Source organism: Janthinobacterium sp. GW822-FHT07A03, from assembly GCF_058798815.1.
The window spans coordinates 224023-660283 of sequence record NZ_JBXAKW010000002.1; the positions used below are offsets into that span (position 1 = coordinate 224023).

Consider the following 436261-nt stretch of genomic DNA (forward strand, 5'->3'; position numbering starts at 1 on the left):
GGTAGCGGTCGATGATGTGGCTCATGGTGGCCAGGGTCAGGCCGATGCCGGTGGCGCCGATGAACTGGCCGTTGTAATCGTAGACGCGGTGGTTGATGAAGATGGTCATGCTGTCGCGGTTGGCCATGTCCACGTCGACATTCGTTTCATAGTCGGTCTTGTCCATGGCGCGCACGCGGTAATACCAGATGTCGCGCGTCGCTTGCGGGCTGACGGATTTCAAGGTGCCTTCCGCGTAATAGTATTTGCTGCTCTTGTCCGAGACGAGAAAGCTGGTGATGGCGCCGTATTTCTTCTTGACCTCGGCCAGGTAGCGCACGATCTGTTCCGGCTTGTTTTCGCCGGCCAGTATCCAGTCGCGCACGAAGGTGTCGTGCGCCATCAGCGAGGAGATGAAGACGGGGCGCAGCATGTCCTTCTGGATTTCCGAGTAAATGTTGTCGCCCGTCAGCGGCAGGGTCTGGTCGGCGATGCCGTGTTCGATGGCCTGGCGCGAGGCCAGGTAGCTGGCCAGGCTGGTCGCCATGAAGCCCGCCCCCAGGATCAGGGTCAGGAGGATGAGCAGGCGGTACTTGATCGACAGAAGACGCATGGAGACGAGGCAGTGGCAGGCGGGAAGGCCATCGTGAGGCAAGCTAAAAGTATGCAACAGGGCGGGTATTGGCGCAATGATAACTGGTTTTATTGATAATTTACCCTGGCGAACGCGACAAGATAACCACGACTTACCAAATAAAAGTGCCGATTTGTCGACAAAGATGCAAATTAGCAATAAGATTTGACGAGGGGAATCATTGCGCACCGCCCCTGTCTTGCCGCCCGTTTCAGGCGCGGGACATTCCGCGCAGGGAGTGTTGCATGTTATTTTTAAAGAGTACGTCCGTCAGCAAGGCCCCCGGCATCTACGAGGTCGACATCGCCGCCAAGCCGCCTGGCAAGACCTTCGGCATTTTTCTTGCCACCGATCCCGACCATCCGCCGCTGGCCTTGCTGGGGCAATTGAAGGCGCTCGGCTTCGAGAACACCTATAGTTCGCCCTACCTGCACAAGGATGCGGGCAAAGTACTGGACCTGCATTTCCAGAAGGATGGCACGGATATCTTCAAGGGCTGGAAAACCGAAGAGTGCACGCACAACCTGGCAGCCATCACGGCCCTGTTCGAGGAGCATGGCATTGCTATCTCCCCAAGGGTGATGTCGATGGCGGAAGCCTACGCGTAATTTATCTCAACCGCTTCAACCCGCCTCCACGCCGACGTGATACAGCGCCCACGGGCAGCTGGCGAACCGTTCGGCCAGGGGCAGTGCCGCCACGGCCGCGATGCGGTCGGCATCATGGATCGCCCATAGGGGCCCCAGGCCGCCCAGCGCCATCGCCTGTCCATCCAGGTGGGTCGCGACAATAAAACGCTGTGCGCGCGCCTGTGCCATGGTCAGCGCCGCCGCATAGCCATCCACGGCGCGCAGCAGCAGGCGGATATCGCCTTCCTCGGGCGCGCCCGCCGCCTTCAAGACATCGACCAGCAGCGGCCCGCGCAGGGCATGCGCCTTGCCGTCGTATTCCAGGGTGGGATGGATGGTGCGCGCCGGCAAGTTCGTCAGCGCCGCAAAGTCGAATGCCCGTGCCCGCTCAAAACTGATTTTTTGCTTGTGCATCATCTGGTCGCGCACGGCGTCGAACGGACCCCGGTTCGGCTTGTCGATGCTGCCCGTGACGGTCAGCAGGGCCGGACCGCGCAGGCCGGCGGGCGCTGCCCGGGCGATGGCGGGCAGGGCCGCACCGGCCATGGCGGCGGCGAGAAACTGGCGTTTGTGCATGCACTTCTCCTCTCGACTGAAAATCGCTAATGTTCTTAAGTCTATCTTAAGTTCGCTCAACGGTGCGCATTTTATGGTTATTGTCAGTTTGGAATGTCCACTTACATCTTGTCACAGTTCTTACGGAATGGAGAAAGACGTAGCTTTTTTCGGCTGTTATTGTGTACTCATCGCACTTCGCTGAACTGCGAATCCAGGCACCATTCACTAATTGAGAGAGAGAACATGATGAAGAAGAAAATCCTGTTTGCAATGATCGCTTCCGTTACCGCATTCACCGGCATGAGCGCCGCGCACGCCGAAGGCGCCTATGTGGGTGCCGGCGTCACGGGCAACCGCTACAATTTCGATATTCCTGGCGCCACCAGCGCCGACAATCACAGTGGCTACAAGGCTGGCGCCAAGATCTTCGCCGGTTACGATTTCGATAAAACCTGGGCGGTCGAGGGCGGTTACGCTGATTTCGGCAGCAAGGATTACAGCTATGTCACCGGCGCCGGCAACGGTTCCGTGAAAAGCGATTCGCACGGCTATTACCTGGCCGGCAAGGCTACCATGCCCGTGAGCGATAAAGTCGGCGTGTTCGGCAAGCTCGGCGTGGCCAAGGTCAAGAACAGCTTGAGCGGTACGGGCCTGTCGACCGGCATCAGCGGCAACGACAAGACGGGCGTGTACGCTTCCGTCGGCGCCCAGTACGCGATCAACGAGAAAGTCTCGCTGACGGCGGAAGTGGAACACTTCGGCAAGAGCGCCGACCAGGGCCGCAAGGCGACGGGCCTGGCACTGGGCGCACGCTACAACTTCTAAAAACCTACTGCGCGGCACGCTTTGCGGCCTCCGATGCTCACTGTGCTATAGCACAGTTCCGCTCCTCAGCCACAATTCGTTGCCGCTCGCTACGGTTTTAAAAACTGGAAGTTTGCTGAAAAAAAAGGCAGTTACCGCGAGGTAACTGCCTTTTTGCGTTGCCGGACCGAAATTACGTGGTCAAAGGCTTGTAGCGGATACGCTTCGGTTTCGCGCCTTCTTCGCCCAGGCGTTTCTTCTTGTCGGCTTCATATTCCTGATAGTTGCCGTCAAAGAAAGTGACCTGCGAATTGCCTTCGAAGGCCAGGATGTGCGTGGCGATACGGTCGAGGAACCAGCGATCATGGGAGATGACCATGACGCTGCCGGCAAATTCCAGCAGGGCGTCTTCCAGCGCGCGCAAGGTTTCCACGTCCAGATCGTTCGACGGTTCATCAAGCAGCAGGACGTTGCCGCCCATCAACAGGGTTTTCGCCAGGTGCAGACGGCCACGTTCACCGCCGGACAGGTTGCCCACTTGCTTTTGCTGGTCCGAGCCCTTGAAGTTGAAGCGGCCCAGGTAGGCGCGCGACGGCATCTCGAAACGGCCCACCGTCAGCATGTCGGCGCCGCCGGAGACGTCTTCGAACACGGACTTGTTGTCAGCGAGACTATCGCGGTTCTGGTCGACGATGGACACGCGCGCCGTCTGGCCGATGGCCACTTCGCCGCTGTCCGGTGTTTCCTTGCCGGTGATCATCTTGAACAGGGTCGATTTACCGGCGCCGTTGGGGCCGATGATGCCGACGATGGCGCCTGGCGGCACCGTAAAGCTCAGGTTATCGATCAGCAGGCGGTCGCCGAATGCTTTCGACACGTTCTTGAATTCGATGACTTCATTGCCCAGGCGTTCGGCCACGGGAATGAAGATTTCCTGCGTTTCGTTGCGCTTCTGGTATTCGTGCTCGGACAGCTCGTTGAAGCGGGCCAGGCGGGCTTTCGACTTGGCCTGGCGCGCTTTCGGGTTCTGGCGCGACCATTCCAATTCCTTCTGCAGCGCCTTCTGGCGCGCCGATTCCGTCGCTTCCTCCTGTTTCAGGCGGGCTTGCTTCTGATCCAGCCAGGTCGAGTAGTTACCCTTCCATGGAATGCCGTGGCCGCGGTCCAGCTCCAGAATCCACTCGGCCGCGTTGTCGAGGAAGTAGCGGTCATGGGTGATGGCCACCACGGTGCCGGGGAAGCGCAGCAGGAATTGTTCCAGCCAGTCGACCGATTCCGCATCCAGATGGTTGGTCGGTTCGTCGAGCAGCAGCATGTCGGGCTTGGACAGCAGCAGCTTGCACAGCGCCACGCGGCGCTTTTCACCGCCGGACAGCACGCCGATGGTGGCGTCCCAAGGCGGCAGGCGCAGTGCGTCGGCGGCCATTTCCAGCTGCAGATTCAGATTGCCGCCGTCGGAGGTCGAGATGATCGCTTCCAGGCGTGCCTGTTCCGTGGCCAGGGCGTCGAAATCGGCGTCTTCCTCGGCATACGCGGCGTACACGGCTTCCAGCTTGGCTTGCGCTTCAAATACTTCGCCCAGGCCCGATTCGACTTCCTGGCGCACGGTTTTTGCCGGGTCCAGCTGCGGTTCCTGCGGCAGGTAGCCGATGTTCAGGCCCGGCATCGGCACGGCTTCGCCCTGGATGTCGGTGTCGATGCCTGCCATGATTTTCAGCAGGGTCGATTTGCCGGAGCCGTTCAGGCCCAGCACGCCGATCTTCGCGCCTGGGAAGAAGGAGAGGGAAATATCTTTCAGAATCTGGCGCTTGGGCGGGACGATTTTGCCCACGCGATTCATGGTGTAGACGTAATTTGCCATTAGAAATCTCGGGTGATATACAAAGACGGACAGGATACGGTAAACGCCCGCTTCCGGCCAGCGCTGTGCGCTGCGGAAACGGGCGCCAGGGGCAGGGCTAGGCAGTAGCGCGCGCGCGGCGGGCCGTCCACAGCCCTTCGGCCGCATACAGGCCCAGCGCCGTCCAGATGACGAGGAAACCCAGCATGCGCTCGGGCGTGAACGATTCGTGGAAGACCCATACGCCGATCAGGAGCTGGCCCGTGGGGGCGATGTATTGCAACAGCCCCAGCACGGCCAGCGGCAGGCGGCGCGCGCCGGCGGCGAACAGCAGCAGGGGGATGGCCGTGATGGGGCCGGACGCCAGCAGCAGCGCGCGCGTGGCGGTGGAGTCCGTATTGACGAAGCCGCTCTGGCCATGCCAGGCCAGCCACAGCATGTAGGCCAGCGCCAGGGGAAACAGGATCAAGGTTTCGAACGACAAGCCTTCCAGCGCGCCCAGCGCGGCCGTCTTGCGCAGCAAGCCATAGCCGCCGAAGGTGGCCGCCAGCAGCAGGGCGATCCACGGCACCTGCCCCGCCTGCCAGGTGAGCCAGGCCACGCCGCAGGCGGCCAGGCCGATGGCCAGCCACTGCAGGCGGCGCAGGCGCTCGTGCAGCAACAGGAAGCCCAGCATGACATTGATCAGGGGCGTAATGAAGTAGCCGAGGCTGGCGTCGACCACGTGGCCGTTGTTGACGGCCCAGATATAGATGAACCAGTTGGCGGACAGCAAGAACGCGCTGGCGACGAAGCTGGCCACCACCTTCGGCTGGCCTTTCAGGGCGCCCAGCCAGCTCCACTGGCGGCGTACGGTCAGCACGATGCCCAGGAACAACAATGACCAGACCATGCGGTGCGCCAGGATTTCCTGCGGCGCGATCTCGCCGATGGCATGGAAATACAGGGGGAACAGGCCCCAGCACAGGAAGGCGAGGGAGGCGTAGAGCATGCCTGGATTCATGATGGGCTTCGCTGGAGAGTAGACAGTCTGTCATTATGTCCGAAAACATCGGGGGCTGCCCGGCGCCGCTGGCGAAGCGTAGAATGGCAACAAATCAATGGCCGCAAGCCCGCGCAGCAAGGCGGAGCGGCACAAAACCACGACTTTGGGGCAGCCCGGAACCATGCAAAAATACTCTTGCTATTTGCTAATACCTATCATATTGTGCGATGCAACAAAACAAAAACGGGTGCAATCTTGACGTCGGAACATAAAAAAAGCGGCCTGGCCGGCTTGACGCTGGCGGCCGTCGGCATCGTTTACGGCGATATCGGCACCAGTCCGCTGTACACCCTGAAGACCGTCTTCGACCCGGCCCACGGGCTGGCACTCTCGCACGAGAACCTGCTGGGCATCGTCTCGCTGATCTTCTGGGGCCTGACCCTGATCGTCTCGCTCAAGTACGTGACCCTGGTGCTGCGTGCCGACAACCGCGGCGAGGGCGGCATCATGGCGCTGATGGCGCTGGTGCTGTCGTCCGTCAGCCGCCTGTCGCGCTGGCATTTCCCGCTGATGGTGATCGGCGTCTTCGGCGCCACCCTGTTCTATGGCGACAGCGTGATCACGCCGGCCATTTCCGTGCTGTCGGCGATCGAAGGCCTGGAAGTGGCCACGCCCGCCTTCAGTCCCTACGTGGTGCCGCTGACGATCGCCGTGCTGGTGGGCCTGTATTCCGTGCAATCGCACGGCACGGCCGGCATCGGCCGCTATTTCGCCCCCGTCATGGTGCTGTGGTTTGCCGCGCTGGCCGGCATGGGCGTGGTCAACATCATCAAGTCGCCCGCCGTGCTGGCCGCACTCAATCCCCTGCACGCGGCGACCTTCCTGATGAATAACGGCTTTGTCGCCTTCGTCGCCCTGGGTGCCGTGGTGCTGGCGCTGACGGGCGCCGAGGCGCTGTACGCCGACATGGGCCACTTCGGCAAGAAGCCGATCCGCCTGGCCTGGTTCCTGATCGCCTTTCCCGCGCTGGCGCTGAACTACCTGGGCCAGGGCGGCCTGCTGCTGGCCCATCCGGAAGCCGTTTCGAATCCGTTTTACCAGCAGCTGGGCGCCTGGAGTGTGTACCCGCTGGTGATCTTGTCGACCATGGCCACCGTGATCGCCTCGCAGGCAACCATTTCCGGCACCTTCTCGATGACCAAGCAAGCCATCGCGCTGGGTTTCTTGCCGCGCATGCGCGTGCGCCACACGTCGGAAAGCGAAATCGGGCAAATTTACATCCCCGCCGTGAACTGGCTGCAGCTGGCCGTGGTGCTGCTGGCCGTCGTCGGCTTCGGCTCTTCGGAAAACCTGGCCGCCGCCTACGGCATCGCCGTCACGGCCACGATGCTGTCGACCACGATCCTGACCTTCTTCGTCATCCGCTACCGCTGGAAGATGAACCTGGCCCTGTGCTGGGCCGCCACGGGCTTTTTCCTGATCATCGACGTCAACCTGGTGTCGGCGACGGCCTTGAAACTGTTCCACGGCGGCTGGTTCCCGCTGCTGCTGGGCTCGATTTTGTTCATCGTCATGCTGACCTGGAAACGGGGCCGCCAGCTGGTGTTCCAGAACCTGGAAAAGCATGCGATTCCGCTCGACGATTTCCTCTCGTCGCTGTTCATCGCGCCGCCGCTGCGCGTGCCCGGCACGGCCATCTTCCTGCGCGGCGAAACGGATGGCGTGCCGCATGCGCTGCTGCATAACTTGCTGCACAACAAAGTGTTGCATGAGCGCGTCATTTTCCTCACCGTCTTCATGCATGAAGAGCCGTGGGTGGCGCCGTCCGAGCGCGTGCGCGTGGTGGACCTGGGCCACCAGTGCTACCAGGTCAACGTGCATTACGGCTTCAAGGATGAACCGGACATTCCGGCGGCGCTGGCGCAATGCGCCGAGCAGGGACTCGATTTCGAGATGATGGAAACGTCGTTCTTCATCGCGCGCCAGACCATCATTTCGACGCCGGGCGCCGGCATGATGCCATGGCGCGAGCACCTGTTCGTCACCATGTCGCGCAATGCGCGCACGGCGGCCGACTACTATCAGATCCCGAGCAACCGCGTGATCGAACTGGGCACGCAGGTGGAAATCTAGATAATTGTGATCATTATGGCAACGTTGTATCGGCACACAATTTAGCGCCGTGCTTACGTCTGCTTACAAATGGGCTACGTGAGTCCTGTTAAACTGCAGCCCGTACCGGTCCGCACCGTACGGGCCTCAGCCACACACCAATATTTAAAGGGAAACCATGAAATCGGTATTTCAATTGATCGCCACCCTCGCTTGCGCCGTGGCCCTGACCGCTTGCGGTGCTGCTGCCAACACCGAGAAGCCGGTCGTGCTCGACCCGAATACGCAAGTGAAAGAACTGACCATTACCGATACGGTGACCGGCACCGGTACGGCAGCGGCAGCGGGCGATACCCTGCTGGTGACCTACACGGGCTGGCTGTATGACGCAAGCAAGCCGGGCAACAAGGGCGTGCAGTTCGATGCGAGCCCGGCAGGCAGCGGTTTTACTTTCCCGCTGGGTATCGGCCGGGTCATCCTGGGCTGGGACCGCGGCCTGGTCGGCATGCAGGTCGGCGGCACGCGCACCCTGGCCATTCCGTATGACCTGGGCTATGGCAAGGCGGGCAGCGCGCCGAAGATTCCTGGCTACGCCGGCTTGTTGTTCGAGATCAAGCTGGTCAGCGTGACGAAAAAATAAACACGCGCAGGGCACAAAGCAAAAAGGGCGATTCCACGGAATCGCCCTTTTTGCTTTGCTGGCCGGTTTAAGCGGGCGCCAGCTCCTGGAAGTAATACGTGGCGCCGCCCAGGTTGGCCGGCGCGTCATATTGCAGCACTTGCGTGCGGCGCAGCGCGACCGGGGCGCTGAAGGCGGGGCCGTCGTAGACGAAGGTGTGGAATTCGCCGTTTTCGCCGCAGGCGTCGACGCCGGGCGGCAGGTCGGCCAGGAAGGCGGCGTCGAACTCGCGCCCGCAAAATGCGCGCGGCAGATGCTGGCCGTTGATGCACACGACGATGGCCTTGAAGCCGGCGGCGAGAAATTCGTCGACCAGCGCGCGGCGGTCTTCGCCCCACAGGGGCAGGTGGGCTGTCAGGCCGGCAGCGGCGCAGACTTTTTCTTCCCAGTCGCGGTGCGGCTGCAAATCGATGTCGCCAAACAGGGCGTGCTCGATGCCGTCCTCCTTCGCCGCGCGCAGCATGGCGATGAATTGCTCTTCATAGCTGGCCCAGCTGGCGTGATAGCGCTGCAGGCGCGCCCCCAGGCGTGCCGCCTGCGCTGCCAGCAGCTCGGGCGGCACGCCGTGCGAGCGCGATTTGCGGCCATCTTCATCCATGGCCGTGATCAACAGCGGCACGCTCGTGCCGGCGTTGCGCGCGCGCCACAGGGCCAGGCAGGAATCCTTGCCGCCGCTCCAGGAAATGAGCGCCGTCGTCATGCCGCTCGCTCCGCGCGCAGCATGTCGACGTGCTGTATGCCGTCTTCGTCGTACGGCGCGCTGACGGTGACAAAGCCGAACGACTGGTAGAAGCGTTCCAGGTAGTGCTGCGCGCCGATGCGGATGGCGTGGCCAGGGTGCTGGCGTTCCGCCCGCGCGATGCCCTCAAGCAACAACTGCTTGCCGGCGCCGCTGCTGCGCGCCTCGGGCGCCGTCAGCACGCGGCCCAGCGACATTTCCACATACTTGGCGCCCGGCGCCAGCACGCGCAGGTAGGCGGCCAGCCGGCGCTGGCCATCGACCGTTTGCCAGCCCAGCAAGTGCATCGCCTGCTGGTCATGGCCGTCCAGGTCCGGGTAAATGCACTGCTGTTCGATGACGAACACGCGCTGGCGCAAGGCCAGCACCTGGTACAAATCGTGGGGGCCGAGTTCGTCGAACGTGTTCCATTGCCAGCTGATCATGGGTCATCCTTGATTGAGAGTGGCCGTGATTTTACCGGCTTCAGGGCACCAGCGTTGAGCAAGGCGCGCAATTGCGCTTTGGTGCCGGCCCTGACGGTGCAGTTGCCGCAGGTGCGCAGGAAGCGTGCTTTTTTGTGTACAGCTACCGAATTGCAAGCCTTTTCGTACACTCTGCAGCAAGCCGAAATCAGGCCGTTTTCGGAAGAAAATTATAATTATGATAATCTCTTCATGGCGATTTTGCCGTCACTTTTGACTCGGGCATCCACCTGAATGCCCCTTGTAACGTTCTACAAAAATATGAGGAAGCCATGAAAAAGAAACTGTTATGTGCCGCTCTATTTATTGCCGGAATCTCTTCTGCCCATGCCGATGAGAGGACCTGGAATTTTGTCTATCAAGGCTTCGTCGACGCCGCTACTGGCGTGTTCGATTCCCAGATGAAGTACAAGGGCAGTTTCACCGGCGAAGACCGTAATCGGGACGGCATTGTTGCACTTGATGAACTCAGCTATTTCGAATCCCAGGGCCATGAGTATTTGCCTGAAAAGATCATTATTGGCAGCGGGGGCTGCGGCAGTTCCTATCTTAAATGTACAGTATATGCATTTAGTTATGCATTGACGGGTAAGCTGCACTATTCAGTCGGCACTTCCGGCGCTGACGAAGTTTATGTCCACTGGTGGAGTAGCTATGGCGCTACCGGCAGTTCCTTCGGCAGCCTAAGCGGAAATTCGCACACGGGCGAAAGTTGGTCAGATCAATATAATTGGTCCGACCGGACGACCTTCACCATCTCTGCGGCGCCAGTCCCTGAGCCTACGGTCGCGTTGATGCTGCCTGCGGGCCTGGCGCTCATGTGCTTGGCACGGGTACGGCGCCGTAAGATCCCTGCTTGATCAGGCCGGTCTGGCCGCGCATGCGCCGTGCGGCGCGCGCGGTTGATCGATGTGGACGGGCCTGACCGTCATGGATGGCGCACCAGTATATATACCTTGCAAGATCCGTCCATTTCCATGGAATTGCCATGCTCAATCCCCGGCAGCGTTGCGTTGCCGGGGACGGATGCGTGACCTTGCCGCCCGATTACACGATCGTCAGGGTGACGTCGATGTTGCCGCGCGTGGCGTTCGAGTACGGGCACACGATGTGGGCAGCGGCGACCAGTGCTTCGGCGGCGGCGCGTTCCATGCCTGGCAGCGAAATCTTCAGTTCCACTTCGATGCCGAAGCCCGTGTCGATGGCGCCGATGCCGACGTTGCCTTCGATCGACAGGTCCGCCGGCACGGCGATCTTGTCGCGGCCGCCGACGAATTTCATGGCGCCGATGAAGCAGGCCGAGTAGCCGGCGGCAAACAGTTGTTCCGGATTGGTGCCGACGGCGCCATTGCCGCCCAGCTCTTTTGGCGTGGTCAGCTTGACGTCCAGCACATTGTCGGACGACACGGCACGGCCTTCGCGGCCTCCGGTGGCGGTGGCTTGCGCGCGGTACAGGACTTGTTTGATCGACATGATGGTTTCCTTTAGGTAGATAAATAGGTGACTACTAAATAGTGTGCTACTTGTTTCGCGGGCCGTGGCCCCAGGATGCCCGTCTGAAGAAGTAAATCCGGCGTCCATGTGTGCAATATATATCGTGCACTATTTAATTGCAAGCGATTTTATTTCGCGGTGGCGCGGATTGATGCTTTATTTTGATGCCTTTGTCGCTACTACCGGGCTTCCATCGCATAATGGCCACCGCCGCTGGTGCCGATTGCTATTCTTGGCCCACTTCTACGTTCCAGGGAAAAACCATGACTAGCCTCTTCTTTATCCTTCGCCTCACCTTGGCCACGATGCTCACGTACATCATCGCCACCGCCCTCCTGGTCGAGAACTTCCTGCGCTATATCTTCGGACACACGGAAGGCTTCTTTGTCATCGTCGGCGCGTTGCTGGCCTGCACCGTCATCACGAATGCGTTTTCGCATGTGCGCCGCGTGCGCCTGATCGCCGGCGCCGTCAATGCCGGCACCCTGTCGAGCCGCCAGCGGCGCCAGATCGAGATCCCGTTCGAGGCGGGCGAAGCGTTCGACATGGTCGACGCGGCCATCCGCGAACTGCCGGGCAGCGAAGTGGTGGAAAGCGCGCGCGACAGCCTGCAGGTACAGGCGCGCGTGCGCCGCGCGGCGCCGTACACGCATACGGGCTTGCCCCGCATGCGCGTGCTGGGCTTCCTCGAACCGCGGCCGAACCAGATCCTCGCCACCGTCACGCCGAATGGCGAGGCGGGCAGCGTGACCCTGATCTGCGAGCCGGCGCGCAATGCCTGGACCGACTGGTTCCTCGTCGACCATGGCAGCAACCTGGAAAATGCGGAAGCGGTGACGCGGGCGATGACGCGCCGGGTGGCGCAGCGCCGCCGCGGCGAGCAGGCCGAGGCGCGCCAGACGGTGACGGAAAAGGAACTCACGGTAGCCAAACTGAGCCTGCTGCATGCGCAGGTGGAGCCGCACTTCCTGTACAACACCCTGGCCAGCGCGCAGCTGCTCACGCGCAGCGACCCCGTGCGCGCCGACGCGATGCTGGGCAACCTGATTTTATATCTGCGCCACTCGCTGCCGCGCACGGAGCAAGCCATGTCGACCCTGGGCACGGAGCTGGAACGGGCGCGCGCCTACCTCGACATCCTGAAAATCCGCATGGGCGAGCGCCTGAACCTGCAGATTGAGGTACCGCAATACCTGCGCCAGGTGGAGCTGCCGCCGATGATGCTGCAAACCCTGGTGGAAAACGCCATCAAGCATGGCCTGGAGCCGAAAAGCGGCGGCGGCACCATCTGGATCATGGCGCGCAGCGGCAATGGCACGGTGATCGTCACGGTGGCCGACGATGGCAAGGGCTTCAGCGACGACGGCGCCGGCACGGGCATTGGCCTGCGCAATGTGCGCGAGCGCCTGCGCCTGACCTACGGCAATGCCGCCGCGTTTGCCATTGTCGCCAACTTCCCCGATGGCGTGACGGCCACCATCACGGTGCCGGACAGCACGGCGCAAGGAGTGTCGTATGCATCCGCCTGAAATGACGTGCGTAATCGCCGAGGATGAAACCCTGCTGCGCGATGCGCTGGTGGCCCTGCTGGCCGAAGAGTGGCCGGCACTGCGCATCGTCGCCGCCTGCGACGACGGCGGCACGGCGCTCGAGGCCATCGCCACGCGCAAGCCCGACGTCGCCTTCCTCGACATCCGCATGCCGGGCCTGACGGGGCTGGAAGTGGCGGCCGGCGCGCTGGAAGCGAGTCCCGCCACGCAGGTGGTGTTCGTCACGGCTTACGACCAGTACGCGATCGATGCCTTCGACAAGGGCGCCGTCGATTATTTATTGAAACCGATCGCCCGCGAGCGCCTGCAGGCGACCCTGCAGCGCGTGCGGGCGCGGGCTGGCAAGGCCCCGGCGGTCGACGGCGCGCTGGCCGGCCTGCTGCAGCAATTGAGCAGCGCCTTGCCGGCGGCGGCCAAGTCGCCGCCGCTGGTGTGGCTGACGGCCAGCAGCGGCAAGGATACGCGGCTGATCATGGTGGAAGACATCGCCTATTTTCAATCCGACACCAAGTACACGGCCGTCATGACGGCGGACGGCGAGGCGCTGCTGCGCAAGCCGATCCGCGAACTGCTCGACGTGCTCGACCCGGCCATTTTCAAACAGATCCACCGCTCCACCATCGTCAACATGAAGATGGTGGCGTCGGTGACGCGCGACGAGGTGGGACGCGGTGCCCTGCGCCTGAAAACGCGGCCGGAAACCCTGGCCGTGAGCCAGCCGTTCATGGCGCTGTTCCGGAATATGTAGGCCGGCTTAATCGGCCGTCTCGAAGCCTTCCAGCACATTGACGACGTTGATGCCGATTTCCTTCACCGCATAGCCCCCTTCGAGGATGAAGGCGGTGGGCAGGTTCAAGTGCGCGAGGCGTTCGCCCACGCGCAGGTAGTCGCCGCTTTGCAGGGAGAAATGCGACAGCGGGTCGCCCACGAAGGTGTCCACGCCGAGCGAGACCACCAGCGCGTCGGGCGCATACATATTGATGCGCAGGCAAGCCGTTTCCAGCGCGGCGAACCAGCTGGCCGTGGACGTGCCGGCCGGCAGCGGTAAATTGACGTTGTAGCCGAGCCCCGCGCCGCTGCCCGTTTCATCCGCATGGCCCAGGTAAAACGGATATTCGCTGCGCGGGTCGGCGTGGATCGAGGCGAACAGCACGTCGTCGCGCGCATAAAAAATGCTCTGCGTGCCGTTGCCGTGGTGGTAGTCGATGTCGAGGATGGCGACCTTGCGCGCGCCGTCGTCGAGCAGGTGCTGCGCGGCCAGGGCCGCGTTGTTCAGAAAACAGTAGCCGCCAAAGAAATCGCTGCCCGCATGGTGGCCCGGCGGGCGCGTCAGGGCAAACGTGGCGCGCTCGCCGAGGCGCAATGCGTGCGCCGCATTGACGGCGCAGTCGGCGCCCGTCTTGGCCGCCGTCCAGGTGCCCGCCGTCAGCGGCGTGCCGTTGTCCATCGAGTACAGGCCCAGCTTGGCCGTGAAGTCGTCCGGTTCGATGTCGCTGCGCAAGGTACGCACAGGCCACACGGAAGGCAAGGCGTCCTTGCCCGCATTGTCCGGGTCGAGCGCCAGCCAGTCGTGCCAGGCGTGGCGCAGGAAATGCAGGTAGCGGGGCGTATGGATGCGCTCCAAGGAGGTCAGCGGCACGCCGTGCGGCGTGACGATGCGGCCCAGGTTGCGCCGCCCCAGTTCCGCCACCACCATGTCGGCCCGCTCCGGTGTCTCGAAGCAGGGCACCATGGCGCCGCGAAACATCTCGAAGCGGCCCCGGTGCTGGCTGTGCAATTCATTATAGAAGGTCAGCATCGGGGCGTTTTGCGCAAGGTCAGGTGTGCGAGCACAGGGTGCTGGCACGGTAGGCGGCGACGAAATCGTCGAAGCTGCCTGCGGGTGCCGCTTCCATGGCGCGCTGCTCGGCCAGCGAGCTTTCCGCCAGCTGGTCGAAATACGCGCTTTGTTCCTGTGTTGCCGGATGTGCGCGGAACCAGGCGGCGTGGCGTTCGCTTTGCTGCAGGCCGAAGGCGGCAAACGAGCCGCCGTTGGCGCGCAGCTCGGCCAGTACCTTTGCCGATGGCGTCGCGTCCGGGTCGGCCAGTTTACGGGCCTGCGCGGCCAGGCTGTCCGCGTGCTGCGTGCCGCCCTGGCGCGCGTCGAGTAGGGCCGCGACGGGCGCGATACGCGCCAGTAATTCCTCGCCCCAGGCTTGCAGGGTAATGTCTTCGCCATCGCGGCGCAGGCTCAGGCCCGGCTTGCGGCCTTCCTTGACGGTGCGGGCGAAATTGTTCGTGTAGCAGGCGCTTTGCTCGGCAGAAATCGGCGCGCTGTCGTCGAGCGCGCAGAACAGCAAAAACGCGTCGAGGAAGCGGCCCGTTTCCAGGCTGATGCCCACCGGTTCGAACGGGTCGACATCCATGCAGCGCACTTCGATGTATTGCACGCCGCGCAGGCACAGGGCCTGGATGGGGCGCTCGCCCGTGCGGATCACGCGTTTCGGGCGGATGGTCGAATAGTACTCATTTTCGATCTGCAGCACGTTGGTGGACAATTGGATCCACTCGCCATCCTTCTTCGTGCCCAGCGTTTCGTACGGCGGATACGGGTCGTTGACGGCGTGCGTGAGGGCGTTGACGTAATCATCGAGGCTGTTTTCGTGCGGGCGCAGGCCGGACTGGGCGTCGTTCTGGTAGCCGAGGTCGCTCATGCGCAGGCTGGTCGCGTACGGCAGGAACAGGGTGTCGTCGGACAAGGTGTCGAGCTTGTGCGCGCGGCCGCGCAGGAAACCGGCGGACAGGGCCGGCGAGGCGCCGAACAGGTACATCAGCAGCCAGCTGTAGCGGCGGAAATTGCGGATCGTCGCCAGGTAGCTTTCCGACTGCACGTCTTTCGGCGTGGCGGCCGCGTGGTGCGGGCTGACGCTGGTGTCCGGATGGTTGGCCAGCACTTGCCACAGCTGCTCGTCGAGCGAATAGTTGTAATGGATGCCGGCGATGCATTGCATGGCCTTGCCGTAGCGCAATGCCAGGCCGCGCCGGTAGACGTGCTTGAGCATGCCCATGTTCGAGCTGCCGTAGTTGGCGATCTCGATGTCCGCTTCGGGCGGCAGCTGGCAGGGCATCGACTGGCTCCACAGCAACTCGTCGCCGAGGCGGCTGTAGGCATGGCGGTGCACGGTATCGAGCTTGTCGAGCGTGACGGCGATGTCCTGTTCGGCGGGCGTGATGAATTCGAGCAGCGCTTCGGCGTAGTCGGTGGTGATTTCAGGGTGCGTCAGCGCCGAGCCCAGGGCGGCGGGGTGGGGCGTGGAAGCCAGATGGCCGGCATGGTCGACGCGCAGGGTTTCACGCTCGATGCCGCGCAAGCCGCCCAGCAGCGCGCGGTTGGCATCTTCGGTCAGCAATGCCAGGCGGCGAGTCAACAGGTTGGGCAATTTGAGCTTCCTTTCTTGTGCAGCATATAAATAATTTGTGCTGAGATTAACCGAATTTTGGCAAATGCGTCGGCGCCGGCCCAAAAAACGCCGCGTCGCCAGCGTCCGCCCCGGGGAACGGGGACGGCGCTTCGGTCAGGAATTCGCTTGATATTTTAACAAACTGCGGGGGATCTGGCGCGCCGCCGGGTCAAGCTTTGCGCAGGTGGCAGCGCTCAGCCCAGGCGGGCGCCGCTGACTCGTTCGATGCCGGCCAGGTCGCGCCAGCTTTGCACTTTGCTGTAGCCAGCAGCGGCCAGCAGCTCGCGCACCTGGGCAGCCTGGTCGTAGCCGTGTTCCATCAGCAGCCAGGCGCCCGACGCCAGGTGGCGCGCGGCGCCGGCAATGATGGTGCGCAGGGCCGACAGGCCATCCGCATGGTCGGTCAGCGCGCCCGCCGGTTCGAAGCGCAGGTCGCCTTCGGCCAGGTGGCGGTCGCCGCTGGCGATGTAGGGGGGATTCGAGACGATCAGGTCGAACTTTTCCGTGCCCAGCGCTTCGAACCAGTCGCTGGCCATGAAGGTGATGTTGACGCCGTTGGCGCTGGCGTTGCGGCGCGCCACGGCCAGCGCCGTGCTGCTCACGTCCAGGGCCGTGACGACGGCGTCGGGCCGCGTGTGCGCCAGCGCGACGGCGATGGCGCCGCTGCCCGTACCCATGTCGAGCACCCGTCCGCCCGGCGGCAGGCGCTCGAGCGCCAGTTCCACCAGCACTTCCGTGTCGGGGCGGGGAATCAGCACGGCGTCGTTCACTTCGAACGGCAAGCCGAAGAATTCGCGCTGGCCGACGATGTAGGCGATCGGCTCGCCCTGCAGGCGGCGCGCCAGCAAGCATGACAGACGCTCGGCTTCAGCGGCAGTGAGCACCCGCTCCGATTGCGTGATCAAGCTGACGCGCGACAGGCCCAGCGCATGACCGAGCAGGATGCGGTTGTCGAGCGGATCGAGCAGCGGACGGATTTGCAGGGCGCCGACAGTGCTGCCGGCGGGGATCAGTGTTTCTGGCATAGATAATTGATTATTATTTGCGGCGCAGCAAAGTCCACAACATGGTGATGGCGAAGAGGGCGAACCAGATGAATGCCCATTGCGGAATCGACAGGCCGAAAAACGGCTCGCCGGCGTTTTCGCAGGCGCCATACGATTCGAACATGAAGGGCATGAGTTCGGCCGTGAAGACCTTGTTCAGCGCCGTTTCCACCGGGTCGATGCCGCACGAGAAGCCCGGGTTGGCCAGCACATACAAATGCTTGGCGCCCACGCCCATGCCGCCCAGGGCCGCCAGCAAGCCGACGCCGGCGCCGATCTTCGGACGGTTGGCGGCGGCGCCCGCCAGGCAGGCGATGCCGATGGCGAGGAACAGGTAGCGCTGGATCACGCACAGCGGGCACGGTGCCATGTTCATGGCATGCTGCAAATACATGGCCACGCCCAGCATCAGGAAACACAGGGCGGCGGTCAACAGGAGGACGGTGCGTGAATTTTTCATGGGCGACACGGTGAGGTGGATGGAATCGAGCTGGTCATTTTCGCACAAGGGCTGATTTTTATTGCTTAGCCGCTACTTAAACCCTTGATCTGGCTGGGCGCTTTAAAAAGTGTTCAGGGCAAGGCGCAGCGCCGCAGGCAGTACGAATGTACGGCCAGGCGATGCAACGCCGCCATGGACGCTTTTTAATCGCCCAGCGCGGCAAGCAGCTCCGCCTGGTGCTCTGCCGCCAAGGCATTCGTCAGTTCCGTCAAATCCCCGTCCATGATGAAGTCCAGCTTATATAACGTCAGATTGATGCGGTGGTCCGTCAGGCGGCCCTGCGGGAAATTATAGGTGCGGATGCGCTCGCTGCGGTCGCCCGAGCCGATCAGGCTCTTGCGCGTGGCCGCTTCCTTCGACTGCTGCTCGCGCAATTGCACGTCCTTGATGCGTGCGGCCAGCACTTTCATCGCCTGCGCCTTGTTCTTGTGCTGGCTGCGGTCATCCTGGCATTCGACGACGATGCCGGTGGGCAAGTGGGTGATGCGCACGGCCGAATCCGTCTTGTTGATGTGCTGTCCGCCCGCGCCCGAGGCGCGGTAGGTGTCGATGCGCAAGTCGGCCGGGTTGATGTTGACGTCTTCCACCTCGTCCGCTTCTGGCATTACGGCCACCGTGCAGGCGGACGTGTGGATGCGGCCCTGCGTTTCCGTGGCCGGCACGCGCTGCACGCGGTGGCCGCCCGACTCGAACTTCAGCTTGGAATACGCGCCATTGCCCACCACGCGCACGATCACCTCGCGGTAGCCGCCCAGGTCGGAGTCGGACGACGACACCAGTTCCACCTGCCAGCGGTTGCGCTCGGCAAAGCGCGTGTACATGCGCAGCAGGTCGCCGGCGAACAGGGCGGACTCGTCGCCGCCGGTGCCGGCGCGGATTTCCAGGAAGATATTGCGCTCGTCATTGACGTCCTTCGGCAGCAGCATGGTCTGCAATTCGCGTTCCAGTTGCGCCATGGTGGCTTTCGCCGCCTCGATCTCTTCCTGGGCGAATTCCTTCATGTCCGGGTCCGCCAGCATTTCTTGCGCTGTCGCAATATCGTTGCCCGCTTCCTGGTAGGAACGGTACAGGGCCACCAGCGGGCCCAGTTCGGCGTGCTCGCGCGTCATCTTGCGGTAGCTGTCCATGTTCGACGTGGCGTCCGGGTGCATCAGCAGTTCGTCGAGTTCGACCAGGCGGTTCGCCAGTTGATCGAGTTTGCCCAGCATGGATGGTTTCATAGCGATTCGCGGTAAAAGAGTATAGGGATGGTGCAAGCCCGGCAGGCGGGCAGGGGGCGGCCGCGCGGGCGGCCAGCGGGGCTGCGCTAACGGCGGGGACGGAACAGTTTCGGCAGCAGGGTGACCAGCTGCTTGCGCTCGTCGCCCTGCGCATGGTGCAGCGCCTGCTGCGGACCGTGCAGGAATTTGGCCGTCAAGCCTTTCGACAGCGCTTCGAGCACGGCGTCGATGTCGGCGCCCTTGGCCAGCATCTTGCGCGCCCGTTCCACTTCCAGCAGGCGCAGCGCTTCGCTGTTTTCATGCAGATGCTGGATGACGGGCACCATGGCGCGGTCGTCGACCCAGCTCATGAACGATTGCACGCGCGTCTCGATGATGGCTTCGGCTTGCGCCACGGCCGCTTGCCGGCTTTCCAGGCCCGTCTGCACGACCTTGCCCAGGTCGTCGACCGTGTACAGGAACACGTCGTTCAAACGGCCCACTTCCGCTTCGATGTCGCGCGGCACGGCCAGGTCGACCATGAACATGGGCTTGTGGCGGCGCGCCTTGATGGCGCGCTCGACCAGGCCCAGGCCCAGCAGCGGCAAGGACGACGCCGTGCACGAGATGACGATGTCGAACCGGTGCAGCTGCTCCGGCAAGTCGGCCAGGCGGATGGCGGTGCCGTTGAAGCGGTGCGCCAGTTCCTCGCCCCGTTCCATGGTGCGGTTGGCAATGGTGATGCTTTTCGGATTTTGTGCGGCAAAGTGCGTGGCGCACAATTCGATCATTTCGCCGGCGCCGATGAACAGCACATTCTGTTCGGCAATCTTGTCGAAGATGCGCTGCGACAGGCGCACGGCGGCGGCCGCCATGGACACGCTGTGGGCGCCGATTTCCGTGCTGCTGCGCACTTCCTTGGCCACCGAAAAGCTGCGCTGGAACAACTGGTGCAGATACGTGCCCAGGCCGCCCGCCTCGTCGGCCGTGCGGATGGCATCCTTGATCTGTCCCAGGATCTGCGTTTCGCCCAGCACCATCGAGTCGAGCCCGGAGGCGACGCGGAAGGTGTGGCGCACGGCATCGTGCTGCGGCAGCATATATAAGTGGGGGCGCAGCTCGCTGTAATTGAGCTGGTGATAGTCGGCCAGGAAATGCGCGCCCGCGTCGAGCGGGTTCGGCACATGGCTGGCCGCGTACAGCTCGGTGCGGTTGCAGGTCGACAGGATGGCCGCTTCGTCATTGTCGCGCAAGTCGATGCGCTGGAACCAGCTGCGCGCCGCCATCACCGCCTGGCCCAAGTGCTCAGGCGCAAACGCCAGCTGTTCGCGGAGCGACACTGGGGCGGTGGTATGGTTGAGACCGACGGCGAGCAGTTGCATTTCAGGGCTGTTGGATGACTTATGGCGACATTATAACGCTTTGTGCCCGCGCTTTGAGCAGGTCAGCCGTTTGCCGCCGTTCAGCCGCCCAGTTTTTCCAGCCGATAACCGTAGCTGTAGACGGGCACGAGGCGGTAGCCGTGTTCCGGTTTCAGCTGCAGCTTGTTGCGCACGCGCGAGACGTGGGTATCCATGGTGCGCGAGGGCAGGGCCGTGTCGCGCTGCCACACGGCTTCGTGGATGTAGGCGCGCGACAGGGGCCGGCCCAGGTTGCGGAAAAACAGCAGCGCCAGGGCGAATTCCTTGTGCGTCACGTCCAGCACTTCGCCATCGCGCAACAGGCGGCCGGGGCGGGTTTCAAACGTGTAATGACCGAATTGCAAGTACTCGGCGCCATTCTGGGCCGGGTACGCCACGCGCAGCAGCGCCTGGGTGCGCAAGGTGAGTTCGCTGCGCCGCAGGGGCTTGATCATGTAATCGTCGGCGCCGGCCGTCATGCCCGCCACCACGTCGTCTTCGCCGGAACTGTTGGTCATAAACAACACGGGTGCCTTCGGCGCCAGTTTTTCCCGGGCACGGCGCAAGACTTCCGCACCGTCCAGATCGCTCACATGCCAGTCGAGGATGAGCATGTCGCAACTGTCCTTGCGCAGTTGCCCCAGCATTTCCTTGCCACTCTGAAACTCGTGGCAAGCGTGGCCGGCGGCGGTGAGCACCTGGCAGATCAGTTCTGCCTGGCTATGGTCGCTATCGAGTACGGCAATTCGCATAATTGGCTGGAGTGTGTAGCAACAAACAGACGGTCTGCTCTGCTTATCGTAATGTTAAGGAATGCTCAAGTGAAATATAACAGAGATTGCAACTGTGTCCAGTGAAATCGGAGGGCAGACCCTTTACGTTACACTTGGTCATCTACCCCTTACTAGCGGAGAAGCGGCCATGCCAGACAAGAGTACTACCGATTGGACCCTGATACCGGCCAGTCATGCCGAAATCGAGCAAGTGCGCGAGCGTTGCCGGCGCCTGGTGCAGCGGCGCGCCATGATGTCGGCCGGCGCCTCGGCCATCCCCATTCCCGGCATCGACCTGATGTCGGATGTCGGGCTGTTTTCCATGCTGATCAACGATATCAACCACGAATTCGGCCTCACGCCCGAGCAGATCGAGCGCCTGAACCCGCAGTTCAAGATGATGGCCTACCGCGCGGCGGTGGGCATGGGCGGCATGCTGGTAGGAAAGTTAGTGTCGCGCGAACTGATCCTCCACCTGCTCAAGCGCAGTGGCGTCAAGATTGCCACCAAGCAGGTGGCGCGCTTCGTGCCGTTCGCCGGCCAGGCGGTGGCGGCAGCCATCGGCTACGCCGTATTCCGCCAGATCGGCAACCAGCACGTGAATGCCTGCGCCGCGGTGGCGCAGGAATTGCTCACGGTCAGGCCGGAGTAGACCTTACGCGTCCGGCAGCACCACGTTCACGTCGAGGACTTCCAGGTTGCCCTGGCGGTCCAGCGAGATCTTGATGTCGTCGGCATTCACCTTGGTGTACTTGGAAATGACGGCGATCAATTCCTTGTGCAGGGCGGGCAGGAAGTCCGGACCATCGCGTCCGCTGCGTTCGCGGGCGATGATGATCTGCAGGCGTTCCTTGGCCGCGGTCGCCGTCTTCGGCTTGGGGGGGAAGAGGAAAGAAAGCAAGGCCATATCACTTCGCCCCAAAAATGCGCTGGAGTAATCCAGGCTTTTCATAGTTGGTAAAGCGCAACTCGACCTCTTCGCCGAGGAAGCGCGAGACCACGTCTTCATAGGCTTGCGCCACGTCCGTGCCCGTGAAATGGATGGCCGGATTGCCCTGGTTCGAGGCGGCCAGCACTTGCTCCGATTCCGGAATGATGCCCACCAGCGGGATGCGCAGGATTTCCTGCACGTCCTGGTAGGACAGCATTTCATCCGATTCAACGCGTTTCGGCGAGTAGCGGGTGATCAGCAGATGTTCCTTCACCGGTTCGCCGCCCGTCTGCGCGCGGCGCGACTTGGCTTGCAGGATGCCGAGGATGCGGTCCGAATCACGCACCGACGACACTTCCGGGTTGGTGACGATGATGGCTTCGTCGGCAAACGTCAGCGCCATCAGCGCGCCATGCTCGATGCCGGCCGGCGAATCGCAGATGATGAACTCGAAACCCATGTTGATCAGGTCGTTCAACACGCGTTCCACGCCTTCTTCCGACAAGGCATCCTTGTCGCGCGTCTGCGACGCGGGCAGGATGAACAGGTTGTCGCAGTGTTTGTCCTTGATCAAGGCCTGGTTCAGGGTCGCTTCTTTATTGATCACATTGATCAGGTCGTAGACGACGCGGCGCTCGCAACCCATGATCAGATCGAGGTTGCGCAGGCCCACGTCGAAGTCGAGCACGGCTGTCTTGTGGCCGCGCATGGCCAGGCCAGTGGAAAAACTGGCGCTAGAGGTCGTCTTGCCGACACCGCCCTTGCCGGACGTCACAACAATAATTCTTGCCACAAATAATCCTTTTCAGATATCTCTTGAATTGTGCAGCTTAAGAGCGGTTCACGGGAGTGACCGGATTGACAGAGTGTATATCGATTCTGTCTCCAGCCAAACGAATTTGCGCGGGTCCGCGCGCCATTTCCGCGGGGAAACCATCCTCGAAGGTGCGGTACACGCCGGCGATCGAGACCAGTTCCGGTTCCATGGCCAGCGCGAAGATGCGCGCCTGGGGATTGCCCGAGGCGCCGGCCAGCGCGCGGCCGTACAGCGAGGAATACACGTGGATGCTGCCGTCGGCGATGATTTCGGCGCCATTGTTGACGACGGCGGTGATGATCAGGTCGCAGCCGCGCGCATAGATGCGCTGGCCGGCCCGCACGGGCGTATCGATCACCATCACTTGCGCGTCGGCGCCCGCCTGGGCGGCCGCCGTGGGGATATCCCTGGGGCCATCCTTGGGCGGCGCATCGTCGCGCGTCTTGCCGCTGTCGAGGCTCAAGCCTTGTGCCAGGATGGCGTCATGCATGTCGGCCGGCGCATTGCGCACGGCCACGGCATTCAAACGGTATTTTTTCAGCAGGGCCACCAGGGCGGCCCAGTCGATGGGGGCGCTGCCGGGCGGCAAGGCCGCCACGTCCAGCACGGCCAGGTCGTCCTCGAAAAAGTCCGCCACGCCTCCCGTCATGTCGCGCAAGGCGGCATCGAGTGCCTGCGTATCGGCGCTATGCAGAATGGCGGAGACTGCAACGACAGTGGAAATCTTGATTTCGATAGGCTTCTGCGACGGGCTTTTGGACATAAACATTTATCAAAGTGAAACTGCGGCAGGCCAGATGTTCCGTACGGCAACAATGGGAGCAGTAAATTTCTTGCATTCTACTGCAAAAAAATCAGCGTCAGGGGCCCGGCGCGTGCTATTCCGCAGGGCAACACCTACTTCCTGTCAAAAAAAACGGGCGGCGCCCCGAAAGCAGCCGAGAATGCGCCCTGACGGCGCTGTTCCAGGATCAAGCGGCGCGCATCTGCTGCACCGTCTCCACCCTAGATTGCTTGTGATAACATTAATAATGGAACAAATGCAGCTTATCTGGTGGGGGGAAGTCCTCGCAAGAAATCATCGTCTGAAATGGAAGGTTTGCCTTCCGCAGGCACAACAATAAAAATGCATGGCTTTGCAAGATGAAAAAGAATATTTTCGGGTTCTTGTTTGTTTTAATTTTAATGTCCCTACTTTTACTCCAAGAGAAATATAGAGCACCATCGACGAAAAATTTATATCTTTCGCTCAAAATACAGGGAACGTCACTGCACGACTATATTGTTGACTGTAGGGGCGCCAGTGGCGGGGTGATTGCGGAGACGTGCCTGCTAAGTAAAGAACCAGATGTCGGAGAAATCGACGAGGCGTTAAAAAATACCCAATGGACGGATTTTTCGGATAACAGGGATGCCCTGTCTTCCTACCGGGGATGGTGCAGGGAGCATGCCCGAATATATATCGGCCAAGGAAAAAAAGGCTGGCAAATCACATACTTATTTGACATGGCTTTTCAATGTCCTGGCTGAGGCCGATATAAGAACAGTCTTTCATGTGAGAAAGCGGGAATGGCTGCAGCATCGCAGTCGCCTCCGTTTCCCCATGGCGCTTTGGCGCAGCAGACAGGACGGTACTGCTGCGCTTATCCGGCCCGCATCTGCTACGCCGCCGCGACCATATTTCTTAAAGCCGCCAGCGGCTGCAGCACGGCCAGGGCCGCGTCGAGGTCGGTGCGCCAGATATTGCGTGCCGATCGACAAGACTTTATGCGCGGGCAGCCAGTCCGTTACGCTGGTCAGTTCATGCGGCGCGCGGATGCCGTCCACGTGCAGGCCGGCCACGGGCAGGCGGCACGTCAGGCTGAGATTTTCTTCCAGCGGCGAGAAATACGTGGCCAGCAGGATATTCACGCCCACCTGGTTCAGCTGCCAGTACGTGCTTTCGAAGGCGCTGCGCCACGCATTCGGCAAGTCCAGGCCCAGGATCGGTTCATCGAGCTGCACCCACGTCACGCCCTGCTGTTTCAATCGGTCGAGCAGGGCGCCGTAGACGGGCAGCAACTGTTCCAGCAGGGCCAGGCGCTCGAAGCCTGGCGTCTTTTCCTTGCCCAGCCACAGGAAGGTGAGGGGGCCGATCAGGGCCGCCTTGACCTGGTGGCCCAGCGCCTGTGCCTCGGCCACTTCCGCCAGCAGGCGCTCGCCAGCCAGCGAAAAGCGGGTCTGCGGCGACAATTCGGGCACCAGGTAATGATAATTGGTGTCAAACCACTTGCTCACTTCCAGCGCATGGCCGTGGCTGCGGCCGGCGTGCTGCGCCTGGCTGGTGCCGCCGCGCGTCATGGTGAAATGGCGCGACAGCGGCGATTGTTGCGCGTCAAAATCAAAACGCGCCGGTTCGCAGCCCAGCAGCTGGATATGGCTGGCCACCTGATCGTAGAAGGCGAAGTCGCCCACGGTGACGTAGTCGAGGCCGGCGTCGCGTTGCTGCGCCCAGTGGCGCGCGCAATTGTTTGCCGACCTCTTCCAGGGCCGCCTCGGACATCTCGCCGCGGCAGTGGCTTTCCAGCGCCAGTGTCAGTTCGCGCGCGGCGCCGATACGGGGCAAGCCAAGGATGTGCGTACGAATGGTCATGATGTCATCGAGATTTCATGTGAATGCGCTAGAGTGTGCGGCAACTTGATTTATAATCAAAACGAAACATTTTTCCGAATAACATGAAAATAATTCACGTACATCACCCATTTTCCCGATGCTAGAAATCCGCCACCTGCGCACCCTGAGTGCCTTGCGTTCCTCCGGCAGCCTGGTGCGCGCCGCGCAATTGCTGAATCTGACGCAGTCGGCGCTGTCGCACCAGATCCGTTTGCTGGAAGAGCGCTATAACGCGCCCTTGTTCGAGCGCAAGTCGATGCCGATCGCGTTTACGGCCACGGGCAGCCGGCTGCTGGCCCTGGCCGACAAGCTGCTGCCCGAGATCGAGCTGGCCGAGCGCGACGTGGCGCGCCTGTCGCAGGGCGACAAGGGGCAGCTGCGCGTGGCGCTCGAATGCCATACCTGTTTCGACTGGCTCATGCCCGTGATGGATGCGTTCCGCCAGCGCTGGCCGGAAGTGGAAATCGACCTGGTGTCGGGTTTTCACAGCGAACCGGCGGACTTGCTGCGCTCGGGCGAGGCGGACCTCGTGATCGGCTCGCCGTACGGCCCCGATTTCACCGTGTTTCCCCTGTTCCGCTTTGAAATGCTGGTGGTGATGGCGCAGAAGCACCGGTTGCAGGCGCAGCGCCGCCTGATGGCGAGCGATTTTACGGGCGAGACCCTGATCACCTATCCCGTGCCGGAAGAGCGCATCGACCTGATCCGCGAAGTGCTGCGGCCGGCCGGCATCCAGTTTGAACGCCGCACGGCGGAACTGACGGTGGCCGTGTTGCAGCTGGTGGCGAGCCGGCGCGGCATCGCCGCCTTGCCGAACTGGGCCATCAAGAATTACGTCGACTACGATTATGTGGTGGCGCGCCCGGTGGGCGAGCACGGCTTGTGGAGCGATTTGTATGTGTCCGTGCCGGAGCAGTTGCAGGACAAGGCGTATGTGCGCGATTTCGTCAGCGTGATACGCGAACAGTGCGCGGCCTCGCTCGACGGTATCAAGTTGTTGTCCTGATCAACGTTGAATTGGAAACAAACCAACAGGAAACCTTGATAAATATCAAGGTTCAGCAATGAACCACCGCTTACAGTTGAGTACTGTGCGGCGCAACATGGCGCCGCCTACTCTTTGGGGAGGAACGACATGTTTTCATTTTCCGAACAATGGGCACTCGCCGGCAAGGCCGTGGTGGAAGCGCAATTGATCAGCGCGCAAGCGTATGCCCAGGCTGCCGTCGACAGCGGCGCCAGCGTGCTGGACTTGCAGCTCGACGCGGCCCGTGCGGCGCTGGCTGCCGCTACGGTGGCGGGCAATCAGCTGCTGTCCGTGAAGGACCCGCAAGCGCTGCTGCAACTGTCGCGCACGCAGTCGCAACTGGCCATCGAACGCATCGGTGCATATAACCGCCAGGCAAAGGATGTTGCCCAAGAAACCCAAGAGAAATTCGATACCGTGACAAAGGGTGAGTTTGCTGCATCGCGTCAAAAATTTGGCGAGCTGTTGCAGGTGGTAAAGCAAACGCCTGTGCCTCTGATTATTCCCTTCAATAATTTTCTAAAAACCACTTTCGGCGGCGCCGATGAAGGGTATGATAAAAATAAAAACACGCGTCCTGCGCGCCAGGCCTAAGCGTGTTGCAGCCCGGCAGCGGCTATCCGCCGCGCCAGGTTGCCCGCCGCCGCCGCAAGCAGGCTGTCATCGCCGCCGCCTGCGGTGCGGCGCTGGAACTGCGGCGCATGCCGCGCTAGAATGAAACGCAGCTTGCTGTGTCTTCCCGGATTCACTGGATTGTATTAACACCTTGACCTTGGCCCTCGTGGCCTGCATATCGGAGAAATAAATGGATGATGTCGTAATCGTGGCCGCCGGCCGTACCGCAGTCGGCAAATTCGGTGGCAGTCTGGCCAAGATTCCTGCGTCCGAACTGGGCGCGCATGTAATCAAGGGCTTGCTGGCACAAACCGGCATCGACCCGAACCTGATCGGCGAAGCGATCCTGGGCCAGGTGCTGACGGCTGCCGTCGGCCAGAACGCCGCGCGCCAGGCTGTCATCAAGGCTGGCTTGCCCAGCTCCATCCCGGCATTCACCATCAACAAGGTGTGCGGCAGCGGCCTGAAGGCTACGCATCTGGCGGCGCAAGCGATCAAGTGCGGCGACGCCAACATCATCATCGCCGGCGGCCAGGAAAACATGAGCGCGTCGCCGCACGCGATGAACGGCTCGCGCGACGGTTTCCGCATGGGCGACTTCAAGATGATCGACACCATGATCGTCGACGGCTTGTGGGACGTGTACAACCAGTACCACATGGGCATCACGGCGGAAAACGTCGCCAAGAAATACGAGGTGACGCGCGCCGAGCAGGATGAATTCGCGCTGCAGTCGCAACTGAAGGCGGAAGCGGCGCAAAAAGCGGGCAAGTTCAAGGATGAAATCCTGCCGCTGGAAATCGCGAATAAAAAAGGCACGGTGGTCTTCGACAGCGATGAATACATCAAGCCCGGTTCGACCCTGGAATCGCTGGCCGGCCTGCGCCCCGCGTTCGCCAAGGACGGCACCGTCACGGCCGGCAATGCTTCCGGCCTGAACGATGGCGCCGCCGCCGTCATCATGATGTCGGCCTCGCAAGCGAAGGAACTGGGCTTGAAGCCGCTGGCGCGCATCAAGGCTTACGCTTCGTCGGGCCTGGACCCGGCCGTCATGGGCATGGGCCCCGTCTCCGCATCGCGTCTGTGCCTGAAAAAAGCCGGCTGGACGCATGAAGAGCTGGACTTGATGGAAATCAACGAAGCGTTTGCCGCGCAAGCGATTGCCGTCAACAAGGAAATGGGCTGGGATACCAGCAAGATCAACGTGAACGGCGGCGCGATTGCCATCGGCCACCCGATCGGCGCCTCGGGCGCGCGCATCCTGGTCACGCTGATCCACGAAATGATCCGCCGCGACGCCAAGAAAGGCCTGGCCGCACTGTGCATCGGCGGCGGCATGGGCGTCGCCCTGGCGATCGAGCGGGATTAATCGCTAGCGCCGCACCCAAGCTACCGCGCGGCGCGCTTTGCGGCCTGCGATGCTCACCGTGCCAGTGCACGGTTGCGCTTCTTAGCCACAAATCATCGCCGCTCGCTACGCTTGGGTACGGCGCGGTACGCCGCCGTCATGCGGCAGTTTTGGACTGCTTTATTTAAATAATTAACTTTTTAGCAACAGAACGACACTGAGGGGATGAAAATGGCAAGAGTTGCATTGGTAACTGGTGGCATGGGCGGTTTGGGCGAAGCGGTGTGTTTCAAGCTGGCGGCGCTCGGCTATCGCGTGGTGACCACATATTCCCCGGGCAATCCGAAGGTCGCTGACTGGCTGGCGACGACCAAGGACATGGGTTATGACTTCAAGGCCTATCCTTGCGATGTGGCCGACTACGATTCGGCCGCCGCCTGCGTGGCTGCCGTGGAAAAGGACATCGGTCCTGTCGACGTGCTGGTGAATAACGCAGGCATCACGCGCGACATGACGTTCAAGAAGATGGACAAGCCGAACTGGGATGCCGTGATGGGCACCAACCTCGACTCCGTCTTCAACATGACCAAGCCCGTCTGCGACGGCATGGTGGAACGCGGCTGGGGCCGCATCATCAATATCTCGTCCGTGAACGGCCAGAAGGGTGCTTTCGGCCAGACCAACTATTCGGCCGCGAAAGCGGGCATGCACGGTTTCACCAAGTCGCTGGCGCTGGAAGTGGCGCGCAAGAACGTCACCGTCAACACCATCTCGCCGGGCTACATCGGCACCAAGATGGTCATGGCGATTCCGCAGGAAGTGCTCGACAGCAAAATCATCCCGCAAATTCCGATGGCGCGCCTGGGCAAGCCGGAAGAAGTGGCCGGCCTGGTCGCCTACCTGGCTTCCGATGAGGCAGCGTTCGTCACGGGCGCGAATATCTCGATCAACGGCGGCCAGCACATGTCGTAATCGGTATTGAGGTACAACAAAAAAGACAGCTGCGGCTGTCTTTTTTTATGCTTGCCAGCAAAACGGGACAAGCGCGTGCTTTGCCTTAGAATCAGTATTTCTTCACCGCATCATTCTCCATGCCTCTTGTTCCTGCCTTGCGCCGCGCCAGCGTGGCCGCCATCCTTTTCCTGGGCGCCAGTGCAGCCCAGGCCAGCGTCGCCTTCCACGTCACGGTGGTTACCGAGCGCGTCAACCAGCCCGGCGTGAAAACCAGCCTGCCCGCGCGCGATACGCAGGAAAACGATGTCGTGCTGGGCCCGCATTACCTGAGCGTGCGTGATGGAAATCGCTTGTCCGTGCTCGATTTCGCCGCGCGCCGCCGCCACGTCATCGATATGGCGGCGTCCACCTACGACACGTATTCGCTGTTCGACGTGGCGGGCTTTCGCCATGTCGAGATCGGGCACCGCAAGGGCCTGGCCGGCGTGCTCCAGGCGGGCGGCTTGCAGGCCCATGTCACGCCGCCCGTGTACGAGGAGCAAGCGCTGTCCGTGCCGGTGGCAAGGCGGCGCGGCGCACTGCAGCCGCAGGTGCTCGACGGCGCCGTGCTGTGGTCGCTCGACGGGCAGCCCTTGCTGCGCCTGGGGATAGCCGGCAGCCCCGTCAGCGGCGACGATGCCACGGCCTTTGCCCAGTACCTGCGCTATACCTGGGGCGGCCACCCGCTGCTGCTGAAGATGCTGGCCGACGGCAAGCGCATTCCCGCCGACTTCACCTTGCACTACCAGGAAGTGGGCGGCAAGCTCACGCGCCATTTCCGCATCAGCGCCATGACGGTGGCTGCACCGGCTACCTATACCTTGTCCGCCTACCGGCCCCGCCCGCTGGCGGCCGATGCGCCCCCGCTCGAGCGCGTGCTGGCGCAGGCGGCGCGGTTGCCGCCGCCGGGACCCCAGGTCCATCCCGCGCTGCGGGCCGAAGCGGAAAAGCTCTTTGCCGCAGACCAGCCCTTCGAGGCTTTTTTGACCATGCTGGAAGACCATTTTTCCACGGGTGCGCTGGTGGAAAAGCTCACGCCGCAGCAGCAGCTGGCCATGCAGGCATGCCAGCCCATCCATGATTTGACGCGGGGATTGCTGGCCAAGGATAAGGAGGGTATCGCGGCCGCGCTGGCCGCCGTGCAAGAGTTAAGGACGCAAACGGGGATGGCGCAGCCCGTGCTGGCCTTGTTCGAGGGGAATTTGCGCGCCAAGCTGGGGCAATGGCCGCAAGCGACGGCCTTGTATCTGCAAGTGCTGCAGGCAAAACCGCAGATGGCGGCCGTGTACCAGGACCTGGGCGACGCCTTGCTGGCGCAGTTCGATGCGGCCAATGCCTGGCGCAGCTGGGATGCGGGGCGGGCCATGGCGCCGGCCCTGCGGCAATTTCGCAAGGTCAACGACCTGGAACGCCGCCTGCTGAACGATTACCCCGCCTTCTTTGCCGGCGGCGCGCCGTTGCCGCCGACAGCTCAGCCCAGCACCAGCCGTCCGGCCAGCAGCACGAAGACGGTGGGCAGCACGAACTTGCCGTAAGGCGAGGGTTTGCCGCGCAGGCGGCGCGCCAGGCGCGCGGCCAGCACGGCGTAGATGGCGTCGAACAGCAGGCCCACCAGCACCAGGATGGCGCCCAGGCGCAGGTATTGCATGCCGACACTATCGCTGCCGGCGACGAACTGCGGCAGGAACATGCTGCAAAACAACAGTGCCTTCGGATTGAGCAGATTCGTCAGGAAACCGCGCACCAGGCTGGCGCGGGCGCTGTGCGCCGTGGCGGGGGCGGCGGTTTCCTGGGCCATTTTGGTGGACAGGGCCGACTGCAGCAGGCGCAGCGCCAGGTACAGCAGATACGCGGCGCCCGCCCATTTGACCCACTGCAAGGCTTGCGGATGCGTCACCATTAGCGCCGCCAGGCCGGCGCCCGACAGCGCCACGTGCACGGCGCGCGCGCCGGCGATGCCCACGGCCGTCACCAGCGCCGTGGCCACGCCGCGCGCGGCGCCCGTCGCCAGCACCAGCGCCATGTCGGGGCCCGGCAATAAAAAGGCGCCGGCCAGTGCCAGCAGGTACATCAGGAAGGTAGAATCGGACATGGGCCAGTCGAAAAGAAAAGCGGGAGCATGCGCACGCTGCAGCCTGCTCGCCGGGCCCCATTATGTTCTTGCCACGATGAAATGTGCTTGCTTTTCCTGCCCTGCATGCCCTAGTATTCGGGTAGATTCCACTCCTATAAAAACAAAAATTAGATGAAAATTTCAGAAGTTAGCCTCGACGCCACCGATTTGCAGATACTCAGGCTGTTGCAGGATGAAGGAAGGCTGTCGAATGCGCGCCTGGCCGAGCGCTTGAAACTGAGCGAAACCCCCGTCTGGCGCCGCTTGCGCCGCCTGGAAGAAGAAGGGTTTATTACCGGCTACCAGGCTTTGCTCAACCGCAAGAAGCTGGGTATCGGCCTGGTGGCCTTCGTGCGGGTCGTGTTTGCCAACCATGGCGGCGAGCAGCCGTCGCAGTTCGAGCAAGCCATCGCGACGATTCCCGAAATCTTGTCGTGCCACAATGTGGCGGGCGAAGCCGATTACTTCCTGCAAGTGGTGGCGCGCGACCTGGAAGCGTATGGCGAATTCGTCTCGACCGTGCTGCGCCGCCTGCCTGGCGTGGCGGAAATCCAGTCCAGCCTGTCGATGCGCGAAATCAAGTCGTCGAACCGCCTGCCCTTGCTGCTGGCCTGAGCCGGCGGCGGCGCACTATAATTGGAACAGTTGCCAGGAATCGTGCCTGGCGCCCTGACCGCCATTCCAAGGACCGCCATGCCCGATTCTTTGTCCCCCCTGTTTCCCGCCCTGACGCCGAACCGGCACGGCATGCTGGCGGTCGATGACATCCACACCATTTACTGGGAAGAGTGCGGCAACCCCGACGGCATTCCCGTGCTGTTCCTGCATGGCGGGCCCGGCGCGGGCCTGTCGCCGCAGCACCGCCGCTTCTTCGATCCGCAGCGCTACCGCGTGATCCTGTTCGACCAGCGCGGCGCGGGCAAGTCCACGCCGCTGGGCGAATGGCGCAACAACACGACGCAGCTGCTGATCGCCGATATCGAGCGCCTGCGCGCCCAGTTCGGCATCGCCCAATGGCTGGTGTTTGGCGGCTCGTGGGGTTCGACCCTGGCGCTGGCGTATGGCCAGGCGCATCCGGAAGCCTGCCTCGGCTTCGTGCTGCGCGGCATCTTTTTGTGCACGCAGGCGGAAATCGACTGGTTCATCGACGGCGTGCGCTGGTTCTATCCGGAACTGTACGAGGAATTCGCCGCCCCCATTCCGCTCGAGGAGCGGGGCGACCTGCTGGCGGCCTACGTACAACGCATCCTCAGCAGCGATCCGGCCGTGTACTGGCCGGCGGCGCGCGCCTGGAGCCGCTTCGAGGGCCGCCGCGTGTACCTGATGCCGCAGCCGGAAGATGCGCCGAACGATGCGCTGGACCTGGGCGTGGGCCGGCTCGAATCGCATTACATGGCCAATCTCGGTTTCTTCGAGGAAGACCAGCTGATCCGCAATATTGGGCGCATCGCGCATTTGCCGGCCGTCATCGTGCAGGGCCGCTACGACGCCATCTGCCCGCCGCTGTCGGCCTACCGCCTGCAGCAAGCCTGGCCTGGTTCCCAGCTGGAAATGATTCCCGACGCGGGCCATGGCGCGCTCGAGCACGGCATCGCTTCGGCGCTGGTGCGCGCCACCGAGCGCTTCGTGCCGGGGCGCGGCTTCGCATGACCTTGCAACACGCCGGTTGGCAAAGCGGCCAGCCGGCGTGCGCCACCTGCTACACTATGGCCTGTGCTGGCGCCAGGGTCGGGCGCCGGTGTGAACCCACGACTTTTTATCCATGAACATACAGATCGGCGACATCGGCCATATCATCCAGCTGGCGATTGCGCCGGTTTTCCTGCTGACCGGTATCGGCACCATGCTGGTGGTGCTGACCAACCGCCTGGGCCGCATCATCGACCGCACGCGCGTGCTGGAAGACCGGCTCGACATCGGCTACAACGATTTCTATATGGATGAGCTAGATACCCTGTATCGGCGTACCCATCTGATCAATTATTCGATTTCGCTGAGCACGGCGTGCGGTTTCTTCGTCTGCGTCATCATCGCCATGCTGTTTTTGGGCGATATTCTGAACCTGACCCTGGACAAATACATCGCGGCCTTCTTTGTGCTGGCCGTGATTTGCCTGATCGGCTGTTTTATTTATTTACTGCGCGAAATTTACCTGGCCGCAACGGCCCAGCGCATCCGGCGCCATATCCGCCCGCCCCGCTAGGCGGCGCGCCGGTCTACCCTACTATTGAAGAACGAGTCCAGCATGCACGATTACAAACGTCCCCCCACCCTGCACCGCTACGGCCAGCGCAGCGAACTCGAGCTGGCTTTGAGCCTGGGCCAGTTCCGCCTGGCGCCAGCGGGCAACTGCCTGACCCTGAGCTTTTCCCAGGTGTGGGACAAGCAACTGTTCGACCTGTTCGCCCCGGCCGACGCTTGTTTGATCATCCACAATACGGAAGAATTCGGCGAACGCCTGCACCGCGCCGTGCAGCGCACCTTGCCCAGCTGGGCAGGCATCGATGGCCTGGTCGAATACGGCCAGCGCGCCGCCCTGGGCGCCGCTTTTACCAAGACGCGCGCCGAAGCGCCCGAACAGGAATGGCTGTTCGCCTGGCGCTCGATGCAGCCGCAGGCCAGCCTGAACCCCGTCACCGTGAAACTGGGCAGTCTGGAAAACTTCGCGGAAATCCGCGACCGCGATACGTATCTGGCGTAATGTTAGCCTGATTTATCCGCATGTTGGCTGTCGATGCGCGCCAGCACGGCCGCCATCATGCGCTCGATATCGCCGCGTATCATGGTCGTGCCCAGCATGCCGGGCACATAGAAGCCCGGCATCAGCCGGCTGGAAAAGACGATGCGCGTGCCGCCCGTCTCGGGCACCGGATATAAATTCCAGCGCGATTCGTAATGCCGCATGTCGCCCGAGATCAGGGCGATGTCGATGGCCGTGAACGGCGTTTCCGTGGCCCGCACCACCAGGTGGATGGGGTGGTTCATGAACAGGAAGCGCGCCATGCCCTGCTGCTCGATGATGACTTCATTGCCGTTACGCGACAGTACGCGGCAGGAGCTGAGGTCGGGCACGAATTCGCTCATGCGCTCGTAGGTGGTCAGGGTTTTCCACACGGAGGCCGGCGGCGCCTGCACGCTGCCGCTGGCATCGACTTCATACATGCGCTGCCCGTCGACCTCGATGCGCTTGACCTCGACCTTCAGCTTGTCCAGGCGTATCGCCTGTGCCAGCGCGGTAGCGGGGATGGCGCACAGCATCAGCAGGCAGAGGAAGAGTCGCTTCATGCCACCTAGCCTACGGGAAAGTACCTCCCGGCACAAGCTGTACGCATCGCCGGCGGGCGCGCCGGGCGATTTAGAACTCCCGGTCTAGAGAAAGTCGCTGCGGCGAGCGGCAATGCTTGCTACCGTACGGCCTGCAACCACCTTACCGGACCGATCACCATGACTGCCTATCCCCATCTGCTGGCCCCGCTCGACCTGGGTTTTACCACCTTGCGCAACCGCGTCATCATGGGGTCCATGCACACGGGCTTGGAAGACCGTTTTTATCATTATGGCAAGCTCGCCGCGTTTTACCGCGAACGGGCGCGCGGCGGCGTGGGGCTGATCGTCACGGGCGGCATCTCGCCGAACCGGCAAGGCTGGCTGCTGCCGTTCGGCGGCACCCTCAATTTCCTCGGCGACGTGCCCAACCACCGCAAGGTGACGCGCGCCGTGCACGAGGAGGGCGGCAAGATCGTCATGCAGATCCTGCATGCGGGCCGCTATGGCTACCAGCCGTTCGTCGTCTCGGCGTCGGCAAAAAAGTCGCCGATCTCGCCGTTCCGCCCCCGTCCCCTCACGGAACGGGGCATAGAGCGCACCATCTGCGACTACGTGCGCTGCGCGCGCCTGGCGCAAAAGGCGGGCTACGACGGCATCGAGGTGATGGGCAGCGAAGGCTATTTATTGAACCAGTTCCTGTGCGCGCGCACGAATCTGCGCCAGGACCGCTGGGGCGGCAGCATCGAGAACCGCATGCGCCTGCCCGTGGAGATCGTGCGCCGCATCCGCGCCGCCGTCGGCCCCAACTTCATCATCATGTACCGCCATTCCCTGCTCGACCTGGTCGAGGGCGGCAATACCTGGGACGACGTGGTGACGGTCGCCAGGGCCCTGGAGCAGGCGGGCGTAACGATTCTGAATACGGGTTTCGGCTGGCATGAGGCGCGGGTGCCCACCATCGTCACCTCGGTGCCGCGCGCCGCGTTTGCCAGCGTGGCGGGCCGGCTGCGCCGCGAAGTCACGATTCCCGTGGTGGCGTCGAACCGCATCAACATGCCGCACGAAGCCAACGCCATCCTCGAGCGGGGCGACTGCGACCTGGTGTCGATGGCGCGCCCTTTCCTGGCCGACCCTGATTTTGTCGCCAAGGCGGCTGCGGGCCGCGCGGACGAGATCAACACCTGCATCGGCTGCAACCAGGCCTGTCTCGACCACACCTTTGCCAACAAGCGCGCCAGCTGCCTGGTCAATCCGCGCGCCTGCCATGAAACGGAACTGGTCTATGCGAAAAAGGCCGTGCCGCGCCGCGTGGCCGTCGTCGGCGCCGGGCCGGCCGGCCTGTCGGCCGCCACCGTGGCGGCCGAATGCGGGCACGAGGTGACCCTGTTCGACAGCAGCGACAGCGTGGGCGGCCAGTTCAAGGTGGCCATGCAGATACCGGGCAAGGAAGAATTTACGGAAACCATCCGCTATTTTGCGCGCCGCATCGCCTTGTCGAATATCAAGCTGCGCCTGGGCCAGCGCGTCACGCGCGAGCAATTGCTGGCCGGCGGCTACGACGACGTCATCATCGCCACGGGCATCAAGGTGCGCCTGCCGGCCATTCCCGGCATCGACCACCCGACCGTGCTGTCCTACCTGGATGTGCTGCAAGCCAAGAAACCCGTGGGCGCGCGCGTGGCCATCATTGGCGCGGGCGGCATCGGTTTCGACGTGGGCGAGTATTTATTGCACGACCCGGCGCACCCGCTGCCCCAGCCCGTGGCCACCTGGGCGGGCGAGTGGGGCGTGGACTTGAATGCGGCGACGGGCGGCGGCCTGGTGGCGCCTGCCGCGCCGCATCCCGTGCGGCAAATCTTTTTGTTGCAGCGCAAGACGTCGAAAGTGGGCGCGGGGCTGGGCAAGACCTCGGGCTGGGTGCACCGCGCGGTGCTGGCGCGCAACGGCGTGGCCATGCTGGCCGGCGTGAGCTACGACAAGATCGACGGGCAGGGCTTGCACATCACCGTGGGCGGCGAGCAGCGCCTGCTGGCGGTGGACAACGTGGTCATCTGCGCGGGCCAGGACAGCCTGACGGAACTCATGCCGGAAACGGACAAGGATGGCAAGCCGCTGGTCGCGGGCGGCCCCCGTTTCCACAAGATCGGCGGCGCCGCGCTGGCGGCGGAACTCGACGCCAAGCGGGCCATCCGCGAAGGCGCGGAACTGGCCGCCAGCCTGTAAACAGAAAGCCTGCCGGCTGGGAAGCGGGCAGGCTTGCTGGGTGGAAAGAGCGCTGGCGCTGGCTTAGTGCGCGCCGTGGCCCTTCTTCGCCGTCTCAAAACTCTGCAGCACGTGCTCGGCCATGCCATTCGCCAGTTCGTGCTCGCCGATAAACACCTTGCCCGCGTTTTCCGCGCGCAGCAATTCCGCCTCTTCCTCGCTGTGCGTGCGTACCACCGTCAGGATGGCGGGATTCAGCGCGCGTGCCGTCTCGATCATGGCGCGCACGTGGAAGGTGTCCGGCGTGGCGATGACGAGCATGGTGGCGTGCGTGATGTGCGCCTGGATCAGCACGGCCGGCTCGCCCGCATTGCCGGCCACGGCCGGGATGCCCTGCTTGCGCAGCTGGTCGACGATTTCGCGGTTTTCCTCGGCCACGACAAAGTGGATGCCCCGCTCCATCAGGGCGGCGGCAATGCGCCGGCCCACGCGGCCGTAGCCGACGAGGACGATCTGGCCCGACAGCTTTTCCTGCGGCACCGTCATCGGCAGCTCGGCCAGCGGGTCCGTGGTGCGTTCGAACTTGCGGGCGAAATCGCTGTTGCCGATCACGCGCAGCAGCGGCTTGGCCATGCTGAAGACGAGCGGGTTGAGGGCGATGGACAGGATGGCGCCGGCCAGGATCAGGCTTTGCCCTTCCTGCGGCATCAGGCCCAGCGACAGGCCCAGCGCGGCCAGGATGAACGAGAACTCGCCGATCTGCGCCAGGCTGGCCGAGACGATGATGGCCGTCTTCGGCGGATAGCGCAGCGCCATCACGAGCAGGAAGGCGGCAATTGACTTGCCGAAGATAATGATGGCGCACACGGCCAGCACTTGCAGGGGCTTGTCGATGAGGATGGTCGGCTCGAACAGCATGCCGACGGACACGAAGAACAGCACGGCGAACGCGTCGCGCAGGGGCAGGGACTCTTCCGCGGCGCGGTGGCTGAGTTCGGATTCGCGCAGCACCATGCCGGCGAAGAAGGCGCCCAGCGCGAACGACACGCCGAACAGCTTGGTCGAGGCGTAGGCGATGCCGACGGCGGCGGCGATCACGCACAGGGTGAACAGTTCGCGCGAACCGGTGCGCGCCACTTGCCACAGTATCCACGGGAACAGCTTGCGGCCCACGACCAGCATGAAGACGATGAAGCCGGCCACTTGCCCTAGGGTAATGGCCAGGGTTTGCCACAGGCTGACGGCCTCGGCATCGGGCGCGACCTTGCCGCCTAGCACACTGGCGAACGCCGGCAGCAGCACGAGGACCAAGACGGTGACGAGGTCTTCCACCACCAGCCAGCCGACGGCGATGCGGCCGTTGAGCGAATCGAGGATGCCCCGTTCTTCCAGCGCGCGCAGCAGCACCACGGTACTGGCCACGGACAGGGCCAGGCCAAAGATCAGGCCGCCACCGAGGGTCCAGCCCCACCAGTGGGCCAGGCCCATGCCCATCGCCGTGGCGACGCCGATCTGCAGGATGGCGCCAGGCAGCGCAATCTTGCGCACGTCCCACAAATCTTCGATGGAAAAGTGCAGGCCGACACCGAACATCATCAGCATCACCCCGATTTCCGCCAATTGTCCCGCTATTTCCGCATCCGCCACAAAACCGGGCGTGGCCGGTCCGATGATGATGCCGGCGGCCAGATAGCCGACCAGGGCCGGCAGTTTCAGGCGCGCGGCGATGAAGCCGAAGATGAGGCCGAACCCGAGGGCGGCGGCGATGGTGGTGATCAGGCTGATGTCATGGGGCATGCGTGTGGGGTTCCTTATGGGGACGTGCGGGTAGAAAAAGATGTTGCTCAGCGGCCAAGTATAAACGCATCAAAGCCCCTGCCGGAAAATTTCCTGCGGCTTTATCGCAAAAAACCTGTGCTATATCTTCGTCCAGCTGGCCGGGAACGCATGCCATCCACTGGGATCTGCGCCTAATTCAAGCAATCACGCGCTTTACCTGCCAGGCACCTACACCTTGCGCACGACCACGCAGCCGATGGAATAGCCTGCGCCGAACGAGCAGATGACGCCCATGGCGCCTGCCGCCATGTCATCCTGATATTTATGGAATGCAATGATCGAGCCGGCCGACGAGGTGTTGGCATAGGTGTCGAGGATCACGGGCGCCTCGTTCGCTTCCGCGTCGCGGCCCAGGATCAGGCGCGCGATCAGCAGGTTCATGTTCAGGTTGGCCTGGTGCAGCCAATAGCGGCTCACTTGCGCCACTTCCACGCCGGCCTTGGCCAGGGTCGCCTTGATCATTTCGGCGGCCATCGGGCACACTTCCTTGAAGACCTTGCGGCCTTGCTGGCGGAACAATTTGTCGGCCTTGCCCACGCCGGACTCGTCAAAACGGTTGAGGAAGCCGAAATTGTTGCGGATGGCGTTAGAGAAGCGCGTTTTCAGTTCCGTGCCGATGATTTCGAACTGGTGCGTAGAGACGGCCGTGTCCTTGGCTTCCACGATGATGGCCGTGCAGGCGTCGCCGAAAATGAAATGGCTGTCGCGGTCGCGCCAGTTCAGGTGGCCGCTGGTGATTTCGGGATTCAACACCAGCACGGCGCGCGCCTGGCCGCTTTGCACGGCGGCCACGGCTTGCTGGATGCCGAAGGTGGCGGACGAGCACGCCACGTTCATGTCAAAACCATAACCATCGATGCCGAGCGCATCCTGCACTTCCACGGCCATGGCCGGGTAGGCGCGCTGCATGTTGCTGCAGGCCACCAGTACCATGTCGATGTCGGCCGGCGTGCGGCCGGCGCGCGCCAGGGCGTCTTTGGCGGCGACGACGGCCATTTCCGCCTGCAAGGACAGTTCGTCATCGCCCCGCTCCGCAATGCGCGAGACCATGCGGGCCGGATCGAGGATGCCTTCCTTTTCCATCACGAAGCGCGACTTGATGCCGGACGCCTTTTCGATGAAGGCCACGCTCGACAGTTCCAGCGCCGTCACCTCGCCCGCGGCGATCGCGTCGGCGTTATCGGCATTGAACTTTTCTGCGTAGGCATTGAAGCAGGTGACCAGCTCTTCGTTGGAGATCGAAAAGGGCGGCGTGTACAGTCCGGTACCGCTGATGACGACTTGTTTCATGGTTAAACTTTCAAATTTGGCAATCGGCGCGGCGCCGATAAGTGAAGCAAATTTTACACAAACGGGCTCGACTGTAGAGAGTTTCGTGTTGCGGGGGAGGGGGAAGTGTGGCGGAAGATTGATTTTTGTCGCGTGGACGGCTGATCGGGGGGCATGGCGCCCCCCTCTGTGCTGCTGGCGCTGCTGCTTACTTCTTCTGTTCTTTCTTGACGTCGGCCTGCACCACCACCGGTTCGGCCTTGGCCAGCTGCACCGGCAAGCCCTTCAGGTGGTTCAGCGCCTGATGCAATTGAAAATCGTCCTTGCTGCCGAATTCCAGCGGCTTGCGGGTCTTTTCCAGGGCGATGATGCGCAACTGCTCTTCCATCTCGTCGTTGACGGGCGCGGCCTTGGTACTTTCTTGGTCGCGGTCGTTGCTCAGGTGCTTGGTCAGGTCCGCTTCGCGGATGCGCAAGCCGTTCAAGCCGTCGCCGTCCGCATTTTCATCGACCAGCAGGTCGGGCACGATGCCCTTGGCCTGGATCGAGCGGCCGTTCGGCGTGTAGTAGCGGGCCGTCGTCAGCTTGACGGCCGTATCTGCGGTCAGCTGGCGGATGGTTTGCACGGAACCCTTGCCGAAGGTTTGCGTGCCGATGATGGTGGCGCGCTTGTAGTCTTGCAGGGCGCCGGCGACGATTTCCGAGGCCGAAGCCGAACCCGTGTTGACGAGCACCACCAGCGGTACTTTCTTGATGGCGGCCGGCAATTTCGCCAGCGCATCGCCTTCCGAGCGGAAGGTATAGTATTCGGCGCGGCCGTAGAACACCTGTTTCGAGTCCGGCAGCTGGCCGTTGGTCGAGACGATGGCCGCGTCCTTCGGCAGGAAGGCGGCCGAGACGCCGATGGCGCCCTGCAGCACGCCGCCCGGATCGTTGCGCAGGTCCAGCACCATGCCCTTGATGTTCGGGTCCTGCTGGTACAGGGCCGTGATCTGCGCGGCCATGTCGTCAACGGTCGGTTCCTGGAATTGCGACACGCGCAGCCAGGCGTAGCCGGGCTCGACCATCTTCGCCTTCACGCTCTTTTGATGGATTTCCTCGCGCGTGATGGTGAACGCCAGCGGCTGCGGTTCATCCTTGCGGGCAATGGTCAGCGACACCTTGGTGCCAGGTTCGCCGCGCATGCGCTTGACGTTGTCGTCCAGGCTGACGCCCTTCACGGGCTGGCCATCGAGGCGGGTGATCAGATCGCCGGCCTTGATGCCGGCGCGGTAGGCGGGCGAATCCTCGATGGGCGAGACGATCTTGATGTAGCCATCTTCGCTCAGGCCGATTTCAATGCCCAGGCCGACAAACTTGCCTTCGGAGCCTTCGCGCAGCTCGGCGTAGGCTTTCTTGTCGAGGTAGGCGGAATGGGGGTCGAGCGAGGCGACCATGCCGGAAATGGCGTCTTCCAGCAGTTTCTTGTCTTCGACGGGCTCGACGTAATCGGACTTGATCAGGCCAAACACATCGGCCAGCTGGCGCAGCTCTGCCAGCGGCAGGGGCGGCTCGACGGTTTTTTGCGCCATGGCGGAAAATTGCAGCGACACGGCGACGCCGGCCACCACGCCCAGGCCGATCAAGCCGGTATTTTTGAGTTTGCCCATCATTGCACCTTTGCAGCTAGCGTGTCTTGCACAAGCGCCAGTCCCCGTGGAGCGGCGCTTTGTTGAAAGTATAGACCTGAATCTCTGCCGGCGTGGGCCGGCCGTGGAAAAAGCGTGCCTGGGCCCAGTCTACGCGCGAAAACGGGGCTGTCAGCTTGCCATATGTTGCAGTTTTGTATGCGATGTATAGTTCCTCTTGAAGGGAGTAAGCATTTGTAAGAGTCGAAAAAAAGCGTGTGCGGCGGCCCTATAGTGGACTCGCATTCTCGACCCGAAGTGGTTTTGCCTGCGTCCGCGGACGCAGGCTTTTTTTTGTCGGCGGCTTCAGGCTCATTTAGACTGGCGCCTCTTCCTTGGCAGCGGATAAAAAATGTTAACTGATTTGCAGGCACGTGCCGCGCTCACAGCGCTGATTGAAAAGTATCTGCGGGGGCGGGATCCTGATGCGGGCCTGCTGATCGACATCGTTCAGGATCCGTCACGGCAAGTGCCGATTCGAGGTGTGCTCGAAGATATCGGGCAGTTCAACGACACGCAGTTCACGCAACAGGAGCGGGCGCTGATCGACGACCTGCTGTATCTGTATGGATAGGCGCGCTATGCGCTTTTCCAGCCCACGCCATGCGCGCTGGACTGGATAATGAAAGTCCCTTGAGCCTGGCCGAACTGAGCGGCGATTCCCGGGCAGTTCCCGGGGCAATGATGGCCAAAAGGCATGGTCGCGTGCTACATTCCCGTAGCGCCCGGCGCGGCGGGCTATCCGCCCGCAGCTATCTGCCCGGTCTTTTTGACATGCCCCATAAGGACAATTCGTGAATCGCTATCTCTTAAGCAGTCTGACCCTGACCCTGTTGGCTGCGTTTGCGCATGCCGCCGAACCCGCATCCACCGTTGCCGCCCCGACCGTGGCCCCGGGCGCCGCGCCTGCCGCCGCCGGCGTCGTTTCCGGCATCGACGTGCAATACATCGACCCCGCCGTGCGCGTGCAGGACGATTTTTTCACCCATTTGAACGGCAAGTGGCTGGCCACGGCCGAGATTCCTGCCGACAAGTCGAGCTGGGGTTCGTTTGCCAAGCTGCGCGACGACACCACGCCACAGTTGCGCGGCATCATCGAGTCCACGCAACAGGACAAGAACAAGAAGGCCGGTTCCGAAGCGCAGAAAATCGGCGACCTGTACGCCAGCTACATGGATGAAGCCAAGCTCGAAGCGCTGGGCACGAAGCCGCTGGCAGGCGAACTGAACCGCATCCGCTCGCTGCGCGACAAGAAGGGCGTGCCCGCCCTGATCGCCCACCTGAGCCAGACGGGCGTGTCGACTCCGTACGCCGTCTACGTGGGCCAGGATGCGCGTGCCTCGACCAAATATGCGGCGTATGTGAGCCAAAGCGGCCTGGGCATGCCCGACCGCGACTACTACCTGGAAGCCAAGCAGGCTGGCGTCAAGGAAAAATACCAGGCGCACGTGGAAAAAATGCTGGCCATGGCGGGCGACAAGAACGCCGCCGCCCGCGCCAAGGCTGTTGTTGCCCTGGAAACATCGCTGGCCGAAGTGCAATGGACCAAGGTCGAGAACCGCGACCCCGTCAAGCGCTACAACAAGACCGACATCAATAAACTGAACGACCTGACCCCGGGCTACGATCTGAAGTCCGGCCTGGCCGCCCTGGGCATCGCCAACAAGGTCGATTACGTCATCGTCAACCAGCCGAGCTACCTGGCCGGCTACAACAAGGTGCTGGCATCCGCCGACCTGGACACCCTGAAAGCGTACTTCGAATGGCAGTTGCTGCGCAGCTACGCCAGCTACCTGTCGAAAAACTTCGTTGACGAGAGCTTTGCCTTCTACGGCACGGTACTGAGCGGCGTGACGGAAAACCAGCCGCGCTGGAAGCGTGGCGTGGGCGCCGTCGAAGGCGTGCTGGGCGAAGCCGTCGGTAAGCTGTATGTCGCGCAATATTTCCCGGCGGAGCGCAAGGCCCACATGCAGGAACTGGTGAAAAACGTGCTGGCCGCCTACAAGGACAGCATCGACACCCTGGACTGGATGAGCCCGGAGACCAAGAAGGAAGCGCAAGCCAAGCTGGCCAAGTTCACGCCGAAGATCGCGTATCCGAACAAATGGCGCGATTACACGAAGTTGCAGATCGTCCAGGGCGACCTGGTGGGCAACATGATGCGCGCCGCCAACTTCGGTTCCGCGCGCCAGGTGGCCAAGCTGGGCAAGCCGATCGACCGCGAAGAGTGGGGCATGACACCGCAAACGGTGAACGCCTATTACAGCTCGACGATGAATGAAATCGTCTTCCCCGCCTCCATCCTGCAGCCGCCGTTTTTTGATGCCAACGCGGACGACGCCGTCAACTATGGCGCCATCGGCGCCGTCATCGGCCATGAAATCAGCCACGGCTTCGACGACAAGGGCAGCCAGTCCGATGGCGACGGCAACCTGCGCGACTGGTGGACCCCGGCCGACCGCAAGAACTTCGCCGCCAAGGCCGACGCGCTGACCAAGCAGTACGACGGCTACAGCCCGTTGCCGGGCTACCACGTCAACGGCGCGCTGACCCTGGGCGAAAACATTGCCGACAACTCGGGCGTGGCGATTGCGTATAAAGCGTACAAGATCTCGCTGGGCGGCAAGCCGGCGCCCGTGCTGGACGGCCTGACGGGCGACCAGCGCTTCTACATGGGCTTTGGCCAGGTGTGGCGCAGCAAGATGCGCGAAGCGCAGCAGATCGTGCAGATCAAGACCGACCCGCATTCGCCGGGCCAGTACCGCGCGAATGGCACCATGGTCAACCAGCCTGGCTTCTATGAAGCGTTTGGCGTGAAACCGGGCGACAAGATGTATGTTGCCCCGGAAAACCGCGTGATCATCTGGTAACCGTCATCCGACACACCGATGGCGCTCATCATGTTGTCGGCTTACGCCCTCCGGGCTAAGCCGACCTACGCAATGTAAACGTTATCTTGTCACAACAAAAAAGATCACTTGCGTGGTCTTTTTTGCATTCTGGCCAAAGTTCTTTCTGTCATTTCGGCCGGTATGCTACAGTCAAAAACCGGGCCAGAAGCCCTGGGCCTTCTGCCCCTTATGTTTCCACACAATATAATATAGAGGACAACCGTGAATCGTTATTTGTTAAGTGCATTGACCCTGAGTTTGCTGGCCGGCGTGTCCGGCATGGCGGGCGCCGCTGATGCCGCCAAGAAAGCTGCTGCCGCTCCCGCCACGGCCGTCGCGGCCGCCGCGCTGACGTCCGGCATCGCCGTCGAATACGTCGACCCTGCCGTGCGCGCGCAGGACGACCTGTTCCAGCACCTGAACGGCAAATGGCTGGCGGAAACCGTGATTCCTGCTGACAAGTCGAGCTGGGGCAGCTTTGCTAAGCTGGCCGACGATACGCAAACGCAGCTGCGCGGCATCGTCGAAGGCGCTGCCGCCGACAAGGCCCGCGCGGCCGGTTCGAATGCCCAGAAAATCGGTGATTTCTATAACAGCTTCATGGATGAAGCCAAGCTGGAAAGCCTGGGCCTGACGCCCCTGAACGCGGAACTGGCGAAGATCGCCGCGCTGCAGGACAAGGCGGAGTTGCCTGCCGTCATCGCCCACTTCAGCAAGCTGGGCGTGACCTCGCCGTACGATTTCGGCATCCACCAGGATGCCAAGGATTCCACCAAATACGTGGCCGACATCGTGCAAAGCGGCCTGGGTCTGCCTGACCGCGATTACTACCTGGAAGAGGGCAAGGCCGACACGCGCGCCAAATACCTGGCCCACGTGGAAAAAATGCTCAGCCTGGCCGGCGACGCGAATGCTGCCGCGAATGCAAAAGCCATCCTCGCGCTGGAAACGGAGCTGGCCAAGGCGCAATGGAGCAATGTGCAGAACCGCGACCCCGTCAAGACCTATAACAAGGTAGAACTGGCGAAACTGGCCGCCGTGGCGCCAGGCTATGACTGGGCCCGCTACCTGAAGGACACGGGCATCGCCGGCAAGGTCAATTATGTGATCGTCAGCCAGCCCAGCTATCTGAAGGGGTTCGCCGAGATCGCCAACAAGACGCCGCTGGAAACGTGGAAAGCATACTTCCAGTGGCACTTGCTGCACGCCAACGCCGGCTACCTGCCGAAAGCGTATGTCGATGAAAACTTTGCGTTTTATGGCACCACCCTGACGGGCGTGACGGAAATGCGTCCGCGCTGGAAACGCGGCGTGGGCGCCGTCGAAGGCGCGCTGGGCGAAGCCGTGGGCCAGCTGTACGTCGAGCAATATTTCCCGGCCGAGCGCAAGGTGCGCATGGAAGCGCTGGTGAAAAACCTGATGACGGCCTACAAGCAAAGCATCGACAAGCTCGACTGGATGAGCCCTGTCACCAAGAAACAGGCGCAAATCAAGCTGGCCAAGTTCACCACCAAGATCGGCTACCCGAACAAATGGCGCGATTATTCGGGCCTGACGGTGGCGCCCGACGATTTGATCGGCAACATCCAGCGTTCGCACCTGCTCAACTACAACCGCGAATTGAACAAGCTGGGCCAGCCTATCGACCGTGACGAGTGGGGCATGACGCCGCAGACCGTGAACGCCTATTACAACCCGGAACTGAACGAAATCGTCTTCCCGGCCGCCATTTTGCAGGCACCGTTCTTTGACGCCAAGGCGGACGACGCCGTCAACTACGGCGCCATCGGCGGCGTGATCGGCCATGAAATCAGCCACGGTTTCGACGACCAGGGCGCCCAGTACGACGGCGACGGCAACCTGCGCGACTGGTGGACCAAGGCCGACCATAAAAACTTCGCCAAGAAAACCAAGCAGCTGGTGGCGCAGTACAACAGCTTCAGCCCCGTGAAAGGCCACTTCGTCAACGGCGAACTGACCTTGGGCGAAAACATCGCCGACAACTCCGGCGTGGCAATCGCCTACAAAGCGTACAAATTGTCGCTGAACGGCAAGCAAGCCCCCGTCATCGACGGTTTCACGGGCGAACAGCGCTTCTACGCGGGCTTTGCCCAGGTATGGCGCATGAAGATGCGCGAAGCGCAGCAACTGGTGTTGCTGAAAACGGACCCGCATTCGCCAGGCCAGTTCCGCGCCAACGGCACCATGCGCAACCAGCCAGGCTTCTATCAAGCCTTCGACGTGAAACCGGGCGACAAGATGTATCTGCCGCCGAAAGACCGCGTCATCATGTGGTAAGACGCTAAGTAATCCTCGGGAAATTAGTGTGAATTTATGACGAATAGAACCGGATGCTATGCAAGGCGCTCACTGCGACGCAGTGCGAGCACTGCTAGCAGCGAGCAACGCCGCAGAGCGCCGGTTATAGAAGTCAGAAATCACAATAATTTATTGGGGGTTACTTAGTTCAAGGCATAAGTTGCCAGCCGCCCCGCGCAAGCCGGGCGGCTTTTTTACGGCCTGATGTAACGCAAACGTCGGGCGAAAAAAAACCGCCCCTGCGGGCGGTTCCTCGATACGGGTGCTGCGCTGCTTACTTGGCAGGCTCGGCGGCTGGTGCACTGGCGCCGTCAGCGGCTGCGGCCGGTGCCGGCACTTCCGGTTCCTTGAACTTGCCGCCCGACGCGTTGGCGATATAGACCACGGCGCGCGCCACTTCCACATCGTCGAGGTCGGGATTGCCGCCCTTGGCAGGCATCGCGCGCAAGCCTTCGATGGCGTGTTTCAGGACCGTATCGTAGCCCTGGGCCAGGCGGGCCGACCAGCTGCCCGCATCGCCAAATTTCGGTGCACCGGCCACGCCGGCGCCATGGCAAGCCACGCAGGTGGCCGTGTAGACGGCTTCGCCGCTTTGCAGCACTTTCGGGCCGCTGGCATCCTTGAAGGTAAAGCCGGCGTTGGCCACGGGACTGAGGCGTTCGGCAATGGCTTCTGGCGACTGGCTGTCCGTCCCGGCGCCCGTCAGTTTTTGCGCCGTGACGAACTGCACCAGCAGGATGATGCCGATGACGGTGACGAGGAAGAAGCCCGCTACGGCGGCAAGCAATTGTTTAGGCGTTTTGATCGCTGATTGTTGTTCGTTATGTGCGTCGCTCATGATGTCCTTAGTCCAGATTTGAAACTGATGGCCGTGTAAGGTAGCATTTTTACATGCTTGTATGTAAACCTTTATGAAACCCACAATTATAGGCACAAAAATTGAGCAGTGACATGCAATTGCCGGCGATACGACAGTTTCCGTAGACGTAGGTAAAGAAAAACGGTATCCTTCGCATCACTTCAGAAATTCCCCCTACGCGGCTGTAGCTCAGTGGATAGAGTATTGGCCTCCGAAGCCAAGGGTCGTGGGTTCGATCCCCGCCAGCCGCACCAGACAAACCAAGACCTTGTGTTTTCCTTCCGGGTTCTTGCTGTTCATTGATTCATACTTTACATGGTTAGCCACATGTATGAATGTACGCGACATGCGTCATGATGTATCTTTCATGTAGCGATACCTTATTTTTCTATATTCAAGCTAAGAGCTACTGCAAATGATCCTCGAGCTACCGCTGGTCGAATCACTGACGGTCGAATTCAAGAGTGACCGTAAGCGCTTGCCTGATCGTGATCTGGTTGAATCGGTCATTTGCCTTGCGAATGCCGAGGGTGGGCAGTTATGGCTGGGAGTAGAGGATGATGGAACTCCGACTGGATTACACGCAGAACGTTTGGAGCTGACGGGGTTAGCGGGGCTTATCGCGGCCCGTACATCACCTTCTTTGGCGGTCAATTTCAAGGCTGTCATCGTGGATGAAGTTCGTGTTGCGTGTATCTTTGTTCCCAAGGCCCATGGTGAGGTAGCAACTACTTCTGGTACTTATCTCCGGCGCCGGATCAAGGCTGATGGACAGCCTGAATGTGTGGCCATGTTGCCGCATGATCGTGCCAGCCGGATCAGCAGCTTTGGTTTGATGGATGCTTCAGCACAAATAGTCGCAGGGGCATCCTTGAGCGATCTCGACCCATTGGAACGCGAGCGTTTGCGTCAGAGCGTACAGCAATATGGTGGTGACCGTGTGTTGCTGGAACTCGATGATGAAGCGCTTGATGGCGCCTTGGGGCTCACTTCGCGCTTGAGTGATGGCAGCCGGGCACCGACTTTGGCTGGCCTCCTACTCATTGGCCGGGAAACGGCATTGAACGAGTTGGTTCCCACGCATGAATTTGCTTTTCAGGTGTTGGCGCGCGAAGCCGTGACGTTTAATGAATTCCGCCGCTTCCCTTTGCTAAAAGCGTTAGATTGGCTGGAAACGAATTTCCGTCCCTATAACCCCGAACGGGAGATTCAAGTTGATCTCTTTCGTGTCCCGGTACCCAAAGTAGATTTTGGTGCCTTTCGGGAAGCTGTTGCAAACGCCTTAGTGCATCGTGATTATCATCGCTTGGGCGCAGTGCATGTTCGTATGGATGATGACGGATTGACGATCAGTAATCCAGGCGGTCTGGTGGATGGCGTCACGTTGGCAAATTTATTGACGACCGAGCCGCGACCGCGCAATCGAGCCTTGGCCGATGCCATGAAACGCATAGGCTTGGTTGAGCGTTCTGGTCGTGGCGTCGATAAAATTTATCGGGGACTGCTACGCTTTGGACGATCCGAGCCGGATTATCGCCGCACGGATAGCACCAACGTTGTCTTGCGTTTGGATACGAGGGATGGGGATGAAGCATTCCTCAAGCGTGTGATTGAAGAGGAAGGGCGTCGTGGTGGCGAGTTACCGATAGACAGTCTTATTGCCTTGGCCGCATTGCGTGGTATGAAGCGCATGACAACGGAAGAACTGGCGCTGCATATTCAGCGGGAAGCTGCTCAAGCCAAACGCACACTCGAGGCACTCGTTGAGGCCGGATTGGCACAGGCACATGGTACGGCTCGTGGCCGGACGTACACTTTGGCCGCTGGCTTGTACCGTGCTGAAGGTGATAAAGCCGCTTATACACGGCAAATGGGATTCAGTGGCCTTCAGCAGGAGCAAATGGTTTTGAGCTATGTACAGCAACATGGTTCGGTGCGGCGTGCCGAGGTGGCTGAACTATGCCGCTTGACTTCGCTGCAGGCGAAAAATTTGCTGAAGCGCTTGCGGGAGTCTGGGCAGCTCCTGCAGCGGGGGGAACGCCGTACTGCATATTATGTGCCAAATGATGGAGCGACATCGCTTTGATGATTTTTGGATTTTTTTGGATTTTTTTGGACTTCTTTGGACATCTTTGGATATCAGTATGTGATTTCAGCTGATTGATCTGCACCGTAACCCAACGACTACCCTGGCCGTTTGGATTGATGGGTACTGCGCCAATGTCAATAATGTCTGCACCGCTGTCTCCGACGAGGCCCGATTCTGGCCTGTGACAAGGCACCATCCGTCAGTACATACAAGGTATAAGGCCCATTCGGTGCCTGTCCAGCAATTACCATCGTTTTCCCTGAGCCTGTCTCCCACAGGGATACGATCTTCGCCAGACCCACAGAGGCTACTTCTGTATTCATCAATCCCGTCATTTTTTCCCCTGACGCCCCTGCCGTTGTCGCATTACAACCTCCAAACTCCTTCAGCCGCCGATATCAAAATTGATATCGAAACAGTGGAAAAATTGATTGGAGAGATTATCGGCCAGCCCCTAAGATAAGCGCCGAGCATGCGAACGACATGCAAGCAGCCTAAAAAATATCAATACAATATCTGGAGATTCATGATGCGCAACGCCACCGGCCCGCTCGCGGCCACTTTCCCTCGTCCATTCATGTTGAAGGCAGCCGTTGCGGCATTGGCCGGTATCGGCTTGCTGAGCACGGCTTCGGTCTGGGCGCAGGAGGCAGTGGCGGCCGATGCCGGTGCCGAGCCTGCTGCGGAAGTGTCGGTCGTGACCGTCAGCGGCGTGCGCCGCTCGGCACAGAATTCGCAGCAGATCAAGATGCGCTCGGATCAGGTCATCGATTCCATCGTCGCCGACGACATCGGCAAATTCCCTGACAACAACGTGGCCGAGACCCTGGCGCGCATTTCCGGCATCCAGATCCGCCGCGATTCGGGCGAGGCCAGCGCCGTCATGATCCGCGGCTTGCGCGATGTCACGACCCTGCTCAACGGCCGCGAACTGTTCACGACGACGGGCCGCTACGTCAACCTGGCCGACATTCCCGCCACCATGCTGCAGCGCGTCGACGTGTACAAGTCGCAAGGCGCGGACCAGGTCGAAGGCGGCGTGGCCGGCATCATCGACGTGCGCACGAATCGCCCGTTCGACTTCAAGGATTTCACGGCCAGCGTCAACACGCGCGCCGTCTACAGCGACAAATCGAAAGCCACGGACCCGAACATCAGCGGCATGGTGGCGAACCGCTGGAAGACGGGCATCGGCGAAGTGGGCGCGCTGCTGGGTCTGTCGCAGCAGCAGCACCGCTACCACGAGGAGCGCGCTTTCAGTACGGCGCCCGTGGATAAGAGTTTCCTGTCGCCGGGCTTGACGGGGCCGGACCAGGTGGGCTTGTTGCCGATCAAGGGCGACCGCCGCCGCAGTACCGCCAATGCCGTGCTGCAATGGCGTCCGAACGCCGACGTCGAACTGTATGCCGAAGGCATGGCCACGCGTTTCCTGCTCGACGCCGAGTCCGACTACTTTGTCGGCTTGCCTTGGTGGGGCACGCCCGTGTCGGCGACCAGGATTCCCGGCAGCAACCAGCTGCAAACCCTGACCTCGACCGACGTCAATACCATCATGTCGACGCAGGCGAACAAGAACCAGACGAAGACGCAGCAGTTTGCCGTGGGCGGCTTGTGGGATATCAACCCGGAATGGCGTTTCACGTCGGAAGTGGCCAGCACCAAAAGCACGTTCACATGGCGCAACCCCATCCTCGATGCCATCACGCAGGTGCCGAACGCCACCATCAATACCAACCAGAACGGTACCCTGCACGTCGACTACACGGGCATCGATCTGCAAGACCCGTCGAACTACTATCTGAAGGGCTTTTTCGACCGCTACGGTGAAGACAAGGGCAGCTCGAACGATGTGCGCGCCGACCTGGCGTACACGCCGAGCGCCGGCGGCATCTTCAAGGAAATCAGCGTCGGTTTGCGCGGCGTCAAGCGCGAAGCGGAATCGATCAAGAGTTTCGAGGGCAATGCGGAAGCACCGGACGTGTCCGGCGCCGCGTTTCCGTTCGGACGCCAGAGCGTGACCTCGATTCCGGGCCTCAATTGCCTGTCGGAACCGATGTCTGGCGGCGGCCCCGATTATGGCTTGAAGCAATGGTACACGCCGTGCGCCAGCTTCCTGCTCAATAACACGGGCACCGTGCGCCAGGCCGTCACGGGCAGCAGCGCGGCGCGCGCCATGGACCCGGGCTCGTTCTTCAAGGATACGGAAAAGACGTATTCCCTCTATACCAAGGCGAAGATCGCCTTCAAGCTGGGCGCCTACCCCGTCGACGGCACCGTGGGCGTGCGCGTGGTGCGCACCGAACAAAGCCTGCAAGGCAATACTTCCGAGGATGGCGTCTACACGCCCGTCATCAGCGACACGGCCAGCACCGACGTGCTGCCCAGCGTGGCCCTGAAAATCAAGCTGCGCTCCGACCTGGTCGGCCGCTTTGCCGCGGGCCGCACCATCAGCCGGCCAGGCTTTTCCCAGCTGAACCCGGGCGTGGCCCTGGTCAACTCGACGGAAACCGTGAAGGCGACGGGCGCGGGCGGCAATCCGAACTTGAAACCGGTGACGGGCGATAATGTCGATGCGGCGCTGGAATGGTATTTTGCGCCAGCCGGGTCCGTCACGGCCACCGTGTTCCACCACAAGTTCGACGGCTATATCCAGCAGCGCATCGCCAGCGAAACCATCGGTGGCAAGACCTACGACGTGGACCGCCCGTACAACACGGCTGCCGGCAAGCTGCAGGGCCTGGAAATCGGCTACCAGCAGTTTTACGACGGCTTGCCCGGCATCCTGAACGGCCTGGGCCTGCAGGCGAACGGTACCTACATGAGCGGCACCACCGACGACGAGACGGGCAGCCATGCCATCACGGGCGTGTCGCGCTATTCCTACAACCTGGTGTTGCTGTATGAAAAAGACGCCTGGTCGGGCCGCCTGGCCTACAACTGGCGCTCGAAATTCATCGACAGCTACAACCAGGGCGGCCCCGGCCTGGACTTGAAAGTGGCGCCGACGGCCCAGCTCGACGGTTCGCTGTCGTACAAGATCAACGACCAGTTCACCGTGACCCTCGATGGGAATAACTTGCTCGACACCAAGTTCAAGGATTACTGGAACGAGCCGGGCGTGTATGCGCGCGATACGCGGCGCTATGACCGCACGGTCGGCCTGTCTTTACGCTGGAAGATGTAAAACGTCCATGGCTGCGTTGCCTTGCCTCGCCGTACTCCTCGTACTGTCTTCGGCAACGCGCCTTGCCCTGAACGTTTTACATGAGTGAAAAAGCAGTATCCAAGGGCGTTGCCATGGTTTCGGCCGGCAACGCCCCTGTCAGTTGGGCAGTCACGCACGATTCATCATCAAAAGAATGGACGAAAAGCATGGAGACGCAAAAATTATCCACCGTTGAAAAGGTCGGCTTCGGCGCCGGCGACATGGCGCTCAACGTCGTCATCTCGTCGATGATGTTGATCATTACCTTTTTCTATACCGATATCTATGGCTTGAAAACCACGGACCTGGCCCTGCTGTTCGTGGCCGTGAAAGTCATCGGCGCCATCGCCGACCTGGTCATGGGCCAGATCACCGACCGCTACAGCTTTGCCTCGGGCCGCTACCGCCCGTATCTGCTGTGGCTGGCCGTGCCGTATGGCGTCAGCGTCTTCTTCGTCTTCAGTACGCCCGAGTGGCAATATGACGCCAAGCTGATCTGGGCATATTCGACGTATATTTTGATGACGATCATGACGGCGGGTGTCGGCATCCCGTATATTTCCCTGATCAGCGGCTTGACCAGCGACCCGCAGGACCGCCTGTCGGCTAATGGCTACCGGCTGTTCTTCGCCAAGATCGGTGCCTTCATGGTGACCATCGTCGTGCCTATCCTGTCGCAGCGCTGGGGCGGCGGCAACCCGGCCGTCGGCTACCAGGCGGCCATGGCCGTGATGGCCGTCATGGGCGTGGCCCTGTTCCTGTTCTGCTATTTTTCCACCACCGAGCGCGTCGTGCACGTGGTGGAAAAGCAATCGCTGCTGGAACAGTTGAAAGTGCTGCTGCAGAACGACCAGTGGCTGGTGCTGTGCGGCGTGTGCGTCACGGGCACCATCGGTTATGTGGTGCGCGGCTCCGTCGCCATTTATTACGCGAAATACTACCTGGGCGGCAGCACGGAAACGGTGGCCGCCTTTTTGACCACAGGCGTGGTGGCCGCCATCCTGGCCATGATCGCCTCGACCTGGATCACCAAGTTCTACTGCAAGGTAAAACTGTTCCGCTACACGCAGATCGGCGTCGCGCTGATCAGCCTGGCCATCTATTTCTTCGTCAAGCCGAGCGATACCGTGCTGGCCTTCGCTCTGTATTTCCTGCTGTCCTTTGTCGTGGACTTGCATGCGCCCGTGTTCTGGTCGGCCATCGCGGAAACCATTGATTACGGTCAAGTCAAGACGGGCAAGCGCGTCTCCGGCTTCGCGTTTGGCGGCATTTCCGTCTGCCAGAAGGCGGGCATGGCGGTGGCGGGCGGCCTGGTGGGCGTGCTGCTCGCGTACTTCGACTACCAGCCCAACCATGAACAAACGCAATTCGCCCTGAACGGCATCGCCCTGATGCTGTCGGTCATCCCCGGCTTCTTCCACTTGCTGATGGGCTTGCTGATGTTCAAGTACCGCATCAGCGACAGCTATTACACGGGAGTGAAAACCGAAATGCACAAGCGCGGCTATGTGGCTGCGTAAGAATAATTGAATGGAGTAAGCAACATGGCAGACGTCTTGAAACCGCTGATCGAACAGCGCGCCGACCCGCATATCTACCGCCACAGCGACGGCTATTATTACTTTACGGCCTCCGTGCCCCAGTACGACCGCATCGAATTGCGCCGCGCCGACAGCATCGCCGGCCTGGCCGACGCGCAAAAAGTTGACGTGTGGCACAAGCCGGAGACTGGCGCGTACAGCGAGCTGGTGTGGGCGCCGGAATTGCATTTCAACCAGGGCGCCTGGTATGTGTATTTCGCAGCGGCCCCCAGCCGCGAAATCAAGCATAAGCTGTTCCAGCACCGCATGTATGCGATCCGCAACACCAACGCCAACCCTTTGGAAGGCGAGTGGGAATTCATGGGATCGATCGATACGGGCATCGACACCTTCTGCCTGGACGCCACCACGTTCGAACACGACGGCGTGCTGTACTACCTGTGGGCGCAAAAGGATGTCGCCATCGAAGGCAATTCGAACCTGTACATCGCACCGATGGCCACGCCGTGGCAGCTGGCCGGCCCGCCCGTGATGCTGAGCAAGCCGGAATTCGACTGGGAAATCCACGGCTTCTGGGTCAACGAAGGGCCGTCCGTGCTGAAACGCAACGGCAAGATCTTCATCAGCTATTCGGCCAGCGCCACCGATGAAAACTATGCGATGGGCCTGCTGTGGGCCGATGCCACGGCCGACCTGCTCGACCCGTCTTCCTGGACCAAGTCGCCCGCGCCCGTGTTTGCCACCTGCTACGAGCACGGCATCTACGGCCCCGGCCACAACAGTTTTACCACGGCCGAAGATGGGGACAATGTGTTGCTGGTGTACCATGCCCGCACGTACACGGAAATCGTTGGCGACCCGTTGTGGAACCCGGATCGCCATACCTTTGTGAAGCCGCTGCGCTGGGATGCGCAAGGCATGCCCGTGTTTGGCCGCTCATCGACCCTGTAACGTTCCGGACCCGACGCCATGACCCCAGTTGATTCTGTTTCAGTGACGCAAGCGCCGTTCGGCATCCTGCCCGATGGCCAGCACGTGAGCGTGTTTACCCTGGCGAACCGCCAGGGCATGCAGGTGAAAGTGCTCGACTTTGGCGCCATCATCAGCGAAATCCACGTGCCAGACCGCGACGGCACGTTTGCCGACGTGGTGCTCGGTTTCGATCGCCTCGAGCCGTATCTGGCCAACAGCGCTTTCCTGGGTGCCGTCATCGGCCGTTACGGCAACCGCATCGCCGAGGGACGTTTCAGCCTGGACGGCAAGGATTACCAGCTGGCCGTCAATAATGCGCCGAATCACTTGCATGGCGGAAACCAGGGTTTTCACCAGGTGATGTGGCAGGCCGCGCCGTTCACGAAGGATGACGCGGTGGGCATCACGTTGACGCGCAGCAGCCCGCACGGCGAAGATGGCTACCCGGGCAAGCTCGACGTCACGCTGACCTATGAACTGGACAACGATAATGCGCTGAGCCTGCGCTATCACGCCGTCACGGACCAGGCCACGCCCGTCAACTTGACCAACCACAGCTATTTCAATCTGGCAGGGCAGGGCACTATCCTCGGCCATGCGCTGTCCATCAACGCGGACCGCTACCTGCCCGTCGACGCCGGTTCGATACCCACCGGGGAACTGGCGGACGTGGCCGGCACGCCGTTCGACTTGCGCCAGAGCACCGTCATCGGCGACAACATTGATCAGCCGCATGAACAGCTGCCCATCGGCCGCGGCTTTGACCATAACTTTGTGCTCAATCAACAACCCGGTCAGCTGCTGAACCTGGCCGCCAGCGTGCGCGAGCCGCAATCGGGCAGGGTGATGCAGGTGTACACCCAAGAGCCGGGCATTCAGTTTTATTCGGGCAATTTCCTCGACGGCAGCCAGCACGGCAAGCAGGGCGCCAACAGTTATCGCAGCGCGCTGTGCCTGGAAACCCAGCATTTCCCCGATTCGCCGAACCAGGCGCATTTCCCGAACACTATTCTGCGCCCGGGTCAGGTGTATCAGACGGAGACCGTGTACCGGTTTTCCGCCGAGTAAGCGCCCAGCCATAACAGCCCACGCCCTGCCGCCACGCGCCCGCAGGGCGTTTTCATTGGCGCATGCTGATATCGTTTTCGATATCGGAACGCATTAAAAATTGATTGGAAAGGCATGGCAGGATTCTTTAGTATTCCAACATCGCTGCCCGGGCCGACGACCTTAGATCCGGCATGGCACAACCAGGAGAATGGCATGTCTGAGACAAAAAAGAAGGTAGCCCTGCGCTCCGCCGAGTGGTTCGGCTCGCAGGACAAGAACGGCTTCATGTACCGCAGCTGGATGAAAAACCAGGGCATACCTGACCACGAATTTCACGGCAAGCCCATCATCGGCATCTGCAATACCTGGTCCGAGCTGACGCCCTGCAACGCGCATTTCCGCCAGCTGGCCGAGCACGTCAAGCGCGGCATCCTGGAAGCGGGCGGTTTCCCCGTGGAATTCCCCGTCTTCTCGAACGGCGAATCGAATCTGCGCCCGACAGCCATGCTGACGCGCAACCTGGCCTCGATGGACGTGGAAGAATCGATCCGCGGCAACCCGATGGACGCCGTCGTGCTGCTGGTCGGCTGCGACAAGACGACGCCGGCATTGCTGATGGGCGCGGCCAGCGTCGACATTCCCACCATCGTCGTCAGCGGCGGCCCCATGCTGAACGGCAAACTCAATGGCAAGGACATCGGTTCCGGCACGGCCGTGTGGCAACTGCACGAGCAGATGAAGGCGGGATCGATCACCTTGCACCAGTTCATGTCGGCCGAATCGGGCATGTCGCGCTCGGCCGGTACCTGCAACACCATGGGCACGGCCTCGACGATGGCCAGCATGGCCGAAGCGCTGGGCACGTCCCTGCCGCACAACGCGGCCATCCCGGCCGTCGATTCGCGCCGCTACGTGCTGGCGCACATGTCGGGCATCCGCATCGTTGAAATGGTGCACGAAGACCTGCGCCTGTCGAAAGTGCTGACGCGCGAAGCGTTTGAAAACGCCATCAAGGTCAACGCCGCCATCGGCGGTTCGACCAATGCCGTGATTCACTTGAAGGCGATTGCCGGACGCATCGGCGTGCCGCTGGAACTGGAAGACTGGACCAAGACGGGCCGCGGCACGCCGACCATCGTCGACCTGCTGCCGTCGGGCCGTTTCCTGATGGAAGAGTTTTACTACGCGGGCGGCTTGCCGGCCGTGATACGCCGCCTGGGCGAGGGCGATTTGCTGCCGCACAAGAATGCGCTGACCGTCAACGGCAAGTCGATCTGGGACAACTGCGTCGAAGCGCCGATCTACAACGATGAAGTGGTGCGCACGCTGGACAACCCGCTGCTGGCCGATGGCGGCATCTGCGTGCTGCGTGGCAACCTGGCGCCGCGCGGCGCCGTGCTGAAACCGTCGGCCGCCTCGCCGCATCTGATGCAGCACCGGGGCAAGGCCGTCGTCTTCGAGGATTTCGAACATTACAAAGCGCGCATCCTTGATCCGGATCTCGACGTCGATGCCAATTCCGTGCTGGTGATGAAAAATTGCGGCCCGAAAGGCTATCCGGGCATGGCCGAAGTGGGCAACATGGGCTTGCCGCCGAAACTGCTGGCGCAAGGCATCACCGACATGGTGCGCATCTCGGATGCGCGCATGAGCGGCACCGCCTACGGCACCGTCGTGCTGCACGTGGCGCCGGAAGCCATGGCGGGCGGCCCGCTGGGCATCGTCAGGGATGGCGACATGATCGCCCTCGACTGCCACGCCGGCAGCCTGAACATCGACATCAGCGACGCGGAAATCGCCGAGCGCCTGGCGAAGCGCGAACTGGGCAGCGCGCCCGGACCGAAGAGCGGCTACCAGCAGCTGTACATCGAACACGTGTTGCAGGCCGACGAAGGCTGCGATTTCGACTTCCTGGTCGGCAATCGCGGTTCCGCCGTGCCGCGCCACTCACACTAAGCGGAGAATCCCATGCTGTTGCTGCAATTTACAAATGAAACCGTCGGCCGCCTGGTCGGCCTGCTGCAAGACGACCAGATCCGCGTCATCGAAGGCTACAACACGACCTATGCGCTGGCGCAAGACGCCATCCGCAAGAAGGTCAACCTGGCTGAGCTGGTCAATGCCACTGTCGGCAACACCACGCATGCGTATGCGGACGTGGCCGCCAGTGGCCGCCTGCTGGCGCCGCTCGACCATGCGGACGAGGCGCACTGCTACGTGACGGGCACGGGCCTGACCCACCTGGGCAGCGCCGGCGCGCGCGACGCCATGCACAAGAAGATCGGCGGCGACGCGGAATCCCTGAGCGACTCGATGAAAATGTTCCGCCTGGGCGTGGAAGGCGGCAAGCCGGCCGACGGCACGGCCGGCGCCCAGCCCGAGTGGTTCTATAAAGGCGACGGCTCCATCGTGCGCGCTGGCGGCCAGCCGCTGCGCATGCCGGACTTTGCCCTCGACGGCGGCGAAGAGCCGGAAATCGCCGGCCTGTACGTGATCGGCGACGACGGCCAGCCCTACCGGGTCGGCTACGCCATCGGCAATGAATTCTCGGATCATGTGACGGAACGCCAGAACTATCTGTACCTGGCCCATTCGAAGCTGCGCGCCTGCAGCGTGGGCCCGGCCCTGCTGGTGGGCGAATTGCCCGCGCATATCGCCGGCACCTCGCGCGTGCTCGATGCGGCCGGCAAGGTGCGCTGGGAAAAGGCGTTTGTCAGCGGCGAAGACAATATGTCGCACACGATTGCCAACCTGGAACACCATCACTTCAAGTATCCGCTGTTCAAGCGCCCTGGCGACGTGCACGTGCATTTCTTCGGCACGGCCACCTTGAGCTTTGCCGATGGCGTGAGCGTGGCGCCGGGCGAAACCTTTGAAATCGAAGCGCCGGCCTTTGGCCCTGCCCTGCGCAACCGCCTCGACGTCTTCCCAACCGAATTTGCGAAAGTGAGCACATTATGAGTTTCAATATCACCGGTGATGCATTGATCGGCGGCGTCGCCGTCAAGGGCAATGGCGGCTCCTTCGAAGCGTGGGACCCGGCCGCGCGCGCGCACATCGCGCCCGCCTTCCATATGGTTGACGTAGCGCAAATCGACGAGGCATGCCGTCTGGCGCAAGCCGCGTTCGACCCGTTCCGCGCCACCAGTGATGCGCAGCGTGCTGACTTCCTCGATACCATCGCCGCGCAAATCGGCGAACTGGGCGACGAGCTGATCGTGCGCGCCATGACGGAAAGCGGCTTGCCGCGCGCGCGCCTGGAAGGCGAACGCGGCCGCACCGTGGGGCAGTTGAAACTGTTCGCCGGCTTGCTGCGCGAAGGATCGTGGACCGATGCGCGCATCGATTCGGCGCTGCCCGACCGCGTGCCGCCCCGTCCTGACTTGCGCTTGCGCATGATCGGCCTGGGCCCCGTCGCCGTGTTTGCGGCCAGTAACTTCCCGCTGGCCTTCTCCGTGGCCGGCGGCGATACGGCCTCGGCCCTGGCGGCCGGTTGCCCCGTCGTCCTGAAAGCCCATTCGGCCCATCCGGGCACGTCCGAGCTGGTGGCGCGCGCCATCGTCAAGGCGATTGAACTCAGCAAGCTGCCGGCAGGCGTGTTCGCCTTGCTGACGGGCACGGGCAATGGCATCGGCCAGGCGCTGGTCGCCCACCCTGCCATCCAGGCCGTGGGTTTCACGGGTTCGCGTTCGGGCGGCATCGCCCTGATGAAGGTGGCGGCCGAACGCCCGCAACCGATCCCCGTGTATGCGGAAATGAGCAGCATCAACCCCGTGTTTGTGCTGCCGCAAGCCTTGGCTGCCCGTGGCGCGGCGATCGCCAGCGGTTTTGCCGCCTCGCTGACGATGGGCGTGGGCCAGTTCTGCACCAATCCCGGCCTCGTGCTGGGCCTGGAAGGTGCCGACTTCACGGCCTTTGCCGCCGCCGCCGCCGAAGCGCTGGCGCCGGCCCCGGCCGCCACCATGTTGACGGCCGGCATCGCCAGCAGCTATGCCAAGGGCGTGGCGGCGCTGGCGCAGCATGCCGACGTGATGCCGCTGGTGCAAAACACGGGCGACGAAGGCAAGGGCGCCGCGGCCCTGTTCGTCACCTCGGGCGAGGCGTTTTTGGCCAGGCACGATCTGCGCGACGAAGTCTTCGGCCCCGCCTCCCTGCTGGTGGCGTGCCGCGACATGGAGCAAATGCTGGCAATCACGGAAAGCCTGGAAGGCCAGCTGACGGCCACCCTGCAGATGGATGCGGGCGACCTGGAAGACGCGCGCCGTTTGCTGCCCGTGCTGGAACGCCGCGTGGGCCGCATCCTGGCCAACGGTTTCCCGACGGGGGTGGAAGTGTCGACGGCCATGGTGCACGGCGGCCCGTTCCCGGCCACCTCGGACGGCCGCAGCACGTCGGTAGGCACGGCGGCCATCAACCGCTTCCTGCGCCCCGTGTCTTACCAGAACCTGCCGCAGGACTTGCTGCCGGAGTCGCTGCGCGATGATAATCCGCTCAGTATCTGGCGCCGCAAGGACGGCGTGTTGGGCAAGGAATAACAACACGGCGAGCCGCATATCGAATGCGGTACGCTGCGGTGCACGTGTACATAAAAATAAACAGGTGGAGACAAGATGAAGCAATTGGCGAAATATGGCAGCTTGCAGGGCAAGCGCGTGTTCATCACGGGCGGCGGCAGCGGCATCGGCGAATCCCTGGTGGCGGAATTTGCCGCCCAGGGCGCGCTGGTGGCGTTTGTCGACATCGCCGTGGAAGCGAGCGAGGCTCTGTGCCGCCGCCTGGCTGAAGCGGGCCTGACGGCGCCACTGTTCCGCCATTGCGACATCACGGATATTGCTTCCCTGCAAGCCGTCATGGCTGAACTGGCCGAGAAACTGGGCGACTTCGATATCCTCGTCAACAACGCGGCCAACGACCAGCGCCACCAGGCGCAGGACGTCACCCTGGAATACTGGAACGAGCGCATTGCGATCAATCAACGTCCCATGTTCTTCACCTGCCAGGCCGTCTTCGAGGGCATGAAGCGCAAGGGCGGCGGTTCCATCATCAACGTCAGCTCGATTTCCTGGCACATGAAGTCGGGCGGCTACCCTGTGTACGCCACCACCAAGGCGGCCGTCGTGGGCCTCACGCGGGGCCTGGCGCGCGACTATGGTGCCCACAATATCCGCGTCAACACGGTCACGCCCGGCTGGGTCATGACGCAGCGCCAGATCGAGCTGTGGGTCGACGACGCGGCCGAAGCGGAAATCAAGAAAAGCCAGTGCCTGCCGAATAAACTGATGCCACAGGACATCGCCGCCATGGTGCTGTTCCTTGCATCGGACGACGGCGCGATGTGCTCCAGTCAAGAATTCATTGTGGATGCCGGCTGGGTCTGACAAAACGTCCAGGGCGTTGTTGCAGGGGCGGAAGTCATCGTACTGATGTACTAGCGTACTGTCTTCGCCCCTGCGCCTAGCCCTGGGCGTTTTGTCGGCCGCAGAATTGTTTGCTGCCAAATCTTCCTCTATTGAAATACCGCTCATGCCGCCCCCACCCCGCGGCAGGAGAGGCATCGCCACATCCAGATTTTGCCGGGGTTGACCCGGCCCTTGCTTTTCACTAAAAAACAGGAGACAGCATGAAATTCATCCATACCAGCATCGTGGCCTTCAGCCTGGCCATGGCCGCCGGCAGCGCCTATGCCGCGCCCGTCAACGTCACCATCGACGTGGCCAGGCCCGGTCCCGTGATCAACAAGAACGTGTACGGCCAGTTCGCCGAACACCTGGGCACGGGCATCTATGAAGGCATGTGGGTGGGGCCGGAGTCGCCGATCCCGAACACCAAGGGCTGGCGCAATGACGTATTGGGCGCGCTGAAAAAGTTGCACGTGCCGCTGGTGCGCTGGCCGGGCGGCTGTTTTGCCGATGAATACCACTGGAAGGATGGCATCGGCGCGCGCGAGAAGCGCCCGACCAAGGTCAATACCAACTGGGGCGGCGTGGAAGAGTCGAACGCCGTCGGCACGCACGAATTCTTCGACCTGGCCGAGCTGCTGGGCGCACAGACCTATATCAACGGCAACCTCGGTTCCGGCACGCCGCAGGAAATGTCCGAATGGCTCGAATACATGACCTCGGACAGCAAATCGACCCTGGCCGAGCTGCGCCGCAAGAATGGCCGCGCGCAGCCGTACAAGGTCGATTATTTCGGCATCGGCAACGAAGCCTGGGGTTGCGGCGGCAATATGCGACCGCAGTACTATGCCGACCTGTACAAGCACTATCACACCTTCATGAAGACGCCGGAAAGCGCCCGTCCGAAATTCATCGCCAGCGGCGGCAATGACGACGACACCAGCTGGTCCGCCACCCTGAGCCGCGAAATCAAGCCGAACATGATGGACGCCATCAGTTTCCACTACTACACGGTGCCGACCGGCGTGTGGGAAAAGAAGGGCGCCGCCACGGGCTTTGGCGAAAATGAGTGGATTTCTACCCTGAGCCGCACCCTGCGCATCGATAGCTTGATCAAGAACAATCTCGCCGCCATCGACAAGAACGACCCGTCGAAAAAGACGGGCCTGTACGTCGATGAATGGGGCACCTGGTACGACGTGGAGCCGGGCACCAACACGGGCTTTTTGTTCCAGCAAAACAGCCTGCGCGACGCGCTGGTGGCGGCACTGAACTTCAATATCTTCCACGCCCATGCGGACCGCGTGCGCATGACGAATATCGCGCAAATGGTCAACGTGCTGCAGGCGATGATCATCACGGACAAGGATAAATATTTCCTCACGCCCACGTATCACGCGTTTGAAATGTACGTGCCGTTCCAGGATGCCACGTCCTTGCCGGTTGCCATTAGCGGCAATGGCAAGTACAGCCTGGGCAAGGTCAGCATTCCGGAAGTGAGCGCCTCGGCTGCGCGCGCCAGGGATGGCAAGGTGTACTTGTCCTTGGTCAACACGAACCCGCACAAGGCCGTCGACGTGAGCGTGGCGCTGGCAGGTCAAAAAGTGACTGCCGTGAATGGCCGCGTGCTGACTGCGGGCAAGATGGATGCCGTCAACAGCTTTGCGCAACCGCAAGCCGTGCAGCCGGTGGCGTTCAATGCCCAGGCGCGGGGCGGAAAGCTGACCGTGTCGGTGCCCGCCAAGGCGGTGGTGGTGGTGGCGGTCGAATAAACCTGCCGATTTTGAGGTATCCAGCCGGCCCGCATGACGGGCCGGCTGGCCATGTGGAGAACACGATGCAATTTTCGACAATGATGGCCTTGGCGGCCATGCTTGCCTTCAGCCCCGTCCAGGCGGCCCAGGTCAGCGTGCACGACCCCGTGATGGCGAAGGAGGGCGACACGTATTACCTGTACAGCACGGGCCCCGGCATCACTTTCTACAGTTCGAAAAACATGGTCGACTGGCAGCCGGAAGGGCGCGTGTTTGCGGGCCAGCCGACCTGGGCCAAGACGGCCGCACCCTCGTTTGACGACCATATCTGGGCGCCCGACGTGCAATTCCATGACGGCAGGTATTACCTGTACTACTCGGTCTCCGGCTTCGGCAAGAACACCTCCGGCATCGGCGTGACCGTCAACACCACCCTGAATCCCCGCTCGCCCGATTACCGCTGGGTCGACCAGGGCATGCTGCTGCAATCGGTGCCCGAGCGCGACGAGTGGAACGCCATCGATTCGAACATCGTCACCGATGCCAAAGGCACGCCGTGGATGGCCTTCGGCTCGTTCTGGAACGGCATCAAGCTGGTGAAACTCAATGCCGACTGGAAAACCATTGCGGAACCGCAAGAGTGGCACTCGCTGGCGCGCCGGGCGCCGCTGCCGCCACGGGCAGGCGAATTCAAGCCCGCGCCCGAGGAAATCGAGGCGCCGTTCATCTTCCAGCGCGGCAACGATTACTTCCTGTTCGTCTCCTGGGGTTTGTGCTGCCAGAAGGAAAAAAGCACCTATCACCTGGCCGTGGGCCGTGCCAAGAGCGTGACGGGGCCGTATCTGGACAAGGATGGCCGCGACATGGCGCAGGGCGGCGGCACGGTGGTCTTGAAAGGCGACAAGGATTGGCGGGGCCTGGGCCACAACAGCGCCTACACGTTTGACGGCAAGGATTACCTGGTGCTGCACGCCTACGAGACGGCGGATAACTATTTGCAGAAGCTCAAGATCCTGCCCATGACGTGGGACAAGGAGGGCTGGCCGCAGGTGGCCCCGCAGGACTTGAATCGCTACCAGAGCCGCGAATTGCCCGCTGCCAAACCGTAAGGGCCTGCCATGAAAACAACCTTGCTGATGCTGGCGCTGGCCGCCGGCGGGCTGCTCACGCCTGGCTTGCAGGCGGCCCAGCTGTTTCCCCTCTCGTCCGTGCGCCTGGGAGCGGGGCCGTTTCTCGATGCGCAGACGACCGACTTGCAGTATCTGCTGGCCTTCGACCCGGATAAACTGCTGGCGCCGTTCCGCCGCGAGGCGGGCTTGCCGCAGATCCAGCCCAGCTATGGCAACTGGGAATCGACGGGGCTGGACGGCCACATGGGCGGGCATTACCTGTCGGCGCTGGCCCTGATGGTGGCGTCCACGGGCGACGCGCAGGCGCGCGAGCGTCTCGATTACATGCTGGCGCAGCTGAAGCAATGCCAGGACGCCAATGGCAATGGCTACCTGGGCGGCATCCCGGACGGCAATGCCGCCTGGCAAGCCATCGCCAAGGGAGAAATGCAGGCCGATACCTTCTCCGTCAACGGTCGTTGGGTGCCGTGGTACAACCTGCACAAGGTATTCGCCGGCTTGCGCGACGCCTACCAGTACGCCGGCAATGTCGAGGCGAAAGCCATGCTGGTCGCCCTGTCGGATTGGGCCGTGAAACTCTCGGCCTCCTTGTCCGACGCACAGATGCAGGCCATGCTGCGCGCCGAGCACGGCGGCATGAACGAAGTGCTGGCCGACGTCTACGCGATGACGGGCGAGCAAAAGTACCTGGACCTGGCCGTGCGCTTCTCGCACCAGGCGATCCTGCAGCCGCTGGCGGCGCAACAGGACAAGCTGACGGGCCTGCATGCGAATACCCAAATCCCGAAAGTGATCGGCTTCGAGCGTATCGGCGCCTTGACGGGCCGGCGCGACTGGCAGCAGGCGGCGCAATTCTTTTGGCAAACCGTGCACGACAAGCGCACGGTGGCTATCGGCGGCAACAGCGTCAAGGAACATTTCCACGACGAACACGACTTTTCTTCGATGGTGGAAGAGGTGGAAGGGCCGGAAACCTGCAATACCTACAATATGCTCAAGCTCACGCAGCAACTGTTCCGCCGCGACGAGCAGGTCCAATACGCGGATTACTACGAGCGCGCGCTGTACAACCATATCCTGTCGTCGCAGCGCCCCGGCACGGGCGGCTTCGTGTATTTCACGCCCATGCGGCCGAATCACTACCGTGTGTATTCGCAGGTGGACAAGGGCATGTGGTGCTGCGTGGGTTCCGGCATCGAAAGCCAGGCCAAGTATGGCGAGTTCATCTACGCGCATGAGGGCGACACGCTGTACGTGAATCTGTTCATGGCCTCCACCCTGGATTGGGCGGAGCAGGGCGTCACGATTATCCAGAGCACGCAGTTCCCTGACCGCGACACGACGCGCATCACCGTGCAGGGTACTAAGACGTTCAGCCTGAAGATCCGCTACCCGCAATGGGTAGCCAGGGGCAAGCTGCGGCTGAAGCTCAACGGCAAGGCCCTGCGCGTGGCCGGCCTGCCCGGTGAATACGTGACGATCACGCGCGCGTGGAAGGCCGGCGACAGCGTTGACGTGGTGCTGCCCATGACGACGCGCCTGGAACAGATGCCGGACCAGTCGAATTACTATGCCGTGCTGCACGGCCCCATTGTGCTGGCCGCCAGGACGCAGCCATTTGCGAATGAACAACTGAACTATTTTGCCGACGACTCGCGCATGGGGCATATCGCCCAGGGGCAAGTGTGTCCGCTGGAATCGTCGCCGCTGTTCGTCAGCGATGAGAAGGATTTCATGCGGAGAATCCGCCCCGTGAAGGGCCAGCCGCTGACGTTCACGGCGCCCGGCTTGATCCAGGGCAAGGATGCGGCGACGATCAAACTGATCCCGTTTTTCCGCCTGCACGACTCGCGCTACATGCTGTACTGGCCTGTCTCCACGCCCGCCAGGCTGGCGCAGCTGCAGCAAAGCACGCGCCAGGCGGAAGCCGAACGCCTGGCGCTCGATGCGCTCACCATCGACCAGGTGGCGCCGGGGCAGCAGCAGCCGGAATCCGACCATTTCTTCCAGGCCGAGGGCGGAGAAAACGGCGTCAACAAGGGCCGGCACTGGCGCCATGCGACGGGCTGGTTCAGTTATGACCTCAGCGACCCGCAGGGAAAGGCGAAGATATTGCGCCTGACCCTGTCCACCCTCGATGCGGGCCGCGTGTTCGACGTGTTGCTCAACGGCACGAACGTGGCCACGGTGGCCGTGGCGGCCGATGCGCCGCAGGAACTGTATACGGTCGATATCGCCGTGCCTGCGGACCTGGTCGCGGCCGCCAAGGGCAAACTGGTCGTGAAATTTGTCGCCGGCAAGGACTCCGTGGCGGGGGGGGCTGTACGGGCTGCGCCTGCTGCGCTGAGGGGGGAGGGCGCCGCCGCGGCCAGCCAGTGATACGCAAATCGGTATCGCAAGCGAAAAAGAATTGATTGGATGGCTATGTGGCTTTCTCCTACCATGGGTTCATAAAAAACCGCCCATCCGGCATCCGGCTGTGATGGTATTCCAATAAAAAACTGGAGACAAGAATGACATTGAGCCGCCGCACCCTCCTCGCCAGCGCCATGCTGCTGGCCTTTTCCGCCACCACCTTCGCTACCTCGTCCGCGTTTGCCGCCAAGCCCCTTGTCATGGGCTTTTCGCAGGTCGGCGCCGAGAGCGAGTGGCGCACCGCCAATACCGTCTCCATCAAGGATGCCGCCAAGAAAGACGGCGTCACCCTGAAATTTGCCGATGCGCAGCAAAAGCAGGAAAACCAGGTCAAGGCGCTGCGCTCCTTCATCGCGCAAAAAGTCGATGTGATCGCCTTTTCGCCCGTGGTCGAGTCGGGCTGGGATACGGTCTTGCGCGAAGCCAAGGCTGCCAAGATCCCCGTCATCCTGACGGACCGCGCCGTCAACGTGGCCGACAAGTCGCTGTACGTGACCTTCATCGGTTCCGACTTCGTGGAAGAGGGCCGCCGCGCCGGCCAGTGGCTGCTGGACTATGCCAAGAAAACCCCGGATGCGACGCTGAACATCGTCGAGCTGCAGGGCACGGTCGGTTCCGCACCGGCCATCGACCGCAAGGAAGGCTTCCAGGAAGTGATCGGCAAGAATCCGAAGATGAAGATCATCCGTTCGCAAACGGGCGACTTTACGCGCGCCAAGGGCAAGGAAGTGATGGAAGCGTTCCTCAAGGCGGAAGGCAAGAAGATCAACGTGCTCTATGCGCACAATGACGACATGGCCATCGGCGCCATCCAGGCCATTGAAGAAGCGGGCATGAAGCCGGGCAAGGACATCATCATCATCTCCATCGATGGCGTCAAAGGCGCGTTCGAAGCCATGATCGCCGGCAAGCTGAACGTTACCGTCGAGTGCAGCCCGCTGCTGGGCCCGCAATTGATGTCCATCGCCCGCGACGTGGTGGCCGGCAAACCCGTGCCGGCGCGCATCACGACGGTGGAAGGCGTGTTCCCTGCCGAGGTGGCCGCCAAGGAATTTCCTAACCGTAAGTACTAAGCTTGCCGCATGATGAACACGCAAGCGCATCACACTGCCGCGCCAGCTCCCTTGCTGGAGTTGCACGGCATCAGCAAAGCCTTTCCCGGCGTCAAAGCCCTCAGCGATGTTGCCCTGCGCCTGTATCCGGGCGAAGTGCACACCCTGATGGGGCAGAACGGCGCAGGAAAGTCGACCCTGATCAAGGTGCTGACGGGCGTCTACACGCCCGACAGCGGCCAGATTTTGTTTGACGGCAAGCCCATCGCCCCCGCGTCCACCTCGGACGCGCAGGCGCTCGGCATCAGCACCGTGTACCAGGAAGTCAATCTGTGTCCGAACCTGTCGGTGGCGGAAAACATCTTTATCGGCCGCTATCCGCGCCGCTTTGGGGCTATCGACTGGCGTGCCATGCAGCAACAGGCGCGTGCCTTGCTGCAGCAATTGCAGATCGATATCGATGTCACGGCGCAACTGTCCAGTTTTCCGCTGGCCATCCAGCAAATGGTGGCCATTTCGCGCGCGCTGAATATTTCGGCCCGCGTGCTGATCCTCGACGAACCCACGTCCAGCCTGGACGAGGCGGAAGTCCATCTGCTGTTTTCCGTGCTGCGCCGCCTGCGCGAGCAGGGCATGGCGATCCTGTTCGTGACCCACTTCCTCGACCAGACCTACGCCATTTCCGACCGCATCACGGTGATGCGCAATGGCGAGCGCGAAGGCGAATACGCGTGCAGCGAACTGTCGCGCCTGGCGCTGGTGAACAAGATGATCGGCGTGGCGGCCGATACCGTGGCGCAAGAGCTTGATCTGGCGCAAGAAGCGGGCGCGGCCAGCTTCGGACCGACCGTGCTGGAAGCGCAGGGACTGGGCCGCAAGGGCGCCTTGCTGCCCATGGATTTCTACATTCGCCAGGGTGAATTGCTGGGCCTGGCCGGCTTGCTCGGTTCGGGCCGCACGGAACTGGCGCGCTTGCTGTTCGGCGCCGACAAGGCCGACTCGGGCACGATCACCATGCAGGGCCAGCCGCGCCACTTCGCCGTGCCGCGCGACGCGATTGCCCGCGACATCGGCTTTTGCTCGGAAGACCGCAAGCACGAGGGGGCGATTTTGTCGCTGTCCGTGCGCGAAAACATTATATTGGCCTTGCAAGCCCGCACCGGCTTGCTGCGCGCCATCCCCTTCAAACGCCAGCAGGCGCTGGCCGACGAATATGTGAAAGCGCTGGGCATCAAGACGGCCAGCATCGAAACCCCCATCGGCAGCCTGTCGGGCGGCAACCAGCAGAAAGCCCTGCTGGCGCGCTGGCTGGTGACGTCGCCCGCCATGCTGATCCTCGACGAACCGACGCGCGGCATCGACGTGCGCGCCAAGCAGGAAATCATGAGCTATGTCAGCAAACTGTGCCGCAAGGGCATGGCCATCCTGTTCATTTCGTCCGAACTGCCCGAAGTGCTGCGCTGCAGCGACCGCATCCTGGTCATGCGCGACCGCAAGGCCTGCGGCGACTATGCGCGCGGCCAGCTCGATGACAGTTCCGTGCTGCAAGTGATTGCCGGAGAGACCGCATGAGCGTATCCACTTCGTCGCCCGCCGCCCCTGCGGCGCGGGCGGCTGGCACCACGGATTCTTCCATTGTGCATACCGTTTTACACCATCCCCTGAGCCGGCCCCTGGCCGCGCTGTTGCTGCTGTTGCTGGTGGCCTTCTTCGCCATCCCCGGCTTTTTCCACCTGGAAATCCGCGATGGCCATTTGTACGGCAGCGTGATCGACATCGTCAACCGCGCCGCGCCGCTGATGCTGGCCGCGCTGGGCATGACCCTGGTGATTGCCACGCGCGGTATCGACATTTCCGTGGGCGCCGTCGTGGCCCTGTCCGGCACCGTGGCCGCCATGCTGATCGGCGGCACCATGGTGATGGACAATGGCGTGCCCACCTACGTGAGCAATATCCCCATGGGCTGGGCCCTGGCGGCCGCCCTGGGCGCGGCCCTGCTGTGCGGCGCCTGGAATGGCGTGCTGGTGGCCGGCCTGGGCTTGCAGCCCATCGTCGCCACCCTGATCCTGATGGTGGCGGGAAGGGGCCTGGCGCAATTGCTGACGGATGGCCAGATCGTCACCGTCTACTATCAGCCCTTCTTCTTCATCGGCAGCGGTTATCTGTTCGGCTTGCCGTTCTCGCTGTTCCTCGTGGCGGCGGTCTTCCTCATCACCGCCGTGCTGATGCGCAAGACGGCCCTGGGCTTGTTCATCCAGGCTGTCGGCATCAACCCGGTCGCCGCGCGCCTGGCCGGCATCCGGACGGCGACATTGATTTTCTTTGTGTACGTCTTTTGCGCCGCCTGCGCGGGCTTGTCGGGCTTGATGATCAGCTCGAACATCAAGAGCGCCGACGCCAACAATGCGGGCCTGATGCTGGAACTCGACGCCATCCTGGCCGTCACCCTGGGCGGCACGTCCCTGGCCGGCGGCAAGTTCAGCCTGGTCGGCAGCATGATCGGCGCCCTCATCATCCAGACCCTGACCTACACGATCTATTCGCTCGGCGTGCCGCCCGAAGTCAACATGGTCGTCAAGTCCGTCGTCGTCTTCCTCGTCTGCCTGTCGCAATCGTCGGAATTCAAGCAATTGCTGCATCGGAGAAAAGCATGAAGGGTTTGCTGCACACCCCGTATTTCACCTCGCTCGTCACGGTCCTGCTGCTGGCGGTGATGCTGGGCCTGGGCGGCGCCGCCTACCCGGGCTTGCTGTCGACGCAAGTGATCTTTAACCTGTTGATCGATAACGCCTTTTTGCTGGTGATCGCCGTCGGCATGACCTTCGTCATCGTTTCCGGCGGCATCGACCTGTCCGTCGGTTCCGTGCTGGCCCTGTCGACCATGATCGCCGCCTGGCTGCTCAATGTGGCGCACTGGCCGCCGCTGCTGGTGATCGTCACCGTGCTGGCGCTGGGCACCGTGTTTGGCGCCGGCATGGGCGCGCTGATCCATTACTTCAAATTGCAGCCCTTCATCGTCACCCTGGCCGGCATGTTCCTGGCGCGCGGACTGTGCTACTTGATCAGCATCAACTCCATCACTATCGATAACCCGCTGTTTGTCGCCATGTCGCAGACGCAACTGCAATTCCTCGGCGGCTTCGTCTCGCCCGGCGTCGTCATTGCCGTGCTGACCCTGTTGCTGGCCATCTGGCTGGCGCATGCCACGCCGTTCGGCCGCGCCGTGTATGCGATCGGCGGCAACGAGCAGTCGGCCCTGATGATGGGCTTGCCCGTGGGCCGTACCAAGGTGCTGATTTATGCCTTCAGCGGCTTTTGCGCCTCGCTCGGCGGCGTGCTGTTTTCGTTCTACATGCTGTCCGGCTATGGCTTGCATGCGCAAGGCACGGAACTGGACGCGATCGCCGCCGTCGTCATCGGCGGCACCCTGCTCAGCGGCGGCTACGGCTACGTGGCGGGCGCGCTGTCCGGCGTGCTGGTGCTGGGCACCATCCAGACCCTGATCGCCTTCGACGGCACGCTCAGCTCGTGGTGGACCAAGATCGTCATCGGCGGCCTGCTGTTCGTCTTTTGCGTCGTGCAAAGACTGATGGCCATGGGCCAGAAAAATACCAACGGGAGTTAATCTGATGTTCAAGCAACACACACGTGCCGCCATCGGCATGGCGGCAGCGTTCGCCTGCGCCGCATTTGGCGCGCAGGCGGCCAACCCCATCGTGAAAAACATCTACACGGGCGACCCGGCCGCGCTGGTCGACAATGGCAGGGTGTATCTGTACGTGGGACACGATGAAGCGAGCGCCACGGACACGGATTACCGGATGCACGAGTGGCGCGTGTATTCCTCGTGCGACATGGCCAACTGGACGGATCACGGCTCGCCCGTGCGCTTTTCCACGTTTGCCTGGGCCGGCAAGGATGCCTGGGCGGGCGACATCGTCAAGCGCGGCAGCAAATACTATTTCTATTCGACCGTCGACCATAAAACCATCCCCGGCAAGGCCATCGGCGTGGCCGTGTCGGACAGCCCGACGGGCCCCTTCGTCGACGCGCGCGGCAGCGCCCTGATCACGAACGACATGACGCAGCAGACGGCGATCCCGTGGGACGACATCGACCCGGCCGTCTTCATCGACGCGGATGGCCAAGCCTACCTTTATTGGGGCAACACGGTCTTGAAGTACGCCAAACTCAAAGCGAACATGACGGAGCTCGATGGTCCGATATTGACCTTCGGCATGGATGCGTTCACGGAAGCGGCCTATATGCACAAGCATGCGGGCACGTATTACTTGTCGTACTCGCGCAACTTCCCCGAAGAAACGGCGTACTCGACGGGACCCACGCCCACGGGCCCCTGGCATTTCCGCGGCACCATCATGGACAAGAATGCCGTCGTGAAAACCATCCACCAGGCCATCATCGAGTTCAACGGCAAGTCGTATATCTTCTATCACAACGACAAGTTGCCCGGCGGCGGAGAATACCGGCGTTCCGTGGCCGTGGAAGAGCTGAAATACAAGCCAGACGGCACGATCGAATTCATCCATCAAACGGATGGCCCGGCAGCCAATCCCAGCGCCGCCTGCAAGGCATCCTGACCGCTGCTTGACGACGCTCAAAAAGGAGACAAACCGATATCTGGAATATCGATATTGAGTTAAAACTGATATCGATCATGATATGATTTATTCATGGATACCCTTAACCCCAACTGGTTCTTGCGAGCCCGCCTGAAGACGCGGCAACTGCTGCTGCTGATCGCCCTGGACGAGCAGCGCAACATCCACCGTGCGGCGGAAGAATTGCACATGACGCAGCCGGCCGCGTCCAAGCAAATCAAGGACCTGGAAGAGATGCTGGACGTGCGCCTGTTCGACAGGTTGCCGCGCGGTATGGAGCCGACCATCTACGGCGAGACCATGATACGCCACGCGCGCATGGCGCTGACGAGCCTGTCGCTGGCGCATGACGATATCGTCGCCCTGAAGTCGGGCCTGACGGGCCAGGTGGAAGTGGGCGTCATCATGACGCCGGCCATGGCCCTGCTGCCGCGCGCGATTGCCCGCATCAAGCAGCAGGCGCCGCTGATGCGCATCGGCGTGCATCTGGAACACAGCAACACCCTGATGGACATGCTGCAGCATGGCACGCTGGATTTCATGATCGGGCGCATCCTGGAAAAGGAAAGCAGCGCCGGCCTCATCTACGAGGAATTGACGGAAGAGCCGGCCAGCGCCGTGGCGCGCAATGGCCACCCGCTGCTGTCGCGCAAGAATCTGCAATTGAAGGACCTGGCGGCCCAGCCGTGGATCTTGCCGCCGCAAGGCAGCATCCTGCGTCACCGCTTCGACATGATGTTCCGCCGCGCCAGCCTGGAGCCGCCCGTCGACGTGGTCGACACCACCGCCTTGCTCTTGATCACGTCCCTGCTGCAGCAAACGGATTCCCTGCACGTGATGCCGACGGAAGTGGCCCATTACTACGAATCGCTGAACGTGCTGAGCATTTTGCCCATCGAGCTGCCGTGCAAGATGGATGCCTTCGGCATCATCCGCCAGCAGGATCATTTGCTGTCGCCGGGGGCGGATATGTTGTTGAAAGCTGTACGGGCGACGGCCGCAGACATGTATTGACCCGAGGCGGCGGTTGTGTCGGATTACGCGTTCCGCTAATCCGACCTACGCATGGTCCGGTGACTGGTAGGTCGGATTAGCCCGCAGGGCGTAATCCGACAATTGCCCGTTACCCCTAATCCGGCACCTCAAAGAAAAACAGCTGCACCAACCGTCCATTCTCGGGCGTATCGCCAAACACATTGCTGATCGAGTGAAAGTAGTGGCCCTTGTAGACGATCAGGCGGTTGTGGCGCATCGGCACTTCCAGCAGCGCTTGCCAACTGTCGCGCTGTTCCTGTAACTCGTTGAATTTCTGTACTTTGCTGTTCGGCAGCCAGCGTTTCTGGAAGTCCTTGAAGCTGGCGTAGCCGCCCGCCTTGACGTCCGCCTCGGGCAAGCGCCGGTACCAGCCGCTGGGCTGGTGGCGCCAGAACGTGGTGCCGCCCTGGCACTGTTCGGGCGGGTTCAGATACAGCACGCCCGCATAGAAATTGAAGTTATTCCCCGTCTCGTTGTCCACGTGGATATCCGTGCGCGCCATGGCGTCCGCATAGCTGAGGCGATACGAGCCATTGTCGGGCGAGATGAAACGGATGGGGCGGCCCAGCGCCGCGGCGATGCGCTCCATGATGGCCTGGCTGGGCTGGCCCGCCGTCTGGCTGCCCGGATAGTTCTGTCCCGCATAGCGCTGCTGCTCGAACGGCAGCGCCAGCGCCTGGGCGCGCCAGGCGGCCGGATCGGGCAGGAAATCGTCGAGGATGTGCAGGTCGGTTTCACGGATAAAATCGTGTATGTCATCTGCGGCATTGAGCGCCGTCAACGTTTCGGCGTATTCCGCTTGCGGACTGGCAAAGCCGATGCGGCAGGTTTGCGCCAGTGCAGGATGCAGCGCCAGGGCTTGCGCATAGCGGGCCAAGGCCAGTTCCTGCTGTCCCGTGCGGTAATACAGCTCGGCCAGGCCTTGCAGGGTTTGCCAGCGCTGGGAGCGCAGGGCGTGGGCCCGTTCCAGTTCGGCGATGGTCTCCATCAGCCGCTGTTTCCCCATCAGCAATTCCGCATGGCTGATGGCGAAATCGTGCTCGTGCGGCGCCAGCCGCGCCGCCGTGGCGTAGCTGGCCAGCGCCGCCTCGCTGTCCGTGCCGCGCAGCACGTTGCCGAGGTTGTAGTGGAACAGCGCGTTGTCGGGCTGTTGTCTGAGCGACAGTTTCAACAGGCCCAGGCCGATGGTGCCCTGGCCCAGTTCCAGCATCGCCAGGCCCTGGAAATGCTGCGCTTCGGCCAGAGCGGGGTCCTGTTTATAGGCAGCCTGGTAGGCGTTGATCGCCTCGATCAGCTTGCCTTGCTGCTGCAGTTGCCGGCCCTTGGCCAGCTGTTGTTCCGCCAGTGTCTGTTCGCCCATGTCGCTATCCCGATGCAATGTGGCGAACAGTGTAACCGAGCTCGTTCTACAGTGCCTGGCTGACCGGAATTTCCTGTCCGTTCAGCTTGATCGCCACCTTGACGATCTGCGCCTTGACCTGGTTGCTGGCCATGTCCGCTTCCTGGGCGTAGGCGTACACGACGATGGCGAAATCCTTGTAGCCGCTGCGCGCCGCCTCGATCTTGCGCGCCGCGTCCTGGTCCACCTTCAGCAGCGAGTAGCCGTCGCCGTTGGTAAATGCCAGCTTGTAGTCGCCGTTGTCGTACATGTAGTAATACGTGCCCGCTTCGGCGAACTTGGCGGGGAAGGCGGCCTTGTCCATGGCGTACGGCGACAGCGCACCCTGGCCATTGATCTGATAGCGCAGGTAGCGTTTCGTCTTGGCTTCGCTGACCTTGGCGTCGATCTGCGGTTTCAGGGCGTCGAGCACTTCCTGCTTGCGGAAGGCGTCGTTGCTGCCCGCATATTCGCGCGAGATGCGCTGCGCCACGGCCGCGTAGTCGGGCGGCACGCCGGACAGGGCGATGTAGCTGTACATCAGCTGGTTGCCGCTGGTGATGTCGACATAGCTGGCGCTTGGCGTGGCCGGGTCCGCTTGCGGCAGGCTGGCGGCCGCCGCTTTTACCTGGGCTTTGGCAGCCATGTCGGCCACGCTGGTGGCGGGCGTCGACGCCGCAGGCGTTGCATTCTCGGAGGTCTTGCCGCAGGCGGACAGCAGGATGGCGATGGCGAGCAGGGCGGGCAGGGTACGGTGCATGATATTTCCTTTAAGATCAGTTAAAAGGTAGTGACGGTTTTAATTTTTAGGGTTGTGAAAGTCACGGCAGCGCTGAAAACCGTAGCGAGCAAGCCCAATGCCGGGTTGAGTAGCGGAACCGTACTTTATGTACGGTGAGCAACGCCGACCCGGAAGTGGGCTGCGCAGTAGGTTTTCAGTGCTTGCCTCCCAAGCGTTTGTATTCGCCTACGCCATAGGCCGCGAGGACGATGGAAGACGCCAGCACCAGGTAAAAGCCGATGCCGAACGAGAGTCCCTGCCACACTTGCCCCAGCATTTCGCTGGCCATCTGCTCGGCCATGCGGGCCGCGCGGCTGCCCATGATGCCGCCCATGGCGTTGCCCGCCTCGCTGACGGCGCCCTTGATCTTGATCAACAGCAAGCTGCTGTGCACGATGATGAACAGCAGCGGCGCGCACTTGCCCAGCGCCGCTTTCGGGTGGTTGCTGGCCATGGTGGCGCAGCAGGCGGCAATGGCCAGCAGGAAGAAAAATTGGGCCGAGGTAAAACCGCTGCCGCCATCGCGGGCAAAGCTTTCCAGGCTGTCGGCGGACAGGCCCAGCAGCTGCCAATAGGTGCGCGAGACGGAAGCGAACAGGCGGATGCCGATGGTGTTGAAGATGAAGGCGCCGGCGATCAGTACGCCAAGAGCCCCCAGCACCTGGATGCCGAGCGCCGAGACGGCCCGGCCCCACAGTTGCTGGCCCTTGTCGCGCGCCAGCTTGGCGGCGCCGGCCATGTCTTCCTGCGCCAGCTGTTGCGCGGGAATGGCCGTGACGGTGGCGAGGCCGCCGGCATCATCGAAGCGCACGTCGACGACGGCGTTGATGGCGGGCGCCACGTCCGAGCGCCAGTGGGTGGCCACGTCGAAGGCATGCTGGATGCCGGCCACGCTGACGGAACCTTGTCCGCTTGCTTGGTAGGCGAGGATGCGGCCCCGTTGGCCGGTGGTAATGGTTGCTGCCGGGCTGGATGTGTGCATAAGATTTCCCTGGTCACTGTCATGCTGTATTGCATGTACCCACGGATAACGGGGGCAGTTCAGGGAAATCCAAAATTATTTTGAGTTATTTTTTCGGTGGCTGTAATACGTCCTTGGCGGCGCCCTGGTAATCCTTCATCAAGCCCATGAAAGCGTCCTGCAAATGCCGGGCCGCGTCCTGCGGCGGCGCGCCCGTGCGCCGCGCCAGGTCGAATTTATACGCATGGGCGGGGCTGTAGCCGGCTTGCGAAGCGGCGTCCAGCAGCACGCCCGCCCGTTTCAATGAGGCCGGGTCGCCCTTGACCATCAGCAATTCGGCCAGGTAGGTCTGGGCAATGGGAAAATCCCTGGCGGCCGCCTTTTCCAGCCATTGCATGCCCGCCTTCGGCTGTTTTATTCCCGCATCGCCGCCGCCGATGCCGTAGCCCAGGGCCGTCAGCGCCACCAAGTCTCCGCCCCGCGCGCGCTTTTCCAGCTGCTGGCGGGGAAACGGCCGCGCCGCGATCTGCATGCGGATTTCATGGTTGATGTCTTGCAGCACATTGCCTGGCCACACCTTGGCGCCCGGGGCGGCCGGCTTTTCCACCGCTGGGGCAGGCGCCGGGACCGGTGCGCGCATGCCGCCCTGTCCTTGCGCGCCGGCCAGCACGCCGGGGGCGGGCGGACTGACGCCCTTGCCGCTGCCCATGTTCAGCACCAGGCGGGCCGACGTTTCGCCAAATGACACGCGCGGCTTTTGCACGTCGTGCGTCATGGCGGCGACCCTGGCCGCCACTTGCGAAAATACGTCGCTCATCGGCAGACCCGGGGCGTCGAGCGCGTCGAGCAGGGCGCTGGTGTACGGGCTGTTGCGCGAATCGGGCGACCAGAAGTCGCGCGCCAGGGCGCCGGGGCCGGCCGAATAGGCGATCACCACGCCGCGTGGCGCTTGCGTGTCGGCAAAGCCGTGGCTGGCCGCGTTGCCGCCGCCAGGGACCATCACGGCGCCGCCGCGCGTATATTCCTGCCGGCAAGCGTCGAGGATCAGCACGGCGCCGCGCGCCCCCGTGCGCTGCAGATCGCCCGCCAGGCTGGACACGGACACGCCCTGGGCGGCAATGGCGGACGCGCTCAGCGCATTCATGTTCGCGCCCAGCGGCAACACATAATTGGCTTCGCCCGCCTGCGCGCCGTGGCCCGCGTAAAACACGAGGGCGATATCGGCACCGCGCGCCTGCGTGGAAAACTCGGCCGACGCCTTTTGCAGCTGTTGCGCATTGATGTCCGTGCGCAGCAGCACTTCAAAGCCCAGGCGGCGCAGGCGCTCGGCCATGGCGCGCGCATCGTTCACGGGATTCAATAGCGGCTGCGGATAGGCCGCGTTGCCGATCACCAGGGCGATGCGCTTGCCCGGAGCCGCTGGCACGGCGGCGTGCGCGACGTTGCTGAGCAGTAAAAAGAACAGGCTGAAAAACAGGGGAATCAGGCGTTGCATCAGGGTCTCGGGGATTGTCGTGAAAGTAACAAAAGTTAGCGATTTTTACTGTGATATGAGAAAATTGCCTAAATGCATTTTACCTTACTGACAAGTTTCTCTTGTCTGGCCAGCGCACGGTACGCGTCGCCGCCGGCCAGTGGCGCGTGCCGCCCAACACACGATCGGACCGGCTTTGCAATCGGAACAATTTGAACGCATTCATGACTTCTGGACGCGCCGCCAGCGGCTGACACAGGGCGAACTGGGCGAGTTTTACCAGCGCGTCATCGCCGCGCTGACGCCGTGTCGCCCGCGCGAGGCGGCCTCGCTCGGCGATTCGCTGGCCGATTTGCGCCACCAGTTCTTCATCGAAAAAGTCCTGCACGGCGACAGCGACGCCGCGCCCCACCACGTCGGCGCCTTGTTCCTCTACTTCAAGCGCTTCATCATCGACCAGTTGCGCAAGCAGCGCGATGACGAGGACGCCGATGCGCAGGAGGGCTGCGACTTGCAGGCGCCCGACGCCTATGCCGAACCGCTGCGCGACTACCAGCTCACGCCGCAGCAGGTGCGCGACGCGGCCGATATGTTTATCGCCACCTTGCCCCGCGATTTGATCTTGCTGCTGCGCCATTGCGGCTGCGGCGGCATGCCCGTCAAGGAACTGGCCGAGCAGATCGCTTCCGCGCATTACCACGGCGGAAAATTAGGTCTCGTGCATCGGCAGAAGGGCGATCCCGCCAGTGCCGGGCGCCAGGTGGTCGAGCCGGCCCACCGCGCTACCCTGCTGGGCAGCTGGGTCTTGAGCCTGCTCAAGCTGCGCGTGGGCGATGCCCTGGGTACGCGCGATATGCAGGCGGCGCAAATAGTTTTGGATATTCTGTGCGTGGCCGCGTTATCCCTGCACATGGACCCCGTGTCCACCTCCCCGAACCCTGATGAAAGGCCACCGGCATGACTGCATTGACGCCCTCGCTGGCCATCGTTGCCGCGCGCCTGCCATCGCCCCCGTCTTCCGCCGAGCTGCTGGACGCGGACGTGGCGGGCACTACCCCCGACTGGCGCGGCATTGCCGTACCGGAACATGTGATGCAAGGCTTTGCGCGCCGCAGCGACGCGGCGCCCCTGGCCGCGCGGCCCATCGCGGGCGGACAGATCCACCTGCTGGCGCGTTGCCCCGGCTTTGGCGCCGTGCTGCTCGATGCCTGGGACAGCACGCGCCAGCGCTGGCGCGGCTGGCTCGTCACGCCAGACGCGTCGTATGCGGATGCCTGCGGCCTGGTGGTCGAGGAGCGCGACGCGCCCGCCGACCCGCGCGCGGGCCTGGTGCTGTGCGACATGCCCGTCACCGTGGCCGTGACGGACCTGGGCGCCTGCCTGGGCGTGTTCAGCCAGGAGCGCCTGCAGGCGGCGCGCTGGCTGGAGCTGCATGGCCGCGCCAATGGAGCCGTCGCGGCGCCGGGCGTCATCGCCCGCGTGGCCTTGCCCGGCGACGATTACGCCTTGACGGGCACGCCGCTGTCGAGCGAGCTGGGCAAGGATGGCCGCGTGGCCTACCGGCAATTGCTGCGCCAGGGCTTGCAGCAGTTGCAGATCGCTTCGGCCGATGCCGCCGCGCCACAGTTGACGCCAATCAAGGCGGCCAATGCCAGCCGCTGGCTGAAGATCGTCACGGCCGTGGCCGCCAGCGTGATGGTGGTGCAATCGGCGTGGCTGTTCCTGCCGAAAGATCCGGCTGTCGTCGGCAATGCGGAATTCCGCAGCGGCAGTGGCAGCGGCGTCGAGACGGGCGTGCGCACGCGCGTGCTGTTCCGCGCCGAGGCCACGGAGGCGGAGATCCGCACCTGGCTGCAGCGCGAGCAGCTGGAAATCGTCGCCGGTCCCGATACGCTCGGCGCCTTCACCGTGCTGTCGCGCGACCGCCAGAAAGTCTTGCCGCCGCCAGGCCCGGGCAATCCGCTGGCCGTCATCAATCCCTGACCCGAAATAAGAGAAAGTTATCAAGTATGGCAACGTATAAGAATTTTGCATCCGCGCATTGGCGCAAGCTGGCCATGGGCCTGGCCGCCGGCGTCCTGTTGACGGGCTGCGCCATGACGCCGAACGGCCGCGGCGGCGTGATGATGGGCCTGGATACTGCCGAGCTGTTCGGCACGCCGCTGTCCACCTTCCGCCTGCGCGACGGCACGGAAGGCACCTTGCGCAAGGACCCGCAAGGCAAGTATTCGATCAAGCTGTCGCAGGCGTTTCGCGTCGTGCCGCTGGCCAACGCGATCACGGCCCGCGTGGCGCGCGTGGAAAACGTGGGCGAGCGCACGGTGGTGATCGTGGAAACCCAGGAGCGCGGCTGCGCCTACCGCTATGAAGTGCTGGCGTTCCAGGGCACGGACGTGTTGCAGTGGACGGTGGGCAATTGCAAGGACCGCCCCCGCGTGGAGCTGGCGGCGGACGCGAAATCGCTGAATATCGACTTCCCCAACTACAACCGCCTGTCGCGCATGATCTACACGGACAACCGCCTGCTCAACGCCAGCGTGGCCGTGCCGCCCGGCGTCGATACGCGCGCCCAGCCGTTTGCCGACGATGCCTTGCGCGGCACCGGCCCCGTCATCGCCACCATGCCCGGCAGCGACAGCGGCCGCGTGATTCCCGCGCCGCCGGCCCCGGCATCGGCCCCGGCCCCTGCCGCCGCGCCGAAAGCGGGCAGCCGCGCCAGCGCCAAGCCGCGCCGCCAGGAGACCCCGGCCAGGGCGGCAGCGCCCGCCGCCGTCAGCCTGCCCGCCCCGCGCAGTGCGGCGGCTGTCCCTGCGGCGCCGATGATCTTCCAGGCTGAAGAGATCAAGCCCGTCGTCATCGATCTGAGGAAATAAGATGGCCGCGAGTCTGCGCAGTCTGCAAATCCGGCAGACCTTGATCCTGATCGTCCTGACGATCATTTATTTGTGCTGCGAGCTGGGCTTCAACGCCCGTTTGCTCGACGTGGTGGGCGGCGACGTCAAGCCGCACGACGTGGAGGGTGTGGAATTCTATGGCCGCAGCCTGTCGGGCATCGCCGCCGCGCTGGTGGTGCTGCAACTGATGTGGCGCCGTCGGCTGAAGAACAATGGCAGCGGCCCCAGCTGGAAAAAGATCGTCTTCTGTTGCATCGCCACGGCGGCGGTCGTGTTCGGCATTCTGAAGACGACGGTCACGGTGCTGGTGGAAACGCGCGATGCGCAATTTCGCCGCCTGGCCTTCAACACCACCCTGATGCAGCGCTCGCTGGTGGGCGGCAGCCTGCAATTGCAGGGCCTGGTCGATGATGCCACCCTGTTTGCCAAGCCCGAAGGCAAGGCTTTCCTGGCCCTGTTCCCGTTCCTGGCCGTGTCGGTGGGGCACCTCGACGAGCGCATGGAGCCGGCCAAGGAGCAGTTGATCAATTTTAATGTCCGCAAGATCGCCGGCGGCGCGGCCGGCTACTACGACAAGTACCAGCAGGCGATCGGCGAAGTGCATGACAAGTGGAAATTGTATTCGGGTATCATTCCCGACGACGATGCGGGCTTGCGCCAGCAGCAGGAATCGGCCTGGAACGATTACCGGCAAAGCCTGTCGCGCCACGGCTGGCAGCCGCATTCCGTGCCGGCGCGGCGCAAGGCGGCCGTGGTCAACAATGTGCGCAAGAAGGTGCCCGTATCGGCCAACTGGCATCCGGCCGACCAGCTATCGTTCCGCCTGGCCGTCAAGCGCCGCTATGCGTCGGAAGCGGCCAGCAAGGGGTTGACTATCAAGGGCGACCGCATTCCGCCGGGCCTGTCCTTCCCCGCCTTCGTGGCGCGCCCCGGCATCCAGGCCGTGCTGCGCGACGGGCCGGACGGCGGCGACGGCAGCGAAGCGGGCAAGGGCTTGCGGTTGCCCAAGGGCGCCGTGGTGCAGGAGGCGTATGCGAGTCCGGCCGAGTTCAGCCGCCTGTTCGACCAGTTCGCCGCGCGCCAGACGGCGGAAAAGCTGGTGGAATACCGCGCCAGCCGCAGCGACTTCGAAGTGCATGGCAAGTATTATGCGGAGGGCAAGGAAGCGGCGCGCGCGGCCATCGTGCCGCCCGTGGCGCTGTTTTTCTCGCTGCTGGGCGCCATCGGCCACTTTTCGAAACTGCTGTATCTGATCGCCACCGTGGGCTTGCTGGTGCTGGCGGCGCGCCGGGGCGAGCAGGCGGGCGCCGATGGCCAGCTGAGCCGCCGTTCCGCCTGGATCGCCACGGGCGTGCTGGCCGGCGCCTTCCTGGGAACCTGGGGCATTTTCAGCCTGTCGGACAACAATGTCACGAAGAGCGAGCTGTTCCGCCAGATGCTGGACTGGAACCGCCAGGCCGACGGCGACAGCACGCGCTGGCAAATCGCCGGCAAGGGCTTGCTGGCCAATATCACGCACGTGGTGGCGGTGGGGCAGGGCTACAGCTACCCCGTCAACGAAGCGATCCGCATCAATATTTTGCAGGGACTCGAATATGGTTATCACCCGGAAAAAAAATAAGGCGGCCGCCCTGGCCTTGCTGCTGTGCATGGCCAGCCCGGCCGCGCAGGCCGACTGCCTGGGCATGAAGGTGCATGCCCACCGTGGCGCCGGCAATGCGCCGGAAAACTCGCTGAGCGCCCTGCGCAACACGTATTTCGGCACCTGGGACGGCGTCGAGACGGATTTGCAGCTGCTGGGTGACGGCAGCTGGGTCGTGCACCACGATCTGCTCACGGGCCGGGTCGTCGACACGGGATCGCCCCGCACCGTGAAACAATTGACGGCCGACGACTGGCGCGCCGCCAGCATGAAGAACCGTGGCGTGGCCACGCCGGAAACGCCGCCCTTCGTCAGCGATGTGGCCGACCTGGCCACCGCGTTCCCGGCCAAGACCCTGAATGCGGAAATCAAGGACGTCGTGGCGTCGTGCGCGCCCATCAATACGCTGGTGGGGCAGTTGCGCGCGAACATCAAGCACGGCAACTGGTTTTTGACGTCGGGCGTGCCGAACAACCTCGCCTGTGCGCGCCGCGCCGATCCGCAGGGGTACCTGGGTTTGCTCGTGTTTGACGCGCGCAATGCGCAGGCGGCCGGCGCCAACCGGGTCAGCCGCTATATCGCGAAAAATGCCCGTCCGCCCAAGCTGGACAAGCCCTGGCTGCAGCGCGTGCAGCAGCAGATCGGCATGCCCACGGGCGTGCACGTGGATGCGCGCAGCCTCGATGCCAATCCGAATTTGCTGGCCGATGCGGCCAGCCTGAACATGCCCGTCTTCGTCTACGCCGTCGATGGCGACTCGGCCCTGGCCGCGTCCCTGCTGCGCGCCCAGCAGCGCAGCCACCGCTGGCCCAGCGGCGTCATTCTTGACGGCAACCCAGAAACGTTTTGTGCGATGATGAAGTAAGTGCTTTCACTGCGAGAACATGCCATGACCTTGCCCAACACCGACCCAGCCGCTTCCCTGGCCCGTAGCGCCATTGGCGCCATGTTCTTTTCCCTGTTCGGCGGCCTGTGGGTGGCCGCCTGGTGCGTGCAGACGTATGGCGCCCAGCCTTTGCGTCTGCTGCCGATTGCCGGCATCACCGTCCTGCTGTTCATGCTGGCGTGGCGCCAGTTCAGCCGCCACCGGGCCGCGCATGCGGCGGCGGAACAGACGCCGGAAGCGAAGCGCGCGGGCCGGCTGTTCAATATCGTGAACGCAGGGCAATGGATCGCCATCTTTATCGTCGGCAATGTCCTGAAAAACGTGGGCTTGCAGGCATGGTTCATTCCCGCCGTGATCCTGATCGTGGGCCTGCATTTCTTTCCGCTGGCCTGGCTGTTCAAGGCGCGCCGCCACGTGGCCATCGGCATGGCCCTGTGCGTGTGGGCCATCGGCTATCCGTTCACCGTGCGCCACGGCCCCATCCATCCCGTCGGCTGCCTCGGTGCCGGCCTGATCCTGTGGGTGGCGGCCCTCGCCGCCGTGCGCGCCGGTTTTGCCGTGCAGCAGAACACCTTCCAAGCCCAGAAGTAGCTGCGTCAGACGGTCCGCACAGGGCCGTTTTTGTCCCCGGTCTTTCTCTTTCCTGCCTGTTTTTTGCGCATTGCAGCATCGATAATGTTTGCATCGCGCGCGCGACTGGCCTATAAATGTAATCGATTACATTTATATGAAAAGCCCCATGCCGCCAGCCGTCCCGTCTTCCTTGCCGACAGAAACCGTCTCCATCAGCGCCGTCGCCGCGCATGCGGGCGTGTCGGTGGCCACCGTCTCGCGCGTGATGAACGAGCAGGCCGGGGTGCGGGCGCCCACGCGCGACAAGGTGCTCGCGTCCGTGGCCGCGCTGGGCTACCGCATGAACCACCTGGCGCGCAGCCTGCGCACGGCCGAGAGCCGCATGCTGCTGACCATGGTGCCGGACGTGGGCAACCCCTTCTATGCACAGATCGTGCGCGGCATCGATACGGTGGCGCGCGAACACGGCTATTTCGTGCTGCTGTGCGACACGGGCGCCGACGCGGGCCGCGAGCGTTCCTACTTCGACCTGTTGCGCATGCACCGCGCCGACGGCGCCATCTGCCTGGACCCGGACACGGTGCAGCATGCGTTGTCGCATGAATCCGTCAGCCTGCCGTGGGTGGCGTGCTGCGAATTCGACCCCGCCGTGGCCGTGCCCTATGTCGGCATTGACAACCACCGGGCCGCCTCCGACGCCGTCGCGCATCTGCTGGCGCGCGGCCATACGCGCATCGGCCTGATCAATTCCGATGAGCGCTACCTGTACGCTCGGCAACGCCAGCAAGGCTATCTGGACACCCTGGCGAGGGCCGGCCTGCCCGTGCAGCCGCAGTGGGTGCACACGGTGCAAAGCCTCGACTATGAAGCGGGCACGGCCGCCACGTTACGGATGATGGCGGGGGCCGATGCGCCGACGGCCATCTTTGCCGTCTCCGACACCCTGGCCATCGGCGTGCTGAGCGCGCTGCGCCAGCTGAACCTGCGCGTGCCCGAGGACGTGGCCGTGATCGGTTTCGACGATATCGCCATTGCCGCGCAGATCGACCCCGGTTTGACCACCATCGCGCAGCCGATGCGCGAGCTGGGCGAGACGGCGGCGAGACTGTTGCTGCAGCGGCTGGCCAACCCGGCAGCCAGCGTGCCGGGCGTGTTGCTTGAACATAACTTGGTCTTGCGAGGGAGTGCATAGTGAGCGTTGCCGTCGGTTTCGAGGGGGTCTGCAAGGATTTCGGCCCCGTGCGTGTCTTGCATGGCGTCAGTTTTACCCTGGCGCCCGGGCGCGTGTATGGCTTGCTGGGCGAAAATGGCGCCGGCAAGTCGACCCTGATGAAAATCCTCGCCGGCTACGAGAGCGTGAGCGAAGGCCAGCTGCTGATCGATGGCCAGCCCCGGCGCTTCGCCAGTTCGCGCGCGGCGGAGGCCGCCGGCATCGTGCTGATCCACCAGGAATTCAACCTGGCCGAGCACCTGACGGTGGCGCAAAACATGTTTTTAGGCCATGAAAAGACGCGCGGCTGGCTGCTCGACGAGGCGGCCATGCGCGAAGAAGCGTCGCGCTATCTGAAACAGGTGGGCCTGGACGTGTCGCCCGAGACGAAAATCCGCGACCTCATTGTTGCCGAAAAGCAATTGGTGGAAATCGCCAAGGCCCTGTCGCGCCGCGCCCGCTTCCTGATCATGGACGAGCCGACGGCCACCCTGACGTCGTCGGAAACCCAGCGTTTGTTCGCCGTGATGGCGCAGCTGAAAAGCGATGGCGTCACCATCCTGTATATCTCGCACAAGCTCGATGAAGTGGAACGCAACACGGACGAAGTTATCGTCATGCGCGACGGGCGTTTCGTCACGCGCGAGCCGACGGCCAGCCTTACGCGCCAGCAGATGGCGAACCTGATGGTGGGGCGCGAATTGTCCGACATGTTCCCCGCAAAAGTGCCGCTGGCGCCGGATGCCCCGATCCTGCTGAAGGTCGACGGCTTGAGCGTGCCTGGCTGGGCGAAAGCGCTGTCGTTCGAGGTGCGCGCGGGCGAAGTGCTGGGTTTTGCGGGTCTGGTGGGCGCGGGGCGCACGGAATCGTTCGAAGCGCTGCTGGGCTTGCGCCCGCGCAGCGCGGGGGTGATCGAGATCAAGGGCCAGCCCGTGGACATCCGCACGCCCAGGCAAGCCATGCAGCACGGCATGACGTATCTGAGCGAAGACCGCAAGGGAAAAGGCTTGCACGTGAACCTGGGTTTGCGCGAAAACCTCACGATGATGACCATGGAGCGCTATGCGCGGCCGTGGCTCGATGTGAAGGGCGAGAAGCAGGCGCTGGCCAGGGCCGTCGAGGATTTCAATATCCGCACGGGCGACCTGGACAGCCGCGCGCGCATGTTGTCCGGCGGCAACCAGCAAAAGCTGGCGCTGGCGAAATACCTGCATTCGGACCCCCGTGTCGTCGTGCTCGATGAACCGAGCCGCGGCGTGGACGTGGGCGCCAAGCGCGACATTTACTTTCTGATCCACCGCCTGGCCGCCGAAGGGCGCGCCGTGATCGTGATTTCATCGGAATTGATCGAATTGATCGGCCTGTGCCACCGCGTTGCCGTGATGCGCGCCGGCACCTTGCAAGCCACCCTGTCTGCTGACCACCTGACCGAAGAGGAGTTGATTGCCCATGCAACCGGCACGCACTGACACCACCGTATCCCCGCTTGCCACCGCCGTTGCCCGCTTCGGCGCGCGCATCAAGGGCTTTGGCCCCGTGCTGGGCTTGTTATCTCTGTGCATCGCGGGCACCTTGCTCAATGGCGACTTCGCCACCATGGACAACCTGATGAACGTGCTCACGCGCACGGCCTTCATCGGCATCATCGCCGTCGGCATGACGTTCGTCATCATCTCGGGCGGCATCGACTTGTCGGTGGGCTCCATGGCGGCGCTGATCGCCGGCTGCATGATCTATTTCATGAATGCGCTGGCGCAAGGCGCGGGGGGCAACCTGGCACCGATCACCATGCTGGTGCTGGGCATCGCCATGGCCTTGATCCTCGGTGCCGGTTTCGGCCTGATGCACGGTTTATTGATCAGCAAGGGCAATATCGAACCGTTCATCGTCACCCTGGGCACCCTGGGCATCTTCCGCGCCGTCTTGACCTACCTGGCCGATGGCGGCGCGCTGACCCTGGATGCCACGCTGTCCGAGCTGTACAGCCCCGTCTACTACACGAGCGTGCTGGGCGCGCCGATCCCGATCTGGATCTTTCTGTTCGTTGCCGCGGCCGGCGCCGTCATCCTGAACCGCACCACGTTTGGCCGCCACGTGCAGGCGATTGGTTCCAACGAGCAAGTGGCGCGCTATGCGGCCATCAACGTCGACCGGGTGAAAATCGCCACCTACATGCTGCTGGGCATCTGCGTGGGCATCGCCACCGTGCTGTACGTGCCGCGCCTGGGCTCGGCCACGCCGACCACGGGCTTGCTGTGGGAACTCGAAGCGATCGCCGCCGTCGTGGTGGGCGGCACGGCCCTGAAAGGGGGAGAGGGGCGCATCGTCGGCACCGTGATCGGCGCCATCCTGCTCTCCGTGATCAGCAATATCCTGAATTTGACCAGCATCATCAGTGTCTACCTGAATGCCGCAGTGCAAGGCGTGGTGATCATCGCCGTCGCCTTCCTGCAGCGAGGCCGCAAATAAAACAAGAGCGGCGTTCTGAAAGGGCGGCCAACGGGCGCCCACAACCTTGGAGGAGAGCAGCATGAAGAGCTTTATACGGGTAGCAGGGATGGCGGTGCTGGTGATGCAGGCGTGGGCGCTGCCGATGGGGCCGGCGCAGGCCGCTGACAAGCTCGTCGTCGGCGTGGCCATTCCCACGGCCACGCACAGTTTTACCTCGGGCATCGTCTGGTGGGCAAACCAGGCCAAGGCGGAGCTGGAAAAAGCCCATCCGGGCGTGAAAATCATCGTCAAGACGGCCGCCACGGCGCCCGAGCAGGCGAACCAGCTGCAGGACATGTTGACGGTGAACAAGATCAACACCCTGGTGATCTTCCCCATCGAATCGGCCTCGCTGACGCAGCCCGTGGCGCAGGTCAAAAACAAGGGCGTGTACGTGACCGTGGTCGATCGCGGCTTGACCAACACGCAGTCGCAGGATGCGTACATTGCGGGCGACAACACGGCCTTCGGCAAGCTGCCGGCTGAATATCTGGCGAAAAGCCTGAATGGCAAGGGCAATATCGTCGTGCTGCGCGGCATGCCGACCACCCTCGACAACGAGCGCTTTGACGCGTTTTCCGCCGTGATGAAGGGTCATCCCGACATCAAGGTGCTCGACGCCAAGTACGGCAACTGGAACCGCGACGATGCCTTCAAGGTCATGCAGGATTACCTGACCCGCTTCAAGCACATCGACGCCGTCTGGGCCGCCGATGACGACATGGCCATCGGCGTGCAAAAGGCCATCGCGCAAGCCAAGCGCACGGACATCAAGCAAGTGTTCGGCGGCGCGGGCGCCAAGGGCGCGGTGAAAAAGATCATGGATGGTTCCGACCCGCTGATCGTGGCCGACGTGTCGTACTCGCCGAAGTTCATGTACGACGCCATCAAGCTGACGACGGAAGCGCGCCTGAAAGGTGATAAATTGCCGGCCAACACGATCATCCCGTCGGTGCTGATCACGCGCGAGAACGCCAAGCAGTTCTACTTTCCGAACTCGCCTTTTTAACCGAACCTCCCCCAGGGCCAGCGTCCTGGGGGCTAAAGGATACCCATGAAAACCATCCAGGGCCCGGCCATTTTCCTGGCCCAGTTTCTCGGCGACGAGCCGCCGTTCGACTCGCTCGAGCACCTGGCGCAATGGGCGGCCGGCCTGGGCTACAAGGGCTTGCAGCTGCCGACGGCGCCGCGCTTGTTTGATCTGGAACAAGCGGCCAACAGCCAGCAGTACTGCGACGACGTGGTCGCCCTGCTGGCGCGTCACGGCTTGCAGGTGACGGAACTGTCGACGCATTTGCAGGGCCAGCTGATCGCCGTGCATCCCGCGTATGACGCGCTGTTCGACGGCTTTGCGCCAGAACAAGTGCGCGGTGATCCTGCCGCGCGCACGGCCTGGGCCACGCAGCAGCTGCTGTGGGCGGCCACCGCCTCGCAGCGCCTGGGGTTGACGGCGCACGTGACGTTTTCCGGCGCGCTGGCCTGGCCGTATCTGTACCCGTGGCCGCAGCGCCCGGCCGGGCTGGTGGAAACGGCATTTGCCGAGCTGGCGAAACGCTGGCTGCCCATCCTCGATGCGTTTGACGCGGCCGGCGTGGACCTCTGCTATGAACTGCATCCGGGCGAGGATTTGCACGATGGCGTGACCTTCGAGCGTTTCCTTGCCGCCGTCGACGACCACCGGCGCGCGTCCATCCTGTACGATCCCAGCCACTTCGTGCTGCAGCAGCTCGATTACCTGGCGTTCATTGACATCTATCATGCGCGCATCAAGGCTTTCCACGTGAAAGATGCGGAATTCAGGCCCAACGGGCGCCAGGGCGTGTATGGCAGCTATGGCGACTGGCAAGACCGGGCCGGGCGCTTCCGCTCGCTGGGCGACGGGCAGATCGACTTCAAGGCGATTTTCTCGAAGATGGCGCAGTACGACTTCCCCGGCTGGGCCGTGCTGGAGTGGGAGTGCTGCCTGAAACACCCGGAGGACGGGGCGGCCGAAGGCGCGCGTTTTATCCGCGAACACATCATCCACGTGGCTGAACATGCGTTCGACGATTTCGCGGGCAGCGCGGTTGACCAGGATCAAATTCATCACTTGCTTGGCTTGAAATAAGGAAACGACATGCAGCGACGCTTACGGCTGGGCATGGTAGGGGGCGGGCAGGGCGCATTCATCGGCGCCGTGCACCGTATCGCGGCGCGCATCGACGACCAATATGCGCTGGTGGCGGGCGCCCTGTCGTCCGACCCGCAGCGCGCGCGCGACAGCGGCGCGGCGCTGCATCTTTCTCCGGATCGCTGCTACAGCGATTACCGCGCCATGGCGCAGGCGGAGGCCGCCAGGGCGGACGGCATCGAGGCCGTGGCCATCGTCACGCCGAACCACCTGCATGCGCCCGTCGCCACGGCATTCCTGGAAGCGGGCATCCACGTGATCTGCGACAAGCCGCTGGGCATTTCTCTGGCGGAGGGCCAGGCGCTGGCTGCGCTGGCCAAGCAGAAAAACTTGCTGTTTGCGCTCACGCATACCTACAGCGGTTACCCGCTGCTGCGCCATGCGAAAGCGATGGTCGAGGCGGGCGAGATCGGCGAGCTGCGCCTCGTGCAAGTGGAATACTCGCAGGACTGGCTGGCCGACGCCATCGCGGCTGGCGGCATGAACGAAGGCAACTGGCATAACGACCCGCAGAAGGCGGGGCCCGGCGGCACCCTGCTCGACGTGGGCTTGCACGCCTATCACCTGGCGCAGTTCGTCAGCGGACTCACGCCGTATGCCGTGCTGGCGGAACTGTCGACCTTTGTTCCGCACCGCACCCTGGATGACCACGTGCAGGTGATGCTGCGCTACGCCAACGGAGCCAAGGGCACCTTGTGGGCCAGCCAGGTGGCGACGGGGTGTGAAAACACGGTGCGTTTGCGCCTGTTCGGCAGCAAGGCGCAGCTGGACTTTGACCAGGAACAACCGAACGCGCTATGGTGCACGCCGCAGGGCGGCAACCGCCAGTTGCTGCGCCCGGGCCGGGTCGACAGCGCCGCCGCGCGCCACGCCACGCGCGTGCCGGCCGGCCATCCGGAAGGGTATCTGGAAGCGTTCGCCCAGCTGTACCTGGATGCGGCCCTGCATATCCGCGCCCTGCAGGCGGGGACGCCGATACCGGAAGCGGCTCGCTGGCTGCCGACGGTGGCCGATGGCGTGGCGGGCCTGGCCTTTGCCGAGGCCGTGCTGCGCAGCCATGCGCAGGGGGCTACCTGGACCACCCTGACGGACTGTTAAACTGGGCGCATGAGCGCGCCCCTGACCATCCCCACCTTTACCGTCACCTTCGTCCCGCAAGGCTGGCAATTCCCGGCCGAGGCGGGCACCACCGTGCTGGCCGCCGCCGAGCTGGCCGGCATCCGCCTGCTTAGTTCCTGCCGCAACGGCACTTGCCGCACGTGCATCTGCCACATGCCCGAAGGAAAGATCCGCTACACGGTGGACTGGCCCGGCATCAGCCCCGATGAACGGCTCGACGGCTACATCCTGCCCTGCGTGGCCGTGGCCGAAAGCGACCTCACCGTGCAGGCGCGGGCCGTGCGCAAGTAAAGCGTTGCTGTGAGTATTTGTTAGATTTTAATAATGTTTCTCATGTTATAACATTCAGTCCAGGTTTCCAGCACACCTCCATTGGGGAGGAAATGAAACCTCAACATGGATCTTGAATGAATCACTTCTTCAGAGTGCGGCTGCGGGCCATTGCATGGCCATTGGCCGCGCTGGGTGTCTTGTCCGTCTCCGCTTGCGGCGGTACGGGAGAAAAGCCGGAACAGGCGATGACCTTGTCGCAGGTCAACCTCAATTGCATGCAGCAGCCTGGCGAAACCTGCGACAAGGTGCAGGCGACCGTGATGCTGTATTCCAACGTGGTGGATCAGCGTCCCCTGTGGGAGGAAACGCCGGCGGCAGGCGGCCGCAAGGTGTTTGACCGGGCGAAACCCATCAAGCAGGCCGACGGCTCATGGCTGATGGATTTCGCCGTCATGCCTGGCCTGGCGGAAGGCACGTACACGGGCAGCGTCGATTTTTCCGTCTTCGTCAATCCCTTTCCCGGCACGCCGAATTACCAGCCCCGCACGGCCAGCTACAGCATCACGGTTGTAGGCCTGAAGGGCACGCTGTCGCCGCTGCGCGAGTTGTCCGGCGGCGACTGGGAAGGCAGCAACGGCAACGCGGCGCATACGGGTTTTGTGCCGGTGACGCTCGATACCGCCAAATTTACACGCCGCTGGTCGTGGAAGGGAGCCGACGGCATCTCCGGCAGCAGGCTCAGTCCACTGGTCACGGCGAATGGCCTCGTGTATTTCAATGAAGAAGTTTCGGTGGCAGATGCCGGTGAGAAATTCAAATACATCTACACCTACAAGCTGTCGGCCCTGTCGGAAACGGACGGTGCGGCCGCGTGGCAAACGGAGCTGAAACTGCCCGGCACGCTGGGGGCGCCGGGCGTGTCCGGGAATCGCCTGGTGATGGCGGGAATCAGCGATGCCCATACCTTTGACGCCTTGACGGGCGCCAGGCTGGCAACGGTCAAGCAGCCCAATACCATGGGACAGTTGATTGCCACGTCGCCACTGACGGCGCCGACCTTGTTCGCAGGGAACGCATATCTCGGTGGAAACAATGATGTGATCAGCCTGGATGCCACGACGGGCCAGAACCGCTGGTCCAGCAGCCTCGATTTGCCCAAACTGGGCAATGTCGATGAATGGACGCCGGCCGTCAGTGCGGGCACGGTCTACAGCCATGCGGCCGGCACCTTGACGGCCTTCAATATTGGCGATGGTACGCGGCGTTTCAGCGTGGCCGTGCCAGGCCAGGTGCTTGGCGGCTTGAACAAGAGCGCCTTGCGCCAGGCCCCCGTGCTGGTCGATGAGAATACCGTGCTGCTGCTGAACCAGCGGCCGTATCCGGGCAAGTCGGCCGACAACAGCCTGACCCTGGTCGATACGGCCAGCCGCGCCGTGCGCTGGACGGTCAACGGGCGCTTCACCACGCAGCCGGTGGTGGCGCGCGGCGTGATTTATGTGGGCAACGATAGTGGCCGGGTGCTCGAGGCGCGCAACGTCAGCGATGGCGCCGTGTTATGGACCTGGCCGCTGGCCAGCGTGGGCGAGGAAGCGTTCGGTGGTGACTTGATCGTGACCAATAACCTGCTGTTCGTCGCAGGCGAGAAGCACACCTATGCGCTCAATCTGGCCAGCCACCAGTTGGCATGGACATATCGCCTGGGCGGCACCCTGGCGCTGTCGCGCAACGGCGTGCTGTATATCCGTTCTACACCCGGCGCCGATGCGGGCATCGTCAATTATGTGACGGCGATCAACCTGCAGTAGCCGCTTGCCGCCGTGCAGCGCTCAGGACCGGCCCGGGTTCTTGAGGCGCTGCAGCAGCGCTTCCACGCCGTCGCTGACGGGCAAGCCGTGGCGGCGCAGCAACTGCACGTGCAATACAAGGTTTTCCAGCACCAGCTTGGCCGCCACGGCCAGCAGGGCCAGGTTGCGGTCTTCCGGGCTGAAACTTTCCATGGCGTCGGCCATCTCGCACAGGTGGTTGGCGATCAGGCCGCGCAATTCCTGCTCGTTGAAGGGCAGGTCGGCAAAATCGATGGGATCGGCCACTTCCACTTCCTGCATCAGCACCGCTAGTTCTTCCGGGGTAATCGTCATGCCTGGCCTCCTTGTGTGCTTGCCGCTATTTTAGCGTTATCGCCGTTGCATCGTCGGCGAATCGGACTAGAATGAGTCCAGGCCGATGACGTCGAAGGCAGCATGGCGCACTTGCATTTTACCCAACAACTGGCACGTTTCCTGAACGTCCCCACGGTGGAGGTGGCCGCGCCGCGCCTGCGCGCCGCCTTGGACAGCGTCTTTGCGCAGCAGCCGCGCCTGCGCGGCTACGTGCTCGACGAGCAGGGCGCGCTGCGTCCGAACGTGGTGATCTTCATCGACGGCGCCCGTTGCCGCGAGCGGCGCGCACTGGACGACGTCTTGCGGCCCGACAGCCAAGTTTATATCTTGCAGGCACTTTCCGGAGGTTGATCATGGGACCAGGCAGGGCGCAACGCGCGTATCTCGGCACCCGCAAGGGGCTGTTCCAGTTCGATGTCGATGCGGCCGGCGCCTGGCAGCTGGCGCTGGTGCAATTCGCCGGCGATCCCGTCTCCATGCTGCTGCACGATGGCCGCGACGGCACCCTGTACGCGGCGCTGAACCTGGGCCACTTCGGCGCCAAGCTGCACCGCCTCGATGCGGGCGCCAGCGCGTGGCAGGAAGTCGCCGTGCCCGCCTATCCCGCCAAGCCCGAGGGCAGCAGCGATACGCTGGACTGGACCTTGCGGCAAATCTGGTCGCTGGCGGCCGGCGGCGCGGACCAGCCCGGCGTACTGTGGGCGGGCACCCTGCCTGGCGGCCTGTTCCGCTCAAGCGACCGCGGCGACAGCTGGCAACTGGTGGAATCGTTGTGGAACGTGCCGCAGCGGGCGCAGTGGTTTGGCGGCGGCTATGACGTGCCCGGCATCCACAGCATCTGCGTCGACCCGCGCGACAGCAGTAAAGTGCTGGTCGGCGTGTCCTGCGGCGGCGTGTGGCAAACGCTGGATGGCGGCGCCAGCTGGGCCTTGAGCGCGACGGGCATGCGGGCCGACTACATGCCGCCCGAGCTCGATGAAAACGAAGCCGTGCAAGACCCGCACCGCATCGTGCGCAGCGCCGGCACGCCCGAGGCGCTGTGGTGCCAGCACCATAACGGCATCTGGCGCTCGCAGGACGCCGGCTGGCACTGGCAGGAAGTGACGACGGCGCCGTTGTCGCATTTCGGCTTTGCCGTGGCCGTGCATCCGCGCGACGGCGACACGGCCTGGTTCGTGCCGGCGCAGGCGGACGTGCTGCGCATACCCATCGATGGCGCGCTGGCCGTGACGCGCACGCGCGATGGCGGCAAAACGTTCGAGGTGTTGCGCGCGGGCTTGCCGCAGCAGCATTGCTACGACCTCATCTACCGCCATGGGCTGGCGCTGGCCGACGACGGGCGCAGTTTAGTGATGGCGTCGACGACGGGCGGCGCCTGGTATTCGGGCGACGAGGGCGAGCACTGGCAGACGCTGTCTGCCCACTTGCCGCCCGTTTATGCCGTCTGTTTTGCCACGCCGTAATAGCACAGGAAGATATCGACGGCCAGCGCCGTCACTTCGCGCCGGCGTGCCGGGCTCAGCAGAGGCTCACCGAGGGTGATCTGCGGCCAGAAGGCAAAGGTTTTTAACGGCGACATCAAGAGGTGCGCCACTTCCAGCGTCTCGCCCGCCTTGATGCGCCCGTCCTGCTGCGCCGCGCGGATCCAGATATTCAGGCCCGTTTCCTTTTCATTCAGGCGCGCCACCATCGCTTGCGCGCGCTCGGGCGAGTGGATGGTTTCGCCAAAGATCACGCGCGCCAGGTCGATGAAGGCCGCGTCGCACAGCAAGGCCATTTTCTGCTCGACCAGGGCCAGCACCTGCGGGCGCAGAGGCTGGTCGGCTACATAGGGCACGGCGGGCTGGGCCATGCTGCTCTCCCACATGCGCTGCAGGATTTCCGCGAACAATTCATCCTTGCTGGGGAAGTGGTTGTACACGGTGCGCTTGGACACGGCGGCCGTGGCGGCGATCTTGTCCATGCTGGTCGCATCGAAACCGTGCTCGCGGAACTCGGCGATGGCGGCATCGACGATGGCGACGCGTTTGCGGTCGGTGAGGCGTTGCGGTGCGGCCATGGCGGGAAATCTCCTTTGAAAACAATATTTTACACCTCCTGGTTTACTTTGCCAGAAATAGGAACTACACTGTGTAGTGTAATTTAATCCTTGTATTTTATTCACCGGGCTGCATATGTACCGCATCTTATTCTTGGGAGTCCTGATCATCATGAGTTCTTGCACCTTGCGCGCCGCGCCTGCCACGCCGGTTGAATCCTTACAACGCCACGACGGCAAGTTCCGCAATCCCGTGCAGATGCATAAGCTGGGCACGGCGGCAACGCTCAAGCTGATGTGGACCTTTTTCTTTGACAAGCCAGACAGCACGGTGCCGGCCGCTGCCGTGCCCGTGCAAGCCCTGACCCGGGCGCAACTGCTGGCCGCGCCCGACAACAGCCTGTTTCGCCTCGGCCACTCGACCCTGCTGCTGAAACTGAATAACGAGTTTTTCCTGACGGACCCCGTGTTTTCCGAGCGCGCCTCGCCGGTGCAGTGGGCCGGACCCAAACGTTTCCATCAGCCGCCCATCAGCATCGTCGACTTGCCGCCGATCAAGGCCATCATCCTGTCGCATGACCATTACGACCACCTCGACCATGCCGCCGTGCTGCAACTGGCCGCCAAGACCGAACACTTCGTGACGCCGCTGGGCGTGGGCGATACCCTGGTCGAATGGGGCGTGCCCAAGGACAAGGTGCAGCAGTTCGACTGGTGGCAGGGGACGACGATTGCCGGCGTGAAACTCGTCGCCACGCCGTCGCAGCATTTCTCGGGACGGGGCTTGTTTGATGGCAATCAAACCCTGTGGGCCTCGTGGGTCATCGACGCGCCCGAGGTGCGCGTGTTTTTCAGCGGCGATTCCGGCTATTTCGACGGTTTCAGGCAGATCGGCGACAAGTACGGCCCGTTCGACGTGACCATGATCGAAACGGGCGCCTACGACAAGCTGTGGCCGGACGTGCACATGCAGCCGGAAGAAACCCTGCAAGCCCACCTGGACTTGCGCGGCAAGTGGCTCATGCCCGTGCATAACGGCACGTTCGACCTGGGCCTGCATGCCTGGCACGAACCGTTCGACCGCATCACGGGACTGGCGGCGAAGCGGGGCGTGAACCTGGCCACGCCGCAGATGGGCGAGGCGGTCGACCTGGCGCAGCCGAAGCAGGGGAATAAATGGTGGCTGGCGATGCTGGAAGAGGAGATGGCGAAGTAAGCTGGCTCAAGCCGTCACATCGATCAGGCGGCCCAGGGTCTGGCCATAGCCGTTCAGCTGGGGCGTGCTTTTCGGCGCGGCCGGGATGGCTTGCTGTGGCACGGCCACCTTGATCGCCTGGTCCAGCTGCGGCGCCTTGACGGCGGGCTGGGCATCGGCCTGCGCTTGCTGGCTGCTGCGTTGCGTCTGGCTCAGCGATTCCTGTTCCCGCGCCAGCAACTGGCGGCTTTGCGCCAGCTGTTCGCTGTCGCGCTGCACCTGGTTCTGGCCTTGTTCGACCCGGCGTTGCGCCGTGGCCAGCGAGGCTTGCAGATTGTTGACGGACGTTAGCGATACCACATTGTTCACCTTTGAAAGTATGCCCAGGCGTACGCGGCAGTGGAAGAATGCGGGCCGGGGAGCGCGACATGTCTGCAGGTAATCTTTACCTGAGTCAAGAGTAGGACAAATTCTCGCACAGTTCCAGTGAATTATGTTTTCTTGATAATCTTATCGTGCGCGCTTTGGCGTGCCGCAGCGGCATGCCGAACGTGGCGAGATATTGATCAAAGTGAGTACCCGCTATCGATAAAAAGCATTGTTTGTCTGCCATTGCCAATGCCATGCTGCGGACGCGGCAAAAATGCTTGCTTTTCAACAGTCGCTTTTTAAAGTGGAATATGTTGTTGTTTTTCTACCATGTTGGCGCACGCTAATGCGCGGCCTGTTGGGCGCTCTGGGCTATAATGGACGGTCAGAGTTGGTTTCTTTTGCCATACAGACAGGTAGTTAACATGAATCTCAAGAGCCTCGCAATTGCCCTCGGCATGTCGAAAACGACAGTCAGCAGGGCGTTGAACGGCTATCCGGAAGTCAATTCCCGCACCCGTGAAATCGTCCTGGCCGCCGCCAAGAAAGTCGGCTACCGGCCCAACCCGCTGGCGCGCAGCCTGGCCGTCGGCCGCACGAATGTGCTGGGCATGATCTATCCCCTGCTGCCCAGCGACCTGGGCGACAGCGTCTTTCTTTCCGTCGTGAATGGCATGTCGGATGCCGTCGAGGCGTCGAAGATGAGCCTGATCATCGCCCCCGTCTCGCCGCAGAACGAACAGCCCTCGTATGAAACCATGGTGCGCGGGCGCCAGGTCGATGGCCTGGTGGTGGGCCGCACCAAGGTGGTCGACGAGCGCATCGCCTACCTGACGAAGGTGGGCTTTCCGTTTGTCGCGAACGGCCGCACGCGCATCGACGCGCCGTACGCATATTTTGATTACGACAACGATACGGGCATCGACCTGGCCGTGTCCTTCCTGGCCGTGCATGGCCACCAGCGCATCGCCCTGCTGAGCGCGCCGCTGGAGCTGCACTTTGCCTATGAGCGCAAGGAAAGCTTTATCCGCTGCATGGCGCAGGCGGGTTTGCCGCTGGACCCCAACTATCTGCTCGACAATACTTTTGATCGCCGCAGCGGCTACCAGGCCATGCAGCAATTGCTGGCTTGCTCGCCCCGTCCCACGGCCGTCATCGTCGACAATCACCTGTCCGGCGTGGGCGTGGTGCGCGCCCTGATGGATGCGGGCATCGAAATCGGCAAGGAAATGTCCGTCATCGTCTGGGGCAATGTGGAAGATACCTTGATCGGCATCAACGTCACCACCATCGACCAGCCCGACCTGCGCCGCGCGGGCGCCAAGATGGTGGAAATGCTGCAATCCCTGCTGGCCGGCACGCCGCCGGAACGCTTGCAGGAAATCTGGCAACCGGTGTTGTTGCCGGGGGCGACGGTGGGGCGCTGCGCGGATTGAATCAGGATGGGTTGCAAGTCCGGGACTCACCCCGGACTTGGTTCTACTGTACCTAATGCTATCTCTTATGCTGTTTTCTCTGCATCTTCAGCAGGCAAATGCATCAGGACGGTAGCCTTCAATTGTTCTGCATGGGTGTACAGATCGTCTAGGCTGGCAATTGGAAACTTTTCCTCTTCCCTCTTTTGATTGAACAGGCCAACGGCAAGTTTTTCAGTATTGTTAAAGCGTAGGCGACAAACTGGCTTTCGATTATTGTCGTCTAGCAAAATTGCACAGTAGCTCTGCGAATCACGCATGACAATGCGGCGTGAGCTGACGACGTCACGCAGTATCGCACGAATGATGTGCAAACCTTCGATCTCTTCTGGTGTCGTGATAATCGGGTTCTCAACGACACCTTCAGGAGGAATGACTGGCGCCAGTTCTTGTGCTGGCGATGATTCCGGCGTCATCGCACCCTTGAGGCGATCATTGATACGCTCCCCCAACAATTGCTCAAATGCCCGTTTGGTAATGACGGTAAATTGATCTTTGACAGCAGGTGTAAAGCGCTTTCCTCCGAGTAAATCTGACGACAGTATTTTTACAAATTCTTCGGAGGGGTTGTGCATCCATTCCGCCAGACGATTCTGGATGGCACGCGTATATTTTAGATCGTTTGCTGTCGTTAATATAGTATCGACGTCGAATAGAGATTTTGCAAATTTTTTGAGTTCATCCACATCCCGCTCTTTGAAGTCCAGAATATTAAATTCAAAGAAGGGCTTTTCGTCCATCTTGTTGGGTTGCTCAAGGTCAGTGAAGAATTTATATGTCAGCCCGTTTGTCAATACACCGAATCGTGCTGCCGTGACATGGAAATATCTGAACAATTGCCCAGCATGATTGATGCTCAGGTCTCCGCCACTTTTCTTGCATTCGAAGAGAATAATCGGCTTGCCATCACTGAGAATTGCATAATCGACCTTCTCTCCTTTTTTTGTACCCACATCGGCAATTAATTCTGGTGTCACTTCCGTGGGATCGAATACGTTGTAACCCAGCATCTGTATGAAGGGCATGATCATCGCGTTTTTTGTGGCTTCCTCCGTCTGGATAATATCCTTGGTTGCTGTAATGCGGGAGGCAAGTGCCCTGAGCTGATCGATTAAATCCATTGCTTTTCCTATGACATGGTTAGAAATGCGTGAACGTACTCGTTCCTGTTGAAAGTACAGAATGAACGAATAAGTTTTGCACGAATTTCATCCTCATGGCAATGAAAATCGAAATTTATGAAAAAAGCAGATTCAGAGAAAAGTTATGAAATTATTTCGATGGCTTAAAGGAAATTATTTTTATTGAAAATATGAGTAATTTAATATTTTTTAAGAAGTCATCGTCACGATGATTATTGGCATTGGTGATGGTCATCAAATGCTCGATCATTTGCCCTTTGTTGCACGACAGGCTCAGCTTGCAATCCAGTTCATCGATGTTATGTGGCACTGGATCGCGGCTCGGCCAAAGCAAAGTTATTACCCGGGTGACCCAGTGCTTGGCTATGTGATAGTAAGTGACTGATTTTTATCATGAATATGGCGTTGTCGTTTTTCTAGTGTGAGAAAGAATAGTGCCGCCTTGAATAAAAATGCGCTAAGCCGGGAGCATGTACCGCTGCCGGCATAGCGCATCGCGAACTAAGCGGTGTCGCTGAAATTCTTACGCCGCGCTCTTGCTGCCATCCGCCAGCACGGCCAGCAACCTCGCCTTGTCCTTGCGGTAAGTATCGACGGCCGCTTCCTTGACGTGGCCGAAGCCGCGGATTTTCTCGGGCAGGGATGCCAGTTCCACGCAGGTGGCCAGGTTGTCCGCCGTCAGGTTGACCAGCAGGCCCGCCAGCAGTTCGCGGTACTCGACGATCAGTGCGCGTTCCATCTTGCGCTCGGCCGTATAACCGAAGACGTCGAAGGTGCCGCCGCGCAAGCCTTTTGCTTTGGCCAGCAGCTTGAAGGCGCGCCACATCCAGGAACCGAACTCCGCTTTCACCAGGTGCCCCTTCGCATCTTTCTTGGCAAACAGCGGCGGCGCCAGGTTGAATTTCACGGAGAAGTTGCCTTCGAACTGCTGCTGCAATTGCTCCACGAAACGCCCATCCGTGTACAGGCGCGCCACTTCGTATTCATCCTTGTAGGCCAGCAACTTGAAATAGCTCTTGGCGACAGCCGTCGACAGCTTCTGGCCCAGTCCCAGGGTATTTTCGCGGTCGCGCACCTGTTTGACCAGGGTCAAGTAACCATCCGCATACGCGGCGTTTTGATACCCGGTGAGGAATTCCACGCGCTTTTTCACCAGGCTATCCAGGCTTTGCGGCATTTGCACGATGATCGCTTGCGACGGCGTGGCGATCTGGGTCACCTTGCGCACGTCGACGGCGGCGCGGCGGCCCCACAAAAAGCTCTTCTTGTTCGACTCGATGCCCACGCCATTCAATTCGATGGCGCGCAGCAGGGCCGCTTGCGTCAACGGGATGCGGCCTTTTTGCCAGGCGTAGCCGAGCATGAACAGGTTGGCGGCGATCGAGTCGCCCATCAGTGCGGTAGCCAGCTTGGTCGCGTCGATGAAGTCGGCCGCGTCCGCGCCGCCCACGGATTCCTCGATCAGCTGGCGCACTTCCGCCGTTGGATATTGCCAGTCGGCATTTTGCGCAAACGTGCCCGGCGGTTGCTCGTGCAGGTTGACGACGGCCAGGCTGCGGCCGGGACGCATTTTCGACACGGCATCCTGCGCACCGGCCGTCAGCATGTCGCAGCCCAGAATCAGGTCCGCTTCGCCCGTGGCGATGCGCTGGGCGCGGATGTGCGCCGGGGACTTGGCGATTTTCACGTGCGAGGTGACAGAACCGTTCTTTTGCGACATGCCCGTCATGTCCAGCACGGAGGCGCCCTTGCCTTCCAGGTGGGCCGCCATGCCCATCAGGGCGCCCACGGTGATCACGCCCGTGCCGCCGATGCCGTTGATCAGGATGTTGTACGGCGCCTCGCAACCTGGCAGCACCGGTTCCGGCAACGGGCCGAAGTCGTCCGTTTCGCCCGGCTTGCCCGCGCCCGTCTTGGTCTTCTTCAGGCTGCCGCCTTCGACGGTGACGAAGCTGGGGCAGAAACCCTTGGCGCACGAGTAATCCTTGTTGCACGACGATTGGTCGATGGTGCGCTTGCGGCCAAATTCCGTCTCTTTCGGCAAGATCGACACGCAGTTCGACTGCACGCCGCAGTCGCCGCAGCCTTCGCAGACGGCGTCGTTGATGACCATGCGTTTCGGCAAATCGGGATACTCGCCTTTTTTCCTTCTCCGGCGTTTTTCGGCCGCGCAGGTCTGGTCGTAGATCAGCACGGACACGCCGGGTACTTCGCGCAATTCGCGCTGCACGGCATCCATGTCCTTGCGGTCGTGCAAGGTCAGGTGGGCGGGCAGGTTCGAGCGGTCGCTGTAGCGTGATAAATCTTCCGTGACCAGTGCGATGCGGGCGATGCCTTCGGCGGCCACCTGCTGCGCCATCATGGGCACGGTAATCAAGCCGTCCACGGGCTGGCCGCCCGTCATGGCGACGGCGTCGTTGTAGAGAATCTTGTAGGTAATATTCACCTTGGCCGCCTGTGCGGCGCGGATGGCCAGGTAGCCGGAATGAAAGTAGGTGCCGTCGCCGAGGTTCTGGAACACGTGCGGCAGTTCGGAAAACGCGGCCTGGCCGATCCACGGCGCGCCTTCGCCGCCCATGTGCGTGGTCAGCTTGTTCATTTCCGGGTAAATCGAGGTGGCCATCACGTGGCAGCCGATGCCGGCCAGGGCCAGGCTGCCGTCCGGCACCTTGGTCGAGGTGTTATGCGGGCAGCCGGAGCAGTAGAACGCGGGGCGGAACGGCGTATTCACGGCTTTTTTCAGGACCGCGTCCTTGGCGTCGAGGAAACTCAATCTCGCCTTGATCAGGTCGCAGGTGACGGGGTCGGAAATCAGGCGCGCGATGCGGCTGGCGATGACGCGCGCCACTTGCGAGACGGAAAAATCCGCCTTCGAGGTCAGCAGCCATTCGCCGCGCGGTGCTACCCATTCGCCTTTTTCGTCGAACTTGCCGATCACGCGCGGACGCACGTCGTCGCGCCAGTTGTACAGCTGTTCCTTGAGCTGGTATTCGACGATCTGACGCTTCTCTTCTACCACGAGAATTTCATCGAGACCTTGCGCAAACTCACGCACGCTATCCGGTTCCAGCGGCCACGGCATGGCCACCTTGAACAGGCGCATGCCCACGTCGGCCGCCATCTGCTCGTCGATGCCCAGCTCTTCCAGCGCTTCCAGCACGTCCAGATACGATTTGCCGGACGCGATGATGCCCAGCTTGGCGTTCGGGCTGTCGATGGTGGTGTGGTTGAGCTTGTTTTCGCGCGCGTAGGCCAGTGCCGCGTAGATCTTGTAGTCCTGCATCAGCGCTTCCTGGTTTCGCGCCTGCTGGCCCAGCGGGATGCTCGACAGGCGCGCGTTCAGGCCGCCTTCGGGCATGACGAAATCCTGCGGAATCTTCACTTCCACGCGGAACGGGTCGGCATCGATGGAAGCCGACGATTCGACCGTGTCGGCCAGGGCCTTGAAGGCTACCGTGCAGCCGGAAAAGCGCGACATGGCCCAGCCGTGGATGCCCAGGTCCAGGTATTCCTGCACATTGCACGGATACAGGACGGGGATCATCGAGGCGGAGAACAAATGGTCGGACTGGTGCGGCAGGGTCGAGGAATATGCGCCATGGTCGTCGCCGGCCACCAGCAGCACGCCGCCCAGTTTGGACGTTCCCGCATGGTTCATGTGCTTGAAGACATCGCCGCAGCGGTCCACGCCCGGACCCTTGCCGTACCACATGGCGAACACGCCGTCGTATTTGGCCGGGCCGATCAAGTCCACCTGCTGCGAACCCCAGACGGCCGTGGCGGCCAGGTCTTCGTTGACGCCGGGCACGAACTGCACATGGTGCGCTTCCAGCTGCTTCTTGGCTTTCCACAGGTTTTCATCGAGGCCGCCCAGGGGCGAGCCCCGGTAGCCGGAAATGAAACCAGCCGTGTTGAGGCCTGCGGCCTGGTCGCGCAGGCGCTGCATCATGGGCAGGCGCACGAGGGCCTGGATGCCGGACAGGAAGATGGCGCCGGAAGTGGCCGTGTATTTGTCGTCGAGGCTGACAGTGGTCAAACGGGATGTGTCGGGGGGCGTAGATGGCGCGGCACCGGCGTTTCTAGCGAACGCTGCGGAGCCGTTTTCCGTGGTCACGGACATGGCTGTCTCCAAAAGGGTGTTTCAGATAGCGGCTGTACCAGGGGCGCGCCCGGTAAGGCGCGTACTGTGCAGACGGGATGGCCGCGTGTGGGCGGCACATAACTATTTTAAATTTAAAATAGTTAATGCGGTCAGTGTAGAACGAGTCGGGAGAGGGGGCAAATACGCTTTGGCGATGGGGGTATAAGAAATACTTATGTCATAGGCGAGAGCACGTTCGCCCCCACCCAGCGCCCGCTGCCGCACAGCTCGGCGGCCACTTGCAGCACGAGGTTTTTCACGGCGTTGCCCGCATTCGTCAGCGGTATGTTTTTGGACGCGCACAGGGCCACCGTGCGCGACAGCACGGGACTGTGGATGGCGTAGCTGCGCATGGCGCCGCTGTCCAGTTCGGCCAGCAGGGGCGCGGCCGGCAGGATGGTGGCGCCCATGCCGGCCAGGATGGCCGATTTCAGGATGGCGATCGAGTTGATCTCGATCACGTTCGCCGTCTCCAGGCCCAGTTCGCGGGCGCGGCTGTCGATGCGGGGGCGCACGCCATGCTGCAGGCCCGGCAGGATCAGGGTGGCGCTCAATGCCTGCGGGAACGACAGCGCCTGGCCGGCGGGCGCGAACGGCGAATCGCTGCGGCAGATGAAACGCATCTCTTCCTCCACCAGCGGGCAGCAGGCAAACGGTGTCAGCTGGCCATCGTCGAACAGCACGGCCAGGTTGATGCGGCCCGATTTGAGCTGTTCATTGAGGTTGCCCGTGATTTCTTCCGTCAGTTGCAGGGTGATCTCGGGATAGCGTTCGCGCGCGGCCAGCAGCAGGGGCAGGGCCAGGGCGCCGGAGATGCTGTGCGGCAAGCCCAGGGTGACATTGCCGGACGGCCGCGTGGCGCTTTGCGTGACGGCCGAGCGGGCGTCGGCCACCTGTTTCAGGATCGCCTGCGCATGTTCGTAGAATACCTTGCCCGCGTCCGTGCTGAGCACGCCCTGGGCCGAGCGGTGCAGCAGCTGCACGCCCAGTTCCTCTTCCAGCTGGCGCAGCTGCTGCGTCAGGGCCGGCTGCGCCACGTGCAGGATCAGGGCCGCGCGCGACAGCGAGCCGTGGTCGACGATGGCAACAAAGTAGCGTAATTGGCGCAGTTCCATGGGTCCCAGAAGCGGTGCGTTGAGCGGAAAAAACAGGGTGTTGCGCCGCAGCGCCGAACGCGGCCAGCAGAATAACAATTTTGTTATACTCATTCTAGCGCCTTCGGTGCTCCAGCCGCGTATTTGTGGGATGACAGCATGCTCAAGAAAGTTGATTCGTCTCAATTAAAAGTGGGCATGTACATTCATGACCTCAGCTGCGACTGGATGACGCATCCGTTCGTGCGCAACCGTTTCCTGCTGCGCAGCGAGGATGAAATCCGCAAGATCATGCAGGCCGGCATCCACGACGTGGTGATCGACAGCGGCAAGGGCCTCGACGTGCAGGATGCGCCCACCGTGGCGCAGGCGCAGGCCGCCACCGAGCGCGAACTGGTGCAGATCGCCGCGGCGCCGCAAGTGGTCACGCGCGTGTCGCTGGGCATGGAGCTGGCGCGCGCTACCCAGGTGCGGCGGCAGGCGGCGAGCCTGGTGCGCACGGTGATGGCCGACGTGCGCCTGGGCAAGGCGGTCGAGCTCGACCGCGTGCAGCATACGGTGCAAGATATTACCGAATCGATCCTGCGCAATCCCGGCGCCCTCGTCGGCTTGTTGCGCATCAAGACCAAGGATGACTACACCTTCCTGCATTCCGTCAGCGTGTGCGCGCTGCTGGTGGCGTTTTGCCGCTCGCGCGGCATCGATGCGGCCACCACGCACCAGGCGGGCCTGGGCGGCTTGCTGCACGACACGGGCAAGGCCCTGGTGCCCGACAGCGTGCTGAACAAGCCTGGCCCTTTGACGTCGGAAGAATTTGCCCTGATCAAGCGCCATCCGCGCGATGGCTACGAGATCCTGCTGCAGTCGCCCGAGGTGGGCGCCATTCCGCTCGACATCGCCTTGCACCACCACGAGCGGCGCGACGGCAGTGGCTATCCGGACCAACTGGCCGGCGACGCCATCAGCGAGCTGGCGCAGATGGCCGCCATCGTCGACGTGTACGACGCGCTGACGTCGGACCGCAGCTATCACAAGGGTATTCCCGCCGCCGAAGCCCTGCGCAAGATTTATGAGTGGAGCAAATTCCATTTCAACCCCGTGTTCGCGCAGGATTTCATGCGCTGCGTGGGGATTTATCCGGTCGGCACCATGGTGATGCTGGAATCGGGCCGCCTGGCCGTCGTCGTCGAGGCGCACGAAAGCAACCTGCTGGCGCCGAAAGTGAACGTGTTTTTCAGTACGAAGAGCAAGACCTACATCAAGCCCGAGACGGTCGACCTGTCGCGCGGCTTCGGCTTCGGCGGCGCCGACAAGATCGTCGGCCATGAGTCGGCGGCCAAGTGGCAGGTCGATCCCATGCGCTTTATTTCCCTGGCGGATGCATGAACGGTGTGCGCCTTTGAAAAAGAGCGCCTGAAAAACGTTCAGGGCAAGGTGCTGGCGCGAAGACAGTACGACCAGTACGGCAAGCAGCCGCAACGCCGCCATGGACGCGCAGGTGCACATCTTCAGGTGATCAGAAAAATTCCGCCGTATCGTTCGAGGCAATGGTGGTAAGCAAGCCCTTGGCGACCAGCTCGTCATAGTGGCAGGCCAGGTTGCGGCCATGGCTTTTCGCGTAATACAAGGCCTGGTCGGCGCGGCCGAGGATGATGACGGGCGCCTCGTAGGCGTTGATGCTGACGAAGCCCACGCTGACGGTGACTTTGCCCACTTGCGGGAAGTCGTGCGCTTCGACATTGGTGCGGAAGCGGTCGATGATTTTCTGCGCATTTTCCAGGGTGATCGAGCGCAGCAGCACGACGAATTCCTCGCCGCCGAAGCGGAAGATGCGGTCTTGCGAGCGGAACGACGATTGCAGCTGGTTGGCGATCAGGATCAGCACTTCATCGCCATACAGGTGGCCGAATTTATCGTTGACCAGTTTGAAATGATCGACGTCGATCACGGCCAGCCATTGCCGTTCCGTGTCCGTATGGTGGCGCCGTTCTTCATCGACGGGACGCGGCTTGTCCGCTTCCGGTTCGCCGCGGCTTTGCAGGATTTTCGCCAGCTGGTCGTCGAAGGTCTTGCGATTCAACAAGCCGGTGAGCGAATCGCGTTCGCTGTAGTCGAGCAGGTTCTGAAAATTACGGTACACGCTGACGATGCCGCCGATCACCTGGATGGTGGCGCCCGTGTAGGGCGTGGGGTTGGTGATTTCCAGGCAGGTGGTGACCTGGTCGCCGATCCAGATGGGCAGCCACAGCAGGTGGCGGCCATCGGCGCACAGGGTGTCGGCGCTTGCTTCATGGCGCTTGATGCAGGCGGCCAGGGCCGGGTAGTCGGACAGCGGTTCGCCGGGCAGGGTAGGGTCGGCATGCTCTTCCATGCGGGCCACGCTGCCCGCCACGATGATGGCCCGCGACCGCACGAACACCTGGCCACGCACGGTGGTCAGGGCCAGCACACGGGTCTGCGATGCGGCAGCGAGTTCCTGGACCGCCGAGATCACGGAAATGTCGAGCATCGTGTGGTCGCGGTGCCCGGTCATGTCCACCATGTGTTTCAGTAGGGAATCCATTGTCGTTCTCTGGAAAGTAGTCACACAAGTGTCGTCATACCAGCATTGCATCAAGCAAGAGCATGTTCGCGTCCGTCTACAAGAAGCCAAGATTTATTTGGTGGCATGACGCTCTTTACCGCCGGGCGAGAGGCCTTTCCAAAGAAGAGCTAAGCAGGATAATGTCTTTTTGCCTAATAGGCAATTAACGTATGCAATATTTCATGTAAATACATGATATTCATGCACCACATTGCAAAAAACTTGCCCTGACGAAGGCTTTCAATCCGGATCGCAACAGTTGCTTGCGCCAGCCATCATTTCAACAAGGTTTGATAATTTCCATATGGAAACTTGTGGCGCGTCAATTTGCCAAAACGTGGACGCTTTATAGTCAATGCAATGGCGCAGAAATTTACGGCAGGAAACATATTAGCAGGAATGGGCAATGTTTCACACCCGATTGCGCCAGGGACTTGTGATTCACTTTTGGGAGCTTGTCATGCATACCTTCCTGTCGGCAGTACAGCAGTTTGTCAAGGATGAGGATGGCATTACGGCAATCGAATACGGCCTGATTGCGGCCTTGATGGCCACCGCCATCACGGCCGGATTCTTGCTGATCAAGACCAACTTGCTGGCCGTCCTCACCGACATTTCGTCGAACCTGGTGTTGACGCCCTAAGCGGGTGCCCGCTGCTGGCCGGCCAGCAGCGGGTTTTTTTTCGGGAGGTGTGCCATGCCTGCAACTGCCTTGTGCGACCTGCTGTTGCTGTGCTTTGTGACGGCCGCTGCCGTCAGTGATTTGATCCGCCGCAAGATACCGAATGGTGTGGTGTTGTCCGGCATCCTCGCCGCGCTGGCCTTGCACTTGTGGCTGTGGCCGCAAAGCGTGCTGCCGCTGTGGCTGGGCGGCATGGCGACGGGCTTTTTCCTGTTTCTGCCTTTATATGTGCTGCGCGGCATGGCCGCCGGCGACGTCAAGCTGATCGCCATGGCGGGCGCCTTTGCCGGTCCCTGGCCCGTGCTGCAGATCTGTTTCGCCACGTTTGTCCTGGGCGGCGTGATGGCCGTGCTGATGATCACCTACCAGGGCAAATGGCGCGCCTGCCTCGGCAATCTGCGCCAGCTGCTGTGGCCGATGATCGCGCGCATGGCCGGCATTCCCCTGGCGCCGACCGCCCTGGGCAGCGGCACCAGCGTGGGCAACATGCCGTACGGACTGGCCATCGCCCTGGGCTGCCTGGTGGTGCAAGGGCGGCGTTATTTCTGATTGGTATTCATTGCTCTTGATCAATGGGCGCCAGTCCCCGCTCGCTAGAATGAATTCTGTTCAATGCAGTCTTAACTGGCATGGAGACGCAGCATGACCGAGGTCGATTATTCCATGAGTACCGACAGTGCGCCGCGCCCCGCCGACGCGAACCTGATGCCGCCCTTGCCGCCGCAGCCGAAGAGCTTGCGTGAAACGGGACTGGAGCGGCCGCTGGTCGTCGAACTGATCGCCAAGCTGATGTTTGTGGGCGGCAAGACGCACCTGTCGGCGCTGACGACGCGCTTGCGCCTGTCGATCAATGTCTTGCGCGAAGTGCTCGATTTCATGGTGACGGAGCAGATGGCCGAAGTGGCCTGGCGCGGCGAATCCGACATCGACGTGCAGTACCAGCTGACGAGTGCCGGCAAGCAGCGCGCCAGCGCCTTTCTTGAGCGCTGCGCGTATATCGGCGCCGCCCCCGTCACCCTGGAAGCGTACCGTGCCATGGTGGCGCGCCAGTCGTGGCTGGCGCAGGAACAGCGCGTCGGCAGCGACGACCTGGCCGCCGTGCTGGGCGGCGCCCATGCGGGGCCGGGCATGCTCGACGTGGTCGGCGCGGCGCTGCATTCGGGGCGCTCGCTGCTGCTGTACGGTCCGCCAGGCAGCGGCAAGTCGACCCTGGCGCTGCAACTGGGGCAATTGCTGCACGGACTGGTCGCCGTGCCCTACGCCATCGTCGTCGGCCAGGACATCATCCAGTTGTACGATCCGGCGCAGCACCTGCCGCCCGCGCCGCAGCACGTCAGCCATGCGCGCCAGGCGCTGGAGCGGCGCAGCACGGACATCCGCTGGGTGCTGTGCCAGCGTCCCGTGATCCATGTGGGCGCCGAACTCGACGCCGGCATGCTGGAACTGCGGCTTGACGCCAGCGGCGGCTGCTACCAGGCGCCGCCCCATGTGCGGGCCAACAACGGCATGCTGATCATCGACGACCTGGGCCGCCAGCGCCTGGGCGCGCAAGAATTGCTGACGCGGCTGATGCAGCCGCTGGCGCGGGGCAGCGACCAGCTGGGCCTGCCCGGCGGCGTGCAGATCAGCGTGCCCTTTGACAATGCCCTCGTGCTGGCCACGAATGTGCCGCCGGGCGAGCTGTTTGACGCCGCCTTGCTGCGCCGCATTGGCTACAAGGTGCAGGTGGGGCCGCTGCTCGAGAGCGCCTATCGCGCCCTGTTCCGCCAGCAATGCCGCCTGGCCGGCATGGCCATCGACGAGCCGGCCCTGAACCATCTGCTGCAGCTGCATGGCGCGCAGGGACGGCCCCTGCTGGCCAGCTATCCGCAGGAATTGCTGGCGCGCATAGGCGACTTCGCGGGCTTTGCCGGCTGCGAAGCACGCCTGACGGTGGACGCCCTGGAGCAGGCCTGGAGCAGCCTGTTTGCCAGCTGCGACATGCCGGCCGCCAGCCTGTGCGAGCGTATCGCATGAAAAACCGGCGCGCCCTCCTGATGATGGGCCTGGCCGTGGTGCTGGGTCTGCTGGCCGTGCTGCTGGCCTCGCACTGGCTGCTGCGCCAGACGCCGGCCGGCAAGGGCAAGATCGTCGTCGCCTCCAGCGATGTCAACCTGGGCCAGCGCCTGACGCCCGAGATGCTGCGCCTGGCCGAATGGCCGGCGGAAAGCTTGCCGCAAGGGGCGCTGCAAGACCCGGCCAAACTGGCGGGACGGGTGCTGAAAACCAGCGTGCTGCGCGGCGAGCCATTGAGCGAAGCCAAGCTGGCGCCCGTGGGGACGTTGGGCGGCCTGTCGGCCCTGATCACGGAAGGGCGGCGCGCCATCACCGTGCGCGTCAACGACGTGATCGGCGTGGCCGGCTTCGCCTTGCCGGGCAATTATGTCGACATCATCGTGAGCACCCAGCAGGATGCGGGCGACCGCGCGTTTCCGCAAAGCCGCAACATTTCCAAGATCGTCCTTGAACGCATCCTTGTGCTGGCCGTGGCGCAGGAAGTGGGACGCGACGAGACCAAGCCGCGCGTGGTCAATGCCGTCACCCTGGAAGTGACGCCGGAACAGGCGGAAAACCTGGACCTGGCACGCAGCGTGGGCAGCCTGTCGCTGGTGCTGCGCAACCAGGTCGACCCGCAGCCGGGCGTGACGGCGGGCGCCACCAAGCTGACCTTGCTGGGCGGACCGCACGAAGCCGAGCCCGCGCCGGCCCCCGCCGCGCCCGCCGCCGTGCCCGCCGCCGTGCCCGCGGCGCCGCGTCCGGTGCGCGTGGTGAAGGCGGCAGTGGAAGCGCCGCGCCAGTGCAGCGGCGTCATCGACGGGACGCGCCAGTCGCGCGAATGTTTTTAGCCAACCATGGACACCCTCATGAACCGCGCCCTGCTGACACTGTGCTGCCTGCTGTTGCCGCTTGCCGGCGCGGCGGCCGATCCTGGCCCCCGCTGCGGCGGCGAAGCGGCTACGCCCGGCAACTTGCAGCTGCAAGTGGGCAAGTCGAGCATGCTGCGCCTGCCCGAGGCCGTGCTGGCCCGCAGCGTCGGCAATCCGGCCATGCTGCAAGCCATGCTGGTGGCGCCCGACACCTTGTATGTGGTGGGCGTCGACGTGGGCAGCACGAACATGATCATCCAGGGCAGAAGCGGCGCGTGCAGCGTGGTCAACGTCAGCGTCAGCATGGACCCGGCCGGCCTGCAAACGACCCTGGCGGCCCTGATGCCGGAAGAAAAAGGCATCCGCGTGACGGCCGTGGCCGACACCCTGGTGCTGTCGGGCACGGTGCAGGATGCGGGCGCCGTGCTGCGCGCCGTCGAACTGGCGCACGCGTATGTGCGCCGCGCTACGCATCCGCTGGCGCTGCCCAAGCCCGCCGACGGCGCCGCCTTGCCGGTCGCGGCCGCTGCCCCCGGCGGCGCGGGCAGCGCCAACAGCCGCGTCATCAACATGCTCGACGTCAGCGCGCCGCAGCAGGTGATGCTGGCCGTACAGATTGCCGAGGTGTCGAAGTCGCTGCTGGAGCGGCTGGAAGTGGGCGCCACCTTGCGCTTCGCCTCCGGCAGCTGGGCCACCACCCTGCTGTCGAATTTCCTCAGCGGCACGGCGAATGGCTTGCTCGACGTGCGCAAGTCGAATGGCCAGCAGCTGACCATCGAGGCGCAGAAGCAGGATGGCCTGGTGCGCATCCTGGCCGAGCCGACGGTGATGGCGATCAGCGGGCAGGAGGGCAGTTTTTTGGCCGGCGGCAAGATCTTCATTCCCGTCGGCCAGGACAACAACAAGATCACCCTGGAAGAGCGCGAGTATGGCGTCGGCCTGCGTTTCACGCCGACCGTGCTGTCGGGCGGGCGCATCAACCTGAAGGTAGCGCCGGAAGTGTCGGAACTGTCGCGCGAGGGTGTGGGCATTTCCGCCGCCGGCGTCAGCGGACGCTCGATTCTGCCCGTCATCACCACGCGGCGCGCCTCGACCACGGTGCAGCTGTACGACGGCCAGAGCTACGCCATCGGCGGCTTGATCAAGAACAACCAGGTGAGCAACATCACGGGCGTGCCGTGGCTCAGCGAGCTGCCGATTCTCGGCGCGCTGTTTCGCAGCACGGATTTCCAGCACGACCGCACGGAATTGTTGTTCGTCATTACCGCGAACCTGGTGAAACCCTTGCCGGCCGACGCCGTGCTGCCGACGGCGCAGCTGGCGCCGCCTTCGCGCACGGACTTGATGTTGCGCGGCAAGATGGAAGGCGCCATGCCGCCGGCGCCGCCATCCGTGCCGCCGCCGCGCGCGGCCAACGGCTTCGAGTTGAAATGAGACGGGGAGACACGCCATGCCGAACTCGCTCCTGATACCGCTGCGGCGTTTGGCCGCGCTGCTGCTGGCCATGCAGCTGGCCGCCTGCGCGCACAGCAGCACGCCGCAGCTGGACCCGCGCTTCGGCGACGCCGTGCGCCTGGCCATGGCGCAGCAGGTGCGCGACCCGGCCAGCGCGGGCAATCGCACGCCGGCCGACGGGCTCGACGGTCCCAGTGCGCACGCCGTCATGCAGCGCTACCGCGCCTCGTTCGTCGAACCGAACGGCCAGGCGCCGCAGCCCGTGCAATTCATGCTGGGAGGCGGCAATGGCAAATAGACGCCGGCGCCAGCGCGGGGCGATGCTGATCGCCTTTTCCATCCTGCTCATCCTGGTGCTAAGCTTTATCGGCCTGGCGCTCGACGTGGGGCAGGTCATCGGCCGCAAGACGGAATTGCAGAACCTGGCCGACAACGCGGCGCTGGCGGCGGCCGCGGAACTGGTGGGCACGCCCGAGGGCTTGCTCGCTGCCGTGGACAAAGCCAAGCACAGTGCGGCCGACCGCAGCGCGTACCGGCGCCGCATGGAGGGCGCCATCCTGTCGGATGCCAGCATCCGCTTCGGCAGCGCGCCCGATGCGCCCGCCAGCGATTGGCATGCGGCGGGCAGCGTGCCCGATCCCGCCACGGCGCTGTTCGTGCGCGTCGATACGCAGCTCAGCGAGCCGTCGCTGGGACGCGTGGCGACGGCGTTCCTGGGCGCCTGGTCGCCGGCGCTGCGCACCCTGGACACGGGCGCGCGCGCCGTGGCCGGGCGGACCAGCTTGCACCTGACGCCGCTGGCCGTCTGCGCGCTGTCGGCCAGCGCGGCCAGTCCGCGCACGAATGCGGCGCTGCTGCCGGCCGTCGAACTGCTGGAATATGGCTTTCGCCGCGGCGTGGCGTATAACCTGTTGAAACTCAATCCGCACGGCCCGTTGGCCGAACATTTCGTGCTCAATCCACTGGGCCAGCCGGGCGTGGTGGGACCGTCGCAGCAGGTCGGCGAGTCCAGCGTGTTGCCGTTTGTGTGCAGCGGCACGGTGCTGTACCCGCGCATCGGCAGCGCGCAAGTGCATGTGCACCGGCCGTTTCCCGCCACGTTGTGGCCGGCCTTCAACGCGCGTTTCAACCAGCATGCGGGCAGCGGCTGCCATGCCGTCACGGCGCCGCCCGACACGAATATCCGCGCCTATCCGAACGCGGCTACGAACTGGTGGATGATGAACACGCCCGACGCGCCCAGCGCCCTGAGCACCGGCAATCCGCTGCTGTCCGTGGCCGATCCGGAGTCGAACGCGACGCCGCCCGCGGTTGGCAGTTATGGGCCGCTGTGGTCGTTTGCCAAGGCGGTCAGGTACAGCAGTGTCAAGCCGGCGGGCGGCTACGTGCCGTTTGCCATCAGCGACTGGCCCAAGCTGTATCCGGCTAGCCCGGCCGCGCCGGCCGCCAAGTCCGGCTATCCGTCCACGCCGCCCTACCAGACGCTGGCTTACCAGACGGCGCCGGCCGGCAACACGGGCGTGGCGCAGCGGCGCCTGCTGCATATTCCCCTGCTGGCCTGTCCGCTGCCGGCCGGCAGCGACGTGCTGGCGCAGGTGCGGGGCATCGGCCGCTTCTTCATGACGGCGCCGGCCACGAATGGCATGCTGAACGCCGAATTTGACGGCCTGGTGGCCGAGGGCGCGCTGGTGGGCCCTGCGGAGTTGCTGCAATGAAGCGGGCCTGCCGCGCGCCGCGCCGCCAGGAGGGCGTCGCCGCCATCGAGCTGGCGCTGATCATGCTGTTCTTTATGGGCCTGTTGCCCTTCGTGCTGCTGTTCGGCCGCGCGCTGCTGGCGTACACGGCCCTGCAAAAAAGCGCGCACGATGCGGCGCGCTACCTGGCCACCATGCCGCTGCCGCAGATGGCCAATGCCGATGCGGCGGAGCAGGGCGCCGTGTTTGCCCGGCAGATGGTGCGCCAGGCGATGCTGGAATCCTGGCCAGGCATGAGCAGTAGCAAGGTCGTCGTGGAATGCGTGTATGCCGACGATGCCTATGGCTGCGGCAACTATGCGACGGCGCCGCTGCAGGTGCGCATCAAGTTGTCCGTGGACATGCCCGTCGATATCCTGCCCGAGCTGACGCGCAAGTGGCTGCCGCAGCTGGCGCCGATTCCGCTGCGTGCCAACGCGACATTGCGCTATGTTAATTAACCTGCGTCCCCAGCGGCAGCGCCAGGGCGGCGTCTTCGCTGTCGAGTTCGCCATGCTGGCGCTGTTGTTCTTTCTGTTCCTGTTTGCCCTGCTGGAAGTGGCGCGCGCCGTGTATTTGTGGAACATGGTGCATGAGATCACCCGGCGCGCCGCGCGTGGCGCCGCCGTCACCGATTTCAGCAATGCGGGTGCGCTGCAGGCCGTGCGCACGCACGCCGTGCTGCGCGCCGCGCCGGGCGTGCTGCCGCTCGGCGGCGGCATCAGCGATGCGTACGTGCGCATCGATTATCTGTCGCAGGCCGGCGGCGCCGCGCTGGCGGCCGTGCCGGTGACGGTGATGCCCGCTTGCCCGCAGCGTAACCGCATCAATTGCCTGAACGATCCGAACGGCGCCAGCTGCATCCGTTTCGTGCGCGCGCGCCTGTGCGTGCCCGGCGACGGCGGGCGCTGCGAGAGCGTGCCGTACCGGCCCATCCTGCCGTTGCTGGGCGTGATGTTTCCCTCCGGCGCAGGCGCCGTGCGCCTGCCCAGCGGCGCCACCATGGCGGTGGCCGAGTCGCTGGGCTATCCGGACAATCCCGGTTTTTGTCCCTGAGCGCCACCTGGCGGCGCAGCCGACTGTGTAGACCTGAAAGAAGCGAGGAAGTGCGATGAAAGCCTTGATGATTAGCCGCGACGCCAGCTTGCACGATGAAATTGCCGCGCAGGGGGCGGCCCGCATGCCCGTGCTGCGCCTGCTGGAACGGCGCAGCGGCTTGCGCGACGCCGTCGAGCGCATGCTGCCGGAAGCGCCCGAGCTGGTGATCGTCGACGCCAGCGGCATCGACGCCGACGAGGCCGACCTGCTCGAACGTCTGGCGCGCCAGTATCCGCTGGCCGTGCTGATGCTGCTCACGCGGGGACAGCAGCAGGACGTGCTGATCCGCGCCATGCGCGCCGGCATGCGCGAAGTGCTGCAGCTGCCGCTGGTGCACAAGGCCTTCCATGAAGCGATGGACCGCGTCGATATCCAGGCCGGCGTGACGCAGATGCGCGACGGTAAAGTGCTCGCCTTCATCTCGTGCAAGGGCGGCAGCGGCGCCACTTTCCTGTCGACGAATTTTTCCTACGCGCTGGCCAGCCTGGCCGGCTGCAAGGTGCTGCTGATCGACCTGCACGGCCAGTTCGGCGACGCCACCTTGTATGTCTCGGACCAGAAGCCGGCCATGACCCTGTCCGATATCTGCGCGCAGATCGCGCGCATGGACGGCGCCTTCCTCGCCTCGTGCCTGGTGCACGTGACACCGAACTTCGGCGTGCTGGCGGCGGCCGACGACCCCGCGCACAAGGTCGACATGCAGCCCGAGCACATGGACCGCATCCTGGCCGTGGCGCGCCAGCACTACGACTACATCGTGCTCGACGTGGGACGCCAGATCGATGCGCTGTCGCTGCGCGCGCTCGACAACGCCGACGCCATCTATCCGGTGCTGCAGCTGGCCCTGCCCGACATCCGCGACGGCAGGCGCCTGCTCGACATTTTCCGCTCGCTCGGCTATCCGGGCGAGCGCCTGCGCCTGATCGTCAACCGCTATGAAAAGGGCGGGCGCCTGCGCCTGGCGGACCTGGAGCAGGCGCTGGGCGCGGAAGTGGTGCACACGGTGCCCAACGATTACATCGCCGCCACCGATTCCGTCAACCAGGGCATCCCGCTGCTGCAGCTGTCGCGCACCAGCGCCGTGGCGCGCAGCCTGGCCGAACTGGTGGAACTGGTGACGGCGCGCCGCGTGACGGAAAGCCGCGGCCTGTTCGACCGCCTGTTCAGCCGCAGCGAGGCTTAGGACAGCAATCGATGTCAAGGCTCCCGCCGGGGGCCATCATGGGAGCCGAGATGACTTTACGCGAACGCCTGGCGGCAAATGAAACGGTGCGCCCCGCCAGCAACGGACAAGGCGCGCTGGCGCTGCACGCTTACCAGGAACTGAAAAAAACCATGCACCAGACGATACTCGACCGTATCGACCTGGAACGGCTGAAACGCCTGACGGCGGAGCAGTTCAAGCACGAGCTGGCGCTGCTGGTGCAGCGCGTGATCGAGGAAGAGCGCATCGTGCTGAACCAGTATGAGCGGCACAGCCTGGTGCTCGACATCCAGCACGAGATGCTGGGCTTTGGCCCGCTCGAACCCCTGCTGGCCGATGCCAGCGTGTCCGACATCCTCGTCAATACCTGCGACAAGGTGTATGTGGAGCGGGGCGGGCGGCTGCAGTTGACGGACGTGACCTTCCACGACAATGCGCATTTGATGAAGATCATCGAAAAGATCGTCTCGCGCGTGGGCCGGCGCGTCGATGAATCGAGCCCGATGGTCGATGCGCGCCTGCCGGACGGCTCGCGCGTGAATGCCATCATTCCGCCGCTGGCCGTCGATGGCCCGATTTTATCCATCCGGCGCTTTGCCGTGCAGCCTTTGACGATCGCCAACCTGCTCGACTACAAGAGCCTGACGCCGCCCATGGTGCAGGTGCTGCAGGCGCTGGGGCAGGCCAAGGTCAACATCCTGATCTCGGGCGGCACGGGCAGCGGCAAGACGACCCTGCTCAACGTGCTGTCCGGCTTCATTCCCGGCAGCGAGCGCATCGTCACCATCGAGGATGCGGCCGAACTGGCGCTGCGCCAGCCGCACGTGGTGCGCCTGGAAACGCGCCCGCCGAACATCGAGGGCAAGGGGGAAGTGTCGCAGCGCGCGCTGGTGCGCAATGCGCTGCGCATGCGGCCCGACCGCATCATCCTGGGCGAGGTGCGCGGCGCCGAGGCGCTCGACATGCTGCAGGCGATGAACACGGGCCATGAGGGATCGCTGGCGACCATCCACTCGAACACGGCGCGCGACGCGCTGGCGCGGCTGGAAAACATGGTCGGCATGGCCAACGTGAACCTGACGCCACGCGCCACGCGCCAGCAGATCTGTTCGGCCGTGACGGTGGTGATGCAAGTGTCGCGCCTGACCGACGGCGGGCGCAAGCTGGTCAGCCTGCAGGAGGTGACGGGCATGGAAGGCGACATCATCGCCATGCATGAAATCTTCCGCTTCGAGCAGACGGGCGTCGATGCCGACGGCAAGGTGCAGGGCCACTTCTGCGCCACGGGCGTGCGGCCCCGCTTCACGGAGCGCCTGCGCATGTTCGGCGCGCCGGTGCCGGACAGCGTGTTCGACCCTGACCGCATCTACGAATAGAAGGACGCATCATGGACCTGGTCTTCTACGGCTTTGCCGTGCTGCTGTTCGCCGCCTGCATCCTGATGGTGGAAGGCGCCTGGCTGTGGTGGGCGGGCACGCATGGCAGTGCGGCGCGGCGCATCAACCGGCGCCTGCGGCTGATGGCGGCGCGCGGCGAGGGCGGCGGCGAGCGGGTGTCCATCCTCAAGCAGCGCCGCTATGCGCGTTCGCCTGGCCTGGAGCGCCTGCTGCGGCGCCTGCCGCAGGCGGCGCGGCTGGACCGGCTGCTGCTGCAATCGGGCTTGTCCTGGTCGGTGGCGCAGTTCCTGGGCGGCAGCGGCGCCCTGCTGCTGGCGGCCTTGCTGCTGTTGCTGGCCTGGTCCATGCCCTTGCCCGGCGCCGTGCTGCTGCTGTCCGGCGCCGCGAGCGCACCATGCCTGTGCGTGCTGCGCGCGCGCGCGGCGCGGCTGAAAAAGATCGAGGCGCAACTGCCGGAAGCGGCCGATTTCCTGGCCCGCGCGCTGCGCGCCGGGCACTCGTTCTCGAATGTGCTGCAGATGGTGGGCGATGAACTCAATGAGCCGATCAGCGGCGAATTCAAGATGGCGCACGAAGAGATCAATTACGGCGTGCCGATGAACGAGGCGCTGCAAAACCTGGCTGCGCGCATTCCGCTGACGGACTTGCGCTACCTCGTCATCGCCGTGCTGGTGCAGCGCGAATCGGGCGGCAATCTGGCCGAGGTGCTGGTCAGCATCGCGCGCATCATCCGCGCCCGGCTAAAACTGCTGGGGCAGGTGCGCGTGCTGTCGGCCGAGGGGCGCATGTCGGCCTGGGTGCTGGGGCTGATGCCGGTGGTGATGATCGGCGTCATGGCGCTGGTCAACCCGCAATACATCCGCCTGCTGTGGACCGATCCCAGCGGCATCAAGCTGCTGTGGTACGCGGCTGGCATGGTGGCATTGGGTGTCGTCTGGATGCGCAATGTGATACGTATCAGGATATAAAACTGGAGGTGGCATGAGCGGTGCACAACTGCTGTTCTTGTTGATCGTCTTTGCCGTGGTGGTGGCGCTGGCCCTGCTGGCGTGGCTGATCTTCTTTCCCGGCACTTTGCGCCAGCGCCTGTTCGGCACCATGGCGCCGGCCGCCAGCGAGGCGGTGGCCGATACCGGCTGGGTGGAGCGCGTGGTGCGCGTGGCGCAGCCGTTCAGCAAGCTGTCGCTGCCGGAAGAGGGCTGGGAGCGCTCGCCGCTGCGCACGCGCTTCATGAACGCGGGCTGGCGCCAGGCGAGCGCGCCGGCCCTGTATTTTGCCGCGAAAACCGTGCTGGCCCTGCTGTTTCCCACCGTGCTGGGCTTGTATGCGGCCAGCGCCATGGCGGCACAGCTGCGCAGCGTGCTGTTGCTGCTGCTGTGCGTCAGCGCCACCGTCGGCTATTACCTGCCCAACCTGGTGCTAGCCAGCACGGCCAAGCGGCGCCAGCGCGACATCTTTGAAAACATCCCCGACGCGCTCGACTTGCTGACCGTGTGCGTGGAAGCGGGCCTGAGCCTGGAGCGCGCGCTGGTGAAGGTATCGGGCGAAATCCATATCAAGAGCGTGGTGCTGGCGCAGGAATTGCAACTGGTGCTGATGGAAATGCGCGCCGGCTTTTCCAAGGAAAAGGCGCTGCGCAACCTGGCCCTGCGCAGCGGCGTGGAAGACGTCGACACCCTCGTCGCCATGCTGATCCAGTCGGAACGCTTCGGCACCAGCATGGGCGATTCGCTGCGCGTGCATTCGGAAAACCTGCGCGGCAAGCGCAGCCTGCTGGCCGAGGAGGCGGCAGCGAAGATTGCCCTGAAACTGCTGTTCCCGCTGATCTTTTGCGTCTTTCCCACCCTGATGCTGGTGCTCATGGGGCCGGCCGTGATCGAAGTCTATCGCGTGCTCGTGCCGGCCATGGCCAGCCGCTGAAAGGAGTCACCATGCGCTTGACGCTTTCCCGCCTGGCCGCCGCCTGCGCCTGCCTGGGCCTGGCCGCCTGTACCACGCAGCTGGCCCATGCACCGGTGCCGCAGTGGCCTGACGCCGATGCCGCCTATGTGGCGGGACGCCAGCATTTCGAGCGGGGCGACCTGCCTGCGTCGCAAGCGGCCTATGAGCAAGCCCTGCGCCATGCGCCGCGCCACGTGAACGCGCGCAACGGCCTGGCCGTGCTGCATGCGCAGCGCGGCGAGCACGCTGCCGCCATCGCCCAGTGGCAGGCGCTGACGCAGGAGGCGGGCATGGCGCGGCCGCAGCAGGCCTATCTGTTCAGCAATCTCGGCCATGCCTATTATTTAAGCGGCCGCGATGCGCAAGCGTTGACTGTGCTGGAACAGGCGTGCCTGCTCGATCCGCTCCATGCGCTGGCCTGGCAGCACCTGGCGCAAGTGCTGGAACGGCTGGGACAGCACGAGCGCGCGGCTGTCATGCGGCACCAGGCGGCCAGCTTGCTGCAACACGATATGCAGCGCGACATGGCCGTCTTGCGTGGCGAGGCGGCGCCGCAGCCTGCGCCCGCGTCCGCGCCGGTGCCGGATGCGCTCGCCATGGCGCGCGTGGAGATCACGCAGAGCGATGGCATGGCCCAGCTGCGGCGCGTGCCGGCGGTGGTGCGCAGCCAGCCCGTTAGCGCGTCGCTGCCTGCGGCGCCTGTGCCTGTATCTGCCGCGCCGCATCCGCGCCTGGAAATTGTGAACGGCAACGGCGTGCCTGGCCTGGCCGCCGCGCTGGCGCGCAGCCTGGCCGGCACGCCCGTGCAGGTGGTACGCCTGGCCAATGCAGGCAGCTTCCAGGTGGCGCGCACGCGCGTCGAATACCGGCCCGCGCAGGAACAGGCGGCGCGCCAGCTGGCCCGCCAGCTGGGAACGCAGGTGCAGACCCAGGTGCAGATCCAGGCCGCCGACTGCCCTGCCAGCGAGCTGCGCCTGGTACTGGGGCGCGACCTGAGCGACCCGGCCATGCTGCACCGCTATTATCTGCAGCAACTGCAGCTGGCCCGCCGGGCGCTGGCACGGCTTGGTTAGTACACCGCGGCCGGCATAAAAAAACACGCGGCGCCTTGGCGGGCGCCGCGTGTTTTTGAGTTTGCCGGTGTTTATTTCGGCTGGCGGCGGCGCGTAAAGGCGAGGCCGGCCAGTCCCGTGCCCAGCAGGAACAGGGTGCCCGGTTCCGGTACGACCAGGGGATCGATGACGACGATATCGGTGCGCGTGGACTTGGAAAAATTCAAGGTATAGCTGCCGGCGGGCAGGGCGAAATTCGACGTCAGGGAAAACATCGCAAAGCCATTCGTGAACGTGCGTCCGGTGGCGGGATCGTTGGTGCCGGCCGTCATGTTCAGGCTGAACGGGTCCAGGCTGCCGACCGTATGGTTGCCGTTGACGTCGCTGCCATTGCTGGCATTGCCATCGGGTGCAAACTGGAAGATCACGCCATCGGCATTCGCATTCGACAGGCAGCCGACGGGGCTGGCGGTATTGCATGAGATATTGAAAATATCCATGATCGACACGTTCGACTTGTCGCCCATGGTCGTCACGCTGGTGCGCAGGTCGCGCCGTCCCATGAAGCTGAAGGTGATGAAGCCGGCGCTCGACAGGGTCAGGTTGACGGAGCCGGTGAGCGTGTCGCCAGCCGTGGCCGTGGCGGCGCCCACCGTGTTGCGCTGTGCTTCCGCCACGGCGCTCACGGTGGAGCCGGTGCCGTTGAGCATGTTGCCGAAGGCGTGCGCATCGCCGCGCGCGAATTCCAGGGGGGCACTGGGGCTCGGTGCGTAGTGGTTTTGCGGCAAGCCGCTGCAGCCGCCGCCCGAACACACTTGCAGCACGTCGGCATTGGCGGCCGGGCCCGTATTGACGGCGCGCGGATTGACGGCCACGCCCCCTTCGAAGAAGGCGCTGTCGCTGGCATTGCGGTTGGCGCCCGCCAGCGACAGCGCGCCGGCGCTGGTGGTGATGCGGAAATTGTTCAATTCGTTGACGGCCAGGCCGTACGCGCCGGCCTGCGCCTGGCCGCTGGCCAGCAGGCTCGCCGCCGCCAGTGCGCCCAGCCAGCCCAGGGTCCTGTTTCGTGTGTGATCGACGTTCATCGCAGCCTCTTATCGTAGTCAGTCTCGGAAAATCCGGGGGGGGGACAAAGAATCCAGAATGGCTTGCCTGGATTCATCTCGTAGACAGTGATAAGCAGCTTGCGTGCCACACAAAAAAAGCATATTGAATCAAACACTTGCGCAAAGCGGCTGAGCTGGAGAGGGCAAAGTGTAAGAAAGGCCGACGCCGCCTGGCGGGCCGCGCCGGCCAGCCTCAGGTACCGCGGTGATAGCCCAGGTGGCCGCCCGAATTGCGCGCGCAGCCGCAACCGATGCGCGCCACTTCCTCGCCTTCCGTCAATTTCCAGTTGGTAATCGTCGTGTGCTGCCAGTCGATGTCGCTTTTCTTGACAGGTTTCACCGTCAGCGTGCGGTGTTCGACATCCGTATACTCCATCAGCTCTTCGTCGTCGGCGATGTCGAAATGGCGGTGGATCAGGGAAATGCCGAAACGGTCGAGCGCGCCATAGCGCTGCAGCACGTCGCGCAGTTCGCGAAAGCAGGCCAGGTCGTCGGGCAGCAGCGGATCGACGGCGGAAATATCGGCGACGGGCTGCCATTGCATGGCGTGGATGTTCAGGCTGTGCATGATGTTCTCCTGTGCCCCTGGTATCAAGCCCAGGCTGCCGGAGGGGCGCCGGCACACCTGGCGAAGTGCCCATCGTGGCCGCAACGCCGCTGCGGCGCTTGCGCCATATCAAAGGTGCGGCACATCGCCTCTGGCCCCATCATTGCCCGGTAGAATAGGCGATGGCAAACAAAACCCCCACCTTCCCCGGCGCACGCACGGGCCGCGGCCAGGTCCTGGCCGTGCTGCTGTCGAACCGCGACCAGTCCGGCGCCGAACCGCTGCAAGGCCGCGTCTCGCTGGCCGCCATCGTGAAAGCGCTGAAACGCAAATACCATTGGCCCATCGAGACGCACAGCTTTCCCGCCAACACGCAGGACGGCCGCGCCAGCTGGGCAACGGTATATAGCTTGCCGGAAAAGGTGATCGAGGCCGCGCTGGAGGCCGGCGGCCGGGAGTGGCTGGAGAGCCGGGGAACGGTCGGGCGGCGGTGACTGCGCCGCAGTACGCTATTCGAGCCGGAAGCCGACCTTCAGCGTGACCTGGAAGTGCGCCACCTTGCCATCGACGATATGGCCGCGCGATTCCGTCACTTCATACCAGTCCATGTGCTTGACCGTCAGCGCCGCCTTGGCAATGGCATCGCGTATCGCCTGATCGCTGCTTTCGGTCGATGTGCCGACCAGTTCGATCAGCTTGTAAGTGTGTGCGGACATGATATTTCCCCAGGTAGGCAAGCCAGACATCGGGAGCCTGCTTTGCGCAAGCACGTGCTCATCTTGCGCCTAAACGTGCTGATAGTCATTGCGCGGTGCAGCAATGCGTACGCATCGAGTGACATAGCTTTCGATCAACGCAGCGGCTTCGGTTGATTATGAGTTATTGCATGGACGGCAACGCGTTTTAATGGTTGTCACCAGTCTCCCGCAAGAGTACGAATAGAAAACTGAATTCTGGTGCGATAACCGGTTTCGAAGCGGGCAACGGATGACACTTAATCTTCAGTTGTGTAAATTTAACTTGCATAAAAACATGTACTTGCGAGTTCAGCTTACATAAACGGGACACTCAAGGGGCACTGAGTGAGCCGCCAGTTGATCGGTAAGCAGCCAGCCACTCCACCTGGCAAAGATGCTCAGGCTACGGTAGCATGTGCAAATGGCAGCAGGGAGTCGAGCTGACGGTTTGGGCAGGTGGGCAGTTTTTCAAGCGTTTAGTTCAGCCAGCGCAGCGGAGCAAGGCCGTTGAGCTTGGCGGTCGCTAGGCAGCGAATAGATCGCGGTAGCATATTTTTTGCCGCTGACGGCGACGGATTTCGTTGCATCCTTTTTTCATTGTCGACACATGAACCCGGTGACAGTGGATGACTGTTAAATTAGGGTATGCACAGCTGGCTGGAGCGGGGTACACTTTGCGTGCCCTGCTTTGCACAGCATCTCCAAATGTGCAACCGCCGCCTGAAGCTCGGCATCATCAATCTTCAAGACCTTTAGCATTTTCCCCAGGTTATAACCAGAAGCAAATGCGGTTACCAGTGCTGCCCCGCCTGTCCAACGCTTGCGAAAGGATGGTAATGAGCTGTACGAAAGACCCGCTGCAGCAGCAATTCGATAGGCCGCTGCGGCTGACTTTTGGTTGTCGAGCAATGCGACCATCGCTGACATAATTCCTTTCGCCTCTGCAGCCGCGCCGAGTTTGGTGGCGAATTCAGAACATTCTCGATTCTTAGCATTAATTTGTGCCACTTCTGACTTGGCTACAAGATTGAATGCTTTACCAAATTGTTGGAGATCATAGGTAGGGCTACACACCGTACACCGCACATACATCTCGTACCACTCGGGAACCGATACGCTGTAACCGTGATCGGGCGAGCAGTGTTCTATTTCCAGTATGCCCTCACCGCATGGGCAAGGACCAGTAAACTCTGCCATTCGTTCTGTTCCCATTTTCAAACTCCATTGCTATAGGTTGGGCTGGTTTAGTTTGAAACGACTCTAGCACATCAGCAACAATACTTGGTGTCATCGACGGTTCGATTTAGGAGGCTGGCTCATGGTATTTGAAAATCGCTCCTGGCTGGCTAAATGGCCTACATAATAGAAGTAAAATTACTACTTCACTTGTCAGGGCGGTTCCCGCTGGCTAGAAGTTTTTGGCCACCAAGTGGACTACTGATTTGTCGATACCATTAGCGGTAAGACCAGCGCCAGCCAGCGCTCGCAGTTTACGGCGTTGTTTGCTCAGATTCGCAATGGGGGAAATTTAGTAGTATCGAAGGTGGACCGCTTGGGCCGCGACGCGCAGGACGTCGGCGCTACGGTCAAGCTGCTGGTAGCGTGGAAAATCGTTGTCATTGTTCTGCAGCTTGGCAAGTTGGACCTAGCTTCCCCAGCCGGCAAGATGATGTTGACCATGCTTGCGGCCGTCGCCGAAATGGAGCGTGATTTACATGTTGAGCGAACTCAGTCGGGCTTGCCCCGCGCCAAGAGTGAAGGCAAGACACTTGGTCGGCCGTCGAAGACCACTGCTGAGCAGCGAGCAGATATCATCGCTAAATACGTTGCTGGTGAGAACGTCAGCGCATTGTCCAGAATGTATGCAGTATCAAGGGCAAATATTTTGAGGATCGTCAAATGTTAAAGCCTAAAGAACCCACTGATAGTAGCTTTTTAAGCAACCTTTCACCAGGACAACATCTTGGCGTTCAACAGGACTTGCTTAACTATAGCTTGGTGGTCGCATTCTGGTTTCGCTACCGGCGGATTGAGCCTTGGACCAAAAAAAACCTTAACCACATTGGATACCTCAGCATTCCCGCGCGAAATAGACGCAGCAGGTGCATCAAAGTTAAGGACCAGCTGACAGGGTACCTCACGAGTTGTTGACATCACTCTCCCTCCTTCTTAGCTGCTTCATCTTGTCTTATCGCGTTTAATTTGTCAATCGAATCAGCTTCTAGTTTGGCTATCTGCTCTACCAGATGCTCAACCGCCTTAGACTCAAAATCTTGATAATTATCTAAATATTCTGGCATGACTTTGTCAGCTTCCTGCACCTTTATGGGAACAAATTTCCCTGCATCATTTTTTCGTGATTGTGCTTTAAACATGTTGTGAAATTGCCGTGGGGCAACGCCTTCAAAATGCAGGAATTCTACTTTCTTAGGCGAAGCATCCATTGTGGGTTCAATTTCAAACGCAATGGCGTCGGAGTGTAATTCCTTCGCAAGACTTTTTTCGTAGGGCTCGACATAGAACACTCTTGCAATGCCGGATGCCACAATGTGGCGCGCGCAGCTATGGCAGGGAAAGGTAGTTGTATATAGAGTCGCTCCTTGAATTCCAGCGCCGCCAATCCGAGCGAGCGAAACAATGGCATCCATTTCCGCATGGACTGACCTAGAAAACTCAATAAGGTCTTTCAAGCGAGTATTGCTATAAATTGAGTCAAGAAGGTTGCTGCGGTCAACTGCAGGAAGACTAACAGGGCGGTCCGTCAAACCTAGCAGCGCTGCATCTAAGATAGCGCCAATTTCATCCTGCAGATGCCGCTTATGGGAGTCATTGAAGCAGACTTGACCATCGCGGTGAACGCAACGCATGTCGGCGCCGCTGTATGAGGAGGTATAGAGACCTCCGCCAGATTTCGGAACGTCATTGCAGCCAGTCGCAATGACTTCGCCTGTTTGTGTAGCAATTGCAGCTCCCACTTGCCGGGATAAACACGCAGACCGCAAGCTGGCGCAATAGGCCGAATACATGCCGTGTTCGGAGTCGGTTGGCGTCACACTTTTGTCGCCATGTACCAAATCAAGAAAGCGATTTACTTTGCGTTTCTTTTCGTCAATCGTAGTTGCATCATTGCGAATGAAGTAGTCTGACAGGTGAAGAGTCTTGTCCAACTGCTGACCATTCTTGCCACCTTCCGACCTGTCAATTTCCATCAAGGCGACAACTTCACTGGAATTAACAAACTCCCCTTCAAGGGCGATAGCGCGCGAAGCGTAGATGCGCGTCACTCCTGCCAGGAAGAACAGATTGCGATAGACCGTTCTAAGAAGTGCCACTTCTTCCGGGCGCTTAACTTGGTCAATTAGATAAGCTACTCGGCCGGGAACAATCGGCCCATCTCCTACAACCTCCGATTTTTCGAGGGCGCGGCGGGTTCGATCGACAGCGATTTCTTTAACGGCGTATTCCGCAAGGATTGCGGGATTTTTGCTTTTAACACGGAGATCCCTACCAGCTTCTTGCAGTCGCCGGTACCGTGAGCGTTTTGCAGAAGAAGTTGTTTCAGGTTTCCATTCTGAAACTAACTTATTTGAAATCGCCTCATCAAGAAACTTGCTAAGTTTTATGTGAACGACATCAGTATACCCCCGCTCCTTCAAGCGCTCACTCATGCTATCAATTAAGGAGCTGATACCACATCCCATGGGTCCAGCAAAGGCGATGATTAGCTCGTCTGATTGTCGGCTGGCAAATTTCTCACGCAATGATCTGTCGTCTGTACTGCTGACTCTAGAGACGGTAGGAGCGGTTTTCAATACGGCTGACATGGGGCTCTCATCTGCAATCTATGATATCGATAGCGTAACACTTTCCCAAAAGAAAGCATCCATATTTAATGCAAATGAGCTAACTTCGCTTTTGTATGTTGCTAATGCGCTAAGCGAGACCCGAAAACCGACATACTGCCTACATGAGCGGCATAAAGAAAAAGCCCAGCCTATTAAGGCTGGGCTAAGTCTTTGAATTTATTGGTGCCGACTGCCGGTTTCGAACTGGCCACCTGATGATTACAAATCAACTGCTCTACCAAATGAGCTAAGTCGGCAAAAACTGCGCGTTGCGAATTATACGCTATTTAATGCGTGTCAGGGTCGGGCGGCCGCCTTTTTTTGGTGGCTCGTCGTCGCCGGGCGTGGCGTTGTCGCGTTGTTCGGGGGAGCTGGCCGGTACGGACGACAGGGTCGGAGCGCTGCTGGCGGGGGCGAGCACGGGCGGCGGGACGTCGGCCGAGGCGGGGCTGTCCGTCGGTTGCGCGTCGGGGTCATCGTTGCCCAGCACGGGCTCGAAGGCCATGCCCTGGCCGTTTTCGTTGGCGTAGATGGCCATTACGTTGTCGACCGGCACATAGATTTCGCGCGAGACGCCGCCAAAGCGGGCGTGGAAGCGGATGGCGTCGTTGTCCATCTTCAGGCCGCTGGTGGCGCCGAAGCTGATGTTGAGCACGATTTCGCCCTTTTTCACGTATTCCATCGGTACCGTGGTGCGCGAATCGACTTTGACCGCGAGATAAGGCGTGTAGCCGCTGTCGGTGCACCATTCGTAGATGGCGCGCAGCATATAAGGTTTGGTTGAGATTTCAGACATGATAGGCACTGTAAGGCGGGAGCGCCGCCGGCAACAAATGGCGGGCGCACCGGTAATTCAATGAAACGATGGGACAACTCATTCGATAAAAGAACAAAGAATCAGTTGGCCCAAGATGCCCCAGAAAGCGTCGCGAGCAAGCCCGATATCGGCTTGAGTAACGCAGCCGTACATGCGTACGGCGAGTAACGCCAAGTCGAGAGCGGGTTGCGCAGCAGCTTTATGGGGATATCTTTTAGCGGCGCATCACTTTTTCCGAAGGAGTGAGTGCTTCGATATACGCAGGACGCGAGAAGATGCGTTCGGCGTATTTCATCAGCGGTGCAGCCGTCTTCGACAGTTCGATGCCGTAGTGGTCCAGGCGCCACAGCAGCGGCGCGACAGCCACGTCGAGCATCGAGAATTCGTCGCCCAGCATGTACTTGTTTTTCAGGAACAGCGGCGCCAGGGTCGTCAGGCGGTCGCGGATTTCGGCGCGTGCCTTGTCGTGGGCCTTGTCGTTGCTCTTGGCGCGTTCGCTTTCCAGCACGTGCACGTGCACGAACAGTTCTTTTTCGAAATTGAACAGCATCAGGCGCGCGCGGGCACGCATCAGCGGATCGGCCGGCATCAGTTGCGGATGCGGGAAGCGCTCATCGATGTACTCGTTGATGATGTTCGATTCATACAGGATCAGTTCGCGTTCGACCAGGATAGGCACCTGGCCGTACGGATTCATGGTCGAAATGTCTTCCGGTTTGTTGAACAGGTCGACGTCGCGCACTTCGAAGTCCATGCCTTTTTCAAACAGGACCAGGCGGCAGCGTTGCGAAAATGGGCAGGTTGTACCCGAATAGAGAACCATCATTTTTTATAGTTCCTTAGAAACAAAGGGGGTGAAGCCGCGAACGGCTCACCCCAGGTCGCTTGTCCACTCATGCGGACAACGCAGAAACAGGCATAAACCGGCCTATGGCCGGCGCCTCACTTATTTGACTTCCTTCCAGAACGACGCGTTAAGGCGCCATGCCAGCAGAGCAAAGACCGACAGGAACAGCAGTACCCAAACGCCCAGGCGCTTGCGTGTCTGCTGTGCCGGTTCGGCCATCCACTCCATGTAGCCGACCAGGTCGGCTACCGCATTGTCGTACTCGATCTTGTTCAACGTACCTGGCTTGACCTGCTCGAAGCCGGCAAATTTGTGGATCTTCTTGCCAGCTTCGTGCGGATCATTCTCTTCCACGAACTTGGCAGTCTGGACACCTTGCAATTCCCATAATACATGCGGCATGGCAACATTCGGCACGACCATGTTGTTCCAGCCGGTCGGACGAGTGTCGTCTTTATAGAACGTACGCAGGTAAGTATACAGGTAGTCGCCGCCAGTGCCAGCGGAAGATGATTTCGCGCGCGAAATTACCGACAAATCCGGCGGTACGACGCCAAAGAAGGCCTTGGCGTCCTGCGGTGCCAGGCTGGTCGTCATCAAGTCGCCGACTTTATCGCCGGAGAACAACAGATTCTGCTTGATCTGGTCTTCCGTCAAGCCCAGGTCGCGCAGGCGGTTGTAGCGCATCGATACGGCGGCGTGGCAATTCAGGCAATAGTTGACGAACAATTTGGCGCCATGTTGCAGCGCTGCCATGTTCGTCTGGCGGTCAGGTGCCTTGTCCAGCGGAAAGCCGCCTTCGCTGGCGAGAGCCATGGCAGGCACGAAGGCCAGGATGGCGAGCAGTTTTTTTGCAATCTTCATATGATGTATGTCCTTTGAGCGTGGCGTGAGAGCGGCTTAGTGCGGGTGAAACGTCACACGCGACGGCACGGTCTTGAACTTGCCCATGGCACTCCACCATGGCATCAGCAGGAAGAAGCTGAAGTAAATCAGGGTGCACACTTGCGACACGATGGTTTTCGTATCCGTTGGCGCCTGGGTCCCGAGGTAGCCGAGGATCAGGAACGACAGGCCGAAGATGGCGTACACATATTTGTGCCAGGTCGGACGGTAGCGGATCGATTTCACGGGCGAATGGTCGAGCCATGGCAGGAACGCCAGGATCACGACGGAACCGCCAAAGAACACCACGCCCCAGAATTTCGCATCGAGCACCTGCGGCAGCATGCCGATGATGGCGACGATGGCGATGCCGGCGATGATGGACTTGACCGTCGTCGACAGGCGCGACTTGAGCCAGATGAACGCCACGTAGGCGGCCACGACACCCATCAGCACGTACATGAAATCGGCCGTGGTGGCACGCAGCACCGAGTAGAACGGCGTGAAGTACCAGGTTGGCGCGATGTGCAGCGGGGTTTTCAGCGAATCGCCGGGCAGGAAATTGTTGTATTCCAGGAAATAACCGCCCATTTCCGGCGCGAAGAAGACGACGGCGCTGAAAATGACGAGGAAGATCGAGACGCCGAACAGGTCGTGCACGGTGTAGTACGGATGCGAAGGGATCGAATCGACGGGGTGGCCATCGGCGCCCAGGTTTTCCTTCACTTCGATGCCGTCCGGGTTGCTGGAGCCCACTTCATGCAGGGCGATCAAGTGCGCTGCAACCAAGCCCAGCAGTACCAGCGGGATGGCGATCACGTGGAAGGCGAAGAAGCGGTTCAGGGTCGCATCGGACACCACATAGTCGCCGCGGATCCACAGCGACAGGTCAGGGCCGATGAACGGGATGGCGCCGAACAGGTTGACGATCACTTGCGCGCCCCAGTACGACATCTGGCCCCATGGCAACAGGTAGCCGAAGAACGCTTCGGCCATCAGGCACAGGAAGATGGCGAAACCGAACAGCCAGATCAGTTCACGTGGCTTGCGGTAGGAGCCGTACAGCAGGCCGCGCGTCATGTGCAGGTAGACGATGATGAAGAAGGCGGAGGCGCCCGTCGAGTGCATGTAGCGCACCAGCCAGCCCCACGGCACTTCGCGCATGATGTACTCGACGGAATTGAAGGCCAGGGCCGCATCCGGTTTGTAGTGCATGGTCAGAAAGATGCCGGTGACGATCTGCAAGACCAGCACCAGCATGGCCAGCGAGCCGAAGATGTACCAGAAATTGAAGTTTTTCGGGGCGTAGTACTTGCCCCATTGGTCGTTCCACAGCTTGGTCAGGGGAAAGCGGTCATCGACCCAGCCCAGCGCTTTTTCGGCGGCGGGAGCGTCTGCCGGAAATTTCGTTTCTTTGAAAGCAGCCATGATCAAGCCTCGCCTTTCTCGTCTTTACCTATCAGCAATTTGGTGTCGCTCAGGTACATATGGCGCGGCACTTGCAGGTTGTCCGGCGCTGGCTTGTTCTTGAACACGCGGCCTGCCATGTCGAAGGTGGAGCCGTGGCATGGGCACAGGAAGCCGCCTTCCCAGTCATCGGGCAGCGACGGTTGCGGGCCGGGGGCAAATTTCGAGGAAGGGGAGCAGCCGAGGTGGGTGCAGATGCCGACGGCGACGAGAATTTCAGGCTTGATCGAGCGCGCCTCGTTCATGCAGTACGGCGGCGTGAATTCGGCGGGATTGCGTTGGGAATTGGCATCGGCGACTTTGCCGTCGGTCTTTTTCAGGGACGCGATCATTTCCGGCGTGCGCTTCAGAATCCAGACCGGCTTGCCGCGCCATTCGACGGTGCGCATTTCGCCGGGTTGCAAGGTGGTGATGTCTACTTCGACCGGCGCGCCAGCCGCTTTCGCGCGCTCCGACGGCTGGAAGGTGCTTACCAAGGCTCCCGCGGTTGCCAATCCAACTACACTGCCCGCCGCGCACGTGGCGACGAGCAAGCCGCGACGGCCTGAATCGACCTGCTTTTCGTTACTCATGCAAACCCCAATCAGTCAAAATGCGAATCTTTATTATGAGTGGCAGCCGCGAAAAACCGTCGCCGAAGCTCTTTCCCACTGATTGCCGCAACCCGCATCTTTGTACGGTAAAGTGGCAACATCCCTGCGGAACTTCGGCCAATGGCGCAGCCCGTGCCAGTTTCTTGTTGATTATCCGGAAGCGAAAAAGCCACTTCTGGCAACCGCAAATTATAAGTGAAGCAAACAACGAATAAAACAAAAACGTTGCTTGTACCATAATTTATATACTTTTGCAGGAGGTGGCTAGTTCTTTCGAACTAGATGCGCACGGCTGTGCCGGAATTGGTCTCGCCAGCAACCACAAGTTGGTGGCACTGGGAATCAATAGTATGATCGGCATGTTTTTTATACATATCCGAAGGAGAAATTCATGGCAATGATGCAAGAATTTAAAGAATTTGCAATGAAGGGCAACGTCGTCGATCTGGCGGTCGGTGTCATTATCGGTGGCGCCTTCGGCAAGATTGTCGATTCCCTGGTGCAAGACGTGATCATGCCGCCCATCGGCCGCATTTTCGGCGGCCTCGATTTCGCCAATTACTACCTGCCCCTGAATGGCCAGGCGACGACGATGACCCTGGTGGAAGCGAAAAAAGCGGGCGCCGTGCTGGCCTACGGTAACTTCCTGACCATTCTGCTCAATTTCGTCATTCTCGCCTTTATCATCTTCCAGATGGTGCGCCTGATGAACAAGGCCCGCCGCAGCGAACCGGTCGCGCCAGCCCCGGCACCGGCCACGCCGGAAGACATCGTGCTGCTGCGCGAAATCCGTGACTCCCTGCAGCAGAACGCACGCAACAGCAACAATCTGGCAAAATAAGCCGTTCCGGCACCGGCCGGCTGACCTGGGCAGAGAACTGTATGCGACGATTCTGGTTATTGTTTGCGCAAACCGTGACCATCGCGTTGGCGCTGTACTTTGTGTACGGCGCGCTGCGCCCGGCCAGCCGGGTACAGCAGCTGGGCTCTCCCGCCAAGCCGGTGCCCGTGGTGGAAACGGCGTCGAGCAGCCTGGCGCCCGGTTCCTACCGCGACGCGGCGGCGCGCGCCATGCCCGCCGTCGTCAACATCCTCACCCTGCAAGTGCCCAAGCGCGGCGCCCATCCGCTGGCGCGCGATCCCTTCTTTAAACGTTTCTTCGGCGACCGCGACCCGGACGGCGAAGATGACGAAGACTTGAAAAACAGCCTCGGCTCGGGCGTCATCGTCAGCCATGAGGGCTATGTGCTGACCAACAACCACGTGGTCGAAGGCGCCGACGAAATCGAAGTGGTGCTGACCGATGGCCGCAAGGCGCCCGCCAAGGTGGTGGGCCTGGATCCGGAAACGGACCTGGCCGTGATCAAGATCAACCTCGACAAGCTGCCCGTCATCGTGCTGGGCCAGTCGGAACTGGCGCGCGTGGGCGACGTGGTGCTGGCCATCGGCAACCCGTTCGGCGTGGGCCAGACGGTGACCATGGGCATCATTTCCGCCCTGGGCCGCAACAACCTGCACATCAACAGCTTTGAAAACTTCATCCAGACGGATGCGGCCATCAACTTCGGCAATTCGGGCGGCGCCCTGGTCGATACGCGCGGCAATCTGATCGGCATCAATACGGCGATTTATTCGCAAAGCGGCGGCTCCGTCGGCATCGGCTTCGCCATTCCCGTCTCGACGGCCAAGACGGTGATGGAAGCCATCATCAAGGATGGCCACGTGGTGCGCGGCTGGATCGGCGTGGAAACGCAGGACATCACGCCCGAACTGGCGCAAAGCTTCAACCTGCAGCGCACCAGCGGCGCCATTATCGCCGGCGTGGTGCGCAACGGCCCGGCCGACAAGGCGGGCATCGTGCCCGGCGACATCCTGCTGACGGTGCAAGGCAAGCCTGTCGGCGACACGACGGAAATGCTCAACCTGATCGCCCAACTGCCGCCTGGCGAAAAAGCTAAAATGACGGTGCTGCGCAAGAATCGCGAAGCGGCACTCGACGTGATGGTGGGCAAGCGCCCCATCCCGAAAGAGCTTTCCAAATAGTTGCTGATCGGAATTTGACACATGCATGTGCGTGATTTGACCCAATTTTTACGTGAACTGAGCGACAACAACAACCGTCCCTGGTTTGTCATGAACAAGCCCCGCTACGACATCCTGCGCGAGGAATTCCTGGCGCTGGTGACTGCACTCATTGCTGAACTCGGCAAGTTCGATCCGGCCGTGAAATACTGCAATCCGAAGAAGGCCTTGTTCCGCATCAACCGCGACGTGCGTTTCGCGCACGACAAGAGTCCCTATAAAACGCGCTTTTCGGCCGCCATCGCGCCGAACGACATGCGCCGCCCCAGCAAGGCGGGCGGTCCCACGTATTATCTGCAGATCGATGGCCAGGGCAAGCTGCTGTTCGGCGCCGGCGAATACATGCCGCCGCCGGGCCGCCTGAAGGCGCTGCGCGAGCACATGGTCAACGACGCGCCAGGTTTTTCCAAAGTGCTGAAAAATAAGCGTTTAAAGGCCCGTTTCGGCACCATCCAGAACGAGGGCAAGCTGCAGCGCCCGCCCAAGGGCTTCGAGGCGGATGCCGAACATATCGAATTCATCAAGCTGAAGAGCTTCTTTGTCTGGACCGAAGTGCCGCTGCCCGTGAATGAACCGGAAAAACTGCTGCCGACCCTGGCGGAAGGCTTGAAGGATGCGTGGCCGCTGGTCGAGTGGATGCGCGGCGCGAAAGAGCCGGAGGAAGTCACCGAGTAATTGCTGAGGGAGCACATGATGGCACTGGAGCACGCAAGTTCAGGACAGGTGATCGAGGTGCTGCGCAGGGACGGCGACGACCTGTCGCAGTTTTCCGCCATCGCGCTGGCCAGGACGGACGAACTGGAATTGATCCGCATGTGCATGCCCAAGGGCAAGACCATGCCCGAGCATCATGTGCTCGGTGAAATCACCCTGCTGTGCCTGCAAGGGCAGGTGGCGGTGACGGCGCATGGCGGAGAGCACTTGCTGGGGCCGGGGCAGATGTTGTACCTGCTCGGCGGCCAGGCGCATGCGCTGGAAGCGCGCGAAGACAGTCTATTATTACTGACCATACTCATGCACAAGGCGGGGCGCTAGGCGCCACCCGGTTTATTCTCAGGCCGCCTCGGCGCGCGGATCGCGCGACAGCAGCTGCTGCACCATCACGTGCGGCAAATCCCCATCGAACAGCACGCCGGCCACCGCGTTGGTGATCGGCATGTCGACGCCCATGCGGCGCGCCAGTTCGCGCACGGCCTTGGCGCAGGGCACGCCTTCGGCCACATGACCGAGTTCGGCCACGATGGTGTCCAGCGCCTTGCCTTGCGCCAGGCCCAGGCCGACGCGGCGGTTGCGCGACAGGTCGCCCGTGCACGTCAGAATCAAGTCGCCCATGCCCGTCAAGCCCATGAACGTTTCCGTCTGGCCACCCAGGGCCGTGCCCAGGCGCGTGATTTCCGCCAGGCCCCGCGTGATCAGCGCGGCGCGCGCATTCAGGCCCAGGCCCAGGCCGTCGGCCACGCCGGTGGCAATGGCCAGCACGTTCTTCACGGCACCGCCCACTTCCACACCCACCAGGTCGTCGCTCGCATACACGCGGATGGTGCCGCCATGCAAGGCCGAGACGACGGCGCCGCGCAATGGCGCGCTGTGCGAAGCGATGGTCAGCGCGCACGGCAAGCCGCGCGCCACTTCCTGCGCGAACGAGGGACCGGACAGGGCGCCGCCGGGGATATTGTCGCCCAGCACTTCCTGCACGATCTGGTGCGGCAGCAGTCCCGTGCCGCCTTCAAACCCCTTGCATAGCCACACCAGGTTGCCGATGGCCTTGTCTTTCAGCTGCTGCAGCATGGGCCGCAGGCCCGCCACGGGGCAGGCGGCGATCAGGAGGCCGTGTTCGCCGCTGGCATGCGCGACGGCGGCGTCGAAGTCGGCGCCGATGCGCAGCTGCGGCGGCAAAGGGAAGCCCGGTAAATAGCTGTTTTCGCCGCTGGCGGCCATGGCGGCCATGGCTTCGCCATTGCGGCCCCACAGCAGCACGTCGTGGCGGCCGGCCAGGGCCATGGCCACGGCCGTGCCCCAGGCGCCTGCGCCGAGGATGGTGATCTTGCGGGGCAGGGCCTTGGCGGCGGGAGATGTATCTGGAGAAACTTGCATGCAACCTCAGTGGGGCGGAAGAAACGGGTACGGCGCCCGGGCCGGTCGCCCGGTGCGCAGGGCGGGGCTTACAGACCCCACACCTCGCTGGTCTTGACGTAGCCGTTCTGGCCATCCTTGTGGCGTACCTTGACCCAGCCGGAACTCGGTTGCTCGCTCATTTCCAGCAGCACGCCCTTGTCGACGAGGATGATGGCGGAGGCGTTGTCGTCGGGGCTGGCGCGAACCTTGAGGTTCGCGGCGCGCGCTACGACGTTGCGCTTGGCCGACAGGCCCTTGGCTTCCGTCCAGGCCATTTCGCCGCTGGCGTCGCGGACCTTGACCCATTCGCCATAGCTGAGCACGACTTCCAGCGGCATGCCGCGTGGCGCCACGTACAGCTTGCCGCCCTTGGAGGACGGCGCGTCATACAGGATGACGGGGGTCGCGCCCACCGTCTTGAAATCGACGGCGTGGCTGGCGGCGGTGGCCAGCAGCAGCACGGCGCCGGCCATCCAGCGGAACTTGCTCAAGAGCGCACTTTTCAACATGATATTTTTTGAACCTTAACGAAACACGGCGGCCAGGCCGCCGTGTCAGGCCAGCCCCAAGGGGCCGGCGGGGTCTTGCAAGAGCTTAGTGCGTTTCGCTGGCTGCTGGTGCTGCTGCAGCGGCGTCAGCAATAGCTTGCAGACGTTGTTGGTAGAACACTTCGAAGTTGATCTCGGCCAGGTGCACTGGCGGGAAGCCGGCACGGGTGATCACGTCGGCGATGTTGGCGCGCAGGTAAGGGTAGATGATGTTCGGGCAGCCGATTCCCAGCAGCGGATCGAGTTGATCGGCAGGAATGTTGCGTGCTTCGAAGATACCGGCTTGCTTGCCTTCAACCAGGAAAGCGACTTTTTCGCCGACCTTGGCCGTCACGGTGATGGTCACGGTGGCTTCGAAGATGCCGTCGGCCAGAGGCGCAGCGCCCACGTCCAGAGCGACTTCGATCGCTGGTGCTTCTTGTTCCAGGAAAATAGCTGGGGAATTTGGTTGTTCCAGCGACATGTCTTTCAGGTAGACGCGTTGGATTTGGAAGACTGGTTGCAGATTTTCGTCAGACATGGAACGCTTTCGTTGTAAGGGACAAGAACGGCACACCGTTCAAATATGGTGCTTGCGGTATTCAAACCGCGCCGGGTAGGCGCGGCCAGATCAGGTGCGAGGGCAATTGTATCAAAACAATACGACAAAAAACCAAGCAATTTCTCGAACCCGCTTTATATCAGGCTGCCGTGCCGTTTAACAAGGGGTCCAGCTTGCCAGCTTGATCAAGCGCATACAAATCGTCGAATCCGCCCACGTGGGTATCGCCCACATAGATTTGCGGCACCGTGCGGCGGCCCGTGCGTTCCATCATCTTGATGCGCTCTTCCGGGGCGAGGTCGACGCGGATCTTTTGCACGGCGACGCCCTTGGCTTCCAACAGGCGCTCGGCGCGCACGCAATACGGGCACACGGCGGTGCTATACACAATTACGGGGACGGTCATGATGATTCCTTCTAGTTAAATGCCGGCTTACTTCGCCAGCGACAGGGTTTTCAATGGCAAACCCTGCTTTTTCCATTCGTCGAGGCCGCCTTCCAGGCTTGTTGCCTCAGCGAAACCGGCTTTGCCCAGCAGGCCGACGGCGGTTGCCGAACGCGAACCTTTCTGGCAAACCACTACAATGGGGCGCGTTTTGAATTTTTCCAGCTCGCCCATGCGCTTTGCCAGTTCCGGCAGCGGAATATTTTTTGCGTCAGGCAAGTGGCCCGTGGCGAATTCTTCCGCGCTGCGCACGTCGACGATGATGGTCTTGCCACGGTTGATCAGTTGCGTGACTTCCAGCACGGTCGCGCGCTTGCCGCGCATCGACAGCAGTGGCCAGAGGAGGGCGCCGCCGGAAATAATGACGATGGCAAACAGAAAAATGTGGTCGATAATGAATTTCACGTAGGGTCCAATGGTTTAAGTCAATCCGCGCATTATAAAATAGAAGCTGGACGAGGTCTTTTTACGTTTTGCTTTTTTGATTTGAACCCCTTGAGAAGATAGAACTATGTACAAAATCGTTTTCATGCGTCACGGCGAGTCCACCTGGAACCTCGATAACCGCTTCACCGGCTGGACCGACGTCGATCTGACGGAAAAGGGCGTCAACGAAGCCAAGGCCGCCGGCCAGATCCTCAAGCAGGAAGGTTTTACGTTCGACGTGGCCTACACTTCCGTCCTGAAGCGCGCCATCCGCACCCTGTGGCTGGCGCTCGACGAGATGGACATGATGTATTTGCCGATCAAGAACGACTGGCGCTTGAACGAGCGCCACTATGGCGCCCTGCAAGGCCTGGACAAGGGCGAGACGGCCGCCAAGTACGGCGACGAGCAAGTACTGGTGTGGCGCCGCAGCTACGACACGCCGCCGCCGCCGCTGGAAGCGAACGACGACCGCGCCTCGTACAACGATCCGCGCTATGCCGGCTTGCCGAAAGCGTCGATTCCGCTGACCGAATGCCTGAAAGACACCGTGGCGCGCGTGATGCCGGCCTGGGATGAGGAAATCGCCCCGGCCATCCGCGCCGGCAAGAAAATCATCATTTCGGCCCACGGCAACAGCCTGCGCGCGCTGATCAAGATGCTCGATGGCATCAGCGACAGCGATATCGTCGGCCTGAACATCCCGAACGGCCAGCCGCTCGTGTATGAACTGGACGCCGACCTGAAACCGATCCGTCATTACTACCTGGGCGACCCGGCAGCGATTGCGGCAGCGCAAGCTGCCGTGGCGAACCAAGGGAAGGCCAAGTAACTTGTTGTCTTTCTTCCGCGGCACAGCGATCGCCCCCTCTGCTGAACGACCCCTGCCGGCGTGGCGCGCCGGCGCCATGCTGTGCGCAGCGCTGCTCTTCTCGAGCGGTGCCGCACAGGGTGCCAAGCCCACCGAACGCAGCAAGCAGAAAGCGGCCGCGGAAGCACAACGTGCTGGATTGCAACAAAAGCTGACGGCGCTCAAGCGCGACATCAGCCGCACGGAAAGCGCCAAGGATGACGCGGCCGATACCCTGGCCGAGTCGGAAGAGGCCATTTCCAACGCCAACCGCGCCTTGCGCGACCTGGCGCAGGAACAAAGCGAGACGGGCGTGAAACTCAATGCGCTGGGGCAAGAGCACCAGCAACTGACGGCCACCGTCGAAAAACAAAAGACGCAGCTGTCGAAGTTGCTGCGTGAACAATATGTCGCCGGCAACGAAGACCGCATCAAGCTGCTCTTGTCGGGCGACAATCCGAACCGCATCAACCGCGACTTGCAATTGATGGCCTATGTGTCGCAGGCGCAGGCGCGCCTGCTCGACGCCTTGCGCGCCAACTTGCTTGCCGTGGAGAAAAACCAGGCGGACGTGCAGAACGCCAAGGATGAGCTGGAAGAAATCGCGCAGGAAGAGCGCGACCAGAAGGCCCTGCTGGTGCAGGAGAAGGCGCGCCGTGCCGCCTTGCTGACGAGCTTGTCGCAGCGCCTGGTGGCGCAGCGCAAGGAAGTGGGCAATGTCGAGCGCGACGAACAGCGCATGGGCAACCTGGTCGACAAGCTGGCGAAACTGATCGAAGAGCAGGCCGCCGCCGCCGCGGCGGAAAAGAAACGCCAGCAATTGCTGGCCGAACAACGTGCCGCCGCCAAGGCCGCCGCCGACGCCAGGATTGCGGCGGAAAAGCGCGAACGCCTGCTGGCCGCGCGCGCCAAGGCCGCCCAGGCGCAGGCCGAACGCGAACGCATTGCGAAAGAGCAACAAAACAAATCGGGCAAGATCAAGCCGCAGACGCCGCCAGCGCCGCCCGTGAAGCTGGAGCCGATCGACGACGACGAGCCGCCGCAAGTGGCCAAGGTGGCGCCGAAACCCGAACCGAAGCCGGAACCGGAGCCGGAACGCCCAAGCCTGGGCCCGGCCGCGCCGGCCGGCGCCTTTGCCAGCATGAAAGGGCAGCTGCGCGCGCCCGTGGCGGGCAAGATCGCCGCCCGCTTCGGCAGCAAGCGCGGTGACGGCCCCAGCTGGAAGGGCGTGTTCATCCGCACGGGCGAAGGCAGCGAAATCCACGCCATCGCCGGCGGCCGGGTCGTGTTTTCCGACTGGCTGCGCGGTTTCGGCAATTTGATCATCGTCGACCATGGCGGCCAGTACATGAGTATTTATGGCAATAACCAGTCCCTGCTGAAACGCGTGGGCGATGCCGTCAAGGGCGGCGACGCCATTGCCAGCGCGGGCAACAGCGGCGGCAACGAGGAATCAGGGCTATACTTTGAACTGCGTCATCAGGGCCGCGCCTTCGACCCCGCCACCTGGGTGAAGTTTTAAGTTCCCACCATTGCTGCGGCAGCGAAATTGTAGATTGCGAAGAATTCATGGGTATCAAAGTCAAAAGTATCGGCCTGATCGGTCTGGGCGTACTGGCCGGCATCGGCATGTCGCTGCAGTACCCGGCCGTGGCGCAGAAAATCACGAATGCCCCGCTGCCGCTCGACGAGCTGCGCCAGCTGTCCGACGTCTTCGGCCTGATCAAGACCGATTACGTCGAGAAGGTGGAAGACAAGAAACTCTTGACGGAAGCCATTTCCGGCATGGTCTCGTCGCTGGACCCGCATTCCGTCTACCTCGATAAAAATGCCTTCAAGGAAATGCGCGAAAGCGTGCAGGGCAAGTTTGTCGGCATCGGCATCGAAGTGAGCATGGAAGACGGCTACGTGAAAGTCGTCTCGCCCATCGAGGACAGCCCCGCCGCCAAGGCCGGCATCCTGGCGGGCGACCTGATCACCCGTCTCGACAATATCCCGTTGAAAGGCTTGCAGCTGGAAGACGTCATCAAGAAGATGCGCGGCCAGCCTGGCAGCAAGCTGGTGCTGACGATGTCGCGCAAGGGCGAAAGCAAGCCGCTGGTCTTCCCCATCGTGCGCGAGGAAATCCGCGTGCAAAGCGTGAAGGCCAAGATGGTCGCGCCCGGCTATGCCTGGCTGCGCATCGCCCAGTTCCAGGAACCGACCGTGGACGACATGGTCAAAAAGATCAACGCGCTGTATGCGCAAGACCCCAAGCTCAAGGGCCTGGTGCTGGACTTGCGCAACGATCCCGGCGGCGTCGTGCCGGGCGCCATCGGCGTGGCGACAGCGTTTCTTCCGGGCAACTCCGTGATCGTTTCCACCAAGGGCCAGCTGCCCGAGTCGAAACAGGTGTTTTATGGCCGCCGCGAATTCTATGCGCCGCCGGGCGCCAAGGCCGACCCGCTGGCCAAGCTGCCGGCCGCGCTGAAAACCGTGCCGCTGGTGGTGCTGGTCAATGCCGGTTCCGCGTCCGCCTCGGAAATCGTCGCCGGCGCCTTGCAGGATTACCAGCGCGCCACCGTCATCGGCACGCAAACGTTCGGCAAGGGTTCCGTGCAAACCTTGCGCCAGATCACGGCCGACACGGCCGTCAAGCTGACGACGGCCCGCTACTACACGCCGAAAGGCCGCGCCATCCAGGCGCGCGGCATCGTGCCCGACCTGCTGGTCGATGAAACGGCCGAAGGCGACGGCTGGAACAGCCTGCGCGTGCGCGAGGCGGACCTGGAAAAACACCTGAGCAGCGACGATGGCAAGCCGGAAGCGGCCAAGCCGACCATGGAAGGCATGCAGGATCAGCTGGAAGAAGAGCAGCGCCTGATCGCCACGGCGAAAAAGCGCAAGCCGCTCGAATACGGCGCCAAGGATGATTTCCAGCTGCAACAAGCCCTGAACCACTTCCAGGGCTTGCCGGTGCAGCTGGCCAAGGTGGACCCGAAGGTGGAGAAGATCGGCGCCAAGCCGGAAATCGCTTCCGACATCAAGGCGGACGACAAGAAGATTCCCGTGCGCAAACCGTAGTCGCCGCCATGAACGATGCCCAACTGCTGCGCTATTCGCGCCACATCCTGTTAGACGAGATCGGCATCGAGGGCCAGCAAGCCTTGCTCGATGCGCATGTGCTGGTGATCGGCGCGGGCGGGCTCGGTTCGCCCGCGGCCATGTACCTGGCCGCCAGCGGCGTCGGCAAGCTGACCCTGGTCGATGACGACACGGTCGATCTGACCAATCTGCAGCGCCAGATCGCCCACACGACGGCCCGCGTGGGCCAGCCGAAAGTGCTGTCGGCGCGCGAAACCTTGACCGGCATCAACCCCGAGATTGCCATCATCGCCTTGCAGGAGCGTCTGGACGGCGCGCGCCTGGCCGAACTGGTCTTGTCCGCCACGGTGGTGCTCGACTGCACCGACAACTTCGCCACGCGCCACGCCGTCAACCGCGCCTGCGTGGCCGCGAGGGTGCCGCTGGTGTCGGGCGCCGTGATCCGTTTCGACGGGCAAGTGAGCGTGTTCGACCCGCGCACGGGCACGCAGCCCTGCTATTCCTGCCTGTTTCCACAGGAGCAGCAGTTCACGGACGAGGCGTGCTCGACCATGGGCGTGTTCGCGCCGCTGGTGGGCGTGGTGGGCGCCATGCAGGCGGCCGAGGCCTTGAAACTGATCATGGGCGCGGGCGAATCCTTGGCCGGGCGCCTGCTGCTGCTCGACGGGCTGCACATGGAATGGAGCAGCATGCGCGTCGCGCGCGACCCCGGCTGCGCCGTTTGCGGCAAAGTGGTCTTGCCGGCCTGACGGCCGCCGCACAAATTTTTCCCCATATGACAGGCTTTGTCATATTTCCGCTTTATACTCTGCACTCATTACTCACCTTCTTCTCTCTTTCTTATGCAAAACGCAGCAAACCATCCGATACGCCAGCGCCGCGCGCGCGGCTTCACTTTGATCGAAATCATGGTCGTGGTGGTGATCATGGGCATCCTCGCCTCGCTGGTGGTGCCCAAGCTGATCGCCCGCACGGGCGAGTCGAAAGTGGCGGCGGCGAAAGTCGACATCGCCACCGTGATGCAAGCCTTGAAACTGTACCGTCTGGATAACCAGCGCTACCCGACCACCGAGCAGGGCTTGCAGGCGCTGATCGAAAAACCGACCACGGGACCGGCCGCGAATGGCTGGAAGGCGGGCGGCTATCTGGAAAAGATGCCGAAAGATCCATGGGGCAACCCGTACCAGTACCTGTCGCCGGGCGTGAAGGGCGAAGTCGACATCATCTCGCTGGGCGCCGACGGCCAGCCTGGCGGTAGCGGCGACGATGCCGATATCGGCTCCTGGGAACTGTAAGTCTTCCATTGCATGCCTGCCATGACCACCGGTCGCGCACTGCCCCGGCCACGCGCCAGCGGCTTCACGCTGATCGAATTGCTGGTGGTGATGGTCATCATCGGCGTTACCCTGGGCCTGGTATCGCTGAACGCGATGCCGAATGGCCAGCAGGCGCTGCAAAAGGAAGCCGAGCGCATCGCCCTGCTGCTGCAGCTGGCGCGCGATGAAGCCATCGTGCGCAGCCGGCAGGTGGCGTTCGAGGCTGACGAAAATCAATACCGTTTCCTGGTCCTCAATGAAAAGCTGTGGCAACCCGTGACGCAGGACGATTTGCTGCGCGAGCGCGCGTTTGCGAATACCCCCATGCTGCTCAGCGTGCAGCCGTCGAGCAGCGTGGCCCAGCCGCTGCGCATCATCTTCGGCCGCGAACCGGTCGACAAGCCTTTCGTGCTGACCCTGGCCAGCGGCGAGCGCAGCGTGGCCATCCGCGCCGACGGCATCGGCCACTTCACGGTCGAGCAATGATGGCCTTCCCACGACAACGCCGCCAGCTTGGCTTCACTTTGCTGGAAGTGCTGGTCGCCCTCGTCATCGTCGGCACGGCCCTGGGCGCCTCGCTGCGCGCCGTCGGCAGCCTGACGCAGAACAGCGATGGCTTGCGCAGCGCCATGATGGCCACCTGGTCGGCGGAAAACCACCTGGTGCGCTTGCGCCTGGCGAAGACGTTCCCGCAGACGGGCAAGCGCACGGTCGACTGCCCGCAGGGCGACTTAAAACTCATCTGCGAGGAAGAAGTGGTGGCCACGCCGAACCCCCGCATCCGCCAAGTGCGCGTCAACGTATACGACGTGCAATATCCGGCCCGGCGCATCGTGCGCCTGGTCTTGCTTTCCTTTAACGACTGATGGCGCGCCGCCCCGTCCCTGCTGGTGGTTTCACGCTGATCGAGCTGCTCGTGGCGATCGGCATCCTGGCCATGGTCGCCGTGCTGGGCTGGCGCGGCCTGGACAGCATCATGCGTTCGCGCGAAGTGCTGACCAGCCAGCTGGAGCAGGCGCGCGGCATGCAGCTGGCGTTTGCCCAGATGCAAAGCGATTGCGACCACTTGGCCGGTGCCGGCCAGAACAACAACCTGCTGAATGGCCGCATCAACCTGACGGCCGAGACCGACCGCCTGACCCTGGTGCGCCTGGCCGCGTCGGAGCAGGAGCCGCAGCAGTTGCAAGTGGTCACTTACCGCCTGCGCGGCGGCGTGCTGACGCGGCGCGAGTCGAACGGCACGCGCGACCTGGCCGTGCTCGACACCCTGTGGCAGGCGGCGCGCGACGATACCGATACCTCCAGCGCCGACGTGACCCTGATGCGCGGCGTCGACAGCATGGTCATGCGCGGCTGGAACAATGGCGCCTGGAACGTGCTGACGGCCGGCGCCACCATCTCCACGCAAGTGCCGGGCCTGGAAGTGACCCTGCAGATGCCGGGCCAGGATGCGGGCCTGTCCAAAGTCTTTTTATTGGGGCCGGGATGAAGCCGTTCATTCGCCCCGCGCGCCAGCGCGGCGTGGCCGTCATCACGGCCTTGCTGCTGACGGCGCTGGCCATCACCGTCGTCGCCAGCCTGTTCTGGCAGCAGCAGGTGCAGGTGCGCTCGATGGAAAACCAGCGCCTGCGCCTGCAGACGCAGTGGGCCATGCGCGGCATGGTCGACTTTGCCCGCTTCTGGTTGCGCCAGGACAATCCCATGCTGACGGCGCTGGACGGCGTCTGGGCCACGCCCATCGAGGAAGCGCGGCTCGACGATTACGTGGACCGCGAAAAGGTCGACACGGAGAAATTCGACGCCACCGTCTCGGGCCGCGCGCTCGATGCGCAGGCGCGTTTTAATATTACCAACCTGGTCGACGCCACGGGCACCATCAATCCGAAGCAGGTGCTGGCCTACCAGCGATTATTATCAAATATGAAACTCGACAGCGGCCTGGCGCAAGCGACGGCCGATGCCGTGCTGCGCGCCAAGCCGAAACCGCGCAGCAGCGGCAGCGACGGCAAGACGCCCGCCGCCACGCCCGCATCGGGCGGCAGCAGCGAGCCGGTGGCGTTCACCCAGGTCGAGGATCTGCTGGCCGTGCCCGGCTATACGCCGCAGATGATCGAGCAGCTGCGCGATGTCGTCATCATCTTGCCGGAATTGACGCCGATCAACGTAAATACGGCCCCGGCCGAGGTGCTGGCGGCCGTGACGATGATGTCGCTGTCCGAGGCGAGTGCCTTGACCTTGAGCAATCCGCGTAAAAAGTTTGTCGATAAGTTAAATTTCCAGAATAATATTAATGCTGCACTGATTGAGGGCGTCGAGCTTGACGTGAAGAGCCGTTACTTCCTTACCGTCATCCGCGTGCGGCTGGACCGTGCCGCCCTCGATGCCGTGGCGCTCGTCAATCGAAAAACGGATCCGCAACGCACCACCAGCCTGGTCTGGCTGCGGGAAAATTAACAGCTGAAAGCGAGTCACTTTGACAATACTGTATATCCGTCACCCGGCCAAGGCGTCCACCGACAGCGCGCCTGCCTGCTCCTTCGTGCTGGCCGGCGACGGCGGCGCCTTGCTGCAGCAGGGCAGCGCGCCGCTGGGCAGCCTGGGCCAGCTGATCGCCGGCGCGAAGCAGGTGGTGCTGCTGCTGGCGGCGGCCGACGTGACCCTGCTGCGCCTGAAAACCCCGCCGCTGGCCGGCGCCCGCCTGCGCGCGGCCTTGCCGGGCCTGGTGGAAGAACACATCCTCGGCGATGCCCAGGATTGCCTGCTGGCCGCCGGCGCGCCCGATGCGGCAGGCATGCGCACGGTGGCCGTGGCGCAGCGCGCCTGGGCCGAGGTACTCGTGAAAGCCTTGCTGGCGCAGGGCGCGCGCAAGGTGGTGCTGCTGCCGTCCCAGCTGTGCCTGCCCTTGCAGCCGGGCAGCGTGACGGCCGCCCTGCAAGCCAGCGGCGACGGCCTGGAACTGGCCTTGCGCCAGGCGCCGCAAGAGGGGCTGGGCCTGGTCTTGCCGGCCCAGCCGCAGCAGGCGCTGCTGACGACGCGCGCGTTTGCCGGCGACGTGCCCCTGACGGTCTACGTGGCGCAGACCGAGCTTGCGCAATATCAAGAACTGGCCGCCGGCATGGACGGCGTGACGGTGGAATCCGACCACTGGGCGCACTGGATCGCCGGCGCCAGGGGCGCGGGGCTGGACCTGGCCCCTGCGCTGGGCACGGCCACGGGATCGGCCACCGAGTGGCGCCGCTGGCGCTGGCCCATCCGTCTGGCGCTGCTGGCCGTGGTCGTCAACCTGGCCGGCATGAATATCGAATGGATGCGCCTGAAGCGCGAGGCCGCCACCGTGCGCACCTCGATGCAGCAAACCTTCAAGGCCGCGTATCCGAACGAGGCGCCCGTGTACGGGCTGGAAGCGGAACAGATGCGGCGCAATATCGCTGCCGCCCGCCTGCAAAGCGGGCAGGCGAGCATGGATGACTTCACCAGCATGAGCGCGGCGCTGGGCGAGGCGCTGGGCGGCCTGGCCGGGCGCGGCGTGGTGGCCTCGCTGGAATACCGCGAGCGCGCCCTGATCGTCAAGCTGAAGCCGGACATGGTCGACGCCAGCGCCCAGGCGCAGGTGCGCGACGGCCTGGCCGCGCGCAAGCTGGCCTTGAATGAAACGGCGCCGGGCGTGTGGAAGATCACGCCGGCCACGGGAGCAAAAGCATGAGTGCAGCAGTGAACAAGGCGCGTGCCGCGTTGGTGGGCCGGCAACAGGCGGTGCAGGCCTTCTGGGCCGAGCGCACGCCACAGGAGCGCAAGCTCTTGACCATTGGCGGCGTGGTGGCGGGGCTGGCCTTCATCTATGCCGTGTTTTTCGAGCCGGCGTGGACGGGCCGCATCGCCTTGCAAAAGAGCTTGCCCGAGCTGCGCCAGAACGCGGCCCAGCTGCAGGCGCTGGCGCGTGAAGCGGGCGAACTGGCGCGCCAGGCGCCCGTGCAGGTGGCGCCCATGGGCCGCGAAAGCCTCGACTCTTCGCTGAAAGCGCGCGGCCTGGCGCCGCAATCGCTGTCGCTGACGGGAGAATATGCGCGCGTGCAGCTGAACGGCGTGCCGTTCGCCAGCGTCATGCTGTGGCTGGACGGCTTGCGCCGCGAAGGCCGCGTGGCGGTGCAGGAAGCGAAGATCACGGCGCAGGGCAAGGCGGGACTGGTCGATGCCAGCCTGACCCTGCACCAGAGCCCGGGCGCGGCACGATGATGCGCCTGCTTGGCTGGCTGCTGGCCATCATCGTCAGCGTCTGCGTCACCCTGCTGGTGTTTTTTCCGGCCAGCTGGGTGGCGGGCATCGTGGAAAAGCAGACGGGCGGACGTTTGACCTTGGGCGACGCGCAAGGTACCCTGTGGCGCGGTTCGGCCTTTATCGGCGGGGCGGCCAGCGCGAATGGCGCCGTGACGCCCCTGCTGCCGGGGCGTTTCAGCTGGCGCATTTCGCCCTCGGTGCTGTGGGGATCGGCGGACGTGGAACTGCAAAACGCGCAGGCGTTGTCGCAGCCGGTGAACCTGCGCGGCTCGTGGTCGCACTGGCAAGTCAGCCCGGCGGCCCTGCTGCTGCCGGCCGATGGCCTCGGCGGTCTCGGTGCGCCGTTAAATACCGTGGCGCCGACGGGCAGCATGCGCCTGTCGTGGAGCACCCTGCAGCTGGCTTTGGAGCAGCGGCAGTTTTCCGCCATCGGCCGCACCACCCTGCAGATGACGGACATGGCCTCGCGCCTGTCGTCCTTGCGTCCGCTGGGCAGCTACGAGCTCGATTTCGATTGGCAGGGGCAGCAAGCGACGTTGACCTTGCGCTCCATCAAGGGCCCGCTGCTGCTCGACGGCAGCGGCAGCCTGCAACAGGGGCGCATGCAGTTTTCCGGCCAGGCCCAGGCCGCAGCAGGATATGAAGAGACCTTGGCGAGTTTGTTGAATTTGCTGGGACAGCGCCGTAGCAATAGCGAAAAAAACATCATCGCCTTAGAGTTCAGACAATGAAAAAACCATCCGTGAGCCCAATTACCTCCTCCTTCTCGCTGCGCCGCCTGTCGGCCGCCGCCTTGCTGTGCTGTTCCGTGGCCGGCATGCCGGCGCCCGTCTGGGCCGCGCCCGGCGATGAGGCGGCGCTCAATTTCGTCGGCGCCGACATCGAATCGGTGATCAAGGCGGTGGGCCATTACACCAACATCAATTTCGTCATCGACCCGCGCGTCAAGGGCACGATCACCTTGGTGTCGGAAAAATCGATCAGCAAGACGCAGGCGTTCGGGCTGCTGGCCTCGGCCTTGCGCCTGCAGGGCTATGCGGTGGTCTCCGGCGACGGCTATGCCAAGGTGGTGCCGGAAGCGGACGCCAAGCTGCAATCCGTGCCGACCCAGGTGGGCAACGGCGCCAGCCAGGTGAAGGGCGACCAGATCGCCACCCAGGTGTTTTATTTGAACTACGAGTCGTCGGCCAACCTGCTGGCTGTGCTGCGCCCCCTGATTTCGCCGAACAACACGATTAATGCCAACCCGGGCAACAACTCGCTGGTGATCACCGATTACGCGGATAACCTCAAGCGCCTGGCGAAGATCATCGCCGCGCTCGACGTGCCCGCCTCGACGGACCTGGACGTGATCCCCGTGCGCTATGCCATCGCCTCCGACCTGGCCTCGATGGTCAATAAACTGATGGAAGGCGGGAATGCGGGTGCCGGGGCGGCGGGCGACACGGGCAAGGTGTCCGTGCTGGCCGACCCGCGCACCAATTCGCTGGTGCTGCGCGCGCCGTCGGCGGCGCGCGCCAACCTGGCCAAGTCGCTGATCTCGAAGCTGGACCAGCCCACCACGCAGCTGGGCAACGTGCACGTGGTGTACCTGAAAAATGCGGACGCCACCAAGCTGGCGCAGACCCTGCGCTCGGTGGTGACGTCGGACGGCACGGCCGCTTCGGCGCAGCAGGGCACCAGCAACCAGAGCACGAACAACCCGATCAGCCAGAACAACAGCGGCATGAACAGCACTGGCCTGGGCGGCAATACGCAAAGCGGCACCTCGGGCGGCGCCTCGCTGAACAACGGGCCGCAGCAGCTGTCGTCGGGCGGGGCGGCCGGCTTCATCCAGGCCGACGCGTCGACGAATACCCTGATTTTGACCTGCAACGAAGCCGTCTACCGCAACCTGCGCGCCGTGATCGACCAGCTCGACGTGCGCCGCGCCCAGGTCTACATCGAGGCGCTGATCGTCGAAGTGACGTCGGCCAAGGCGTCCGAGTTCGGCGTGCAGTGGCTGGGGCTTTCCGGCGACAGCACCAGCAACTACCGCGTGGGCGCGCTGCAGTCGTTCGCCGGCGGCACCAACAACAATATCGCCGCCATCGCCACCGGTGGTGGCAAGACCCTGCCCACGGGCGGCCTGACCCTGGGTATCTTCAAGCAGATCAACGGCGCGCTGGGCCTGGGTGCCGTGGCGCATGCGCTGGAATCGGACGGCAACGCCAACATCCTGTCGACGCCGAACCTGATCACCCTGGATAATGAACTGGCGACCATCAAGGTGGGCCAGAACGTGCCTATCCTGACGGGCCAGTACACCAGCACGGCCGGCACCAACACGAATCCCTTCCAGACCATCGACCGCAAGGAAGTGGGTCTGACCCTCAAGGTGCGCCCGCAGATTTCCGAGGGCGGCACGATCAAGCTGGGCATCTATCACGAGACGTCGAGCGTGGACAAATCCACGTCGACGGCCGTCAGCGGCATCACCATCAACAACCGCGTGATCGAAAACAATGTGCTGGCCGACGATGGCCAGATCATCGTGCTCGGTGGCCTGATCGAGGACAGCACGGGCGACAATGCGGAAAAAGTGCGTGGCCTGGGCGACATTCCCCTGATCGGCAACCTGTTCAAGTACCAGACGCGCGAGCGCAAGAAAACCAACCTGATGATCTTCCTGCGCCCTGTCATCGTGCGCAACAAGGAGCAGAGCGGCAGCCTGGCGGCCGACCGCTACGATTACATGCGCTCGGCCGAGACGGCCGCCGTGCCGGCCACGGGCAACCTGATGCTGAAGGACCTGGGCACGCCCGTGCTGCCGGCCCTGCAGGATGGCCAGCCCGTGGGCGGCAGCATGGTGACGCGTCCCGTGCCGCCGGCACCGACGCCGCCGCCAGGCGCGCCGGCCAACGCCGCCACGCCGCCGCAGCCGCTGCTGCAGCAATACCAGCAGCAGCCGCAGAAGTGATGGGACAGTCATGAGCAATCTGCTTCCCTACGCCTACGCGCGCGATTTCGGCTTGCTGGCACGGCCCGGCGCCCTTGAAGGCGCCCCCGTCGAGGTACTGGTGGCCGCTTCGACGGCGCCGGCGGCGATTGCCGAGGTGTCGCGCCGTTTCGGCCAGATCCAGTTGACGGTGCTGCCGCGCGCCGAACTCGATGCGGCGATTGCCGGCGCCTACGCGGGCGGCGGCGGCGATGCGTCGCAGATGGCCGATGAATTCGACGCCGACCTCGATCTCACCAAGCTGTTGCAGGACGTGCCGGCCATCGAGGACTTGCTCGAATCGTCCGACGACGCGCCCGTCATCCGCATGATCAACGCGCTGCTGACGCAGGCGCTGCGCGAAGGCGCCTCCGATATCCACATCGAGCCGTTCGAGCAGACCTCCGTCGTGCGCTTCCGCATCGATGGCAGCCTGCGCGACGTGGTGCGTCCCCGCAAAGCCATCCACGGCTCGCTGATTTCGCGCATCAAGATCATGGCGCAGCTCGATATCGCGGAAAAACGCTTGCCGCAGGACGGCCGCATCACCCTGCGCGTGGGCGGCAAGCCCGTCGACGTGCGCGTCTCGACCCTGCCTACCGGGCATGGCGAACGGGCCGTATTGCGCTTGTTGGACAAGGAAGCGGGCCGTCTCGACCTGCAGCACCTGGGCATGAGCGCGCCCATGCTGGGGCAGTTCGATGGCCTGATCACGCAGCCGCACGGCATCGTGCTCGTCACGGGTCCCACCGGTTCGGGCAAGACGACGACGTTATACGCGGCGCTGTCGATGCTCAACGCCACCACCACGAATATCCTGACGGTGGAAGACCCGATCGAGTACGACCTGGCCGGCGTGGGCCAGACGCAGGTCAATCCGCGCATCGACATGACATTTGCCAAGGCGCTGCGGGCGATTTTGCGGCAAGATCCCGATGTGATCATGATCGGCGAGATCCGCGACCTGGAAACGGCGCAGATCGCTGTGCAGGCGTCGCTGACGGGCCATCTGGTGCTGGCGACCCTGCACACCAACGACGCCTCGGCGGCCGTCACGCGTTTGCTCGACATGGGCATCGAACCATTCCTGCTGTCGTCGTCCCTGCTGGGCGTATTGGCGCAGCGGCTGGTGCGCAAATTGTGCGGTTCCTGCAAGACCTTCGACGGGCAGTACTGGCAGGCGGTCGGCTGCGAGCAGTGCGGCCAGACGGGCTACCAGGGCCGCGTGGGCGTATATGAACTGCTGCGCACGACGGAACAGATCCGCGCGCAGATCCATAACCGCGCGTCGGAAGCGGAAGTGCGCGCCGTAGCCTTGCAGGACGGCATGACGAGCATGCGCGACGACGGCGAACGCTGGCTGCGCGACGGCACCACCACGCAGGCCGAATTGCTGCGCGTGACCAAAGACTAGGCCCGCCACCATGCCCGCATTCCGTTATGAAGCCGTCGACGCCCAGGGCGCCACCCGCAAGGGCGTGCTCAATGCCGACAGTCCCCGTTCCGCGCGCGCCGAGCTGCGCGTGCAAGGCCTGGTGCCGCTGGCCGTCGAACCGATCGCCGCGCAGGTCGACGCCGCCGGCGTGACCAAGCGGCGCGGCTTCGGCGAGCGCCTGTCCAGCACCGAGCTGGCCCTGTTTACGCGCCAGCTGGCCAGTTTGCTGGAAGCGGGCCTGCCGCTGGAGCAGGCCTTTTCCGCGCTGCTGGAACAGGCCGAGCGGCCGTATCTGCGCGACCTGATCGCCTCGATCCGCTCGGAAGTGATCGGCGGCGCCGCGTTTTCCGACGTGCTGGCCCGCCATCCGCGCGATTTCGCGGAAATCTACCGGGCGCTGGTGGCGTCGGGCGAGCAGATCGGCCATTTGTCGCGCGTGCTCTCGCGCCTGGCCGACTATATCGAACGGCGCAATGCGCTGGTGCAGAAGGTCAAGCTGGCGTTTACCTATCCGGCCATCGTCACCGTGGTGGCGTTTTCCATCGTCATTTTCCTGCTCACCTATGTGGTGCCGCAGATCGTTTCCGTATTCGCCAATACCAAGCAAAAGCTGCCCATGCTGACGGTGATCATGCTGGCGCTGTCGGACTTCGTGCGCCACTATGGCATCGTCGTGGCGATCGCCCTCGCCGGCGCCTGGTTCGCCTGGCGCCGCGCGCTGCAGCAGCCGGCGTTGAAGCGGCGCTGGCATACCTGGCTGCTGACGGCGCCCCTGTACGGGAAATTCGAGCGCAGCCTGAATACGGCGCGTTTTGCCAGCACGCTGGCCATCACCACGGGGTCCGGCGTGCCGATCCTGCGCGCGCTCGACACCAGCCGCGACACGCTCACCAATGTGGCGATGCAGGAACTGGTGGCTGACGCCAGCGGCGCCGTGCGCGAGGGCGTCAGCCTGGCGCGCGCGCTGTCGGCGCAAAAGCATTTTCCGCCGATGCTGATCCACATGATACGCGCGGGCGAAATCACGGGCGAGCTGCCGGCCATGCTGGAACGCGCCGCCAGCGCGCAGGAGCAGGACCTGGAACGCCGCACGCTCACCATTGCGGGCCTGCTGGAGCCGGCCCTGATCCTGGCCATGGGCGTGGTGGTGCTGCTGATCGTGCTGGCCGTGCTGATGCCGATTATCGAGATTAATCAGCTGGTGCGTTAAGAGAAATATCAAGGAAACCATGAAGCGTTTGCCACAACTTGTAAGTTTGCTCGCCGTCGTGGCGCTGTCCGTGTCGCTGGCCTACTGGGCCATGCAGCTGTTCAAGGCGCCGCAGCGCCCCATCAATCCACCCGCCGTGCCGGTGGTGCAGGATGCCAGCGTGGAGGCGGGCGCTTCGCTGTTCGGCGGCCAGGTCAGCGTGGCCACGGCCAGCAACTACCAGCTCAAGGGCGTGGTCGCCGCCAGCAATGGCCGCGGCAGCGTGGCCATCATCTCGACCGATGGCAAGCCGTCCGTGGCCTTGCCCGAGGGCGCCGAGGTGGTGCCCGGCGTGACGGTGCTGGAAGTGCATGCGCGCCATGTGCTGCTGCGCGATGGCGGCGTGAGCAAGCGCATCGACCTGGTGGCCGATGACAAGGCGCTGGCCTTGCCGGGGCCCGTGTCCGCCACCCCGGCGCCGGCACCGGCCCCCGCGCCGGCAACGAACCTGGTGCCGCCGCCGCTGCCGATGGAGCAGCAGCGTCCGGCGACCGTGATGCCGGCGCCGCCGCAGGTGAGCGGCAGCGTGCCGCCGCCGTCGAATTAACGCCGTTCTTATCGTATTTTGCCGATGGCGCCGTGCCGCCATCGCCACAGGAGTCTTCATGTTCTCGATCCGTGCCGTCCTGGCGGGCTGCGTGGCGGCGCTGTGCGCCTTACCGCAAGCCGCCGCCGCTGACGTCCCCGCTGCTGCCGCACCTTCCGTTCCTCCCCTGGCCGTTCCTGCGCCCGTGCCGGCGCGCCCGCGCATCGCCCTGGTGCTGTCGGGCGGCGGCGCGCGCGGTCTCGCGCATATCGGCGTATTGAAAGTGCTGCAGGAGCTGCATGTGCCGATCGACATGGTGGTCGGCACCAGCATGGGCGGCGTGGTGGGCGGCGCGTACGCGGCCGGCGCTTCCGTGGCGGACCTGGAAAAGATGGCGCGCGATACCAACTGGGCGCGCGTGGTGGCCGACCGGCCGCCACGCGACGAACTGGCGTTCCGCCGCCGCGAGGAAGACTTATTGCTGCCGTCGCGCATCGAGTTCGGCACCAGCCGCAACGGCATTTCCACGCCGCCGGCGGCGGCCAGCAATGCGGCGCTGGAAATGGCCTTGAACCGGCTGCTGCCGGCCGGCATGCGCGACCGTCCCGCCAGCCAGCTGCCGCTGCCTTTCCGCTCGGTGGCCTCGGACCTGGTCAACGGCGAGCTGGTGGAACTGGTCGACACGCCCCTGTTCCTGTCGATGCGCGCCTCGCTGGCCGTGCCGGGCGTGTTTGCTCCCGTGCGCGTGAACAACCGGCTGGTGGTCGATGGGGGCCTGGTGCGCAACCTGCCCGTCGATATGGCGCGCGCCATGGGCGCCGACATCATCATCGCCGTCAACGTGGGCACGCCGTTGGCGCCGGAAAAAGAGCTGGGCAGCGCCATCGGCGTGGCGCAGCAGATGCTGCAGATTCTCACGGAGCAGAACGTGCAGCGCTCGCTCAAGGAGCTGCAGCCGCAGGACATCCTGGTGGCGCCGGACCTGACGGGCGTCAGCTTCCTCGACTTTGAAAACTATGCGCGCGCCATGCGCGCCGGCGAACAGGCGGCGCAGGCGCTGGCCGCCCGCCTGGCCCCGCTGGCCCTGCCTCCGGAACAGTATGCGGCGCGCGAGCAGCTGCGCCTGGCGGCGCCGGCGCTGCTGGACGTGGCCCTGCCGCTCACGCGCCTGGCTGTGGAAAGCGAAGGCGATATCAATCCGCGCATCCTGCAGGCGCAATCGGGCCTGGTGGAAGGGCAGTCGGTCAGCCAGGAAGATGTGCTCAAGGCGGCGGCCAAGCTGTATGGCCGCGGCGATGTGGCGCGCGTCGAGACGGAAGTGGTCGATGCGGGCGACCAGCGCGCCGTCACCATCAAGGCGGTCGAGGCGCCGTGGGCCAGCAGCCGCCTGCGCGTGGGCCTGGAAATGGCCAGCGATTTCAGGGACAGCAATACCTTTGCCCTGAAGCTGCTGCACGTGCGCTCGAATCTGAACAGCTGGGGCGGCGAATTGCGCAGCATGGTGCAGATCGGCACCGCGCGCAACTTCGGGGTGCAGTACTGGCAGCCGCTCGGTGCCGGCAACCCGTGGTATATCGCGCCATCGCTGCAGTACACTTCCCAGGCGGTCGACCTGTTCGACAAGGGCCGGCGCAATGCGCGCGTCGCTTACAGCGGCCAGGGCGCCAGCCTGGTGCTGGGGCGCCAGTTCGGTTTCTGGGGCGATCTGCAGTTCGGCATCACGCGCAGCGAAGTCAAGGCGGACATCAGCATCCCCGCCGACCCTGCCTATCCCAAGGAGCGGGCACTGGGCACCAACCAGTTCGTCCAGTTCCGCGTCGACACGCTCGATTCGCCCGGCTTCCCCACGCGCGGCGTGCTGTTCGACGCCACCTGGACGCGCTCCGCGACCACCGGTACGGGCGAATCGGGCCTGGGGCGCTCCGCCATCACGGGCCTGAAGGCGTTTGGGCGCGGCAACTGGGCCGGCCACGTGTATGGCGAATGGGCGCGCGCGCAGCGGGGCGAGGCGCCGCTCAGCCTGGGCGGCTTCCTGCGCCTGTCCGGCACGCAGTTCGAGTCGGTGACGGGGCGCAGCGTGGCCCTGGCGCGCTTCGTGATGGCGCGCCGCATCGGTTCCCTGCCCAGCACCCTGGGCGGCGCCGTGCGGGCCGGTTTTTCGCTGGAAATGGGCGGCGGCTTCGATCAGAGCGAGCGCTGGAAAGCCACCAAGTTCACGCAGGCGAGCAGCGCCTTCATTTCGGTCGATACGCGCTTCGGTCCCGTGTACGTGGCCTCGGGCGCATCGAAGGGCGGCGAGAGCACGCTTTATCTGTTCCTGGGCCCCGTCTGGTAAGCGACGCCCGGCGCGGCGGGCGCCGTGCTGCGGCGCAGCGCCGTGAAGGCGGCAAATTCCCATGAGCGAAACCCCAGCAACAGGGTAAAGCCGTCGCGTTCCTGCGGTGCCAGGCGCCGGTCGTTCTGGTGCAGGCGCGCCAGTTCCTCGGCCAGCTGGCGGATCTTCTGCACCAGCTCCTGCGCGCTCGACAGCGACAAACGCGCCGGGATGCACATCAGGGTTTCGCCGGCGCCGTCAAAATGCCCGCTGAAATAATCGGCCACCACGTGTTCGCGGAAGTACTGCTGCACGGGACCGTCGGCCAGCCAGTGGAAGGCGTTCGAGACGCGCAGGCTGTAGCGGTTCAGCGGCTTGAGTTCGATCAAGCCCAGGCGATCCAGTTCGGCCAGGCAGCCGATGCATTCGGCCTGCGTCAGCGCATACGTTTCCACCACCTGTTCCAGGCTCCAGTGGCCGAGGCAGCAGATCGCCACCAGCAGCAGGCGCGGATGCGCCACCAGCGACTTTTCCTGCACCAGGGTGAGGGTGTCGGCATGCGGCGTGATGTCGGCCGCGCCGCGCAGCACGTCTTCCATGGCGATGCCCGAGGCCTTGCAGATCAGGGCCAGGCGCGACAGCGACATGTCGTGCTGGCCGAACATGCGCTTGACGCTCGATTCGCTCATGCCGATGCGTTCGGCCAATACCTTGTACGTGATGCCGGCGGCGCGCAATTGGGTGCGCAGCACGCGCAAAACCAGTTCGGGTGAGCTCACGATAGTTCCTTTATGCAAGTTTGGTAGCGGATGGCGGTACCGAATGTATCCCTTAATGGCACTTTGCACAAGATGATAGTACTTCTCGGCAAAAGAGATGACACTCCCGCTTGTGGCTCGCGCAGCGCGCTACAACCAGGCAATCCATCCACTTGTAGAGGTTATCCATGTTCCCATCTTTCCGTTTCCCCGCAGCGCTGCTGGCGCTGGCCGCCATCGCTCCCTTGCATGCCGCCGCCGCCGAACCGGCGCCAGGTCCCATCTATGCGGGCGCCAGCTATGGCTTTCGCGCCAGCACGGGCCTCGATTGCATCGCCGGACAAGGCGACTGCGACAAAAGCAGCAAGCGCAATGGCAAGGCCTATGTGGGTTACAGTTTCGACGCGCTGCCGTTTCAGGGCGGCGTGGCCCTGCCTTCGGTTGAGCTGGTGGGGTACATGGGTGGCGAGGTCAAGTCCGGCTTCGACACGGGCGCCGGCAAGCGTGCTGGCCGCGGCAAGTTCACAGGCCTCGGCATACAAGGCGTGCTCGGCTACCAGTTCGACGCCTTTACCCTGAGCGGGCGCGCCGGCGCCGCGTACACGCAGGGCAAGGTCGATTATCTGGGCGGCGGCTCGGACAAGAAGGACAAGATCGGCCTGACCTACGGCATCGGCGCGGCATATGCGCTGAACCAGAACTGGTCGCTGCACCTCGACTGGGACCGCGTGCCCGTCAAATACAGCAGCAAGCAAACGACCAAGGTCGACATGTTTTCGCTGGGCGCGTCCTACCGTTTCTAAGGGGATGATGCTGCGGCAGAGAGTGGCCTGATGGCGGACGCCCCGGAACGGGGTGTCCGCGGGCGGCCTGAAATGCCCATGGCGGCGTTGCACGGCCTCGCCGTATTGCTCATACTGTCTTCGTCCATGCGCCTTGCCATGGACATTTCCAGATCAGTCTTTGACGTCTACTTTCAACAGCAATTTCGCCAGCAGGCGTTTTTCCTGCTGGCGCTGGCCTGACACGGTCTTTACGTGCGCCCCGGTGGCGCGCTGCAGGGCAGCCGTGGCGACGGGGTTGCGCGGTTTTTGCGAGGGTTCGACGCGGAACTGCATTTTCTGCCGCGTCGCCAAGGCCTTGTTTGCCATCGGTTTCCCCCTTCCTTCCTACAGCACGTAGCGCGACAGGTCCTCGTTGACCGACAGCGCTTCCAGGCGTTCGTTGACGTACGCGGCATCGATCACCAGCAGGTTTTCCGTACTGCTGCTGCCTTCGCTGGCCGTAAACGACACTTCTTCCAGCAGTTTTTCCATCACCGTGTGCAGCCGGCGCGCGCCGATGTTTTCCGTGCGCTCGTTCACCGAATAGGCGATTTCCGCCAGGCGCGTGATGCCTTCCGGGGCGAATTGCAGTTTCAGGTTTTCCGTCGCCAGCAGGGCTTCGTACTGCATCGTCAGGCAGGCGTCGGTGCTGGTCAGAATGCGCTCGAAGTCCGCAATCGACAGCGATTCCAGCTCCACGCGGATGGGGAAGCGCCCCTGCAGCTCGGGAATCAGGTCCGACGGTTTCGACAGGTGGAAGGCGCCCGAGGCGATGAACAGGATGTGGTCCGTGCGGATCATGCCATATTTCGTGTTGACGGTCGTGCCCTCGACCAGCGGCAGCAGGTCGCGCTGCACGCCGGCGCGCGAGACGTCGGCGCCGCCGGATTCCGAGCGCGAGGCGATCTTGTCGATTTCGTCCAAAAACACGATGCCGTTCTGCTCGACGTTCTGGATGGCCTTCTGTTTCAGCTCGTCTTCGTTGAGCAGCTTGGCCGCTTCTTCCTCGACCAGCAGTTTCAAGGCTTCCTTGATCTTGACCTTGCGCGCCTTCTTGCGCTGCCCGCCCACGCCCGAGAACATGGACTTGATCTGCTCCGTCATTTCTTCCATGCCCGGCGGCGCCATGATTTCCATCTGCGGACCCGCCTCGGCCAGCTCGATCTCGATTTCCTTGTCATCGAGTTCGCCCTGGCGCAAGCGCTTGCGGAAGGTCTGGCGCGTGCTGTCGCCGCTGCCGCTGTCGACGGCCGCTGCCGTATTCGGCGTGAAGCCGAAGTCGCGCGCCGGCGGCACGAGGATGTCGATGACGCGGTCTTCGGCCGCATCTTCGGCGCGTGCGCGCACTTTCTTCATTTCCAGCGCGCGCGTCTGCTTGATGCCGATGTCGATCAGGTCGCGGATGATGGTGTCGACGTCGCGCCCCACATAGCCCACTTCCGTGAACTTGGTCGCTTCGATCTTGATGAAGGGCGCCTCGGCCAGCTTGGCCAGGCGGCGCGCGATTTCCGTCTTGCCGACGCCCGTGGGGCCGATCATGAGGATGTTCTTGGGCGTGATTTCATGGCGCAGGGGCTCGGCCACCTGCTGGCGGCGCCAGCGGTTGCGCAGGGCGATGGCGACGGCGCGCTTGGCCTTGGCCTGGCCCACCACGTGTTTGTCGAGTTCGGTGACGATTTCCGACGGAGTCATGTTCATGATCATAGTTGGCTTTCTATTCTTTGCTCGCGGACGCTTAGTCCAAGGTCTCGATGATGTGCGACATGTTGGTATAAATGCACAACTCGGCGGCGATGGTCAGCGATTTCTTGACCACGTCGGCCGGCGACAAGTCCGTGTTTTCCTGCAGCGCCTTGGCGGCGGACTGGGCGTAGGTGCCGCCCGAGCCGATGGCGCCGATGCCGTCTTCCGGCTCCAGCACGTCGCCATTGCCCGTGATGACCAGGGTCGACTCGCTGTCGGCCACCAGCAGCATCGCTTCCAGGCGGCGCAGCACGCGGTCGGTGCGCCAGTCCTTGGCCAGTTCGACGGAGGCGCGCAGCAGATTGCCCTGGTGTTTTTCCAGCTTGCCTTCAAATCGGTCGAGCAGGGTAAAGGCGTCGGCGGTGCCGCCGGCAAAGCCGACCAGGACCTTGCCCTGATACAACTTACGCACTTTGCGGGCCGTGCCCTTCATGACGATGTTGCCGAGCGTTACCTGGCCGTCGCCGCCCAGGGCGACTTGCTTGCCGCGCCGGACGCAGAGGATGGTGGTGCCGTGAAATTGTTCCATAGTGACCTCAAAAGATTCGTGCCGATGCGTGCAAGGCCATGCGATTGCGCGCCCATGCTGCAAAAGTGGGGATGGAAAAGGCAATTGCAAGCGGCATGTGCCGCTGCCGTGTTTGCTTCAGTGTAGTCGGCGCGGGACGAAAAAAAAGCACGCAACCGGGGTTGTGTGCTTTTTTATTCGCCAGCGCGGGGCCGCCGGGGCGGCCGCGCAAGGGGAGGGGCGATCAGTCGCCGTACAGCTTTTGCTTCAGTTCGCGCCGTTGCTGGGCTTCCAGCGACAGGGTGGCGGTCGGACGGGCGATCAGACGCGGGATGCCGATAGGCTCGCCCGTTTCTTCGCACCAGCCATAGTCGCCGGCATCGATGCTGGCGATCGATTGCTGTACTTTCTTCAGCAATTTGCGTTCGCGGTCGCGCGTGCGCAGTTCCAGCGCATGCTCTTCCTCGATGGTGGCGCGGTCGGCAGGGTCCGGTACGAGCACGGTTTCACGCAAGTGTTCCGTGGTTTCGCCGGCGTTTTTCAGCAGGTCTTTTTCGAGCTGCTGCAGGCGCGCCTTGAAGAATGCCAGTTGTGCCGGATTCATGTAGTCATCTTCGCTCATGGCGCGAATTTGGTCTTCGCTGATGAGAGGGATGTCTTGGTTGGCGGCCGGGGTCGATTTATTAGTTTTGGTCATAACTTCGCTTACCTTCGATACGACAGAGTTTTCAAATTGATCAGTTGATGCGGCGATACCGAGCAACTGTACAGGTTCCGCTTGGCATTGCTGTCCCGCTGTACTGCGTGCGACCTTGGCTTGCCGGCGAAAGCCAGGACTACCGGCCGGCCATGGTGCCATGTTGATAACTTTTTACCGCTCTATGCCTGTCGCGCTATGCGTGCGTCAACGGGCGTGTTGGGTGGATCGGTTGCATGCCTGGCATGCGGCCAGCGGCAGTTTGCCAGCATTTCATGACAGGCGAACGACATGGGCCGTTTTCGTCGCTGATTTTGGCACGCTTTGCCTTATATTGCCATCCCGATTTGTTGACGAGCCGATCAGAGACGGCTACTTGTTGGTTTATGCCAGCAAGATGGGTGTCGGACAGCGGGAAAGCGTGCTTAACTTTCCCTTTTGTTTCTGCTTTGCAACGGATACTTTGCAAAACCCGGCTAGTTTATACCAAACATTGTTCGAGTCCGCGAATAAAAATGTCTTTTGGTAGATTTTTGCCAATAAACACCATTTTGCTGCCGCGCACTTCGTTTTCACCCCATTTGGCGCCCAGGTCGCTGCCCATCAGCTGGTGCACGCCCTGGAAGACCACCTTGCGTTCGGCGCCCTGCATCAGCAGCACGCCCTTGTAGCGCAGCATGCGCGGGCCATACACTTGCACCAGGCCGCCGAGGAACTCGTCGAGCTTGGCGCTGTCGAACGGTTGCGTGCTCTTGAAAACAAAGGCGGCGATATCGTCGCTGTGCTGCGCATGGTGGTGGTCGGCATGGCCGCAATCGGTGGCGCAGGCGTCGCTGTGCACATGTGCGTGCTCATGCGCGTGATCGTGCTCGTGTGCATGGTCGTGCGCTTTGTCATGATCATGCACGTGCGCCGTCTCTGTCGCCAGGAAATCCGGGTCCAGCTCCAGCTTCTCGTTCAAATTGAAACCGCGGATGTCGAGCACCTCGGCCAGCGGCGCGCGGCCGAAATCGACCTTGGCGATGGGTGCGCGGGGATTGATGCGCTTCAGGCGGCGCGTCAGGGCGGCCACGTCGTCTTCACTGACGAGGTCGGTTTTCGACAGCAGCAGCTTGTCGGCGAAGCCCACTTGCCGCTGGGCTTCCTCGTATTCATCGAGTTGCTTCATGGCATGACGGGCATCGACCACCGTGATGATGGCGTCGAGCATGTAGTGGCTGCCCACTTCCTCGTCGACAAAGAAGGTTTGCGCCACGGGGCCGGGATTGGCCAGGCCCGTCGTCTCGATGACGACGCGGTCGAACGCCAGCAGGCCGGCGTCGCGCTTGCGCGCCAGTTCCGACAGGCCCACGATCAGGTCGCCGCGCACGGTGCAGCAGATGCAGCCGTTGTTCATCTCGATGATGTGCTCGTTGCTGTCCTGCACCAGGATTTCATTGTCGATGTTTTCCTGGCCAAACTCGTTTTCGATCACGGCGATGCGCATGCCATGGTCTTCCTGCAGTATGCGGTTGAGCAAGGTGGTTTTGCCTGCGCCCAGGAAACCGGTGAGGATGGTGGTTGGAATCAGTGCCATGAGATGCCTATGCTGTAATCGGTGGTGCCGCCGCGCAAGCGGAAGAATGCGGACGATTATGCCGGAATTTTGCAAAAGCTTGCAAATGCGCGCTCATCCGCTTGATATGGATCAGGCCGGCCCACTGGCGCGGCTTCCTACTTGAGCTTGGCGCGTGGGTGCGCCTGGTCGTACACGTGGGCCAGGTGCTGGAAATCGAGGGCCGTGTAGACCTGGGTCGAGGTGATGCTGGAATGGCCCAGCATTTCCTGCACGGCGCGCAAGTCGCCCGACGATTGCAGCACGTGCGAGGCAAACGAGTGGCGCAGCACGTGCGGGTGCACGTTGGCGGGAATGTCCGTCGCCAGCGCGTGCGCCTTCAGGCGCAGTTGCAACACGCGCGGAGAGATGCGCGTGCCGCGCGTGCTTAAAAACAAGGCAGCGCTGCCATCGGCCGCTGGCGGGCGCACGGCCAGCCAGGCAGTCAGGGCGACGAGCGCCGCCTTGCCGACGGGCACTTTGCGCATCTTGTTGCCCTTGCCCGTGACGATGACTTCGAAGCTGGCCATGTCGAGCCAGCCCAGCGAGGCGGGCTGGCCGCCGTCGGCCTTGCAGTAATGGGTGTCCAGGCTGGTCAATTCGGAGACGCGCAAGCCGCTCGAATACAGCAGCTCGAACATGGCGCGGTTGCACAGCTGTTCCGGCTCGGCGGCGCCTTGCTGGTGTTGCGCGGGCGCCACGAGGCGCACGGCGTCGTCCACCGACAGGGCTTTCGGCAAGGTCTTGGCCCGCTTGGGGGCGCGGATGCCGTCGACGGGATTGGCGTCGAGCGCCGTCTCGCCGCTGAGCCAGTTGAAAAAACCGCGCCACGACGACAGCTTGCGGGCGATCGAGCGCGGGTCCAGGCCGCCGGCATGCAGCTTGGCCGTGTAGCGGCGCACTTCGTTGTGCGCCAGCGCCGTCCACGGCGTATTGCCGCTCAGTTCCAGCAAGGCGCGCAGGTCGCGCCCGTAGGCATCCAGGGTATGCGGCGACAGCTTGCGCTGCGTGGCCAGCTGCGCCAGGTAGGCGTCGAGCCAATCGGCCTTGCTGCGCGCCTCATGCATGGCTGACTCAGGCAGGTGGGCCGGCGCGCAGCGCGGCCAGGGCGGCGCTGGCCGTGGCGCCGATATGCACGAGGAAATCCGTGCCCATGCTCGACGTAAAGCGTTCGCTGTCGGGCGAGCCCAGCACCAGCAAGCCGAAGGTGCCCGTGGTGTTCGGCGCGCGCAGGGCGATCATGACGGTCGATTCGATCTTGTCCGCCTGCAGCCAGTGCACGGCTTCGAAATCGCGGTTGCTGCCGCAGTACGGCGTTTGCAGGCTGTTGGCGAACATGCGCACGTCGGCCGTGACATCTTCCGTGAACCAGCCGTCGGCGTGTTCCGGCAGCACTTGCCACAGGCGCAGGCTGACGTAGGGCACGTCGAAATTGCTTTGCAAGGCATCGACCAGCACGCGCGGCATGGCCGCATCGTTGCGCACTTGCAGCATGGCCTGGTTCCAGCCGTGGAACTTGCTGGCGATATCGCCATTTTCCTCGGCCACGCGGCTCAGCTTGGACATGCGCAGCTCGAGCGCCTTGTACTTGTCGCGCATCACTTCCATCTGCCGCTCCTGCAGCGAGATGGTGCGTCCCGTCAGCGGGCTGCTCAGTTTGACCTCGCCGAGCAGCGCGGTATGCTCTTCGAAGAACGTCGGATGCTCGCTCAGGTACTGGGCGACGGTGCTGGAATCGAGTGTGGCGGTCATTGAGAATATCTGTCAGTGAAAGTTGAACGCTTCATTCTAACCGAGAGTGCGGCGGCATAGGCGCAAAGGGGGCGGTGCCCGTGCATTTTCCGCGCGCCCATGAAAAAAGCGGCATGGTTGCCCATGCCGCTTGGTTTTCCTTGCTCAGCAATCACCCGCGGAGGGTGACGTGCGGGGCATTAGAAGTTGTGATGTACGCCCAGGCCGATGTAGTTGACCGAGGTGGTGTTGTTGTAGTTGGTGACGCTGGCCGATTTCTTGTTCGAAATATCTGCGTACAGGTAAGTACGCTTCGACAGATTGTAGTCGTAGCCCAGCGATGCTTGCTTGGTCTTGGCGACGCCATCCGGCGTTTTTTGACCGTAGCCAGCGCGGATCTTGCCTGGGCCGACGTCATAGTTGGCGCCCAGCACCCACGATTTGGTGTCGGTGTTGATGATTTTGAAATTGCCGTCATCCTGGTGCTGGTACGTTGCCATCAGTTTCAATTCTGGAAGCGGATTGAACGATGCGCCGACCGACCACAGCTTGGCTTGCACGCCATTGCGCTCGTAGGCAGCCATGGCGGCGAACTGGGCGTAGTTGTACGTGAGCGATACCGAGTACGGGTTCGATGCTGGCACCACATTGGCTGGCAGCGCGAAGTTGCCGGTGGCATTCGTCGTCAGGTTGGCGACGGTGGCGGCAACGGCGGCGTTGTTGTTCGCTTCCTTGGCGGCCACGGTAGCGTTGAACTGGAAGCCGCTGATGACTGGCGAGTTGTAGAACACGGCATTCGAGAAGCGGTTACGCGAGTTGCCTGGCGCGCTCAGCGGATCGCTGGTGTAGCCGGCCACGGTCAGGTCGGTCTGGAAACCGGCTGGCGTAGGCATGCCCGACCATGGTTCGAAACCGGTGCTCGTTTCCTGGAACGCGGTCAGGCCACGGCCCAGGCGCACGGTACCGAAGTCGCCTTGCAGGCCGACGCGGCTTTGACCCTGGAACAGCGGACGCGAATTGGCGCCCGACGTGTTTTCTACGGTGCCGGTGTCGGATTCATAGCGAATTTCCAGTTGGAAAATAGCTTTCAAGCCATTGCCCAGATCTTCCGTGCCCTTGAAACCCAGTTTGTTGTTGTCGCGCTTGGTGACGGCGGTGGTCGAACCAGTCGCTTTGCCCAGGCCTGCATCGATCGTGCCGTAGATTTGGACGGACGACTGCGCTTGTGCGGTTGCGGCAAAGGCGCCGAAGAGTGCGAGGGCAACGAGTGATTTTTTCATGTCTTATTCCCTATTAAAAGTGAGTTCCGTCCGAGATCCGAGCAGATTGAAATGCGCTAACTGTCGCGTTTCGATGAATGAACCTTAATTCGTCGGCGCGCAAGACGTGCGGGATTGGTCAAATGTGCGTGAAAAGATTGGTGAAAAGCGGCATAAGTGCATGCCCCTGTTGTATTTTTGTAACGCGCAGTTTCTGCCAGTCCTGCACCGATGGCACGCGTTCTCCCATCGCTACCGTAGCGGCGCATTGCGATATTGGCATGTTTCGGTCAGGACATTGTTGCGTTGAATCAAGTTCTTGAGGCCGCTTTGGCGGATTTGGGACACAAGGACGTTACACTAAGGGCGGGCCTGCATGGATGGGCCTGGAGACGGCTTACTAATTAGAATCATTGACTCAATATCGAGAATCGATGGCAAATCGCGAAACATTAGGATTGATCAAGGGCGCACGGGCTGGCGATGTCGCTTGCCAGCTGGCGTTGGGACGGGTGTACCTGTTTGGACAGGGTGTGCCGCAGAGCCTGCCGACTGCCTTGCACTGGCTGGCGCGGGCGGCCCAGGAGGATAGCCAGGAAGCGTGCATGCTGATCGGCACGCACGTGCCGTTCGAAGTGGCGCAACCGGCAGCCAAGGCGCTGATCCCGTATTACGCGCAGGCGTTCGATGCGGGCCTGGTGCAGGCGGGCCTGGTGCTGGCGCAACTGGTGCTGGGCAATGCCGCCAGCAGCAGTGAAGCCTTGCGGGCCAAGGCGCGCGTGGCGCTGGACGCCGCCGTGCGCGCCGGCTTGCCCGATGCGCAATGGTTGTTGTCCTTGCAAGAACGATCCTCCGCAGCGCCTGGGCCGGACACCAGCCTCGCCGGCGAGCAAGCCCGCGATGGCGACGCGCCGCTGCACGCCTGGCTGGAGCAGGCATGGAGCCAGGGCAACCATGCCGGCTTCCTGTCGCAAGGCTTGCCGCTGGCGCGCGAGCTGCTGCAGCGCCAGGCGGCCGCCGGTGCGCGCACGATCGCGCTCGACGCGCAACAGGTGCTGTTGCTGTCGCGTTGCTCCCAGGCATTGGCGCCTGGCGGCGATGCCGAGGGCTGGCAGTGCTGCGAGCTGGCCGCGCATGGCGGCGACCGCACGGCGCAGCTGGAGCTGGGACTCGGCTATGCGCGCATGGATGCGCATGGCCAGCGGCTGGCCACGCGCAATGGCGCGGCCAATTTCAAGCGTGCCGTGCGCTGGCTGACGCAGGCGGGGGAGCAGGGGCTGGCAGAAGCCTGGTTCGTGCTGTCGCGCATCTATACCAAACCGGAATTTTCCCAGCGCAATGTGGTCGAAGCGCATTTCTGTCTGGAGCGTGCCGCCGACCTGGGGCATGGCCCGGCCCAGCTCGAATGCGGCATGCATGCCTGGCGTAATCGCCGCGACGGCGTCAACAACGATGTGCGTGCCGCGTACTGGCTGCTGCAGGCGCAGGCGCAAGGCAGCAGTGAGGCGGAGGCGGCGCTGGCGCGCATTGCGCCGCGCGGCGAGTCCGGCGACTGGGGCCAGTGCGCCGCCCTGCACGCCGATGAGCGGCTGCGCCAGCTGGGCCAGAGCCACCCCCTGCTGGCGGCGCGCCTGGAACTGGCGCGCTGCTTTCATCTGTCGCGTGCCGAGGCGCTGCTGCTCGATATCCATGCGGCCGACCAGGGACACTGTTTGCTGATCGATATCAGCGCCACGCATGGCCGCGGCAAGCGGCGCCTGGTGCTGGTCCGCACGGCGCAGGAGCGCCAGCTGCTCGATCAGGTGGTGCGCCTGTTCGAGCGCGTCGATTGCGGCGTGGCGGGGCCGGAAGGCAATTACCGGCAGCGGCTGTACCGCCTGAAGTGCTACCTCGCCGAGCTCGGTGACGCGCAGGAACAGCAGTTCCTGGCCGCCTGACTCATTCCTTACAGCTCGATCGTGCCTTCGAACACGGTCACGGCCGGCCCCGTCATCAGGACGGGGTGGCCGGGGCCTTGCCAGGCGATCGACAGCTCGCCGCCGCGCGCGCTGATGCGCACGGGCGAATCGAGCCGGCCGCGCAGGATGCCGGCCACGGCGGCGGCGCAGGCGCCCGTGCCGCACGCAAGCGTTTCGCCCGCGCCCCGCTCAAATACGCGCAGTTTCACGTGCTGGCGGTCGACGACCTGCATGTAGCCGGCGTTGACCCGGCGGGGAAAGCGCGGGTGGTGCTCGATGCGCGGGCCCGATTGTTCCAGATCTTGCGCATCGACATCGTCGACCATTTGCACGGCATGCGGATTGCCCATCGAAACGACGGACACCAGCACGGGCGCCGTCTGGCCCGGCAATGCCAGGTCCAGCGGCCACAGGGTGTCGCTGCCTTCCGCCACGCCGTCCAGGCCGCTGGCGTCGAACGGCACCAGCGCGGGTTCGAGCACGGGCGCGCCCATGTCGACCGTGATGCTGCCATCGGCTTCCAGGCGCGGTGCAATGATGCCCGCCATGGTTTCCACGCGGATGCTGCTCTTGTTCGACAAGCCCTTTTCGCTGACGAACTTGACGAAGGCGCGCGCGCCGTTGCCGCACTGTTCCACTTCGCCGCCATCGTTGTTATAGATGCGGTAGCGGAAGTCGCAGCCGGGCAGGCGCGGCTTTTCCACCACGAGGATCTGGTCGGCGCCGATGCCGAAACGGCGGTCGGCCAGGCGCTGCCACTGGGCCGGCGTGAAGTCGATGTCCTGATTGATGGCGTCGATGACGATGAAGTCATTGCCGGCGCCGTGCATCTTGGTAAAGTGGAGTTTCATGTTCTGCCGTATCACTTGTGCTGGTTATAGAACGAGGCTTCGCCTTCCGGACGCGTCTTGAAGCGTTTATGCGTCCAGAAATACTCGGCTGGCGCTTCGCGCACGCGCTCTTCGATGAATTCATTCATGCGGCGCGTGGCGGCCGTGATGTCGTCGCCGGGATAGTCGTCCCAGGCCGGGTAATAGGTCACTTTCCAGCCCTGGTAATCGGGCAGGAAGGTGGCGATGACGGGAATTACCTGCGCCTTGGCGGCCAGCGCCAGGCGCGCCGTCGCCGTCAGGGTGGCGGCCGGCACGCCGAAGAAGGGCACGAATTCCGCATCCTTTTCGCCGAAATCCATGTCTGGCAGCATAAAGTAGGGCAAACCGTCGCGCAGGGCGCGCAGAATCGTCTTGATGCCATCCTGGCGCGTAAACAGCTTGGGCGGCTTGAAGCGCGAACGGCCGTTGCGCAAGGCCTGGTCGAAGGCGGCGTTCTTTTGCTGCACGTACATCGAGGAAGCGGAAATTTCCATGGCCGTGGCGGCACCCGCCACGTCGAGGCAGACGAAGTGCGGGCACAGCAAGATGGTCGGCTTGGCGGCGATCTGCTGGCCGGGGAAGGCGGGCACTTTTTTGATCAGGCGGTTCAGGCGTTCTTCCGACGACCACCACAGGATGCTGCGTTCCCACACGCTGCGCGAATACGCCTGGAAATGCTGGCGCGCCAGGGCCACGCGCTGGGCTTCCGTCAATTCCGGCATGCACAGGCGCAGATTCGTCAGGGCGATCCTGCGCCGCGTGGGCATGGCGATGAACAGCAGGCTGCCGACGGCCACGCCGAAGCGGCCGAGGATGGGCAAGGGCAGCCAGTGCAGCAGCCACATGAAGGCGATCAGCAGTCTCATGCCTGCTCCCCGGCGGCATCGGGCGTGGCGGGCGTGGGCGGCGGCGCGCCGCGCGGTACCTTGTAGCGATTGTAGCTCCACAGGTATTGCGCCGGGCTGCGCGCGATCAATTGTTCCATGGCCGCATTGATGGTGCGCGCCTGTTCGGCCGAGGTGCTGTCGAGCGACTCGGTAAACGGCACGAAATGCACGACATAGCCGCGCCCGCCCGGCAGGCGTTCCGCGTAGGTGATGATGACTTCGGCGCCGCCCATCTGCGCCAGCTTGGCGGGCAGGGTCATGGTGTAGGCGGGGCGGCCGAAGAAATCGGCCCACACGCCTTCGCCTTCCTGCGGCACCTGGTCGGGCAGCAGGCCGATCGGTTGTCCCTTTTTCAGGCATTTGGCAAAGATGCGCACGCCCGACATGTTCGCCGGCGCCAGCATCAGGTTTTCGCGCGCGCGCGCGCCTTCGATCAGCGGTTTCAGGGCGGCGCGCTTGGGCGGGCGGTACATCACGGTGAGCGGCGTGCGCAGCGCGATCTGCTGGGCGACGATTTCAAAGCAGCCCAGGTGTGGTGTCAGGAAGACGATGCCGCGGCCATGCTGCAGCGCTTTTTCCACCAGTTCCCAGTTTTCCACCGTCGCATGGCGCGCCACGCGCTCGGCGGGGGCGCACCAGATGAAGGGCAGTTCCAGCACGCTCTTGCCCGCTTCGGCCACGGCCGTGTGCAAGTGTTGCGAAAACCCCGCACCTTGCATGTTCTCGCGCATGCGGCGGCGGTAGGACGGGGAAATGGCGTAAATCACCCATCCCAGCACAGCGCCAAGGCCATGCAGGACGGGCAGGGGAAAGAGGGACAGGAAGCGGAAAATTGGGACTAACATGTATAAGCTGTTTCCAGGAATGGCGTGTTGCCGTGCCAAAATTTTTTAAGAAGCGTAAAATACCACGTATGCAGTAACCGCTGAGTTAATAGACAACTTGCGATGCGGAATATAAATCTCGCTAAAGCGTCGCAGGCAAAATCCTCTTTACTGCGACAGAACATTCACATAGTAAACAGGAGCTTGCAATGTCAAACGACTATCTCTTCACTTCCGAATCCGTTTCGGAAGGCCATCCCGACAAGGTTGCCGATCAAATTTCCGACGCCATCCTTGACGCCATCCTGACCCAGGACCCGAGCGCCCGCGTGGCTGCTGAAACCCTGTGCAACACCGGTCTGGTGGTGCTGGCTGGCGAGATTACCACGCACGCCAATGTGGATTATATTCAAGTTGCGCGCGAAACCATCAAACGCATCGGTTACGACAACACGGAATACGGCATCGACTACAAGGGTTGCGCCGTGCTGGTCGCCTACGACAAGCAGTCGCCGGACATCGCGCAAGGCGTCGATGAAGGTGCAGGGATTGACCTGGATCAAGGCGCTGGCGATCAGGGCCTGATGTTCGGCTATGCCTGCGATGAAACGGCCGAGCTGATGCCCGCCGCCATCCACTACGCGCACCGCCTGGTCGAGCGCCAGTCGCAACTGCGCAAGGATGGCCGTTTGCCATGGCTGCGTCCGGATGCGAAATCGCAAGTGACCCTGCGCTACGTCGATGGCCGCCCCGTCGGCGTGCACACGGTGGTGCTGTCGACCCAGCATGCGCCGGAAATCTCGCACAAGCAGATCGAAGAAGCGGTCATCGAAGAAATCATCAAGCCTATCCTGCCGCGCGAGTGGCTGACGGAGACCAAATTCCTCGTCAACCCGACGGGCCGCTTCGTCATCGGCGGTCCGCAAGGCGATTGCGGCTTGACCGGGCGCAAGATCATCGTCGATACCTACGGTGGCGCAGCCCCGCACGGCGGCGGCGCGTTCTCGGGCAAGGACCCGTCGAAAGTCGACCGTTCGGCAGCGTATGCGGCCCGCTACGTGGCGAAAAACATCGTCGCGGCCGGCCTGGCGCGCCAATGCCAGGTGCAGGTCAGCTACGCCATCGGCGTGGCCAAGCCGATCAACATCACCGTCTACACGGAAGGCACGGGCGTGATTCCCGACACGGAAATCGCCAAGCTGGTGCTGGCGCACTTTGATTTGCGTCCAAAAGGCATCGTGCAAATGCTCGACCTGCTGCGCCCGATCTACCAGAAGAGCGCCGCCTACGGCCACTTCGGCCGGGAAGAGCCGGAATTCACGTGGGAGCGCACGGACAAGGTCGCCCTGCTGCGCGATGCTGCCGGCCTGAAGTAATCTAGTCGGATGTGCAAGAAAAGCGCCCCGGCCTCATGGCTGCGGGCGCTTTTTTTATGTGTTGTTGCGGGGCCATGCATGCCGAACAGGCTGGCGCGCGCGGCTTGACAATGTTAAAATCCCCCGTCCGAGGAGCGTTGCGACGAAGAAATTCGCCAGGCTCGGAATATCCTGCAACCGCGCTCACGTACCTTTTTCAACTGAAAGGAGGGCGTGATGAACGCCGTACTCAAATCGCAACACGACTACACCATCGCCGATATCACTCTGGCCGCATGGGGCGACAAAGAAATCAAGATTGCTGAAACGGAAATGCCTGGCCTGATGGCCATCCGCGAAGAATTCGCGGCAGCGCAGCCTTTGAAGGGCGCGCGCATCACCGGTTCCATCCACATGACCATCCAGACCGCCGTGCTGATCCAGACCCTGGAAGCACTGGGCGCGCAAGTGCGTTGGGCATCGTGCAACATTTACTCGACGCAAGATCACGCCGCCGCCGCCATCGCTGCCGCCGGCACGCCAGTCTTCGCCGTCAAGGGCGAGTCGCTGGACGACTACTGGGAATACACGCACCGCATCTTCGAATGGCCGAACGTGGACGGCAAGGCTGTCTACTCGAACATGATCCTCGACGATGGCGGCGACGCGACCCTGCTGCTGCACCTGGGCGTGCGCGCGGAAACCGACCTGTCGGTGCTGGCCAATCCCGGTTCGGAAGAAGAAATCTGCCTGTTCAACTCGATCAAGAAGCACTTGCTGGCCGACCCGACCTGGTATTCGAAGCGCCTGCCGGAAATCCTCGGCGTGACGGAAGAAACGACGACCGGCGTGCACCGTCTGTACCAGATGCACAAGGAAGGCAAGCTGGCGTTCCCTGCGATCAACGTCAACGATTCCGTCACGAAATCGAAGTTCGACAACCTGTACGGCTGCCGCGAGTCGCTGGTCGATGGCATCAAGCGCGCCACCGATGTGATGATCGCCGGCAAAGTGGCCGTTATCGCCGGTTACGGTGATGTCGGCAAGGGTTCGGCGCAAGCCATGCGTGCCCTGTCGGCGCAAGTGTGGGTGACGGAAGTCGACCCGATCTGCGCACTGCAGGCGGCGATGGAAGGCTACCGCGTGGTCACGATGGATTACGCCTGCGAACACGGCGACATCTTTGTCACCTGCACCGGCAACTATCACATCCTCACGCACGATCACCTGACGCGCATGAAAGACCAGGCCATCGTCTGCAACATTGGTCACTTTGACAATGAAATCGACGTTGCTTCGTTGAAACAATACGAGTGGGAAAACATCAAGCCGCAAGTCGACCACATCATCTTCCCGTCGGGCCGCCGCATCATCCTGCTGGCCGAAGGCCGTCTGGTCAACCTCGGTTGCGGCACGGGCCACCCGTCGTACGTGATGAGCTCGTCGTTCGCCAACCAGACGATCGCCCAGATCGAGCTGTACGCGAACACGGCCAACTACCCGGTCGGCGTGTACACCCTGCCAAAACACCTCGATGAAAAAGTCGCCCGCCTGCAACTCAAAAAGTTGAATGCGCAGCTGACGGAACTGACGCAAGAGCAAGCCGACTACATTGGCGTGCGTCAAGAAGGCCCTTATAAGCCAGAGCACTACCGTTACTAAGATGGTTGCCTCATGAACCTACTGCGCGGCGCGGGGCGCAGCCGGCGATGCTCGCTGTACATAAAGTACAGCTGCGCTTCTCGGCCACGCCGCGCATCCGCTCGCTACGGTTCCTGAGGCAACAAGACTGATCGGTGTACTTTGAAAAGGCCGGCTATGCCGGCTTGCCCCTCTTTTTTGACAGGCTAGAGAAATGCGCTTGCTACTGATTTGGTTTATCAATGCGGCAGCCCTGTTTGCCGTCCCTTATTTGATGCACTCGGTGACGATGAGCAGCGGCTGGACCGCGCTGCTGGCCGCTGCCGTGCTGGGGCTGGTCAATGCGCTGATCCGCCCCCTGCTGATCCTGCTGACCCTGCCCGTGACGTTCCTGTCGCTGGGCCTGTTCATTTTGATCATCAATGGCTTCCTGTTCTGGCTGGTGGCGCAGGTGATAGCTGGTTTCCATGTCGCCAGTTTCTGGTCTGCCGTGGGCGGTGCCATTCTGTACAGCATCATTTCCTGGGCCCTGTCGACCTTACTTTTGAGTAACGACGATGGAAAAGCATAACTTCAGTATTGAGTTTTTCCCGCCGAAAACCCCGGAAGGGGCGGAAAAGCTGCGCGCCACGCGCGTCAAGTTGTCTGAATTGCATCCGAAGTATTTCTCGGTGACGTTCGGCGCGGGCGGCACCACGCAGCAGGGCACCCTGGACACCGTGCGCGAAATCCTGGCGGCCGGTGAACAGGCCGCACCGCACCTGTCTTGCGTGGGCGGTTCGCGCGAATCGATCCGCGCCGTGCTGGGTGAGTTCAAGGCGGCCGGCGTGCGCCGCATCGTGGCCTTGCGCGGCGACTTGCCGAGCGGCTACGGCGCCTCGGGCGAGTTCCGTTACGCCAACGAGCTGGTGGAATTCATCCGCGCCGAGACGGGCGACCATTTCCATATCGAAGTGGCCGCCTATCCGGAAGTGCACCCGCAAGCCCGTTCGCCGCAGGATGACCTGAACGCGTTTGCGCGCAAGGTGCAGGCCGGCGCCAATGCCGCCATCACCCAGTACTTCTACAATGCCGACGCGTATTTCCAGTTTGTCGAGCAGACGCAGAAGATGGGCATCAACGTGCCTATCGTGGCCGGCATCATGCCGATCACGAACTACACGCAGCTGATGCGCTTTTCGGACATGTGCGGCGCGGAAATTCCACGCTGGGTGCGTCTGAAACTGGCCAGCTTCGGCGACGACAGCGCGTCCATCAAGGCTTTTGGCCTGGACGTGGTGACGGGCCTGTGCGAGCGTTTGCTGGAAGGCGGCGCGCCAGGCTTGCATTTCTATAGCATGAACCAGGCGGCGCCCACGACGGCCTTGTGGCAGCGCCTGGTGAAATAAACCGTTCTGACGCGTTAAAACAGATCGCCCTCGGTCACGATGTGATCGAGGGCGATGTCGTATTCGCCGTTGGGAAAACTTGCCGCCAGGCAGGCATAGGCGACGCCGAGGGTGCGCGGACGGGGCGTGGCCGCCAGGGTGCGGTCGTAATAGCCGCCGCCATAGCCGAGGCGAAAGCGTTCCTGGTTAAAACCCAGGCAGGGCACCAGCAGGGCTGTCGGCGCCGGACGCAGGCGCAACCGGGCTGGCACGGCTACGCCCATGCCATCCTTGACCATGGGCTCGCCCGGTGTCCAGTCGGAAAATGCCAGCGGCGCATGCTTTTCCAGTACTACCGGCAAGCTTAATTGCACGCCGCGCGCGGCCAGCTGCGCGTAGGCATCGTGCAAGTCCGGCTCGCCGTGCAGGGGCCAGTACACGCCCAGTTCCTTGACGTTTTCCTGGGCGCACCAGTCCAGCAGGCGCTGTGCGATGGCCGCATCCCACGCTGCGCGCGTGGCCTCGGGCAGGGCGCGCCGGGCCGCCAGCAGGGCTTTGCGCAAGCCGGCTTTTTCCTGTGGTGCAATGGGTGGCCGTGTAGCCGGATCGCATGTTATTCTAGGGTCGCTATTCATATCACCATCAAGTTAAGATTGAGAGTCGTACATTGATTTCCCCACTGAAATGGATTGCCGGCACGATGCTGTGTGTTGCATCGGCCTTGTCTCCCCTGGCCGCCCTGGCCCAGGTATCCACCACCGTATCCCCAGCCGCCCCCGACACGCGCAGCGAGGACGATGCCTTCCTGCTGCTGCGCGACGCCGCGCGCAAGGATGACGTCGAAAAAGCCGACTTTTATGCGGGGCGCCTGACGAATTACCAGATTCCCTCGTATGTTGACTATTATCGGCTGAAACCGCGCATCAAACTGCTGACCGAGGCGCAATTTCGTGATTACCTGAACCGCTACAAGGGCAGCGCCATCGCCGACCGTTTCCGCAACGACTGGCTGCTGGAGCTCGGTCGCAAGCGCGACTGGGTCGTGTTCGACGAGCAATATCCGCAATTCGCCCTCGACGACGACACCCAGCTCAAGTGCTATGCGCTGATGTCGCGCGCCGCCAAGGGACAGAGCGTGGCGCCCGAGGCGCGCAACCTGCTCGTCTCGCCGCCCGGCTATGGCGAAGCGTGCGGCAGCCTGATCGCCGCATTGGCGCAAAACGGCCAGTTCGACGCGAATGACCTGTGGGCGCAGATCCGCCTGGCGGGCCAGACCAACGCCACGGGCCCGGCGCGCCGCATCGCGCTGCTGCTGGGTGCCTCCGACGCGAAGATGGCGCAAGCGATCGACTTGCCCGCGCTGGTGCTGGCCAAGGGCCCGGGCGCCAGTCGCGCCGACCACGAGATGTACCTGGTGGCCGTGGGCCGCATGGCGAAAAGCACATTAAAACTGGGCGTGGTGGCGCTGCAAAAGGCGAGCGCGCAGCTGACGGCGCAGGAACAGGCCATCGGCTGGGCCAGCCTGGCCTTGCAGGCGTCGTATTCGCTGGCGCCGGAAGCATTTGAATATTGGCAAAAAACCAATGGCGCACCGTTGACCCAGGAGCAAATGCAATGGAAGGCGCGTATCGCCTTGCGTGAAGGCAACTGGCCCCAGGTGAAGGCGGCGATCCAGGCCATGCCGGCCTCCCTGCGCGCGGACCCCACCTGGGTCTACTGGCTGGCACGCGCGCAGCAGGCGGAAACGCCGGGCCGCCCGAACGCGCAGGCCGATGCCCTGTACCGCACGATCAGCGATCAATCGAATTTCTACGGTTTGCTGGCCAACGAGGAGCTGGGCAACCACCTGGTCTTGCCGCCGCCGGGCCAGCCCGTCACGCCGGCGGAAATCGCCGCCATGGCCGCCAATCCGGGGCTGCAGCGGGCCTTGAAGTTTTTCAACATGCGTTTGCGCTTCGAGGGTACGCGCGAGTGGAACTGGGAATTGCGTTCGATGACGGACCGGCAACATCTGGCCGCCGCGGAATTTGCGCGCCAGAACAATGTGCTCGACCGCATGGTCAACACCTCCGACCGCACGCGCCTGGAAGTGGACTACACGCAGCGCTATCCGACGCCGCACGACGACGTCATGCACCCGGCCACGCAAACCCTGGGCCTGGATAAAGCCTGGGTGTACGGCTTGATCCGCCAGGAATCGCGCTTCATCATGGATGCGCAGTCGCATGTGGGCGCGTCCGGTTTGATGCAGGTCATGCCGTCGACGGCCCGTTATGTCGCCAAGAAGATCGGTCTCACCGATTTCGTCACGGAAACCTTGAGCGACGTGCGCACCAACGTCTTGCTGGGCACGAATTACCTGAATATGGTGCTCGGTGGCCTGGACGGTTCGCAAGTGCTGGCCAGCGCCGCCTACAACGCGGGGCCGGGGCGCTTGCGCATCTGGCGCGCCACCATGACGCGGCCGCTGGAAGGCGCCGTCTTTGCCGAAACCATTCCCTACACGGAAACGCGCGGTTACGTGAAAAACGTGATGGCCAATGCCACCTATTACGCAGCCCTGTTCGAGAAGAGCCCGCAATCGCTGAAAGCGCGCCTGGGCACCGTGGGGCCGAAGAATAGCGCCGTTTCTGCCGATTTGCCATCATCCAACTAAAGCTAGCCGACCATGCAAACGACCATCCTTGATCCCAGCCTGACGCAAACCCTGGCCGCCGCGCGCGAGCCGGGCCTGACCCTGATCATCGGCAACAAGAATTACTCGTCGTGGTCGATGCGCCCGTGGGTGGCCATGACGGCCTTTGGCATCCCGTTCCAGGAAGTGCGCGTGCTGCTCGACCAGAGCGACACGGCGACGAAAATCGCCGCCTATTCGGCCTGCGGCCGGGTACCCGTGCTGCTGGCGGGCGAGATCACGATCTGGGACAGCCTGGCCATCTGCGAATACCTGGCCGAGCAGTTTCCTGACAAACACATGTGGCCGCAGGACGTGGCCGCGCGCGCCATGGCGCGCTGTGTCTGCGCGGAAATGCATTCGGGCTTTACCGGCTTGCGCACGGACATGTCGATGAATATCAAGGCGAAGTTGCCGGGACGTGGCCGCACGGCCGCCGCGCAGGCCGACATTGGCCGCATCAGCGAAATCTGGGAAGAGTGTTTATCCCGCTTTGGCCACCACCAGTTCCTGTTTGGCGACTTTTCCATCGCCGATGCATATTTCGCCCCCGTCGTCATGCGTTTCCGCACCTACGGCGTGTCGCTGGCGCCGGCGCTGAACGCGTATTGCGAACGCGTGCAGGCGCACCCGGCCGTGGCCCGCTGGATCGCGGAAGCGCTGGCGGAGACGGAAGTTGCTGCCAAGCACGACGCGGAACTGCCTGATTAAGAAAAGAGTGTTATGAAGATATACACGGTCGGTGGCGCGGTGCGCGACCAACTGCTGGGCTTGCCTGTGAAAGACCACGACCATGTCGTCGTCGGCGCCACGCCCGAAGACATGCTGCGCCAGGGTTTCCGCCCCGTCGGCAAGGATTTCCCCGTCTTCCTGCACCCGAAGACGCAGGAAGAATACGCCTTGGCCCGCACGGAACGCAAGACTGCCCCCGGCTACCGGGGTTTTGTCTTCCACACGGCGCCCGACGTCACGCTGGAAGACGACCTGGTGCGGCGTGATCTGACCATCAACGCTATCGCCCGGGCCGAGGATGGGACGTTGACCGACCCGTTCGGCGGCGTTGCGGATATCGGGAACAAGATCTTTCGCCACGTCTCCGATGCCTTTGGCGAAGACCCCGTGCGCATCCTGCGCCTGGCCCGCTTTGCCGCCCGTTTTCATACTTTCACTGTCGCACCGGCCACCATGGCGCTGATGCGCCAGATGGTGGCGGATGGCGAAGTCGATGCCCTGGTGGCCGAGCGCGTGTGGCAGGAAGTGGCCAAGGGACTGATGGAAAGCCATCCTGCGCGCATGCTGACGGTGCTGCACGAGTGCGGCGCCCTGGCGCGCATCATGGGAGAAATCACGTTGAGCGGGCGCTTGCTGCAGGTCATCGACCATGCTGCCGCGCAAGGTCTTGACTTGCCCGTGCGCTTCGCCGCCTTGATGCTGCATTTGAGCAAGGATGCCATCGAACAGCTGAGCGAGCGCCTGCGCGTGCCCAACGAGTGCCGCGAACTGGCCGTCATGGCGGCGCGCGAGCGGGACCATATCAATGGCGCGCTGGACTTGAGCGCCGAAGCCATCGTCGCTCTGTGCGAACGCTGCGACGGCTTGCGCAAGCCGCAGCGCTTCGTGCAACTGCTGCAAGCCGTGGCCTGCGACGGACTGGTCGCCGGCGACTTTCCCCAGGCGGCGCGGCTGCAGGGCGGGTTGGACGCGGCGCGCGGCGTGAATGCGGGTGCGCTTGCGCAAGGCTGTACGGAGCCGAAACGCATCCCCGAAGTCATCCATGCGGCGCGGGTGGCGGCCGTGGCGGCCTTCCTGGCCCAGGCTTGAATGGCGGGAATAGGCTACAATGGCGCCATGATGTTGCACTGCACAATAACGGCCTGACGTGCCGCAGCACCGCCCCCAGGAGTCGACGTGACCTTACCCAAGCTGTTTCAAAACCCGTTTCGCCGCTGGCTCAGCCGTAGCGGCGGCGGGCGCCCGACCGTGCTCGTCAAGCAATTGCATGAGCGCGACCGGCGCCGCATGATGAAGCATTTCCTGTCGCTCGAGAAAAGCGACCGGCTGCTGCGCTTCGGCAGCGCCTTGCCCGATGAACTCGTCGCGCAGTACGTGCAGAAGATGGATTTCTCGCGCGATATGATCTACGGCGTCTACAACAGCCTGTTCAAGCTGGTGGGCGTGGGCCATCTGGCGTTCGCGCCGAAGGACCGGTCGCCGGCGAAAAGCGTGGTGACGGACAAGGAGCAGGTGGCGGAATTCGGCGTGTCCGTGTCGAAATCGATGCGCGGCATGGGCGTGGGCTCGAAACTGTTCGAGCGGGCGGCGATTCACTGCCGCAACAACGATGTCGATACCCTCTACATGCATTGTTTGTCCTCGAACAAGACGATGATGCATATCGCCAAGAAGGCGGGCATGGAAATCCAGCGCGACTATGGCGAAGCTGATGCTTATCTGAAACTATTGCCGCCAAATCCCTCCAGCATGCTGCAGGAAGCCGTGCAGGAACAGTTCGCCATGTTCGACTATACGTTCAAGGCGAATGCGCGCGCCGCCAGCAAACTGTTCGAGCGCTTGCCAGGGCGCAAGAAGCAGCCCGGGCCGCCATCACAATAAGGGCAGGGCCGTCGTATCCTTGATGCGCTGCAAGGCAAAGCTCGATTTCACGTCCAGCACGGCCGGGTGGCGCAGCAGGGTGGCCATCATGAAGCGCGAGAAATGCTCCATGTCTTCCACGTGCACGCGCAACAGATAATCCATTTCGCCCGTCATCGCATAGCAGGCCACCACTTCCGGCCATTGCGCCACGGCCACGGCGAAGTCGGCGCGCGGCGACGTATTCGTCACCAGATTCGGCGCCAGCACGCGCGCCGTGCTGTGGGCGGTGGCGTCGCTGTGCTTTTCCAGCCGCACGTTCACGTAGGCCAGCAAGCCCAGGCCGATCTTTTCCGGGTCCAGCAGGGCCACGTACTGGCGGATGACGCCCGCTTCTTCCAGCCGTTTGACGCGGCGCAAGCATGGCGACGGCGACAGGCTGACCTGCTCGGCCACGTCCTGATTCGACAGGCGGCCATCGGCCTGCAGGACGGAGAGGATCTTGCGATCCGTTTTATCCAGCGTAATTTTGCTCATGCTTCCTCCGGTGGTTCGTGTTTCACGCAATATTATTGCGCAAATCATGATTGTTCGGGAGATCTTTGGCATTTAATGCCCGTGACCCACGCCTATACTGTGCGCTACTTCTTGGAGGAGACATCATGCAATTTCAGCCTTGGGACAACCCGATGGGTACCGATGGTTTCGAGTTCGTCGAGTATGCAGCACCAGACCCAAAAGCATTGGGCAAGCTGTTCGAGAACATGGGATTCACGGCCATTGCGCGCCACCGCCACAAGGATGTGACCCTGTACCGCCAGGGCGACATCAATTTCATCATCAATGCCGAACAAGATTCGTTCGCGCAGCGTTTTGCCCGCCATCATGGCCCGTCCGTGTGCGCCATCGCCATCCGCGTCGACGACGCGGCCTTCGTGTACCGCCGCGCGCTGGAACTGGGCGCCTGGGGTTTCGACAATAAAACGGGTCCGATGGAGCTGAATATCCCCGCCATCAAGGGCGTGGGCGATTCGCTGCTGTACTTCGTCGACCGCTGGCGCGGCAAGGGCGCCGACAAGCCGGACGCGGCCGCACCGGGCGGCATCGGCGACATCAGCATCTATGACGTCGATTTCGTCGCCATTCCCGGCGCCGTCGCCAATCCCGTCGGCCATGGCCTGACCTACATCGACCACCTGACGCACAATGTGCACCGCGGCCGCATGAAGGAATGGGCTAGCTTCTATGAAAACCTGTTCAACTTCCGCGAAGTGCGCTATTTCGACATCGAAGGCAAGTTGACGGGCCTCAAATCGAAGGCCATGACTTCGCCATGCGGCAAGATCCGCATTCCGATCAACGAATCGTCGGACGACAAGTCGCAGATCGCCGAATACCTGGACCAGTACCATGGCGAAGGCATCCAGCACATCGCGCTGGGCACGGACAATATCTACGCGTCCGTGCAAGGCATGCGCGATACGGGTATCGATTTCCAGGATACGATTGAAACTTACTATGAGCTGGTCAACCGCCGCCTGCCGAACCACGGCGAGCAGCTGGAAGAACTGCGCCGCCTGCGCATCCTGATCGATGGCCACAGCACGGAAAACGAACGCGAACTGCTGCTGCAAATCTTCACGCAGACGGTGATCGGCCCGATCTTCTTCGAGATCATCCAGCGCAAGGGCGACCAGGGCTTCGGCGAAGGCAATTTCCGCGCGCTGTTCGAGTCGATCGAGCTGGACCAGATCAAGCGCGGCGTGCTGAAAGATACGAACGCGGCGTAATGTTGTTCTGTAACAAATAGTAGTAGAAAAGGCAGCAGCCCGGGAGTGCAGCGCAGCAAAGAACTGCGCGCATTCCTGTGGTAGTCTACGACAAACAAGTCATTTTTCCGCACCGGCATTGCCCATAAGGTACAGCCGGTACGTGTGAGTTCAACCGACTTTGCACGCGTAGCACAGAGAATAATGGAGACAAGTAATGAATGCACCAATCAAGGGCTCGAGTCTTGAGCCGGGCGCGCACGCGTCCGAGATTTCCCTGAACGACAAATACACCTTGGAGCGTGGCCGCGCTTTCATGACGGGCACGCAAGCGTTGATCCGCCTGCCCATGCTGCAGCGCGAGCGCGACCTCAAGGCTGGCCTGAATACGGCCGGCTACATTACCGGTTACCGCGGTTCGCCTGTGACGTCCGTCGACATGACGGCGATCAAGGCCAAGAAATACCTCGATGAACACCATGTCAAATTCCACCCGGGCCTGAACGAAGACCTGGCCGCCACGGCCGTCTGGGGCACGCAGCAGACGAATCTGTTCGAAGACGCGAAATACGACGGCGTGTTCGGCATGTGGTACGGCAAGGGCCCCGGCGTCGACCGCTGCGGCGACGTGTTCAAACACGCGAATAACGCCGGTTCCGCCAAGCACGGCGGCGTGCTGGTGCTGGCCGGCGACGACCATGCGGCGAAATCCTCGTCCACGGCGCACCAGTCCGACCATATCCTGAACGCTTGCGGCATTCCCGTGCTGTACCCGTCGTCGGTGCAGGAATACATCGATTACGGCTTGCATGCGTGGGCCATGAGCCGCTACACGGGCCTGTGGGTGTCGATGAAATGCGTGACCGACATCATCGAGTCGGGCGCCGCCGTCGATTTCGACCCGGACCGCGTGCAGATCACTTTGCCGACGGACTTCGAGATGCCGGCCGGCGGCCTGAACATCCGCTGGCCCGACACGGTGCTGGAACAAGAAGTTCGCATGAACAGCTACAAATGGTATGCGGCGCTGGCGTATGCGCGTGCCAACAAGCTCAACAAGATCATCTGGGACAGCCCGAAGGCGCGCATCGGCATCATCACGGCCGGCAAATCGTATCTGGACACGCGCCAGGCGCTGGCCGACCTGGGCATCGACGAGCAGACGGCGTCCGACATCGGCATCCGCCTGTACAAGATCGGCATGACCTGGCCGCTGGAAGCGGACGGGGTGCATGAATTCGCCAAGGGCCTCGACGAAATCCTCGTGGTGGAAGAAAAGCGGCAAATCCTCGAATACGCGCTGAAGGAAGAGCTGTACAACCTGAAGGATGGCGAGCGTCCGCGCGTGGTCGGCAAGTTCGACGACACGGGCGAGTGGAGCAACCAGAAGGGCACGGGTCACGGCGATTGGCTGCTGCCGGCCACGTATGAACTGAACCCGGCCATGATCGCCCGCGCGATTGCCAGCCGCATTTCGCGCTACTACGCCGGTCATCCCGTCGAGCAGCGCGTGAAGGAACGCATCGCCTACCTGGAAGCGAAGGAAAACGTCCTCAAGGCCATCAGCGTGAAGCCCGATCCGCAGAAGGACCGCACGCCGTTCTTCTGCTCCGGTTGCCCGCACAACAGCTCGACCAAGGTACCGGAAGGCTCGCGCGCGCTGGCCGGCATCGGCTGCCACTACATGGTGCTGTGGATGGACCGCGAAACGTCGACCTTTACCCACATGGGCGCCGAAGGCGTCACCTGGGTGGGGCAGGCGCCGTTCACGAATGAAAAGCACGTGTTTACCAACCTCGGTGACGGCACGTATTTCCACTCGGGCATCCTGGCCATCCGCGCGGCCGTCTCGGCCAAGGTGAACATCACTTATAAAATTCTGTTCAACGATGCGGTGGCCATGACGGGCGGCCAGGAATTCGACGGGCCTTTGTCTCCGGCCATCATTTCGCGCCAGATCGCCGCCGAAGGCGTCGGTCCCATCATCGTCGTCACCGATGAACCGGAAAAATACCCGGACGATTACGCCTGGGCCGAAGGCGTCACCGTGCGCCACCGTTCGGAACTGATGGACGTGCAGCGCGAACTGCGCGACATGCCCGGCGTGTCGGCCATGATCTACGACCAGACCTGCGCCTCGGAAAAACGCCGCCGCCGGAAACGCAATGAGTACCCGGACCCGGCCAAGCGCGCCGTGATCAACGAAGCCGTCTGCGAAGGCTGCGGTGACTGTTCCGTGCAATCGAACTGCCTGTCGGTGGAACCGCTGGAAACGGAACTGGGGCGCAAGCGCCAGATCAACCAGTCGTCCTGCAACAAGGATTTCTCGTGCACGACGGGTTTCTGTCCCAGTTTCGTGACGGTGGAAGGCGGCGGCCTGAAAAAGCCGAAAAAGGCGGCTGCTGCCGACAAGGACGCGCCAGCCGCGCCGGCCTTGCCGACGCCGATGATTCCATCGACGGCCGAGCCGTTCGGCATTCTGGTGACCGGCATCGGCGGCACGGGCGTCGTCACCGTCGGCCAGATCCTGGCCATGGCGGCCCACGTGGAAGGCAAGGGCTGTTCCGTGCTGGACATGAGCGGCCTGGCGCAAAAGGGCGGCCCGGTCATGTCGCACGTGCGCCTGGCGGACCGCCAGGAAGATATCCACTCGACGCGCGTCGGCACCGGTGCGGCCGACCTGGTGATCGGCTGCGACTTGATCGTCACGGCCAGCCGCGACGCCCTGTCGCGCATGGGAGAGGGCCGCAGCTGGGCCATGATCAACTCGACCAGCTCGTCGACGGCCGCCTTCGTGAAGAATCCGGACTGGCAATTCCCCGGCGCCTCTGCACGCATGGAAATCGAAAAGGCCTGCGGCAGCGACCACGTGGACTTCATTGACGCGGGCCAGATCGCCACGGCGCTGATGGGCGACTCCATCGCCACGAACATGTTCATGCTGGGCTACGCCTGGCAAAAGGGCAAGGTGCCCTTGAGCGAAGCGGCCATCATGAAGGCCATCGACTTGAACAACGTCTCGGTGGCGTTCAACAAGGCGGCCTTCAACTGGGGCCGCGCGGGCGCCCACGACACGGCCAGCCTGGTGCGCATGACAACACCAGCCAAGGTGGTGGAATTCAAGCGTATCGATACGCTCGACGACATCATCGAAAAACGGGTCGCCCTGCTGACGGCTTACCAGGACCGCGCGTATGCGCAGCAGTATCTGGACTTCGTCGGCCAGGTGCGCGCCGCCGAAAGCGCCCTGAACGGTCCGCACTTGCGCCTGACGGAAGCCGTGGCACGCTACTTCTACAAGCTGATGGCCTACAAGGACGAGTACGAAGTGGCGCGTCTGTACACGGATGGCGCCTTCCAGGCGAAGATTGCGTCCATGTTCGAAGGCGACATCAAGCTCAAGTTCCACCTGGCGCCGCCGATCATGGCGAAAACGGATGCCCAGGGCCACTTGATCAAGAAGGAATTCGGCCCGTGGATGATGAAGGCCTTCGGCGTGCTGGCCAAGTTCAAGGGCTTGCGCGGCACGGCCTTCGACGTGTTCGGCCATACGGCCGAGCGCAAGATGGAGCGTGCGCTGATCGCGGAATACCGCGCGACGGTGGGCGGCTTGCTGCCGAAGCTGACGACGGCCAAGCTGGCGCAAGCCGTGGCCATTGCCAGCATTCCGGAAGACATCCGCGGCTATGGCCACGTGAAGGAGCGTCATTTGAAGGCGGCGAAAGAGAAGGAGGCGAGTCTGCTGATCGCCTTCAATGCGCCGACGCCGCTGCCGCCCGTCGTGGCAGCACCTGTGGCGGCCACCGTGTGATGGGGTGAGTTCCTCGCTGTAGCAATGGCGCCTGCGGGCGCCATTTTTTTGTGTCAAAGAAAACAACGCTTGCTGGCAAAACGCATTATAATTTTTCGATAATTTCTTTATGGAAAGTTTCTCATGCATTCCCTGCGACTTGGTTCCCTCGCTGTTTCCCTCGTATGTGTGTTGAGTGCCTGCGGTGGCGGAGGCGGCAGCAGCGACAGCGCGCCCGTCGTCCCGCCCGTGACGCCGACGGGCCCGACGGCGTTGGTCGCTTCCTCCACGGTGGCGAACCGTTGCGAGGCGCCGCGCCGCGGCAGCAGCATCGACAAGCCGGGCACCCTGCTCGATGAACTGACGTGGGTGCGTAGCTGGATCGATGAAACGTATCTGTGGTACCGCGAAGTGCCGACCACCTACCTGCCGCAAAGCTTTGCCACGCCGACAGCGTATTTCGATGTGTTGAAAACAACGGCCACGACGGCGTCCGGCAAGCCGAAGGACCAGTTCCATTTCACCTATACGACGGCCGAATGGGAAGCTTCGCTCAATGGCGTGGAACTGGGCTATGGCATGCTGCTGGCGCTGACGCGTACCACGCCGCCGCGCAAGGCCGTGATCACGATCGTCGAGCCAGGCTCGCCTGCCGACCTGGCGGGCTTGCGGCGCGGCGATGAGCTGCAAACCGTCGATGGCACCGATTTCGTCAATGCCCCTGACGCGGCCAGCGTGAAGATCATTAACGCCGGCCTGTTCCCTGCAGCGCAAGGCACGCACACGCTGGCGTTCAGCCGCAACGGCGCGCCCGTCTCCGCGAACCTGCAGGCGGTGGAAGTGAGCACCAGCGCCGTGCAAAACGAGCGCATCATCGACACGCCCACGGGCAAGGTGGGCTACCTGACCTTCAACACCCACAACAACGTGGCCGAGCGCCAGCTGGTCGAGACCATGCGCCGCTTCCAGGCGGCCGGCATCAGCGACCTGGTGCTTGACGTGCGCTACAACGGCGGCGGCTACCTCGATGTCGCCAGCGAGCTCGCCTACATGATTGCCGGCCCGCAAGTCACCACCGGCAAGACCTTCGAGCAGGTGCTGGCCAATGACAAGACCAAGCCGGAAGCGCCCGTGCCATTCCACACGCAAAGCCAGGGCTTCGGCGGCCCGAATCCCCTCCCCAAGGGCACGTCCTTGCCTTCGCTGGGCCTCAAGCGCGTGACCTTGCTGACGACCGGCAATACCTGCTCGGCCAGCGAAGCCATCATCAACGGCTTGCGCGGCGTGGATGTGCAGGTCAACCTGATCGGCGGCACGACGTGCGGCAAGCCGTATGGTTTCTACCCCAAGCCGAACTGCGGCACCACGTACTTCGCCGTGCAGTTCCAGGGCGTCAATGCCAAGGGCTTTGGCGACTTCGCCGATGGCATGGCGCCGACCTGCGACGTCGCCGACGATTACCAGCACCCGCTGGGCGACACGGCCGAAGGCATGCTGGCGGCGGCGCTGCGCTACCGCAGCAGCGGCAGCTGTGCTCCGGCCACGGGCGCGATCAGGCTGTTGAGTTCGATGGAGAGTCCGGCCGACACGGCCATGCGGCTGCTGCGCCCGGCCTACAAGGAAATTGCCATCATTCGCCATTAAAGCGCATGCTTCTGCCATGGCTTGGCCATGCCGCCTGGCGTTTTCCTGCTCAAGAATCTTTCTATATAACAATTTTGATATATAGAAAGATGAATCCATTCGTTCTGGAATGACTGGCATTTTGCTATCTTCCCGCTTTTCTCCCACCTTGAGAAGCGCAACGATGTCGAAACAGTTCAAGTTAACCCCGCTCAGCCTTGGCGTACTGGCCATTCTGGGCGGCACCGCATGGCAGGCGCACGCGCAAACGCAAGCGCCCGCAGCGGATCAGCAGGCGGCGGCCACCCCGCCAGCCGTCGTGGTCACCGGTTCGCGCATTCCCCGCGCCAGCCTGGAAGGCCCGTCCTCCGTCACCATCCTGACCGGCGATGAAATCACCAAGCAGGGCTACAAGAACGTCTTCGACGCGCTGACCAACCAGGTGCAGAACAGCGGCTTTACGCAAGGCGAGGATTACGGCAATACCTTCACGCCATCGGCCAATACCATCAGCCTGCGCGGCCTGGGGCCGAACCACACCTTGATCCTGCTGAATGGCCGCCGCCTGGCCGATTTCCCCATCGCCTATGACGGCGCCGTCAACTTCACCAACCTGGCGAACATCCCGTCGAGCATCGTCGACCGCATCGAAATCCTCAACGGCGGCGCCTCGGCCATCTATGGCTCGGACGCGATCGCCGGCGTGGTCAACGTGATCCTGAAAAAACAGACGGAAGGCTTCGATATCAACGTCAAGCTGGGCGGCACTTCGCGCGGCGGCGCCGGCAACCAGCGCGTGCAGCTGACGGGCGGCGGCAATGTCGACAAGCTGCACACCCTGTTCAGCGTGGAGCTGAGCGAGCGCGACCCGCTGTGGAGCATGGACCGCGACTTCATGAACAGCCGCTCGGGCGTACCGACCACGGTGGCCTCGCGCCGCACCCTGGCCTCCGGCACCTCCGGCCGCTATGTCGACCTGGGCGACACCTGTAGCCAGTTCGGCGACATGTTCGGCGGCAGCGTCAGCAAGTACACGGCAAAAAACGGCAGCTATTGCGCCAGTCCGAAAACCCGTCCCACCTACTGGACCACGCAGACCAAGAACAGCAGCCAGAACGTGTTCGGCAGCGCCAACTACGAGCTCGATGCCGACACGACCCTGTTTGCCGATTTCCTGATTGGCAAGAACAAGACCGTCAACAATACGCGCGGCCCGTCGTGGACCTCGGCTTCGCTGAACGGCGGCTCTTTCCTGAACCGCAATACGGGCGCCTACGAAGAGTGGACGCGCTACATCTCGCCCGAGGAAATCGGCGGCGTGCAGCGCTACAACCGCAGCTGGGACGACCTGGCCACGGCCATCTCGCTCGGTGCCAAGGGGCGTATTCCAGGCAGCGCCTGGCAGTATGAAGCGAACTACAACGCGTCCGTTTACAAGAGCGAAGGCCATATGCCGCGTCTGCGTTCGAACATCGACAGCTTCTTCCTCGGACCCAAGCTGGGCACGGATGCGAATGGCGTGGCCATCTACGCACCGGATCCGGCGCGCCTGGCGCAGCGCCTGACGCCGGCCGAATTCGACAGTATCAGCGGCTACAGCGACAGCAAGGACAAGGCCTGGACGAATACCCTGAGCCTGGCCACGAATGGCGACCTGTTCCAGCTGCCTGCCGGCACGGCAAAGATCGCCACGATTGCCGAAGCGAGCAAGCAGGGCTTCAGCAACGAACCGGACGCGCGCATCGACCAGGGCTATTTCAACGTCGCCACCGGTTCGGGCGTCACGGCCGGTACCCGTTCGCGCTATGCGCTGGGCGCGGAACTGAATTTGCCGCTGCATGAGAAGCTGACCGGTACCCTGGCCGGCCGTTATGACCGCTACAGCTTTGCCGGCCGCAAGGAAGGCAAGTTCACCTATAACGGCGGTCTGGAATTGCGTCCCGCACCCGAGCTGCTGTTCCGCGCCAACTACGCCACCAGCTTCCGCGCACCGGACATGAACTACATCTACCAGGCACGCGGCAAGGGCTATTATTCGAGCACCACCGACTACTACCGTTGCGACGCCGCCGGGCAAGCCATCGAAGGCTGCGAATATGCGAATAAATCGCCTGGCGCCGATTATGTGCAGAACGGCAGCCGCGACCTGCAGTCGGAAAAGGGCAAGTCGTTCGGCGTGGGCGCCGTCTGGTCGCCGAGTTCCAATTTCGATGTCTCGGTCGACTACTGGAATATCAAGATCGACGACCTGGTGACGAACCTGAGCGCCGACAAGCTGCTGCGCGACGAATCCGACTGCCGCCTGGGCAAGACCGATATCGGCTCGCCGACCTGCGTCGATACCCTGGGCCGCATCGAGCGCTATGCAGCCAATGCCTTGAACAAGGCGGGCGAGATCAAGACCATCACCGTCAACCCGATCAACGCGGCCAAGCAAAGCAGCAGCGGCGTCGATATCAGCGTGAAGTATTTGCTGCGCACGACGGACTATGGCCGCTTCGCCTTCAAGGCCAACTACGCCAGGGTGCTGAGCAAGAAGTCGCAGCAATTTGCCGGCGATGAAGAGATCGACGAAACCAAATCGCTGACCAACATGGATTGGCCGGACAAGCTGAACCTGAGCGTCAACTGGGGCGCGGGCGACTGGTCGAACACCTTGCTGGTCAGCCGCTACGGCAAGGTGCCGAATGCCGCCGGCACGGGCTACCTGACGCCGACGGCGCTGGCCAACATCAGCACCGTGTACCGCATCAATGACCGCGCTACCGTTTCGCTGATCGTCAACAACGTCTTCGACAAGATCAAGCGCGACACCAGCAATGGCTGGCCGTACTACCCGATCGGCAACTACAGCCCGCAAGGCCGCCAGGGCTGGATCGAATTTAACTATCACTTCGGTTCATAATTTGCCCTTGCCAGGGGAAAGCCGGAGCAGCCAACACTGTTCCGGCTTTTTTATTCTCCGCTGCATTTTTTATCTGAGCGCCCCTCTATAATTGTCCGCTTGTCCTGTCTCGATGGAGTTTGTCCCATGCTACGCCACGCCCTGCTGTCCACCGCCCTGTTCACCGTGTTTGCCGCCAGCGCGCACGCCGCTCCCGCCCTGACGACGGTGGCCGAGCGTTCCGCCTTCCAGCAGACGGGCCGTTACGCGGAAGTGGAAGCCCTGTGCCGGCAGTTCCAGGCACGCTATCCGAAGCAGGTGCGCTGCGTGGAATTCGGCCGCACGCCGGAGAACCGCCCCATGCTGGCGCTGGCCGTCTCCAATACGGGCGCGCTGACGCCAGCCGAAGCGGCGCGCCGCAAGCTGCCCGTGCTGCTGGTACAGGGCGGCATCCATGCGGGCGAAATTGATGGCAAGGATGCGGGCTTCCTGGCGCTGCGCGAAGTATTGGAGGGCAAGGCGGCGCCCGGCGCGCTGGATAAACAAGTGTTGCTGTTCGTCCCCGTCTTCAATGTCGACGGCCACGAACGCTTCGGCCAGTGGAACCGCCCGAACCAGCGCGGTCCCGTGGAAATGGGCTGGCGCAGCACGGCGCAAAACTATAATCTGAACCGCGAATACATGAAGGCCGATACGCCCGAGATGCAGCACATGCTGGCGCTGGTGAATGCCTGGGACCCGCTGGCCTATGTCGACCTGCACGTCACCGATGGCGCCCAGTTCGAACCCGATATCTCGATCCAGGTCGAACCCGTGCATGCGGGCGACGCGGCCCTGCGCGTGGCCGGCACGGCCTTGCGCGATCAGGTCCTGGCCGACCTGGCCAGGCAGGGTTCGGACCCGAAACCATTCTATATTTCGTTTGCCGAGAACGACAATCCGCAATCGGGTTTTGTCGATTCGGCGCCGAACCCGCGCTTCTCGCACGGCTATTTCCAGCTGCGTAACCGTTTCGGCATGCTGGTGGAAACTCATTCGTGGAAGGACTATCCGACCCGCGTGCGGATCACGCGCAACACCATCGTCTCGCTGCTGTCGCAAGTGGCGCAGCATGGCGCGCAGTGGCGGCAAACGGCGCTCGAGGCGGATGCGCGCGCCGCGCAGCTGGCCGGCGCCACCTTGCCGCTCACGTATAAGACGACGGACAAGAGCCGCATGATCGCGTTTCGCGGCTACGCCTACACGCGCACGCCGTCCGAGGTATCGGGCGCGCTGATGACGCGCTACGACGAAACCACGCCGCAGATCTGGAACGTGCCGCTGCGCGACGAAATCGTGCCCGACCTGCAGCAGGCTGCGCCCAAGGCCGGCTACCTGGTGCCCGCCGCGCACGCGCAGATGGTGGCGGCCAAGCTGCGCCAGCATGGCGTGTCGTACCAGGTGCTGGCCACCGCGCCGGGCACGCTGCCCGTCGAAACCTTCCGCGCCACGCAGGTGAAATTCGGCGCGCAGTCGTTCGAGGGCCGCCAGACGGCGGCCGTGCAGGGCGAGTGGCAGAAAGAGGAGCGCGTGGTTGGCGCGGGCGCGCTGTACGTGCCCGTCAACCAGGCCAAGGCGCGCCTGGTCGTGGCCCTGCTCGAGCCGCGCGCCCCCGATTCCCTGCTGGCCTGGGGCAGTTTCAATACGGCCTTCGAGCGCAAGGAATACATGGAAGAATACGTGGCCGAAGACGTGGCCCGCGCGCAGCTGGCGGCCGATCCGGCGCTGGCGGCGCAGTTCCACCAGAAACTGGCCGACGACCCCGCGTTTGCGCGGAACCCGGCCGCGCGCCTGGAATTCTTCGCCCGCCGCCACGCCTCGTGGGATGAGCGGCTGAACCTGTATCCGGTGCTGCGCACGGATGTTGCGCCAGCACTGAAATAAGGAAAGCCGCGCTACCTTGTGAATTTGCAATGTGCGCGGCTGGGAAAATGCTATTGTGCCTGCATTCCCGACAAGGTTGTCGAATTGGAGCGTCAGCACATGCCGCAGCAAACACCGAAAAAAATTCTTGTCCTGAGCGTGTCGGCCGGCGCCGGCCACATGCGGGCGGCGCAAGCCATCGAGGCCCATGCCGCCCTGGCGCAGGACGCCGTCGCCAGCCATCTCGACGTGATGGATTTTGTGACGCCCGCATTCCGCAAGCTGTACACGGATTTTTACATCAAGCTGGTCAACAAGGCTCCCGCGCTGTGGGGCTATCTCTACCACGCCACCAATGGCGCGCCCAGGGACAGCTCGATGCAGCGCCTGCGCCGTGGAGTCGAGCGCCTCAACACGCGCGCGCTAATGGCGCAGATCGCCGCCTTCGAACCCGACGCCATCATCTGCACGCATTTCCTGCCCGCCGAGCTGCTGTCGCGCGCACTGCGCCAGGGGCAACTGGCCTGCCCCGTGTGGGTGCAGGTCACCGATTTCGACTTGCACCGCATGTGGGTGCACGAGCAGATGCAGGGCTATTTCGCCGCCACCGACGAAGTGGCGTTCCGCATGCGCCATGAAGGCATTCCGGCCGAACGCATCCACGTGACGGGCATTCCCATCATGCCAGCCTTTGCGCAGGCGCCGGACCGCGTGCAGTGCGCGCAGGCGTTTGGGCTCGCCCCGCAGCGCACGACGATTTTGCTGATGGGCGGCGGGGCGGGACTGGGCAGCCTCGATACCATCGCTGCGCGCCTGCTGGCATTGCCGGGCGACTTCCAGCTGATCGTGCTGGCGGGGAAAAACGCCGCCGCGCTGGCGGCGCTGCAAGCACTGGCCGGTCGCTATCCGGGCCGCCTGCTGGCGCAAGGCTTTACCAGCGAAGTCGAGCGCCTGATGGCGTGCGCCGACCTGGTCATCACCAAGCCGGGCGGGTTGACCACCTCGGAATGCCTGGCCCTGGGCTTGCCCATGATCGTCAATTCGCCGATTCCCGGCCAGGAGGAACGCAACGCCGACTACCTGCTGGAGCAGGGCGTGGCCCTGAAGGCATTCGATGCCGTCACCCTCGAATACCGCGTGCGCCTGTTGCTCGATCATCCCGAGCAGTTGCAATCGATGCGCGCGAAAGCGCTGGCCCTGGGCCGTCCGCGTGCCGCCATCGACGTGCTGGCGCAGGTGCTGGCTCCGGAGCCGGCGTGACGGGCGCTGTGGCAAAACCCTGGCAGGTCGCCCTGACGCTGGTCGGGGTGGCCCTGCTGGGACTATTCTTCGCGCAGGTGGAAATCCAGATCGAGGGGCCAGCTGGCTGGGCCGCCAACCTGCCCACCTGGCGCATCGAAAGCCATTGGCTGCTCGATATCTTCTGGGGCGGCCGGCCGATGACCGGCTACCATGCCTGGGTCTTTCCCTTCATTGCCCTGTTCTTCCATTTTCCCATGCTCTTCCTGGCGCAATGGTCGCTGCGCCTCGAGTGCCGCGCCATTGGCTGCATCATGCTGTTCTGGATCATCGAGGATTATCTGTGGTTCGTACTCAATCCCGCCTATGGCGTGGCGCACTTCAATCCGGCCCACATCGCCTGGCACAAGCACTGGCTGTGGTGGGCGCCGACCGACTACTGGGTATCGCTGCTGCTCGCTGGCGTGCTGCTGTGGTTTTCATACAAGAGGAAGTCATGACCTTTTCGTCTGTCCTGCTGTTGTTTTTGACCCTGGCGGCCGGTTCCGCCGGCGCGCAGGCGCCCGTGGCGCCCGAGCGCAACGCCGAGTGGGCGAGGCCGCTGCCGCACGTGTCGAATCTGCACCAGGTCACCCCCGTCCTGTTCCGCAGCGCAAAGCTGGACAGCGCCGACGTGGCGCAATTGCAGGCGCTGGGCGTGAAGACGGTGATCAGCCTGCGCTCCTTCCACTCCGACACGCAGGTGCTCGATGGCAGCGGCATCCGCGCCGTCCGCATTCCCATCAATACCTGGGCCATTCGCGACAAGCATGTGATCGAGACCATGCGCAGCATCCGCGCCGCCGAACAGCAGGGACCCGTGCTGCTGCATTGCCTGCACGGTGCCGACCGCACGGGCCTGATGGCCGCCATGTACCGCATGCTGTACCAGGGCTGGCCGCGCGCGAAGGCCATCGACGAGTTGAAGAACGGCGGTTACGGCTATCACGCCGTGTGGAAAAATATCGAAAGCTACCTGCAACTCGTGAATGTCGACGAGATACGTGCGCGCATCGAGGCGCCGCAAGCCTGATACCCCGCTGGCGCGCCACTTCAGGCATGATGTCGTTTCATCCACACATCCGCCCGGAATCCGCATGGAACACCACAGCTTTCTCATCAACATACTGTTTTACCTGGTCGCCGCCATCATCATGGTCCCGCTGGCCAAGCGCCTGGGCATGGGCGCCGTGCTGGGCTACCTGGTGGCCGGCGTCGTCATCGGACCGTGGGGACTGGGCCTGATCAAGAATGTCGAGGTGATCCTCAGCTTTTCCGAGTTCGGCGTGGTGCTGCTGCTGTTCCTGATCGGCTTGGAGCTCGAGCCCAGGCGATTGTGGCTGCTGCGCCGTCCCATCTTCGGCTGGGGCGGGGCGCAGGTGGGCGTCGTCAGCGCGGGCTTGTGCGCCGTGGCCATGGCCTTCGGCGTGGACTGGCGCACGGCGCTGGTCGGTGCGCTGGGGCTGTCGCTGTCGTCGACGGCCATCGTGCTGGCCACCCTGGGCGAACGCAAGCTGATGAGCACGCCGGCCGGTTCCGCCGGCTTTTCCATCTTGCTGTTCCAGGATATCGCCGCCATTCCCATGATCGCGCTGGTGCCGCTGCTCGGCGGCCTGGTCACGCACAGCGGCGAGCCGGGCTGGCTGCGCGTGGCCAAGCTGGCCGCCGTGCTGGCCGCCCTGGTGATCGGCGGGCGCTTTCTCGTCAACCCCATCCTGCGCTTCATTGCCAGGACGGACTTGCGCGAAATCTTCACGGCGTTTGCCCTGCTGCTGGTGATCGCCATCTGCGTGCTGATGGAATCGGTGGGCCTGTCGATGGCGCTGGGCACCTTCATGGCGGGCGTGCTGCTGGCCGATTCCGAATACCGGCATGAGCTCATTTCCGACCTGGAACCGTTCAAGGGCTTGTTGCTGGGCCTGTTCTTCATCGCCGTGGGCATGTCCGTCGATTTCGGCGTGCTGCGCGCCCAGCCGCTGCTGATCCTGGCCTTGGTGGCGGGCCTGCTGCTGGTGAAGATCGCCTTGCTGTACCTGCTGTCGAAGTTTGTCGACATTCCCCGCGGCCAGCAGCTGTTCTTTGCGCTGCTGCTGTCGCAGGGCGGCGAATTCGCCTTCGTCGTGTTTGCCGCCGCCGAGGCCGCGCATGTGTTTGCGCCGCAGACGGCCGCGCTGCTGGTCGTGGTGGTGACCCTGTCGATGGTGGCCACGCCCTTGCTGCTGCTGGCGCACGACAAGTTCGTCGCGCCGCGCCTGCAGGGCGAGAAGAAGCGCCGTCCCGATGACCAGATCGAGGCGCAGGACAACCCCATCGTCATCGCCGGCTTCGGCCGCTTCGGCCAGATCATCGGCCGCCTGTTGGCGGCCAACAAGATCGGCGTGACGGTGCTCGATCACGACCCGGATCAGATCGAACTGCTGCGCAAGTTCGGCTTCAAGGTGTTTTATGGCGACGCCACGCGCGTGGACCTGCTGGTGGCGGCCGGCATTGAGAAGGCGAAGGCGCTGGTGATCGCCATCGACAATGTGGACGACAGCCTGGCCCTGGTCGACGCCGTGCGCCTGCGCCTGCCCGAGCTGACGATATTGGCGCGCGCGCGCAACGTCACGCATTACTATGAATTGATGAAGCGGGGCGTGACCCTGATCGAGCGCGAGACGTTTGCCGCGGCCTTGCTGCTGGGCGAGCAGACCTTGCAGCAGGTGGGCTTCAGCGCGGAGCGGGCGCAGCGCGCGGCCGGCATCTTCGGCCGGCATAACCTCAAGACCTTGCTGGAAGTGGCGCCGCACTTCCAGGACCAGCAAAAAGTCATGTCGCTCACGCGCCAGGCGCGCGAGGAGCTGGAAGACATGTTCGAGAGCGATGCGGCGGCGTTTGCGGCGGCGGAAACGCCGGGGTCAGACCCTCAACACCGTTAACGCAGAGCGCTGAGTTAACGTTACCGGGGGTCTGACCCCAGCCTTTGCTTTCAGGGTTACTTCCCCCGGCGGCTCTCGATCGCCTCAATCTGGTCCATGATGCCATTCATGCGCGATACCAGCGCCTGGTACGGTTTCGGCGAGGCCAGGTCGACGCCGGCCGCCTTCACCAGATCGTAGGGGTAGGCCGAGCCGCCCGCACTGAGCATCTTCAGGTAGGCGGCCAGCGCGCCCGGTTCCTTGTCGAGGATGCGCTGCGCGAAATCCTGCGCCGCCGCGATCGAGGTGGCGTACTGGAACACATAGTAGCCGTGATAGAAATGCGGCACATACGCCCATTCCAGCGCGTAGGCGGGATCGATGCTCATGACGCCCTGCGCCTCGCCGTGGTAGCGCTTGAGGATGCCGGCATAGATGGCCGTGATCTCTTCGCCCGTCAGCGATTCTCCCTTATCCACCTTGCCGTGGATGGCCGCCTCGAATTCGGCGAACATGGCCTGGCGGAAGAAGGTGCCGCGCAGGTTTTCCAGCGCCGCGCCCAGGTACAGCAGGCGCTCGTCGTCATCCCTGGCCTGCTTCAGGCGCGCGTCGAGCAGCAGCGCCTCGTTCGTCGTCGAGGCGATTTCCGCGACAAAGATGCTGTATGGCGCATAGATCGACGGCTGCGCCTTGTTGGCCAGCACCGAGTGCATGGCGTGGCCCCATTCGTGCGTCAGGGTGCTGACGGCTTCGTAGTTGTCCGTGTAGTTGAGCAGCACGAACGGGTGCACGTCGTACGCATCGCCATTCATGTAGGCGCCCGCCACCTTGCGCGGACGCGGATACACATCCATCCAGCGCGCGTCCACGGCGGCGGTCAACGCTTTCACGTAGTCGGGGCCCAGCGGCGTGACGGAATCGAGCATCATCCGCTTGCCGTCGGCCAGCGGGAAGCTGCGCTCGCTTTTCAGCAGCGGCGCATACACGTCGTAATACGCCAGGTCCTTCACGCCCAGCATGCGCGCGCGCAGCTTGAAGTAGCGGTGCAGGGTGGGCAGGTTGGCATTGGTTTGCGCGATCAGGGTCTGGTAGACGGCGGGCGGCAAATTGTCGGCGTCGAGCGCGGCGCTTTGCGAATCGGCGTAATGGCGCACCTTCGCATACGCGGCATCCGTTTTCAGCTGGCCGTACAGGGTTTCGCCGAACGTGCGTTCGTACTCTTTCCACTTGCCGAAGAAGGCATCGAACACCAGCTTGCGGTCGGCGCGGTTGTCATCGCCCCGGTATTTCGTGTACGCCGCCTGATCGAGCCGTACTTGCTTGCCGTCCGACAGTGTGACGGTCGGCCACGGGATTTCCGCATTGGCCAGGGTGCGGTAGACGCTGGCGGCCGACCCTGTTGCCAGGCCGAACTGCGCCACCAGCTGTTCGCCGGCCGCGTCGAGCGTGTGCGGCGCGCTGCGCAGCATGTTGCTCAACTGAAAGCGATACAACTGTAGCCCCTTGTCTTTCGCCAGCATGGCATCGATGCGCTTGCTGCCCAGGGCGAGGATTTCCGGCTGCAGGAAGGTGCTGGTCTGGGTGAAGTCATTGCCCAGCAGGGCGGCGCGCTGGTTCAGCTGGTTGCCCTTGCTGTCGCCCGTATCCTGGTCGTAATACTGCGCCGCATAGGTGGTGAGCGTGTTGACGCGCTTGCGTGCGTCGGCATACAGGTCCAGGCAGCTTTTCAGGCGCGCCGGCGAGGCTTTCAACTGCCCCTTGCAGCCAGCCAGCTGCTGCAGCTGGGCCGACAGCCGTTTCGCGTCGGCGTCGAACGCGGCATCGTCTTGATACAGCGCCGTCAAATCCCAGCGGTCGGCCTGGCGGTCGGTGGGCGCAGGTGCAGCAGTGGCGGTGGCGAGCCCGAGGGCCAGCAGGGAGAACAGCAGGGGGCGCTTGAGCGCGGATGGCGTCATGGTTCATTCCAGTGAGGTTGTCGGAAGAATGCGTGCTGACCGCCGGGCAGGAATGCGCGCGTGACACATCGCGTACCGGCAGAGTTGCCTACGGTACCTCAAATGGACGCAGGGGGAAAGAGGGCAGATGCCGCCACCTGGACGGTGGCGGCGAAAACAACGCGGGCTTACAACAGCGGATTACAGCGGTTGCAGCGGGATCGTGCCAAACGTGGTCGGCGTCGAGCATGGCTCTTCGTCAAAGGCGATGTCGCCCATGGGGTTGGCCACGCCATCCGCCTTCAAATCCTTGAAACCGAACAGTTTCGGGTCCATCAAATGCGATGGCGCCACGTTCGACAGCGCCGAGAAGATGCTTTCCACGCGGCCGGGGAATTTCTTGTCCCATTCGCGCATCAAGCCCTTGATCTGCTTGCGCTGCAGGTTTTCCTGCGAACCGCACAGGTCGCATGGAATGATGGGGAAGCCTTTGACTTCCGCATAGCGCTGCGTGTCTTCTTCCTTCACGTAGGCCATCGGGCGGATGACGATGTGCTTGCCGTCGTCCGATTGCAGTTTGGCCGGCATGCCTTTCAGTTTGCCGCCGAAGAACATATTCAGGAAGAAAGTTTCTAAAATATCATCGCGGTGGTGGCCCAGGGCGATCTTGTTGGCGCCCAGCTCGTCGGCCACGCGGTACAGGATGCCGCGGCGCAGGCGCGAGCACAGCGAGCAGGTCGTCTTGCCTTCCGGAATCAGCCGCTTGACGATGCTGTAGGTATCCTGGTTTTCGATATGGAAGGCCACGCCCAGTTCCGTCAGGTAGGCGGGCAGGATTTCCGGCGGGAAATTCGGCTGCTTCTGGTCCAGGTTGACGGCGACGATATCAAAATGAATCGGCGCGCGTTCGCGCAAGGTCATCAAAATGTCCAGCAGGGCATAGCTGTCCTTGCCGCCCGACAGGCACACCATCACCTTGTCGCCGTCTTCGATCATGTTGAAGTCGCCGATGGCTTGTCCCACCAGGCGGCACAGGCGCTTGTGCAGCTTGTTGTTTTCCAGGGCGATCTTTTCCGCCTTCTTGCGCGCCAGTTTCTGCGCTTCCACGTTGGCCGGGAATTCCACGGCCGTTGTCGTCGTTTCCAGCACGGCGGTGTTGCTCATGTTGTTCATGCTTCATCCTTGATCTTGAATACTTCCACGCCCACGCCTTCGCAGTCGGGATACACGTCCGGTTTCATGCTCGACACGCGCGCGGCGCGCACGCGCGGGTGGGCCAGCATGGCAGCGAGCACGTCGTCGACCAGGCTTTCCTGCAACTGCACGTGGCCTTGCGCCATGCGCTTGGCGATGGTTTCGCGCATGAAGTCGTAGTCGACCACTTCTTCCAGCTGGTCATCCTTGGGCGTCGACAGGGCCAGGGGAATGTACAGGTCGACGTTGATGAGGACGCGCTGCTCGCCCTTTTTTTCGAAGTCGTAGACGCCGATGTTGATGAGGACTTCGTAATTGCGCAGGAACAGGCGGCGGCAATCGGCCAGGCGAGGGTGGGACAGGGCGGACGACATAGTTTTACCTTTTCGGGGATGCTGAATGCGGGTTGTTTGGCAGGGCTGCTGATTATTTGGTCAAAAACATGACGTCGCGGGGCAAGCCGATCAAATGCTGGCCGCCATCGACCAGCAAGGTCGTGCCCGTCAGCGCGCGCGCGCCGGCCACATAACAGACGCTGTCGGCCACGTCCTCGGGCGTGCTGGAGCGTCCCAGCGGCGTGTTTTCATGCGCCTTGGCAAAGTTCGCTTCCGTCTGTTCGCCGGAGACCATGGTGATGCCGGGGGCAATGCCCACCACGCGCACTTTCGGCGCCAGCGCCTGGGCCAGCATGGTGGTCGCCGACAGCAGCGCCGCCTTGGACAGGGTGTACGACAAAAAATCAGGATTGAGATTGTACAGTTTTTGATCCAGCAAGTTGATGACCACGGCTTGCCCGCCGCTCGGGGTGGCATGGTACAGCGCTTGCGCCAGCAGGATGGGGGCGGCCAGGTTGGCGTGCATGTGGGCGTCCAGGGCGGCGAAGGAAAAATCGCCGGCATTGTCGTATTCAAACAACGATGCGTTGTTGACGACACAAGTCACGGCCCCAAGTTCCGCCTGCACCTGTGGCAGCAGCTGGCGCACAGCGTCTTCCTGCGCCAGGTCGCAGGGGAACGCTTGCGCGCGGCGGCCCAGCGCCGTGATGTCCGCCACCAGGCTGAGCGCTTCGTCGCGCGAGTCGCGGTAATGGACGGCGATATCCCAGCCGTCGCGCGCCAGGCCCAGTGCGATGGCGCGGCCGATGCGGCGCGCCGCGCCCGTGACGAGGGCGACGCGGGGAGTGCTGTCGAATGGCGTTGTCGTTGCTTCTGTCATGTCTTTGTTATGGTTGAGATATTCGGTGGACGCCGCACTGGCGGCATGCGCCGCCGATTCGCTACAATGCGGGTATGTCTCTTCCCGCACCCGATAGCGACGCGCTGGCCGCGTCCCATGCCTTGCAGCACCAGATTGCCGCCGAAATCGCGCGCAATGACGGCGCCATTCCCTTTGTCCGCTTCATGGAGCTGGCGCTGTACGCGCCTGACCTCGGCTATTACAGCGGCGGCGCCGCCAAGCTGGGAAAAGATGGCGATTTTACAACCGCGCCGGAGCTTTCGCCCCTGTTCGGCGCCACGCTGGCCCATGTGGCAGCCGCTATTATGGCGCAAACGGCCCCGCGCATCCTCGAATTCGGCGCCGGCACGGGCAAGCTGGCCGTTGACATCCTGACGGAAGCGGCAAATGCCGGCATCGCTATCGAACAGTATGCGATCGTCGAATTGTCCGGCGAATTGCGCGCGCGCCAGGAGCTGGCGCTGGCCGCCTTCCCGCAAGTGGTGTGGCTCGACGGTTTTCCCGACAGTTTCGAAGGCGCCGTGTTCGGCAATGAAGTGCTCGACGCCATGCCCGTCAACCTGATCAGCAAGACGCCCGCCGGCTGGTGCGAACTCGATGTCAGCATTGCCGATGGCCACTTTGTCTTTGTCGAACGCCCTGCCGGCGCCGACGTGGCCGCGCAGATCGCCGCCCAGGTGCCGGGCGCCGATGACTTGCCCGTCGGCTATGTCAGCGAGATCCACGGCGTGGCCTGCGGCTTCATGCGCTCGCTGGCGCGCATGTTGACCAATGGCAAGGGCGGTGCGGCCGTGCTGTTCGATTATGGATTCCCTGCGCACGAGTATTACCTGGATTTGCGCGCCACGGGCACCTTGATGTGCCATTACCGCCACCACGCCCACGCGGAACCGTTTTATCTGCCCGGCTTGCAGGACATCACGGCCCACGTCGATTTCACGGCCATGGCGGTGGCGGCGCAGGATGCGGGTCTCGATGTGCTCGCGTACATGAACCAGGCGTCCTTCCTGCTGGGCGCAGGCATCGGTGACTTGCTGCTGCGCACCGATCCGGAACAGGTCAAGACTTACCTGCCGCAGGCCAGCGCCGTGCAAAAGCTGGTATCGCCGGCCGAGATGGGGGAATTGTTCAAGGTGCTGGTGGTGGGCCACTGCGTGGAGTTGCCGGAAGCGCTGTTGTCCAGTGACCGCAGTCACCGCTTGTAGGCGCTGGCAATATCAAGGCAGGGCAGTGCCGCCCTGCAATTTCCTGCCTGCCGGTGGTTATTATCTTGTCATATCGTATATGATGACCGACACAGCACGGTTCCATCCTGCAAGAACCCGTCGCCGCGCACCGATTTCAAGATAGAACGATGGGAAAGATACATACACACTATGACAACCTGAAAGTGGCGCGCCTGGCGCCGCAGGAAGTCATACGTGCCGCGTACAAAGCCCTGAGCCAGAAATACCATCCAGACAAGAATCCGGGCGACGAAAAGGCCGCCCGCATCATGGCCATCCTCAATAGCGCCTATGGCACCTTGTCCGATCCACAACGCCGCAAGGAACACGACGAGTGGATCGCCGCCGAGGAGTGGGAAATCGAATGGCTGGAAAGCACCCATCACGAAGAAGGCAAGACCCGAGATGGCCGCGCGAAAGGCCATGCCCAGCCGCATGAGCATGCCTGGGCGCAGGATGTGCCGCCACCCGCGGGCAAGCCGCGGCGCGGTCATGTGCCGATCTGGCGCAACTGGCGCTGGTGGCTGAGCCTGGTGGTTTGTTTGCTGCTGGGCTGGCTGGGCGCCTTGCTGATGCTCGATACGTCCCAGCCGATGCCGTCCGCGCTGGCGTCGGCCTGGAGCGGCCTGGCCCGCGACGGGGCCAAGCCGCGCCCGGAGCCGGCAGCGCCAGGAGCCGGCGCCTTGCTGCCGCCGTCCAAGGCAGAGGCCGTGGCCATCGATAGCTGGGCGGTGGGCAAGCCGTATGCGGCCGAGCCCGCGCAAGCCAAGGCGCCCGAGATCCGCGTGCTGGCCGTCTCCCAGCTGAGCCTGAAGGCCAGCCGGCCCGCCTGCGATGGCGCCAGCCAGGCCGAATCGGCGGCGCTGGTGGCGCCGAATGGCGAACCTTGGCCGGCGCAGTCCGGTTATGTGGATGGCTTCCCGATCGGTAACAAAGGCGACGAACTGAGCTTGACCATCGACAACAGCGGCAACGCGGCGCCCGTGTTCGTCAAGCTGTATGACCAGGAGCGGCGCTCGAATGTGCGCTACCTGTACATCCTGGCCAAGGACAAGCTGACGGTGGAGCAGCTCAGCGCGGGCAAGTACGAAGTGCGCTACCAGGCCGTCGGGCCAGGCCAGGACAATTGCGGCGGCGCCACGCGCAGCGGTGCGTCGGCATCCACGCCGGCGCCGGTCGCTGGCGAAGGCGGTACGCAGAATCCTGTTGTAAGCAGCATCTAATCTGATTATGCTTGATATGCGTCAACGCAGCGTCCACATCGAACTTATCCCTTAGGAGTATTCATGACCGACCTCAAAGCCGATGCAGATGATAACTGGCTGCTCGACGAAGATGAGCCGGTGGCCAGTCCTGCCGGGCTGGCCGCGCCCGACCAGCGCCTGTGGCGTGTGCTGATCGTCGATGACGACGTCGATGTGCATGCGGTCACGCGGCTGGCGCTGCGCAATGTCAGTTTCAAGGGCCGCGAACTGGAACTGTTTTCCGCCTATAGCGGCCGCGAAGGGTACGAGATCCTGCGCGACACGCCCGATATCGCGCTGGTGCTGCTCGACGTGGTGATGGAAACGGATGACGCCGGCCTGATCCTCGCCAAGCGCATCCGTGCCGACCTGAACAACTCCATCGTGCGCGTCGTGCTGCGCACAGGCCAGCCGGGCCAGGCGCCCGAGCAGCGCGTCATCATCGAATACGACATCAACGATTACAAGGCCAAGACGGAGCTGACGACGCAAAAGCTGTTTACGACCGTCATCTCGGCCCTGCGCGCCTACGAGAGCCTGATGATGCTCGAGCGCAGCCGTATCGGCCTGGGCAAGATCCTCGCCGGTGCCACCAATCTGTACCAGATCCATTCCCTGCGCGAATTTGCTTCCGGCGTGCTCAACCAGGTCAGCGCCATCCTCGACGTGGGCGCCGACGGCGTGCTGTGCCTGATGCAGGGCGGCGCCGGGCGGCCCGAGGTGGTCGCCGCCACGGGCACCTATGCCGTGCTGGCCGAGGCGGAAGCCATGCCGGCCGATCACGCGCTCACGCCCACCATCGACAAGGCGTTCGCGGAAAAGCGCAGCCAGTTCGAGCACCCGGCCAATGTGCTGTTCATCCATACGGAAGGCAACCGCGAGCTGGCCATCTCCGTCACGCCGCCGTGGCCGCTGGCGCAGATCCAGCGCGACCTGCTGGAAGTGTTTTGCCAGCGTATCGCCGCCGCCTTCGACAACCTGTACATGTTCGGCCAGCTGCGCAAGGCGCAGGAAGCGACCGTCGTGGCGCTGGCCGACCTGGCCGAGTTCCGCGACAGCGACACGGGCGGCCACGTGCGGCGGGTGCAGCAGCTGTCCGACGCCATCGCCCGGCGCATGCAGCAGCGCGGCGTGTATGCCGACGAGCTCAGCCCGCAACTGCTCGACATGATCGGCCTGGCCAGCATCCTGCACGACGTGGGCAAGGTGGCCACGCCGGACGCCGTGCTGCTGAAACCGGGCCGGCATACGGACGAGGAACGCGCGCAGATGCAGCTACACGCCAGCGTCGGGCGCAGTATCCTCGAGCGGGCCGCCAACATGGTCGACGGCGTCAGCTACCTGACGTATGGCGCGCAGATCGCCGGCGGCCACCATGAGCATTTCGACGGCGCCGGCTATCCGAACGGCCTGAAGGGGCGCGACATTCCCGTGGCCGCGCGCATCGTTGCCGTGGTTGACGTCTTCGATGCCCTGCTGCACGAGCGGCCGTACAAGGAACCGTGGCCGTATCCGCAGGTGCGCGAATACATCGAACAGCGCAGTGGCAGCCAGTTCGATCCGGAAGTGGTGACGGCGCTGCTGGACCTGATCGACAACGAGCCGCAACTGTGGCATCCGGAGCGCGCCAGCGCTTGAGCAGCATCTGCGTTGGCGTTTTTCGGCACGGCCCCATTCCCTTGCGCGCGGCGCCGTCATATACTCGGCTGCCTCATGCTGGCCGGCGCCACGCACCAGTGTGGCGCGCCGCGGAGTTTTCGGACATCACGACATGAAAGAACTCAAGGGCCTTAGCGCACTGATCATCGAGCCGCATCCGGGCATGCGCGCCAGCCTGCATAATATGCTCAACCTGTGCGGCCTGGCGAAGATCGATGACGCGGCCAGCTCGGGCCAGGCGATCCGCATGCTGGGCAGCAAATCCTACGATTTGATCCTGTGCGAATACGACCTCGACGGCGGGCAGGATGGCCAGCAGATGCTGGAAGACTTGCGCCACCACAAATTGATGCATGCATCGACCATGTTCTTCATGGTCACGGGCGAAGGCAGCTTCGCCAAGGTGGTCAGCGCTGTCGAGCTGTTGCCGACCGATTACATCCTCAAACCGTTCACCGCTGACAACATGCTCGAACGCATCGGCCGCGCGCTGGACAAGCGCAATGCCTTCGTGCCCGTGTACGAACTGATCGATGTGGGCAATGAGCGCGCGGCGATTGCCGCCTGCACCGAGGGCGCCAGCCTGTACCCCCGCTACGCCACCGATTTCCTGCGCCTGCGCGCGGAACTGCATCTGCTGCTGGGCGAGGCGGCCGACGCCGAGCCGATCTACGCAGCCCTGTATGAAAGCAAGTCCATCGGTTGGGCGCGCCTGGGGCAGGCCAAGACGCAGTTCCTGCTGGGCGAATATGCAGCGGCGCAGGGCATGCTGGAAGGGTTGCTGGAAAACAACAAGCGCTTCCTCGACGCCTATGACTGGCTGGCGCGCACGCACCTGGCGCAAGGCAAGCCGGAATTGGCGCAAGCGGCCCTGAGCGAGGCGGTGGCCCTGTCGCCGCACGCCGTGCGCCGCTTGCGCCGCCTGGGCGAGGCGGCCCTGGCGGCCGATGATATCGAGATGGCGGAAAAATCCCTCAAATTGGTGGTCAGCAAGGCCAAGTATTCCGAATTCCGCGATCCGGAAGACCATGTGCGCCTGGTGCAGACCCTGGTGCGCAAGGGGGACCCGCTGCAGGTGGGCGCCGTGATCCGCGACCTCGACAAGTCGATGGGCGGGCAAAAGAATGCGGAACTGTGCAGCGCCCTGTGCAGCGCCATGCTGCATGCACATACGGGCAACGAGGAGCGCCTGCAGCAATCGCTGGATGCGGCCCTGGCCGCCAACCGCCACAGCGTGGGCGGCTCGAACATGCTGAAAACCGAACTGGCGCGCCACTGCCTGGCGCATGGGCGCGAGGCTGGCGCCGCCGAGGTGATGCGCGAAGTCATGCGCAATGCGCCCGACAGCGCGGCCATGACGCGCGCCATGGCCGTTTTCGAGCAGGCGGGGTGCGACGAGCTGGCCAAGGCCTTGGCGCGGCAAAGCCGCCAGGAAGTGGCCGACATGGTGGCGGCCGGCGCGGCGAAGGCGGGCGAGGGCGATTTCCGCGGCGCCGTCGATCTGATGGGCGAAGCCGTCACGCGCCTGCCCGATAATCCGCAAGTGGTCTTCAATGCGGCCGTGGCCGTGCTGAAATGTCTGGAACATGAGGGATGGGATGAACGCATGGGGCAGCAGGCGCTGACGTTTATTGCCGGCGTGCGCCGCCTGGACCCGCGCAACCCCAAATTGCCTGTGCTGTCGGGCCTGCATCAGCAGTTGTTGCGTAAATATAAGCCCCTGGGCAACTCCTGGATGCATCCGCCTGACGCCCGGTAAACAGGAAAAATGCGGGGTGAATGACGGAAAAATGCGGCTTCCAGGTAGGGGGGATAAAAAAAATGCGAAAAAAGTCGACTTTTTCGCGCCAACCCTTGCACATTCTCAAATCGGGAGCTTATAATCACGCCCCGAAGCAGCCAACTTCTTCTTTATACGCAAATGCAGCAGTCAGGCATCAGCAAATAAGGTTGACAGTTGTGAGTAGATGCTTCATACTCTGCGGTTCCCGCGGAGGGGTGGCCGAGTGGTTAAAGGCGACAGACTGTAAATCTGTTCTCTATGAGTACGCTGGTTCGAATCCAGCCCCCTCCACCAAGTTTTTGCAAGGAAAACTGGGTAGTAGCAAAAAGTAAGTGAAGATAAAGTGAACGATACCTCGCGGGTGTAGCTCAATGGTAGAGCAGAAGCCTTCCAAGCTTACGACGAGGGTTCGATTCCCTTCACCCGCTCCAGTTTCCGTTCAGATGCTTGATGCATCGCATGCAACAAATTACAGCCCTTGTAGCTCAGTGGTAGAGCACTCCCTTGGTAAGGGAGAGGCCACGTGTTCGATCCACGTCAAGGGCACCAGAATTCGCAGCAGGCAGCACAGAAGCAATTCAAACCAGACCGTCGGGCGTGTGCCTGAGCAATCTAATCAAATCATTAGGAGTTCAAAATGGCAAAAGGTAAATTCGAACGGACCAAGCCGCACGTCAACGTCGGCACCATCGGCCACGTCGACCACGGTAAAACCACGCTGACCGCTGCAATCGCAACGGTTCTGTCGAAGAAATTCGGCGGCGAAGCCAAAGCATACGACCAGATCGATGCGGCTCCAGAAGAAAAAGCGCGCGGTATCACGATTAACACCGCCCACGTCGAGTACGAAACGGAAACGCGTCACTACGCGCACGTTGACTGCCCAGGCCACGCCGATTACATCAAGAACATGATTACCGGTGCAGCCCAGATGGACGGTGCGATCCTGGTGTGCTCCGCAGCTGACGGCCCAATGCCACAGACCCGCGAACACATCCTGCTGGCCCGCCAAGTTGGCGTTCCATACATCATCGTGTTCCTGAACAAGTGCGACCTGGTCGACGACGCAGAGCTGCTGGAGCTGGTTGAAATGGAAGTGCGCGAGCTGTTGTCGAAGTACGAATTCCCAGGCGACGACCTGCCAATCATCAAAGGTTCGGCACGTATGGCGCTGGAAGGCAAAGAAGGCGAAATGGGCGTTGACGCAGTGCTGCGTCTGGCCGATGCGCTGGATGCGTACATCCCAACGCCAGAGCGCGCTGTTGACGGTGCGTTCCTGATGCCAGTGGAAGACGTGTTCTCGATCTCGGGTCGCGGTACCGTGGTTACCGGTCGTATCGAGCGCGGCATTGTCAAAGTCGGCGAAGAGATCGAAATCGTCGGTATCACCGATACCGTCAAAACGACTTGCACCGGCGTGGAAATGTTCCGCAAGCTGCTGGACCAAGGTCAAGCTGGCGACAACGTTGGTCTGCTGCTGCGCGGCACCAAGCGTGAAGACGTGCAACGTGGTCAAGTTCTGGCCAAGCCAGGCTCGATCAAGCCGCATGCACACTTCACCGGCGAGATCTATGTGTTGTCGAAAGACGAAGGCGGCCGTCATACGCCATTCTTCAACAACTATCGTCCACAGTTCTACTTCCGTACGACGGACGTGACCGGTTCGATCGAGTTGCCAGCAGACAAAGAAATGGTCATGCCAGGCGATAACGTGTCGATCACCGTCAAGCTGATCAACCCGATCGCGATGGAAGAAGGTCTGCGCTTCGCTATCCGCGAAGGCGGCCGTACCGTCGGCGCCGGCGTGGTTGCAAAAATCATCGCATAAGGAAATGTTATGCTTCCACCCGGGGCGTCCTGGGTGGTAGAATAGCACTCCTCGAAAGTTTTACGTAGGGACGTAGCTCAATTGGCAGAGCGTCGGTCTCCAAAACCGAAGGTTGGGGGTTCGATGCCCTCCGTCCCTGCCACCGTCAAGGTGCAGGGCACCGAAAGTAGAAAAATGTCAAATCAATCCGTGCAAACCGTTAGCACGTCGAGTGACAAGATAAAAGTCGCGCTGGCAATAGTAGCTGCGATTGCAGGAGTAGTCGGGTTTTATTACCTGGCAGGCCAACCAGCTCTGGTGCGTGCAAGCGCGCTTGTGGCTGGTTTGGTTATTGCTGTTGCGCTCTTGTATGTCTCGACGACCGGCCGTGAATTTCTCAATTTCGCCAAAGAAGCTGTGCGCGAAACCAAGAAAGTCGTTTGGCCTACCCGCAAAGAAGCCACGCAGATTACTGCGATCGTGTTTGCCTTTGTGCTGGTCATGGCGATTTTCCTGTGGGGCACGGATAAATTGCTCGAGTTTTTGTTGTATGACGTAATTCTGGGTTGGAAAAAATAATGAGCGAAAATGTGCATGATGAAGCGGCGGACGAGTCCGTTCCGGGCGACGCTCCGGTAGCGGATACTGGTGCAGCGCTGAGCGTGCCAGTGAGCAGCAAGCGCTGGTATGTCGTGCATGCTTATTCCGGCATGGAAAAAAGCGTCATGCGCGCACTGACCGAGCGCATCGAGCGCGCGGGCATGCAAGACCAGTTCGGCCAGATCCTGGTGCCGATCGAAGAAGTCGTCGAAGTCAAGAATGGCGTGAAGTCCGTCACCGAACGTCGTTTCTATCCTGGCTATGTGCTGGTTGAAATGGAAATGACGGACGAGAGCTGGCACTTGGTCAAGAACACCAGCAAGGTTACCGGTTTCATCGGTGGCAAGTCAAACAAGCCGACGCCGATCTCCGCGCGCGAAATCGACGGCATCATGAAGCAGATGCAGGAAGGTGTTGAGAAGCCCCGTCCAAAAACCTTGTACGAGGTGGGCGAGCAAGTCCGCATCAAGGATGGTCCGTTCACCGATTTCAACGGCAATGTCGAAGAAGTCAATTACGAGAAATCCAAAGTGCGCGTCTCGGTCACCATTTTCGGCCGCGCTACCCCGGTAGAGCTCGAATTCGGCCAGGTCGAAAAAGTTTAAGCATTAGCAAGCGCCACCAGGAGCGTTGCGGCAGTCTCAGCAAAATCCGGTCAGAGGAGCCCCGCCAGGGTAGGATCGGCGGGGCGCTACTACTCAATCCAAGATAGGAGCCATCATGGCAAAGAAAATCATTGGTTTTATCAAGCTGCAAGTGCCAGCTGGTAAAGCAAACCCATCCCCACCAATCGGTCCAGCTCTGGGTCAACGCGGTCTGAACATCATGGAATTCTGCAAAGCGTTCAACGCGCAGACCCAAGGTATGGAACCAGGCATGCCGATCCCAGTCGTGATCACCGCGTTCGCTGACAAGTCCTTCACCTTCGTGATGAAGACGCCTCCAGCAACCTACCTGATCAAAAAAGCTGCTGCGATCACCAAAGGTTCGCCGAAGCCACATACCGACAAAGTCGGTACGCTGACCCGCGCACAAGCTGAAGAAATCGCTAAATTGAAAACCCCTGATCTGACCGCTGCCGACATGGATGCTGCTGTACGCACCATCGCTGGTTCCGCTCGTTCGATTGGTATCACGGTGGAAGGTGTTGTATAATGGCTAAGTTATCCAAACGTATCAAGGCTTTGAAAGCCAAAGTCGACCGTACCAAAGTGTACGCTTTCGACAACGCTGTCGCTCTGATCAAAGAGTGCGCAACGGCCAAGTTCAATGAATCGATCGACGTATCGGTACAACTGGGCGTAGATCCTAAGAAATCCGACCAAGTGGTGCGCGGCTCCGTCGTGCTGCCAGCTGGTACCGGCAAAACCGTGCGCGTGGCAGTATTCGCGTCGGGCGAAAAAGCGGAAGCTGCCAAAGCAGCTGGCGCCGACATCGTTGGTATGGAAGACCTGGCTGAGCAGATCAAAGCCGGCGACATGCCTTTCGACATCGTTATCGCTTCGCCAGATACCATGCGTATCGTTGGTACCCTGGGTCAGATCCTGGGCCCACGCGGCATGATGCCTAACCCGAAAGTCGGCACTGTTACTCCTGACGTCGCTACCGCCGTGAAAAACGCGAAAGCCGGTCAAGTTCAGTACCGTACCGACAAATCCGGTATCATCCACGCTACCATCGGCCGTAAATCGTTCGCTGACGCAGATCTGAAGTCGAATCTGGTCGCACTGATCGACGCACTGAACAAAGCCAAGCCAGCATCGAGCAAAGGCGTGTACCTGCGCAAAGTTTCGCTGTCGTCGACCATGGGCGCTGGCGTCCGTGTTGACCAGGCTAGCCTGGCAGCTTAAGTAAAGAATCAAGTCCTGTAGCGCCTTCGGGCGCTGCGGGCGCATCTTTGGGCTGTCTGCCCGGTGTCCGCACCAGGCAGGCAGACAATCAAAGACCGTTGGGCCGACTGCGATCGCACATGCAGAAGGTTAATAGGCTTGCCGGCAACGGCAAGTGCCCAACGCAGATGGTGTACCCGAACAAGTTTTGTAGTCCTCATGCTGCGTGAATCCATCCGCTCAGTTTAGTACTTCTTGACTTCGGACGCCGTGTTCGAACCGATGCAAGGCGCTCAACCACTCGGTTGTGATTGCCGAACATCATTTAAGGAGGTTGACCGTGAGTCTCAATCTGAATGACAAAAAGGCCGTCGTCGCCGAAGTTTCCGCACAAGTAGCAAATGCGCAAACGATCGTCGTGGCCGAATATCGTGGCATCCAGGTTGGTCACTTGACGCAACTGCGTGCTAAAGCGCGTGCCCAAGGCGTGTACCTGCGTGTGTTGAAAAACACTCTGGCTCGTCGCTCCGTTGAAGGTACCGCATTCGCCAGCCTGGCAGATGCCATGACCGGCCCGTTGATCTACTCGATCTCGGCCGATGCCGTTGCAGCAGCTAAAGTCATCGCTGACTTCGCTAAAACCAACGACAAACTGGTCATCAAAGCAGGTAACTACGCAGGCAAGCCGCTGGATACAGCTGCTGTCACCGCGTTGGCGAGCATTCCTAGCCGTGAAGTCCTCATTTCGCAGTTGTTGGGCGTTATGCTGGCTCCGGTTTCGGGCTTTGCACGTGGTCTGGCTGCCCTGGCAGCGAAAAAAGGCGAAGGCGCCGAAGCTCCTGCAGAAGCAGCAGCAGAAGAAGCCCCAGCAGCCGCTTAATTGCGCGCGCTTTTTTCTCTCAGTACCAATCTGATGTAACTAACGTAATAAATTTAGGAGTTTCAAAATGGCAATTAGCAAAGACGATATCCTGGAAGCAGTTAGCGCCATGTCCGTAATGGACCTGAACGACCTGGTTAAAGCATTCGAAGAAAAATTCGGCGTGTCCGCAGCAGCGATGGCTTCGGCCGGTCCTGCAGCAGGCCCAGCAGCAGCAGCTGAAGAGCAAACCGAGTTCAACGTTGTTCTGGACACCTTCGGCGCAAACAAAGTTGGCGTCATTAAAGCAGTTCGCGAAATCACCGGCCTGGGCTTGAAAGAAGCTAAAGACCTGGTCGATGGCGCACCAAAAACTGTGAAAGAAGCAGTGTCGAAAGCTGACGCTGAAGCTGCAGTGAAGAAACTGGTTGAAGCCGGCGCAACCGCTTCGATGAAGTAATATCTGTACTGGCGTCAGTTAGCGCCCGAGTCAAAGTCTGAGGTTTCCCCTCGCAAGGGGGGAAATCCGACTTTGGCTCCTTTGTCGTCTGCATCGTATTTGTCATGTAGTTGTAGCAGCAGTTTTTATTCGATTCAAGCCGGAAAGCAGAGCCTTGAGGTTTCGTCTGTGTCACACGCAGCGGTGCAAACGAACACTTGCAAAACCTGAATTTTCTATCCTTTCTGTCACTCACGGAGTGTCCATGCACTACTCATTTACTGAGAAGAAACGCATTCGCAAATCATTCGCGAAGCGCGCCAACGTTCACCACGTTCCGTTCCTGCTGGCGACCCAGCTCGAGTCTTATCATAGCTTCTTGCAAGAGGACATAGCACCGTCCGGCCGCAAGAATGATGGCCTGCAGTCGGCTTTCACCTCGATTTTCCCTATCGTGTCGCACAATGGTTTTGCGCGGCTCGAATTCTTGTCGTACGTTCTGGGCGATCCTGCCTTTGACGTCAAAGAATGTCAACAACGTGGCCTGACGTTCGCGTCGCCGCTGCGCGCGAAAGTGCGCCTGGTGATCCTGGACAAGGAATCGCCAACCAAGCCCGTCGTCAAAGAGATGAAGGAACAGGAAGTCTACATGGGCGAATTGCCGCTCATGACGACCACCGGTTCGTTCGTGATCAACGGCACGGAGCGGGTTATCGTTTCCCAGCTGCACCGTTCGCCTGGCGTGTTCTTCGAGCACGACCGCGGCAAGACTCACTCGTCCGGTAAGCTGCTGTTCTCCGCGCGTATCATTCCTTACCGCGGTTCGTGGCTGGACTTCGAGTTCGACCCGAAAGACATCCTGTTCTTCCGCGTCGACCGCCGCCGCAAGATGCCAGTGACGATCCTGCTCAAAGCCATCGGCATGTCGCACGAGCAAATCCTGGCCAATTTCTTTGTCTTCGACAATTTCAACCTGCGCTCCGAAGGCGCGGAAATGGAATTCGTCTCCGAGCGTCTGCGCGGCGAAGTGGCGCGTTTCGACATCGTCGACAAGTCGGGCAAGACCCTGGTGCTGAAAGACAAGCGTATCAACGCCAAGCACGTGCGTGATATCGAAGCTGCCGGCATCAAGCACATTTCCGTACCGGAAGACTACCTGCTGGGCCGCGTATTGGCGAAGAATATCGTCGATGCCGACACCGGTGAAGTCGTCGCTTCCGCGAACGATGAGCTGACCGAAGACCTGTTGGGCCGCCTGCGCGATGCCAATATCTCTGAAATCCAGACGTTGTATACCAACGACCTGGATCAGGGCGCCTACATCTCGCAAACCCTGCGTATCGACGACACCGCCGATCAGATGGCTGCGAAAGTGGCGATCTACCGCATGATGCGTCCAGGCGAACCGCCAACGGAAGATTCCGTTGAAGCGCTGTTCAATGGCCTGTTCTACAACTCGGACCGCTATGACCTGTCGGCCGTGGGCCGCATGAAGTTCAACCGCCGCATTGGCCGCGATGAACTGACGGGCGCCATGACCCTGTCGAACGAAGACGTGCTGGCCGTGATCAAGATCCTGGTGGAACTGCGCAATGGCCGCGGCGAAGTCGACGATATCGATCACCTCGGTAACCGTCGCGTACGTTGCGTGGGCGAACTGGCCGAGAATCAATTCCGCGCCGGCTTGGTGCGTGTTGAGCGCGCTGTCAAGGAACGCCTCGGCCAAGCCGAAGCGGACAACCTGATGCCGCACGACCTGATCAACTCGAAGCCGATTTCGGCCGCGATTCGCGAGTTCTTCGGTTCGTCCCAGCTGTCGCAGTTTATGGACCAAACCAATCCTCTGTCGGAAATTACCCACAAGCGCCGCGTATCGGCTCTGGGACCCGGCGGTCTGACACGCGAACGCGCCGGCTTTGAAGTGCGCGACGTGCATCCGACCCACTACGGCCGCGTCTGCCCGATCGAGACACCGGAAGGTCCGAACATTGGTCTGATCAACTCGCTGGCTCTGTATGCCCGCCTGAATGAATACGGCTTCCTGGAAACCCCGTACCGCAAGGTCGAAGGCTCCAAGATTACCGATCAGATCGACTACCTGTCCGCCATCGAAGAAGGCCGCTACATCATCGCCCAGGCGAATGCGACCATCAACGACGAAGGCATGCTGTCCGATGAACTGGTCTCGGCCCGTGAAGCCGGCGAAACCATCCTGGTATCTCCAGAGCGCATCCAGTACATGGACGTGGCGCCAGGCCAGATCGTTTCCGTCGCTGCTTCGCTGATTCCGTTCCTCGAACACGATGATGCGAACCGTGCATTGATGGGCGCCAACATGCAACGCCAGGCTGTGCCTTGCTTGCGTCCGGAAAAAGCGCTGGTCGGTACCGGTATCGAACGCACCGTTGCGGTCGACTCGGGCACCACCGTGCAAGCGCTGCGTGGCGGTATCGTCGATTATATCGATGCAGGCCGTGTCGTTATTCGCGTCAACGATGACGAAGCGCAAGCTGGTGAAGTGGGCGTCGACATCTACAACCTGATCAAGTACACCCGTTCGAACCAGAACACCAACATCAACCAGCGTCCTATCGTGCAAGTGGGCGACCGTGTTGCCAAGCGCGACGTGATCGCCGACGGCGCATCGACCGACCTGGGTGAATTGGCGCTGGGCCAGAACATGACCGTGGCGTTCATGCCATGGAATGGTCTGAACTTCGAGGATTCGATCCTGATCTCGGAAAACGTCGTCAAGGACGACCGCTACACCTCGATTCACATCGAAGAGTTGTCGGTGGTGGCCCGTGACACGAAGCTGGGCGCGGAAGAAATTACGCGCGACATCTCGAACCTGGCTGAAAACCAGCTGGCTCGTCTGGATGAGTCCGGTATCGTCTATATCGGCGCGGAAGTGCAAGCAGGCGACACCCTGGTCGGTAAAGTGACGCCAAAAGGCGAAACCCAGCTGACCCCGGAAGAGAAGCTGCTGCGCGCGATCTTCGGCGAAAAAGCGTCGGACGTGAAAGACACCTCGCTGCGCGTGCCTTCGGGCATGATCGGTACCGTGATCGACGTGCAAGTCTTCACCCGTGAAGGCATCGTGCGCGACAAGCGTGCCCAGCAAATTATCGATGACGAACTGAAACGCTTCCGTCTGGACTTGAACGACCAGATGCGTATCGTGGAAGGCGATGCCTTCCAGCGTCTGGAAAAAATGCTGATCGGCAAAGTTGTCAACGGCGGCCCGAAAAAGCTGGCCAAAGGCGCCAAGATCACCAAGGAATACCTGGCCGATCTGGACAAATACCACTGGTTCGACATCCGCCCTGCGGACGACGATGCAGCGGTAGCGCTGGAAGCGATCAAGGAATCGATCAACGAGAAGCGTCACCAGTTCGATCTGGCCTTCGAAGAGAAGCGCAAGAAACTGACGCAAGGCGATGAGCTGCAACCAGGCGTGCAAAAAATGGTCAAGGTCTACCTGGCCGTGAAACGCCGCCTGCAGTCGGGCGACAAGATGGCAGGTCGCCACGGTAACAAGGGTGTGGTTTCCCGTATTGTTCCTGTGGAAGACATGCCATACATGGCCGACGGCACGCCAGCCGACGTTGTGCTGAACCCGCTGGGCGTTCCTTCGCGGATGAACGTTGGTCAGATTCTCGAGACTCACTTGGGCTGGGCTGCCAAGGGTCTGGGTATCCGCATCGGCGAAATGCTGAAGGCGCAAACCAAGGTCGAGCAAGTGCGCAAGTACCTGACGACGATCTACAACGACAACGGCCGTGCCGAAGAGTTGAACGACTTCGACGACGAAGAGATCATGAAGCTGGCGGAAAACCTGAAAAAAGGTGTTCCATTCGCCACGCCAGTGTTCGACGGCGCGAATGAAGAAGAGATCCGCCGCATGCTGGACCTGGCGTATCCGGACGACATCGCCAAGAACCTGGGCATGACCGCGTCGAAAAACCAGGTGACCATGTATGACGGTCGCACCGGTGAAGCGTTCGAGCGCAAGGTTACTGTCGGCGTCATGCACATGCTGAAACTGCATCACTTGGTTGATGACAAGATGCATGCGCGTTCGACCGGTCCTTACTCGCTGGTGACGCAACAGCCACTGGGCGGTAAAGCCCAGTTCGGTGGTCAGCGTTTCGGTGAGATGGAAGTCTGGGCACTGGAAGCGTATGGCGCGTCGTATGTCTTGCAAGAGATGTTGACCGTCAAGTCCGATGACGTGAATGGCCGTACCAAAGTGTACGAGAACCTCGTCAAGGGCGACCACGTGATCGACGCCGGCATGCCGGAATCGTTCAACGTGCTGGTCAAGGAAATCCGTTCGCTGGGTATCGATATCGACCTCGAACGCAACTAAACGACAGCACCCTGTCATTTGGTTTGGGAAACACAAAGCCCGGCTGGGAAACCACGCCGGGCAATGTAGTCTCAGGAATATAGAAATTTAATCACCTCTGGAGTGATACATGAAAGCACTGCTCGATCTATTCAAGCAAGTACAGACCAACGAGACCTTCGATGCAATCAAGATCGGTCTCGCTTCGCCTGAGAAAATCCGTTCGTGGTCCTACGGCGAAGTCAAGAAGCCGGAAACCATCAACTACCGTACCTTCAAGCCTGAGCGCGACGGCCTGTTCTGCGCCAAGATCTTTGGCCCGATCAAGGATTACGAATGCCTGTGCGGCAAGTACAAGCGCCTGAAACACCGCGGCGTGATCTGCGAAAAGTGCGGCGTCGAAGTCACGCTGGCCAAGGTGCGCCGCGAGCGCATGGGCCACATCGAGCTGGCTTCGCCGACCGCGCACATCTGGTTCCTGAAGTCGCTGCCGTCGCGTCTGGGCATGGTCCTGGACATGACCCTGCGGGACATCGAACGCGTGCTGTACTTTGAAGCATACGTCGTGACCGATCCAGGCATGACCCCGCTGAAGAAGTGCCAGATCATGTCGGAAGACGACTACGCCGCCAAGTACGAAGAGTACGGCGACGACTTCACCGCCTTCATGGGCGCCGAAGGTATCCGTGAACTGCTGCGCTCGATCGACATCCACCGCGATGCCGAAACCCTGCGCGTGGAACTGAAGGAATCGAAATCCGAAGCCAAGATCAAGAAATACGCGAAGCGCCTGAAAGTGCTGGAAGCGTTCCAACGTTCGGGCATCAAGCCTGACTGGATGATCATGGAAGTGCTGCCAGTGCTGCCGCCGGAACTGCGTCCGCTGGTACCGCTGGATGGCGGCCGTTTCGCGACCTCGGATCTGAACGATCTGTATCGCCGCGTCATCAACCGTAACAACCGTCTGAAACGCCTGATGGAGCTGCGCGCTCCAGAGATCATCACGCGCAACGAAAAGCGCATGCTGCAGGAAGCGGTCGATTCGCTGCTGGACAACGGCCGTCGCGGCAAAGCGATGACCGGCGCCAACAAGCGTCCGCTGAAATCGCTGGCAGAGATGATCAAGGGCAAGGGCGGCCGTTTCCGTCAAAACTTGCTGGGCAAACGCGTCGATTACTCCGGTCGTTCGGTCATCGTCGTGGGCCCGCAATTGAAACTGCATCAGTGCGGCTTGCCGAAACTGATGGCGCTGGAACTGTTCAAACCATTCATTTTCAATAAACTGGAACTGATGGGGCTGGCGACCACGATCAAGGCAGCGAAAAAGCTGGTTGAGATTCAAGAGCCGGTCGTATGGGACATCCTGGAAGACGTGATCCGTGAACATCCGATCATGTTGAACCGAGCCCCGACCTTGCACCGTCTGGGTATCCAGGCGTTCGAGCCAGTCCTGATTGAAGGCAAGGCCATCCAGCTGCACCCGCTCGTCTGCGCCGCATTCAACGCCGACTTTGACGGTGACCAAATGGCGGTCCACGTTCCTCTGTCGATCGAAGCGCAGATGGAAGCACGCACCCTGATGCTGGCATCGAACAACATCCTGTTCCCGTCGAACGGCGAGCCGTCGATCGTGCCTTCCCAGGATATCGTGCTGGGTCTGTACTACGCGACCCGCGAAGCGATCAATGCGAAGAACGAAGGGATGATGTTCCCTGACGTGTCGGAAGTGATCCGCGCCTACGACAACAAGGAAGTCGAACTGACGACCCGCGTGACCGTGCGTATTACCGAATACCCGAAGAACGCCGAAACGGGCGAATTCGAGAAGACGGTCACGCGCTACGAAACGACGATCGGCCGTGCGATCCTGTCGGAAATTCTGCCGAAAGGCCTGCCTTTCTCGGTGCTGAACCGCGCGCTGAAAAAGAAAGAAATTTCCAAACTGATCAACACGTCGTTCCGCAAGTGCGGCCTGCGCGCCACCGTGGTGTTCGCAGACAAACTGATGCAATCGGGTTTCCGCCTGGCGACACGCGCCGGTATCTCGATCTGCGTCGACGACATGCTGGTACCGCCTCAAAAAGTTACCCTGATCGCGACGGCCGAATCGGAAGTCAAGCAGATCGAACAGCAATACGCCTCGGGTCTCGTGACCGCCGGCGAGCGTTACAACAAGGTCGTCGATATCTGGGGCAAGACCTCCGATGAAGTCGGCAAGGCCATGATGGACCAGCTCAAAGTCGAAGACGTGATCCGCCGCGACGGCACCAAGTCGACGCAAGAATCGTTCAACGCCATTTACATGATGGCCGACTCCGGTGCGCGCGGTTCCGCAGCCCAGATTCGCCAGTTGGCCGGTATGCGTGGTCTGATGGCCAAACCGGATGGCTCGATTATCGAAACGCCGATTACCGCGAACTTCCGCGAAGGTCTGAACGTTTTGCAGTACTTCATTTCGACCCACGGTGCGCGTAAAGGTCTGGCCGATACGGCGCTGAAAACGGCGAACTCCGGTTACCTGACGCGTCGTCTGGTTGACGTGACGCAAGACTTGGTGGTGATCGAGGACGATTGCGGCACCATGAACGGCGCCGTCATGAAGGCACTGGTCGAAGGTGGTGAAGTCATCGAACCGTTGCGTGACCGTATCCTCGGCCGCGTGGTGGTGCATGACGTCGTCAATCCTGAAACCCAGGAAACGCTGTACGAAGCCGGTACCCTGATGGACGAAGACATGGTCGAAGAGATCGAGCGTCTGTCCATCGACGAAGTCAAGGTCCGCACGCCACTGACTTGCGACACGCGCTTCGGCCTGTGCGCCAAGTGCTATGGCCGCGACCTGGGCCGCGGCATGCTGGTCAACGCCGGCGAAGCCGTCGGTGTGGTGGCAGCGCAGTCGATTGGTGAACCGGGTACCCAGCTGACCATGCGTACGTTCCACATTGGTGGTGCGGCATCGCGTGCGGCAGTGGCATCGTCGGTGGAAGCCAAGTCGAACGGTACCATCCGCTTCACGGCAACCATGCGTTACGTGACGAACGGCAAGGGCGCGCAAATCGTCATTTCCCGTTCCGGCGAAGTGCTGATCACCGACGACCATGGCCGTGAGCGTGAGCGTCATAAAGTACCGTACGGTGCGACCCTGATCGTCAAGGACGGCATGGTCATCAAGGCCGGTACGGCCCTGGCAACGTGGGATCCGCTGACCCGTCCGATCATTACCGAATACGCCGGTCAAGTGCGTTTCGAGAACGTCGAAGAAGGCGTCACCGTCGCCCGTCAGGTCGACGAAGTGACCGGTCTGTCCACCCTGGTGGCGATCGATGCGAAACGTCGCGGTTCGTTGACGAAAACGTTGCGTCCGCAAGTCAAGCTGATCAACGACGCGAACGAAGAAGTCAAGATCGCCGGCACCGAACACTCGGTGGCGATCGGCTTCCAGGTCGGCGCGCTGATCATGGTCAAGGACGGTCAACAGGTATCGGTTGGTGAAGTGCTGGCACGTATTCCTACCGAATCGCAAAAAACGCGCGATATTACCGGTGGTCTGCCACGCGTTGCGGAACTGTTCGAAGCGCGCTCGCCGAAAGATGCCGGTATGCTGGCGGAAGTCACGGGTACGGTTGCGTTCGGTAAAGAAACCAAGGGCAAGCAGCGTCTGGAAATCACGGACATGGACGGCAACAAGCATGAGTTCTTGATCACCAAGGACAAACAAGTGCTGGTGCATGACGGCCAAGTCGTGAACAAGGGCGAGATGATCGTGGACGGCCCGGCCGATCCGCAAGACATCCTGCGCCTGCTGGGTATCGAAGCGCTGGCACGTTACATCGTTGACGAAGTGCAAGACGTGTACCGTCTGCAAGGCGTGAAGATCAATGACAAGCACATCGAAGTGATCGTGCGTCAGATGCTGCGTCGCGTACAGATCGTCAATGCCGGCGACACCAACTACATCGTTGGCGAGCAGGTAGAGCGTTCGGAACTGCTGGACGAGAACGATCGCATGGCCGTTGAGAACAAGATTCCAGCGACCTACGAAAACGTCTTGTTGGGTATTACCAAGGCATCGCTGTCGACCGATTCGTTCATCTCGGCCGCATCGTTCCAGGAAACCACCCGCGTGCTGACCGAAGCGGCGATCATGGGCAAGCGCGATGGTCTGCGCGGCCTGAAAGAGAACGTCATCGTCGGCCGTCTGATTCCTGGCGGTACGGGCCTGGCCTTCCACCGCGCACGCAAAGAGAAAGAAGCGTGGGAAGTGGAAGAGCGTCAAGCGCTGCTGCTGGCTGAGAAAGCCTCGATGGCTGGCGAAGCTGCCGAAGCGCTGCAGGACATCGAGACCCAGCAACACCACGGCGACGAAGCGTAATCCACGCTGCTAGCTGACAAGAACGGCACCTTCGGGTGCCGTTTTTTTTCGTCTTGAGATAAGTCAATCAGACCGCGTGGTCCGCGTAGCCATCGGGCCGGATCAACAGGCTTTTGATGCCGGCCAGTTGCGGGCAGCCGGGTTTGATCGTCAACGAAGTAAGCCAGGCCGCATCGAAACGATACGGCTGTACCGCGTGGGCTATATCGCCAACGGACAGCTGCAGCCATTTTCCTGCGTGCAGCAGTTCATGGATGCCCACGGCCGTGCCGTCGGCCAGGCGCAGCAGCCAGTCGGGCACGCGCCGGCCGCTCCAGTCTGCGTTGCCGATGCTGGCGTCAGAGGCCAGCGGGACGGGATAGCGCACGCCAAAGCCGGACAACTCGCTGGCCAGCGAACGGTTCACGTCCGGCTGCGCCAGCATGTCGCTGATGGTGGCGCGCAGGGCCAGGGTACGTTCGTCAAAACGCGTCAGCATGGCCGTTTGCGCGAGCGTATTGTGCTGCAAGGACACGCCGACGGGATGGCGCTCCGCATGGTAGCTGTCGAGCAGGCTGTCCGGCGCATAGCCCTTGAGCACGCCTGCAAGCTTCCACCCCAGATTCATCGCGTCCTGCATACCCACGTTCATGCCCTGGCCACCAGCCGGCATGTGGATGTGAGCGGCATCGCCGGCCAGGAAGACGCGGCCCTGGCGGTAGCGCCGCGCCAGCCGTGTTTCGTCGCTGAAGCGCGATAGCCAACTGGCGTCATGCAGGCCGAAATCGTAGTCCGCGATGGCCGTGCTGGCCTGCGACAATTCCTCCACGGTGGCCGCTTCCCCTGCCACGGCTTGGGGATGGCGCGCATTCATGGTGATGACGCGGTGGCGGCCTTGCCCCAGCGGCACGATCATCAGGCTGCCCGCTGCGTTCGTCAGAGACAGCATGGGTGACGCGGGCGGATGACGCAGCTGTACATCTCCCATGAGCATGCTGCAGGTGGCCGCCACGCCGTCGAAGGCGATGCCCGCCTGCTGGCGCACGAGGCTGCGCCCGCCATCGGCACCGACCAGGTAACGGGCACGCAGGCAAAACGGGACGCCGTCGCGCGTGCCGGCTACCGTGACGCGATCAGCATCCTGCTGTGTCTGCTCCACGAGCGCGCCGCGAACAATCGCCACGCCATCTTCCAGCAATTGCTCTTCCAGCAGGCGCTCCGTCGTGCTTTGCGGCAGGAACAAGGTGTAGGGATGGGGCGTGTCGAAGCAGGAAAAGTCGAGGCGGGTATCGAGGCCCGCATAATGGCCGCTGGAAAAGGACGTGCCCAGCGCGACAAAACGCCGGTCCAGTCCCCGCAAGCCCAGCATTTCCAAGGTGCGTCCATGGATGGTCAGCGCGCGCGAATGCGCGCTGCGTTGCGGCCGCCGCTCCAGGATGGCCACGCGGATGCCGGCCAGGCGCAATTCGCAGGCCAGGGTCAGGCCGACGGGACCGGCTCCCACGATGATGACTTCGATATCGCTATTGTGCATGTCACTCCAAATCTAACGTTGTTAGCCTACGCAAAATGGTAAACTAACGACGTTAGAGTTTCAAGGAAAATGACAGGAAAATGAAAATTCAACGCGAAGCCGTGGTGGCCAGGGCGCTCGAGCTGCTGGATGAAGTGGGTATCGAGGGCTTGACCATGCGTCGCCTGGCCGACGCGATGGGCATCAAGGCCGCTTCGCTGTACTGGCATTTTGCGAACAAGCAGGCTTTGCTCGATGGCATGGCCGACGTGCTGATCGAAGACGTGGCAAGGAACGTCGATGGGGATGCGGGCTGGGAAGCGCGGCTGCGCCAGGTGGCGGCGCAAATGCGCGCGGCTTTATCCGCCCGCCGCGATGGCGTGCGCGTCTTTGGCGGCACCTATGTGATATCGGAAAACGTGTTTCGCGTCGCCGAAGCTTTAATCGGCCCCATGCGTGCAGCCGGGGCATCGGAGAAATTGGCCAGCTGGAGCGCATTTACGCTGTTATATTATGTGCTCGGTTTTGTCATGGAAGCGCAAGGCGCGGGACCGGGAAGCGCCGCCATGAATACCTTATCGAGCCGGCGTGCCGATTTCGCCTCCATGGCGGCCGACCGTTATCCACACGTGCTCGCTTCTATGGACGCCATTTTTAATGCGGAAATCGACGATCGTTTTAATGCGGGGCTCGATTTGATTATGATCGGTTTGCAGGAAAAAATTAAAATGAATCAAGGCGTAGATAGCTGATCTATCGGGTATCTGGATGCGTTGTTATCGAATATATTCACATACATCCATTTTTTTCCGCGTATTTTACTGTTGCCTTGTTCACCTTGTGGTGAGCACTCACTTTGACCTCCCTCATCGGCGCCATTGCGAATCGTGCCGTGGCCTGTCCGGCGCTGCCGGGTACAGCCGGCATGGACCGCACGGGTCAAGGCCGCACACGTGTTGCGCAAATACCCGCCATGGCTGTACCACGCCAATTATCAGTTTATTCATGCTAAGATTTGGCGCATGATTGCCCAAGCCCTGTTTACTCCCGCCCAGCAGAAACTGCTGGGTTTGCTCTTTGTCCGCGTGAATGAAGGCTTTCACTTGAACGAGATCATGCGCTTGACGGGCATGGGCAGCGCGTCGGCACAGCGCGAGCTGCGCCGCCTGCATGAGTCCGGCCTGATCACGTCGGAGCGGATTGGCAATGTGCGGCGCTTCTGGCCCAACAAGGAAAGTCTCGTGTATCCCGAGTTGAGCGGACTGGTGCAGAAAACCTTCGGCATCGTCGGCGTGCTCAGCACGACCCTGGCGCCCTTGCGTGCCCAGCTGCATCTGGCATTCGTGTCGGGCGCCACGGCGAAGGGGCAGGACATGCCTGGCAGCGCCATCGATTTGCTGCTGGTGGGCGAAGAAGCCAATTATGGCGATCTGTTGACGGGATTGGCCCCGGCCGAGCGAACCTTACGGCGTAAAATCAATCCCAACCTGTATACGCTGGCCGATTATCGCCGACGCCTGCGTGAAGGCCAGCCATTTCTGCTGCAGGTATTACAGCAGCCGAAGCTGTTTGTTATCGGCGATGAATCGCTATTGCATGCCATGGCATTGCCGGATTCCTCAATGCAAACGAATGACATGCCATCTGTATTCTAAAGGCCGGGCCTGAAAAGCAGTTTCTGCTATAAAGTGAAATTGTTTGCTGGAATAATATCTGAGGCGGATAGATCGTATGATGAACAAATTACAGGCTTTCGGTTTAATTGTTTCCCAGGCGGTGCGCGGAGAATTAACGTTTCCCACGAGTGTTAATTCCGCACTGCAATTGCAATTGGCCCTGGCTGAACCGGACTGCCATATCGACCATGCGATCAAACTGGTACTGGCCGAGCCCTTGCTGGCGGCGCGCACGGTTGCGCTGGCCAACTCGGCCGTGTACAGCCGCGGCGATGCGGCGCCCGTGACCAGCGTGCGCGCCGCCGTCATGCGCATGGGTTACCGCAATCTGTATGCGCTGGTGGCGGCCATGGTGGTGCGCCAGTTCGGCAGCAAGATCATCGACCCCGTGCTGCGCCAGAAGGCGACCCAGCTGTGGGAGCACACGGCCCACGTGGCGGCGCTGGCGCACGTGCTTGCCCGCCGCGTGACGCACGTCGATGCCGACACGGCGTTGTTCGCCGGCATCGTGCATGAAGTGGGCGGTTTTTACTTGTTGTCGCGTGCCGATGAATTCCCCGGCCTGCTCGACGACGATGCGGATCACTGGATGGAGTCCGCCGAAGAAATCATCTCCCGCGAAGTCATGAAGAAGCTGCTGATCCCGCTGGCCGTGAGCGAAGCCATCGAAGGCTTGCGCGATGGCCTGCTGTCCATCCCGCCCGACTCCCTGCTCGATACCTTGTTGTTGGCCAAGCAACTGTCGCCCGTGCCGTCGCCCTTGCAGGTGACGTACGTGGAAATGCTCACGCCCTCCGATTCCGTCATCGATTTCATTATTGACAACGAAACCCTGCAAAGCATCCTGGCCGAATCGGCCGAGGAAGTGCGTTCGATGAGTGCGGCTTTGCTGGTGTAGCTGAAAACGCCACCGGCGAAAAAAAACGGCAGCGCCATCGAGGTGCTGCCGTTTTACCTTCAGGCGCTGCGTTTTACTTCTGCTGCGCGATCCACCGGTCGACTTTGGCTTCCAGCAGTTTCAGGGGCAGCGTGCCGTCGCCGAGCACCACTTCGTGGAACTTCGGCAGGCTGAACTTGTCGCCCAACGCTTGCTGGGCACGCTGGCGCAGTTCGACGATTTTCAGCGAACCGATCTTGTAGCCCAGCGCCTGGCCCGGCCAGGCCATGTAGCGTTCCGTTTCGCTCCTCGCCACGGCGTCATAGCCGAGGGTGTCGCGCATGTACTTGATCGTCTGCTCGCGCGTCCAGCCCTTGGTGTGCAAGCCCGTGTCGACCACCAGACGCACGGCGCGCAGCATCTCGTCGTTCAAATGGCCGAAATATTGGGCCGGATCCTCGAACAGGCCCATTTCCTTGCCCAGGGTTTCCGCATACAGGGCCCAGCCTTCCGTGAAGGCATTGTTGCCGCCGAAACGGCGGAAGTTCGGCAAGTCCATTTCTTGCACCAACGCCAGGTGGAAATGGTGGCCAGGCTTGCCTTCATGCAAGAACAAGGTGGTCATGCCCGTATCGCCATACAGTTTCGGATCGGTGACGACGGACCAGAACACACCGGGACGCGAACCGTCGGCGGCCGGCGCCGTGTAGTGGTCGGCGGCCGTGTCGCGGCTCAGTTCAGGTTCCAGGCGCAAGTCCAGCGGCGCTTTCGGCACCAGGGTGAACAGGGCGGGCAATTTACTGTCCAGCAGCACGTTCAGCTTGCGGTAGACGTCGAGCACTTCCTGCTCCGTCTTGAACGGGCGATATTTCGCCTGTTCCGAGACCCACACGGGCAAGCCCGCGGCCGGGCCGTTGTAGCCCATCTTCGGACCGACGATCGCGTATTGTTCCTGGATGCGTGCCACTTCGCGCAAGCCGATGGCGTGGATCTGCTCCGGCTTAAAGTCCGTCGTGGTGCTGCTGGCCACGCGCGCCTGGTACCAGGCAGCGCCATCAGGCAGGGCGCTCCAGCCGCTGCTCGTGCGGCCGGCCGGCAGGTAATCGCGTTCCATGAAGGTGGACAGGCGCTGCAGCGCAGGCATCAGCTTGTCCTGGATGGCGGCGGTGTAGCGTTTCGTCAGGCGCGCCTTGTCCGCCTCGGGAAAGTTGGCCGGCAAGTTCTTGATGGGCGTGTAATACACGCTATCCTGCGGCGTGGTGCTGACGAGTTTCTTGAATTGCGGCAGGGCCGACTCCGTCAGCGCTTTCGGCAGCACGATGCCCTTCTGCATGCCGACTCGCATGTTGGCGATGGCCTGGTCTATCCAGCCCGGCAACTGGCTGATACGGCTCAGGTAAGCGTCATACTCCTTGACCGAGGTCAAAGGCTGCGATGCCTCTCCGCCCGCATAATTAGCCAAGGTGACGGGCATGCTGTCCATCTGGTTCAGTGGCAGCAGGTATTCGGGGAAGCGCGCGAAGCTCAGTGCCGTCGCCAGTTCATAGTCGAGGATGTCGTAGTTGATCTGGTCCTGGTGCGACAGCTGCGCACGGGCAATGCTGCGCAGGGTCTTCTGATACTGGCGGTACAGGGCGAACTGTTTTGCGCGCGCGGCGGGCACGATGGCTGAACCGAGCTGGTCGTCAAAACGGTTGTCGCCGCTTTCTGTGGCATTGATCGGCTCGAAACGGGCCTGCGCATCGTAGTATGTGTCGGCCAGCACTTGCAGTTGCTGCTTCGCTTGCGGCGCGCTGACGGCCACGGTTTTGCCAGCGGACGGGGTCGCTTGCGCCATGGGCGCGTAGGCGAGCAGCAGGGAGATGGCCAGGGTGCCGAGGGTGCCGGCGGCAAAACGATGCTTCATGCGCGATGTCCTTTGTAAAGGAGGGAATGAACGGGGGCTTACTACGCCTGACAAAACCGTAGCGAGCGGAAGGAAGTTGTGGTTGAGAAGCGCAACTGTACGAAGGTACAGTGAGCATCGCAGACCGCAAATTACGACGCGCAGTAGGTTTTGATAGGCGTTCTTAGCAGGGTCGGGGTGGCCGGTCGCGAAGGAGCAGCCGGGGCGTAAGCATACGTCATTGCCCAGTGCGTTTGGATAAATTGTGCGGGAGGAATGTTGCTATTTTGCCGTAGGCGGGAGGGCCGCTTTCATGGCTTGCCAGTGGCTGCTGGTCAAGGGACGGCAGGCCGGGCAGGGCGTGGCGGCGATCAGGCTGCGGATCTGCTGTGCGCGCGCCGCCGTTTGCGGGTGCGAGGAAATCCATCCCGGCACCTTGGCTTGGTCTTTGTCGTCGAGCTTCTGGAAAAAACGCAGCATGCCGTCGGGATGGATCTTCGCGCTCTGCAAGGCCAGCAAACCCAGGCGATCCGCCTCTTCCTCCATGTCGCGGCTGAAATACAGGGTGCCGGCCTGGTGCGCCAGCATGGCGGCCACGGCGCTGATGTCGCCGATGGTCACGCCCACCAGGGCGCCCCAGCCCAGGCTGCTGATCATCTGCCGCAGCGAATGGCGCTGTTCCACGTGCTGCACTTCATGCGCGAGCACGCCTGCCAGCTCGCCCGGGTCACCCGCCTGGTGCAGCAAGCCCGTATGCACGACGATGATGCCGCCCGGCATGGCAAACGCGTTGACCGTGTCGTCCTGCTTGACCAGCCAGCGGTACTGGTAGCGCGACCCGGCCGTCAGCTTGCGGCCGATGTCCTGCACCGTCTGCTGCGCCACGCCGTTTTCAACGATGCCGCCCTGCGCGCGCACTTGCGCCAGGGCCAGTTCGCCCAGCTGCTTTTCCGTCGAGAGGGGAATCCATCCCGCCAGCGCGCCGATGGCGTTGCTTCCTTGCCACCACAACAGGGCGGTGGCGACGACGGCCGCGCCCGTCAAGCCGGCCAGCCAGCCCGACACTTGCCGCCGGTTGCGCTGGCGCTCGCCCCACAGGCGCTGCAGTTGCGGCTGCAGCGCGGCCGGCGCTTCGCGCAAGACGATGGCGATGTCGTCCGCCGTCAGCGGCTTGAGCGACGCTTGCCTGCCTTGCGCATCGAGCCAGTTGAGGAACAGTTCCGGCCCGTCGACACCGCCCACGCTGACGACCAGCTGCGCCACGTCCAGCGTGGGGCCGGGCGCATCGATGGCCAGCTGGCTGCCGAAGAAATGCGCGCTGACGGCCGTGCCCGCCGGGCCGCCATCGGGGCCGGCCAGCAGTGCCTGGAATGGCGTCATGCGGCGGCCTCGGCAAAGCGGCTTTCGTACAGGGCGGCCATCAGGTCGGACTGGCTGATGATGCCGGCCAGGCGTTCTTCCTCGTCGAGGATGGGGATATGGTGATAGCCGGCGTCGGCCATCAGCGGCACGAGGTCGATGATGGGCGTGCCGAGGCGGGCCGTGTGCGGCGACGGCGTCATCAGCTGGCCCACCACTTCCGGCTTGTCGCTGTGGGACAGGCCGCTGCGCTGCAGCAAGCCGCGCAGGCGCTGGCGCATGCCCTGATAATCGTCGAGCCCGCCGTGGTGCAGGAAATCCGTCTGCGTGATGATGCCGATGACGCGGCGTGCCCGGTTCACGACGGGCAGGGCGCCCACATCGTGCTCGCGCATGGTGCGCCAGGCAACATCGAGCGGCGTGCCGAATTCCACGCTGAGCACGTCTTTCGACATGATGTCGGCGCAAGTGACGACGCCGAAGCGTCGCTGGTAGGCGCGCATTTCCGTTTGCAGGAAGATCGCCTGCAAATCGTCGCGGCTGATGTCGAGCACTTCGCTGTGCTGGCGCAAGACGGCATCGAGGTCATCCGGTGAAAAGCCCAGGCGGTTGCTGGGCACGTCATCCTTTGTATCGTGCGGATGCGGCGTGACCAGTTGCTGGACGTGCGGGTAGCGGCGGCCCGTCAGATTGTTGTACAGCACGGCGCAGGCGACCAGCACGGCGGAATTGAACAGCACGGTGATGAAGACGAATTCAAAGCCCGCCGCATGCACGCTGGCGCCGCCGACGACGGTGGTGAGCGCGACGGCCCCGCCCGGCGGATGCAAACAGCGCAGGGCAAACATGGCGCCGATGGCCAGGCAGGCGGCCAGTGCCGCCACGCCAACACTGGATCCCAGCCATTTGACGCAGGCCATGCCGACCAGGCCGGAGACGACGTTACCGCCCACCACGGACCACGGTTGCGCCAGCGGGCTGGCTGGCAGGCAGAACAGCAGCACGGCCGAGGCGCCCATGGGGGCGATCAGGTAGACGCTGGCGCTGTCCGGGGCCAGCAGGAAATGGCAGATCAGGCCCGTCAGCAGCAGGCCGCAGATGGCGCCCGCGCAGGCGCGCAATTGTTCGCGGCGGCTGCCGTTGTTCGGTTGCGGCAGCCAGCGTGCCAGGAAAGAAGTCGTCATTGGGAGGGCGCGTTCGGGTCGCGTTGCTCAGTGTCAGTGTGAGCCCGATATTATCCCATGCGTTCCATTTCGCTGCCTGTGGGCATTAATCCTCGGCGCACACCGCTTGCAAGCCATGCCGCGTCAGCAGTTTCCTGGCGGCTGCGATGGCGCGCGCCGCCGGCTTGCTGCTGGCGCAGGCATAGATGTCATTGAGGACCGTCGCCGCATCTTTGCCCGTGACGGCGGCCATCAGCTCGGCCAGGTTGCGGTCGGAAAAGTGTTCGTACAGCAGGGCCAGCACGGCGCAATACGCCGTATCGGACATGCCGCCGGGATAGGCGTCGCGCAACATGCGCGCGGCGCCGGACAGCGTTGGGGGTAATATATCTGGCGTGCTCAAGCGGCGACTCCTCGGTGGCGCTGATACGCGCTTATACGTTTTCCGCATAAGCACAGTGCAATTAAATGGTGGATATTTCCTACAAGCAGGCATATTCTAAACAATCACGCCCGCTGGCAACTGTTCAGCTGGCTTCACGATTTCTCTCAGGAGCCCCGCATGCGCTTTTCCCTTCTTCTTGTCAGCCTGCTGCTTGCCGGTACCGCTATTGCCGCCGCCCCCACACCAGCCAACCCTGTCGCCACGCCGCATCTGCCCTACAACGCGGCGGCCGACGCCAAGGCCGACGTGGCCCGCGCGCTGGCCGAGGCCAAGGTGGCGCACGTGCCTGTCTTGCTGATCTTTGGCGCCAACTGGTGCGAGGATTGCCGCGCGCTCGACAAGGCCTTGAAGGAAGGCAAGAATGCCGAGTTGATGCAACAGCAGTTCAAGGTCGTCAAGGTCGACGTGGGTAACTTCGACCATAACCTGGACGTGGCGCAAGCCTATGGCAATCCGCTCAAGAAAGGCATCCCGGCTGCCGTGCTGGTCTCGAGCGACAACAACCAGGTGCTGTACGTCACCAAGGGCGGCGAACTGGCGAATGCCCGCCGCATGAGCGAGAGCGGCATTTATGATTTCTTCAAGCAAGCGGCGAGCGTGAAAGCGCCGGCGATTTAAGCGTTTTCCAACACTCCTTAAAACTCTTCCCACGCATCGCTGGCCGGCGCTTTCGGGCGCGCTGGCGTGGGCAGCATGGGCTTGTGCGCTGGCTGCCGAGGCTGCGGCGGCGCCGCATGCCCCGTTTCTTCCAGCTTGAAGACGCTGACCACCTGCGCCAGCCGGCCCGCCTGATCCTGCAGGGACTGGGCTGCCGCCGCCGCTTCTTCCACGAGGGCCGCATTTTGCTGGGTAGCGTCATCCATCTGCGTGACCGTGGCATTGACTTGCGCGATGCCCTGGCTTTGCTCCTGGCTGGCCGAAGCGATCTCTCCCATCAGGTCGGCCACCCTCTGCACGGAGACGACGATGTCCTGCATGGTGGCGCCGGCCGAGTCGACCAGCTTGCTGCCCGCTTCCACCTTGCTGCCCGAGTCGACGATCAGGTCCTTGATTTCCCTGGCTGCCGCCGCTGAGCGTTGCGCCAGGTTGCGCACCTCGGTTGCCACCACGGCAAAGCCGCGGCCCTGTTCGCCCGCACGGGCCGCCTCAACCGCCGCGTTCAGGGCGAGGATATTGGTTTGAAAGGCAATGCCGTCGATCACGCCGATAATGTCGGCGATCTTGCGCGAACTTTCCGTAATCGCGCCCATCGTCTGCACCACTTGGCCGACCACTTCGCCGCCCTTGACGGCGTGGCTCGAGGCCGATACCACCAGCTGATTCGCCTGGCGCGCGTTGTCCGCATTCTGTTTCACGGTCGACGTCAGCTCTTCCATGGCCGCCGCCGTTTCTTCCAGGCTCGATGCCTGGGCTTCCGTGCGGGCCGACAAGTCCAGATTGCCCGACGCGATCTGGCTCGATGCGCTGGCAATGGACCCGGTACTGTCGCGAACTTCGCGTATCGTCACATTCAGCGATGCGACGAAGCGGTTGAAGGCGGCCGCCAGCGCGCCGACCTCGTCTTCCGATTCCACGGGCATGCGGCGGCTCAGGTCGCCATTCCCGCTGGCGATTTCGCTGAGCATGTCCGCTGCCCGCGCGACGGGCGCGGCAATGGCGCGGCTGATGACATAAATGATGCACAGGGCGATGCCGCCACCGACCAGGCCGGCAATCAGGGCGGCGATCAGGGCCGAGCGCGTGACATTGCCCAGCACTTCCGCTTCCGGCACTTCGGCCATCACATACAGATTCAATTCCGGCACGAAGGAGGCGGCGACGAACTGGCGTCCCGCAGGCGCGTCGTAGATGGCGTACGCGTATTTGTTGCCCGTCAGCAGGCTCTTGCTCAGCGTATCGCTAAAGCCGGGCAAATCCTTGAGTGCATGCTTGCCGTCGGCCAGGGCCGTGTCGCGGTGCACCAGCAGTATGCCATTGGCGCGCGCCAGGTAGACGTGGCCCGTCTGGCCGATCTTGTAGCTGCGGATGGTGTCGGCCAGCGCATTGATGGACAAGCCCAGGCCGGCCGCGATCTGCTTGCCGCCCGCCGTCTTGCCGCGCGCATTCAGGTACAGCATCAGGTCGCTGGAATGCTCGGCCTTGTCGATGTCGAGCGTATAGGCCTTGTCGCCAGCCAGCAAGCCGTAAAACCACTGGTCTGCCGCCTGGTTCTTGTCCAGGGTGCGCAGCAAGCCTTCCGTGGTGAAATACTTACCCGTGCTGGCAGAAGCCCAGTTGATCGAGGCGGCCTTGTTCTTGTCCTTGACCACGGTGGCGTAGCGCTGGAAGGTGGCGATGCCGCTGTCGGGCAAGCCGGCGTCTTCCCAGTCTTGCAGATAAACATCGTTGGCCATGGTTTGCACCACGGACAGGGGCTGGCTGATCTGACGCAGCACGTCGTTGCGGATCTCGCCCACCTGCGCCGGCAACTCCTGGCTGACGACGCGTTCGCGCACGTAATCGCTGCTCATGCGCACGCTGAGGAAAGACGAAATCGCCATGAAGAGCAGCAGGCACAAGCCCATGCTGAACAGGAGTTTTTTCTGGATGGAGAGGCGGCGGAGCAGAGACATGGAAGACCTTGGATGATGGCCTGCACAATAGATAGAAAAGCGGGCAGGCAAGCGGACAGTATACCGGCCGGGTCTGGTGACATGCCGCACCATTGCTGCTTTTCGTTCATTTATGTTGCATTGCGGCAACGTTGTTTTCCACGTTGGCCCGGCATGGCCGGCAAACGTCTCAGGCAGGCAAGCCGTGGGCGATCAAGGCCAGCGGCAATTCCGTGCTGCATTTGATTTGTTCCATGGAAAAGGCGGACGACACGCCTGTCAGCTGCACGGCCTTGATGAGCTTTTTATAGAAGGTATCGTAACCTTTGATATCGGTGGTGACGACTTTCAGCAGGTAGTCGATGTCGCCGCTCATGCGGTGAAATTCCTGTACCTCAGGCAAGACGATGACGGCGGCGGCGAAGCGGCGCAGCCATTTTTCATCGTGCTGGCCCGTGCGCACGCTGACGAAGACGGTCACGGGCAAGCCCACTTTTTGCCGGTTGACGATGGCCACGCGGCTTTCGATATAGCCTTCTTCTTCCAGCCGCTTGACCCGCTTCCAGCACGGCGTGCTGGACAGGCCGATCTTCTCGCTGAGGGCGGCGATCGACAGGGTGCCGTCCTGCTGCAGGGCGGCGAGGATGGCGCAGTCGAATTTGTCGAGCGGGGCGTTTGGTGAATTCATTTTGCTATTCCGGTTTTTATGGCATGAACATGCTGCATAGTAGCGTAGTTGCAGTGTCTTTTGGCATATCTTCACGGGGGCAGGCCGGTAGACTATCCATATGTTCCAGCCGCCTGCGCTGCGCCCTTTTCATAGAATACTCGGACTGCCATCATGAAAGAAATCTACCTCGACAGCAATGCCACCACTTGCGTGCTGCCCGCCGCCGTTGCCGCCGCCCGGCAAGCGATGGAGCAGGGCTATGGCAATCCCAGCAGCACTCACGCCACGGGACTGCAGGCCAAGGCCATGATGGATGGCGTGCGCCAGCGCGCCAGCGGCCTGCTGGGCGTGGGTGACGGCCGCTTGATGTTCAATAGCGGCGCCACCGAAGGCATCCAGACGGCCGTGCTGTCGGCCCTGTGTGCGCTGCGCGAACGGCGCGATGCGGGCAAGCGCATCGGCAGCCTGCTGCTGTATGGCGCGACCGAGCACAAGGCCGTGCCGGAGAGCCTGGCGCACTGGAATCGCCTGCTGGGCCTGAACCTGGAAATACGCAAGCTGCCCGTCGATGCGCAGGGGCTCCACGATCTGCAGGCACTCGATGCGCTGATCGGCGACGCGGCCATGCTGTGCACGATGGCGGCGAATAATGAAACGGGCGTCGTCAGCGATTTGTCCGCCATCGCCCAGCTGCTGCAGGAGCGGGGCGCCGATGCCTACTGGATGGTCGATTGCGTGCAGGCGCTGGGCAAGCTGAAACTGAACCTGGCCGCCACGCGCATCGATTACGCGCCGTTTTCCGGCCACAAGCTGTATGCGCCCAAGGGCATCGGCATGCTGTATGTGCGCGCCGGCGCACCGTTCACGCCGCTGATGATGGGCGGCGGCCAGGAAGCGGGCCTGCGCTCGGGCACGGAAAACATGGCCGGCATCGCCGCCCTCGGCGCCGTCCTGGCCGCGCTGGACGATGGCAAGACCTTCCGCAGCCACGCCGACCTGGCCGTGTTCCGCGAGCGTCTGACGGTCAGCCTGGAACAGGCTTTCCCCGGCATCGTCTTCAATATGCCAGTCGAACTGTCGCTGCCGACGACGCTCAATTTTTCCGTACCAGGCTTGTCCTCGAAAGAGCTGCTGGACCTGTTCGACGCGGCGCGCGTGCGCGTCAGCTCGGGCAGCGCCTGTTCCGCCGCCAAGGCGCTGCCTAGCTATGTGCTGGAAGCCATGCACGTGCCGCAATGGCGCGCCAGTTCCGCCATCCGTCTGTCGTTCGGTCCCCTGATCGATGCGGCGACGGTTAGCGCCGCCTGCGCGCGCATCGAGCGTTGCGGCGAAGCGCTGCGCAGCAGCTGTCTGCTGCCGTCGGCGCTGGCGCCATCGCCGCAGGACGGCATAATCCAGCTGAGCGTCGACGGTCAGTGCACCTGGCTGCTCAGCGACGCGGCCAGCGCCAGTTGCGTCGTCATCGATCCCGCCGCCGCGCTCGTGCCGCGCCTGGCCGCTTTCATCCGCTGCCAGCACCTGGCCTTGCGCGCCATCGTGCACACGACGGCGCCCGCCGACCATGGCGCCGCGCGCCTGGCGCTGCTGCAGGAACTCGCTATCGAACAAGTCGGCCACGTCGATATCGACGGTGAGCTGGCACTGGGTGAGCAGCGCCTGCGCCGCATCGAATGCGGCGAGACCCACGTCTACCTGCTGGGGCAGCATTTCGCCTTCATCGGCACCCTGGCGCCGGAGGCGTTGACGCCCTTGCTGGATGCGGCACTGGTGACGCAGGATACCGTGCTGTGCGCGTCAGGCGACGACGGCAGCATCTGCGGCACCGTGCGCACCGCATGCGAAGGCGGGGCTGCCGCCAGTGAACTGCAGCTTGATGCGGCCGCCTTGCCCGCCTTCCTGCGCCAGCATCCCGACGCCATCCTCGTCGACGTGCGCGAAGCGTATGAACACGCGGCGTGCGCCGGCACGGTGTTCGAGGGCTGCGAGGTGCGCAGCGTACCGCTGAGCCGCCTGGCAGGACAGGTGGCAGCATGGCTGCAGCAGCCGCAGCGCCCGCTGGTCTTTTTCTGCCGCAGCGGCAACCGCAGCGCGCGCGCCGCCGCCTGCCTGCGCCGTCTCGGTCACGGCGCGGCATGGCAACTCAACGGCGGCATGGCGATGGCGGACGCCACGCGCCACCCGCTGGCCATCGCTGCCTGAGCGGTTTGAACTTTCCTCCTTGAAATATTGCACCGTGCCATCATTGGCACGGTGCCCGTCGCGCCTTTTCTCCCATTCATTTCCTCCCGGCATGTTTCTGCCACTCAACGCGCTGATTTCTTTGCCGGGACCTCCCTAAAACACCGGGTATGTACGCTAGCGCACGGTCTTGCACACAGGGCGCACCTACGATGAAGTTCAGAAAATCTCCCTATACCCTGAGATTCGTCGCAACGCTCCGGCGCTTCGCTTTCCGTCTTCGCCAGTGTCCGATCGTGTTCTTCCAGACTGGGCCCGCATGACGGTGGCCGCTGGTTGCCTGCGCGCACCTAGCGAGGCCCAAGTTGAAAGAGTACACAGCAGTTGTCACGCAGCAGATCAAGGAACAGATTTCCAAAGTCAAAGAAATCTTCCGCGACCATCCCCTTGCAACGGACACCTTCGACGCCGCGCGCGACGATGCCTTGCCCCTGCGTTCGGAATTATTCAGTGCCATGCAGATGGCCATCCATGGCAAGAACGTGGCCGCCGGCCACGCGGTGGGCAAGCACCATGGCCGCGACCGCCTTTTGGCGCGCCTGGCCGACAATGCGGCCCTGATCACGGCTACCGTCAACGAGTTGACGGCCACGGTGAAAAGCGGACGCCAGGTCACGCCCGCCTCGGAGTGGCTGCTCGATAATTTTTACCTGATCGAGGAGCAGATCCGCACCACGCGGCGCCACTTGCCGAAGAACTACAGCAAGGAGCTGCCACGGCTGAGTTCCGGCGTGGATGCGGGCTGCCCGCGCGTGTATAAAATCGCGCTGGAAATCATCTCGCACGGCGATGGCCGCGTCGACCTGGAAAACCTGTGCCACTTCGTCGAGGCTTACCAGGACGTCGCCACCTTGACCTTGGGTGAACTGTGGGCCGTGCCCATCATGCTGCGCCTGGCCCTGATCGAGAACCTGCGCCGCGTCGCCGCGCGCGTGGCCGACGACCGCATGCAGCGCGACCTGGCCAATACCTGGGCCGACCAGATGACGGAGATCGCCGAGCGCAATCCCAGCGGCTTGATCCTGCTGGTGGCCGACATGGCCCGTTCGAATCCGCCGATGACCAGCGCCTTCGTGGCCGAATTGTCGCGCCGCCTGCAGGGACAGAGTTCCTCGCTGACCCTGGCGCTGTCGTGGCTGACACACAAGCTGGCCGAGTCGGGCCTCACCATCGAGCAGCAGATCCAGTCCGAGATCGGGCAGCAGGCGGCCGACCAGGTCTCGATCGCCAACAGCATCGGCAGCCTGCGTTTTCTCGGCACCATGGATTGGCAGGAGTTCGTCGAGACCATGAGCGTGGTCGAGCAAACCTTGCGCCTGGACCCGGCCGGTACCTATGGCTTGATGGATTTCGCCACGCGCGACAGCTACCGCCACGCCATCGAACGCATCGCCAAGCGCAGCGCGCGCAGCGAAGTGGAAGTGGCCGAGATGGTGGTGCAACTGGCGCACACGCACGGCAACGGCAATGACGCGCGCCGTGGCCATATCGGCTTTTACCTGGTCGGGCGCGGCGCGCTGGTGCTGGAAAAGCAGGCCGGCGCCAGGCTGCCCTTCATCGAGGCGCTGCAGCATACGGCGCGCGCCGCGCCGCTGGCCGTCTACCTCGGTGCAATCTCGTTCCTGACCCTGGCGACGAGCGCCTTGCTGCTCGAGCGCGCCGTGCGCCACGGCGTGCAGGGCTGGCCCCTGGCGGCGCTGGGTGCGCTGGCGCTGCTGGGCAGCAGCCAGTTGGCCGTGGCCGTGGTGAACTGGCTGGCAACCCTGATGACGTCGCCGCATCCGCTGCCGCGCATGGATTACCAGACCGGCATTCCGTCCGATGCGCGCGGCATCGTCGTGGTGCCGACCCTGATCTACAGCGAGGAAAACGTGGCGGCCCTGTGCGAGGCGCTGGAAGTGCGTTATCTCGCCAACCGCGACCCGAACCTGCGTTTTTGCCTGCTGACGGACTTCGTCGACGCGCAGGCGCAAACGATGCCGGGCGACGAAGCCCTGCTGCGCCAGGCGCAGGAGACCATCCGTGGCTTGAACGAGAAATACCGCGTGGAGGGGGCCGAGTTCAAGGACAATGGCGATCCGGCCGAACGCGAAGAGCTGGGCCATGTGGGGCCGTTCCTGCTGCTGCATCGTCCGCGTTTGTGGAATTCGCAGCAAAATGCGTGGATGGGGCAGGAGCGCAAGCGCGGTAAATTGTCCGACCTGCACGCGTTTTTGCGCGGCGGCGCGCGCGACAAATTCTCGCTGGTGGAAGGCGAGTTGCGCGGCCTGCGCACGATCAAATACGTGATCACGCTCGACACCGATACGCAGCTGCCGCGCGACGCGGCGCGCGAATTCATCGCCACCATGATGCACCCGCTGAACCGTCCCGTGCTGGACGCGGCCGGCACGCGTGTGGTGGCCGGCTACGGCATCCTGCAGCCGCGCGTGGCTGTCGCGCTGCCCAGCGCGAACGCGTCGCGCTACGAGCTGCTGTGCGGCGGCGAACCGGGCATCGACCCGTACACGCGCACCGTCTCGGACCTGTATCAGGACGTGTTTTATGAAGGCTCTTTCATCGGCAAGGGCATCTACGACCTCGACATGTTCGAGCGCGTGCTGGGCCAGCGCCTGCCCGACAATAAAATCCTCAGCCACGATTTGCTGGAAGGCTGTTATTTGCGCGCCGGCCTGCTCAGCGACTCGCAGCTGTATGAAGAATACCCGGCCCGCTACGATGCCGACGTGAGCCGCCGCCAGCGCTGGATCCGCGGCGACTGGCAGCTGATCGGCTGGCTGCTGGGCCGTGTGCCGGGCCGCGCCGGCAAGCGCGAACGCAATCCTTTGTCGATGCTGTCGCGCTGGAAGCTGTTCGACAACCTGCGCCGCAGCGTCGTGGCGCCGGCCACCACCGTGTCGCTGCTGCTGGTGTGGGGTTTCTTGCCGCACGTGGCGTTCTGGAGCGCGGCCGTGCTGGCCATCATCTTCCTGCCGCCCGTGTTTTCGGCCCTGTACGATCTGTTGCGCAAACCGCGCGACACCCTGTGGCGCCAGCATCTGGCCGCCTTCGAGCGGCGCTGCGGCGTGCAGTTTTCGCACGCCATGCTGACCCTCGTCTTCCTGCCATATGAAGCCTGGATCAGCCTGGACGCCATCGCCCGCACCTTGTGGCGCCTGGGCGTGTCGCACAAACATTTGCTCGACTGGCGCGCCTCGAACCTGCACAGCTCTTCCGGCTCGCAGTCCGACAGCTGGCGCGCCATGTGGTGTTCGCCCGCGCTGGCGCTGGCCACCTTTGCTGCCTTGCTGGCCTGGCGTCCTGCAGCCTTGCCCGCTGCCGCCGTGGTGCTGCTGCTCTGGCTGGCCGCGCCCGCCATCGCCTGGTGGATTAGCCGCCCCATCGAGCGGGCCGTGGCGCGCCTGTCGGCCGAGCAGGGACGTTTCCTGCATGGCGTGGCGCGCAAGACCTGGGCGTATTTCGATACCTTCGTCGGGCCGGACGACCACTGGCTGCCGCCCGATAACATGCAGGAGCATCCGAACCTCGTGGTGGCGCATCGCACCTCGCCGACAAATATCGGCCTGGCGCTGCTGGCCAACCTGACGGCCTACGATTTCGGCTATCTCACCCTGGGCCAGCTGGTCGAGCGCAGCCGCGCCACCTTGCACAGCATGGGTGAGCTGGAGCGCTTCCAGGGCCATTTCTATAACTGGTACGACACGCAAACGCTCAAGGCGCTGCAGCCGATGTATATCTCGACGGTCGACAGCGGCAACCTGGCCGGCCATCTGCTGACCTTGCAGCCGGGTCTGGTGGAACTATATGACGCTCCCATCATCGGCGCGCAGGTGGTGCAGGGTATCCGCACGACGGCGCAGGTGCTGCAGGAATTCATCGCCGCCGAAGGCGAGGGCAAGGCCATGCGTGAGAGCATGAGCCTGCTGCAGGCGCCCGCCGCGCCCGCTACCCTGGCCGAATGGCATGCCTATCTGAATGCCGCGAATGGCGCGGCCGATGCGCTGCTGTCGCTGACCCTGCAAAGCGAGGATGGCGAACTGTCCATGTGGACGGGCGCGCTGGCGCGCCAGTGTCGCGCGGCGCTGGCCGAATTGTTGCAACTGGCGCCGTGGGCGGCGCAGGCGGGCGTCGATCCTGCGTGGCTGCGCGTGCCGACCCTGCGCGAACTGGCCAACCTGGAGGTGCCCGAAGGCACGCCATCGGAGCTGGCCGTCTTGCTGGCGCAGGGCCGCGAACAGGCGGGCCGCCACATGCGCGACATCGCCCACGCGGCGGGCCAGGCGCGCGACTTTGCGCAGATCGAATACGGCTTCCTGTACAACCCGTCGACCAAATTGCTGGCCATCGGCTACAACGTCAGCGAACGGCGCCTGGACCCCAGCTACTACGATTTGCTCGCCTCCGAAGTGCGTCTAGCCAGCTTCATCGCAATCGCCCAGGGGCAGCTGCCGCAGGAGCACTGGTTCGCCCTGGGCCGCCAGCTGTGCATGGTGGCCGGCCAGCCCGTGCTGCTGTCGTGGAGCGGTTCGATGTTCGAGTACCTGATGCCGCTCCTGGTGATGCCGAACTACCCGAACACCCTGCTCGACCAGACCTACCACTCCGTCATCGAAGCGCAGATCGACTATGGCCGCCAGCGCGACGTGCCGTGGGGGATTTCCGAGTCCGGCTACAACACGGTCGACGCCAGCCTGAATTACCAGTACCGCGCCTTCGGAGTGCCGGGCCTGGGCCTGAAGCGGGGCCTGGCCGATGACCTGGTGGTGGCGCCGTACGCCAGCATGATGGGCTTGATGGTGCAGCCGGAAGCGTCGTGCCAGAACCTGCAGCGCATGCAGGCGGCCGGCTACATGGGCCGCTACGGCTTTTTTGAAGCCATCGATTTCACCACCGCGCGCCTGCCGCGCGGGCAGGGCAGTGCCGTCATCCGCTCCTTCATGGTACACCACCAAGGCATGGGTTTTCTGGCCCTCAGCTACCTGCTGCACGACCGCCCGATGCAGCGCCGTTTCGAGTCCGATCCGCTGCTGCAATCGGCCTTGCTGGTGCTGCAGGAGCGCACGCCGCAGGCCGGCGCGTTTTACTCGAACACGGCCGAACTGGCGGTGCTGCGCAGCGGCGCGCCCGAGCAGGCCATGCCGATGCGCATCCTCACGCAGGCCAACAGCGCCGTGCCGGAAACGCAGCTGCTGTCGAATGGCCGCTACCACGTCATGGTGAGCAATGCGGGCGGCAGCTACAGCCGCTGGAAAGACCTGTCCGTGACGCGCTGGCGCGAAGACAGCACGCGCGATAACTGGGGCAATTTCTGCTACCTGCGCGACCTCGACGACGGTGAAGTCTGGTCCACCATGTACCAGCCGACCTTGGCCGAACCGAAGAAATACGAAGTGATTTTTTCGGAAGGCCGGGCCGAGTTTCGCCGGGCGGACCATGGCCTCGACCTGTACACGGAAATCGTCGTCTCGCCCGAGGACGACATCGAAATCCGCCGCACGCGCATCAGCAATAATTCGAACCGCCAGCGGCGCATCGAGATCACCAGTTTTGCCGAAGTGGTGATGGCGCCGGCGGCGGCCGACGCGGCCCATCCCGCGTTCAGCAAGCTGTTCGTGCAGACGGAAATCCTCGCGCATGAAAAGGCGATCCTGTGCACGCGCCGGCCCCGCTCGAAGGACGAGCAGATGCCGTGGCTGCTGCACGTGATGACCGTGCACGATATCGAGCGCTACGAAGTGTCGTTCGAGACGGACCGCGCGCGTTTCATCGGCCGCGGCAACACGGTGCAGCTGCCGCAGGCGCTGCAGGAGAGCGGGCCGCTCAGCGGCGGACACGGCTCCGTGCTCGACCCCATCGTGGCCATCCGCTACGTCATCACGCTCGAACCCGACCAGGCCGTCACCGTCGACAGCGTCACCGGCATGGTGGAGCAGCGCGAGGCGGCGCTGCACCTGATCGACAAATACCAGGACCGCCATCTGGCCGACCGCGTCTTCGAACTGGCCTGGACGCACAGCCAGGTGGTGCTGCGCCAGTTGAACGCCAGCGAAGCGGACGCGCAGCTGTATGCGCGCCTGGCCAACGCCGTGATCTACCCGAATGCGGCCTTGCGCGCCGAAGCGAGCATCCTGATCAAGAACCAGCGCGGCCAGTCCGGCCTGTGGGCGTATGCCATTTCCGGCGACCTGCCCATCGTGCTGCTGCAGATACGCGACGCGGCCAATATCGAACTGGCGCGCCAGATGGTGCAGGCGCATGCCTACTGGCGCCTGAAAGGATTGATCGTCGACCTGGTGATCTGGTACGAAGAGCAGTCGGGCTACCGCCAGCTGCTGCACGACCAGATCATGGGCTTGATCGCTTCTGGCATCGACGCGCAGGCGATCGACCGCCCAGGCGGCATCTTCGTGCGCCTGGCCGAGCAGATCGCCAATGAAGACCGCATTTTGCTGCAATCGGTGGCGCGCGCCATCATCAGCGATTTGCGCGGCACCCTGGCCGAGCAGGTCAAGCGTCCGCCGAGCCCCGTGCTGCGCATGCCGCCGCTGCTGCAGGACCCGGCACGCGAGCATGGCGGCGTGCCGCACCGGGCGCCGCAGCGCGAGCTGATCCTGGAAAATGGCCTCGGCGGTTTCACGCCCGATGGGCGCGAATACGTGATCACCACGGCAGAAGGCAAGCAGACGCCGGCGCCGTGGTCGAACGTGCTGGCCAATGCGCAGTTCGGCACGGTGGTGTCCGAAGCCGGCCAGGCGTACACGTGGAGCGAGAACGCGCATGAATTCCGCCTCACGCCATGGCAGAACGACCCCGTGTCGGACCTGTCGGGCGAAGCGTTTTATGTGCGCGACGAGCAGACCGGCCAGTTCTGGTCGCCTTCGTCCCTGCCCGCGCGCGGCAGCGGCGACTACGTGACGCGTCACGGTTTCGGCTACAGCATTTTTGAGCACAGCGAGGGCGGTATCGCCACCGAGTTGTGCACCTATGTGGCGCTCGATGCGGCCGTCAAATACTCGGTGATCAAGGTGCGCAACGACAGCGGCGTGCCGCGCCGTTTGTCCGTCACCGGCTACGTGGAATGGGTGATGGCCGACCTGCGCGCCAAGTCCGGCATGCATGTGGCCACCGAAGTCGATACGATCAGCGGCGCGCTGTTTGCGCGCAATAACTACAACACGGAGTTTTCCGGCCGCGTCGGCTTTTTCAATACGGACGCCAGCATCCGCTCCATCACCTGCGACCGTAATGAATTCATCGGCCGCAACGGCAGCCTGGCGCAGCCGGCGGCGCTGCGCCGCGTGCGCCTGTCCGGCAAGGCGGGCACGGGGCTGGACCAGTGTGCCGCCATCCAGGTGCCGTTCGAGCTGCAGCCGGGACAGGAGCGCGAAATCGTCTTCCTGCTCGGCGTGGGCGGGCGCCGCAACGCCGACGCCAGCACCATGGTGCAGCGCCATGCGGGCAAGGAAGCGGCCCGCATGGCCCTCGACGCGGTGCGCGCGTACTGGGAAAGCACCCTGGGCGCCGTGCGCATCGAAACGCCAGACCCGTCGCTCGACGTGATCGCCAATGGCTGGCTGATGTACCAGACCATCGCCTGCCGTTTGTGGGCGCGCAGCGGCTATTACCAGTCCGGCGGCGCCTATGGTTTTCGCGACCAGCTGCAAGATGCGATGGCGATGATCCACACGGCGCCGCAGTTGCTGCGCAAGCACCTGTTGCTGTGCGCGGCGCACCAGTTTGTCGAAGGCGACGTGCAGCACTGGTGGCATCCGCCGTCGGACCGGGGCGTGCGCACGCACTGCTCCGACGACTACCTGTGGCTGCCGCTGGCCGCCTGCCGCTATGTGATCGCCACAGGCGACGTCAACGTGCTGTCGGAGGTAGCGCCCTTCATCGAGGGGCGGGCCGTCAAGCCGGAAGAGGATTCCTACTATGACTTGCCCGTGCGTTCGGGCGAGTCGGCCGACCTGTACGAGCATTGCGTGCGCGCCATCCGCCATGGCTTGCGCATGGGCGTGCACGGCTTGCCGCTGATCGGTTCCTGCGACTGGAACGACGGCATGGACAAGGTGGGCGAACACGGCAAGGGCGAGAGCGTGTGGCTGGCCTTCTTCCTGTACGAAGTGCTGCAGCGTTTCGCCGAAGTTGCCATGCTGCGCGGCGACGCTGCGTTCGCCCAGTTCTGCCGCGACGAAGCCGTGAAACTGGCGGCCAACGTTGAGGAACATGCGTGGGATGGCGAGTGGTACCGGCGCGCCTATTTCGACGACGGCACGCCGCTCGGTTCGCACACCAATGAGGAATGCCAGATCGATTCGATTTCGCAAAGCTGGGGCGTGCTGTCGGGCGCGGCCAACAAGGAGCGGGTCGCCGGCGCCATGCGCCAGGTCGATGCGCGCCTCGTGCGCCGCGACTCCGGCGTGATCCAGCTGCTCGACCCGCCGTTCGACAAAGCCGATCTCAATCCCGGCTACATCCGCGGCTATGTACCGGGCGTGCGCGAGAACGGCGGCCAATACACGCATGCGGCCATCTGGACGGCGATGGCGTTTGCCCGCATGGGCGATGGCGAAAAGGCGTGGGAGCTGCTGCGCATGATCAATCCCGTGCGCCATGGCGCCGACGCGCAGGCGGTGGCGCGCTACAAGGTGGAGCCGTACGTGGTGACGGCCGACGTGTATGCCGTGGCGCCGCACGTGGGACGCGGCGGCTGGAGCTGGTACACGGGATCGTCGGGCTGGCTGTACCGCCTGATCGTCGAATCGCTGCTCGGCTTGACGCGCGAAGCGAACGTGCTGCGCCTGGCGCCGTCCATGCCGGCCGAATGGGACAGCTTCAAGCTGCATTACCGCTTCGGCGCCAGCAGCTATGCCATCACGGTGGAGCAGGCGCAGGGGCGGCCCGCGGGGCTGTCGCTCGATGGCGTGGCACAGGGCGGCAACAGCATCGCCCTGCGCGACGAGGGCCGCGAGTATGCGGTGCTACTGCTGCTGTAGTCTCGTCGTTGTGTCTTGCCACTTCTCCTGCTCGGGGCGGCGCCGGCCTGCCAGCAGGACCAGGCCGGCGCCGAACAGCAGCAGGTCGCGCGTGCGCACTTCTGGCGCGGATGGCATTGCCGTCTGGTGGCGGTGCAAGGGTGCCGCCATGGCGGCGGGGAGGTGACTGGTGCAAGCGGCCAGGCACAGCGCCGCCGCTTTTCTGTTCAACTGCATACATTCCTCAAGAAAGCGCGCTGACCGTTCGGGATCGGCGCGCCGGTATTCATGTCGTCGACATTGTAATTATGAGCATGAATATTGTAAATGAGAAATTGTATAGGGCTGTCTCAAAATCCCAGCGCCGCGCCCGCACCCAGCAGGGTGGCCACGCCCAGTACGGCAAAGATCAGCGCCGCAATGCCATGCACGAGGCGCAGCGGGACGCGGTTGGCGATCCTGTCGCCCAGGTAGACGGCCGGCACGTTGGCCAGCATCATGCCGAAGGTGGTGCCCAGCACGACGGAAACGATATCGTGGTACCGCGCCGCCAGCGCCACCGTGGCCACCTGCGTCTTGTCTCCCATTTCCGCCATGAAGAAGGCGATCAGGGTGGTCAGGAAGACGCCGTACCTGACCAGTTTCGTCTCGTCTTCATCGAGCTTGTCGGGGATCAGGGTCCAGGCGGCCATGGCCAGGAACGACACGCCCAGCACCCAGCGCAGTACGTCGGGCCCCAGCATGCTGGTGATCCAGGCGCCGACGGCGGCGGCGAACGCGTGGTTGGCGACAGTGGCGACGAAAATGGCCAGCACGATGGGCAAAGGCTTGCGGAATTTGGCGGCCAGCAGAAAGGCCAGGAGTTGGGTTTTGTCGCCGATTTCAGCGAGACCGACGATGCCGGTGGAGATGAGGAATGCTTCCATGAGAGTGCAAGAGGTACGCGGGCCGGACGAATTAACCAATGATCCACGGGCGACTCCGGCCCATGCGGCCGCCCTGGATCAATGGTCTCGTCAAGTTCTGCAACCACCTGCACCATGGCCTGCGGGCCAATCATGTTGATACAGGTTCCCGCGGCAGGACCGCGGGACGACTACTCCCCAATGTTCGAGGCGCATCATACGCCTATGCCTGTGTCTGCGCCAGTGCCGCCGGCCGCCGGCGCTGTGCTGCGTGTGGGACTTCCACAACAATGATCGATTGCAAACAGACTCGACTTAGAATGCAGTTCTGTCCACGACTCCCAGATGGAATGCGCCATGCCGGTCCTTGTCCGCTTGCTTGCCCTGTGCCTGACCTTGTTTGCTCCCTTGTCCGGCCTGTGCGCCGCTGCGCCCTTCGACGACAAGTTCCGCCAGCTGGAAGAACTTCTGCCTACGCCGAACAGCTACCGCACGGCGTCCGGCGCGCCGGGCCACGCCTACTGGCAGCAGCGTGCCGATTACGTGATCCGCGCCACGCTTGATGAAGCGCGGCGCGCCATCACGGCCAGCGAACAGATCACCTACCACAACCGCTCGCCCGACAGCCTCGCGTATCTGTGGCTGCAGTTGGACCAGAATGGCTTGCGCCAGGATGCCGACCAGCGCCGCGTCCTGAGCGCTCCGTCGCGCCAGGCCTGGTTGAGCGGCAACGAAGACGAAGCGCTGAAATTCGAGGACTTGCGCGCCATTCATGCGGGGCGCGAATTTGACGGCGGCTTCAAGCTCACCGCCGTGAAAGCGGCCAGCGGCAAGCCGCTGCCGTATGTTGTCAACCAGACCATGCTGCGCATCGATTTGCCGGTGGCACTGGCGCCCGGCCAGAGCATCACGTTCAATATCGACTGGTCGTATCAGATCAATGACCAGAAGGTGCTGGTCGAGCGCTCCGGCTACGAGTATTTTGAAGACGACAAGAACACGATTTTCCAGATCGCGCAGTGGTTTCCCCGCATGGCCGCGTATTACGACGCCGTCGGCTGGCAGCACAAGCAGTTCCTCGGCTCCGGCGAATTCACGCTGGAGTTTGGCGACTACGAGCTGTACCTGACGGTGCCGGCCGACCACGTGGTGGCCGCCACGGGCGAGCTGGAAAACCCTGCCGCCGTCCTGAGCGCGGCGCAGCGCGAGCGCCTAGCGCGGGCGAAAAACAGCGCTACGCCGCTGCTGGTGATCACGCCCGCCGAGGCGTTGGCGGCGGAAAAGGGCAAGCCGGCGGGGATGAAAACTTGGCACTTCAAGGCGGCCAACGTGCGCGACGTGGCGTGGGCCTCGAGCCGCAAGTTCATTTGGGATGCGCAGGGGCTCGACAGCGGCGGCAAGCGCGTGATGGCCATGTCCTACTATCCGAACGAGGGCAATCCGCTGTGGCAGCAGTACAGCACGCGCGCCGTCGTGCATGCGATCGAGCAGTACAACAAGTACAGTTTCGACTATCCGTATCCGAATGCGATCTCCGTCAATGGCGCCGTGGGCGGCATGGAGTATCCGATGATTGCGTTCAATGGCGGGCGCCCCGTGAAGGACAAGAAGACGGGGGAACTCACATATTCGAAGACGACCAAATATGACCTGATCGGCGTGATCATCCATGAAGTGGGGCACAATTATTTTCCCATGATCGTCAATTCGGACGAGCGCCAGTGGACGTGGATGGACGAGGGCCTCAATTCCTTCCTGCAGTACCTGGCCGAGCAGGCGTGGGAAGAGCATTTCCCGTCCTGGAATGGCGAGCCGCGCAAGATCGTCGACTACATGCGCAGCCAGAACCAGGTGCCCATCATGACCAATTCCGAGTCCCTGCTGCAGTTCACGGCGAACGCCTACGACAAGCCGGCCACCGCCCTCAACATCCTGCGCGAAACCATTTTAGGGCGCGAGCTGTTCGACTTCGCCTTCAAGCAGTACGCTTTGCGCTGGAAGTTCAAGCGCCCGACGCCGGCCGACTTTTTCCGCACCATGGAAGATGCGTCCGGCACCGACCTGGACTGGTTCTGGCGCGGCTGGTTCTATACCACCGACGCGGTCGACATCAGCATCGACGGCATCAGCGAATATGGCGTGAGCACAAAGAATCCGGAAGTCGAGAAAGCGTGGAAGAAAGCGCAGAAGGACGCGCAGCCCATCTCGATCTCGGACCAGCGCAACAAGGCGCTGCCGAAGAAGGTGGATACCGATCCCGCGCTGAAGGATTTCTATAACCGGCACGATGAATTCACGGTCACCAACAAGGACCGCAACAGCTATGCGGAAGAGCAGGAAACGCTGGAGCCGTGGGAGAAAAAGCTGCTGGAACAGCGCAACATGGGCAAGCATCTGTACCTGGTCGATTTTTCGAATCTCGGCGGCCTGGTGATGCCGCTGATTTTGGAAATCGAACTGCAAAGCGGCAAGAAAGTCATCGAGCGCGTGCCGGCCGAAGTGTGGCGCTACGCACCGCACAAGATCAGCAAGGTGATCATCACGGACGAGCCGATGGTGGGCCTGGTGCAGGACCCGTACTGGGAGACGGCCGACATCGACACGAGCAACAATAGCTGGCCGCGAAAAATCACGCCGTCGCGCCTGGAGCTGTTCAAGCAGGACCGCGACAAGCATAACCTGATGAAGGATTTGAATACGCCGCTGAAGGCGCCCGAGGCCAAGCCGCAAGCCAGTGCAGAAGCAAAATAGGGAAACGGCGCCGGCCAGTCCGGTGCTTTTTTCTGCCGGCCCGCGCCGGAAGTGCTATTCTGCGCGACGCCCCGGCGCACACGGACCGGGGCTTTCGCAAATCATTCAAAAGACGACCATGCAAACTTTGACCTTCCTGCGCGCGCTGGGCTGTGCGCTATTTTGCCAGGTGACCCTGGCTGCGCACGCCGACCCCCTCAGCTACGCGCGTTACGACCAGGTGCGCACGCGCGACCTGCAGCTGGACCTGAAAGCCGATTTCAAGCAAAAGACGCTCTCCGGCTATGCCGAGCTGTCCTTGAACTGGATCGACCCGGCGGCGCGCACCCTGGTGCTCGATACGCGCGACCTGTCGATCGCGAAAGTGCAGGTACAGGACAAGCGCGGCGCCTGGCAGATGGCGCCGTACCAGCTGGACAAGGCCGACCCGGAAAAGGGCCAGGCGCTGCGCATCACCACCACGGGCCAGCCGGGCAAGGTGCGCGTCTACTATCACACGGCGCCGAACGCCATCGCGTTGCAGTGGCTCACGCCGCAGCAGACGATGTCGGGCAAGCTGCCGTTCATGTTCAGCCAGTCGCAAAGCATCAACGCCCGCTCGTGGGTGCCGTCGCAGGATACGCCGGCCGTGCGCTTTACGTATAGCGCGCGCATCGAGGCACCAAGCGGCATGCGCGTCGTGATGAGCGCCGAGAACGACGAAAAGGCGACGGGCAAGGGCGGCTGGAAATTCAGGATGCCGCAGCCGATTCCCTCGTACCTGCTGGCCATCGCCATCGGCGAACTGGAAGTGCGCAAGCTCGGCCCACGCTCCGCCGTGTATGCGGAACCGCCGCGCATCAAGGCGGCCGAATACGAGCTGGCCGACACGGAAAAGATGATCCAGGCGGCCGAGGCGCTGTACGGCCCTTATGGCTGGGGGCGCTACGACATGATCGTGCTGCCGCCTTCGTTCCCCTACGGCGGCATGGAAAACCCGCGCCTGACCTTCCTCACGCCGACCATGATCGCGGGCGACCGCAGCTTGGTCGACCTGATCGCGCATGAACTGGCCCACTCGTGGTCGGGCAACCTGGTCACCAACGCCTCGTGGAAGCACATGTGGCTCAACGAAGGCTTCACCACCTACGTCACGACGCGCATCGTCGAGCAGCTGTATGGCAGCGACGTGGCGCAGATGGGCGTGCAGGTCGACCAGGAAGAACTGGCCGCGTCGATCAAGGAGTTGCCGGCCGCGAAAACGGCGCTGATCACGCGCGACGCGGACGCCAACCCGGCGGAAACGTACACGGACGACGGCATCATCTACCCGAAGGGCGCCTGGTTCCTGGCTACCATGGAGGGCCGCGCCGGGCGCGCCGTGTTCGATCCCTTCCTGCGCGGCTGGTTCGACCAGCATGCGTTCCAGAGCGTGACGACGGAGCAGTTCATCGCCTACCTGCGCAAGAACCTGCTGGCGCAGCATCCGGACGTGATGCCGGAAGCGGAACTCGAGGAATGGCTGTATGGCACGGGCGTGCCGGCCAGCGCGCAGCGCGTCGTCTCGCCGCGCCTGGCGCTGCTTGACCAGCACCGCGACGCCTGGCTGAAAGGCGAACTGGCCACCAGGGACCTGGGCATGGACAAGTGGATCGCCATTGAATCGATGCACTTCCTGAACGACATCAACAACAAGGCCAGCGCGGCGCAATTGCGTGAGCTGGACCAGATCTACGGCGTGGGCAAGAGCGGCAACAATGAAGTGGCCTACCGCTTCTATCTGGCCTCCGTGAACGCCGGCTACGACGTGCGCCAGCCCTTGCAGGCATTCCTGATGAGCGTGGGCCGCCAGAAGTTCGTCGTGCCCCTGTACAGCGCTTTGATGAAGACGCCGCAAGGCCATGCCTGGGCCAGGGACGTGTATGCGCAGGCGCGTGAGCGCTACCACCCGGTGACGCAGGAAAGCGTCGATAAATTGATGGCCGCGCAAGCGCATTGAACCTTATTTGGAAAGCCTGACCATGTATACCATGAACCGTCTTGCCGCCGCCATCGTGCTGGCGTTTTCCAGCATCGCCGTGCCGGTGCTGGCATTTGACGCCGCCCCCGTCGTTGCCGCAGCGCCGGTGCCTGCGCCTGCCTTCGATCTTGAGCGCGACGTCGCCACCGCCCTGAAAGTGTTCGACGTGCCCGGCATGGCGATCGCCATCGTCAAGGATGGCAAGGTCGTCACCGCCAGGGGTTTTGGCGTGCGCAAGCTGGGGGAACCGGCCGCCGTCGATGCGCAGACCGTGTTCGAGGTGGCATCGAACTCGAAGGGTTTTACGGCCGCCGCGCTGGCCATGCTGGTCGACGAGGGCAAGCTGGCCTGGGACGATCCCGTCACCAAGCATCTGCCCGGCTTCCAGATGCACGATTCCTACGTGACGGGCGCCATGACCATCCGCGATCTGCTGACGCACCGCAGCGGCCTGGGGCTGGGCGCCGGCGACTTGCTGTGGTGGCCCACCACCACGTTCAGCACCGACGAGATCATCGAGAAGCTGCGCTACATCCGTCCCGCCACGAGTTTTCGCAACAGCTATGCCTACGATAACCTGCTGTACATCGTGGCGGGCAAGATCATCGCCGACAAGGCGGGAAAAAGCTGGGGCGAGGCCATGCATGAGCGCATCCTGGCGCCGCTGGGCATGACAGGCACCACCACCAGCCTGGCCGAGAATGCGGGCAATCCCGACGTCGCTAGTGCGCACAGCAAGATCGACGGCAAGATCGCCGCAGTCAAGTCGATGCCCGTGCCGAACGCGGTGGGCGCCGTCGGCATCAACACGAATGCGGAAGATATCGCCAAGTGGATGATGGTGCTGCTCGACGGCGGCAAGATCGCCGGCGTGCAGGACAAGGACGGCAAGGAGGCGCGCCTGTTCAGCGAAAAGCAGGGCCGCGAAATGTGGACGGCGCAAACGCCGATCAAGATTCCCGAGCCGAAGCCGACGCTGGCCGCGACGAAACCGAACTTCAGCGCGTATGGCCTGGGCTTCCAGCTGCGCGACTACAAGGGCATGAAGGTCGCCATGCACGGCGGCGCGCTGCAGGGGTTTTATTCGCGCGTGGTGATGGTGCCGGAAGCGAAACTGGGCGTGGCCATCCTCACCAATGCGGAAAATGGCGGTTCGATGACGGCGCTGCAATGGCGCATCCTCGACCATTACCTGCAGGCGGCGCCGTCGGACTGGCTGGCGCTGGTGGCCAAGGTGGAGCAGGACCAGCATGCGGAAGAAGTGAAAAAGCAGGGCAAGGCGTCGAGCGCGCGCGCGGCGAAATCGCAACCGTCGCTGCCGCTGGCGGCGTACGACGGCGAGTATGAAGACGCCTGGTACGGCAAGGTCGTGATCAAGCCGGAAGGAAAAAAACATATCCTCAGTTTTACGCGCACGCCGGACCTGACGGGCGAGCTGGAACACTGGCAGCACGATACCTTCATCGTGCGCTGGAAAGAGCGCAATTTCAACGCCGACGCCTACGTGACGTTCTCGCTCAATCCCGATGGCAGCATCGACCGGGTGAAGATGGCACCCGTCTCGGCCGAGACGGATTTCAGCTACGACTTCCAGGATCTGAGCCTGGTGCCGGTGAAGCCGAAGGAAGCGAAGAAATAATGGCTCGCTACCAGAACCGCAGCCTGGGCTGCGGTTTTTTTTCGCCTGTCGCCATGCAAATGTGCGGCAGGAGGGCGGCGGACCGGTTTTTATTTCATGAAAAGGGATGAAAAAGAAACGTTATCTTGATTTCTTGCTTGCGTATTTACTAACTTTTCAAGGTGCTACTATTTCCATGCGCCATCTGCCTGGAGACCGATGCATGCGGGCGGCTGGCGCTTGTGCCATGTTTTTTATAACGACTCAACTCTTGGGAATGGGATAAAAATGATCAATGTGAAAAAAGCCGTATTTGTCTTCTGCGCCGCCGTCGGTTTTGCCGGCGCCGTCAGTTCTTCAGCATATGCCTTGCCATCGCGCGAAACCTGCGAGGAAGCCTATACCGCGTGCGTGGTGGACGGCGATGCCAGCTCCTGCACCCTCGTCAAGCGCCTGTGCGGCGTGTACGGCATCCACCTGTAGGCGGCATGTAAATCCGAGCTCGGGCGGCGCGCCGGATTGGCACGCCGCCCATGGATTGATTATGGTTTGACGAACTTCAAGGTCATGCGGTCGCTCTCGCCGATGGCCGTGTACCTGGCCCGGTCCACATCCTTGTTGGCGTAGGTGGGCGGCAGCGCCCAGACGCCGCCCTGGTGGTCCGCCGTGTCTTTCGGATTGGCGTTGATGTCCGACTTGGCCGCCAGCTTGAAGCCTGCGTTCTCGGCCAGCTTGATCACATACGCTTCGTGCATGTAGCCGCTGCTGGCCGTGGCGTCCTGCGCCTTGTTCGCGGGCAGGCGATGCTCGACGACGCCGAAGACGCCGCCCGGTTTCAGGCTGTCATACACTTCCTTGAACAGGGTCTGCATGCCCGCTTCGCCGATCGGTATCCAGTTGTGGATATTGCGGAAGGTGAGCACCATGTCGGCCGTGCCCTTGGGCGCGATGCGGTAGGTGGTGGGCGGTGCGAAGGCGCCGATTTCCACCTTGCCGAAGGCGGCCGGATTGGCGTCGAGTTTTTGCTGGAAGCGTGCCGCGCCGCGGCGGGCGCCTTCGCTGGCCGATTGCGGGTCGTTGCCGGCGGCGATCAGCTTGCCATTGTCGCGCAGGTAGGGCGCCAGGATCTCTGTGTACCAGCCGCCGCCGGGCGCCAGTTCCACCACCGTCATGGTCGGCTTGATGCCGAAGAACGTCAGCGTTTCATACGGGTGGCGGGCGCTGTCGCGCAGCGCGTTGGCTGGCGTGCGCGCACTGCCGGCGATGGCCGCCTTCAGGGCCGCGTCGCCCGCATCGGCGGCCAGTGCCGCGCCGCTGCCGCCACAGGCCAGCATGACCGTCAGGGCCGCGGCCAGGGATACTCGCTTCATCATCATATGCTCCATGCGTGATTGGATCGGTTGGTGAATTGGTGGCGATCGCCATCAACGCCGATCATCGGTCAAGCACGCTGGCCGGTCAAGCGGATTCCGTGCTCCAGGCGGCGGCATACGCGGGCATGTCGCTGGTGTTGAGCGCATCGGCAATGGCCGCGCCACGGCCGTGGGTAAACGGCAGTTCGCCCGTCCAGACGGCATGCGCCATGTCGTCCGCGTCGTCGAGCGGGCCGCCCTGGCGCTGCTTGACGGCATATTCGTCGAGCGCGATGCGCAGCACGGTGGTGGCCGCGTATTCCTTGGCGCTGCCGCCGCGCACGTGCGCCAGGCGTCCCGGCACCAGCTTTTCCATCAGCGCGTCCATGGCCGCATGCTGCCGGCCGATCTCGCCTACTTTTTCAAACTGCCCGTACACCATCGCCGAACGGTAGTTCATCGTGTGGTTGAAGGCGGAGCGCGCCAGCACCAGGCCGTCGAGATGGGTGATGGTCACGCAGACGTCGCTCTCTTGCAAACGCTTGAGCATGCGGCTGCCGTTCGAGCCATGGATGTACAGGTGGCCATCGATGCGCCAGCAGGCGGTCGGGATGCAATGGCTGCCCTTGTCGTCGTGGAAGGCGATATGGCACAGGTAGGCGGCATCGACGATGGCGTACAGGGCGGCTTGCTCGTAGCTGGTCAGTTCGGCGACGCGGCGCACGCGGGTACGGGGGCTGGGAGGCAGGGCGGTAGCGGTCATGGCGGGAATCCGGTTGGTTGAAGAAGCAGGCCGCACTATAATCGGCATCTGGCCCTGAAAAAAGATCCAGAACTGCAAAATAATATAGAGCCACGATGAAAGGGGCGCATGGATTTCGCTTTGCTGCTGGGCGCGTTCGAGCGCACGCACCGCGAGCGGGGCTGGCCGCGCCAGCGCCTGCTGCATGAATGCCTGCGCGCGGCGATCCGCGGCGGCCAGCTGGCGCCCGGTACGCGGCTGACTGCCACGCGCGTGCTGGCGGCCGAACTGGGAGTGGCGCGCAATACCGTGCTGCACGCTTACGAGCAATTGGCCAGCGAAGGGTTTGTCGTGCCGCGCCCGGTATTTGCGCGGCGTGGCAGGACAGGATGCCAGCGCGGCGCTGGTGTTTCCCACCGACGCCATGGGCGCGTTCGCGCCTGGCGTACCGGCGCTCGACGAATTTCCGCTGGCGCAGTGGCGGCGCATGCTGGACCGCGCGTGGCGCGCGCTGACGCCGCGCCAGCTCAATTACGGCGACCCCGCCGGCGAGCCCCAGCTGCGCATGGCCATCGCCGAGCATTTGCGCGCCGCGCGCGGCGTCGTCTGCGACGCGGGCCAGGTGTTCATCACGGACGGCACGCAGAGCAGCCTCGATGTCTGCCTGCGCGCCTTTGCCGACCAGGGCGATAACTTGTGGATCGAGCATCCCGGCTATGGCGGCGCGCTGGCGGCGGGCCGTGGCGCCGGCTTGCAGGTGAGGGGCATCGCCGTCGACATGGATGGCATCGCGCCGACGGATGCGGACTGGCGCGATACGCCGCCGCGCCTGATTTACACGACGCCATCGCACCAGTATCCGACGGGCAGCGTGCTCAGTCCCGCGCGCCGCATGGCGCTGCTCGAACGCGCGCGTGCGGCCGGAGCGCTGATCATCGAGGACGATTACGACAGCGAGTTTCGCCATGGCGGCCCGCCCCTGGCTGCCATGCAGGGACTGGTGGCCGACGCGCCCGTCGTGTACCTGGGGACCTTCAGCAAGACCATGTTTCCCGCCTTGCGCATCGCCTTTATCGTGGTGCCGGCCGCGCTGGCCGGGGCCTTCGCGCAGATGCAGGCGCAGGGCGCCGCGCGGGGGCGCGTGGCCGAGCAGCTGGCGCTGGCCGAGTTCCTGCGCAGCGGCCTGTTTGCGCGCCACGTGCGCCGCATGCGCAGGCTGTACCGCCAGCGCCGCGACGCCTTGAGCGAGGCATTGCAGCGCCATGCATGGCGGCATGGCCGGCATGCACCTGGCGCTGCGTTTTCACGACAAGCAATGGGATGACCTGGCGCTGAGCCGGCGCGCCGCGCAGGACGGCATCGTGGCGCTGGCCCTGTCCGCGCATGGCACGGGAGACGGGGCAGGCTGGAACGGTTTCCTGCTCGGTTATGCGCAGGTGCCGGCCGAGAACATGGATGGCCTGGCGCGCCGCCTGGGCGCGCTGCTGCCGGCGTGATACGGCGCTACTGCTGGTCCAGCATCCACTGCTTCAAGCCGTTGACCCAGTTCTTGGCGGGCAGGTTGAACTGCTTCTTGATGGTGGCGGCGCGTTCGTATAGCTCACTGAAGTCGAGCGACGGCGATTTTTTGAAGGCCAGCACGACGATGTTTTCATCTTCCATTTCCGGCACCCAGACGACGGCGTCGAAGACCAGTTCCATCGCCTGCAGGTTCTTGTCGTAGTTGGGGAAGTCGCCGAAGACATTCGTGCACATGATGCCGTCGTCCGTCAGGCAGTCGAAGCAGGCCTGGTAGAACTCGGGCGTGTCGAGCACGGGGCCGCGCGCGTCCTCGTCGTACAGGTCCACTTGCAGCGCGTCGACCGTGCCGTGGTTGGCGGGGTCGAGCACGAAGTCGAGCGCATTCATTTCGTGCACGTCCAGACGAGCGTCGTTCGGCGGCAGCGCGAACTGGGCGCCGCAGATGGCGATCACGTTCGGATTGAGTTCGATGGCCGTGACCGTGGCGTCGGGAAAGCGGCGGTAGCTGAACTTGGTCAGCGCGGCGCTGCCCAAGCCCAGCTGCACGATGCGTTTGGGCTGCGTCTTGAACAGCATCCACATCATCATCATCTGCACGTATTCGAGCTCGATGGCGTCGGGCTTGTCCAGGCGCATGGCGCCCTGCACCCACTTGGTACCCAGGTGCAGGTAGCGGATGCCACGGTGTTCGGTGGTGGTGGCGGGCGGGTGGCCCGGGTGGCTGAAAGCGGTGTGGCTGGTGGAGATAAAATCGGTCGTCATGGCGCCAGTTTAGCAGCCGCCAAAGAAAAAGACGCCGTAGCGTCTTTTGGGTGGTGCGCTCAAGATTGCTTGCGGCGTCGCGCCAGGAAGCCGAGTATGCCCAGGCCTGCCAGCAGCATGCCATAGGTTTCCGGTTCAGGAACGGGAGCCAGGTTGAGGTTGAAGGTGCCGCCATAGCTGCCGCCCTTGGTGTTGCCCATCACGGTCAGAACCAGCGGGCCGTTGAACAGGACGCTCGTGGGCGCCAGGACTTCGCCTTGGGCATAGCCAAAGACGGTGGGGCCGCCAAAGCCGGTCAGTCCTATGCCGTTCAGGTTGGCGCCGGTGAAGTGGATGGAGGAGCTGTCCGTGCCCGTGACGGACAGGTTGGCCAGGAAGGTTTGCGCGGTGGAACCGAAGGTCGCGTTGGGTGTGAACGTGAAGGTATCGGTGAAGTCGCCGAGGGGGCTGGGCACGGCGTTGAAACCGCTGGTCCACAGATTGCCCGTGGTATTGACGAGGTTGACCGTGTAGGCGGTGGCGCTGGCGCTGCCGATGGAGGCGGCACTGAGTACTGCCGCTGCGATGAGTGATTTTAGTTTCATGTTGATCCCCGCGAAAAAACGATTAATGTTTCAAAAAAAACCGTACCGCAGTGATAAATTATCGCCAAGATAATTCGTTGTCAATGAGCTATTTTTATATCATTATGAAAACTTAAATAGCTTATTTCTAACACACGGGCATAGGACGCGAGGAGTTGCGATAATTAAAACTATTATTGTCAATATTTTACTCAAAAATATTCTGCGATTTTGTGATTTAAAAATAGTTATACGAGGAACTAATTTCTATCCAGTAAGGGAAGAATCAAGGTCACGGCCAGCCCGCCACCTGCGCGGTTGGCCAGGGTGATGCGTCCACCATGGGCTTCGGCGATTTCTCGTGCCAGGGCCAGGCCCAGTCCCGTGCCGCTGCGTTTGGTGGAGTAAAACGGCACCAGCGCGTTTTCCAGCACGGCGCCGCTCATGCCCGGCCCGCGGTCGCGCACTTCGATGCGCAGCTGGCCATGCGTTTGGCTGACATGCAGGCCGATATGCTCTTCCCGCGAGCCCGATTCCAGCGCATTCTTGAGCAGGTTGAGCAGCGCCTGCTGCATTTGCGCCGCATCGAACAAGGCCGCCTGCGCGGGCGGTGGGCCGTCGAGCGTGAAGGCCGCTTGCGAGGCCAGGCTGTCGAGGAAGGGTTGCCATTCGCACGGTGCCAGTCGCGGCGAGGGCAGCTTGGCAAAGCGCGCATAGCCGAGGATGAAGATTTCCAGATGGCGCGTGCGCTCCTCGATGGTGGCGAGGATTTGCGGCAGGCGCTCCGTCTGGCCACGGCGCACCAGCTCGGCGCCGGAATGGGCCAGCGAGGCCAGCGGCGCCAGCGAGTTGTTGAGCTCATGGCTGATGACGCGGATAACTTTTTTCCAGGTCTGCACTTCCTGGCGCCGCAGTTCCAGGGTCAGCTGGCGCAGCAACAGCAGTTCGTGCTTGCGCCCGTTCAGGCTGAAGCTGCGCCGCGCCAGGTGATACACCTCTTCCTGTTCCCCTTCGCCGCTGGTAAACAGGCCGTCGTTGCGGCGCGCCAGCGCTTCGGCCAGGGCCGGCGCCGCCTGCTGCACGATGTCTGCCAGGTGATGCCCCTCGAGCCGGCGGCCGTGGTGCAGCAACTGGCGCGCGGCCAGGTTGGCGTAGACGATGGCGCTGCCCTCGGCCACCAGCAGCATGGCCACCGGCGTGTTTTGCACCATGGTGTCGAGCAGCAGTTCGCGCTGCACCAGGTCCAGGCGCTGCTTGCGCAGCACGTCGCCCAGCGCATTGTGGGCCGCCACCAGATCGGCGAGTTCATCGTTTTGCGGCCAGCGCAAGCTGAAGCCGAAGTCGCCGTCCTGGTAGCTGGCGACCGTGCCGCTCAAGGCGCGAAACAGCGACAGCATCGCCTGCAGTTGCGCACGGATGGTAATAACGGCCACCGGCAGCACGCACAGCAGGGTACCAGCCAGTACCAGCAGCGGCTGGCCTGGCAAAAAATGCGCGAGCAGCAGGGCGATGACGATGCCCAGCACCAGCAAGGTGACGATCAGCGCCGTCCAGCGCGTGAGCAGGGAGAGGCGCATGGGGCGGTCTGCCATCAGCCGCGCGCGATGCCCAGGCGCTCCATGCGCCGGTACAGCGCCTGGCGCGACAGCCCCAGTTCCTGCGCCGCCTGCGCCACCACGCCATGCGCGCGCGCGAGCGCCGCGGTGACGCTGTCGCGGTCCGGTTCCGTCGCGACATCTTGCGGCACGCTTGGCGATGCCGCACCGGCCAGCGGCAAGCCCGTTTCCTGCGCGCCGATCACCGGGCCGGGCGTCAGCAGGCTGGCGCGCTGCATGACGTTTTTCAGTTCCCGCACATTGCCCGGCCAGCCGTGTGCCAGCAGGGTGGCCTGCGCCTGCGCGTCCAGGGTTTTTTCGCCGCCCAGGAAATGCCGCGCCAGTACCAAAATGTCCAGCGGGCGCTGGGCCAGCGGCGGCAGGCGCAGCTCGATCACGTTCAGGCGGTAGAACAGGTCTTCGCGAAACGTGCCGGCCCTGATCATCGCCGGCAGGTCGGCGTTGCTGGCGCTGATGACGCGCACTTTCACTTGCCGCTCGCGGTTCGATCCGAGGCGCTCGAAGCGTCCCGTTTCCAGCACGCGCAGCAGTTTCATTTGTCCGGCCAGCGGCAGGTTGCCGATCTCGTCGAGGAACAGGGTACCGCCGTCGGCCGCGTCGAACTTGCCGTCGCGCGCGCGCGTGATGCCGGTATAGGCGCCCGCCTCGGCGCCGAAAAGTTCGGCCTCGATCAGCTCCACCGGTACGGCGCCGCAATTGAGCACGACGAAGGGACCGCCGGCGACCTGCGAATTGGCTTGCACGATGGCGGCGATGCGTTCCTTGCCGCTGCCGTTCGGCCCCGAAATGAGCACGGGCACGTCGGCGCGCGCCACCTGGCACGCCAGGTGCACCACTCTTTCGGTGGCCGGGTCTTGCCACACCATGCCGCGCAAGTCGAAGTCGTGTTCCAGGGCGTGGCGCTGGCGCTGCTCGGCAACCACGCGCTGGCGCAGTGCGCGGTTGGCCTGTCCCAGTTCCAGCAGATTCTGCACGCTGGCGATCAGGCGCCTGTCATCCCATGGCTTGGCCAGGTAGTCGGCCGCGCCGGACTTGATCAGCTCGACGGCCGCGTCGAGTTGGGTCCAGGCCGTCAGCAGGATCACGGGCAAGTCGGGGTAGCGCGCGCGGATGGCGTGGAACAGCGCTCCGCCTTCCTCGCCCGACGTGGTGTCGGCCGTGAAGTTCATATCCTGTACCACCAGGTCGATGGCGTGGCGCTCGAGCAGGTGCAGGCCTTCCTCGGGCGAGGCGGCGCGCACGGCGTCGATCTCGTGCAGGGAGAACAGCACGTCCAGCGCGATGGCCACGGCGGCATTGTCGTCAATAATCAGTACGGTAGGCATGCGCGCAGCATATCACTCAGGTGCCGGCTCAGGTACTGCGGGTGGCCGTGGCCGGCGAAATGCTGGCCGCACGCCATGCCGGGCCGTACACGGCGCCCACCCCCAGAAGCCAGAACACCAGCGCGCCAGCCAGCAGGTAGCCGGGCGGCAGGCGCGCCATTTCCAGCTGGCTTACCAGCAGCTGGTTCAAGCCCAGGGCCAGCAGCACGCCGCAGGCCACGCCGACGCTGGTGATCATGAAATTCTCGGTCAGGAAGTAGCGCAGGATGTCGACGCGGCGGGCGCCCAGTGCGCGCCGCACGCCGATCTGCTTCCTGCGCTGCGTCACCCACAGGCTGGCGATGCCGACGATGCCGCTGGCCGTCACCAGCAGCAGCAGGGTCGAGACGGCGATCAGCATCCATGACAGGCCGCGGTCTGCCCGATAGCGCAACTGGCGGTGTTGTTCCAGGGTGTCGATACGCACCAGCAGGCGGTCGCTGCTGGCGCTGCGGATGGCCTGTTCCGCTTCCCTGATCAGGCGGTCGCGCTGGCCCGGTTCGGCGTGCACCGCATACAGCAGCGAATCGCGCCCGCCCGTCAGGCGCGCCGGCATCAGGATCGAATATTCTCCTTCCGCCCGGACCTGGCCGACCTGCGTCTGCAGCCGCTCGACGACGCCGACCACGCGCAGCTCGGGATCATCGGCGCCGGTACCCTTGTACAGCGTCTTGCCGACAAAGCTGGTTTCGCCGGGCCAGATTTTTTGCGCCGCCGCGCGCGTCACGATGGCCACCTTCGGGTAGCTGTCGTCGACATCTTCGTCGATCTCGGGCACTTCTTCAGGGAGGAAGTCGCGCCCTTCCACCAGCTGCAAGCCGTAGGTCTTGACCAGTGAATCGGGGGTGACGTAGGTCGAGATGTTGGCGCTGGGCGTGACCTGGCTGCGCTTGGCCGACACGCTGGTGGAGTTGCCGGAGCGCGACAGCACCGCCTGCGACGTCTGCGCCACCGACAGCACGCCCGGCAAGGCGCGCAGCAGGGCCGCCTGGCGCTTTTGCTCGGACAGCTGGCGCTGGTGGCTGCCGCGGTCCATGTTCTGGATATTGACATAAAAAATGTCGTTTTCTGCGGCCACGCCGGTGGGCCGCGCGGCCACGGCCTGGCGCAGGTTGACGATGTGCAGGGCATTGGCCAGGATGGCCAGGCTGATCGCGATCTGCACCGCCACCAGGATGGCGCCGGTTTTGCTGCGCATCAGCGCCGACAGGATGGGACGGATTTCCATGCTGGACCTCATAGTGAAGAAGTGGGTGTCATTGGGACTTGAGCTGGATCGCTGGCGTCACCTGGCAGGCGCGCCAGGTGGGCAACAGGCCGGCCAGCAGGGCCGCCAATACCGACATGGCAAACGTCAGCAGCAGCATCGGCACATCCATGTGCGCCACGGTGCCAAGCTCCTCCGACTGCTTGCTGACCACGGCCAGCGCGCCAAACGCCAGCAGCAGGCCGATCACGCCGCCGGCCAGGCCGATCACGCCGCTTTCGATCAGGAACTGGCGGAAGATGTCGCGCCGCGTGGCGCCCAGCGCGCGGCGGATGCCGACCTCGCTGGCGCGCACGGAAAACTTCGCCAGCAACAGGCCGATGGTGTTGACCAGGCATAGCAGCAGAAAGCCGAAGGCCAGCCAGGCCGCCAGTTTGTTGTCGTTGTCGACCACCTGCAGGTAGCTCATCCATTCGTTCAGGTCGTACAGCCGGTTCGGCGCATTGCGCATCATGCGCCCCAGCTTGCGCTGCTCGCCCGCATAGGCGTCCAGGTACTGCTGCAGCTGGCCACGCTCGCCGCTGCTGGCCATTTCGAACCAGAACTGCAGCCAGGTGCAGCCAGAGGCGAGCCGGCCCTGGAAGCCGGGGGCGTTCTGGTCGCCATTGCAGCTCATGCCGCCGTCGTGCCCCATCTCGTGGCGAATCGCGCTGGCAAACGGGATGAAGAATTCATCCTCCGGGCCGAAGGCGCCCTTGCTGCCGATGATGCGATGGGGGCGTGGCACCACGTCCCAGGTCGCCAGCACGCCCGTCACCATGTAGGGCCGGCCCAGCACCGTCACGCGCTGGCCGACGGGATTGGTGTTGCCGACCAGTTTTTCGGCCAGCGCGCGGCTCAGCACGATCACGTCGGCGCCGCTGGCGTCGTCGGCTTCGCTCCACGGCTGGCCGTACCGGAAGGGAGCGTCGAACATGCTGAAGAAATCGCGCGTGGGTGCCATGCCCTGCGCCTGGAAGGAGCCGATATCCTTGCGCGCCGGCTCGACCGGACCGGCCACGCCATACATGACGGTGCGGCGCACGCCCATCTTGCTGGCCATGAAGTTGCGCGCATCGATATAGCTCATCTGGGATTGCGCGAAGCCGGGCTTTTGGCCGGGCACGTAGCCCTTGACGGGCAGGATATCGATCATCGGCACGAACATGCGGTCGCTCTTGTGCGGCAGCGGATCGCCCGACATGGCGTGCAGGATGGTGACGGTGGACACGCTGGCGGCCACGCCGACGGCCAGGGTCAGTACCATCAGCGCTGTCAGGGCGCGGTTGCGGCGCAGGCTGCGCAGGCCCAGCGTGAAATAGTAGCGGAACATGGTCTCTCCTTACACGGTTGCGGCGTGCTGCGGCCTGGCCGACAGCGAGGCGCCGTGCTGCACCAGGTCCGACACCTGGCCGTCGATGATGTGCACATTGCGCTGGCTGCGCAGCGCCAGTTCCGGATCGTGCGTGACCATCAGGATGGTGGTGCCTTGCGCATTGATTTCTTCCAGCAACTCCATCACGCCGCGCGCCATCTGCGTGTCCAGGTTGCCCGTCGGTTCATCGGCCAGCAGCAGCTTGGGCGAGCCGGCCAGCGCGCGCGCGATTGCCACGCGCTGCTGCTGGCCGCCCGACAATTCGGCCGGATAGTGTTTCATGCGCGAAGCCAGGCCCACCTTGGCCAGGGCTTCCTCGATGCGTTCCTTCCGTTCGGCGCGGTTGAAACCCCGGTAGCGCAGCGGCACGTCGACATTGTCGAATAGCGACAGGTCGGGGATCAGATTAAAACCCTGGAAGATGAAGCCGAGTTTTTCATTGCGCAAGCGCGAGCGGGCATTGTCGTCCATGCCCCTGACGTTGACGCCATCGAGGATGTATTCGCCGTCGGTGAATTCTTCCAGCAGGCCGGCGATGTTCAGGAAGCTCGTCTTGCCGGAACCGGAAGGCCCCGTGACGGTGACGAATTCGCCCTGCTTGACGTGGATTTCAAAACCCCGCAGCGCATGCGTTTCGATCATGTGGGTACGATAGATTTTGTTCAGATTTTGCATGCGCAGCATGGGGAGTCTCCGGGTAGGTGAGAGAGGGGATTAATTGAGGGAGATGCGGGCCGCGTTTTCGAACGCTTCCGTGCCGGCGACGACCACCTTGTCGCCCAGCTTCAAGCCGTCGAGGATTTCCACGGCCGAGACGCTGGTCGCGCCCAGCTTGATCGGCGTGCGTATCGCCACGCCGTCGCGCACGACGTAGGCGAAACGGCCGCCTTCGGCTTCGACGAAGGAGCCGCGCGCCAGCATCAGCACATCCGGTTTTTCATCGATCAGCAGGCGCGCCGCCACGCGCTGGTTCTGGCGCAGGCCGGCCGGCTGCTCGCCGTCGAAGCGCACGCGCGCCAGCACCTGGTTTTTCACCACTTCGGGCGATAGCGCCGACAGCTTGCCCGTCGCCCGGATGGCGCCCGTTTCGATCTCGGCGCGCATGCCCAGGCCCATGTCGGCCACATAGGTTTCCGGCACCTCAAGCTCGACTTCCAGCTGCGACAGGTCGACCAGGGTCATCAGGGCCGTATTGGCTTGCACCACGCTGCGGTTGGCCACCGACAGGGTGCCGATGAAGCCGTTGACGGGCGCGCGCACGGTCAGTTCGTCGACCCTGCGCTGGGCGTTGTCGCGGACGAGGCGCTGGCGTTCCAGTTCATTCACCTTGGTCTTGAGCGCCAGGGTCACGTCTTCGCTTTCCAGGCCCGCCGCCTGCGAAGCGTGCTTGCTGCGGATATCGGCCGAATTCAAGGCATCCTTGGCCTTCTGGTAATCGATCTTGGCGATGATGCCCACCTGCGCCACGCTTTCGTAACGTTCGAGCGTGCGCTGGGCGGACAGGCGCTCGATCTCGGCCGTATCGGCTTCACGGCGCGCCAGCAGCTTCTGCTTCTTGGCCAGGATCTGCTGGCGCGCCACTTCCGCCTCCAGCTGCTGCACGCTCGATTGTTCGCGCTTGAGGGCGTCGGACAGGTCCGGTGATTCCAGCACGGCCAGGATGTCGCCCTTTTTCACCGTGTCGCCCGCCTTCGCTTTCAGCGTGACGGTAGCCACCGTGGTCGAATACAGGGTGGGGCTGATCGAGGCGACGACGCGGCCGGTGGCGGCGGCATCGCGGATCAGGGTGCCGCGCGTGACGTCGGCGATGCGCAGGCGGCTGCTGTTGACCGAATGCTCGCTGTTGCGCCAGCCGGCAACGACCGCGATGGCGGCGCCGATGACGATGACGGCGCCGGCCAGCAGCAGGGCGCGTTTCTTGTGGCGCTGGCCCGGCGGGGCAGACAGTACGGCGTCTTGAGAGGAGGTATCGCGGATCATGGTCATGTCTCGTGAAGAATGACCTTTTCAATGCACGATCCATGCCAGATATTAAATCATTGATTTTAAAGGGGAAAATTTTTATGTCCGGCTGTCCGCCGTGTCCGCGCTGTCCAGGGGTGTCCGTCCGTGCAGTCGGCACTTGATAAATTGGCAATCGCCTGCATCTGCTGTGGCATTCCCTTCATCGACTCCTCCGCAGGCGCCATGCATCCGTTCCTCCAGCAACTTTTCCCTGCCGGCGCCTTCGCGCCGGCGCTCGATTATCCTTTCGCGCGCAGCGACGTGGCGATGCTGCAGCGGCTGACGGGCGAGGCGCCATCGCTTGATGGCCAGACCTGGGACGAGCTGCTGCTCGACCAGTATGCGGCGCAGCTGGCGCGCGAGACCAGCATCTTCGGCCAGCAGGAGCTGCACCGGCGTCTGAGCGGCGGCCAGGCCGATACTGCCTCTGTCGCGCGCGTCCGGCGATTGCTGGATGACCCGGCCCAGGCGGCCAGCCTGGAGCGCGCCTGCCTGCCCTTGCGCCAGGCCGATACAGAGGTGAGCGAGACCCTGTTCGGCGCGGCGCTGGCACCGGCGCCATGGTGGAGCGCCTGGCTATGGCTGGTGCCGCTGGCCCTGTTGCTGGCCATCGCCGCCACCTGGCTGGTGGGCTGGCCGGCGCTGTTTGGCGTGCTGGCCGCCTGTGTCGCGCTGATGGCTGTACAGGTGCGTTTCTACGAAAGCGCCAAGGCGTGGGAACGCATCCTCGCTACTTTGCGCCACCTGCTGAAAACCCGTGCCGCGCTGGCGCGGCTTGATGGGCCGGCAGCCTTGCCATGGGCTGCCGGCGGCGCGCAGGCGGCCAAGCTGACGCGCGCCATCGAGCGCTCGCTGCTGCACTACGTGCCCTTCATCGATACAGTACTGGTCGAATATGGCGATTGGCTGCTGCTGAAAAACGTCAAGCGCTATTTCCGCACGCGCCAGTTGGTGGCGCGGCAGCTGCCCTTCCTGTGCGACAGCTTTACCCAGGTGGTGCAGCTGGAAGCGGACCTGGCGCTGGCGCGGCACCTGCGCACGCTCCCCGTGTTTTGCTGGGCCGGCACCGCGGCGCCGCGCTCCCTGGCCTTGCAGGACATGCGGCATCCGTTGCTGGAGAACGCCGCGCCGCTGTCGTTCGGCGTGCAGGGCAAGGGGAGCTTCATCTCCGGTCAGAACGGTATTGGCAAGAGCACCTTGCTGCGTTGCATAGGCTTGAACCTGGTCTGCGCGCGGGCCTTTGGCTTTTGTCATGCGCACAGCGCCGATGTGCCGCGCCTGGCCGTGTATGCGAGCATGCAGAATGAAGATTCGCTCGATGGCGGCGAAAGTTTATATATCGCCGAACTGCGGCGTGCGCGCGAATTGCTGGCGCTGGCCGAGGAGGGCGCGCCGGCGCTGTTCCTGATCGACGAGATTTTTCGCGGCACGAATCACCTCGAGTCGGTGGCGGCGGCTGCCGCCGTGCTGCATACGCTGGCCGCGCGCCATCTGGTGATCGTCTCGTCGCACAACCTGGTGCTGGGACCCTTGCTGGAAGACTGCCTGGCGCCGTGGTGCGTGCGCCGCGACGACGCTGGCGCGCTGCTGCTGGCGCCCGGCGTGCTGCAGGCCACGAATGGCATCGCCCTGCTGGCGCAGCGGGGCTTTGGCAGCGCCATCGAAGGCAAGGCGGGACGCGTCTTCGACTGGCTCAGCACGCACATGGCGCAACCGGCCGATTGTAGCGGCGTGCTGGAACGGGCCTGAGGGCCGCGCTTATTTGTCCTGCTTTTCCGGCGTGCTCTTGTCGATCACTTCGCGGCAATCGCCGCGGATGATGGCGTTGTCGTAGTTGGTCCAGCCATAGCTGTCGACGTAGCGCTTGTGCTGCTTGAAGCGGGAGCTGGCGATGCTCCATTCGGGCTGTTCGCCCGCGAAGCGGATGTCGCCCAGGTCGAGCAGGGTGTGGAACATGTTTTCCGTCGACAGGCGCGCCTTCTGATGGCGCCGCAGCTGCGTCACCTTGTCCGGATAATGTTGCTGGAACTGCGGCGAATACCAGACGAAAGCGGGCACGTGGAATTCGAACTGCGTGTTATGCCCATGGAAGGCCAGGCGGCAGGTGCCGTCGTACAGGGTCTGGCCATGATCGGCCACGTAGACGAGCGAGCTGCGCAGGGCGGTGCGCTGGCCGTCGTCCTTCAGCATGCCGATCACGTTCGACAGGAACCAGTCCGTGTACAGGATGGAGCTGTCGTAGCTGTTGTTCAGCTGCGGTTTGATGGCCGTGTCCGTGTAGACGGGCTTGTCGACGCCGAACAGCGACGGCTGCCACTTGTCGAACGATTTCGGATAGCGCTGACTGTAGTTCCAGTGGCTGCCCAGGGTGTGCAGCACGATGAGTTTCTTCGGCGCCGGGTCGGCCAGCGCATTTTTGAACGGGTCGAACAGGATCTGGTCGAAATTCGAGCTGTTGGTAAAGCCGCCCAGGTTCAGGAATTGCACCACGTCCGCTTCCTTGGCAAACACGGAGACGGGCGTGTCGAACTGGCCGAACGAGATCTGGTTCGACAGCCAGTAGGTCTTGAAGCCCGCTTCCTTGTAGGCGGTGAGGAAGGATTTTTCTGAGAAGCCATCCTTGAGGCTTTGCGTGGCCGGTTTGCGCGAGATGATGACGGGCACGGACAGGCGCGTGGCGGAAACGGCCGTGATGACGTCGGCCAGCGGCACCAGGTTATTTTCCTGTTTCAACAGGGGATTGGTGTCGCGTTCGTAGCCGTTCAGGCTCCAGCGGTCATAGCGCGACGATTCGCCGATCACCATGACCACCACTTCCGGATGGGGATCGGGCTGTTGCTGGTGCGCGCCGAAACGGAAGCTGCTGCTCTTCTGTCCCAGCTCGGCCAGGTATCTGCGTTCCTTGTAGAAATCGAAGCCGCGCGCGGCCAGGCCGAAGGGCCAGGAATTGCTGATGGTGTCGAAGGCGTAGGGCAGGCGCGCCCAGTGGGGCAGGCTGGGCCAGCCCAGGCCCGTCTCGTCGGCGCCGGCGATGCTGGCGTTCTCGGGCTTGCTGCTCTCTTCGTCTTCCTCGGCCGTTTCGTCGTCGGCCGAACTGGCGTCGCCGAAGCCGGAGGCGCCCGCCTTGCCGCTGGCCGCCGGATGGCTGGCCTTGGCGGATGCGGCGGCGCTGTGGACTGCCTTGGCCTCGAAACCGAATTCGTAGCCATACCACCAGAAGCCGCCCAGCAGGATCAGCAGCACGAAGGCGGCCGGGCGCGTCTTGCCGCGCCAGTCCAGGTCGCGCGTGCGCGTGGCCGCATACCAACTCAGGGCGCACCAGGCGATCACGCCCAGCATGACGGCGCCCATCAGCCATACTTTTTGCCCGAGGAATTCCATTGCTTCCTTGGGACTGGTTTCGAAGATGATGCCCAGGTGGTGCGTGGAAATGCCCTGGCCATAGAAGATGAACAGGTAGATTTCCGTCGGCAGGGCCACGAAGGCCGGCACCAGCAGCCAGTGGAAGTAGGCGGGGCGCTGGAACACGCTCCAGACGGCCAGCCAGGCCAGCAGCTCGAAGGTGAGCATCTGCCACGGATGCTCGAGCGCGCGCCCCAGCAGCGTGGGGATGAAGGGCACGGCCGTCAGCAAGGCATACGTCAGGAGCAGGAACAGATTGGCAGGGCGAAGCAAGGAGCGCATAAGGGAAGGCAGCGAAAAATGTCCGCTATTATCAATCCTTTTGTTGTCTCGCGTTCATACAAGAATGCGACCGTGCATTCCGTGGTCGCAAGGAAAGAATGCCAAATAATTAATCGTTTTCGGATGCCGGCGTCCGTATGTCGCCGCCAGAAATTAGTCAAAATGCCACAAATGCCCCCGTTCTTTGCCTTTTTTTATAGCAAAAAGCGGTAAACTGATTGACCCCCTGTAACACAAGGTCTAAACTAGCGAGTTCTCGATTTTATTCTGCTCATCGTTTACGCATTACTTGGCATTTCATGGCCGCTCCTTATCGAGTGGCTGCGGGCGCCTCCGGTGCGCAGTAGATGAAAGCGGGACGAGGTTTTAGTCGCCGGGCATCTTGCCCGGGTTATTAATCGTAGTTTTTTGTTGGATTTATAACGATGCCAACCATCAATCAATTGATTCGCAATCCACGCGTCGCTTTGACCGTGAAGAGCAAATCGCCGGCGCTGGAAAACAGCCCGCAAAAACGTGGCGTCTGCACACGTGTTTACACCACGACTCCAAAGAAGCCTAACTCGGCTCTGCGTAAAGTCGCTAAAGTTCGCCTGACCAATGGTTTCGAAGTCATTTCGTACATTGGCGGTGAAGGCCATAACCTGCAAGAGCATAGTGTTGTGCTGTTGCGCGGCGGCCGCGTCAAGGATTTGCCGGGTGTGCGTTACCACATGGTTCGCGGTGCCCTGGATACCCAAGGCGTTAAAGACCGTAAGCAATCGCGTTCGAAGTACGGTACCAAGCGCGCTAAAGCTGGCAAGAAGTAATAAGTTGTACGCAGCAAACCCAAGTTTCGCTCAGTGGCAACTAGCTAAGTGAATGTAGTCGACCGCATCTGGTCGAGTAAGTGGAAGACTATGATGGTCGTCCGCGAGTGTGCGAAGAACGCGCGCTCAACTGAAGATTGAAAGGAATTGATATGCCACGTCGTCGTGAAGTACCCAAGCGCGAAATTTTGCCAGATCCAAAATTCGGCAACACTGATGTCGCTAAATTTGTAAACGTGCTGATGCTGTCCGGTAAGAAATCGGTTGCAGAAAACATCATCTACGGTGCTTTCGAGCACATCGCAGCAAAATCGGGCAAAGATCCGCTCGAAGTTTTTGCTACCGCAATCAACAACGCCAAGCCGCTGGTTGAGGTGAAATCCCGTCGCGTCGGTGGTGCAAACTACCAGGTGCCGGTCGAAGTTCGCCCAGTCCGTCGTATGGCCCTGTCCATGCGTTGGTTGCGTGAAGCTGCTAACAAGCGCAGCGAAAAATCGATGCCACAACGCCTCGGCGGTGAGCTGATGGAAGCGGCTGAAAGCCGCGGCGGCGCGATGAAAAAACGCGACGAAGTCCATCGTATGGCTGAAGCGAACAAAGCGTTCTCGCATTTCCGCTTCTAATATAAAGCCAGCTACCGCAAGGCGGCTGTCAAGCATCTGTTGTTCGAGGCCGGGCTCATTTTTGCAAAAAAATGCTGCTCGGTTTTGTCCATTCATTTAGGATTAATTATGGCCCGCAAGACCCCCATTGAGCGCTACCGCAATATCGGTATTTCCGCTCACATCGATGCAGGTAAGACGACCACGACCGAGCGCGTCCTGTTCTACACAGGCGTGAACCACAAGCTGGGCGAAGTCCATGATGGCGCTGCCACCACCGACTGGATGGCTCAGGAGCAAGAGCGCGGTATCACGATTACCTCGGCTGCTGTTACGTGCTTCTGGAAAGGCATGGCAAACAACTTCCCAGCGCACCACATCAACATCATCGACACCCCAGGCCACGTTGACTTCACCATTGAAGTTGAACGTTCGATGCGCGTGTTGGATGGCGCCTGCATGGTTTACTGTGCAGTCGGCGGCGTGCAGCCACAATCGGAAACGGTATGGCGTCAGGCTAACAAGTACAAAGTGCCACGTCTGGCCTTCGTGAACAAGATGGACCGTACCGGCGCCAACTTCTTCAAGGTCTACGATCAGATGCGTTCGCGTCTGAAAGCGAACCCAGTACCTATTCAGATGCCTATCGGCGCTGAAGACGTCTTCACCGGTGTTATCGATCTGGTCAAGATGAAAGCGGTTATCTGGGACGACGCTTCGCAAGGCATGAAGTTTGAATACGGCGACATTCCTGCACACCTGGCCGCTGATGCTGCCAAGTGGCGCGAGAACATGGTTGAAGCCGCTGCTGAAGCGTCCGAAGAACTGATGAACAAGTACCTGGAAGAAGGCGACCTGTCGGAAGCCGAGATCAAGGCTGCTCTGCGTCAGCGTACCATCGCCAGCGAAATCGTTCCAATGTTGTGCGGTACCGCCTTTAAAAACAAGGGCGTACAAGCCATGTTGGACGCGGTCATCGAATACCTGCCGTCGCCAATCGACATTCCGCCTGTCCCAGGTCTGGATGACGACGAGCAGCCAGTTGAGCGCGCAGCTGACGACAATGAGAAATTCTCGGCATTGGCGTTCAAGATCGCAACCGATCCGTTCGTTGGTCAGTTGTGCTTCATCCGTTGCTACTCGGGTACCCTGAATTCGGGCGACTCGGTGTTGAACTCCGTGAAGCAGAAGAAAGAGCGTATCGGCCGTATCGTGCAGATGCAAGCGAACGAACGCGAAGAAATCAAGGAAATGCGCGCTGGCGACATCGCCGCCGTTGTGGGTCTGAAAGACACCACCACGGGCGATACGCTTTGCGACGAAAAAGCCAGCGTAGTTCTGGAGCGCATGGTCTTCCCTGAGCCGGTGATTTCGCAGGCAGTCGAGCCAAAAACCAAGGCCGACCAGGAAAAAATGGGCCTGGCGCTGAACCGCCTGGCTGCAGAAGATCCATCGTTCCGCGTGCGTACCGATGAAGAATCGGGTCAGACCATCATCGCCGGTATGGGCGAGTTGCATCTGGACATCATCGTTGACCGCATGAAGCGCGAATTCAACGTTGAAGCGACCGTCGGCAAGCCACAAGTGGCTTACCGCGAAACGATCCGTAAAGTGTGCGAAGAGTCGGAAGGCAAATTCGTCAAGCAATCGGGTGGTCGTGGTCAATACGGTCACGTGGTTCTGAAGATCGAACCGCAAGAACCGGGCAAGGGCTTCGAATTCGTTGACGCGATCAAGGGCGGTACCGTTCCTCGCGAGTACATCCCTGCAGTTGAAAAAGGTGTGCGCGACACGCTGACTTCGGGCGTGATGGCTGGTTACCCAGTCGTTGACGTAAAAGTCACGCTGTTCTTCGGTTCGTACCATGATGTTGACTCGAACGAAAATGCATTCCGCATGGCCGCTTCGATGGCATTCAAAGATGGCTGCCGCAAAGCATCGCCAGTCATCCTGGAGCCGATGATGGCCGTGGAAGTGGAAACGCCGGAAGACTACGCCGGTACCGTGATGGGCGATCTGTCGTCGCGTCGCGGCATGGTGCAAGGTATGGATGAAATTGCTGGCGGTGGCGGCAAGATCATCAAGGCCGAAGTACCTCTGTCGGAAATGTTCGGTTACGCCACATCGTTGCGTTCGTCGACCCAAGGTCGTGCGACTTACACGATGGAATTCAAGCACTATGCTGAAGCACCTAAGCATGTGACTGAAGCAATCGTAAGCTCGAAAGCTAAGTAATAGAAGTTCCGGGCCGGCTTTCACGAGAATGCCGGTCCCTACATTTAAATCATTGTTCTAAGGAAGAATAAAATGGCAAAAGGTAAATTCGAACGGACCAAGCCGCACGTCAACGTCGGCACCATCGGCCACGTCGACCACGGTAAAACCACGCTGACCGCTGCAATCGCAACGGTTCTGTCGAAGAAATTCGGCGGCGAAGCCAAAGCATACGACCAGATCGATGCGGCTCCAGAAGAAAAAGCGCGCGGTATCACGATTAACACCGCCCACGTCGAGTACGAAACGGAAACGCGTCACTACGCGCACGTTGACTGCCCAGGCCACGCCGATTACATCAAAAACATGATTACCGGTGCTGCCCAGATGGACGGCGCGATCCTGGTGTGCTCCGCAGCTGACGGCCCAATGCCACAGACCCGCGAACACATTCTGCTGGCCCGCCAAGTTGGCGTTCCATACATCATCGTGTTCCTGAACAAGTGCGACCTGGTCGACGACGCAGAGCTGCTGGAACTGGTTGAAATGGAAGTGCGCGAGCTGTTGTCGAAGTACGAATTCCCAGGCGACGACCTGCCAATCATCAAAGGTTCGGCACGTATGGCGCTGGAAGGCAAAGAAGGCGAAATGGGCGTTGACGCAGTGTTGCGTCTGGCCGATGCGCTGGATGCGTACATCCCAACGCCAGAGCGCGCTGTTGACGGTGCCTTCCTGATGCCAGTGGAAGACGTGTTCTCGATCTCGGGTCGCGGTACCGTGGTAACCGGTCGTATCGAGCGCGGCATTGTCAAAGTCGGCGAAGAGATCGAAATCGTCGGTATCACCGATACCGTCAAAACGACTTGCACCGGCGTGGAAATGTTCCGCAAGCTGCTGGACCAAGGTCAAGCAGGCGACAACGTTGGTCTGCTGCTGCGCGGCACCAAGCGTGAAGACGTGCAACGTGGTCAAGTTCTGGCCAAGCCAGGCTCGATCAAGCCGCATGCGCACTTCACCGGCGAGATCTATGTTCTGTCGAAAGACGAAGGCGGCCGTCATACGCCATTCTTCAACAACTATCGTCCACAGTTCTACTTCCGCACGACGGACGTGACCGGTTCGATCGAGTTGCCAGCAGACAAAGAAATGGTCATGCCAGGCGATAACGTGTCGATCACCGTCAAGCTGATCAACCCGATCGCGATGGAAGAAGGTCTGCGCTTCGCTATCCGCGAAGGCGGCCGTACCGTCGGTGCTGGTGTTGTTGCAAAAATCATCGCTTAATTATTAAGCGAATATAAAAGAAGACGCGTCGTCGCCCGGCGCTCTTCTTTTTATTCAACTGCCGGGGTTGGCAAGCATTTTGGTGCTATCATGTCGACCCTGACGGTTGTTGCGTCAGAAATTCCCGTATCACCTCATTGCCGTGCAGACTGCGCGGTTCGTTCTTTTAAGGAAATATCATGTCGGCACCAAACCAGAAAATCCGTATCCGTCTGAAGGCTTTCGATTACAAGCTGATCGATCAGTCCGCTCTGGAAATCGTTGAAACCGCGAAGCGCACCGGCGCTGTCGTCAAAGGCCCAGTACCACTGCCTACCCGTATTCAACGTTTCGATGTGCTGCGTTCCCCGCACGTTAACAAAACTTCGCGCGATCAGTTCGAGATCCGTACGCACCAACGCCTGATGGACATCGTTGACCCAACGGACAAAACCGTTGACGCGCTGATGAAGCTGGACCTGCCAGCTGGTGTTGATGTTGAAATCAAACTGCAATAAGAGTTTCAAGGGCAGCTGACAACGCCGTAGCACCAGGTGTTGACAGCTGTTCCAGGCCGGCGGGGTGTCCCGCTGCCTGATGATGGGGCCGGGCCTGCTCACGATCGTGAGTGCGCCCGGCCCCATTGCTTTGAGGTCGTGTCTTTTGCGGTGCTGCCGTCCTTTCCCTCATCCTATTTCCTCCCTTTTTCTTCTTTTCGCTTCTCCTTGCCTGACCTATAAAGTGGGGTTAAAACAACAATTGTTAATTGTTTTCTTCCCCGGTCGCGTCAAATGTGAGAAATTTGTAACATGCGTGAGAATGTGTGATTATTTTACAAAAATGGTCAGTGCAACGCATCGATTTATAAAACGAAAACAATATCTGAGGAGTGGTTTTGAAAAGTTTAGTGATGAGCAATACACCCCGTTTGAAGAAAAGCACACTGGCAATAGCATTGACACTGGCCTTCTCCCAATATGCTGTGGCGCAAGAAGCTGCCGCACCTGCAGAAAAACTGCAACGCGTCGAAGTCACCGGCAGCAGCATCAAGCGTACCGAAGCTGAAACAGCCGGCTCGCTGCAGGTTCTGACCCGCGACGACATCGAGCGCACCGGCCAGACCACGGCGCTGGGCATCCTGAATTCCTCCGCTGCCATCAGCACCTCGATCGACTCGTCGAACAACAGCTCGGGCAGCTTTGCCACGGGTTCTTCGGGCGTGGGCATGCGTGGCCTGGGCAAGGTCGCGACCCTGGTGCTGGTCAACGGCCGCCGCATTGCACAATACGGCCTGGCCGACGGCGCGCAGCAAAACTTCACCAACCTGGACGCGATCCCGGCTGCCGCCATCGAGCGCATCGAGATCCTGAAAGACGGCGCATCGGCAATCTATGGTTCCGACGCCATCGCTGGCGTGATCAACATCATCCTGCTGAAGAACTTCGAAGGCGCCAAGATCACCGGCAACTACAAGGAAACTGAAGGCTTCAGGGACCAGCGCAGCCGCAACGTTTCCGGTATCGTCGGTTACGGCGATATCGACAAGGATGGTTTCAACACCTACCTGACGTACGAAGCGTACAAGAACGACGGTTACACCGCTGACGACCTGCGCGGCCACTATCCTGAATGGCACCGCCAGACCCCGGGCCGTTCGACCTGGGACGCCCTGAGCGCGTTCTCGCCAACCGGCAACTATTTCCTGAGCAGCACGAACATCGTCGCCGCGCCAGGCTGCCCGGCCGACAAGATCGACCCGAAAGACAAGCTGTGCAAGATGGATGTCCTGCCGTATACCGGCCTGACCACCAATGCCAAGCGCTATGCGCTGGCCAGCAACACGCATTTCCGCATTGGCAAGAACATCGACGCCAACTTCGAGATCACCAATGCCGGCGCCAGCAACGACTACATCGTCGCCCCGTTCAACGTCAGCAACGGTAGCGCCACCACGTCGTCGAGCACCTGGTACGACGCGATCAACGGCAAGATGGTCGGTCCATACTTCTATCCAAAATTGCCGGTTGGCCACGCGATGAATCCGTATGCGACGCCGGTGGAATACCGTGCCCGCATGATGGATACCGGTGAGGGCTTCAACTTCAACCGCACCGAGTCCGATCAGACGCGCGTCATGCTGAGCCTGAACGGCGACATCGGCAATTTCGACTGGAAATCCGCGGTCGGCTACATGAACTCGAAAGCCAACAAGGCCACCCGTGCCGTGAGCGCGACCGGCTACACCAATGCCATCGTCAACGGCACCTACAAGTTCGGCCAGCAAAACGATGCCGCGCTGCTGGAGTCGATGTTCCCGGTGCGTACCACCAAGGGCGAGTCGAAGATCACCTTCATCGACGCGACCGTGTCCGGTGAAGTAGCGCAACTGCCTGCCGGTCCTTTGAGTGTGGCATTCGGTACCGACATCCGTCGCGAAAAGTATGAAATGGCCAGCTCGGACAACGTGCTGCGTGGCGACCTGGTCGGCATCGCCGGCCTGCAAGTCAAAGACACCATGGATCACTACGCGCTGTTCGCCGAAGCGACCATTCCGGTGGTCAAGCGTGTGGAAGTGAGTGCAGCGGTACGTGCCGACAAGTCCACCAACAGCGACGTGCACTTCTCGCCTAAGCTGGGCTTGCGCGTCAACGCCACCGACACCCTGTTGCTGCGCGCTACGGCCGCTGGCGGCTTCCGCGCGCCAAACATCGTCGAAACCGGTAACGGCCTGGGCCGCAGCTCGTTCGCGACCAGCGTCAGCGATCCACGTCGTTGCTCGACTGCCAGCACCCTGAACAACCTGGTGCAGAACAATCCGGCAGCCACCACCGTCGACAAGGCGCAGGCGAATACCTTCCGCAACAGTGATTGCTCGGGCGGCGTGCCTAGCTTCGTGTCGGCGAACAAGGACCTGAAACCGGAAACCTCGCGTTCGATCACCGCTGGTTTCGTCTTTGAACCGGTCAAGAACTGGACCGTGGCACTGGACTACTACCATATCGAACGCAAGGACGAAATCGGTACCCGTGCCGTGGCCGACATCCTGCGCGGCGAAGCTGGCCTGCCAGCCGGGCAGCTGGTGCGTGTCGATAATTCGGCTTCCGATGCGCAATTCCTGGCACTGGTGAAAAAATACGCTCCGGGCAATACCACCAACTTCGGCGGCGTTGGCGCGATCGGCTTGCTGTACAACCCATACGTCAACAGCGGCAAGACCCGTGCTTCGGGCTTCGACTTCGACGCGGGTGGCCGTTTCAATACCGGTATCGGCCAGGTTCGCTTGAAACTGGAAGGTAGCTACCTGTGGAAGTACCAGGAATTCAGCGTAACCGACAATGCCTATGACACCAACCTGGCCGGTAACTATGACCTGGGTTCGCGCCTGAAAACCAAGCTGCGCGCCAGCCTGAAGACCGGCGAGTTCGACCACGGCATGACCCTGAACTACGCCAGCGGCTTTAGCAACGACAACCAGACTTCGCCAACCTACTGTGTTACCAACAAGGTTTCGGCTGAGAGCATGGGTGTTTGCTCGCGCGTAGGCAGCAACACCACGGTCGACTACAACCTGTCGTACGGTGGCATCAAGAACACGCGTCTGAGCCTGTACATCGACAATCTGTTCGACAAGGCTGCACCGATTCAATGGCGCAAAGGTTACGCTGAATCGTTCCAGATGCGTCGTATCGGCGTAACGGCCAGCTACACCTTCCTCTGATCGGCGTCAGCTGATACCCCACCGTCCGGCAGCGATGCCGGGCGTGTCAAGGACCAGGCCTCGTGCCTGGTTTTTTTTGCCTTGCCATCGCGGCACAGGGGAATTTCTCTTTACAGTGCTGCGGCTGGACGATAAGGTTGCCGCATGCTTAACGCCCTCGATACCCACCTGCTCAATGCGGCTCCCCGTCATCGCCTGCGCGGCTGGCCGCGCTTCCTGACCGAGTTCCTGTATTTCGGCATCAAGGAGGCGAGGTCCTGCCTGTTCGTGGGACTTTTTTTTGCCACCGTCTTCCTCGTGCCGCGCGCCGGCCTGTTTGGCCTGCCACGCTATGACGTGCTGCTGCTGGCGGCGCTGGCGATCCAGGGCGCGATGGTCTGGAGCGGTCTGGAAACGTGGGATGAGCTGAAAGCCATCTGCCTGTTTCACGTGGTCGGCTTCGCGCTGGAAGTGTTCAAGGTATCGGGGGCGATACAGTCGTGGAGCTATCCCGACTTCGCCTACAGCAAGGTGCTTGGCGTGCCCCTGTTTTCCGGCTTCATGTACGCGGCCGTCGGCAGCTACATTATCCAGACCTGGCGCCTGCTCGACATGCGGATCCGCCACCATCCGCCGTACTGGATGGCGGTGCTGATCGCGCTGCTGATCTACGCCAACTTCTTCACCCATCACTACATCGGCGACTATCGCTGGTATCTGGCCGCCTGCGCGCTGGGCTTGTATGCGCGCACCACCGTGGTGTTCCGGCCGCTCGACCGCGACCGCAGCATGCCCTTGCTGCTCGGTTTCGTGCTGGTCGGTTTCTTCATCTGGCTGGCTGAAAACATCAGCACCTTTTGGGGCGTGTGGCGCTATCCGAACCAGCTTGGCGCGTGGTCGGTCGTGCATGTCAGCAAATGGAGCTCATGGTCGCTGCTGGTGGTGATGACGTTCACCATCGTGGCCCACCTCAAGCACATCAAGGCCAGCATCCACGTCGCCCAGCCGTAGGCCGGGCCCCGGGAGCCGCTTATTGCAAGGTGGCCGCCACCACGTCGAAGCGTGCGCCCAGTGCCGCCTGCGGGCCGCCTTGCAGCTGTTTGGCATACTGGCGCAGCACTTCCGCCGAATACGTGCGCGAGGCGGGCGACAGCTTCGGCAGCAGCGGCAGCACGCGTTCCAGATAGCCCGTGCCTTCCTGCCACTTGCCTTGCGCGGCCAGCGCCGACGCCAGTTCCACCATGCGGCGGCCGATGCGCGCATCGCTGCGCGGCTGTGCTGCTTCTTCCGTGGCCAGCGCTTGCCGGTACAGTTGTTCCGCTTCCGCATTCTTGCCCTGCAAGCGCTTGATGCGGCCCAGGTTGTACTGGCGCTGCGAGAGGATGTCCGCGCTGGCCCCGGCCTGCTCGGCGCTGCGCAGCGCCTGTACGCAAGCCAGTTCCGCTTCGCCAAACTGGCCTTTGAGTTCGGCCGCGTTGCAGGCATCTTGCTGTTCATTGGAGGTGGTGAGTGTCGCTGGCGCCGCGCAGGCGGCCAGCAGGCTGACAGCGCATAGCAGGCTGATGGTATGGTTCTTCATAGTCTCCTCGGACGGGTGTCAAACACGGTGTATCGGTGGAGTCATGCCGTGATAAATATACTATAAGTTTTTTGGGATGGGCGGCTTTTCGCCGGCGCACGCGATGGACGCCGGATTGACGCCGCTGGCGTGCTTCAGGGATACTCCGGGCTTGTCCACTAATGCGTGCCGCCGCCATGTCCAAGACTGTCCTGATCGTGGAAGATGAACAGGCGATTGCCGACAGCATCGCCTATGCCTTGCGCACGGATGGCTTTACGCCGCGCCATGTGATGTTGGGCGAACAGGCCCTGGCCGCGTTGCGCCCGATGCCCGGCGAAGCCGCGCACCTGCCCGTTCTGGTGGTACTCGACGTGGGTTTGCCCGACATGAGCGGGCTGGAAGTATGCCGCCGGCTGCGCCAGTTTTCCGAGGTGCCGGTGATCTTCCTGACGGCCCGCAGCGATGAGATCGACCGTATCGTCGGCCTGGAAATCGGCGCCGACGATTACGTCACAAAACCGTTTTCACCGCGCGAACTGGTGGCCCGCATCCGCGTCATCTTGCGCCGCGCAGGCGTCGCGCCAGTCCCGCGCGAGACTGGCATGACGATAGCCGCGCCTGTCGCCGCGACCGCGCCGGCGCGCTTCGAGCTGCGTGCGCTGGAGGCGCGCGTGCTGTTTCACGGCCAGCCGCTGGACCTGACCCGCTATGAATACCTGTTGCTGAAGACTTTGCTCGAGCATCCGGGCCACGTGCTGTCGCGCGCGCAGCTGATGCAGCGCGTGTGGAGCGGGGCGCCCGACACGCTCGAGCGCACCGTCGATGCGCACGTCAAATCGCTGCGCGCCAAGCTGCGCGCCATCGACGCGCAGCTAGACCCCATCCACACCCACCGTGGCCTCGGCTACAGCCTGGCCGGCGCATGAAGATCGGCCTGCGCATCCTGCTTGGCTACTTCCTGGTCGTCGGCCTGGCCGCATGGTTCCTGTTGAATGTCTTCATGGAACAGGTCAAGCCGGGCGTGCGCTCGACCCTGGAAGACACCCTGGTCGATACCTCGCAACTGCTGGCCAGCCTGGTGGCGCCCGATGTGAAGGCGGGCACGCTGGTGCAGTCGCCCGTGGCCGCGCGCATGCAGGATTACGCGCGCCATGGCGTGGACGTCAATATCAATGGCGTGCGCAAGCGCACGCTCGATTACTGTATCACCATCACGGACCGGCACGGCATCGTGCTGTTCGATTCCAGCGGGCGCGATGTGGGGCGCGACTATTCGCGCTGGAATGACGTGTATCTGACCTTGCAGGGCAAGTATGGCGCGCGCAGCACGCGCAGCCGGCCTGACGACGAGATGTCGACGGTGATGCACGTGGCCGCGCCGATTCGCGACGGCGACGAGGTGATCGGCGTGCTGACGGTGGCCAAGCCGAACGCCAGCGTGCAAGCGTTTGTCGAGCGCAGCCAGCGCAAGATCCTGCAGCGCGGCGCTGTGCTGTTGCTGCTGTCGCTGCTGATCGGCCTGGCGTTCGCCTGGTGGCTGCACCATGCGCTGGGCAAGCTGATGCACTACATCGGCGACGTGGAAGCGGGGCGCAAGGTGGCGCTGCCGGCGCTGGGCAAGAATGAGATCGGCACCCTGGGGCGGGCGCTGGAAGCGATGCGCACGCGCCTGGAAGGCAAGGAATACGTGGAGCAGCTGATGCATACGCTGGCGCATGAATTGAAAAGCCCGATCGCCGCCATCCAGGCCTCGGCCGAGCTGCTGCAGGAAGACATGCCGCCGGCCGAGCGGCGCCAGTTCCTCGCCAGTATCCTGGAGCAGAACGCGCGCCAGCGGCAATTGATCGACAAGCTGCTGGCCTTGGTGCGCGTGGAAAAGCAGCAGCGCCTGGAACACCCCGAGCGCATCGCGCTGGAGCCCCTGCTGGCGCAAGTGGCGCAGGATGCGGCCGCCACGCTGGCGGCGCGCGGCGTGCGCCTGCGGCTGCAGGCGGAAGAGGGGAGTGTGGCCGGCGATGCCCTGTTGCTGCGCCAGGCGCTGGGCAACCTGCTCGACAATGCGGCCGGCTTTGCGCCGCCCGGCAGCGGTATCGACCTGACGGCGCATCGCCAGGGCAACCAAGTGGAAATTGCCGTGCGCGACCGCGGCGCGGGCATTCCCGCGTATGCGCTGGAACGCGTCTTCGAGCGCTTCTATTCCCTGCCGCGCCCGAGCGCCGGCAAGAGCACGGGCCTGGGCCTGCCCTTCGTGCGCGAGGTTGCTTCCCTGCATGGCGGCACGGTCGAGGTGCTCAATCATGCGGACGGCGGTGCCTGCGCGCGCCTGTGCCTGCCGTTGGTGTAGCGCACTTTATTTGCCCGCTTCACACAGACTGCATCGTCAGCGCATACAGCTTTTTTACACTGGCACCCTTACTTCAAGGATGCGCCATGCAAAAAACTCTGTTAGTCAAAGCGTTGATCGTGTTCGGCCTGATGTTGCTGATCGGCCTGCCTTTGCTGATGATTCAGGAAACGATCAAGGAGCGGATGGAATTCCGCCAGGAAGCCGTCAACAGCATCGCCGCCGATTCGGTGCGCGAACAAACCATCATCGGCCCCATCCTGGTGATTCCCTACACGGAGCAGTATGAGGAGCGCGTGGAGGTGGCCAAGGGCGACGACAAGGCGCAGGAAGTGAAAGTGCCGGTGCGCACGGAGTTGCTGCGCCGCACGGTGCAGCGCCGTCTGCTTGTCTACCCGAACAATTTACTGCTCAACGGTAACATCGACACGGACCGCCGCTACCGCGGCATCCACCAGGTGCTGGTCTACAGCGGCCAGCATGCGTTCAAGGGCGACTTCACGGTGCCGGCCGGCAGCCAGCTGCCGCGCAAGTCGCCGGATTCGCGCGTGACCCTGGGGGCGCCGTTCGTGGCCCTGTCCATCGAGGACGTGCGCGGTATCCGTAATATTCCGAAAATCGACTGGGGCGGCCAGAAGATCGAGTTCGAGCAGGGCACCGACCTGTTTGCCTTCCGCAGCGGCCTGCATGCGCCGCTGGGCGCCATGCCGCTGGCGGCGCCGCAGCAGGTGCACTTCAGCTTTGACCTGGGCCTCGATGGCATCGAACGCCAGCACTTCGTGCCGGTGGCGAAAAACAGTCAGATCAGCATCAAGTCGAACTGGCCCCATCCGCAGTTTGGCGGGCGCTTCCTGCCGTCGCCGAAATTCCGCCAAATCAACGCCGATGGCTTTCAGGTCGAGTGGAGCATCTCCTCGCTGGCCACCAATGCGCAAACGCAGCTGAGCACGATCGAGGGCGAGTTCAAGGTGCCCGACAGCGCGCCGCTGGGCCAGATCGACCGCTTCAGTGTGGGCTTCATCGAGCCGGTGAATGTGTATTCGCAATCGGACCGGGCCACCAAATATGGCTTGCTGTTCGTGGCGCTGACCTTTGCCGCCTTCTTCATCTTTGAAATCCTGAAAAGCCTGCCGATCCACCCGGTGCAGTACCTGCTGGTGGGTCTGTCGCTGGTGATCTTCTTCCTGTTGCTGGTGGGCCTGGCGGAACACATCGCCTTCCTGGCCGCCTACCTGATTGCCAGCGCCGCCTGTATCGTGCTGACCAGCTTTTATCTGGTGCACGTGCTGCACAACGCCTGGCGCGGCATCGGCTTCGGCGTGGGGCTGACCATGCTGTATGGCGCGCTGTATGGCTTGCTGAGCTCGGAAAACAATGCGCTGGTGATGGGCAGCATCCTGTTGTTCGCCGTGCTGGCAGCCATCATGGTGGCGACGCGCAAGGTGGACTGGTATCAGATTGGCAAAGGAGCGCCACAAGAGTAAGGCTTACCCGGGCGCCATGCGCCACCTTCCAGCCAGCCCGGACAGTGATATGCCCTGGCTGGTTTTTGTATTTGGCGCGGGAAGAGCGCGGCATCATAAATTGGTAGTTGGTTGGTATTGTTTACGGTATGCTATTGGCATTGCTTTTTAAGTAATGGCGGGCGCCGCAGCACCCGCCCGGGGCGGTGTGAGGATGGCATGCCGTGCTGGTTGTTTGTCCATCAGATAAAACGGAGATGCAATATGATCAAAAAGACGATGGTTTTTCTGTTTGCGCTGGGTCTGAGCGCCTCGTATGCGTTTGCTGCTGGCGATGTCACGCAGTGCTATAGCGAGTGCGGGCAAAAAGTGGCCAATTGCCGGGCGCACCTCGGCGGCAGCCCCATCTGCGAAGATCTCTACGAGCATTGCCTGGCCAATTGCCAGAAGTAGGCCCCATGCTCCTGACGGCGTGCCTTGCTGCGCATGAGGTGGCGCCGATGAGCTTTCATTCCTGAAAACACACAAGTGGAGACATGCATGTACAAGAAAATCGCGGTATTCCTGTTTGCCATCGGCTGTAGCGCCTCATATGCCATGGCCGGCAATGATTGCACGCTGGAGTGTGCCATCCGGGCCAATACGTGCTCGGGCGGCATGCCCGGTTCGGCCTCGAGCCCTATTTGCGAGATGATCTACAAGCATTGCATCGAGCAGTGCAAGGTCTGAACTGAACTGCGCCCAAGGGGGCGTCAAGCCTGATTGATGGAGGTAAGGGGGCGCGTACGGGGTGTACGCGCCCTTGTCGTTTCTGCGACTGCCAGCGCTGGTCGCTGCTGGCGCCCGGTGTCCCAGAGGCCGCATGCCGCCGTGGTTTGCACCCGTTAAATTGCCTTGCGGCAGCGTTTTTCAGGCGCGCCGACAACTCCCGCAGGGGCGTTGCGCAACACTTTGACATACCTCGTGTTAACTTGTTGCGTCAAGGGTTTTTGTGCTATATACTAGCCGGCTTCGGTATGGATTCGTCTTTTTTGAGTCCTACGTTACTTTGTAGTTAAACAAGCCCCGCCCAATCGCAGGTGGGAATGGAGAAAAAATGAGCCTAGGCCTTCTCGGTCGCAAGGTTGGTATGATGCGCATTTTCACGGATGAAGGGGATTCGATTCCTGTCACCGTGTTGGACGTATCGAACAACCGTGTTGCGCAAATCAAAACCCCTGAAACAGATGGCTACTCCGCTGTTCAGGTCGCATTCGGTCAACGTCGCGCTTCCCGCGTGACCAAAGCTGTTGCTGGTCATCACGCTAAAGCTGGTGTTGAAGCCGGTACTCTGTTGAAAGAGTTCCGTGTCGACGCTGCCAAAGCCGCTGAACTGAAAGCTGGCGATGTTGTCGCTGCTTCCCTGTTCGAAGTCGGTCAAAAGATCGACGTGCAAGGCGTTACCATCGGTAAAGGCTATGCAGGCGTTATCAAACGTTACCACTTCGCTTCCGGCCGTCAAACGCACGGTAACTCGCGTTCGCATAACGTTCCAGGTTCCATCGGTATGGCACAAGATCCAGGTCGCGTTTTCCCTGGTAAGCGCATGACCGGTCATCTGGGTGACGTTAACCGTACGATCCAGAACCTCGTGATCGCCCGTATCGATGCCGACCGTCAGCTGCTGCTGGTCAAAGGCGCGATTCCAGGTGCGAAAAATGGCCAGGTAGTTGTCTCGCCAGCCATCAAAACCAAAGCCAAGAAGGGAGCTTAAACGATGGAACTCAAGCTTCTGAATGCGCAAGGTCAAGCCGCCTCGAACGTTGCTGCAGCCGATACGATTTTCGGCCGTGACTACAATGAAGCGCTGATCCACCAAGTCGTCATCGCTTATCAAGCGAATGCACGTAGTGGTAACCGCAAGCAAAAAGACCGTGAAGAAGTTCACCACACGACGAAAAAGCCATGGCGCCAAAAAGGTACCGGCCGCGCTCGTGCTGGTATGTCGTCGTCGCCACTGTGGCGCGGCGGTGGTCGGATTTTCCCGAACTCGCCTGACGAAAACTTCACCCACAAAGTGAACAAAAAAATGTATCGCGCAGGTATCTGCTCGATCCTGTCGCAGCTGGCTCGCGAAGAGCGCCTGATCGTCATCGACGATCTGACGATCGACGCGCCAAAAACCAAGCTGCTGTCGCAAAAATTGAACGGCCTGGGCTTTGATTCGGTTCTGATCATCACCGACGTTCTGAACGAAAACCTGGAACTGGCATCGCGCAACCTGCCTAACGTACTCGTCGTTGAGCCACGTCACGCAGACCCGATGTCCCTGGTGTTCTACAAGAAGATCCTGGTCACCAAAGCTGCATTGGCCAAGATTGAGGAGATGCTGGCATGAGCGCGATTTTGAAACATAGCGAAGAACGCTTGATGAAGGTGCTGTTGGCGCCCGTGATTTCCGAAAAGGCCACCATGGTCGCGGAAAAGAACGAGCAAATTGTATTCCGCGTATTGCCGGATGCAACCAAGCCTGAAATCAAGGCAGCGGTCGAACTGCTGTTCAAGGTTGAAGTTCTGTCCGTGCAAACTGCAAACCGCGAAGGTAAGCAAAAGCGCACCGGCAAGTTCAACGGTCGTCGTAACCATACCAAGCGTGCTTTCGTGTGCCTGAAGCCTGGCCAGGAAATCAACTTCTCCGAGGAGGCTGCATAATGGCACTCGTTAAGATGAAACCAACCTCGCCAGGCCGTCGCGGCATGGTGAAGGTGGTGAATGCCGACCTGTACAAAGGTCGTCCGTTCGCTGCCCTGGTTGAAAAGAAATCCAAGACCGCTGGTCGTAACAACAACGGTCACATCACCACCCGTCATATCGGTGGTGGTCACAAGCAACACTACCGCTTGATCGACTTCAAGCGCACCAAAGATGGTATTCCAGCGAAAGTGGAACGTATCGAATACGATCCAAACCGCACCGCGAATATCGCTCTGTTGTGCTACGCCGACGGCGAACGTCACTACATCATCGCAACCAAAGGCATGGCCGTTGGCGACAGCGTGATGAACGGTTCGGAAGCACCGATCAAATCGGGTAACTGCTTGCCAATCCGTAACATCCCAGTCGGTACCGTGATGCATTGCGTTGAAATGCTGCCAGGTAAAGGTGCCCAAATGGCACGTACCGCCGGCGCTGGCGTTGTGCTGATGGCACGTGAAGGTACCTACGCTCAAGTGCGTCTGCGCTCGGGTGAAGTACGTCGCGTGCACATCGAGTGCCGTGCAACGGTTGGTGAAGTCGGCAATGCCGAGCACAGCCTGCGTAAAATCGGTAAAGCTGGTGCGATGCGCTGGCGCGGTGTTCGTCCTACCGTTCGCGGTGTGGTCATGAACCCGGTCGATCACCCGCACGGTGGTGGTGAAGGTAAAACAGCAGCTGGTCGTCATCCAGTTTCGCCTTGGGGCCAACAGACTAAGGGTAAGAAGACACGCAGCAACAAGCGTACTACTTCCATGATCGTCTCGCGCCGCGGCAAGAAATAAGGGGTAGCACATGACACGTTCATTGAAAAAAGGGCCGTTCTGTGACGCCCACCTGGTGAAAAAAGTTGAAGCCGCGCAAGCAGCCAAAGACAAAAAGCCAATCAAAACCTGGTCGCGTCGTTCGACAATCATGCCTGACTTTATCGGCCTGACGATCGCGGTGCATAACGGCAAGCTGCACGTGCCGGTTTATGTTTCCGAAAACATGGTTGGTCACAAGCTCGGCGAATTCGCACTGACCCGTACGTTCAAGGGCCATGCAGCTGACAAAAAGGCTAAGAAATAATGGAAACTAAAGCTATCCTCAAAGGTGTGCGCCTGTCGGACCAAAAGGGCCGCCTGGTTGCGGACCTGATCCGTGGCAAGAAAGTTGACGCTGCACTCAATATCTTGCAATTCAGCCCGAAAAAAGGTGCTGCGATCATCAAGCGCGTTCTGGAATCCGCTATTGCGAATGCCGAGCACAATGATGGCGCGGACATCGACGAATTGTTCGTGAAAACGATCTACGTCGAAAAGGGCCCGGTCCTGAAGCGCTTCACCGCGCGTGCAAAAGGCCGTGGCGACCGTATTTCGAAACAATCCTGTCACGTTTACGTGACTGTCGGTAACTAAGGAGCCACGATGGGTCAGAAAATTCATCCAACCGGTTTCCGTCTGGCGGTCACCCGTAACTGGGCTTCGCGCTGGTATGCAGGCAACGGCAATTTCGCTGCCATGCTGAACGAAGACTTGAAAGCACGTGCTTACCTGAAAAAGAAACTGAAGAACGCTTCCGTTGGCCGCATCGTTATCGAGCGCCCAGCCAAGAACGCGCGCTTCACGATCTACAGCTCGCGTCCAGGCGTGGTCATTGGTAAAAAAGGCGAAGACATCGAAGTACTGAAGTCCGCGCTGACCAAGATCATGGGCGTACCTGTTCACGTGAACATCGAAGAAATTCGCAAGCCAGAAATCGACTCGCAACTGATCGCCGATTCGATCGCTCAGCAGCTGGAAAAACGGATCATGTTCCGCCGCGCCATGAAGCGTGCAATGCAAAATGCAATGCGCCTGGGTGCTCTCGGTATCAAGATCATGTCGTCCGGCCGTCTGAACGGTATCGAAATCGCGCGTAAAGAGTGGTACCGCGAAGGCCGCGTGCCTCTGCATACCCTGCGCGCCGATATCGACTACGGTACCAGCGAAGCGTCGACCACCTACGGCATCATCGGTGTCAAGGTGTGGGTATACAAAGGTGACCGCGCGCCTAACGGCGATGCACCAGTCATCGATACCCCGGCTGACGAGAAGAAAAGCCGCGGCCCACGCCGTGACGATGGCAAGCCAGCTGGCCGTCCACGTCCAGCCGGTGCCGGTGCGAAACCATCCACAGCACCAGGTGCACGTGTGCGTACCGCCGCTAAACCGGCCGCCGCAGCAGCACCAGCTGAGAAAGCAGGAGAATAATCATGCTGCAACCAGCACGCAGAAAGTATCGTAAAGAGCAGAAAGGCCGTAATACCGGTATTTCGCACAGCCGCGGCACCGCCGTGTCGTTTGGCGAATTCGGTCTGAAGGCAGTTGCGCGCGGTCGTATCACTGCGCGTCAAATTGAAGCGGCGCGTCGTGCAATGACGCGTCACATCAAGCGCGGTGGCCGTATCTGGATCCGTATTTTCCCGGACAAACCGATTTCGAACAAACCGGCTGAAGTCCGTATGGGTAACGGTAAAGGTAATCCTGAGTACTACGTCGCTGAAATTCAGCCAGGCAAAGTACTGTACGAAATGGATGGCGTTGATGAAGCGCTGGCACGGGAAGCATTCCGTCTTGCCGCCGCTAAACTGCCACTGGCGACGACGTTTGTCATCCGCCAAGTCGGCCAATAATTGGAGTTGTATATGAAAGCATCTGAACTCCGCGGCAAGGACCAGCCAGCTCTGCAAAAAGAGCTGAATGACCTGTTGAAGGCACAGTTCGGCCTGCGCATGCAAATCGCTACGCAGCAGCTGAGCAACACTTCGCAGCTCAAGAAGGTACGCCGCGATATCGCGCGTGTGAAGACGGTAATGAATCTGAAGGAAGCCAAATGAACGAACCAGTGAAACAGTCGCTCAAGCGCACGCTGATCGGTAAAGTGGTTTCGGACAAGATGGACAAGACCGTTACCGTTCTGATCGAGCGCCACGTAAAACATCCTTTGTATGGCAAGATCATCATGCGCTCGAACAAGTATCACGCGCATGACGAGACCAACCAAGTCAAGGCCGGTGACACGGTCGAGATCCAGGAAGGTCGCCCGATCTCCAAAACGAAGGCATGGACGGTGACACGTGTGGTTCAAGCCGCACCAACCGTTTAAATAAAAACCACCGTTTCGGCGGTGGCTTTTAATTAGTACTTGCAGGCCCGCAAATTGTATGTAATACTTGCGGGCTTCGTTCATGTAACGCCGCAAAGTGTCTGGCCACAGACAGTAGCATTCGCGGTCAGTTGATGTATGAAGGTCATGCACCCAAACAGTGAAGCCCAGCAGGGCGGCTCTGGCGGGACCAAGACTGACCGTGGGTCTACATTGTGTGGATTCTTCGGCTTAAGTTGGGAAAGAGAATACTATGATTCAAACTGAAAGCCGGCTCGAAGTGGCTGACAATACCGGTGCCAAAGAAGTAATGTGCATCAAGGTATTGGGCGGCTCCAAGCGCCGTTATGCTGGCATTGGCGATGTGATCAAGGTAACCGTTAAGGTTGCTGCGCCACGTGGCCGTGTCAAAAAAGGTGAAATTTATAACGCCGTGGTTGTGCGCACCGCTAAAGGTGTTCGCCGCCAAGACGGTTCCCTGGTGAAGTTCGACGGCAACGCCGCCGTTCTGTTGAACGCCAAGCTGGAACCGATCGGTACCCGTATTTTTGGACCTGTCACGCGCGAACTGCGCACTGAGAAGTTCATGAAAATCGTGTCCCTGGCACCGGAAGTCCTGTAAGGAGTCGTAATGGATAAGATTCGTAAAAACGACGAAGTCATCGTTCTGACCGGGAAAGACAAGGGCAAACGTGGTGTGGTACAGCAGCGTATCGATGCTGAACATATCGTGGTTGACGGCATTAACATCGCTAAAAAAGCGACTAAGCCAAACCCGATGACTGGCGTAACTGGTGGTATCGTCGATAAGACCATGCCAATTCACGTGTCCAACGTTGCATTGTTTAATGCAGCGACTGGCAAGGCAGATCGCGTGGGTTTCAAAGAAGTGGATGGCAAAAAAGTCCGCGTCTTTAAATCCTCCGGCGAAGTAGTGAAGGCTTAAGAAATCATGGCACGTCTCCAAGAATTCTATAAAGAAAAAGTCGTTGCCGACCTGACCAGCAAGTTTGGTTACAAGTCGGTAATGGAAGTTCCACGCCTGACCAAGATCACCCTGAACATGGGTGTTGGTGAGGCTATCGCGGATAAAAAAGTTCTCGAGCACGCAGTTGCTGACTTGACCAAGATCGCCGGCCAGAAGCCAGTGACCACCAAGTCCCGCAAAGCGATCGCAGGCTTCAAAATCCGTGAAGGTTACCCGATCGGTACGATGGTCACCCTGCGCGGCGCTCGCATGTACGAGTTCCTGGATCGCTTCATTACCGTGGCTCTGCCGCGCGTACGCGATTTCCGTGGTGTGAACGGCCGTGCATTTGATGGTCGTGGCAACTACAACATCGGTGTCAAGGAACAGATCATTTTCCCTGAAATCGAATACGACAAGATTGACGCGTTGCGCGGTATGAATATCAGCATCACGACAACCGCTAAGACCGATGACGAAGCCAAAGCTTTGCTCGCCGCCTTTAAATTCCCTTTCAGGAACTGATCATGGCCAAACTGTCACTGATTAATCGTGAGATCAAGCGTGCTGACCTGGTGGCGAAATTCGCCCCTAAGCGCGAAGCTCTCAAGGCCATCGTCGATGACCAATCGAAATCGGAAGAAGAGCGCTACGAAGCTCGCCTGAAACTGCAGGCGCTGCCACGTAACTCGAACCCGACGCGTCAACGTAATCGTTGCGCCATCACCGGTCGTCCGCGCGGCACATTCCGTAAATTCGGTCTGGGTCGTATCAAGCTCCGTGAATTCGCCATGCGTGGTGAAATTCCGGGTATGACAAAAGCAAGCTGGTAATAGGAGAATATGCAATGAGTATGAGCGATCCTATCGCCGATATGCTGACCCGCATTCGCAACGCACAAGGCGTGCAAAAAACGACCGTGGCCATGCCATCGTCGAAAGTCAAAATTGCGATTGCCAACGTCCTGAAGGACGAGGGTTACATTGAAGATTTCGCTGTTGCCGAAGCTGGTGGCAAGGCGGAACTGAAGATCGGTTTGAAGTATTATGTTGGCCGTCCCGTTATTGAGCGCTTGGAGCGCGTGTCCCGTCCGGGTCTGCGCGTCTACAAGGGTAAAGACGAGATCCCTGTTGTGATGAATGGCTTGGGTGTGGCGATCGTGTCGACTCCGCAAGGCGTCATGACTGACCGCAAAGCACGCGCTACCGGTGTCGGCGGCGAAGTTATTTGCTACGTGGCTTAAGGAGTTACACATGTCTCGAGTAGCTAAAATGCCTATCGTAGTGCCAGCTGGCGCCGAAGTCGCCATCTCCGCACAAGCGATCACCGTAAAAGGCCCGCTGGGCGTACTTTCCCAAGCCCTCACCGGCCTGGTCAAAGTGGAAAACAATGCAGGAACCCTGAGTTTCGACGTGGCGAACGACAGCCGCGAAGCCAATGCCATGTCCGGCACGCTGCGCGCACTGGTCAACAACATGGTTGTTGGCGTCACCAAGGGTTTCGAGAAAAAGCTGAACCTGGTAGGCGTGGGTTACAAGGCGCAAGCTCAAGGCGACAAGCTGAATCTGTCCCTGGGTTTCTCGCACCCTGTAGTGCATGACATGCCAGCCGGCGTTACCTGCGCAACACCAACCCCGACCGAGATCCTGATTAAAGGTATCGACCGTCAACAGGTTGGCCAGGTAGCCGCTGAAGTTCGTGCTTACCGCGCTCCTGAGCCTTATAAAGGCAAGGGCGTTCGCTATGCGGACGAAGTGGTTAAGCTTAAAGAAACCAAGAAGAAGTAATTAGGGGCTGACGATGGATAAGAAAGAATCACGGCTTCGCCGCGGACGCCAAACCCGCATCAAGATTGCGGAATTGAAAGTAAATCGCTTGTCGGTGCACCGCACCAACCTGCACATTTACGCCAACCTGATCAGCCCGGACGCTAAAGTCCTGGTTTCGGCCTCGACGGCTGAAGCGGAAGTTCGCGCTGAACTGGCAGGCCAATCCGGCAAAGGCGGCAATGCCGCTGCTGCAGCCTTGATCGGCAAGCGCGTCGCTGAAAAAGCGTTGAAAGCAGGAATTACCGAAGTTGCGTTCGACCGCTCCGGTTTCCGTTACCACGGCCGTGTGAAAGCGTTGGCAGAAGCCGCACGCGAAGCCGGTCTGAAGTTCTAAGGATCAATCATGGCAAAAATGCAAGCAAAAATGCAAAGCGACAAGCCGGATGATGGCATGCGCGAAAAAATGATCGCGATCAACCGCGTGACCAAAGTGGTCAAGGGTGGTCGTATCATGGGTTTCGCCGCGCTGACCGTAGTTGGTGATGGCGATGGCCGCGTCGGCATGGGCAAGGGCAAATCGAAAGAAGTGCCAGTTGGCGTGCAGAAGGCAATGGAAGAAGCCCGTCGCAACCTGATCAAAGTACCGCTCAAAAACGGCACCTTGCATCACACGGTTGTTGGTCGTCACGGCGCCTCCAAGGTCCTGATGAACCCAGCTAAGCCTGGTACTGGCGTTATCGCTGGTGGTGCAATGCGCGCTATCTTCGAAGTGATGGGCGTGACGGACGTGGTGGCGAAATCCACCGGTTCGAACAACCCATACAACCTGGTACGCGCTACGCTGGACGGCCTGTCGAAAATGAGCACTGCTTCCGATATCGCTGCCAAGCGCGGCAAGTCGGTCGAAGACATTCTGGCTTAAGGTGGACAAAATGACAAACACAGTCAAAGTGCAATTGGTCAAGGGCTTGATCGGTACGCGCGAATCGCATCGCGCTACCGTGCGCGGTCTGGGTCTGCGTCGTGTAAATTCGGTTTCCGAATTGCAAGACACCCCATCCGTACGCGGCATGATCAATAAAGTATCGTATCTCGTTAAAGTTGTCGGGTAAGCCTTCGGGCTTACACGAACGGAGCAAATCATGGAATTGAATACTATTGCACCAGCCGAAGGCGCTAAGCACTACAAGCGTCGCGTCGGTCGCGGTATCGGCTCCGGCCTGGGTAAAACCTCGGGTCGTGGTCACAAAGGTCAGAAATCGCGTTCGGGCGGCTTTCATAAAGTCGGTTTCGAAGGCGGTCAGATGCCTCTGCAACGCCGTCTGCCTAAGCGCGGTTTCAAATCGATGCACGCAACCTTCAAAGCTGAAGTGCGCCTGTCCGATTTGAACAACCTGGCTGTTGGCGATGTCGACATTCTGGTCTTGAAGCAAGCTGGCGTTCTGGGCGTGTTGGCCCGTGACGTGCGCGTGATCTTGTCCGGCGAAATCACCAAAGCGGTGAATTTGAAGGGCTTGAAAGTGTCCGCTGGCGCGAAAGCCGCCATCGAAGCAGCCGGCGGCTCGGTAGCCTGAGTTGACCGCTAACAGCTTGATCGGAGCGAAAATTGGCGACTAATCCACAACTTGCTAAAAGTGCAGCGGCCGGTTTCCCTTGGGGACGGCTCTGGTTTTTGCTTGGCGCATTGGTGGTTTATCGTATCGGTGCTCACGTCCCGGTTCCCGGGATTGACCCGACACAATTAGCCTCGCTGTTCAAGGAGCACGAAGGCGGCGTCCTGGGCATGTTCAACATGTTCTCGGGCGGTGCCTTGTCTCGTTTTACAGTGTTTGCGCTGGGTATCATGCCTTATATCTCGGCCTCGATCATCATGCAATTGCTGTCGATCGTGTCACCGCAGATGGAAGCGTTGAAAAAAGAAGGCGAAGCAGGTCGTCGCAAGATCACCCAGTACACCCGGTATTTCACGGTTGCCCTGGCACTGTTCCAAGCGTTAGGCATTGCAGTCGCACTGGAGTCGCAAGCTGGTCTGGTGTTGGAACCTGGTCTTGCATTCCGCTTCGTGACGGTCGTCACTTTGTTGACCGGAACAATGTTTTTGATGTGGTTGGGTGAGCAAATTACCGAGCGTGGCTTGGGGAATGGCATCTCGATCATCATTTTTGCCGGGATTGCAGCAGGTCTGCCGTCGGCGTTGGGTGGCTTGTTCACCCAGGTGTCGAATGGTTCGATCGGCAGCTTCAGCGCGATTTTCATCGTGATCCTGGTAGCACTGGTAACGTACTTCGTCGTATTCGTCGAACGTGGTCAGCGCAAAATATTGGTCAATTACGCGAAGCGCCAGGTAGGCAACAAGATTTATGGCGGTCAAACCAGCCATTTGCCGTTGAAGCTGAACATGGCCGGCGTGATCCCGCCGATCTTTGCTTCTTCGATCATCTTGTTCCCGGCCACTATCGTGGACTGGTTTTCAAAGGGCGCCGACAACGCTAACCCTGCGGTGCGGTTCTTGAAAGATTTGGCAGCATCGATGGGGCCTGGTGAGCCTATCCATGCGCTGTTGTACGCAGTGGCGATCGTGTTTTTCTGTTTCTTCTATACAGCGCTGGTATTTAACAGCAAGGAAACAGCGGATAACTTGAAGAAAAGCGGTGCGTTCATTCCCGGGATCCGTCCAGGCGAGCAGACAGCCCGTTACATCGACAAGATCCTGACACGCTTGACACTTGCCGGCGCAGTCTACATCACCCTGGTGTGTTTATTGCCGGAATTTATGCAAGCCCAGTGGAAAGTACCATTCTATTTCGGCGGTACTTCTTTATTGATTATTGTAGTTGTCACCATGGATTTCATGGCGCAAGTACAGAACTACGTGATGTCGCAGCAATATGATTCGCTGCTGCGCAAAGCAAATTTCAAGGGCGGAATTCCGACGCGTTAAGCGCGGTAAACATACCGAATGGCAAAAGACGACGTCATACAGATGCAGGGCGAGATTCTTGAGAATCTCCCAAATGCAACATTTCGAGTGAAGCTGGAGAACGGACACGTGGTGCTCGGGCATATTTCAGGTAAAATGCGGATGAACTATATTCGCATTCTCCCTGGAGACAAGGTGACGGTGGAGTTAACGCCGTACGACCTGAGCCGAGCCCGCATTGTGTTCCGTACCAAGTAACACACTGAATCAAACCAAAGAAGCGAAAGAAAGAGCCCAAAAATGAAAGTTCTCGCATCAGTCAAGCGGATCTGCCGCAACTGCAAGATCATCAAGCGCAAAGGCGTAGTCCGCGTTATCTGCGTGGAACCACGTCACAAGCAGCGTCAAGGTTAATCGAGGAATAACAAATGGCACGTATTGCAGGGGTTAATATCCCAAATCATCAGCATACCGTTATCGGCCTGACGGCCATCTACGGTGTGGGCCGTCCACGCGCAGAGAAAATCTGTGCATCGACCGGTGTAGCAACCAACAAAAAGATCAAAGATCTGGATGACAGCGAACTGGAAAAGCTGCGCGATGAAGTAGGTAAATTCATCGTCGAAGGCGATCTGCGTCGTGAACTGTCCATGAACATCAAGCGTTTGATGGATCTGGGTTGCTACCGCGGCATGCGTCATCGTAAGGGTCTGCCTTGCCGTGGCCAGCGTACGCGTACGAACGCACGTACCCGCAAGGGACCGCGTAAAGCCGCTCAATCGCTGAAAAAATAATCCGCTAGGGAATAATTATGGCTAAGTCGCAAAATAACGCCGCATCAGCACGCGTGCGTAAAAAAGTTAAAAAGAACGTCGCTGAAGGCATCGCACATGTCCACGCATCGTTCAATAACACCATCATTACCATCACCGATCGTCAAGGCAATGCCTTGTCGTGGGCTACCTCCGGCGGTGCAGGCTTCAAGGGTTCGCGTAAATCGACCCCATTCGCAGCGCAGGTCGCCGCGGAAGCCGCTGGTAAAGTGGCTGTTGAGTGTGGCGTCAAGAACCTGGAAGTACGCATCAAGGGCCCAGGTCCTGGTCGTGAATCCGCCGTTCGCGCGCTGAACAACCTGGGCATCAAGATCACCGAGATCCAGGACGTGACGCCGGTACCGCACAACGGTTGCCGTCCACCGAAACGTCGTCGTATCTAAGATAGTGTTGCAGAGGGCGCTTCGGCGCCAGCTGCTTTGCTGTCTGTTGTAACTCAGTACAGTTGTGTGAAAACGCTGGAGCAGGGAGCCGGAAACGGTTATACTGCCCGGCTGTTCTTGCCTGTCAAATCCTGTTTGACGGGTTTTTCGTTTTCAGCCACCGTCTGATTGAAACCAAATCAGACTAGCGCCTAACCGCATCAGTGTGTTTGATCATGCATGTGGCTGGGGCGTTATCATTTAAAAAAAGGAAGTATCGTGGCACGTTATATCGGACCTAAAGCAAAACTTTCCCGCCGTGAAGGTACAGACCTGTTCCTGAAGAGCGCCCGTCGCTCGCTGGACAGCAAGTGCAAACTGGACGTCAAGCCAGGCCAGCACGGTGTCAAATCCGGCGCCCGCACCTCGGACTACGGTAACCAACTGCGCGAAAAGCAAAAAGTCAAGCGCATGTACGGTGTGCTGGAACGTCAATTCCGCCGCTACTTCGCTGAAGCAGACCGTCGTAAAGGCAACACTGGCGAAACGCTGTTGAAGTTGCTGGAAACGCGTCTGGACAACGTTTGCTACCGCATGGGCTTTGGCTCGACCCGCGCTGAAGCGCGTCAATTGGTCAGCCACAAAGCGTTCACCGTGAACGGTATCGTTGTGAACATCGCTTCGTACGCAGTCAAGGTTGGCGACATCATCGCTGTTCGTGAAAAATCGAAAAAGCAAGTGCGTATCGTTGAAGCACTGTCGCTGGCTGAACAAGTTGGTATGCCTAGCTGGGTTTCGGTTGATGCCAAGAAAATGGAAGGTACTTTCAAGTCCCTGCCAGAGCGTAACGAAATCGCTAACGACGTCAACGAATCGCTGATCGTCGAGCTGTACTCGCGTTAATAGCAGTTAGCACCACCTCCGCCCACTCGATCGAGTGGGCGTTTTACTAATGCCATCAGCCTTATCGGTGTAATGAGCCGAGGGTATTGAAAAGGACATTTCATGCAAAACAGTTTGTTGAAGCCACGTATTATCGATGTTGAAGCTCTCGGTGCAGGTCACGCCAAGGTCGTGATGGAACCGTTCGAGCGCGGCTATGGCCACACATTGGGTAACGCGTTGCGCCGCGTTCTGCTGTCGTCGATGGTGGGCTACGCGCCGACCGAAGTGACGATCGCTGGCGTCGTCCACGAATACTCCTCCCTCGATGGCGTGCAAGAAGACGTCGTCGATCTGTTGCTGAACTTGAAGGGTGTGGTTTTCAAAGTCCACAACCGCGATTCGGTAACCCTGACTCTGAAAAAAGAAGGCGAAGGCGCGATCCTGGCCTCCGACATCGACCTGCCGCATGACGTCGAACTGATCAACCCTGACCACGTGATCGCCCACCTGACCGCCGGTGGCAAGCTGGACATGCAGATCAAGGTTGAAAAAGGCCGCGGCTACGTTCCTGGTAACGTGCGTCGCCTGTCGGAAGACACGAACAAGACCATCGGCCGCATCATTCTCGATGCATCGTTCTCGCCAGTGCGCCGCGTATCGTACTTCGTTGAATCGGCCCGCGTGGAACAGCGTACCGACCTGGACAAGCTGATCATCAACATCGAAACCAACGGCGTGATCTCGCCGGAAGAAGCGATCCGCCAGTCGGCCCGCGTCCTGGTGGACCAGTTGAATGTGTTCGCTGCCCTGGAAGGCACGGAAGCCGCCGCCGAAGCGCCATCGCGCGCTCCGCTGGTCGATCCTATCCTGTTGCGTCCAGTCGACGACCTGGAGTTGACCGTGCGTTCGGCAAACTGCCTGAAAGCGGAAAACATCTACTACATCGGCGACCTGATCCAACGTTCGGAAAACGAACTGCTGAAAACGCCAAACCTGGGCCGCAAGTCCCTGAACGAAATCAAGGAAGTGCTGGCATCGCGCGGCTTGACCTTGGGCATGAAGCTGGAAAACTGGCCGCCTGCCGGCCTGGAAAAGTAATTCGTAGTTGTAGCAAACTGCCTGGGACAGGTGTCCCAGGCTTTTATTTTTGAAGTACCAAACCGGTCCGCGATGAAGCCCAGGTTTCATTGATCGAAGAACTGGATTTAAACACTCACCGAAAGGATTTATCATGCGTCACGGTCACGGCCTCCGTAAACTGAATCGTACCTCGTCCCACCGTCTGGCAATGCTGCGCAACATGACAGTATCGCTGCTGCGTCACGAAGCGATCAAAACCACCCTGCCAAAAGCAAAAGAACTGCGCCGCGTTGTCGAGCCAATTCTGACCCTGGGCAAAACCGACTCCCTGGCAAACAAGCGTCTGGCCTTCAACCGCCTGCGCGACCGTGAAATGGTCGTCAAGCTGTTCGCTGAACTGGGCCCACGTTTTGCCAACCGTAACGGTGGTTATGTGCGTATCCTGAAAATGGGTTTCCGCGTCGGCGATAACGCTCCTATGGCGTTCGTTGAACTGATGGATCGTCCAGATACGACCGAAGCAGTTGAAGTTGCTGGCGAGTAATCCCGGTAATTGCATCTGAGAAAGCCAGGCCTAGCCTGGCTTTTTTGTTTTCTGCTGCAGCTATCCTTGCTGCGGTGTACTATTCTTCTTTCGCGCCGGCCCGGCACAAGCGCTGCCTGCTCCGCGCGTCCTCTGTCGAATGGTCGAAAAGGTAGTTCATGTCCCGTTTCCCCTCCAGCGCCACCATGCGCGCCGCTCCCCTACATCAACTGCTGATCTGGTTTGCCACTTGTTTACTGCTGGCCATGACCGTCTTTGGCGCCAGTCACGCCCGCGCCGACGATGAATTCCTCGATCCGGAACTGGCCTTCAAGTTTTCCGCCCGCATGCAGGATCCGTCCACCATCGCTGTCACCTATGTGATTGCCGATGGCTACTATATGTACCACGAGCGCTTCAAGTTCGAGGCCGTGGGCGCCAAACTGGGCACGCCCGTGTATCCGGCCGGCAAGGTCAAGTTCGACGACACCTTCCAGAAGAATGTGGAAACCTTCCGCAAGACCCTGACCATCACCATTCCCGTCGAGGCGGCCGGTGCGTTCACCCTGAAGGCGACGGGACAGGGCTGCTCCGACAAGGGCCTGTGCTATGCGCCGCAGGATGCCACGGCCCAGCTGGTGGGCGCTGGCGGCGGCCAGAGCGCGGCGCCCGGCACGGGCCTGCCGTCGAAATTCGCTCTGCCGGCCGCGCCGGCAGTCGACACGGCGGCCGTCAACGGTCCGCAGGCGCAGGCGTCGCCCGGTGTGTCCGTGCTGAGCATTCCCCAGGCCGATATCACCAGCATGCCCGAGCCGGTAGCGGCGGCGCCCGTGGCAGCAAGTCCCGCGCCCGCGCAAAGCGAGATGGGCAAGATCGAAGCGGCCTTGAAGGGCGGCAAGCTGCTCGTCATCGTGCCCCTGTTCATGCTGCTGGGCCTGGGCCTGGCGTTTACGCCGTGCGTGCTGCCGATGGTGCCGATTTTGTCGTCGATCATTATCGGCGATGGCGCCAAGGTCAGCCGCTCGCGCGGCTTGCTGCTGTCCCTGACCTACGCGCTGGGCATGGCCATCGTCTACACGGCGCTGGGCGTGGCGGCCGGTCTGGCGGGCGAAGGCCTGGCGGCGCAACTGCAAAATCCGTGGGTGCTGGGCTTCTTTGCCTTGCTGATGGCGGGGCTGGCGTTGTCGATGTTCGGCTTGTATGAGCTGCAAGTGCCGGCTTTCCTGCAAGGCAAGCTGACGAGCGTGTCGAACCAGCAATCGTCGGGCCGCCTGGCGGGCGTGTTCGTCATGGGCGCCATTTCCGCCCTGATCGTGGGGCCTTGCGTGGCCGCGCCGCTGGCCGGCGCCTTGCTGTACATCAGCCAGACGCGCGACGTCGTCATCGGCGGCAGCGCCTTATTTGCCATGGCGGTGGGCATGAGCGTGCCTTTGCTGTTGGTCGGTGTCTCGGCCGGCACCTTGCTGCCCCGTGCCGGCGCCTGGATGGATGCCGTCAAGCGCTTCTTTGGCGTGCTGCAGCTGGGCGTGGCCTGGTGGCTGGTCTCGCCCGTGCTGCCGGGCGCCGTGCAAATGCTGGGCTGGACGGTCTTGTTCGTCGGCTACGGCATGTATCTGTTGGTGGGCCAGAGCGGCGCGCAGAACGCGTGGGTCGCCAAGGCTTTCGGCCTCGTATTTGCCGTGCTGGGCGCGATGCAGCTGGTTGGCGTAGCCAGCGGTGGCCGCGACCCGCTGGCGCCGCTGGCGCACCTGGGTGGTGGCCAGGTGCACGCGCAACCGTTTACGCGTGTGAAAACCGTGGCGCAGCTCGATGCGGCATTGACACAGCTCAATGGCAAGCCAGCCTTGCTGGACTTTTATGCGGACTGGTGCGTGTCGTGCATCGAGATGGAAAAGCTGACCTTCGTCGACCCTGCCGTGCGCGAGAAGATGGGACAAGCCGTGCTGCTGCAGGTGGATGTGACGGCCAATGACGCGGACGACAAGGCCATGCTGAAGCGTTTTCAGCTGTTCGGCCCGCCTGGCATCATCATGTTCAACCCGCAGGGACAGGAAATCGCCCAGTCGCGCGTGATTGGTTTCCAGAATGCATCAACTTTCTTGACGTCATTGCGCAAGCTTGAGGGACAGTAAGCATTGACTTGTCTGTCCAATAAGAAAAAGCCTGCAATGCAGGCTTTTTCTGTTTTTGCGCCGTTTAAAGCTTAGCCGGCCTTCGGCTGCTGCATGCCGTGGTGTTCGCCGTGATGGCCGCCACGCATGCCTCCATGCTTGCCGCCAGGTACGCTGTCGTCAAACACTTTCTTCTGTTCCGGCGTCAGCACGGCATAGAAGGTTTTCAGCGAGGCCAGACGGCTTTCCTGGCTGGCGATGCGTTCCTTCGACATGGCGATCCATTGCTCCATGCGTTCCGGCGCCGACAGCTTGGCCATCGCTTCGCGCTTGGCCTTCCAGTCGCCCATCGGCTTTTTCGGCGCGTTGGCGGCCGTGAAGGTGGCCCAGGCCGGTTCCTGCGCAGCCGTCAGCTTCAGCTTGTCATGCAGGCGGGCCTGGTACTTGGCCATGCGTTCGGCCGGATTGCCGCCGCGGTGCTGGCCGCGCTGGCCATCATGTTGCATCTTGGTGCTGGCGGCAGGCGCGCTGGCGGCCGCTTCCTGGGCGTGGACGGTCAGCGATGCCGCACCCATGCCGAGTACGCTCATGGCGATGATCAAATTCTTGCGCAAGGTTGTCATTGAGGCGTTCATCTGGATTCCTTTGTAAAAGATGAGGGATGTACATGTTGCTGCACATGAATCCATGTTGGACGCGCCATGTTTCCCCGAAGTGTCCGCTGCCAGACAGTTTGTATCTATATGTTTCTTCGGGTCTCCTATATACAAGACGATACAAATGCGCTGTGCAAGGGTGGGGGAAGTGGGGATAATTCGTACCATGGAACCCACTTCTACAATTCTCATCGTCGACGATGACCGCGATATCCGCAGCTTGCTGGCGGACTACCTGGAAACGAACGCCTACCGCACCCTGGGCGCGGCAGATGGCACGGCCATGTGGAAAATCCTCGATGAAACGCGGCCCGATCTGATCGTGCTCGATTTGAACCTGCCAGGCGACGACGGCCTGACCTTGTGCCGCAAGCTGCGCGCGCAATCGACGGTTCCGGTGATCATGTTGACCGCGCGCAATGAGCCGCTGGACCGCATCCTGGGCCTGGAAATGGGCGCCGACGATTATTTGCCGAAACCGTTCGAACCCCGTGAATTGCTGGCGCGCATACGCAGTGTCTTGCGTCGCAGCCATGCCATGCCGTCGAACGTGCCGTCGGACAAGGCGCAGCAAATCCGCTTTTCCGGCTGGACCCTGGACTTGACGGCGCGCCATTTGCTCAATCCCAGCGGCCTGGTGATCATGCTGTCGGGCGCGGAATTCCGCTTGCTGCGCGTCTTCCTGGAACACCCGAACCGGGTGCTCAACCGTGATCAGCTGCTGAACCTGACGCAGGGCCGCGACGCCGACCCGTTCGACCGCTCGATCGATATCCAGATCAGCCGCTTGCGGCAAAAGCTCGGTGAAGATGCCCGTTTGCCGCAAATCATCAAGACCGTGCGCAACGGCGGCTATGTGCTGGCCGGCCAGGTCAATGTGGAGCCGCACGCGTGAAGGCCTTCCTGGGATCGATGACGGGTCGTGTCTTCATGTTTTTGCTGATCGGCATCGTGGCTTCGGCCGCGTTGACGCAGTGGCTGGCCGTAGGAGAACGCCAGCGCGCCATCGAGCAATACCGCGACTACCATGCCGTCGAGCGGGCCGAGCAGCTCGTGATGGCGGCCGACGTGGTGCCGCTGGCCTCGCGCGCCGCCTACCTGAAGGTCGCCAACAAGGGCAGCGTGCGCCTGGAATTGCGTCCCGACAAGGAACATACGCCCGGCGCGCCGACGGAATTTTCCACTGCGCTGCAAGCCAAGCTGGGCGAGGGTTTCAAGGTCAGCGCGCTGGCCGAACGCCCGGACGCCTGCGTCAAGCCGCGCCAGTCGCCGGGCAAGTTCGGCGCCAAGCCATGGGGCGGTACCTGCGAAAACCTCGACGTGCGCATGCAGGACGGCCACGTGCTGCGCCTGATGGTCTTGCCGCCGCGCCAGCAGCCACCGTTCAATGAGCATAATGACTGGATGACCCTGCTGCCTTTCCTGATCAGCATTGCCATCCTGGCCTACCTGGTCACACGCATGACCATGCGCCCGCTCAAGCAGCTGGCGCAGGCGGCGAAAGACCTGGGCAACGACATCAACCACCCGCCGCTCACCTTGTCAGGCGCCAGCGAGATCCGCCAGGCCAGCGCCGCCTTCAATGCCATGCAGGCGCGCATCCGCCAGCATATTTCCCAGCGTACACAAATGCTGGCCGCCATCACGCACGACTTGCAGACACCGCTGACGCGCTTGCGTCTGCGCCTGGAAAAAGTGGCTGATACGGAACTGTACGACCGCCTGGTGGGCGACTTGTCCGCCATGCAGAGTATGGTCAAGGAAGGGCTGGACCTGGCCCGCTCGATGGATAGCACGGAAGCGATGCAGGCGCTCGATCTCGATTCCCTGTTAGATAGCGTCTGCTCCGACGCGGCCGATGCTGGACAGAAAGTAACCCTCAGTGGACAGGCGGGCATGGCCTTGATGGCCCGTCCGATCGCCATGCGGCGCTGCCTGGTGAACCTGATCGACAATGCCGTCAAATATGGCCAGTATGCGCAGGTGACCGTCGAGCGCATCGCGGGCGCGGCGCGCATCCGCATCCGCGACGGTGGGCCTGGCATTGCGCCAGATCAACTGGCCAAGGTGTTCGAACCGTTTTACCGGATAGAAACCTCGCGTTCGCGCGAATCGGGCGGCACGGGCCTGGGCCTGACCATCGCGCGCAATATCGCCGAGCAGCATGGCGCCACGGTCTTGCTGGCCAATCATGTCGACGGTGGACTGGAAGTCACCCTCATCGTGCCAGAATATTACGCAGGAAAATGAGCATTTCCATGCGACAATATTGCGCGTTAGGCCTCCCTGGCAACTACTACATTCAACCTGCGGCCCTGCGCTGCAACAGCGTGACAGAACAATGAAAAAGACTAGCCTGGCAATCCTCGTGGGTGCGGCCCTGTGTATCGGTGGCGGCATCTGGTATTTCAATCATCAGTCCGGCAAAGCGGCAGGTGGACAGGATGGCAAGGGAGGCAAGGGCGGGGCGCAGGCGCCGACCACCGTCAGCGTCGTTGCGCCCGTGCGCCAGGATGTGCCGATGCTGCTGCAAGCCAATGGCAGCGTGACGCCGATCAGCAGCGTCGACCTGCATCCGCAGACGACCAGTACGATTACCAAGGTGCACATCCGCGAAGGCCAGTTCGTCAAGCAGGGCGAGCTGATGTTTACGCTGGATGCGCGCAGCGAGCACGCGAATGTTGACAAGGCGCAAGCGCAAGTATTGCGCGACCGCGCCTCGGTAGCCGATCTCGAACGCCAGCTCAAACGCAGCCAGGATTTGCTGAGCAAGAACTTCATCGCCCAGGGCGCCGTGGACACGCTGCAAAGCCAGCTCGACGCGGCACGCGCCTTGTTGGCCGCCGACCAGGCCGCCTTGCGTGCGGCCCAGGTCGACTCCAGCTATACCGTCCTGCGCGCGCCGCAGGCGGGCAGGGTGGGCGCCATCAGTGTCTACGCGGGCAGCCTGGTGCAGCCGACCACCTCGCTGACCAGCATCACCCAGCTCGACCCGATCGACGTGGTCTTCACCTTGCCGGAAAGCAGCCTGTCGGGCTTGCTGGCGGCGCAGAAGGCGGGCGAGGTGGCGGTCAAGGCGCTGCTGTCGGACGCGGGCGGCAAGCAACTGGAAGGCAAACTGAACTTTATCGACAATGCCGTCGATCCCGCCACGGGTGTGATCAAGGTCAAAGCCCGTTTCAACAATGGCGGCACCGACCTGTGGCCTGGCCAGTATGTGAATACGCAGTTGACGGTGCGCACGCTCAAGGATGCGCTGGTCATTCCGCAAAACGCCATCATCACCAATACCACGGGCGTCTTCGTGTATTCGATGGAGTCCGACAACACGGCCAAGGTGCGCAAGATTGCCCGCGTGTATGCGTTCGGTCCGAATGCCGTCGTCACCGGCTTGACCGGCGATGAAAAAGTCATCGTCGACGGCAAGCAGAACCTGCGTCCGGGCGGCAAGGTGCGCCTGGCGGAAAAACACAAGGCCGCCGACGGCGCCGCCGCACCGCAGGGCAAGCCAGCATGAACCTGTCCGAACTGAGCATCCGCCGCCCCGTCATGGTGGTGCTGCTATCCCTCTCCATCATCCTGGCCGGCGTGCTGGCGTATGGCCATATTCCCGTGGCCGCCTTGCCGAGCTACAACACGCCCGTCATCAACGTCAGCGCCGACCTGGCCGGCGCCAGCCCCGATACCATGGCGTCCTCGGTGGCCTTGCCGTTGGAAAAGCAGTTTTCCACGATTGCCGGCCTGAGCCTGATCACTTCCACGAGTACCCTGGGCAATACCTCGCTGACCCTGGAGTTTGATGCCAGCATCAATGTCAACGAGGCCGCGGTCGACGTGCAGGCGGCGCTGCTGCGCGCACAGCGCCAGTTGCCGACGGAAATGACGGACTTGCCGTCCTATCGTAAAGTCAATCCGGCCGATGCACCCGTGCTGTTCATCCAGATGACGTCGCCATCGTTGAACTTGTCGGATCTCAATGATTATGCGGAAAACCTGATCGCGCCCAGTTTGTCGACCTTGCCTGGCGTGGCCCAGGTCAGCGTGAATGGCCAGAAACGCTTCGCCGTGCGCGTGCGCGCCCGTGCCGACCTGATGAACGCGCGCAACCTGACGATGGACGAACTGGCCACCGCGCTGCGCGCCTCGAACACGAATTCGCCGCTGGGCATCCTCGACGGCCCCAGCCAGACCTTGACCATCCAGGGTAACCCGCAGATGATGAAGGCGGCCGATTTTGCCGAACTCATCGTTGCCACACGTAACGGCCAGCCCGTGCGGCTGAAGGAAGTGGCCGAAGTGGAAGACAGTTTCCAGTCGACCAAGACGGCCGGCAGTTTCAACGGCGAGCGCTCGATCACCTTGCTGGTGCAGCGTCAACCGGATGCGAACACGGTGCAAGTGGTCGATGCCGTGCGGAAACTCTTGCCGGGTTTCAAGGCGCAATTGCCCGCTTCCATCCAGATCAGCCTGGTCAACGACCGTTCCGTCTCGATCCGCGAAGCCATCCACGACGTCAACCTGACCCTGGCGCTGACCGTGATCCTCGTGGTGCTGGTGATCTTCCTGTTCCTGCACCGCGCGGCGGCCACCTTCATTCCGGCCGTCACCATGCCCATTTCCCTGCTCGGCGCGCTGGCCCTGCTGTACTGGCTCGGCTACAGTCTCGACAACGTTTCCCTGCTGGGCATCACCCTGGCCGTGGGCCTGGTGGTCGACGATGCCATCGTGGTGCTGGAAAACATCGTGCGGCATATCGAAATGGGCAAGAAACCGATCCAGGCGGCCCTCGTGGGCGCCAAGGAAATGGGTTTCACCATCATCTCGATTTCCGTCTCGCTGGTGGCCGTGTTCATCCCCATCTTCTTCATGCCGGGCGTGATCGGCTTGCTGTTCCACGAGTTTGCCGTCGTCGTCTCGCTGTCCATCCTTGTCTCGGCCATCGTGTCGCTGACCCTGGTACCGATGCTGGCCAGCCGCTTCCTGCCGGCCGATTCGCGCGAACACAATGACAGCGACCCCACGCATGGCGAAAAAACCTTCATCGGCCGCCATTTCGAGGCGGCATTCACGAAATTGCGCAACGGTTACGTGCATCTGCTCGACAAGGCCCTGGCGCACCGCAACGTGGTACTGTTCATCGCCGTATGCACGTTCGCGCTGACGGTGCTGCTGTACGCGACCATTCCGAAGGGTTTCTTCCCCGAAGAAGACCTGGGCCAGATCCAGGTGAATACGGAAGCGTCGGAGGATATTTCCTCGGCGGCATTGCAGGACTTGCAAGCCCGCGTGGCGGCCGTGCTCAAGGCGGACCCCAGCGTGCAGGACGTGACGTCGTTCGTCGGCGGCGGCAATACGGGCCGCATGTTCATGGTGCTGAAGCCGCGCAGCGAACGGCCGAAAATGCCCGTGGTGCTGGAAAACCTGCGCCGCGCGACGAGTGCCGTGCCCGGCATGGCCGTGTATTTCCGTCCCGTGCAAAACTTGCAACTGGGCGGCCGCCAGAGCAAGAGCCGTTACCAGTACACCTTGCAAAGCGTCAGCCCCGACGCCTTGAATGACTGGGCGGAAAAGTTTATTGCAGGCATGCGCGCCGACCCGGCCTTCCGCGACGTCACCAGCGATTCGCAGATCAAGGGCTTGCAGGCTTCCCTCAGGATCGACCGCGACAAGGCCAATCTGCTGGGCGTGCAAATGTCCGATATCCGCACGGCACTGTACAGCGCCTTCGGCGAGCGGCAAGTGTCGACCATCTATTCGTCGGCCGCCAGCTATTACGTGATCCTGGAAGCGGCCACGCCAGACCGCCAGTATGACGATGCGCTCACGCGCGTGTCCGTGCGCAGCAAGTCGGGCGAGCTGGTGAAACTGTCGAGTATTGCCTACGTGGAACGCACGATTGGTCCCACGTCCGTCAATCACCAGGGGCAGTTGCAGGCCGTGACGATCTCCTTCAACCTGGCGCCGGACGTGCCGCTGGGCATCGCCACGGGCAAGATCGACGTGATGGGCAAGGACATGAGCTTGCCGGCCTCCATCATCACGCGCTACGGCGGCGACGCGGCCGTGTTCCAGGATTCGCAGTCGAGCCAGATCATTCTCATCATCGCCGCGCTGGCCGTGATCTATGTGCTGCTCGGCGTGCTGTATGAAAGCTACATCCACCCGCTGACCATCCTGGCCGGCTTGCCGTCGGCGGCCGTGGGGGCGCTGTTGACCCTGCGCCTGTTCGGCATGGACCTGACCATGATCGCCATCATCGGTATTTTGATGCTGATCGGTATCGTCAAGAAAAACGCCATCATGATGATCGACTTTGCCCTGCATGCGCAGCGCAACGAGAGCATGAGCCCGCCTGAGGCCATCCGCCAGGCGTGCATCCTGCGCTTCCGCCCCATCATGATGACCTCGGCGGCGGCCCTGATGGGCGCCTTGCCGATCGCCCTGGGCCTGGGCGCCGGCGCCGAGCTGCGCCAGCCGCTGGGCCTGGCCGTGGTCGGTGGATTGCTGTTTTCGCAAGTGATTACCCTGTTTATCACCCCCGTCATCTATTTGTTCCTGGACAAGTACAGCGGCACGGGGCCGGTGACGGACGAGCAACTGGTGGCGCTCGACAACCAGGCTTGAGCACGTGCGTGAGTTGTGACCCCTGACCGGCGTCCCATTCCTGCGTGAATGGGGCGCCGGTTTTGTATGGGCAGTGATACATACGGTAACAACCGTCAAGGGACGGCTCGGGTACTCTGGTTAGCGCTGCAAGGAATGTCGCTATCCTGTACGCTGCGGGTTGGAAAGGCCGAGGAAGTGTTCCCAAAAGCAAGGGACTCTGGCACTATGGCTGCCCTGTAATGTTATTTCTTCGCTACACAGAAAGCACGATTCATTTTGCATGACACGACCCATTTGTTGGCTGCCGATTCCGATGTTTGCCCCACCTGCGGGCAAGTGATCCAGCCACCTCCGGCCTACGGGTCCAAGACCAGCACCACGCGCAAGGTTGCGCTCGGCGTGTCCGTCTTGCTGCACGTGCTGCTGGCGGCGTATGTTTTGTTGCGCAGTGACAAGATCGAAAAGATTCCGCCGCCGAAGAAGGAAAGCGCGATGGTCTACATCGCGCCGCTGAAGGACAAGCCGCAACCGAAGCCGCAGCCGAAACCCACGCCGAAACCCAAAGACACGAAAGTGGCCAAGGTGAAACCGCCGCCGGCCCCGAGCAAGCGCGTGGTCACAAAAGACGTGCCGCACGACAAGCCGAAACTGGAAACCTACACCCCGCCGCTGGTGTCGAAAGTGCCGTTGCCGCCGCCGCCCGCTGAAGACATGAGTTCGATGATCGAGCAGCGCCGCAAGCAGCGCGAGGCGCAGAATCCAACGCCGCCGGCCGAGGAAAGCGAAAATGACCGCGCCATGCGCGTGGCCAAGGCGAATATCGCCGGCGCGCAGGGACGCAATTCCGGCAGCGACCGCGAGGATTCGGGAGGCGTGTTTTCCATCGTCAACCAGACCTCGTTCAGCGCCGAAGTCAAGTTCAAGGGCTGGAACGGCAACTTCAAGCGCAATTGGCTGAAGCAGGAAAAAGTGGAACTGGGCAATGAGCCCGATATCGAGACGGCCATCATCAAGAAGATGATCCAGCTGATCCGTGCCGAAAAGCCCGGCGATTTCGTCTGGGAATCGCGGCGCCTGGGACGTAACGTCAACCTCAGCGCCCGTGTGGAAGATACTGCCGAGCTGAGCGCCTTCCTGCGCCAGGAATTCTTTTCCGAGAAGCGGCCAGGACCGGGACGGCGCTAGGCGCCAGCAACGTGCCGCAATAAAAAAGGCTGCACCGTGTGAACGGGCAGCCTTTTTTTACGTTGTGTTGATGTCGATCAAGCCGGTTTGTCCGACTCCGGCTCGACGTCGTCTTCCATGTCGATCAGGTCGACCATCTGGGCCGCGCCGTCTTCGCTGATGCCGGCCAGTTCCATGATCTTGTCATTGGCTTCGTCGATGCCGACGCGCTTCAAGGCCGAGAACAGTTGCACGGTGAACGGGAAACCGACGCCGTCTTCATCCACATAGCTGTCGAGCTTGGCTTTCGCCTGGCGCAAGGCATTCACGGATTCATTGCGGTTCAGCTTATCGACTTTCGTCAGGATGCAGTGAATCGGTTTACCCGTCGGGGCGAACCATTCCAGCATCTGGATGTCCAGGTCGGTGAACGGGCGGCGCGAATCCATGATCAGGATCAAACCGGCCAATTGCTCGCGGCGCTGCACGTAGTCGCCCAGCAGGCGCTGCCAGTGCAATTTGGCCGAGCCCGAGACTTCCGCGTAGCCGTAGCCCGGCAAGTCGACCAGCAGGCATTCGATCTCTTCGACGATGGTGGCATCCTTGCGGTGCTGCGCCACGTGGGCGCCGCCGATGGAGAAGTAGTTGATGTGCTGGGTACGGCCAGGTGTCTTGGAGGCGAACGCCAAGCCTTTCTGATTACACAAGATGTTGATGGCGGTCGATTTACCGGCATTGGAGCGGCCGGCAAAAGCGATTTCCGGCACCGTGGTATCGGGCAGGTCACGCAATTGGTTGACGGTCGTAAAGAAGCGGGCTTGCCAGAGTTTTGACATGGGAGTAGTAAAGCAACAAAAGGGAGCGATAAGGGAGCGATAACGCCAAGAAGCTATTGTACAATAAGGGGTTGTTTATTGTTGCCGGCGTAGCAGCGATGCGGCTTGCGGCCCTGAAAATAAAGCAAAAATCCCCAGGGCGCGGCAATGTCCACCACTAATTTCTCACTGTCTCAGGGTGCCTGAATGAATCGTGCGTTTTCACCGTTGTTCAAATCCATGCTGCTCGCTTTGCTGGCTGTATCGGCAACTGCCTCCGCGGTCGAAGCACCGAAACCGGCCGTCAAGGCTGACGCTGCCAAGGGCGCTACTTTGTACGCCGATGGCGATGCGGCGCGCGGCTTGCCTGCCTGCGTATCGTGCCATGGCGCGGCCGGCAATTCGACCATTTCCGTCAATCCGAAGCTGGCCGGCCAGCACGAAAGCTATATCTACAAGCAACTGGTCGACTTCACCACGCCGGAGCGCAGCCAGCCCGTCATGACGACCTACGCGAAGATGCTCAGCGACGCCGACAAGAAGAATATCGCCGCTTACCTGGGCACGCAGGTGTCCAAGCCGGGCGCCGCGAAAAACAAGGATACGATCGACCTGGGCAAGAAAATCTACCGTGGTGGCATTGCTTCGAAGCAAGTTGCCGCCTGCGCCAGCTGTCATGGCGCGACGGGCAATGGCATTCCCGTCCAGTATCCGCGCATCGCCGGCCAGCACCAGGATTACACGGTGGCCCAGCTGACGATGTTCCGCAGCACCAAGGCCGATGCCCGCAAGAACAGCGCGCAAATGCACACCATCGCCGCCCGCATGTCGGATGACGAGATCGCCGCCGTGGCCGATTACATCGCCGGCCTGAAGTAAGTTTTCATATTGGCAATAGATTGCCAGGCGCACCAGCGCGCATGAACAAGGGCGGCCGTCTCCACAGGCTGCCCTTTTTTATGGCAGGGGCCAAACAGGAGTATGCTGCCGCCTTGCGCGGAGAAACACTCTGCTCCATGCCTACATTTTCTTGAAGATTGCATATCCCGTATGAGTATCCACGTATGAGCACTGGCACGACCGGAATCGAGTTAAAGACCCAACGCCGCAGCCTGGCTGAATTCGTCGAGCTGGTCTCGTCGATGCGCTTTGCCATCAGTTTGCTGACCCTGATCGCCATCGCCTCCATCATTGGCACCGTGCTCAAGCAAAACGAGCCCATGCCCAATTATGTCAACCAGTTCGGCCCGTTCTGGTTCGCCGTCTTCGACAAGCTGAGCCTGTATTCCGTGTATTCGGCCTGGTGGTTCCTCGTCATCATGGGTTTTCTCGTCGCCTCGACCTCGCTGTGCATCGTGCGCAATGCGCCGAAAATGCTCAAGGACATGCGCAGCTGGCGCGAAACCGTACGCGAGCAATCGCTGCGCAATTTCCACCACAAGCTGGAATGGCAGGCGCCGCTGCCGCGCGCCGTGCTGGCGCAGCAGATGGTGATGCGCCTGAAAGACGCCGGCTATGGGGCCAAGGTGGTCGAGAAGGACAACGCCACCCTGGTGGCGGCCAAGCGGGGCACGGCGAATAAATGGGGCTATATCTTTGCCCATGGCGCCATCGTCATCATCTGCGTGGGCGGCTTGCTCGATTCGGAAATGCCGATCCGCGTACAGCAATGGTTCTTTGGCAAGACACCGTTTTCCGGCAGCGGCGTGATCGCCGACATTCCCGCCCAGCACCGGCTGAGCCTGTCGAACCCCACTTTCCGCGGCAATACCATGATCCCGGAAGGCTCGTCGAGCAACACGGCCATCATTCCCCAGGCCGATGGCGTGCTGATCCAGGATCTGCCCATCACCATCCTGCTGAAGAAATTCCACATCGATTTCTACAGCACGGGCATGCCCAAGCTGTTTGCCAGCGATGTCGTCATTACCGATCATGCAACGGGCGAGACGTTCCCTGCAACCATCAAAGTCAACCAGCCGCTGCTGTACAAGGGCCTGGCCCTGTACCAGTCCAGCTTTGAGGATGGCGGCAGCAAGCTCAAGTTGACGGGCTATCCCATGACGGGCAAGACGACGAAACGCTTCGATATCGGCGGCGAAGTGGGCGGCAGCACGCCGCTCGAGCGCAGCGACGGCAATTCCTACACGGTGGAATGGTCGGGTTTCCGTCCGTTTAACGTGGAAAACCTCAGCGCGGGCCAGGACGTGCGCGCCGTCAACAAGGCGGAAAGTTTCAACGATAAATTTGCCGTCGGCCTCGATAAACGCCTTGGGTCGGCCGCGAAGAACGCGCATAACAAGGATCTCAAGAATGTCGGTCCCTCGGTGCAATACAAATTGCGCGACAAGACGGGCCAGGCGCGCGAGTACCAGAACTACATGCAGCCCGTCACGGTCGATGGCACGACGGTGTTCCTGGCCGGCATGCGCATCAACCCCAGCGACCCGTTCAGCTATCTGCGCATCCCCGCCGATGACAATTACAGCGTGAATGAGTGGATGCGCTTGCGTGCCGCGCTGCAAGATCCCGCGCTGCGCCAGCAGGCCGCCGCGCGCTATGCGGCGCGCGCCATGCCGCAGGCGAACGCGGAAGCCTTGCGCGGCCAGTTGCAGGAATCGGCGGCGAAAAGCCTGGGCATCTTTGCCGGTAATGGGCAGGAGGGCGGTTTCCTCGCCATTTCGCGTTTCTTGGAGAAAATTCCTGCTGCCGAGCAAGAAAAAGCGGCCGATATCTTCATGAAAATCCTCAACGGCAGCCTGTGGGACTTGTGGCAGGCGGCACGCGCCCAGGATGGCTTGAAAGCCATCGAGGCCGATGACAAACATGGCCGCTTCCTGCAACTGGCCACGAATGCGCTGTCCGATAGCTTCTTCTATGGCGCGCCCGTGTACCTGCAACTTGACGACTTTACGGAAATCAAGGCGTCCGTGCTGCAGGTGACGCGTTCGCCGGGCAAGAGCGTGGTCTACCTCGGTTGCCTGTTCCTCGTGATCGGCGTATTTTCCATGTTTTATATCCGCGAGCGCCGCCTGTGGGTGTGGATCAAGGATGTCGAGGGCGGCAGCGAGGCCCTGATGGCCATGAGCACGCAGCGCAAGACGCTGGATTTTGAAAAAGATTTTGAGAACTTGAAGGCAAAGTTGCCGCAATCGGCGTAAGCTGCGCTGAGTTGGATTGGCTGAGTTTCGGGACGCTTGCGCGTTGCCGGGAATGGAGAAAATGATGGAATTGGCAAACAAGCAAATATATACGCAGGAACCAGGATTTTTCAAGCGCCTGAGCCTGATCGATTGGCTGTACGGCGCCGGCTTGCTGGCCGCCTCCCTGTTCGGCCTGATGCGCTTTGGCGCCTTCATGGATATCTATGAAAAGGCCATCCTGCTGGCCGCGGCGCCCACGTTTGCGTGGCTGGGCTGGCACTGGAAGCCCGTACGCTGGCTGATCCCGCTGGCGGCCGTGCTGTCGCTGTTCGCCATCGAGCTGTACGCGGGCCACCTGGAAATGGCCAATCAGAAATTCTTCCTGAAATACATCTTGTCGAGCCAGTCCGCCATCTTGTGGATGGGCACCCTGTTCGTGCTGTCGACTCTGTTCTACTGGATCGGCCTGGTGGCGCGCTCGGAATTCGGCTCGTCCGTCGGCTCCCTGCTGTGCTGGGCCGGCGTGGTGCTGGGCCTGACGGGTATGCTGGTGCGCTGGTACGAGTCTTACCTGATCGGCGCCGACGTGGGCCACATTCCCGTGTCGAACCTGTATGAAGTGTTCATCCTGTTTTCCCTGATCACGGCCATGTTCTACCTGTACTACGAGCAGCATTACGCGACGCGCCAGCTGGGCGCCTTCGTCATGCTGGTCATTTCGGCGGCCGTCGTGTTCCTGATGTGGTACACGGTCACGCGCGACGCGGCCGAAATCCAGCCGCTGGTGCCGGCCCTGCAAAGCTGGTGGATGAAGATCCACGTGCCGGCCAACTTCATCGGCTACGGCACCTTCGCCCTGTCGGCCATGGTGGCGGCCGCCTACCTGCTCAAGTCGAGCGGCTACCTGGTCGACCGCCTGCCGTCGCTGGAAGTGCTCGACGACGTCATGTACAAGGCCATTTCCGTGGGCTTCGCCTTCTTCACGGTAGCGACCATCCTGGGTGCCCTGTGGGCGGCCGAAGCGTGGGGCGGCTACTGGTCGTGGGACCCGAAAGAAACGTGGGCGCTGATCGTCTGGCTCAACTATGCGGCCTGGCTGCACATGCGCCTGATGACGGGCTTGCGCGGCCGCGTCGCCTCGTGGTGGGCGCTGGTGGGCTTGCTGGTGACGACGTTTGCCTTCCTGGGCGTGAATATGTTTCTCTCCGGCCTGCATTCTTACGGCAAGCTTTAATGACAGAAGCGTCATGAACGGCCCGGGAAAACTGGTGTAAGGTACAAATCATCACCTTTTCCCGGAGCCGCCATGTTGATCAAGCGCAGTCCCAACGGCATTGAGTTGCCGTATTCTTCCGAAATCACGCCGCGCGCCGTGTTTGAATCGCGCCGCAGCTTCATCAAGCAAGTGGCGTTGGGCTCGATGTCCAGCGCGGCCTTGCTGGAAATGGCCAGCCGCGAAGCGTTCGCGCAAGGCACGAATCCCAAGCTGGCGGCCAAGCTCAATCCCGCCTATTCGGCGCTGGAAAAGCAGACGGCCTATAAAGACGCCACCAGCTACAACAATTTCTACGAATTCGGCACGGACAAGAGCGACCCGGCGCAAAACGCGGGCACCCTGCGCACGCGGCCGTGGACGGTCAGCATCGAAGGCGAAGTCAAGAAACCGATGACCCTGGACCTCGACGCACTGCTGAAGCTGGCGCCGCTGGAAGAACGCGTCTACCGGCTGCGCTGCGTGGAAGGCTGGTCGATGGTGATTCCCTGGGTCGGTTATTCCTTTTCGGAAATCATCAAGAAGGTGGAGCCGACGGGCAATGCCAAGTATGTGGAATTCATCACCCTGGCCGACAAGAAGCAGATGCCGGGCGTGGGCAGCCGCGTGCTGCAGTGGCCGTATACGGAAGGCTTGCGCATCGACGAAGCGAACCATCCGCTGGCGCTGCTGACCCTGGGCATGTATGGGGAAACCTTGCCGAACCAGAACGGCGCACCCGTGCGCATGGTCTTGCCGTGGAAATATGGTTTCAAATCAGCCAAATCCATCGTCAAGATCCGTTTCGTCAAGGAACAGCCGCGCACGTCCTGGAACCTGTCGGCGCCGTCCGAATATGGTTTTTATTCGAACGTGAACCCGAACGTCGATCATCCGCGCTGGTCGCAGGCTTCCGAACGGCGCATCGGCGAAGACGGTTTTCTCGCGCGCAAACGCAAGACCCTGATGTTCAATGGCTACAACGATGTCGCTTCCTTGTACGCGGGCATGGATCTGAAGAAGTTCTTTTAAGGAAAGACCATGGCCCTCAACCCCACGCCGAGACAATTGTCGCTCTTCAAAAGCCTGGTTTTTCTGCTGGCGCTGCTGCCATTCGCGCGCATGGTCTGGCTCACATACACGGGGCAACTGGTGGAGCCGCTGGAATTCATCACGCGCGGCACGGGTGACTGGACCCTGTATTTCCTGTGCATCAGCCTGGCGGTGACGCCCTTGCGGCGCTTCACGCAATGGAACTGGCTGATCAAGCTGCGGCGGATGCTGGGCCTGTTCGCGTTTTTCTACGCGGCGCTGCACTTCACCACTTTTTTATGGTTCGATCACTTTTTCGATCTGCAGGAAATGTGGAAGGATGTGCTCAAGCGGCCATTCATCACGGTGGGTTTTATTGCCTTTGTGTTGCTGATTCCGCTGGCCGTGACGAGCACGAATGGCATGGTCAAGCGGCTGGGCGGCAAGCGCTGGCAGTGGCTGCACCGGTTGATCTATGTCATCGCGCCGCTCGGCATCTTGCACTTCTGGTGGATGAAGGCGGGCAAGCACAATTTCGCGCAACCGATTCTGTTCGGCAGCATCGTCGCGCTACTGCTGTTAATTCGCGTGGTTTTCGCCTGGAGCAAGCGCGTCAAAACTGCCAGGGCGGCGCATGCCGCCACCCCGGTGCGCTCCGTTTAGGTCGCCGGCACGATGACCGGTGGCGGCGGCACGGGCGCCGGTTCGACGGGGCCTTTGGCTGGTGCGCCCTTGGCCGCTGGCGGCTTGGGCAGGTACAGGGGGCCGGGCTGGCCGCAGCCGGCCAGGACGCTAGAAACCACAATGGCGATGCCGATATAAAACGCTGAGGATGACTTCACGATTAGAATCACGGTTTGATTAAGATCTTTGGAGTGTAGCATGAGCGAATCGGAATTCCTGGCCCTGGCCGAAGCCACCCTGACCCAGATCGAGGCGGCGCTGGACCGGCTGAACGATGAAGACGTGCTCGACGTCGAATGCAGCCGCAGCGGCAATGTGCTGGAAATCGAATTCATCGATAACGGCACGAAAATCATCGTCAACAGCCAGGCCCCCATGCGTGAAATGTGGGTGGCCGCCCGTTCCGGCGGTTTCCACTACAAGCGCGTGGGCGACGAGTGGATCAACACGCGCGACGGCTCGGAACTGTTTGCGGCCTTGTCCAGCATGGCGAGTGAGCAGGCGGGGGCGCCCGTGGTGTTGAAGTAACTTTCGCCGTAGCAATAAAAAAGGGCAGACCTTGCAGTCTGCCCTTTTTGCATGATTACCGTTTAAAACAATTCATTTTTCACGGCTTCCTTGGCTTTTTCTTCCTCCGGCGTGCCGCGCGCCGCGCCTTCCAGGCTACCGACGCCCGTGCCCGGCGGATTTTCCGCATAGTAATACTCGTCGCCCACGTGGATCAGGCCTTCCGGCACGGCGCGTTCCTCGACGGGAATGCTCTTCAATGCCTTCGCCATGTAGCTGATCCAGATCGGCAAGGCCAGGCCGCCGCCCGTTTCCCGGTTGCCCAGGTTGCGCGGCTGGTCGTAACCGATCCAGGCGATGCCTACCAGCTTGGCCTGGTAACCGGCGAACCACGCGTCGATGGAATCGTTGGTCGTGCCCGTCTTGCCGGCCAGGTCAGGGCGCTTCAAGGCCATGGCTTTATTTGCCGTACCGAAGCGCACGACGTCGTTGAGCATGCTGTTCATCATGAAGGCATTGCGCTCGTCGATGACGCGGTTGGCTTCCTCGCCCGCCAGGTCCGGCTTGGCTTGCGACAACACATTGCCGTCGCTATCGGTCACCTTGGCGATCAGATACGGGTTGATCTTGTAGCCACCGTTGGCGAACACGGCATACGCACCGGCCATCTGCAGCGGCGTGACGTTGCCGGCGCCCAGGGCCAGGGTCAGGTAGGGCGGGTTCTTGTCCGCGTCAAAGCCGAAGCGCGTCGCGTATTCCTGGCCATATTTGGCGCCGATCTTGTGCAGGATGCGGATGGAAATCATGTTCTTCGACTTCATCAAACCCTTGCGCATGGTCATCGGGCCATCGTATTTGCTGTCGTAGTTCTTCGGTTCCCATGCCTGGCCGCCCGTCTGGCCCGCATCGAACGAGATCGGCGCATCGTTGATGATGGTGGCCGGCGACAAACCCCGTTCCAGCGAGGCGGAATAGATGAAGGGCTTGAAGGCCGAACCGGGCTGGCGCCATGCCTGCGTGACGTGGTTGAATTTGTTGCGGTTGTAATCGAAGCCGCCCACCATGGCGCGGATGGCGCCGTCGGTGGTGCTGGCCGACACGAACGCCGATTGCACTTCCGGCATCTGCGTCAAGACCCAGGCGTTGTTTTCCTGCATGACGCGGATCACGGCGCCGCGCTTGATACGGCGGTTTGGCGCCGCTTTTTCCGACAGCCAGGCCGCGCCGAAGGTCAGGCCGGGGCCGGTAATGGTGATTTCCTCGCCGGCCGAGGTGACAGCTTGCAACGATTTGGGCGAAGCTTGCAGCACCATGGCGGCGATGATGTCGTCGCTGTCCGGGTGGTCGGCCAGTTCCGTCTCGATCGCGTCATCGGCTTCGGCCTTGGTCTTCGGAATCTCGATATACGCTTCCGGGCCGCGGTAGCCATGGCGTTTCTCGTAATCCATGACGCCCTTGCGCAAGGCGATGTAGGCGGCGTCCTGGTCGGCCTTGGTGATGGTGGTGTAGACGTTCAGGCCGCGCGTATACGTATCTTCCTTGAATTGCTCGTAGACCAGCTGGCGCGCCATTTCCGACACGTATTCCGCGTGCACGCCGAAGGCGCTGCTGTCGGTTTTCACTTTCAGCTCTTCATTTTTCGCTTCTTCGTACTGCGCTGGCGTGATGTAGCCCAGTTGCGCCATGCGCTGCAGGATGTATTGCTGGCGCATGCGCGCGCGTTTCGGATTGACGACGGGGTTGTAGGCGGACGGCGCTTTCGGCAAGCCGGCCAGCATGGCCGCTTCGGCCACGGTGAGGTCCTGGATGTTCTTGCCGAAATAGATTTGCGCGGCCGAGGCGAAGCCGTAGGCGCGTTGTCCCAGATAAATCTGGTTCATATAGACTTCGAGGATCTGGTCCTTGCTGAGATTTTTCTCGATCTTCCACGCCAGCAAGACTTCATACGCCTTGCGTTTCAAGGTCTGTTCGCTGGACAGGAAGAAATTGCGCGCCACCTGCTGCGTGATGGTCGAGGCGCCTTGCTTGGCGCCGCCCGTCAGGTTGTGCAGGGCCGCGCGCGTGATGCCCAGGTAATCGACGCCGCCATGCTCATAGAAGCGGTCATCCTCGATGGCCAGCACGGCTTTCTTCATGACATCGGGAATATCCTTGATGTGCACCATGTTGCGCCGTTCCTCGCCGAACTCGCCGATCAGCACGCTGTCGGACGTGAACACGCGCAGCGGCATCTTGGGCTTGTAATCGGTCAAGGTATCGAGCGCCGGCAGGTTCGGATAGGCCATGGCCAGCCCAAAGACCACCAGCAAGACGCCGACGATGCCCAGACCCAGCAGCGATATCAGGGCCATCAGCAGGAAACGTTTGGGTTTGCTGCCCTTGGTGGGCGGCTTCGGGCCAGCGGAGCCAGCGGATTTTGAAGATGTCATGCGTCGTATGTCTTTCGGTTAATTATGCCGGCCAATTATAAGCGAGCTTGCCGGGGGGGCAGCGCGCCGTGGCGCTTGCCGGGGGAGTGTCGAAACTTGCCGATACTCTATATAAGCGTGTATTGGGCCGCTGGCAACCAGGATTTGGTAACAATTATTCTGCGCCAGATCACGGCCGGGCCAGATAGGCGCCGCGCGCCGCAGACAACAGCGTGAAATCCGTTTACAAGCCAGCGCTGCCGGGACTAGGCTTTCGGATGGCAGGATCCTCTTCCACGCTGACGTTTCTCTATGAAAAACATGTCCATCAGCAATTTTCTTGGCGTCGGCTTGCTGGGCGTCGACATCGCGGACGATGCCGTGCGCGTGGTCGAGTTACGGCGTCGGCGGGGAACACTGTCGTGCCGGCATTGCGGCAGCGCCGCGCTGGCTGCCGGAGTAATGCTTGAAGGCAATGTCGAAGATATGCAGGGCCTGGCTGATGCCCTGCGCCAGGCCCACCGCGACAGTGGCAGCGGCTGTACCCGCGTGGCGCTGGCCATGCCAGCCACGGCCCTGATCACGCATGCGATCCGCCTGCCCGCCGGATTGCCGGAAGAACAACTGGAGATCCTCGTGGAACTGGACGCGGCGCAATACATGCCGTTCGCACTCGAAGACGCCAGCCTGGATTTTTTCATTCTCGGCCCCGCGCCGCCGCTTGTCGGCCAGAGCGACAGGGAGATCGACGTGCTGCTGGTGGCTGCGCGGCGCGCCAGCGTGCAGCGCCGTCTGGATGCGGCCAAGGCGGCTGGGTTGACACCCGTCATCATGGATAGCGAGGCGCTGGCCTTGCAGGCGGCACTCGCGCAGGGTGGCTGGCAAACGCTGCCTGATGGCGGCCTGAGCTATCAACTGGCCTGGGGCCTGGCCATGCACCGGTACGCACGATGAGGGCCGTGGCGGAAGTGGTGCCATGCATCAACCTTTTGCCGTATCGCCAGGCGGCACGCCGCAAGCGTAGTCAGCTGCTGCTGTGGCAATTGGCCGGCGGGGCGCTGCTGGGATTGCTGCTGGCCCTGGCGGCGGGCGCCTGGCTGCAGCACCAGCTCGACGCGCAGCTGCGCCGCCAGGAAGGCTGGCGCAATGCCATGCTGCAAATCAATACCGTGCTCGCCGCCGGCAAGCGGGTGCAGGGCGAGACGGCGGCGCTGTTGCTGCGCCAGCAGGCCATTGCCCGTTTGCAAGAACAGCGCAATGCCTGGGCGCGCATGCTGGCGGCCCTGGCTCAGGCGATGCCGGCCGGCGTGGCCTTGCATAGTGTGCACCAAGAAACGGCGATGGTGCGCCTGCAAGGGCATGCCGTTTCGCAGGAAAAGGTCGCGGCATTGCTGCTGGCGCTGGCGCAGGCCGCGCCCTGGTCCCGGCCGGAAGTGCTTGAAGTGCGCGGCGCGGCAGATGGCGCCGTGGAGTGGACGATACGGCTGGCGTTGGCACCCGCTGGGCAATCTTAGTCGTGGAGGTTGATCATGCTGAGCTTGAAGACCGCGTCGCTGTGGCCGTTACCGGTGCGCCTCGCTTGCGCTGCCCTGGGCGGTATGCTGGTGGCCGCCCTGCTGCATCTTGCGTGGCTCGATGGCCTGATGGTTGCCGTGCGTCTGGCGCAAGGCGAGGAGGAGCGCCTGCGCGCCGATTATCTGGCGGCGCAGGCCAGGGCGAGCCAGTTGCCGCAGTGGCGCGCGCAGCAGCGCCAGGCGGGCGCCGAGCTGGCCCTGCTGGAACAGCAACTGCCCGACCAGCAAGCGATGGCGGTGTTGTTGACGGACATTAATGCCGCCGGCCAGTCGCGCGGCTTGCAATTTTCGCTGTTCAAGCCGGGCGCGGCGCGGCCGCAAGTACCGTATGTCGCCTTGCCGATCGCCATACAGTTGCGTGGCGGCTATCACGCCATGGGCGCGCTGCTGGCGGACTTGGCGCGCCTGCCGCGCATCGTCACGGTGCATGAGGTGGCCTTGACCCTCGGCAAGGATCGCTTGCTGACCCTGGATGCCGTGCTGCAGGCATATCGCTTGCCGGAAGCGGGGGAGCGGGCGGCGCAAGCGGCATTATTGTCCAAGGCGGGCGCGCCCGCGGCTGCGTCGGCATGGCGTCCGCTTGCCGCTGTCGCGCCGCAGCCCTACGAGGCCGCCGCCCTGGCCGATCCTTTTAATGCCTTGCCGCCAGCGCCCGCGCAGCGGGGCGCTGTGGCGGGGCCCGACTCGCGCCGTGTGCGCGAACCGCTGGAAAGCGTGGCCTTGCCGGCCATCAGCATGGTCGGCAGCGTGCAACAGGACGGGCGCCTGAGTGCGCTGCTGCTGGCGGGCCAGCGCGTGTACCGGGTGGCGGTGGGCCAGTATCTGGGGCAAGACCACGGTATGGTGACGGATATCAGTGAACAGGCCGTGCAGTACCGTGAATTGCTGCGCGAGGCGGATGGTCACTGGCGTGAGCGGCGCGGCAGCCTGGCCTTGCAGGTGGCGGGGGCGGGTGCGAAGGCCAGCCTGCCCGAGGCGGCTCCGTGAGGCCGCGCCGCATGCTCCTGGCCGCCATGCTGTGTCTGCATGCCTGCGGCCTTGCCCAGGAGGCGGTGGTGCAGGTGACGGCGCCGCGTCTGTATGCGGGCGAGAAAATCTCCGTCGATTTCCAGAACGTGGGTGTGCGCGCGGCCCTGCACATTCTGGCCGACGCGTCGGGACAGAACATCATCGCCAGCGACAGCGTGGCGGGCAATGTGACCTTGCGCCTGCGCGATTTGCCGTGGGACCAGGCGCTCGACGTGCTGCTGCAGGCCAAGGGCCTGGATATGCGGCGCAATGGCAACGTGCTGTGGATCGCGCCGCGCGAAGAAATCCTCGCGCGCGAAAAACTGGAGCTCGAAACGCGCGCGCAGATCGCCGAACTGGAACCCTTGCAATCGGCCATCTTCCAGCTCAATTACCAGAAGGCCGAAGCGTTCCGCGCCGTGTTAGGCCTGGACGCGGGGGAAGGGCGCAGCCGGCTGCTGTCGCGCCGTGGCAGCGTGCTGATCGAGCCGCGCACGAACCAGTTGTTTGTCACCGACGTGCCGGCGCGCCTGGAACAGATCCGTCAGCTGATCGACAAGACAGATATTGCAACGCGGCAAGTAATGATCGAGGCGCGCATCGTCGAGGCGAACGACAGTTTCAGCCGCAATCTGGGCGCGCGCCTGGGTTTTACGGACCAGCGGCTGGCAGCGGGCCAGCTGCCCGGTTTTTCGCTGGGCGGCAGCGGGCGCCGCGCGGCCGTCGGCGGCACGTATCAGGGCGTGGGCGAGGCGACGGGGCAAACGGTGGCGGGCGCCGGCGCCTTCGTGCCGAACACGCAATTCGTCAACTTGCCGGCCGCCAGCATCAATGGCTTGCAGCCGGCCAGTTTCGCCCTGAGCCTGTTTTCGGCGGCCGCCAACCGTTTTTTGAACCTGGAATTGTCCGCACTGGAAGCCGATGGCAGGGGCAAGATCATTTCCAGCCCCCGCGTGGTGACGGCCGACAAGGTGCTGGCGCTGATCGAGCAGGGCATCGAGTTGCCGTACCAGGTGGCCACCAGCAGCGGCGCCACGTCGATCACGTTTCGCAAGGCGAACCTGCGCCTGGAAGTGACGCCGCAAATCACGCCGGACGGCAACGTGGTGCTGGAAGTGGACGTCAACAAGGATAGCGTCGGCCAGGAAACCCGCTCCGGCTTCGCCATCGACACCAAGCACGTGCGCACGCAAGTGATGGTGGAAGATGGCGGTACGGTGGTGCTGGGCGGCATTTATCAGCAATCCGAACGGGGCACGGACAGCAAGGTGCCGCTTCTTGGCGACATTCCCGTACTCGGTGTTTTTTTTCGCAGCACGGGCCGCAGTCAAGAAAAAACGGAACTGATGGTGTTTATTACGCCGAAAATAGTGGCAGATCGGCCAGCAACACGTTAATGTCACATCTTTACGTTTAAGTAACAATGCAAACGAAAGCGGACTGATGGCGACTATGCGGAATTTTTCTTTTGGCAATACTTCTTGGAGTGGGGCATTGAATTGGCTGGCCTTGCTGGTCATGAGCGCTGTACTGGCCGCCTGCGGCGGTGGTGGCGGCGATCCGACCCTTGATGGCGGCAGTAGTGGCGGCACGACGGGCGGCGTGGCCGCGACGGTCACGGTGAGCCTGTTTAACGTTGCTGGCCAGCCCAGCAATGCATTGAGCAGCACAACGCCGCTGACGGCCAAGGCGCTCGTCAGCGATAAAAATGGCGTCCCTATCAGCAATGCCGTGGTCACGTTTTCGGCCGATTCCGCGCTGGTAACGTTGTCGTCGACCAACGGTACGGCGCTGACCGACGCCAAGGGCTATGCCAGCATCACCGTCTCGGCCTTGAATGCGACAGTCGCTGGTGCGGGCAAGCTGACGGCCACTGTCGCGGCAGGCACCGCTACGGTCACCGGCGAGGCGAGCTATGAAATCAAGACGGCGCAGGCATCGGGCGCCAAAATGACGCTTTCCTTACTGAACGGCAATAATGCCAGCAATGCCTTGTCGAGCGCTACGCCGCTGACGGCCAAGGCACTGGTGACCGACTTAAGCGGCAAGCCAATCACCAACGCTCTGGTCGCGTTCTCCACTGACAACACCCTGGCCGTCATGTCGTCATCGGTGGGAACGGCACTGACCGATGCGACAGGCACGGCCAGCGTCACGCTGCGGCCATTCAGCCTGTCCGCCAGCGGCGCAGCCACTTTGCAGGCGACGACGACGGCCAATGGCGCCGTCGCCAGCAGCCAGATCAATTATGTGCTGGGAGCCACCGATCTGATAGCGAGCAACATGCAGTTTTCGCCCGCCAGCATCCCGGCCTATGGCACCACCAACGTCACGGTTGATGTCATGGCTGGCAGCAGCCTGTACACGGGATCAGGCCAGACGGTAAATTTCAGTTCGACTTGCGTGCAGGCCGGCAAGGCTAGCGTGACCAGCGGCGTGCCGGTAGTCAATGGCAAGGCCACAGCTGTTTTCCGCGACCTGGGTTGCAATGACTACGATATGGTCAATGCCACAGTGGAGGGCAGCGCTTCCATGTATCACGCGACGCTTCCGATCGGCCGTGTCGCGCCGGCATCGGTACAATTTTCCAGCGTCAGTCCGGTAGGCAAATCGATCGTGATTCAAGGGCAGGGCGGCATAGCGCGCACGGAAATGGCTACGCTGACTTTCCGCGTATTCGATACTTTCAACAAACCGCTGGTCGGCCAGGAAGTGACGTTTTCGTTGTTGAACGGCCCTGGCATGACGCTCAATAAAATGAAAGACACCACGGATGCCAACGGTGACGTCATCACCACCGTTAATTCCGGCACCACCCCGACCACCTTCCGCGTCAAGGCCAGCCTGGCCTCTGGCATTTCCACCTTGTCCGATTCCATCCTGGTAACGACTGGTTTGCCTGTGCAAACGGCGTTTTCGCTCAGCTCCGTCAAGTCCAGCGTGGAAGGCTGGTCGTATGACAGTCCCGTAGGCACCCCTGCCACGACCGTCACTATCTTGCTGGCAGATCAAGCGGGCAACCCGGTTCCTGACGGCACGCCGGTAGTATTTCAGAGCAATTTGGGCGCCATCGGCTCGTCCAGCATGGGCGGCTGCACTACCATGAACGGTGGCTGCTCGGTCGACTTCCGCAGCCAGAACCCGCGCGTGGCGACCAATCCGCCGGTTACGCCCTGTAATGATGTCAGCCATGGCGGCACGCCCGACAGCCTGTGGCCTGGCCTGGCAACCGTCTGCGCCAGCACTTCGGACGGCAGCAAGACGCTGTTCGTGAAGATCGCCATCTTTTTAAGCGGTAGCCATCCCGAAAATGTCACGTTGTTCGATCAGTCGGCCCAGGTAAGCCTGGATCGCAGCACTTATGATCTGGGGAGCGTTTCGGCCTCTGCAGTGCGTCAATTCAGCCTGCGATTGAGCGATTTGCATCAAAATCCGATGCCTTCCGGGACGACTGTCGCGATCACGAATATGAGCAATGGAGTCGGATCCATCACCCCGGATAGCATCCAAAATATCTATCCGCACAACACGCTTGGCGTGGATGACCGTACCGGAGGCAACATTCAAGGTAACCAGGGAGGCCGGCATGCCGTTACAATTAACAGCCTGACGCCGACAAATTGTGTAGCGAATGTGGTCAGCACGTTTAATGTCACAGTGACGACGCCGCTGGGTAACACCGCCAGTTACCCGTTTAGACTGACATTCTCCTGTCCTTGACGCAAGGGGAAACGGGCGCCGTAAAGGCGGCGCCCGCTTATTTTCTGATTGATATAAAAAGTGTCTGATATTTCCAACAGTAATATTTTCCTTGTCGGCCTCATGGGCGCAGGCAAAACCACGATCGGGCGCATCCTGGCCCGCAAGCTGGGCTTGCGCTTTGTCGATTCCGACCACGAAATCGAGGCGCGCACGGGGGCCACCATCCCGTGGATCTTCGAAATCGAGGGGGAGGCCAGCTTTCGCCGGCGCGAGGCCGAAGTCATCCGCGACCTGAGCGCCCAGGAAGGCATCGTCATGGCTACCGGCGGCGGGGCCATCCTCAACGCCGACAGCCGCGCCTACCTGAAGGAACGGGGCACGGTCGTGTACCTGCGCGCCAGCGTCAGCAACATCCTGGCGCGCACCAGCCACGACAAGAACCGCCCCCTGCTGCAGACGGCCGACCCGCGCGGCAAGCTGGAAGAATTGACATCGCAGCGCGAGCCACATTACATGGAAGTGGCCGACATTGTGATCGACACGGGCCGTCCTAACGTACAATCGATGGTTCAGACCATCCTGATGCAGCTGGCCAGCCTCGAATGCGAGGCCTCGCCCAACTGCGTCATTCATGCAGAGCCTTCGATGAACGAGCAATCCAAAATGTTGTTGAGCGTAGACCTCGACGAGCGCAGTTATCCGATCGCCATCGGTCCCGGCCTGCTGGCCGACGCCGATGCGCTGCTGCGCCATATCAGCGGCCACAAGGTGGCCATCGTCACCAATACCACCGTCGCGCCGCTGTACCTGGGCCGCCTGCAGGCAGCGCTGGCCAGCGATGGCCGCGAAGTGATCTGCATCGTCCTGCCGGACGGCGAAGAATATAAAAACTGGGCCAGCCTGATGCAGATCTTCGACGCGCTGCTGGCCAATAAATGCGACCGCAAGACCACGCTGGTGGCGCTGGGCGGCGGCGTGATCGGCGACCTGACCGGCTACGCGGCGGCCAGCTACATGCGCGGCATCGGCTTCGTGCAGGTACCGACCACCCTGCTGGCGCAGGTCGATTCTTCCGTCGGCGGCAAGACGGGCATCAACCACCCGCTGGGCAAGAACATGATCGGCGCCTTTTACCAGCCGCGCGCCGTGATCGCCGACACCTCGACCCTGGAGACCCTGCCGGCGCGCGAGCTGTCGGCGGGCCTGGCCGAAGTGATCAAGCATGGCGCCATCATCGATGCGGCGTTCTTCGACTGGATTGAGGCGAACATGGCCAAGCTGATGGCGCGCGACAAGGGCGCGCTCGCGTATGCGATCGCTCGCTCGTGCGAAATCAAGGCCGACGTGGTGCGCCAGGACGAGCGCGAAGGAGGCTTGCGCGCCATCCTGAACTTCGGCCACACCTTCGGCCACGCCATCGAGGCGGGCCTGGGCTACGGCCACTGGCTGCACGGCGAAGCCGTCGGCTGCGGCATGGTGATGGCGGCCGACCTGTCGTGCCGCATGGGCTATATCGACCAGGCGGCCGTGGAGCGCGTGCGCAAGCTCGTCGCCGCCGCCGGCCTGCCGGTGAAAGCGCCGGACCTCGGTGTCGACCGCTGGCTGGAATTGATGGAAGTGGACAAGAAGAACGAGGGCGGCGCCATCAAGTTCATCCTGTTGAAACCGCTGGGCAGCCCGTGCATCACGTCCGCGCCGCACGAACTGGTGCTGGCCACCCTGGCCGCCGGAGTGCAATAGCCATGACGCCTGAAGACTTCCTCGCTCCGTACGCCGCCCATTCGGCACAGGGGCAGGGGCGTCGCTTTGCCGAGGCGGCACACGCCTCGCGCAGCCAGTTCCAGCGCGACCGCGACCGCATCATCCATTCCTCGGCCTTCCGCCGCCTCGAATACAAGACCCAGGTTTTCCTCAACCACGAGGGAGACCTGTTCCGCACGCGCCTGACGCACAGCCTGGAAGTGGCGCAAGTGGGCCGCTCCATCGCGCGCAATTTGCGCCTCAACGAAGACCTGGTGGAAGCCATCGCGCTGGCGCATGACCTGGGCCACACGCCGTTCGGCCACGTGGGCCAGGACGTGCTCAATGAGTGCATGCAGGCGCACGGCGGTTTCGAGCACAACCTGCAAAGCCTGCGCGTGGTCGACACCCTGGAAGAGCACTACGGTGCCTTCGATGGCTTGAACCTGATGTTCGAGACGCGCGAAGGCATCTTGAAGCACTGTTCGCTCGCGCATGCGCGCGAACTGGGGCCCGTGGCCCAGCGCTTCATCGACCGCACGCAGCCGACCCTGGAAGCGCAGCTGACCAACCTGGCCGATGAAATCGCCTACAACAGCCACGATATCGACGACGGCCTGCGTTCGGGCCTGATCACCATCGCCCAGCTGGAAGAAGTGGAATTCTTCGGCCGCCTGTGGCGCGACGTGCAGCAGGCGTTTCCAGGCCTGTCGGGCCGGCGCGCCATCTACGAAACCCTGCGTCGCCTGATCACGGCCCTGGCCGACGACCTGATCGTCACGTCGACGGCCCTGATTGCGGACGCCGCTCCCCGCGATGTCAGCGAAGTGCGCGCCAGCCCCCCGCTGATCCGTTTTTCGGATGCCATGCGCAAGGATGCGACGGAGCTCAAGCGCTTCCTGCGCGCGAACCTGTACCGCCACTACCAGGTCAACCGCATGCGCGTCAAAGCGAGCCGCATCGTGCGCGAATTGTACGACAGCTTCATGGCCGAACCGGCCCTGCTGCCGCCCGATTATCAGGTCAGCGGCGATGATGTGACAAAGCAGGCGCGCAAGATCGCCGACTATATCGCCGGCATGACGGACCGCTACGCGATCCGCGAGCACCGCAGGCTGTATTCGCTCGACGAACTGTAGGCGCATTACTCCGCATTCCCGTGCCTGTCAATCGGCATGATCATCTAGGCTTCCGCACTATCACCCCAATATCCCCGTAGCGCCTTCTTTTCTATCATGGCAGCAAGTCAACAAGGGCTTGCCGCCCATAGTCAAGGAGAGTGTCATGATCGAATCGCGCCGCAGTTTCTTGCGCGCCTTGCCAGCCGTTACCATCGGGGCGGCCATCGCACCGCTGCCTGGCAAGGCCGCCACCAGGGGCGAAGGCGGCCAGCGCTGGGCGATGGTGGTCGATGTGCAGAAATGCATCGGCTGCCAGGCTTGCACGGTCTCCTGCATCATGGAAAACGCCGTGCCGGAAAACAGCTTCCGCACCGTCGTCTCGACCTATGAAGTCAAGGAAGAGAACCGCTGCGGCACCTACATGCTGCCGCGCCTGTGCAACCACTGTGCCAATCCCCCCTGCATCCCCGTCTGTCCCGTGGGCGCCACCTTCCAGCGCAAGGATGGCGTCGTCGTCGTCGATGGCGACCGCTGCGTGGGCTGCGCCTACTGCGTGCAGGCTTGCCCGTACGACGCGCGCTTCATCAACCACGAGACGGGCAAGGCCGACAAATGCACGTTCTGCGCGCACAGGGTCGACGAGGGCTTGCTGCCGGCCTGCGTGGAAACCTGCGTGGGCGGCGCGCGCATCTTCGGCGATCTGAATGACCCGGACAGCATGGTGCATCAGCTGCTGACCGAGAACAAGGTGAAGGTGCTCAAACCCGAGCAGGGCACCCAGCCCCACGTGTTCTATCTGGGACTGGACACGCGCTTCGCCGGCCACGTCGAGGGCGAAGCGACTCTTTGGCAACCGAGCAAACACGGGAAATAAACCATGGACAGCCACATCACCGAAATTCTTAACGTCACGCGCGAAGCGGCATGGCTGCCGTGGGCGGTGCAGTATTTTTTCCTCATCGGCCTCAGTTACGGCAGCTTCATGCTGACCTTGCCGTATTTCGTCTTCGGCCGCAAGGCGTATGAACGCCTGGGACGCATCGCGCTGCTCGCGTCCCTCGTTTGCGGCATGACGGCGCCCGTGGCGCTGCTGGCCGACCTGCACGGGCCGGGCCGCTTCTACCATTTCTATATTTACTTCCAGCCGCAATCGTGGATGTCGTGGGGTTCGTTCTTCATTCCCCTGTATCTGGGCTGTCTGATGCTGTACGCGTGGCTGGCGCTGCGCGGCGACTTCACCACGCGGGGGCAGGGTCAGGACCGCCTGGCCTTTGCCTATCGCCTGCTGGGACGTGGCGGCGCCGCATCGCGCAAAGCCATCGTCACCGCCGCCGCCTTCACCCTGCTGGCCGCCTTCGTCGTGGGCCTGTACACGGGCATGGAAGTGATGGTGGTGCGTGCCCGCCCCCTGTGGTTTACGCCCTTCCTGCCGGCGCAATTTGCCGCCACGGCCTTTGTCGGGGCGGTGGGCCTGGCGCTGCTGTTCAACCGCTTCCTGCCGGGCCGCGACCAGGCGCTGGAAGTGTCCTTGAACCGCGCGCTGGCCCTGTCACTGGCGCTGGTGCTGGCACTGGGCGGCGGCTGGCTGTTCGTCAGCCTGTCCGGCGTGAGCGCCAGCCACAGCATGGCCTTTACCCAGGTGGCGGGCATGCCGCAATGGCAGTTCACGGCAGTCTGGGCCGTGCTGTCGTCGATCGTGCCGATGGCCCTGGCCATCTGGCGTCCCGCCACGAGTGGCCTGGTCAATGGCCTGATCGCGCTGCACAGCGCCTGGATGATGCGCTGGACGATTTTCATCGGCGGCCAGAACATCCCGAAGACGGGCGCGGGCCTGTACGACTACCACCTGCCGATGGGGAATGATGGCTTGATGGGGATTATCGGCACGGCGGGCCTGTGGATCGCGCTGCTGTTGCTGATGCTGGAATTTTTGCCATGGGCCGGACGCGTCGTCGCTGCACGCAGCCGTCCCGCCATGGCCACGCACTGAGGAGTCAACAATGAACGATCAAAAACGTAACGACGACCGCAACGACGTCCCTGAAGACGAAAACGAAAAGCGCCGCAAGCTGCTGCGCTACGGCGCCATCGGCGGCGGGCTGGCCGCCTTTGCCGCCAGCTTTTCCACCACGGCCGGCCGCATGGTCGACCATGCGCTGGGCAAGGATAAACCCGTACAGCGCTTGCACGGCAATTCCCTGCCGCCCGAGTTTTCCGTCGATACTGCCACAGGAAAAGTGACGGTCAACCCGGACCAGCAGGTCAGCTACACCATGTGCATGGGCTGCACCACGTTTTGCGGCGTGCGCGTGCGCCTCGACAAGAAAAGCGGCAAGGTGCTGCGCGTGGCCGGCAATCCCTACAGCCCCCTGTCGGCCGACCCGGCGCTGCCGTACCAGACACCGATACGCGACAGCTTCATTTCCCTGTCGCGTTTCGAGGAAAAGGGCTTGAAGGGACGTTCCACCGCTTGCGGCCGCGGCAACGGCGTGCTGGAACAGATGGAGTCGCCTTTCCGCGTGCTGGCGCCCATGAAGCGCGTGGGACCGCGCGGCGGCGGCCAGTGGGAGCCGATCGCCTTCGACCAATTGGTGAAGGAAGTGACGGAAGGCGGCGACCTGTTTGGCGAAGGCCACGTGCAGGGCTTGCGCGCCTTGCGCGAGCTGGAAAAACCGATCGATCCGGCGCAGCCGGAACTGGGTCCGCAAGTCAATCAGGTGGGCCTGATGTGCAGCACCGACGACGGCCGTCTGGCGTTCGGCACGCGCTTTTTCAAGCAGTCGTACGGCAGTTTGAACCTGGTCAATCACGGCTCGTATTGCGGCGGCGCCTACCGCAGCGGCTCGGGCGCCATGTTCGGCGACATGAAGAAAATGCCGCATGCAAAAGTGGACCTGGAAAACACGGAGTTCTGCATCTTCGTCGGCACGGCGCCGGGCAATGCGGGCAACCCGTTCAAGCGCCAGGGCACGCTGATCGCCAAGGCCCGTTCGGGCAAGCGCGAATTCAGCTACGTTGTCGTCGACCCCGTGCTGACGAATGCGGACAGCCTGGCCGCGGGCGACCGCAGCCGCTGGGTGCCGATCAAGCCGGGCACGGATGGCGCGCTGGCCATGGCGATGATCCGCTGGATCATCGAGCATGAACGCTATGACCGCAACTTCCTCGTGCAGCCGAACCTGAAGGTGGCGGAAGCGGCGGGCGAAGCTGCCTGGTGCAATGCCACGCATTTGATCATCAACGAGAAGGGGCATCCGCGCGATGGGCGCTATCTGCGCGCGTCGGACATCGGCGCGGTGGAACTGGCGGAAGAGGAGCGCTACAAGGATGGCGACGCGTTCTGCGTGATCGACGCGGCCTCGCAAGCGATCGTCCCGCACAACGCGGCCAAGGGCGAGGCGCGCCTGTTCTTCGACGGCCCGCTGGACGTGGCCGGCGCGCCGCTGCACCTGAAGACGGCCATGACGATGCTGAACGAAGAAGCGCAGCGCCACAGCATGGAGGAATATTCCAGCGCCTGCGGCATCCCCCGCGACATCATCGAAGGCCTGGCGCATGAACTTACCAGCCACGGCAAGCGCGCCGCCGTCAATGCGCACGGCGGCATGATGTCGGGCGCCGGCTTTTATAACGCGTATGCGCTGGTCATGCTCAACACCCTGATCGGCAATTTGAACCGCAAGGGCGGCACCCTGGTCAACGGCGGCAGCTTCAAGGATGCGGGCCCCGGCCCGCGCTACAACCTCGAGAGTTTCGACGGCGAGATCAAGGCGGCCGGCATGCCGATCGGGCGCAATGTGCCGTATGAAAAAACCTCGGAATTCAAGCTGAAGAAGGAAGCGGGCAAGGCGTATCCGGCGAAGGCGCCGTGGTATCCAAACGCGCCCGCGCTGGCGACCGAATGGCTCACCAGCGCCATGAACGGCTACCCGTACACCTTGAAGGCGCTGATCCTGTGGAGCTGCAATCCCGTCTACGGCATCACGGGCTTGCGCGCGCAGATCGGCAAGGAGCTGGCCGATCCGAAGAAGATTCCCCTGATCGTCGCCATCGACCCCTTCATCAATGAAAGCTCGGCGTTTGCCGACTACCTGCTGCCCGATACCTTGCTGTATGAAAGCTGGGGCTGGGCCGGCGCCTGGGGCGGCATGCCCGTCAAAATGAGCACGGCGCGCTGGCCCGTGGTCGAGCCGCGTGTGCAAAAGACGCCGGACGGCCAGAGCATCTGCATGGAATCGTTCTTCATCGCGCTGGCCAAAACGATGGCCTTGCCCGGCTTCGGCCCGGAAGCCCTGCAGGACATGGAGGGCCAGCGCTTCCCCCTGCAGCGCGCGGAAGACTGGTATCTGCGCGGCGGCGCCAACATCGCCTGGCAGGGAAAAACGGCCGTACCGGAGGCGAGCGACGACGATATCGCGCTGTCCGGAGTGGTGCGCATCCGCCCCGAACTGGAACGCACCCTGAAGCCGGAAGAGTGGCGCAAGGTGGCCTTTATGCTGGCGCGGGGAGGGCGCTACCAGAGCTATGGCGAGATGTTCGGCCTGCGCCTGCCGCCGCCCGCGAACGCCAAGGCGCCTGCTGCTGCTGCTGCTGCTGCTGCTGCTGCCGCGCCGGTGGCCGACGAGACGCCATATCCGCAGGACTGGTCCACGCACCGCTACCTGAAACCGATGATGCTGTACAACGAGGGCCTGGGCGTGAGCAAGAACAGCTTGAGTGGCAAGCGTTTCCCCGGCACGCCCGCGTGGAGGGTGGCGGCGTTTGCCGACGGCACGCCCGTGCGCAAGGCTTATCCGGCCAGCGAATGGCCGTTCGAGTTGATCAGTTTTAAATCTGCGCTGCAAAACTCGTACAGCATCGGCGCGCGGCGCTTGCGCGGCATCCATCCGGACAACCCCGTCGCCGTGCATCCCGACGATGCGGCGCGCCTGAAGCTGGAAAATGGCGACCAGATTTATCTGGAGACGCCGGGCGGCAAGGCCAGGGCCACGGTGATGCTGCGCCACGGCGTGCAGCGCGGCGTGATCGCCGTCGAACACGGTTTCGGCCACAAGGAGCACGGCGCGCGACCCCACCGCATCGGCAAGCTGCGCCAGCCTGATGAACCGGCCATCGGCGCGGGCATCAACCTGAACGACCTGGGGCTGACGGACCCGAGCCGCGGCGACAAGAATGTGTTTGTCGATCCCGTCTCGGGCACGTCAGTGCGGCAGGGACTGCCGGCGCGCATCGTGCGGGCTTAAATTGCGCCGCCGGCCATCAGCAGCCGGGCCACCTCGGCTGCTGAATGCAGGCCCAGTTTTTCCATCGTGTTATGGCGGTGCACCTGCACCGTCTTGTCGCTGATGCCGAGCTCGCGGGCGATGACTTTCGAGGCCTTGCCTTCGGCCATCAGCAGCGCCACTTCGCGCTCGCGCGCGGTGAGCCTGGCCAGCGCCGTTTGCGCCGTATTCGCGCTGGCGGCGCTGCGGCTTTCTTCCACGCTGCGGGCCACGGCACGCGAGACGGCGTCCAGCAATACCTGGTCCTTGCACGGCTTTTCCAGAAAATCGCAGGCGCCCGCCTTCATCGTCTGCACGGCCATCGCCAGGTCGCCGTGGCCGCTGAGGAAAATCACGGGCAGCGATATGGCGTGTCCGGTCCTGTTATTCAACTCCTGCTGCAGTTCCAGCCCGCTCATCAGCGGCATGCGCACGTCGAGCAGCAGGCAGCCCGGCACATGGCCCTCGTAGCGCTGCAGGAAATCGCGCGCCGATTCGAACGTCTGCACTTGCCAGCCGGCCGAATCGAACAGATAGGCCAGCGAGCGGCGCATGGCGGCGTCGTCGTCGACGACAAAGATGATCGCATCGCTTTCATTCATGATGTTTCCTTATCTGCTTCCATATGCGTATCTTCGGGCAGACGGAACCAGACCGTCAAGCCTGGCGCATCGGCGTTGGCATGGGCCGACAGGCTGCCGCCGAACGATTCGATGATGCTTTTGCTGAGCGACATGCCCAGGCCCAGGCCTTCGGCCTTGGTGGTAAAAAACGGCTCGAACAGGCGCGCCATCTGCGCCTCATCGAGGCCGCAGCCGGCGTCGCGCACGGCCACCGTGCAGGCGCCGTTTTCGCGGTGCAGCAGCACGCCGATGGGGTGCTGCTGTTGATCGTTTTCCACCTGCGCGTCGAGCGCATTTTTCAATAAATTGAGCAGCACCTGCTGCACCTGCTGCGGGTCGGCCAGCACGCGCGGTGCGGCGCTGACCGCTTCGTGACGCCAACTGATGTTCGCTTGCGGATGGGCCGCGCGGAACAGTGCTACCGCCTGTTCGACGGCGTCGGCCAGCGCGAAGGCCGTGCTGTGCGCGGGACGCTTTTGCGCCATCGCGCGGATGTGCCGGATGATGGCGCCCGCGCGCTCGCTTTGCGTGGCGATTTCCTGCGCGCCGTCGAGCAAGGGCGCCGCGTCGAGCCGTCCCGCCGTGATGCGGCGCGCCATGCCGCGCGCGAAATTGCCGATGGCCGCCAGCGGCTGGTTCAATTCGTGGGCGATGGCGCTGGCCATTTCGCCCAGGATGGCCAGGCGCGCCGTGTGGTCGAGCGTGGCCTGGCGCTGACGCGCCTGTTCTTCCAGCGCGCGCTGCTGGTGCTGGGCGGCGCGCAATTGCTCCGTGCGCCGGCTGACCAGGTATTCCACGCGCACCGTATGCACGGCCCAGGCCACCAGCAAGGCCAGCACCAACAGCATCCAGCCCCAGTAGCGGCGCAGGGCCGTCTCGAACGTCAGCTTGTTCAAATAGGCGTAGGGGCCGATGCGCAGTTCGCGGAACAGCTCATCGACGATCTGGTAATCGCTGGGCACCGTCCAGCTGTAGCCTTCGCTGGTGCGTGGCATGGCCAGCAGGGCCTGCGCCACTTTTTTTGCCAGCGGGGGCGGCGTCTGGCGCAGGGCCACGAAGGGCCAGTCCGGATACAGCCGCGACGAGCTGGCGCAGCGAAAACCGGGAATCGGACGCGTGGTGATGACGCGCAGTTCCTCGGCCCGCACTTCGCCGCGCGCCACCATCTGTTCCAGCAAACAGGTGCGCACGATGCCGGCATCCATGCGGCCCGCACGCACGGCCTCGACGATCTGTTGCGAAGGAAAACCGCTGTAGCGCAGGCTGGAAAAATCGTGCGCGGGATCGATGCCCGCTTCCTGCAGTTCGCGCGCGGCGATCTGGTAGCCGCCAAACGCGTCGGGCGCCACCGCCATCACGTTCTTGCCCGCCAGGTCGGCCAGGTCGTGCAGCGGCGACGCGCTGCGCACGACGATGGCCGAGCCGATGGCCTGGCGCGGCGAGTCCGTCCACGGCGATTCCAGGGTAGCGATGCGGCTGGCGCCGTCGCTGTGTTCGAGCGCCACGTAATGGCCGCTGCTGGTGATGGCAAAGGCGATGGCCTGCGACTGCACGGCGCGCGTCAGGCCCGCCTGGTCGTAGTCGGCCAATGTAAAACGGATGCCGGGGATGCTGGCCTGCAGGTGGCGCGTCACGTACGACCAGTCCTGCTGCACGGCGTCGCCGCCCTTGTACGCGAGCACGCCAATTCTTACTTCTGGCAAGTCATCCGCCGCCTGTACGCCGTGCAGACACAGCGCCGTCAGCGCGAACAGTAGAAAACGCCGCACTAGAACATGCTGCGTTGCGCCGCGCGCGCATCGCCGAACAGGTCCAGCAGCAGTTTCTTGATCGGTGCGGGCAGCGGCGCGTCGGCGATTTTCGCGCCGTCATACCAGACGTGCGTGGCTTCTCCTGCCAATGCCAGGCGGCGCGCCAGGGTGACGCGGCAGGGGACGATGTGCAGTTTGTAGTGGGTAAATACGTGCACGATGGGCAGCAGCCGTTCCTGGGTCTCGATCTCGCCGAACGGCGCCACGGCGCGCGCCAGCGCCTCCTGGCTTATCTCGCGCGGTGCGACTTCATCGGCCAGCACGTGGCCATCGAGTTCGGGCAGCGACAGCAGGCCGCCCCAGATGCCGGAGCCGGGGCGCTGCTCCAGCAGCACCTGGCCGTCGTCGATGATGGCCAGCATGACGGCGTGTTTTTCCGGGCTGGTTTTCTTCGGCTTGCGTACCGGCAGATCCTTGGTGCGGCCGGTGGCGTAGGCCACGCAGCGCGGCTGCAGCGGGCAGCGGCCGCAATCGGGGCTGCTGCGCGTGCACAGGGTGGCGCCGAAGTCCATCAGACCCTGCGTGTAGGCTTCGATACCTGTTTCAGGCAGCAGCGCCTCGGCGCGGCGCCACATGGCTTCCTCGACCCGTTTTTCGCCGGGATAGGCGTCGATGCCGAAGGTGCGCGCGAACACGCGCTTGACGTTGCCGTCCATGATGGCCGCGCGCGTGCCGCTGGAAAACGCGGAGATGGCGGCGGCCGTCGAGCGGCCGATGCCGGGCAGGTCGGCCAGTAGCAGCGGGTCGCTGGGGAACACGCCGTCATATTCGGCCACCACGCGCTGCGCGCACTTGTGCAGGTTGCGCGCCCGCGTGTAGTAACCGAGGCCGCTCCACTGCGCCATTACGTCTTCGACGGGCGCGCTAGCGAGGTCGCGCAGGGTGGGAAAGCGTTCGAGGAAGCGCGCGTAGTAGCCGAGCACGGCGGTGACCTGCGTTTGCTGCAGCATGATTTCGGACAGCCAGATCAGGTAGGCGTCGCGCGTGTTTTGCCAAGGCAGCGCGTGGCGGCCATGCTGCTTTTGCCAGGCGATGACGGTGGCGGAAAAAGTCGGATCGACGTAATCTTCCAAAGGTGCCGCGCCCGTGGCGGGCGAGAGCGGATGCAGCAGACGTTTCATGCAGGATTCCAGTATTCTGTTGTTGGATGGTGCTGATGTTGCTCAGCCAGCGCTGGCGGCGCGCAAGGCCGCGAGCAATTGCGCCAGCTGCGCCTTGTCGCGTTCGAGCGCCGCCAGGCTTGCTTCGAAGCCGGCGATTTTCTGTTCCAGGCTGCCCGTGGCGTCGTGGATGCGCTGGATCGAGGCAAAGCGCAGTTTCAGCTGTTCCTTGTACTCGACGATCTGCGCTTCGAGCGGCGCCATGATGACTTTCAGCCAGGCGCTGGCGTCGTCATTGGCGTTGGTGAAACTGCGGCGCACGCGCGAGGCGATGGTGTCGAAGAATTTTTCCATCAGCACGACGCGGCTGGTGGTCAGCAGGGTCGCCGTGCCGAACTGTTTATGGTAGACGGCTTCGATGTCGGCGATCTCCTGGCGGTAGCGGGCCAGCGAAAACGGCATCGGCAAGGCCAGCGCCAGGCCATGTTCGGAAGCGAATTTGCGGTACATCACGTTCATCATTTCCGTGATCTCGGCCGTCTTGCGTTCCGAGCGGTCGAGGTTCTGGCCGATGCGCTCGAAATACTGGCGCACGGCTTCGCGCAGGCCCGTGAAAAAGCGGCTGCGCTGCATGGCCGCGCGCACGCCGTCGATATCGTCGCGCACGATGTCCATGCCCAGGCTCGTGTACAGCTCCGTCGACAGGCGGGTAAACACGGCGCGCGTCGCCTGCAGCTTGAACAGGCTGCTGTCGAATTCCTTCTTCTCGATGTCGATGCGCCGCATCATGTGGGCGATCACGCTCTGGTTCTTGCCGCGCAGGCTATGCAGTTCGTGCAGCTGCTCGGCGATGCCGCGCGCGCGGGCCGCCGCCTGCACCTGCTGCGCCGCTTCGATGGCGTCCAGGTCGAACGCCAGCTGGCGCCGGATGATGTCCTTGCGCGCGGGGATCAGCTCCTCGAACAGGGCCGTCTCCAGCGCCTGCAGGCGGCTTTTTTCCAACAGCGCCGCATCGTGGTTGATCTTGCCCACCAGGGCCTTCTGCGCGGAGACGGGGAACACCTGGCCGGCGTCCAGCGTCAGCAAGTGGGCAACGCTGGCCTGCTGGCGTTCGATCGCTTGCGCCACCTCGGCGTCGCCGCGCAATTCGTCCCACATGCTGTCGATCTTGTTGAGCACCACCAGGCGCCCCGCACCGGCGCCGATATGGTTGCGCCATACCTCGATGTCGCTGCGCGTGACACCCGTGTCGGCCGCCAGGATGAACAGCACCGCGTGCGCATTCGGGATCAGGTTCAGGGTCAGTTCCGGTTCCGTGCCGATGGCGTTCAAGCCCGGCGTGTCGAGGATGACCAGGCCCTGTTTCAGCAGCGGATGGGGGAAGTTGATGATGGCGTGGCGCCACATGGAAATTTCCACCTGGCCGTGCTCGTCGAGCATGGCGGGGGCGTCCGCGTCGCCGGCGTCGTACAGGCCGTAGCGCGCCGCTTCTTCCACGCTGACTTTTTTCGTCAGGCTGACCTGGCGGATGGCTTCCTGCATGTCGTCGCCCGCTTCGATATTCAGGGGCAGGACGGTCCAGGCGGCGGGCAGCTCGCGATAGTCGCTGGTCGACAGGTTCTGCGCGCGCGTCTCGATGGGCAGCAGCCGGATCGATGGCGGCCAGGCCGCGTCGTACAGCAGCTCGGTGGGGCACATGGTGGTACGGCCCGCGCCCGAGGGCAGGATGCGCTGGCCATAGCCGGCAAAGAAGATGGCGTTGATCAGCTCGGATTTGCCGCGCGAGAATTCCGCCACGAAGGCGACGGATAAACGATCATCGAGCAGGCGGGAGCCACAGCGCGCCAGGCGCAGCGCGGAAGCGCCGTCGACCAGGCCCGCCGCGCTGGCGGCTTGCCGGTATGCCTGCAAGGCGGCCTGCACGTCCTGCCGCCATGCGCTGTATTGTTCCAGGTCTCTGACCATCTGGCTCCCTCTGTGAGTGTGCTTACTTTTGACAATTCACGCAGTAAAACGTGGAACGCTGTCCCTGCACGATTTGCCGGATCGGCGCGCCGCAGACGCGGCAGGGCTTGCCCGCGCGGTTGTACGTGAAATACGTCTGCTGGAAGTAGCCGGACTGGCCGTTCACGCCGATGAAGTCGCGCAGGGTGCTGCCGCCCTGCACGATGGCTTCGGCCAGCACGTCGCGGATCGCCTGCGCCAGTTTCTCGTAGCGGGCCAGGCCGATGCGCCGGGCTGGCGTCTTTGGGTTGATCCCCGCGCGGAACAGGCTTTCGGAACAATAGATATTGCCCACGCCGACGACGATGTCGCCCGCCATCAGCACCTGCTTGATATTCGTGCCCTTGTTGCGCGTTTTCTCGAACAGCAGCTGGCCCGTGAAGCCGCCTTCGAGCGGCTCCGTGCCCAGGCCGCGCAGCAGCGCGTGGCCGTCCAGCGGGCCGTCGGCCTCGTCGTGCCACAGCACGGCGCCGAAGCGGCGCGGGTCCGTCATGCGCAGCACCTGGCTGCCGCCGTCCGCGTCTTCCACGACGAGGTCGAAATGGTCGTGCTTTTGCGCCTCCGTCCCCGTCGGCAGCACGCGCAGGTGGCCGGACATGCCCAGGTGGATGATCAGGGTGCCGTGGCGGAAATGGATCAGCAGGTATTTGCCGCGCCGCCCCGTCAGGCCGATGGTTTGCCCCGACAATTGTTCGCCCAGGGCAGGGGGGAAGGGCCAGCGCAGGCCGTCGCGGCGCAGCACGACGGAGCGCACGGCGCGCCCTTCAAGGTGGGGCGCGACACCGCGCCGTGTGACTTCGACTTCTGGCAATTCTGGCATAGGGCTCGAATGGTTGAAAACCGGGTAAAAAACAGGCGGCTTGCCGGCCGAGGGCTGGCTCTGGCAGGCTACGCCGCCACGACGCATATATTTCGTTACATACGTGAAGTACGCGATAGCCGCGTTGGGCGTAGAATCAAACTTTGCCGTTTAGCCAGGATCAGCCTTTGAAAAACGCTTTCGCCATTGTAACCTTGTCCGCCCTGATGGCCACGCATGCCATGGCACAGACGCCTGTCGTTCCCGCCGATGCCGCGGCCAGCCCTCCTGCGTCCGCGCCCGCCGCGTCGCAGGAGCCGGATGCCACCTCCAAGGAGGGGCCCGGCGGCGACGAGCTGCCGAAGGTCGAACTGAGCAGCGACCTGCTGTACAAGCTGACCAAGGCCGAGATGGAATTCAAGAGCGGCCAGTGGCAAGGGCCGTACGTGACGATGATGGTGGCGGCGCAGCAGACGCGCGACCCGCGCCTGGCGCGCCGCGCCTCGGAAATGGCGCTGGCCGCCAAGCAGGGCGGCGAAGCGCTGGCGGCCATCCGCCTGTGGCGCGAACTGGCGCCCGACTCGGACGAGGCGACGCAGTTCTTCCTCGGCTTTGTCGTCCTGACGGACAAGATCGAAGAAGCGGAACCGATCTTCGCCGAACGCCTGGCCAATGCGCCGCAAGGCGCACGGGGCGTGGCCCTGTTCCAGATGCAGCAGATTTTGTCGCGCTCGAATGACAAGCTGTACGCCTATTCGATGGTGACGCGCCTGGTGCAGCCCTACCTGGACATGTTCGAAGCGCACCTGGTGCTGGCGCAGGGTGCCCTGTCGATCGGCGAGCGTGACCGCGCCATCGGCGAAGCGAACAAGGCGCTGGCGATCAAGCCGAACTCCGAGCTGGCCGTGCTGACCCTGGCGCAGGTGACGGGTGAACCCGAGGCGGCGGGCAAGGTGCTGGCCGCTTTCCTGCAAAAGAATCCGGATGCCGTCGAAGTGCGCGGCGCATACGCGCGCCTGCTGGTCGAACAAAAGCAGCTGGAACCGGCGCGCGAGCAGTTCCTGCTGCTGCTGAAAAGCCAGCCTGATAACGTGGGCGCCCTGTATGCGCTCGGCATCGTGGCGCTGCAGCTGGAAGACACCAAGGGCGCGGAGCAGTACTTCAAGCGCTTTCTGGCCGTGCTCGAAAAGTCCCCCGGCGACACGCGCGATCCGTTCAAGGCCCTGATGATACTGTCGCAGATCGCCGAGACGCGCGGTGACACGGCGGGCGCCATCGCCTGGCTGGACAAGGTCGACAACAGCGCGTCGGCCGGCTATGTCGAGGCGCGCTTGCGCCGCGCCCAGCTGATCGCCCGCGGCGGCAATCTCGATGCGGCGCGCAAGGCGCTGACGGAAATCGAAACGGACGATCCGGCAAGCCAGGCGCAGGTGCTGCTGGTCGACGCGCAATTCCTGCGCGACGCCGGCTATGTGCAAAGCGCGTACACGGTGCTGGAAAACGCCTTGCTGCGCTTCCCCGACAATCCGGAACTGCTGTACGACTACGCCTTGCTGGCCGAGCGCCTGGACAAATTCGAGCAGATGGAGGCCAGCCTGCGCCGCGTGATGGCGCTGGCGCCCGACAACCAGCATGCGTACAACGCGCTCGGTTATTCGCTGGCCGAACGGGGCCTGCGCCTCGAGGAAGCCCATGCGCTGATCGAAAAAGCCTTGCAGATGGCGCCGGGCGACCCGTTCATCATGGACAGCATGGGCTGGGTGCAATTCCGCATGGGCAACCTGGCCGCCGCGGAAAACGCGCTGCGCCGCGCCTATGCCGTGCGCAGCGATCCGGAAATCGCCGTCCACCTGGGCGAAGTGCTGTGGCAGAAGGGCGACAAGGACGAAGCGCAAAAGCTGTGGCGCGAGGCGCAAGGCAAGGACCCGAAAAACGAGGCGCTGAAAAGTACGCTGGCGCGCCTGAATGTCAGTCTGTGATTGAATCGATTAACTCAACTATAAAAAACCAGCGCCATGGCGCTGGTTTTTCCTTGTGCCCATGTTAAAAAAACTGCTTCCCCTCACACTCGTCTGCCTGTCCCTCTCGGCCTGCTCGACCCTGAGTTCCCCATTCTCGTCCGGCGCCGCGCCCTCCGCCAACGCCGTCGCGCCCTACCGCGAACAGGTGGAGCTGACGGGCCGCCTGAACGTCGTGTACCAGAAAGATGACAAGCCCGAATCGGCCACCGTCAATTTCAACTGGCAGCAGACGGCGCAGCGCACGGACGTGACCCTGTATTCTCCCGTCGGCAGCACGCTGGCGACGATCGCCGTCACGCCGCAGCAGGCCGTGTTGACGCAAAGCGGCAAGGCGCCGCGCAGTGCGCCCGATGTCGACACCCTGAGCGCGCAGTTGCTGGGTTGGTCCTTGCCCGTATCGGGCTTGCGCGACTGGCTGCAAGGGTATGCCGTTGGCGCCGACGGCAAGCGCTTCGTTGCTTCGCCGGCCAACGACAGCGTGACGACGAAAGACGGCTGGCGCTTGCGCTATGTGTCGTGGCAAGAAGTAGGGCAAAATGCGGGCGACAATACCCCGGGCGCCTTGCCCCAACCGCGGCGTATCGATGCCGAACGCAATGCCAGCGCGCAGGCCGATGCCGTCTCGCTGCGCATCGTCCTCGATCCCGCCCCATCGGCTCAAGCACAATGACGTTGACGACCCTGAACAATTGCCCGGCCCCGGCCAAGCTGAACTTATTTTTACACGTCAACGGCCGCCGCGCCGATGGCTACCATCTGCTGCAGACGGTGTTCCAGTTGCTCGACCACGGCGACACCCTGCACTTCGCGCTGCGCGACGACACGGCGATTGTCCGCGTGACGGAACTGGCCGGCGTGCCGCAGGAGCAGGACTTGATCGTCCGCGCCGCCAGGCTGCTGCAGGCCGAAGTGCTGCGCCGCACGGGCGCCTTGCCGCGCGGCGTCGATATCGCCATCGACAAGCTGCTGCCCATGGGTGGCGGCTTGGGTGGCGGCTCGTCCGACGCGGCCACGGCGCTGATGGCGCTCAATCGCCTGTGGCAGGCCGGTTTGACGCGCGAGGAATTGATGGCGCTGGGCTTGCCGCTGGGCGCCGATATCCCGTTTTTCATCTTTGGTGAAAACGCGTTTGCCGAAGGCGTGGGCGAAGCCTTGCAGCCCGTCGCCACGCCCGCATGCTGGTATGTGGTGATCGAGCCGGGCGTGCAAGTGCCGACCGCCGCAATTTTTTGCGCGGAAGGCTTGACGAGAAATACCGAACCCGTCACAATAGCGGACTTTTCCAGGTACCTCGCAGAAGGAAACGATGCGGGCGGGTTTGGAAAGAATGATTTACAGCAAGTGGCATGCAGTCTTTTCAAGCCGGTAGCAGATGCGGTAGAATGGCTGGGTGCTTACGGTGAGGCCAGGATGACTGGTTCCGGTGCTTGTGTATTTAGTGCGTTTGGCAGTCAGGAAGAAGCGGATGCGGTGCTCAGTAATGTGCCACCAGTCTGGGTCGCCTGGAAGGCAAAAGCGCTGATTCGACACCCGATGCTCACCATGTTGTAAAGAGCAAAAAAAGATTTTGCTTAGCGTCAAAAAGTCGGTATAATACTGGCCAACATGACGGCAAGCAGTCAGTAACGTAGGGGAATCGCCAAGCTGGTTAAGGCACTGGATTTTGATTCCAGCATGCGAAGGTTCGAATCCTTCTTCCCCTGCCACCATTTCACCGTAGTCTGTCGATGCGAAGTTGGCGTCCAGTGCGGGAAAAAGCAGATGTGCCGCCACGCGGCATATTCTAAACAATGACTGACCGGGCCTATGCCCGGTTAGTGCTTTTCAAGACTTCTTTATCACCTCTTGGGACTCCCATGGCTTACGAAAACCTGATGGTTTTTACCGGCAACGCGAATCCAGCGTTGGCAGAGGGGGTCGCAAAAAACCTCGGCATCCCTCTCGGTAAAGCAAACGTTTCGAAATTCTCCGACGGCGAAGTAATGGTCGAGATTAACGAAAATGTGCGCGGCAAGGATGTTTTTGTTTTGCAATCCACCTGTGCTCCAACCAACGACAGCTTGATGGAAATCATGCTGATGGTTGATGCCTTGAAACGTGCTTCTGCTGGCCGCATCACCGCCGCGATTCCTTACTTCGGCTACGCCCGCCAAGACCGTCGTCCACGCTCCGCGCGTGTGGCGATTTCGGCCAAGGTGGTGGCGAACATGCTGGAAGAAGCCGGTGTCGAGCGCGTCCTGATCATGGACTTGCACGCTGACCAGATTCAAGGTTTCTTCGATATCCCAGTCGACAATATTTACGCTTCGCCAATTTTGCTGGGCGACCTGCAAAAGAAAAACTACCAGGATTTGCTGGTAGTCTCTCCGGACGTCGGCGGTGTGGTACGTGCGCGCGCCCTGGCAAAACGCCTGGGCTGCGACCTGGCCATCATCGACAAACGTCGTCCAAAAGCGAACGTGTCCGAAGTGATGAACATCATCGGTGAAGTCGAAGGCCGCAACTGCGTGATCATGGATGACATGGTCGACACGGCAGGTACCCTGACCAAGGCTGCCGAAGTGCTCAAGGAGCGCGGCGCGAAAAAAGTCGTGGCGTATTGCACGCACGCGGTGCTGTCGGGTCCGGCGATCGACCGTATTTCGGCCTCGCCGCTCGATGAGCTGGTCGTGACCGATACGATCCCCCTGTCCGAAGCGGCCCTGGCCTGCGGCAAGATCCGTCAATTGACGTGCGCGCCGCTGCTGGCCGAGACGTTCAAGCGCATCATCAAGGGCGATTCGGTTATTTCCCTCTTTATCGATTAATTCGACAAGAGCAGCAACAGACGTCACCTGCGGCGCGACCGGCTTTTTGCCTGTTGCGCCGCAGTGTTTTAGTTTTCGGGGTGTTTTGCACCCATTTTCGAGGATTCCTGGTCGCGGGAGTCCTCATAACACAAGGCGCAAGCCTTGTTCTTCTTGGAGTTTCACATGAAAGTTATCGCATTTAAACGCGAATTGCAAGGTTCCGGAGCGAGCCGCCGCCTGCGCATTTCCGGCCAAACCCCTGGTATCGTCTACGGTGGCGCTGAAGCCCCGGTGCTGATCTCGCTGGATCACAATGCCCTGTACCACGCGTTGAAAAAAGAAGTGTTCCACTCGTCGATCCTGGACCTGGAAATCGACGGCGTTTCCCAGCAAGTTCTGTTGCGCGACTTCCAAGTCCACGCATACAAACAACTGGTTCTGCACGCTGACTTCCAGCGCGTTGACGCTAAGCAAGCTATCCACGTGAAAGTTGCCCTGCACTTCACGAACGCTGACGTTTCCCCAGCAGTCAAACTGCACGGCGCGACCATCAGCCACGTAGCCAACGAAATCGAAGTTTCGTGCCTGCCAGGCCAACTGCCAGAATTCATCAACGTTGACCTGTCGAACATCGACGTCGGTCACTCGCTGCACGTCGGCGACCTGGTCCTGCCAGCTGGCGTGACCGCTGTCACCCACGGCGCCAACCTGACCATCGCTACCGCTTCGGTACCGGCTGGCCACGTTGCTGCTGAAGCCGCTGCTGCTGAAGTTGTTGCTGACAAGAAGTAATTTTGCCGCCGCAGCAATGCGGTAGTCGCAAGGAAAAACCCGCCAGGTTCGCCGCGCGGGTTTTTTTCTGCCTGTTTTCACCGATAATGTTTTCTTTTACATTGCAGACACAGCCATGCCCATACGCCTGATCGTCGGCCTCGGCAACCCGGGACCCGAATACGAACAAACCCGCCATAATGCCGGCTTCTGGCTGGTGGACAATCTTGCCAACAGCTTGCCCGGCACGCGTTTGCAGCGCGATTCGCGCTATAACGCCTTGTTGGCGAAAACGTCCATTGGCGGCAACGAAGTCTGGCTGCTCGAACCGCTGACTTTCATGAACCGCTCGGGCCAGTCCGTGGGCGCGCTGGCGCGCTTTTTCAAGATTGCCGCCGATGAAGTGCTGGTCGTGCACGACGAACTGGACTTGATGCCCGGCATCGCGCGCCTGAAAAAGGGCGGCTCGGCCGGTGGCCACAATGGCTTGAAAGACATCACGGCCGCGCTGGGCACGCAGGATTACTGGCGCTTGCGCCTGGGCATCGGTCACCCGCGCACCCTGAGCTTGCAGCAGCAGGTGGCCGACTTCGTGCTGCACCGCCCGCGCCGCGAAGACCAGGAGCTTATCGAGCAGGCAATAGAAAAATCCTTGCAGGTCATGCCGCAGATCGTCGAAGGCAAGTTTGAAGCGGCCACCATGAAACTCCATACCGCGTAGTTATTTGCCCGCCTTGCCGAAACCGGCCATGATGGTTTTCGCCATCTGCTGCTGGCTGGCTTGTGCGCTGCTGCCGTCGCCCGCGTTGGCGGCGATCAGCAAGCCGTCGCCGCTGCCGGGCGCCAGCGCGATCAGGGCGTGCCAGTAGCCGTTCGAACCCAGGTGCGTGAGCACGCGCTGCGGCGCCTGCGGTGGAAAGTGCATCACGCCCCAACCCAATGCCGCATTCGTGTCGCCCTGCGCCGTATGCAGCAAGACATACGTTTCCGGTTTCAGCAATTTTCCCTTGCCTTGTTCTCCATGCAGTTGATCGAGCGCAAACTTGGCCCAGTCTTGCATGCTCAGGTGAATTTCCCCATCGGGCGCCATCATCAGCGGATTGCTGGCCATCAAGCCGGCGATCGGTTTGCCGTCCTTGTGGCCCAGGTTCTGTCCCCGCACCGTGGGACCGAACGCGGCCTGCATGCCCAGCGGGCCGAACACTTCCGCCTGCATCAATTCCTCATACGTCTTGCCCGTGATCCTCTCGGCGATGGCGGCGGCGATCATGGCGCCGCTGTTCGAATAATGCGAGTCGCCGCGCGGCGCGGCCACGGGTGCGTCGGCCAGCGCGCGCTGCGCGTATTCCAGGCGCAGCAGCGGCAATGGACGCGTGTCCGTGTACGTGGAATTGATCCATGCCTCGTCGGGATTGGCCGGCAGGCCGGCGCGGTGCGACAGCAAATCCATCAGGTTGACGTCGCGGTACTCGGCGCGCATGCCGCCGGCCAGCGCGGGCAGCATGCTTGAGAGCGGCGCATCCCACGCCAGCACGCCCCGTTCCACCAGCCGCGCGATCAGGGTCACCGTCATGGCCTTGCCGTCGGAGCCGATATTCCACACGTCATCGGCACGCACGGCGTCGTGGCCGTCACTGGCCCGTACGCCCGCCTGCGCCTGCGCATCGATCTTGCCGTTGCGGATCACGAGTATGGCGCTGGCCGGCACGCTCTTGTCGGCCAGCGCCTGCTGCAGCATGGCGTTCAAGTCATGGGCGCGGGCGGTGCTGCTGAGTAAAAAGGCGGTGCTGCAAACGAGTGCGGCAAGCAGGGTTTTCATGGTGTCTCCAGTCGGTAGGGTGGGGCGAACATGGTAAAATGGTCGCAAAACATGATTTAATTATTGTTTTACGATAATTAATTCTAACGACACTTGACGCTTTCGTATACTTTTAAATATGAAAAAAAATCAGACGGGGCCGGCGGCGCTGAGCCGGCGCGTGCGCTACGGCGTTTCGGGATTCTTTCTGCTGTACCTGCTGCTGACGGTGTTGGGCTGGCTGGCGCCTGCGCCGGCCGCGCAAGGCAGCCTGGGCGGCGCCGGCATGTATGAACTGTTGCTGCAATTGCAGAGCCAGCCATTCGAGCGCCTGGCCGCCATGCCCCTGTGGCAGCGGGGACTGGGTCTGGCGTTGGCCTTGCCGGCCTTGTGCGTGCTGGGCGATGCCGTGCGCCAGCTGGCCCTGGTCTTGCGCCAGTTCGAACAAGGCGTGTATTTCACGCCGCAGGTGGCGCGCCACTTTCGCCGCTTCGCCGGCGGCTTGCTGCTGGGAACGGTGCTGACTTTGCTGGAACCCACCGTGCGCGGCATGCTGTTTGGCTTGCTGGAAGACGGGGCGAGTCAGTTGCGCCTGGTCATCGACGTCACGGGCGGCGACCTGTGGACCTTGCTGCTGTGCTCGGTTTTCTTTGCGCTGGCGCAAATCCTGCATGAAGGCCAGAGATTGGCCGATGAAAACAGCGGGTTCATCTGATGGGTATCGTCGTGCGCCTCGACCTGGTACTGGCCAGGAAAAAAGTGAAATCCAAGGAACTGGCCGCCTTTATCGGCATCACGGAGCAGAACCTGTCCCTCTTAAAATCGGGCAAGGTGCGCGGCGTGCGTTTCGATACCTTGTCGAAAATTTGCGAAATGCTCGAATGCCAGCCTGGCGACATCCTGGAATTCGATGCGTCGCAGCCGGACGACGGGGATGGCGACAGTTAGCGTCGCCGGGGCGGTTTTTTTGAAGAGTAGGGTGCATAGAGGTACAATTGACCCCTAGAGCATTAATACAGCAAGATTATCCAGAAAACGCCCGCAACGGCCGTTTTGCACCAGCCGCTTGCCGGCAATATTGATTAATTAAAGGTTTTCCATGAGTCTCCAATGCGGTATCGTCGGCTTGCCGAACGTCGGCAAGTCCACCCTGTTCAATGCACTGACGAAAGCCGGCATCCCGGCTGAAAACTATCCGTTCTGCACCATCGAGCCGAACGTCGGCGTCGTCGAAGTGCCGGATCCGCGCATGGATGCGCTGGCCGCCATCGTCAAGCCGGAACGCATGGTCAACGCCATCGTGGAATTCGTCGATATCGCCGGCCTGGTGGCCGGTGCATCGAAGGGCGAGGGCCTGGGCAACCAGTTCCTGTCGCACATCCGCGAGACGGACGCCATCGTCAACGTCGTGCGCTGCTTCGAAGATGACAACGTCATCCACGTGGCCGGCAAGATCAACCCGCTCGACGATATCGAAGTCATCCAGACCGAACTGGCGCTGGCCGACATGGGCACCGTGGAAAAAGCCATCCACCGCGAAAACAAGAAAGCCCGTTCGGGCGACAAGGATGCGGCCAAGCTGCTGGCCATCATGGAACGCATGATGCCGTACCTGAACGACGCCAAGCCGGTGCGCGCCATGGGCCTGGACGCCGACGAAATGGAACTGATCAAGCCTTTGTGCCTGATCACGGCCAAGCCGGCCATGTTCGTGGCCAACGTGTCCGACTCGGGCTTCACGAATAACCCGCTGCTGGACCAGCTGACGGCGTATGCGCAATCGCAAAACGCCCCTATCGTCGCAATCTGCGCGGCGCTGGAAGCGGAAATCGCCGACCTGGATGACGCCGACAAGGGCGCTTTCCTGGCCGACATGGGCATGGAAGAGCCGGGCCTCGACCGCCTGATCCGCGCCGGCTACAAGCTGCTGGGTCTGCAAACCTACTTCACGGCGGGCGTGAAGGAAGTACGCGCCTGGACCATCCCCGTGGGCGCCACGGCGCCACAGGCGGCCGGCGTGATCCACACCGACTTCGAACGCGGCTTCATCCGCGCGCAAACCATCGCCTATGACGATTTCATTGCCTACAAGGGCGAAGCGGGCGCCAAGGAAGCGGGCAAGATGCGCGCCGAAGGCAAGGAATATGTGGTCAAGGATGGCGACGTGCTGAACTTCCTGTTCAACGTCTAAATCCCGATCCGTTCCCGTACGGAACTAATAAGAACCCTGCAAGTCATTGATTTGCAGGGTTTTTTATTGTCCGGATGGCCAGCATGTCTGCCATCGGCTGGTTCTCTAGTCGTCGGGGCCCCGTGCCAGGCTGTCCGAGCGTTGCCACGTCCACATCAGGCCGATGCCGGCCGAGGTGCCGCTGTTCTGGCGCAGCAGGGGACTGGCGCGGTTGGCGGCGCCTGTGTAGTTGTCGTAGCGTAAAAAGGCAAAGGCGCGCCAGTCCTGGTGCAGCCGGTAGGAACCGCCCAGGCCCAGCCGCGTGAGCATCAGCCCGCTTTTGGCCGCATACGCCGGGCGCTGACCGGTGGCAAATGCGGGGCTGACGCCATACAAGTAATCGTTGATGGCGGCATTGCCCAGCACCGCGCCGAGGCTGGCGTCGACCTGCCATGCCTGCTGCCCGCCCTGCAGCGCATACACGAGGCGCGGTTCGAACGTGGCACCCTGGCGGCGCAGGCCGCCGCGCGCTTCGATGACAGCGCGCAAGGGCAGCTCCAGGCCCAGGCGGCTGTGCTGCGTCGGCTCGGCCAGCTTGATTTTCAGGCGCGGGCCAAATTCCAGCAAAGTCCCCAGGTCCGGCATGCCGCGCCGGGCCGGCACGTCGCTGGACCTGGCCGGCAAAGACAGGGCAAAACCGATATCGAAGCCGAGACGATCCGTATCGAGCAGGCGCGCGCCCACGCCGGAGCGGTCGGCGCGCAATACTTTCCCCCGATAAATCAGATAGGGCAGGGCCAGAGTGCGCGTCGAGTGCTCGCTAGCGCCCGGATAGGCGGGCGTAACGGCCGTGCCGCCGAAGACGCCCGCTTCCCATAAGGGTAATGTTGGCTCGGCGGCGCACGCGGGCGCCATTGTTGCCAGGAGGAAGGGTGTTGTCAGCAGCGTACGGGCGATGCTCATCGACGGGCTCCCATGCAGCGTGGCTAGGGCGGTGTGCCGCAATGCTTGCCCACCGGCAGCGATTCCCGGTCGGCAAAGGCGCCCAGCGCCCACGATTGAGGCCCGCCCAGTTCATTGCGCACTGCCAAGGCTTGCGTCGCCTTGCCCTGGCGTTCATATTGGTCGATCAGCGCCTTGTAGCTGAGGGCGCTCGACTGTTCGCTCTTCTTTGCCAGCGCGATGGCTTGGCGGAAATGAAATTCGGCGGCATCGTAGCGGCAAGCCCCGCTGGCGGCGCGTCCCGCCTGGTGATGCAGCCGCGCCTGCCAAGCGAAGTCGCCATGGCCCAGTTCGGCATTCTCGGCCGCGGCCGCGTAGCTGCGCATGGCTTGCGCCCAGTCGCCCTGGCTGGCCGCTTCCCGCGCGAACTGTTCCTGCTGCGCCGCCGTGCGCAGTTCGATTTGCGTGGAGCAGGCATTGAGCGCGATCAAGATCAGCGGCAGGACGAGGCAGGAGCGGAACGGTAGCAGTGTGGACATGGCGCCACTGTAGCGCGGATAAGGGCGCGCACGTTTGCGCAGAACGCGTCAATCGGGACTTTTTTGCCGCACTGATGACATATAATTTGCACACGACTTTGTTATCTTTGACACATCACCGAACGGGAGCACCATGTTTTCACGTAAATTCCATTCCTGTGCACAGCTGATGCTGGCCACCTTGCTGATGGGCTTTGTCGCCACCTCGCCCGCGCGCGCGCAGGAAGCGGCCGTCAAGTTGCCGAATGTGGTGATCCTGGCCACGGGCGGCACCATCGCCGGCAGCGGCGCCGACAGTACCACCACGGTGGGCTACACCTCGGCCACCGTGGGCGTCGAGCGCCTGATCGCCGCCGTGCCGGAACTGAAAAAAGTGGCGAATGTGAAAGGCGAGCAAGTATTCCAGATCGCCAGTGAAAGCATGGGCAATAGCCATTGGCTGGCCCTGGCCAAGCGCATCAACGTGCTGCTGGCCTCCGCTGACGTCGACGGCGTGGTCGTCACGCACGGCACCGACACCATCGAGGAAACGGCGTATTTCCTGAACCTCACCGTGAAAAGCCATAAACCGGTCGTGGTGGTGGGCGCCATGCGCCCATCGACGGCCATTTCGGCTGACGGCCCCATCAATCTCTACAACGCCGTGATGCTGGCTGGCAGCAAGGAAGCCGTGGGCAAGGGCGTGCTGGTGGCCTTGAACGACCAGATCAACGCGGCGCGCGAAGTCACCAAGACGAATACCTCGACCACCGACACCTTCAAGTCGCCGGAACTGGGCATGCTCGGCTACATCCAGGGCAGCAAAGCCTTCTTTTACCGCCAGTCGACGCGCAAGCACACCCTGGAATCGGAATTTGACATCAGCAAGCTCGACGCCCTGCCGCAAGTGGATATCGTGTATGGCTACGCCAACATGAACCGCGTCGGCATGGACGCCTTCATTGCCGCCGGCGCCAAGGGCATCATCCACGCGGGAGTGGGCGATGGCAGCGTGGCCGCGCAAATGAAGCCGGCCCTGGTGGAAGCGCGCCAGAAGGGCGTGCTGATCGTGCGTTCCAGCCGCGTCGGCCAGGGCATCGTGGCGCGCAATGGCGAAGCCAATGACGACGAACTCGACAGTGTCGTGTCCGACACCCTGAACCCGCAAAAAGCCCGCATCCTGCTGATGCTGGCCTTGACCAAAACCAATAGTACGCAGGAAATCCAGCGTATTTTCTACACGTATTGATCCTTGTCGTGCCAGGTCAGCCTCATCGGCTGAGCCTGGCTGATTTACGCTTGCCCGCTTTGCTGCCATACTTCGCTTCTGAATAATTTCCTGGCAGAAGCAACAACACGGTTCCTTCTCCCCTGTCCATGGCTATCCTGTCCGACATCATCCTGTATCCGATCAAATCGTGCGCCGGCATCCATCTGCGCGAGGCGGTCCTGACGCGCTCAGGGCTGATGAGCGAGCACGTGTTCGACCGCGAATGGATGGTGGTGGACCCGCAGGGCCGCTTCCTGACCCAGCGCGAACATCCGCGCATGGCGCTGATCGTGCCATCCATCAAGGCCAGCACGCTGGAATTGCGCGCGCCTGGCATGTTGCGCCTGGAAATCGAACTGGGCTTGCCGCATCCGCAACTGGCACCGATGCTGGAGGTGCAAGTGTGGGACGATACCGTGCGCGCCTACGATTGCGACGAGGTCACGGCCACCTGGTTCAGCCAGGCCATCGGCGTGCCGTGCCGCCTGGCGCGCTTTCACCCGGACGTGGTGCGCGCCACCAGCACCAAATGGACGGATGGCGTGGCTGCCTCGACCATGTTTGCCGATGGCTATCCGGTGCTGATTGCCGGCAGTGCCTCGCTGGCCGATGTCAATGACAAGCTGCGCGCCGCCGGCCGTGAATCGCTGCCGATGAACCGTTTCCGCCCCAACCTGGTCATCGGCGATATCGGCGCCTTCGAGGAAGACTATGCCGACTTCCTGCAATTGGGCGCGACGATATTAAAACCCGTCAAGCCGTGTTCGCGCTGCCCGATCCCGTCGGTGGACCAGGCCACGGGCGTTCCCGGACCGGACCCGCTCGACGTCATGCATGGCTATCGCGCCAAGCCCGAGCTCGACGGCGCCATCTGCTTCGGCATGAACGCCATCGTCACGGAAGGCGGCGATGAGCGTATCGTGGTGGGGCAGGACATCGGTTTCGAACTGGCATTTTAAGCATGGCGCCCGCACACAAGGGTTTAAGGTTTCTATGAATCAAGCAATACCGCCGGACCCGCGCATTGCCAGCCTCGAAGCCGAAAACCAGGCCTTGCGCGCGCGCATGGCTTTCCTGCTGGAACAGGTCGAGCGCAACCACGACATCATGTGCCGCCATCAGGCGTTCGACCTGGAAATCGTCAGCGCGTCCACGTTTCCCGAGTTGATCGGCACCATCTTCCGCACCTTGCCCGTGATTTCCGACCTCGACGGCGTCACCTTGAGCCTGCTCGACGAGGATGACGATATCGTGCTGGTGATGGAAAAGCTGGGCGTCGATTTCAGCGCTTTTCCGCAATTGCTGTTCGTGCATGCCGTGGCGGAGCTGGGTTTTGCCCCACCGGTGCCCGTGGCCGAGGGGGAGGCAGCCCTGCCGCCCTTGCCGCTGCTCGGTGCCTTTGACGCAGCCGTGCATGGTCCGCGTTTTCCGCAGGTCGACGCTTTGCGCAGCGTGGCGCTGGTGCCCTTGTTGCGCAACAAGCGCCTGATTGGCAGCCTGAACCTGGCCAGCAGCGACGTGACGCGCTTTACGCCCGCGCTGGGCACGGATTTCATCAAGCACATGGCCTCCATCATCGCCATTTGCCTGGAAAACGTGATCAGTAATGAAATGCTCAAATACATCGGCTTGACCGATTCCTTGACGGGCGTCTACAACCGCCGCTATATCGACCGCCGCCTGCTGGAAGAAATCGCCCGCGCGCGGCGCCAGAATTATTGCATTTCATGCATGTATATCGACATCGACCATTTCAAATCGGTCAATGACACGCATGGCCACCAGGGCGGCGATGAAGTGCTGCGCGAGGTGGCCACGCGCATCCGCACGGAATTGCGCCGCTCCGATGCGCTGGGCCGCTTCGGCGGCGAGGAATTCGTCGTCCTGCTGATCGACGCCGACCTCGACAGCGCGACCTTCGTTGCCGAACGCATCCGCGCCAGCATCGCCGGCACCATGTTCGACTTGCCGGGCAGCGCGCAGGCGTGGGTCAGCGTGTCGATCGGCGTGGCCAGCCTGGAAGCGGACGCGGCGCTGCTCCCCATCGAAACGGTGGCGCAGCAACTGGTGGCGCACGCCGACCAGGCCCTGTACCAGGCCAAGGCCGATGGCCGCAACAAGGTCGTCAGCTGGCAGCCGCAGGCCGGCTGATTATTTCAATAGTAACGTTTCCGCTTTGGCCACGGCGTCGGCCGTGCCGCGCAGCACCACCACGTCGCCGCTGGCCAGCTGCGTCTCGGGGGTGACATCGAGGCTGCCGCGGCCGCGGCGGATGGCTGTCACAAACGCGCCGCAGCCGGCCACGTCGATCGCACTCAAGGGCAGGTCCACGCAGTGCGCGTCTTCGCTGACGGTGACCGTATGCAGACGTTCCAGTTCCGCATCGTCGCCCGCATCGCTGGAACCATGGAAATAGCCGCGCAGGGACGCATAGCGCTCCTCGCGCGCCGCCTGCACCCGGTGCACCACGCGGCGCAGGGGCACGCCCATCATGATCAGCGCGTGCGAAGCGAGCATCAGGCTGCCTTCCATCAATTCCGGCACCACCTCGGCCGCGCCGGCCCTCTTCAGCTGGTCGAGGTCGGTATCGTCGTGGCTGCGCACGATGACGGGCAAGGTCGGCGCCATTTCTTTGAGTAAATGCAATAATTTCAGTGCCGAGGGCGTATTCGCATACGTGATCACCACGGCGCTGGCCCGGTAGATACCGGCCGCCACCAGGCTTTCGCGCCGCCCCGCGTCGCCATACGAGACGTGGGCGCCGGCCAGTTGCGCTTCCTGCACCCGTTCCGGGTCCAGGTCCAGCGCGTGGTATTCGATCTTTTCTTCCGCCAGCAGGGTGGCCAGGCTTTGCCCGCTGCGCCCGAAACCGGCGATCAGCACGTGTTTCTGCGAAGCCATGGTGCGCGTGGCGATCTTCGTCAGGGCCAGGGATTGCATCATCCAGTCGTTGGCCGCCAGTTTCATGACGATGGCGTCGGACTTGGCGATGAGGAAGGGCGCCACCAGCATCGACAGCACCATCGAGGCCAGCACCACCTGCACGACGAACGGGTCCATCAGCTTGATGCCGCCCGCCAGATTCAGCAGCACGAAGCCGAACTCGCCCGCCTGCGCCAGCCCCAGCCCCGTGCGCAAGGCCACGCCGTTGCTGGACCCGAACAGCCGGGCCAGCCCTGCGATCAGGGCGAATTTCAGCAGTACGGGGCCGCACAGCAGCAGCAGGACCAGCCACCAGTTATCGAGCACCACGCGGATATTGAGCAGCATGCCGACGGTGATGAAGAACAGGCCCAGCAGCACGTCGCGGAAGGGTTTGATATCCTCTTCCACCTGGTGCTTGAATTCCGTCTCGGAAATGAGCATGCCGGCAACAAACGCCCCCAGGGCCAGCGACAGCCCGGCCCGCTCCGTGATCCAGGCCGCGCCCAGGGTGATCAGCAGCAGGTTGAGCATGAACAATTCCTGCGAGCGGCGCTTGGCGACGATGGTCAGCCAGCCGCGCACCATCTTCTGGCCGAGGAACAGCAGCAGGATCAGCACGACCAGCGCCTTGCCGCCGGCCCAGGCCAGGGTTTCGGCCAGGTTGTCGGAATCGCGCGTGAGGGCGGGAATGAGGATCAGCAGGGGCACCACGGCCAGGTCCTGGAACAGCAGAATGCCGATGATCTTGCGGCCGTGTTCGCTTTCCAGTTCCAGCCGCTCCGTGAGCATTTTCGAGACGATGGCCGTCGACGACATGGCCAGCGCACCGCCCAGGGCGAACGCGGCTTGCCAGCTCAGGTGGATGTAGGCGGACAGGTAGCGCCCGACGAACCAGCCGAAGACGACGGTGGCGATGATGGTGGTGACCACCTGCGCCATGCCAAGGCCGAAAACGATGCGCCGCATGGCGAGAAACTTGGGCAGAGAAAACTCGAGTCCGATGGAAAACATCAGGAAGACGACGCCGAACTCGGCCAGGGTGTGGCTGGCTTCGTTTTCCGCCGCCAGGCCCAGCGCATGGGGGCCGATGACGATGCCGACGGCCAGGTAGCCCAGCATGGGCGGCAAATGCAACATTCTGAAAGCGACCACGCCCAGCACGGCGCTGCCGAGTAACATCAGGGTCAGTTCAAGCGAGGAAAACATGGGTTGCCCGGTGCGGTCAATGGAAATCGTTGTTTGTTGTGACTGGCAAGTTTTTTGCTTTCCTAATTCGTTTATACTTTGGGCATGAGTGTAACCCATGAAAAAACAATGCTGAAAGCTTTTGATCGAATTGACATGCAAGCGACGACCGAACGCGCCGTCGCGCTGGCCCGTACCACCTTGCAGATCGAGTCCGACGCCATCGTTGCGCTGCACGCGCGCCTGGGCACGGACGATAGCGTTGGCCGCGCCGTGGCGCTGTTGCTGCAGTGCAAGGGGCGTGTCGTCGTTTCCGGCATCGGCAAGTCCGGCCACATCGCGCGCAAGATTGCCGCCACCCTCGCTTCCACCGGCACGCCGGCCCTGTTCGTGCATCCGGCCGAAGCGGCCCATGGCGACCTGGGCATGGTCACCTCGGACGATGCTTTTATTGCCATCTCGTACTCGGGCGAATCGTCCGAACTGATGGCCATCATGCCCGTCGTCAAGCGCATGGGCGGCGTGCTCATTTCCATGACGGGCAAGCCGAACTCGAGCCTGGCCCAGCTGGCAGACGTGCATTTGGATATTTCTGTTGAGAAAGAAGCCTGTCCGCTGAATCTGGCGCCGACGGCCAGCACCACCGTCACCCTGGCCCTGGGCGATGCGATCGCCGTGGCCTTGCTCGACCTGCGCGGCTTCAAGGAAGAAGATTTCGCCCGCTCGCACCCGGGCGGCGCCCTGGGCCGCCGCCTGCTCACGCACGTGCATGACGTCATGCGCAGCGGCGAACGGGTGCCGAAGGTGCCCGTGGAGGCTTCCTTGCTGCAGGCGCTGGAAGAAATGACGAAGAAGGGCATGGGCATGACGGCCGTCGTCGACGCGGACAACCGCCCAGTGGGCGTGTTTACGGATGGCGACTTGCGCCGCATGTTCGAGCGCGTGCAGGATTTCACGCAAGTGGCGATCCGCGACGTCATGCATGCGCAGCCGCGCAGCATCGCGCCCGAACGCCTGGCCGTCGATGCCGTGGCCGTGATGGAACAGTTCCGCATCAACCAGATGCTGGTCGTCGATGCCGACGGCAAGCTGGTGGGCGCGCTGCATATCCATGATCTGACGCAAGCGAAGGTGATCTGATGGACAGCGTAGCGGACAACCTGGCGCGCGCGGCCAAGGTCAAACTGATGATCTTTGACGTCGATGGCGTGCTCACCGACGGCAGCCTGCATTTCGGCCCGGACGGCGAAATGATGAAAACGTTTAATGTGTATGACGGCCTGGGCATCAAGCTGCTGCAGGAATCGGGCGTGCAGACGGCCATCATCAGCGCGCGCCGCTCGCCCATCACGGCGCGCCGCGCGCAAGACCTGGGCATCACCCATGTGCACCAGGGCGGCCATGACAAGCTGACGCCGTTCCGCGAACTGCTGGCGCTGACGGGCTTGACGGAAGAACAATGCGGCTATATCGGCGACGACGTCATCGATGCGCCCATCCTGCGCCGCGTGGGCTTTGCCGTCAGCGTGCCGGGCGGCCGTCCGGAAGCGCAGGACCTGGCGCACCATGTGACGCAGGCCGGCGGCGGCCGCGGCGCGGTGCGCGAGATCTGCGAATTCCTGCTGCGCGCCCAGGACAACTATGCGCGCGTGATGGCGCCGTTCCTGGAGTGAGGCGCGCCTTGCCGCCAGTGACCTTTGAAAGAGTGAAGCCCTATGCGTAAGCCAGGAGGCGCCCATCGCTGGCGCATGATTTTTACCGTGCTGGGGGCGGTCGTCGTCGCGCTGGGCAGCTTCTGGCTGCTCGAAGTGATGAACAAGAATGGCCAGGACATTACCGCCAGCAAGCATCTGGATGAACCCGACTATTTCATCACCAATTTCAGCCTGGTGCGCATGGACTTGACGGGCAAACCCAGCTATATCGTGTCGGGCACCAAGCTCACGCATTATCCGCACGACGATTCGTCCGATATCGACCAGCCTTTCGTGCGCAAGCTCACGCCGGGCATGCCGCCGCTGAACATGAATGCGGAACTGGCGCATATCGACCAGGACAATACCCGGCTGCAGCTGCACCGCAAGGTCGTCATCGACCGTGTGGCCAGCCCGAAGGCGCAGAACCTGACCGTGAAGACGGAAGCGCTGACGGTGTTCCCGGACGAGGAAAGAATGGAAACGGACGTGCCTGTCGATATCCTGACGGGCGCCTCGCGCATCAATGGCATCGGCATGAAGGCGAATAACGCCACCGGCGTGGTGGAAGTGCAGAATGCGCTGCGCATGGTCCTCCCGCCGAAACCGCGCCCGGCCGCGGCGGCAAAATGACAGAATGAAACAAGGAAACCATACTATGAAGAACATCTTGCTGTTGAGCGTATTTTCTCTGGCCATCATGGGCGTGGCGCATGCCGAGAAGGCCGATTCCGAGAAGGAAGCCGTCATCACGGCACGCAGCGGCCACGTCGACGACGTCAAGCAGATTCGCACCCTGACGGGCGACGTCGTGCTGGTCAAGGGTACCCTGACCATGAAGGCGGGCCGGGCCCTGATCACGGAAGACCCGCAAGGCTACCAGTTCATCACCTTCTGGGCCGATCCCGGCAAGCTGGCCACCTTCCGCCAGAAGCGCGATGGCGCGGGCGACCTGTGGGTCGAAGGCGAAGCGGAGCGCGTGGAATACGACAACAAGACGGAAGTGGTGAAACTGTTTTCCAGGGCCAAGCTGACGCGCCTGGAAGGCACGAAAGTGACCGATGTGGCCAATGGCGCCTTCATCTCGTATGACAGCCGCAAGGAAGTGTTTGCGATGGAGAATTCCAACAGCGGCACCAGCACCCCCGATGGCGGCAGCGTGCGCATGGTGATCCAGCCGAAGACCAAGGCGCCGGCGGCGGAGAAAGCGCCGGCCACGCCTGCGCCAGGAACGAAATAATGGACAATACTCGTTGCGGCAGCACCCTGATCGTTCGCGGGCTGCAAAAAACCTATGGCAAGCGGCAAGTCGTGCATGATGTCTCGCTGCAAGTCGAATGCGGCGAAGTGGTGGGACTGCTGGGCCCGAACGGCGCCGGCAAGACCACCTCGTTCTACATGATCGTGGGGCTGGTGCCGTCGGACGGCGGCAGCATCGATATCAGCGGCGTGGATATTTCCAGCCTGCCCATCCACCGCCGCGCGCAGATGGGCCTGTCCTATCTGCCGCAGGAAGCGTCCGTCTTCCGCAAGCTGACGGTGGAAGACAATATCCGCGCCGTGCTGGAAATCCAGACCGTCGAAGGCCGTCCCCTGAAGAAGGCCGAGATCGAGGAACGGCTGGATAAACTGCTGGCCGACCTGCAGATTGAAAAGCTGCGCGAAAACCAGGCCTTGTCCCTGTCGGGCGGCGAGCGCCGCCGCGTGGAAATCGCCCGTGCGCTGGCCACCGATCCCCGTTTCGTGCTGCTCGACGAGCCGTTCGCCGGCGTCGATCCGATCGCCGTGATCGAAATCCAGCGCATCGTGCGTTTCTTGAAGGAGCGCAATATCGGCGTGCTGATCACCGATCATAATGTACGCGAGACGCTGGGTATCTGCGACCGTGCCTACATCATCAACCAGGGCTCGGTGCTGGCGTCGGGACGCCCCGACGACATCATCGCGAACGAGTCGGTACGCCGGGTCTATCTGGGCGAACACTTCCGCATGTGAGCCAATGAAACAATCATTGCAGCTGCGCACTTCGCAGCATCTGGCACTGACGCCGCAGTTGCAGCAATCGATACGCCTGTTGCAATTGTCTACCCTGGAATTGCACCAGGAACTAGAGCAGTTGCTGACGGACAATCCCTTGCTCGAGCGCCTCGACGATCCGCTCGACCGTTCGCTGCGCCTGCTGTCCGACGGCGCCCTGAGTTCCACGGCCGCGCCGGCCGAAGCGCCGCCTCAGCCGCCAGGCCAGGAGGCGCCCGCAACGCCGGCCGAAGCGGAAACGTTTGACGGCGAGGCGGGCGACGGCCCGGCCGCCGCGGATGGCGGCGACAGCGACTGGAGCGAGGCGAGCCGGGGCAAGGCGCCCGACGACGAAGATTCCCGTCCGCAACTGGAAGCCCATCACTGCACCCTGCGCGAGCACCTGATGGAGCAGATGCGCGTGACGGTGCTCGAGTTGCGCGACCGCGCGCTGGTCGAGCTGATCATCGACGCGCTCGACGACAATGGCTACCTGGAGGAGTCGCTCGACGACATCCTGGCGCGCCTGCCGGAAGAGCTGGAAATCGACGCCGACGAGATGCGCACGGCCTTGTCGCTGCTGCAAAGTTTCGATCCGCCCGGCGTGGGTGCGCGCAATGCATCCGAATGCCTGGCGCTGCAGATCAAGCGCCTGCCGCACGTCGCCATGGTGACGCGGCGCATGGCCCTCGTCATCGTGGAAAAGCACCTGGCCTGGTTTGCCCAGCGCGATTTCAACAAGCTGAAGAAAGCCCTCGATTGCGACGATGAAGACTTGCGCGAGGCGCAGACGGTGATTCGCCAGTGCAACCCGCACCCGGGCGCCGTGTTCGCCTCGGACGTGTCCGATTACGTGGTGCCTGACGTCGTCGTCAAGCGCGCGCGCAATGGCTGGCAAGTCACCCTGAACAACGACGTCATGCCGCGCCTGCGCGTCAACGCCATGTACGCCAACCTGCTCAAGCAGGGCAAGGGCGAGGGCGCCATGGGCGCACAGTTGCAGGAAGCCAAGTGGCTGATCAAGAATATGCGCCAGCGCTTCGACACGATCCTGCGCGTGGCGCAGGCGATAGTAGAAAGACAAAAGAACTTTTTCTCGCATGGCGCCGTTGCCATGCGCCCCCTTGTGCTCCGTGAAATAGCTGATACACTGGGTTTACACGAGAGTACTATCTCGCGGGTAACAACTCAAAAGTACATGCTGACCCCGCACGGCATGTTCGAGTTGAAATATTTCTTTGGTAGCCACGTCGCCACCGAAGCGGGGGGCGAAGCGTCATCGACGGCGATACGGGCATTGATCGTGCAACTGACAGGAGCAGAAGACCCTAAAAATCCTTTATCCGACAGTAAGATTGCGGACATGCTGGGGGAACAAGGCATGGTGATTGCGCGACGTACTGTTGCCAAATACCGGGAAGCATTGAAAATTCCGCCAGTGAGCCTGCGTAAGTGTTTGTAAGTTTTTTTCGGTTCCTCTGCGGGCCGGATAGGATGGACCGCACGAACCCGATCATCTTTAGGAGTGTGTATGAATCTCACCATCAGCGGACATCATCTCGAAGTGACACCAGCCATCCGTGAATACGTACAAACGAAGCTGGAGCGCGTGAAACGTCATTTCGATCAAGTCATCGATATCGCCGTGATTCTGACCGTGGATAACCTCAAAGAGAAAGAAAAACGTCAAAAGGCCGAAGTCAACCTGCGTCTGAGTGGCAAAACCGTCTATGTGGAAAGCCTGGCGCAAGACCTGTATGCCGCGATCGATGCCCTGATCGACAAGCTCGATAGGCAAGTGATGAAATACAAAACCAAAGTGCAAGGGCACGGTAAAGAGGCGATCAAGCATCTGCCAGACAACTCGGAAGAAGAATTCGCCGCCGCCTAAGCGGCCTGCGACTTTCAACCGGTTGTGATCAACTAAGGGCGCACATCTTGCGCCCTTTTTTGCGCCTGGACCTTTTGAACGCAATCTTCCTCGCGCAGGGGCTAGAATGTTGGCACTTTCACTTCTTTCCTGCCTGCCATGAGCGACTTCGTCCAGACCTCCATCCGCCACCGCACGGGGCACATCGTGCTCGACCGTCCGAAAGCCTTGAATTCCCTGTCGCTGGAGATGGTGCGGGCCCTGAGCGCGGCCTTGCTGGCCTGGCGCGACGACCCGCAGGTGGACGCCGTGGTGATCCGCTCCAGCAGCGAAAAAGCCCTGTGCGCGGGCGGCGACATCCGTTTCTTTTATGATGCGGGCCTGGCTACGCCGCAAGGCGGCAGCGCCCAGCTGGAAGATTTCTTTACGGAAGAATATGCTTTAAATCATGTAATTCACTTCTATCCGAAACCGTATATCGCCGTCATGGATGGGGTGGTGATGGGCGGCGGCATGGGCGTGGCACAAGCGGGGCCCGGCAACCGCCTGCGCATCGTCACGGGCCGCACGCGCATGGCCATGCCGGAAGTCAATATCGGCCTGTTCCCCGACGTGGGCGGCAGTTACTTTTTGTCCCGCCTGGCCGGCCAGCTGGGCCTGTACCTGGGCTTGACGGGCTTGACGATCAACGCGGCCGACGCCCTGTACACGGGCCTGGCCGATGTGTACCTGCCCGAGGCGCAGATGGGGGCGCTGCTGGCCCTGTTCGAGTCCACGCCGGGCGAGGCCTTGCCGGTCGCCATCAAGGCGCTGGCGGCGCCGTTCCAGTCCGAGGCGGGCGCTTCCCCCCTGGCCACGGCACGCGCGGCGCTGGACCGCCATTTCAGCGCGGGTTCGGTGGCGGCCATCATGGCCTCGCTGGCGCAGGACGGCAGTGCGTTTGCGGGCAAGGCGCTGGCAGCCATGCGCCTGCGCTCGCCCTTGATGATGTGCGTGACCCTGGAATTGCTGCAGCGCGGCGCCCACCTGGGCGTGGCCGACTGCCTGCGCATGGAACGCAGCGTGGTGCGCCACAATTTCGAACATGGCGAAGTGCTCGAAGGCGTGCGCGCGCTGGTGGTCGACAAGGACAATGCGCCGCGCTGGAACCCATCAAGCCTGGACGAGGTCGATGCCGGCATGGTGGCGCGCTTCTTTGCCCCCGTCTGGCCGGCGCAAGCGCATCCGCTGCGCCACCTCGACTGATTAAGAACGCTCGCGGTGGCGCAGCACGACCCGCTCGTTGGGGCCGAAGTATTGCGCCAGCCGCTCCGCCATGTACACGGAGCGGTGCTGGCCGCCCGTGCAGCCCAGAGCCACCGTCAGGTAGCTGCGGTTGTCGGACTTGAATGACGGCAGCCATTTCTCGATGAAGGCGCGGATGTCGGCCAGCAGTTCCAGCGCGCTCGGCTGCGCGTCGAGGAAGGCGATCACGGGCGCGTCGCGGCCGTCGAGCGGGCGCAGCGCCAGGTCGTAATAGGGATTCGGCAAGGCCCGCACGTCGAAGACGAAATCGGCATCGAGCGGCACGCCCAGCTTGAAGGCGAACGATTCGAAGAACAGGGTCAGCGGCGCGCGTTCGGAGGCGACGATATCCTTGATCCAGGCGCGCAGTTTGTTGGCGCTCAGTTCCGAGGTATCGATCACATGGCCCAGCTGCTCGATGGCCGACAGGCGTTCGCGTTCTTCCGAGATGCACTCGATCAGGGTGCGGCGGCTGGCCGGATTCTGGTTCGGACGCAACTCGTGCGACAGGGGATGGCTGCGGCGCGTTTCCGAGAAGCGCGCCACCAGCGAATGCGTGGTGGCTGTCAGGAACATGACCTTGACGTCATGTCCCTGGTCGCGCAGCAGCGCGACATTGTGCGGCAAGCTGACGAGCGACTCGGCGCTGCGTGCATCGACGGCCACGGCCAATTGCGGCGTGCCCTCGTCAAGCAAGGTTTGCACCAGGCTCGGCAGCAAGGCCGGTGGCAGGTTGTCGACACAATAGTAGCCGGTATCTTCCAGCACATTGAGCGCGACGGATTTACCGGAGCCGGATATTCCGGTGATAAGGACGATATGCATAGCCCGATCATACAATAAAGACCGGCACTGCGCTCCCGACGCAATGATCTTTACAAATTATTGCAATTTTGAATGTAGTATTGGTTAAGCAAAATCGTCCCAGCAGGAACTTGTTCTACCAATCAATTAATTTCCACTCAGGACAAGGCGTTGGTGCAGCAGGGAATTCACGCAGCATGGCTGCGTGCCTGCACAACAGTCCGCCCTTGCAAGGGGGAACTCCACTGCAGACTAGTCACCGCTCATTGCCAAACGTTGCCGTTCCATAAATTCCTGCAAGGTATCGATGCCGCGCAGCTGCAAAATCGTGTTGCGCACGGCCGCTTCCAGCAGGACGGCGATATTGCGGCCGGCGGCGACGGGGATGACGACCTTGCGCACGGGCAAACCCAGCACGTCTTCCGTGGGGAACAGGAAGGGCAGGCGCTCGACTTCTTCCTCCAGCGCGTTGCGGCGCACCAGGTGGACGATCAGTTTCAGACGCATCTTGCGGCGCACGGCCGTTTCGCCAAAGATAGCCTTGATGTCGAGCAAGCCCAGGCCCCGCACTTCCAGCAGGTTTTGCAACAGGGGCGGGCAGCGGCCTTCGATCATGTTCGGCGCGATGCGCGAGAATTCGACCGCGTCGTCGGCCACCAGGCCGTGGCTGCGCGAAATCAGCTCCAGTCCCAGCTCGCTCTTGCCCAGTCCCGAATCGCCCGTGATCAGCACGCCCACGCCCAGCACGTCCATGAATACGCCATGCATGATGATGCGCTGCGCCAACTTTTTCGACAGGTAGACGCGCAGGAAGTCGATCACTTGCGCGGCCGGCAGCGGGGTGGAGAACAGGGGAATGTTTTGCTCGTCGCAGATGGCGAGGATGTCGGGCGGCGTTTCCAGACCTTGCGCAATGATCAGCGCGGGCGGACCGCCGGCGATCAGTTCGCCGATCACGTGGGTGCGCGTGTTGACCTTCAGGCGTTGGTAGTAATTGATTTCCTGGTGGCCAAAGACCTGGATGCGGCCCGGATGGATCAGGTTCAAGTGGCCCACCTGGTCGGCGGCCGACGAGACGTCGCCGGAGATCAGGCGCTCGCCGCCGGGGAAGCCGGCGAACCAGCCCAGTTGCAGACTTTCACGATTATCGTCGTACAGGCGTTGTATCGTCAGCGGCGTTTGCAACATGGCAGTCTTCTTCAGGAGTGGAGGAATACCTGAAGTTTAACCCGCCGCTTGCAGACTGGGTTGCCAATTGACGATGCGGGAATGGACGGATTTCGGTTCCGGATCCGTGGCCAATGCCGTGCGGAAGGCATCATCGGAAAACATTTCGGCGATTTCCGACAGGATTTCCAGATGTTGCTGGGTGACATGATCGGGAATCAGCAGGAAAAACAACAGATTGACGGGCTTGCCATCGGGCGATTCGAACGGAATCGGTTCGGCCAGGCGCACGAAGGCGCCCAGCGGCGATTTCAAGGTCTTGCTGCCCTTGACCCTGCCATGCGGCACGGCCACGCCATGGCCCAGGCCCGTCGAGCCCAGACGTTCGCGGGCAAACAGATTGTCCGAGACGGTAGAGCGGGCGATGCCGTAATTGTTTTCGAAGATCAGGCCGGCTTGCTCGAAAGCGCGCTTCTTGCTGGAGACTTCCAGGTCCAGGAGGACGTTTTCGAGGGATAAGATTTTGCTAAGATTAGTCATGACACTCAATGAAATGGTGCAATGCGCAGAGGGCTTGCGAGCCGAATTATAGGCCTGTTTTCGCGGCCTGTAACGCCAATTCTCAACAGTATACGCCCGCCGCGGGCGCAGTGGGCGCTATAGCCCATCTGGCCATCATTTTAGCAAAAAAATAACATCGGCGCGTATCGGCTATTTCTTGATTAAAAACACGCGGCGCGCCGGTTTTTCCGCCGCCGAATGCCGATTTTCCGATTTTTCAGCGTCTTTGACATGCTCTGCGGCACTACAGCAACGTTGTTTTAAAACACAGCCAACATTCCTGCTGGCATGGTTTTGGGGTGTTGCGCGGTGTTGCGTAGCGTTACTGGCGCGCATTGCGCAGGTTGCCTGGCATCGCTCCCGTGCTGAAGTTGCTGCGCCAGGGGTTGATGTCGAGGCCGCCGCGGCGCGTATAGCGCGCATACACGGACAGTTTTTGGGGCTTGCACTGACGCAAGATATCAACAAAGATGCGCTCCACGCATTGCTCGTGGAATTCATTGTGTTCGCGGAAACCGATCAGGTAGCGCAACAGGCTTTCCTGGTCGATCTGCGGCCCCGCATACGCGATCTGCACGCTGCCCCAGTCGGGCTGGCCCGTCACCAGGCAATTCGATTTGAGCAAATGTGACACCAGTTTTTCTTCCACGGGCGCTTCATCGAGCGCTGCCTTCAACAGCAGCGGCGAGGGCGTGTATTGCGTGATTTCCAGGTCCAGGCGGTCGAGCAGCACGCCGTCGAACTCGCCCATTTTCAGCTTGCCGAAATCTTCCTGCAAGGTCAGTTCCACTTGCACGGGGGCGCCAAAACCGTTCGACAAATCCTGCTTGAGCAAGGTCAACAGAGCTTGCGGGCTGTCCAGTTTGGTCTGGTTGAACGAGTTCAGGTACAGCTTGAACGATTTCGATTCGATGATGTTGGGCGAATCGGCCGGCGCGCTGACCTTGGCAATGGCCACCTGCGGCTTGCCGCGCTGGTTCAGCCACGACAGTTCGTAGGCATTCCAGATATCGAGGCCGAAAAACGGTAATGTACCGTGCAGTTCCAGCTCGTCGCGCTTGCCCTGGCGCGGAATCGGAAACAGCAATTCCGGCGCATAATCGGTACGGTAGGCGGAGCTTTTGCCCAGCGGGGATTGTTCGGCGAGGTCGTTGGTGGTGGTCATGGTGATGGCGTGAATTCAGTCAAGGACGAATGGTAGCCTAATTCCCTCCACGGCGAGTATCTGCCGTGGAGGTGACGTGTAGAAACTAGCCGAGGAACAGCTTGTACACAGGATTGCTGCTCTCATCCCAGTAACGGTACCCCAGGGTATCGAGGAAGCGGGCGAATTCTCCCATTTCATCGGGCGGCACTTGCAGGCCGATCAGGATGCGGCCCACGTCGCCGCCCTGGCTGCGGTAATGGCACAGGGAAATATTCCAGTTCGGCGCCATGCTGTCGAGGAAGCGCATCAGTGCGCCCGGGCGTTCGGGGAATTCGAAGCGGTACAGCAGCTCGTCCTGGGCCAGACGGCTCTTGCCGCCCACCAGGTGGCGGATGTGCGACTTGGCCAGTTCGTCGTGGGTCAGGTCGAGGGTCTTGAATTCGTGTTCCTCGAAGGTCTTCGCCAGCACGCTGGATTCATGCCGGTCGGCAATCTGGATGCCGACGAACACGTGCGCCGCTTTTTCATCGCTGATGCGGTAATTAAATTCCGTCACGTTGCGCGCGCCGATGAGCGAACAGAAGCGCTTGAAGCTGCCGCGCTGTTCGCGCATGGTGACGGCAAACACGGCTTCGCGGAATTCGCCCAGCTCGGCCCGTTCCGCCACAAAACGCAGCCGGTCGAAATTCATGTTCGCGCCGCTGGCGATGGTGACCAGGGTTTCATTGTTGACGGGGTGCTTGGTCAGGCTGGCCCGTTCCACGTAGGCCTTGGCGCCGGCGATGGCCAGTGCGCCGGATGGCTCCAGAATGCTGCGCGTATCCGTAAACACATCCTTGATGGCGGCGCAGATGGCGTCCGTGTCGACCGTGATGATTTCATCGACATACGCCTGCACCAGGCGGAAGGTTTCCTCGCCGGCCAGGCGCACGGCCGTGCCGTCGGCGAACAGGCCCACGTCGTTCAGGGTCACGCGCTCGCCCGCCTTCAGCGAGCGGGCCATGGCGTTCGAATCGACGCTTTGCACGCCGATGATCTTGATGTCGGGGCGAATCTGTTTCACGTAGGCAGCAATGCCGGCGATCAAGCCGCCGCCGCCGATGGGCGCGAAGATGGCGTGGATGGGGCCGGCGTGCTGGCGCAGGATTTCCATGCCGATCGTGCCCTGGCCGGCGATCACGTCCGGGTCGTCGAACGGGTGCACGAAGGTCAGCTTCTGTTCCTTTTCCAGGGTCAGCGCGTGGTTGTAGGCATCCGTGTACGACTCGCCGTGCAGCACCACTTCCACGTTCACGCCGCCGCGTCCCTTGACCGCCTCGACTTTCACCAGCGGCGTGGTGGTCGGCATGACGATGACGGCGCGGCAACCCATGCGGGCGGCAGACAGGGCCACGCCTTGGGCATGGTTGCCGGCCGAGGCACAGATCACGCCGCGCTTGCGTTCCGCTTCGCTGAGCTTGGACATCTTGTTGTAGGCGCCGCGAATCTTGAAGCTGAACACGCTTTGCATGTCTTCGCGCTTGAAGTAAATCTGGTTGTTCAGGCGCTGCGACAGGGCAGGGGCCAGTTCCAGCGGCGTTTCGGTGGCGACGTCATAGACGCGGGCGGTCAGGATTTTCTTGAGGTAGTCGATGTTCATAGTCTGCAAGCAAGTGATTCTGGGCCAGAAAGGGTCTGGAGCGTGTCTGTCGATAGCGGCGGCGCGGCGGCGGATAGCCTGGCGACAATAATGCTCTGTGGAACTGCGGGCGGGTCTGCCTTTGCCAGCCGGCGCGATGTGTGCGGCGCCCAGGCTGCTCTTCATTATAATGGAGAGCCTTACCGCATCGCGAAGTGTTCCATGATCGAATCCGCAATCGCCTGGCTGCTGCAGCTGATCGCAGCACCGGAAGTCGGGCTGACATCGGTCTTTCTGATCAGCTTTATTTCCGCCACCCTCTTGCCGCTCGGCTCGGAGCCGGCCGTGTTTGCCGTCATCAAGGCCAATCCCGCGCTGTTCTGGGCCGCCATCGGCGTCGCTACGCTGGGCAATACCCTGGGCGGCATCGTCGACTACTGGATGGGCTACCGGGCCAAGCAGGCGTTCGCCAAGGAGCGCGATACGCGCTGGTTCCGCTGGCTGGCCCGCTATGGCGCCAAGACCATGCTGCTGGCCTGGCTGCCCCTCGTGGGCGACCCCCTGTGCACCCTGGCGGGCTGGCTCAAGCTGCCGTTCTGGCCCAGCGTGGCCTACATGGCCATCGGCAAGTGCGCGCGCTACCTGACCATGACGGGCTTGCTGCTCTACGTCCCCGATGGCGTATGGCACCGGATTGGACAAATGCTGGCCTGATACCGTACAAAATCGTGCGCGATGCAACGCTCATTTGCCCCATTTTTGGGCAGTTCGATAGTTTGCAGCAGAGTCTGATTCTTGGCATTTTTGCGTCAAAAAATCCATGAAACTGGTTTTTTATTCATGTAAAAACAGACTTTTCCGTATTTGCTATGGCGACGGATGCGGCGCTTAAACCTTGGACGGCATAAGGCTGTTCCCGCATGGTGCGGCGCAATAAGATAAAATGGGTCTTTAGGGTCCAGTCTACATCGTCACCACACTCCATGAACGCTCCCGCACATATCCAAGCTTTACTGGCAGAAACGCCGAATGGTCCCGCAGCAAGCCGCCTGCGCGAAATCCCGTATAACTACACGTCGTTTTCCGATCGCGAGATCGTCATACGCCTGTTGGGGGAGGACTCCTGGCGCCTGCTCGACGAGCTGCGCGGCGCCCGCCAGACGGGCCGTTCGGCCCGCATGTTGTATGAGGTGCTGGGTGATATCTGGGTCGTGCGCCGCAACCCGTATCTGCAGGATGACTTGCTCGACAATCCGAAGCGCCGCCAGGGCTTGATCGATGCCTTGCATCACCGCCTGGCCGAAGTCGACAAGCGCCGCCTGTCCATCGATGCGGCCGGCGGCGACGTGGCCGCCAGTGGCGAAACGCCGGAAGTGGCGAAGGCGCGCAGCGCCAATGTGGAGCTGCTGCTCAAAGCTGCCAGCAAGGCCGTGGCCGACTTTGGCGACGAATTCCGCAAGACCTACGACTTGCGCAAGCGCACGGTCAAGGTGCTGGGACGCTATACGGAAAAGCATAATGTGCGCTTCGACGGCATGACGCGCGTGTCGCACGTGACGGACGCCACCGACTGGCGCGTGGAATACCCGTTCGTCGTGCTCACGCCCGACACGGAAGAGGAAATGGCTGGCCTGGTCAAAGGTTGTATCGAACTGGGGCTGACCATCATCCCGCGCGGCGGCGGCACCGGCTACACGGGCGGCGCGATTCCATTGACGCCGATGTCGGCCGTCATCAACACGGAAAAACTCATCACCCTGGGCGCCGTGGAAATGACGGTCTTGCCGGGCCTGACGCACGAATACGCGACGATCAATTCGGGCGCGGGCGTGATCACGAACAAGGTCTCGGAAGCGGCGGAAAAGGCCGGTTTCGTCTTCGCCGTCGACCCGACCTCGGCGCACGCCTCTTGCATCGGCGGTAACGTCGCCATGAATGCGGGCGGCAAGAAGGCCGTGCTGTGGGGCACGGCGCTGGACAACCTGGCGTCGTGGCGTATGGTCGACCCGAATGGCGACTGGCTCGACGTCACGCGCCTCGACCATAACCTGGGCAAGATCCACGATATCGCGCTGGCACGTTTCCAGCTGGAATGGCGCCACCCGAGCACGCGCGACGCGACAAAACCGAACGCGCCGTTCAAGACGGAAATCCTGGAAATTCCTGGCCGCAAGTTCCGCAAGGAAGGCCTGGGCAAGGACGTCACCGATAAATTCCTCGCCGGCTTGCCGGGCATCCAGAAAGAAGGCTGCGATGGCCTGATCACGTCGGCGCGCTGGATCTTGCACAAGATGCCGAAATTCGCCCGCACCGTCTGCCTGGAATTCTTCGGCCAGGCGCGCGACGCGATTCCGTCGATCGTGGAAATCAAGGATTACCTCGATGGCTTGCCGGCGAAAGGCGAGCAATACACGAGCATCCGCCTGGCGGGCCTGGAGCATCTGGACGAGCGCTACCTGCGCGCCGTCGGCTACGCCACCAAGTCGAAACGGGGCGTGCTGCCGAAGATGGCCCTGTTTGGCGACATCGTCGGCGACGATGAAAACGCCGTCGCGCAAGCGGCGTCGGAAGTGGTGCGCATCGCCAATACCCGCGTGGGTGAAGGTTTTGTGGCGGTCAGCCCGGAAGCGCGCAAGAAATTCTGGCTCGACCGTGCCCGCACGGCGGCGATTGCCAAGCACACGAATGCCTTTAAAATCAATGAAGACGTCGTGATCCCGCTCAATCGCATGGGCGAATACACGGATGGTATCGAACGCATCAATATCGAGCTGTCGATCAAGAATAAACTGCAACTGGCGGAGGCCCTCAGTGAATTCTTTGCCAAGGGTAATTTACCAGTAGGCAAGAGCGACGATGCGTCCGACGACCGCGTCGACGATGCGGAAATGCTGGGCGACCGCGCCGAGCAGGCGCAGCAGTTGCTGGCGCAAGTGACGGCACGCTGGACCTGTCTGCTGGCCCAGCTGGACCGTCCGTTGATGGATGTGAAGGGCGAACTGGCCGAACTGGGCATGGAGCGCTTGCTGCCCGTGTTCGATGCACGGCTGGAAACGCAACCGAACGCCACCCTGTTCGACGTGGTGCAGGACCGCACCGTGCGCATTACCTGGAAGCAAGAGATTCGCGCCCAGCTGCGCCAGATCTTCAACGGCGCCGCTTTCAAACTGATCCTCGACGAGGCCACCGCCATTCACGCGCGCACCCTGCGTAGCCGCGTGTTTGTCGCGCTGCACATGCATGCGGGCGACGGCAACGTGCACACGAACTTGCCCGTCAACTCGGACAATTACGAAATGCTGCAGGACGCCCACGAAGCCGTGGGCCGCATCATGATCCTGGCCCGCTCGCTGAATGGCGTGATTTCCGGCGAACACGGTATCGGCATCACCAAGCTGGAATTTTTGACGGAAGAAGAGATTGGCGACTTCCGCAGCTACAAGCAGCGCATCGATCCGGAAGGCCGTTTCAACAAGGGCAAATTGTTGAACCTGCCGGGCATGGGCGCCGACTTGCGCAATGCCTACACGCCATCGTTCGGCCTGATGGGGCATGAGTCCTTGATCATGCAGCAAAGCGACATCGGCGCCATCGCCGACAGCGTCAAGGATTGCTTGCGCTGCGGCAAGTGCAAACCCGTGTGCTCGACCCACGTGCCGCGCGCCAACTTGCTGTACTCGCCGCGCGACAAGATTTTGGCGACCTCGTCCCTGATCGAAGCCTTCCTGTACGAAGAGCAGACGCGCCGCGGTATTTCCATCAAGCATTGGGAAGAGTTCGAGGACGTGGCCGACCACTGCACGGTCTGCCATAAATGCGTCACGCCTTGCCCGGTGAACATCGACTTCGGCGACGTGTCGATGAACATGCGCAATTTGTTGCGCAAGATGGACAAGAAGAGCTTCAATCCGGGCACCAAGGCGACGATGATGTTCCTCAACGCCACCGATCCCGTGACCATCAACGCCACGCGCAAGGTCATGATCGGCTGGGGTTACAAGGCGCAGCGCCTGGGCCATGATTTGCTGAAGAAGTTTGCGAAAAAGCAAACCAAGGCGCCGCCGCCATCGACGGGCAAACCGCCCGTCAAGGCGCAGGTGATCCACTTCATTAACAAGAAGATGCCGGGCAACTTGCCGAAGAAATCGGCGCGCGCGCTGCTCGACATCGAGGACGACAAGGTCATCCCGATCATCCGCAACCCTAAGACGACCACGGCCGATACGGAAGCTGTGTTCTACTTCCCCGGCTGCGGCTCGGAGCGATTGTTCTCGCAAGTGGGCCTGGCGACGCAGGCGATGCTGTGGGAAGTGGGCGTGCAGACGGTCTTGCCGCCTGGCTACCTGTGCTGCGGTTATCCGCAGCGGGGCGCGGGCGAGTTCGACAAGGCCGAGAAGATGATGACGGATAACCGCGTCTTGTTCCATCGCATGGCCAACACGCTCAATTACCTCGACATCAAGACGGTGCTGGTGTCCTGCGGTACCTGCTACGATCAGCTGGCAACGTATCAGTTTGAAAAGATTTTCCCTGGCTGCCGCATCATGGATATCCATGAGTATTTGCTGGAGAAAAACGTCAAGCTGGAAGGCGTCAATGGCACGCGCTATATGTACCATGAGCCTTGCCACAATCCGATGAAGCTGCAGGAATCGGGCAAGACCATCAATTCCTTGATCAGCACGGTAGACAACGTGAAGATCGAGAAGAATGATCGTTGCTGCGGCGAATCGGGCTCGCTGGCCGTCACGCGCCCCGACATTTCCACGCAAGTGCGTTTCCGCAAGGAAGAAGAGATGGTCAAGGGCGCCGACAAGCTGCGCGGCGACGGTTTTACTGGCGACGTTAAAATCCTCACCAGCTGCCCGTCGTGCCTGCAAGGCTTGTCGCGCTACAATGACGATTCGGGCACGACGGCCGATTACATCGTCGTCGAGATCGCCAAACACTTGCTGGGAGAGAACTGGATGCCGGATTACGTGAAACGCGCCAATGACGGCGGCATCGAACGGGTGCTCGTGTAATGTCCACGCCTTGCGATCTGTGTCAGTTGCTCGATGGCTTTGCCAAGAAGCAGGGCTGTGAGGCCTTGCTGTGGCGAAGCGAGCGCCTGTCCGTGGTGGCCGTCGACGACCCAAGCTACCCCGGCTTTTGCCGCGTGATCTGGAACAAGCACGTGAAGGAAATGACGGATCTCACGCCGGGCGAGCGCAATTACGTGATGGAAGTCGTGTGGCAAGTCGAGTTGGCCGTGCGCGAAGTGATGGCGCCGGAAAAGGTCAACGTGGCCAGTTTCGGCAACATGACGCCGCATGTGCACTGGCACGTGATCCCGCGCTATCGTGACGACGCGCATTTCCCGCACCCCAGCTGGGCCGTGGTCCAGCGCGAGACGGCGCTCGAGGTGCTGGCCGCGCGCCGCGCCCTGTTGCCGGCCTTGCGCGAGGCCATCATTCAACGTTTATCCGCATAAAGTATTGTCATGACTGAAAAAGCAGCAACACCCCAACCCACCGGCTTGACCGTGCACAACCAGTCGCGCGTGCTCGACGTGGCTTTCGACGATGGCAGCACATTTGCGTTGCCGTTCGAATACCTGCGCGTGTACTCGCCGTCGGCCGAAGTGCAGGGCCATGGCAAGGGGCAGGAAACCTTGCAGCTAGGAAAGCGCCTGGTGGGCATCACGGGCATCGAGCCCGTCGGTAACTACGCCGTGCAGCCCACCTTCAGCGATGGCCACAATTCCGGCCTGTATACCTGGGCCTATCTGTACAAGCTGGGCGCGGAAAAGGACAAACTGTGGCAAGCCTACCTTGATCAGCTGGCGGCAGCCGGCTACCCGGGCGACAGCGGCCGCGACGCCAAGGCCGACATGACGGTCAAGCAATCGTCCGGCCACGTCCATGGCCCCAGCTGCGGGCATAAACACTAGGCTGAAAAAATAATGCGGTAATCTTGTCGGATTGCCGCCGCCCGTTCGTCGTATGAATGCCCGCGCTTGCGGGCATTTTTCTTTTGGAGAAGAGACTATGGAATACATGATCCTGATCTACGCCGACGAGGCGCTCTACGAAGCCATGGCAGAGGGCCAGATGGCCAGCCTGATGGCCGACTTTGCCAGCTATACGCAGGCGCTGGAGGCGGCCGGCGTGCTGCGTGGCGGGGCCGAGCTGGCGCCCGTGGGCAGCGCCACCTGCGTGCGCGTGCGCAATGGCAAGCCTGTCATCACGGACGGGCCGTTCGCGGAAACCAAGGAGCAGCTGGGCGGCTATTATCTGCTGGACTGCGCACACCTGGACGAGGCGCTGGCCTGGGCCGGGCGTTGTCCGGCGGCATCCCTGGGCACGATCGAAGTGCGGCCTGTCACGGCATAGCCATGGCCGGCGACGCCGTTACGGCCGTCGAGCACGTCTTTCGCCAGGAAAAGGGCAGGGTGTTGGCCGGCCTGATGCGGCGTTTCGGCGACCTGGGCCTGGCGGAAGACGTGCTGCAGGAAGCGTGCCGCAAGGCCCTGGAACTGTGGCCGCGCACGGGCATTCCCGATCATCCCGCCGCCTGGCTCAGTGCCGTGGCGCGCAACGCGGGCCTCGACCACGTGCGCCGGGCGGGCAAGAGCGTCGGCGATGCCGATGCCGTGCTGTCGCGCCTGCCGGCGGCCATGCTTGAGGAAACGCAAGCCATCGAAGACGACCGCCTGCGCCTGCTGTTCATCTGCTGCCATCCCGCGCTGGCGCCCGAGGCGCAGGTGGCGCTGGCCTTGCGCACCCTGTGTGGGCTGTCCACGGCCGAAATCGCGCGCGCCTTCGGCGTGGCGGAAGCGGCCCTGTCGCAGCGCCTGTTGCGCGCCAGGCGCAAGATCGCCGAAGCGCGCATCCCTTTCGAGTTGCCACTGGAGCAAGAGTTGCAGCCACGGCTGGCGCAAGTGCTGCACGTGATTTACCTGGTGTTCAGCGAAGGCTATTGCGCCAGCGGCGGCGATAGCCTGCTGCGCGCCGACCTGTGCGCGGAAGCGCTGCGCCTGGGACGGCTGCTTGACAGCTTGCAGCCTGGACAGCCGGAAGTGCAGGGGCTATTGGCCCTGATGCTGCTGCAGGCGTCGCGCGGTCCGGCCCGCCTCTCGACAGAAGGTGAACTGCTGACCCTGGAAGAGCAGGACCGCGGCCTGTGGGACGACGCTCTGATTGCCGAAGGGCTGGCCGTGCTGGCGCTGGCCTTGCCGGCGCGCGCGTCGGGGCCGTACCAGTTGCAGGCGGCGATTGCTGCCTTGCACGCCCGAGCGCCCACGGCCAGCCGGACGGACTGGCGCCAGATCAGCGCCCTGTACGGCGCCTTGCTGCGGCACAAGCCGGAACCCTTGATCTTGCTCAATGCCGTGATCGCCTGCGCCATGGCGCACGGCGCCGCACACGGGCTGGCGTGGCTGGCGCGGCTGGAAGCCGTGCCCAGCCTTGCCAATTCGCATTATCTGCACGCGGCCCGGGCCGACTTGCTGCGCCGCCACGGCGACCGGCCGGGTGCGCTGGCAGCGTATGCGCGGGCGGCCATGCTGGCTGAGAATGCAGTGGAAAGGCAATACCTTCTCCGGCGTCACGGGGAAATGCGCCTGCCGCTTGTATAATGCATGCAAGTTCAAACAGACTGCCTACCATGACCAATACGACCCATTTCGGATACAAAACAGTTGCAGAAGACGACAAAGTGCGCGAAGTCGCCAAGGTGTTCCATTCCGTCGCTGCCAAATACGACGTGATGAACGACTTGATGTCGGGCGGGCTGCACCGTCTGTGGAAGACGTTCACCATTGCCAATGCGGGCGTGCGCCCCGGTTTCAAGGTGCTCGACATCGCCGGGGGCACGGGCGACCTGTCGAAGGCGTTTGCCAAGCAGGCGGGTCCTACGGGTGAAGTCTGGTTGACCGATATCAATGAATCGATGTTGCGCGTGGGCCGCGACCGCCTCTTGAATCGCGGCTTGCTCACCCCCACCTTGTTGTGTGACGCGGAAAAACTGCCGTTCCCCGATAATTATTTTGACCGCGTCAGCGTGGCCTTTGGCTTGCGCAACATGACGCACAAGGACGTGGCGCTGGCGGAAATGCGCCGCGTGCTGAAACCGGGCGGCAAGCTGCTGGTGCTGGAGTTTTCCAAGGTGGCAGCTCCCCTGCAAAAGCCGTACGACCTGTATTCGTTCTCGGTGCTGCCATGGTTCGGGCAGAAAATCGCCGGCGACGCGGAAAGCTATCGCTACCTGGCGGAATCGATCCGCATGCACCCGGACCAGGAAACCTTGAAGACCATGATGGAAACGGCGGGCCTGGAACGCGTGCAGTACTACAATTTGACGGCAGGCATTGCCGCTTTGCATACCGGCATCAAGATGTAACTCACCCTTGCCGGTGATTTTAGGAGATGGAATGAAATTGAAGAAATTTATGGTCGGCATGATGCTGGCCGCGACCACGGTATCCATGCTGGGCGAGGCGCTGGCCCGTCCCATGGGCGGTGGCCGTTCGTTTGGCCGCCAGTCGCAAAACGTGGGCCGCCAGGCGCCTGCACCGGCACCAACCCCGGCGCCGGCTGCCGCGCCACGCCAGGCACAACCGGCTCCTGCCCCCGCACCGGCACCGGCCGCCAAGGCACCGAGCCGCTGGAAGGGCTTGCTGGGCGGCGCCTTGCTGGGCCTGGGCCTGGGCGCCTTGCTGTCGCATTTCGGCCTAGGCGGCGCCCTGGCCAGCATGATCAGCACCCTGCTGATGGTGGCTTTGCTCGCTGGCGTGGCCTTCTTCATCTACCGCATGGTACGTGGCAAACGCGACAACAACTCGGGCAATGCGCCGTTCGCCGGCTTCGGCAACCAGCCGGCACCGGCCGGCAACGTGCCTGACATCGGTTCGGGCATCCCGCCGCTGCCGCCGCTGCAACCCGTCTCGTCCGGCGTCGGCCTGGACAAGCCGGCACCGGCTGCCGCGCCATGGGGCGTGCCAAGCGACTTTGACAAGGAAGCCTTCCTGCGCCACGCGAAAAGCAATTTCATTCGCCTGCAAGCGGCCTGGGACAAGGCCGACGTCAACGATATCCGCGAATTCACGTCGCCGGAAGTGTATGGTGAACTGCGCATGCAAATCCAGGAACGGGGTGCGCAGCCGGACTTTACGGACGTCGTCACCATCGATGCCGAATTGCTCGGTATCGAGACGAGCGTCAACGATTACTTGGCCAGCGTGAAGTTTACGGGCCTGATCCGTTCGGCGCCGGGCGCGGCAGCGGAACCGTTCGCGGAAGTGTGGAATATGTCGAAACCCGTCAGCGGCAACAGCGGCTGGGTCCTGGCAGGCATCCAGCAATTGAATTAATTGTCAAAACTTGCTGAATAATGGCTTAAGTTCATGCGCAATGCATGATGCTTGACAGATATTTCCTGCTGAACTGGTAAGATCGAAACCGCCCATGTTGTTTTACGGGCGGTTTTTTCTTTTTAGGGGCGCGCGCGGCGCGCAGTATATAAATGGCACCACTTTCCGATCTCTCCCTGATGACGCCCGTCATCGCGACCATCAACCATTTGCTGGCGCAGGAGCCGTGGGCGCGCCAGCAGCTGGCCGTGCACGCCGGCAAGCTGGCCTGCATCGACACGGGCGCCGTGGCCTTGCGCCTGCGCGTCGACAGCGCAGGCATGCTGGAGGCGGCACCGGCGGACGTAGTTGCCAATGTGACCATCCGCGTCAAATTGTTCGATGTGCCGCTGATCCTGCAAAACCGCGAGCGGGCGTTTTCCTACGTCAAGATCGAAGGCGATGCCGAGTTTGCCAATGCGATTTCGCAATTGAGCAAGGGCTTGCGCTGGGAAGCCGAGCACGACCTGGAAAAGGTCGTCGGGCCCATGCTGGCCACGCGCCTTGTTTCCGGTGCGAAAGATGCTGCCGCCTTTGTGCGCACGGGCCAGCAAAAGCTGGCGGAAAACGTGGCTGAATATTTTCTCGACGAACAGCCCATGCTGATCCGTCCTTCTACCCTGCAAGAGTATTCCGCTGGCGTGACGCGCGTGCGCGATGACGTCGAACGCCTGGCCAAGCGCCTTGCCCGGCTGGAAAAGGCGGCCGCCGCCGTCCAGCCGCAGTCCTCCTCACCGGATTTGTCTACATGATATTGAAATTCCTGCGCCTGTTTAAAATCATCCGTGTTTCCATCAAGTACGGTCTGGATGAGATAGCGATTTCTGGTCTGCAAGTTCCCCGCACCGCCAAATTGATCGACACCCTGATTTTCTGGCGCGACCTGTCGTCGCCACGGGGCTTGCGCCTGCGCCTGGCACTGGAAGAGCTGGGCCCGATTTTCGTCAAGTTCGGCCAGGTGCTGTCGACCCGGCGCGATTTGATGCCACCCGATATCGCCGAAGAACTGGCGCGCCTGCAAGACCGGGTGCCGCCCTTCGATTCCGACCTGGCCATCGCGCAGATCACCAAGTCCCTCGGTGCGCACCCGGATCAACTGTTTGCCCGCTTCGAGCGCGAGCCGGTGGCGTCCGCATCTATTGCCCAGGTGCACTTTGCCACCTTGAAAGACGGCCGCGAAGTGGCCGTGAAGGTCTTGCGTCCAGGCATGAAAAAGCTGATCGATGAAGACGTGGCCCTGATGCACATCGCCGCCGACTGGACCAGCCGCCTGTGGGCCGACAGCAAGCGCCTGAAACCGAAAGAGGTGGTGGGCGAGTTCGACAAATACCTGCACGACGAGCTGGACCTGATGCGCGAGGCGGCCAACGCCAGCCAGCTGCGCCGCAATTTCGCCAACTCGGAGTTGCTGCTGGTGCCGGAAATGCACTGGGATTACTGTTCCAGCAGCGTTATCGTGATGGAACGCATGTATGGTATTCCCGTGTCGCAGACGGACCGCCTGGTGGCGGCCGGCGTGGATTTGCGCAAACTGTCCAGCGACGGCGTGGAAATTTTCTTCACGCAAGTGTTCCGCGACGGCTTTTTCCATGCAGACATGCATCCGGGCAACATTCTCGTGTCGATCGCGCCCGACTCGTTCGGCCGCTACATCGCGCTCGATTTCGGCATCGTGGGTACGTTGAATGACTATGACAAGGATTATCTGTCGCAAAACTTCCTCGCCTTCTTCCGCCGCGACTACAAGCGCGTGGCCGAGGCGCACATCGAATCGGGATGGGCGCCGAAAGACACGCGCGTCGACGAGCTGGAAGCGGCCGTGCGCGCCTGCTGCGAGCCTATCTTCGACCGTCCGCTGAAAGATATTTCTTTCGGGCAAGTGTTGCTGCGGCTGTTCCAGACCTCGCGCCGCTTCAACGTGGAAGTGCAGCCGCAACTGGTGCTGCTGCAAAAGACCCTGCTCAATATCGAAGGCCTGGGCCGCCAGCTGGACCCGGAACTGGACCTGTGGCAAACGGCCAAGCCCTACCTGGAAAAATGGATGAGCAACCAGGTGGGGCCGCAAGGCTTCATGGAGCGCCTGCGCGCCGAGGCGCCCCGTTATGCGCACATCTTCCCGCAACTGCCGCGCTTGCTGCACCAGGCCTTGACCGTGCATGGCGAACCGCGTGAAAACGACGTGGAACTGATGAAAACCTTGCTGGCAGAGCAACGCCAGACGAACCGCTTGCTGAGCTTTATCGTGTACTTTGTCGGCGCTTTCGCGCTCGGCGCGCTGGGCTTGCAAGTGTTCATGCGCTGGCATCAGCTGCCGTTTTAACTCGCTGAGGACGTAAGTGATGGCTGACTTCCACAACCGCGACCCGCTGTCTCCCGCCTTCTGGGACGAGCGTTTCGAAAAGCAATTCACGCCTTGGGACCAGGGCGGCGTGCCGTCCCGCCTGCGCAGCTTCGTGGCCGGCAGTCCGGCGCCGCTGCGCTGCCTGATTCCCGGCTGCGGCTCCGCGTATGAGCTGGTCTACATGCTCGATCACGGCTGGGACGCCACGGCCATCGACTTTTCGCCGGCCGCCGTGGCCGCCGCACGCGGCCAGCTAGGCGAGCGGGCAGGGCAGGTGGAGGAGGCGGATTTCTTTGCCTGGCAGCCAGCAGCACCACTGGACCTGATCTATGAACGGGCATTCCTGTGCGCCATGCCGCGCGCCATGTGGCCGCAAGTGGCGGCCCGCTGGGCGCAGCTGCTGGTGCCGGGCGCCATGCTGGCCGGTTACTTTTTCTTTGACGACAATGCCAAGGGGCCGCCGTTCGGCATCTCGCGGGAGAAACTGCAGGAATTGCTGGCGCCGCATTTCGACTGCCTGGCTGACGAAGCCGTCGACGATTCCATCGCCGTCTTCGCGGGCAAGGAGCGGTGGATGAGCTGGCGCCGCCGGGCGGACTGAGCCTGACAGGCCGGGCGGGCGGGCATTTTCCGCTGGGAATGGCGGAAAAGCTTTATAATTCAGGGTTTTTGATGATTTTCTCGGAGTAGAGATGCCGATTTACGCTTACCGTTGTGACGAGTGTGGTTTTGCCAAGGATGTCTTGCAAAAGATCTCCGATCCAGTACTGACGGTGTGCCTGTCGTGCGGCAAGCCCAGTTTCAAGAAACAATTGACGGCCGCCGGTTTCCAATTGAAGGGCACCGGCTGGTACGCGACCGATTTCCGCGGCGGCACGGCGCCCACCACGGCCATTCCGACGGGCCCGGCCGATAACGCCAAGCCTGCCCCGGCCGCCGAGAGCGCGCCTGCCGCGGCGCCTGCGCCCGCCCCGGCAGCCGCTGCGCCGAAAGCGGACTGAAAAGCGCGCCGCGCCGATACGATCCATTACCGAGAAACCGATGCGTAAATACTTTATTACCGGATTACTGATTTTGGTGCCCCTGGCCATTACGGCCTGGGTCCTGAATCTGGTGATCAGCACGATGGACCAGTCGCTGTTGCTGGTGCCCGGCAGTACGCAGCCCAGCGTCTGGTTCGGCCACAATGTTCCAGCACTGAGTACCATTCCCGGCCTGGGCACGGTATTGACGGTGCTGATCGTGTTCTTCACGGGCTTGCTGACGAATAACCTGGTCGGCAATTACGTGGTGAAACTGTGGGAAAAATTGCTGCAACGCATACCCATCGTCAATTCCCTGTATTCGAGCGTCAAGCAAGTGTCGGATACCCTGTTTTCCCCGTCGGGCAATGCCTTCCGCAAGGCCGTGCTGGTGCCATATCCGCACCAGAACTCCTGGACCATCGCTTTCCTGACGGGCGTGCCGGGCGGCGATGCGGCGAACCACCTGGTGGGCGACTATGTCAGCGTGTACGTGCCGACGACGCCGAACCCGACGTCAGGCTTTTTCCTGATGATGAAGCGCAGCGATGTCGTCGAACTCGACATGAGCGTCGATGCGGCGCTCAAATATATCGTCTCGATGGGCGTGGTGGCGCCTGCGGAAGTTGTTGCTGTACCGGCCCCGGCAGCCAAAGAATAAAGGCAGGCGTCCCACGCGGGACGTGGCCGGATTGAACACTCACTAACCTGAACTGAGAATTTTATGTCTATGCGTACTGAATACTGCGGCCTCGTTACCGAAGCCATGCTGGGACAAACCGTCAGCCTGTGCGGCTGGGTACATCGCCGCCGCGACCACGGCAGCCTGATTTTCATCGACTTGCGCGACCGTGAAGGCCTGGTGCAAATCGTCTGCAACCCGGAACAAGCGGAGATGTTCAAGGTCGCCGAAGCCGTGCGCAACGAATTCTGCCTGCGCGTGACGGGCGTCGTGACCAACCGTATCGAAGGCACGATCAACAACAACCTGAAGTCCGGCAAGATCGAAGTGGTCTGCTCGGAGCTGGAAGTGCTGAACCCTTCCGTGCCCGTGCCGTTCCAGTTGGACGACGACAATCTGTCGGAAACGACGCGTCTGACGCACCGCGTGCTGGACCTGCGCCGCCCGCAAATGCAGAACAACCTGCGCCTGCGCTACAAGGTGACGATGGAAGTGCGCAAGTACCTCGACGCGCTGGGCTTCATCGACATCGAAACGCCGATGCTGACCAAGTCCACGCCAGAAGGCGCGCGCGACTATCTGGTACCGTCGCGCGTGAACGCGGGCAGCTTCTTCGCCTTGCCGCAATCGCCACAGTTGTTCAAGCAACTGTTGATGGTCGCCAACTTCGACCGTTACTACCAGATCACCAAGTGCTTCCGCGACGAAGACTTGCGCGCCGACCGCCAGCCTGAATTCACGCAGATCGACTGCGAAACCTCGTTCCTGACGGAACAGGAAATCCGCGACCTGTTCGAAGACATGATCCGCGTCGTCTTCAAGAACACCCTGAACATCGACCTGCCGAACCCGTTCCCGGTGATGGATTTCGCCGAAGCGATGGGCCTGTACGGTTCCGACAAGCCGGACATGCGCGTCAAGCTGGCCTTCACGGACTTGACCGAAGTCATGAAGTCGGTCGAATTCAAGGTCTTCAACGGCGCCGCCAACATGAAAGGCGGCCGCGTGGTCGCCCTGCGTGTACCGCAAGGCGGCAGCATGCCCCGTTCGGAAATCGATGCCTACACGCAATTTGTTGCCATCTACGGCGCCAAGGGCTTGGCCTACATCAAGGTCAACGAGAAAGCCAAGGGTCCTGAAGGCTTGCAGTCGCCGATCGTCAAGTTCCTGCCTGCCGACGTGCTGGCCACGATCCTCGAGCAGACGGGCGCGCAAGACGGCGACCTGATCTTCTTCGGCGCCGACAAGGCCAAGGTCGTCAACGACGCCATCGGCGCGCTGCGCGTGAAGATCGGTCACAGCGAGTTCGGCAAGAAAGCCGGCCTGTTCGAAGACGTGTGGAAGCCATTGTGGGTGGTCGACTTCCCGATGTTCGAACACGACGAAGAAGCGGACCGCTGGACGGCGACCCACCATCCATTCACGGCTCCGAAAGACGGCCATGAAGACATGCTGGAAAGCGATCCGGGCGCCTGCATCGCCAAGGCCTACGACATGGTCTTGAACGGCTGGGAACTGGGCGGCGGTTCGATCCGTATCCACCGCGAAGAAGTGCAGTCGAAAGTGTTCCGCGCGTTGAAAATCGACGCCGAAGAAGCGCAGCTGAAGTTCGGCTTCCTGCTCGACGCCCTGCAATACGGCGCGCCACCGCATGGCGGCCTGGCATTCGGCCTGGACCGTATCGTGACCATGATGACGGGTTCCGAATCGATCCGCGACGTGATCGCCTTCCCGAAAACCCAGCGCGCGCAAGACTTGCTGACCCATGCGCCGTCGGAAGTGGACGAGAAGCAATTGCGTGAACTGCACATCCGTTTGCGCAGCGCCGAGCCTAAAGTAGTGTAATGAAGCATGCGGCTGCCCCGGCGGCCGCTGTTTGATCCACTATGCAAAAAAAGGCGCTGTCGTGGCGCCTTTTTCATTGTTGATATGACTCATAAAATTCCTGTTTCCGTGCTGGTCGTCATTCATACGGCTGACCTTGAGGTCTTGCTGATCGAGCGCGCGGGCCAGCCCGGCTTCTGGCAATCGGTGACGGGTTCCGTCGATGCCGTTGACGAACCGCTGCTGCAGACGGCCGCGCGCGAATTGTGCGAGGAAACGGGCATCGTTGCCGACGGGCACGATATCGTGCTGCGCGACTGGAACTTGTCGAATGTGTACGAAATCTATCCGATCTGGCGCCACCGCTATGCGCCCGGCGTGACGCGCAATACGGAACACGTGTTCAGCGTGCAAGTGCCGCGCGACGTCGCCATCACGCTGAGTCCCCGCGAACACCTGCAATACGCGTGGCTGCCCTATCTGGCGGCGGCCGACCGCTGTTTCTCCTCTTCCAATGCGGAAGCGATTCTGCAATTGCCGGCCATGACGGGCCTGGCGCGTCCCATTTGATTTCCTTAGAAAGCATGCCATGTTGAACTGGTTACATTTGACTGCACAGCAAAAACTGCTGGGCACCCTGGGCATCGTTTTTTGCCTGTGCTTTATCTTCCTGCTGTTTAGCTCCACCGTACCCGGCCGCACGCCGCCCATCGGCATGCCGCTGATGGCGATCGGCTGGCTGCTGCATCCGGGTGCGTTTGCCAAGGGCAAGCGCACGGTGGCCTGGCGCGGCGCGCCCTTGCTGGTCAAGATCGTCTGGGCGGCCGGCATTACCGCGCTGATCGTCAGCGTGACGGCGGGCGTGGGCCGTATGCTGGCGTGATTGTGCGCGTTTAGGTGCGCACGCGCACCTACGCAGGCGCCGCGTGGGGCCCGTCTGGGAGTAGAATCAATGCATGAAAATCCGCGTAGCAACTTATAATATCCACAAGGGCGTTTCCTCCGTGCGGGGCTTGCCCCGCGTGCATGCCTTAAAACAGGCGATCGCCCTGTTCCATGCCGATGTCGTGTTCCTGCAAGAGGTGCAAGGCAAGCACGACCGCAATGCGGCCCGCTTTGGCGCCGAGAAAAACGGCCACAAGCATTGGCCGGAAGCGTCGCAGCATGAATTCTTTGCCGGCGCCGAGCACCATTCCGCCTACGGCATGAATGCCGTGTACGACCATGGCCACCATGGCAACGCCTTGCTCAGCAAATTCCCCATCGCTTCGCAAACCAACCACGACGTGTCCGACCATGCCTACGAGCAACGCGGCATCCTGCATTGCGTGCTCAAGACGCCGCAGGCTGACGTGCATTGCTACGTGGTCCACCTGGGCCTGTTCGAGTCGGGGCGGGGCCGGCAGACGCAGGCGCTGATCGACGCCGTCATGGAATCGGCGCCGAATGGTGAACCCGTCATCATCGCGGGCGACTTCAACGACTGGCGCAACACGCTCAGCGACAAGCTGCGCAATGCGCTGGGCGTGGTGGAAGTGTTCGATCAGCGCGCGTCGAACTCGGCCTTGGGCGACCTCGTGCGCACCCTGGCGCGGCGCCAGACGAAAACGCCCGTGCCCGTGCCGGCGCGCACCTTTCCCGCCGCCTTGCCGTGGTTCCGCCTGGACCGCATCTATGTGCGTGGTTTCCACGTGGAAGGCGCGCAAGTGATGCATGGCACCCTGTGGGCAAAATTGTCGGACCACGCGCCGATAGTTGCTGCTTTGAAACTCGCGTAGACTGCCGGCATGCGCACAGTCAATTTCATTGCCCACAACGACATCCAGCTGCTGTATTGCGGCACCGATTACTTTCCTGCCTTGATTGCCGCGATCGACGGCGCACGCTCGGAAGTCTATTTCGAAACCTATATCTTTGCCGATGACGCGACGGGCACCCTGGTGCTCGACGCCCTGAAGCGTGCCGCCGCGCGCGGCGTGCTGGTGTGCATGATCACGGACTGGTTCGGCACGGGCAACCGCCGCGTCAAGGCCATGCATGCGCAGCTGGAAGCGGCGGGCGTGCACCACCGCATCTTCAACCCGTGGTTCCGGCGCGGCATCACGCGCACGCACCGCAAGATCTGCGTGGCAGATGGAGAAATTGCCCTGGTGGGCGGCATCAATATCAACGATGACATGTTTTGCGACTACGACCACAGCATCAGCCTGGAAGCACCGCGCTGGGATTTCGCCGTGCAGGTGAAGGGCCCGCTGGTGGACGCCATCCATGAAGAGGTGCAGGCGCAGTGGGCGCGTCTGGGCAAGATGAACCTGGTGCGGCGTATCAAGCTGTACCGCAAGATGCGCGTCGTCAGCAAGGAACTGGCGAAGAACCCTGTCGTGGCCGGCTTTGTCGTGCGCGACAACCTGCGCAACCGCCGCACCATCCAGCGCGCCTACCTGCAGGCGCTGGGCCAGGCGAGGAAAAGCGTGATGCTGGCCAATCCGTATTTCGCACCCGGGCACAAGCTGCGCCACGCCCTGGCCCAGGCGGCCCAGCGGGGCGTCGACGTGGTGCTGCTGATCGGCGTGGGCGAATTTCGCATGCAAGATGCCGTGGCGCACTCGTTTTATCCGAAACTGCTGGCCGCCGGCGTCAAGATCGTCGAATACCGCAAGACGCAGCTGCACGCCAAGGTGGCCGTCGTCGACGATGACTGGGCGACGGTGGGGTCGAGCAATATTGACGCGCTGAGCCTGTTTTTGAACCAGGAAGCGAACGTGGTGATCAAGGACGTGGCCTTCGCACAAAGCCTGCGCCAGCACATCGAGCAGGGTGTGGCCGACGGCATCGTGATCCACCAGGACGATTTCAAGCACATCGGCCGCTTCCGGCGCATCGGCTACGAAGCCGCGTTCCTCGCGTACCGGCTGGTGATGCGCATTTTTTCAGTAGGCAAGTACGCATGAACGAGATGACAACGGTCAGGCTGGACAAATGGCTGTGGGCGGCGCGCTTCTTCAAGACGCGCTCGCTGGCCAGCGAAGCGGTCGACACGGGCAAGGTCAAGGTGGGCGGCGAGCGCGTGAAGCCGGCGCGCAGCGTGCGCGTGGGCGACGAGCTGGCCATCGACAATGGCGCGGAAACGTGGGAAGTGGCCGTGCTGGGCCTGTCCGACAAGCGCGGCGCGGCGCCCGTGGCGCGCCTGCTGTACGGCGAAACACCGGCCAGTATCGCCCGCCGCGAGCAGCTGGCCGAGGAGCGCAAGCTGTTCCGCGAGCCGGGCACCACCATCAAGGGGCGGCCGACCAAGCGCGACCGCCGTCAATTGAGCAAGGCTGGCGACCTTTCCTGAGGCGCGATTATTGCTGTAAGGCAAGGGCGCGCGGCGCTTTTGTCACCTGAAACCGATACAAACACGCGGCCAAAAAATGCTGCGCCGCACCAATAGAACACCGGCTCTAAAGTTCCCGTTTGACTTTTACGTGGTAGTGGATAATAGTACGAGCGTTCGGATTTTTTCGAGGCGTGCTTTTTTTTACCCTCGCTTCAATCCGCCAAATCGGCAACATCATTTTTAGAACGGACATCTTGAATACTTCAGTCAAATTCATGCGCAAGGGCGAACTGACCCGTGCAGCCATCCTCGACGTGGCGCTGGACCTGTCCAGCCGCGACGGCCTGGAAGGCCTGACCATTGGGCTGCTTGCGGACAAAATGAACATGAGCAAGTCGGGCGTGTTTGCCCACTTCGGCTCGCGCGAAGACTTGCAGATGGAAGTGCTGAAGCTCTACCACTATCGTTTCGAGCAAGAAGTCTTTTTTCCCAGCATGAAAGAACCACGCGGCATCCAGCGCCTGCAATCGATGTTTGCACGCTGGGTCAAGCGGGTCAGCGTGGAAATCGCTTCCGGCTGCATCTATATCAGCGGCGCCGTCGAGTATGACGACCGTCCCGGTCCCATCCGCGAGGCCCTGGTGGCCATGGTGCGGGCCTGGCAGGGCGCACTGCTGCGCTGTGTCGAGCAATCGATCGCCACGGGCGACCTGAAAGCGGACACGGACGCCCAGCAGCTGGTGTACGAGATGTATGGCCTGATCCTGGCCCTGCATCACGATGCGCGCTTCCTGCGCGTGCCGGGCAGCATCGAACGGGCGCAAGCGGGCTTTGTCCGCCTGCTGGCGTCGTACCAGAATTGCGTCACAAGCAAATAAGCCGTCACGCAGTATCCGCAACAAACGCACACGCACTTACAAGTACAACACTTTAGCTAATCGCCTTCAGGAGAAAATTATGGGTCAATACGTCGCGCCAATCCGGGATATGCAATTCGTCCTGCATGAGTTCCTGCAAGTGGAAGAAGAACTGAAGCAAATGCCGTCGTACGCCGACGTCGACGCCGACATCATCAACCAGGTGCTGGAAGAGGGCGGCAAATTCACCTCCGAAGTATTGTTCCCGCTGAACCACTCCGGCGACCGCGAAGGCTGCCACCACGACCCCGTCACGAAAAGCGTGACCACGCCTAAAGGTTTCAAGGAAGCCTACAAGCAGTACGTCGAAGGCGGCTGGGCGGCACTGGCTTGTGATCCGGAATACGGCGGCCAGGGCTTGCCTGTCGTGCTGAACAATTCGTTCTATGAAATGCTGAACTCGTCGAACCAGGCCTGGTCCATGTACCCTGGCCTGTCGCACGGCGCCTACGAGTGCCTGAAGGAACACGGCACCGACCACCAGAAGGAAGTCTACCTGCCGAAGCTGGTGTCGGGCGAATGGACGGGCACCATGTGCCTGACCGAACCGCACTGCGGCACCGACCTGGGCCTGCTGCGCTCGAAAGCATTGCCTGAGGCGGACGGTTCCTGGACCATCACCGGCAACAAGATCTTCATCTCGGCCGGCGAGCACGACATGGCGGAAAACATCCTGCACCTGGTGCTGGCCCGCGTGCCGGACGCACCGGAAGGCTCGAAAGGCATTTCGCTGTTCCTGGTACCGAAATTCCTGCCGAACGCGGATGGCACGGTCGGCGAGCGCAACCCGATCACCTGCGGCGCCATCGAAGAAAAAATGGGCATCCACGGCAACTCGACCTGCCAGATGAACCTGGACGGCGCGAAAGGCTGGATCATCGGCCAGCCGAACAAGGGCCTCAACGCCATGTTCGTCTTCATGAACGCGGCCCGCCTGGGCGTGGGCATGCAGTCGCTGGGCCTGACGGAAATCGCCTACCAGAACGCGCTGATCTACGCCAAGGATCGCACGCAAATGCGTTCGCTGTCCGGCATCAAGAACCCGGAACTGCCGGCCGACCGCATCATCGTGCACCCTGACGTGCGCCGCATGCTGTTGACGGGCAAAGCCTACGCCGAAGGCGCGCGCGCGTTCACCTCGTACGTGGCGCTGCAGATCGACCGCGAACTGCACCACCCGGACGCCGACGTGCGCAAGGAAGCGGCCGACGAAGTGGCGCTGCTGACGCCCGTCATCAAGGCTTTTATTACCGATAACGCCTGGATCGCCACCTCGGACGCGATGCAAGTGTTCGGCGGCCACGGCTACATCTCGGAATGGGGCATGGAACAGTATGTGCGCGATGCGCGCATCAACATGATCTACGAAGGCACGAACACGATCCAGTCGCTGGACCTGCTGGGCCGCAAGATCCTCGGCGACAACGGCGCCAAGCTGCGCAAGTTCGGCGAAAAGATCAAGGCTTTCGTCGAAGACAACGGCACCGATGAAGCGATGAGCGAATTCGTCACCCCACTGGGCGACCTGGGCGACAAAGTCACCAAGCTGACCATGGAAATCGGCATGAAGGCATTCCAGAATCCTGACGAAGTGGGCGCGGCCTGCGTGCCTTACCTGCGCGTCGTCGGCCACATGATCTACAGCTACCTGTTCGCGCAGATGGCCAAGATCGCCCTCGAAAAAGAGTCCAGCGGCGACAAGTTCTACACCGCCAAACTGGCTACCGCACGTTTCTACTTCGCCCGCTTGCAGCCTGAGACGGCAACCCTGATCCGTCAGGCGCGTTCCGGTTCGGCCAACCTGATGGCACTCGACGCAGACCTGTTCTAAGACTTGAGGAAAATATGACCAATTTCATCGTTAAAAAAGTAGCCGTCCTCGGCGCCGGCGTGATGGGCGCGCAGATCGCCGCCCATTGCATCAACGCGAAAGTGCCGGTCGTGCTGTTCGACCTGCCAGCGAAGGAAGGTCCGAAGAATGGCATCGTGCTGCGCGCCATCGAGAACCTGAAAAAACTGTCGCCTGCCCCGCTGGGCAACAAGGATGACGCCGCGCTGATCCAGGTGGCCAACTACGAAGACAACCTGGACTTGCTGGCCGGTTGCGACCTGATCATCGAAGCCATCGCCGAGCGCATGGACTGGAAACACGACCTGTACCAGAAGGTCGCACCGCACATCGGCCCGAACGCGATCTTCGCCTCGAACACCTCGGGCCTGTCGATCACCAAGCTGGCCGAGGGCTTCGACGCCGACTTGAAATCGCGCTACTGCGGCGTGCACTTCTTCAATCCGCCGCGCTATATGCACCTGGTCGAAATCATCCCGACCGCGTTCACCAAGCCCGAGATCTCCGACCAGCTGGAAGGCTTCCTGACCACCACCCTGGGCAAGGGCGTGGTCCGTGCCAAGGACACGCCGAACTTCATCGCCAACCGCGTGGGCGTGTTCGGCATCTTGGCCATCGTGCATGAAGCGGAAAAATTCGGCCTGTCCGTGGACGTTGTCGATGACCTGACCGGCTCCAAGCTGGGCCGCGCCAAGTCGGGCACCTTCCGCACGGCGGACGTGGTCGGCCTGGACACCATGGGCCATGTGATCAAGACCATGCAAGATTACCTGCCGAACGACCCGTTCGCCGCCGTCTACAAGACGCCGGCCGTGCTGGCGCAACTGGTGGAAAAGGGCGCGCTGGGCCAAAAGAGCGGCGCAGGCTTCTACAAGAAGGTCGGCAAGGAAATCCAACGCCTGGACTTCGCCACCGGTGAATACGTGGCCGGCGGCGCCAAGGCGGCCGACATCATCGCCCGCATCCTGAAGGAAAAGGATCCGGTCAAGAAGATGAAGGCGCTGCGCGAATCGACGAATCCGCAAGGCCAGTTCCTGTGGGCGATCTTCCGCGACGCCTTCCACTACATCGCCATCCATCTGGACACCGTGGCCGACAATGCGCGCGACATCGACTTCGCCATGCGCTGGGGCTTCGGCTGGAACGTGGGTCCGTTTGAAACGTGGCAGGCATCGAACTGGCTGCAAGTGGCCAACTGGGTCAAGGAAGACATCGACGCCGGCCACGCGCTGTGCAACGCGCCTTTGCCTGCCTGGGTATTCGAAGGCCCGGTCGCTGAAAAAGGCGGCGTGCACACGCCGGAAGGTTCGTATTCCGCCGTGTCGAACAGCTTCGTGCCACGCTCTAACCTGTCCGTCTACGACCGCCAGCAGTTCCGCGCGCCCGTGCTGGGCAGCGGCGCCATCGACGGCAAGACCGCCGGCACCACCGTCTTCGAAGACGAATCCGTGCGCGTCTGGCATACGGGCGACGACGTCCTGATCATCTCGTTCAAGACGAAGATGCACGTGATCGGCGAAGGCGTGATCAACGGCCTGAAACTGGCATTGGCCGAAGCGGAGAAAAACTTCAAGGGCCTGGTGATCTGGCACGCCGACGCGGCCGAAGGCGGCGCCTTCTCGGCCGGCGCCGACCTGCAATCGGCCCTGCCGGCCTTCATGCAAGGCGGCGTGAAAGCCGTCGATCCGATCATCGCTGAACTGCAGAACACTTTCATGTCGCTGAAATACGCGAACGTGCCGGTCATCGCCGCGGTCGCTGGCCTGGCACTGGGCGGCGGTTGCGAGCTGGCGCTGCACGCATCGAAGCGCGTGGCCTCGATCGAGTCGTATATCGGCCTGGTGGAAGTGGGTGTGGGCCTGATTCCAGCCGGCGGCGGCTTGAAGGAAGCGGCGCAGCGCGCCTACAAGGAAGCCAAGGGTAACGATATCCTGCAATTCCTGAAAACGGGCTTCACCAATGCGGCCACCGCCAACGTGTCGAAATCGGCGCTGGAAGCGAAAAAAATGGGCTACCTGAAGGAAGACGACGTGATCGTGTTCAACGCCTACGAGCTGCTGCACGTGGCCAAGGTCGAAGCGCGCGCCATGTTCGACGCGGGCTTCCGTCCGCAACTGCCATCGCTGATCCAGGTCACGGGCCGCTACGGCTGGGGCACCATCAAAGCGCAGCTGGTCAACATGCGCGACGGCGGCTTCATTTCGGCGCACGATTTCAAGCTGGGCGAGATGATCGCCGAGATCGTATCGGGCGGCGACGTGGACCAGGGCAGCTTCGTCAGCGAACAGTGGCTGCTGGATATGGAACGCAAGGCATTCCTGGAGCTGTTGAACCATCCGAAAACCCAGGAACGGATCATGGGCATGATGCAGACCGGTAAGCCGGTACGCAACTAAGCACAACGTCGATGACGATCCTGTCCCTTGTTTTTAAAGTACTGCTGCGCGTGAGGCCAAGCATGGTGTATGACCGTATCAAACAACAGATGATGGACACCTTGCCCTTCGTGCGGCTGCTGGGGATCAGCATCGACGAGATCGGCGCCGGCACCTCGAAGGTGTCGCTGCCGGACGATCCCAAACTGCATAATCACCTGGGCACGCAGCACGCGGGCGCCTTGTTTACCCTGGCCGAAACGGCTTCCGGCGCGGCCATGGCCGGCGGCTTCGCCGAGCTGATACTGGGCTTGCGCCCGGTGGCCAAGGAGTCGCGCATCGCCTACCAGAAGGTGGCCCGGGGCGCGACGCGCGCCGAAGGCCGCGTGCCGGGCGACCTGGCTGCACTGAAGGCGCAGCTGGCGCAGGACGGCAAGGTGGCGTTTCCCGTGGCAGTCGATATTTTCGATGCCGAAGGCACGCTGGCGGCACAGGTGACGGTGGACTGGTATTTGTCGCAGAAGCGATAAGCCACCACTCCGGATATTCGACAGAACACGAACCTCGTTCAACATCTTTGAAAGAAAAAAATGAGCAAACAACTTCAAGACGCGTACATCGTCTCTGCAACCCGCACCCCGATCGGCAAGGCGCCGCGCGGCATGTTCAGAAACACCCGCCCGGACGACCTGCTGGTGCGCGTGCTGCAATCGGCCCTGGCGCAAGCGCCTGGCCTGGACCCGGCATTGATCACCGACGCCATCATCGGCTGCTCGTTCCCGGAAGCGGAGCAGGGCTTCAATATCGCGCGTAATTCGGTGCTGCTGGCCGGCTTGCCGAAAACCGTGGGCGGCGTCACCGTCAACCGCTATTGCGCCTCGGGCATCACGGCCATCGCCATGGCGGCCGACCGCATCCGCGTGGGCGAAGCCGACGTGATGATCGCCGGCGGCATCGAGTCGATGTCGATGGTGCCGATGATGGGCCACCACCCGTCGATGAACCTGGACATGTTCAGCGACGAGAACATCGGCATGGCCTACGGCATGGGCCTGACGGCCGAGAAAGTGGCGCAGCAATGGAAAGTGTCGCGCGAGCAGCAGGACGCGTTTTCCGTCGAATCGCACCGCCGCGCCATCGCCGCGCAGCAAGCCGGTTTCTTCAAGGCGGAAACGACGCCCGTGGAAATCATCACGCGCACGCCGAACCTGGCTACCGGCCATGTGGACGTGACGCGTCGCACCGTCGACACGGACGAAGGCGCGCGCGCCGATTCGTCGATGGAGTCGCTGGCCAAGCTCAAACCGGTCTTCGCCGCCAAGGGCAGCGTCACGGCCGCCAACAGCTCGCAGATGTCCGACGGCGCCGGCGCGCTGCTGATCGTCAGCGAAAAAATCCTGCGCGAACATAACCTGACCCCGCTGGCGAAATTCTCCTCGTTCGCCGTGCGCGGCGTGCCGCCGGAAATCATGGGCATCGGTCCGAAGTTCGCCATTCCCGCAGCGTGCGCCGCCGCCGGCATCACGCAAGACCAGCTGGACTGGATCGAGCTGAACGAAGCGTTTGCCGCACAGGCATTGGCCGTCATCGGCGACCTGGGCCTGGACCCGGCAAAAGTGAATCCGATGGGCGGCGCGATCGCCCTGGGCCACCCGCTGGGCGCCACCGGTGCCATCCGCGCGGCCACCGTGATCCACGCGCTGCAGCGCACCAAGCAGAAATACGGCATGGTCACGATGTGCGTGGGCGCCGGCATGGGCGCGGCAGGCATCTTCGAACGCGTCTAAGTTTGACGGGCTAAAGCAATAAAACAGGGCGCTGCGGGATTACCCCGGCGCCCTTTATCATTCTGGAGACGACATGGATATTTTGTGCAGCAAGAGCGAGGGCATTCTGACCCTGGAATTCAACCGCCTGGAACGCAAGAATGCGATCACGGGCGCCATGTACCAGACCCTGGCCGACGCGCTGATGGCGGCCGAGACGGACGATGACGTCCGTGCCATCCTGATCTGCGGCAAGCGCGAGATTTTCACAGCTGGTAACGACCTCGATGACTTCATGAAGACGGCGCGCCCGGCCGATGGCTCGCTCGACCACGACCGTCCCGTGTTCCAGTTCATGCGCGCCCTGTACGGCAGCAGCAAGCCCGTGGTGGCGGCCGTCTCCGGCCCTGCCATCGGCATCGGCACCACGCTGCTGATGCACTGCGACCTCGTGTATGCGGCAGACAACGCCAGCTTCTCGATGCCGTTCACGCAGCTGGGCCTGTGCCCGGAATTCGGTTCCAGCCTGCTGCTCACGCAACTGGCCGGCTACCCGCGCGCGGCGGAAAAGCTGATGCTGGGCGAGTCCTTCCCCGCCAGCGAAGCGCTGGAAATGGGCCTGGTCTCGAAAGTCGTGCCGCTGTACGACCTGATGACGTTCGCGCAAGGCCAGGCCGCCAAGCTGGTGGCCTTGCCAGCGGCGTCCATCCGCGCCACCAAGCGCCTGATGAAGCAAAGCCGCATGGAACCGATGAAGGCCGCCATCGCCGACGAAAACAAACTGTTCAGTGCCATGCTGGGCGGCGCAGAGGCGAAGGAAGCGTTTACGGCGTTCTTCCAGAAGCGCAAGCCGGATTTCAAGCAGTTCAATTAAGCGCCTGCCTGGCCGCTGGACAGCATCCCGGCCAGAATCAGGCCGACCGAGGCGTGCCAGGCCGTCTCGCTGGCTGGCCTGCCCGCCAGCGCGTAGCCGTGCAGGAAATCGACGAGCGCGTCGCGCCCACGCAGGCGGATCTTTTGCGGCAGATCAAGGCCGTCCACGGCCAGTTCGAACAGTGCCGTGAACCGCTGGACCACGTCGGTTTGCGTCACCAGCCCGCGCGCCATCAGGCGCACGAAATACGGCGTGGCGCTGACTAGTTCCAGGTACAGCGCGCAGAGCGCCAGCAGGCGGCGCTGCGGCCCCTGGCGTTGCGTAAACGGCGGCTGGCACGGATCGAGTGCGGCAAAGCGCTGCGCCATCAAGGCAAGCAATAACTCCTCTTTCCCCGCGTAGTAGTGATACAGGGCCATGGTATCGACGCCCAGCCGCTGCGCCAGCGCGCGCATGGAAAACGCTTCACCTTTTTCTTCCAGCAGGGCCAGGGCCGCCTGCAGGATGGCGGCGCTGTCCAGCGCGGGTGCCACGCGGCGCGGACGGCCTGCGCGGCGCACGGGAGATTCCAGGTCTTGAAGTTTTGGGGTTTTCATGGGCATAATTCTACACTGTAGAATTAATTGAAGGAACACCCATGCAAAAAACTTCTGTCAGCGTATTTCTCGGCATTAGTATCGACGGCTGCATCGCGGGAGAAAACGGCGACCTGTCCTGGCTGGCCGAACTGGCCCCCGACTCGCCCGACGCCACCGGCTACACGGCCCTGATGGCGCAAGTCGATACCCTGCTGATCGGCCGCACCACGTATGACGCCGTGCTGGGGTTTGAGCCGTGGCCGTATGCGGGCAAGCGCGTGGTGGTCTTGAGCCACCGCGATTTCGTGCCGCGCCATGGCGAGCAGCGCCGCGAAGGCAGCGTAGGGGCGGTACTGGAGGCGCTGGCCGGGGAGGGCTGCCGCCACGTGTATCTCGATGGCGGCGCCGTCATCCGCGCCGGCTTGCGCGAGGGCGTCATCGACAGCCTGATTCTGTCCGTGCTGCCCGTGGTGCTGGGCAAGGGCGTGCGCCTGTTCGAGGATGGCTTGCCGCGCAGCGACTGGTGCCTGGACGACACGCGCCAGCTGCCCAGCGGCGTGGTGCAGCTGCGCTATCTGAAAAATTAAACCGTGCTGGCGAGGTTGACGATAAAGCCGGAATCGTAGCGATCGTTTTCAGGCGCGCCGTCCGGACGCTTGTAGCCGCAGGGATTGCAGACGACGCGGCAGTCCTGGACGCGGTAGTCGAGCGAGGCGTGCATGTGGCCATGCACCCACAGGTCGGCCTGGGCTACCAGCTCGTCCAGCTGCGAGGCGAAGGCGGGCGAACCCAGGTTCGTCGCGTATTGCTCTTCCACCGACAGCATCGACGGCGCCATGTGCGTGATGATGACCGTCTTGCCGTCGAACGGTTGCGCCAGTTGCCGTTCCAGCCAGGAGCGGTGCTGCGCATGCAGTTGCGCCGTGTCGCTGGCGCACAGCAGGCGCGGCGTGCCGCCGCCCGTGCTGATGCGCTTGTAGTCGGGCATGTAGGCTTGCGCTGCGTTAAGCGCTTCTTCCCGGCGCTCGGCGCCGAACAGCAGAAAATCCGTCCACAGCGTGACGCCGAGGAAGCGCACGCCATCGAGCGTCACGGCGTCGCCGTCGAGCAGGCGGATGTTGGCACCGTGCGCATTGGCGCTGGCGCAGGCGTCGCGCACGGCGTCCTGCATGTGTTCGAGCTGGTGGCCATACCCCTCGTGATTGCCATGCACGTACAGCACGGGCACGGCGCCGAAGGTGCGCGCGGCCCAGGCGATGGCGTTGCTGCCCGTGTCGATGTCGCCGGCCAGGATCACCACGTCGGGGCGGCTGGCGGCAAGGTCGATGGCGGGCGTATCTTCACCCCAGACTTCCAGGTGCAGGTCGGACAGGATCAGCAAACGCATGGCAAGAAGGCGGCAAGGCGCGCGGCAGTCAATGGGCCTCTATCGTAGCGCATGTCGCTGCGCCCGTCCGCTTGACTGCGCAAGGGTAGCGACGTTACCCTGTGGCATCTATTCATACCGATTATCTTCCTGGAGCCGCATGCCGCCTTTCTTCCTTCCCAAGACCTTGCTCGGCATCGCGCTGGCCGCCATGGCGCTGCCGTTGACGGCGCATGCTGTCACGCCTGCCATCGATCCCCTGACGCAGCCGATCGCTTCGCCGTATGCGGCGCAGTGGAACCGTCCGCAGCAGCCGGCGCGCATCCACGGCGACACGTATTACGTGGGCGTGGGCGGCCTGAGCGTGGTGCTGATCGACACGCGCGAAGGCTTGATCCTGATCGATGGCGCGCTGCCGCAATCGGTGGCCGCCATCAAGGAACATATCCTCGAGCTGGGTTTCCGCCTGGAAGACATCAAGTTCATCCTGAATACGGAAGCGCATTTCGACCATTCGGGCGGCATCGCCGCCCTGGCCCGCGACAGCGGCGCGCAAGTGGTCGCCAGTCCGCTCGGTGCGCAGGCGCTGCGGGCGGGCTCGGTACTCGCCATGGATCCGCAAGCGGGCGAAATCGATCCCATGCCGGCCGTGGAAAACGTGCGCGAGATCGCCGATGGCGAAACCCTGCAACTGGGCGAGGTGACCATCACGGCGCGCTACACGCCTGGCCATACGCCGGGCAGCACCAGCTGGACCTGGGTCTCGTGCGAGGATGCCGAGCGTCAGGAGTGCCTGAACGTTGTGTTCGGCGCCAGCCTCACGCCGGTGGCGGCCGACGATTTTCACTACCTGGGCGATGAGCGCCATGGGGACCTGACGCCGGCCTTCCGCCGCGTCATGCAGGACTTTGCCAAACTGCCGTGCGACATTTTGATCTCGGCCCACCCCGACCACTCCGGCGGCGACCTTAAACTGACGCAATTGCTCGAAGGCGTCACGCCGAATCCCTTCATCGATGCGCAGGCGTGCAGCAACTACGCGGCAAAAAATGAAGCCAAGCTCGATGCCCGCATCGCGAAGGAAAAAGCGGCTGCGACAAAATAACAACGTTGGCGTCTTCACCATGAAAAAGGATTGACGCACCGCAGCATAAGGTGCAGAATCGGCATCCGCAGTTGAGATTAACCAAACAAAAGAAAGGAAACCCATGTTCGAGCAGGCTGGCAGCAAGTTGTACTACCACTAGCCCCGTGCATGACGCTCGGGGCCATCGGCACATTGCCGATCCCGAGCCGGTGTCCTTCAAAGCCCCGGTGAGGAAACTCGCCGGGGTTTTTTTGTTTCATAGGGGCCCCGGCATAACGACAATACCAAGGAAGACGTTATGCCCATCCATCAGACATTGCACGGCGCCCATGTGCCCGTGCATATCTTTACCGACGATATCGACGCGCAGGCGCTGCGCCAGCTGCACAATATTGCCAGCCTGCCCATCGTCCATCCGCATGTGGCGGTCATGCCCGACGTGCATGCCGGCATCGGCGCTACCGTCGGCAGCGTGATTCCTACGCGCGGCGCCATCATCCCGGCAGCCGTCGGCGTCGACATCGGCTGCGGCATGAATGCAGTGCGCACGACCCTGACGGCCAGCGACCTGCCCGACAACCTGGCGCGCCTGCGCAGCGCCATCGAAGCGGAAGTGCCCGTCGGCTTCGAGCAGCACGAATGGAGCCGCGTGCAAGGCTCGCGCCAGGCGCGCGCCGTGCGGCCGCTCGGCGACCGCCTGGCGCGCATCGTCGAGCGTCACCGGGGCATTGCCAAGATGTTGCGCCAGTTCGAGCGCACGTGGATTTGCCAGGCCGGCACCCTGGGGGGCGGCAATCACTTCATTGAAATCTGCCTCGACGAGGAGCAGCGGGTGTGGATCATGCTGCATTCGGGTTCGCGCGGCATCGGCAACGTGATCGGCCGTTACTTTATCGCTGCCGCGCAGAAGGACATGCGGCGCCACCAGCTGCAGCTGCCGGACGCCGACCTGGCGTACCTGAGTGAAGGTTCCACGGTCTTCGACGACTACGTGGAGGCGGTGGACTGGGCGCAGGATTACGCGCTGCTCAACCGCAGCGAAATGATGCGCCGCGTGCTCGACGTGCTGGCGAAGTTTGCTCCGCCTTTCCGGCTGGACGGGGAGGCCATCAACTGCCACCACAACTACATCGCGCGCGAAACGCATGGCAATGAGGATTTATATGTGACGCGCAAGGGCGCCATTTCGGCGCGGCAGGGCGAGCTGGGCATCATCCCCGGCAGCATGGGCGCGCGCAGCTTCATCGTGCGTGGCAAGGGCAAGCCGGAATCGTTCTGCTCCTGCTCGCACGGGGCGGGGCGCAGCATGAGCCGCAGCGAGGCGAAGCGCCGCTTCAACCGCTTCGACCTGGCCGAGCAGACGGCTGGCATCGAGTGCCGCAAGGATGGCGGCGTGATCGACGAAATCCCCGCCGCCTATAAAAATATCGACGCCGTCATGGCGCATCAGAGCGACCTGGTGGAAGTGGTGCATACCTTGCGCCAGGTCGTCTGCATCAAGGGCTGAAAGGAGAAACCATGAAGATCAAAGTGAAAGCCCCGTCCAAGCCGCGCAATCCGCTGGTGGCGGCCGCCAGGCTGCGCGGCGGCGCCGGCGCGCACCAGTCGGAGGCCTCGCCACGGGCGGCGCGCCGGGCCGGCAAGCACCGCCTGCAGCAACTGCTGGCGGGGCGTTTGAAGCCTGAGGATTAGCGCGGGGGCAGTTCGACGATGAAGTTCGGGTTGAACTGGGGATTTTGCGGCGTGCCGCTGCGCGTCTTGTAGCCGCAGGGGTTGGCTACGACGCGGCACGGGCCGATGCGGTAGTCGCGCGAGACGTGAATGTGGCCATGCACCCACAGGTCCGCCTGCGCGGCCAGGTCGTCCAGGCGCGAGGCGTAGGCGGGCGAGCAGCCCTCGCTGCCGTAGGCATCGTCGACCGAGCGCAGCGACGGCGCCATATGGCTGATGACCACCGTGCGGCCGTCGAAGGGCTGCGCCAGTTCGCGCGCCAGCCAGGCTTTTTGCTGCGCGTGGAACATGGCCGTATCGGCCGCGCGCAGCTTGCGAAAGCCCATGTTGGCCAGGCGGATGCGCTTGTAGTCGTTCATGACGGCTTCCGCGTCGCGCATGGCCGCTTGCCGCGTGTCGTCGCCCAGCAGGCGGAAATCCGTCCACAGGGTGGCGCCCAGGAAGCGCACGGCGTTGCCTGCCGGGTCGGTGATGACGTGGGTATCGGCGTCGAGAAAATGCACGTTCGGCGTGGCGGCGCAGGCCGCGCGCAGCTCCTGGCGCACCTTGTCGAGGTGGTGGCCATAGCCTTCGTGGTTGCCATGCACGTACAGCACGGGCAGGCCCGCAAACGCGGTGGCGGCCCAGGCGACGGCGCGTGAACCCGTATCGATGTCGCCGGCCAGAATCACGGCGTCGGGGCAGCTGAGCGCGAGGTCGCCCTGCGGCGCTTCGTCGCGCCATAACTCATGGTGCAGGTCCGACAGAATCAATAAACGCATGCGGTATCCAGACGATTCGGGAGTACGCCATCGTACCTGAAAACCGTCACTCCTCCCCCAGCGCGGCGAAGCTGTGCGCCAGGTAGTCGATCAGCGCGCGCACGGCCGGCAGCAGGCCGCGCCGCGACGGGAAGACGGCGTGGATGATTTCTCGCTGCGGCCGCCACTGCCCCATCAGCGGCAGCAGGCTGCCATCGGCCACCTGTTCGGTGATCATCATGGTCGGCAGCTGCACCACCCCCACGCCGGCCACGGCCGCGTCGCGCAGGGTCAGCATGTCGCCCGTGACGAAGCGCGGCACGTGCCGCAACTGGGCGCGCGCGCCATTGGGGCCGTATAAATCCCACTGGTAGTGCTGCTGCGGCATGCCCAGGGCCAGGCTGGGCCAGTCGGCCAGGTCGGCTGGCGCGGTTGGCCTGGGGGCGTCGCCGAACAGCAGGGGGCTGCCCACCATGCACTGGCTGCGCTCGGCCAGCACGCGCAGCACCAGATCGCTGTTGGGCAGCGGCGGCGGGCGCACGCGGATGGCCGCGTCGATGCCTTCGGCCACCAGGTCGACGCGGCGGTTGCTCGCTTCGAGCAGCAGGGTCACCTGCGGATACTCGCGCATGAAACCGGCCAGCATGGGACCCACCAGCGTATGCAGCAGGGCGATGGGGCAGGACAGGCGCACCGTGCCGCGCGGCGCGGCCCGCGTCAGTTCGATCGCTTCCTGCGCCGCTTCCGCTTCCACCAGCATCGCCTTGCAATGCTCGTAAAACGTCTGCCCCACGTCGGTGACGGAAAAATGCCGCGTCGTGCGCTGCAGCAGGCGCGCGCCCAGGCGCTCTTCGAGCAGCGCGATGCGCCGGCTCAGCTTGGATTTCGGCATGCCCAGCGCGCGCCCGGCCGGCGCGAAGCCGCCATGGTCGACCACCTGTACAAAGTAATACAAGTCATTCAAATCCTGCATGCCGCCTCCTTGATCGTTCTATTTTTAGAACGCTGATGGCCTATTTTACCGTCTACCGCCCTTATCGTTGCAAGCGTAACCTGTCTCCATCGTAATGCAAACCCCAACAGGAGATCGAGATGAACACAGTCACAGGTATCTACAGCGCACCGCGCCAGCACTGGGTCGGCGACGGTTTTCCCGTGCGCTCGATGTTTTCGTACAGCGGCCATGGCAAGCAGCTGAGCCCTTTCCTTCTGCTTGACTACGCCGGCCCCGCCGAATTTGCGCCCGGCACGCGTCCGCCCGGCGTCGGCTCGCATCCGCACCGCGGCTTCGAAACGGTGACCATCGTCTACAAGGGCGAAGTGGCGCACCGCGATTCGACGGGCCAGGGCGGCGTGATCGGTCCCGGCGACGTGCAGTGGATGACGGCCGGCGCCGGCATCCTGCATGAAGAGTTTCATTCGCCTGCCTTCACGCAGTCGGGCGGCACGCTGGAAATGGTGCAGCTGTGGGTGAACCTGCCGGCGAAAAACAAGATGACGGCGCCCGGCTACCAGGCCATCACCAGCGAGACGATTCCCGCGGTGGCGCTGCCCGACGGTGCCGGTTCCGTGCGCGTGATCGCCGGCGATTTCGCCGGCCAGCATGGCCCTGCCCGCACGTTCTCGCCGATGCAGGTGTGGGATGTGCGCCTGGCCCAGGGCAAGCTGACGGAATTGCCCGTCACGCCAGGCTGGAGCACGGCGCTCATCGTCCTGCATGGCACGGTGCTGGTGAATGGCGAGAGCGTGGTGCGCGAAGCGCAGATGGCGCTGTTCGGGCGCGACGGCGACAGCATCAGCATCGAGGCGAACAGCGACGCCGTGGTGCTGCTGCTGAGCGGCGAGCCGATCGACGAGCCCATCGTCGGCCATGGCCCCTTCGTCATGAACACCGAAGCGGAAATCGCGCAGGCGTTCGAGGATTTCAACAGCGGCCGCTTCGCCCGTATCGCGACGTAGTTTGTGTCATTAATTTGTGCAGTACCCGTGCCGCATCCCGCGGCATGGTTTTTCAGGAGACCACCATGAGCACCCCCGCCAACTTCCAAGGTTTGCCACCGATGATCGATCCCGACGACGCCGTCATGCTGCTGATCGACCACCAGAGCGGCTTGTTCCAGCTGGTGCGCGACATCGAGCAGCACGTGCTGCGCGGCCACGTCACGGCCTTGGCCAAGCTGTCGCGCCTGGCCAATATGCCGACGTTTACCACCGCTTCCGTGCCCGACGGCCCGAACGGCCCGTTGATCCCGGAGATCCACCATTTCAACCCGGATGCCGTCTACATCCCGCGCACGGGGCAGATCAACGCCTGGGACAATCCGGCCTGGGTCGAGGCCATCGAAAAGACGGGCCGCAAGACCCTGCTGATCGCCGGCACGCTCACCAGCGTGTGCATGGCCTTCCCCACCATCAGTGCGCTGGCGGCCGGCTACAAGGTGTTTGCCATCATCGATGCCTCCGGCAACTGGTCGAAGATGGCCACCGACATCACCATGGCGCGCGTCACGCAGGCCGGCGCCGTGCCGATCGACACGTATGCCGTGCTGGCTGAAGTGATGAGCACCTGGAACCGCGCCGATGCGATGGATTTCGCCGCCATCATGACGGATCACATCGTGCCGCCGTACCGCGCCCTGATCGAAAGCTACGACAAGGCGCAGGGCGTGCAAAAGAATGGCCGCGAGACGAAGCTGGAAATCCTGGAAGCGGCCAGCAAGGGCTGAGCGCCTTACGGCGCGTCGTAGCGGGCGCGTATCGCCGCCAGCACGCCGCGCTGCTCCAGGCGCGTGATGGCGGCGTTCAGGCGCGCCAAGTCGGCCGTGCTGGTGCTGTGCGCATTGAGCATCAGGTGCACGGGCGCGCGCAGGGCGAGGAAGGGCAGGGCGGTCAAGGCGACGCCCTGCAGGCGCGCTTCGTGGCGCACGGCCAGCACGTCGCCCAGCAGCAGATCGGCGCGGCCCGCGTCGAGCATGCGCAACCCCTGCTGGAAGCTGCCGAAGGTGTTCAGGCGGCCGTCTTTTTCCATTGCCGGACGGGCCGCCGCATAGTCTGCCCCATACCAGCCCACCTTGGGCGCCAGCAGGGTAGACTTGCCGCGCGCCAGCTGGCCGAAACTGCCGACATGGCGCTGCGCGGCGGGCGTGCCAGCCTTGCCGAAGACGCCGACGGCTTCATCGCGATACGAGAGGGAGAAGCGGGCATAGGACTGGCGTTCCGGCGTTTCGGACGCGGCCAGCATCAGGTCCAGTCCCCCTTTCTGGAACAGCAGCTGGCGCCGCGCCGTGGGCAGTTCGGGCACGGTCAGCAAGGTGCAGCGCGCTTCCTTGAAGATGGCGCGCAGTAATTCCAGGTCCAGCCCCGTATAGTTGCCCTGGGCGTCGCGATACAGGTATGGCGGCCATTGCTCGAGCGCCATCGTCATGCGGCAGGCCAGGGCGGGCAGGACGCTGCCGAGCAGCGTTGCCGCAAGCAGCACGTGGCGCAAGCGCATGGAACATCTCCGCAGTGGTTCAAGGGGTACTGCTTGCCAATTTGCCAGAATGGCCACGAAAGTCAAGCAGTGCATGGCCGGTTGCGGATATCAAATGGGCTATAGTGGCGGCCTGCCTTCATTCAAAGGAAATCCGCTTGACTCCCCCGCTCGAAATCGCCGCCAATGTCTTGATGACTGCCTCCATCATCCTGGCTGGACGCAACAACATTCATTCCTGGTGGATCGGCATCGTCGGCTGCGTGCTGTTCGCCGTGCTGTTTTTCCAGGTCAACCTGTACGCCGACGTGATGCTGCAGCTGTTTTTCATCGTCACCTGCGTCATCGGCTGGCTGCAATGGCGGCGCGGCGCGGGCGGCAAACCGTTGCCGATCACGCGCGCGGGCTGGCGCAGCCTGGCCTGGGTGGTACCGGCCGGCATCGCCTCCGTGGTGATCTACGGCATGCTGCTGCACCGCTTTACGAATGCCTACGCGCCCTTCATCGATTCGGCAGTGTTGGTATTTAGCATCATTGCGCAATTTCTGCTGATGAGCCGGCGCATCGAGACCTGGGCTTTCTGGCTGCTGGTCAACACCGTGGCCGTGCCGCTCTACTACAGCCGCGGCCTGCACCTGACGGCCGTGCTGTATGCGGCTTACTGGGTCAATGCCGTCATTTCCTGGTACTGGTGGGGCGTGCAGGCGCGCCGCGCGGCGGCCGCGCCGCAGGCGATGGCCGACGCTTGATATTGCCAAAGACCAAGTCCTTAGATTTAAATCGTATATACAATCAATTTTTAATTCGTTCACGCCATAAAGACGCCGGGATATAGTGGCCTTTCCCCGCTTACCGGTGTCTTTTATGTTGCGTTTTAGTCTTTCTCCCTGTTTTTATGCCGCCCGGCACCAGCTGACCATGCAATGCATGGCGCAGTGGATGCCGGTGCGTGCCCGTCCACGCATCCTGTAACTCCTTCACACCCCCGTCGTCGTTTTGCCCGCAGGCCCACCCAGCCCGCGTGCCCCTGCTCGGCCTTTTTTATCTGGAAAAGGCTGCAATCCCAATAAGAGGAAACCATGTTCAAACCACTCGCCATCAGTCTTGCCATCGCCGCCGCCTTTCCTGCCTTCGCCCATGCGGAGGAGGAAATGCTGCGCGTTAACGTCACCGGATCGAATATCCGCGTCAGCGAAAAGGAGGGCGCCAGCGCCGTGCAAGTCATCACGGCCAAGGAATTGAAAGCCGGCGGCAAGACCAGCGTGTCGGATGTGCTGCGCGCCATCTCGGCCAACAGCGGCAACAGCTACAACGAACAATACACGGGCAGTTTCTCGGCCGGCACCTCGGGCCTGTCGCTGCGCGGCATCGGCCAGAAAAATACCTTGATCCTGGTCAATGGCAAGCGCGTGGCCAGCTATGCGACGGCGCAAAACCTGCAGGAAACCTTTGTCGACCTGAACAGCCTGCCGATGGCGGCCGTGCAGCGCATCGAGGTGCTCAAGGACGGCGCCTCGTCCGTCTATGGTTCCGACGCCGTGGCCGGCGTGGTCAACATCATCCTGTACAAGGAATTCACGGGCACGGACATCACGGCGCAGTGGGGCGGCTCGACCGAAGGCACGGGCCAGCATGAAAAGAGCGCGGCGCTGCAGACGGGTTTCGGCAAGCTCGAGGAAGATGGCTACAGCCTGGTCTTCTCGGTCGATGCGCAGCAGCGCGACAAGCTGCAGCAAAGCGACGTGGCGTGGATGCGCGATGCGGACTTCCGCAACCAGCAGCGTGGCAGCCTGGGCTGGGCCATCACCAACTATGCGGGCACGGACCCGACAAAGACCCTGGGCGGCGTGCGCGGACCATTGCAGCTGGTTAATTATGGCGACATCACGCCCGGCAAGACGGGACAAGTGCTGGCGTATAACCCGTCGCCCTACAAAACCCTGATTCCTGGCATCCAGCGCGTGCACACGGCCGCGCGTGCCACTTTCAAACTGAATGCGGACACGGAAGCGTATGTCGACCTGCTGCACAGTTACTCGCGCGCCGACCAGACCTTCAGCGCGCCATTGACGGTGAACAATGCCACGCGCGTGTGGAACAACGCCACCCAGGCGCTCGACACGATACCCGTCGTGCTGCCTGTCGGCCATCCGAACAATCCGGGCGCTACGCCCCTGCCGTTCACGGCCACCCTGTTCGACCTGGGACCGCGCCTGAAGCAGGACAAGGTCACGTTCTACCGCGCGCTGGCGGGCGTCAAGGGCACGCTGGCGGGCTGGGACTGGGATGCGGCCGTAGGCCACTCCAGCAGCAAGCTGGAGGAAACAGTGCAGAACTTCGTCAACCGCTACGAATTCCAGCAGGTGCTGGCCGACGGCAGCTATAACTTCTTTGATCAAACGCAAAACAGCGAAGCGGTGCGCAACCGCCTGCGCCTGTCGACCCTGCGTCCGGCCGAGTCGACGCTCGACACCGTCGATTTCTCGGCCGCGAAGGATTTGTGGCAGTTGCCGGCCGGTCCGCTGGGCTTTGCCGCCGGCGCGCAGTGGCGCCGCGAAAAGATGGATTCGCAAACCTCGACAGCGGTATTGTCCGGCACCGAGCTGCGCCCGGCGATCAACATCATCAACGGCTCGCGCAGCGTGTCGGCCCTGTTTGCCGAATTTAACGTGCCGGTGGTGAAAGACCTGTCCGTCAACCTGGCGGGCCGCGCCGACCATTACAGCGATTTCGGCAATGCGTTTTCGCCGAAGGCCAGCGCGCGCTACCAGGCGGCGCCGTGGCTGCTGGTGCGCGGCACCGTGTCGCGCGGCTTCCGCGCGCCGTCGCTGCCGGAAATTACGCAAAGCACGGCCGTCAGTTATGTCAGCGTGCTCGATCCGAAGGACCCCGTCACACCGACGCAGACGCGCGGCGTGACGGCCATTACCATCGCCAATACGGCGCTGCGCCCGGAGCGGTCGAATAACCTGAACCTGGGCGTGGTGGTCTCGCCCACCAGCAGTTCGAGCATCGGCCTCGATTACTACCGCATCAGGCAAGATGGCGTGATCGGCACGGAAAGCGCCACCACCACGCTGGCCAACGAAGCTTCGGCGCCGCAAAAGATCACGCGCGACGCCGATGGCCGCATCACGACCCTGTACCGCCAGTACCGCAACCAGGGCCAGCGCGAAGTGTCCGGCATCGACCTGGACCTGCGCCAGCGCTTCGTCGACAAGGACTGGGGCAAGCTGACCCTGGCCGGCCAGCTGAGCCGCGTGCTGCGCTTTGCCGAACCGCTGTCGGACGGCGCGCCGCTCACCGATGGCGCCGGCACCAATTATTTCGGCTCCATCCCGAAATGGCGCGGCGTCACCTCGGCCACCTGGGAGCAGGGCAAGTGGTCGTCCACGCTCACCTGGAATTACGTGGGCAGCTATGCGCAAAATACGCATCTCGATGAATCGGTGGCCGCCTTCAGCACGTTCGACGTGACCACCAGCTGGCAAGTCACGCCAGCGGCGAACGTTACCTTCATCGTGCAAAACCTGGCCAACAAGCGCGCGCCGTGGGATTACTCGGCCTCGGGCTTTGACTATACGCAAGCCGATCCGCGCGGCCGCTTTGCCTCGCTCAAGCTGAACTACAAGTTCTAACCGCCCGCCGCCTGCCGCTGTCCCGTCTGCTCATGCAGGCGCTGGCGGTAGGCGCTGGGCGTGATGCCCATGCGTTCGCGGAAGGCCGTGGCGAAGTTGCCCGCGTTGTGGAAGCCGATCAGCAGGGCGACATCCTGCACGTCGATGTCCGTTTGCTGCAGCAGTTCCACGCCGCGGGCGATGCGCGCTTCGCGGATGAAGGCGAAGACCGTCATGCCCGTCTGCTCGCGGAACATCAGGGTCAGCTTTTCGCGGTAGGTACCCACGCTGCGGGCGATTTCGGACAGGTTGGGCAGGCTGCCCAGGTTGTCGAGGATGAGTTGTTTGACGGCATTGACGAACACCAGGTCCGGATGCTGCTGCCGGTCGCTGATCGGTGTCGCCGCCGGTAAGGTACTGTTGCTTTTACGCATCAATCCCAGGTGGATATGGATGCGCGCGGCCAGTTCTTCCGGCAGGAAGGGCTTCGAAATGTAATCGACGCCGCCCACCTGCAAGCCCATGACGCGCTCCTTGGCGGCGTCGGCGCCGCTGAGAAAGATCACGGGAATCTGTTCCGTCTCGGGATTGGCCTTGAGCAAACGGCACGCCGTGTAGCCATCCATCTCGGGCATGCGCACGTCGAGCAGGATCAGGTCGGGATGCGTGGCCAATGCCAGCTGGTAGCCCTGGTAGCCATTGAAGGCGATGCTGAAGCGGTAGGGCTGCTCGCTGAGCAGCTCCATCAGCATGCGCTGCTCGAACGCGGAATCGTCCACGATCAAGATGTTCTTTTTGATGGTTTCGCTGGTCAATGGCATGGCATGGATGACTTAACCAAATAGCAAGTTGTGGCTTATTATGCCTCGCTTTTTCTTTTTTTTCTGCTTTTCTCGTATTTCAAAAGATGTTTCTCCGCGAGAAGAAGCGCGGATTTCCCAGATCGCCAATAATTCATTCATGCATTGATTTTAAGCAATGTCGATTGCCAAAAAATCTGTTTTGCCAATGCCGCAAAAAATGTCGGAGTCCCCGGCTTCCTGACTCTCGGCACAAGTATTTTGTCGTCCTGGTTTGCGTGCCCAAGAAAACGCCGGCAATACCGTGACTATCCTCGATGCCCCTCAAATTGGCGGGCTCATTAATGATGTTCCATCATCAGGAGGTATCATGTTGCGAGTTATTTTCCCCCGCTTGATCGCTGTCGCCGGTGTCGCCATGGCCAGTACGGCCTTCGTCCCTGGCCAGGCCGATGCCGCCGTGTATCTGAACGGCAGCAACACCGCGACCTTTGACGTCACCCTGAAAATCATCGCCAATTGCACCATCGCGGCGGCCAATCTCGACTTTGGCCAAAGTCAGGGTGTACTGGCTACTGCCGTGAACGTCAATACGACCGTGAATGTCACCTGCACCAACACCACGCTGTACAACGTGGGCTTGACGGCCGGCTCGGGCACCGGCTCGACCGGCACCACGCGCTACATGAGCGGCACGGGCGGCAACCTGGGGACGGTGCAATTCAATCTGTACCAGACGGCCGGCAGCACCTTGTGGGGCGATACCCAGGGCACGAATACCGTCGGCGGCACCGGCAATGGCTCATCGCAGCCGATCACGGTGTACGGCAATATTCCGCCGCAAGCGACACCGGCGCCCGATACCTACAAGTCGACCATCACGGCCACCGTGTACTTTTAAGCCAGGCGCTGCGTGAAGGCCCGTGCCGCCTCCCTGATGAAAAGCGTGCTGGCGCTGCTGGCTTGCTGTGCCGCAGGCGCGAATGGCGCCAATCTGCAGATTTCGCCGGTGACGCTCAATTTGCGCGCCGCACAGAATGCCGCGGGCATCAACCTGCAAAATCTCGGCGACCAGCCCATCTACGGGCAGGTGCGGGTGTTTGCCTGGGAGCAGCGCGATGGCGAGGAAACCTTGGCGCCCACGCAGGAACTGGTGGCCAGTCCGCCGATCGTCGAAATCGCCGCCAACAGCCGGCAGACCATCCGCCTCGTGCACGCCCAGGCCGGCCCCGTTGCGCAGGAAAAGACGTACCGCGTGCTCATCGATGAAGTCAGCCGCGAGGATGAGGCGGGCCGCAGCGGCGTCGATATCCGTCTGCGCTACTCGGTGCCCGTGTTCGTGCTGCCGGCCGGTGCGCCGGGCAAGGAAATACTCGACTGGCAAGTCTTTCGCGAGCGGGGCGAGTGGATGTTGCGTGTCAAGAATAGCGGCAATTTCCATGCGCAGATCGGGGCGATGACGCTGACGAACCAGGCGGGCAAGGAGTTTGTCATCAGCAAGGGGCTGTTTGGCTATGTCTTGGCGGCACGCATGCGCGTCTGGCGCCTGCCCGTCGCCAGGGAGGCCGAACTGGATGGACCGTTGAGTATTGCGGTCAACGTGAACGCAAAGGCGCTCGTTGCCACGAATTCGACACCTTGAAACGGGCCGCCATGGCAGGCGGGCTTGCCGCGCGTCGTGGGCATGGGCACGGCCGGGTTAAACCATGAGACGCGCACTGGCATCCTTGCTGTTGCTGTTGCTGGCCATGGCACCGGTGGCCAGGGCCGATGGAGCGGCCGCCGGGACGGGTGCCGATCCGGGACCGGCCAGCTTGCCCAGCGATCCGATGGCGCCGAATGAACTGTATCTGGAGGTAACTGTGAATGCTGAATCAACCGGGCTGATCTTGCGCTTTACCCAGGTGGGCAAAGGCTTGCGCAGCAGTGTGGCGAACTTGCAGCAGCTGGGGCTGGACCCCGCGCGCCTGGGCGCACCCGGTCAGACCGAGGTGGCGCTCGACGCGATTCCCGGACTCAGCTATGACTATGATGCGGCGCGCCAGAGCGTGTCGCTGCAGGTGGCGGACGATTTGCGCGCGCCGTACCGCATCAGCGCGCGCACGGCGGCGCAGACGCCGCCATCGCGCGTCACGCCGGGTGCCGTCCTCAATTACGAAGCTTATACGGAATTGGGGCAGACGCGGCGTGCCGCCCTGTTCAATGATTTGCGCTATTTCAATGACAGCGGCGTTTTCAGCAATACCGGCACCGTGAACCTGGGGTCGGACCAGCGCAAGTACATGCGCTTCGACACCTTCTGGAGCCATGCCGACCCGGAGACCCTGCAAACGTGGCAGGTGGGCGACCTGATTTCCTCGTCGCTCAGCTGGAGCCGCGCCGTGCGCGTGGGCGGCGTGCAGTGGCGCAAGAACTTCCAGCTGCGCCCCGACCTGCTGACGTTTCCCGTCGCCTCCGTCGATGGCACGGCGCTCGTGCCATCGTCGCTGAGCCTGTACGTCAATGGCGTGCAGCAATATGCGGCCAGCGTGCCCAGCGGTCCATTCGTGCTGAACCAGGTGGCCGGCATCAATGGCGCGGGGCAAGCCACGCTCATCACGCGCGATGCCCTGGGACGCAGCGTGACGACCGTGCTGCCCCTGTATGTCGATACGCGCATGCTGGCCAGCGGCTTGAGCGATTACTCGGTCGAGGCAGGCGCCGTGCGGCGGGACTATGGCCGCCGCCTGTTCGGCTACGAGCGGCAACTGGTTGCCAGCGCGTCCGGCCGCCATGGCGTCAGCGACAGCTTCACCATCGAAGGCCATGCGGAACTGGCTGCCGGCCTGTACCAGGCGGGGGCGGGCGCGCTGGTGCGGCTGGGCCAGGCGGGCGTGCTCAGCGGCTCGCTGTCGGCCAGCGCCGGCCGCAGCCGTGGTGCGCAGCTGGGCGCCGGCTACCAGTACATGGGGCCGCGCTTCAGCATCGATGTGCAAAGCGTGCGCGCCAGCGCCGGGTTTGGCGACCTGGCCTCGCGCGATGGCAGCCCTGTCGTGCGCGCGGCGGACCGCGTCACCGTGAGCCTGCCTTTGCCGGCGGGAAGCAGCATCAGCAGCAGTTATATTGGCTACCGCACCCCCGGCGCGCCGCCATCGAAGCTGGCCACCTTGGGCTATTCGGCGACCCTGTTCCACGGCCTGTTCCTGAACGCCAGCCTGTTCCAGGATTTGCGGCAACGCGAGAAGCGGGGCTTTTATGTCGGCCTGAGCATGGCCTTCGACAACAATCTGGCCATCAGCACGAGCGACAGCCGGCAAAACGGCGAAAGCGGCCGCAGCGTCAGCGCGCAGCGCGCGGCGGACTTTGGCGGCGGCTTCGGCTGGAACTTGCAGGCTGGCACGGTGGGTCGTAATGCCTACCGGCAAGCGCAAGTGGAATACCTGGGCAATGACGGCCGCGTGACTGCGCGCACGCAAAGCAGCAGCATGGGCAATGCTTCCTCGCTGGGCGCGGCCGGCGCGCTGGTGCTGATGGATGGGCATATCGAGGCGGCGCGCCAGGTGGGCAACGGTTTTGCGCTGGTTTCCACGGGCGGCGTGGGCAATATTCCTGTGCTGCATGAAAACCGCCAGATCGGCGTGACGGGCGGGAGCGGCTATCTGCTGGTGCCGAATTTGAATCCCTACGGCAATAACCAGATCAGCATCGCCACGGAGGACCTCGACGTCGATGCGCGCGTGCCCGTGACTAATATCAATGTCGTGCCGCAACACCTGGCCGGCGTGCTGGCGGCCTTTCCCGTCGAACGCTACAGCGCCGCTACCGTCATCGTGCAAGGCGCCGATGGCAAGCCGCTGGCCACGGGCTTGCCCGTGCTGCATGTGCAAAGCGGCAAGCAGACGGTGGTGGGATTTGACGGCATGGTGTTCGTCGACGATCTGCGCGAGCAGAATCAGCTGCAAGTCGGCGAGGGCGACAGTACGTGCACGGTGCGGTTTTCCTATGTGCGCCCGGCGGCGGGCGGCTTGCCCGTGATCGGGCCGCTGCGTTGCGCAGCCGCCGCCAGCGCCGGGGCGGGCCGCTGATGCGCCGCCTGCTGCTATGGCTGACCCTGCTGCTGGGCTGCGCCTGGGGCAGCGTGGCGCAGGCGGCCGATACCTGCACGGTCAGCATGACGAATATCGATTTTGGCGCCGTCAGCCCGATTTCCGGCACCGATTACGTGGCGCAGGCCACGGGCACCTTCAGCTGCCTGTTTTCATCGCTGAACCTGGGACAGTTGCTCACGCCGAACGCGCAAGTGTGCATCTCGCTGGGGCTGGGCACGAATTCCACTTCGGCCCTGCCGCGCAAGCTGGGCAACGGCACCAATCGCATGGAGTACAACGTGTACGTGGACAATTCGTATGCCACGGCGAAGATCTGGGGCGGCGCCGGCGTGGCGGGCGCGCCGTCGACCTTCGGCATGATCCTGTCGGCCGGCTTGCTGGCCCCGCCCGGCACGTATTCCACCACCTTTACCGTGTACGCGAAGATTCCTGCCGGCACGGCCCTGGCCGCCGTGCCGACGGTGGGCAACGCCAATACCGTCTATACGTCGAGCTTTGCCGGCGTGGGCACGTACACCTACACGACCTATGGCCTGATCAACCTGCAGGGTTGCTCGGCCAGCAGCGGCAGCTTCGGTTTCACGGTGAATGCCACGGCCGTCAACGACTGCACCATCGCGGCCAGTCCGATGGCGTTCGCGAACGCCTCCATCCTGACGGGCAACTTGCGCAGCACCAGCACCTTGTCCGTGCGCTGCGTGAATAACAATGCGTACCAGATTGCCCTGAACGGCGGCAGCGTGGCGGCCAATGTGGCGAACCGGCAAATGAAAAACATTGTAACGACGGACAAGGTCAGCTACCTGCTGTCCGCCACGCTCGATGGCCCGCTGTGGGGTGATGGCACGGCAGGCACCAGCATGGTGACAGGCACGGGCACGGGCGCCAGCGTGCCGCTGACGATTTACGGCCGCGTGCCGGCGCAGGTGTCGCCGCGTCCCGGCGACTACAAGGACACGGTGACGGCAACGATTTATTTTTAGAACGTGACGGTGACGAGGCCGGCGCCCGACGGCGTTGTCTGCTGGAGCAGCAGGTAGGGCGTGTTGTGCTGGCAGCGCACCTGGGTGCCGCCGCGCTGCGAGACGACCGTGCACGCTTCGTGGACGACGAAGGTGGCCTGGAGCGTTGCGGAAGAGACGGTACCGGCGGTGGTGGTCTGGCAAAGGGACAGGGCGAACAGGGCAGGCAGTACGGCAAGCTTCAAAGGGGTCATCGTGAACGCAGTGAGTGAAAAACGGGCGTGGGCAGCAGCGCTGGAAGGCGTGGCTGACACCGTTTTTCGCACCGGGATTGGGAGAGCAGAACCAGCCATGATTGTACTTGAAACAGGAAAGTGTGAGTTTTTGCGTATTTTCACGCCGCTGCCGGGATGAGCAGGTCGCTTGCAAAATGATAGTAACTAAGTTTCCGTGTTGCAACTGAAAGACTTTTCGATTGTTGTGTTGAATCAATGTGAGGAGATGGTCATGAAACATACCAACTTTAATAATTTGCCTTGCCCGATCGCTCGCAGCCTGGGCAAGGTGGGCGAATGGTGGAGCATCCTCATCCTGCGCGAAGCGTTTTATGGCAAGACGCGTTTCGACGAATTTGAAAAAAGCCTCAAGATCGCGCCCACCATCCTGACGCGCCGCCTCGCCGACCTGGTGGAAGGGGGCCTGATGACACGCCGCCTGTATTGCGCCAAGCCGCCCCGCTACGACTATGTGCTGACCAAGTCCGGGCGCGCCTTCAAGCCCGTCCTGCTGGCGTTTATCGCCTGGGGCAACGAGAACTTCGCGCCCGAAGGCGCCAGCCTCGTCATCGCCAGCCGCGACACGGGCCTGGCCGCCGATCCGGTGCTGGTCGATGCGACGACGGGCTTGCCCATCAATGACGAGTATTACGCGTTCGCGCCCGGGCCGGCCGCCAGCGACAGCATGCGCAGCATCATCCTCGATGCGGAAAAAAGCAGCGGCATCGCGCCCAAGCCCAAGGCAGCGCCAGCCAACCGGGGCTGGGTGGCGGAAGGGCACCTGGCCTGAAGTCGCGCTGGCAGGCGAGCAGCAAGTTTGGCGCAAAGCAAAGCGGGCACGGCGGTATGGCGTTATTCTCACGCTACAGCAAGTTTTTTTGCGTGACACCAGTGCGGCGCAGGCCCGGTTGTGCGGGGCAGGACGCCATCCGCGACCCGATGTCCGTTGAAGGAGTACTGCCATGACCACCTTGCCACAACACGTATGCCGCGCCGCCAGCGTGCTGGCGCTGGCCGCCCTGCTGGGCGCCTGTTCCCATGGCCCGCATCACCCGGGCGGCCATGACGTCACCCTGACGGGCGCGCAGGAAGTGCCGGCCAATACCAGCATGGCCAGCGGCAGCAGCAATATCCGCGTCGGCCACGACCGCAGCGTCAGCGGCGTCGTGCGCTACACGGGCATGGTGGCCACCGTCGCGCATATCCATGAAGCGCCCGCTGGCGCCAACGGCCCCGTCATCGTGCCCCTGATGCAGACCAGCGCCGGCATGTTTGCCGTGCCGGACGGCACCATGCTCACGCCGCCCCAGTATGCGAGCTACCAGGCCGGCAACCTGTACGTGAACGTGCACAGCGCCGCGTATCCGGCCGGCGAGATCCGCGCGCAGCTCAAGCCATAGCCGGCGACCGGCGTTTTCTCCGAAACCTCCTTGGGCCGCGCGAGCGGCCTTTTTTTGCGCCAGGCGACCAGCCAGTGCGGCGCGCTACAATGGCGCTTCATGCTGACCATCCTCGCCATCACCTTTCCCTTCTTCGCCCTGGTGCTGTGCGGCTACCTGGCCGTGCGGCGCAGGCTGCTGCCGCTGGCCGCCATCGGCGGCTTGAACAGTTTTGTCCTGTACTTCGCGCTGCCGTGCATGCTGTACCGTTTCGGCGCCGCCACGCCCATCGCGCAGCTGCTCGACGCCAGCGTGTTCGGCGTGTACCTGCTGTGCGCCCTGATCATGGTAGGCGTCACCACCGCCATGACCCTGAGCCACCGCATCGACTGGAACAATGCGGCCTTCGGCGCGCTGGTGGCGGCCTTCCCGAACACGGGCTTCATGGGCGTGCCCCTGCTATTGACCCTGCTCGGCCCCCGCTCCTCGGGGCCCGTCATCGTCACCATCATCGTCGACATGCTCATCACCAGTTCGCTGTGCATCGCCCTGTCGCGCATCGGCAGCGGCGGCGCGCATGGCAGCCGCGCCGCCGTCGTCAACGCCATGAAGGGCATGGCGGGCAACCCGATGCCGTGGGCGATCGTGCTCGGTGCCCTGTCGTCATGGCTGGAGCTGGCCTTGCCCAAGCCTTTGATGCAGACGGTGGGCCTGCTGGCCGATGCCGCCTCTCCCGTGGCACTGTTTACCATCGGCGCCGTGCTGGCCCGCTCGCAGATGAGCACGAGCGACCCGGCGCCGCTGGGGGAATATGTGCCGGTGGCGCTGAAAAAACTGCTGCTGCATCCGTTGCTGGTGTGGGGCATCGGCCACGCGGCCATCGCGCTGGGCGCGCCGCTCGAGCCGTTCGCGCTGACCTGCATGGTGCTGGTGGCCTGCCTGCCCAGCGCCAGCAACGTCTCGCTGCTGTCGGAGCGCTTCGGCGCGAACACGGCGCGCATCGCCCGCATCGTCCTCGTCTCGACGGCGCTGTCGTTCCTGACGTTTTCGGCGGCCGTCAGCTGGCTGACGTGAGGGAACACTCAACGTCCCGGGGCGCGCCCCGCGCCTTGCGCATCATCGGGAGCACAGCGACGGCGCGCATCGCCCGCATCATCCTCGTCTCGACGGCGCTGTCGTTCCTGACATTTTCGGCGGCCGTCAGCTGGCTGACGTGACGTTGGCGGCGATCAGCGCACCCAGCGCCTGCGCTGCGCCGGGTTGATGGTCCAGCGTCAGGCCATGCGCCATGCTGGCCTGGTCCTGCATGCTGCGGTTCTGCCCCAGCTTCCATTTGCCCGTGAGGCGCGTGAGGGGAATTTCGATGCCGACGATGGCTTTCAGCATCTTGTCGATATAGTCGGCCGGCGCATCGCCCACCTTCCACGGTGCGGCTTGATCTGCCTCATGGCGCGCCGTCAGCCGCTCCACCAATCCCAGCAGCCATGCCGCATCGTCGATGGCGCGCAGGGGGCCGTGCGCGTGTACCACCGCGTAGTTGAAGGTGGGCACTTCCTTGCCGCTGCGCTGCTTTTCCGCATACCAGGCGGGCGTGATGTAGGCGTGCGGCCCCTGGAAGATCACCATGCACTCATCGTTTCCGCCGGCGGCGCGCCACAGCGGGTTGGCGCGCGCCACGTGGGCGCGCAGGATGCCGAATGGCGCCTCGGGCGTGGGCGCGGCGATCTCGAACGGCAGATGGTCGGCGCACAGGCCATCGGCACCGTGGCGCACCAGCGCGCCCAGCGGATGCGCGTCGATCAGGCCATGCAGCACGTCGAGGCGCTCTTCGCGGAAGGTGGCGGGCGTGTACATTCAATGGGCTCCTTGCACGACGACGTCGGCCGTCAGCGAATTGGCGATGTAGCAGCGCTCGTGCGCGTCGTGGTGCAGGGCGGCCAGCGCTTCGGGCGAGGGCGGCGTTCCCGCGAAGGCGATGCGCGGACGCAGCACGATGCGCGTCATGGCCAGGCGGCCCGCGGCATTTTTTCCCAGCTCGCCGACGGCGGCGTCGCGGTAGTCGTCGATGACGTAGCCGCGCTGCGCTGCCAGCGACAGGAAGAACAGCATGTGGCAGCTCGACGTGGCGGCCACCAGCGCCTCTTCCGGGTCGATATTTGCCGCCACGGACATGGGCAGCGGCACGGACAGGGGCGACGACGAGGCGGGTACCGTCAGGCCGCCGTCGAACTGCCATTCATGGCCGCGGCTGTAGCGCTGGCCGGCGAAATCCTGGCCGTCGCGCTGCCAGGCCACGGTGGCGAAAAACTGATGCATGGATGCTCCGCAAGAGTAGAAGGGGATGCGCCATCTTAGCGCCAGTCTTGGCTATTTAAAACAGCCAATAAGTGCTATCTTGAAGCTACCAATTCGAGAGCCACACTATGCCAGCTTCCCACCTGAACCAGCTCATCGCCACCCTGCCGCTGCAGCGCGGCGCCAGCGAACCGCTGTTCCGCCAGCTGTATGCGGCCATCAAGGCGGCCATCCTCGATGGCCGCATGAGTCCCGGCATGCAGCTGCCGCCCACGCGCGATTTTTGCCGCCTGCTGGCCGTGTCGCGCCAGACGGTGCTCAATGCGTATGCGCTGCTGACGGCTGAAGGCTACCTCGATGGCGCCGTCGGGCGCGGCACCTTTGTCAGCCGCGAGGTGCCACTGCCGGTACCGCCGGCCGCTACGCCCGGCCTGCTGCGGCCCTTGTCGGCGCGCGGTCAGGGCGTGGTGGCGGCCATGCGCCAGGTGGCGTTCCACCGGGGGCCGCTGCGCGCTTTCCGCGTCGGCATGCCGCGCATCGACCATTTTCCATTTGACGTGTGGAACCGCCTGGAAGCGCGGCGCTGGCGCCGGCCCGACCACCAGTTCGGCTACAGCGACCCGGCCGGCTACCTGCCGCTGCGCGAACTGCTGTGCGTGTACCTGAAGGCGTCGCGCGGCGTCCAGTGCACGCCGCAGCAGATCGTCATCACCTCCGGTTCGCAGCAGGCGCTGTTCATGCTGTCGACCATCCTGCTGGCGCCCGGCGACGCCGCCTGGATGGAGTCGCCCGGCTACCGGGGCGCCAGCGGCCCCTTGCGCGCGGCCGGCGCGCGCGTGTTTCCCGTTCCCGTCGATGCGCAGGGGCTGGACGTGGCCTATGGCGTGGCGCATTGCCCGCAGGCGAAGCTGGCGTACGTGACGCCGTCGCACCAGATGCCGCTGGGCGTGAGCATGAGCTTGCCCCGCCGCCTGGCCTTGCTGGCCTGGGCCGCGCAAAATAAAGCGTGGCTGGTGGAAGACGATTACGACAGCGAATACCGCTACACGGGCGCGCCGCTGGCCTCGCTGCAAAGCCTGGACCGGGCCGGCTGCGTGGTCTACGTGGGCACCCTGTCGAAAGTGCTGTTTCCCGGCCTGCGCCTCGGTTACATGGTGGCGCCGCCCGCGCTGGCCGAAGCGCTGGTGCAGGCCAAGGCCGTGATGGACCGCCACACGGCCATCGTGCCCCAGATGGCGCTGGCCGACTTCATCGCCGAGGGCCACTTTGGCCGGCATATCCGCCGCACGCGCGACAGCAATGCCGAACGGCGCGACCTGCTGGTGCGCGGCCTGGCGCGCGAACTCGACGACCAGCTCGCGTGCGGCCCGGCCGACAGCGGCCTGGAACTGTGCGCGTATTTTCGCGGCGGCCACGATGAAGAAACGGTGGCGCGCGCGGGCCTGGCGCGGGGCATCGAACTGCGCCCGCTGGGCCACTATGCCGACCCGGCGGCGGGCCCCGAGTGCGCCACGCCGCCCGGGCTGCTGCTGGGCTTTGCGGCCATTCCCCCGGCCGAGATGGCGCACGGCCTGCTTGAATTGGGGCGCATCCTGCGCGGCCGATAATCTATACTGGGACTTGCCTGCACATGAAGACGACGACCATGACCATTACCCGCTGCTCCTGGGCCAATCCGGCCAATCCCCGCTACCTTGCGTATCACGACACGGAGTGGGGCGTGCCCTGCCACGACGAGCGCAGGCTGTTCGAGATGCTGAACCTGGAAGGGGCGCAGGCTGGCCTGAGCTGGGAAACCATCCTCAACAAGCGCGACACCTACCGTGCCGCCTTCGACGACTGGGATGCGGAAAAGATCGCCGCGTACGGCCCGGACAAGGTGGCGCAGCTGCTGGCGGACTCCGGCATCGTGCGCAACCGCCTGAAGGTGGCGGCTGCCATCACGAATGCGCAAGCCTACCTGCGCCTGCGCGCGGAAGGCCAGACCCTGGACAGCTTCCTGTGGGCGTATGTCGATGGCCAGCCCATCGTCAACAGCTGGCAGCCCGGCGCATTCCCTGCCAAGACGGCCTTGTCCGACAAACTGTCGAAAGACTTGCTCAAGCGGGGCTTCAAGTTCGTCGGCTCGACCATCATCTACGCCTACATGCAGGGCATCGGCATGGTCAACGACCACGCGCCCGCCTGCTTTTGCCGCGCGGGGCATTGATGCGCCGCGCACACGTCCTGCTCGACACGGATTTTGACGGCGCCCGCCTGCGCGCCGCCTGTGCCGCGCATGGCGGGCGCCGCCTGCATTACATCGCGCTGGCGCCGCGGCCCGTCGACGCCAGCCACTTGCCCGAGGAGTGGCGCACGCAATGGCCGCCCTGCGTGCCTGGCCTGCACCGCATGGTCGCGCGCGACGGCCTCGTCACACTCGATGTGCTGATCGGCGAGCCCGATGCCTGCCTGGCGCAATTGTCGGCGCGAGTCGATGAAGTGCACCTGGCCTGGGTGCCGGCCGCCACGCCGGTGCTGGCGCGCCTGATGGCCGATGGCGCCCGCCTGCAAGCGGTGCACCTGGAGGAAGCGCAGCGCGCGGCCCTGCAACAGCATGGTTTCGTGTTTGACGAGAGCCGTTTGCGCGCCGTGTTTTACGCCCGGCGCGGAGAATCCGTGAGCGCCGTGGCGCCCGAGCGGCGCGCCATCGTCATCGGCGCGGGCGTGGCCGGCGCCGCCGCCTGCGAACGGCTGGCCGCGCGCGGCTGGAAGGTGACTCTGGTCGAACGCCACGCGCAGCCGGCCAGCGAGGCGTCGGGCAACCTGGCCGGCATCTTCATGCCGCAGTTGTCGAAGGATGACAATATCGCCACGCGCCTGGTGCGCGCCGCCTACCTGTACTCGCTGCGCTACTGGCAAGACCTGGGCGGCATCGGCGCCGTCTTTGATGGGGCGCAATGCGGTGTGCTGCAGCTGGCGCGCGATGCAGAACACGCGTACGTGCAGCGGCAGATCGCCGCCAGCGGCCTGTATCCGCGCGAATTCGCCCGCTGGCTGGAGGCGCCCGAGGCGGCCGCCATGCTGGGCGCGCCGGCGCCCGATGGCGCCTGGTGGTTCGAGCAGGGCGGCTGGGCGCGCCCGTCTTCCGTCTGCGCGGCCATGCTGGACGCCTGCGGCGCCTTGCTCACGCGGCGTTTTTCCAGCAGCGCCCTGCGCCTGGAACGTGGCGATCAGGAGTGGCTGGTGCGCGATGCGCAAGGCGCCCTGATCGCGGCGGCGCCCAACGTCATCCTGGCGGCCGGCACGGGCGCCGTAGCCTTTGAACAGGCGGCCGGCCTGCCGCTCGACGCCGTGCGCGGCCAGGTCACGCACCTGGCCGCAGGCAGCTTGCCAGCGCTGCCGTTCGTCGTCTGCCGCGAAGCCTACATGACGCCGGCGCAGCAGAACATTGTCTGCGTGGGCGCCAGCTACGATGCGGACGCGGACGCCAAGCTGCGCCCGTCGAGCCAGGAGGAAAATATCGCGAAGATCGCCGACATCCTGGACGTCGCCCCGTTCGACGCGCCGCTGGCCGGGCGCACGGGCTTTCGCTGCGTGGCGCCCGACCGCTTGCCGCTGGCCGGCGCCTTGCCCGACCCGGGCGTGCCGGGCCGCTGCGAGCGCCTGCGCGACGTGCCGCGCTGGCCCGGCCTGTTTGGCTTGCTGGGCTACGCCTCGCGCGGTCTGATCTGGGCGCCGCTGGCGGCCGAGCTGCTGGCTTGCCAGCTGGAGGGGGAGCCGCTGCCTGTCGAGGCGCAACTGGCTGCTGCGATCGACCCAGCGCGTTTTCTGCTGCGCGAGCGCCGCCGCGCTGGTTGAGCGTTGACGCAGAGCAGGCGAGGGCTGGGGTCAACCCCCCAACACAGCTGACGCAAAGCCTGGCGCCAACGCGCGTGAGGGTCTGAGCCCATATGCGGACGCTCCGCGCGTAGTCCCCATATCTGTTTTTCAGCTTTCCAAACTCTTTTTAATTTGTTTTCCGAACAACATAAGTTCGCTACAGTGGACTCGTGCTGGTTTTTGACGACGGAATAAAGAGGTGGACAGATGGCTGCTGCAGAACTGATTTTCGATCCCCGCGCCGCGCATGGCGAGGCGGCGTTTGACGAAGTACTCCATCTCGCGCGCAGCCAGGCGCAGGCGCAGGGCTTGCCGTATGCGGGCATCGTCAGCGCGCAGGATGCGTGGCAGCTGGTGCAGGCCGGAAAAGCCGTGCTGGTCGACGTGCGCACCAACGAAGAACGCACTTTTGTCGGCTACGTGCCCGCCTCGCTGCATGTGGCGTGGGCGACCGGCACGGCCATGAACCGCAACCCCCGCTTTGTGCGCGAGCTGGAAGCGAAGGTGGGCGGCAAGGAAGCCGTCGTGGTGCTGCTGTGCCGCAGCGGCAAGCGCTCGGCCCTGGCGGCTGAAGCGGCGGCCAAGGCGGGTTTTACGCAGGTCTTCAATATCGCACAAGGCTTCGAGGGCGACCTTGATGCACATCAGCAGCGCGGCCACAGCGGCGGCTGGCGCTGGCATGCGCTGCCTTGGCTGCAAGATTAAACCTCTTCCCGGGACCACCATGAACCAGCGAGCCATTCCCCCGGCCTCCCTTGCCGCGCAGCCGCAATGGGAACTGCACCAGATCGTCGATGAATTGCGCGCCGTGCGCGCGCAGTGGCGCGAGGGGCTGGCCAGCAGCCAGGAGTGCGGCGCGCGCGAATTCCCGTCGCGCCAGCATCTGCACGATATCATCAAAGCCCTGTGCGCGGCCTTGTTCCCGATGCGCCTGGGCCCCCTCGACCTGCAGCAGGAGAGCGAGGATTTCTTTGTCGGCCACACGCTCGACACGACCTTGACAGGCCTGCACGAACAGGTGCGGCGCGAACTCAGTTATCACGCGCGCCAGCACGGCTTGCAGCAGACGGTCTCCATCGAACAGCAGGCGCTGGCCATCGTGCAGCGCTTCGCCCGCGCGCTGCCGCGCATCCGCGCCCAGCTCGACACGGACGTGGCGGCCGCCTTCCAGGGCGACCCGGCCGCGCACAGCGTCGACGAAGTGCTGCTGTGCTATCCGGGCATCCTGGCCATCATCCATTACCGCCTGGCGCATACCTTGTACGCGCTCGGTGCGCCGCTGGTGGCGCGCATCATCGCCGAAGTGGCCCATTCGCAGACGGGTATCGACATCCACCCGGGCGCCATCATCGGCAGCAGCTTTTTCATCGACCATGGCACGGGCGTGGTGATCGGCGAGACGGCCATCCTCGGCGAGCGGGTACGCATCTACCAGGCCGTCACCCTGGGCGCCAAGCGCTTTCCCGCCGGCGCCGACGGCGCGCTGAAAAAGGGACTGGCGCGCCACCCCATCGTGCAGGACGACGTGGTCATCTATGCGGGTGCGACGATCCTGGGACGGGTGACCATCGGCCAGGGTTCCGTCATCGGCGGCAACGTCTGGCTGACCCGCAGCGTGGCGCCCGGCAGCCATGTCACGCAAGCGCATAACCAGCAGGAAGCGCCGGAGTTGCCGGCCCCATCCCACCCCGCCTTTGCCCACCATCCATGAGGACAGCATGTTGATCAAACAGTTTGGACTGGCCGTGCGCCAGTTGCGAGAAGGGCATGGCTGGTCGCAGGAACGGCTGGCCGAAGCGGCCGACTTGAACCGCTCGTTCATCGGCGAAATCGAACGGGGCGCCGCCACGCCATCGCTGCTGACGGTGGAAAAGCTGGCCATCGCGCTGGGCGTCGGCCTGGCGGGACTGATGGCGCGCTGCGAACCGGAACTGGTCGATTAAAGCGGGTGGATCAAGCGTCACGATGATGGCGATAGCATGTTGAGAGAAGAGGGGAGACGTCCGATACTTTATTTGTTTTTCAGATAAGCATATTCACTTTTCTCATCAGGAGTAGTCATGACAGTAGCAACAGAGAGCCAGTTTGCGCTGGGCGACAACGCCGCGCGCCAGCTGGCCAATGCAAGCAAGAGCGTCCCCCAGTTATCCACGATCACGCCGCGCTGGCTGGTGCACCTGCTGCAATGGCTGCCCGTGGAAGCGGGTATCTACCGCCTGAACCGCGTGAAAAATCCGAAGGACGTGCGCGTGGCCTGCTCGCAGCGCGACGAGTCGGAACTGCCGCAAACCTTCGTCGACTACGACGACCAGCCGCGCGAGTATTTTCTCAATGCCGTCAGCACGGTGCTCGACGTGCACACGCGCGTGTCGGACCTGTACAGCAGCCCGCACGACCAGATCAAGGAGCAGCTGCGCCTGACCATCGAGACGATCAAGGAGCGCCAGGAAAGCGAATTGATCAACAATCCCGACTACGGCCTGCTGGCCAGCGTGCACGACGACCAGCGCATCTTTACCCTGACGGGCGCGCCCACGCCGGACGATCTCGACGAACTGCTGACGAAAGTGTGGAAGGAGCCGGGCTTCTTCCTCGCCCATCCGCTGGCGATTGCCGCCTTTGGCCGCGAATGCACGCGCCGCGGCGTGCCGCCGCCCACCGTCAGCCTGTTCGGCTCCCAGTTCTTGACGTGGCGCGGCGTGCCGCTGGTGCCGTCCGACAAACTGCCGATCGAAGACGGCAAGACGAAGATCATCCTGCTGCGCGCGGGCGAACAGCGGCAAGGCGTGATCGGCCTGTTCCAGCCTGGCCTGGCGGGTGAGCAAAGCCCGGGCCTGTCCGTGCGGTTCATGGGCATCAACCGCCACGCGATTTCGTCCTACCTGATTTCGCTGTATTGCTCGCTGGCCGTGCTGACCGACGATGCGCTGGCCGTACTGGAAGACGTGGAGATCGGTAAATACCATGACTACCCAGACACCTACAAGTGATGGCGCGGCGGGCTTGCCTGCCGTCCCATTCTTACCTGACGAAGCGACCCTGAACCGCCTGGCCGGGGAATTCTTTGCCCGTTTGCCCGGGTTGGCCCCCGCGTTGGACAAGTCGCCCAGCCTCGGTGGTTCCGGCAGCGTGCTCGATGCGGCGCCCCGCTATGTGAACCGTCCGCCGCCGCAGCCCGGCCCGTCGTTTGCCGCCATCGCCCCCGGCGTGGCGACGGCGCAAGTGCCGCCCGTGACGGCGCCACTGGAAGCACCGATTGCGCCGGCGCCCGCCTCCGTGCCGACGCCGCGCTTGTCGGCGATCAATGCGCCCGGTGCGCCATCGCCGTATTATTTTATCGGTGGCGCACATGGTTATCCGGCGTCGCATGGCAAGCTCGATGGCCTGGCGCAGCAGGGGCTGGGACAATCGGTCCCCGATGACTTAAGAGGGCTGTTTGCCACGCCACAGCAGGCACCCGCGCGCCAGCTGTCCGTGACGCCGTCAACCAGCCAGCCCGCGTTCTATTTCCAGACCGAGCTGCCTGCGCAGTCAGCGGGGACCAAGCCGGGCCACGGGCAAACGCCCGCGCCGTTCGACGTGCATGCCGTGCGGCGCGACTTTCCCGTGCTGGCCGAACGGGTCAACGGCAAGCCGCTGGCCTGGTTCGACAATGCGGCCACCACGCACAAGCCGCAGTCGGTGATCGACCGCGTGTCGTATTTCTATGCGCACGAGAATTCGAACATCCACCGCGCCGCCCACGCGCTGGCGGCGCGCGCCAGCGATGCGTACGAGGCGGCAAGGGCCAAGGTGGCGAACTTTCTGGGCGCCGCCTCGGCCAATGAAATCATCTTCGTGCGCGGCGCCACGGAAGGCATCAATTTGATCGCCAACACGTTCGGCCGCAAGTACATCGGCAGCGGCGACGAGATCATCGTCTCGCAGCTCGAACACCATGCCAATATCGTGCCGTGGCAGCAGCTGGCGGCGGAAAAGGGCGCCACACTGCGCGTGATTCCCGTCGATGACAGCGGCCAGATCATCGTCGACGAGTTCCGCAAGCTGCTCAACGGGCGCACGAAACTGGTATCGGTGACGCAGGTGTCGAATGCGCTGGGCACCGTCACGCCCGTGGCGCAGATTATCGCGCTGGCGCATGCGGCCGGCGTGCGCGTGCTGGTCGACGGGGCGCAAGCCGTGTCGCATTTGCGCGTGGACGTGCAGGCGCTCGGCGCCGATTTCTATGTGTTCTCGGGGCATAAGGTGTTCGGCCCGACGGGCATCGGCGCCGTGTATGGCAAGGCGGACTTGCTCGAGCAATTGCCGCCGTGGCAGGGCGGCGGCAACATGATCGCCGACGTGACGTTCGAGCGCACCGTCTACCAGGGCGTGCCGAACCGTTTCGAGGCGGGCACGGGCAATATCGCCGATGCCGTGGGACTGGGCGCGGCCCTCGATTACGTGCAGCGCATCGGCCTGGAGAACATCGCCGCCTACGAGCACGCGCTGCTGGAATACGCCACGCACCAGTTGCAAGCGATTCCCGGCGTGCGCCTGATCGGCACGGCGTTCGAGAAGGCCAGCGTGGCGTCGTTCGTGCTGGCCGGCTACGAGCCGGCGGAAGTGGGGCGCGCCCTGAACGACGAGGGCATCGCCGTGCGCTCGGGCCACCATTGCGCCCAGCCGATCCTGCGCCGCTTCGGCGTGGAAGCGACCGTGCGGCCATCGTTCGCCTTCTACAATACGTATGAGGAAATCGACCGCATGATCGTCGTGGTGCAACGCCTGGCGGGCGCGCGCCGCTGATATTGCCAGCTTGTCAATATGATGCCGCCCCGGCGCCAGCGGGGGCGGCATTGTTGCGTCAGATCACGGACTTTGCGCGCGGCTGGCTGGCGTCCGCAGGCTGGCGGTATAATTTATCCTTGGCAATATTCAAGCCGCGGCGCCGTGCCGCCGGCGCCCAAGGAGATATCCGGTGGAAGATCAACACAGCTCGCCCGAGCTTTTCCTGTTCCTGGCGTCGACCGTGCACGACATGAAAAACTCGATCAGCGTCGTCAGCGGCACGCTGGAATCCCTGCTGGCTGCCGAGCAGGCGAAAGACGCGCCCCAGGCCGACCCGGCCTACCTGCAGATGGCGCAGATGCTGTACCAGACCAAGCGCCTCAACGATAACCTGATCCAGCTGCTGGCCCTGTACAAGGAAGTGGGCAAGCCCGGCTACCCCTTCGACGTGCAGCCGCAACTGGTGGGCCAGGTCATCGACCAGGTGGTGGACCAGGAAAAGATCCTGCTGACGTCGAAAGGCATCGGCCTGGAGACGGTTTGCCCGCCGGAGCTGATCTGGACCCTCGATGAAGACCTGGTCATCGGCGTGCTGGCGCATGCCATCAACAACGCCATCCGCTATACGCAGGACACCATCCGCCTGTCGGTGCGCGAGGTCGATGGCTTGCTGGAGCTGCGCGTGGAAGACAATGGCGACGGCTATTCGCAAGCCTTGCTCGACGCGGGCAGCGCGGCCATGGATGGCATGGCCGCCGGCGTGAACTTTTCCACCAACAGCACGGGCCTGGGCCTGTATTTTTCCAGCGAAGTGGCGAAGATGCACAAGCACCGGGGGCAGGGCGGCAGCATCGCCCTGGAAAATGGCGGCGCCCTGGGCGGCGGCTGTTTCATCCTGCGCCTGCCCTGAGCGAGGACGCCATGACGACAGACAGCCACGCCACCGCCGCCGAAGCGGGCAGCACCGACTGGGCCGACAAGCATTATCTGCTGGTCGACGACTTCATCGGCATCCGCATCCTGCTGCGCGAATCGCTGCGCAACCTGGGCGCGCGCCATATCGACCAGGCGGCCAGCGGCGGCGAAGCCATGAAGCTGCTGGCCAAGACGCGCTACGACGTGGTGCTGTGCGATTACAACCTGGGTGAAGGCAAGAACGGCCAGCAAGTGCTGGAAGAGACGCGCGTGCGCAACCTGACGGCGCCATCGAGCGTGTGGCTGATGGTGTCGGCCGAAAAAAGCGTGGAATCGGTGATGGGCGCGGCCGAGCACCAGCCCGACGCTTACCTGATCAAGCCGATCACGGAAGGCGTGCTGCTGACGCGGCTGAACCGCGTGTGGCACAAGAAGCAGGTGTTCCGTGAAATCGACCAGGCCTGCATGGAAAAGGATTATCTGCGCGCCGCCAAATTGTGCGATGCGCAGATCGAAGTCAACAAGCTGCACGAGCTGGAATTGCTGCGCATGAAGGCGTCGTTGCTGCTGAAAAGCGGCGAGCCGGAAAAAGCCCGCGCCGTGTACGAAAAAGTGCTGGCCGAGCGCGACTACAGCTGGGCCAGGGCGGGGCTGGGCAAGATCCGCATGAATAACGGCGAACACGAGGCGGCGCGGCAGATCTTCCAGGGCGTCATCGTCGAAAACAAGTACTACATCGATGCCTACGACCAGATGGCCGTCGCCTACCAGCTGATGGGCCAGCACGAGGAAGCGTGCGGCGTGCTGGAAAAGGCGGCGCGCCTGTCGCCCAATTCCGTGCCGCGCCAGCGCAACCTGGGGCTCGCGGCGTTAAAGATCGGCAATGTCAGCATGGCGGAAAAGGCTTTTCGCAAATGTATTTCCATTGGGGAATTTTCCGTCATGAAGACGCCGGACGCCTACCTGGGCCTGGCGCGCGTGTGCGGATTGAAGAAGGATGCCAAGGAGGCGCTGCAGTGGCTGCTGCTGGCGCAGCGCGAATTCTCGCCCGAGCAGATCGGCTTGCGCGCGAAGATCACGGAAGGCATGGTGCACCACGAAACGGGCGATTACCGGCGCGCGCGCAAGTGCGGCGACGAGCTCGAAGCCATGCTGGCCGAGGACCCGGCGCGGCCCGAGAAAAATATCTGCATGGAGCTGGCGACCCTGCTGTTCGCCGTCGGCGTCAAGGATGCGCCGGCCGGCCTGCTGTGCTATGTAGTGAAGAACAACCACGACAACCAGGTGGTACAGGACGAAGTACAGAAAATCTTCGACAAGGCGAAGATGGGCGACGAAGGCACCAGCCTGATCATCGCCTCGCGCAAGGAAGCGTCGGACTTGATGAACAAGGGCGTGCTGCTGTGGAAGACGGACAAGCTCAACGAAGCCGTCGCCTGGATGCGCGCGGCGCGCGAAAAGCTGCCGAACAACCTGCGCATCCTGTTCAATTCCGCGCAAATCATCGTGTCTTTCCTGGAGCAGCGCGGTTACCAGGCGGAATTGGCGGCCGAAGCCATGGAAGTGTTGTTGTATGTAGACAAAATTGCACCAGGGCAGCAGCGCTTCGCGCAATTGATGGAGCAACTGGTGCAGCTGACGCCGCCGCCGGGGCCGGAAGCGGCCGTCGAGGTGGCGGAAAAAACGCCGCCGGTACCGGAAAAAGGGGGAAAATCCGTGCGCGAGCGTGCCGGATGATAAACTAGGGGCCAGCGTGGGTTCGCCCGTGCTTGAGTTGCTCTACAACAATAAGGAAGAAACTATGCGTGATGTGGTCAATGAAGTATACAAAAAAATGAAAGTTGGCGCCGTTGCCTGGGTACGCCCGGTCGCCGCCAAGGGAGACACGCTGGAAACATTCCAGTCTTCGTACGAGCACGCCAAGGCGCTGGCCGACGAAGGCCTGATCACGATCGGTGACGTAAAACGCCAGGCCGACAATCAGATCGAGGCGATCCGCATTCATCGTATCGCCTGATCATATCGCCAGCTTGACGTGCTAGGCCTTGCCTGGCGCTTTCGACTTGGGTGCCGCGCGCTTTGCCGGCGCCTTGCGCAGCGGGGCCTTGGCCTTGGCTGCCGTACCTGCTTCTGCCGGCTTGGCGGATTTGCCGGCCGCCGGCTTGGCCGTCGCTCCAGCCGCGCCACCGCCAAAACTGGCCGCTGCCGCGCTGGCGGCGTCGGGCGACATGGCTGCCGACACGGCCTGCTTGAACTGATCTTGTAACAAATTCCACCAAGCACTTGGATTGGCCAGCTGGGCTGCCGCGTGGCTGCCGGCATCGCCGGGCGCCGCCGCAGCCGGTTCCGGCGCGGGCACCGGCGCGGGAGCCGGTTTCGGTTCAGGTACAGGTGCGGCCTGCTGGAAAAACGCGGAAGCGTAGGGCACCGATTCAAACACGGTTTTCTCGCTGGCACCGGGCTGGGTGATGGCCGCCGCCAGGGATGCGCCCATCGATTTCAGGGTGGCGATGGTGCCGCGCTGCACTTCCAGTGCCTGGATACTGCCGCGCAGCATGCTGGTATTGAGGTTCAGCCAGGCTTCGACGGCTTTCAGGTCGTTGATTTTCTTGTCCAGCTCTTCCACCGACATGGTGGGCGCCGTGATGCCGGGTACGCCCATGCCGGGCACGCTCATGCTGCCCCACAGGTTCTTGACGAAGTCGAGGGTATCGGTCACAACTGCTGCGCCCGGCATTTGGGGCATTTGCGGGTTTGCCATGCGAAATCTCCTGGTAGGTGGATGTGCCTAGCGTAGCAGATATCAGCTTGCAACTGACGCAAAGCCGCCAACATTTTCTTACATAAAACAGCAGGAGTTGAGCACGGGCAAGAAGCGGGAAGCGGCGTGAAAGCGGTACACTACGGCCTATGATGCCTGACTCCTTCTTTTCGCCACCGCGCCGCCGCACCGTCATTTTTGTCGCGGTCATCGGCGCACTGCATTACGTGGCGCTGGAGTGGCTCACCTCGCGTGCCAGCATGGTGCCGCTGGGGCAGGATCATGCGCAGGTGGTCAGCATGGCATTGATCGCCGAGCCGCCCAGGCCCGTGCCGGTGACGCCGCCGCCGCCGCCCAAGCTGCGGCCCTTGCCCGAGCCCCGCTTGCCGCCGCCACCGCCGCCGACGGAGCTGCCGTCGAGCGAGTCGGCCCAGTTGACGGCGCCCGCCAGCGACGCGCCGGAAGGCCCGGTGACGCCCGCGGCACCGGCGGCCAGCGCGCCGGCCATCACGGCGCCTGCCCCGGCCGTGGCGGAAGCTCCCGCGCCGGCTCCCGCGCCGCCGCCACCGGCCGTCGAGCAGGCGCGGCGCTACAAGACGAATGCGCCAGCCTCGGCCCAGTTCGACCTGCACGTGGACCGGCGCGATGCGGACGGCACCAAGTGGCAGGGCGTGGCCGCCATGGCGTGGGACAACCGGGGCGATACGTATCAGCTGAAGCTGGAAGTGGGCTTGAGCATGCTGATCACGCGCATCAACCTGCTGGTGCTGACCAGCGAGGGCCTGATCGACGGCAGCGGCATCGTGCCCGTCACGGCCACGGAGAAACGCAAGGGCCGCGCGCAAACGGCCACGCATTTCAACCGCGACGCCAAGGCCATCACGTTTTCGGCCACGACGGCGACGGTGCCATGGCAGGAGGGGGCGCAGGACAAGGCCACGGTGCCGTTCCAGCTGGCCGCCATCGGCCGCGCCGACGTCAACCAGCTGGCCGGCAATATCGACATCCTCGTCGGCGAGGAAAAGGAAGCGACCGTGTTCCGCTTCCAGCTGGTGGGCGAGGAAGAACTCGAGACCAAAATGGGCCGCCTGGTGACCTGGCATTTGCGCCGGCCGCCGAAGCCGGGCACGTATTCGTCGCAGCTCGATATCTGGCTGGCGCCGTCCATGCAATGGTATCCGGTACAAATACGCAATACCGAAGCGAACGGGGCGCTGACCACGCAAACCGTGACCAATATCCGCGTCAATGACGCTACAGGAAAATAAATGACTACTTTGACCACGTTGAAACGCCTTTTGCTCGCCGGCCTGCTGGCCGCCACCTTCACTCCCGCCATGGCCGACGCTCCCCTCGAGCATCCGGCCATCAAGCGCCCGTACAAGCTGGTGCCATCGGCCGACCTCGTCTATTCGATCAAGGCCAAACAGCGCGGCATCGGGCTGTCCGGCGAATCGGTCAGCAACTGGCGCGTGGGCGACGGCAAGTATTCGCTGCTGGCCGAAACCAAGGCTGCCCTGTTCGGCAAGATCCTGGAGCAGCGCAGCGAAGGCACGGTCGACGATTTCGGCCTGGCGCCCGTTCAATTCGTGGAAAAGCGCTTCCGCAAGGATGCCGTGACGACCACCTTCAAGCGCGACAGCAAGACCATCGTCTTTGGCGAAGGCGATGAAACCTATCCGCTGAAAGGCGGCGAACAGGACCGCAACAGCGCCGTCTGGCAACTGGCCAGCGTGGCGCGCGCCGCGCCCGAGAAATTCGTCCCCGGCTCGGAATGGGCGTTTTTTGTCGCCGGCGCGCATGATGCCGAGCCGTGGACCTTCAAGGTGGTCAAGGAAGAGACGGTCGCCACGGGCATGGGGGAGGTCGCCGCCATCCACCTGGTCAAGGCGCCGCCGCCGGACAAGAAGGGCCAGCAAGTGGACCTGTGGCTGGCGCCGTCGCTGGAATGGTATCCCGTCAAGGTGACATTCGCCGATGCGGACGGTGGCGATTACGTCGAGCAAACCTTGCAGAAGATCGTCAAGAAGTAAGTGTTCACTAATGGTCCGGGGCCAGGCAGGCCATGTTCGGCCCCCCATTTCATCATCCTGGCCCGCTACCGTGCGCCGGTCGTGTTGCGCCGTGTCCGCACCGCCCCCTCCCACGCGCTAAATTGCATGTCAGAACTGATATACTGACGCCCCCGCCCCGCAGCGCTGCGTTAGCCCGCTGCGCCGCCCGCTGAACACTCATCCGGAAAAGAATGATTGATATAATGGCAAGTGCAGCCGTGGCTACGGATGCAAATCAGACAGAGCAGGAGCATCACGATTCCTTGCAGGCGCATTTCCAGCCCAATATTTCGGCCGATGAAATCGAGCAAGTATTTCACTTGAAACGGGCACAGCCCTTGCTGCAAGTGTTTACGGCCCTGTTCCACGGCGGTTTCGATGGCGTGCTGGTGCGTCTGCTGGTGTTGCGCGAGCTGGCGTCCGATGCAGCCACGTCCGCCTATACGCGCGCCGATATCAACACGAAACTGGCTTATCTGTTGCCGGAAAGCCTGGAAACGGTCTTGCTGCGCTTGCGCTCGAACCAGCTGCTGGCCTGGGATGCGCAGCAGGGCGTGTACCGCGTCACGCCCATGGCGCGCAATGTGCTGTCGGCCATCGACAGCCTGCTGGGCCTGGGCCAGACGGAAGACGAGGCGGAAATGGGCTTCCTGCTGTCGCAGGTGGCGGGCGCGCAAGCCGTCGGCGGCGTGTCGGTGGAACAACTGCAACATCTGCTGGGGCGGCTGGTCGACTTGACGGAAGAGTTCTCCGACGCGATCGCTTCCGGTTCCGAATTCCGGCTGCGCACGGCGCAGGCGAAGTGGAACATGGCTTGCGACTGGGTGGAAAAGGGTTCCGAGATCCTCGTGGCCATCACCTCCGATGAAAACGCGGACAGCGCCACGCACAAGGCGGCGCAGGCGATCGGCCGCGCGCAGAGTAAATTGCTCAACATGCAAGGCATGTTTTCGCGCGCCCTGAACCAGATCGAGCGCCAGCGGGTGCACCTGGGCCAGTCAGGCCTGTCGACCACGGACATCAAGCGCTGGCTTTTGCTGCACGACGACCTGGCCAGCCTGGCCGAAGGCGCCATAGACCAGCCCGTCGTGCCCCTGTTCTCCACGCCGGCCGAGATGATCGACGTGGCGGAAACGGAACTGCTGTCCGAACGGGCGGCAGGCGTCATCAACACGGGCCTGCCCAGCGGAGAGGACGCGCCCACCACCATCAGCGACGGTCCCGCCATGCAGCTTGAACTCGACGACTTGCTCGAACGCCTGTCGAACTTTGCCAGCCTGGGCAATTTCCCCAGCATCGGCGAAGAAGGGCCGAAATCGGTACCCGTGCAGGATTCGCTGCTGCCGGCCAGCTTTGCCGTGGCGTCGTACCGCGCCTCGATGCTGCCGCTGCTCGGCGACGTGTCCGAAGCGAGCTTGCAAGGCTCGACGGCCGAACTGGCCCGTTTGCCGATCACCTTTACACCGACCGACGAGATGGTCCAACTGTCCGACCCCCACGTGGCGGCCATGTCGATCGCCTCGCTTTCACTGAATGTTTCACTTGATTTAGATAGCGGCACAGCCGATGAATGACGATTCCCAAATCCTGATTGCGCGCCTGCTCACGCATCAAACCCTGCGCCGCGACGACAAGCTCGTCAAGCGCGTGCTGTCCGACGAGCTGTTCCGCGCCGAAATCGATGCGCGCCTGCTGGCCTGCGGCTTGAAGCTGCTCGACAATGTGTATGCCGATCATGTGACGCTGGCCCTGACGCGCACCATCGAGCCGAAGATCTTCGGCGCGCGCGACGTGTGGCAAAACAACAATTTTGGCCTGGCCCGCGATGGCGTGGCCTTGCTTGTGGTGCTGTGGGCGCAGATCATCCTGCCCAAGCGTGAACGCCAGGAAACGCACCAGCACGCCGATGATGATCAAAATGACATGTTTGGCACGGAAAAGCCCCTGCCGCGCGCGGAAGACGCGTCGATCGGCATTTCCTACAAGGCGCTGCTGTCCGACTTCGGCGACAAGCTGGGCAAGAAGACGCGCATGGACATGAACCTGGGCACCCTGGCCAAGCTGGGCTTCATCGAGCGGCGCGGCGACTTCATCCTGGAAGGCCCGCTGCTGGACCTGATGATGGATACCGACGTGCTCAAGGAACGCATCATCAACGGCGCCCTGGCCGACGTGTTCAAGCGCGCGCCGGCGCGCCTGGTGGCCGTCGACCTGGACGCTGACTTGTCCGCCGACCTGTCCGCAGACATCGGCGACCTGCCAGACGCGGGCGACGAGCCCGCGTCCGACCTTCCTCACTGAAAGCGCCCATGTTTCATATCAAATCACTTGAACTGGTGCACTGGGATTACTGGCAGCGCATCAAGAATATTCCGCTCGACGCGAAGATCATCACCATCGCGGGGCAGAACGGCTCGGGCAAGACCACCTTGCTCGACGCCTTGCGCACCCTGTTCGGCCTCGACTGCTCGATGGGCCGCACGTATAAACACTATGCGCGCCACTCGGGCCAGCAGACGGCCTGGCTGCGCGCCGTGGTCGACAACAAGAACGTGGGCAAGCAGCTGTCGAACCGCCCGTTCCGCAGCTCGGGCTTCTTCAGCGATGATGAAGTGACCCTGTTTTGCCAGATCCAGAAGAATGGCGGCGACTGGAAGCGCCAGTATCTGATGCGTCCGGGCAATGTGCAGATCGAGGACATCACGGATGCCAACGACTGGCTCGGCGTGGAAAACTACCGCAAGCGCCTGGCCAATGCGGGCCTGTCGCCGGCCATGTCGAAAGTGCTGGCGCTGGAGCAGGGCGAGACAGACAAACTGTGCGAATACGCGCCGCGCCAGCTGCTCGACCTGGTGTTCCAGGTCTTCGGCGACAAGGAAGTGCTCGATGCCTACGACGAAGCCAAGCGCCACCAGCGCGATACGGAAGTGGAGCTGAAACGCTTCGAAACGGAACTCGAAGCGTCGAAGACCAACCTGGAAGGCTTGCGCCTGCGCGTGGCCAATTACCACCAGTGGGAAGGTTTACATAAGGAACGCCGCAACCTGCTGGAAGAAGTGCTGCCCAGCCTGCAGTACCACGAAGCGCGCGAAAAGGCCGCCATTGCCAGCCGGCAATTGCGCGACGCGCGTAAACCGATGGCGCAGGCCGACCAGCAGCTGACGGATAAACGCAATGCGCTGGCCGCGCAGGCCAAGGCCCTGTCCGACGCGCAGATGAACGAAACCCTGCTGGAGCAGGAATCGATCGGCTTGCAGAGCCGTTTGTCCTTGATCAATGCCAAACTGAAACCGCTGGACAGCCTGCTGGAGCAGAAGGACCGTTTGCACAAGCTGGCGGCCGATTCGGGCAGCGATATCGCCGAGGTGGCGGCCCAGCTGGAACAGAAGGAAGCGCAATTGCTGCAGCAGCGCCAGCAGCGCGACGCCCTGTCGGCGCGCATCGCGGGCGAACAGGCAACGATTGCCGCGCTGCAAGGCAAGACGGCCATGCCGGAGCCGGACAATGTGCGCGGCATGCGCCGCGCGCTGCGCGACGCGGGGATTTCGCACGCCATGCTGTCGGACATCGTCGAAGTGACGGACAGCCGCTGGCAGGGCGCCGTCGAAGGCGTACTGGGCGGTTACGCCTCGGTGGTGCTGCTGGACAAGGCCAAGGATGCGGCCGCTGCCTATCGCCTGGCCGAGAAGGAACGCTACCGCCACTTCATCGTGCCCGACCTGGTCACGGCGCCTGTCGCGAAAGACGACAGCCTGCTGGCGGTGGTGAAATTTTCCGCGCCCGTGCCCAGCTGGCTGATCGAGCAGCTGTCGCGCATTGCACGCGTCGATTCCGTCGAAGCGGGCTTCAAGCTGGGCAACAATGAGGAATGGATCACGCCCGAGGCGTATCACCGCGAACGCCGCGGCGGCCGCTCCCTGTTCGTGGAAGCGTCGCGCTACCGCTTCGGCCAGGCTGGCCGCAGCGGCCGCCTGGAAGCGCTGCTGCGCTCCTTGCCGGGCCTGGAAGGCCAGGAAGACACCTTGACCCTGGCGATCTCGAAACTGGCGGCCGAAGTGGGCGCCCTGAAAGCGCGCATCGCCGGCGTCGACGCGGCCAAGGAACTCAGTGCGCGCCAGGAAGAATTCGCCGAAGCGCTGCGCAATTCGAAGCCGCTGAAGGAAGAGCGCCTGGAAGTGGGCGGCCGCCTGGGCGAGCTGCAAAACCTGACGAAGAACGCCACCGTGGCGCGCACGCGTGCCGATACCGTATGGCAAAACGCGCGCCTGGCCCTGTCCGAAGCGGAAGCGGGTTCGCGCCTTGGCTACAAGAAACAAATTGAACAGCGCGCCGAGCATGCGCGCGCCTTGCTGGCCTTGCGCCATGCGTGGCGCCATTTGCCGAAAAGCTGGCGCAGGCCCGCACGCCGCGCGGCCCTCGTGGCCGAGCACCAGAATGCGCACCAGGTCGATTTGCGCGTGGCCAGCCTGCAAAACAGCCTGGCGCGCGACGACTGGGAACTCGACGCCACCGTCATCGACCAGCACCACCGCCTGTCGGACCAGCTGCATGGCCGCCAGTCGGAAACGGACGAGCGCCGCTACCAGAACAACCGCGCCATCGAAGCGACGGGCAATGCCCGCGGCGCCTACATGGAGCGCTTGCGCTACACCATCAAGACCTACAGCAAGAATATCAAGGAGCTGGGCGAACTGGCCGGCATCGAAGTGCATGCCGACCCCGTGCGCCTGGAAAACGACGACGTGCAGCTGTCGCAGGCGGGCTTGCACGTGCGCTTCAAGTTCGACGGCAAGGGCGTCATCGGCATGAACGATGGCGAAGCGTCGGGCGGCCAGCAGGTCATGAAGTCGCTGGTGCTGCTGATCGGCTTGCTGAAATCGGAAGACGGTTCCGGCGGCTTCGTCTTCATCGACGAACCGTTTGCCCATTTGGATATCCGCAATATTCAACTGGTCGGCGAATTCCTGAAAAACACGGAAGCGCAATACCTGATGACGACGCCGTTGACGCACAACACGGATGTCTACGATCCATCGGAACTCACTTTGATCACGAGCAAGAAAAAGAAGGATACCCAATGGGCGCAACCGATTTTCGTACTGCAGCGCCGGGTCGAACCCGTGCCGGGCAAGGCCGCGTGATGGCCGTGCGCCAGTGCGTGATGGCCGCGGCCCTGTCATTGGCCATGGCCGGCGCGGCCATGGCCAATGACGGCATCGGTTCCGTCAGCGCCGGCGGCATTATCGTTGGCAAGACGGACGCCGTGGCCATGAAAAAGGAAGTGCTGACTGTCAGCACGGACTTGATCAAGGTCGAGTACGAGTTTCTCAACGAATCGCACAGCGACGTGGAAGAGACCATCATCTTCCCGCTGCCCGCCTACCAGGCCGGCTATCACCAGTCGCCCACGTACTACGGCCAGCCGCGGCAGTTCTCGATCGAGGTCGACGGCAAGCGTAAGGATTACCAGACTGTGCTGGTCGCCAAACTCGACGGCCGTGACGTGACGGCGCGCCTGGCGCAGCTGGGCCTGTCGGATGCGCAAGTGGCTTATTTCCCGTCGTTCAGCCCGTTCGAAAAAAAGGTGGCGGCCTTGAACGCCGCGCAGAAAAAAGCCATGATCGCCGAAGGCTTGCTGGCCAAGCTGTCCGAAGATGAAGAATGGGTGCCGGCCTGGTCCGTGACGGTGGTCTACCAGTGGCGGCAGACATTCCCTGCAGGTAAGACGGTGCGCGTGCGCCATCAATATGCCCCCTTTGTGGCCGCCGGCCCCGGCGCCTCCTACTTGGGCGAAGGCAAGGAATTTGAACAAAAATATTGCGGCGACAAGGCTTTCTACAAGACGTGGAACCGCCTGGCGGCGCAACAGGGCGAGGGCGGCTTCGTCAATGCCAAGTGGGTCTCGTACATCCTGAAGACGGGCAACACCTGGAAGAATGGCATCGAGGACTTCACCTTGAACCTGGTCAAGGGCAAGCCGGACGAGCTGATCAGCTTGTGCTTCCCCGGCACGTTCAGCAAGATCAATCCCACCACCTTGCAAGTCAAACTGCGCAACTTCCGCCCACAGCAGGATCTGAACGTGTATTTCGGCAATGTCGAGGGTGGCAGCGAGAATACGGGCGAGGCGCCTGCGTTGCGCCCCAATTACTTACTGAAGAAATAGAAAGACAGCGTCATGCCCACTCCGCTTCTCCCCCGCCGTCTGCGTAGCCTGCTCTTGGGCGCGCTGCTTGCCGCACCCGCCGCCTGGGCCGACAGCTACAGCGATTTCCAGAAAGCCAGCGGCCAGCTGGAAGCGCTGATGGCCAAGGCGACGCCGCAGGCCGGCTTGCCGCGCCTGGGCGACCCTGGCGTGGCGCAGCTGTTTGCGCAGATCGCCGACGGTCCGCGCCTGTTCCAGGCTCCCGTCGCCGCGCTGCAGGACGTGAACCAGAGCGTGGCCGTGTGCGAAAAGGCCATGCGTCTGGGAAAAACATACTATGCGTTTGGCCTGGAACGGCCGTTGCCGCTGTCCGGCGCCGAATTGCAGCAGGCGCGCAAGGAACAAGTGACGCGGAACCTGGCCAATTACGGCGATGAAATGAGCAGCTTGTTTGCTTTCAGCATGCATTGCCATGGCCATTTGATCGGACTGATGGAGCAGGAATTCAGCGCCCAGCCGGCCGATGCGGTGAGCGGGCCAGAGCGTCTGCGCGCGCGGGCGTTCAGCAAGAACACGGCCATTGTTTTCACGAGCGTGGTGCAGTTCGTGCAGGTGCCGTTCTGGAGCGTGGCACAAAAGAAGGTCATGCTGGAAGCGGCGGCGCAGCACGCCACGGCGAATGCCAATCTGATGGCGCCGCCCTTGCGCGAACGCCTGCTGACCAGCCTGGCCGATGCGGACAAGGACCTCGATCCCGCCCTGGCGCCGGCGCTGGCGACGATACGCCAGGCGCTGTCGGCGACCAGTTGCGAAGGCCTGTGCCAGTACTACTGACCCGGTTTACTCTGCGGTTTGCAGGGGCTTGTTGGGGTGGGGGGAGCGCACCAGGCCCCACGCACAAAAG

General features: G+C 62.4%; 397 protein-coding genes, 7 tRNA genes, 3 pseudogenes and 2 riboswitches (1 of these 409 cut by a window edge). Of the genes and pseudogenes, 289 read left to right on the plus strand and 118 right to left on the minus strand.

Annotated elements, in window-relative coordinates; genetic code table 11:
* Positions 1–592: the 5' portion of a sensor domain-containing diguanylate cyclase gene (locus AC1RJW_RS07055; protein ID WP_493044368.1), read on the minus strand. It extends 863 nt beyond the left edge of the window; the window shows 592 of its 1455 coding nt (coding positions 1–592); it begins with the start codon at positions 590–592; its stop codon lies beyond the left edge, outside the window.
* A 266-nt stretch (positions 593–858) separates the two neighbouring features.
* On the opposite strand from AC1RJW_RS07055, the gene AC1RJW_RS07060 reads away from it, so the two are divergent.
* Positions 859–1221: a hypothetical protein gene (locus tag AC1RJW_RS07060; RefSeq protein ID WP_493044369.1), complete on the plus strand. Its 363-nt coding sequence runs from the start codon at positions 859–861 to the stop codon at positions 1219–1221.
* A 15-nt stretch (positions 1222–1236) separates the two neighbouring features.
* On the opposite strand, the gene AC1RJW_RS07065 is transcribed toward AC1RJW_RS07060, so the two are convergent.
* Positions 1237–1818: a molybdopterin-dependent oxidoreductase gene (locus AC1RJW_RS07065; RefSeq protein ID WP_493044370.1), complete on the minus strand. Its 582-nt coding sequence runs from the start codon at positions 1816–1818 to the stop codon at positions 1237–1239.
* Positions 1819–2043: 225 nt separating this feature from the next.
* On the opposite strand from AC1RJW_RS07065, the gene AC1RJW_RS07070 reads away from it, so the two are divergent.
* Positions 2044–2625 (plus strand): porin family protein, encoded by a 582-nt coding sequence (locus AC1RJW_RS07070; protein ID WP_326457003.1) that lies wholly within the window; start codon positions 2044–2046, stop codon positions 2623–2625.
* Positions 2626–2797: 172 nt separating this feature from the next.
* Here AC1RJW_RS07070 and ettA read toward each other — a convergent pair whose 3' ends face one another.
* Together ettA and rarD are read right to left on the minus strand one after the other, a co-directional pair.
* Positions 2798–4465, minus strand: coding sequence for an energy-dependent translational throttle protein EttA (gene ettA, locus AC1RJW_RS07075; protein ID WP_034752850.1), 1668 nt, complete (start codon positions 4463–4465; stop codon positions 2798–2800).
* A 97-nt stretch (positions 4466–4562) separates the two neighbouring features.
* On the minus strand, positions 4563–5447 hold the full coding sequence (gene rarD, locus AC1RJW_RS07080; protein WP_493044371.1) for an EamA family transporter RarD: 885 nt from the start codon (positions 5445–5447) through the stop codon (positions 4563–4565).
* A 237-nt stretch (positions 5448–5684) separates the two neighbouring features.
* Between rarD and AC1RJW_RS07085 the strand changes: the two genes are divergently transcribed.
* Positions 5685–7562: a potassium transporter Kup gene (locus AC1RJW_RS07085; protein WP_493044372.1), complete on the plus strand. Its 1878-nt coding sequence runs from the start codon at positions 5685–5687 to the stop codon at positions 7560–7562.
* A 157-nt stretch (positions 7563–7719) separates the two neighbouring features.
* Positions 7720–8181, plus strand: coding sequence for an FKBP-type peptidyl-prolyl cis-trans isomerase (locus tag AC1RJW_RS07090; protein ID WP_326457006.1), 462 nt, complete (start codon positions 7720–7722; stop codon positions 8179–8181).
* Between the two features lie 67 nt (positions 8182–8248).
* Here AC1RJW_RS07090 and AC1RJW_RS07095 read toward each other — a convergent pair whose 3' ends face one another.
* Both AC1RJW_RS07095 and AC1RJW_RS07100 read right to left on the minus strand, forming a co-directional pair.
* Positions 8249–8920 carry a Dph6-related ATP pyrophosphatase gene (locus AC1RJW_RS07095; protein WP_493044373.1) on the minus strand — a complete coding sequence of 224 codons (672 nt, stop codon included), beginning with the start codon at positions 8918–8920 and terminating at the stop codon, positions 8249–8251.
* A complete protein-coding gene (locus tag AC1RJW_RS07100; protein WP_493044374.1) occupies positions 8917–9384 on the minus strand; it encodes a GNAT family N-acetyltransferase in 468 nt (155 codons plus the stop codon). Before AC1RJW_RS07100 ends, AC1RJW_RS07095 begins: the two co-directional genes overlap by 4 nt.
* Positions 9385–9393: 9 nt before the next feature.
* Between AC1RJW_RS07100 and AC1RJW_RS07105 the strand changes: the two genes are divergently transcribed.
* Positions 9394–9657, plus strand: a complete 264-nt coding sequence (locus AC1RJW_RS07105) for a hypothetical protein (protein WP_493044375.1) — start codon at positions 9394–9396, stop codon at positions 9655–9657.
* A 38-nt stretch (positions 9658–9695) separates the two neighbouring features.
* Positions 9696–10283: a PEP-CTERM sorting domain-containing protein gene (locus AC1RJW_RS07110; RefSeq protein ID WP_493044376.1), complete on the plus strand. Its 588-nt coding sequence runs from the start codon at positions 9696–9698 to the stop codon at positions 10281–10283.
* Positions 10284–10470: 187 nt separating this feature from the next.
* Here AC1RJW_RS07110 and AC1RJW_RS07115 read toward each other — a convergent pair whose 3' ends face one another.
* Positions 10471–10896, minus strand: coding sequence for an organic hydroperoxide resistance protein (locus AC1RJW_RS07115; protein WP_099377761.1), 426 nt, complete (start codon positions 10894–10896; stop codon positions 10471–10473).
* A 284-nt stretch (positions 10897–11180) separates the two neighbouring features.
* Here AC1RJW_RS07115 and AC1RJW_RS07120 point away from each other — a divergent pair, with 284 nt between their 5' ends.
* Positions 11181–12446 carry a sensor histidine kinase gene (locus AC1RJW_RS07120; protein ID WP_493044377.1) on the plus strand — a complete coding sequence of 422 codons (1266 nt, stop codon included), beginning with the start codon at positions 11181–11183 and terminating at the stop codon, positions 12444–12446.
* On the plus strand, positions 12433–13215 hold the full coding sequence (locus AC1RJW_RS07125) for a LytR/AlgR family response regulator transcription factor (protein WP_493044378.1): 783 nt from the start codon (positions 12433–12435) through the stop codon (positions 13213–13215). Before AC1RJW_RS07120 ends, AC1RJW_RS07125 begins: the two co-directional genes overlap by 14 nt.
* 6 nt (positions 13216–13221) lie before the next feature.
* On the opposite strand, the gene AC1RJW_RS07130 is transcribed toward AC1RJW_RS07125, so the two are convergent.
* The 7 genes from AC1RJW_RS07130 to AC1RJW_RS07160 all read right to left on the minus strand — a co-directional run bounded on the left by AC1RJW_RS07130 (position 13222) and on the right by AC1RJW_RS07160 (position 20806).
* Positions 13222–14265 carry a histone deacetylase family protein gene (locus tag AC1RJW_RS07130; RefSeq protein ID WP_493044379.1) on the minus strand — a complete coding sequence of 348 codons (1044 nt, stop codon included), beginning with the start codon at positions 14263–14265 and terminating at the stop codon, positions 13222–13224.
* Positions 14266–14284: 19 nt separating this feature from the next.
* Entirely contained in the window at positions 14285–15886 is a 1602-nt protein-coding gene (gene gshA, locus AC1RJW_RS07135; RefSeq protein WP_493044380.1) for a glutamate--cysteine ligase, read from the minus strand.
* A 215-nt stretch (positions 15887–16101) separates the two neighbouring features.
* Positions 16102–16932: a peptide chain release factor N(5)-glutamine methyltransferase gene (gene prmC / locus AC1RJW_RS07140; protein WP_493044381.1), complete on the minus strand. Its 831-nt coding sequence runs from the start codon at positions 16930–16932 to the stop codon at positions 16102–16104.
* Positions 16933–16945: 13 nt separating this feature from the next.
* Positions 16946–17413, minus strand: a complete 468-nt coding sequence (locus AC1RJW_RS07145) for a disulfide bond formation protein B (protein WP_493044382.1) — start codon at positions 17411–17413, stop codon at positions 16946–16948.
* Positions 17414–17598: 185 nt separating this feature from the next.
* Positions 17599–18675: a peptide chain release factor 1 gene (gene prfA / locus AC1RJW_RS07150; protein WP_070218995.1), complete on the minus strand. Its 1077-nt coding sequence runs from the start codon at positions 18673–18675 to the stop codon at positions 17599–17601.
* Between the two features lie 86 nt (positions 18676–18761).
* Positions 18762–20036 carry a glutamyl-tRNA reductase gene (gene hemA, locus AC1RJW_RS07155; RefSeq protein ID WP_493044383.1) on the minus strand — a complete coding sequence of 425 codons (1275 nt, stop codon included), beginning with the start codon at positions 20034–20036 and terminating at the stop codon, positions 18762–18764.
* A gap of 80 nt (positions 20037–20116) precedes the next feature.
* Positions 20117–20806, minus strand: coding sequence for a response regulator transcription factor (locus AC1RJW_RS07160; RefSeq protein ID WP_046681910.1), 690 nt, complete (start codon positions 20804–20806; stop codon positions 20117–20119).
* Positions 20807–20975: 169 nt separating this feature from the next.
* On the opposite strand from AC1RJW_RS07160, the gene AC1RJW_RS07165 reads away from it, so the two are divergent.
* Entirely contained in the window at positions 20976–21479 is a 504-nt protein-coding gene (locus AC1RJW_RS07165; protein ID WP_230540179.1) for a YcjF family protein, read from the plus strand.
* 3 nt (positions 21480–21482) lie between these two features.
* Here the strand turns inward: AC1RJW_RS07165 and minE are convergent, their stop codons facing one another.
* The 3 genes from minE to minC are packed head-to-tail and all read right to left on the minus strand — an operon-like array spanning position 21483 to position 23338.
* The gene (gene minE, locus AC1RJW_RS07170) at positions 21483–21734 is read right to left on the minus strand and encodes a cell division topological specificity factor MinE (protein ID WP_034752886.1); all 252 of its coding nucleotides are present in this window, start codon (positions 21732–21734) and stop codon (positions 21483–21485) included.
* Between the two features lies 1 nt (position 21735).
* Positions 21736–22551 (minus strand): septum site-determining protein MinD, encoded by an 816-nt coding sequence (gene minD, locus AC1RJW_RS07175; RefSeq protein WP_034752889.1) that lies wholly within the window; start codon positions 22549–22551, stop codon positions 21736–21738.
* Between the two features lie 37 nt (positions 22552–22588).
* The gene (gene minC / locus AC1RJW_RS07180; RefSeq protein ID WP_493044384.1) at positions 22589–23338 is read right to left on the minus strand and encodes a septum site-determining protein MinC; all 750 of its coding nucleotides are present in this window, start codon (positions 23336–23338) and stop codon (positions 22589–22591) included.
* 380 nt (positions 23339–23718) lie between these two features.
* On the opposite strand from minC, the gene AC1RJW_RS07185 reads away from it, so the two are divergent.
* Complete coding sequence (locus tag AC1RJW_RS07185) at positions 23719–24105, plus strand: hypothetical protein (protein WP_493044385.1); 387 nt, start codon at positions 23719–23721, stop codon at positions 24103–24105.
* Positions 24106–24263: 158 nt separating this feature from the next.
* Here AC1RJW_RS07185 and AC1RJW_RS07190 read toward each other — a convergent pair.
* Positions 24264–25207: pseudogene (locus AC1RJW_RS07190) on the minus strand (5-methyltetrahydropteroyltriglutamate--homocysteine S-methyltransferase); the annotation flags it as partial.
* Positions 25208–25325: 118 nt separating this feature from the next.
* Between AC1RJW_RS07190 and AC1RJW_RS07195 the strand changes: the two are divergent.
* From AC1RJW_RS07195 to AC1RJW_RS07215, 5 genes are all read left to right on the plus strand, one after another.
* Complete coding sequence (locus AC1RJW_RS07195) at positions 25326–26234, plus strand: LysR family transcriptional regulator (RefSeq protein ID WP_493044386.1); 909 nt, start codon at positions 25326–25328, stop codon at positions 26232–26234.
* A 129-nt stretch (positions 26235–26363) separates the two neighbouring features.
* Positions 26364–26849 (plus strand): phasin family protein, encoded by a 486-nt coding sequence (locus AC1RJW_RS07200; RefSeq protein ID WP_493044387.1) that lies wholly within the window; start codon positions 26364–26366, stop codon positions 26847–26849.
* 211 nt (positions 26850–27060) lie between these two features.
* Positions 27061–28239, plus strand: a complete 1179-nt coding sequence (locus AC1RJW_RS07205) for an acetyl-CoA C-acetyltransferase (protein ID WP_034783723.1) — start codon at positions 27061–27063, stop codon at positions 28237–28239.
* A 210-nt stretch (positions 28240–28449) separates the two neighbouring features.
* The gene (gene phbB / locus AC1RJW_RS07210; protein WP_099377910.1) at positions 28450–29190 is read left to right on the plus strand and encodes an acetoacetyl-CoA reductase; all 741 of its coding nucleotides are present in this window, start codon (positions 28450–28452) and stop codon (positions 29188–29190) included.
* Positions 29191–29309: 119 nt separating this feature from the next.
* Positions 29310–30746, plus strand: a complete 1437-nt coding sequence (locus tag AC1RJW_RS07215; protein WP_493044388.1) for a hypothetical protein — start codon at positions 29310–29312, stop codon at positions 30744–30746.
* Here AC1RJW_RS07215 and AC1RJW_RS07220 read toward each other — a convergent pair.
* Positions 30683–31303 (minus strand): LysE family translocator, encoded by a 621-nt coding sequence (locus AC1RJW_RS07220; RefSeq protein WP_493044389.1) that lies wholly within the window; start codon positions 31301–31303, stop codon positions 30683–30685. The genes AC1RJW_RS07215 and AC1RJW_RS07220 overlap by 64 nt on opposite strands.
* 153 nt (positions 31304–31456) lie before the next feature.
* Here AC1RJW_RS07220 and AC1RJW_RS07225 point away from each other — a divergent pair, with 153 nt between their 5' ends.
* The 4 genes from AC1RJW_RS07225 to AC1RJW_RS07240 all read left to right on the plus strand — a co-directional run bounded on the left by AC1RJW_RS07225 (position 31457) and on the right by AC1RJW_RS07240 (position 34025).
* Complete coding sequence (locus AC1RJW_RS07225; protein ID WP_034752896.1) at positions 31457–31939, plus strand: Lrp/AsnC family transcriptional regulator; 483 nt, start codon at positions 31457–31459, stop codon at positions 31937–31939.
* 78 nt (positions 31940–32017) lie between these two features.
* Positions 32018–32974 (plus strand): prolyl aminopeptidase, encoded by a 957-nt coding sequence (gene pip, locus AC1RJW_RS07230; protein WP_493044390.1) that lies wholly within the window; start codon positions 32018–32020, stop codon positions 32972–32974.
* Between the two features lie 112 nt (positions 32975–33086).
* Complete coding sequence (locus tag AC1RJW_RS07235) at positions 33087–33527, plus strand: DUF2721 domain-containing protein (RefSeq protein WP_034783716.1); 441 nt, start codon at positions 33087–33089, stop codon at positions 33525–33527.
* Between the two features lie 42 nt (positions 33528–33569).
* Positions 33570–34025, plus strand: coding sequence for a hypothetical protein (locus AC1RJW_RS07240; RefSeq protein ID WP_034752899.1), 456 nt, complete (start codon positions 33570–33572; stop codon positions 34023–34025).
* Between the two features lie 2 nt (positions 34026–34027).
* Here the strand turns inward: AC1RJW_RS07240 and AC1RJW_RS07245 are convergent, their stop codons facing one another.
* Positions 34028–34609 carry an SRPBCC family protein gene (locus tag AC1RJW_RS07245; RefSeq protein WP_493044391.1) on the minus strand — a complete coding sequence of 194 codons (582 nt, stop codon included), beginning with the start codon at positions 34607–34609 and terminating at the stop codon, positions 34028–34030.
* 159 nt (positions 34610–34768) lie between these two features.
* On the opposite strand from AC1RJW_RS07245, the gene AC1RJW_RS07250 reads away from it, so the two are divergent.
* On the plus strand, positions 34769–36814 hold the full coding sequence (locus AC1RJW_RS07250) for an oxidoreductase (RefSeq protein WP_493044392.1): 2046 nt from the start codon (positions 34769–34771) through the stop codon (positions 36812–36814).
* Between the two features lie 63 nt (positions 36815–36877).
* On the opposite strand, the gene AC1RJW_RS07255 is transcribed toward AC1RJW_RS07250, so the two are convergent.
* From AC1RJW_RS07255 to AC1RJW_RS07265, 3 genes are all read right to left on the minus strand, one after another.
* On the minus strand, positions 36878–38590 hold the full coding sequence (locus tag AC1RJW_RS07255) for a cation:proton antiporter domain-containing protein (RefSeq protein ID WP_475416963.1): 1713 nt from the start codon (positions 38588–38590) through the stop codon (positions 36878–36880).
* A 210-nt stretch (positions 38591–38800) separates the two neighbouring features.
* Complete coding sequence (locus tag AC1RJW_RS07260; RefSeq protein ID WP_493044393.1) at positions 38801–39922, minus strand: beta-ketoacyl-ACP synthase III; 1122 nt, start codon at positions 39920–39922, stop codon at positions 38801–38803.
* A gap of 187 nt (positions 39923–40109) precedes the next feature.
* Positions 40110–41552, minus strand: coding sequence for a S41 family peptidase (locus AC1RJW_RS07265; RefSeq protein WP_493044394.1), 1443 nt, complete (start codon positions 41550–41552; stop codon positions 40110–40112).
* Positions 41553–41919: 367 nt separating this feature from the next.
* Here AC1RJW_RS07265 and AC1RJW_RS07270 point away from each other — a divergent pair, with 367 nt between their 5' ends.
* From AC1RJW_RS07270 to AC1RJW_RS07280, 3 genes are all read left to right on the plus strand, one after another.
* On the plus strand, positions 41920–42141 hold the full coding sequence (locus AC1RJW_RS07270) for a hypothetical protein (protein WP_070289419.1): 222 nt from the start codon (positions 41920–41922) through the stop codon (positions 42139–42141).
* A 220-nt stretch (positions 42142–42361) separates the two neighbouring features.
* The gene (locus AC1RJW_RS07275; RefSeq protein ID WP_493044395.1) at positions 42362–44437 is read left to right on the plus strand and encodes a M13 family metallopeptidase; all 2076 of its coding nucleotides are present in this window, start codon (positions 42362–42364) and stop codon (positions 44435–44437) included.
* Positions 44438–44680: 243 nt separating this feature from the next.
* Positions 44681–46756 carry a M13 family metallopeptidase gene (locus AC1RJW_RS07280; protein ID WP_493044396.1) on the plus strand — a complete coding sequence of 692 codons (2076 nt, stop codon included), beginning with the start codon at positions 44681–44683 and terminating at the stop codon, positions 46754–46756.
* A 295-nt stretch (positions 46757–47051) separates the two neighbouring features.
* Here the strand turns inward: AC1RJW_RS07280 and AC1RJW_RS07285 are convergent, their stop codons facing one another.
* Positions 47052–47615, minus strand: coding sequence for a c-type cytochrome (locus tag AC1RJW_RS07285; RefSeq protein ID WP_070313075.1), 564 nt, complete (start codon positions 47613–47615; stop codon positions 47052–47054).
* Positions 47616–47814: 199 nt separating this feature from the next.
* On the opposite strand from AC1RJW_RS07285, the gene AC1RJW_RS07290 reads away from it, so the two are divergent.
* From AC1RJW_RS07290 to AC1RJW_RS07380, 19 genes are all read left to right on the plus strand, one after another.
* Positions 47815–47890 (plus strand) — tRNA-Arg (locus AC1RJW_RS07290).
* Between the two features lie 161 nt (positions 47891–48051).
* The gene (locus tag AC1RJW_RS07295; protein WP_493044397.1) at positions 48052–49722 is read left to right on the plus strand and encodes a DNA glycosylase AlkZ-like family protein; all 1671 of its coding nucleotides are present in this window, start codon (positions 48052–48054) and stop codon (positions 49720–49722) included.
* A 529-nt stretch (positions 49723–50251) separates the two neighbouring features.
* A complete protein-coding gene (locus AC1RJW_RS07300) occupies positions 50252–52909 on the plus strand; it encodes a TonB-dependent receptor (protein WP_493044398.1) in 2658 nt (885 codons plus the stop codon).
* A 188-nt stretch (positions 52910–53097) separates the two neighbouring features.
* Positions 53098–54450: an MFS transporter gene (locus AC1RJW_RS07305; RefSeq protein ID WP_493044399.1), complete on the plus strand. Its 1353-nt coding sequence runs from the start codon at positions 53098–53100 to the stop codon at positions 54448–54450.
* Positions 54451–54474: 24 nt separating this feature from the next.
* Positions 54475–55422 (plus strand): glycoside hydrolase family 43 protein, encoded by a 948-nt coding sequence (locus AC1RJW_RS07310; protein ID WP_493044400.1) that lies wholly within the window; start codon positions 54475–54477, stop codon positions 55420–55422.
* Positions 55423–55440: 18 nt separating this feature from the next.
* On the plus strand, positions 55441–56511 hold the full coding sequence (locus tag AC1RJW_RS07315; protein WP_493044401.1) for an aldose epimerase family protein: 1071 nt from the start codon (positions 55441–55443) through the stop codon (positions 56509–56511).
* A gap of 195 nt (positions 56512–56706) precedes the next feature.
* Entirely contained in the window at positions 56707–58449 is a 1743-nt protein-coding gene (locus tag AC1RJW_RS07320) for an IlvD/Edd family dehydratase (protein ID WP_493044402.1), read from the plus strand.
* A gap of 12 nt (positions 58450–58461) precedes the next feature.
* A complete protein-coding gene (araD1, locus tag AC1RJW_RS07325) occupies positions 58462–59454 on the plus strand; it encodes an AraD1 family protein (protein ID WP_493044403.1) in 993 nt (330 codons plus the stop codon).
* Positions 59451–61028, plus strand: a complete 1578-nt coding sequence (locus AC1RJW_RS07330; protein WP_493044404.1) for an aldehyde dehydrogenase (NADP(+)) — start codon at positions 59451–59453, stop codon at positions 61026–61028. The genes araD1 and AC1RJW_RS07330 overlap by 4 nt, the downstream gene beginning before the upstream one ends.
* A 75-nt stretch (positions 61029–61103) precedes the next feature.
* Entirely contained in the window at positions 61104–61871 is a 768-nt protein-coding gene (locus tag AC1RJW_RS07335) for an SDR family NAD(P)-dependent oxidoreductase (protein ID WP_493044405.1), read from the plus strand.
* A 242-nt stretch (positions 61872–62113) separates the two neighbouring features.
* Positions 62114–63664, plus strand: coding sequence for an alpha-N-arabinofuranosidase (locus AC1RJW_RS07340; protein WP_493044406.1), 1551 nt, complete (start codon positions 62114–62116; stop codon positions 63662–63664).
* 65 nt (positions 63665–63729) lie between these two features.
* A complete protein-coding gene (locus tag AC1RJW_RS07345; RefSeq protein ID WP_493044407.1) occupies positions 63730–64755 on the plus strand; it encodes an arabinan endo-1,5-alpha-L-arabinosidase in 1026 nt (341 codons plus the stop codon).
* A 9-nt stretch (positions 64756–64764) separates the two neighbouring features.
* The gene (locus tag AC1RJW_RS07350; protein ID WP_493044408.1) at positions 64765–67155 is read left to right on the plus strand and encodes a beta-L-arabinofuranosidase domain-containing protein; all 2391 of its coding nucleotides are present in this window, start codon (positions 64765–64767) and stop codon (positions 67153–67155) included.
* Positions 67156–67289: 134 nt separating this feature from the next.
* Positions 67290–68264: an ABC transporter substrate-binding protein gene (locus AC1RJW_RS07355; protein WP_493044409.1), complete on the plus strand. Its 975-nt coding sequence runs from the start codon at positions 67290–67292 to the stop codon at positions 68262–68264.
* Positions 68265–68273: 9 nt separating this feature from the next.
* Entirely contained in the window at positions 68274–69815 is a 1542-nt protein-coding gene (locus AC1RJW_RS07360; RefSeq protein WP_493044410.1) for a sugar ABC transporter ATP-binding protein, read from the plus strand.
* A complete protein-coding gene (locus tag AC1RJW_RS07365; protein ID WP_493044411.1) occupies positions 69812–70897 on the plus strand; it encodes an ABC transporter permease in 1086 nt (361 codons plus the stop codon). The genes AC1RJW_RS07360 and AC1RJW_RS07365 overlap by 4 nt, the downstream gene beginning before the upstream one ends.
* Positions 70894–71868 carry a galactofuranose ABC transporter, permease protein YjfF gene (yjfF, locus tag AC1RJW_RS07370; protein WP_493044412.1) on the plus strand — a complete coding sequence of 325 codons (975 nt, stop codon included), beginning with the start codon at positions 70894–70896 and terminating at the stop codon, positions 71866–71868. Before AC1RJW_RS07365 ends, yjfF begins: the two co-directional genes overlap by 4 nt.
* A gap of 4 nt (positions 71869–71872) precedes the next feature.
* The gene (locus AC1RJW_RS07375; protein ID WP_493044413.1) at positions 71873–72844 is read left to right on the plus strand and encodes a glycoside hydrolase family 43 protein; all 972 of its coding nucleotides are present in this window, start codon (positions 71873–71875) and stop codon (positions 72842–72844) included.
* Positions 72845–72937: 93 nt separating this feature from the next.
* Positions 72938–73879: a LysR family transcriptional regulator gene (locus AC1RJW_RS07380; RefSeq protein WP_070219038.1), complete on the plus strand. Its 942-nt coding sequence runs from the start codon at positions 72938–72940 to the stop codon at positions 73877–73879.
* Between the two features lie 115 nt (positions 73880–73994).
* Here AC1RJW_RS07380 and AC1RJW_RS07385 read toward each other — a convergent pair whose 3' ends face one another.
* The 4 genes from AC1RJW_RS07385 to AC1RJW_RS07400 all read right to left on the minus strand — a co-directional run bounded on the left by AC1RJW_RS07385 (position 73995) and on the right by AC1RJW_RS07400 (position 78515).
* Positions 73995–75260 (minus strand): DUF6445 family protein, encoded by a 1266-nt coding sequence (locus AC1RJW_RS07385; RefSeq protein ID WP_493044414.1) that lies wholly within the window; start codon positions 75258–75260, stop codon positions 73995–73997.
* A 46-nt stretch (positions 75261–75306) separates the two neighbouring features.
* On the minus strand, positions 75307–76038 hold the full coding sequence (locus AC1RJW_RS07390) for a hypothetical protein (protein WP_493044415.1): 732 nt from the start codon (positions 76036–76038) through the stop codon (positions 75307–75309).
* Between the two features lie 175 nt (positions 76039–76213).
* A complete protein-coding gene (locus tag AC1RJW_RS07395; RefSeq protein ID WP_493044416.1) occupies positions 76214–77041 on the minus strand; it encodes a hypothetical protein in 828 nt (275 codons plus the stop codon).
* A gap of 85 nt (positions 77042–77126) precedes the next feature.
* Positions 77127–78515: a caspase family protein gene (locus AC1RJW_RS07400; RefSeq protein WP_493044417.1), complete on the minus strand. Its 1389-nt coding sequence runs from the start codon at positions 78513–78515 to the stop codon at positions 77127–77129.
* A 175-nt stretch (positions 78516–78690) separates the two neighbouring features.
* On the opposite strand from AC1RJW_RS07400, the gene AC1RJW_RS07405 reads away from it, so the two are divergent.
* The 14 genes from AC1RJW_RS07405 (at position 78691) to AC1RJW_RS07470 (ending at position 93556) form a co-directional block, all read left to right on the plus strand.
* Entirely contained in the window at positions 78691–79455 is a 765-nt protein-coding gene (locus AC1RJW_RS07405; protein WP_493044418.1) for a hypothetical protein, read from the plus strand.
* Entirely contained in the window at positions 79452–80477 is a 1026-nt protein-coding gene (locus AC1RJW_RS07410; RefSeq protein WP_493044419.1) for a hypothetical protein, read from the plus strand. Before AC1RJW_RS07405 ends, AC1RJW_RS07410 begins: the two co-directional genes overlap by 4 nt.
* A 26-nt stretch (positions 80478–80503) precedes the next feature.
* The gene (locus AC1RJW_RS07415; RefSeq protein ID WP_493044420.1) at positions 80504–81367 is read left to right on the plus strand and encodes a hypothetical protein; all 864 of its coding nucleotides are present in this window, start codon (positions 80504–80506) and stop codon (positions 81365–81367) included.
* Between the two features lies 1 nt (position 81368).
* Positions 81369–83009: a hypothetical protein gene (locus tag AC1RJW_RS07420; RefSeq protein ID WP_493044421.1), complete on the plus strand. Its 1641-nt coding sequence runs from the start codon at positions 81369–81371 to the stop codon at positions 83007–83009.
* On the plus strand, positions 82984–83895 hold the full coding sequence (locus AC1RJW_RS07425; protein ID WP_493044422.1) for a glycerophosphodiester phosphodiesterase: 912 nt from the start codon (positions 82984–82986) through the stop codon (positions 83893–83895). The genes AC1RJW_RS07420 and AC1RJW_RS07425 overlap by 26 nt, the downstream gene beginning before the upstream one ends.
* A 24-nt stretch (positions 83896–83919) precedes the next feature.
* Positions 83920–84507: a hypothetical protein gene (locus tag AC1RJW_RS07430; RefSeq protein WP_493044423.1), complete on the plus strand. Its 588-nt coding sequence runs from the start codon at positions 83920–83922 to the stop codon at positions 84505–84507.
* Positions 84508–84643: 136 nt separating this feature from the next.
* Complete coding sequence (locus AC1RJW_RS07435; RefSeq protein WP_493044424.1) at positions 84644–85681, plus strand: LacI family DNA-binding transcriptional regulator; 1038 nt, start codon at positions 84644–84646, stop codon at positions 85679–85681.
* Positions 85681–87168, plus strand: coding sequence for a sugar ABC transporter ATP-binding protein (locus AC1RJW_RS07440; protein ID WP_493044425.1), 1488 nt, complete (start codon positions 85681–85683; stop codon positions 87166–87168). Before AC1RJW_RS07435 ends, AC1RJW_RS07440 begins: the two co-directional genes overlap by 1 nt.
* Positions 87149–88168 carry an ABC transporter permease gene (locus tag AC1RJW_RS07445; RefSeq protein WP_493044426.1) on the plus strand — a complete coding sequence of 340 codons (1020 nt, stop codon included), beginning with the start codon at positions 87149–87151 and terminating at the stop codon, positions 88166–88168. The genes AC1RJW_RS07440 and AC1RJW_RS07445 overlap by 20 nt, the downstream gene beginning before the upstream one ends.
* A 61-nt stretch (positions 88169–88229) precedes the next feature.
* Complete coding sequence (locus AC1RJW_RS07450) at positions 88230–89198, plus strand: substrate-binding domain-containing protein (protein ID WP_493044427.1); 969 nt, start codon at positions 88230–88232, stop codon at positions 89196–89198.
* 45 nt (positions 89199–89243) lie between these two features.
* Positions 89244–90296, plus strand: coding sequence for a sugar phosphate isomerase/epimerase family protein (locus AC1RJW_RS07455; protein ID WP_493044428.1), 1053 nt, complete (start codon positions 89244–89246; stop codon positions 90294–90296).
* Between the two features lie 9 nt (positions 90297–90305).
* Complete coding sequence (locus AC1RJW_RS07460) at positions 90306–91457, plus strand: Gfo/Idh/MocA family protein (protein WP_493044429.1); 1152 nt, start codon at positions 90306–90308, stop codon at positions 91455–91457.
* Between the two features lie 9 nt (positions 91458–91466).
* Positions 91467–91769 (plus strand): 2Fe-2S iron-sulfur cluster-binding protein, encoded by a 303-nt coding sequence (locus AC1RJW_RS07465; protein ID WP_493044430.1) that lies wholly within the window; start codon positions 91467–91469, stop codon positions 91767–91769.
* 116 nt (positions 91770–91885) lie between these two features.
* Positions 91886–93556 carry an outer membrane protein assembly factor BamB family protein gene (locus tag AC1RJW_RS07470; protein ID WP_493044431.1) on the plus strand — a complete coding sequence of 557 codons (1671 nt, stop codon included), beginning with the start codon at positions 91886–91888 and terminating at the stop codon, positions 93554–93556.
* Between the two features lie 21 nt (positions 93557–93577).
* Here AC1RJW_RS07470 and AC1RJW_RS07475 read toward each other — a convergent pair whose 3' ends face one another.
* Positions 93578–93889, minus strand: coding sequence for a hypothetical protein (locus tag AC1RJW_RS07475; protein ID WP_326458905.1), 312 nt, complete (start codon positions 93887–93889; stop codon positions 93578–93580).
* A gap of 102 nt (positions 93890–93991) precedes the next feature.
* Here AC1RJW_RS07475 and AC1RJW_RS07480 point away from each other — a divergent pair, with 102 nt between their 5' ends.
* The gene (locus AC1RJW_RS07480; RefSeq protein ID WP_493044432.1) at positions 93992–94261 is read left to right on the plus strand and encodes a MoaD/ThiS family protein; all 270 of its coding nucleotides are present in this window, start codon (positions 93992–93994) and stop codon (positions 94259–94261) included.
* Between the two features lie 2 nt (positions 94262–94263).
* Complete coding sequence (locus AC1RJW_RS07485; RefSeq protein ID WP_493044433.1) at positions 94264–95373, plus strand: WD40/YVTN/BNR-like repeat-containing protein; 1110 nt, start codon at positions 94264–94266, stop codon at positions 95371–95373.
* On the opposite strand, the gene AC1RJW_RS07490 is transcribed toward AC1RJW_RS07485, so the two are convergent.
* Positions 95346–95969 carry a TetR/AcrR family transcriptional regulator gene (locus tag AC1RJW_RS07490; RefSeq protein ID WP_493044434.1) on the minus strand — a complete coding sequence of 208 codons (624 nt, stop codon included), beginning with the start codon at positions 95967–95969 and terminating at the stop codon, positions 95346–95348. The two genes, AC1RJW_RS07485 and AC1RJW_RS07490, sit on opposite strands and share 28 nt — an antisense overlap.
* 151 nt (positions 95970–96120) lie before the next feature.
* Between AC1RJW_RS07490 and AC1RJW_RS07495 the strand changes: the two genes are divergently transcribed.
* The gene (locus AC1RJW_RS07495) at positions 96121–97164 is read left to right on the plus strand and encodes an MBL fold metallo-hydrolase (protein ID WP_493044435.1); all 1044 of its coding nucleotides are present in this window, start codon (positions 96121–96123) and stop codon (positions 97162–97164) included.
* A gap of 6 nt (positions 97165–97170) precedes the next feature.
* Here AC1RJW_RS07495 and AC1RJW_RS07500 read toward each other — a convergent pair whose 3' ends face one another.
* Complete coding sequence (locus AC1RJW_RS07500) at positions 97171–97503, minus strand: hypothetical protein (protein ID WP_493044436.1); 333 nt, start codon at positions 97501–97503, stop codon at positions 97171–97173.
* Between the two features lie 434 nt (positions 97504–97937).
* Between AC1RJW_RS07500 and AC1RJW_RS07505 the strand changes: the two genes are divergently transcribed.
* Positions 97938–98948 (plus strand): substrate-binding domain-containing protein, encoded by a 1011-nt coding sequence (locus tag AC1RJW_RS07505; RefSeq protein WP_493044437.1) that lies wholly within the window; start codon positions 97938–97940, stop codon positions 98946–98948.
* Between the two features lie 65 nt (positions 98949–99013).
* Here AC1RJW_RS07505 and AC1RJW_RS07510 read toward each other — a convergent pair whose 3' ends face one another.
* The 3 genes from AC1RJW_RS07510 to AC1RJW_RS07520 form a co-directional block, all read right to left on the minus strand.
* Entirely contained in the window at positions 99014–100108 is a 1095-nt protein-coding gene (locus AC1RJW_RS07510) for a type I restriction endonuclease (protein ID WP_493044438.1), read from the minus strand.
* Positions 100109–100652: 544 nt separating this feature from the next.
* The gene (locus tag AC1RJW_RS07515) at positions 100653–104249 is read right to left on the minus strand and encodes an indolepyruvate ferredoxin oxidoreductase family protein (RefSeq protein ID WP_493044439.1); all 3597 of its coding nucleotides are present in this window, start codon (positions 104247–104249) and stop codon (positions 100653–100655) included.
* Positions 104250–104443: 194 nt separating this feature from the next.
* Complete coding sequence (locus AC1RJW_RS07520) at positions 104444–105385, minus strand: LysR substrate-binding domain-containing protein (protein ID WP_493044440.1); 942 nt, start codon at positions 105383–105385, stop codon at positions 104444–104446.
* 138 nt (positions 105386–105523) lie between these two features.
* Between AC1RJW_RS07520 and AC1RJW_RS07525 the strand changes: the two genes are divergently transcribed.
* Positions 105524–106750, plus strand: a complete 1227-nt coding sequence (locus AC1RJW_RS07525) for an HD-GYP domain-containing protein (RefSeq protein ID WP_493044441.1) — start codon at positions 105524–105526, stop codon at positions 106748–106750.
* Between the two features lie 130 nt (positions 106751–106880).
* Here AC1RJW_RS07525 and AC1RJW_RS07530 read toward each other — a convergent pair whose 3' ends face one another.
* Complete coding sequence (locus tag AC1RJW_RS07530) at positions 106881–107927, minus strand: GGDEF domain-containing protein (RefSeq protein WP_493044442.1); 1047 nt, start codon at positions 107925–107927, stop codon at positions 106881–106883.
* A 481-nt stretch (positions 107928–108408) separates the two neighbouring features.
* Between AC1RJW_RS07530 and AC1RJW_RS07535 the strand changes: the two genes are divergently transcribed.
* The 14 genes from AC1RJW_RS07535 (at position 108409) to AC1RJW_RS07600 (ending at position 121437) form a co-directional block, all read left to right on the plus strand.
* Positions 108409–108591: a Flp family type IVb pilin gene (locus AC1RJW_RS07535; RefSeq protein ID WP_034752975.1), complete on the plus strand. Its 183-nt coding sequence runs from the start codon at positions 108409–108411 to the stop codon at positions 108589–108591.
* A 54-nt stretch (positions 108592–108645) separates the two neighbouring features.
* The gene (locus tag AC1RJW_RS07540) at positions 108646–109179 is read left to right on the plus strand and encodes an A24 family peptidase (protein WP_493044443.1); all 534 of its coding nucleotides are present in this window, start codon (positions 108646–108648) and stop codon (positions 109177–109179) included.
* Between the two features lie 93 nt (positions 109180–109272).
* Positions 109273–110646, plus strand: a complete 1374-nt coding sequence (locus AC1RJW_RS07545) for an ATP-binding protein (RefSeq protein ID WP_493044444.1) — start codon at positions 109273–109275, stop codon at positions 110644–110646.
* Positions 110643–111515, plus strand: a complete 873-nt coding sequence (cpaB, locus tag AC1RJW_RS07550) for a Flp pilus assembly protein CpaB (RefSeq protein WP_493044445.1) — start codon at positions 110643–110645, stop codon at positions 111513–111515. Before AC1RJW_RS07545 ends, cpaB begins: the two co-directional genes overlap by 4 nt.
* Positions 111516–111533: 18 nt before the next feature.
* Positions 111534–112970, plus strand: a complete 1437-nt coding sequence (locus AC1RJW_RS07555; RefSeq protein ID WP_493044446.1) for a type II and III secretion system protein family protein — start codon at positions 111534–111536, stop codon at positions 112968–112970.
* Between the two features lie 16 nt (positions 112971–112986).
* Positions 112987–113289, plus strand: a complete 303-nt coding sequence (locus tag AC1RJW_RS07560) for a hypothetical protein (protein ID WP_493044447.1) — start codon at positions 112987–112989, stop codon at positions 113287–113289.
* Entirely contained in the window at positions 113279–114706 is a 1428-nt protein-coding gene (locus AC1RJW_RS07565; protein ID WP_493044448.1) for a pilus assembly protein TadG-related protein, read from the plus strand. The genes AC1RJW_RS07560 and AC1RJW_RS07565 overlap by 11 nt, the downstream gene beginning before the upstream one ends.
* Positions 114703–115185, plus strand: a complete 483-nt coding sequence (locus AC1RJW_RS07570) for a TadE/TadG family type IV pilus assembly protein (RefSeq protein ID WP_493044449.1) — start codon at positions 114703–114705, stop codon at positions 115183–115185. Before AC1RJW_RS07565 ends, AC1RJW_RS07570 begins: the two co-directional genes overlap by 4 nt.
* Positions 115175–115780, plus strand: coding sequence for a TadE/TadG family type IV pilus assembly protein (locus AC1RJW_RS07575; protein ID WP_493044450.1), 606 nt, complete (start codon positions 115175–115177; stop codon positions 115778–115780). The genes AC1RJW_RS07570 and AC1RJW_RS07575 overlap by 11 nt, the downstream gene beginning before the upstream one ends.
* A gap of 55 nt (positions 115781–115835) precedes the next feature.
* Positions 115836–117005 carry a CpaE/TadZ family protein gene (locus AC1RJW_RS07580; protein WP_436497931.1) on the plus strand — a complete coding sequence of 390 codons (1170 nt, stop codon included), beginning with the start codon at positions 115836–115838 and terminating at the stop codon, positions 117003–117005.
* A gap of 50 nt (positions 117006–117055) precedes the next feature.
* Positions 117056–118402: a TadA family conjugal transfer-associated ATPase gene (locus tag AC1RJW_RS07585; RefSeq protein WP_493044451.1), complete on the plus strand. Its 1347-nt coding sequence runs from the start codon at positions 117056–117058 to the stop codon at positions 118400–118402.
* 11 nt (positions 118403–118413) lie between these two features.
* Positions 118414–119391 carry a type II secretion system F family protein gene (locus AC1RJW_RS07590; protein WP_493044452.1) on the plus strand — a complete coding sequence of 326 codons (978 nt, stop codon included), beginning with the start codon at positions 118414–118416 and terminating at the stop codon, positions 119389–119391.
* A 13-nt stretch (positions 119392–119404) separates the two neighbouring features.
* Positions 119405–120343, plus strand: a complete 939-nt coding sequence (locus tag AC1RJW_RS07595) for a type II secretion system F family protein (RefSeq protein ID WP_493044453.1) — start codon at positions 119405–119407, stop codon at positions 120341–120343.
* 11 nt (positions 120344–120354) lie between these two features.
* The gene (locus AC1RJW_RS07600) at positions 120355–121437 is read left to right on the plus strand and encodes a LytR C-terminal domain-containing protein (protein WP_493044454.1); all 1083 of its coding nucleotides are present in this window, start codon (positions 120355–120357) and stop codon (positions 121435–121437) included.
* 71 nt (positions 121438–121508) lie between these two features.
* On the opposite strand, the gene AC1RJW_RS07605 is transcribed toward AC1RJW_RS07600, so the two are convergent.
* Both AC1RJW_RS07605 and AC1RJW_RS07610 read right to left on the minus strand, forming a co-directional pair.
* Positions 121509–122501 carry an EDSAP-1 family PEP-CTERM protein gene (locus AC1RJW_RS07605; RefSeq protein WP_493044455.1) on the minus strand — a complete coding sequence of 331 codons (993 nt, stop codon included), beginning with the start codon at positions 122499–122501 and terminating at the stop codon, positions 121509–121511.
* Between the two features lie 214 nt (positions 122502–122715).
* Positions 122716–123090, minus strand: coding sequence for a hypothetical protein (locus AC1RJW_RS07610; protein ID WP_493044456.1), 375 nt, complete (start codon positions 123088–123090; stop codon positions 122716–122718).
* 161 nt (positions 123091–123251) lie between these two features.
* On the opposite strand from AC1RJW_RS07610, the gene AC1RJW_RS07615 reads away from it, so the two are divergent.
* On the plus strand, positions 123252–123563 hold the full coding sequence (locus AC1RJW_RS07615) for a hypothetical protein (protein ID WP_493044457.1): 312 nt from the start codon (positions 123252–123254) through the stop codon (positions 123561–123563).
* Positions 123564–123578: 15 nt separating this feature from the next.
* Here AC1RJW_RS07615 and AC1RJW_RS07620 read toward each other — a convergent pair whose 3' ends face one another.
* A complete protein-coding gene (locus tag AC1RJW_RS07620) occupies positions 123579–123785 on the minus strand; it encodes a dodecin (RefSeq protein WP_034753599.1) in 207 nt (68 codons plus the stop codon).
* 654 nt (positions 123786–124439) lie between these two features.
* Positions 124440–125018, minus strand: a complete 579-nt coding sequence (locus AC1RJW_RS07625) for a hypothetical protein (protein ID WP_493044458.1) — start codon at positions 125016–125018, stop codon at positions 124440–124442.
* 241 nt (positions 125019–125259) lie between these two features.
* On the opposite strand from AC1RJW_RS07625, the gene AC1RJW_RS07630 reads away from it, so the two are divergent.
* Positions 125260–125712 (plus strand): recombinase family protein, encoded by a 453-nt coding sequence (locus AC1RJW_RS07630; RefSeq protein ID WP_493044714.1) that lies wholly within the window; start codon positions 125260–125262, stop codon positions 125710–125712.
* Positions 125713–125959: 247 nt separating this feature from the next.
* Here AC1RJW_RS07630 and AC1RJW_RS07635 read toward each other — a convergent pair whose 3' ends face one another.
* From AC1RJW_RS07635 to petA, 7 genes are all read right to left on the minus strand, one after another.
* Entirely contained in the window at positions 125960–127630 is a 1671-nt protein-coding gene (locus tag AC1RJW_RS07635) for an anti-phage dCTP deaminase (protein ID WP_493044459.1), read from the minus strand.
* Positions 127631–127832: 202 nt separating this feature from the next.
* Positions 127833–127908 (minus strand) — tRNA-Thr (locus AC1RJW_RS07640).
* Positions 127909–127934: 26 nt separating this feature from the next.
* Positions 127935–128447, minus strand: a complete 513-nt coding sequence (locus AC1RJW_RS07645; RefSeq protein ID WP_086147887.1) for a ClpXP protease specificity-enhancing factor — start codon at positions 128445–128447, stop codon at positions 127935–127937.
* A 235-nt stretch (positions 128448–128682) separates the two neighbouring features.
* A complete protein-coding gene (locus tag AC1RJW_RS07650; protein WP_010394154.1) occupies positions 128683–129294 on the minus strand; it encodes a glutathione S-transferase N-terminal domain-containing protein in 612 nt (203 codons plus the stop codon).
* A gap of 120 nt (positions 129295–129414) precedes the next feature.
* On the minus strand, positions 129415–130179 hold the full coding sequence (locus AC1RJW_RS07655) for a cytochrome c1 (RefSeq protein WP_152254125.1): 765 nt from the start codon (positions 130177–130179) through the stop codon (positions 129415–129417).
* A 36-nt stretch (positions 130180–130215) separates the two neighbouring features.
* On the minus strand, positions 130216–131628 hold the full coding sequence (locus AC1RJW_RS07660) for a cytochrome b (protein WP_493044460.1): 1413 nt from the start codon (positions 131626–131628) through the stop codon (positions 130216–130218).
* A 2-nt stretch (positions 131629–131630) separates the two neighbouring features.
* On the minus strand, positions 131631–132239 hold the full coding sequence (petA, locus tag AC1RJW_RS07665; RefSeq protein ID WP_086139939.1) for a ubiquinol-cytochrome c reductase iron-sulfur subunit: 609 nt from the start codon (positions 132237–132239) through the stop codon (positions 131631–131633).
* 412 nt (positions 132240–132651) lie between these two features.
* Here petA and mscL point away from each other — a divergent pair, with 412 nt between their 5' ends.
* From mscL to AC1RJW_RS07685, 4 genes are read left to right on the plus strand one after another with little or no spacing between them, the layout of a single operon-like run.
* Positions 132652–133101, plus strand: a complete 450-nt coding sequence (gene mscL, locus AC1RJW_RS07670; protein ID WP_489629201.1) for a large conductance mechanosensitive channel protein MscL — start codon at positions 132652–132654, stop codon at positions 133099–133101.
* 41 nt (positions 133102–133142) lie between these two features.
* Complete coding sequence (locus AC1RJW_RS07675) at positions 133143–134303, plus strand: Do family serine endopeptidase (RefSeq protein WP_071650259.1); 1161 nt, start codon at positions 133143–133145, stop codon at positions 134301–134303.
* A gap of 21 nt (positions 134304–134324) precedes the next feature.
* Complete coding sequence (locus AC1RJW_RS07680; protein WP_493044461.1) at positions 134325–135017, plus strand: DUF2461 domain-containing protein; 693 nt, start codon at positions 134325–134327, stop codon at positions 135015–135017.
* Positions 135018–135032: 15 nt separating this feature from the next.
* The gene (locus AC1RJW_RS07685; protein ID WP_227742087.1) at positions 135033–135377 is read left to right on the plus strand and encodes a cupin domain-containing protein; all 345 of its coding nucleotides are present in this window, start codon (positions 135033–135035) and stop codon (positions 135375–135377) included.
* Between the two features lie 18 nt (positions 135378–135395).
* Here the strand turns inward: AC1RJW_RS07685 and AC1RJW_RS07690 are convergent, their stop codons facing one another.
* The 5 genes from AC1RJW_RS07690 to AC1RJW_RS07710 form a co-directional block, all read right to left on the minus strand.
* Entirely contained in the window at positions 135396–136436 is a 1041-nt protein-coding gene (locus AC1RJW_RS07690; protein WP_493044462.1) for an NAD(P)H-dependent glycerol-3-phosphate dehydrogenase, read from the minus strand.
* A 68-nt stretch (positions 136437–136504) separates the two neighbouring features.
* Positions 136505–136966, minus strand: coding sequence for an SH3 domain-containing protein (locus AC1RJW_RS07695; RefSeq protein WP_493044463.1), 462 nt, complete (start codon positions 136964–136966; stop codon positions 136505–136507).
* Between the two features lie 85 nt (positions 136967–137051).
* Positions 137052–137525 carry a protein-export chaperone SecB gene (gene secB / locus AC1RJW_RS07700; protein WP_034783580.1) on the minus strand — a complete coding sequence of 158 codons (474 nt, stop codon included), beginning with the start codon at positions 137523–137525 and terminating at the stop codon, positions 137052–137054.
* A gap of 160 nt (positions 137526–137685) precedes the next feature.
* Positions 137686–137952, minus strand: a complete 267-nt coding sequence (gene grxC, locus AC1RJW_RS07705; RefSeq protein WP_493044464.1) for a glutaredoxin 3 — start codon at positions 137950–137952, stop codon at positions 137686–137688.
* 27 nt (positions 137953–137979) lie between these two features.
* Positions 137980–138396 carry a rhodanese-like domain-containing protein gene (locus AC1RJW_RS07710; protein ID WP_070220898.1) on the minus strand — a complete coding sequence of 139 codons (417 nt, stop codon included), beginning with the start codon at positions 138394–138396 and terminating at the stop codon, positions 137980–137982.
* 106 nt (positions 138397–138502) lie between these two features.
* Here AC1RJW_RS07710 and gpmA point away from each other — a divergent pair, with 106 nt between their 5' ends.
* The 17 genes from gpmA to AC1RJW_RS07795 all read left to right on the plus strand — a co-directional run bounded on the left by gpmA (position 138503) and on the right by AC1RJW_RS07795 (position 156464).
* The gene (gpmA, locus tag AC1RJW_RS07715) at positions 138503–139249 is read left to right on the plus strand and encodes a 2,3-diphosphoglycerate-dependent phosphoglycerate mutase (RefSeq protein ID WP_070220895.1); all 747 of its coding nucleotides are present in this window, start codon (positions 138503–138505) and stop codon (positions 139247–139249) included.
* A gap of 76 nt (positions 139250–139325) precedes the next feature.
* Complete coding sequence (locus AC1RJW_RS07720) at positions 139326–140789, plus strand: murein hydrolase activator EnvC family protein (RefSeq protein WP_493044715.1); 1464 nt, start codon at positions 139326–139328, stop codon at positions 140787–140789.
* Between the two features lie 47 nt (positions 140790–140836).
* Complete coding sequence (locus tag AC1RJW_RS07725) at positions 140837–142330, plus strand: S41 family peptidase (RefSeq protein WP_326457735.1); 1494 nt, start codon at positions 140837–140839, stop codon at positions 142328–142330.
* A gap of 8 nt (positions 142331–142338) precedes the next feature.
* Positions 142339–143100 (plus strand): HesA/MoeB/ThiF family protein, encoded by a 762-nt coding sequence (locus tag AC1RJW_RS07730; RefSeq protein WP_493044465.1) that lies wholly within the window; start codon positions 142339–142341, stop codon positions 143098–143100.
* A 93-nt stretch (positions 143101–143193) separates the two neighbouring features.
* The gene (gspG, locus tag AC1RJW_RS07735; protein WP_326457733.1) at positions 143194–143646 is read left to right on the plus strand and encodes a type II secretion system major pseudopilin GspG; all 453 of its coding nucleotides are present in this window, start codon (positions 143194–143196) and stop codon (positions 143644–143646) included.
* 12 nt (positions 143647–143658) lie between these two features.
* Entirely contained in the window at positions 143659–144153 is a 495-nt protein-coding gene (locus tag AC1RJW_RS07740; RefSeq protein WP_051991350.1) for a GspH/FimT family pseudopilin, read from the plus strand.
* Positions 144150–144533 carry a type II secretion system minor pseudopilin GspI gene (gene gspI / locus AC1RJW_RS07745; protein ID WP_326457732.1) on the plus strand — a complete coding sequence of 128 codons (384 nt, stop codon included), beginning with the start codon at positions 144150–144152 and terminating at the stop codon, positions 144531–144533. The genes AC1RJW_RS07740 and gspI overlap by 4 nt, the downstream gene beginning before the upstream one ends.
* Complete coding sequence (locus AC1RJW_RS07750) at positions 144533–145156, plus strand: PulJ/GspJ family protein (RefSeq protein ID WP_493044466.1); 624 nt, start codon at positions 144533–144535, stop codon at positions 145154–145156. Before gspI ends, AC1RJW_RS07750 begins: the two co-directional genes overlap by 1 nt.
* Positions 145153–146121 (plus strand): type II secretion system minor pseudopilin GspK, encoded by a 969-nt coding sequence (gene gspK, locus AC1RJW_RS07755; protein ID WP_493044467.1) that lies wholly within the window; start codon positions 145153–145155, stop codon positions 146119–146121. The genes AC1RJW_RS07750 and gspK overlap by 4 nt, the downstream gene beginning before the upstream one ends.
* 19 nt (positions 146122–146140) lie before the next feature.
* Entirely contained in the window at positions 146141–147370 is a 1230-nt protein-coding gene (gene gspL, locus AC1RJW_RS07760) for a type II secretion system protein GspL (RefSeq protein WP_493044468.1), read from the plus strand.
* On the plus strand, positions 147367–147900 hold the full coding sequence (locus tag AC1RJW_RS07765) for a type II secretion system protein M (RefSeq protein WP_493044469.1): 534 nt from the start codon (positions 147367–147369) through the stop codon (positions 147898–147900). Before gspL ends, AC1RJW_RS07765 begins: the two co-directional genes overlap by 4 nt.
* A complete protein-coding gene (locus AC1RJW_RS07770; RefSeq protein WP_493044470.1) occupies positions 147897–148673 on the plus strand; it encodes a type II secretion system protein N in 777 nt (258 codons plus the stop codon). The genes AC1RJW_RS07765 and AC1RJW_RS07770 overlap by 4 nt, the downstream gene beginning before the upstream one ends.
* On the plus strand, positions 148670–150901 hold the full coding sequence (gene gspD / locus AC1RJW_RS07775) for a type II secretion system secretin GspD (RefSeq protein ID WP_493044471.1): 2232 nt from the start codon (positions 148670–148672) through the stop codon (positions 150899–150901). Before AC1RJW_RS07770 ends, gspD begins: the two co-directional genes overlap by 4 nt.
* Positions 150902–150911: 10 nt before the next feature.
* The gene (gene gspE, locus AC1RJW_RS07780; RefSeq protein WP_475415871.1) at positions 150912–152333 is read left to right on the plus strand and encodes a type II secretion system ATPase GspE; all 1422 of its coding nucleotides are present in this window, start codon (positions 150912–150914) and stop codon (positions 152331–152333) included.
* Between the two features lie 10 nt (positions 152334–152343).
* A complete protein-coding gene (gene gspF, locus AC1RJW_RS07785; RefSeq protein ID WP_493044472.1) occupies positions 152344–153564 on the plus strand; it encodes a type II secretion system inner membrane protein GspF in 1221 nt (406 codons plus the stop codon).
* A 19-nt stretch (positions 153565–153583) separates the two neighbouring features.
* Entirely contained in the window at positions 153584–154150 is a 567-nt protein-coding gene (locus AC1RJW_RS07790; protein ID WP_493044473.1) for a type II secretion system protein N, read from the plus strand.
* Between the two features lie 58 nt (positions 154151–154208).
* Positions 154209–156464, plus strand: a complete 2256-nt coding sequence (locus AC1RJW_RS07795; protein ID WP_493044474.1) for a patatin-like phospholipase family protein — start codon at positions 154209–154211, stop codon at positions 156462–156464.
* On the opposite strand, the gene AC1RJW_RS07800 is transcribed toward AC1RJW_RS07795, so the two are convergent.
* Positions 156437–157222: a helix-turn-helix domain-containing protein gene (locus AC1RJW_RS07800; protein ID WP_493044475.1), complete on the minus strand. Its 786-nt coding sequence runs from the start codon at positions 157220–157222 to the stop codon at positions 156437–156439. The genes AC1RJW_RS07795 and AC1RJW_RS07800 overlap by 28 nt on opposite strands.
* Before the next feature lie 167 nt (positions 157223–157389).
* On the opposite strand from AC1RJW_RS07800, the gene AC1RJW_RS07805 reads away from it, so the two are divergent.
* On the plus strand, positions 157390–158004 hold the full coding sequence (locus AC1RJW_RS07805; protein WP_326457721.1) for an outer membrane protein: 615 nt from the start codon (positions 157390–157392) through the stop codon (positions 158002–158004).
* Between the two features lie 153 nt (positions 158005–158157).
* Here the strand turns inward: AC1RJW_RS07805 and AC1RJW_RS07810 are convergent, their stop codons facing one another.
* The 8 genes from AC1RJW_RS07810 to AC1RJW_RS07845 all read right to left on the minus strand — a co-directional run bounded on the left by AC1RJW_RS07810 (position 158158) and on the right by AC1RJW_RS07845 (position 165578).
* Positions 158158–158352, minus strand: coding sequence for a hypothetical protein (locus tag AC1RJW_RS07810; RefSeq protein ID WP_493044476.1), 195 nt, complete (start codon positions 158350–158352; stop codon positions 158158–158160).
* Between the two features lie 18 nt (positions 158353–158370).
* The gene (gene hslU / locus AC1RJW_RS07815; RefSeq protein ID WP_493044477.1) at positions 158371–159723 is read right to left on the minus strand and encodes an ATP-dependent protease ATPase subunit HslU; all 1353 of its coding nucleotides are present in this window, start codon (positions 159721–159723) and stop codon (positions 158371–158373) included.
* A 37-nt stretch (positions 159724–159760) separates the two neighbouring features.
* Positions 159761–160297: an ATP-dependent protease subunit HslV gene (gene hslV / locus AC1RJW_RS07820; RefSeq protein WP_034753065.1), complete on the minus strand. Its 537-nt coding sequence runs from the start codon at positions 160295–160297 to the stop codon at positions 159761–159763.
* Positions 160298–160520: 223 nt separating this feature from the next.
* Positions 160521–160973, minus strand: a complete 453-nt coding sequence (dksA, locus tag AC1RJW_RS07825) for an RNA polymerase-binding protein DksA (RefSeq protein WP_034753066.1) — start codon at positions 160971–160973, stop codon at positions 160521–160523.
* A gap of 481 nt (positions 160974–161454) precedes the next feature.
* Positions 161455–162549 (minus strand): CobW family GTP-binding protein, encoded by a 1095-nt coding sequence (locus AC1RJW_RS07830; protein WP_493044478.1) that lies wholly within the window; start codon positions 162547–162549, stop codon positions 161455–161457.
* A gap of 137 nt (positions 162550–162686) precedes the next feature.
* A complete protein-coding gene (locus AC1RJW_RS07835; RefSeq protein ID WP_493044479.1) occupies positions 162687–163634 on the minus strand; it encodes a tyrosine recombinase XerC in 948 nt (315 codons plus the stop codon).
* A gap of 7 nt (positions 163635–163641) precedes the next feature.
* Positions 163642–164319, minus strand: a complete 678-nt coding sequence (locus tag AC1RJW_RS07840; RefSeq protein WP_493044480.1) for a DUF484 family protein — start codon at positions 164317–164319, stop codon at positions 163642–163644.
* A gap of 179 nt (positions 164320–164498) precedes the next feature.
* Positions 164499–165578, minus strand: a complete 1080-nt coding sequence (locus tag AC1RJW_RS07845; RefSeq protein ID WP_493044481.1) for a porin — start codon at positions 165576–165578, stop codon at positions 164499–164501.
* A gap of 413 nt (positions 165579–165991) precedes the next feature.
* Between AC1RJW_RS07845 and AC1RJW_RS07850 the strand changes: the two genes are divergently transcribed.
* Positions 165992–167494, plus strand: coding sequence for a tetratricopeptide repeat protein (locus AC1RJW_RS07850; RefSeq protein WP_493044482.1), 1503 nt, complete (start codon positions 165992–165994; stop codon positions 167492–167494).
* A gap of 8 nt (positions 167495–167502) precedes the next feature.
* Here the strand turns inward: AC1RJW_RS07850 and dapF are convergent, their stop codons facing one another.
* From dapF to AC1RJW_RS07865, 3 genes are read right to left on the minus strand one after another with little or no spacing between them, the layout of a single operon-like run.
* Positions 167503–168366: a diaminopimelate epimerase gene (dapF, locus tag AC1RJW_RS07855; RefSeq protein WP_493044483.1), complete on the minus strand. Its 864-nt coding sequence runs from the start codon at positions 168364–168366 to the stop codon at positions 167503–167505.
* Positions 168367–168377: 11 nt separating this feature from the next.
* Positions 168378–169253, minus strand: coding sequence for an LpxL/LpxP family acyltransferase (locus AC1RJW_RS07860; protein ID WP_493044484.1), 876 nt, complete (start codon positions 169251–169253; stop codon positions 168378–168380).
* Positions 169250–170119, minus strand: coding sequence for a lysophospholipid acyltransferase family protein (locus AC1RJW_RS07865; protein ID WP_493044485.1), 870 nt, complete (start codon positions 170117–170119; stop codon positions 169250–169252). The genes AC1RJW_RS07860 and AC1RJW_RS07865 overlap by 4 nt, the downstream gene beginning before the upstream one ends.
* A 188-nt stretch (positions 170120–170307) precedes the next feature.
* Here AC1RJW_RS07865 and metK point away from each other — a divergent pair, with 188 nt between their 5' ends.
* The 4 genes from metK (at position 170308) to metF (ending at position 174482) form a co-directional block, all read left to right on the plus strand.
* Positions 170308–171474: a methionine adenosyltransferase gene (gene metK, locus AC1RJW_RS07870; protein WP_436497882.1), complete on the plus strand. Its 1167-nt coding sequence runs from the start codon at positions 170308–170310 to the stop codon at positions 171472–171474.
* A gap of 123 nt (positions 171475–171597) precedes the next feature.
* A riboswitch (S-adenosyl-L-homocysteine riboswitch) is annotated at positions 171598–171666 on the plus strand.
* Positions 171667–171690: 24 nt separating this feature from the next.
* On the plus strand, positions 171691–173115 hold the full coding sequence (ahcY, locus tag AC1RJW_RS07875; RefSeq protein WP_475415886.1) for an adenosylhomocysteinase: 1425 nt from the start codon (positions 171691–171693) through the stop codon (positions 173113–173115).
* A gap of 193 nt (positions 173116–173308) precedes the next feature.
* Positions 173309–173665: a phage holin family protein gene (locus AC1RJW_RS07880; RefSeq protein WP_086147065.1), complete on the plus strand. Its 357-nt coding sequence runs from the start codon at positions 173309–173311 to the stop codon at positions 173663–173665.
* Positions 173652–174482: a methylenetetrahydrofolate reductase [NAD(P)H] gene (metF, locus tag AC1RJW_RS07885; protein WP_493044486.1), complete on the plus strand. Its 831-nt coding sequence runs from the start codon at positions 173652–173654 to the stop codon at positions 174480–174482. The genes AC1RJW_RS07880 and metF overlap by 14 nt, the downstream gene beginning before the upstream one ends.
* Before the next feature lie 14 nt (positions 174483–174496).
* Here the strand turns inward: metF and AC1RJW_RS07890 are convergent, their stop codons facing one another.
* Positions 174497–175096, minus strand: coding sequence for a 5-formyltetrahydrofolate cyclo-ligase (locus AC1RJW_RS07890; RefSeq protein ID WP_493044487.1), 600 nt, complete (start codon positions 175094–175096; stop codon positions 174497–174499).
* A 32-nt stretch (positions 175097–175128) separates the two neighbouring features.
* Between AC1RJW_RS07890 and AC1RJW_RS07895 the strand changes: the two genes are divergently transcribed.
* The 4 genes from AC1RJW_RS07895 to AC1RJW_RS07910 all read left to right on the plus strand — a co-directional run bounded on the left by AC1RJW_RS07895 (position 175129) and on the right by AC1RJW_RS07910 (position 179748).
* Positions 175129–177117, plus strand: coding sequence for a lytic transglycosylase domain-containing protein (locus AC1RJW_RS07895; RefSeq protein WP_493044488.1), 1989 nt, complete (start codon positions 175129–175131; stop codon positions 177115–177117).
* 12 nt (positions 177118–177129) lie between these two features.
* Positions 177130–177846: a glutathione S-transferase family protein gene (locus tag AC1RJW_RS07900; RefSeq protein WP_493044489.1), complete on the plus strand. Its 717-nt coding sequence runs from the start codon at positions 177130–177132 to the stop codon at positions 177844–177846.
* Between the two features lie 12 nt (positions 177847–177858).
* Entirely contained in the window at positions 177859–178956 is a 1098-nt protein-coding gene (locus AC1RJW_RS07905; protein ID WP_493044490.1) for a tRNA nucleotidyltransferase/poly(A) polymerase-related protein, read from the plus strand.
* A gap of 87 nt (positions 178957–179043) precedes the next feature.
* Positions 179044–179748 carry a GNAT family N-acetyltransferase gene (locus AC1RJW_RS07910; RefSeq protein WP_493044491.1) on the plus strand — a complete coding sequence of 235 codons (705 nt, stop codon included), beginning with the start codon at positions 179044–179046 and terminating at the stop codon, positions 179746–179748.
* Here AC1RJW_RS07910 and AC1RJW_RS07915 read toward each other — a convergent pair.
* Complete coding sequence (locus AC1RJW_RS07915) at positions 179740–180264, minus strand: Lrp/AsnC family transcriptional regulator (RefSeq protein ID WP_034783525.1); 525 nt, start codon at positions 180262–180264, stop codon at positions 179740–179742. The two genes, AC1RJW_RS07910 and AC1RJW_RS07915, sit on opposite strands and share 9 nt — an antisense overlap.
* A 125-nt stretch (positions 180265–180389) precedes the next feature.
* Here AC1RJW_RS07915 and hppD point away from each other — a divergent pair, with 125 nt between their 5' ends.
* From hppD to kefC, 9 genes are all read left to right on the plus strand, one after another.
* Entirely contained in the window at positions 180390–181517 is a 1128-nt protein-coding gene (gene hppD, locus AC1RJW_RS07920; RefSeq protein ID WP_070313026.1) for a 4-hydroxyphenylpyruvate dioxygenase, read from the plus strand.
* A gap of 196 nt (positions 181518–181713) precedes the next feature.
* Positions 181714–185307, plus strand: a complete 3594-nt coding sequence (locus tag AC1RJW_RS07925; protein WP_493044492.1) for an indolepyruvate ferredoxin oxidoreductase family protein — start codon at positions 181714–181716, stop codon at positions 185305–185307.
* Positions 185308–185430: 123 nt separating this feature from the next.
* On the plus strand, positions 185431–186930 hold the full coding sequence (locus AC1RJW_RS07930; RefSeq protein WP_493044493.1) for a S41 family peptidase: 1500 nt from the start codon (positions 185431–185433) through the stop codon (positions 186928–186930).
* Between the two features lie 163 nt (positions 186931–187093).
* Entirely contained in the window at positions 187094–189814 is a 2721-nt protein-coding gene (locus tag AC1RJW_RS07935; protein WP_493044494.1) for a TonB-dependent receptor plug domain-containing protein, read from the plus strand.
* Between the two features lie 126 nt (positions 189815–189940).
* Positions 189941–191716, plus strand: a complete 1776-nt coding sequence (locus AC1RJW_RS07940) for a M14 family metallopeptidase (protein ID WP_493044495.1) — start codon at positions 189941–189943, stop codon at positions 191714–191716.
* Positions 191717–191815: 99 nt separating this feature from the next.
* The gene (locus AC1RJW_RS07945; protein ID WP_493044496.1) at positions 191816–192955 is read left to right on the plus strand and encodes an MGDG synthase family glycosyltransferase; all 1140 of its coding nucleotides are present in this window, start codon (positions 191816–191818) and stop codon (positions 192953–192955) included.
* The gene (locus tag AC1RJW_RS07950) at positions 192952–193434 is read left to right on the plus strand and encodes a hypothetical protein (RefSeq protein WP_493044497.1); all 483 of its coding nucleotides are present in this window, start codon (positions 192952–192954) and stop codon (positions 193432–193434) included. Before AC1RJW_RS07945 ends, AC1RJW_RS07950 begins: the two co-directional genes overlap by 4 nt.
* Positions 193431–194006: a dual specificity protein phosphatase family protein gene (locus AC1RJW_RS07955; RefSeq protein ID WP_493044498.1), complete on the plus strand. Its 576-nt coding sequence runs from the start codon at positions 193431–193433 to the stop codon at positions 194004–194006. The genes AC1RJW_RS07950 and AC1RJW_RS07955 overlap by 4 nt, the downstream gene beginning before the upstream one ends.
* A gap of 64 nt (positions 194007–194070) precedes the next feature.
* A complete protein-coding gene (gene kefC / locus AC1RJW_RS07960) occupies positions 194071–195891 on the plus strand; it encodes a glutathione-regulated potassium-efflux system protein KefC (RefSeq protein ID WP_493044499.1) in 1821 nt (606 codons plus the stop codon).
* A 56-nt stretch (positions 195892–195947) separates the two neighbouring features.
* Here kefC and pepF read toward each other — a convergent pair whose 3' ends face one another.
* The 4 genes from pepF to AC1RJW_RS07980 form a co-directional block, all read right to left on the minus strand.
* Positions 195948–197825 carry an oligoendopeptidase F gene (pepF, locus tag AC1RJW_RS07965; protein WP_493044500.1) on the minus strand — a complete coding sequence of 626 codons (1878 nt, stop codon included), beginning with the start codon at positions 197823–197825 and terminating at the stop codon, positions 195948–195950.
* A 180-nt stretch (positions 197826–198005) separates the two neighbouring features.
* Positions 198006–198968, minus strand: coding sequence for a tRNA 2-thiocytidine(32) synthetase TtcA (gene ttcA / locus AC1RJW_RS07970; protein ID WP_492418477.1), 963 nt, complete (start codon positions 198966–198968; stop codon positions 198006–198008).
* A 5-nt stretch (positions 198969–198973) separates the two neighbouring features.
* Positions 198974–199372 (minus strand): dihydroneopterin aldolase, encoded by a 399-nt coding sequence (locus AC1RJW_RS07975; RefSeq protein WP_046682033.1) that lies wholly within the window; start codon positions 199370–199372, stop codon positions 198974–198976.
* Positions 199373–199424: 52 nt separating this feature from the next.
* On the minus strand, positions 199425–200213 hold the full coding sequence (locus AC1RJW_RS07980) for an SDR family oxidoreductase (RefSeq protein ID WP_493044501.1): 789 nt from the start codon (positions 200211–200213) through the stop codon (positions 199425–199427).
* Positions 200214–200287: 74 nt separating this feature from the next.
* Here AC1RJW_RS07980 and AC1RJW_RS07985 point away from each other — a divergent pair, with 74 nt between their 5' ends.
* The 17 genes from AC1RJW_RS07985 (at position 200288) to rpoC (ending at position 220403) form a co-directional block, all read left to right on the plus strand.
* Positions 200288–201439 carry a class I SAM-dependent methyltransferase gene (locus AC1RJW_RS07985; RefSeq protein WP_493044502.1) on the plus strand — a complete coding sequence of 384 codons (1152 nt, stop codon included), beginning with the start codon at positions 200288–200290 and terminating at the stop codon, positions 201437–201439.
* 149 nt (positions 201440–201588) lie between these two features.
* Entirely contained in the window at positions 201589–202683 is a 1095-nt protein-coding gene (locus AC1RJW_RS07990; protein ID WP_493044503.1) for a J domain-containing protein, read from the plus strand.
* A 63-nt stretch (positions 202684–202746) separates the two neighbouring features.
* The gene (locus AC1RJW_RS07995; protein WP_493044504.1) at positions 202747–204342 is read left to right on the plus strand and encodes a DUF3369 domain-containing protein; all 1596 of its coding nucleotides are present in this window, start codon (positions 202747–202749) and stop codon (positions 204340–204342) included.
* Between the two features lie 133 nt (positions 204343–204475).
* Complete coding sequence (locus AC1RJW_RS08000) at positions 204476–206122, plus strand: response regulator (RefSeq protein ID WP_493044505.1); 1647 nt, start codon at positions 204476–204478, stop codon at positions 206120–206122.
* Positions 206123–206355: 233 nt separating this feature from the next.
* Positions 206356–206440, plus strand: a tRNA-Tyr gene (locus AC1RJW_RS08005).
* A gap of 63 nt (positions 206441–206503) precedes the next feature.
* Positions 206504–206577 (plus strand) — tRNA-Gly (locus tag AC1RJW_RS08010).
* A gap of 43 nt (positions 206578–206620) precedes the next feature.
* Positions 206621–206695: transfer RNA gene (locus tag AC1RJW_RS08015), tRNA-Thr, on the plus strand.
* An 88-nt stretch (positions 206696–206783) separates the two neighbouring features.
* The gene (gene tuf, locus AC1RJW_RS08020) at positions 206784–207974 is read left to right on the plus strand and encodes an elongation factor Tu (protein ID WP_077398776.1); all 1191 of its coding nucleotides are present in this window, start codon (positions 206784–206786) and stop codon (positions 207972–207974) included.
* A gap of 66 nt (positions 207975–208040) precedes the next feature.
* Positions 208041–208116, plus strand: a tRNA-Trp gene (locus AC1RJW_RS08025).
* 32 nt (positions 208117–208148) lie between these two features.
* Positions 208149–208532, plus strand: coding sequence for a preprotein translocase subunit SecE (secE, locus tag AC1RJW_RS08030; protein WP_010394308.1), 384 nt, complete (start codon positions 208149–208151; stop codon positions 208530–208532).
* Entirely contained in the window at positions 208532–209158 is a 627-nt protein-coding gene (gene nusG, locus AC1RJW_RS08035; protein WP_034753130.1) for a transcription termination/antitermination protein NusG, read from the plus strand. Before secE ends, nusG begins: the two co-directional genes overlap by 1 nt.
* Positions 209159–209273: 115 nt before the next feature.
* Complete coding sequence (gene rplK, locus AC1RJW_RS08040; RefSeq protein ID WP_034783246.1) at positions 209274–209708, plus strand: 50S ribosomal protein L11; 435 nt, start codon at positions 209274–209276, stop codon at positions 209706–209708.
* On the plus strand, positions 209708–210403 hold the full coding sequence (gene rplA / locus AC1RJW_RS08045) for a 50S ribosomal protein L1 (RefSeq protein ID WP_034753134.1): 696 nt from the start codon (positions 209708–209710) through the stop codon (positions 210401–210403). Before rplK ends, rplA begins: the two co-directional genes overlap by 1 nt.
* Positions 210404–210722: 319 nt before the next feature.
* Positions 210723–211262 carry a 50S ribosomal protein L10 gene (gene rplJ / locus AC1RJW_RS08050; RefSeq protein WP_034753621.1) on the plus strand — a complete coding sequence of 180 codons (540 nt, stop codon included), beginning with the start codon at positions 210723–210725 and terminating at the stop codon, positions 211260–211262.
* 67 nt (positions 211263–211329) lie between these two features.
* On the plus strand, positions 211330–211701 hold the full coding sequence (gene rplL / locus AC1RJW_RS08055; protein WP_070223390.1) for a 50S ribosomal protein L7/L12: 372 nt from the start codon (positions 211330–211332) through the stop codon (positions 211699–211701).
* Between the two features lie 244 nt (positions 211702–211945).
* Positions 211946–216052 carry a DNA-directed RNA polymerase subunit beta gene (gene rpoB / locus AC1RJW_RS08060; RefSeq protein ID WP_086140054.1) on the plus strand — a complete coding sequence of 1369 codons (4107 nt, stop codon included), beginning with the start codon at positions 211946–211948 and terminating at the stop codon, positions 216050–216052.
* 109 nt (positions 216053–216161) lie between these two features.
* Entirely contained in the window at positions 216162–220403 is a 4242-nt protein-coding gene (gene rpoC / locus AC1RJW_RS08065; protein WP_034753138.1) for a DNA-directed RNA polymerase subunit beta', read from the plus strand.
* A gap of 67 nt (positions 220404–220470) precedes the next feature.
* On the opposite strand, the gene AC1RJW_RS08070 is transcribed toward rpoC, so the two are convergent.
* Positions 220471–221916, minus strand: coding sequence for an FAD-dependent monooxygenase (locus tag AC1RJW_RS08070; RefSeq protein ID WP_493044506.1), 1446 nt, complete (start codon positions 221914–221916; stop codon positions 220471–220473).
* Positions 221917–221996: 80 nt separating this feature from the next.
* On the opposite strand from AC1RJW_RS08070, the gene AC1RJW_RS08075 reads away from it, so the two are divergent.
* The 3 genes from AC1RJW_RS08075 (at position 221997) to AC1RJW_RS08085 (ending at position 224469) form a co-directional block, all read left to right on the plus strand.
* A complete protein-coding gene (locus AC1RJW_RS08075; RefSeq protein WP_493044507.1) occupies positions 221997–222647 on the plus strand; it encodes a TetR/AcrR family transcriptional regulator C-terminal domain-containing protein in 651 nt (216 codons plus the stop codon).
* Positions 222648–222917: 270 nt separating this feature from the next.
* Positions 222918–223550 (plus strand): ArsR family transcriptional regulator, encoded by a 633-nt coding sequence (locus tag AC1RJW_RS08080; protein ID WP_493044508.1) that lies wholly within the window; start codon positions 222918–222920, stop codon positions 223548–223550.
* 79 nt (positions 223551–223629) lie between these two features.
* Complete coding sequence (locus tag AC1RJW_RS08085; protein WP_493044717.1) at positions 223630–224469, plus strand: HDOD domain-containing protein; 840 nt, start codon at positions 223630–223632, stop codon at positions 224467–224469.
* A gap of 73 nt (positions 224470–224542) precedes the next feature.
* Here AC1RJW_RS08085 and AC1RJW_RS08090 read toward each other — a convergent pair whose 3' ends face one another.
* From AC1RJW_RS08090 to AC1RJW_RS08105, 4 genes are all read right to left on the minus strand, one after another.
* Positions 224543–226354, minus strand: a complete 1812-nt coding sequence (locus AC1RJW_RS08090; RefSeq protein WP_493044509.1) for a DUF885 domain-containing protein — start codon at positions 226352–226354, stop codon at positions 224543–224545.
* 261 nt (positions 226355–226615) lie between these two features.
* On the minus strand, positions 226616–227713 hold the full coding sequence (locus AC1RJW_RS08095; protein WP_493044510.1) for a M48 family metallopeptidase: 1098 nt from the start codon (positions 227711–227713) through the stop codon (positions 226616–226618).
* Complete coding sequence (locus AC1RJW_RS08100) at positions 227710–228876, minus strand: HPP family protein (protein WP_493044511.1); 1167 nt, start codon at positions 228874–228876, stop codon at positions 227710–227712. The genes AC1RJW_RS08095 and AC1RJW_RS08100 overlap by 4 nt, the downstream gene beginning before the upstream one ends.
* Positions 228877–228961: 85 nt before the next feature.
* Positions 228962–229258 (minus strand): hypothetical protein, encoded by a 297-nt coding sequence (locus tag AC1RJW_RS08105; protein ID WP_493044512.1) that lies wholly within the window; start codon positions 229256–229258, stop codon positions 228962–228964.
* Positions 229259–229417: 159 nt separating this feature from the next.
* Between AC1RJW_RS08105 and AC1RJW_RS08110 the strand changes: the two genes are divergently transcribed.
* Positions 229418–229918 carry a thioredoxin family protein gene (locus AC1RJW_RS08110; RefSeq protein ID WP_493044513.1) on the plus strand — a complete coding sequence of 167 codons (501 nt, stop codon included), beginning with the start codon at positions 229418–229420 and terminating at the stop codon, positions 229916–229918.
* 17 nt (positions 229919–229935) lie between these two features.
* Here AC1RJW_RS08110 and AC1RJW_RS08115 read toward each other — a convergent pair whose 3' ends face one another.
* Both AC1RJW_RS08115 and AC1RJW_RS08120 read right to left on the minus strand, forming a co-directional pair.
* Positions 229936–231912 carry a methyl-accepting chemotaxis protein gene (locus tag AC1RJW_RS08115; protein WP_493044514.1) on the minus strand — a complete coding sequence of 659 codons (1977 nt, stop codon included), beginning with the start codon at positions 231910–231912 and terminating at the stop codon, positions 229936–229938.
* 169 nt (positions 231913–232081) lie between these two features.
* Entirely contained in the window at positions 232082–232579 is a 498-nt protein-coding gene (locus AC1RJW_RS08120; protein ID WP_493044515.1) for an Lrp/AsnC family transcriptional regulator, read from the minus strand.
* 153 nt (positions 232580–232732) lie between these two features.
* Here AC1RJW_RS08120 and AC1RJW_RS08125 point away from each other — a divergent pair, with 153 nt between their 5' ends.
* Together AC1RJW_RS08125 and AC1RJW_RS08130 are read left to right on the plus strand one after the other, a co-directional pair.
* Entirely contained in the window at positions 232733–234760 is a 2028-nt protein-coding gene (locus tag AC1RJW_RS08125) for an aminotransferase class V-fold PLP-dependent enzyme (RefSeq protein ID WP_493044516.1), read from the plus strand.
* Positions 234761–235167: 407 nt separating this feature from the next.
* Positions 235168–243795, plus strand: a complete 8628-nt coding sequence (locus AC1RJW_RS08130; RefSeq protein ID WP_493044718.1) for a glycoside hydrolase family 94 protein — start codon at positions 235168–235170, stop codon at positions 243793–243795.
* Here AC1RJW_RS08130 and AC1RJW_RS08135 read toward each other — a convergent pair.
* Positions 243781–244011: a hypothetical protein gene (locus AC1RJW_RS08135; protein ID WP_493044517.1), complete on the minus strand. Its 231-nt coding sequence runs from the start codon at positions 244009–244011 to the stop codon at positions 243781–243783. The genes AC1RJW_RS08130 and AC1RJW_RS08135 overlap by 15 nt on opposite strands.
* A 113-nt stretch (positions 244012–244124) precedes the next feature.
* Complete coding sequence (locus AC1RJW_RS08140) at positions 244125–244700, minus strand: TMEM165/GDT1 family protein (RefSeq protein WP_493044518.1); 576 nt, start codon at positions 244698–244700, stop codon at positions 244125–244127.
* Between the two features lie 21 nt (positions 244701–244721).
* Positions 244722–244891: riboswitch (yybP-ykoY riboswitch) on the minus strand.
* Between the two features lie 145 nt (positions 244892–245036).
* On the opposite strand from AC1RJW_RS08140, the gene AC1RJW_RS08145 reads away from it, so the two are divergent.
* The 4 genes from AC1RJW_RS08145 (at position 245037) to AC1RJW_RS08160 (ending at position 251530) form a co-directional block, all read left to right on the plus strand.
* A complete protein-coding gene (locus AC1RJW_RS08145) occupies positions 245037–247430 on the plus strand; it encodes a M1 family aminopeptidase (protein WP_493044519.1) in 2394 nt (797 codons plus the stop codon).
* Between the two features lie 118 nt (positions 247431–247548).
* Positions 247549–249408, plus strand: coding sequence for a M1 family metallopeptidase (locus tag AC1RJW_RS08150; protein ID WP_493044520.1), 1860 nt, complete (start codon positions 247549–247551; stop codon positions 249406–249408).
* Between the two features lie 22 nt (positions 249409–249430).
* Positions 249431–251068, plus strand: coding sequence for a serine hydrolase (locus tag AC1RJW_RS08155; RefSeq protein WP_493044521.1), 1638 nt, complete (start codon positions 249431–249433; stop codon positions 251066–251068).
* 267 nt (positions 251069–251335) lie between these two features.
* Positions 251336–251530 carry a hypothetical protein gene (locus AC1RJW_RS08160; protein WP_436543284.1) on the plus strand — a complete coding sequence of 65 codons (195 nt, stop codon included), beginning with the start codon at positions 251336–251338 and terminating at the stop codon, positions 251528–251530.
* A gap of 59 nt (positions 251531–251589) precedes the next feature.
* Here the strand turns inward: AC1RJW_RS08160 and AC1RJW_RS08165 are convergent, their stop codons facing one another.
* The gene (locus AC1RJW_RS08165) at positions 251590–252420 is read right to left on the minus strand and encodes a class I SAM-dependent methyltransferase (RefSeq protein ID WP_493044720.1); all 831 of its coding nucleotides are present in this window, start codon (positions 252418–252420) and stop codon (positions 251590–251592) included.
* Between the two features lie 85 nt (positions 252421–252505).
* The gene (locus AC1RJW_RS08170; RefSeq protein ID WP_493044522.1) at positions 252506–253162 is read right to left on the minus strand and encodes a pyridoxamine 5'-phosphate oxidase family protein; all 657 of its coding nucleotides are present in this window, start codon (positions 253160–253162) and stop codon (positions 252506–252508) included.
* Positions 253163–253270: 108 nt separating this feature from the next.
* Between AC1RJW_RS08170 and pdxR (AC1RJW_RS08175) the strand changes: the two are divergent.
* Positions 253271–254637 (plus strand): annotated as a pseudogene (gene pdxR / locus AC1RJW_RS08175) (MocR-like pyridoxine biosynthesis transcription factor PdxR).
* Positions 254638–254644: 7 nt separating this feature from the next.
* Here pdxR (AC1RJW_RS08175) and AC1RJW_RS08180 read toward each other — a convergent pair.
* The 8 genes from AC1RJW_RS08180 to AC1RJW_RS08215 form a co-directional block, all read right to left on the minus strand.
* Entirely contained in the window at positions 254645–255424 is a 780-nt protein-coding gene (locus AC1RJW_RS08180; protein WP_493044523.1) for a spermine/spermidine synthase domain-containing protein, read from the minus strand.
* 59 nt (positions 255425–255483) lie between these two features.
* Entirely contained in the window at positions 255484–256008 is a 525-nt protein-coding gene (locus tag AC1RJW_RS08185) for an FxDxF family PEP-CTERM protein (RefSeq protein ID WP_493044524.1), read from the minus strand.
* 239 nt (positions 256009–256247) lie between these two features.
* Entirely contained in the window at positions 256248–257564 is a 1317-nt protein-coding gene (locus tag AC1RJW_RS08190; RefSeq protein ID WP_493044525.1) for a sensor histidine kinase, read from the minus strand.
* 14 nt (positions 257565–257578) lie between these two features.
* Positions 257579–258928: a sigma-54-dependent transcriptional regulator gene (locus tag AC1RJW_RS08195; RefSeq protein WP_493044526.1), complete on the minus strand. Its 1350-nt coding sequence runs from the start codon at positions 258926–258928 to the stop codon at positions 257579–257581.
* Positions 258929–258956: 28 nt separating this feature from the next.
* Positions 258957–260195: an ABC transporter permease gene (locus tag AC1RJW_RS08200; protein WP_493044527.1), complete on the minus strand. Its 1239-nt coding sequence runs from the start codon at positions 260193–260195 to the stop codon at positions 258957–258959.
* A 28-nt stretch (positions 260196–260223) separates the two neighbouring features.
* Positions 260224–261546 (minus strand): ABC transporter permease, encoded by a 1323-nt coding sequence (locus AC1RJW_RS08205; protein ID WP_493044528.1) that lies wholly within the window; start codon positions 261544–261546, stop codon positions 260224–260226.
* Between the two features lie 9 nt (positions 261547–261555).
* On the minus strand, positions 261556–262272 hold the full coding sequence (locus tag AC1RJW_RS08210) for an ABC transporter ATP-binding protein (protein WP_493044529.1): 717 nt from the start codon (positions 262270–262272) through the stop codon (positions 261556–261558).
* Between the two features lie 30 nt (positions 262273–262302).
* Positions 262303–263568 carry an efflux RND transporter periplasmic adaptor subunit gene (locus AC1RJW_RS08215; protein ID WP_493044530.1) on the minus strand — a complete coding sequence of 422 codons (1266 nt, stop codon included), beginning with the start codon at positions 263566–263568 and terminating at the stop codon, positions 262303–262305.
* A gap of 207 nt (positions 263569–263775) precedes the next feature.
* Here AC1RJW_RS08215 and AC1RJW_RS08220 point away from each other — a divergent pair, with 207 nt between their 5' ends.
* Complete coding sequence (locus tag AC1RJW_RS08220) at positions 263776–265341, plus strand: MutS-related protein (protein ID WP_493044531.1); 1566 nt, start codon at positions 263776–263778, stop codon at positions 265339–265341.
* Between the two features lie 9 nt (positions 265342–265350).
* On the opposite strand, the gene AC1RJW_RS08225 is transcribed toward AC1RJW_RS08220, so the two are convergent.
* A complete protein-coding gene (locus AC1RJW_RS08225) occupies positions 265351–267276 on the minus strand; it encodes a phosphoethanolamine transferase (protein WP_493044532.1) in 1926 nt (641 codons plus the stop codon).
* A 425-nt stretch (positions 267277–267701) separates the two neighbouring features.
* On the opposite strand from AC1RJW_RS08225, the gene rpsL reads away from it, so the two are divergent.
* The 7 genes from rpsL to AC1RJW_RS08260 all read left to right on the plus strand — a co-directional run bounded on the left by rpsL (position 267702) and on the right by AC1RJW_RS08260 (position 276872).
* The gene (gene rpsL, locus AC1RJW_RS08230; RefSeq protein ID WP_010394376.1) at positions 267702–268085 is read left to right on the plus strand and encodes a 30S ribosomal protein S12; all 384 of its coding nucleotides are present in this window, start codon (positions 267702–267704) and stop codon (positions 268083–268085) included.
* A gap of 152 nt (positions 268086–268237) precedes the next feature.
* Positions 268238–268708: a 30S ribosomal protein S7 gene (gene rpsG / locus AC1RJW_RS08235; RefSeq protein WP_010394377.1), complete on the plus strand. Its 471-nt coding sequence runs from the start codon at positions 268238–268240 to the stop codon at positions 268706–268708.
* A 108-nt stretch (positions 268709–268816) separates the two neighbouring features.
* Positions 268817–270922, plus strand: a complete 2106-nt coding sequence (gene fusA / locus AC1RJW_RS08240; protein ID WP_152282043.1) for an elongation factor G — start codon at positions 268817–268819, stop codon at positions 270920–270922.
* A gap of 72 nt (positions 270923–270994) precedes the next feature.
* Positions 270995–272185, plus strand: a complete 1191-nt coding sequence (tuf, locus tag AC1RJW_RS08245) for an elongation factor Tu (RefSeq protein ID WP_077398776.1) — start codon at positions 270995–270997, stop codon at positions 272183–272185.
* Between the two features lie 179 nt (positions 272186–272364).
* Positions 272365–272682, plus strand: a complete 318-nt coding sequence (rpsJ, locus tag AC1RJW_RS08250; protein WP_010394389.1) for a 30S ribosomal protein S10 — start codon at positions 272365–272367, stop codon at positions 272680–272682.
* A 392-nt stretch (positions 272683–273074) separates the two neighbouring features.
* A complete protein-coding gene (locus AC1RJW_RS08255) occupies positions 273075–275882 on the plus strand; it encodes a TonB-dependent receptor plug domain-containing protein (RefSeq protein WP_493044533.1) in 2808 nt (935 codons plus the stop codon).
* A 144-nt stretch (positions 275883–276026) separates the two neighbouring features.
* On the plus strand, positions 276027–276872 hold the full coding sequence (locus AC1RJW_RS08260) for a DUF817 domain-containing protein (RefSeq protein WP_493044534.1): 846 nt from the start codon (positions 276027–276029) through the stop codon (positions 276870–276872).
* Between the two features lie 19 nt (positions 276873–276891).
* Here AC1RJW_RS08260 and AC1RJW_RS08265 read toward each other — a convergent pair whose 3' ends face one another.
* On the minus strand, positions 276892–277440 hold the full coding sequence (locus tag AC1RJW_RS08265) for a tetratricopeptide repeat protein (RefSeq protein ID WP_436497779.1): 549 nt from the start codon (positions 277438–277440) through the stop codon (positions 276892–276894).
* A gap of 176 nt (positions 277441–277616) precedes the next feature.
* On the opposite strand from AC1RJW_RS08265, the gene creB reads away from it, so the two are divergent.
* From creB to dsbD, 34 genes are all read left to right on the plus strand, one after another.
* On the plus strand, positions 277617–278348 hold the full coding sequence (gene creB, locus AC1RJW_RS08270; protein WP_493044535.1) for a two-component system response regulator CreB: 732 nt from the start codon (positions 277617–277619) through the stop codon (positions 278346–278348).
* Positions 278345–279766: a two-component system sensor histidine kinase CreC gene (gene creC / locus AC1RJW_RS08275; RefSeq protein WP_493044536.1), complete on the plus strand. Its 1422-nt coding sequence runs from the start codon at positions 278345–278347 to the stop codon at positions 279764–279766. The genes creB and creC overlap by 4 nt, the downstream gene beginning before the upstream one ends.
* An 86-nt stretch (positions 279767–279852) precedes the next feature.
* Entirely contained in the window at positions 279853–281250 is a 1398-nt protein-coding gene (creD, locus tag AC1RJW_RS08280) for a cell envelope integrity protein CreD (RefSeq protein WP_493044537.1), read from the plus strand.
* 243 nt (positions 281251–281493) lie between these two features.
* Positions 281494–281682, plus strand: a complete 189-nt coding sequence (locus tag AC1RJW_RS08285) for a hypothetical protein (protein ID WP_070312494.1) — start codon at positions 281494–281496, stop codon at positions 281680–281682.
* An 87-nt stretch (positions 281683–281769) separates the two neighbouring features.
* Positions 281770–281958 carry a hypothetical protein gene (locus AC1RJW_RS08290; RefSeq protein WP_070312495.1) on the plus strand — a complete coding sequence of 63 codons (189 nt, stop codon included), beginning with the start codon at positions 281770–281772 and terminating at the stop codon, positions 281956–281958.
* Positions 281959–282325: 367 nt separating this feature from the next.
* Complete coding sequence (gene rplC / locus AC1RJW_RS08295) at positions 282326–282982, plus strand: 50S ribosomal protein L3 (RefSeq protein WP_076565200.1); 657 nt, start codon at positions 282326–282328, stop codon at positions 282980–282982.
* Positions 282983–282985: 3 nt separating this feature from the next.
* The gene (rplD, locus tag AC1RJW_RS08300) at positions 282986–283606 is read left to right on the plus strand and encodes a 50S ribosomal protein L4 (RefSeq protein ID WP_034753197.1); all 621 of its coding nucleotides are present in this window, start codon (positions 282986–282988) and stop codon (positions 283604–283606) included.
* Positions 283603–283920: a 50S ribosomal protein L23 gene (rplW, locus tag AC1RJW_RS08305; RefSeq protein ID WP_010394398.1), complete on the plus strand. Its 318-nt coding sequence runs from the start codon at positions 283603–283605 to the stop codon at positions 283918–283920. Before rplD ends, rplW begins: the two co-directional genes overlap by 4 nt.
* Complete coding sequence (gene rplB, locus AC1RJW_RS08310; protein WP_034753198.1) at positions 283920–284747, plus strand: 50S ribosomal protein L2; 828 nt, start codon at positions 283920–283922, stop codon at positions 284745–284747. Before rplW ends, rplB begins: the two co-directional genes overlap by 1 nt.
* Before the next feature lie 10 nt (positions 284748–284757).
* Entirely contained in the window at positions 284758–285033 is a 276-nt protein-coding gene (gene rpsS / locus AC1RJW_RS08315) for a 30S ribosomal protein S19 (protein WP_008444295.1), read from the plus strand.
* Positions 285030–285362 (plus strand): 50S ribosomal protein L22, encoded by a 333-nt coding sequence (gene rplV / locus AC1RJW_RS08320; RefSeq protein WP_170840583.1) that lies wholly within the window; start codon positions 285030–285032, stop codon positions 285360–285362. The genes rpsS and rplV overlap by 4 nt, the downstream gene beginning before the upstream one ends.
* A gap of 9 nt (positions 285363–285371) precedes the next feature.
* On the plus strand, positions 285372–286196 hold the full coding sequence (gene rpsC, locus AC1RJW_RS08325; RefSeq protein WP_034753199.1) for a 30S ribosomal protein S3: 825 nt from the start codon (positions 285372–285374) through the stop codon (positions 286194–286196).
* A gap of 2 nt (positions 286197–286198) precedes the next feature.
* Positions 286199–286618, plus strand: a complete 420-nt coding sequence (rplP, locus tag AC1RJW_RS08330; protein WP_034753201.1) for a 50S ribosomal protein L16 — start codon at positions 286199–286201, stop codon at positions 286616–286618.
* Between the two features lie 12 nt (positions 286619–286630).
* Complete coding sequence (gene rpmC, locus AC1RJW_RS08335) at positions 286631–286822, plus strand: 50S ribosomal protein L29 (RefSeq protein WP_010394412.1); 192 nt, start codon at positions 286631–286633, stop codon at positions 286820–286822.
* Positions 286819–287091, plus strand: coding sequence for a 30S ribosomal protein S17 (gene rpsQ, locus AC1RJW_RS08340; protein WP_010394415.1), 273 nt, complete (start codon positions 286819–286821; stop codon positions 287089–287091). The genes rpmC and rpsQ overlap by 4 nt, the downstream gene beginning before the upstream one ends.
* Before the next feature lie 253 nt (positions 287092–287344).
* Positions 287345–287713, plus strand: coding sequence for a 50S ribosomal protein L14 (rplN, locus tag AC1RJW_RS08345; protein WP_008444317.1), 369 nt, complete (start codon positions 287345–287347; stop codon positions 287711–287713).
* 9 nt (positions 287714–287722) lie between these two features.
* A complete protein-coding gene (gene rplX, locus AC1RJW_RS08350; protein WP_010394419.1) occupies positions 287723–288037 on the plus strand; it encodes a 50S ribosomal protein L24 in 315 nt (104 codons plus the stop codon).
* 6 nt (positions 288038–288043) lie between these two features.
* On the plus strand, positions 288044–288583 hold the full coding sequence (gene rplE / locus AC1RJW_RS08355; protein WP_010394421.1) for a 50S ribosomal protein L5: 540 nt from the start codon (positions 288044–288046) through the stop codon (positions 288581–288583).
* A 2-nt stretch (positions 288584–288585) separates the two neighbouring features.
* Complete coding sequence (rpsN, locus tag AC1RJW_RS08360) at positions 288586–288891, plus strand: 30S ribosomal protein S14 (protein ID WP_010394423.1); 306 nt, start codon at positions 288586–288588, stop codon at positions 288889–288891.
* 14 nt (positions 288892–288905) lie between these two features.
* On the plus strand, positions 288906–289301 hold the full coding sequence (rpsH, locus tag AC1RJW_RS08365) for a 30S ribosomal protein S8 (protein ID WP_071325662.1): 396 nt from the start codon (positions 288906–288908) through the stop codon (positions 289299–289301).
* Positions 289302–289311: 10 nt separating this feature from the next.
* Positions 289312–289845 (plus strand): 50S ribosomal protein L6, encoded by a 534-nt coding sequence (gene rplF, locus AC1RJW_RS08370; RefSeq protein WP_071325661.1) that lies wholly within the window; start codon positions 289312–289314, stop codon positions 289843–289845.
* A 13-nt stretch (positions 289846–289858) separates the two neighbouring features.
* On the plus strand, positions 289859–290221 hold the full coding sequence (gene rplR / locus AC1RJW_RS08375; protein WP_010394431.1) for a 50S ribosomal protein L18: 363 nt from the start codon (positions 289859–289861) through the stop codon (positions 290219–290221).
* A gap of 9 nt (positions 290222–290230) precedes the next feature.
* On the plus strand, positions 290231–290749 hold the full coding sequence (gene rpsE, locus AC1RJW_RS08380) for a 30S ribosomal protein S5 (protein ID WP_010394433.1): 519 nt from the start codon (positions 290231–290233) through the stop codon (positions 290747–290749).
* Between the two features lie 10 nt (positions 290750–290759).
* Entirely contained in the window at positions 290760–290939 is a 180-nt protein-coding gene (gene rpmD / locus AC1RJW_RS08385; RefSeq protein ID WP_010394435.1) for a 50S ribosomal protein L30, read from the plus strand.
* A 30-nt stretch (positions 290940–290969) separates the two neighbouring features.
* On the plus strand, positions 290970–291401 hold the full coding sequence (gene rplO / locus AC1RJW_RS08390; RefSeq protein WP_034753211.1) for a 50S ribosomal protein L15: 432 nt from the start codon (positions 290970–290972) through the stop codon (positions 291399–291401).
* A 32-nt stretch (positions 291402–291433) separates the two neighbouring features.
* The gene (gene secY / locus AC1RJW_RS08395) at positions 291434–292768 is read left to right on the plus strand and encodes a preprotein translocase subunit SecY (RefSeq protein ID WP_010394438.1); all 1335 of its coding nucleotides are present in this window, start codon (positions 291434–291436) and stop codon (positions 292766–292768) included.
* Positions 292769–292786: 18 nt separating this feature from the next.
* The gene (gene infA, locus AC1RJW_RS08400) at positions 292787–293005 is read left to right on the plus strand and encodes a translation initiation factor IF-1 (RefSeq protein ID WP_005663428.1); all 219 of its coding nucleotides are present in this window, start codon (positions 292787–292789) and stop codon (positions 293003–293005) included.
* 42 nt (positions 293006–293047) lie between these two features.
* Positions 293048–293161 (plus strand): 50S ribosomal protein L36, encoded by a 114-nt coding sequence (gene rpmJ, locus AC1RJW_RS08405; RefSeq protein WP_010394471.1) that lies wholly within the window; start codon positions 293048–293050, stop codon positions 293159–293161.
* Positions 293162–293175: 14 nt separating this feature from the next.
* The gene (gene rpsM / locus AC1RJW_RS08410) at positions 293176–293541 is read left to right on the plus strand and encodes a 30S ribosomal protein S13 (RefSeq protein WP_046681666.1); all 366 of its coding nucleotides are present in this window, start codon (positions 293176–293178) and stop codon (positions 293539–293541) included.
* A gap of 17 nt (positions 293542–293558) precedes the next feature.
* A complete protein-coding gene (gene rpsK / locus AC1RJW_RS08415) occupies positions 293559–293963 on the plus strand; it encodes a 30S ribosomal protein S11 (RefSeq protein WP_010394475.1) in 405 nt (134 codons plus the stop codon).
* Positions 293964–294221: 258 nt separating this feature from the next.
* The gene (rpsD, locus tag AC1RJW_RS08420; RefSeq protein ID WP_071325659.1) at positions 294222–294845 is read left to right on the plus strand and encodes a 30S ribosomal protein S4; all 624 of its coding nucleotides are present in this window, start codon (positions 294222–294224) and stop codon (positions 294843–294845) included.
* A 102-nt stretch (positions 294846–294947) separates the two neighbouring features.
* The gene (locus AC1RJW_RS08425) at positions 294948–295925 is read left to right on the plus strand and encodes a DNA-directed RNA polymerase subunit alpha (protein ID WP_008444343.1); all 978 of its coding nucleotides are present in this window, start codon (positions 294948–294950) and stop codon (positions 295923–295925) included.
* A gap of 133 nt (positions 295926–296058) precedes the next feature.
* Positions 296059–296451, plus strand: a complete 393-nt coding sequence (rplQ, locus tag AC1RJW_RS08430; protein WP_034753219.1) for a 50S ribosomal protein L17 — start codon at positions 296059–296061, stop codon at positions 296449–296451.
* Between the two features lie 158 nt (positions 296452–296609).
* The gene (dsbD, locus tag AC1RJW_RS08435; protein ID WP_493044538.1) at positions 296610–298562 is read left to right on the plus strand and encodes a protein-disulfide reductase DsbD; all 1953 of its coding nucleotides are present in this window, start codon (positions 296610–296612) and stop codon (positions 298560–298562) included.
* 71 nt (positions 298563–298633) lie between these two features.
* On the opposite strand, the gene AC1RJW_RS08440 is transcribed toward dsbD, so the two are convergent.
* Complete coding sequence (locus AC1RJW_RS08440) at positions 298634–299176, minus strand: Spy/CpxP family protein refolding chaperone (protein WP_493044539.1); 543 nt, start codon at positions 299174–299176, stop codon at positions 298634–298636.
* A gap of 187 nt (positions 299177–299363) precedes the next feature.
* On the opposite strand from AC1RJW_RS08440, the gene AC1RJW_RS08445 reads away from it, so the two are divergent.
* From AC1RJW_RS08445 to AC1RJW_RS08465, 5 genes are all read left to right on the plus strand, one after another.
* Positions 299364–300092 (plus strand): response regulator, encoded by a 729-nt coding sequence (locus AC1RJW_RS08445; RefSeq protein ID WP_034753223.1) that lies wholly within the window; start codon positions 299364–299366, stop codon positions 300090–300092.
* Positions 300089–301447 (plus strand): ATP-binding protein, encoded by a 1359-nt coding sequence (locus AC1RJW_RS08450; protein WP_493044540.1) that lies wholly within the window; start codon positions 300089–300091, stop codon positions 301445–301447. Before AC1RJW_RS08445 ends, AC1RJW_RS08450 begins: the two co-directional genes overlap by 4 nt.
* Positions 301448–301538: 91 nt before the next feature.
* Entirely contained in the window at positions 301539–302714 is a 1176-nt protein-coding gene (locus AC1RJW_RS08455; protein WP_493044541.1) for an efflux RND transporter periplasmic adaptor subunit, read from the plus strand.
* Complete coding sequence (locus tag AC1RJW_RS08460; RefSeq protein WP_493044542.1) at positions 302711–305821, plus strand: efflux RND transporter permease subunit; 3111 nt, start codon at positions 302711–302713, stop codon at positions 305819–305821. The genes AC1RJW_RS08455 and AC1RJW_RS08460 overlap by 4 nt, the downstream gene beginning before the upstream one ends.
* Before the next feature lie 318 nt (positions 305822–306139).
* A complete protein-coding gene (locus tag AC1RJW_RS08465; protein WP_493044543.1) occupies positions 306140–306988 on the plus strand; it encodes a hypothetical protein in 849 nt (282 codons plus the stop codon).
* A gap of 77 nt (positions 306989–307065) precedes the next feature.
* Here the strand turns inward: AC1RJW_RS08465 and yihA are convergent, their stop codons facing one another.
* Entirely contained in the window at positions 307066–307803 is a 738-nt protein-coding gene (gene yihA, locus AC1RJW_RS08470) for a ribosome biogenesis GTP-binding protein YihA/YsxC (protein WP_070221698.1), read from the minus strand.
* 186 nt (positions 307804–307989) lie between these two features.
* Between yihA and AC1RJW_RS08475 the strand changes: the two genes are divergently transcribed.
* The 5 genes from AC1RJW_RS08475 (at position 307990) to msrQ (ending at position 313872) form a co-directional block, all read left to right on the plus strand.
* The gene (locus AC1RJW_RS08475; protein ID WP_493044544.1) at positions 307990–308661 is read left to right on the plus strand and encodes a c-type cytochrome; all 672 of its coding nucleotides are present in this window, start codon (positions 307990–307992) and stop codon (positions 308659–308661) included.
* A gap of 185 nt (positions 308662–308846) precedes the next feature.
* Positions 308847–310943, plus strand: coding sequence for a cytochrome c biogenesis protein ResB (locus AC1RJW_RS08480; RefSeq protein ID WP_493044545.1), 2097 nt, complete (start codon positions 308847–308849; stop codon positions 310941–310943).
* A 64-nt stretch (positions 310944–311007) separates the two neighbouring features.
* Positions 311008–312159 carry a c-type cytochrome biogenesis protein CcsB gene (gene ccsB / locus AC1RJW_RS08485; protein WP_152252335.1) on the plus strand — a complete coding sequence of 384 codons (1152 nt, stop codon included), beginning with the start codon at positions 311008–311010 and terminating at the stop codon, positions 312157–312159.
* Positions 312160–312231: 72 nt separating this feature from the next.
* The gene (msrP, locus tag AC1RJW_RS08490; RefSeq protein WP_326455944.1) at positions 312232–313209 is read left to right on the plus strand and encodes a protein-methionine-sulfoxide reductase catalytic subunit MsrP; all 978 of its coding nucleotides are present in this window, start codon (positions 312232–312234) and stop codon (positions 313207–313209) included.
* A 9-nt stretch (positions 313210–313218) separates the two neighbouring features.
* A complete protein-coding gene (msrQ, locus tag AC1RJW_RS08495; protein ID WP_493044546.1) occupies positions 313219–313872 on the plus strand; it encodes a protein-methionine-sulfoxide reductase heme-binding subunit MsrQ in 654 nt (217 codons plus the stop codon).
* On the opposite strand, the gene lptM is transcribed toward msrQ, so the two are convergent.
* Entirely contained in the window at positions 313869–314051 is a 183-nt protein-coding gene (gene lptM, locus AC1RJW_RS08500; protein WP_070221692.1) for an LPS translocon maturation chaperone LptM, read from the minus strand. The two genes, msrQ and lptM, sit on opposite strands and share 4 nt — an antisense overlap.
* A 40-nt stretch (positions 314052–314091) precedes the next feature.
* Here lptM and cyaY point away from each other — a divergent pair, with 40 nt between their 5' ends.
* The gene (cyaY, locus tag AC1RJW_RS08505) at positions 314092–314421 is read left to right on the plus strand and encodes an iron donor protein CyaY (RefSeq protein ID WP_092802037.1); all 330 of its coding nucleotides are present in this window, start codon (positions 314092–314094) and stop codon (positions 314419–314421) included.
* A gap of 62 nt (positions 314422–314483) precedes the next feature.
* On the opposite strand, the gene AC1RJW_RS08510 is transcribed toward cyaY, so the two are convergent.
* Positions 314484–316829 carry a penicillin-binding protein 1A gene (locus AC1RJW_RS08510; protein ID WP_493044547.1) on the minus strand — a complete coding sequence of 782 codons (2346 nt, stop codon included), beginning with the start codon at positions 316827–316829 and terminating at the stop codon, positions 314484–314486.
* Between the two features lie 300 nt (positions 316830–317129).
* Here AC1RJW_RS08510 and pilM point away from each other — a divergent pair, with 300 nt between their 5' ends.
* The 10 genes and pseudogenes from pilM to AC1RJW_RS08560 all read left to right on the plus strand — a co-directional run bounded on the left by pilM (position 317130) and on the right by AC1RJW_RS08560 (position 331196).
* Positions 317130–317762 carry a pilus assembly protein PilM gene (gene pilM / locus AC1RJW_RS08515; RefSeq protein ID WP_493044548.1) on the plus strand — a complete coding sequence of 211 codons (633 nt, stop codon included), beginning with the start codon at positions 317130–317132 and terminating at the stop codon, positions 317760–317762.
* Positions 317759–318322 carry a PilN domain-containing protein gene (locus tag AC1RJW_RS08520; RefSeq protein ID WP_493044549.1) on the plus strand — a complete coding sequence of 188 codons (564 nt, stop codon included), beginning with the start codon at positions 317759–317761 and terminating at the stop codon, positions 318320–318322. The genes pilM and AC1RJW_RS08520 overlap by 4 nt, the downstream gene beginning before the upstream one ends.
* A 15-nt stretch (positions 318323–318337) precedes the next feature.
* On the plus strand, positions 318338–319369 hold the full coding sequence (locus tag AC1RJW_RS08525) for a pilus assembly protein PilP (RefSeq protein ID WP_493044550.1): 1032 nt from the start codon (positions 318338–318340) through the stop codon (positions 319367–319369).
* 92 nt (positions 319370–319461) lie between these two features.
* A pseudogene (locus tag AC1RJW_RS08530) lies at positions 319462–320787 on the plus strand (type IV pilus secretin PilQ); the annotation flags it as partial.
* Between the two features lie 97 nt (positions 320788–320884).
* Positions 320885–323110 (plus strand): Ig-like domain-containing protein, encoded by a 2226-nt coding sequence (locus AC1RJW_RS08535; RefSeq protein ID WP_493044551.1) that lies wholly within the window; start codon positions 320885–320887, stop codon positions 323108–323110.
* Positions 323111–323212: 102 nt separating this feature from the next.
* Positions 323213–324832 carry a bifunctional shikimate kinase/3-dehydroquinate synthase AroKB gene (gene aroKB, locus AC1RJW_RS08540; protein ID WP_493044552.1) on the plus strand — a complete coding sequence of 540 codons (1620 nt, stop codon included), beginning with the start codon at positions 323213–323215 and terminating at the stop codon, positions 324830–324832.
* Between the two features lie 2 nt (positions 324833–324834).
* Positions 324835–325971, plus strand: coding sequence for a deoxyguanosinetriphosphate triphosphohydrolase (locus AC1RJW_RS08545; protein ID WP_493044553.1), 1137 nt, complete (start codon positions 324835–324837; stop codon positions 325969–325971).
* Positions 325972–326116: 145 nt separating this feature from the next.
* Positions 326117–326827, plus strand: coding sequence for a sulfate reduction electron transfer complex DsrMKJOP subunit DsrO (gene dsrO / locus AC1RJW_RS08550; protein WP_298410154.1), 711 nt, complete (start codon positions 326117–326119; stop codon positions 326825–326827).
* A 3-nt stretch (positions 326828–326830) separates the two neighbouring features.
* Positions 326831–327943 carry an NrfD/PsrC family molybdoenzyme membrane anchor subunit gene (nrfD, locus tag AC1RJW_RS08555; protein WP_493044554.1) on the plus strand — a complete coding sequence of 371 codons (1113 nt, stop codon included), beginning with the start codon at positions 326831–326833 and terminating at the stop codon, positions 327941–327943.
* Positions 327944–327953: 10 nt separating this feature from the next.
* Complete coding sequence (locus tag AC1RJW_RS08560) at positions 327954–331196, plus strand: molybdopterin dinucleotide binding domain-containing protein (RefSeq protein WP_493044555.1); 3243 nt, start codon at positions 327954–327956, stop codon at positions 331194–331196.
* On the opposite strand, the gene AC1RJW_RS08565 is transcribed toward AC1RJW_RS08560, so the two are convergent.
* The 5 genes from AC1RJW_RS08565 to mutM are packed head-to-tail and all read right to left on the minus strand — an operon-like array spanning position 331193 to position 337572.
* Entirely contained in the window at positions 331193–331816 is a 624-nt protein-coding gene (locus AC1RJW_RS08565) for a response regulator transcription factor (protein ID WP_493044556.1), read from the minus strand. The two genes, AC1RJW_RS08560 and AC1RJW_RS08565, sit on opposite strands and share 4 nt — an antisense overlap.
* Positions 331813–333606, minus strand: coding sequence for a sensor histidine kinase (locus tag AC1RJW_RS08570; RefSeq protein ID WP_493044557.1), 1794 nt, complete (start codon positions 333604–333606; stop codon positions 331813–331815). Before AC1RJW_RS08570 ends, AC1RJW_RS08565 begins: the two co-directional genes overlap by 4 nt.
* Positions 333606–334769 (minus strand): A/G-specific adenine glycosylase, encoded by a 1164-nt coding sequence (gene mutY / locus AC1RJW_RS08575; RefSeq protein WP_493044558.1) that lies wholly within the window; start codon positions 334767–334769, stop codon positions 333606–333608. The genes AC1RJW_RS08570 and mutY overlap by 1 nt, the downstream gene beginning before the upstream one ends.
* Before the next feature lie 42 nt (positions 334770–334811).
* Positions 334812–336713 carry a dynamin family protein gene (locus tag AC1RJW_RS08580; RefSeq protein ID WP_493044559.1) on the minus strand — a complete coding sequence of 634 codons (1902 nt, stop codon included), beginning with the start codon at positions 336711–336713 and terminating at the stop codon, positions 334812–334814.
* Between the two features lie 22 nt (positions 336714–336735).
* On the minus strand, positions 336736–337572 hold the full coding sequence (gene mutM, locus AC1RJW_RS08585; RefSeq protein ID WP_046681687.1) for a bifunctional DNA-formamidopyrimidine glycosylase/DNA-(apurinic or apyrimidinic site) lyase: 837 nt from the start codon (positions 337570–337572) through the stop codon (positions 336736–336738).
* Positions 337573–337739: 167 nt separating this feature from the next.
* On the opposite strand from mutM, the gene AC1RJW_RS08590 reads away from it, so the two are divergent.
* From AC1RJW_RS08590 to pth, 7 genes are all read left to right on the plus strand, one after another.
* On the plus strand, positions 337740–339530 hold the full coding sequence (locus tag AC1RJW_RS08590) for a tetratricopeptide repeat protein (RefSeq protein ID WP_493044560.1): 1791 nt from the start codon (positions 337740–337742) through the stop codon (positions 339528–339530).
* 61 nt (positions 339531–339591) lie between these two features.
* Positions 339592–340242 (plus strand): outer membrane lipoprotein LolB, encoded by a 651-nt coding sequence (locus AC1RJW_RS08595; RefSeq protein WP_493044561.1) that lies wholly within the window; start codon positions 339592–339594, stop codon positions 340240–340242.
* Positions 340239–341123 (plus strand): 4-(cytidine 5'-diphospho)-2-C-methyl-D-erythritol kinase, encoded by an 885-nt coding sequence (gene ispE, locus AC1RJW_RS08600; RefSeq protein ID WP_493044562.1) that lies wholly within the window; start codon positions 340239–340241, stop codon positions 341121–341123. The genes AC1RJW_RS08595 and ispE overlap by 4 nt, the downstream gene beginning before the upstream one ends.
* A 78-nt stretch (positions 341124–341201) precedes the next feature.
* A tRNA-Gln gene (locus AC1RJW_RS08605) sits at positions 341202–341278 on the plus strand.
* 150 nt (positions 341279–341428) lie between these two features.
* Positions 341429–342379, plus strand: coding sequence for a ribose-phosphate pyrophosphokinase (locus tag AC1RJW_RS08610; RefSeq protein WP_034753270.1), 951 nt, complete (start codon positions 341429–341431; stop codon positions 342377–342379).
* Between the two features lie 165 nt (positions 342380–342544).
* Complete coding sequence (locus AC1RJW_RS08615) at positions 342545–343153, plus strand: 50S ribosomal protein L25/general stress protein Ctc (RefSeq protein WP_077408940.1); 609 nt, start codon at positions 342545–342547, stop codon at positions 343151–343153.
* Between the two features lie 115 nt (positions 343154–343268).
* Positions 343269–343853 carry an aminoacyl-tRNA hydrolase gene (gene pth / locus AC1RJW_RS08620; protein WP_493044563.1) on the plus strand — a complete coding sequence of 195 codons (585 nt, stop codon included), beginning with the start codon at positions 343269–343271 and terminating at the stop codon, positions 343851–343853.
* On the opposite strand, the gene AC1RJW_RS08625 is transcribed toward pth, so the two are convergent.
* A complete protein-coding gene (locus AC1RJW_RS08625) occupies positions 343854–344951 on the minus strand; it encodes a serine hydrolase domain-containing protein (RefSeq protein WP_493044564.1) in 1098 nt (365 codons plus the stop codon). It lies immediately after the preceding gene.
* 118 nt (positions 344952–345069) lie between these two features.
* Between AC1RJW_RS08625 and AC1RJW_RS08630 the strand changes: the two genes are divergently transcribed.
* The 3 genes from AC1RJW_RS08630 (at position 345070) to ychF (ending at position 347121) form a co-directional block, all read left to right on the plus strand.
* On the plus strand, positions 345070–345645 hold the full coding sequence (locus AC1RJW_RS08630) for a hypothetical protein (RefSeq protein WP_493044565.1): 576 nt from the start codon (positions 345070–345072) through the stop codon (positions 345643–345645).
* On the plus strand, positions 345645–345878 hold the full coding sequence (locus AC1RJW_RS08635; protein ID WP_034778346.1) for a helix-turn-helix domain-containing protein: 234 nt from the start codon (positions 345645–345647) through the stop codon (positions 345876–345878). The genes AC1RJW_RS08630 and AC1RJW_RS08635 overlap by 1 nt, the downstream gene beginning before the upstream one ends.
* Positions 345879–346029: 151 nt before the next feature.
* A complete protein-coding gene (ychF, locus tag AC1RJW_RS08640; protein ID WP_086145737.1) occupies positions 346030–347121 on the plus strand; it encodes a redox-regulated ATPase YchF in 1092 nt (363 codons plus the stop codon).
* 105 nt (positions 347122–347226) lie between these two features.
* Here ychF and AC1RJW_RS08645 read toward each other — a convergent pair whose 3' ends face one another.
* Positions 347227–348063: a MipA/OmpV family protein gene (locus AC1RJW_RS08645; protein ID WP_493044566.1), complete on the minus strand. Its 837-nt coding sequence runs from the start codon at positions 348061–348063 to the stop codon at positions 347227–347229.
* Between the two features lie 23 nt (positions 348064–348086).
* The gene (locus tag AC1RJW_RS08650; protein WP_493044567.1) at positions 348087–348581 is read right to left on the minus strand and encodes a hypothetical protein; all 495 of its coding nucleotides are present in this window, start codon (positions 348579–348581) and stop codon (positions 348087–348089) included.
* 133 nt (positions 348582–348714) lie between these two features.
* Between AC1RJW_RS08650 and AC1RJW_RS08655 the strand changes: the two genes are divergently transcribed.
* The 3 genes from AC1RJW_RS08655 (at position 348715) to AC1RJW_RS08665 (ending at position 351981) form a co-directional block, all read left to right on the plus strand.
* Entirely contained in the window at positions 348715–349809 is a 1095-nt protein-coding gene (locus tag AC1RJW_RS08655; protein WP_493044568.1) for a type II asparaginase, read from the plus strand.
* A 128-nt stretch (positions 349810–349937) separates the two neighbouring features.
* Positions 349938–350789 carry an MOSC domain-containing protein gene (locus AC1RJW_RS08660; protein ID WP_493044569.1) on the plus strand — a complete coding sequence of 284 codons (852 nt, stop codon included), beginning with the start codon at positions 349938–349940 and terminating at the stop codon, positions 350787–350789.
* A gap of 34 nt (positions 350790–350823) precedes the next feature.
* The gene (locus tag AC1RJW_RS08665; RefSeq protein WP_493044570.1) at positions 350824–351981 is read left to right on the plus strand and encodes a GGDEF domain-containing protein; all 1158 of its coding nucleotides are present in this window, start codon (positions 350824–350826) and stop codon (positions 351979–351981) included.
* Here AC1RJW_RS08665 and AC1RJW_RS08670 read toward each other — a convergent pair whose 3' ends face one another.
* Positions 351982–353961 carry a cation:proton antiporter domain-containing protein gene (locus AC1RJW_RS08670; protein ID WP_493044571.1) on the minus strand — a complete coding sequence of 660 codons (1980 nt, stop codon included), beginning with the start codon at positions 353959–353961 and terminating at the stop codon, positions 351982–351984.
* An 84-nt stretch (positions 353962–354045) separates the two neighbouring features.
* On the opposite strand from AC1RJW_RS08670, the gene AC1RJW_RS08675 reads away from it, so the two are divergent.
* The 8 genes from AC1RJW_RS08675 to AC1RJW_RS08710 all read left to right on the plus strand — a co-directional run bounded on the left by AC1RJW_RS08675 (position 354046) and on the right by AC1RJW_RS08710 (position 360765).
* Positions 354046–355080 (plus strand): KpsF/GutQ family sugar-phosphate isomerase, encoded by a 1035-nt coding sequence (locus AC1RJW_RS08675; protein WP_493044572.1) that lies wholly within the window; start codon positions 354046–354048, stop codon positions 355078–355080.
* On the plus strand, positions 355080–355613 hold the full coding sequence (locus AC1RJW_RS08680) for a KdsC family phosphatase (protein WP_493044573.1): 534 nt from the start codon (positions 355080–355082) through the stop codon (positions 355611–355613). The genes AC1RJW_RS08675 and AC1RJW_RS08680 overlap by 1 nt, the downstream gene beginning before the upstream one ends.
* A 42-nt stretch (positions 355614–355655) precedes the next feature.
* On the plus strand, positions 355656–356267 hold the full coding sequence (gene lptC, locus AC1RJW_RS08685) for an LPS export ABC transporter periplasmic protein LptC (protein WP_493044574.1): 612 nt from the start codon (positions 355656–355658) through the stop codon (positions 356265–356267).
* A 25-nt stretch (positions 356268–356292) separates the two neighbouring features.
* Positions 356293–356874: a lipopolysaccharide transport periplasmic protein LptA gene (lptA, locus tag AC1RJW_RS08690; protein ID WP_493044575.1), complete on the plus strand. Its 582-nt coding sequence runs from the start codon at positions 356293–356295 to the stop codon at positions 356872–356874.
* Complete coding sequence (lptB, locus tag AC1RJW_RS08695; RefSeq protein WP_034753325.1) at positions 356874–357629, plus strand: LPS export ABC transporter ATP-binding protein; 756 nt, start codon at positions 356874–356876, stop codon at positions 357627–357629. Before lptA ends, lptB begins: the two co-directional genes overlap by 1 nt.
* A 4-nt stretch (positions 357630–357633) precedes the next feature.
* On the plus strand, positions 357634–359112 hold the full coding sequence (locus AC1RJW_RS08700) for an RNA polymerase factor sigma-54 (protein WP_493044576.1): 1479 nt from the start codon (positions 357634–357636) through the stop codon (positions 359110–359112).
* 69 nt (positions 359113–359181) lie between these two features.
* Positions 359182–359541 carry a ribosome hibernation-promoting factor, HPF/YfiA family gene (gene hpf / locus AC1RJW_RS08705; protein WP_436497672.1) on the plus strand — a complete coding sequence of 120 codons (360 nt, stop codon included), beginning with the start codon at positions 359182–359184 and terminating at the stop codon, positions 359539–359541.
* A 138-nt stretch (positions 359542–359679) separates the two neighbouring features.
* Entirely contained in the window at positions 359680–360765 is a 1086-nt protein-coding gene (locus AC1RJW_RS08710; RefSeq protein WP_493044577.1) for an enoyl-CoA hydratase/isomerase family protein, read from the plus strand.
* Here the strand turns inward: AC1RJW_RS08710 and rapZ are convergent, their stop codons facing one another.
* From rapZ to ilvA, 5 genes are all read right to left on the minus strand, one after another.
* Complete coding sequence (rapZ, locus tag AC1RJW_RS08715; protein WP_139092210.1) at positions 360766–361629, minus strand: RNase adapter RapZ; 864 nt, start codon at positions 361627–361629, stop codon at positions 360766–360768.
* Between the two features lie 231 nt (positions 361630–361860).
* The gene (hprK, locus tag AC1RJW_RS08720) at positions 361861–362796 is read right to left on the minus strand and encodes an HPr(Ser) kinase/phosphatase (RefSeq protein WP_034753337.1); all 936 of its coding nucleotides are present in this window, start codon (positions 362794–362796) and stop codon (positions 361861–361863) included.
* A 36-nt stretch (positions 362797–362832) separates the two neighbouring features.
* Entirely contained in the window at positions 362833–363315 is a 483-nt protein-coding gene (locus AC1RJW_RS08725; RefSeq protein ID WP_034753339.1) for a PTS sugar transporter subunit IIA, read from the minus strand.
* A 343-nt stretch (positions 363316–363658) separates the two neighbouring features.
* Positions 363659–364501, minus strand: coding sequence for an NADPH-dependent 7-cyano-7-deazaguanine reductase QueF (gene queF / locus AC1RJW_RS08730; RefSeq protein ID WP_493044578.1), 843 nt, complete (start codon positions 364499–364501; stop codon positions 363659–363661).
* Positions 364502–364586: 85 nt separating this feature from the next.
* On the minus strand, positions 364587–366122 hold the full coding sequence (ilvA, locus tag AC1RJW_RS08735) for a threonine ammonia-lyase, biosynthetic (protein WP_034753344.1): 1536 nt from the start codon (positions 366120–366122) through the stop codon (positions 364587–364589).
* Positions 366123–366323: 201 nt separating this feature from the next.
* On the opposite strand from ilvA, the gene AC1RJW_RS08740 reads away from it, so the two are divergent.
* From AC1RJW_RS08740 to AC1RJW_RS08860, 25 genes are all read left to right on the plus strand, one after another.
* Complete coding sequence (locus AC1RJW_RS08740) at positions 366324–366815, plus strand: YqaA family protein (protein ID WP_070221645.1); 492 nt, start codon at positions 366324–366326, stop codon at positions 366813–366815.
* Positions 366816–367084: 269 nt separating this feature from the next.
* Entirely contained in the window at positions 367085–371125 is a 4041-nt protein-coding gene (locus tag AC1RJW_RS08745; RefSeq protein ID WP_493044579.1) for a DUF3683 domain-containing protein, read from the plus strand.
* The gene (locus AC1RJW_RS08750; RefSeq protein WP_493044580.1) at positions 371125–371574 is read left to right on the plus strand and encodes an HIT family protein; all 450 of its coding nucleotides are present in this window, start codon (positions 371125–371127) and stop codon (positions 371572–371574) included. The genes AC1RJW_RS08745 and AC1RJW_RS08750 overlap by 1 nt, the downstream gene beginning before the upstream one ends.
* Positions 371575–371583: 9 nt before the next feature.
* Positions 371584–372033 (plus strand): gamma-butyrobetaine hydroxylase family protein, encoded by a 450-nt coding sequence (locus AC1RJW_RS08755; protein WP_493044581.1) that lies wholly within the window; start codon positions 371584–371586, stop codon positions 372031–372033.
* 97 nt (positions 372034–372130) lie between these two features.
* Positions 372131–372475: a YciI family protein gene (locus AC1RJW_RS08760; protein WP_493044582.1), complete on the plus strand. Its 345-nt coding sequence runs from the start codon at positions 372131–372133 to the stop codon at positions 372473–372475.
* 2 nt (positions 372476–372477) lie between these two features.
* Positions 372478–373719: an RNA polymerase sigma factor gene (locus AC1RJW_RS08765; protein WP_493044583.1), complete on the plus strand. Its 1242-nt coding sequence runs from the start codon at positions 372478–372480 to the stop codon at positions 373717–373719.
* Positions 373720–373748: 29 nt separating this feature from the next.
* Positions 373749–374483 (plus strand): bifunctional demethylmenaquinone methyltransferase/2-methoxy-6-polyprenyl-1,4-benzoquinol methylase UbiE, encoded by a 735-nt coding sequence (gene ubiE / locus AC1RJW_RS08770; protein WP_034753359.1) that lies wholly within the window; start codon positions 373749–373751, stop codon positions 374481–374483.
* A 31-nt stretch (positions 374484–374514) separates the two neighbouring features.
* Entirely contained in the window at positions 374515–375453 is a 939-nt protein-coding gene (locus AC1RJW_RS08775; RefSeq protein WP_493044584.1) for a Tim44 domain-containing protein, read from the plus strand.
* A 152-nt stretch (positions 375454–375605) separates the two neighbouring features.
* Positions 375606–376244, plus strand: a complete 639-nt coding sequence (locus tag AC1RJW_RS08780) for a ubiquinone biosynthesis accessory factor UbiJ (RefSeq protein WP_493044585.1) — start codon at positions 375606–375608, stop codon at positions 376242–376244.
* Positions 376241–377812, plus strand: a complete 1572-nt coding sequence (ubiB, locus tag AC1RJW_RS08785; protein WP_493044586.1) for a ubiquinone biosynthesis regulatory protein kinase UbiB — start codon at positions 376241–376243, stop codon at positions 377810–377812. Before AC1RJW_RS08780 ends, ubiB begins: the two co-directional genes overlap by 4 nt.
* 19 nt (positions 377813–377831) lie before the next feature.
* Positions 377832–378434 carry a methyltransferase gene (locus AC1RJW_RS08790; RefSeq protein ID WP_493044587.1) on the plus strand — a complete coding sequence of 201 codons (603 nt, stop codon included), beginning with the start codon at positions 377832–377834 and terminating at the stop codon, positions 378432–378434.
* Positions 378435–378525: 91 nt separating this feature from the next.
* A complete protein-coding gene (locus tag AC1RJW_RS08795; protein WP_077398979.1) occupies positions 378526–378834 on the plus strand; it encodes an FmdB family zinc ribbon protein in 309 nt (102 codons plus the stop codon).
* A 40-nt stretch (positions 378835–378874) separates the two neighbouring features.
* Positions 378875–379516: a DUF502 domain-containing protein gene (locus tag AC1RJW_RS08800; RefSeq protein ID WP_436497648.1), complete on the plus strand. Its 642-nt coding sequence runs from the start codon at positions 378875–378877 to the stop codon at positions 379514–379516.
* Positions 379517–379585: 69 nt separating this feature from the next.
* Positions 379586–381382 carry an aspartate--tRNA ligase gene (aspS, locus tag AC1RJW_RS08805; protein WP_070221635.1) on the plus strand — a complete coding sequence of 599 codons (1797 nt, stop codon included), beginning with the start codon at positions 379586–379588 and terminating at the stop codon, positions 381380–381382.
* A gap of 84 nt (positions 381383–381466) precedes the next feature.
* Positions 381467–381931: a dihydroneopterin triphosphate diphosphatase gene (gene nudB, locus AC1RJW_RS08810; protein WP_493044588.1), complete on the plus strand. Its 465-nt coding sequence runs from the start codon at positions 381467–381469 to the stop codon at positions 381929–381931.
* A 19-nt stretch (positions 381932–381950) separates the two neighbouring features.
* A complete protein-coding gene (locus AC1RJW_RS08815) occupies positions 381951–382244 on the plus strand; it encodes a hypothetical protein (protein ID WP_046682130.1) in 294 nt (97 codons plus the stop codon).
* Positions 382245–382317: 73 nt separating this feature from the next.
* Complete coding sequence (locus tag AC1RJW_RS08820; RefSeq protein WP_070221632.1) at positions 382318–383139, plus strand: endonuclease/exonuclease/phosphatase family protein; 822 nt, start codon at positions 382318–382320, stop codon at positions 383137–383139.
* A 9-nt stretch (positions 383140–383148) separates the two neighbouring features.
* The gene (gene clsB, locus AC1RJW_RS08825; RefSeq protein ID WP_493044589.1) at positions 383149–384312 is read left to right on the plus strand and encodes a cardiolipin synthase ClsB; all 1164 of its coding nucleotides are present in this window, start codon (positions 383149–383151) and stop codon (positions 384310–384312) included.
* Positions 384309–384698 carry an RNA-binding S4 domain-containing protein gene (locus tag AC1RJW_RS08830; protein ID WP_034778428.1) on the plus strand — a complete coding sequence of 130 codons (390 nt, stop codon included), beginning with the start codon at positions 384309–384311 and terminating at the stop codon, positions 384696–384698. Before clsB ends, AC1RJW_RS08830 begins: the two co-directional genes overlap by 4 nt.
* A 257-nt stretch (positions 384699–384955) precedes the next feature.
* Positions 384956–385558, plus strand: coding sequence for a TetR/AcrR family transcriptional regulator (locus AC1RJW_RS08835; RefSeq protein ID WP_493044722.1), 603 nt, complete (start codon positions 384956–384958; stop codon positions 385556–385558).
* 79 nt (positions 385559–385637) lie between these two features.
* Positions 385638–387428 carry an acyl-CoA dehydrogenase C-terminal domain-containing protein gene (locus AC1RJW_RS08840; RefSeq protein WP_034753387.1) on the plus strand — a complete coding sequence of 597 codons (1791 nt, stop codon included), beginning with the start codon at positions 385638–385640 and terminating at the stop codon, positions 387426–387428.
* A 14-nt stretch (positions 387429–387442) separates the two neighbouring features.
* On the plus strand, positions 387443–389842 hold the full coding sequence (locus tag AC1RJW_RS08845; protein ID WP_493044590.1) for a 3-hydroxyacyl-CoA dehydrogenase/enoyl-CoA hydratase family protein: 2400 nt from the start codon (positions 387443–387445) through the stop codon (positions 389840–389842).
* Positions 389843–389853: 11 nt separating this feature from the next.
* Positions 389854–390351, plus strand: coding sequence for a PaaI family thioesterase (locus AC1RJW_RS08850; RefSeq protein ID WP_230506575.1), 498 nt, complete (start codon positions 389854–389856; stop codon positions 390349–390351).
* A gap of 60 nt (positions 390352–390411) precedes the next feature.
* Positions 390412–391608 carry an acetyl-CoA C-acyltransferase gene (locus AC1RJW_RS08855; RefSeq protein ID WP_493044591.1) on the plus strand — a complete coding sequence of 399 codons (1197 nt, stop codon included), beginning with the start codon at positions 390412–390414 and terminating at the stop codon, positions 391606–391608.
* Between the two features lie 73 nt (positions 391609–391681).
* Positions 391682–392461, plus strand: coding sequence for an enoyl-CoA hydratase (locus tag AC1RJW_RS08860; protein WP_493044592.1), 780 nt, complete (start codon positions 391682–391684; stop codon positions 392459–392461).
* On the opposite strand, the gene AC1RJW_RS08865 is transcribed toward AC1RJW_RS08860, so the two are convergent.
* A complete protein-coding gene (locus AC1RJW_RS08865; protein ID WP_493044593.1) occupies positions 392458–393057 on the minus strand; it encodes a TetR/AcrR family transcriptional regulator in 600 nt (199 codons plus the stop codon). The genes AC1RJW_RS08860 and AC1RJW_RS08865 overlap by 4 nt on opposite strands.
* A 41-nt stretch (positions 393058–393098) precedes the next feature.
* Here AC1RJW_RS08865 and AC1RJW_RS08870 point away from each other — a divergent pair, with 41 nt between their 5' ends.
* Positions 393099–393626, plus strand: a complete 528-nt coding sequence (locus AC1RJW_RS08870) for a dihydrofolate reductase family protein (RefSeq protein WP_493044594.1) — start codon at positions 393099–393101, stop codon at positions 393624–393626.
* On the opposite strand, the gene AC1RJW_RS08875 is transcribed toward AC1RJW_RS08870, so the two are convergent.
* Complete coding sequence (locus AC1RJW_RS08875; protein ID WP_493044595.1) at positions 393623–394426, minus strand: metallophosphoesterase family protein; 804 nt, start codon at positions 394424–394426, stop codon at positions 393623–393625. The genes AC1RJW_RS08870 and AC1RJW_RS08875 overlap by 4 nt on opposite strands.
* A gap of 139 nt (positions 394427–394565) precedes the next feature.
* Between AC1RJW_RS08875 and bla the strand changes: the two genes are divergently transcribed.
* From bla to AC1RJW_RS08890, 3 genes are all read left to right on the plus strand, one after another.
* A complete protein-coding gene (gene bla, locus AC1RJW_RS08880; protein WP_493044596.1) occupies positions 394566–395510 on the plus strand; it encodes a subclass B3 metallo-beta-lactamase in 945 nt (314 codons plus the stop codon).
* Positions 395511–395790: 280 nt separating this feature from the next.
* The gene (locus AC1RJW_RS08885; protein ID WP_493044597.1) at positions 395791–396999 is read left to right on the plus strand and encodes an RtcB family protein; all 1209 of its coding nucleotides are present in this window, start codon (positions 395791–395793) and stop codon (positions 396997–396999) included.
* 11 nt (positions 397000–397010) lie between these two features.
* The gene (locus AC1RJW_RS08890) at positions 397011–397184 is read left to right on the plus strand and encodes a hypothetical protein (protein WP_226936303.1); all 174 of its coding nucleotides are present in this window, start codon (positions 397011–397013) and stop codon (positions 397182–397184) included.
* Here the strand turns inward: AC1RJW_RS08890 and AC1RJW_RS08895 are convergent.
* Together AC1RJW_RS08895 and AC1RJW_RS08900 are read right to left on the minus strand one after the other, a co-directional pair.
* Positions 397181–397984 (minus strand): metallophosphoesterase family protein, encoded by an 804-nt coding sequence (locus AC1RJW_RS08895; RefSeq protein ID WP_493044598.1) that lies wholly within the window; start codon positions 397982–397984, stop codon positions 397181–397183. The two genes, AC1RJW_RS08890 and AC1RJW_RS08895, sit on opposite strands and share 4 nt — an antisense overlap.
* Before the next feature lie 46 nt (positions 397985–398030).
* Positions 398031–398936 carry a LysR family transcriptional regulator gene (locus tag AC1RJW_RS08900; protein ID WP_493044599.1) on the minus strand — a complete coding sequence of 302 codons (906 nt, stop codon included), beginning with the start codon at positions 398934–398936 and terminating at the stop codon, positions 398031–398033.
* Positions 398937–399055: 119 nt separating this feature from the next.
* On the opposite strand from AC1RJW_RS08900, the gene AC1RJW_RS08905 reads away from it, so the two are divergent.
* Together AC1RJW_RS08905 and AC1RJW_RS08910 are read left to right on the plus strand one after the other, a co-directional pair.
* Positions 399056–399922: a pirin family protein gene (locus tag AC1RJW_RS08905; RefSeq protein ID WP_493044600.1), complete on the plus strand. Its 867-nt coding sequence runs from the start codon at positions 399056–399058 to the stop codon at positions 399920–399922.
* A gap of 65 nt (positions 399923–399987) precedes the next feature.
* Positions 399988–400689, plus strand: a complete 702-nt coding sequence (locus AC1RJW_RS08910; RefSeq protein ID WP_217494254.1) for an isochorismatase family protein — start codon at positions 399988–399990, stop codon at positions 400687–400689.
* 5 nt (positions 400690–400694) lie between these two features.
* Here AC1RJW_RS08910 and AC1RJW_RS08915 read toward each other — a convergent pair whose 3' ends face one another.
* Positions 400695–401456 (minus strand): substrate-binding periplasmic protein, encoded by a 762-nt coding sequence (locus AC1RJW_RS08915; RefSeq protein WP_493044601.1) that lies wholly within the window; start codon positions 401454–401456, stop codon positions 400695–400697.
* A gap of 137 nt (positions 401457–401593) precedes the next feature.
* Here AC1RJW_RS08915 and pnuC point away from each other — a divergent pair, with 137 nt between their 5' ends.
* On the plus strand, positions 401594–402184 hold the full coding sequence (pnuC, locus tag AC1RJW_RS08920) for a nicotinamide riboside transporter PnuC (RefSeq protein WP_493044602.1): 591 nt from the start codon (positions 401594–401596) through the stop codon (positions 402182–402184).
* 330 nt (positions 402185–402514) lie between these two features.
* The gene (locus tag AC1RJW_RS08925; protein ID WP_493044603.1) at positions 402515–405073 is read left to right on the plus strand and encodes a TonB-dependent receptor; all 2559 of its coding nucleotides are present in this window, start codon (positions 402515–402517) and stop codon (positions 405071–405073) included.
* On the opposite strand, the gene AC1RJW_RS08930 is transcribed toward AC1RJW_RS08925, so the two are convergent.
* Positions 405070–405873, minus strand: a complete 804-nt coding sequence (locus tag AC1RJW_RS08930; protein WP_493044604.1) for a response regulator transcription factor — start codon at positions 405871–405873, stop codon at positions 405070–405072. The two genes, AC1RJW_RS08925 and AC1RJW_RS08930, sit on opposite strands and share 4 nt — an antisense overlap.
* Positions 405874–406270: 397 nt before the next feature.
* On the opposite strand from AC1RJW_RS08930, the gene AC1RJW_RS08935 reads away from it, so the two are divergent.
* The 4 genes from AC1RJW_RS08935 (at position 406271) to AC1RJW_RS08950 (ending at position 410923) form a co-directional block, all read left to right on the plus strand.
* The gene (locus tag AC1RJW_RS08935; RefSeq protein WP_493044723.1) at positions 406271–406753 is read left to right on the plus strand and encodes a Csu type fimbrial protein; all 483 of its coding nucleotides are present in this window, start codon (positions 406271–406273) and stop codon (positions 406751–406753) included.
* Positions 406754–406765: 12 nt separating this feature from the next.
* Positions 406766–407494 (plus strand): fimbrial biogenesis chaperone, encoded by a 729-nt coding sequence (locus AC1RJW_RS08940; protein ID WP_493044605.1) that lies wholly within the window; start codon positions 406766–406768, stop codon positions 407492–407494.
* Between the two features lie 64 nt (positions 407495–407558).
* Positions 407559–409916, plus strand: coding sequence for a fimbria/pilus outer membrane usher protein (locus AC1RJW_RS08945; protein ID WP_493044606.1), 2358 nt, complete (start codon positions 407559–407561; stop codon positions 409914–409916).
* Complete coding sequence (locus tag AC1RJW_RS08950; RefSeq protein WP_493044607.1) at positions 409916–410923, plus strand: Csu type fimbrial protein; 1008 nt, start codon at positions 409916–409918, stop codon at positions 410921–410923. The genes AC1RJW_RS08945 and AC1RJW_RS08950 overlap by 1 nt, the downstream gene beginning before the upstream one ends.
* Here AC1RJW_RS08950 and AC1RJW_RS08955 read toward each other — a convergent pair.
* Entirely contained in the window at positions 410920–411156 is a 237-nt protein-coding gene (locus AC1RJW_RS08955; RefSeq protein ID WP_493044608.1) for a hypothetical protein, read from the minus strand. The two genes, AC1RJW_RS08950 and AC1RJW_RS08955, sit on opposite strands and share 4 nt — an antisense overlap.
* Before the next feature lies 1 nt (position 411157).
* Here AC1RJW_RS08955 and AC1RJW_RS08960 point away from each other — a divergent pair, with 1 nt between their 5' ends.
* The 5 genes from AC1RJW_RS08960 to AC1RJW_RS08980 all read left to right on the plus strand — a co-directional run bounded on the left by AC1RJW_RS08960 (position 411158) and on the right by AC1RJW_RS08980 (position 413773).
* Positions 411158–411316 carry a hypothetical protein gene (locus tag AC1RJW_RS08960; RefSeq protein WP_493044609.1) on the plus strand — a complete coding sequence of 53 codons (159 nt, stop codon included), beginning with the start codon at positions 411158–411160 and terminating at the stop codon, positions 411314–411316.
* A 93-nt stretch (positions 411317–411409) separates the two neighbouring features.
* A complete protein-coding gene (locus AC1RJW_RS08965) occupies positions 411410–411967 on the plus strand; it encodes a winged helix-turn-helix transcriptional regulator (protein WP_326457457.1) in 558 nt (185 codons plus the stop codon).
* Positions 411968–412139: 172 nt separating this feature from the next.
* Positions 412140–412577: a CHRD domain-containing protein gene (locus AC1RJW_RS08970; RefSeq protein ID WP_493044610.1), complete on the plus strand. Its 438-nt coding sequence runs from the start codon at positions 412140–412142 to the stop codon at positions 412575–412577.
* 99 nt (positions 412578–412676) lie between these two features.
* Complete coding sequence (locus tag AC1RJW_RS08975) at positions 412677–413630, plus strand: AEC family transporter (RefSeq protein WP_493044611.1); 954 nt, start codon at positions 412677–412679, stop codon at positions 413628–413630.
* Positions 413627–413773 (plus strand): hypothetical protein, encoded by a 147-nt coding sequence (locus tag AC1RJW_RS08980; protein ID WP_493044612.1) that lies wholly within the window; start codon positions 413627–413629, stop codon positions 413771–413773. Before AC1RJW_RS08975 ends, AC1RJW_RS08980 begins: the two co-directional genes overlap by 4 nt.
* On the opposite strand, the gene AC1RJW_RS08985 is transcribed toward AC1RJW_RS08980, so the two are convergent.
* Positions 413757–414410 (minus strand): FMN-binding negative transcriptional regulator, encoded by a 654-nt coding sequence (locus AC1RJW_RS08985; protein WP_493044613.1) that lies wholly within the window; start codon positions 414408–414410, stop codon positions 413757–413759. The genes AC1RJW_RS08980 and AC1RJW_RS08985 overlap by 17 nt on opposite strands.
* The gene (locus AC1RJW_RS08990) at positions 414411–414872 is read right to left on the minus strand and encodes an OsmC family protein (protein ID WP_493044614.1); all 462 of its coding nucleotides are present in this window, start codon (positions 414870–414872) and stop codon (positions 414411–414413) included.
* Positions 414873–414979: 107 nt separating this feature from the next.
* On the opposite strand from AC1RJW_RS08990, the gene pdxR (AC1RJW_RS08995) reads away from it, so the two are divergent.
* The 11 genes from pdxR (AC1RJW_RS08995) (at position 414980) to AC1RJW_RS09045 (ending at position 426414) form a co-directional block, all read left to right on the plus strand.
* Positions 414980–416458 carry a MocR-like pyridoxine biosynthesis transcription factor PdxR gene (gene pdxR / locus AC1RJW_RS08995; protein ID WP_493044615.1) on the plus strand — a complete coding sequence of 493 codons (1479 nt, stop codon included), beginning with the start codon at positions 414980–414982 and terminating at the stop codon, positions 416456–416458.
* A gap of 38 nt (positions 416459–416496) precedes the next feature.
* Positions 416497–417060: a DNA-3-methyladenine glycosylase I gene (locus tag AC1RJW_RS09000; RefSeq protein ID WP_493044616.1), complete on the plus strand. Its 564-nt coding sequence runs from the start codon at positions 416497–416499 to the stop codon at positions 417058–417060.
* Entirely contained in the window at positions 417060–418691 is a 1632-nt protein-coding gene (mnmC1, locus tag AC1RJW_RS09005) for an FAD-dependent 5-carboxymethylaminomethyl-2-thiouridine(34) oxidoreductase MnmC1 (RefSeq protein ID WP_493044617.1), read from the plus strand. The genes AC1RJW_RS09000 and mnmC1 overlap by 1 nt, the downstream gene beginning before the upstream one ends.
* A gap of 228 nt (positions 418692–418919) precedes the next feature.
* Positions 418920–419417, plus strand: a complete 498-nt coding sequence (locus AC1RJW_RS09010; RefSeq protein WP_493044618.1) for a rhodanese-like domain-containing protein — start codon at positions 418920–418922, stop codon at positions 419415–419417.
* 19 nt (positions 419418–419436) lie between these two features.
* On the plus strand, positions 419437–420423 hold the full coding sequence (gene epsC / locus AC1RJW_RS09015) for a serine O-acetyltransferase EpsC (RefSeq protein WP_493044619.1): 987 nt from the start codon (positions 419437–419439) through the stop codon (positions 420421–420423).
* 7 nt (positions 420424–420430) lie between these two features.
* On the plus strand, positions 420431–420655 hold the full coding sequence (locus tag AC1RJW_RS09020) for a helix-turn-helix domain-containing protein (RefSeq protein WP_086147172.1): 225 nt from the start codon (positions 420431–420433) through the stop codon (positions 420653–420655).
* 117 nt (positions 420656–420772) lie between these two features.
* Entirely contained in the window at positions 420773–421702 is a 930-nt protein-coding gene (locus AC1RJW_RS09025; RefSeq protein ID WP_070221598.1) for a family 2A encapsulin nanocompartment shell protein, read from the plus strand.
* The gene (locus AC1RJW_RS09030) at positions 421677–423500 is read left to right on the plus strand and encodes a family 2A encapsulin nanocompartment cargo protein cysteine desulfurase (protein WP_493044620.1); all 1824 of its coding nucleotides are present in this window, start codon (positions 421677–421679) and stop codon (positions 423498–423500) included. Before AC1RJW_RS09025 ends, AC1RJW_RS09030 begins: the two co-directional genes overlap by 26 nt.
* Positions 423501–423672: 172 nt before the next feature.
* Complete coding sequence (locus AC1RJW_RS09035) at positions 423673–424392, plus strand: sensor histidine kinase (RefSeq protein WP_493044621.1); 720 nt, start codon at positions 423673–423675, stop codon at positions 424390–424392.
* Positions 424393–424403: 11 nt separating this feature from the next.
* The gene (locus tag AC1RJW_RS09040) at positions 424404–426134 is read left to right on the plus strand and encodes a response regulator (RefSeq protein ID WP_493044623.1); all 1731 of its coding nucleotides are present in this window, start codon (positions 424404–424406) and stop codon (positions 426132–426134) included.
* Positions 426135–426162: 28 nt separating this feature from the next.
* Complete coding sequence (locus tag AC1RJW_RS09045) at positions 426163–426414, plus strand: hypothetical protein (RefSeq protein WP_475417169.1); 252 nt, start codon at positions 426163–426165, stop codon at positions 426412–426414.
* Positions 426415–426435: 21 nt separating this feature from the next.
* On the opposite strand, the gene AC1RJW_RS09050 is transcribed toward AC1RJW_RS09045, so the two are convergent.
* Positions 426436–427158, minus strand: coding sequence for a PhaM family polyhydroxyalkanoate granule multifunctional regulatory protein (locus AC1RJW_RS09050; protein WP_493044624.1), 723 nt, complete (start codon positions 427156–427158; stop codon positions 426436–426438).
* Between the two features lie 149 nt (positions 427159–427307).
* Between AC1RJW_RS09050 and AC1RJW_RS09055 the strand changes: the two genes are divergently transcribed.
* The 7 genes from AC1RJW_RS09055 (at position 427308) to AC1RJW_RS09085 (ending at position 436191) form a co-directional block, all read left to right on the plus strand.
* The gene (locus tag AC1RJW_RS09055; RefSeq protein ID WP_493044625.1) at positions 427308–428426 is read left to right on the plus strand and encodes a DUF3108 domain-containing protein; all 1119 of its coding nucleotides are present in this window, start codon (positions 427308–427310) and stop codon (positions 428424–428426) included.
* Positions 428427–429191: a DUF3108 domain-containing protein gene (locus tag AC1RJW_RS09060; RefSeq protein ID WP_493044626.1), complete on the plus strand. Its 765-nt coding sequence runs from the start codon at positions 428427–428429 to the stop codon at positions 429189–429191. It begins immediately after the preceding gene.
* A 224-nt stretch (positions 429192–429415) separates the two neighbouring features.
* A complete protein-coding gene (locus tag AC1RJW_RS09065) occupies positions 429416–430786 on the plus strand; it encodes a hypothetical protein (RefSeq protein ID WP_139143209.1) in 1371 nt (456 codons plus the stop codon).
* On the plus strand, positions 430779–431513 hold the full coding sequence (locus AC1RJW_RS09070; protein WP_034753458.1) for a hypothetical protein: 735 nt from the start codon (positions 430779–430781) through the stop codon (positions 431511–431513). Before AC1RJW_RS09065 ends, AC1RJW_RS09070 begins: the two co-directional genes overlap by 8 nt.
* Before the next feature lie 8 nt (positions 431514–431521).
* Positions 431522–434353 carry an ATP-binding protein gene (locus tag AC1RJW_RS09075; RefSeq protein WP_493044627.1) on the plus strand — a complete coding sequence of 944 codons (2832 nt, stop codon included), beginning with the start codon at positions 431522–431524 and terminating at the stop codon, positions 434351–434353.
* The gene (locus tag AC1RJW_RS09080; protein WP_493044628.1) at positions 434290–435378 is read left to right on the plus strand and encodes a DUF4424 family protein; all 1089 of its coding nucleotides are present in this window, start codon (positions 434290–434292) and stop codon (positions 435376–435378) included. The genes AC1RJW_RS09075 and AC1RJW_RS09080 overlap by 64 nt, the downstream gene beginning before the upstream one ends.
* 12 nt (positions 435379–435390) lie before the next feature.
* The gene (locus tag AC1RJW_RS09085; protein ID WP_493044630.1) at positions 435391–436191 is read left to right on the plus strand and encodes a hypothetical protein; all 801 of its coding nucleotides are present in this window, start codon (positions 435391–435393) and stop codon (positions 436189–436191) included.
* Positions 436192–436261: the final 70 nt, after the last annotated feature.

What these genes read in the sequence shown, in the direction of transcription:
- AC1RJW_RS07060 (WP_493044369.1), top strand. Translation starts at nt 859, where the DNA reads ATGTTATTTTTAAAGAGTACGTCCGTCAGCAAGGCCCCCGGCATCTAC.
- AC1RJW_RS07065 (WP_493044370.1), bottom strand. Translation starts at nt 1,818, where the DNA reads ATGCACAAACGCCAGTTTCTCGCCGCCGCCATGGCCGGTGCGGCCCTG.
- AC1RJW_RS07070 (WP_326457003.1), top strand. Translation starts at nt 2,044, where the DNA reads ATGATGAAGAAGAAAATCCTGTTTGCAATGATCGCTTCCGTTACCGCA.
- ettA (WP_034752850.1), bottom strand. Translation starts at nt 4,465, where the DNA reads ATGGCAAATTACGTCTACACCATGAATCGCGTGGGCAAAATCGTCCCG.
- rarD (WP_493044371.1), bottom strand. Translation starts at nt 5,447, where the DNA reads ATGAATCCAGGCATGCTCTACGCCTCCCTCGCCTTCCTGTGCTGGGGC.
- AC1RJW_RS07090 (WP_326457006.1), top strand. Translation starts at nt 7,720, where the DNA reads ATGAAATCGGTATTTCAATTGATCGCCACCCTCGCTTGCGCCGTGGCC.
- AC1RJW_RS07095 (WP_493044373.1), bottom strand. Translation starts at nt 8,920, where the DNA reads ATGACGACGGCGCTCATTTCCTGGAGCGGCGGCAAGGATTCCTGCCTG.
- AC1RJW_RS07100 (WP_493044374.1), bottom strand. Translation starts at nt 9,384, where the DNA reads ATGATCAGCTGGCAATGGAACACGTTCGACGAACTCGGCCCCCACGAT.
- AC1RJW_RS07110 (WP_493044376.1), top strand. Translation starts at nt 9,696, where the DNA reads ATGAAAAAGAAACTGTTATGTGCCGCTCTATTTATTGCCGGAATCTCT.
- AC1RJW_RS07115 (WP_099377761.1), bottom strand. Translation starts at nt 10,896, where the DNA reads ATGTCGATCAAACAAGTCCTGTACCGCGCGCAAGCCACCGCCACCGGA.
- AC1RJW_RS07120 (WP_493044377.1), top strand. Translation starts at nt 11,181, where the DNA reads ATGACTAGCCTCTTCTTTATCCTTCGCCTCACCTTGGCCACGATGCTC.
- AC1RJW_RS07125 (WP_493044378.1), top strand. Translation starts at nt 12,433, where the DNA reads ATGCATCCGCCTGAAATGACGTGCGTAATCGCCGAGGATGAAACCCTG.
- AC1RJW_RS07130 (WP_493044379.1), bottom strand. Translation starts at nt 14,265, where the DNA reads ATGCTGACCTTCTATAATGAATTGCACAGCCAGCACCGGGGCCGCTTC.
- prmC (WP_493044381.1), bottom strand. Translation starts at nt 16,932, where the DNA reads ATGCCAGAAACACTGATCCCCGCCGGCAGCACTGTCGGCGCCCTGCAA.
- AC1RJW_RS07145 (WP_493044382.1), bottom strand. Translation starts at nt 17,413, where the DNA reads ATGAAAAATTCACGCACCGTCCTCCTGTTGACCGCCGCCCTGTGTTTC.
- prfA (WP_070218995.1), bottom strand. Translation starts at nt 18,675, where the DNA reads ATGAAACCATCCATGCTGGGCAAACTCGATCAACTGGCGAACCGCCTG.
- hemA (WP_493044383.1), bottom strand. Translation starts at nt 20,036, where the DNA reads ATGCAACTGCTCGCCGTCGGTCTCAACCATACCACCGCCCCAGTGTCG.
- AC1RJW_RS07160 (WP_046681910.1), bottom strand. Translation starts at nt 20,806, where the DNA reads ATGCGAATTGCCGTACTCGATAGCGACCATAGCCAGGCAGAACTGATC.
- AC1RJW_RS07165 (WP_230540179.1), top strand. Translation starts at nt 20,976, where the DNA reads ATGCCAGACAAGAGTACTACCGATTGGACCCTGATACCGGCCAGTCAT.
- minE (WP_034752886.1), bottom strand. Translation starts at nt 21,734, where the DNA reads ATGGCCTTGCTTTCTTTCCTCTTCCCCCCCAAGCCGAAGACGGCGACC.
- minC (WP_493044384.1), bottom strand. Translation starts at nt 23,338, where the DNA reads ATGTCCAAAAGCCCGTCGCAGAAGCCTATCGAAATCAAGATTTCCACT.
- AC1RJW_RS07185 (WP_493044385.1), top strand. Translation starts at nt 23,719, where the DNA reads ATGAAAAAGAATATTTTCGGGTTCTTGTTTGTTTTAATTTTAATGTCC.
- AC1RJW_RS07195 (WP_493044386.1), top strand. Translation starts at nt 25,326, where the DNA reads ATGCTAGAAATCCGCCACCTGCGCACCCTGAGTGCCTTGCGTTCCTCC.
- AC1RJW_RS07200 (WP_493044387.1), top strand. Translation starts at nt 26,364, where the DNA reads ATGTTTTCATTTTCCGAACAATGGGCACTCGCCGGCAAGGCCGTGGTG.
- AC1RJW_RS07205 (WP_034783723.1), top strand. Translation starts at nt 27,061, where the DNA reads ATGGATGATGTCGTAATCGTGGCCGCCGGCCGTACCGCAGTCGGCAAA.
- phbB (WP_099377910.1), top strand. Translation starts at nt 28,450, where the DNA reads ATGGCAAGAGTTGCATTGGTAACTGGTGGCATGGGCGGTTTGGGCGAA.
- AC1RJW_RS07215 (WP_493044388.1), top strand. Translation starts at nt 29,310, where the DNA reads ATGCCTCTTGTTCCTGCCTTGCGCCGCGCCAGCGTGGCCGCCATCCTT.
- AC1RJW_RS07220 (WP_493044389.1), bottom strand. Translation starts at nt 31,303, where the DNA reads ATGTCCGATTCTACCTTCCTGATGTACCTGCTGGCACTGGCCGGCGCC.
- AC1RJW_RS07225 (WP_034752896.1), top strand. Translation starts at nt 31,457, where the DNA reads ATGAAAATTTCAGAAGTTAGCCTCGACGCCACCGATTTGCAGATACTC.
- pip (WP_493044390.1), top strand. Translation starts at nt 32,018, where the DNA reads ATGCCCGATTCTTTGTCCCCCCTGTTTCCCGCCCTGACGCCGAACCGG.
- AC1RJW_RS07235 (WP_034783716.1), top strand. Translation starts at nt 33,087, where the DNA reads ATGAACATACAGATCGGCGACATCGGCCATATCATCCAGCTGGCGATT.
- AC1RJW_RS07240 (WP_034752899.1), top strand. Translation starts at nt 33,570, where the DNA reads ATGCACGATTACAAACGTCCCCCCACCCTGCACCGCTACGGCCAGCGC.
- AC1RJW_RS07245 (WP_493044391.1), bottom strand. Translation starts at nt 34,609, where the DNA reads ATGAAGCGACTCTTCCTCTGCCTGCTGATGCTGTGCGCCATCCCCGCT.
- AC1RJW_RS07250 (WP_493044392.1), top strand. Translation starts at nt 34,769, where the DNA reads ATGACTGCCTATCCCCATCTGCTGGCCCCGCTCGACCTGGGTTTTACC.
- AC1RJW_RS07255 (WP_475416963.1), bottom strand. Translation starts at nt 38,590, where the DNA reads ATGCCCCATGACATCAGCCTGATCACCACCATCGCCGCCGCCCTCGGG.
- AC1RJW_RS07260 (WP_493044393.1), bottom strand. Translation starts at nt 39,922, where the DNA reads ATGAAACAAGTCGTCATCAGCGGTACCGGACTGTACACGCCGCCCTTT.
- AC1RJW_RS07265 (WP_493044394.1), bottom strand. Translation starts at nt 41,552, where the DNA reads ATGATGGGCAAACTCAAAAATACCGGCTTGATCGGCCTGGGCGTGGTG.
- AC1RJW_RS07270 (WP_070289419.1), top strand. Translation starts at nt 41,920, where the DNA reads ATGTTAACTGATTTGCAGGCACGTGCCGCGCTCACAGCGCTGATTGAA.
- AC1RJW_RS07285 (WP_070313075.1), bottom strand. Translation starts at nt 47,615, where the DNA reads ATGAGCGACGCACATAACGAACAACAATCAGCGATCAAAACGCCTAAA.
- AC1RJW_RS07295 (WP_493044397.1), top strand. Translation starts at nt 48,052, where the DNA reads ATGATCCTCGAGCTACCGCTGGTCGAATCACTGACGGTCGAATTCAAG.
- AC1RJW_RS07300 (WP_493044398.1), top strand. Translation starts at nt 50,252, where the DNA reads ATGATGCGCAACGCCACCGGCCCGCTCGCGGCCACTTTCCCTCGTCCA.
- AC1RJW_RS07305 (WP_493044399.1), top strand. Translation starts at nt 53,098, where the DNA reads ATGGAGACGCAAAAATTATCCACCGTTGAAAAGGTCGGCTTCGGCGCC.
- AC1RJW_RS07310 (WP_493044400.1), top strand. Translation starts at nt 54,475, where the DNA reads ATGGCAGACGTCTTGAAACCGCTGATCGAACAGCGCGCCGACCCGCAT.
- AC1RJW_RS07315 (WP_493044401.1), top strand. Translation starts at nt 55,441, where the DNA reads ATGACCCCAGTTGATTCTGTTTCAGTGACGCAAGCGCCGTTCGGCATC.
- AC1RJW_RS07320 (WP_493044402.1), top strand. Translation starts at nt 56,707, where the DNA reads ATGTCTGAGACAAAAAAGAAGGTAGCCCTGCGCTCCGCCGAGTGGTTC.
- araD1 (WP_493044403.1), top strand. Translation starts at nt 58,462, where the DNA reads ATGCTGTTGCTGCAATTTACAAATGAAACCGTCGGCCGCCTGGTCGGC.
- AC1RJW_RS07330 (WP_493044404.1), top strand. Translation starts at nt 59,451, where the DNA reads ATGAGTTTCAATATCACCGGTGATGCATTGATCGGCGGCGTCGCCGTC.
- AC1RJW_RS07335 (WP_493044405.1), top strand. Translation starts at nt 61,104, where the DNA reads ATGAAGCAATTGGCGAAATATGGCAGCTTGCAGGGCAAGCGCGTGTTC.
- AC1RJW_RS07340 (WP_493044406.1), top strand. Translation starts at nt 62,114, where the DNA reads ATGAAATTCATCCATACCAGCATCGTGGCCTTCAGCCTGGCCATGGCC.
- AC1RJW_RS07345 (WP_493044407.1), top strand. Translation starts at nt 63,730, where the DNA reads ATGCAATTTTCGACAATGATGGCCTTGGCGGCCATGCTTGCCTTCAGC.
- AC1RJW_RS07350 (WP_493044408.1), top strand. Translation starts at nt 64,765, where the DNA reads ATGAAAACAACCTTGCTGATGCTGGCGCTGGCCGCCGGCGGGCTGCTC.
- AC1RJW_RS07355 (WP_493044409.1), top strand. Translation starts at nt 67,290, where the DNA reads ATGACATTGAGCCGCCGCACCCTCCTCGCCAGCGCCATGCTGCTGGCC.
- AC1RJW_RS07360 (WP_493044410.1), top strand. Translation starts at nt 68,274, where the DNA reads ATGATGAACACGCAAGCGCATCACACTGCCGCGCCAGCTCCCTTGCTG.
- AC1RJW_RS07365 (WP_493044411.1), top strand. Translation starts at nt 69,812, where the DNA reads ATGAGCGTATCCACTTCGTCGCCCGCCGCCCCTGCGGCGCGGGCGGCT.
- yjfF (WP_493044412.1), top strand. Translation starts at nt 70,894, where the DNA reads ATGAAGGGTTTGCTGCACACCCCGTATTTCACCTCGCTCGTCACGGTC.
- AC1RJW_RS07375 (WP_493044413.1), top strand. Translation starts at nt 71,873, where the DNA reads ATGTTCAAGCAACACACACGTGCCGCCATCGGCATGGCGGCAGCGTTC.
- AC1RJW_RS07380 (WP_070219038.1), top strand. Translation starts at nt 72,938, where the DNA reads ATGGATACCCTTAACCCCAACTGGTTCTTGCGAGCCCGCCTGAAGACG.
- AC1RJW_RS07385 (WP_493044414.1), bottom strand. Translation starts at nt 75,260, where the DNA reads ATGGGCGAACAGACACTGGCGGAACAACAGCTGGCCAAGGGCCGGCAA.
- AC1RJW_RS07390 (WP_493044415.1), bottom strand. Translation starts at nt 76,038, where the DNA reads ATGCACCGTACCCTGCCCGCCCTGCTCGCCATCGCCATCCTGCTGTCC.
- AC1RJW_RS07395 (WP_493044416.1), bottom strand. Translation starts at nt 77,041, where the DNA reads ATGCACACATCCAGCCCGGCAGCAACCATTACCACCGGCCAACGGGGC.
- AC1RJW_RS07400 (WP_493044417.1), bottom strand. Translation starts at nt 78,515, where the DNA reads ATGCAACGCCTGATTCCCCTGTTTTTCAGCCTGTTCTTTTTACTGCTC.
- AC1RJW_RS07410 (WP_493044419.1), top strand. Translation starts at nt 79,452, where the DNA reads ATGACTGCATTGACGCCCTCGCTGGCCATCGTTGCCGCGCGCCTGCCA.
- AC1RJW_RS07415 (WP_493044420.1), top strand. Translation starts at nt 80,504, where the DNA reads ATGGCAACGTATAAGAATTTTGCATCCGCGCATTGGCGCAAGCTGGCC.
- AC1RJW_RS07420 (WP_493044421.1), top strand. Translation starts at nt 81,369, where the DNA reads ATGGCCGCGAGTCTGCGCAGTCTGCAAATCCGGCAGACCTTGATCCTG.
- AC1RJW_RS07425 (WP_493044422.1), top strand. Translation starts at nt 82,984, where the DNA reads ATGGTTATCACCCGGAAAAAAAATAAGGCGGCCGCCCTGGCCTTGCTG.
- AC1RJW_RS07430 (WP_493044423.1), top strand. Translation starts at nt 83,920, where the DNA reads ATGACCTTGCCCAACACCGACCCAGCCGCTTCCCTGGCCCGTAGCGCC.
- AC1RJW_RS07435 (WP_493044424.1), top strand. Translation starts at nt 84,644, where the DNA reads ATGAAAAGCCCCATGCCGCCAGCCGTCCCGTCTTCCTTGCCGACAGAA.
- AC1RJW_RS07445 (WP_493044426.1), top strand. Translation starts at nt 87,149, where the DNA reads ATGCAACCGGCACGCACTGACACCACCGTATCCCCGCTTGCCACCGCC.
- AC1RJW_RS07450 (WP_493044427.1), top strand. Translation starts at nt 88,230, where the DNA reads ATGAAGAGCTTTATACGGGTAGCAGGGATGGCGGTGCTGGTGATGCAG.
- AC1RJW_RS07455 (WP_493044428.1), top strand. Translation starts at nt 89,244, where the DNA reads ATGAAAACCATCCAGGGCCCGGCCATTTTCCTGGCCCAGTTTCTCGGC.
- AC1RJW_RS07460 (WP_493044429.1), top strand. Translation starts at nt 90,306, where the DNA reads ATGCAGCGACGCTTACGGCTGGGCATGGTAGGGGGCGGGCAGGGCGCA.
- AC1RJW_RS07465 (WP_493044430.1), top strand. Translation starts at nt 91,467, where the DNA reads ATGAGCGCGCCCCTGACCATCCCCACCTTTACCGTCACCTTCGTCCCG.
- AC1RJW_RS07470 (WP_493044431.1), top strand. Translation starts at nt 91,886, where the DNA reads ATGAATCACTTCTTCAGAGTGCGGCTGCGGGCCATTGCATGGCCATTG.
- AC1RJW_RS07475 (WP_326458905.1), bottom strand. Translation starts at nt 93,889, where the DNA reads ATGACGATTACCCCGGAAGAACTAGCGGTGCTGATGCAGGAAGTGGAA.
- AC1RJW_RS07480 (WP_493044432.1), top strand. Translation starts at nt 93,992, where the DNA reads ATGGCGCACTTGCATTTTACCCAACAACTGGCACGTTTCCTGAACGTC.
- AC1RJW_RS07485 (WP_493044433.1), top strand. Translation starts at nt 94,264, where the DNA reads ATGGGACCAGGCAGGGCGCAACGCGCGTATCTCGGCACCCGCAAGGGG.
- AC1RJW_RS07490 (WP_493044434.1), bottom strand. Translation starts at nt 95,969, where the DNA reads ATGGCCGCACCGCAACGCCTCACCGACCGCAAACGCGTCGCCATCGTC.
- AC1RJW_RS07495 (WP_493044435.1), top strand. Translation starts at nt 96,121, where the DNA reads ATGAGTTCTTGCACCTTGCGCGCCGCGCCTGCCACGCCGGTTGAATCC.
- AC1RJW_RS07505 (WP_493044437.1), top strand. Translation starts at nt 97,938, where the DNA reads ATGAATCTCAAGAGCCTCGCAATTGCCCTCGGCATGTCGAAAACGACA.
- AC1RJW_RS07510 (WP_493044438.1), bottom strand. Translation starts at nt 100,108, where the DNA reads ATGGATTTAATCGATCAGCTCAGGGCACTTGCCTCCCGCATTACAGCA.
- AC1RJW_RS07515 (WP_493044439.1), bottom strand. Translation starts at nt 104,249, where the DNA reads ATGTCCGTGACCACGGAAAACGGCTCCGCAGCGTTCGCTAGAAACGCC.
- AC1RJW_RS07520 (WP_493044440.1), bottom strand. Translation starts at nt 105,385, where the DNA reads ATGGAACTGCGCCAATTACGCTACTTTGTTGCCATCGTCGACCACGGC.
- AC1RJW_RS07525 (WP_493044441.1), top strand. Translation starts at nt 105,524, where the DNA reads ATGCTCAAGAAAGTTGATTCGTCTCAATTAAAAGTGGGCATGTACATT.
- AC1RJW_RS07530 (WP_493044442.1), bottom strand. Translation starts at nt 107,927, where the DNA reads ATGGATTCCCTACTGAAACACATGGTGGACATGACCGGGCACCGCGAC.
- AC1RJW_RS07535 (WP_034752975.1), top strand. Translation starts at nt 108,409, where the DNA reads ATGCATACCTTCCTGTCGGCAGTACAGCAGTTTGTCAAGGATGAGGAT.
- AC1RJW_RS07540 (WP_493044443.1), top strand. Translation starts at nt 108,646, where the DNA reads ATGCCTGCAACTGCCTTGTGCGACCTGCTGTTGCTGTGCTTTGTGACG.
- AC1RJW_RS07545 (WP_493044444.1), top strand. Translation starts at nt 109,273, where the DNA reads ATGACCGAGGTCGATTATTCCATGAGTACCGACAGTGCGCCGCGCCCC.
- cpaB (WP_493044445.1), top strand. Translation starts at nt 110,643, where the DNA reads ATGAAAAACCGGCGCGCCCTCCTGATGATGGGCCTGGCCGTGGTGCTG.
- AC1RJW_RS07555 (WP_493044446.1), top strand. Translation starts at nt 111,534, where the DNA reads ATGAACCGCGCCCTGCTGACACTGTGCTGCCTGCTGTTGCCGCTTGCC.
- AC1RJW_RS07560 (WP_493044447.1), top strand. Translation starts at nt 112,987, where the DNA reads ATGCCGAACTCGCTCCTGATACCGCTGCGGCGTTTGGCCGCGCTGCTG.
- AC1RJW_RS07565 (WP_493044448.1), top strand. Translation starts at nt 113,279, where the DNA reads ATGGCAAATAGACGCCGGCGCCAGCGCGGGGCGATGCTGATCGCCTTT.
- AC1RJW_RS07570 (WP_493044449.1), top strand. Translation starts at nt 114,703, where the DNA reads ATGAAGCGGGCCTGCCGCGCGCCGCGCCGCCAGGAGGGCGTCGCCGCC.
- AC1RJW_RS07575 (WP_493044450.1), top strand. Translation starts at nt 115,175, where the DNA reads ATGTTAATTAACCTGCGTCCCCAGCGGCAGCGCCAGGGCGGCGTCTTC.
- AC1RJW_RS07580 (WP_436497931.1), top strand. Translation starts at nt 115,836, where the DNA reads ATGAAAGCCTTGATGATTAGCCGCGACGCCAGCTTGCACGATGAAATT.
- AC1RJW_RS07585 (WP_493044451.1), top strand. Translation starts at nt 117,056, where the DNA reads ATGACTTTACGCGAACGCCTGGCGGCAAATGAAACGGTGCGCCCCGCC.
- AC1RJW_RS07590 (WP_493044452.1), top strand. Translation starts at nt 118,414, where the DNA reads ATGGACCTGGTCTTCTACGGCTTTGCCGTGCTGCTGTTCGCCGCCTGC.
- AC1RJW_RS07595 (WP_493044453.1), top strand. Translation starts at nt 119,405, where the DNA reads ATGAGCGGTGCACAACTGCTGTTCTTGTTGATCGTCTTTGCCGTGGTG.
- AC1RJW_RS07600 (WP_493044454.1), top strand. Translation starts at nt 120,355, where the DNA reads ATGCGCTTGACGCTTTCCCGCCTGGCCGCCGCCTGCGCCTGCCTGGGC.
- AC1RJW_RS07605 (WP_493044455.1), bottom strand. Translation starts at nt 122,501, where the DNA reads ATGAACGTCGATCACACACGAAACAGGACCCTGGGCTGGCTGGGCGCA.
- AC1RJW_RS07610 (WP_493044456.1), bottom strand. Translation starts at nt 123,090, where the DNA reads ATGCACAGCCTGAACATCCACGCCATGCAATGGCAGCCCGTCGCCGAT.
- AC1RJW_RS07615 (WP_493044457.1), top strand. Translation starts at nt 123,252, where the DNA reads ATGGCAAACAAAACCCCCACCTTCCCCGGCGCACGCACGGGCCGCGGC.
- AC1RJW_RS07620 (WP_034753599.1), bottom strand. Translation starts at nt 123,785, where the DNA reads ATGTCCGCACACACTTACAAGCTGATCGAACTGGTCGGCACATCGACC.
- AC1RJW_RS07625 (WP_493044458.1), bottom strand. Translation starts at nt 125,018, where the DNA reads ATGGGAACAGAACGAATGGCAGAGTTTACTGGTCCTTGCCCATGCGGT.
- AC1RJW_RS07635 (WP_493044459.1), bottom strand. Translation starts at nt 127,630, where the DNA reads ATGTCAGCCGTATTGAAAACCGCTCCTACCGTCTCTAGAGTCAGCAGT.
- AC1RJW_RS07645 (WP_086147887.1), bottom strand. Translation starts at nt 128,447, where the DNA reads ATGTCTGAAATCTCAACCAAACCTTATATGCTGCGCGCCATCTACGAA.
- AC1RJW_RS07650 (WP_010394154.1), bottom strand. Translation starts at nt 129,294, where the DNA reads ATGATGGTTCTCTATTCGGGTACAACCTGCCCATTTTCGCAACGCTGC.
- AC1RJW_RS07655 (WP_152254125.1), bottom strand. Translation starts at nt 130,179, where the DNA reads ATGAAGATTGCAAAAAAACTGCTCGCCATCCTGGCCTTCGTGCCTGCC.
- AC1RJW_RS07660 (WP_493044460.1), bottom strand. Translation starts at nt 131,628, where the DNA reads ATGGCTGCTTTCAAAGAAACGAAATTTCCGGCAGACGCTCCCGCCGCC.
- petA (WP_086139939.1), bottom strand. Translation starts at nt 132,239, where the DNA reads ATGAGTAACGAAAAGCAGGTCGATTCAGGCCGTCGCGGCTTGCTCGTC.
- mscL (WP_489629201.1), top strand. Translation starts at nt 132,652, where the DNA reads ATGGCAATGATGCAAGAATTTAAAGAATTTGCAATGAAGGGCAACGTC.
- AC1RJW_RS07675 (WP_071650259.1), top strand. Translation starts at nt 133,143, where the DNA reads ATGCGACGATTCTGGTTATTGTTTGCGCAAACCGTGACCATCGCGTTG.
- AC1RJW_RS07680 (WP_493044461.1), top strand. Translation starts at nt 134,325, where the DNA reads ATGCATGTGCGTGATTTGACCCAATTTTTACGTGAACTGAGCGACAAC.
- AC1RJW_RS07685 (WP_227742087.1), top strand. Translation starts at nt 135,033, where the DNA reads ATGATGGCACTGGAGCACGCAAGTTCAGGACAGGTGATCGAGGTGCTG.
- AC1RJW_RS07690 (WP_493044462.1), bottom strand. Translation starts at nt 136,436, where the DNA reads ATGCAAGTTTCTCCAGATACATCTCCCGCCGCCAAGGCCCTGCCCCGC.
- AC1RJW_RS07695 (WP_493044463.1), bottom strand. Translation starts at nt 136,966, where the DNA reads ATGTTGAAAAGTGCGCTCTTGAGCAAGTTCCGCTGGATGGCCGGCGCC.
- secB (WP_034783580.1), bottom strand. Translation starts at nt 137,525, where the DNA reads ATGTCTGACGAAAATCTGCAACCAGTCTTCCAAATCCAACGCGTCTAC.
- grxC (WP_493044464.1), bottom strand. Translation starts at nt 137,952, where the DNA reads ATGACCGTCCCCGTAATTGTGTATAGCACCGCCGTGTGCCCGTATTGC.
- gpmA (WP_070220895.1), top strand. Translation starts at nt 138,503, where the DNA reads ATGTACAAAATCGTTTTCATGCGTCACGGCGAGTCCACCTGGAACCTC.
- AC1RJW_RS07720 (WP_493044715.1), top strand. Translation starts at nt 139,326, where the DNA reads ATGCTGTGCGCAGCGCTGCTCTTCTCGAGCGGTGCCGCACAGGGTGCC.
- AC1RJW_RS07725 (WP_326457735.1), top strand. Translation starts at nt 140,837, where the DNA reads ATGGGTATCAAAGTCAAAAGTATCGGCCTGATCGGTCTGGGCGTACTG.
- AC1RJW_RS07730 (WP_493044465.1), top strand. Translation starts at nt 142,339, where the DNA reads ATGAACGATGCCCAACTGCTGCGCTATTCGCGCCACATCCTGTTAGAC.
- gspG (WP_326457733.1), top strand. Translation starts at nt 143,194, where the DNA reads ATGCAAAACGCAGCAAACCATCCGATACGCCAGCGCCGCGCGCGCGGC.
- AC1RJW_RS07740 (WP_051991350.1), top strand. Translation starts at nt 143,659, where the DNA reads ATGCCTGCCATGACCACCGGTCGCGCACTGCCCCGGCCACGCGCCAGC.
- gspI (WP_326457732.1), top strand. Translation starts at nt 144,150, where the DNA reads ATGATGGCCTTCCCACGACAACGCCGCCAGCTTGGCTTCACTTTGCTG.
- AC1RJW_RS07750 (WP_493044466.1), top strand. Translation starts at nt 144,533, where the DNA reads ATGGCGCGCCGCCCCGTCCCTGCTGGTGGTTTCACGCTGATCGAGCTG.
- gspK (WP_493044467.1), top strand. Translation starts at nt 145,153, where the DNA reads ATGAAGCCGTTCATTCGCCCCGCGCGCCAGCGCGGCGTGGCCGTCATC.
- AC1RJW_RS07765 (WP_493044469.1), top strand. Translation starts at nt 147,367, where the DNA reads ATGAGTGCAGCAGTGAACAAGGCGCGTGCCGCGTTGGTGGGCCGGCAA.
- AC1RJW_RS07770 (WP_493044470.1), top strand. Translation starts at nt 147,897, where the DNA reads ATGATGCGCCTGCTTGGCTGGCTGCTGGCCATCATCGTCAGCGTCTGC.
- gspD (WP_493044471.1), top strand. Translation starts at nt 148,670, where the DNA reads ATGAAAAAACCATCCGTGAGCCCAATTACCTCCTCCTTCTCGCTGCGC.
- gspE (WP_475415871.1), top strand. Translation starts at nt 150,912, where the DNA reads ATGAGCAATCTGCTTCCCTACGCCTACGCGCGCGATTTCGGCTTGCTG.
- gspF (WP_493044472.1), top strand. Translation starts at nt 152,344, where the DNA reads ATGCCCGCATTCCGTTATGAAGCCGTCGACGCCCAGGGCGCCACCCGC.
- AC1RJW_RS07790 (WP_493044473.1), top strand. Translation starts at nt 153,584, where the DNA reads ATGAAGCGTTTGCCACAACTTGTAAGTTTGCTCGCCGTCGTGGCGCTG.
- AC1RJW_RS07795 (WP_493044474.1), top strand. Translation starts at nt 154,209, where the DNA reads ATGTTCTCGATCCGTGCCGTCCTGGCGGGCTGCGTGGCGGCGCTGTGC.
- AC1RJW_RS07805 (WP_326457721.1), top strand. Translation starts at nt 157,390, where the DNA reads ATGTTCCCATCTTTCCGTTTCCCCGCAGCGCTGCTGGCGCTGGCCGCC.
- AC1RJW_RS07810 (WP_493044476.1), bottom strand. Translation starts at nt 158,352, where the DNA reads ATGGCAAACAAGGCCTTGGCGACGCGGCAGAAAATGCAGTTCCGCGTC.
- hslU (WP_493044477.1), bottom strand. Translation starts at nt 159,723, where the DNA reads ATGAACATGACTCCGTCGGAAATCGTCACCGAACTCGACAAACACGTG.
- hslV (WP_034753065.1), bottom strand. Translation starts at nt 160,297, where the DNA reads ATGGAACAATTTCACGGCACCACCATCCTCTGCGTCCGGCGCGGCAAG.
- dksA (WP_034753066.1), bottom strand. Translation starts at nt 160,973, where the DNA reads ATGACCAAAACTAATAAATCGACCCCGGCCGCCAACCAAGACATCCCT.
- AC1RJW_RS07830 (WP_493044478.1), bottom strand. Translation starts at nt 162,549, where the DNA reads ATGGCACTGATTCCAACCACCATCCTCACCGGTTTCCTGGGCGCAGGC.
- AC1RJW_RS07835 (WP_493044479.1), bottom strand. Translation starts at nt 163,634, where the DNA reads ATGCATGAGGCGCGCAGCAAGGCCGATTGGCTCGACGCCTACCTGGCG.
- AC1RJW_RS07840 (WP_493044480.1), bottom strand. Translation starts at nt 164,319, where the DNA reads ATGACCGCCACACTCGATTCCAGCACCGTCGCCCAGTACCTGAGCGAG.
- AC1RJW_RS07845 (WP_493044481.1), bottom strand. Translation starts at nt 165,578, where the DNA reads ATGAAAAAATCACTCGTTGCCCTCGCACTCTTCGGCGCCTTTGCCGCA.
- AC1RJW_RS07850 (WP_493044482.1), top strand. Translation starts at nt 165,992, where the DNA reads ATGGCAAATCGCGAAACATTAGGATTGATCAAGGGCGCACGGGCTGGC.
- dapF (WP_493044483.1), bottom strand. Translation starts at nt 168,366, where the DNA reads ATGAAACTCCACTTTACCAAGATGCACGGCGCCGGCAATGACTTCATC.
- AC1RJW_RS07860 (WP_493044484.1), bottom strand. Translation starts at nt 169,253, where the DNA reads ATGAGACTGCTGATCGCCTTCATGTGGCTGCTGCACTGGCTGCCCTTG.
- AC1RJW_RS07865 (WP_493044485.1), bottom strand. Translation starts at nt 170,119, where the DNA reads ATGTTAGTCCCAATTTTCCGCTTCCTGTCCCTCTTTCCCCTGCCCGTC.
- metK (WP_436497882.1), top strand. Translation starts at nt 170,308, where the DNA reads ATGTCAAACGACTATCTCTTCACTTCCGAATCCGTTTCGGAAGGCCAT.
- ahcY (WP_475415886.1), top strand. Translation starts at nt 171,691, where the DNA reads ATGAACGCCGTACTCAAATCGCAACACGACTACACCATCGCCGATATC.
- AC1RJW_RS07880 (WP_086147065.1), top strand. Translation starts at nt 173,309, where the DNA reads ATGCGCTTGCTACTGATTTGGTTTATCAATGCGGCAGCCCTGTTTGCC.
- metF (WP_493044486.1), top strand. Translation starts at nt 173,652, where the DNA reads ATGGAAAAGCATAACTTCAGTATTGAGTTTTTCCCGCCGAAAACCCCG.
- AC1RJW_RS07890 (WP_493044487.1), bottom strand. Translation starts at nt 175,096, where the DNA reads ATGAATAGCGACCCTAGAATAACATGCGATCCGGCTACACGGCCACCC.
- AC1RJW_RS07900 (WP_493044489.1), top strand. Translation starts at nt 177,130, where the DNA reads ATGCAAACGACCATCCTTGATCCCAGCCTGACGCAAACCCTGGCCGCC.
- AC1RJW_RS07905 (WP_493044490.1), top strand. Translation starts at nt 177,859, where the DNA reads ATGAAGATATACACGGTCGGTGGCGCGGTGCGCGACCAACTGCTGGGC.
- AC1RJW_RS07915 (WP_034783525.1), bottom strand. Translation starts at nt 180,264, where the DNA reads ATGAGCAAAATTACGCTGGATAAAACGGATCGCAAGATCCTCTCCGTC.
- hppD (WP_070313026.1), top strand. Translation starts at nt 180,390, where the DNA reads ATGCAATTTCAGCCTTGGGACAACCCGATGGGTACCGATGGTTTCGAG.
- AC1RJW_RS07925 (WP_493044492.1), top strand. Translation starts at nt 181,714, where the DNA reads ATGAATGCACCAATCAAGGGCTCGAGTCTTGAGCCGGGCGCGCACGCG.
- AC1RJW_RS07930 (WP_493044493.1), top strand. Translation starts at nt 185,431, where the DNA reads ATGCATTCCCTGCGACTTGGTTCCCTCGCTGTTTCCCTCGTATGTGTG.
- AC1RJW_RS07935 (WP_493044494.1), top strand. Translation starts at nt 187,094, where the DNA reads ATGTCGAAACAGTTCAAGTTAACCCCGCTCAGCCTTGGCGTACTGGCC.
- AC1RJW_RS07940 (WP_493044495.1), top strand. Translation starts at nt 189,941, where the DNA reads ATGCTACGCCACGCCCTGCTGTCCACCGCCCTGTTCACCGTGTTTGCC.
- AC1RJW_RS07945 (WP_493044496.1), top strand. Translation starts at nt 191,816, where the DNA reads ATGCCGCAGCAAACACCGAAAAAAATTCTTGTCCTGAGCGTGTCGGCC.
- AC1RJW_RS07955 (WP_493044498.1), top strand. Translation starts at nt 193,431, where the DNA reads ATGACCTTTTCGTCTGTCCTGCTGTTGTTTTTGACCCTGGCGGCCGGT.
- kefC (WP_493044499.1), top strand. Translation starts at nt 194,071, where the DNA reads ATGGAACACCACAGCTTTCTCATCAACATACTGTTTTACCTGGTCGCC.
- pepF (WP_493044500.1), bottom strand. Translation starts at nt 197,825, where the DNA reads ATGACGCCATCCGCGCTCAAGCGCCCCCTGCTGTTCTCCCTGCTGGCC.
- ttcA (WP_492418477.1), bottom strand. Translation starts at nt 198,968, where the DNA reads ATGAGCAACACCGCCGTGCTGGAAACGACGACAACGGCCGTGGAATTC.
- AC1RJW_RS07975 (WP_046682033.1), bottom strand. Translation starts at nt 199,372, where the DNA reads ATGTCGTCCGCCCTGTCCCACCCTCGCCTGGCCGATTGCCGCCGCCTG.
- AC1RJW_RS07980 (WP_493044501.1), bottom strand. Translation starts at nt 200,213, where the DNA reads ATGACAGAAGCAACGACAACGCCATTCGACAGCACTCCCCGCGTCGCC.
- AC1RJW_RS07985 (WP_493044502.1), top strand. Translation starts at nt 200,288, where the DNA reads ATGTCTCTTCCCGCACCCGATAGCGACGCGCTGGCCGCGTCCCATGCC.
- AC1RJW_RS07990 (WP_493044503.1), top strand. Translation starts at nt 201,589, where the DNA reads ATGGGAAAGATACATACACACTATGACAACCTGAAAGTGGCGCGCCTG.
- AC1RJW_RS07995 (WP_493044504.1), top strand. Translation starts at nt 202,747, where the DNA reads ATGACCGACCTCAAAGCCGATGCAGATGATAACTGGCTGCTCGACGAA.
- AC1RJW_RS08000 (WP_493044505.1), top strand. Translation starts at nt 204,476, where the DNA reads ATGAAAGAACTCAAGGGCCTTAGCGCACTGATCATCGAGCCGCATCCG.
- tuf (WP_077398776.1), top strand. Translation starts at nt 206,784, where the DNA reads ATGGCAAAAGGTAAATTCGAACGGACCAAGCCGCACGTCAACGTCGGC.
- secE (WP_010394308.1), top strand. Translation starts at nt 208,149, where the DNA reads ATGTCAAATCAATCCGTGCAAACCGTTAGCACGTCGAGTGACAAGATA.
- nusG (WP_034753130.1), top strand. Translation starts at nt 208,532, where the DNA reads ATGAGCGAAAATGTGCATGATGAAGCGGCGGACGAGTCCGTTCCGGGC.
- rplK (WP_034783246.1), top strand. Translation starts at nt 209,274, where the DNA reads ATGGCAAAGAAAATCATTGGTTTTATCAAGCTGCAAGTGCCAGCTGGT.
- rplA (WP_034753134.1), top strand. Translation starts at nt 209,708, where the DNA reads ATGGCTAAGTTATCCAAACGTATCAAGGCTTTGAAAGCCAAAGTCGAC.
- rplL (WP_070223390.1), top strand. Translation starts at nt 211,330, where the DNA reads ATGGCAATTAGCAAAGACGATATCCTGGAAGCAGTTAGCGCCATGTCC.
- rpoB (WP_086140054.1), top strand. Translation starts at nt 211,946, where the DNA reads ATGCACTACTCATTTACTGAGAAGAAACGCATTCGCAAATCATTCGCG.
- rpoC (WP_034753138.1), top strand. Translation starts at nt 216,162, where the DNA reads ATGAAAGCACTGCTCGATCTATTCAAGCAAGTACAGACCAACGAGACC.
- AC1RJW_RS08070 (WP_493044506.1), bottom strand. Translation starts at nt 221,916, where the DNA reads ATGCACAATAGCGATATCGAAGTCATCATCGTGGGAGCCGGTCCCGTC.
- AC1RJW_RS08075 (WP_493044507.1), top strand. Translation starts at nt 221,997, where the DNA reads ATGAAAATTCAACGCGAAGCCGTGGTGGCCAGGGCGCTCGAGCTGCTG.
- AC1RJW_RS08080 (WP_493044508.1), top strand. Translation starts at nt 222,918, where the DNA reads ATGATTGCCCAAGCCCTGTTTACTCCCGCCCAGCAGAAACTGCTGGGT.
- AC1RJW_RS08085 (WP_493044717.1), top strand. Translation starts at nt 223,630, where the DNA reads ATGAACAAATTACAGGCTTTCGGTTTAATTGTTTCCCAGGCGGTGCGC.
- AC1RJW_RS08090 (WP_493044509.1), bottom strand. Translation starts at nt 226,354, where the DNA reads ATGAAGCATCGTTTTGCCGCCGGCACCCTCGGCACCCTGGCCATCTCC.
- AC1RJW_RS08095 (WP_493044510.1), bottom strand. Translation starts at nt 227,713, where the DNA reads ATGACGCCATTCCAGGCACTGCTGGCCGGCCCCGATGGCGGCCCGGCG.
- AC1RJW_RS08100 (WP_493044511.1), bottom strand. Translation starts at nt 228,876, where the DNA reads ATGACGACTTCTTTCCTGGCACGCTGGCTGCCGCAACCGAACAACGGC.
- AC1RJW_RS08110 (WP_493044513.1), top strand. Translation starts at nt 229,418, where the DNA reads ATGCGCTTTTCCCTTCTTCTTGTCAGCCTGCTGCTTGCCGGTACCGCT.
- AC1RJW_RS08115 (WP_493044514.1), bottom strand. Translation starts at nt 231,912, where the DNA reads ATGTCTCTGCTCCGCCGCCTCTCCATCCAGAAAAAACTCCTGTTCAGC.
- AC1RJW_RS08120 (WP_493044515.1), bottom strand. Translation starts at nt 232,579, where the DNA reads ATGAATTCACCAAACGCCCCGCTCGACAAATTCGACTGCGCCATCCTC.
- AC1RJW_RS08125 (WP_493044516.1), top strand. Translation starts at nt 232,733, where the DNA reads ATGAAAGAAATCTACCTCGACAGCAATGCCACCACTTGCGTGCTGCCC.
- AC1RJW_RS08135 (WP_493044517.1), bottom strand. Translation starts at nt 244,011, where the DNA reads ATGCAGTTGAACAGAAAAGCGGCGGCGCTGTGCCTGGCCGCTTGCACC.
- AC1RJW_RS08140 (WP_493044518.1), bottom strand. Translation starts at nt 244,700, where the DNA reads ATGGAAGCATTCCTCATCTCCACCGGCATCGTCGGTCTCGCTGAAATC.
- AC1RJW_RS08145 (WP_493044519.1), top strand. Translation starts at nt 245,037, where the DNA reads ATGCCGGTCCTTGTCCGCTTGCTTGCCCTGTGCCTGACCTTGTTTGCT.
- AC1RJW_RS08150 (WP_493044520.1), top strand. Translation starts at nt 247,549, where the DNA reads ATGCAAACTTTGACCTTCCTGCGCGCGCTGGGCTGTGCGCTATTTTGC.
- AC1RJW_RS08155 (WP_493044521.1), top strand. Translation starts at nt 249,431, where the DNA reads ATGTATACCATGAACCGTCTTGCCGCCGCCATCGTGCTGGCGTTTTCC.
- AC1RJW_RS08160 (WP_436543284.1), top strand. Translation starts at nt 251,336, where the DNA reads ATGATCAATGTGAAAAAAGCCGTATTTGTCTTCTGCGCCGCCGTCGGT.
- AC1RJW_RS08165 (WP_493044720.1), bottom strand. Translation starts at nt 252,420, where the DNA reads ATGATGAAGCGAGTATCCCTGGCCGCGGCCCTGACGGTCATGCTGGCC.
- AC1RJW_RS08170 (WP_493044522.1), bottom strand. Translation starts at nt 253,162, where the DNA reads ATGACCGCTACCGCCCTGCCTCCCAGCCCCCGTACCCGCGTGCGCCGC.
- AC1RJW_RS08180 (WP_493044523.1), bottom strand. Translation starts at nt 255,424, where the DNA reads ATGACGACCGATTTTATCTCCACCAGCCACACCGCTTTCAGCCACCCG.
- AC1RJW_RS08185 (WP_493044524.1), bottom strand. Translation starts at nt 256,008, where the DNA reads ATGAAACTAAAATCACTCATCGCAGCGGCAGTACTCAGTGCCGCCTCC.
- AC1RJW_RS08190 (WP_493044525.1), bottom strand. Translation starts at nt 257,564, where the DNA reads ATGCGCCTCTCCCTGCTCACGCGCTGGACGGCGCTGATCGTCACCTTG.
- AC1RJW_RS08195 (WP_493044526.1), bottom strand. Translation starts at nt 258,928, where the DNA reads ATGCCTACCGTACTGATTATTGACGACAATGCCGCCGTGGCCATCGCG.
- AC1RJW_RS08200 (WP_493044527.1), bottom strand. Translation starts at nt 260,195, where the DNA reads ATGGAAATCCGTCCCATCCTGTCGGCGCTGATGCGCAGCAAAACCGGC.
- AC1RJW_RS08205 (WP_493044528.1), bottom strand. Translation starts at nt 261,546, where the DNA reads ATGTTCCGCTACTATTTCACGCTGGGCCTGCGCAGCCTGCGCCGCAAC.
- AC1RJW_RS08210 (WP_493044529.1), bottom strand. Translation starts at nt 262,272, where the DNA reads ATGCTGCGCATGCAAAATCTGAACAAAATCTATCGTACCCACATGATC.
- AC1RJW_RS08215 (WP_493044530.1), bottom strand. Translation starts at nt 263,568, where the DNA reads ATGATCCGCGATACCTCCTCTCAAGACGCCGTACTGTCTGCCCCGCCG.
- AC1RJW_RS08220 (WP_493044531.1), top strand. Translation starts at nt 263,776, where the DNA reads ATGCATCCGTTCCTCCAGCAACTTTTCCCTGCCGGCGCCTTCGCGCCG.
- AC1RJW_RS08225 (WP_493044532.1), bottom strand. Translation starts at nt 267,276, where the DNA reads ATGCGCTCCTTGCTTCGCCCTGCCAATCTGTTCCTGCTCCTGACGTAT.
- rpsL (WP_010394376.1), top strand. Translation starts at nt 267,702, where the DNA reads ATGCCAACCATCAATCAATTGATTCGCAATCCACGCGTCGCTTTGACC.
- rpsG (WP_010394377.1), top strand. Translation starts at nt 268,238, where the DNA reads ATGCCACGTCGTCGTGAAGTACCCAAGCGCGAAATTTTGCCAGATCCA.
- fusA (WP_152282043.1), top strand. Translation starts at nt 268,817, where the DNA reads ATGGCCCGCAAGACCCCCATTGAGCGCTACCGCAATATCGGTATTTCC.
- tuf (WP_077398776.1), top strand. Translation starts at nt 270,995, where the DNA reads ATGGCAAAAGGTAAATTCGAACGGACCAAGCCGCACGTCAACGTCGGC.
- rpsJ (WP_010394389.1), top strand. Translation starts at nt 272,365, where the DNA reads ATGTCGGCACCAAACCAGAAAATCCGTATCCGTCTGAAGGCTTTCGAT.
- AC1RJW_RS08255 (WP_493044533.1), top strand. Translation starts at nt 273,075, where the DNA reads ATGAGCAATACACCCCGTTTGAAGAAAAGCACACTGGCAATAGCATTG.
- AC1RJW_RS08260 (WP_493044534.1), top strand. Translation starts at nt 276,027, where the DNA reads ATGCTTAACGCCCTCGATACCCACCTGCTCAATGCGGCTCCCCGTCAT.
- AC1RJW_RS08265 (WP_436497779.1), bottom strand. Translation starts at nt 277,440, where the DNA reads ATGAAGAACCATACCATCAGCCTGCTATGCGCTGTCAGCCTGCTGGCC.
- creB (WP_493044535.1), top strand. Translation starts at nt 277,617, where the DNA reads ATGTCCAAGACTGTCCTGATCGTGGAAGATGAACAGGCGATTGCCGAC.
- creC (WP_493044536.1), top strand. Translation starts at nt 278,345, where the DNA reads ATGAAGATCGGCCTGCGCATCCTGCTTGGCTACTTCCTGGTCGTCGGC.
- creD (WP_493044537.1), top strand. Translation starts at nt 279,853, where the DNA reads ATGCAAAAAACTCTGTTAGTCAAAGCGTTGATCGTGTTCGGCCTGATG.
- AC1RJW_RS08285 (WP_070312494.1), top strand. Translation starts at nt 281,494, where the DNA reads ATGATCAAAAAGACGATGGTTTTTCTGTTTGCGCTGGGTCTGAGCGCC.
- AC1RJW_RS08290 (WP_070312495.1), top strand. Translation starts at nt 281,770, where the DNA reads ATGTACAAGAAAATCGCGGTATTCCTGTTTGCCATCGGCTGTAGCGCC.
- rplC (WP_076565200.1), top strand. Translation starts at nt 282,326, where the DNA reads ATGAGCCTAGGCCTTCTCGGTCGCAAGGTTGGTATGATGCGCATTTTC.
- rplD (WP_034753197.1), top strand. Translation starts at nt 282,986, where the DNA reads ATGGAACTCAAGCTTCTGAATGCGCAAGGTCAAGCCGCCTCGAACGTT.
- rplW (WP_010394398.1), top strand. Translation starts at nt 283,603, where the DNA reads ATGAGCGCGATTTTGAAACATAGCGAAGAACGCTTGATGAAGGTGCTG.
- rplB (WP_034753198.1), top strand. Translation starts at nt 283,920, where the DNA reads ATGGCACTCGTTAAGATGAAACCAACCTCGCCAGGCCGTCGCGGCATG.
- rpsS (WP_008444295.1), top strand. Translation starts at nt 284,758, where the DNA reads ATGACACGTTCATTGAAAAAAGGGCCGTTCTGTGACGCCCACCTGGTG.
- rpsC (WP_034753199.1), top strand. Translation starts at nt 285,372, where the DNA reads ATGGGTCAGAAAATTCATCCAACCGGTTTCCGTCTGGCGGTCACCCGT.
- rplP (WP_034753201.1), top strand. Translation starts at nt 286,199, where the DNA reads ATGCTGCAACCAGCACGCAGAAAGTATCGTAAAGAGCAGAAAGGCCGT.
- rpmC (WP_010394412.1), top strand. Translation starts at nt 286,631, where the DNA reads ATGAAAGCATCTGAACTCCGCGGCAAGGACCAGCCAGCTCTGCAAAAA.
- rpsQ (WP_010394415.1), top strand. Translation starts at nt 286,819, where the DNA reads ATGAACGAACCAGTGAAACAGTCGCTCAAGCGCACGCTGATCGGTAAA.
- rplN (WP_008444317.1), top strand. Translation starts at nt 287,345, where the DNA reads ATGATTCAAACTGAAAGCCGGCTCGAAGTGGCTGACAATACCGGTGCC.
- rplX (WP_010394419.1), top strand. Translation starts at nt 287,723, where the DNA reads ATGGATAAGATTCGTAAAAACGACGAAGTCATCGTTCTGACCGGGAAA.
- rplE (WP_010394421.1), top strand. Translation starts at nt 288,044, where the DNA reads ATGGCACGTCTCCAAGAATTCTATAAAGAAAAAGTCGTTGCCGACCTG.
- rpsN (WP_010394423.1), top strand. Translation starts at nt 288,586, where the DNA reads ATGGCCAAACTGTCACTGATTAATCGTGAGATCAAGCGTGCTGACCTG.
- rpsH (WP_071325662.1), top strand. Translation starts at nt 288,906, where the DNA reads ATGAGTATGAGCGATCCTATCGCCGATATGCTGACCCGCATTCGCAAC.
- rplF (WP_071325661.1), top strand. Translation starts at nt 289,312, where the DNA reads ATGTCTCGAGTAGCTAAAATGCCTATCGTAGTGCCAGCTGGCGCCGAA.
- rplR (WP_010394431.1), top strand. Translation starts at nt 289,859, where the DNA reads ATGGATAAGAAAGAATCACGGCTTCGCCGCGGACGCCAAACCCGCATC.
- rpsE (WP_010394433.1), top strand. Translation starts at nt 290,231, where the DNA reads ATGGCAAAAATGCAAGCAAAAATGCAAAGCGACAAGCCGGATGATGGC.
- rpmD (WP_010394435.1), top strand. Translation starts at nt 290,760, where the DNA reads ATGACAAACACAGTCAAAGTGCAATTGGTCAAGGGCTTGATCGGTACG.
- rplO (WP_034753211.1), top strand. Translation starts at nt 290,970, where the DNA reads ATGGAATTGAATACTATTGCACCAGCCGAAGGCGCTAAGCACTACAAG.
- infA (WP_005663428.1), top strand. Translation starts at nt 292,787, where the DNA reads ATGGCAAAAGACGACGTCATACAGATGCAGGGCGAGATTCTTGAGAAT.
- rpmJ (WP_010394471.1), top strand. Translation starts at nt 293,048, where the DNA reads ATGAAAGTTCTCGCATCAGTCAAGCGGATCTGCCGCAACTGCAAGATC.
- rpsM (WP_046681666.1), top strand. Translation starts at nt 293,176, where the DNA reads ATGGCACGTATTGCAGGGGTTAATATCCCAAATCATCAGCATACCGTT.
- rpsK (WP_010394475.1), top strand. Translation starts at nt 293,559, where the DNA reads ATGGCTAAGTCGCAAAATAACGCCGCATCAGCACGCGTGCGTAAAAAA.
- AC1RJW_RS08425 (WP_008444343.1), top strand. Translation starts at nt 294,948, where the DNA reads ATGCAAAACAGTTTGTTGAAGCCACGTATTATCGATGTTGAAGCTCTC.
- rplQ (WP_034753219.1), top strand. Translation starts at nt 296,059, where the DNA reads ATGCGTCACGGTCACGGCCTCCGTAAACTGAATCGTACCTCGTCCCAC.
- dsbD (WP_493044538.1), top strand. Translation starts at nt 296,610, where the DNA reads ATGTCCCGTTTCCCCTCCAGCGCCACCATGCGCGCCGCTCCCCTACAT.
- AC1RJW_RS08440 (WP_493044539.1), bottom strand. Translation starts at nt 299,176, where the DNA reads ATGAACGCCTCAATGACAACCTTGCGCAAGAATTTGATCATCGCCATG.
- AC1RJW_RS08445 (WP_034753223.1), top strand. Translation starts at nt 299,364, where the DNA reads ATGGAACCCACTTCTACAATTCTCATCGTCGACGATGACCGCGATATC.
- AC1RJW_RS08455 (WP_493044541.1), top strand. Translation starts at nt 301,539, where the DNA reads ATGAAAAAGACTAGCCTGGCAATCCTCGTGGGTGCGGCCCTGTGTATC.
- AC1RJW_RS08460 (WP_493044542.1), top strand. Translation starts at nt 302,711, where the DNA reads ATGAACCTGTCCGAACTGAGCATCCGCCGCCCCGTCATGGTGGTGCTG.
- yihA (WP_070221698.1), bottom strand. Translation starts at nt 307,803, where the DNA reads ATGTCAAAACTCTGGCAAGCCCGCTTCTTTACGACCGTCAACCAATTG.
- AC1RJW_RS08475 (WP_493044544.1), top strand. Translation starts at nt 307,990, where the DNA reads ATGAATCGTGCGTTTTCACCGTTGTTCAAATCCATGCTGCTCGCTTTG.
- AC1RJW_RS08480 (WP_493044545.1), top strand. Translation starts at nt 308,847, where the DNA reads ATGAGCACTGGCACGACCGGAATCGAGTTAAAGACCCAACGCCGCAGC.
- ccsB (WP_152252335.1), top strand. Translation starts at nt 311,008, where the DNA reads ATGGAATTGGCAAACAAGCAAATATATACGCAGGAACCAGGATTTTTC.
- msrP (WP_326455944.1), top strand. Translation starts at nt 312,232, where the DNA reads ATGTTGATCAAGCGCAGTCCCAACGGCATTGAGTTGCCGTATTCTTCC.
- msrQ (WP_493044546.1), top strand. Translation starts at nt 313,219, where the DNA reads ATGGCCCTCAACCCCACGCCGAGACAATTGTCGCTCTTCAAAAGCCTG.
- cyaY (WP_092802037.1), top strand. Translation starts at nt 314,092, where the DNA reads ATGAGCGAATCGGAATTCCTGGCCCTGGCCGAAGCCACCCTGACCCAG.
- AC1RJW_RS08510 (WP_493044547.1), bottom strand. Translation starts at nt 316,829, where the DNA reads ATGACATCTTCAAAATCCGCTGGCTCCGCTGGCCCGAAGCCGCCCACC.
- pilM (WP_493044548.1), top strand. Translation starts at nt 317,130, where the DNA reads ATGTCCATCAGCAATTTTCTTGGCGTCGGCTTGCTGGGCGTCGACATC.
- AC1RJW_RS08520 (WP_493044549.1), top strand. Translation starts at nt 317,759, where the DNA reads ATGAGGGCCGTGGCGGAAGTGGTGCCATGCATCAACCTTTTGCCGTAT.
- AC1RJW_RS08525 (WP_493044550.1), top strand. Translation starts at nt 318,338, where the DNA reads ATGCTGAGCTTGAAGACCGCGTCGCTGTGGCCGTTACCGGTGCGCCTC.
- aroKB (WP_493044552.1), top strand. Translation starts at nt 323,213, where the DNA reads ATGGGCGCAGGCAAAACCACGATCGGGCGCATCCTGGCCCGCAAGCTG.
- AC1RJW_RS08545 (WP_493044553.1), top strand. Translation starts at nt 324,835, where the DNA reads ATGACGCCTGAAGACTTCCTCGCTCCGTACGCCGCCCATTCGGCACAG.
- dsrO (WP_298410154.1), top strand. Translation starts at nt 326,117, where the DNA reads ATGATCGAATCGCGCCGCAGTTTCTTGCGCGCCTTGCCAGCCGTTACC.
- nrfD (WP_493044554.1), top strand. Translation starts at nt 326,831, where the DNA reads ATGGACAGCCACATCACCGAAATTCTTAACGTCACGCGCGAAGCGGCA.
- AC1RJW_RS08560 (WP_493044555.1), top strand. Translation starts at nt 327,954, where the DNA reads ATGAACGATCAAAAACGTAACGACGACCGCAACGACGTCCCTGAAGAC.
- AC1RJW_RS08565 (WP_493044556.1), bottom strand. Translation starts at nt 331,816, where the DNA reads ATGAATGAAAGCGATGCGATCATCTTTGTCGTCGACGACGACGCCGCC.
- mutY (WP_493044558.1), bottom strand. Translation starts at nt 334,769, where the DNA reads ATGAAACGTCTGCTGCATCCGCTCTCGCCCGCCACGGGCGCGGCACCT.
- AC1RJW_RS08580 (WP_493044559.1), bottom strand. Translation starts at nt 336,713, where the DNA reads ATGGTCAGAGACCTGGAACAATACAGCGCATGGCGGCAGGACGTGCAG.
- mutM (WP_046681687.1), bottom strand. Translation starts at nt 337,572, where the DNA reads ATGCCAGAATTGCCAGAAGTCGAAGTCACACGGCGCGGTGTCGCGCCC.
- AC1RJW_RS08595 (WP_493044561.1), top strand. Translation starts at nt 339,592, where the DNA reads ATGTTAAAAAAACTGCTTCCCCTCACACTCGTCTGCCTGTCCCTCTCG.
- ispE (WP_493044562.1), top strand. Translation starts at nt 340,239, where the DNA reads ATGACGTTGACGACCCTGAACAATTGCCCGGCCCCGGCCAAGCTGAAC.
- AC1RJW_RS08610 (WP_034753270.1), top strand. Translation starts at nt 341,429, where the DNA reads ATGGCTTACGAAAACCTGATGGTTTTTACCGGCAACGCGAATCCAGCG.
- AC1RJW_RS08615 (WP_077408940.1), top strand. Translation starts at nt 342,545, where the DNA reads ATGAAAGTTATCGCATTTAAACGCGAATTGCAAGGTTCCGGAGCGAGC.
- pth (WP_493044563.1), top strand. Translation starts at nt 343,269, where the DNA reads ATGCCCATACGCCTGATCGTCGGCCTCGGCAACCCGGGACCCGAATAC.
- AC1RJW_RS08625 (WP_493044564.1), bottom strand. Translation starts at nt 344,951, where the DNA reads ATGAAAACCCTGCTTGCCGCACTCGTTTGCAGCACCGCCTTTTTACTC.
- AC1RJW_RS08630 (WP_493044565.1), top strand. Translation starts at nt 345,070, where the DNA reads ATGAAAAAAAATCAGACGGGGCCGGCGGCGCTGAGCCGGCGCGTGCGC.
- AC1RJW_RS08635 (WP_034778346.1), top strand. Translation starts at nt 345,645, where the DNA reads ATGGGTATCGTCGTGCGCCTCGACCTGGTACTGGCCAGGAAAAAAGTG.
- ychF (WP_086145737.1), top strand. Translation starts at nt 346,030, where the DNA reads ATGAGTCTCCAATGCGGTATCGTCGGCTTGCCGAACGTCGGCAAGTCC.
- AC1RJW_RS08645 (WP_493044566.1), bottom strand. Translation starts at nt 348,063, where the DNA reads ATGAGCATCGCCCGTACGCTGCTGACAACACCCTTCCTCCTGGCAACA.
- AC1RJW_RS08650 (WP_493044567.1), bottom strand. Translation starts at nt 348,581, where the DNA reads ATGTCCACACTGCTACCGTTCCGCTCCTGCCTCGTCCTGCCGCTGATC.
- AC1RJW_RS08655 (WP_493044568.1), top strand. Translation starts at nt 348,715, where the DNA reads ATGTTTTCACGTAAATTCCATTCCTGTGCACAGCTGATGCTGGCCACC.
- AC1RJW_RS08660 (WP_493044569.1), top strand. Translation starts at nt 349,938, where the DNA reads ATGGCTATCCTGTCCGACATCATCCTGTATCCGATCAAATCGTGCGCC.
- AC1RJW_RS08665 (WP_493044570.1), top strand. Translation starts at nt 350,824, where the DNA reads ATGAATCAAGCAATACCGCCGGACCCGCGCATTGCCAGCCTCGAAGCC.
- AC1RJW_RS08670 (WP_493044571.1), bottom strand. Translation starts at nt 353,961, where the DNA reads ATGTTTTCCTCGCTTGAACTGACCCTGATGTTACTCGGCAGCGCCGTG.
- AC1RJW_RS08675 (WP_493044572.1), top strand. Translation starts at nt 354,046, where the DNA reads ATGAGTGTAACCCATGAAAAAACAATGCTGAAAGCTTTTGATCGAATT.
- AC1RJW_RS08680 (WP_493044573.1), top strand. Translation starts at nt 355,080, where the DNA reads ATGGACAGCGTAGCGGACAACCTGGCGCGCGCGGCCAAGGTCAAACTG.
- lptC (WP_493044574.1), top strand. Translation starts at nt 355,656, where the DNA reads ATGCGTAAGCCAGGAGGCGCCCATCGCTGGCGCATGATTTTTACCGTG.
- lptA (WP_493044575.1), top strand. Translation starts at nt 356,293, where the DNA reads ATGAAGAACATCTTGCTGTTGAGCGTATTTTCTCTGGCCATCATGGGC.
- lptB (WP_034753325.1), top strand. Translation starts at nt 356,874, where the DNA reads ATGGACAATACTCGTTGCGGCAGCACCCTGATCGTTCGCGGGCTGCAA.
- AC1RJW_RS08700 (WP_493044576.1), top strand. Translation starts at nt 357,634, where the DNA reads ATGAAACAATCATTGCAGCTGCGCACTTCGCAGCATCTGGCACTGACG.
- hpf (WP_436497672.1), top strand. Translation starts at nt 359,182, where the DNA reads ATGAATCTCACCATCAGCGGACATCATCTCGAAGTGACACCAGCCATC.
- AC1RJW_RS08710 (WP_493044577.1), top strand. Translation starts at nt 359,680, where the DNA reads ATGAGCGACTTCGTCCAGACCTCCATCCGCCACCGCACGGGGCACATC.
- rapZ (WP_139092210.1), bottom strand. Translation starts at nt 361,629, where the DNA reads ATGCATATCGTCCTTATCACCGGAATATCCGGCTCCGGTAAATCCGTC.
- hprK (WP_034753337.1), bottom strand. Translation starts at nt 362,796, where the DNA reads ATGTTGCAAACGCCGCTGACGATACAACGCCTGTACGACGATAATCGT.
- AC1RJW_RS08725 (WP_034753339.1), bottom strand. Translation starts at nt 363,315, where the DNA reads ATGACTAATCTTAGCAAAATCTTATCCCTCGAAAACGTCCTCCTGGAC.
- queF (WP_493044578.1), bottom strand. Translation starts at nt 364,501, where the DNA reads ATGACCACCACCAACGACCTCGCCGAACAATCCCCGCTGGGCAAAAGC.
- ilvA (WP_034753344.1), bottom strand. Translation starts at nt 366,122, where the DNA reads ATGAACATCGACTACCTCAAGAAAATCCTGACCGCCCGCGTCTATGAC.
- AC1RJW_RS08740 (WP_070221645.1), top strand. Translation starts at nt 366,324, where the DNA reads ATGATCGAATCCGCAATCGCCTGGCTGCTGCAGCTGATCGCAGCACCG.
- AC1RJW_RS08745 (WP_493044579.1), top strand. Translation starts at nt 367,085, where the DNA reads ATGAACGCTCCCGCACATATCCAAGCTTTACTGGCAGAAACGCCGAAT.
- AC1RJW_RS08750 (WP_493044580.1), top strand. Translation starts at nt 371,125, where the DNA reads ATGTCCACGCCTTGCGATCTGTGTCAGTTGCTCGATGGCTTTGCCAAG.
- AC1RJW_RS08755 (WP_493044581.1), top strand. Translation starts at nt 371,584, where the DNA reads ATGACTGAAAAAGCAGCAACACCCCAACCCACCGGCTTGACCGTGCAC.
- AC1RJW_RS08760 (WP_493044582.1), top strand. Translation starts at nt 372,131, where the DNA reads ATGGAATACATGATCCTGATCTACGCCGACGAGGCGCTCTACGAAGCC.
- AC1RJW_RS08765 (WP_493044583.1), top strand. Translation starts at nt 372,478, where the DNA reads ATGGCCGGCGACGCCGTTACGGCCGTCGAGCACGTCTTTCGCCAGGAA.
- ubiE (WP_034753359.1), top strand. Translation starts at nt 373,749, where the DNA reads ATGACCAATACGACCCATTTCGGATACAAAACAGTTGCAGAAGACGAC.
- AC1RJW_RS08775 (WP_493044584.1), top strand. Translation starts at nt 374,515, where the DNA reads ATGAAATTGAAGAAATTTATGGTCGGCATGATGCTGGCCGCGACCACG.
- AC1RJW_RS08780 (WP_493044585.1), top strand. Translation starts at nt 375,606, where the DNA reads ATGGCACCACTTTCCGATCTCTCCCTGATGACGCCCGTCATCGCGACC.
- ubiB (WP_493044586.1), top strand. Translation starts at nt 376,241, where the DNA reads ATGATATTGAAATTCCTGCGCCTGTTTAAAATCATCCGTGTTTCCATC.
- AC1RJW_RS08790 (WP_493044587.1), top strand. Translation starts at nt 377,832, where the DNA reads ATGGCTGACTTCCACAACCGCGACCCGCTGTCTCCCGCCTTCTGGGAC.
- AC1RJW_RS08795 (WP_077398979.1), top strand. Translation starts at nt 378,526, where the DNA reads ATGCCGATTTACGCTTACCGTTGTGACGAGTGTGGTTTTGCCAAGGAT.
- AC1RJW_RS08800 (WP_436497648.1), top strand. Translation starts at nt 378,875, where the DNA reads ATGCGTAAATACTTTATTACCGGATTACTGATTTTGGTGCCCCTGGCC.
- aspS (WP_070221635.1), top strand. Translation starts at nt 379,586, where the DNA reads ATGCGTACTGAATACTGCGGCCTCGTTACCGAAGCCATGCTGGGACAA.
- nudB (WP_493044588.1), top strand. Translation starts at nt 381,467, where the DNA reads ATGACTCATAAAATTCCTGTTTCCGTGCTGGTCGTCATTCATACGGCT.
- AC1RJW_RS08815 (WP_046682130.1), top strand. Translation starts at nt 381,951, where the DNA reads ATGTTGAACTGGTTACATTTGACTGCACAGCAAAAACTGCTGGGCACC.
- AC1RJW_RS08820 (WP_070221632.1), top strand. Translation starts at nt 382,318, where the DNA reads ATGAAAATCCGCGTAGCAACTTATAATATCCACAAGGGCGTTTCCTCC.
- clsB (WP_493044589.1), top strand. Translation starts at nt 383,149, where the DNA reads ATGCGCACAGTCAATTTCATTGCCCACAACGACATCCAGCTGCTGTAT.
- AC1RJW_RS08830 (WP_034778428.1), top strand. Translation starts at nt 384,309, where the DNA reads ATGAACGAGATGACAACGGTCAGGCTGGACAAATGGCTGTGGGCGGCG.
- AC1RJW_RS08835 (WP_493044722.1), top strand. Translation starts at nt 384,956, where the DNA reads ATGCGCAAGGGCGAACTGACCCGTGCAGCCATCCTCGACGTGGCGCTG.
- AC1RJW_RS08840 (WP_034753387.1), top strand. Translation starts at nt 385,638, where the DNA reads ATGGGTCAATACGTCGCGCCAATCCGGGATATGCAATTCGTCCTGCAT.
- AC1RJW_RS08845 (WP_493044590.1), top strand. Translation starts at nt 387,443, where the DNA reads ATGACCAATTTCATCGTTAAAAAAGTAGCCGTCCTCGGCGCCGGCGTG.
- AC1RJW_RS08850 (WP_230506575.1), top strand. Translation starts at nt 389,854, where the DNA reads ATGACGATCCTGTCCCTTGTTTTTAAAGTACTGCTGCGCGTGAGGCCA.
- AC1RJW_RS08855 (WP_493044591.1), top strand. Translation starts at nt 390,412, where the DNA reads ATGAGCAAACAACTTCAAGACGCGTACATCGTCTCTGCAACCCGCACC.
- AC1RJW_RS08860 (WP_493044592.1), top strand. Translation starts at nt 391,682, where the DNA reads ATGGATATTTTGTGCAGCAAGAGCGAGGGCATTCTGACCCTGGAATTC.
- AC1RJW_RS08865 (WP_493044593.1), bottom strand. Translation starts at nt 393,057, where the DNA reads ATGAAAACCCCAAAACTTCAAGACCTGGAATCTCCCGTGCGCCGCGCA.
- AC1RJW_RS08870 (WP_493044594.1), top strand. Translation starts at nt 393,099, where the DNA reads ATGCAAAAAACTTCTGTCAGCGTATTTCTCGGCATTAGTATCGACGGC.
- AC1RJW_RS08875 (WP_493044595.1), bottom strand. Translation starts at nt 394,426, where the DNA reads ATGCGTTTGCTGATCCTGTCCGACCTGCACCTGGAAGTCTGGGGTGAA.
- bla (WP_493044596.1), top strand. Translation starts at nt 394,566, where the DNA reads ATGCCGCCTTTCTTCCTTCCCAAGACCTTGCTCGGCATCGCGCTGGCC.
- AC1RJW_RS08885 (WP_493044597.1), top strand. Translation starts at nt 395,791, where the DNA reads ATGCCCATCCATCAGACATTGCACGGCGCCCATGTGCCCGTGCATATC.
- AC1RJW_RS08890 (WP_226936303.1), top strand. Translation starts at nt 397,011, where the DNA reads ATGAAGATCAAAGTGAAAGCCCCGTCCAAGCCGCGCAATCCGCTGGTG.
- AC1RJW_RS08895 (WP_493044598.1), bottom strand. Translation starts at nt 397,984, where the DNA reads ATGCGTTTATTGATTCTGTCGGACCTGCACCATGAGTTATGGCGCGAC.
- AC1RJW_RS08900 (WP_493044599.1), bottom strand. Translation starts at nt 398,936, where the DNA reads ATGCAGGATTTGAATGACTTGTATTACTTTGTACAGGTGGTCGACCAT.
- AC1RJW_RS08905 (WP_493044600.1), top strand. Translation starts at nt 399,056, where the DNA reads ATGAACACAGTCACAGGTATCTACAGCGCACCGCGCCAGCACTGGGTC.
- AC1RJW_RS08910 (WP_217494254.1), top strand. Translation starts at nt 399,988, where the DNA reads ATGAGCACCCCCGCCAACTTCCAAGGTTTGCCACCGATGATCGATCCC.
- AC1RJW_RS08915 (WP_493044601.1), bottom strand. Translation starts at nt 401,456, where the DNA reads ATGCGCTTGCGCCACGTGCTGCTTGCGGCAACGCTGCTCGGCAGCGTC.
- AC1RJW_RS08925 (WP_493044603.1), top strand. Translation starts at nt 402,515, where the DNA reads ATGTTCAAACCACTCGCCATCAGTCTTGCCATCGCCGCCGCCTTTCCT.
- AC1RJW_RS08930 (WP_493044604.1), bottom strand. Translation starts at nt 405,873, where the DNA reads ATGCCATTGACCAGCGAAACCATCAAAAAGAACATCTTGATCGTGGAC.
- AC1RJW_RS08935 (WP_493044723.1), top strand. Translation starts at nt 406,271, where the DNA reads ATGGCCAGTACGGCCTTCGTCCCTGGCCAGGCCGATGCCGCCGTGTAT.
- AC1RJW_RS08945 (WP_493044606.1), top strand. Translation starts at nt 407,559, where the DNA reads ATGAGACGCGCACTGGCATCCTTGCTGTTGCTGTTGCTGGCCATGGCA.
- AC1RJW_RS08950 (WP_493044607.1), top strand. Translation starts at nt 409,916, where the DNA reads ATGCGCCGCCTGCTGCTATGGCTGACCCTGCTGCTGGGCTGCGCCTGG.
- AC1RJW_RS08955 (WP_493044608.1), bottom strand. Translation starts at nt 411,156, where the DNA reads ATGACCCCTTTGAAGCTTGCCGTACTGCCTGCCCTGTTCGCCCTGTCC.
- AC1RJW_RS08965 (WP_326457457.1), top strand. Translation starts at nt 411,410, where the DNA reads ATGAAACATACCAACTTTAATAATTTGCCTTGCCCGATCGCTCGCAGC.
- AC1RJW_RS08970 (WP_493044610.1), top strand. Translation starts at nt 412,140, where the DNA reads ATGACCACCTTGCCACAACACGTATGCCGCGCCGCCAGCGTGCTGGCG.
- AC1RJW_RS08975 (WP_493044611.1), top strand. Translation starts at nt 412,677, where the DNA reads ATGCTGACCATCCTCGCCATCACCTTTCCCTTCTTCGCCCTGGTGCTG.
- AC1RJW_RS08985 (WP_493044613.1), bottom strand. Translation starts at nt 414,410, where the DNA reads ATGTACACGCCCGCCACCTTCCGCGAAGAGCGCCTCGACGTGCTGCAT.
- AC1RJW_RS08990 (WP_493044614.1), bottom strand. Translation starts at nt 414,872, where the DNA reads ATGCATCAGTTTTTCGCCACCGTGGCCTGGCAGCGCGACGGCCAGGAT.
- pdxR (WP_493044615.1), top strand. Translation starts at nt 414,980, where the DNA reads ATGCCAGCTTCCCACCTGAACCAGCTCATCGCCACCCTGCCGCTGCAG.
- AC1RJW_RS09000 (WP_493044616.1), top strand. Translation starts at nt 416,497, where the DNA reads ATGACCATTACCCGCTGCTCCTGGGCCAATCCGGCCAATCCCCGCTAC.
- mnmC1 (WP_493044617.1), top strand. Translation starts at nt 417,060, where the DNA reads ATGCGCCGCGCACACGTCCTGCTCGACACGGATTTTGACGGCGCCCGC.
- AC1RJW_RS09010 (WP_493044618.1), top strand. Translation starts at nt 418,920, where the DNA reads ATGGCTGCTGCAGAACTGATTTTCGATCCCCGCGCCGCGCATGGCGAG.
- epsC (WP_493044619.1), top strand. Translation starts at nt 419,437, where the DNA reads ATGAACCAGCGAGCCATTCCCCCGGCCTCCCTTGCCGCGCAGCCGCAA.
- AC1RJW_RS09020 (WP_086147172.1), top strand. Translation starts at nt 420,431, where the DNA reads ATGTTGATCAAACAGTTTGGACTGGCCGTGCGCCAGTTGCGAGAAGGG.
- AC1RJW_RS09025 (WP_070221598.1), top strand. Translation starts at nt 420,773, where the DNA reads ATGACAGTAGCAACAGAGAGCCAGTTTGCGCTGGGCGACAACGCCGCG.
- AC1RJW_RS09030 (WP_493044620.1), top strand. Translation starts at nt 421,677, where the DNA reads ATGACTACCCAGACACCTACAAGTGATGGCGCGGCGGGCTTGCCTGCC.
- AC1RJW_RS09040 (WP_493044623.1), top strand. Translation starts at nt 424,404, where the DNA reads ATGACGACAGACAGCCACGCCACCGCCGCCGAAGCGGGCAGCACCGAC.
- AC1RJW_RS09050 (WP_493044624.1), bottom strand. Translation starts at nt 427,158, where the DNA reads ATGGCAAACCCGCAAATGCCCCAAATGCCGGGCGCAGCAGTTGTGACC.
- AC1RJW_RS09055 (WP_493044625.1), top strand. Translation starts at nt 427,308, where the DNA reads ATGATGCCTGACTCCTTCTTTTCGCCACCGCGCCGCCGCACCGTCATT.
- AC1RJW_RS09060 (WP_493044626.1), top strand. Translation starts at nt 428,427, where the DNA reads ATGACTACTTTGACCACGTTGAAACGCCTTTTGCTCGCCGGCCTGCTG.
- AC1RJW_RS09065 (WP_139143209.1), top strand. Translation starts at nt 429,416, where the DNA reads ATGGCAAGTGCAGCCGTGGCTACGGATGCAAATCAGACAGAGCAGGAG.
- AC1RJW_RS09070 (WP_034753458.1), top strand. Translation starts at nt 430,779, where the DNA reads ATGAATGACGATTCCCAAATCCTGATTGCGCGCCTGCTCACGCATCAA.
- AC1RJW_RS09075 (WP_493044627.1), top strand. Translation starts at nt 431,522, where the DNA reads ATGTTTCATATCAAATCACTTGAACTGGTGCACTGGGATTACTGGCAG.
- AC1RJW_RS09080 (WP_493044628.1), top strand. Translation starts at nt 434,290, where the DNA reads ATGGGCGCAACCGATTTTCGTACTGCAGCGCCGGGTCGAACCCGTGCC.
- AC1RJW_RS09085 (WP_493044630.1), top strand. Translation starts at nt 435,391, where the DNA reads ATGCCCACTCCGCTTCTCCCCCGCCGTCTGCGTAGCCTGCTCTTGGGC.